At 62.2% G+C, this 461,373-nt stretch carries 330 protein-coding genes, 1 tRNA gene and 5 pseudogenes (2 of these 336 running past the window's edge); 135 read left to right on the forward strand and 201 right to left on the reverse strand.

The window, feature by feature from the left end; all coding sequences use genetic code 11:
• The 4 genes from AC515T_RS15135 to AC515T_RS15150 all read right to left on the reverse strand — a co-directional run.
• On the reverse strand, positions 1-920 hold the 5' portion of the coding sequence (locus tag AC515T_RS15135; RefSeq protein ID WP_496528954.1) for a TonB-dependent siderophore receptor. It extends 1,504 nt beyond the left edge of the window; the window shows 920 of its 2,424 coding nt (coding positions 1-920); its start codon is at positions 918-920; the stop codon falls past the left edge of the window.
• 237 nt (positions 921-1,157) lie between these two features.
• Positions 1,158-2,102 carry a FecR domain-containing protein gene (locus tag AC515T_RS15140; protein WP_496528955.1) on the reverse strand — a complete coding sequence of 315 codons (945 nt, stop codon included), beginning with the start codon at positions 2,100-2,102 and terminating at the stop codon, positions 1,158-1,160.
• Entirely contained in the window at positions 2,102-2,611 is a 510-nt protein-coding gene (locus tag AC515T_RS15145) for a sigma-70 family RNA polymerase sigma factor (RefSeq protein WP_496528956.1), read from the reverse strand. The genes AC515T_RS15140 and AC515T_RS15145 overlap by 1 nt, the downstream gene beginning before the upstream one ends.
• Before the next feature lie 231 nt (positions 2,612-2,842).
• Complete coding sequence (locus tag AC515T_RS15150; RefSeq protein ID WP_496528957.1) at positions 2,843-3,364, reverse strand: SgcJ/EcaC family oxidoreductase; 522 nt, start codon at positions 3,362-3,364, stop codon at positions 2,843-2,845.
• A 172-nt stretch (positions 3,365-3,536) separates the two neighbouring features.
• On the opposite strand from AC515T_RS15150, the gene AC515T_RS15155 reads away from it, so the two are divergent.
• The 5 genes from AC515T_RS15155 to AC515T_RS15175 are packed head-to-tail and all read left to right on the forward strand — an operon-like array spanning position 3,537 to position 9,088.
• Positions 3,537-4,721 (forward strand): sensor histidine kinase, encoded by a 1,185-nt coding sequence (locus AC515T_RS15155; protein ID WP_496528958.1) that lies wholly within the window; start codon positions 3,537-3,539, stop codon positions 4,719-4,721.
• Positions 4,718-5,386: a response regulator gene (locus tag AC515T_RS15160; RefSeq protein WP_496528959.1), complete on the forward strand. Its 669-nt coding sequence runs from the start codon at positions 4,718-4,720 to the stop codon at positions 5,384-5,386. The genes AC515T_RS15155 and AC515T_RS15160 overlap by 4 nt, the downstream gene beginning before the upstream one ends.
• Positions 5,383-7,695, forward strand: a complete 2,313-nt coding sequence (locus AC515T_RS15165; protein WP_496528960.1) for an ATP-binding protein — start codon at positions 5,383-5,385, stop codon at positions 7,693-7,695. The genes AC515T_RS15160 and AC515T_RS15165 overlap by 4 nt, the downstream gene beginning before the upstream one ends.
• Positions 7,692-8,159, forward strand: a complete 468-nt coding sequence (locus AC515T_RS15170; protein ID WP_496528961.1) for a response regulator — start codon at positions 7,692-7,694, stop codon at positions 8,157-8,159. The genes AC515T_RS15165 and AC515T_RS15170 overlap by 4 nt, the downstream gene beginning before the upstream one ends.
• 32 nt (positions 8,160-8,191) lie before the next feature.
• Positions 8,192-9,088, forward strand: coding sequence for a helix-turn-helix domain-containing protein (locus AC515T_RS15175; RefSeq protein WP_496528962.1), 897 nt, complete (start codon positions 8,192-8,194; stop codon positions 9,086-9,088).
• A gap of 184 nt (positions 9,089-9,272) precedes the next feature.
• Here AC515T_RS15175 and AC515T_RS15180 read toward each other — a convergent pair whose 3' ends face one another.
• From AC515T_RS15180 to AC515T_RS15200, 5 genes are all read right to left on the reverse strand, one after another.
• The gene (locus AC515T_RS15180) at positions 9,273-10,094 is read right to left on the reverse strand and encodes an energy transducer TonB (protein WP_496528963.1); all 822 of its coding nucleotides are present in this window, start codon (positions 10,092-10,094) and stop codon (positions 9,273-9,275) included.
• Positions 10,091-10,537: a protein TolR gene (tolR, locus tag AC515T_RS15185; protein ID WP_092164437.1), complete on the reverse strand. Its 447-nt coding sequence runs from the start codon at positions 10,535-10,537 to the stop codon at positions 10,091-10,093. The genes AC515T_RS15180 and tolR overlap by 4 nt, the downstream gene beginning before the upstream one ends.
• 13 nt (positions 10,538-10,550) lie before the next feature.
• Entirely contained in the window at positions 10,551-11,258 is a 708-nt protein-coding gene (gene tolQ / locus AC515T_RS15190) for a protein TolQ (protein WP_496528964.1), read from the reverse strand.
• Positions 11,259-11,322: 64 nt separating this feature from the next.
• The gene (locus AC515T_RS15195) at positions 11,323-13,248 is read right to left on the reverse strand and encodes a phytase (RefSeq protein ID WP_496528965.1); all 1,926 of its coding nucleotides are present in this window, start codon (positions 13,246-13,248) and stop codon (positions 11,323-11,325) included.
• 196 nt (positions 13,249-13,444) lie between these two features.
• Positions 13,445-15,973, reverse strand: coding sequence for a TonB-dependent receptor (locus AC515T_RS15200; RefSeq protein ID WP_496528966.1), 2,529 nt, complete (start codon positions 15,971-15,973; stop codon positions 13,445-13,447).
• Positions 15,974-16,444: 471 nt separating this feature from the next.
• On the opposite strand from AC515T_RS15200, the gene AC515T_RS15205 reads away from it, so the two are divergent.
• Both AC515T_RS15205 and AC515T_RS15210 read left to right on the forward strand, forming a co-directional pair.
• On the forward strand, positions 16,445-17,359 hold the full coding sequence (locus AC515T_RS15205; RefSeq protein ID WP_496528967.1) for a GGDEF domain-containing protein: 915 nt from the start codon (positions 16,445-16,447) through the stop codon (positions 17,357-17,359).
• The gene (locus tag AC515T_RS15210; RefSeq protein WP_496528968.1) at positions 17,356-18,393 is read left to right on the forward strand and encodes an AraC family transcriptional regulator ligand-binding domain-containing protein; all 1,038 of its coding nucleotides are present in this window, start codon (positions 17,356-17,358) and stop codon (positions 18,391-18,393) included. The genes AC515T_RS15205 and AC515T_RS15210 overlap by 4 nt, the downstream gene beginning before the upstream one ends.
• A 149-nt stretch (positions 18,394-18,542) precedes the next feature.
• Here AC515T_RS15210 and AC515T_RS15215 read toward each other — a convergent pair whose 3' ends face one another.
• From AC515T_RS15215 to AC515T_RS15230, 4 genes are all read right to left on the reverse strand, one after another.
• Positions 18,543-18,983, reverse strand: a complete 441-nt coding sequence (locus tag AC515T_RS15215) for a CBS domain-containing protein (RefSeq protein WP_496528969.1) — start codon at positions 18,981-18,983, stop codon at positions 18,543-18,545.
• Positions 18,984-19,155: 172 nt separating this feature from the next.
• Positions 19,156-19,542 (reverse strand): nitrite reductase small subunit NirD, encoded by a 387-nt coding sequence (gene nirD, locus AC515T_RS15220; protein ID WP_496528970.1) that lies wholly within the window; start codon positions 19,540-19,542, stop codon positions 19,156-19,158.
• Positions 19,542-22,103, reverse strand: a complete 2,562-nt coding sequence (gene nirB, locus AC515T_RS15225) for a nitrite reductase large subunit NirB (RefSeq protein ID WP_496528971.1) — start codon at positions 22,101-22,103, stop codon at positions 19,542-19,544. The genes nirD and nirB overlap by 1 nt, the downstream gene beginning before the upstream one ends.
• A gap of 582 nt (positions 22,104-22,685) precedes the next feature.
• On the reverse strand, positions 22,686-23,309 hold the full coding sequence (locus tag AC515T_RS15230) for a TetR/AcrR family transcriptional regulator (protein WP_496528972.1): 624 nt from the start codon (positions 23,307-23,309) through the stop codon (positions 22,686-22,688).
• Between the two features lie 82 nt (positions 23,310-23,391).
• Between AC515T_RS15230 and AC515T_RS15235 the strand changes: the two genes are divergently transcribed.
• Positions 23,392-24,021: an NAD(P)H-dependent oxidoreductase gene (locus AC515T_RS15235; protein WP_496528973.1), complete on the forward strand. Its 630-nt coding sequence runs from the start codon at positions 23,392-23,394 to the stop codon at positions 24,019-24,021.
• Between the two features lie 2 nt (positions 24,022-24,023).
• On the opposite strand, the gene AC515T_RS15240 is transcribed toward AC515T_RS15235, so the two are convergent.
• Entirely contained in the window at positions 24,024-25,586 is a 1,563-nt protein-coding gene (locus AC515T_RS15240; protein WP_496528974.1) for a L,D-transpeptidase family protein, read from the reverse strand.
• 163 nt (positions 25,587-25,749) lie between these two features.
• Here AC515T_RS15240 and AC515T_RS15245 point away from each other — a divergent pair, with 163 nt between their 5' ends.
• Positions 25,750-26,433, forward strand: coding sequence for a murein L,D-transpeptidase catalytic domain family protein (locus tag AC515T_RS15245; protein ID WP_496533141.1), 684 nt, complete (start codon positions 25,750-25,752; stop codon positions 26,431-26,433).
• A gap of 88 nt (positions 26,434-26,521) precedes the next feature.
• The gene (locus AC515T_RS15250) at positions 26,522-27,487 is read left to right on the forward strand and encodes a class I SAM-dependent methyltransferase (RefSeq protein WP_496528975.1); all 966 of its coding nucleotides are present in this window, start codon (positions 26,522-26,524) and stop codon (positions 27,485-27,487) included.
• Here the strand turns inward: AC515T_RS15250 and AC515T_RS15255 are convergent.
• From AC515T_RS15255 to AC515T_RS15285, 7 genes are all read right to left on the reverse strand, one after another.
• Positions 27,462-32,561, reverse strand: coding sequence for a dermonecrotic toxin domain-containing protein (locus AC515T_RS15255; RefSeq protein WP_496528976.1), 5,100 nt, complete (start codon positions 32,559-32,561; stop codon positions 27,462-27,464). The two genes, AC515T_RS15250 and AC515T_RS15255, sit on opposite strands and share 26 nt — an antisense overlap.
• A gap of 146 nt (positions 32,562-32,707) precedes the next feature.
• Entirely contained in the window at positions 32,708-33,310 is a 603-nt protein-coding gene (locus AC515T_RS15260) for a LysE family translocator (RefSeq protein ID WP_122568569.1), read from the reverse strand.
• Between the two features lie 53 nt (positions 33,311-33,363).
• Positions 33,364-34,200: an AraC family transcriptional regulator gene (locus tag AC515T_RS15265; RefSeq protein ID WP_496528977.1), complete on the reverse strand. Its 837-nt coding sequence runs from the start codon at positions 34,198-34,200 to the stop codon at positions 33,364-33,366.
• Positions 34,201-34,871: 671 nt separating this feature from the next.
• Positions 34,872-37,499 (reverse strand): DNA ligase D, encoded by a 2,628-nt coding sequence (gene ligD / locus AC515T_RS15270; RefSeq protein WP_496528978.1) that lies wholly within the window; start codon positions 37,497-37,499, stop codon positions 34,872-34,874.
• Complete coding sequence (locus tag AC515T_RS15275) at positions 37,496-38,659, reverse strand: carboxylate-amine ligase (protein WP_496528979.1); 1,164 nt, start codon at positions 38,657-38,659, stop codon at positions 37,496-37,498. Before AC515T_RS15275 ends, ligD (AC515T_RS15270) begins: the two co-directional genes overlap by 4 nt.
• Positions 38,631-39,644, reverse strand: coding sequence for a methyltransferase (locus tag AC515T_RS15280; protein WP_496528980.1), 1,014 nt, complete (start codon positions 39,642-39,644; stop codon positions 38,631-38,633). The genes AC515T_RS15275 and AC515T_RS15280 overlap by 29 nt, the downstream gene beginning before the upstream one ends.
• Positions 39,645-39,654: 10 nt before the next feature.
• Positions 39,655-41,040 carry an iron-containing redox enzyme family protein gene (locus AC515T_RS15285; RefSeq protein ID WP_496528981.1) on the reverse strand — a complete coding sequence of 462 codons (1,386 nt, stop codon included), beginning with the start codon at positions 41,038-41,040 and terminating at the stop codon, positions 39,655-39,657.
• A gap of 334 nt (positions 41,041-41,374) precedes the next feature.
• Between AC515T_RS15285 and AC515T_RS15290 the strand changes: the two genes are divergently transcribed.
• Positions 41,375-42,712, forward strand: a complete 1,338-nt coding sequence (locus AC515T_RS15290) for a cation:proton antiporter (protein ID WP_496528982.1) — start codon at positions 41,375-41,377, stop codon at positions 42,710-42,712.
• A gap of 134 nt (positions 42,713-42,846) precedes the next feature.
• On the opposite strand, the gene AC515T_RS15295 is transcribed toward AC515T_RS15290, so the two are convergent.
• Positions 42,847-43,383 (reverse strand): hypothetical protein, encoded by a 537-nt coding sequence (locus tag AC515T_RS15295; RefSeq protein WP_496528983.1) that lies wholly within the window; start codon positions 43,381-43,383, stop codon positions 42,847-42,849.
• 150 nt (positions 43,384-43,533) lie between these two features.
• Here AC515T_RS15295 and AC515T_RS15300 point away from each other — a divergent pair, with 150 nt between their 5' ends.
• Entirely contained in the window at positions 43,534-43,764 is a 231-nt protein-coding gene (locus AC515T_RS15300) for a hypothetical protein (RefSeq protein WP_496528984.1), read from the forward strand.
• 184 nt (positions 43,765-43,948) lie between these two features.
• Here the strand turns inward: AC515T_RS15300 and AC515T_RS15305 are convergent, their stop codons facing one another.
• The 3 genes from AC515T_RS15305 to AC515T_RS15315 form a co-directional block, all read right to left on the reverse strand.
• Entirely contained in the window at positions 43,949-45,877 is a 1,929-nt protein-coding gene (locus AC515T_RS15305) for a hybrid sensor histidine kinase/response regulator (protein WP_496528985.1), read from the reverse strand.
• Between the two features lie 166 nt (positions 45,878-46,043).
• Positions 46,044-48,374, reverse strand: coding sequence for an ATP-dependent DNA helicase (locus AC515T_RS15310; RefSeq protein WP_496528986.1), 2,331 nt, complete (start codon positions 48,372-48,374; stop codon positions 46,044-46,046).
• Positions 48,371-50,131, reverse strand: coding sequence for a VRR-NUC domain-containing protein (locus tag AC515T_RS15315; RefSeq protein WP_496528987.1), 1,761 nt, complete (start codon positions 50,129-50,131; stop codon positions 48,371-48,373). The genes AC515T_RS15310 and AC515T_RS15315 overlap by 4 nt, the downstream gene beginning before the upstream one ends.
• Before the next feature lie 222 nt (positions 50,132-50,353).
• On the opposite strand from AC515T_RS15315, the gene AC515T_RS15320 reads away from it, so the two are divergent.
• Complete coding sequence (locus tag AC515T_RS15320; RefSeq protein WP_496528988.1) at positions 50,354-50,578, forward strand: YgdI/YgdR family lipoprotein; 225 nt, start codon at positions 50,354-50,356, stop codon at positions 50,576-50,578.
• 256 nt (positions 50,579-50,834) lie between these two features.
• Here AC515T_RS15320 and AC515T_RS15325 read toward each other — a convergent pair whose 3' ends face one another.
• The 8 genes and pseudogenes from AC515T_RS15325 to AC515T_RS15360 all read right to left on the reverse strand — a co-directional run bounded on the left by AC515T_RS15325 (position 50,835) and on the right by AC515T_RS15360 (position 64,055).
• On the reverse strand, positions 50,835-52,688 hold the full coding sequence (locus AC515T_RS15325; protein ID WP_496528989.1) for a polyurethane esterase: 1,854 nt from the start codon (positions 52,686-52,688) through the stop codon (positions 50,835-50,837).
• Positions 52,689-52,798: 110 nt separating this feature from the next.
• Entirely contained in the window at positions 52,799-55,891 is a 3,093-nt protein-coding gene (locus tag AC515T_RS15330) for an autotransporter domain-containing protein (protein ID WP_496528990.1), read from the reverse strand.
• A 306-nt stretch (positions 55,892-56,197) separates the two neighbouring features.
• Entirely contained in the window at positions 56,198-57,547 is a 1,350-nt protein-coding gene (locus AC515T_RS15335) for a TolC family outer membrane protein (protein ID WP_496528991.1), read from the reverse strand.
• 14 nt (positions 57,548-57,561) lie between these two features.
• Positions 57,562-58,895 (reverse strand): annotated as a pseudogene (locus AC515T_RS15340) (HlyD family type I secretion periplasmic adaptor subunit).
• Complete coding sequence (locus AC515T_RS15345) at positions 58,892-60,670, reverse strand: type I secretion system permease/ATPase (protein ID WP_496528992.1); 1,779 nt, start codon at positions 60,668-60,670, stop codon at positions 58,892-58,894. Before AC515T_RS15345 ends, AC515T_RS15340 begins: the two are co-directional and overlap by 4 nt.
• Positions 60,671-60,806: 136 nt before the next feature.
• Positions 60,807-61,220 (reverse strand): AprI/Inh family metalloprotease inhibitor, encoded by a 414-nt coding sequence (locus tag AC515T_RS15350; RefSeq protein WP_496533142.1) that lies wholly within the window; start codon positions 61,218-61,220, stop codon positions 60,807-60,809.
• Positions 61,221-61,361: 141 nt separating this feature from the next.
• A complete protein-coding gene (locus AC515T_RS15355; protein WP_496528993.1) occupies positions 61,362-62,816 on the reverse strand; it encodes a serralysin family metalloprotease in 1,455 nt (484 codons plus the stop codon).
• A 342-nt stretch (positions 62,817-63,158) separates the two neighbouring features.
• On the reverse strand, positions 63,159-64,055 hold the full coding sequence (locus tag AC515T_RS15360) for a LysR family transcriptional regulator (protein WP_496528994.1): 897 nt from the start codon (positions 64,053-64,055) through the stop codon (positions 63,159-63,161).
• Positions 64,056-64,187: 132 nt separating this feature from the next.
• Here AC515T_RS15360 and AC515T_RS15365 point away from each other — a divergent pair, with 132 nt between their 5' ends.
• Together AC515T_RS15365 and AC515T_RS15370 are read left to right on the forward strand one after the other, a co-directional pair.
• Positions 64,188-65,651: an MFS transporter gene (locus AC515T_RS15365; RefSeq protein ID WP_496528995.1), complete on the forward strand. Its 1,464-nt coding sequence runs from the start codon at positions 64,188-64,190 to the stop codon at positions 65,649-65,651.
• Between the two features lie 193 nt (positions 65,652-65,844).
• Positions 65,845-66,123 (forward strand): DUF1652 domain-containing protein, encoded by a 279-nt coding sequence (locus tag AC515T_RS15370; RefSeq protein ID WP_003201764.1) that lies wholly within the window; start codon positions 65,845-65,847, stop codon positions 66,121-66,123.
• A gap of 939 nt (positions 66,124-67,062) precedes the next feature.
• Here AC515T_RS15370 and AC515T_RS15375 read toward each other — a convergent pair.
• Positions 67,063-67,488, reverse strand: a complete 426-nt coding sequence (locus tag AC515T_RS15375; protein WP_496528996.1) for a GlcG/HbpS family heme-binding protein — start codon at positions 67,486-67,488, stop codon at positions 67,063-67,065.
• 283 nt (positions 67,489-67,771) lie between these two features.
• On the opposite strand from AC515T_RS15375, the gene AC515T_RS15380 reads away from it, so the two are divergent.
• On the forward strand, positions 67,772-68,857 hold the full coding sequence (locus AC515T_RS15380) for a Rieske 2Fe-2S domain-containing protein (protein WP_496528997.1): 1,086 nt from the start codon (positions 67,772-67,774) through the stop codon (positions 68,855-68,857).
• On the forward strand, positions 68,854-69,804 hold the full coding sequence (locus AC515T_RS15385) for a PDR/VanB family oxidoreductase (protein ID WP_496528998.1): 951 nt from the start codon (positions 68,854-68,856) through the stop codon (positions 69,802-69,804). The genes AC515T_RS15380 and AC515T_RS15385 overlap by 4 nt, the downstream gene beginning before the upstream one ends.
• A 404-nt stretch (positions 69,805-70,208) precedes the next feature.
• On the opposite strand, the gene AC515T_RS15390 is transcribed toward AC515T_RS15385, so the two are convergent.
• Both AC515T_RS15390 and AC515T_RS15395 read right to left on the reverse strand, forming a co-directional pair.
• The gene (locus AC515T_RS15390; protein ID WP_496528999.1) at positions 70,209-70,922 is read right to left on the reverse strand and encodes a GntR family transcriptional regulator; all 714 of its coding nucleotides are present in this window, start codon (positions 70,920-70,922) and stop codon (positions 70,209-70,211) included.
• 126 nt (positions 70,923-71,048) lie between these two features.
• Complete coding sequence (locus AC515T_RS15395; RefSeq protein WP_496529000.1) at positions 71,049-72,080, reverse strand: Ldh family oxidoreductase; 1,032 nt, start codon at positions 72,078-72,080, stop codon at positions 71,049-71,051.
• Between the two features lie 210 nt (positions 72,081-72,290).
• Between AC515T_RS15395 and AC515T_RS15400 the strand changes: the two genes are divergently transcribed.
• Both AC515T_RS15400 and AC515T_RS15405 read left to right on the forward strand, forming a co-directional pair.
• Complete coding sequence (locus tag AC515T_RS15400) at positions 72,291-77,105, forward strand: dermonecrotic toxin domain-containing protein (protein ID WP_496529001.1); 4,815 nt, start codon at positions 72,291-72,293, stop codon at positions 77,103-77,105.
• 180 nt (positions 77,106-77,285) lie between these two features.
• Entirely contained in the window at positions 77,286-78,284 is a 999-nt protein-coding gene (locus AC515T_RS15405; protein WP_496529002.1) for a FecR family protein, read from the forward strand.
• A gap of 235 nt (positions 78,285-78,519) precedes the next feature.
• Here the strand turns inward: AC515T_RS15405 and pvdQ are convergent, their stop codons facing one another.
• Positions 78,520-80,868: a bifunctional acylase PvdQ gene (pvdQ, locus tag AC515T_RS15410; protein WP_496529003.1), complete on the reverse strand. Its 2,349-nt coding sequence runs from the start codon at positions 80,866-80,868 to the stop codon at positions 78,520-78,522.
• A gap of 296 nt (positions 80,869-81,164) precedes the next feature.
• Between pvdQ and AC515T_RS15415 the strand changes: the two genes are divergently transcribed.
• A complete protein-coding gene (locus tag AC515T_RS15415; RefSeq protein WP_496529004.1) occupies positions 81,165-81,566 on the forward strand; it encodes a fe2+ zn2+ uptake regulation protein in 402 nt (133 codons plus the stop codon).
• Here the strand turns inward: AC515T_RS15415 and AC515T_RS15420 are convergent.
• Positions 81,556-81,744, reverse strand: a complete 189-nt coding sequence (locus tag AC515T_RS15420) for a hypothetical protein (protein WP_042731964.1) — start codon at positions 81,742-81,744, stop codon at positions 81,556-81,558. The two genes, AC515T_RS15415 and AC515T_RS15420, sit on opposite strands and share 11 nt — an antisense overlap.
• 334 nt (positions 81,745-82,078) lie before the next feature.
• Here AC515T_RS15420 and AC515T_RS15425 point away from each other — a divergent pair, with 334 nt between their 5' ends.
• The 21 genes from AC515T_RS15425 (at position 82,079) to AC515T_RS15525 (ending at position 113,860) form a co-directional block, all read left to right on the forward strand.
• Positions 82,079-83,338, forward strand: coding sequence for an MFS transporter (locus tag AC515T_RS15425; RefSeq protein WP_496529005.1), 1,260 nt, complete (start codon positions 82,079-82,081; stop codon positions 83,336-83,338).
• A 3-nt stretch (positions 83,339-83,341) separates the two neighbouring features.
• Positions 83,342-84,466, forward strand: coding sequence for a LuxE/PaaK family acyltransferase (locus AC515T_RS15430; protein ID WP_496529006.1), 1,125 nt, complete (start codon positions 83,342-83,344; stop codon positions 84,464-84,466).
• 1 nt (position 84,467) lies between these two features.
• On the forward strand, positions 84,468-86,879 hold the full coding sequence (locus AC515T_RS15435; protein ID WP_496529007.1) for an acyl-CoA reductase: 2,412 nt from the start codon (positions 84,468-84,470) through the stop codon (positions 86,877-86,879).
• 53 nt (positions 86,880-86,932) lie between these two features.
• The gene (locus AC515T_RS15440) at positions 86,933-88,204 is read left to right on the forward strand and encodes a phenylacetate--CoA ligase family protein (protein ID WP_496529008.1); all 1,272 of its coding nucleotides are present in this window, start codon (positions 86,933-86,935) and stop codon (positions 88,202-88,204) included.
• The gene (locus AC515T_RS15445) at positions 88,204-89,148 is read left to right on the forward strand and encodes a GNAT family N-acetyltransferase (RefSeq protein WP_496529009.1); all 945 of its coding nucleotides are present in this window, start codon (positions 88,204-88,206) and stop codon (positions 89,146-89,148) included. Before AC515T_RS15440 ends, AC515T_RS15445 begins: the two co-directional genes overlap by 1 nt.
• Before the next feature lie 104 nt (positions 89,149-89,252).
• Positions 89,253-91,247 (forward strand): methyl-accepting chemotaxis protein, encoded by a 1,995-nt coding sequence (locus AC515T_RS15450; RefSeq protein ID WP_496529010.1) that lies wholly within the window; start codon positions 89,253-89,255, stop codon positions 91,245-91,247.
• A gap of 166 nt (positions 91,248-91,413) precedes the next feature.
• On the forward strand, positions 91,414-91,860 hold the full coding sequence (locus AC515T_RS15455; protein WP_060742242.1) for a DUF411 domain-containing protein: 447 nt from the start codon (positions 91,414-91,416) through the stop codon (positions 91,858-91,860).
• On the forward strand, positions 91,860-92,294 hold the full coding sequence (locus tag AC515T_RS15460; protein WP_496529011.1) for a YqaA family protein: 435 nt from the start codon (positions 91,860-91,862) through the stop codon (positions 92,292-92,294). The genes AC515T_RS15455 and AC515T_RS15460 overlap by 1 nt, the downstream gene beginning before the upstream one ends.
• Before the next feature lie 85 nt (positions 92,295-92,379).
• The gene (locus AC515T_RS15465) at positions 92,380-93,411 is read left to right on the forward strand and encodes an alpha/beta fold hydrolase (RefSeq protein WP_496529012.1); all 1,032 of its coding nucleotides are present in this window, start codon (positions 92,380-92,382) and stop codon (positions 93,409-93,411) included.
• 11 nt (positions 93,412-93,422) lie between these two features.
• Entirely contained in the window at positions 93,423-94,385 is a 963-nt protein-coding gene (locus AC515T_RS15470) for a D-2-hydroxyacid dehydrogenase family protein (protein ID WP_496529013.1), read from the forward strand.
• 647 nt (positions 94,386-95,032) lie between these two features.
• Positions 95,033-96,604 (forward strand): glycogen synthase GlgA, encoded by a 1,572-nt coding sequence (gene glgA / locus AC515T_RS15475; RefSeq protein WP_496529014.1) that lies wholly within the window; start codon positions 95,033-95,035, stop codon positions 96,602-96,604.
• A gap of 7 nt (positions 96,605-96,611) precedes the next feature.
• Entirely contained in the window at positions 96,612-98,414 is a 1,803-nt protein-coding gene (gene treZ / locus AC515T_RS15480; RefSeq protein ID WP_496529015.1) for a malto-oligosyltrehalose trehalohydrolase, read from the forward strand.
• Positions 98,411-100,489 carry a 4-alpha-glucanotransferase gene (gene malQ, locus AC515T_RS15485; protein ID WP_496529016.1) on the forward strand — a complete coding sequence of 693 codons (2,079 nt, stop codon included), beginning with the start codon at positions 98,411-98,413 and terminating at the stop codon, positions 100,487-100,489. Before treZ ends, malQ begins: the two co-directional genes overlap by 4 nt.
• Positions 100,486-103,272: a malto-oligosyltrehalose synthase gene (locus AC515T_RS15490; protein ID WP_496529017.1), complete on the forward strand. Its 2,787-nt coding sequence runs from the start codon at positions 100,486-100,488 to the stop codon at positions 103,270-103,272. Before malQ ends, AC515T_RS15490 begins: the two co-directional genes overlap by 4 nt.
• Before the next feature lie 20 nt (positions 103,273-103,292).
• Entirely contained in the window at positions 103,293-103,646 is a 354-nt protein-coding gene (locus AC515T_RS15495) for a DUF2934 domain-containing protein (RefSeq protein ID WP_496529018.1), read from the forward strand.
• Between the two features lie 157 nt (positions 103,647-103,803).
• Positions 103,804-105,963 carry a glycogen debranching protein GlgX gene (gene glgX, locus AC515T_RS15500; RefSeq protein ID WP_496529019.1) on the forward strand — a complete coding sequence of 720 codons (2,160 nt, stop codon included), beginning with the start codon at positions 103,804-103,806 and terminating at the stop codon, positions 105,961-105,963.
• Positions 105,964-106,214: 251 nt separating this feature from the next.
• Complete coding sequence (locus AC515T_RS15505; RefSeq protein WP_496529020.1) at positions 106,215-106,979, forward strand: PIG-L deacetylase family protein; 765 nt, start codon at positions 106,215-106,217, stop codon at positions 106,977-106,979.
• 389 nt (positions 106,980-107,368) lie between these two features.
• Positions 107,369-108,133, forward strand: coding sequence for an endonuclease/exonuclease/phosphatase family protein (locus AC515T_RS15510; RefSeq protein ID WP_496533143.1), 765 nt, complete (start codon positions 107,369-107,371; stop codon positions 108,131-108,133).
• A 180-nt stretch (positions 108,134-108,313) separates the two neighbouring features.
• Positions 108,314-110,773 carry an autotransporter family protein gene (locus AC515T_RS15515; RefSeq protein WP_496529021.1) on the forward strand — a complete coding sequence of 820 codons (2,460 nt, stop codon included), beginning with the start codon at positions 108,314-108,316 and terminating at the stop codon, positions 110,771-110,773.
• A 294-nt stretch (positions 110,774-111,067) separates the two neighbouring features.
• Complete coding sequence (locus AC515T_RS15520; protein WP_496529022.1) at positions 111,068-111,982, forward strand: autotransporter domain-containing protein; 915 nt, start codon at positions 111,068-111,070, stop codon at positions 111,980-111,982.
• Positions 111,983-112,234: 252 nt separating this feature from the next.
• A complete protein-coding gene (locus AC515T_RS15525; protein ID WP_496529023.1) occupies positions 112,235-113,860 on the forward strand; it encodes an NADP-dependent glyceraldehyde-3-phosphate dehydrogenase in 1,626 nt (541 codons plus the stop codon).
• A gap of 20 nt (positions 113,861-113,880) precedes the next feature.
• Here AC515T_RS15525 and AC515T_RS15530 read toward each other — a convergent pair whose 3' ends face one another.
• Positions 113,881-114,774: a DMT family transporter gene (locus AC515T_RS15530; protein WP_496529024.1), complete on the reverse strand. Its 894-nt coding sequence runs from the start codon at positions 114,772-114,774 to the stop codon at positions 113,881-113,883.
• Between the two features lie 133 nt (positions 114,775-114,907).
• Here AC515T_RS15530 and AC515T_RS15535 point away from each other — a divergent pair, with 133 nt between their 5' ends.
• Positions 114,908-115,345 (forward strand): Lrp/AsnC family transcriptional regulator, encoded by a 438-nt coding sequence (locus tag AC515T_RS15535; protein WP_053125503.1) that lies wholly within the window; start codon positions 114,908-114,910, stop codon positions 115,343-115,345.
• A gap of 161 nt (positions 115,346-115,506) precedes the next feature.
• On the opposite strand, the gene AC515T_RS15540 is transcribed toward AC515T_RS15535, so the two are convergent.
• Together AC515T_RS15540 and AC515T_RS15545 are read right to left on the reverse strand one after the other, a co-directional pair.
• The gene (locus tag AC515T_RS15540; RefSeq protein ID WP_496529025.1) at positions 115,507-116,856 is read right to left on the reverse strand and encodes a hypothetical protein; all 1,350 of its coding nucleotides are present in this window, start codon (positions 116,854-116,856) and stop codon (positions 115,507-115,509) included.
• A 1,252-nt stretch (positions 116,857-118,108) separates the two neighbouring features.
• The gene (locus AC515T_RS15545) at positions 118,109-120,571 is read right to left on the reverse strand and encodes a UvrD-helicase domain-containing protein (RefSeq protein WP_496529026.1); all 2,463 of its coding nucleotides are present in this window, start codon (positions 120,569-120,571) and stop codon (positions 118,109-118,111) included.
• 235 nt (positions 120,572-120,806) lie between these two features.
• On the opposite strand from AC515T_RS15545, the gene AC515T_RS15550 reads away from it, so the two are divergent.
• Positions 120,807-121,502 carry a pirin family protein gene (locus tag AC515T_RS15550; RefSeq protein WP_496529027.1) on the forward strand — a complete coding sequence of 232 codons (696 nt, stop codon included), beginning with the start codon at positions 120,807-120,809 and terminating at the stop codon, positions 121,500-121,502.
• Between the two features lie 197 nt (positions 121,503-121,699).
• Here AC515T_RS15550 and pgm read toward each other — a convergent pair whose 3' ends face one another.
• From pgm to AC515T_RS15570, 4 genes are all read right to left on the reverse strand, one after another.
• Positions 121,700-123,346, reverse strand: a complete 1,647-nt coding sequence (gene pgm / locus AC515T_RS15555) for a phosphoglucomutase (alpha-D-glucose-1,6-bisphosphate-dependent) (RefSeq protein WP_496529028.1) — start codon at positions 123,344-123,346, stop codon at positions 121,700-121,702.
• A 91-nt stretch (positions 123,347-123,437) separates the two neighbouring features.
• Positions 123,438-124,835, reverse strand: a complete 1,398-nt coding sequence (locus AC515T_RS15560) for an aminotransferase-like domain-containing protein (protein WP_496529029.1) — start codon at positions 124,833-124,835, stop codon at positions 123,438-123,440.
• Positions 124,836-124,931: 96 nt separating this feature from the next.
• Positions 124,932-126,422: a hypothetical protein gene (locus AC515T_RS15565; RefSeq protein ID WP_496529030.1), complete on the reverse strand. Its 1,491-nt coding sequence runs from the start codon at positions 126,420-126,422 to the stop codon at positions 124,932-124,934.
• Positions 126,423-127,099: 677 nt separating this feature from the next.
• On the reverse strand, positions 127,100-128,125 hold the full coding sequence (locus AC515T_RS15570; RefSeq protein WP_496529031.1) for a zinc-dependent alcohol dehydrogenase family protein: 1,026 nt from the start codon (positions 128,123-128,125) through the stop codon (positions 127,100-127,102).
• A 257-nt stretch (positions 128,126-128,382) separates the two neighbouring features.
• Between AC515T_RS15570 and AC515T_RS15575 the strand changes: the two genes are divergently transcribed.
• Positions 128,383-129,297, forward strand: coding sequence for a LysR family transcriptional regulator (locus AC515T_RS15575; RefSeq protein WP_014338228.1), 915 nt, complete (start codon positions 128,383-128,385; stop codon positions 129,295-129,297).
• Positions 129,298-129,331: 34 nt separating this feature from the next.
• On the opposite strand, the pseudogene AC515T_RS15580 reads toward AC515T_RS15575, so the two are convergent.
• From AC515T_RS15580 to AC515T_RS15650, 15 genes and pseudogenes are all read right to left on the reverse strand, one after another.
• Positions 129,332-129,851: pseudogene (locus AC515T_RS15580) on the reverse strand (hypothetical protein); the annotation flags it as partial.
• A gap of 94 nt (positions 129,852-129,945) precedes the next feature.
• Positions 129,946-130,821: a methyl-accepting chemotaxis protein gene (locus AC515T_RS15585; RefSeq protein ID WP_496533144.1), complete on the reverse strand. Its 876-nt coding sequence runs from the start codon at positions 130,819-130,821 to the stop codon at positions 129,946-129,948.
• A pseudogene (locus tag AC515T_RS15590) lies at positions 130,807-131,880 on the reverse strand (HAMP domain-containing protein); the annotation flags it as partial. The pseudogene AC515T_RS15590 and the gene AC515T_RS15585, both read right to left, overlap by 15 nt.
• A 39-nt stretch (positions 131,881-131,919) precedes the next feature.
• Positions 131,920-132,240 (reverse strand): DUF6285 domain-containing protein, encoded by a 321-nt coding sequence (locus tag AC515T_RS15595; RefSeq protein WP_496529032.1) that lies wholly within the window; start codon positions 132,238-132,240, stop codon positions 131,920-131,922.
• Positions 132,237-133,274, reverse strand: a complete 1,038-nt coding sequence (locus tag AC515T_RS15600; RefSeq protein WP_496529033.1) for a phosphotransferase family protein — start codon at positions 133,272-133,274, stop codon at positions 132,237-132,239. Before AC515T_RS15600 ends, AC515T_RS15595 begins: the two co-directional genes overlap by 4 nt.
• Positions 133,275-133,288: 14 nt before the next feature.
• Entirely contained in the window at positions 133,289-133,942 is a 654-nt protein-coding gene (locus AC515T_RS15605; RefSeq protein WP_496529034.1) for a histidine phosphatase family protein, read from the reverse strand.
• Positions 133,943-133,951: 9 nt separating this feature from the next.
• Positions 133,952-134,716, reverse strand: coding sequence for an SDR family NAD(P)-dependent oxidoreductase (locus AC515T_RS15610; protein WP_496529035.1), 765 nt, complete (start codon positions 134,714-134,716; stop codon positions 133,952-133,954).
• Positions 134,716-135,894 (reverse strand): acyl-CoA dehydrogenase family protein, encoded by a 1,179-nt coding sequence (locus AC515T_RS15615; protein WP_496529036.1) that lies wholly within the window; start codon positions 135,892-135,894, stop codon positions 134,716-134,718. The genes AC515T_RS15610 and AC515T_RS15615 overlap by 1 nt, the downstream gene beginning before the upstream one ends.
• 12 nt (positions 135,895-135,906) lie before the next feature.
• Entirely contained in the window at positions 135,907-136,689 is a 783-nt protein-coding gene (locus AC515T_RS15620; protein ID WP_496529037.1) for an SDR family NAD(P)-dependent oxidoreductase, read from the reverse strand.
• A gap of 19 nt (positions 136,690-136,708) precedes the next feature.
• Positions 136,709-137,881, reverse strand: coding sequence for an acetyl-CoA C-acetyltransferase (locus AC515T_RS15625; RefSeq protein WP_496529038.1), 1,173 nt, complete (start codon positions 137,879-137,881; stop codon positions 136,709-136,711).
• A gap of 55 nt (positions 137,882-137,936) precedes the next feature.
• On the reverse strand, positions 137,937-140,090 hold the full coding sequence (gene fadB / locus AC515T_RS15630) for a fatty acid oxidation complex subunit alpha FadB (RefSeq protein WP_496529039.1): 2,154 nt from the start codon (positions 140,088-140,090) through the stop codon (positions 137,937-137,939).
• Positions 140,091-140,118: 28 nt separating this feature from the next.
• Positions 140,119-141,093, reverse strand: coding sequence for an NAD(P)H-dependent flavin oxidoreductase (locus AC515T_RS15635; RefSeq protein ID WP_496529040.1), 975 nt, complete (start codon positions 141,091-141,093; stop codon positions 140,119-140,121).
• A 92-nt stretch (positions 141,094-141,185) separates the two neighbouring features.
• The gene (locus tag AC515T_RS15640) at positions 141,186-141,779 is read right to left on the reverse strand and encodes a TetR/AcrR family transcriptional regulator (RefSeq protein ID WP_175650608.1); all 594 of its coding nucleotides are present in this window, start codon (positions 141,777-141,779) and stop codon (positions 141,186-141,188) included.
• Between the two features lie 103 nt (positions 141,780-141,882).
• The gene (locus tag AC515T_RS15645; protein WP_496529041.1) at positions 141,883-143,010 is read right to left on the reverse strand and encodes an acyl-CoA dehydrogenase family protein; all 1,128 of its coding nucleotides are present in this window, start codon (positions 143,008-143,010) and stop codon (positions 141,883-141,885) included.
• A gap of 14 nt (positions 143,011-143,024) precedes the next feature.
• Entirely contained in the window at positions 143,025-144,632 is a 1,608-nt protein-coding gene (locus AC515T_RS15650; RefSeq protein WP_496529042.1) for a GMC family oxidoreductase, read from the reverse strand.
• Positions 144,633-144,762: 130 nt separating this feature from the next.
• Between AC515T_RS15650 and AC515T_RS15655 the strand changes: the two genes are divergently transcribed.
• Complete coding sequence (locus tag AC515T_RS15655; protein WP_496529043.1) at positions 144,763-145,083, forward strand: 2Fe-2S iron-sulfur cluster-binding protein; 321 nt, start codon at positions 144,763-144,765, stop codon at positions 145,081-145,083.
• A gap of 115 nt (positions 145,084-145,198) precedes the next feature.
• Complete coding sequence (locus AC515T_RS15660) at positions 145,199-146,401, forward strand: cytochrome P450 (protein ID WP_496529044.1); 1,203 nt, start codon at positions 145,199-145,201, stop codon at positions 146,399-146,401.
• Positions 146,402-146,437: 36 nt separating this feature from the next.
• Here the strand turns inward: AC515T_RS15660 and AC515T_RS15665 are convergent, their stop codons facing one another.
• The 13 genes from AC515T_RS15665 to AC515T_RS15725 all read right to left on the reverse strand — a co-directional run bounded on the left by AC515T_RS15665 (position 146,438) and on the right by AC515T_RS15725 (position 167,418).
• Complete coding sequence (locus AC515T_RS15665) at positions 146,438-147,067, reverse strand: glutathione S-transferase family protein (protein ID WP_496529045.1); 630 nt, start codon at positions 147,065-147,067, stop codon at positions 146,438-146,440.
• A 41-nt stretch (positions 147,068-147,108) separates the two neighbouring features.
• Positions 147,109-148,632: a class I adenylate-forming enzyme family protein gene (locus AC515T_RS15670; protein WP_496529046.1), complete on the reverse strand. Its 1,524-nt coding sequence runs from the start codon at positions 148,630-148,632 to the stop codon at positions 147,109-147,111.
• Positions 148,633-148,723: 91 nt separating this feature from the next.
• Positions 148,724-150,082: a DUF1329 domain-containing protein gene (locus tag AC515T_RS15675; protein ID WP_496529047.1), complete on the reverse strand. Its 1,359-nt coding sequence runs from the start codon at positions 150,080-150,082 to the stop codon at positions 148,724-148,726.
• Between the two features lie 63 nt (positions 150,083-150,145).
• A complete protein-coding gene (locus tag AC515T_RS15680; RefSeq protein WP_496529048.1) occupies positions 150,146-152,638 on the reverse strand; it encodes an efflux RND transporter permease subunit in 2,493 nt (830 codons plus the stop codon).
• On the reverse strand, positions 152,638-153,768 hold the full coding sequence (locus AC515T_RS15685; RefSeq protein ID WP_496529049.1) for a WD40/YVTN/BNR-like repeat-containing protein: 1,131 nt from the start codon (positions 153,766-153,768) through the stop codon (positions 152,638-152,640). The genes AC515T_RS15680 and AC515T_RS15685 overlap by 1 nt, the downstream gene beginning before the upstream one ends.
• A 132-nt stretch (positions 153,769-153,900) precedes the next feature.
• Complete coding sequence (locus AC515T_RS15690) at positions 153,901-155,571, reverse strand: DUF1302 domain-containing protein (protein ID WP_496529050.1); 1,671 nt, start codon at positions 155,569-155,571, stop codon at positions 153,901-153,903.
• A 234-nt stretch (positions 155,572-155,805) separates the two neighbouring features.
• Positions 155,806-156,672, reverse strand: a complete 867-nt coding sequence (locus AC515T_RS15695) for a crotonase/enoyl-CoA hydratase family protein (RefSeq protein ID WP_496529051.1) — start codon at positions 156,670-156,672, stop codon at positions 155,806-155,808.
• The gene (locus AC515T_RS15700; RefSeq protein ID WP_496529052.1) at positions 156,669-159,113 is read right to left on the reverse strand and encodes a CaiB/BaiF CoA transferase family protein; all 2,445 of its coding nucleotides are present in this window, start codon (positions 159,111-159,113) and stop codon (positions 156,669-156,671) included. The genes AC515T_RS15695 and AC515T_RS15700 overlap by 4 nt, the downstream gene beginning before the upstream one ends.
• A 132-nt stretch (positions 159,114-159,245) precedes the next feature.
• Positions 159,246-161,768 (reverse strand): LuxR C-terminal-related transcriptional regulator, encoded by a 2,523-nt coding sequence (locus tag AC515T_RS15705; protein WP_496529053.1) that lies wholly within the window; start codon positions 161,766-161,768, stop codon positions 159,246-159,248.
• 143 nt (positions 161,769-161,911) lie between these two features.
• On the reverse strand, positions 161,912-162,712 hold the full coding sequence (locus AC515T_RS15710; RefSeq protein WP_496529054.1) for an enoyl-CoA hydratase-related protein: 801 nt from the start codon (positions 162,710-162,712) through the stop codon (positions 161,912-161,914).
• 17 nt (positions 162,713-162,729) lie between these two features.
• On the reverse strand, positions 162,730-164,031 hold the full coding sequence (locus AC515T_RS15715; RefSeq protein WP_496529055.1) for a 3-hydroxyacyl-CoA dehydrogenase NAD-binding domain-containing protein: 1,302 nt from the start codon (positions 164,029-164,031) through the stop codon (positions 162,730-162,732).
• A gap of 12 nt (positions 164,032-164,043) precedes the next feature.
• Positions 164,044-166,200 carry a 3-hydroxyacyl-CoA dehydrogenase NAD-binding domain-containing protein gene (locus AC515T_RS15720; RefSeq protein WP_496529056.1) on the reverse strand — a complete coding sequence of 719 codons (2,157 nt, stop codon included), beginning with the start codon at positions 166,198-166,200 and terminating at the stop codon, positions 164,044-164,046.
• A gap of 12 nt (positions 166,201-166,212) precedes the next feature.
• Positions 166,213-167,418 carry an acetyl-CoA C-acetyltransferase gene (locus AC515T_RS15725; protein WP_496529057.1) on the reverse strand — a complete coding sequence of 402 codons (1,206 nt, stop codon included), beginning with the start codon at positions 167,416-167,418 and terminating at the stop codon, positions 166,213-166,215.
• Between the two features lie 271 nt (positions 167,419-167,689).
• Here AC515T_RS15725 and AC515T_RS15730 point away from each other — a divergent pair, with 271 nt between their 5' ends.
• Together AC515T_RS15730 and AC515T_RS15735 are read left to right on the forward strand one after the other, a co-directional pair.
• A complete protein-coding gene (locus AC515T_RS15730) occupies positions 167,690-168,859 on the forward strand; it encodes an aromatic ring-hydroxylating oxygenase subunit alpha (RefSeq protein ID WP_496529058.1) in 1,170 nt (389 codons plus the stop codon).
• 54 nt (positions 168,860-168,913) lie between these two features.
• Positions 168,914-171,529: a winged helix-turn-helix domain-containing protein gene (locus AC515T_RS15735; RefSeq protein ID WP_496529059.1), complete on the forward strand. Its 2,616-nt coding sequence runs from the start codon at positions 168,914-168,916 to the stop codon at positions 171,527-171,529.
• 39 nt (positions 171,530-171,568) lie between these two features.
• On the opposite strand, the gene AC515T_RS15740 is transcribed toward AC515T_RS15735, so the two are convergent.
• From AC515T_RS15740 to AC515T_RS15770, 7 genes are read right to left on the reverse strand one after another with little or no spacing between them, the layout of a single operon-like run.
• Positions 171,569-172,723, reverse strand: coding sequence for an acyl-CoA dehydrogenase family protein (locus tag AC515T_RS15740; protein ID WP_496533145.1), 1,155 nt, complete (start codon positions 172,721-172,723; stop codon positions 171,569-171,571).
• A gap of 47 nt (positions 172,724-172,770) precedes the next feature.
• Positions 172,771-173,091: a 2Fe-2S iron-sulfur cluster-binding protein gene (locus AC515T_RS15745; RefSeq protein WP_175650629.1), complete on the reverse strand. Its 321-nt coding sequence runs from the start codon at positions 173,089-173,091 to the stop codon at positions 172,771-172,773.
• 12 nt (positions 173,092-173,103) lie between these two features.
• Positions 173,104-174,330 (reverse strand): NAD(P)/FAD-dependent oxidoreductase, encoded by a 1,227-nt coding sequence (locus AC515T_RS15750; protein ID WP_496529060.1) that lies wholly within the window; start codon positions 174,328-174,330, stop codon positions 173,104-173,106.
• Between the two features lie 17 nt (positions 174,331-174,347).
• Entirely contained in the window at positions 174,348-175,514 is a 1,167-nt protein-coding gene (locus tag AC515T_RS15755; RefSeq protein WP_496529061.1) for a thiolase C-terminal domain-containing protein, read from the reverse strand.
• 1 nt (position 175,515) lies between these two features.
• Positions 175,516-175,938, reverse strand: a complete 423-nt coding sequence (locus tag AC515T_RS15760) for a Zn-ribbon domain-containing OB-fold protein (RefSeq protein WP_496529062.1) — start codon at positions 175,936-175,938, stop codon at positions 175,516-175,518.
• A gap of 57 nt (positions 175,939-175,995) precedes the next feature.
• Positions 175,996-177,222, reverse strand: coding sequence for an acyl-CoA dehydrogenase family protein (locus tag AC515T_RS15765; protein WP_496529063.1), 1,227 nt, complete (start codon positions 177,220-177,222; stop codon positions 175,996-175,998).
• Positions 177,219-179,540 (reverse strand): enoyl-CoA hydratase-related protein, encoded by a 2,322-nt coding sequence (locus tag AC515T_RS15770; RefSeq protein WP_496529064.1) that lies wholly within the window; start codon positions 179,538-179,540, stop codon positions 177,219-177,221. Before AC515T_RS15770 ends, AC515T_RS15765 begins: the two co-directional genes overlap by 4 nt.
• 267 nt (positions 179,541-179,807) lie before the next feature.
• On the opposite strand from AC515T_RS15770, the gene AC515T_RS15775 reads away from it, so the two are divergent.
• From AC515T_RS15775 to AC515T_RS15785, 3 genes are all read left to right on the forward strand, one after another.
• Positions 179,808-181,226 (forward strand): aldehyde dehydrogenase family protein, encoded by a 1,419-nt coding sequence (locus tag AC515T_RS15775; protein ID WP_496529065.1) that lies wholly within the window; start codon positions 179,808-179,810, stop codon positions 181,224-181,226.
• A 70-nt stretch (positions 181,227-181,296) separates the two neighbouring features.
• Positions 181,297-182,079 (forward strand): SDR family NAD(P)-dependent oxidoreductase, encoded by a 783-nt coding sequence (locus tag AC515T_RS15780; RefSeq protein WP_496529066.1) that lies wholly within the window; start codon positions 181,297-181,299, stop codon positions 182,077-182,079.
• A gap of 10 nt (positions 182,080-182,089) precedes the next feature.
• Positions 182,090-182,983, forward strand: a complete 894-nt coding sequence (locus AC515T_RS15785) for an alpha/beta fold hydrolase (RefSeq protein ID WP_496529067.1) — start codon at positions 182,090-182,092, stop codon at positions 182,981-182,983.
• A gap of 86 nt (positions 182,984-183,069) precedes the next feature.
• Here AC515T_RS15785 and AC515T_RS15790 read toward each other — a convergent pair whose 3' ends face one another.
• The 3 genes and pseudogenes from AC515T_RS15790 to AC515T_RS15800 form a co-directional block, all read right to left on the reverse strand.
• Entirely contained in the window at positions 183,070-183,447 is a 378-nt protein-coding gene (locus AC515T_RS15790) for a CZB domain-containing protein (protein ID WP_496529068.1), read from the reverse strand.
• A gap of 9 nt (positions 183,448-183,456) precedes the next feature.
• Positions 183,457-183,777: pseudogene (locus tag AC515T_RS15795) on the reverse strand (methyl-accepting chemotaxis protein); the annotation flags it as partial.
• Positions 183,778-184,971: 1,194 nt separating this feature from the next.
• Positions 184,972-186,090 carry an NADH:flavin oxidoreductase gene (locus AC515T_RS15800; protein ID WP_496529069.1) on the reverse strand — a complete coding sequence of 373 codons (1,119 nt, stop codon included), beginning with the start codon at positions 186,088-186,090 and terminating at the stop codon, positions 184,972-184,974.
• Between the two features lie 103 nt (positions 186,091-186,193).
• Here AC515T_RS15800 and AC515T_RS15805 point away from each other — a divergent pair, with 103 nt between their 5' ends.
• Positions 186,194-186,568 carry a winged helix-turn-helix transcriptional regulator gene (locus tag AC515T_RS15805; RefSeq protein ID WP_305467085.1) on the forward strand — a complete coding sequence of 125 codons (375 nt, stop codon included), beginning with the start codon at positions 186,194-186,196 and terminating at the stop codon, positions 186,566-186,568.
• A 9-nt stretch (positions 186,569-186,577) separates the two neighbouring features.
• On the opposite strand, the gene AC515T_RS15810 is transcribed toward AC515T_RS15805, so the two are convergent.
• From AC515T_RS15810 to AC515T_RS15835, 6 genes are all read right to left on the reverse strand, one after another.
• Positions 186,578-187,288, reverse strand: coding sequence for a haloacid dehalogenase type II (locus AC515T_RS15810; protein WP_496529070.1), 711 nt, complete (start codon positions 187,286-187,288; stop codon positions 186,578-186,580).
• 169 nt (positions 187,289-187,457) lie between these two features.
• On the reverse strand, positions 187,458-189,032 hold the full coding sequence (locus AC515T_RS15815) for a hypothetical protein (protein WP_496529071.1): 1,575 nt from the start codon (positions 189,030-189,032) through the stop codon (positions 187,458-187,460).
• 66 nt (positions 189,033-189,098) lie between these two features.
• The gene (locus AC515T_RS15820) at positions 189,099-190,355 is read right to left on the reverse strand and encodes a DUF1173 family protein (RefSeq protein WP_496529072.1); all 1,257 of its coding nucleotides are present in this window, start codon (positions 190,353-190,355) and stop codon (positions 189,099-189,101) included.
• Between the two features lie 148 nt (positions 190,356-190,503).
• Positions 190,504-191,952, reverse strand: coding sequence for an APC family permease (locus tag AC515T_RS15825; RefSeq protein WP_496529073.1), 1,449 nt, complete (start codon positions 191,950-191,952; stop codon positions 190,504-190,506).
• 364 nt (positions 191,953-192,316) lie between these two features.
• The gene (locus AC515T_RS15830) at positions 192,317-193,057 is read right to left on the reverse strand and encodes an IclR family transcriptional regulator (RefSeq protein WP_496529074.1); all 741 of its coding nucleotides are present in this window, start codon (positions 193,055-193,057) and stop codon (positions 192,317-192,319) included.
• 29 nt (positions 193,058-193,086) lie between these two features.
• Positions 193,087-194,055 carry a helix-turn-helix domain-containing protein gene (locus AC515T_RS15835; RefSeq protein ID WP_496529075.1) on the reverse strand — a complete coding sequence of 323 codons (969 nt, stop codon included), beginning with the start codon at positions 194,053-194,055 and terminating at the stop codon, positions 193,087-193,089.
• Between the two features lie 215 nt (positions 194,056-194,270).
• Here AC515T_RS15835 and AC515T_RS15840 point away from each other — a divergent pair, with 215 nt between their 5' ends.
• From AC515T_RS15840 to AC515T_RS15850, 3 genes are all read left to right on the forward strand, one after another.
• Positions 194,271-195,644: an aspartate aminotransferase family protein gene (locus AC515T_RS15840; RefSeq protein ID WP_496529076.1), complete on the forward strand. Its 1,374-nt coding sequence runs from the start codon at positions 194,271-194,273 to the stop codon at positions 195,642-195,644.
• Positions 195,645-195,683: 39 nt separating this feature from the next.
• Positions 195,684-197,138, forward strand: a complete 1,455-nt coding sequence (locus tag AC515T_RS15845) for an aldehyde dehydrogenase family protein (RefSeq protein WP_496529077.1) — start codon at positions 195,684-195,686, stop codon at positions 197,136-197,138.
• A gap of 106 nt (positions 197,139-197,244) precedes the next feature.
• A complete protein-coding gene (locus tag AC515T_RS15850; RefSeq protein WP_496529078.1) occupies positions 197,245-197,808 on the forward strand; it encodes a cytochrome b in 564 nt (187 codons plus the stop codon).
• 237 nt (positions 197,809-198,045) lie between these two features.
• Here the strand turns inward: AC515T_RS15850 and AC515T_RS15855 are convergent, their stop codons facing one another.
• The 6 genes from AC515T_RS15855 to AC515T_RS15880 form a co-directional block, all read right to left on the reverse strand.
• Positions 198,046-199,353 carry a TolC family protein gene (locus AC515T_RS15855; protein ID WP_496529079.1) on the reverse strand — a complete coding sequence of 436 codons (1,308 nt, stop codon included), beginning with the start codon at positions 199,351-199,353 and terminating at the stop codon, positions 198,046-198,048.
• Between the two features lies 1 nt (position 199,354).
• Positions 199,355-200,677 carry an HlyD family type I secretion periplasmic adaptor subunit gene (locus tag AC515T_RS15860; protein WP_496529080.1) on the reverse strand — a complete coding sequence of 441 codons (1,323 nt, stop codon included), beginning with the start codon at positions 200,675-200,677 and terminating at the stop codon, positions 199,355-199,357.
• A 7-nt stretch (positions 200,678-200,684) separates the two neighbouring features.
• Entirely contained in the window at positions 200,685-202,400 is a 1,716-nt protein-coding gene (locus AC515T_RS15865; RefSeq protein WP_496529081.1) for a type I secretion system permease/ATPase, read from the reverse strand.
• A 1,082-nt stretch (positions 202,401-203,482) separates the two neighbouring features.
• Entirely contained in the window at positions 203,483-204,769 is a 1,287-nt protein-coding gene (gene fabF, locus AC515T_RS15870; protein ID WP_496529082.1) for a beta-ketoacyl-ACP synthase II, read from the reverse strand.
• Between the two features lie 55 nt (positions 204,770-204,824).
• Positions 204,825-207,905, reverse strand: coding sequence for an efflux RND transporter permease subunit (locus AC515T_RS15875; protein ID WP_496529083.1), 3,081 nt, complete (start codon positions 207,903-207,905; stop codon positions 204,825-204,827).
• Positions 207,902-209,011, reverse strand: a complete 1,110-nt coding sequence (locus AC515T_RS15880) for an efflux RND transporter periplasmic adaptor subunit (RefSeq protein ID WP_496529084.1) — start codon at positions 209,009-209,011, stop codon at positions 207,902-207,904. Before AC515T_RS15880 ends, AC515T_RS15875 begins: the two co-directional genes overlap by 4 nt.
• Positions 209,012-209,223: 212 nt before the next feature.
• On the opposite strand from AC515T_RS15880, the gene AC515T_RS15885 reads away from it, so the two are divergent.
• Together AC515T_RS15885 and AC515T_RS15890 are read left to right on the forward strand one after the other, a co-directional pair.
• Entirely contained in the window at positions 209,224-210,684 is a 1,461-nt protein-coding gene (locus AC515T_RS15885; protein ID WP_496529085.1) for an efflux transporter outer membrane subunit, read from the forward strand.
• A gap of 59 nt (positions 210,685-210,743) precedes the next feature.
• Positions 210,744-211,529 (forward strand): SDR family NAD(P)-dependent oxidoreductase, encoded by a 786-nt coding sequence (locus AC515T_RS15890; RefSeq protein ID WP_496529086.1) that lies wholly within the window; start codon positions 210,744-210,746, stop codon positions 211,527-211,529.
• 268 nt (positions 211,530-211,797) lie between these two features.
• Here the strand turns inward: AC515T_RS15890 and AC515T_RS15895 are convergent, their stop codons facing one another.
• The 4 genes from AC515T_RS15895 to AC515T_RS15910 all read right to left on the reverse strand — a co-directional run bounded on the left by AC515T_RS15895 (position 211,798) and on the right by AC515T_RS15910 (position 215,171).
• A complete protein-coding gene (locus tag AC515T_RS15895) occupies positions 211,798-213,069 on the reverse strand; it encodes an OmpP1/FadL family transporter (protein ID WP_496529087.1) in 1,272 nt (423 codons plus the stop codon).
• A gap of 44 nt (positions 213,070-213,113) precedes the next feature.
• Complete coding sequence (locus AC515T_RS15900) at positions 213,114-213,926, reverse strand: thioesterase family protein (protein WP_496529088.1); 813 nt, start codon at positions 213,924-213,926, stop codon at positions 213,114-213,116.
• Between the two features lie 97 nt (positions 213,927-214,023).
• A complete protein-coding gene (locus AC515T_RS15905; protein ID WP_496529089.1) occupies positions 214,024-214,644 on the reverse strand; it encodes a TetR/AcrR family transcriptional regulator in 621 nt (206 codons plus the stop codon).
• Positions 214,645-214,745: 101 nt separating this feature from the next.
• Positions 214,746-215,171 (reverse strand): VOC family protein, encoded by a 426-nt coding sequence (locus tag AC515T_RS15910; protein WP_496529090.1) that lies wholly within the window; start codon positions 215,169-215,171, stop codon positions 214,746-214,748.
• Between the two features lie 101 nt (positions 215,172-215,272).
• Between AC515T_RS15910 and AC515T_RS15915 the strand changes: the two genes are divergently transcribed.
• The 5 genes from AC515T_RS15915 to AC515T_RS15935 all read left to right on the forward strand — a co-directional run bounded on the left by AC515T_RS15915 (position 215,273) and on the right by AC515T_RS15935 (position 223,421).
• Positions 215,273-216,160 (forward strand): LysR family transcriptional regulator, encoded by an 888-nt coding sequence (locus tag AC515T_RS15915; RefSeq protein ID WP_496529091.1) that lies wholly within the window; start codon positions 215,273-215,275, stop codon positions 216,158-216,160.
• Positions 216,161-216,452: 292 nt separating this feature from the next.
• Positions 216,453-217,217, forward strand: a complete 765-nt coding sequence (locus tag AC515T_RS15920) for a substrate-binding periplasmic protein (protein WP_496529092.1) — start codon at positions 216,453-216,455, stop codon at positions 217,215-217,217.
• Positions 217,218-217,551: 334 nt separating this feature from the next.
• Complete coding sequence (mexE, locus tag AC515T_RS15925; RefSeq protein ID WP_496529093.1) at positions 217,552-218,805, forward strand: multidrug efflux RND transporter periplasmic adaptor subunit MexE; 1,254 nt, start codon at positions 217,552-217,554, stop codon at positions 218,803-218,805.
• A 15-nt stretch (positions 218,806-218,820) separates the two neighbouring features.
• Positions 218,821-222,000 (forward strand): efflux RND transporter permease subunit, encoded by a 3,180-nt coding sequence (locus AC515T_RS15930; RefSeq protein WP_496529094.1) that lies wholly within the window; start codon positions 218,821-218,823, stop codon positions 221,998-222,000.
• Positions 221,997-223,421, forward strand: a complete 1,425-nt coding sequence (locus AC515T_RS15935; RefSeq protein ID WP_496529095.1) for an efflux transporter outer membrane subunit — start codon at positions 221,997-221,999, stop codon at positions 223,419-223,421. The genes AC515T_RS15930 and AC515T_RS15935 overlap by 4 nt, the downstream gene beginning before the upstream one ends.
• 146 nt (positions 223,422-223,567) lie before the next feature.
• Here the strand turns inward: AC515T_RS15935 and AC515T_RS15940 are convergent, their stop codons facing one another.
• Positions 223,568-223,957, reverse strand: coding sequence for a hypothetical protein (locus AC515T_RS15940; RefSeq protein WP_496529096.1), 390 nt, complete (start codon positions 223,955-223,957; stop codon positions 223,568-223,570).
• A 432-nt stretch (positions 223,958-224,389) separates the two neighbouring features.
• Between AC515T_RS15940 and AC515T_RS15945 the strand changes: the two genes are divergently transcribed.
• From AC515T_RS15945 to AC515T_RS15955, 3 genes are all read left to right on the forward strand, one after another.
• Positions 224,390-225,448, forward strand: a complete 1,059-nt coding sequence (locus AC515T_RS15945) for a tetratricopeptide repeat protein (RefSeq protein WP_496529097.1) — start codon at positions 224,390-224,392, stop codon at positions 225,446-225,448.
• A 152-nt stretch (positions 225,449-225,600) separates the two neighbouring features.
• Positions 225,601-227,103, forward strand: coding sequence for an ATPase domain-containing protein (locus AC515T_RS15950; protein ID WP_496529098.1), 1,503 nt, complete (start codon positions 225,601-225,603; stop codon positions 227,101-227,103).
• Complete coding sequence (locus AC515T_RS15955) at positions 227,100-228,770, forward strand: ATP-binding protein (RefSeq protein ID WP_496529099.1); 1,671 nt, start codon at positions 227,100-227,102, stop codon at positions 228,768-228,770. Before AC515T_RS15950 ends, AC515T_RS15955 begins: the two co-directional genes overlap by 4 nt.
• Before the next feature lie 207 nt (positions 228,771-228,977).
• On the opposite strand, the gene AC515T_RS15960 is transcribed toward AC515T_RS15955, so the two are convergent.
• Genes AC515T_RS15960 through AC515T_RS15980 form a run of 5 tightly spaced genes read right to left on the reverse strand, consistent with a single transcriptional unit; the run spans position 228,978 to position 235,515 of the window.
• Positions 228,978-229,355 carry a response regulator gene (locus AC515T_RS15960; RefSeq protein WP_496529100.1) on the reverse strand — a complete coding sequence of 126 codons (378 nt, stop codon included), beginning with the start codon at positions 229,353-229,355 and terminating at the stop codon, positions 228,978-228,980.
• Positions 229,348-230,628, reverse strand: a complete 1,281-nt coding sequence (locus AC515T_RS15965) for a hybrid sensor histidine kinase/response regulator (protein WP_496529101.1) — start codon at positions 230,626-230,628, stop codon at positions 229,348-229,350. Before AC515T_RS15965 ends, AC515T_RS15960 begins: the two co-directional genes overlap by 8 nt.
• 5 nt (positions 230,629-230,633) lie before the next feature.
• On the reverse strand, positions 230,634-231,221 hold the full coding sequence (locus tag AC515T_RS15970) for a chemotaxis protein CheB (protein ID WP_496529102.1): 588 nt from the start codon (positions 231,219-231,221) through the stop codon (positions 230,634-230,636).
• A complete protein-coding gene (locus AC515T_RS15975) occupies positions 231,218-232,033 on the reverse strand; it encodes a CheR family methyltransferase (RefSeq protein ID WP_496529103.1) in 816 nt (271 codons plus the stop codon). The genes AC515T_RS15970 and AC515T_RS15975 overlap by 4 nt, the downstream gene beginning before the upstream one ends.
• A complete protein-coding gene (locus AC515T_RS15980) occupies positions 232,033-235,515 on the reverse strand; it encodes a response regulator (protein ID WP_496529104.1) in 3,483 nt (1,160 codons plus the stop codon). Before AC515T_RS15980 ends, AC515T_RS15975 begins: the two co-directional genes overlap by 1 nt.
• A 260-nt stretch (positions 235,516-235,775) precedes the next feature.
• Here AC515T_RS15980 and AC515T_RS15985 point away from each other — a divergent pair, with 260 nt between their 5' ends.
• From AC515T_RS15985 to AC515T_RS16030, 10 genes are all read left to right on the forward strand, one after another.
• Positions 235,776-236,147 (forward strand): response regulator, encoded by a 372-nt coding sequence (locus AC515T_RS15985; RefSeq protein WP_496529105.1) that lies wholly within the window; start codon positions 235,776-235,778, stop codon positions 236,145-236,147.
• A gap of 77 nt (positions 236,148-236,224) precedes the next feature.
• Entirely contained in the window at positions 236,225-237,517 is a 1,293-nt protein-coding gene (locus AC515T_RS15990; protein WP_496529106.1) for a glycosyltransferase, read from the forward strand.
• A gap of 70 nt (positions 237,518-237,587) precedes the next feature.
• Positions 237,588-238,493, forward strand: a complete 906-nt coding sequence (locus tag AC515T_RS15995) for an AraC family transcriptional regulator (protein ID WP_053119509.1) — start codon at positions 237,588-237,590, stop codon at positions 238,491-238,493.
• A 300-nt stretch (positions 238,494-238,793) separates the two neighbouring features.
• A complete protein-coding gene (locus AC515T_RS16000) occupies positions 238,794-240,104 on the forward strand; it encodes an ABC transporter substrate-binding protein (RefSeq protein WP_496529107.1) in 1,311 nt (436 codons plus the stop codon).
• A 163-nt stretch (positions 240,105-240,267) separates the two neighbouring features.
• Positions 240,268-241,203 (forward strand): carbohydrate ABC transporter permease, encoded by a 936-nt coding sequence (locus AC515T_RS16005; protein WP_496529108.1) that lies wholly within the window; start codon positions 240,268-240,270, stop codon positions 241,201-241,203.
• A 10-nt stretch (positions 241,204-241,213) separates the two neighbouring features.
• A complete protein-coding gene (locus AC515T_RS16010; protein ID WP_039590930.1) occupies positions 241,214-242,044 on the forward strand; it encodes a carbohydrate ABC transporter permease in 831 nt (276 codons plus the stop codon).
• A gap of 139 nt (positions 242,045-242,183) precedes the next feature.
• Entirely contained in the window at positions 242,184-243,287 is a 1,104-nt protein-coding gene (locus tag AC515T_RS16015) for an ABC transporter ATP-binding protein (RefSeq protein ID WP_496529109.1), read from the forward strand.
• A 15-nt stretch (positions 243,288-243,302) separates the two neighbouring features.
• Positions 243,303-244,784, forward strand: a complete 1,482-nt coding sequence (locus AC515T_RS16020; RefSeq protein WP_496529110.1) for a mannitol dehydrogenase family protein — start codon at positions 243,303-243,305, stop codon at positions 244,782-244,784.
• A gap of 267 nt (positions 244,785-245,051) precedes the next feature.
• Positions 245,052-246,539 (forward strand): xylulokinase, encoded by a 1,488-nt coding sequence (xylB, locus tag AC515T_RS16025; protein WP_496529111.1) that lies wholly within the window; start codon positions 245,052-245,054, stop codon positions 246,537-246,539.
• A gap of 12 nt (positions 246,540-246,551) precedes the next feature.
• Positions 246,552-247,487, forward strand: a complete 936-nt coding sequence (locus tag AC515T_RS16030; protein ID WP_496529112.1) for a carbohydrate kinase family protein — start codon at positions 246,552-246,554, stop codon at positions 247,485-247,487.
• Between the two features lie 147 nt (positions 247,488-247,634).
• Here the strand turns inward: AC515T_RS16030 and AC515T_RS16035 are convergent, their stop codons facing one another.
• The 5 genes and pseudogenes from AC515T_RS16035 to AC515T_RS16055 all read right to left on the reverse strand — a co-directional run bounded on the left by AC515T_RS16035 (position 247,635) and on the right by AC515T_RS16055 (position 253,496).
• On the reverse strand, positions 247,635-249,500 hold the full coding sequence (locus AC515T_RS16035; protein ID WP_496529113.1) for a DUF2599 domain-containing protein: 1,866 nt from the start codon (positions 249,498-249,500) through the stop codon (positions 247,635-247,637).
• A gap of 415 nt (positions 249,501-249,915) precedes the next feature.
• Positions 249,916-250,209 (reverse strand): DUF1652 domain-containing protein, encoded by a 294-nt coding sequence (locus tag AC515T_RS16040; RefSeq protein WP_496529114.1) that lies wholly within the window; start codon positions 250,207-250,209, stop codon positions 249,916-249,918.
• Between the two features lie 405 nt (positions 250,210-250,614).
• A pseudogene (gene ilvA / locus AC515T_RS16045) lies at positions 250,615-251,604 on the reverse strand (threonine ammonia-lyase, biosynthetic); the annotation flags it as partial.
• Between the two features lie 354 nt (positions 251,605-251,958).
• Positions 251,959-253,107 (reverse strand): PQQ-dependent sugar dehydrogenase, encoded by a 1,149-nt coding sequence (locus AC515T_RS16050; RefSeq protein WP_496529115.1) that lies wholly within the window; start codon positions 253,105-253,107, stop codon positions 251,959-251,961.
• 47 nt (positions 253,108-253,154) lie between these two features.
• Complete coding sequence (locus AC515T_RS16055; RefSeq protein WP_487776958.1) at positions 253,155-253,496, reverse strand: hypothetical protein; 342 nt, start codon at positions 253,494-253,496, stop codon at positions 253,155-253,157.
• Positions 253,497-253,771: 275 nt separating this feature from the next.
• Here AC515T_RS16055 and ku point away from each other — a divergent pair, with 275 nt between their 5' ends.
• A complete protein-coding gene (ku, locus tag AC515T_RS16060) occupies positions 253,772-254,662 on the forward strand; it encodes a non-homologous end joining protein Ku (protein WP_496529116.1) in 891 nt (296 codons plus the stop codon).
• Positions 254,663-254,695: 33 nt separating this feature from the next.
• A complete protein-coding gene (ligD, locus tag AC515T_RS16065) occupies positions 254,696-256,684 on the forward strand; it encodes a DNA ligase D (protein WP_496529117.1) in 1,989 nt (662 codons plus the stop codon).
• A 15-nt stretch (positions 256,685-256,699) separates the two neighbouring features.
• Here the strand turns inward: ligD (AC515T_RS16065) and lpxO are convergent, their stop codons facing one another.
• Positions 256,700-257,599, reverse strand: a complete 900-nt coding sequence (gene lpxO / locus AC515T_RS16070; protein ID WP_496529118.1) for a lipid A hydroxylase LpxO — start codon at positions 257,597-257,599, stop codon at positions 256,700-256,702.
• Between the two features lie 405 nt (positions 257,600-258,004).
• On the opposite strand from lpxO, the gene AC515T_RS16075 reads away from it, so the two are divergent.
• The 3 genes from AC515T_RS16075 to AC515T_RS16085 all read left to right on the forward strand — a co-directional run bounded on the left by AC515T_RS16075 (position 258,005) and on the right by AC515T_RS16085 (position 263,688).
• Positions 258,005-259,594, forward strand: a complete 1,590-nt coding sequence (locus AC515T_RS16075; RefSeq protein ID WP_003181279.1) for an ABC-F family ATPase — start codon at positions 258,005-258,007, stop codon at positions 259,592-259,594.
• Positions 259,595-259,933: 339 nt separating this feature from the next.
• On the forward strand, positions 259,934-261,127 hold the full coding sequence (locus AC515T_RS16080) for an MFS transporter (protein ID WP_496529119.1): 1,194 nt from the start codon (positions 259,934-259,936) through the stop codon (positions 261,125-261,127).
• A 1,259-nt stretch (positions 261,128-262,386) separates the two neighbouring features.
• Positions 262,387-263,688: an IS4 family transposase gene (locus tag AC515T_RS16085; RefSeq protein ID WP_496529120.1), complete on the forward strand. Its 1,302-nt coding sequence runs from the start codon at positions 262,387-262,389 to the stop codon at positions 263,686-263,688.
• A gap of 83 nt (positions 263,689-263,771) precedes the next feature.
• Here the strand turns inward: AC515T_RS16085 and AC515T_RS16090 are convergent, their stop codons facing one another.
• Together AC515T_RS16090 and AC515T_RS16095 are read right to left on the reverse strand one after the other, a co-directional pair.
• Positions 263,772-264,809, reverse strand: a complete 1,038-nt coding sequence (locus tag AC515T_RS16090) for an alpha/beta hydrolase family protein (protein WP_496529121.1) — start codon at positions 264,807-264,809, stop codon at positions 263,772-263,774.
• Between the two features lie 185 nt (positions 264,810-264,994).
• The gene (locus AC515T_RS16095) at positions 264,995-265,603 is read right to left on the reverse strand and encodes an FMN-dependent NADH-azoreductase (RefSeq protein WP_496529122.1); all 609 of its coding nucleotides are present in this window, start codon (positions 265,601-265,603) and stop codon (positions 264,995-264,997) included.
• Between the two features lie 129 nt (positions 265,604-265,732).
• Here AC515T_RS16095 and AC515T_RS16100 point away from each other — a divergent pair, with 129 nt between their 5' ends.
• Entirely contained in the window at positions 265,733-266,641 is a 909-nt protein-coding gene (locus tag AC515T_RS16100) for a LysR substrate-binding domain-containing protein (RefSeq protein WP_496529123.1), read from the forward strand.
• Entirely contained in the window at positions 266,638-266,988 is a 351-nt protein-coding gene (locus tag AC515T_RS16105; protein ID WP_496529124.1) for an MmcQ/YjbR family DNA-binding protein, read from the forward strand. Before AC515T_RS16100 ends, AC515T_RS16105 begins: the two co-directional genes overlap by 4 nt.
• Positions 266,989-267,037: 49 nt before the next feature.
• Here AC515T_RS16105 and AC515T_RS16110 read toward each other — a convergent pair whose 3' ends face one another.
• Both AC515T_RS16110 and AC515T_RS16115 read right to left on the reverse strand, forming a co-directional pair.
• Positions 267,038-267,466 carry a DUF1294 domain-containing protein gene (locus tag AC515T_RS16110; protein ID WP_496529125.1) on the reverse strand — a complete coding sequence of 143 codons (429 nt, stop codon included), beginning with the start codon at positions 267,464-267,466 and terminating at the stop codon, positions 267,038-267,040.
• On the reverse strand, positions 267,463-268,293 hold the full coding sequence (locus AC515T_RS16115; protein ID WP_496529126.1) for an undecaprenyl-diphosphate phosphatase: 831 nt from the start codon (positions 268,291-268,293) through the stop codon (positions 267,463-267,465). The genes AC515T_RS16110 and AC515T_RS16115 overlap by 4 nt, the downstream gene beginning before the upstream one ends.
• Before the next feature lie 273 nt (positions 268,294-268,566).
• Between AC515T_RS16115 and AC515T_RS16120 the strand changes: the two genes are divergently transcribed.
• The 9 genes from AC515T_RS16120 (at position 268,567) to fapF (ending at position 277,039) form a co-directional block, all read left to right on the forward strand.
• Positions 268,567-270,201: a methyl-accepting chemotaxis protein gene (locus tag AC515T_RS16120; RefSeq protein WP_496529127.1), complete on the forward strand. Its 1,635-nt coding sequence runs from the start codon at positions 268,567-268,569 to the stop codon at positions 270,199-270,201.
• A 299-nt stretch (positions 270,202-270,500) separates the two neighbouring features.
• The gene (gene pnuC, locus AC515T_RS16125; protein WP_122565495.1) at positions 270,501-271,064 is read left to right on the forward strand and encodes a nicotinamide riboside transporter PnuC; all 564 of its coding nucleotides are present in this window, start codon (positions 270,501-270,503) and stop codon (positions 271,062-271,064) included.
• Positions 271,061-271,585 carry an AAA family ATPase gene (locus AC515T_RS16130; RefSeq protein ID WP_496533146.1) on the forward strand — a complete coding sequence of 175 codons (525 nt, stop codon included), beginning with the start codon at positions 271,061-271,063 and terminating at the stop codon, positions 271,583-271,585. The genes pnuC and AC515T_RS16130 overlap by 4 nt, the downstream gene beginning before the upstream one ends.
• A 322-nt stretch (positions 271,586-271,907) precedes the next feature.
• Entirely contained in the window at positions 271,908-272,354 is a 447-nt protein-coding gene (gene fapA / locus AC515T_RS16135) for a functional amyloid chaperone FapA (RefSeq protein WP_496529128.1), read from the forward strand.
• Position 272,355: 1 nt separating this feature from the next.
• A complete protein-coding gene (fapB, locus tag AC515T_RS16140; RefSeq protein WP_496529129.1) occupies positions 272,356-272,949 on the forward strand; it encodes a fibril amyloid subunit FapB in 594 nt (197 codons plus the stop codon).
• 58 nt (positions 272,950-273,007) lie between these two features.
• Positions 273,008-273,988, forward strand: coding sequence for an amyloid-like fimbrin subunit FapC (fapC, locus tag AC515T_RS16145; protein ID WP_496529130.1), 981 nt, complete (start codon positions 273,008-273,010; stop codon positions 273,986-273,988).
• Between the two features lie 235 nt (positions 273,989-274,223).
• Positions 274,224-274,904 carry a fibril amyloid maturation endopeptidase FapD gene (gene fapD, locus AC515T_RS16150; protein WP_496529131.1) on the forward strand — a complete coding sequence of 227 codons (681 nt, stop codon included), beginning with the start codon at positions 274,224-274,226 and terminating at the stop codon, positions 274,902-274,904.
• Between the two features lie 58 nt (positions 274,905-274,962).
• Positions 274,963-275,709: a fibril amyloid subunit FapE gene (gene fapE, locus AC515T_RS16155; protein ID WP_496529132.1), complete on the forward strand. Its 747-nt coding sequence runs from the start codon at positions 274,963-274,965 to the stop codon at positions 275,707-275,709.
• Positions 275,710-275,755: 46 nt separating this feature from the next.
• On the forward strand, positions 275,756-277,039 hold the full coding sequence (gene fapF, locus AC515T_RS16160; RefSeq protein ID WP_496529133.1) for a fibril amyloid transporter FapF: 1,284 nt from the start codon (positions 275,756-275,758) through the stop codon (positions 277,037-277,039).
• A gap of 161 nt (positions 277,040-277,200) precedes the next feature.
• On the opposite strand, the gene AC515T_RS16165 is transcribed toward fapF, so the two are convergent.
• A complete protein-coding gene (locus AC515T_RS16165) occupies positions 277,201-278,526 on the reverse strand; it encodes a sigma-54 dependent transcriptional regulator (RefSeq protein WP_496529134.1) in 1,326 nt (441 codons plus the stop codon).
• A 341-nt stretch (positions 278,527-278,867) separates the two neighbouring features.
• Between AC515T_RS16165 and AC515T_RS16170 the strand changes: the two genes are divergently transcribed.
• Together AC515T_RS16170 and AC515T_RS16175 are read left to right on the forward strand one after the other, a co-directional pair.
• Complete coding sequence (locus tag AC515T_RS16170) at positions 278,868-279,134, forward strand: hypothetical protein (RefSeq protein ID WP_013693488.1); 267 nt, start codon at positions 278,868-278,870, stop codon at positions 279,132-279,134.
• Between the two features lie 184 nt (positions 279,135-279,318).
• Positions 279,319-280,608, forward strand: a complete 1,290-nt coding sequence (locus AC515T_RS16175; protein ID WP_496529135.1) for a hypothetical protein — start codon at positions 279,319-279,321, stop codon at positions 280,606-280,608.
• 89 nt (positions 280,609-280,697) lie between these two features.
• Here the strand turns inward: AC515T_RS16175 and nhaA are convergent, their stop codons facing one another.
• The 4 genes from nhaA to gnd all read right to left on the reverse strand — a co-directional run bounded on the left by nhaA (position 280,698) and on the right by gnd (position 285,351).
• Positions 280,698-281,879, reverse strand: a complete 1,182-nt coding sequence (nhaA, locus tag AC515T_RS16180) for a Na+/H+ antiporter NhaA (RefSeq protein WP_496533147.1) — start codon at positions 281,877-281,879, stop codon at positions 280,698-280,700.
• A 132-nt stretch (positions 281,880-282,011) separates the two neighbouring features.
• Positions 282,012-282,833: an HAD family hydrolase gene (locus AC515T_RS16185; RefSeq protein ID WP_496529136.1), complete on the reverse strand. Its 822-nt coding sequence runs from the start codon at positions 282,831-282,833 to the stop codon at positions 282,012-282,014.
• Positions 282,830-284,350, reverse strand: coding sequence for a glucose-6-phosphate dehydrogenase (zwf, locus tag AC515T_RS16190; RefSeq protein ID WP_496529137.1), 1,521 nt, complete (start codon positions 284,348-284,350; stop codon positions 282,830-282,832). The genes AC515T_RS16185 and zwf overlap by 4 nt, the downstream gene beginning before the upstream one ends.
• Positions 284,347-285,351, reverse strand: coding sequence for a phosphogluconate dehydrogenase (NAD(+)-dependent, decarboxylating) (gene gnd / locus AC515T_RS16195; RefSeq protein WP_496533148.1), 1,005 nt, complete (start codon positions 285,349-285,351; stop codon positions 284,347-284,349). Before gnd ends, zwf begins: the two co-directional genes overlap by 4 nt.
• A gap of 250 nt (positions 285,352-285,601) precedes the next feature.
• Here gnd and AC515T_RS16200 point away from each other — a divergent pair, with 250 nt between their 5' ends.
• Complete coding sequence (locus tag AC515T_RS16200; protein ID WP_192260451.1) at positions 285,602-285,775, forward strand: DUF6026 family protein; 174 nt, start codon at positions 285,602-285,604, stop codon at positions 285,773-285,775.
• 341 nt (positions 285,776-286,116) lie between these two features.
• Positions 286,117-287,856: a phosphoethanolamine transferase CptA gene (locus AC515T_RS16205; protein ID WP_496529138.1), complete on the forward strand. Its 1,740-nt coding sequence runs from the start codon at positions 286,117-286,119 to the stop codon at positions 287,854-287,856.
• A gap of 24 nt (positions 287,857-287,880) precedes the next feature.
• Here AC515T_RS16205 and AC515T_RS16210 read toward each other — a convergent pair whose 3' ends face one another.
• From AC515T_RS16210 to AC515T_RS16225, 4 genes are all read right to left on the reverse strand, one after another.
• Positions 287,881-288,375, reverse strand: a complete 495-nt coding sequence (locus AC515T_RS16210; RefSeq protein WP_496529139.1) for a GNAT family N-acetyltransferase — start codon at positions 288,373-288,375, stop codon at positions 287,881-287,883.
• Between the two features lie 57 nt (positions 288,376-288,432).
• Complete coding sequence (zapE, locus tag AC515T_RS16215; RefSeq protein WP_496529140.1) at positions 288,433-289,554, reverse strand: cell division protein ZapE; 1,122 nt, start codon at positions 289,552-289,554, stop codon at positions 288,433-288,435.
• A 262-nt stretch (positions 289,555-289,816) separates the two neighbouring features.
• The gene (locus tag AC515T_RS16220) at positions 289,817-290,158 is read right to left on the reverse strand and encodes a nuclear transport factor 2 family protein (RefSeq protein ID WP_122565511.1); all 342 of its coding nucleotides are present in this window, start codon (positions 290,156-290,158) and stop codon (positions 289,817-289,819) included.
• A gap of 51 nt (positions 290,159-290,209) precedes the next feature.
• Positions 290,210-290,926: a helix-turn-helix transcriptional regulator gene (locus AC515T_RS16225; protein ID WP_060742566.1), complete on the reverse strand. Its 717-nt coding sequence runs from the start codon at positions 290,924-290,926 to the stop codon at positions 290,210-290,212.
• Positions 290,927-291,276: 350 nt separating this feature from the next.
• On the opposite strand from AC515T_RS16225, the gene AC515T_RS16230 reads away from it, so the two are divergent.
• Positions 291,277-291,747, forward strand: a complete 471-nt coding sequence (locus AC515T_RS16230) for an LEA/WHy family protein (protein WP_496529141.1) — start codon at positions 291,277-291,279, stop codon at positions 291,745-291,747.
• A gap of 1 nt (position 291,748) precedes the next feature.
• Here the strand turns inward: AC515T_RS16230 and AC515T_RS16235 are convergent, their stop codons facing one another.
• Positions 291,749-292,672, reverse strand: a complete 924-nt coding sequence (locus AC515T_RS16235; RefSeq protein WP_496529142.1) for a carbon-nitrogen hydrolase family protein — start codon at positions 292,670-292,672, stop codon at positions 291,749-291,751.
• 85 nt (positions 292,673-292,757) lie between these two features.
• Here AC515T_RS16235 and AC515T_RS16240 point away from each other — a divergent pair, with 85 nt between their 5' ends.
• Positions 292,758-293,666 carry a LysR family transcriptional regulator gene (locus AC515T_RS16240; RefSeq protein ID WP_496533149.1) on the forward strand — a complete coding sequence of 303 codons (909 nt, stop codon included), beginning with the start codon at positions 292,758-292,760 and terminating at the stop codon, positions 293,664-293,666.
• 3 nt (positions 293,667-293,669) lie between these two features.
• Here the strand turns inward: AC515T_RS16240 and AC515T_RS16245 are convergent, their stop codons facing one another.
• Positions 293,670-293,924, reverse strand: a complete 255-nt coding sequence (locus AC515T_RS16245; protein WP_003181187.1) for a hypothetical protein — start codon at positions 293,922-293,924, stop codon at positions 293,670-293,672.
• A gap of 162 nt (positions 293,925-294,086) precedes the next feature.
• On the opposite strand from AC515T_RS16245, the gene AC515T_RS16250 reads away from it, so the two are divergent.
• Positions 294,087-294,404 (forward strand): ElaB/YgaM/YqjD family protein, encoded by a 318-nt coding sequence (locus tag AC515T_RS16250; RefSeq protein ID WP_072405449.1) that lies wholly within the window; start codon positions 294,087-294,089, stop codon positions 294,402-294,404.
• 155 nt (positions 294,405-294,559) lie between these two features.
• Here the strand turns inward: AC515T_RS16250 and AC515T_RS16255 are convergent, their stop codons facing one another.
• From AC515T_RS16255 to AC515T_RS16265, 3 genes are all read right to left on the reverse strand, one after another.
• Positions 294,560-296,437: a feruloyl-CoA synthase gene (locus AC515T_RS16255; RefSeq protein WP_496529143.1), complete on the reverse strand. Its 1,878-nt coding sequence runs from the start codon at positions 296,435-296,437 to the stop codon at positions 294,560-294,562.
• Positions 296,438-296,578: 141 nt separating this feature from the next.
• The gene (locus AC515T_RS16260) at positions 296,579-298,027 is read right to left on the reverse strand and encodes an aldehyde dehydrogenase (RefSeq protein WP_496529144.1); all 1,449 of its coding nucleotides are present in this window, start codon (positions 298,025-298,027) and stop codon (positions 296,579-296,581) included.
• Between the two features lie 105 nt (positions 298,028-298,132).
• Positions 298,133-298,963 (reverse strand): p-hydroxycinnamoyl CoA hydratase/lyase, encoded by an 831-nt coding sequence (locus tag AC515T_RS16265; protein WP_003202420.1) that lies wholly within the window; start codon positions 298,961-298,963, stop codon positions 298,133-298,135.
• Positions 298,964-299,176: 213 nt separating this feature from the next.
• Here AC515T_RS16265 and AC515T_RS16270 point away from each other — a divergent pair, with 213 nt between their 5' ends.
• On the forward strand, positions 299,177-299,662 hold the full coding sequence (locus tag AC515T_RS16270; RefSeq protein ID WP_496529145.1) for a MarR family winged helix-turn-helix transcriptional regulator: 486 nt from the start codon (positions 299,177-299,179) through the stop codon (positions 299,660-299,662).
• Between the two features lie 73 nt (positions 299,663-299,735).
• Here the strand turns inward: AC515T_RS16270 and AC515T_RS16275 are convergent, their stop codons facing one another.
• Positions 299,736-301,043: an OprD family porin gene (locus AC515T_RS16275; protein WP_496529146.1), complete on the reverse strand. Its 1,308-nt coding sequence runs from the start codon at positions 301,041-301,043 to the stop codon at positions 299,736-299,738.
• A 314-nt stretch (positions 301,044-301,357) separates the two neighbouring features.
• On the opposite strand from AC515T_RS16275, the gene mhpT reads away from it, so the two are divergent.
• Positions 301,358-302,581: a 3-(3-hydroxy-phenyl)propionate transporter MhpT gene (gene mhpT / locus AC515T_RS16280; protein WP_496529147.1), complete on the forward strand. Its 1,224-nt coding sequence runs from the start codon at positions 301,358-301,360 to the stop codon at positions 302,579-302,581.
• 1,175 nt (positions 302,582-303,756) lie between these two features.
• Here mhpT and AC515T_RS16285 read toward each other — a convergent pair.
• From AC515T_RS16285 to AC515T_RS16310, 6 genes are all read right to left on the reverse strand, one after another.
• On the reverse strand, positions 303,757-306,177 hold the full coding sequence (locus AC515T_RS16285) for an efflux RND transporter permease subunit (RefSeq protein ID WP_496529148.1): 2,421 nt from the start codon (positions 306,175-306,177) through the stop codon (positions 303,757-303,759).
• A gap of 52 nt (positions 306,178-306,229) precedes the next feature.
• Positions 306,230-307,333 carry a WD40/YVTN/BNR-like repeat-containing protein gene (locus AC515T_RS16290; RefSeq protein WP_496529149.1) on the reverse strand — a complete coding sequence of 368 codons (1,104 nt, stop codon included), beginning with the start codon at positions 307,331-307,333 and terminating at the stop codon, positions 306,230-306,232.
• A 69-nt stretch (positions 307,334-307,402) separates the two neighbouring features.
• Positions 307,403-308,764 carry a DUF1329 domain-containing protein gene (locus AC515T_RS16295; protein WP_496529150.1) on the reverse strand — a complete coding sequence of 454 codons (1,362 nt, stop codon included), beginning with the start codon at positions 308,762-308,764 and terminating at the stop codon, positions 307,403-307,405.
• Between the two features lie 15 nt (positions 308,765-308,779).
• Entirely contained in the window at positions 308,780-310,429 is a 1,650-nt protein-coding gene (locus AC515T_RS16300) for a DUF1302 domain-containing protein (protein WP_496529151.1), read from the reverse strand.
• Positions 310,430-310,520: 91 nt separating this feature from the next.
• A complete protein-coding gene (locus AC515T_RS16305; protein ID WP_496529152.1) occupies positions 310,521-311,288 on the reverse strand; it encodes a coniferyl-alcohol dehydrogenase in 768 nt (255 codons plus the stop codon).
• Positions 311,289-311,355: 67 nt separating this feature from the next.
• A complete protein-coding gene (locus AC515T_RS16310) occupies positions 311,356-312,828 on the reverse strand; it encodes a benzaldehyde dehydrogenase (RefSeq protein WP_496529153.1) in 1,473 nt (490 codons plus the stop codon).
• A 285-nt stretch (positions 312,829-313,113) separates the two neighbouring features.
• On the opposite strand from AC515T_RS16310, the gene AC515T_RS16315 reads away from it, so the two are divergent.
• Positions 313,114-314,889 (forward strand): sigma 54-interacting transcriptional regulator, encoded by a 1,776-nt coding sequence (locus tag AC515T_RS16315; RefSeq protein ID WP_496529154.1) that lies wholly within the window; start codon positions 313,114-313,116, stop codon positions 314,887-314,889.
• A gap of 183 nt (positions 314,890-315,072) precedes the next feature.
• Here AC515T_RS16315 and AC515T_RS16320 read toward each other — a convergent pair whose 3' ends face one another.
• The gene (locus AC515T_RS16320) at positions 315,073-316,002 is read right to left on the reverse strand and encodes an AraC family transcriptional regulator (protein WP_496529155.1); all 930 of its coding nucleotides are present in this window, start codon (positions 316,000-316,002) and stop codon (positions 315,073-315,075) included.
• A 285-nt stretch (positions 316,003-316,287) separates the two neighbouring features.
• Here AC515T_RS16320 and AC515T_RS16325 point away from each other — a divergent pair, with 285 nt between their 5' ends.
• Positions 316,288-317,061, forward strand: a complete 774-nt coding sequence (locus AC515T_RS16325) for an L-iditol 2-dehydrogenase (protein ID WP_496529156.1) — start codon at positions 316,288-316,290, stop codon at positions 317,059-317,061.
• A 194-nt stretch (positions 317,062-317,255) separates the two neighbouring features.
• Positions 317,256-318,110, forward strand: a complete 855-nt coding sequence (locus AC515T_RS16330) for a CAP domain-containing protein (protein WP_496529157.1) — start codon at positions 317,256-317,258, stop codon at positions 318,108-318,110.
• A gap of 61 nt (positions 318,111-318,171) precedes the next feature.
• Here AC515T_RS16330 and AC515T_RS16335 read toward each other — a convergent pair whose 3' ends face one another.
• Entirely contained in the window at positions 318,172-319,068 is an 897-nt protein-coding gene (locus AC515T_RS16335) for an NAD(P)/FAD-dependent oxidoreductase (RefSeq protein WP_496529158.1), read from the reverse strand.
• A 143-nt stretch (positions 319,069-319,211) separates the two neighbouring features.
• On the opposite strand from AC515T_RS16335, the gene AC515T_RS16340 reads away from it, so the two are divergent.
• A complete protein-coding gene (locus AC515T_RS16340; protein ID WP_496529159.1) occupies positions 319,212-319,688 on the forward strand; it encodes an Rrf2 family transcriptional regulator in 477 nt (158 codons plus the stop codon).
• 247 nt (positions 319,689-319,935) lie between these two features.
• Here the strand turns inward: AC515T_RS16340 and mqo are convergent, their stop codons facing one another.
• The 11 genes from mqo to pedF all read right to left on the reverse strand — a co-directional run bounded on the left by mqo (position 319,936) and on the right by pedF (position 333,327).
• Positions 319,936-321,579: a malate dehydrogenase (quinone) gene (gene mqo, locus AC515T_RS16345; protein WP_496529160.1), complete on the reverse strand. Its 1,644-nt coding sequence runs from the start codon at positions 321,577-321,579 to the stop codon at positions 319,936-319,938.
• A 381-nt stretch (positions 321,580-321,960) separates the two neighbouring features.
• Positions 321,961-323,166, reverse strand: a complete 1,206-nt coding sequence (locus AC515T_RS16350; RefSeq protein WP_496529161.1) for an acetyltransferase domain-containing protein — start codon at positions 323,164-323,166, stop codon at positions 321,961-321,963.
• 286 nt (positions 323,167-323,452) lie between these two features.
• Positions 323,453-324,823, reverse strand: a complete 1,371-nt coding sequence (locus AC515T_RS16355) for a NahK/ErcS family hybrid sensor histidine kinase/response regulator (protein ID WP_496529162.1) — start codon at positions 324,821-324,823, stop codon at positions 323,453-323,455.
• Positions 324,807-325,964 carry an alcohol dehydrogenase-like regulatory protein ErcA gene (gene ercA / locus AC515T_RS16360; protein WP_496533150.1) on the reverse strand — a complete coding sequence of 386 codons (1,158 nt, stop codon included), beginning with the start codon at positions 325,962-325,964 and terminating at the stop codon, positions 324,807-324,809. Before ercA ends, AC515T_RS16355 begins: the two co-directional genes overlap by 17 nt.
• A 132-nt stretch (positions 325,965-326,096) precedes the next feature.
• Positions 326,097-326,168: a pyrroloquinoline quinone precursor peptide PqqA gene (gene pqqA, locus AC515T_RS16365; protein WP_003243383.1), complete on the reverse strand. Its 72-nt coding sequence runs from the start codon at positions 326,166-326,168 to the stop codon at positions 326,097-326,099.
• 250 nt (positions 326,169-326,418) lie between these two features.
• Positions 326,419-327,939, reverse strand: a complete 1,521-nt coding sequence (gene exaC / locus AC515T_RS16370) for an acetaldehyde dehydrogenase ExaC (protein WP_496529163.1) — start codon at positions 327,937-327,939, stop codon at positions 326,419-326,421.
• A 269-nt stretch (positions 327,940-328,208) separates the two neighbouring features.
• Positions 328,209-329,984, reverse strand: coding sequence for a PQQ-dependent methanol/ethanol family dehydrogenase (locus AC515T_RS16375; RefSeq protein WP_496529164.1), 1,776 nt, complete (start codon positions 329,982-329,984; stop codon positions 328,209-328,211).
• 282 nt (positions 329,985-330,266) lie between these two features.
• Positions 330,267-331,202 (reverse strand): quinoprotein relay system zinc metallohydrolase 1, encoded by a 936-nt coding sequence (locus AC515T_RS16380; protein ID WP_496529165.1) that lies wholly within the window; start codon positions 331,200-331,202, stop codon positions 330,267-330,269.
• A 16-nt stretch (positions 331,203-331,218) separates the two neighbouring features.
• The gene (locus AC515T_RS16385) at positions 331,219-331,974 is read right to left on the reverse strand and encodes a quinoprotein dehydrogenase-associated SoxYZ-like carrier (protein WP_496529166.1); all 756 of its coding nucleotides are present in this window, start codon (positions 331,972-331,974) and stop codon (positions 331,219-331,221) included.
• Between the two features lie 10 nt (positions 331,975-331,984).
• Positions 331,985-332,860, reverse strand: coding sequence for a substrate-binding periplasmic protein (locus AC515T_RS16390; RefSeq protein ID WP_496529167.1), 876 nt, complete (start codon positions 332,858-332,860; stop codon positions 331,985-331,987).
• A gap of 5 nt (positions 332,861-332,865) precedes the next feature.
• Complete coding sequence (gene pedF / locus AC515T_RS16395) at positions 332,866-333,327, reverse strand: cytochrome c-550 PedF (protein WP_496529168.1); 462 nt, start codon at positions 333,325-333,327, stop codon at positions 332,866-332,868.
• 253 nt (positions 333,328-333,580) lie between these two features.
• On the opposite strand from pedF, the gene exaA reads away from it, so the two are divergent.
• Positions 333,581-335,446, forward strand: coding sequence for a quinoprotein ethanol dehydrogenase (gene exaA / locus AC515T_RS16400; RefSeq protein WP_496529169.1), 1,866 nt, complete (start codon positions 333,581-333,583; stop codon positions 335,444-335,446).
• A 162-nt stretch (positions 335,447-335,608) separates the two neighbouring features.
• A complete protein-coding gene (locus tag AC515T_RS16405) occupies positions 335,609-336,253 on the forward strand; it encodes a pentapeptide repeat-containing protein (protein ID WP_496529170.1) in 645 nt (214 codons plus the stop codon).
• Positions 336,254-336,439: 186 nt separating this feature from the next.
• Here the strand turns inward: AC515T_RS16405 and AC515T_RS16410 are convergent, their stop codons facing one another.
• The 3 genes from AC515T_RS16410 to AC515T_RS16420 form a co-directional block, all read right to left on the reverse strand.
• On the reverse strand, positions 336,440-337,078 hold the full coding sequence (locus AC515T_RS16410; protein ID WP_305467184.1) for a response regulator: 639 nt from the start codon (positions 337,076-337,078) through the stop codon (positions 336,440-336,442).
• The gene (locus AC515T_RS16415) at positions 337,078-338,331 is read right to left on the reverse strand and encodes a HAMP domain-containing sensor histidine kinase (RefSeq protein WP_496529171.1); all 1,254 of its coding nucleotides are present in this window, start codon (positions 338,329-338,331) and stop codon (positions 337,078-337,080) included. The genes AC515T_RS16410 and AC515T_RS16415 overlap by 1 nt, the downstream gene beginning before the upstream one ends.
• A 90-nt stretch (positions 338,332-338,421) precedes the next feature.
• Positions 338,422-338,622, reverse strand: a complete 201-nt coding sequence (locus tag AC515T_RS16420) for a hypothetical protein (protein WP_496533208.1) — start codon at positions 338,620-338,622, stop codon at positions 338,422-338,424.
• 119 nt (positions 338,623-338,741) lie between these two features.
• Between AC515T_RS16420 and AC515T_RS16425 the strand changes: the two genes are divergently transcribed.
• The 6 genes from AC515T_RS16425 (at position 338,742) to AC515T_RS16450 (ending at position 343,901) form a co-directional block, all read left to right on the forward strand.
• Positions 338,742-339,908: an ABC transporter substrate-binding protein gene (locus AC515T_RS16425; protein WP_496529172.1), complete on the forward strand. Its 1,167-nt coding sequence runs from the start codon at positions 338,742-338,744 to the stop codon at positions 339,906-339,908.
• 27 nt (positions 339,909-339,935) lie between these two features.
• Positions 339,936-340,925: a YVTN family beta-propeller repeat protein gene (locus tag AC515T_RS16430; protein ID WP_496529173.1), complete on the forward strand. Its 990-nt coding sequence runs from the start codon at positions 339,936-339,938 to the stop codon at positions 340,923-340,925.
• Entirely contained in the window at positions 340,922-341,653 is a 732-nt protein-coding gene (locus AC515T_RS16435; RefSeq protein ID WP_496529174.1) for an ABC transporter ATP-binding protein, read from the forward strand. The genes AC515T_RS16430 and AC515T_RS16435 overlap by 4 nt, the downstream gene beginning before the upstream one ends.
• Entirely contained in the window at positions 341,650-342,441 is a 792-nt protein-coding gene (locus AC515T_RS16440; RefSeq protein WP_496529175.1) for an ABC transporter permease, read from the forward strand. The genes AC515T_RS16435 and AC515T_RS16440 overlap by 4 nt, the downstream gene beginning before the upstream one ends.
• A 200-nt stretch (positions 342,442-342,641) precedes the next feature.
• A complete protein-coding gene (locus tag AC515T_RS16445) occupies positions 342,642-343,175 on the forward strand; it encodes a PQQ-dependent catabolism-associated CXXCW motif protein (RefSeq protein ID WP_496529176.1) in 534 nt (177 codons plus the stop codon).
• A 60-nt stretch (positions 343,176-343,235) separates the two neighbouring features.
• Positions 343,236-343,901 carry a response regulator transcription factor gene (locus AC515T_RS16450; protein WP_053122521.1) on the forward strand — a complete coding sequence of 222 codons (666 nt, stop codon included), beginning with the start codon at positions 343,236-343,238 and terminating at the stop codon, positions 343,899-343,901.
• A gap of 147 nt (positions 343,902-344,048) precedes the next feature.
• Here the strand turns inward: AC515T_RS16450 and nahK are convergent, their stop codons facing one another.
• From nahK to AC515T_RS16465, 3 genes are all read right to left on the reverse strand, one after another.
• The gene (gene nahK / locus AC515T_RS16455) at positions 344,049-346,691 is read right to left on the reverse strand and encodes a hybrid sensor histidine kinase/response regulator NahK/ErcS' (protein WP_496529177.1); all 2,643 of its coding nucleotides are present in this window, start codon (positions 346,689-346,691) and stop codon (positions 344,049-344,051) included.
• Complete coding sequence (gene nosP, locus AC515T_RS16460; RefSeq protein WP_496529178.1) at positions 346,621-347,784, reverse strand: nitric oxide-sensing protein NosP; 1,164 nt, start codon at positions 347,782-347,784, stop codon at positions 346,621-346,623. The genes nahK and nosP overlap by 71 nt, the downstream gene beginning before the upstream one ends.
• 325 nt (positions 347,785-348,109) lie before the next feature.
• Positions 348,110-349,588 (reverse strand): hypothetical protein, encoded by a 1,479-nt coding sequence (locus tag AC515T_RS16465; RefSeq protein WP_496529179.1) that lies wholly within the window; start codon positions 349,586-349,588, stop codon positions 348,110-348,112.
• A 194-nt stretch (positions 349,589-349,782) separates the two neighbouring features.
• On the opposite strand from AC515T_RS16465, the gene AC515T_RS16470 reads away from it, so the two are divergent.
• Entirely contained in the window at positions 349,783-352,434 is a 2,652-nt protein-coding gene (locus AC515T_RS16470; RefSeq protein WP_496529180.1) for an excinuclease ABC subunit UvrA, read from the forward strand.
• A gap of 50 nt (positions 352,435-352,484) precedes the next feature.
• On the opposite strand, the gene AC515T_RS16475 is transcribed toward AC515T_RS16470, so the two are convergent.
• The 4 genes from AC515T_RS16475 to AC515T_RS16490 form a co-directional block, all read right to left on the reverse strand.
• Complete coding sequence (locus AC515T_RS16475; protein ID WP_496529181.1) at positions 352,485-353,084, reverse strand: LysE family translocator; 600 nt, start codon at positions 353,082-353,084, stop codon at positions 352,485-352,487.
• Positions 353,085-353,329: 245 nt separating this feature from the next.
• Positions 353,330-354,718, reverse strand: coding sequence for an oxygen-independent coproporphyrinogen III oxidase (hemN, locus tag AC515T_RS16480; protein WP_496529182.1), 1,389 nt, complete (start codon positions 354,716-354,718; stop codon positions 353,330-353,332).
• Complete coding sequence (locus AC515T_RS16485; protein WP_496529183.1) at positions 354,715-356,088, reverse strand: oxygen-independent coproporphyrinogen III oxidase; 1,374 nt, start codon at positions 356,086-356,088, stop codon at positions 354,715-354,717. Before AC515T_RS16485 ends, hemN begins: the two co-directional genes overlap by 4 nt.
• A gap of 94 nt (positions 356,089-356,182) precedes the next feature.
• On the reverse strand, positions 356,183-356,626 hold the full coding sequence (locus AC515T_RS16490; protein WP_496529184.1) for a CopD family copper resistance protein: 444 nt from the start codon (positions 356,624-356,626) through the stop codon (positions 356,183-356,185).
• A 410-nt stretch (positions 356,627-357,036) separates the two neighbouring features.
• On the opposite strand from AC515T_RS16490, the gene AC515T_RS16495 reads away from it, so the two are divergent.
• Positions 357,037-362,649, forward strand: a complete 5,613-nt coding sequence (locus tag AC515T_RS16495; RefSeq protein ID WP_496529185.1) for a putative Ig domain-containing protein — start codon at positions 357,037-357,039, stop codon at positions 362,647-362,649.
• Positions 362,650-363,158: 509 nt separating this feature from the next.
• Here AC515T_RS16495 and AC515T_RS16500 read toward each other — a convergent pair.
• From AC515T_RS16500 to gabP, 4 genes are all read right to left on the reverse strand, one after another.
• A complete protein-coding gene (locus tag AC515T_RS16500) occupies positions 363,159-364,508 on the reverse strand; it encodes a TolC family outer membrane protein (RefSeq protein WP_496529186.1) in 1,350 nt (449 codons plus the stop codon).
• A gap of 2 nt (positions 364,509-364,510) precedes the next feature.
• Complete coding sequence (locus tag AC515T_RS16505) at positions 364,511-365,881, reverse strand: HlyD family type I secretion periplasmic adaptor subunit (protein WP_496529187.1); 1,371 nt, start codon at positions 365,879-365,881, stop codon at positions 364,511-364,513.
• Positions 365,874-367,595, reverse strand: a complete 1,722-nt coding sequence (locus AC515T_RS16510) for a type I secretion system permease/ATPase (protein ID WP_496529188.1) — start codon at positions 367,593-367,595, stop codon at positions 365,874-365,876. Before AC515T_RS16510 ends, AC515T_RS16505 begins: the two co-directional genes overlap by 8 nt.
• Positions 367,596-367,900: 305 nt before the next feature.
• Positions 367,901-369,301, reverse strand: coding sequence for a GABA permease (gabP, locus tag AC515T_RS16515; protein WP_496529189.1), 1,401 nt, complete (start codon positions 369,299-369,301; stop codon positions 367,901-367,903).
• 501 nt (positions 369,302-369,802) lie between these two features.
• Here gabP and AC515T_RS16520 point away from each other — a divergent pair.
• Positions 369,803-370,414, forward strand: a complete 612-nt coding sequence (locus tag AC515T_RS16520; protein WP_496529190.1) for a TetR/AcrR family transcriptional regulator — start codon at positions 369,803-369,805, stop codon at positions 370,412-370,414.
• A 51-nt stretch (positions 370,415-370,465) separates the two neighbouring features.
• Here AC515T_RS16520 and AC515T_RS16525 read toward each other — a convergent pair whose 3' ends face one another.
• The 6 genes from AC515T_RS16525 to AC515T_RS16550 all read right to left on the reverse strand — a co-directional run bounded on the left by AC515T_RS16525 (position 370,466) and on the right by AC515T_RS16550 (position 381,399).
• Positions 370,466-371,569, reverse strand: coding sequence for a polyamine ABC transporter substrate-binding protein (locus AC515T_RS16525; RefSeq protein ID WP_496529191.1), 1,104 nt, complete (start codon positions 371,567-371,569; stop codon positions 370,466-370,468).
• 39 nt (positions 371,570-371,608) lie between these two features.
• Positions 371,609-372,946, reverse strand: a complete 1,338-nt coding sequence (locus tag AC515T_RS16530) for an alginate export family protein (RefSeq protein ID WP_496529192.1) — start codon at positions 372,944-372,946, stop codon at positions 371,609-371,611.
• Between the two features lie 115 nt (positions 372,947-373,061).
• The gene (locus AC515T_RS16535; protein ID WP_496529193.1) at positions 373,062-374,324 is read right to left on the reverse strand and encodes a serine hydrolase domain-containing protein; all 1,263 of its coding nucleotides are present in this window, start codon (positions 374,322-374,324) and stop codon (positions 373,062-373,064) included.
• A 94-nt stretch (positions 374,325-374,418) separates the two neighbouring features.
• A complete protein-coding gene (locus tag AC515T_RS16540; protein WP_496529194.1) occupies positions 374,419-375,105 on the reverse strand; it encodes a response regulator transcription factor in 687 nt (228 codons plus the stop codon).
• An 82-nt stretch (positions 375,106-375,187) separates the two neighbouring features.
• A complete protein-coding gene (locus AC515T_RS16545) occupies positions 375,188-375,781 on the reverse strand; it encodes a lecithin retinol acyltransferase family protein (protein ID WP_122565576.1) in 594 nt (197 codons plus the stop codon).
• A gap of 134 nt (positions 375,782-375,915) precedes the next feature.
• Positions 375,916-381,399 carry a trifunctional serine/threonine-protein kinase/ATP-binding protein/sensor histidine kinase gene (locus AC515T_RS16550; protein WP_496529195.1) on the reverse strand — a complete coding sequence of 1,828 codons (5,484 nt, stop codon included), beginning with the start codon at positions 381,397-381,399 and terminating at the stop codon, positions 375,916-375,918.
• A 349-nt stretch (positions 381,400-381,748) separates the two neighbouring features.
• Here AC515T_RS16550 and AC515T_RS16555 point away from each other — a divergent pair, with 349 nt between their 5' ends.
• From AC515T_RS16555 to AC515T_RS16575, 5 genes are all read left to right on the forward strand, one after another.
• On the forward strand, positions 381,749-382,129 hold the full coding sequence (locus AC515T_RS16555) for a response regulator transcription factor (RefSeq protein ID WP_496529196.1): 381 nt from the start codon (positions 381,749-381,751) through the stop codon (positions 382,127-382,129).
• Between the two features lie 986 nt (positions 382,130-383,115).
• A complete protein-coding gene (locus tag AC515T_RS16560; RefSeq protein WP_496529197.1) occupies positions 383,116-384,573 on the forward strand; it encodes an efflux transporter outer membrane subunit in 1,458 nt (485 codons plus the stop codon).
• Complete coding sequence (locus AC515T_RS16565; protein WP_496529198.1) at positions 384,570-386,132, forward strand: MFS transporter; 1,563 nt, start codon at positions 384,570-384,572, stop codon at positions 386,130-386,132. The genes AC515T_RS16560 and AC515T_RS16565 overlap by 4 nt, the downstream gene beginning before the upstream one ends.
• 6 nt (positions 386,133-386,138) lie before the next feature.
• The gene (locus tag AC515T_RS16570) at positions 386,139-387,170 is read left to right on the forward strand and encodes an HlyD family secretion protein (RefSeq protein ID WP_496529199.1); all 1,032 of its coding nucleotides are present in this window, start codon (positions 386,139-386,141) and stop codon (positions 387,168-387,170) included.
• 207 nt (positions 387,171-387,377) lie between these two features.
• Entirely contained in the window at positions 387,378-388,481 is a 1,104-nt protein-coding gene (locus tag AC515T_RS16575; RefSeq protein ID WP_496529200.1) for a sigma-54 interaction domain-containing protein, read from the forward strand.
• Positions 388,482-388,642: 161 nt separating this feature from the next.
• Here AC515T_RS16575 and AC515T_RS16580 read toward each other — a convergent pair whose 3' ends face one another.
• The 8 genes from AC515T_RS16580 to msuE all read right to left on the reverse strand — a co-directional run bounded on the left by AC515T_RS16580 (position 388,643) and on the right by msuE (position 396,592).
• Positions 388,643-389,437, reverse strand: coding sequence for an ABC transporter ATP-binding protein (locus AC515T_RS16580; RefSeq protein ID WP_496529201.1), 795 nt, complete (start codon positions 389,435-389,437; stop codon positions 388,643-388,645).
• Between the two features lie 56 nt (positions 389,438-389,493).
• On the reverse strand, positions 389,494-390,819 hold the full coding sequence (locus AC515T_RS16585; RefSeq protein WP_496529202.1) for an ABC transporter substrate-binding protein: 1,326 nt from the start codon (positions 390,817-390,819) through the stop codon (positions 389,494-389,496).
• Positions 390,820-390,891: 72 nt separating this feature from the next.
• Positions 390,892-391,959, reverse strand: coding sequence for a branched-chain amino acid ABC transporter permease (locus AC515T_RS16590; RefSeq protein ID WP_496529203.1), 1,068 nt, complete (start codon positions 391,957-391,959; stop codon positions 390,892-390,894).
• A gap of 11 nt (positions 391,960-391,970) precedes the next feature.
• The gene (locus tag AC515T_RS16595; RefSeq protein ID WP_122565586.1) at positions 391,971-392,852 is read right to left on the reverse strand and encodes a branched-chain amino acid ABC transporter permease; all 882 of its coding nucleotides are present in this window, start codon (positions 392,850-392,852) and stop codon (positions 391,971-391,973) included.
• Between the two features lie 67 nt (positions 392,853-392,919).
• On the reverse strand, positions 392,920-393,702 hold the full coding sequence (locus AC515T_RS16600) for an ABC transporter ATP-binding protein (protein WP_496529204.1): 783 nt from the start codon (positions 393,700-393,702) through the stop codon (positions 392,920-392,922).
• A 13-nt stretch (positions 393,703-393,715) separates the two neighbouring features.
• On the reverse strand, positions 393,716-394,876 hold the full coding sequence (locus AC515T_RS16605) for an AMP-binding protein (RefSeq protein WP_496529205.1): 1,161 nt from the start codon (positions 394,874-394,876) through the stop codon (positions 393,716-393,718).
• Positions 394,877-394,890: 14 nt separating this feature from the next.
• Positions 394,891-395,988, reverse strand: coding sequence for a dimethylsulfone monooxygenase SfnG (gene sfnG / locus AC515T_RS16610; RefSeq protein WP_496529206.1), 1,098 nt, complete (start codon positions 395,986-395,988; stop codon positions 394,891-394,893).
• A 40-nt stretch (positions 395,989-396,028) separates the two neighbouring features.
• Positions 396,029-396,592, reverse strand: coding sequence for an FMN reductase (gene msuE / locus AC515T_RS16615; protein ID WP_496529207.1), 564 nt, complete (start codon positions 396,590-396,592; stop codon positions 396,029-396,031).
• A 376-nt stretch (positions 396,593-396,968) separates the two neighbouring features.
• Between msuE and AC515T_RS16620 the strand changes: the two genes are divergently transcribed.
• Positions 396,969-398,213 carry an acyl-CoA dehydrogenase family protein gene (locus tag AC515T_RS16620; protein WP_496529208.1) on the forward strand — a complete coding sequence of 415 codons (1,245 nt, stop codon included), beginning with the start codon at positions 396,969-396,971 and terminating at the stop codon, positions 398,211-398,213.
• Between the two features lie 810 nt (positions 398,214-399,023).
• Positions 399,024-399,749: a CPBP family intramembrane glutamic endopeptidase gene (locus AC515T_RS16625; RefSeq protein WP_496529209.1), complete on the forward strand. Its 726-nt coding sequence runs from the start codon at positions 399,024-399,026 to the stop codon at positions 399,747-399,749.
• A gap of 34 nt (positions 399,750-399,783) precedes the next feature.
• Here the strand turns inward: AC515T_RS16625 and AC515T_RS16630 are convergent, their stop codons facing one another.
• Positions 399,784-400,410 carry a hypothetical protein gene (locus AC515T_RS16630; protein ID WP_496529210.1) on the reverse strand — a complete coding sequence of 209 codons (627 nt, stop codon included), beginning with the start codon at positions 400,408-400,410 and terminating at the stop codon, positions 399,784-399,786.
• Positions 400,411-400,523: 113 nt separating this feature from the next.
• On the opposite strand from AC515T_RS16630, the gene AC515T_RS16635 reads away from it, so the two are divergent.
• Positions 400,524-400,901 (forward strand): hypothetical protein, encoded by a 378-nt coding sequence (locus AC515T_RS16635; RefSeq protein WP_496529211.1) that lies wholly within the window; start codon positions 400,524-400,526, stop codon positions 400,899-400,901.
• A 169-nt stretch (positions 400,902-401,070) separates the two neighbouring features.
• Here AC515T_RS16635 and AC515T_RS16640 read toward each other — a convergent pair whose 3' ends face one another.
• The 4 genes from AC515T_RS16640 to AC515T_RS16655 form a co-directional block, all read right to left on the reverse strand.
• Positions 401,071-401,766, reverse strand: coding sequence for a tRNA (adenine(22)-N(1))-methyltransferase (locus AC515T_RS16640; protein ID WP_496529212.1), 696 nt, complete (start codon positions 401,764-401,766; stop codon positions 401,071-401,073).
• Between the two features lie 15 nt (positions 401,767-401,781).
• The gene (locus AC515T_RS16645) at positions 401,782-402,708 is read right to left on the reverse strand and encodes a Gfo/Idh/MocA family protein (RefSeq protein ID WP_496529213.1); all 927 of its coding nucleotides are present in this window, start codon (positions 402,706-402,708) and stop codon (positions 401,782-401,784) included.
• Between the two features lie 117 nt (positions 402,709-402,825).
• Positions 402,826-403,620, reverse strand: coding sequence for a DeoR/GlpR family DNA-binding transcription regulator (locus AC515T_RS16650; protein ID WP_496529214.1), 795 nt, complete (start codon positions 403,618-403,620; stop codon positions 402,826-402,828).
• A 113-nt stretch (positions 403,621-403,733) separates the two neighbouring features.
• Positions 403,734-404,741: an aldo/keto reductase gene (locus tag AC515T_RS16655; RefSeq protein ID WP_496529215.1), complete on the reverse strand. Its 1,008-nt coding sequence runs from the start codon at positions 404,739-404,741 to the stop codon at positions 403,734-403,736.
• A gap of 92 nt (positions 404,742-404,833) precedes the next feature.
• Between AC515T_RS16655 and AC515T_RS16660 the strand changes: the two genes are divergently transcribed.
• Positions 404,834-405,736 carry a LysR family transcriptional regulator gene (locus tag AC515T_RS16660; RefSeq protein ID WP_496529216.1) on the forward strand — a complete coding sequence of 301 codons (903 nt, stop codon included), beginning with the start codon at positions 404,834-404,836 and terminating at the stop codon, positions 405,734-405,736.
• Between the two features lie 103 nt (positions 405,737-405,839).
• Here AC515T_RS16660 and AC515T_RS16665 read toward each other — a convergent pair whose 3' ends face one another.
• Entirely contained in the window at positions 405,840-406,181 is a 342-nt protein-coding gene (locus AC515T_RS16665) for a hypothetical protein (RefSeq protein ID WP_496529217.1), read from the reverse strand.
• Between the two features lie 152 nt (positions 406,182-406,333).
• Between AC515T_RS16665 and AC515T_RS16670 the strand changes: the two genes are divergently transcribed.
• On the forward strand, positions 406,334-406,570 hold the full coding sequence (locus tag AC515T_RS16670) for a hypothetical protein (RefSeq protein ID WP_496529218.1): 237 nt from the start codon (positions 406,334-406,336) through the stop codon (positions 406,568-406,570).
• Between the two features lie 61 nt (positions 406,571-406,631).
• On the opposite strand, the gene AC515T_RS16675 is transcribed toward AC515T_RS16670, so the two are convergent.
• Together AC515T_RS16675 and AC515T_RS16680 are read right to left on the reverse strand one after the other, a co-directional pair.
• On the reverse strand, positions 406,632-407,444 hold the full coding sequence (locus AC515T_RS16675; RefSeq protein WP_496529219.1) for a hypothetical protein: 813 nt from the start codon (positions 407,442-407,444) through the stop codon (positions 406,632-406,634).
• A 234-nt stretch (positions 407,445-407,678) separates the two neighbouring features.
• On the reverse strand, positions 407,679-408,908 hold the full coding sequence (locus AC515T_RS16680) for a XylR family transcriptional regulator (RefSeq protein WP_496529220.1): 1,230 nt from the start codon (positions 408,906-408,908) through the stop codon (positions 407,679-407,681).
• Between the two features lie 154 nt (positions 408,909-409,062).
• Between AC515T_RS16680 and xylA the strand changes: the two genes are divergently transcribed.
• The 6 genes from xylA (at position 409,063) to AC515T_RS16710 (ending at position 416,319) form a co-directional block, all read left to right on the forward strand.
• Positions 409,063-410,379, forward strand: a complete 1,317-nt coding sequence (gene xylA / locus AC515T_RS16685) for a xylose isomerase (RefSeq protein WP_496529221.1) — start codon at positions 409,063-409,065, stop codon at positions 410,377-410,379.
• A gap of 203 nt (positions 410,380-410,582) precedes the next feature.
• Entirely contained in the window at positions 410,583-411,584 is a 1,002-nt protein-coding gene (xylF, locus tag AC515T_RS16690) for a D-xylose ABC transporter substrate-binding protein (protein WP_496529222.1), read from the forward strand.
• Positions 411,585-411,768: 184 nt separating this feature from the next.
• The gene (gene xylG, locus AC515T_RS16695) at positions 411,769-413,325 is read left to right on the forward strand and encodes a D-xylose ABC transporter ATP-binding protein (protein WP_496529223.1); all 1,557 of its coding nucleotides are present in this window, start codon (positions 411,769-411,771) and stop codon (positions 413,323-413,325) included.
• Complete coding sequence (locus tag AC515T_RS16700) at positions 413,326-414,462, forward strand: sugar ABC transporter permease (RefSeq protein ID WP_496529224.1); 1,137 nt, start codon at positions 413,326-413,328, stop codon at positions 414,460-414,462. It begins immediately after the preceding gene.
• Positions 414,463-414,545: 83 nt separating this feature from the next.
• Positions 414,546-415,157: a LysE family translocator gene (locus AC515T_RS16705; protein WP_496529225.1), complete on the forward strand. Its 612-nt coding sequence runs from the start codon at positions 414,546-414,548 to the stop codon at positions 415,155-415,157.
• Positions 415,158-415,179: 22 nt separating this feature from the next.
• Complete coding sequence (locus AC515T_RS16710) at positions 415,180-416,319, forward strand: epoxide hydrolase family protein (protein WP_496529226.1); 1,140 nt, start codon at positions 415,180-415,182, stop codon at positions 416,317-416,319.
• A 51-nt stretch (positions 416,320-416,370) separates the two neighbouring features.
• Here the strand turns inward: AC515T_RS16710 and AC515T_RS16715 are convergent, their stop codons facing one another.
• The 4 genes from AC515T_RS16715 to AC515T_RS16730 form a co-directional block, all read right to left on the reverse strand.
• Positions 416,371-418,197, reverse strand: coding sequence for a hypothetical protein (locus tag AC515T_RS16715; protein WP_496529227.1), 1,827 nt, complete (start codon positions 418,195-418,197; stop codon positions 416,371-416,373).
• A 113-nt stretch (positions 418,198-418,310) separates the two neighbouring features.
• The gene (locus tag AC515T_RS16720; protein WP_496529228.1) at positions 418,311-418,667 is read right to left on the reverse strand and encodes a hypothetical protein; all 357 of its coding nucleotides are present in this window, start codon (positions 418,665-418,667) and stop codon (positions 418,311-418,313) included.
• A 25-nt stretch (positions 418,668-418,692) separates the two neighbouring features.
• Positions 418,693-418,765 (reverse strand) — tRNA-Lys (locus tag AC515T_RS16725).
• A gap of 257 nt (positions 418,766-419,022) precedes the next feature.
• The gene (locus AC515T_RS16730; protein ID WP_496529229.1) at positions 419,023-420,303 is read right to left on the reverse strand and encodes a serine/threonine transporter; all 1,281 of its coding nucleotides are present in this window, start codon (positions 420,301-420,303) and stop codon (positions 419,023-419,025) included.
• A gap of 375 nt (positions 420,304-420,678) precedes the next feature.
• Here AC515T_RS16730 and AC515T_RS16735 point away from each other — a divergent pair, with 375 nt between their 5' ends.
• Positions 420,679-421,632 carry a 2-hydroxyacid dehydrogenase gene (locus AC515T_RS16735; protein ID WP_496529230.1) on the forward strand — a complete coding sequence of 318 codons (954 nt, stop codon included), beginning with the start codon at positions 420,679-420,681 and terminating at the stop codon, positions 421,630-421,632.
• Positions 421,633-422,016: 384 nt separating this feature from the next.
• Complete coding sequence (locus AC515T_RS16740) at positions 422,017-422,970, forward strand: MBL fold metallo-hydrolase (RefSeq protein ID WP_496529231.1); 954 nt, start codon at positions 422,017-422,019, stop codon at positions 422,968-422,970.
• A 124-nt stretch (positions 422,971-423,094) separates the two neighbouring features.
• Here the strand turns inward: AC515T_RS16740 and AC515T_RS16745 are convergent, their stop codons facing one another.
• Both AC515T_RS16745 and AC515T_RS16750 read right to left on the reverse strand, forming a co-directional pair.
• Entirely contained in the window at positions 423,095-424,525 is a 1,431-nt protein-coding gene (locus AC515T_RS16745; protein ID WP_496529232.1) for a diaminobutyrate--2-oxoglutarate transaminase, read from the reverse strand.
• A gap of 36 nt (positions 424,526-424,561) precedes the next feature.
• Positions 424,562-424,777, reverse strand: coding sequence for an MbtH family protein (locus AC515T_RS16750; protein ID WP_431081913.1), 216 nt, complete (start codon positions 424,775-424,777; stop codon positions 424,562-424,564).
• A 203-nt stretch (positions 424,778-424,980) separates the two neighbouring features.
• Between AC515T_RS16750 and fhuF the strand changes: the two genes are divergently transcribed.
• On the forward strand, positions 424,981-425,718 hold the full coding sequence (gene fhuF / locus AC515T_RS16755) for a siderophore-iron reductase FhuF (RefSeq protein WP_496529233.1): 738 nt from the start codon (positions 424,981-424,983) through the stop codon (positions 425,716-425,718).
• Positions 425,719-425,726: 8 nt separating this feature from the next.
• Here fhuF and AC515T_RS16760 read toward each other — a convergent pair whose 3' ends face one another.
• From AC515T_RS16760 to AC515T_RS16805, 10 genes are all read right to left on the reverse strand, one after another.
• Complete coding sequence (locus AC515T_RS16760) at positions 425,727-427,370, reverse strand: cyclic peptide export ABC transporter (protein ID WP_496529234.1); 1,644 nt, start codon at positions 427,368-427,370, stop codon at positions 425,727-425,729.
• A complete protein-coding gene (locus tag AC515T_RS16765) occupies positions 427,367-431,152 on the reverse strand; it encodes a non-ribosomal peptide synthetase (protein WP_496529235.1) in 3,786 nt (1,261 codons plus the stop codon). Before AC515T_RS16765 ends, AC515T_RS16760 begins: the two co-directional genes overlap by 4 nt.
• Positions 431,152-440,172: an amino acid adenylation domain-containing protein gene (locus AC515T_RS16770; RefSeq protein WP_496529236.1), complete on the reverse strand. Its 9,021-nt coding sequence runs from the start codon at positions 440,170-440,172 to the stop codon at positions 431,152-431,154. Before AC515T_RS16770 ends, AC515T_RS16765 begins: the two co-directional genes overlap by 1 nt.
• 11 nt (positions 440,173-440,183) lie before the next feature.
• A complete protein-coding gene (locus AC515T_RS16775) occupies positions 440,184-449,648 on the reverse strand; it encodes an amino acid adenylation domain-containing protein (RefSeq protein ID WP_496529237.1) in 9,465 nt (3,154 codons plus the stop codon).
• 44 nt (positions 449,649-449,692) lie between these two features.
• Positions 449,693-454,510, reverse strand: a complete 4,818-nt coding sequence (locus AC515T_RS16780) for an amino acid adenylation domain-containing protein (protein ID WP_496529238.1) — start codon at positions 454,508-454,510, stop codon at positions 449,693-449,695.
• A 70-nt stretch (positions 454,511-454,580) separates the two neighbouring features.
• Positions 454,581-455,555: a TauD/TfdA family dioxygenase gene (locus AC515T_RS16785; RefSeq protein WP_496529239.1), complete on the reverse strand. Its 975-nt coding sequence runs from the start codon at positions 455,553-455,555 to the stop codon at positions 454,581-454,583.
• A gap of 131 nt (positions 455,556-455,686) precedes the next feature.
• On the reverse strand, positions 455,687-456,595 hold the full coding sequence (locus AC515T_RS16790) for an ABC transporter substrate-binding protein (protein ID WP_496529240.1): 909 nt from the start codon (positions 456,593-456,595) through the stop codon (positions 455,687-455,689).
• Between the two features lie 83 nt (positions 456,596-456,678).
• Complete coding sequence (locus AC515T_RS16795) at positions 456,679-457,728, reverse strand: FecCD family ABC transporter permease (RefSeq protein ID WP_496529241.1); 1,050 nt, start codon at positions 457,726-457,728, stop codon at positions 456,679-456,681.
• Entirely contained in the window at positions 457,725-458,708 is a 984-nt protein-coding gene (locus tag AC515T_RS16800) for a FecCD family ABC transporter permease (protein WP_496529242.1), read from the reverse strand. Before AC515T_RS16800 ends, AC515T_RS16795 begins: the two co-directional genes overlap by 4 nt.
• Positions 458,705-459,508, reverse strand: coding sequence for an ABC transporter ATP-binding protein (locus tag AC515T_RS16805; protein WP_496529243.1), 804 nt, complete (start codon positions 459,506-459,508; stop codon positions 458,705-458,707). The genes AC515T_RS16800 and AC515T_RS16805 overlap by 4 nt, the downstream gene beginning before the upstream one ends.
• Positions 459,509-459,841: 333 nt before the next feature.
• Here AC515T_RS16805 and AC515T_RS16810 point away from each other — a divergent pair, with 333 nt between their 5' ends.
• On the forward strand, positions 459,842-461,373 hold the 5' portion of the coding sequence (locus AC515T_RS16810) for a TonB-dependent siderophore receptor (RefSeq protein ID WP_496529244.1). 640 nt of this gene lie beyond the right edge of the window; the window shows 1,532 of its 2,172 coding nt (coding positions 1-1,532); its start codon is at positions 459,842-459,844; its stop codon lies off the right edge, out of view.

Here is a 461,373-nt window from a genome sequence, read left to right on the forward strand (position 1 = left end):
AACATGTCTTCTTCACCAAAGCGCCGACCGACATCCACCGCCCCGCCAAGCTGGTTATTGGAGGCATAGCTGCCGGTGAACGAGGTGATGGGCTTGTCGGTGGCGCGCTTGGGCACCACGTTGATCCCGCCCCCCACGCTGCCACGCGGCGAGATACCGTTGATGAGCTGGCTCGGGCCCTTGAGGATGTCGACGCGTTCGGCCATCTCCATGTCGATCGTGTACGTCGGCAGGATGCCGTAGAGACCGTTGTAGGCAACATCGCTGTTGAACAGGCTGAAACCGCGAATGGTGAACTGCTCATAGCGTCCACCCGCCGGGTTGGTGGTGCGGACTGAGGGGTCGCTGGCGATCAGGTCGCCCAGGGTTCGCGCCTGCTGGTTCTTGACCGTTGTGCTGGTGTAGGTGGTCATGCTGAACGGCGTTTCCATGAAATCCCGCGAACCCAGCAAGCCTTGCGAACCACGCCGTGCCACCTGACCGCCGGCATACACTGGGCTGTCCGTCGAAGCCGTGGCACCGAGAATCGACGTGGGTTCCAGTTGCAAGCTGCCGCTTTCTGGCGCCGGCATCAGGATGTAGGCCTGCTCCCCCACCGGCTGCAATTGCAGGCCCGAACCCCGCAACAACCGGGCAAACCCCTCTTCCACCCCATACTCCCCCGAAAGCCCGGCGCTGTTGCGCCCGTTCACCAAGGCCGGATCCACCGACAGGTTGACCCCCGCCAACCCGGCAAACCGGGTCAGCGCCGCACTGAGACTGCCGGCCGGCACCTGATAACTGCGCCGGGCGGTTTCTTCGGCCAGGCTCGATGACATGAAGAATGGGCTGGCACCCAGGCTCAGCAGGAGGCTCAGGTTCAACAGCGGACGCCGGCCGGCAAAGGCCGGGCGCATACGCAAAGGGACAACTGCGGACATTGGAAAGCGCTCTCGTTTTTGTTCAGTTGCCTTGAATGACAAGCGAAACAAAAAAAGGGGACAAAAAAATGGGATCAGACCTCAAACCCCGTGGCGAGGGAGCTTGCTCCCGCTGGGGTGCGCAGCGCCCCCAACGAGGCAGACTGGATCAACCTGACACACCGCGGTGGCGGGTTTGGGGTTGCTACGCAACCCAGCGGGAGCAAGCTCCTTCGCCACAGGGGGTTACCGCAAGCCTCAGGCCAGAGTTTGACGAAGCGTCAACGTGACCCAATAACGGGTACGCATGTGCACCTCCAGCGGCAGGCTGGCGGCAAGCAGCGTGAGGATTCGATCGGTGTTGTCCAGGCGGAAGCTGCCGGTGATTCGCAGCGGTTCCAAGGTGTCGTCCCAGCGCAGCACGCCGGGGCGATAGCGGCTCAGTTCCCGCAGGAATTGCCCCAGCGGCTGGTCCTGCGCCACCAGTACCCCGTCACGCCAGCCCAGTTGTGCCACGTCGAACGCCCGCACCGGCCCCGAGCCTGAGGCCTGGACGTTGACCTGTTGGCCCTCTTGCAAACTCAGCGATGGCCCATGCAGAGGCTGCAGTTGGGCCGAACCGCTGACCACCGACACCCGGCAGTCGCCCTCACCCAAGCGCAGGCAGACTTCGCCACGATGGAGCGTGATGAGCCCATAGGGTGACTCAACGGACAGCGGCGTGCTCCCGGCGAGTTTGAGCGCGATCTCGCCGCGCACCAGCACCAGGCGCCGTGCCTGGAGGTCCAGGTCGACGGCGCTGTCGGTGTTCAGTTGCAGCGCACTGCCATCGATCAGCGACCAGCGCCGTTGCTCGCCCGTGGCGGTGTGCAAATCAGCGCGCCAGACCTCCAGCGGCAGCTCCCGTCCCAGCAGCCAGGCGGTCGGGACCAATGCGGCGACGCCCAATGCACGTTTGAGCACCGCACGCCGAGCCAGTGTCGGGCGGTCCAGGGCTGCCATGCCCAGGGAGGCTGGCACCCCGGCAAAGCGCTGGCGTAATCGTTGGGCCTTCTGCCAGGCCGCCTCGTGGTGCGCGCTGCTGTCGCGCCAGCGTTGCAGGGCCGCCGAGTCGAACGCGTCCCCCTCGAATTCCATCAGGGTCAACCAGCGGGCCGCCGCCCGTGCCGCTTCACGAACTTCAGGCGATGGTGCCGAGGGCATCAGAAGTCCACCAACAGGCAATGCTCATAAGCCTGGGCCATGTAGCGCTTCACGGTGCGCTCGGACACGTGCAGGCGCTCGGCGATCTCGCGATAACCCAGGCCTTCGAGCTGGCTCCATAAAAAAGCCCGCCGCACCAAGGGCGGCAGGCCATCGAGCAATTCGTCCAGGGCTTGCAGGGTTTCCAGCAGCAGCCAACGCTGTTCCGGAGACGGTGCGCAGGCTTCAGGCAGGTTCGCCAAGGCGTCGAGATACGCCTGCTCCAGATTGCGTCGGGTGTAGAAGTTGCTCAGCAGGCGTTTACCGACGGTCAGCAGATAAGCCCTGGGTTCTTGCAGGTCCGCCAGGGTCTGGGAGCTGGCAAGCACCCTCAGGAAGGTATCCTGGCGCAGATCCGCCGCATCCCAGGCATTGCCCATGCGCCGTCGCAACCAGCCTTCCAGCCAACTCCCGTGGTCACGGTACAACGCATGGAGGGATTGCTCCGTCGGCGTAACTGCATCACACATGTCCAGAAGCCTGCGCAAAATCTCAAATGAGACTGATTCTAATTAATGTTCGTGCAGGAATCCAAGTTGTTTATGCAAAGGATGTCTAAAAACGGGGATGGAATTGATCGAGAGCCCTGTGAGAGCGAGCTTGCTCGCGATAGCGGAGTATCAGTCAGCCTCTATGGTTCTGACATACCGCCATCGCGAGCAAGCTCGTTCCCACAGGCAGGTCTTTTGCGACCCGTACTCTCAGTGACTGGCGTGCAAGGTCTTCGGCACTTCCGGCATGGCCGAAGAGTGGTGGTTGATGATCTTCCACTGACCATCGAGGCGCTCATAGAGGAAGGTGTAGCGCGCCTGGACTTCGCGCTTGGAACCGTCGGCCTGGGTCAGCGTGAAGGTATAGACACCACTGTCCATCGCCGCGTCGGGACCCAGGTGACGGATTTCCCGGTAGTTGATTTGCCCGACCGGCTTGGCGGCCAGGAAATGCTCGAAGTAATCCTGGATCTGCGCCGGCGTGTTGCGCACCTTGTTGGAAACCGTTGGTTGCAAAATCGCATCCGGGGCATAGAGGCCGGTCACGGCGGTGGCGCTACCGGTTTGCAGCGCGGCGTTCCAGCGGTCGAACAGTGCGGCGATCTCCCGGTCGTTCACATTCTTGGGCTGCTCGGCCACTGTGCGATACACGTAGGGTGTGGCCTCGACAGCCTGGACAAGCGGCGCGCTCAGCAGGAAAAAAGCAGCAATGACACAGGTTTTCATTTTCATCAGAAGACTCCTTTGGGTTTCAATGAGCCCACTTTGCCGACCTTCTCGGCGCTCGCCATCGGCCAACCGGAGCCAATCGCCTATGCCATTCGGCAGATAGGCCCGGTGCCGGTGACACGGTCTAATGGCATCACCGCGAACCGTCCGACCTTTTTCCATGCTGGAGCTCCCCATGCAAAGCCCGCCCCATGATCCCGGCAGCGCCCTGGCCATCCGCAGCCAGTATCGCCAATCCCAAAGCCGTGCCGCGCGCCTGGGCCTGCTGCTGGGCACCGGCCACGAACTGACGCAGTTGCCACTGTCAGCCATGCGTCAGCGCGCGCTGCAACGAGCGTGCGCCTTCATGGCGATGGACCATGGCCTGTTGCTGGAGTGGGCGCCGGACAACACGCTGCGCACCCTCGCCAGTCATGGCAGCGCGGAACGCGTCGACTTGCTCGCCAACCTGGCCCAGCCGCAGACGCCCGGCCCGAATTGGCTGGAGTCTCCCGACAGCGCCCTGCCCCAGGTCCTGCGGATTCCGTTGCGTACCTCCGATGGCGTGGCGTTCGGGGCGTTGCTGCTGGGCAACAGCGTCGCCCTCGGCGCGCCAGATCACGAAGACATCGAGTCGCTGCAATTGCTGGCGACGCTGTTGGCCGCGCACCTGGAGAACAGCCGTCTGGTCGAAGCGCTACAGGCCCGCGAACGGACCATGTCCGAGCTGGTCCACCGCTTGTTCAGCGCCCAGGAAGACGAACGCAAGCGCGTGGCCTACGACCTGCATGACGGCCTGGCGCAGAACCTGGCCGGTTTGCACCAGCGCTTGCAGGGGTTCGCCGGTCGTTGCCCGTCGCTACCACCGGCGCTGGCGAGCGAGTTGCAAGCCATCCTCGACCTGGCCCAAGGCTGCGTCGGCGAGGGCCGGCAACTGATCGGCGGCCTGCGCCCCCACGTGTTGGATGATTTCGGCCTGTACAAAGCCGTCGACAAGGAGGCCGACCGCCTGCGTGACGCGGGCCTGACCGTGAGCTGGGCCGAACACAGCAGCGCACGCCTGCCGGGCAACACCGAGATCGCCCTGTTTCGCATTGCCCAGGAAGGCATCAACAACATACTCAAGCACGCCCAGGCCCACCACGTGGGCCTGGGGTTGGCGGTGGAAGATGGCCAAGCCAGCCTGCGGGTAGAAGACGATGGCCGTGGCTTTGCCCTGGAGCAACCCATCGAGACCAACGGCAGTTGCCACCTGGGGCTGGCCGCCATGCAGGAACGCGCCAACCTGCTGGGCGGCTACCTGGCCTGTTGCAGCCAACCCGGCGCGGGAACCCGCTTGCTGGCCAGCGTGCCGCTACCGGCCGCCGGAGTACAGCCATGAACCGTCCTTTGCGTCTACTGCTGGCCGATGACCATGAAGTCACCCGCACCGGGTTTATCAGCATGCTCGCCGACAGCCCGGGGTTCGAGGTCGTCGGCCAGGCCAGCGACGGCCAGGAGGCTCTCGACCTGTGCGAGCGGCTACAACCGGACATCGCGATTCTCGACATCCGTATGCCGGTCCTCAACGGCCTCGGCGCGGCGCGGATCCTGCAGCAGCGCCAGCCCGGGATCAAAGTGGTGATCTTCACCATGGATGACAGCCCCGACCACCTCGAAGCCGCCATCGGCGCGGGCGCGGTCGGCTACTTGCTCAAGGATGCCAGCCGCGATGAAGTGCTCGACGCCCTCAAACGGGTCGCCCAGGGCGACGAGGCGCTGAACAGCTCCGTCAGCGCGCGCCTGCTGCGACGCATGGCTGAACGCGGTGCTAGTGGCGCCCCCCAGGTCCAGGCCCTGACCGCCCGTGAGCGTCAGGTATTGGGGCTGGTGGCCGGTGGCTTCAGCAATCGTGAGATCGGTGAAAAGCTGCGCATCGCACCCGGCACGGCCAAGGCCCACGTCGAGCGCGTCATCGGCAAACTGGGCGCTGCCGACCGGACCCAGGCCGCCGTGCGTGGCGTGGCCTTGGGGCTGGTGGCGCAACCCGCCGGGCAATGGCCATGAGGTTTCTCGCCGCCCGCCGCTGGGCCGACCTGCCGTTGCGGGGCAAGGCTCTGGTGGTGATTTCCCTGCCCCTGGTGGTCCTGCTGCTGTCGCTGGTGCTGATCTATATCACCGAACGCCAGACCGCACGGGCCGAAGAGGATGTGCGCAGGGTCCTGCTCGTCCAGGGTGATATCCAGACGGTCCATACCCTGCTGGCCGAGGCGGCGGCCAGCGTGCGCGGTTATCTGCTGACCCGGCGCGAAGATTTCCTGCCCAGCTACGAACAGGCCACGCCGCTGATCCATGCGGCGTTGCAGCGCCTGGACCACAACATCCGCGATGCCAGGATGCGCGAGCACCTCAAGACCATCACCCCGCTGATCGCCGACAAGCTCGACGGCTTGGTCGCGTTGCGCAACGGCAAGCGTGACGACCCCGAGGCCATCACCGCGATCCTGATCGAAAACAAGCAGGTGCTGGACGTGCTGCGCGAGCAGATCAGCGCCATGCGCATACGCGAGGACGGCCTGCTCGCCGAGCGCAGCGCCGCCGCCTCGGCCACACGCATGCGCCTGCTTTTCGCCACATTGCTGGCGGCGGTATGCGGGTTGCTGGGAGCCATTGTCGCAGTGCTGTTCCTGTCCAAGGGCATTGTCGCCCGGGTCCAGCAGGTGCAAGGCAACGCCCAGCGCCTGGCCTTGGGCCAACCCTTGCTACCGCAACCGTCGGAGCAGGACGAAATCGGCCAGCTCGGCACGCGCCTGGTGGAGGCCGGGCAGTTGCTCGCCGAACGCGAGCGGGCCCTGCGCGATAACGAAGAGCGCTTGCGGCTGATCATCGACGGGGTGAAGGACTACGGGATCTTCGCCCTGGATGCCCAGGGCTACGTCACCACCTGGAACGCCGGCGCGCAGCGGATCAAGGGCTACACCGAGCAGGAAATCCTTGGCCGGCACTTCTCCCTGTTCTACCTGCCCGAGGAATGCCCGGCGCACCCGGACATGGCCCTGCGCGAGGCCACCCGCGACGGGCATTACATGGAGGAAGGCTGGCGTTGCCGCAAGGACGGCAGCCGCTTCTGGGCCAGCGTGGTCATCACCGCGCAATACGATGGCACGGGCGCTCTGCGCGGCTTCTCGAAGATCACCCGCGACATCACCGACCGGCGCGCCGCCGAAATCGCCCTGCGCACCGCCCGCGAAGAAGCGGAAAGCGCCAGCCGGGCCAAGAGCGAATTCCTGTCGCGCATGAGCCACGAGCTGCGTACGCCCTTGAACGCCATCCTGGGTTTCGCTCAACTGTTGGACATGGACTCCACCGCCGGTCAACGCCCCCAGGTCAGCCACATCCTGCGGGCCGGCCAGCACTTGCTGGCGTTGATCAACGAGGTGCTGGATATCGCCCGGATCGAGGCCGGACGCCTGCCCCTGAACATCGAACCAATCGCCCTGGCGACGGTGCTGCACGAAGCCTTGACGCTGGTTTCCCCCATGGCCGCCGATGCCGGGATCCACTTGGTCGACCTGCCTGCACTGCCCGACGACAGCGGCGTGCTGGCCGACCGCCAGCGTCTGGTGCAGGTGTTGCTCAACCTGTTGTCCAACGCCATCAAATACAACCGGCCCGGCGGTGAGGTGCGCATTGAAGTCAGCGTCCAGGCCCACCAGGTGAGCATCGCCGTCCACGATACCGGCCATGGCATCGCCCCTGAGCAATTGGATCAACTGTTCAAGCCCTTCGAACGCCTGGGCGCCGATCCGCAGGTCGAAGGCACCGGCCTTGGCTTGTCCTTGAGCAAGAACCTGCTGGAGATGATGCAGGGCAGCCTGCAGGTCCACAGCGAGCCCGGACACGGCTGCTGTTTCACCTTGCAGTTGCCTGGCACCCAGGTGATCGGCCCGCATTTGCCCCCCATCGCCGCCCTGGCCGTGACGCGCCCGCCCGTGGACTATCACGGCAAAATCCTTTGCATCGAGGACAACCTGTCGAGCCTCGCGCTGATCGAGACCTTGATGCAGCGCCGTCCCGGCATCCAGCTGTTATCGAGCATGCAAGGCCAGATGGGCCTGGACCTCGCCCGCCAGCACTCGCCACAACTGATCCTGCTGGACGTCACCCTGCCCGACCTGGAAGGCCTGGAAGTCTTGCGGCGCCTGCGCCAGTCCCCGGCCACCGCGGCCACGCCGGTGCTGATGATCACCGCCGACGCCAGCGACCTGACCCATCGCGCCCTGCGCGACGCCGGGGCCACGGCGATCCTGACCAAACCTATCCATATCCAGGCCTTTCTGGGCCATCTCGAGCACTATCTACCGGAGCCCGCATGAATCGCGACTTGCGCATTCTGATCGTCGACGATCAGCGCCCCAACCTGGACCTGATGGAACAACTGCTGGCCCGCGAAGGGCTGCACAATGTGCTGAGCAGCACCGAGCCTTTGCGTACGCTGGACCTGTTCAACAGCTTCGAGCCGGACCTGGTCATCCTCGACCTGCACATGCCGGCGTTCGACGGCTTTGCCGTGCTGGAGCAACTGAACCGGCGCATCCCGGCCAACGACTACTTGCCGATCCTGGTCCTGACCGCCGATGCGACCCGAGATACGCGCCTGCGGGCCCTGGCCCTCGGCGCCCGGGATTTCATCAGCAAACCCCTGGATGCGCTGGAAACCATGCTGCGCATCTGGAACCTGCTGGAAACCCGCGCGCTCTATAAAGCGTTGCGCGAGTTGATCCCGCCCCAGCAGATCGAACTGTTGCGTCAGCACCGTCCCGCCGCCGACCCAGCCTAGCCTGGCGGCCGATTCATCGAGGCCATCGAAGCATGGAAGTCACCGAACGAACATCGGCAAGCGGCCTGCAGGCACACATTCGCGGCGAACGCCTGGCCACCTCAGACGGCGTATCGAGCAAGGACATCCTGGTGGAGATCTTTGTTCGTGAGCGCAGCGAAGCCCACATCGTCGTGCCGGCGGTGGCCGAGCCGTTGCTTGTCTGGGTGTTGTCCGGAGAAGCTATTGTCGAGGAGCGCACCGCCCAGGAGCCGTGGGAAGCGAATACGGTGCGCCGCGCGGATTTTTTCCTGACCACCTCCCCTGTTCCTTATGAAATGCGCTGGCAAGTGACCAGCCCTGAGCCGTTCGTGGTCATGCATGTGTACCTGGGCCTGGCGTTGCTGGAGCGCGCCATTGCCGAAGCGGGCGGTAGCGGCGCGATCCAGTTGCGGGAAGTCTCTGGCGGGCGGGATGAAGTGCTCTCGGCCTTGCTCGAACAGATTCGGGCGGAAGTGACCCGGCGCGGTGAAACCAGTGCCTTGCTGATCCAGGGCGTGGCGCAATGCGTGGCGGTGCACCTGGCGCGGCATTATGTGGATACCGAGGCCGAGGACATGTCCGGCCGCAACGCCCTGCCCGCCTTCAAGCTCAAGCGCGTCATCGGCCTGATGGAACAACGACTGGCCGAACCCTTCTGCCTCGGTGACCTGGCCCAGGCCACCGGCATGAGCGAATACCACTTCAGCCGCCTGTTCAAACGCGCCACCGGGCGCTCACCCTCGCAGTACTTCATCCAACTGAGAATGGCCCGGGCCCGGCAACTGCTGATCGAAACCGAGCGCAGCATCATCGATGTCGGCCTGGAAGTCGGTTATGGCAGCGCCAGTCACTTCTCCCAGGTATTCCGCCGCGAAGTGGGCGTGGCGCCGAGTCATTACCGCAAGTAAAGGCCTGATGGCGCCAGAATGAGCTTCTTGGTGGTGCTGGGAGCGATCCAGTGGTCGCACACAAACCGCTGTGGGAGCGAGCTTGCTCGCGATAGGGCCAGGCCAGCCAACATCGATGACGGCTGGTCCACCGCTATCGCGAGCAAGCTCGCTCCCACAGGTACTTTTTGCCAGGCCTTTGTTTTCATTTGATCCGGTAGTGAAAGGTATTGCGCACCGCCGGCACCGTCACCGCCTTGCCATCGATGATTCGCGGCTGATAACGGAACGTCTGTGCAGCGGCCAGGGATGGGCGGATGAACAAGGGGTGGCAACCCTCGATGACCTTGGGACTGTCGATCCGCCCGTCCGGCATCACGCTGTACTCCACCGTGCAATCGCCTTCCAGGCCTTTGTCCAGGGCACGCTGCGGATAGTCCGGGGCTTGCTTGCTCAGGGGCTGGTAGCTGCGGCTGTCGGCAGCGGCCTGGCGCGCCTGCTCGGCGTGGCGTTGCTCGGCGAGTGCTTGCGCCTGTCGGGCCTGGCGTTGTTGTTCGGCAGCTTGCTGCTCGGCGACTTGCAGGCGGCGCTCACTTTCCAGGCGTTCGCGCTGCTGCTGTTGGGCCTGTTGCTCGCGTTTCTGCTCCTCGACCCGTTTGCGAGCCAGCGCCGCCTGTTCCAGCTTCTGCGCCTGAGCCCGCGGGTCCACCACCGGCTTGGTAGGAGCAGGACGTGGCGCTTCCATGGGGGACGGGCCAGATTCGGCCGCTGCTGGTGCAACCGGAGTGACAGCCGCCGGCGCAGGCGCTTCGGGCACCGGTGCCACCGGCAATATCACCAGTTGCGTACGCAACACCCGGGGCGGCTCGATGGCGGGTTTCTCCACATTCCACCCCAACACCAACAACGCGGCTATCGCGGCGTGCAGGGCCACGGCGAGTCCCGCCGCCAGGCTGTTTTTCCAAAAACCGTGGCGGCTCGGCGCGGGTACGCTCAAGGAGGAACTGTGCATGATCATCGCCGTCATTGCGGCGCCTCGGTCACCAGCCCCAGGTTGCTCACGCCGCCCTGCTGCAAGGCGGCCATGGCCGCGACGACCCGGCCGTAATCGGCATGATCGTCGGCACGGATGTACACCTGGGTATCGCTGCGCTCGGCCACGACCTGCGCCACCTTGGCACGCATCTGCTCCAGGTCCACGGCGCTGTCGGTCTGATGACGGGTGTCCAGCTCACCGCCCAGATTCCAGTAGTAACCGCCCTCGGCCTTGACCGACAGGGTGAGGATTTGCTGGCGACTGTCGGTGGCCAGCGCTTGGCTCGCGACCTTGGGCAGTTCGATCTTCACACCCTGGGTCAGCATCGGCGCGGTGACCATGAAAATCACCAGCAGTACCAACATCACGTCGATGTACGGCACCACGTTCATTTCGGCCTTGGGACCGTGCTTGCGTTGTGGCTTGACGAGCATCTGTCCTCTCCTTTCAAGCGGCCGAGGCCAGGTTCACCGGGGCACCGTGCAGCTTGCGGTGCAGACGCACCTGCAGCTCGTTGCCAAACGCGTAATAACGGGTCAGCAGGGTCTGGCCACGGGCGGCAAAACGGTTATAGGCAATCACCGCCGGAATCGCCGCGAACAAACCGATGGCCGTGGCGATCAACGCTTCGGCAATGCCCGGCGCCACGGTGGAAAGGCTGGCCTGCTGCACCTGGGACAGGCCGAGGAAAGCATTCATGATGCCCCAGACCGTGCCGAACAGGCCGATGTAAGGGCTGACCGAACCGACGGTGGCGAGAAACTGCAAACCTTTCTCCAGCTGCACTTCCTGTTCGCTGATCGCCACTTGCAGCGAACGCTCGACGCCTTCAAGCACCACCTCGGGCGTGCTGGAGGGCTGGTTGAGCTGAGTGAAGGCCAGCAAGCCTGCCTGGAAAATCGGCGTGATCCCACCGTCTTCTTCGCGCACCTGTGCGTGTTCCCGGTACAGGGGCAACAGGTCCTGGGTGCTGCGAAAACGTTGCATGAAACCGTTGAGCTGACGCTCGTTGCGTTGCAGCACGGCACTGCGCTGGATGATCAGGTACCAGCTCAATAGCGAGGCCAGCAGCAAGGTGAGCATGACCGCCTTGACCAGCAGACTCGCGTCACTGATCAGGCCCCAGATCGTCATGTGTTCCAAAGTGGCTTGCATGGTTGAAACTCCTGTCTGGCGGTTATTCGATGAAATGTTCGTGACCGGCTGATGACAACGCCGCTCAAGGCAGACGCAGGGCTTTCGCCACATCGGTCCAGGGCACGAACTTGAAGTTCTGGGTCTGCTCGGGCATGCGCTTGCGGCCGTCCTGGACCACCAGCATGCCCTGGCTCCAAGGCCCGCCCAGGTTCACCGAGGTCACCTCCAGGCCATCGGTTTCCGAGGCGCCATCAATGTCGGCGGCAGCATTCAGGCCGACTCGGAACGCACCCCGCACGGCGAACGGAGGCTCGGCATCGAGCACCAGGTAGCTGTCGTTGCCCTGGCTGGAAATCACCAGGTAGTCGCGGTCCTTGGCCTGATACAAGGCCATGCCCTCGACGTCAGCGTGCAACGACGGGCCAACCTTGATCACGCGGCTCAAGGTCGCCGGTTGATTGGCCCGGGCATCCACCGCCCAGACACCTACGTCTTCCTCACCGAGAAACAGGCGCTGGCGCTGCTCATCGGCCACGCAACCTTCGGGCTGGCTGTCGACGCTGAACTGGCGCACCAACTGGCCTTGCACCACGCCGTCCGGCGCGCTGAGGCGGTATTGCACGAAGTGCCCATTCTTGCCGTTGGCGAAGGCGTACAGCCCACCGTCGGCAGGCTGGAACAGGCAGATGCCATAGATGTCCTTCAATGGCGTCGCAATCTCCCCCGCTTCGCGCAACTCGCCACTGGCGCGGTCGATGCTGAACAGGCTCAAGCTGTTGCGATCACGGTTGCTGGCCACCGCCAGATCGACGGTTTGCGTGCCCAGCTTGAAGTTCGCCCGCACATCGACGTTGTTCAGCCGCCCGACCGGCAGCTCCTGCAGCAGCTTGCCTTGCAGGTCGTAAGCCAGCAGGCCTTGCTTTTTATTGGTGCCCAACACCCGGCTCAACTCCGGTGTGGTCGGATGCACCCAGATCGCCGGGTCATCCGCGGCATCGCCCTGGCGGGCCACCGGCTCGCTCTGGGCGATGGCGGCCACCGTGGGCAGGACCGGCGGCAAGGGCACTGGCGTGGGTTGCCAGTTGATTTCGCCTTGGTACAGGTGCCCGTCGTCATCGTCACGCAGCAGCACTTCGATGCCGCTTTTCGTCAGGCGCGCCGCGAGGTTTTCCGGCTCATTCAGGCCCGGCAGTGACAGCTTGGCACGTGACGTCCAGCCCTCGCCGTCCTGCTGATACAGGTGCAACTGCGCAGCCTCGGGATCGAGGCCCAACACGCCGCCGGGCAACACCGCCAACGCGCCTGCCGCCTGCTGGACGTCGCCGAACGGCGCACGCATCGCCACGGGCACCCGCACGGTCTCGGCCTCAGAGGATGCCGGATAGGCCCACCAACCCACCCGTTCCTCGTTGACGAACAATTGATTGGCGCTGTCCTGCACCTGGCAGGTCTTGGCATCCGGCGGCAATGGCAGGCCACGCACCCGTTGCGCGCTGTCGCTCAGGCGCTCGCCATTGCCCACCAACCATTGCTCGCCCTTGCCCTCTTCCCCCACCAGGAACACAAACAGGTTGCTCGCCTCGTCGCGGTACAGGCACAGACCGTTGACCGGGAAGTCCCGCGTGGGCAGGTACAACGGCGTGCCCCACTGGCGGCTTTGTGGATCGAGGCTGACGATCAGGGCTTGCTGGCGCGTGCTGTCGAGGCTGGCGACCAACACGTTCGCGCCCTGGGCACGGCTATCGACACCTTCGAAGGTGCCCTTCAGGCGCGTCAGTTCGCGACCCTGGGCATCGAGCAAGAACAAGCCCTCGCGGGCACTGGCCAGTCGCTCGGTCGTCGAAGGGCCGGGCAGGAATGCCAGAGCGTTGATCGACAGTTGCTCGGCTTGAGACCAGGGTTGCAGCTTTAGCTTGGGCGCCGGGGCGGCCGCCAGGGCGGCGGCTGATGCCAGGCTGATCGCCATCGCCAGCAGGTAGCGCTTGGGTAAGGAAAACATCGTGTTCAACGGGAAAATCCTTGTCATTCAGTCAGACTCAAACGGGCTTGTTGCTCACTTCTATTGCCAGGAAATTCATCTGCGGGAGCAACGCTTGCTCGCGATGCAGGCGCCTCGGTTTCCGGGAGCCCCGTGTCGTCTTCGTCGCGAGCAAGCGTTGCTCCCACAGCCAAATCCTATTGCCACAAGTGATCAGGCTCGCGATTCAGAAATGGGTAAAGGTCAGCCCCAGCTTGTACGTCGGGCCGTACTCTTCGTACTGGCCGTTGTAGGAGCGATGGCCGGTGTAGACGAAGTACGACTCGTCGGTGAGGTTCTGGGCCTCGAGGCTGACTTGCAGGTTCTTGGTCAGCGAATAACGCGCGCTGAAATCGACGAAGGTCTGGGCATCGACGTGCAGGTCATGGTCGCGGTCGCCGATGGACGCCAGCTCGAACAGGTACGCTGACTTGTAGTTGGCCGACAACCGCAGGCTCAGCTTGTCGTTTTCCCAACCCAACATCAGGTTGCCAACCGTGTCCGACTGGTTCGGCAGGTCAATGCTGCGCTTGCGCTGGGTACCGCTGGCCTGGTCAAACCCCTCGATCTCGGCGTCCGAACGGCTGAAGGTGGTATTGGCACCCAACAGCAGCCCGTTCCAGGGCGCCGGCAGCCAGTCGAATTTTTGCGAGTAGGCCAATTCCAAGCCGTACAGCTTGGCGCTGTCGCCGTTGGCGTAGCTGTGGGCTTCTGCGAAATCGGTCCAGGCGCCCGTGCCGGCCAGGTCGGTGTTGTAGACGAAATGCTTGATGTCCTTGTAGAACACGAAGGCCGAGACCGTGCCGGCGTGGCCCATGAAATGCTCGATGCCCAGGTCCAGGTTGCTCGACTCCAGCGGCTTGAGCTGCGGGTTGCCAAAGGTGGCCTCGTCATCGTCGATGACAAAGCCTGGTGCCAATTGCCCGAAGGTTGGACGCACCACGGACTTGGTCCAGGCCGCACGCACCTGGGTGTTCTTGTCCAGTTGGTAGCGCGCATGCAACCCCGGCAACCAGTGGTGATACTTGCGACGGGTCTCGGTATCGGTGAAGACGCCGTCGGTGGCGCCGGTGCCCTTGGCTTCGAATTCGGTGCCTTCGTAGCGCATGCCGGCGATGAAACGCCAGTCATCGATGTCGACGGTGTTCATCAGGTATGCAGCATTGATGTCCTCGCTCATCTTGAAGTCGTTGACGCGCGACTCCTGCTCGTCGAAAAACTCGTCGCGGTTCAGGCCGCCGAGCAACTGTTTGATGGCATTGGCGCTGATACCCGGGCCGAAGCGACCGAGACGGTAGTCCACGGTGCCTTTCTGGAACTGCCCGAGGTTCAGTTGCTCGTCGGTGAAACCCAGGTCGTCGAAATCCTCGTAGACCCAGGCGTCCAGGTCGTTGTCCTTGTCCCGCCGGCTGACTTTGCCACCGAATTTGACCTGGGACGCATAACCACTGAAGTCGTAGTCCCGGGCCAGGTCCAGGCGCAGGTTTTTCTCGGTGTCGGTGGTCTTCTGTTTCTCCCAATCCACCTTGTCGAGGCTGAAGCTGGCCGGATCGTAGAACCCCGAGCCGATGATCGGCCGTGGTTTGTCGTTGTCGTAGAAACCGCCGTCGAACCCATCGATGCCTGCGAAGGTGGCGCCAGCGATATGGCCGGGGCTGTCTTCGCTGGACTGGCTGTAGCCGCCCTGGCCACTCAGGGTCCAGAGCCCGAACAGGCGTTCGCCACCGAGTACGTAGGATTGGATTTCCTGGGTTTCTTCACGTTGCTTGAGTTTGCGCTCGCCCTCGGCGTCCCCCAGTTGCCCGGCGGCCTGCGGGTCATCGAAGGCGATGCTGGCGGCGTTGCGGGTTTCGCTGTCCTTGTAGCGGCTGTACAGCGTGCGCAGGTAATAGCTGCTGAAGTCGTCGGGCTTGTAGTCGAAGTTCAAGCCGCCACCGGCCCGCTCGCGGCGGATGTCGTAGTCGCGCTGTTCGAACTCTTCAAGGCGTGAACCCTGCTCGAAATCCCAGGCACCGCCGGTTTCGACGTTGTCCGAACCGAAGTCGCGCTTCTGCCAGCTCAGCGCCGCGGCCACGCCGAAGTTGTCGATGCCATCGCCCAGGCTGAAACGGTCGCTGATGGCGCCGGAGAATTTCGGGCTGGTCTGGCCGGTGTTCTTGTCATAGCTGGCTTCGCTGCTGCCGGTGTAGAACAGGCCCTTGTGGTCGAAGGCCGAGAGGCTTTTCACATCCACCGTACCGCCCAAGGAGTTGGCGTCCATGTCCGGCGTCAGGGTCTTGATCACCGATAACGATTGCACCAGTTCCGAGGGCAACACATCCAAGGCAACGGCGCGACGCTCGCTTTCCGGGGCTGGCACCAGCGTGCCGTTGATGGTCACGCTGTTGAGGTCCGGCCCCAGGCCGCGCACGCTGACAAAGCGGCCTTCGCCCTGGTCGCGCTCGACGCTGACACCGGGCAGGCGCTGCACCGCTTCGGCGACGTTTTCATCGGGCAACTGCGCCACGCCGTCGGCATGCACCACGCTCTTGATGCTGTCGGCGCTGCGCTGCTCCTTGAGGGCCTGGTCGATACTCGCCGCCTGGCCGACCACTTCAACGTGTTCGGTGGCGCCGGCCGATTGCTCGGCGGCACTCAGTCGTTCGCTGGCAATGGCCATCGTCAACGCGGTGAAGGTGAAACCGACGAGCCCGGCAGTGCTTGTGCGGTGATACATGGTGATCCTCCCCAGGAATCCGGAAATCCGCCAGGCAATGGCCCGGCAACTGGGAGGGCACGCTAGGGGTGGGGAATGACGGTTCTGTGACAGGGGTTGGCCGTGGAGGCTGTAATAGGCTGATTTAGGCGGGCTGGTGAGTCGGAATGAGCTGAAATGACCTGTTTTACAGACTCAGCGAATCTGAAGGGCGAAGGAATTTGGCGAAACGTCGCACCGCTGCGGGAGCAAAGCTTGCTCGCGATGCAGGCGCCTCGATTCCCTGAAAAACCGCGTCGTCTTTGTCGCGAGCAAGCTTTGCTCCCACAGAACCCCCTCGCCACAATGAGATAAGTGGTGATGTCATGAATAAAAAAACGGACAACCGATGAGCTGATTCGACCTCCCCCACCCCATCACCCGCCGTCACCGCACTGTCACATCCATCTGCTGTGCTGGGCCGCATTCCGCTTCTGGCAAAGGACTCCGGCCATGTTCTCCGTGCTCCGCCCGCACCGCTTCAAACTCGCCCTGCTCCTGCTGGCGGCCAACCTCGGGTTGATCCTGCACTTGGCCAGCGGCGAACTCAAACCCATCGCCGAATGGGTCTGGCTGGATATCCTCGGTGAAGGTGGCTCGGCGCTGCTGGCACTGGTCTGGCTGGGGCTGGTCTTGAAAAGCCGCCCGGCCGGCCGGGTCACCAACTACTTGGTCCTGGGACTGGGCTGCATCTTCTTTTCCTGGTGGATCGACAGCCTCGACGAGTTCATCCGCCTGCCCGACAGCATTACCTGGGACCACTGGCTCGAATCCGGGCCCATGCCGGTGGGCATGATCCTGCTGACCCTCGGCATCTATCACTGGCACCGCGAACAGCTGGCGATCAACGGACAAATGGAGAAACGCGAACGTCTGTTCCGTGAGCACCGCCTGTTCGACAAGCTCACGCCGTTGGGGGGCGCCGACTTTCTCAAGCACGAACTGTCCGCCAGCCTGGAAGACAGCCGGCGCCGCCAGCAGCCCCTGTCGTTGCTGGCCCTGGACCTGGACAACTTCACCGCCATCAACCAACGCTTCGGCCACGGCGAAGGCGATGCGGTGTTGCAGGCGGTCAGCCAATTGCTGGTCTTGAACCTGCGTCGCCAAGATCTGCTGTGCCGTCTGGCCGGCGATCGCTTTGTGGTGCTGTTGCCCGACACCGGCGAGAGCCAGGCCCGGCGCCTGGCCCTGGAGCTGGAAATTGCGGTGCGCAGCCTGGCCCACAAGACCCGGCAACACGGCGAACGGTTGCAACTGGCCGCCAGCACGGCGGTGGTGATGGCGTTCGACGAATCCCCCGAGGCCTTGCTCAAGCGCCTGAACCTGGCACTGGCCCAGTCCCGGACCACGCTGGCGAAAAGCGCATGACACTCAAGACCTGCTGGTACGAAACCGATAGCCGCTTCATTCCGGGCCACTATCAACCTGCCGCGCTGATCGACCTGGCGCTGTCGCGGGACATCGACAGCCATCGCCTCCTGCGCGGCACCGGGCTGTTCCATGACGATATCCTCGCGGGACAGAGCCGTATCAGCCCGCAGCAATTCCTCGGCCTGATCGACAACAGCCGGCGCCTGCTGGATGCCAGCGACAGCAGTTTCCTGTTTGGTCAGCGGCTGTTGCCCGGGCATTATGGCCCCGCGAGCCACGCCTTGCGCCACGCGCAGAATCTGCATCAGGCCCTGCAGAGCCTGATCGACCAGCAAGCGCTGCTCAGCCCATTGGCCGCCCCGCGCCTGCTGTTGGACGAGCACTACGCCTATGTCCATTGGCTGGACAGCTGCGGTGCCGGGGAGCAATGGCGCTTCGTGCTGGAGGCGAGCATGACCTCGATGGTGGCGATGAGTGCCTGGCTCAGCGGCGAGCGCTTGCCCTGGCAGTGCAGCTTTCGCCACAGCGAGCCGCGTTACGTCGAGCAATATTGGGTGCACCTGGGCGAGCACACGCAATTCGACCGCCCCCTGGACCTCATGCGCCTGCCCCGCCACTGCCTCGCCCAGCCCTGGCCCAATGTTTCGGCCACCGCAGGACAGGTGGCGCGGATCGAAGCCCAGGACCAGCTCGACCAACTGGGCTTCGCCTCCAGCTTCCTGGATTGCCTCTACGACTACCTGCACGTCCAGGTGCAGCAGACGCCGAGCCTGGAACAGACCGCCCAGGCCTTCGCCATGAGCCCGGCGACCCTCAAGCGCAAGTTGCACAAGCACCACACCGGGTTCCAGCAACAGGTCGACCGGGTGCACACCCATGTGGCTTTGTATCTGTATCAGGTCAAGGGGTTCAGCAACGAAGAAGTGGCGCATTACTTGCGCTTCAACGATACGGCGAACTTCCGTCGCTCGTTCAAGCGCTGGACCGGCAGTACGCCGAATTTGATTCGGCAGTTGCTGATGCTGGGCTGAAACTGCTGTTGTGGCGAGGGAGCTTGCTCCCGCTCGGTTGCACAGCGACCGCAAGATCTTGGGACCGCTACGCGGTCCAGCGGGAGCAAGCTCCCTCGCCACAACAGCGGTGCTCACAAAAAACGGTGCTGGTCCGCAATAAGCGGGGGTTAGTGCCCGCGAATGTAGTGTTCCAACTGTCGGATCAGGTTCGCCTGCTCGACAATCGCCTCTTTCACCAGGTCGCCAATGGACAACAGGCCGATCAACTGCCCGTTATCCAGCACCGGCAAGTGCCGCAAGTGGCTGTCGGTCATGACCTCCATGCAGCGGTCGATGCTTTGCTGGCTGTCGGCGGTGACCACCGGGGCGCTCATGATGGTGCGCACCGTCGTACCCACCGATGACCGCCCCTTGAGCACCATCTTGCGCGCGTAGTCCCGCTCGCTGAACACGCCCACCACCTGACCGTCCTCGATCACCGGCAGCGCGCCGACATTTTTCTCGGCCATGATCTGCAGCGCTTCGAGCACCGTCTGCTCCGGCGCGATGCTGTGGACCTGCTGGTTCTGCACACTCTTGAGTTTCACCAGTTGGGCGGCGGTTTTCATTGTTCATCCCCAAATTTCAATAACATGTGACCCGCTTTTGTGGCGAGGGAGCTTGCTCCCGCTCGGTTGCGCAGCGACCGCTAGATTTTAGGACCGCTGCGCGGCCCAGCGGGAGCAAGCTCCCTCGCCACAAAACTCCATAAAAGCACCCCAAAAACCGCCATAGCGCGGATCAGTCTTCGCCAATCTCCACCACCTCACCATTAAGCCGCACCGGCCACACCCGCAGGCTTTGCTCGGGGTATTCCAGGCAATGACCGTCTTCCAGGCGGAAATGCTGCTTGTACATCGGCGAGGCAATTACCAGCTCGCCCTTGATGCTGCCCAGCAAGCCACGGCCGATGACATTGGCACCGGACTTGGGGTCGCGGTTGTCGATGGCGTACAGCGGCTTGTCCTGATGCTCGGGCAGATAGAGCAACGCCACTTGGCTGCCGTCATGCCAGGCGACCACGCCGGAATTGGGCACCAGGTCGTCGCGGCTGCACAGGGCCCGCCACTGCAACGGTTCCTGGGCGACATCACGGGCGGGAATACGAACGACGTTTGACTGGCTCATCAGAGCACCTCCTCGGTGACGGGAATCAGATGGAGTTCATGGGCGTGAACCGGCCGACGCTGGCCGCGCTCGCGGACGAAGTGAACGTCCGGATCGCCGCGCTTGTCGTTGACGAAGGTGCGGAAGCGCTTGAGCTTCTCCGGGTCCTTCAAGGCATTGGCCCATTCGCATTCGTAGCGGTCGACCACCAGTTGCATCTGCGCTTCAAGCTCGGCGCCCAGGCCCAGGCTGTCGTGGATGATCACGTCCTTGAGGTAGTCCAGGCCACCTTCCAGGCTTTCGCGCCAGACCGAGGTCCGTTGCAGTTTGTCGGCGGTGCGGATGTAGAACATCAGGAAGCGGTCGATGTAGCGGATCAGGGTCTCGTCATCCAGGTCGGTGGCGAACAGCTCGGCGTGACGCGGACGCATGCCACCGTTGCCGGCCACGTAGAGGTTCCAGCCCTTTTCGGTGGCGATCACGCCGACGTCCTTGCTCTGGGCCTCGGCGCACTCGCGGGTGCAACCGGACACCGCGAACTTGAGCTTGTGCGGCGAGCGCAGACCTTTGTAGCGGTCCTCGATGGTCAGGGCCATCTGCACGCTGTCCTGCACGCCGTAGCGGCACCAGGTGCTGCCCACGCAAGACTTCACCGTGCGCGTGGACTTACCGTAGGCGTGGCCGGTTTCGAAACCGGCTTCGATCAGCTCGGCCCAGATGTCCGGCAACTGGTGCAACTGGGCGCCGAACAGGTCGATGCGCTGGCCGCCGGTGATCTTGGTGTAAAGGTCGTATTTCTTGGCGACCACGCCGATGGCGATCAGTTTGTCGGCGGTGATTTCCCCGCCGGCGATCCGCGGTACTACCGAGTAGGTGCCGTTTTTCTGCATGTTCGCCATGAAGGTGTCGTTGGTGTCCTGCAACGCCACCAGGGACGGGTCCATGATCGGCTGGTTCCAGCACGACGCCAGGATCGAGCCCACCGCCGGTTTGCACAGGTCGCAGCCGGTATGGCCACGACCGTGCTTGGCCAGCAGTTCTTCGAAACTGATGATGCCTTCCACCCGCACCAGCGCATACAACTCCTGGCGGGTGTAGGCGAAGTGTTCGCACAGGCTCTTGTCGACGCTGACGCCGCGGGCAATCAATTCATGCTCGAACACTTGCTTGACCAAGGCCGCGCAACCACCGCAACCGGTACCGGCCTTGGTGTCGCATTTGAGCTGGCCCAGATCAGTGCAACCGCCGTCGATGGCCGAGCAGATCGAGCCCTTGGTGACGTTGTGGCACGAGCAGATGGTGGCGCTTTCGGGTAACGCCGCCGGGCCCAGGGTCGGGGCGCCTTCGGACGATGGCAGGATCAGGCTGGCCGCGTCCTTGGGCAAGGCGATGCCGTTCTGCATGTATTGCAGCAAGGTGTCGTAGTAGCTGTTGTCACCCACCAGCACCGCGCCGATCACGCGCTTCCCGGCGGCGTCCACCACCAGTCGCCGATAGCTGGCGCTGGTTTCGTCGATGAATTGGAAGCTGCGCGAACCCGGGGTGTTGCCATGGGCATCGCCGATGGAACCGACGTCCACGCCCAGCAATTTGAGCTTGGTGGACATGTCGGCGCCGGTGAAGGCTTCAGCGCTTTCGCCGCACAGCCGGGCCGCGACGTTGCGGGCCATCTGGTAGCCCGGGGCGACCAGGCCGAAAATGCTGCCGTTCCAGGCCGCGCACTCGCCGATGGCGTAGATGTCCGGATCGCTGCTCTGGCAATGATCGTCGATCACCACGCCGCCGCGCGGGCCAATCTGCAGGTCGCTCTGGCGAGCCAGGGCATCCTGGGCGCGGATACCGGCGGAAAACACGATGAGGTCGGTTTCCAGGAAATCGTCGTCGCCGAAATTCATCCGATAACGGTACTGCTCACCGGCGCTGATGGACTGGGTGCCCTTGGACAGGTGCACGCCGACGCCCAGGCTTTCAATGCGCGCCTTGAGGGCCAAGCCGCCTTGCGTGTCCAACTGCACCGGCATCAGCCGTGGGGCGAATTCCACCACATGGGCTTCCAGGCCCAGGGTCTTGAGGGCGTTGGCCGCTTCCAGGCCCAACAGGCCACCACCGACCACCACGCCACGGCGGGCATTGCTGGCGGCGGCGCGGATCGCATCCAAGTCCTCAAGGGTGCGATAGACCAGGCACGAATCGCCTTCGGCGCCTTCAATCGGCGGCACGAACGGGTAGGAACCGGTGGCGAGCACCAGTTTGTCGTAGCTGATGCGATCCTGCGCGGTCACGACCTGATTCGCATCACGGTCGATTTCCAGCACCGGCACCCCCAGGTGCAACGTGACACCGGGGGTCTGGTACAACGAAGCTTCACCGAGGGCCAGGGACTCGGCGTCACGGCCCGAGAAGTACTCGGACAGGTGCACGCGGTCATAGGCACGCATCGGCTCTTCACTGAACACATGCACGCGGTAATGATTGAGGGCACCGCGCTCGATCAGTTGCTCGACGCAGTGATGGCCGACCATGCCATTGCCGATCACGATCAGCGTTTGCAGCTTGTTCAGAGAAGCAACGTTGGAATTCATAGAAAGCACCCGACAAAAGCCCATCACGATTTTGAAAGCAAAAAAAAAGACGCCTGAAACCTTGCGGTTCCAGGCGTCTTTGCCTGTTCTGTGCGGTATCGGTCCGGCGACTGCGCCCTGACCTACCGTTATCCCCCAGCCTGCTGGCGCTCGATCTTCGTTGACCGACGGGGCTGCCCACTCGACTGTGTTCACGGTGGGCCTGGATAGCCTCTTGCAGCGAGCGTGCCAAACCTCGCCCTGCCCCTACTCACGGCAGCGCTTTTACCGCTATCCCCTGTGGGAGCGGGCTTGCCCGCGAAGACGCCAGCGCTATCACCACAAGCCGACCGGCGCCCGGCTCCCTTTCCCAAGCGCCACCCACTGCCTTGCGATGGTGCGACCCCCTCGCCTGCGGCTTCATAAAAGTGCAGTTCGCCATCAGGAGGGTTGCTCTCGATATCAGTCGGTCAGTTGGCCGATAGGCTGAATGTGCCACCATCATCGCGAGCAAGCTCGCTCCCACATGGTTTTGTGGTGGTTACGGGGCTGGGGTTCAGCTCAAGCCCCTGTGGGAGCGAGCTTGCTCGCGATAGCGATGGATCAGCTTGAAGGGAGGCCGGCGGTCCTGGTCACCATCGCAACGATACTGACCAGCAGTTCTTCTTTTGCCTCGGCAGCGCTGATTTCCCCGGTGGCGGCGGCATTGGACAGTGCTTCCGCCGCCCCGAGCATCGCCCGCAAACCGGCCTGGGTGATGCCCTTCGTACTCGCGAACGGCTCCAGCACGGCGCGGCACTTGTCGAGGAAAATGCTCTCGTATTCACGCTTGATGCGCTCCAGCTCCGGCGAACTGGTCAATGCCGCGATCACCCCGGGAATCTCCCGGCCTTGCAGCAGTACACACTCGACGTAGGAAGACGCGATCACCGCCGCCCGGCTTTGCAGGGTGGCGTCGCTGGCGTCGAGGGCCGCATCCATCAGTGCCGTCTGGCGAGCGTCGAAATCCTGGTAAAGCGCTGCCAGCAGCCCGGACCGGGTAATGAAGTGGTCGTAGACGATGGGCTTGGTCACCCCCGCCTGATCCGCCAATCGGGCCAGCGTCAGGGCGTCGCTGCCCTCCTCGCGCACCAGTCGCCAGGCGACATCCAGCAATTGGCGCTGCCGGTCATGCCGGGATAAACGACGACGAGGTGCAGGCTGCGAATGTTCGTCAGTGCTTGACATGCTAACTTTACCAACCGTAACTTACTAAGCGTAACTTAAGCATACCTGTCATCAAGACCTCGTGACCAGAAGGAGTTTCGCCATGCATGCACTCATCGTTGTGGCTCACCACGATCCGCGCTCCCTCACCCACAGCCTGGCCGGGAAAATCGCCGAGGGCATCACCCGCGCCAACCCTGCCGATACGTTCGAGATCGCCGACCTGGCTGCCGAAGGCTTCGAGCCACGCTTCAGCTTTGCCGACCACGCTGTGCACCACCGCGAGGCCTTGCCACCCGCGGATGTGCTGGCCGAGCAAGCCAGAATCGACCGTGCCGACGCGTTGGTGCTGGTCTATCCGATTTATTGGTGGTCCATGCCGGCGCTGCTCAAGGGCTGGATCGACCGGGTGTTTTCCAACGGCTGGGCGTTCGATTTCAGCCTCGACAAGCCGTTTATCCAGAAGCTGCAGCACTTGCGGGTCCATCTGGTGGGCGTCGGTGGCGCCGATGCCGACAGCTTCCAACGCCACGGCTACGGTGAGGCGATGACCACGCAGATCGACCATGGCATTTTCGGTTATTGCGGTGCCCGGGTGGTGAGTTCCCAACTGCTGTTCGACTCGGAAACCGCCGATCCGCAGCAGCATCTGCAGGCCGCCGACGCTATCGGCCAGCGCTTGTTCGCCACGCTCGACGAAACCACCCACGCGCCCGCAACTGCATGCGCCTGAGCTCAGAGCGCGCGACCACGGGCGGCAGACAGTGTCGCGTCACGCCCGTAGATATCCGGGACGTACACCGCCTGGCCCTGGCTGTCCGCCTGTGCCGTCCAGTACCCCAACAGGATTGGCACGGGCCGGGCCAGCCTGAACTCATGGGTCGACTCGCTGGCCAACAACGTGTCGGTGCGCGCGCGTTCGGCCGGGCTTACCAACAGATCGCGCAGGTGCATCACCTGCTCGATCCGCACGCAGCCTGAACTGAAGGCTCGCGGGCCTTTGCTGAACAACGACTGGCTCGGTGTGTCATGCAGGTACACCGAGAACGGATTGGGAAAACGGATGGCCATTTTGCCCAACGGGTTCTTCGGACCTGGATCCTGACGCAGCATGAGGTTGCCCGGGTGCTCCCAGTCGATATCCTCCGCCAGCAACGGCAAGCCATCGCTGTCGAGGATCCGCAGGTTGTGGCGGGTAAGAAACTCCGGATCACGGCGGATCTCGGGCAGTTTGTCTTCGCGCATGATGGTCGGCGGGATAGTCCAGGTCGGGTTGAGCGTCAGCCGGGTGACGTGGGATTTGAGCAAGGGCGTCTGCCGTTGCGCACGACCCACCTGGGTGCGGGTCTGCCAGACCGGCGCGCCGCCTTGGTAAACCGTCAACTGCGCCGCCGCCACGTTGACCAGGACGCTGTCGGACTCCACGTCCTGGGCCAGCCAGCGCATGCGCTCCAGGTTGATGCGCAACTGCTCGCGGCGCATGGCCGGACTGATGTTCAGCTCAGTGACGGTCCACGGTCCCACCACGCCATCGGCCTGAAGCGAATGCTGGGCCTGGAAACTCTTCATCGCTTCCACCAGCGTGGGGTTGTAATGCTCGTCAGTCACTTGCGGCGGCGTACTCAGGTAACCCTCGTTGAACAGCCGTTGGGCCAGGGCGGGTACGCGGGCGTCCTGTTTGTCCGGTTGCAGCAGCGGCCCGCCTGGCACCGCTTGCCATTCGGCTAAAGGCTGTTGCCGCAGCCGGGCATAGAGGCCGCGCAGGTTGCGGTAGAGGTCCAGGTTCGGTCGCGCCTGTTCAAAGGCATCGGCCAGGTTCTGCCGGCCCAGTCCGGCGATGGCCAGCACCACGGCCGGGTGATCCTGTGGCGGTGGGTTGGCCTTCCACACCGGCTCCAGCCGGTCTTGAGGCAGGTAGCCGAAACGCAGGTCATGCAAGGCTTGCAGGTAGCGCTGGCTGATGGCGATGTCGGCACAGTGAGCGCCCTGGGCTGTCCCCTCGACCGGCAGGTGATAGCGGGTCGGATCCAGGCCGTCATCGGCCAGTTGTTGCAACTGGACCTGCAACGCCGCCCGTCGTTCGTCGTCCGCCCAGACTGCCTGGCCTGCGTTTTGCTGATAGAACGCCTGCAAGTCGAGCAACGTCGGAAAGTCGACACCCACCGCGACGTCCGGGCACGCAACCGCCAATTGCGCCAGGGTGGTCTGCACCAGTGCCGGATCGCTGTCTTCGGCTGTGGCGACCAATGGCGCAGTGAGCAATAAAAGGCTCAGGTAACATGCGGACTTTTTGAACAACTGCTTTACTCCAATCCATGGCCGTCTCGTTGACGGTGAATTTTTGCGACAGGTAAGACCCGCCATCATGCAGACAAACGAAATCGGACGGGATGCCGCGAACGAACACCACGTTGGAACCCCTTCGCCTGTATCGGGCTTTTTGCGCCGATTCTGCCTGGTCATGCTGGGCCTGGGCATCATTTGCAGCCCGGCACTGGCCGAAAAAAGGGCGAAGTCGCAAACGCTTTACCACAGCCTCTCCCAGGCAGCGCCGGAACTCAATCCCCTGGCGCTCAAAAGTGCCTTGAGCGCCATGCAATGCGCGGTTGCCAACGGCGCCGGCCAAGCCCGTCACCTGGCGGTCATCGACTACTCGCAACCCTCCACGGCCCGGCGCCTGTGGATCTTCGACCTGCGCCAGAAGAAGCTGGTATTGCGCGACTTGGTGGCCCACGGTCAGAACTCGGGAGAAAACTTCGCCACGCAATTTTCCAATCGCCTGGGCAGCTATCAATCCAGCCTGGGACTGTTTCGCACCCAGGAAAGCTACCAGGGCACCCACGGCTATTCGCTGCGCATGGATGGCCTGGAGCCCGGCTTCAATGACCTGGCCCGTGATCGGGCGATCGTGATCCATGCCGCCGACTACGTGAACCCGTTGTGGAGCGTGCGCCAGGGCCGTATCGGGCGCAGCCAGGGCTGCCCTGCCGTACGCCCGCAGGTGGCGCGCCAGGTGATCGACAAGCTCAAGGGCGGGCAATTCATGTTTTCCTGGTACCCGGACCCGGGCTGGCTCAAGCGTTCGGCCTATCTCAACTGTCAGCCGCAACAGGTCGCGAGTATTCTGGCCACCAGTGGAGGTTGAAACAGGCAGTTGCTGCGCAACTGAGCGGGAGCAAGCTCCCTCGCCACAGGTTAAAATGCCGGCCTTTCGAATCCTTGGCGTTGCCTGAATGAATTGCGTAGCCCTTCAAACCCTTCACGACCATTTGCTGACCACCCTGGCATCGGTGCCGGAAGAAACCCGGCGCCTGTTCCATGGCCGCGGGCGCTGCTGGCCGGGCCTGGAGCAGGTCACGGTCGACTGGTTGCAAGGGGTGGTGCTGGTCTCGCTGTTCAAGGAACCGGAACCCACGCACCTGGACGGGTTGATCGCGACGCTGCTGGCGCTGACGACATCGCCGGCCTGGCAACACAGCAAGGCCCATACACTCGCCGTGCAACACCGCTACCTGCCGCAAAGCCTCACCCAATGGCTGGTGGGCGAGCCCATTGACGAATGGACCCTGACCGAAGGCGGCCTGCGCTACCGGATCGACCTGGGCAAGAAGCAGAACAACGGCCTGTTCCTCGACATGCGCTACGGTCGTGACTGGGTGCGGGCCAACGCCAAGGGCAAGCGGGTGCTGAATCTGTTCGCCTACACCTGTGGCTTCTCCGTGGCGGCCATTGCCGGCGGCGCGCAGCATGTGGTCAACCTGGACATGTCCCGTGCGGCCCTGAGCCGCGGCCGCGACAACCATCGCCTGAACGACCACGACCTGAGCCAAGTGAGTTTCCTTGGCCACGATCTGTTCAAGTCCTGGGGCAAGGTGATCAACAGCGGCCCGTACGACCTGGTGATCATCGACCCGCCCACCTTCCAGAAAGGCAGCTTCCTGTTGACCAAGGATTACCAGCGAGTCCTGCGCCGCCTGCCGGAACTGCTGACCGCCCACGGCACAGTCCTGGCCTGCAGCAACGACCCGGCCACCGGCCCGGACTTCCTCATCGACGGCGTCACCCGCGAAGCGCCCGGGCTGGTGTTCGAAACGCGCCTGGACAATCCACCGGAATTTCCGGACATCGACCCGGAGTGTGGCCTGAAGGCCTTGGTCTTCAAGGCGACAGCGCCTACGGCACCGGCCACCATGCATTGACCAGCCCCATGGTGATCCGCCGCACCAGCGATTCGACCTCGCGGCTCTTGACCGAACGGTAGATCGCCATGGTCCGCCGCAGTTGGTCCTCGTTGAGCATCACCGGCTGGCGTGCGCTCCAATCCACATCCGTCACGGCCTCGAGCCCCACGCCGCGCCAGACGATCCGGTCGCCTTGGGTGACGGGCTCCAATGGGCTGGGCAGGCTGGCGTCCGGCTGCACCAGGTTATCCAGCATCACTTGCGGCCAACGGGACGGATTCACCGGCTCGCTGAAGGCCTCCACCAGATCGTCATCCAGCGTATCCCAGAAGGCCAGCCCTTCGGACCAATCGCGGGACATCAGCCCCAGATAGGGCCGCCAGGCCATTTCTCCCACGCGCGGAGTCTGGTCATTGCTGTTGAAGGTGTCCTGGGCATCGCTGAGCCAGTCGATGAATGCTTCACGGGTCATGTGTACCTGGCGCTGCGCAAGGTCGGGGTAACGCTCCGTCAGGGCATGGTTCCAATAGGCGGAATGCTCGACCAGAAACGCTGAAAAGGGCACGCCTCCTCGAACGAGGCGCGCGCGCATCACCGATTCGAAAAAGTGGAAATGCATTTCCAGCTCGGCAAGGTCTGGCGTTTGTCGATCCAGGATACGGGCTTGCAGGCGCGTGCGCAGTTGTTGCAGTTGCTGATCGAAATCGCCAATCAGCAGCGGCAGCGGGTCGTGAGTGTTCTCGTAGCCGATGTAGTGCTGCAAGACAGCGGCCGCCCTCTGGCGATCGGCGAAAGACAACCCGGCAGGCGTCCGCTTATCGGTGTTGCGGATGCCAACAGAGAACCAGTCGATGAAACTTCGCATCCCGGGATCGTCGCGGGCAACCTCCAGCGCTCTCTTGAGCGCCGAGGAAAAGTAGAGCCAATCATCGGCGGTGTACTGGAACGAGTCGGGATATATGGCGCGCAGGGCCTGGATCTGAAGACTGGGCAATGGATTGTCATCGAGCCATACGGCCAGCGAGCCCCGATCGGGCAAGCGGTCGAGCGCGGGCAGCAAGTCATCCTGGATAGTGGTGATGCGGTTGCCTCGAAGATCGAGGACGTACAGAGCGGACGGATGCTTGTTCAGCACCGCCAACGCCAGCGGAGGCACCCGATCAAGCCCGCTCCTGGCCACTCCCAGCTCGTACAGGCTCGTCAGCTCTGGCAAATCGGGTAGGTCCCTGCAATTATTTCCGTTCAGGCGCAGCTCCTGCAAACCCGTCGCGGTATGCAGGAATGCACTGCCCTCCTCATCCAGGCGCAGGCCACAGCGCGACAGATCCAGCACCCGCAAGTCCGGCAACCGAGTCAGCGCCTGCAGCTGCTCGGGCGTGAAATCCAAGTTTTCGGCCCACACCACCTCACGCAACGTCGGCAGTGCGGCCAGGCTGTCAATGGCTGCAATCACGTCCGCACTGGTTCCGGTCTCCGGACCGCTACTGATCCCCGTCAGGTCCAGGGCCGCTATTCTAGTGGGTTCAGCACCGGTCAATGGCGCGAAGACATTTGCGTGCAGATGGAGCGGATTGCCTTCCATTGACAGTTCCACCAGCGAACGTAACTCACCTGCCGCCACCGGAATCGTGGTGAGATGATTGCCCTGCAGGTTCAACGTATCGATGTTGGGGAACAATCTCAGGAAGTCTGAAGGGTCCTCGCTAAGGCCCATATGGCTCAGCGCCACCAAACGGACATGCTCGAAACGTGCACTGATGGGAGGCAACCGACCGACGTCCAAAGCCCCTAAGCGTAATGCCACCTCACTACCCTCCAGCCCCGGTTCGGCTTCGCTCCGCCAGGCACGACGCAGTTCACTGGCGATGGCATTGCGTTGCCCAAGCAGGGTCTCACGGTCGTACTGCTGTTCGTTAGGGTGGTGGAAACCCTCATGGTCCACCCACTGGCGCAGCCCATCGTCCAGCGTGGTCCATTCGTTTTCCAGCCGGTCCACCAGCTCGCCCAGGCTGATGCCTTGGTGCCCGGCCTGTTCCGTCAGGTTTGCCTGTAGCTGTATGAGACGCTCCCCTCCATGGCTGGGATAGAGCCGCTCAAGACGCTGCTCCAGGCTGCCGCGCCAATCGTGCAGCGGCAGCCTGCCACGGCCGCTGAGGGGGTACACCAAGTGCCCGTTCAACCATTGCGGCCGCGATCCGACACTGCCCAGGCGCCTCATCGACAGGTAGGGACGCAGGCCTTGCCGGTCCTCCAGGGCCTGTGCAAGCAACTGGGACCGAAGCTTATCCGCCTCCCAGATATTCAAGCCCAGCGCCTGGCGGGCGTCGTCCGATAGCGCCCGCAGCAGCGCATCCTCCAGACTCATGGGGTTTGCCAATTCTTCGCCGGTTTCGTCAAAGGGGCGGTACTTGTCGCCTTCCTGGCGAATGGTTTTCAAGGGGCCGTCCTCCCCCACCGTTATCGGGTCTTGCAGCTCGCGCAGCCAAACGCGCAGGTGCACGCGACCCTGTAACCGGGGGGCATCGCCCAGCAGGCCCATGACGATGCGGTCACGGTCCACGGTGCCTTCGCCCCGCTCCAGGGCGCGCAAGGCACGGGTCAGGCGCAGCTCGCGCAAGGCTTCGGCGCACTGCTTGCCCAGGTTCTCGGCCACCTTGCCTCCCAGCAAGCGCAACCGATCATGACCTGCCACCTCGTGGACCAGTTCGTTGGCGATGGATTCGGGCAGGTTCGGGAACGCCCGAATCACCGGGGCAGCCAAGGGATCGCGCCCGACATGACGGGCCATGGCCGCGTTCACCCGCGTGGCATTGCGTTCCAGGTACCCGGCCCAGCGTCCGGCCAACAATCGGCTGCGCTCCAGCGGGCGCAGGCCGAAACTGCGTTGTCCGAGCAGCACGTTCTGCTCGTCCATGCTCAACTTCCCCAGAATGCGGGCGGCCCAGGCGTCGTGCTCCAGGTCCGCTTTGCTCAACCATAGGAAGCGCGTGTCGGCGATGTCACCCACCGGGTAGAGCCTCACGCCATCGTGGTAGCGCAACGTCAAGCCCTCGGGCCACCCCGGTAGATCGACGAGGGTCTGTACGATGCGAAAATGCCTGCCTCCCGGCGCTTCGCCACGGCGCAGGCGTTCAATGGTGTGCCGCGCCCATTGCCAGTTCCGTGCTTCATCCAGGGCATCGGCCAATATCGCCGGCATCGGCCGCCCCTGGACTTGCAAGTAGCGCAAATGCGCCTCGCTGATACCGACCTGCCGTTGCACGGCCAGGAGCGCCGTATCATCCAGCTCGACGGGCGTCTCGGCAAAGGCACGCAACAACGCCAGGTTATCGCGCTGCAACGGGTTGCGATGAGCCCACTGCCAGCCGCGGGCACGGCTCCATTCCAGCGGCGGCGTCACACCTCGGTGCCCGGCTGGCAGGCGCAGGTTCAAGGCGTCCTCCGCGCCCTCTACTTCGAAGTAACGATCCTCGATGCGTACCCACGCCGCGTCTGTCGTGCGCCAGACACCCCAGGCATCCTGCTCGGCCTCCACGGGGGGCAGGCGTTGCGCTTCGAAGACGCTGACGTCGCCATTCCACAGGCGCGTGGTGCCGTCACTCACCGGCATGGGCTCAACGGTCCCACCGACGAAGCCCAGGTAGGCGCCTTGAGCGAGCCCGAACAACACGTTGAAGATATGCTCGATCCCTTCTTGCGCGTGGCCTTCGTTGAACGCCTGGATGCCTTCGAAGATCTCGTACACCAGGCGTACGCCACCGACTGCCGCGGCCGTCATGCCGATCGGCGCGCAAAACGGAAAGAAGGTCGCGGCGATCATCAGTGAACGCTCGACAAGCCCCTCCCAATAGTCGAGGCGCGCCAGCAGCGCGCGCCAGTCCTGGTCCTTGGTCGGGACCATCAGTGCCGAGGCGTTGGCCAGGGCGTGGCCGCGCCACTCGTGATAGCTGGCGTGCCAAGGCTCCTCACGCAAGTCTTTCAGACCCCAGGCCACCTTGGGCGTGGGTATCCGGATGTGCCGGTGATCGCCATCCTCGCCCCGCTCGCCCTCGCGCCAACCGGTGATGCGTGCATGAATTTCCTGGAAGAGATTGAGGTTGTCCGTCACCTTCCACTCCACTTGATCGTGCAACGCCGTGCCCAGGCTGGCCTGCAGACGCAATGGGAGGTAATGCATCAGGCCCTGGCGATAGCGGCGTTTGCGCAGCCGTTCGGTGAGCTCCGCTGACAGTGCCTGCAAGCTGGGGAACTGCTTGAGCGGCGCCACGGTGTCATGGGGCATGTGCAAGACGATCGGGCGAACCCCCTGGGCATCGCCCTTGAGTCCCCAGTACACCCGGACGCCAAACAAGGGCGCCGAGAGCAATTCCAGCGCCTTGACCTCACAGGCCAGGGGGGCGACGGGCCGACCTTCGAGATGAATGCCCACGTGGGCCAGCAACCGCTCACCGGTTTCGTCCAGGCGCCCATCCAGCTTGGCTTCGTAGGCGTCATAGGCGAGCTGGCTGCGGGCGTACGCCATGTAGGCCTTGGCAATGGCGGGCACCTCATCGGCAATACGAGGCATCTTCTGTTCGAGCAACTGCCGATAGGCCCCGCCCACATCCATACGGCGACAGAGGCTGGCGAAGCTGGCCGGGGTCGTGGCCAGTATCGCCCTGTCCGACGGAGCGTTCCCTCGGAAGAACTCCCCTCGTCGGCCCTGGATGAACAGTTCGCCCTGGTTATCGAAATCGCTGCCGACGACCGCGTCGGCGGGAGGGTAATTGCACATGGCCGCCTCGATCACCGACAGCGAGGGGTCGTTAACGAAAGAACTTCGCCTGACCCTGGCCCGGCGTACCGCGTCCGCCACCGTGCCGGAGCCAATCACCCGGCTCCAATCCTGTACTTCTGGCTGGGTCTTGAGCCGTTCGAGGGTGAACGCATAGGGCCCCGGCAGGTCGCTGAGCAATGCATTGAGTGCATCACTGTCGCGCTGCAATTGTCGGGTGAGCACTTTGAAACGTGCCTGCCGGGCCCGTGTGGCTCGCTTCAACCAGACAGGGAGCCTGGCGCGGATAAAATCGATAGGGGTATCTTGAGTGGGCATGATGGACCTCCTTCCTTGGGGTCGAGTGTTCGTTCGAGCGCTAAAGCACGTTAAGTTCTGGCGTGGCCGATGCTCTCCAAATCAACTGTGTTTTGATACCGTCCAACCGTTGCAAGGGATTGCGGGGTGATGGAGGTGGATCGCCGCTACATCACCAAGGTCAACCATGCCGACACCAGCAGCATCACCGCCATGACCCGATTGAACCGCCCCATCGCCACGGCGGAACGGCAGAACCGTGCGGCACCGCGGCCCAGGTAGGCCCAGACGGTCATGCAGGGGATGGAAATGGCGAAGAACGCCAGGGACAGCCAGAGAACCCGCACGGTCCGGTCGGCCTCGGCCCCCGCGAAAACGCTGACCACCGCCAACGCCATCATCCAGGTTTTCGGGTTCACCAATTGCAACCCGGCCGCCCCCGCCAGGCCCAGGCGCGGGCCTTCCACCGGGCGGTCCGGGTCGATGGCCTGGGCCGGTGCGCGGAAAATCTGCCAGGCCATCCAACTCAGCCAGGCAATGCCCGCCCATGAGAGCAGCGTTTGAAGCGTGGCATGGCGCGCCAGCACATCCCCCAACCCGGTGCCGACCAGGAGCACCAGCAAGGCTGCCGCAGCGCAGGCACCGAGAATGATCGGCACGGTGGTTGCCAGGCCGAAGCGCGAGCTATGGCTCAGCACCAGGATATTGGTCGGGCCCGGGGTGATGGAGGCGACAAACGCGAACAAGGCAAACGGCAGTAACTGGTCCATGGAGCGACTTCTCGGTAAGGATCGATCGCTGGATCATCCCCGCGAAGCCAGGGTCAGTCTGGAACAATTGAGCAGCGCTTGCGGTAGTCCGCCGGGCTCAGGCGATAGGCACGCTGAAACCAGCGGCCCAAGTGACTCTGGTCGGCAAAACCGAGCATGGCCGCCACCGCTACGGCACTCTCGCCAGAGGCCAGCAAACGCCGGGCGCGGGCCAGGCGCAACTGGATCAGATAGGCATGGGGCGCCAGGCCGAAAGCGGCCTTGAACGCACGGGTCAGGCGAAAACGATCCACCCCGGTGACCCGCGCCAGGTCATCCAGGCCGATGTCATCGCTCAGGTGACTGTGCAGATAATCCCGGGCCTGCTGCGCCACCAACGGCAGCCGCGGATCCGGGTTGATCCGCGCCCGCCAGTGCAGGTGTTGGGTCAGGTTGGCCAACAGGGTATCGAGGGCCGTCTGGCGCACGATGCGGATTTCCTGCTCATGCAGGCTCTGGAAGGCCAAGGCCGTGGCACTCGCCAGCCGTGCATCGTCGGTCAGGGTGGCGGCGAAACCCAACTGGGCGTTGTCCGGCGCGACGTCGAACAAGGAACGCAACTCGCGCTCCAGCCATTGGGGTTCCAGGTACAACGTGCGGTAGGTAAACCCGTGGTCGTGAGGCGCATTACCGTCGTGCAGCTCACCGGGCTCAAGCAGGAACACCTTGCCCGGCGTACTGTTGTGCTGCTGGCGGCGGCAATGAAACTGCTGCACACCCTGCTCGGTCACGCCCACCAGGTAGCTGTCATGCCAATGGGGATCATAGGCATGCCCCTCGAAATGCGCGCGCACGGTCTCGATACCGGACGTGGCGTCCTGCTTGAGATCGATCCAATTGCGCGCCGTCATGCCCTGTCCCGTTTAACGAATGTGCTCTTGGCAGATTAACTGCTGATGGGAGAAGTGTCTGGAAGATTTGTGCAAACCTTGTGGCGAGCGGACTTGCTTAGGCGGTCAGTCTGTAGATACACAGGTCGACTGACACACCGCCATCGCGAGCAAGCTCGCTCCCACAGTGGGTCTGTGGTGAACACAAGACTTAGGAACACCCAAGATCACCTGTGGGAGCGAGCTTGCTCGCGATGACGCCGGCACATCCAACATCACCGAAAACTGAACCACCGCCATCGCGAGCAAGCTCGCTCCCACACTCATCCCACAGGAGAAACGCGGTCCCACCAAGAATCAGGTCGGCTCTCAGGCCGCCTCGCGGTGGACGTTGATCTCGGGCGCCCCGTTAACCACGCTGGCTGAACGAAGGTATTGCGCAGTGGGCAACCCGGCATGGATGCCGGGTTAGCCGCGCTGGGCCATGGATGGCCCTTCGCGGCGGCCCACGGAGCACTGCCTTCGTTCAGGCATGCCGAGCCTAAGCGAGGCACCAAGTGGTGGGGCAAAAGCGCTTTGGTTACTTTCGACTGGGCCGGCTTCCGGGCTTTTCGAAAGTGACCCGCCGTCAGGGCGGAACCCTAAGTGGCCGTTACCGCAGCAACGGATATACACACCAAACCCCAATACCTTTAAACCTTCCTCATACCAATACGCCGACGCATCTCAGCCGTAATACTCTGCCGAGTCTTCTTAAGCCCAGCCCAAGGCTCATGCCCCACCTCCGCCAGACGCTCATGAACATTGTGCACATTCCACAGGTTCGCCCCCTTGAGCTCAGCCACCTCCTCACGAAAAATCGGCACCGACACCGGCAACCCCTCCCGGGTCCGGGCGGCGTAGGCACAGATGGTAGTGGCGCCCAACCCGTTGCGCAGGTAATCGATAAAGATCCGCCCTACCCGGTTCTTCGGCCCGGACACCGCCGAAAAGCGATCCGGCAACAGCTTGGCCATGTGACTGACAATCGCATGGCTGAAGCCCTTGACCTCGTCCCAGCCCAGTTTGCGCGTCAACGGCACCACCACATGGATGCCCTTGCCGCCGCTGGTCTTGAGGAACGCCTTGAGCCCCAGCTCATCGAGCACCGATAACGTGAGTTGCGTCGCCTCGACCATGCTTTTCCAGGGCAGCGCCGGGTCCGGGTCGAGGTCGAGGACGAAGCGGTCGGGCTTGTCCAGGTCCACGGATGTGGCGTTCCAGGTGTGCAGCTCCACCGTGCTCATCTGCACCGCGCCAATCAGCGCCTCGGCGTTGTTGATGATCATCACCGGCTGCCCCGTCAGTGCCTTGTCCAGGCTGACGATGCCGGGAATCGCCAGGCGCTCGGAGTTCTTCTGGAAAAACAGCTCACCGGCGATGCCATCCGGCGCCCGGACCAGGGCGACCGGGCGATCTTCCAGTTCCGGCAGGATGAATTCGGCAACGCTGGCGTAGTACTCGGCCAACTGCAGCTTGGTGGTGCCGCTGCTGGCGTCGATGACTCGCTCCGGGTGGGTGATGCGGACCTTGCCGTCCATGGCCGGCGCCTTGGCTTGTGTCCGGGTCTTTACCTTGTCCTTGCTCTTGTCCGATTTCGCGTCAGGTTCGTCCTTGGGGCTGGTTTTCTTCGCCGCCGTGGTTTTTTTCACGGGCTTGGCAAGCTCCTGGGTGATGGCCTTGGCCGGCTTGTCGTTGCGCAAACCGTGGAAAACCGCATGGCGCACCGAGCCTTCCTTGGTCATTTCGGCAAAGGCCACTTCGGCCAGCAGCGTCGGTTCAAGCCAGTGCACGCCCTTGGCTTCGTAGCCGGTGGGCGGGTTCACCACGGCGGCCTTTTTCGTCTCCAGGGGCAGCAGTTGCTGGTAGATGCTCTTGAGGGTGGTTTCGTTGAAGCCGGTGCCGACCTTGCCGGCGTAACGCAATTGGCCGCTGTCAGCGTCATGCAGCCCCAGCAGCAAGGCACCGAAGGCACTGCGGGCGCCCTTGGGATCGCTGAAACCCACCACCACGAATTCCTGGCGATTCTTGCATTTGAGCTTGATCCAGTCGTTACTGCGTTTGGACACATAGGCGCTGCCGATGCGTTTGCCGATCAGCCCTTCCATCTGCATCTGGCAGGCGCTGTTGAGCAGCGCTTCAGGGGGTTGCTCAAAGGCATCGGAAAACCGTAGCAAGGGGCTTTGATTGGGCTCCAGCACGGCGGCCAATGCGGCCCGGCGTTCTTGCACCGGTACTTTGCGCAAATCCATGCCGTTGAGATAAGGCATATCGAACAGGTAATAGGCGATCTTGCCACTGCTGCCGACCTCGAAGGCATTTTGCAAGGCCTGGAAGTCCGGCACGCCCTGATCGTTGGCGACCACCATTTCACCGTCGAGCCAGGCCGATTCCAACCCCAGGGCAGCCAAGGCCTCGGCCTGCTTTGGCAACTTGTGGGTCCAGTCATGGCCGTTGCGGGTCAGCAGCCTGACGTCGCCGTTTTCGATCCGCGCCATGACCCGGTAACCATCGAACTTGATCTCATAGAGCCATTCGCCGTCGGGCGCGCTTTCCACCAGTGTCGCCAGTTCCGGCTTGAGGGTTTCGGGCAGCGGCCCGGCGACCGCGCCGCTGAGGGTGGTTTTCGAGGTGCGTTTCGGCGATTTCGGCTGGCTGGCTTTTTCCGGCCGTTTCACCGTTTTGGCCGCGGCAGCCTTGCCTCGTTGCTTGGGCACAAGGGTGCGATCACTGAGCACGCTGTCCGGCTCGGCCTGGACCACGTCGTATTCGCTTTCGGGACGGGCGGCCTGGTCCTGATGCTTGATCAGGAACCACTGCTCCTGTTTGCCAGGCATGTGGGTGCGCACCAGGTTCCACAAGCCGCTGAGCTTTTCGCCTTGCAGCTCGAACTTGAGCCGGCCTTTTTCATAGGCATCGTGGGGATCCCCCTGGGGAATCCAGACGCCACGGTCCCAGACGATCACGTCACCGGCGCCGTAGTGGCCTTCGGGAATGCTGCCCTCGAACGTCGCGTAGTCCAGCGGATGATCTTCAACATGCACCGCCAGGCGTTTGGCTTTCGGGTCCAGGGAAGGTCCCTTGGGCACCGCCCAGCTCTTGAGCGCGCCGTCCAGCTCCAGTCGGAAGTCGTAATGCAATCGCGAGGCATCGTGCTTTTGAATGCAGAACTGCAAGGCATGGGCAGTCTTTGCCGATCGACGCGAACGTTTCGCCGCCGGCTCCGGGGTGGCGGCGAAATCTCGCATGCGGTTGTAGTCATCCAGGGTCTTGCTGCTCATGGACCACCTGCCACCTGTTGCAACGCTGGATCGGCGACCGGCATCCCGGCCGTTTCCGCGAGCAACTGATCGACCACGCGGCTCAAGGCCTGTTCGACCGAATCGCCCAGCAGCAGGCCTTGTTCGTAGAGCACGATTTGCCGATCGGCGCTGGTGCCTTCCTGCACGATCCGGCGGGCCTGCTTGAACACGTCCTGGACGCCGAGCTCGGCCGCGGTTTCACCGAAGGTCTGCTCCGCCAGGGTCAGCCACTCCCCGATCAGCATCGGCTGTTCCTGCCCCTCGACGATAAACTCCGCGAGGATCCCGTGGCGCTTGGCCCGCCAGCGGTTTTCCTTGAGGATCCACTGGGACATCTGGCTGTAGCGGGCCCCGGGCCGGCGTTGCGTGACGGCATGAGCCACCATCAGGCGAAACAGCGAGACCAGACAAAGGACGTCGTCTGCCCGAGGGCAGGCATCGCAAATGCGCAGCTCCAGCGTGGGATAACGTGACGAAGGCCGTATTACCCACCAGCAATCGCTGGCCTGGCGAATGGACCCGGTGCGCATGAGCATGTCGACGTAGCCGGCGAACGCCGACTCATCTTCGAAATACTCCGGCACGCCCATGCGCGGCCATTCATCGCAGGCCACTTGTCGATAGCTGCTGAAGCCACTGTAGCCACCGTTCCAGAACGGCGATGACGCGCTCAGGGCCAGGAACATCGGCAACCAGGGCAGGACCTCATTCATGACCCGCACCCGGTCCTGCGTGGCCGGGACTTCCACATGGACATGCAGCCCCGACAGCACACTGCGCCGCGCCACCCGCTGGTAATCATCGAACAGTTGCTGGAAATGCAGCTCATCGGTGGGTTGCAGCACCGGGGTGGCCATCGGGTGTGAACCGGCGCTGAGCAGGCCCAGGCCATAAGGTGCCAGCCGCTGGTTCAGGCCCGTACGCACCTGGTTCAGGTAGTCGGCGGCCTCGGGCAGGCTGCGAAAGATGGGCGAAGCCATCTCGACCTGGCATTGGAACATCTCATGGGCGAAATGCTTGCCCAGCTCGGCCCGGCAGGCGGCGACAGCCTCTGCGGGTGGTTCACCCGGCATGCAGCGGGTGTGCAGATCGGTGATGAAATACTCCTCTTCAACGCCGAATTTCATGCGCCTGTTCATCGATAGTCCCTCCGATAGCCCCGCCGATACCTGCGCCCATGCGGGTTACAACCAACGCCACCACGGCGATCCTTTCCACGTCCTGGTAACCCGGCGTGAGCAGTTCCTCACCGAACACATCCGGGTCCAATTCCTTGTAGGTCCAACCGAAATCCGCTGAGTCACGCCATTGCCCCAGCGCTTCGAGGAACGGGTCGCGCCCATCCACCATCGCCACGCCGGTGTAGAGCACCAGCGAGCCGCCAGGGGTGAGCCGGGGCAAGGCCTGCGCGACGATGCGCAGCGACAGCCCGGCGCCCAGTGCGCCGCCACCATGGCGATAGGCGCGCTCGGAGGGGTCGGCCATGTACGGCGGGTTGGCGACGATCAGGTCGAACTGGCCCGGCACGTCCTGCAGCACGTCGCTGCGGGCGACCTCGACGTTGGCGACCTCGGCCAATGCGGCGTTCACCGCGCTCAGGCGCAGGGCCTGGGGGTTGATGTCCACGGCCAGCACTTGCGCTTCACGGCGGGCGCGGGCAATCACGATGGCGCCGACACCGGCGCCGCAACCGATGTCCACGGCGCGCTGCACGGCAGTGAAATTCTGTTGCAGATGCGTATGGATCAGTTGGGCGAAACGGTAACTGTCGGGGCCGAAGAACACCGCATCGGTGGCTTGCGTGGGGAACTGCGAATGGGCAAACAGCAAGCCATCCAGGCTCGACCAGCGCACCCGGCTACGCAACAGGCCGTCATGTGCTTCCAGCACCTGGGCGTCTTGCAATTGCCGCTGTTCGTCGGTACTGATCAGACCCGGCGCAAATGGCCGTGACCAGCCGAACACATCCCGCAGGGTCTTGGCGCGCTCATTGCCGGGACGCTGGTTGACCCGTTCATGGGTCAACGGCGTCGGGGTAATGAAACGGTAACCGTCGGCTTGCAGGCGTCGGCCCAGTTGCAGCAGTGCAAGGTCCGGCTCGGACAGGCGTACTTCTTCATTCATGCAGGGCTCCCTAGCGAAGTGCGGATTTGAGTTCGATGAATCGGCGAGTCGCCAGCAGCCCGGCCGGATGGCTGTGGCAGCGGGCGCAGAGCCAGGGCATCAGGACTTGCATCTGCTCGTCGGGCGCGCGGCCTTGCAGCGCCTGTTGCAGGCTTTGCACATCGGGATCGTCCATCGGCGTGGCGGCCTCGCAAGCGGCAACCGGACTACGCCGCACGCCAGACTTCGTGCCCTCGTCCAGCCAGTCACCGGCAATCCAATCGTGCAGCAGCTGTTTTTCGTAAGGGCTGAACACCCCGAACATGGCCGCCCCTGCCCCGTCGATCAGGGTCCAGAAGCGGCTGTTTTGCGGGTCTTCATGGCGCTTGATCCAGCCTTTGTTCTGCATGGCCGTCAGGAACCCTTCCAACTGACCCGGCGCCGCGAGCCACTGGTTGACGGTCTTGCCTTCGAACTTGCAGTAATCGGAATGCATGTGCTGGCCGAACGGGCGTTTGCGTTCGAGCATGTCCAGCACTTCACGATCCAGGTCGAACGAGCCGATGATGGCCCGGCTGCCCTGCCCCAGGTCATTGAGGCGATAGCCCAACGTGACCCGTTGCCAGAAGGCCTCACGGTCCGCTTCCATCGGCATCAGTTGCAGCAGCGCTTGCACGGCCTTGTGGGCGTGACCGGTGCTGGCGTTGTCGATGGTGACGTGGAGGGTGAAATAGTACGGATCGATGTCCAGTTCGCTCAGTTCATAGGCGCTGATCAACAGATGCAGGGGCAATTGTTCGTAGCCCAGGTTGTAGCCGATGACCTCTGGCAGGTATTCGTCGCCGGCATAGCCCAGGGCCAATTGCACGGCGCCCTGCAGATAAAGGTCGTCGTCGATGTCCGGGGCGTCCGACAGATCGTATTCGGCGAGCAACTTGCGATAAAGCACCACATGGTTTTGCGCGGGGTGACCGTCTCCCAGTTCTTCCAGGTAGGTGCACAGCAACCCTTCGAAACGGTGGTCATGCCAGTGCTTGACCACGCCATACAGCCAAGCGCCGTCGACCCTTTTGGTCGGCGCCACGGCCTGGAGGAAGTACAGGGCGTGGGCTTTGCTGCGGAAGAACTCCCGCGGGCCGCCGGTTTTGCGCCGTTCCAGATAGTCAGCGTATTGCCGGGCCACGCCGGCGCTGTGTTGTTCGACCCAGGCCTGCAACGCCGTCGGGTCAGCAGGCATCTCCTGGGGGAGCGCCGCAGCCTTCGTGATGCATTGCTGGAGGAACGTTTGGGCGACGGCTTGCTTGTCAGCGTCGTCGGGGCCCTGGAACAGCCGTTCATAGCATTGGCGCACCTGTCCGTTATGGATAACAGGGTGCACGGTGGCCGGCTGGGATTGGAGGGGTGTCAGCGCAGTCATAAGGGCCTCTCGGGTTCTTGGCGGACGCTGAATCAGAACGTCTCTTCTGTTGCAGAGCGCCAGGAACGGCGAAAAATTCCGTTGGATTGAATGGCAGGCGGATAAACGGGGGCCTGCTGCATTGGTGGGAACCCTCGCTTCGCTCGGCGCCTCAAATGCAGATAACCACCCGGCTGTTGAATGCGGCAGAACGCTGTTGTGGCGAGGGAGCTTGCTCCCGTTGGACGCGAAGCGGCCCATGCCTTTTGCGGCTGCTCCGCAGCCGAGCGGGAGCAAGCTCCCTCGCCACGGGTTTCACTCGCCAATCGGTACCGGCGCTATCCAAGGAGCAACGATGACGTTCACAGTATGGGTAGCGGTGCTCGGCGCGGTGTTGCTGACCCTGGCCCTGACCTCCTCTTATCTGCGCTGGATGCCAGTCACCACCTCGGCGATGTGCCTGGTGTTGGGCGTCGCCATCGGGCCGCTGGGGTTGGACGTGCTGAAGCTGGACGTTCGCGACTCGTCGGTCTGGATGGAACACCTCACGGAAGTCGCGGTGGTGTTTTCGCTGTTCGTCAGCGGCCTCAAGTTGCGCCTGCCCCTCAAGGACCGCACCTGGCGCGTCGCCTATGGGCTGGCCGGGCCGGTGATGATCCTGTGTATCGCCGGCCTGTGCCTGACATTGCACTATCTGTTGGGCCTGAGTTGGGGCGCGTCGATGCTGATTGGCGCGATGCTCGCGCCCACCGACCCGGTACTGGCGGCGCTGGTGCAGGTCAACGATGCGCGGGATGACGACCGGGTACGGTTCGGCCTGTCGGGTGAGGCGGGATTGAACGACGGCACGGCGTTTCCGTTCGTGATCCTCGGGCTGTTGATGCTGCGTGAGGACGGCAGCGGTTTTCTCGGTGAGTGGCTGCTTCATGACGTCCTGTGGGCCGTGCCAGCCGGGTTGCTGGTCGGCTACTGGATGGGCCGTGGCATCGGCAAGCTGACTTTGTCGATGCGCATCAGGAATGCCGACAGCACCTTGTCCCCCAATGATTACCTGGCCCTGGCGCTGATTGCCCTGGCGTACGTGGTGGCCGAGTGGATCCAGGGCTACGGCTTTCTCTCAGTGTTCGCCGCCGGCCTGGGCCTGCGTCAGGCCGAGGTCAAGTCGACCGATGAAGCGGCACCGCCGGCGGAACACCTGGTGCAACCGGTGGTGGGCCACGAAACCGTCGATCCCCAAGAGGCAGTCCTGGGCGACACCGAGTCGCTGGACGATAGTCAATTGGCCGCCGGAGTCATGATGAGCGACATGCTGGCGTTCGGCAGCCTGGTGGAGCGGTCGATGGAGGTGTTCCTGGTAACCCTGCTGGGAGTCGTGCTGGCTAACCATTGGGACTGGCGGGCCTTGGTGATCGGTGCCCTGCTGTTTCTCGTGATTCGTCCGTTGAGTGTGCTGATGGTGCCCTGGGGTCGATTGCTCGACGGACCGCAACGGCTGCTGATCGGCTGGTTCGGCATTCGCGGGATCGGCAGCCTGTTTTATCTGTTCTTCGCCTTGAACCATGACCTGCCGCCAGAGGTGGCGCAACTGTGCATCGACCTCACCCTGTCGGTGGTGGCCTTGAGCATTCTGGTTCATGGCGTCACGACCCAGCCCACGTTGGCATGGTATGAGCGCCGTAAGCAGCCGAGGTGAAGCACTGTGGCAGGAGATGAACGCAGTTGTGGCGAGGGAGCTTGCTCCCGCTGGGCTGCGAAGCGGCCCCAAGCTTTGCGGTTGCTGCGCAACTGAGCGGGGGCAAGCTTCCTCGCCACAATGACGGGTATGTCTCAGCCGCCAGGGTCGCTCAACTGGATATAGACCGAATACACCCCCAACAGCACCCAGAACGTGGCAAAGATCCAGGGTGTACGCAGCGAGAACAGCAACGACTTGCGATAGCCCTTGTGGGTCGATTCCCGTTTGCTGAACAGCGGCGATTCATCGTAGGCCAAGCCCATCAAGGGTTCGGCGCGCAATAACTCGCTCTGTTTGAAATGCCAATGATCAATGATCTCGTAGGCCGCCTTGATCCCCGGCCAGGCATTGAGCGAACTCAGGAAGCCCAGCAAGGCCAGGAATGGCGGCACGATCAGCGTGAACAACTTGCCCCATTCCGGGTTCAGGTTGGCCATGCACGAGGCAAAGGCGATCACCAGGAAGGATTGGGCGGCCAGGTAAGCATCGGTTCGATTGGCCAGGATGCTGGTTTCGTATTGGATCTCCCGGCGATAGAAGTCCAGTCGCTCCTTGGGCGAGCCGAACAGTTTGGCGTTGTGTTCCGTCAGTTCTTCGTCCGGGGTCGGCCCGGTGAGTATTCTGGGCATTGCGCAGGCGGTGCCTCGGTGATGATTCGAACTCATTAGAAGAACCCGGCACGCGGCAAGTTCAAGCCAATGGATCGCAGGTAGCAAAGTCCGAGGAAACGCTGCCCAGCCGCCAAGGTCTCTACTGTGTAAGGGCAAGAGGAGCGTTGCGTGGATTATCTTGGATGGGTGCAATGGCCGGCGATGCTCGTCACGGTGCTGGCCGCCTGGTTGATCGGCTCACGCCAACCCCGCCGCAGGGTGGCGGGGTTCAGTTGTTTTATTGCGAGCAACATCCTGTGGGTGGTCTGGGGGCTGCATACGGGCGCGTATGCATTGATCGTGTTGCAGTTTTGCTTGTGCGCGATGAATTTGCGTGGGTTCAAAAAGAACACTGAATAGGCAGGGTCCCCTTTATGGGTAGACATATACCCTTGTGGCGAGGGGATTTATCCCCGTTGGGGCGCGAAGCGGCCCCATCGTACCGACGCCTCGGTGTATCAGGCGATCCAGGGGGCTGCTGCGCAGCCCAGGGAGGATAAATCCCCTCGCCACAGGGGAGCTGTATTCAACCTGGGATCCGTATCTATTTCATCGTCTGCCCAATGATCTGCATCAGGTCAATCTGCTTGAACGGTTTGATCAGCCGAGGCAGTTGTGTGGCGAAACCTTCCAGGCGTTCGGCATAACCGGTGGCCAGGATGATCGGCAGGGTCGGGTCGCGGTAGCGCAACAATTTAGCCAACTGCGCGCCGTCCATCTGCGGCATGGCCATGTCGGTGATCACCAGGTCGATGTCCGGGTTGCGCTCATATAACTCCAGTGCCTGAGCCCCCGATGGCGCGCAAAGGACTCGGTGCCCCAGGTCTTCGATCAGCAAGCGCGTGCTGGTCAGCACCAGGCTGTCATCGTCGACCACCAATACTTTCAACTCGTGGACCGGCGGCGCGGCTTCCTCGATCGCCGCTTTGCCAGGTGCCGGATCGTCAGCCACCGGTAGCCACAATTCGGCGGTGGTGCCGAAGCCTTTTTGGCTTTTGAGCGTCAGGCGGCCACCCAGTTGTTCCGCCAGGCCATGCACCATGGACAGCCCCAGGCCCGTGCCCTTGCCGACGCCCTTGGTGGTGAAGAACGGGTCCACGGCCGAGGCCAACGTGACGTCGTCCATGCCCTCGCCTTCATCGGTAATCGTCAGGCAAATGTAGCGTCCTGGGGCCATCGACTTGTCCGCCCCGGCATCAGTCCCTTGCCGCTCATCGGCGGCAATGATGATCTGGCCGCCATGGGGCATGGCGTCCCGGGCATTGGTCGCCAGGTTGAGAATCGCCAGTTCCAGTTGGTTGACATCGGCCAGCACCGGCGACAGCGCCTCGGCGAAACGGGTCTGGATGTGTATCGACGGGCCCAGGGAGCTTTGCAGCAGACCACTGATGCCCTGTATCAAGGCCGACAGCTCGACCGACTCATAGGTCAGTTTCTGCCGGCGGGCGAACGCCAGCATGCGCTGAGTCAGCGAAACCCCGCGTAGCGCGCCCTGGGTCGCGTTATCCAGCAACTGAGTGAGTTTCGGCTCGTTGGGCATGCGCTTACGCACGATTTCCAGGTTGCCAAGGATGACCGTCAGCAGGTTATTGAAATCATGGGCGATGCCGCCGGTGAGCTGGCCGATGGCTTGCAGTTTCTGCGATTGGAACAGCGCCTCACGGGCCTGCTCAAGGGCCTGCTGGGCCTGGGTGGCATCGGTGATGTCGCGAGTGATCTTGGCAAAGCCCAACAGCGTGCCGGTATCGCTGCGAATCGCATCGATGACCACATGGGCCATGAAGCGCGTGCCATCCTTGCGCATGCGCCAGCCCTTTTTCTCGAAACGCCCTTCGCTGGCAGCGATGCTCAACGCGCGCTGCGGCTCGCCGGCATCGCGATCCTCGGGGGTGTAGAACATCGAGAAATGCCGGCCAATGGCTTCCAAGGGAAGGTAACCCTTGATCCGTTGCGCCCCCAGGTTCCAGTTCGTGACCTGACCTTGCGGGTCGAGCATGTAGATGGCGTAATCGGTGACGCTTTGCACCAGCAGGCGAAACTGCTGCTCGCTTTGCTTGAGAGTTTCCTCGGCCATCTTGCGGTCGGTCAGGTCGCGGGTGATCTTGGCGAAGCCGAGCAAGGTGCCGCTCTGGCTGTCGATGATCGGATCGATCACCACATGGGACCAGAACAACGTGCCGTCCTTGCGCACCCGCCAGCCCTCGCCTTCGAAACGCCCCTCATGCAGGGCTGTGTCCAGCGCCCGTTGCGGCAGACCGGCGGCGCGGTCCTGATCGGTGTAGAAACGGGAAAAATGCTGGCCGAGGATCTCGGACTCCTCATAACCCTTGAAACGCCTGGCACCGGAGTTCCAACTGGTGATGATGCCTGACGGGTCGGTCATGTAGATGGCGTAGTCGACCACCGCGTCGATGAGCAGGCGAAAGCGCTGCTCCTCGTTGATGAGTGGGGTCTTGGGGTCATTCTCAAGCATCTGGCCGGGGCATCCGTGTGGATTTTTTGCGGAGTATGGAACAAGTCTGGTGTCAGGAAAAATGATTGAGCGAATCAGCAAGTCTCCAGACTGCTCACGACTCAAGTCCTACTCAATTCCCCTGTGGGAGCGAGCTTGCTCACGATAGCAGTGTTTCAGCCAGCCTTCATGTCACTGACAGACCGCTATCGCGAACAAGCTCGCTCCCACAGGTGGCGGAGTGTGTTTCCTGAGTGACAGACCACCAGCGCGGCAATAAGTGCTGCACCCTGGCCTCGCCAAACCGATCATCGATCAGCATCACCACCCCGCGATCCTGCTGGGTGCGAATGACGCGGCCAGCCGCCTGCACAACTTTTTGCAGCCCGGGGTACAGGTAGGTGTAGTCATAGCCATCGCCAAAGATCGCCGCCATGCGTTGTTTCATCTGCTCATTGACCGGGTTGAACTGCGCCAGCCCCAAGGTGGCGATGAAGGCGCCGATCAGGCGAGAGCCCGGCAAATCGATACCCTCACCAAAGGCTCCGCCCAGCACCGCAAAGCCAATACCTTGGCTGTGCTCCATGAACCGTTCGAGAAACGCCTGCCGAGGGCCTTCGCCCATGCCCCGTGATTGCGTCCAGAGGGCAATCTGCGGGTACCGCTCGGCAAACAGCCCGGCCACTTGTTGCAAGTAATCGAAACTGCTGAAAAAGGCCAGGTAGTTGCCCGGGCGCTCGCTGAACTGGCGGGCCATCAACGTGACGATCGGCTCCAGGGACGCCTGGCGATGGGCAAAGCGGGTAGAAATGCGGCTGACAACCTGTACGTCCAACTGCTCGGCCTTGAACGGCGATTCGACATCGATCCACACCGTATTGCCCGGCGTTCCCAGCAAATCCGCGTAGTAATGCCGAGGGCTCAGGGTTGCCGAAAACAGCACGGTGCTGCGGGCCGCCGTCAGCCTGGGCCGCAGGAATGCGGCCGGCACCACGTTGCGCAGGCACAGCGTCGACAGGCTGCGCTGGCGGCCGAGCTCGCGCTTGTGGATGTCGAACAGAAAGTGCTCGTCGAAGGTTTCCGCCACCCGGCCAAACTGCAAGGCGTCGAAGTAGAACGCCTGCAAGCCGCTGTCCAGGCCCTGGGGGTGATCGTTGAGGTAATCGCCAATGGCGGTGGTACAGGTGGCCAAGGCCTGGAGCAGCTTTTCCGGCAGTTTTTCATAGGCCTGATAGGCCGCCAATTGGGGCGTGTGCAAGGCGTTCCACTGGCGACTGACCCGCTCCAGGGATTTCTTAAGCGGTTCGGGGGCAGTTTTGCGCACGCTGCTCAACGTGGCCTGGTCCAGGGTCGCGCTGTACATCTGCCGTCCGCGCTCCACCAGGTTATGGGCCTCGTCCACCAGGGTCGCGACGGTCCAACCATTGGCCTGGGCCAGGCCAAAGAGCAAGGCGCTGAAGTCGAAGTAATAGTTGTAGTCGGCCACCACTACGTCGACCCAACGGGCCATTTCCTGGCTGAGGTAATACGGGCACACCTCATGGGCCAGGGCAATTTCGCGCAACGCCGCCTGATCGAGCAAGGTGACCCGGCTCGCCGCCGCCCGGGCACCCGGCAGGCGGTCATAGAAACCTCGGGCCAGCGGGCAGGATTCGCCATGGCAGGCGTTGTCCGGGTGTTCGCAGGCCTTGTCCCGAGCGATCATTTCCAGCACCCGCAACGGCATCGACGGCGCGCTGGCGGTGATCACGCGCGCCGCGTCGAGGGCCAGCTTGCGCCCTGGGGTTTTCGCCGTGAGGAAGTACACCTTGTCCAGTTGCTGCGGCGCCAGGGCCTTGAGCATCGGGAACAAGGTGCCGACGGTCTTGCCGATGCCGGTGGGCGCCTGGGCCATCAGGCAGCGGCCGGTAGTGACCGCCTTGAACACCGACTCGGCCAAGTGCCGTTGCCCGGGCCTGAAACCCGCATGGGGAAATACCAGCGCCTGGGCGCCAAGGTTACGCGCCTGGCGATGGGCCATTTCCTGCTCGGCCCAGGCCAGGAACAGTACGCATTGTGCTTCGAAGAAGGCTTGCAGCTGCGCCGCCTCGAAGCGTTGGGTGAGGCAGGTTTCCTTTTCGCTGACGATGTCGAAATACACCAGGGCCACGTCGATGTGCGGCAGTTGCAGCTTGTGGCACATCAGCCAGCCATAGATCTTCGCCTGGGCCCAATGCAACTGGCGATGGTTGGCCGGCTGTTTGCTCAGGTCGCCCCGGTAGGTCTTCACTTCTTCAAGGCACTGGCGGACCGGGTCGTAGCCGTCGGCCCGGCCTTTGACGGTCAATGTTTGGTAGTAACCTTCGAGGGCCACTTCAGCCTGATAACCCTCGTTGCGCCGCGAGGCCACGGTGCGATGGCCGGCGATACCTTCCAGGGCTGTCGGCGAGGGTGTGAAGCGCAGGTCCAGGTCGCCCACTTTGGCGGTGAACTCACACAGCGCTCGTACGGCGATGCTGTAACTCGGTGCCGGGTTCATGGACCTCCATCGCGAGCAAGCTCGCTCCCACAGGGGACCTGGGATGGTTGCTCACATCCATGGGTGTTCTGCGGTAATTCGGCCTCTGTGGGAGCGAGTTTGCTCGCGATGGGGGACGCTGCCCATTGCACATAACAAACGGCGACGGGCATCTGGTGCTCGTGACAGAACTCCAGCCAGCGCAGTTGATTGTCTTGCAGGCGATCACCGGGGCCTTTGACTTCGATCATGCGGTAGGTCTTGTGCTGCGGCCAGAACTGGATCAGGTCCGGCATGCCGGCGCGGTTGGCCTTGATGTCCAGCAGCAGGCGCTGGAACCAGTGCTTGAGGTGCTCGGCCGGCAGGCAGTCGAGGGCCTGTTCCAGCAAGGGCTCGGACAACGCCCCCCAGAACACGAAAGGTGATTGCACGCCCCACTTTTCGGCGTAACGACGACCGATGGTCTGCCGATAGCGACCATCGTCCAACTCCGCCAGGCAGGCTGCGAACAATTCGACGCGACGGGCATGGAAGTCCTCATTGAGCAGGTCGACCGGCCCGCGCTGGAACGGGTGGAAAAACGCGCCCGGCAACGGCGCGAAGATCGCCGGCCAGCACAGCAGGCCGAACAGTGAATTGATCAGGCTGTTCTCGACGTAATGCACCGGTGCGGTTTCGTCGTGCAGGTGGGCCTGGACGTGGTATTCCACCGACAAGGCCGGATCGACACGAGGCAGGTGCAGTTCCAGGCGCTCCACTTCCCGAGGCATGCCCCGTGGCACCCGCGGGCCGCCCAACTTGCGCCGCAGGCGAGGCACGATCCGAAGCAAGGCCTGGGTTTCGGCGGCACTTTGCGGTGCCTGCGCCGCCGCCTCGCCCAGTTCAAGGGCCAGGGCGTACTCGCCGATTCGCTCCAGTACCCGGACCCTCCGCAGCCGCGCGCCCGGATAGGTGCAATCGCGATAGATGCACAAGGCCAAGGCGAAATCACCGATGCGCTCGCCGTGCTGACCGATCTGGAACAACAACTTGCCCCGGCGTCGTTCCAGCCACGGATTGTCCAGGGACAGTTGGTTGACCTGGGCGACAATTTCTTCCACGGGCTCGCCGGCTTCGAAGCGCTGCTGGCAGTCGTGCAGGAACACGCAGGCATCGACGTCTTCGCGACTGCGCAAGCCCCGTGACTCGGCGCTGAACTCAACGGTTTCGTAGGTGAAGATACCCAGGTCCGCCAGGACGAATTCCGACCAATCCTGGTAGAGGTTGCCGAAGAACATCAAGCGCAGCCTGTCACACAGATGCATGATCGTCAGGCTGTACAGGCGGTCGTCAAGCTGCGGGCACCAGGCACGAAAAGGCTGAGGCGGGCTGGGGTGATCACCCAGGGTTTGGAGCCATTCGGTCTTCTTCGCCTTGGGGTGTTCGATCAGGTGACCCAGGCACAGAAGGATTTCCGCCTTGAGCAGCACTTCGAACAGTTCAACGAGCCCGATCGGGGCTTGTTCCTCGATCCATCCCAGCGCCAATAGCGGCGCGACGGCGGCGCCAATGTCGCCGATTTCCGGGTAACTCAGCTTGCTATGACGAAACCGCAACCCCTTGCGCATCACCATCCGCACCAGCAAGGCCTGGGAGGCACGGGGCAGCATTGCGAAATCGTCAATGAAGCGCTGTTCTTCGCCGCTGAGCACATCGGCATAACGCCGGGTCAACCAGGCGAGCACTTGCTGGAAGTTGTTCAGGTAGTAAAACGGATCGTCGAGAGAACGGGCTGCCACGGGAAGAAACGCCAAGGGTATCGGGGTACTGGTTATGCATACAGATAACAGCTGTAAACCGCTCAGGCAACCGCAAAAGATGAACGGTCCCTTATATTTAAGGTGAAATCCTTCAGCTAGCGATGAACTTTCCTACGGCAAGCGAGACCAATGGCGGTTAGCTAATGTGATGGCGCGGTCGAATCAGTTGCTCCGTGTCCTTTTGATTGAGAGGTTATGGTTATGAACATCAGGTTTCTGGGCCTGCCCCTGGTTGCCATGGCATTTATGGCACTGGCTGGCTGTGCATCGCCCACGGTAGTGACCTTGCAAAACGGTACCCAATATTTGACCAAGGACACCCCTAACACCCGCACGGCCGACGGTTTCTACGAGTTCGAGGATATTTCCGGCAGGAAAGTCCGGGTCCGCGCCGATGATGTGGCGACCATTCGCAAGGAAGACTGATTTCCTGTGATTCGCCTGGAGGCCGCCATCGCGAGCAAGCTCGCTCCCACAAAGGGCCGGTGGTGAACACAAATCCTGCACACCCCCGAAATCCCCTGTGGGAACGAACTTGCTCACGATAGCGGTGGCTCAGTCAAAGTGCTGCAGGATGTGCCAATCGCGAGCAGGCTCGCTCCCACAAAGGTTCGGTGGTGAACACAAATACTGCGTACACCCGAAATCCCCTGTGGGAGCGAGCTTGCTCGCGATAGCGATCTCAGGCGAACACAATCCCGTCGCCGCCAACCTGCCCGATACCAACCCCCACCAGGGTCACGGAACTGTCGCCGACCTTGAGCAGTGTGTCATTGCCCACTTGTGACAGGTACTCGCTGTAGTCATGACCCGCCCCGGCACCGGGTACGCCGAGGAACACCAGTTTGTCCCCTGCCCCATAACCGCTGATCCGGTCCTGTCCGAACGCGCCGTTGAAAAGGAAGGTGTCGCTGCCACCGCCCGCTTGCATCTGGTCGTTGCCCGCGCCGCCGATGAAGGTGTCGTTACCCACGCCGCCCACCAGCACATCGTTGCCGTCGTGGCCGAACAGCCAGTCCCCCTTCGCCCCCGCCACCAGGGTGTCGTCGGCCGCGCTGCCCTTGACCGAAGACGCATACGCGGTCAGGTTACCGCCAGCCACCAGGCCATTGGTGGTGACGCTGTGGCTCACCTCATTCTTGAGCAGCCCCCAGAATAATCCGGGCTCTTTACTGACCAAGGTACCGATGTCGCGGGTGATGCTGATCGCGCCATGGGCATCGCGCATGTACAGCGTCCCGGCCCCGTCATGGGCAAAGCTGAAATCCTTCACCGACTGCTGCAGTTGCAGGCTGTTGCTCCCCTGCCCGCCCAGTATCACGTTGTAGCCACCGCCATCGCGAAAGGTGTCGTTGCCGGCGCGGCCTTCCAGGTAGTCGTTGCCCTGGCCGCCCTGGATCAGGTCATTGCTGTCGCTGCCGATGATGAACGTGCTACCGGTGTGGGTTTCGGCGTTGCGGTTGAGGTCCTGCACCCAGGTATTGGCGCGCGCGGGGTCTGACAGGTTGGCGACGATAACGGTGGAGTCTTTTTCGGTGAGGTCGTAAAACGCCGAGCTCATGATCCGGCCCATGCCATCGCTGTAGCCGCTGGGCAGGTGGGAAATCCAGGTGGGGATGTTGAGGATGGAGAACGGCAACACGTTCCATGCCGCCGAAGCGTAGTGGTCGTTGAAGCTGACGATGTTGTTGGTGGCCGACTCCTGTTGCCCATCATGCACCCCCAACGACGCGAGGTTGAACGTCGAACCGTCCAGGACGCGGAACACCGGATCGTTCTCGTAACCGATATTCAAGACTTTATCGGTACTGCTCTGGGTTGGCGAAGCGTAGGCGATGTAGTTGGCATCGGCGTAGAACCCCGACCATTGGCTGGTGCTCAAGTCCGCCAGGCTGTTGACCGCCAGCCCACCCAGGCTGTGACCGCTGACCAGCACATCCGCGCCGGTCAGGCCATGGGCCTGGGCAAACTTGGCGACGTCTGCGAGCAGATTGCCGAAGGCTTCGCCCGCGTAGTTTCTGGCGTAATCCTTCGGTCCGAAGGCCGCCAGTAAATCGCTGATCGCATCGCCTATGGAGTCAACGATCAAGTTCTCTCTTGGGCCGCTGGTGCCACGAAACGACACACCGATTTCCGTCAGATGCCCATCGGCGTCGTACTTGCCAAGGATTTCCGCCTGCGCCGTGGTGTAGCCGGCCTTCTCGCCGAAGAACGTCCCCCGTCCATCGACCTTGCCGGTGTAGCCCAGTTGCGAGGCGCTGATGGGCGTCCAACCAGCCTTCTGCACCGCTTCCAAGGCGAGCTTTTCCGAATCGGGGTTCCACGGCACGCCGGGGATCACCCCTTGGGAATCCGTGCCGCCGAACAGCGCGGTGACCAGGGTCGCCGGCAATCCGGCGCCGAAACCGTTGTGCTGGTACCCGGCGGCAAAGCCGTTGTCGAGATTGTGATAGGAATACAGCATGATTGCCATCGCATCGCTGACCAATGCTTTGGATTCAGTGCTGCCGAAGTTCTTGTAGTCGTAGATACCCATGGTTGTTGCTCTCTTTTTGTTGTTGGAATGCTAGAACCGGGTGGTACAGCTTTTGTGGCGAGGGCGCTTGCTCCCTCGCCACAGGGGCGTGTCCAGCCCCTTCTTCATGCTCAGAATTGCCAATCCAGGGTCAGGCCCACGCCATGGGTTTTATCCCGGGAGCCGAGCAGGCCGTTGTAGTCCAGGTTGACCCGCACATCCTTGGCGACCGCGAGCCCGGCCCGGGCGCCGACCACGGCGGCATTGCGGTCCATCGACACGCTCTGCACCGCGAAGGTGTTGCTGCTGCCGGCGAAGGCCAGGTCCTGTTCGGACGTGGTATGGCTCAGGTTGTGCTGCCAGCCGAGGGAACCGGACAGCTGCAATTGCTGTTGTTCCGACAGCGCCAGGGTGTGGTTGGCCCGCACGCCCAGGGTCGAGAGCACGGCATCGCGACGGTCGTCACTCCCGTGCAGGGCGGCGTTGTCGCCTTTCTCATGGAAGCTGTCGCTGTCCAGGTGCACATAGGCCAGGTTGGCGAACGGTTCCAGGGCCACCGGTTGCACGTCGAGGCGATACGCCGCTTCGGTGAAAAACTGAGTGGTCCGGGCATCGCGCTTGGTTTTCTCCCGGCCACTGACGTCGCCCCATTGCAGGTCACGCTTGACGTCGATGCGATGCCAGCTATGGGCGCCGCCAACGGTCAGGCGCAGCGCGTCGATCTCATGCCCCAGATAGACACCCAGGTGATAGCTGTCGGCCTTGGCCGAAGAATGGGTGCCGTCACCCATGCTCAAGGAACTGTCGCTGTAACCGGTGACGAAGCCCAGGCGCGTCTGCTCGCTGATCAGGCCGTCGACACCGGCCAGCAGCCCGCCGATGGAGCTGGTCGTACTGGCGTGATCATCTCCACCCTCGTTCTTGCCCCAAGCGCCCAGCACCTTGAACCAGGCATTGCTGTTGGCATCGGTCGGCGTACCGGCGTCGTAGAGTGCATCCTGGCGCAGGCGATCACCCACGGCGTCGCGCAATTGACGGCTGTCATTGATCAGCAACGTGCCGATGGCCGGATGGATTTCACCGGACAACTGCTGGAACGCCTGTTGTGCCACAGCGGCGCTGGGTGCCAGCAACAAGGCCTCGTACAACCCGTTGCCTGCGCCCAATTGCTCGGCGGCAGTGGCCACGGAACGCTGGTTGGGTGTCAAGCCGAGGCTGGCGAATGACGCATCGTTACGCTCGACCGCCAGTTGAATGCCACTGGCGCTGTACGCCAGGTCGCCCCCCAGAAACGCGTAGTTGGGCAACACTTGCGCGAAGCGCCCATCAATGCCCCCGGCGGCCTGCAGGATGTTGAACTGCCTGCCCAGCAAGCTTTTCACTTCGCCGGCCGTGAGCAGCGTCGGGCTGTTCTCCAGGGACAGCGACACCGTCGCCCCATCAATGGACGCCTTGCCGCCCGCCACAATCAGGTCGCTGGCGGTGGGCGAGACTTCCACCGCGTAGTTCGAGCCGGATTGGAACGTCACGTCACCGGCCACTTGCAAGGTGCCGATGGAGTTGCCCGGCGCCACGCTGCCGCCACGGCTGGCGGTCAGGCTGGCGATGCGCCCGTTGCCGCCGAGGATGCCACCATCGTTGACGGTAACGGCCGACGCCAGGGAGCCATTGATCGCCAGTCGCCCTTGATTGATCAGGGTCGGTCCGCTGTAGGTGTTTTCGCCAGTGAGCACCAGGGTGCCGATGCCTTCCTTGGTCAGCCCGCCGTGACCGGCGATGTCGTTGCGCCAGACGTCCAGCCCACATTGGATACCGCTGCACACCCGTTCCGTGGGTTTGCCGGCATCGATGATCGCGCCGATACCCGGCAGGTCCGCCACGAACTGACCGGAGCCGTAGGCGCCCTCGATGCGAAATTCCGTGGGAATGTCCTGCTCGGTCACCAGCATCGACGGGCCGTCGATGGCCTTGCCGAGGTTGATCATGCCCCAGCCGTACAACGAATCGACGCCCGGCGTGCCCATGTCGGTGGCGGTGGTGCGCAGCACGCTGGCGACCTGGGCGCCGGTCATGTAAGGGAAGCGCTCCATTAACACCGCCACGCTGCCGGCGACATGGGGCGCGGCCATGGACGTGCCACTCTTGTTGGCGTAGCCCACGGTCAGGTCGTCGGCACTGGTTCCGCCGATCACGGCACTGTAGACCCGGGTGCCCGGTGCCGACACGCAGAAACTGGCGGTGTAGCCGCAGCGCGATGAAAAGGTACTGATCGTGTAGGGGTCGGGGCTAGCCGTATCGGGATTGACCTGCAGCGCCGCCACGGTGAGCCAGTTTGGCGCGATGTCCGGGACGAAATACGCCAGGCCCGCGATGGCGTCGGGGTTATTGAGGTTGTAGTCGTTGCCAGCGGCGAAGATCGTCACGATCCCGCTGCGGGCCGCGGCGATGGCCCCCTCGTAGGCGCCGCCGGGCTTGGTGCCCAACAGGGGTTTGATCTGATCGAATTGCAGTTGCGCATCCTGCACCGTGAAGTGCGGGAACGCCGGGTCGCGACCGCCCTGGTCGAAGCGATCGGTGATGCCGATGCCCCAGCTGTTGTTGATGATTCGTGCACCGCTGGCGATCAACGCGTCCCAGCCCGCCTTGTACACCGCGCCATCGTTGCCCCGGATGATCCCGTCCTCGGGCCCCGGGTCGCCGTTGTCGGCACTGATGATCTGCGCCCCGAACGCCACGCCGTGCATCGGGCTGCCATCGCGACTGCCGGCGGCGACCCCACCGACATGGGTGCCATGGGAACCCAGCTTGCCGTCCGAGCCGACGGTGGGTGAGCCGTCGTAGCGGAACGGATCACCGGCTTTCACCGGGATGTAAGGGTCGGTGTATTCACGAATGCCGCTGGTGACCAAGGTCACGACTTTGCCGGTGCCGGAGAACTCAGGGTGGGGCGCGTAGACCGGCTGGTCGAAGATCCCCAGCTTGACGCCCTTGCCGGTGTAACCGGCGGCGTAGGCCTGCTGCGCGTTGATCGCTCCCAGCCCCCATTCGGCGTTGAATTCGCTGCTGCGCCAGCTGTCCGGGTCACCCGCCCTGCCGCTCTCGACATAAGGCGCCGCCTGGGCCGTGCCCAAGGTCGCCAGTGCGCAAAGCACGGCGTGGTTGAGGGTCTTGAGCAGAAACAGGCGACCTGTCTGCCTGGGTTGTTTTTTGCTATCGATTTTCATCACGAACCATCCTTAGTTGTTGCAAAAATCCTGTGGTTTGCGCGGCCTGATGGGGCTTGCCCACCTCCGTGGTTGGCCTTGGCTTTTGTGGTTTGTCCTGGTTTTGTGGTCTGCCCTGGTGTTGTGGTTTGTCCTGGTGTTGTGGTTTGTCCTGGTGTTGTGGTTTGTCCTGGTGTTGTGGTTTGTCCTGGCTTTTGTGGCGAGGGAGCTTGCTCCCGCTGGGCTGCGCAGCGGCCCCAAAAAACCAGCGAGCGCTTCGCACTCGAGCGGGAGCAAGCTCCCTCGCCACAAAAGGCAACGCGCCGGTCATTGAATTGACGCCCGGGACACAAACGCCTCATCCACCTTCGCCAGGTCCTGCGGGCCGAGGGTGCCGGCGTAGTAATGCAGCTTGGTCCAGGCCATGAGGTAGTCGTAGCGGGCCTGGGCCAAGTCACGGCGAGTGGTGTAGAGCTGTTGTTCGGCATTGAGTGCGTCAAGGTTGACCCGCTCGCCACCCAGGATGCTTTGCCGAGTCGATACCACCAGCGCTTCGGCAGAGCTCAGGGCCTTTTGATAGGCGCGCAATTTGTTCGCTCCCGACACGCAGGCGCTGAACTGACGGCGCAGTTCGATCAGCGTCTCGCGGGTCTTGGCCTCCAGCTCGTACTCGGCCTGCTCCATGTTGCGGCTGGCCTGGCGAGTCGACGCCGAGACTCCACCGCCGGCATACAGCGGCACGCTGACTTCCAGGCCGATGGTGTTGGTGTCGTAGCGCTGGTTGTAGGTGTTGCCACTTTCCGATTCGTTCTGGCGCATCGTTGCGTAGGCACTGACCTTGGGCAGATGCCCGGCGCGGTTGCGTTCGACCTCGAAGCGCGCCACATCCACCGCTTGACGCTGGGACGCCAGGCTGGGGTTATTGCTCACTGCCAACTCGTGCCAGGTGTCGAAACTGGCCGGTTGCAAGACAAAGGTCTGGAAGGTGTCGTGCAATGGGGCCAGGTCGCCGATATCCAGGGCCGGGACGCCAATCAACGAGCCCAGCTCTCGCAGGGCGGCGTCCTGCTCGTCCCGCGCCTCGATTTCTTCGGCGATTGCCAGTTCATAGCGCGCCTGCGCCTCAAGGATATCGGTGCGGGTGCCTTCGCCCTGGCGAAACAGATGTTCGTTCTGCTGGAATTGCTGCTCGAACGCCTTTTTCTTGGCCTGGGCAATGTCGATCTGGTCCTGGGCGAACAACGCCTGGGTGTACTGACCCAGCACCCGCACCAACAACGCCTGGCTCTTGTCCCGAAAACTTTCGTCGGCGAACAACGCCTGGGCCACGCCCTTTCGGTAGGCCGCATATGCCTCGTAGTCCAGCAAGGGTTGTTGCAGCGTCAGACTGGAGCCGTAGCTGCTGTAGTTGCGATCGTCATGCTGGCTGGCGCCACGGTCATTGAGGTACGTGACCTTGGATTGGTTGCGGCCCTTGTTGTAGCTGTAGCCCAAATGCGGCAACAGCCCGGCGCGGCCAATGGCGCGGTTCTCCAGCCCCGCATCGCGCTCCTTGATCGCGCCCAGGTAGACCGGGTCATTGCGCAGGGCCTGCTCATAGAACTCGAAGGGCCCCATGGCCCAGGCGTTGTGGCACACGGAAACGGCCAGCGCGGCCATCCAATAGAAACGCTTCATCCCGCCAGGCATCCTTATTCTTCGGTCAACGCAGAGCCGGCTCGGTCGAGCAGCGGTTTGAACAGGTAGTTGAGCAATGAGCGCTCGCCGGTACGTACGAACATTTCGGCCGGCATGCCGGGCTTGATCACCAGGCCGTTGAGCTTGTCCATCGCCACGTCGCTGACGCTGCTGCGCAGCACGTAGTACGGCGCGCCGGTCTTCTCATCGAGCATCTGGTCGGCGGAAATCAGGCTGACTTCCCCCTGCACCCGCGGCGTACGGTTCTGGTTGAAGGCGGTAAACAGGATGTCCACCGGCAAATGCGGGCCGACCTTGTCGATCAGGTGCACCGGCAGGTGCCCCTCCACCTCCAGTCGCGTGCCCTGGGGTACGATCTCCAGCAAGGTGTCGCCCTGGCGCACCACCGCGCCTTCGGTGTGTACCCCAAGGTTCACGGCGATGCCGTCGGCGGTGGCGAGGATCTCGCTGTGTTGCAACTCGAACCCGGCGGACTTCAGTTGCTGTTGCAGGGTTTCGCTCTTGAGCTGGGCCTCGGCCAATTGGCTGCGCACCTCTTTCTGGTATTCCTCGTTGTGCTGCTGCAGCCTCAAGCGAGACTCGACGATCCCCTGCTCCACCCGGCCGCTTTCGCCGCTGTTCTGCGCCAGCTCCTGCTGCACTTGCGACAACTGGCGCTGATAGTCCAGCAGGCGGTTGCGCGGGATGTAGCCGTTGTCCGCAAGGGTTGCAGGTTGCCCAGTTGCAGGCGCAGGGAGTCGGCCTGGGCGGTCAAGTCGCCGCGGGCCCGACGCATGCCCGCCAGTTGCGCCGTGGCGCCCTCGATGCTGGCGCGCAACGCCGCCTGCTCCCGAGCGAAGGCTTCACGGCGACTGCTGAACAGTTGCCGCTGGCCTTCGAGCACCAGGGCCAGGCGCGGATCGGGATCGCGACTCAGCTCAGCCGGGAAACTCACTTGCAAAAGGTTGTCCCGCTCGCTTTGCCAGCGCGCCAGGCTGGCCCAAGTCATCCGGTACTGGGCTTGCAGTGATTGCACATCGGCGGCGGCCTGGGTCTGGTCCAGGCGGAACAGTGGCTGGCCCTGCTTCACCGCCTCGCCTTCGCGCACCAGGATCCGGCTGACCACGCCGCTGCTCATCGACTGCACGGCTTTGCGCTTGCCGGACACCACTACGGTGCCCTGCACGGGTATGCCTTGATCCAACGGAGCCAAGCTGGCCCACGTGAAAAAACTCCCCGCGCCAAGGATCGCCAGTGCCCAGCCCATGCGGGTGAAGAACCGTGCGCTGTGTTCGGGGCGCTCGATGATTTGAGGTTGTTCGAAGCTCATGTCGCGTTCCTTGCTCATACGCCGCTGGGCTTGTTGGCAGCCTGGTACTGACGGCTCATGCTCAGTCCGTTGGGGGTTGCCTGGGGACGCTCCCGTTGTGGTGTCTCCGATTGGCCGGACAGTGCCCGCAGTACGTCCTGGCTAGGTCCGAAGGCCTGTAGCCGGCCTTCGTTGAGTACCAGCAGTTTGTCGGCCTGGGCCAGCGCCGAGGAACGATGGGTCACCAGCACGACGCTGGTACCCTGGGCCTTCATTTGCGCGATGGCGCCGGCCAGCGCCGCTTCACCAACCATGTCGAGGTTGGAGTTGGGCTCGTCGAGCACCACCAGACTCGGTCGGTCGTACATCGCCCGGGCCAGGGCCACCCGTTGCTTCTGCCCGCCCGACAAACCGCTGCCGTCCTCCCCCAGCACGGTGTCGTAGCCCTGGGGCATGCGCAGGATCAACTCATGGACGCCGGCCTGTTGCGCGGCGGCGACGACCTTTTGCGGATCGGCCTCGCGAAAGCGGGCGATGTTCTCGGCGATGCTGCCGCTGAACAGCTCGATGTCCTGGGGCAGATAGCCGATATACGGGCCGAGCTGGTCGCGATTCCAGCGATGAATATCAGCCCCATCGAGCCGCACCGTTCCCCCCAGTGTCGGCCATACACCGACCAGCACACGAGCCAGGGTGGATTTACCGGAGCCCGAAGCCCCCAGAATTCCGAGTACTTCCCCAGCCGCCAGGCTGAAGCTGACCTGCTGCAGGGTGGCATTGCGTTGCCCCGGCGGGCCGGCGCTCACCTGCTCGAAACTCAGTTGGCCCTTGGGCGGCGGCAACGCCATCGCATCATCCTGTGACGGGTAAGCCTGCAACAGCGCATCGAGGCGGCGATAGGCGAGCTTGGCTCCGCTCCACTGCTTCCACACGGCAATCAACTGGTCGATGGGGCTCAATACCCGACCCATCAGGATCGAGCCGGCAATCATCATTCCGGCGGTCATCTCGCCCTTGATCACCAACAGCGCGCCCAACCCCAGTACCAGCGATTGCAGGCACAGGCGCAGGGTCTTGCTCAAGGCGCTGATCACCGCGCCGGTGTCGCTGGCCTGGTTTTGCAGGCCGAGAAAACGCGAGTGCACGGCAAACCAGCGGCTGCGTAACGCGTCGAGCATGCCCATGGCCTGGATGGTCTCGGCATTGTGCAAATGGCTGGTGGCCAGTTGGCTGGACCGTTGCGAGTAGATGCTGGCCTGCCCCAACGGTTTTTTGGTCATGGCTTCGTTCAGGCAGGCCAGGCCGATCAGCAGCAGTGTGCCGACGGTGGCGAATACGCCGAGCCAGACGTTGAACAGATAAATCACCAGCAGATAAATGGGGAACCATGGCGCGTCGAAGAACGCGAACAATGCAGGTCCCGTGACAAATTGGCGAACATGGGTAAGGTCGCCCAGGGACTGCCCGGCATTGCCCTCGCCCTGACACAGGTTGCGCTCGAACGCAGCCTTGTACACTTGGAGGTTGAAGCGTCTTTCCAACTGGCTGCCGATGCGGATGACAATGAAGCTGCGCACCATTTCCAGTAGCCCGATGAACACAAAGAACCCGACCACCATCAACGACAACATCGCCAGGGTGGTTTCGTTTTGGGATGACAACCCGCGGTCATACACTTGGAGCATGTATATCGAAGGCGCAAGCATCAAGACGTTAATCAATGCAGTAAAACAACCGACACTGATCAGAATGTTCTTATAAGCGCCCAGCGCTTTAAACAACGGCGCGGCGACAGCGCCCCGGCTCTTAGTCATGGTTCTTCCTGCTGTTGGCTTCGCCGGATATCCGGCTGTTATGCACTACCAATCTTTAATTATTAAATCGGCCCCGGCCGATGCGCACGCCTGATTGAACATACGCGTCTTGCTTTGGGGCAATCGTAACAATTTGTTAACGCTCGATCGGACGCTCAAGCCTGAGTATCAGGCCGGACTTCAAGGTGACCTGATAATGATGTTCCTGGCGCAAGCCCAGGTGCACTCTAGCGTTCTGTCTGCCAATCAAGGAAAGACCATCGGGTTCGGTAAACCAATGAACCGGTTCATCCCCTAGCCAGTGGCCCAGGCATTCGGTTTGTCCGCCCAGGGTCTGGTCCGCCTTGAGCTCGACAAGGCACGTGTTGGACGGTTTGTCCTGCATCGCCTGGCTTTGCGCGGTGTCCTGCGGGCTCGACAAAACGGCCAGCCACTGGCCGGCCAACTGCGAGGGTTCTGCTAACAACAGGCTGCGCGCCATGGCGACTTCTCCACAAAACATCATCAGTGTAGCGAGCAACCCAGCGGTTGCCTGGACGCTACAGGGCATCGATTCTCTATGCATTTGCTTGATCCTGGCCGGGGTCCTGTAGGCGCTGTCGAGCGAAACGAGGCTGCGATCTTTCCCCTACCGCTTGAGTCTCAAGCGAAAAGATCGCAGCCTGCGGCAGCGCCTACAGGGGTTTTCGCATTACGCCACGATGTCCGAGACGGCTGCCTGGCCGACGGTGCTGACCAGGAAGTCAGCCACGCCGTGCCCGGAGAAGTCCACCGACAGCAGGCTGTTGCCACTCGATGTCGACAGCACCGCATCGCCCGCCGCACCAGTGAAGGCGCTGACGAAATGCAGGCTCGCGCCCTTGGTGATGCCGGTCAGGTCGATCTTGTCCAGGCCGCTGACGAAATCGAGGATCTGATCCGTCGCTCCCGGCCGTGAGTCGGAACTGGCGGCAAACACGAAGGTGTCCGAACCCGCCCCACCCCAGAGCTTGTCCGCGCCACCGGCACCCCAGAGGATATCGTTGCCGGCACCGCCCTTGAGCTCATTGGCCACCGAGTTGCCGATCAACAGGTCGCTGCCCGAGCCGCCGATGGCATTTTCGATGACGGCGCCCTTGGCGATGGACACGTTGCCCACCATGCCGCCCACGTCGGAGAACGAGGCGTCATTGAGGTTGATCTTCTGGCTCTGGGTAAACCCGGAGAAATCCAGGGTGTCGCGGCCGCCCGCGTCCCATACCGAAAACACCACTTTGTCCGACGACGAAGAGGCACTGAGGAAATCGCGACCGGTGTTCGAGTTGAAACCGTAGGTCGAGTCGCCGGTACGGGTCGTGGTGTTGGCACCGTAGAGCTTCTGGATCGCCGCGATGTCATCCATCAGCGGCCCCGAGGCGTAGGCTTCGACGCCGCCCTTGCTGAAGTTCTGGCTGGTATTGCTTTCGCTCCAGTAGCTCATGACGCTGTAGCCGCGAGTGTCCTGGCCATAGGTGGCGTCATCGTAGGTCGGGCTGCCTTCACCGGCGTTGTAGTCACCGGGGTGGGCCAGGCCGAGGGTGTGACCGATTTCGTGGGTCAGGGTCTGGCGACCGTAGTTGTTCAGGTCCGGGTTCTTGTTCTGGGTGTAGCTACTGTTGATCAAGTACCAGGACGTCCCGTCATAGCCCGCGCCAGTCCCCGGCAGGTAAGCGAACGCCGCAGCGCCATCCTGGCCGCCGCTGTAGTTGCCGAAGGTCATGTGACCGTCGCCACCGCTGGCTTTTTCGGTGAAGGTGACATTAGCCACGTCCGCCCAGGATTGCATGGCCAGGGCTGCCTGGCCTTTCTGCTGGGCGCTGAACTGGCTGAAGCCGCTGATTCCATGTTTGTTCATGGTGCTGGAAGAGGCAGACGTCAGGAAGGTATAGGTCAGCTCGATCTTGCCGCTGCCGTCCCGGTCCTGGTAAGCCGCACCGTCGCGCAACAACTGCGTGGCCGCCTCGTCGACGGAATATGACGGTTTGCCGTTGACGGTCAGGTTGCCGCCGCGGTCATATTGGTGACTGAAACTATTGATCTGGTTGAACGCACTACTGGGAGCCGCCAGTTGCGGAGCCCAGAGCAGTTGTTCGGCAGAATCAATAGCGCTGTTTTTGACTTTCGACATAAACACACTTCCTTGTTTGCAAATGGAACAGTTTTTAGTCAGACAGACGATCTCTGGCGAGATCGTCCAATCACTCGCCCAATGAGGACGTAAGAAACCTGACACAATTTGAAATCAAACGTCTAGCCATTTTTTTCGTTCAATTTCACGCCCTGCCCCTAAACACCCATAAACAATAGGCTTCTACCTCGTTAGTGCGCGCACTCAACCGCCAGAGTTGCAGATTGTCGGACAAAACTCTATTTAAATATTAAATATAGATAACTAGTCATGTGCGGACGACGTCGCACTTTCGCCAACTAAGTGCCAGCGAAGTGCTATTAATCAATATCTACTAAATGTCTATGATTGACTTGCGCATACGTCTCGTAAACAGCCTCGAAACCATCGATGCACGGGGTCGGCGTCCATCCGCGGATGCCAGAGCATGGCGATCGTGAACCCAGGCACCGGGAACGGCAGCGCAAAACTGTGCAAACCGTTGCGCAAGCTGGTGGTGTAGCGCTCAGGCACGCTGGCGATCAGGTCGCTGGAGCGGGCCAGTCCCAGCGCCGAGGAGAAACCTGGCACGGTGGTGACGATTTCCCGGGACAAGTCCAGCGCCGCCAGGGCCTGATCGATAAGGCCATGGTCCAGGCCGCGCATCGAGACACCGACATGCCCGCCCGCCGCATAACCGGCGGCATTCACCGCCGCATGGCTCAGTGGGTGCCCCGAGCGCACCACGCCAATCAAGCGGTCGCTGAACAACGCCTGGGTTCGCAGTTCCGGGCTGGTGTCCTTGTCCACCACGGCGGTCTCCAGGTCCACGGTGCCCTCGCGAAGCGCGGTGCTGTCCCGGTCGGTCTTTTCCACGAAACGCAACCGCACGCCCGGCGCTTGCTCGTGGATGCGGGCGATCAGGGCGATGGCGAAGTTTTCCACGAACCCCTCACGGGTGCGCAGCGTGAAGGTACGGCTCAGGCGCCCAAGATCCGGGGTCGTCACCGGGCGCAGCACCGCCTGGGCCTGTTGCACCAGTTGGCTGACCTGTTCGCGCAGTTCCAGCGCACGGGGTGTCGGCACCAGCCCGCGCCCGGCCCTTACCAACAGCGGATCACCGGTGGTTTCCCGCAGCCGCGCCAGTGCCCGGCTCATGGCCGATGGGCTGAGCCGCAGCCGCCGAGCAGCGCGAGCCACGCTGCCTTCCGAGAGCAGCACATCGAGGGTGACGAGTAGATTGAGGTCAGGCGAAGACATGGCGAAGCCTCGAATTGAATAGATGGCGTCTGGTGCAGCTATAACCTGCAAACGCTGCGTCTTCCGCCATGTTATGCCCAGCTGTAACGTTCTGACAGCGCCGTTTCGAGCGCCACGGATACAGGTGAGACGATGAAACCCATCAACACGCAACCCAGCCAACCGGCAACCGCCCCCAAGAACCGGCTCTTTTCACCTCGCTGGGCCCTGGCCAGCCTTGCGCTCTCGACGCTGCTGGCCTCCCTGGGCGCCAGTGTGGCCGCAGTGGCGCTGCCGACGCTGGCCCAGGCCCTCGATGTCTCTTTCCAGCAGGTCCAATGGGTGGTGCTGGCCTACCTGCTTGCCATGACCACGCTGATTGTCAGCGTTGGCCGCTTGGGCGACCTGATGGGCCGCCGCAAGCTACTGCTGGCCGGCATTGCCTTGTTCACCTTGGCCTCCGTGTTGTGCGGCCTGGCCCCTTCGCTTTGGCTGCTGATCACAGGTCGCGCGCTGCAAGGCCTGGGGGCCGCCATCATGATGACGCTGACCCTGGCCCTGGTCGGCGAAACGGTCGCCCAGGAAAAAACCGGCAGCGCCATGGGGCTGCTGGCGACGCTGTCGGCGGTGGGCACGGCCCTCGGGCCGTCCTTCGGCGGCCTGCTGATCAGCGGGTTCGGCTGGCAGGCCTTGTTCCTGGTCAACCTCCCCCTTGGCCTGCTGACGTTATGGCTGGCGTGGTACTCGCTGCCGGTGCGGCAATTGCCGCCGAGGGCCGAAACGATTCGCTTCGACATCACCGGCACCGTGCTGTTGGCCTTGACGCTCGCCGCCTATGCCTTGGCCATGACCGCCGGGCGCGGGAGCTTTGGCGGGTTGAATATTGCGCTGCTACTGGCCGCCTTGGCGGGCGGCGGGCTGTTCATTCGGACCCAATCCCGAGCCGTGTCGCCGCTGATTTCCTTGACAGTGTTTCGCGACAAGTCATTGGTCTCGGGCCTGGCAACGAGCGCCCTGGTCGCAACGATCATGATGGCGACGTTGCTGGTCGGGCCTTTTTACCTGTCCATTACCCTCGGACTGCCCGCAGCCCTCGTCGGGCTGGTACTGGCGGCAGGGCCGTGCGTCGCGGCGCTGGCCGGGGTGCCTGCCGGACGCCTGGTGGATCGGTGCGGTGTGCAACCCATGCGGCTCGCCGGCCTGGCGACCATGGCCCTCGGCTGCCTGATACTGTCACTGGTTCCCCCTGCCCTTGGCATCGCCGGCTACCTCACTGCTATCGTAGTGACTACCCTGGGCTACGCGTTTTTCCAGACGGCGAACAACACGGCCGTCATGGCCGATGTGGCCGCCCAACGGCGGGGCGTCATCGCCGGGCTGCTCAATCTGTCGCGCAACTTGGGTTTCTTCACCGGAGCCTCCGTGCTCGGCGCGGTGTTCGCGACCGCAGCGGCGACGAATGACATCACCCGCGCCAGCCCCGACGCCGTGACGAACGGTCTGCACACCGTCTTCGCCACGGCCCTGGCGCTGGCGGTCCTGGCCCTGGTCATCGCCTTGCAATGCCGCGTGCCAGAGCGGTTGAGCGAGCCCGAGGACGCGCCCAAGCAAGCGTGATGGCACTCTGAACATTGCCGCTTAAGTCGTGATCCAGATCAAAAAAAGTGAACCAATCGCAAAATGGACTGAAAAAATCCACATGAGCTTCATTTTCAGGTGCTATTTTTAGTTCTCACTGGTAGAGCCATGATGGCTCTTCCTTCCTGACATGGGCAAAAGGAAGCGCTCGATTGAAGAAGGCGGGCAACACATGAATAAAGGATCTTTCAGCAAGGTTACGTTCCCCAACGCTTGCCAGTTGATGCGCTGGCACTTCCATCCCATGGGATTCGAAGCGAGCATGGATGCGCCTGGCAGTATGGTTGCCCGGTTGTTTGATCGTGCCAGCGGCGAGACCATGATCGCCATTGCGGGGATTCCCTGCGCGACGGTGATGAATGCGCCGGATGTGGAGCGAATAATCGAGGCGGTGGAGGCCGAGCTGGAAGCCTTTGTGCCACCGGTGGGGTTGCGGCGGTTTGCTTCCTGACAGGGAGATAATGCTGATCATTTAAAAAAGCGGCGCTTTCCTCTTTTGTGGAAGGCGCTGTTTTTTTTGGCTTGGGCTTGGGCTTGGGCTTGGGCTTGGGCTTGGGTTTTGGGTGTATATCCGTTGCTGCGGTAACGGCTACTTAGGGTTCCGCCCTTACGGCGGGTCACTTTTGGAAGAGCGCCAAAAGTAACCAAAAGCGCTTTGCCCCACCACTCGGCACCTCGCCTAGGCTCGGTGTGCCCTCACTCCGGCATTGCTCCGTGGGCCCGCCGCGAAGGGCCATCCATGGCCCAGCGCGGCTATCCCGGCATCCATGCCGGGATGCCCACTGCGCAATGCCTGCGTTCGGCCAGCGTGGTTTAACGGGGCGTCCAGATCAAGATCAAGAGCCAAAGCAAGAGCAAGAGCGGGACGCAGGCCGGCATCTAGGTGGCTGAACCACCGCTATCGCGAGCAAGCTCGCTCCCACACTGGGCCTGTGGTGAACACACAAGACTTATGAACACCCAAGATCACCTGTGGGAGCGAGCTTGCTCGCGATGAGGCCAGCAAACCCAACATCCATGTGATTGCACCACCGCCTTCGCGAGCAAGCCCGCTCCCACAGGAGAAACGCGGTCCCACCAAGAGCCAGGTCGGCTATCAGGCCGCCTCGCGGTGGACGTTGATCTCGGGCGCCCCGTTAACCACGCTGGCTGAACGAAGATATTGCGCAGTGGGCAACCCGGCATGGATGCCGGGTTAGCCGTGCTGGGCCATGGATGGCCCTTCGCGGCGGCCCACGGAGCAATGCCTTCCGAGCCTAGGCGAGGCACCGAGTGGTGGGGCAGAAGCGTTTTGGTTACTTTTGCGCTTCTCAAAAGTGACCCGCCGTCAGGGCGGAACCATAAGCCGCCTTTACCGCAGCAACGGATATGTACTCGATCAACAAAAACCTCAGGCATCCGGAGTGATCACCGGCAATACCTTCTCCACCGCCAAACGAGCCAATTCAGCATCCTGCTCAGCCTTGACCCCAGACACCCCGATAGCACCAATACACTGCCCGTCATGACGAATGGTCACTCCACCTTCAAGCATGCCTTGCAGGTGCGGAGCGCTGAGAAACGCGAATCGACCGCCATTGATCATGTCCTCGAAAACTTTGCTGTCACGCCGGCCCATGGCAGCCGTACGGGCTTTTTCGGTGGCGATATAGGCCGATAATGGCGAGGCATCATCCAGGCGCAACAGCCCGAGGGGATGACCACCGTCGTCCACCACACAGACCGACACCGCCCATTGACGCTGGTGAGCCAGCGCCTTGGCCTCCACCAGCAATTGCGCAACGTCCTGCTCAGTGAGTACCGCTTTGGTCTTCATGCATCACTCCGTGTTGTGCAGCAGCAAGCCCGCGAGACAATCAGACACCCGCCCGGCAGGTCCAGGAATACTTCGTTCTGTGAACCATAGCGCACCTGCGGCCGTTCATTGAAGCCTCGGGTGCCGGCGGCCTGTCGGTACTGGAATAATCGCCCGATATCCAATCAATGGATCCACTGACATCGCAAATTATCCATTTATCCGGCAAAACCGTTGACAAGCAAATTAGTTAAGAGAGTTAATGGATCCACAGACAAGAACAACATCCGCCTGGAGATCCGACATGTACCCCAAAAACGCCTGGTACGTTGCCTGCACACCCGATGAAATCGCCGACAAGCCCCTGGGTCGCCAGATTTGTGGTGAAAAGATGGCTTTTTACCGGGGGCATGAAGGCAAGGTCGCAGCCGTGGAAGACTTCTGCCCCCATCGCGGCGCCCCGCTTTCCTTGGGGTACGTCGAAAACGGCAATCTGGTGTGCGGCTATCACGGCTTGGTGATGGGCGGTGATGGCAAGACCGTCGAGATGCCGGGGCAACGGGTCCGGGGATTCCCCTGCAACAAGACCTTTGCGGTGCAGGAACGCTATGGCTTCATTTGGGTCTGGCCCGGTGAGCAGGCGCTGGCCGACCCGGCGCTTATCCATCATCTGGAATGGGCCGAAAGCGATGAATGGGCCTACGGTGGTGGCCTGTTCCATATCCAGTGCGACTATCGCCTGATGATCGACAACCTGATGGACCTGACCCACGAAACCTATGTCCACGCCTCGAGCATTGGCCAGAAGGAAATCGACGAGGCGCCGCCGGTGACCACCGTCGAAGGTGATGAAGTGGTCACCGCCCGGCATATGGAAAACATCATGGCCCCGCCGTTCTGGCGCATGGCCTTGCGCGGCAACAACCTGGCGGATGACGTGCCGGTGGACCGCTGGCAGATCTGCCGTTTCACCCCGCCCAGCCATGTGCTGATCGAAGTGGGTGTGGCCCATGCCGGCAACGGCGGTTATCACGCCGCGCCGCAATTCAAGGCGTCGAGCATCGTGGTGGACTTCATCACGCCGGAAACCGAAACCTCGATCTGGTACTTCTGGGGCATGGCCCGGCACTTCCAGCCCCAGGATGAAGCCCTCACCGCGTCCATTCGCGAAGGCCAAGGCAAGATTTTCAGCGAAGACCTGGAAATGCTCGAACGCCAGCAGCGCAACCTGTTGGACCATCCGCAGCGCAACTTGCTCAAGCTCAACATCGATGCCGGCGGCGTGCAGTCCCGGCGGGTGCTGGAGCGCTGGATCGCACGGGAGCGCGAGCCTCAAGCCGGATTGATCGCCAGCAGCCATCAGCCGCAACCGGCGGAGCAACGGCCATGATCGAAGTCCAGGTCACGGCGCGACACAACGAAGCCCTCGATATCTGTAGCTACGAACTGACCCGTGTCGACGGCGAGCCATTGCCGGCCTTCACCGCCGGCGCCCATATCGATGTGCACTTGCCCGGCGGGCTGATTCGCCAGTACTCGCTGTGCAATCATCCCGAGGAACGGCATCGCTACCTGATTGGCGTGCTCAAGGACCCGGCGTCCCGCGGTGGTTCGCGCAGCCTGCATGAGCTGATCCACGTTGGCATGCGCTTGCACATCAGCGAACCACGCAACCTGTTCTCGCTTGCTCCCCAGGCCCGGCGCAGCCTGCTGTTTGCCGGAGGCATCGGCATCACGCCGATCCTGTGCATGGCCGAGCACTTGGCCCAGAGCGGTGCGGCGTTCGAACTGCACTACTGCGCCCGCTCCCGGGACCGTGCGGCCTTTGTCGAACGCCTGCACCAGGCCCCTTACGCTGACCGGGTGTTTCTGCATTTTGATGAGGAGCCCGCAACCCTGCTGGACGCCGCCAGGGTGCTGGCCGCCCCCGATAACGACCTGCACCTCTACGTGTGCGGGCCCGGGGGTTTCATGCAGCACGTGCTCGACACCGCCAAGGGCCAGGGCTGGCAGGAAGACCGCCTGCACCGCGAATACTTCGCCGCCGCCCCTGCCGACACCCGTGCCGACGGCAGCTTTTCAGTCAAGCTCGCCCGCAGCGGCCAGGTGTTCGACGTGCCGGCGGACCGCAGCGTGGTGCAGGTGCTGGAGAGTCATGGCATCGAGATTCCGATCTCCTGCGAACAAGGCGTGTGCGGCACCTGCCTGACACGGGTGCTGGAGGGTGTACCGGAACATCGGGATATGTTTCTGACCGAAGCTGAGCAGGCCTGCAACGACCAGTTCACCCCGTGTTGCTCCAGGTCGAAGACGCCGGTGTTGGTACTCGACCTCTAACATCTGAACAACACTGAACACGGTGGGAGCGAGCCTGCTCGCGATGGCGTCGGCTCAGCAGCATTGATGGTGACTGACACACTGCAATCGCGAGCAAGCTCGCTCCCACAGGGATTTAGGGTGAATACAAACTCTGCAATCACCCGAAACCATTGTGTGAGTCGGCACATCCAGCATTGATGCAAGCTGACCCGCCGCTATCGCGAGCAGGCTCGCTCCCACAGAGGATTTGTGGTGAATACAAATCCTCCAATCCCCCGAAAATCATTGTGGGAGCGAGCTTGCTCGCGATGGCGTCGGTTCTGCAGCATTGATGGCGACTGAACCACCGCTAGCGCGAGCAAGCTCGCTCCCACAAGGGATTTAAGTGGGAGAAACTCCGTTGTTACCTGCAACCGGGCGGGTTACTCCGAACGCAGAATCACCGTCATCTGCTCGTCAGCCAGCCTCGAGCCGAACACTTCAGCGTAGCGCAGGGTCGCATTGGCATGCTCGCGCATGATCGCCTCGGCACGGCCGCTCTGGCGATTGATCAGTGCGTCGAACACGGAATGGTGTTGCATGTGGGCATAGTTGAAGCGGCGAAACTCGCCGGCCATGTTCTGGCGATCCACCGCCAGGGCGGTGACTGAAGCGAATGGCAGATGATCGTTGCGGGCCAGGGCGTCGGCGATCGCCGGGTTGTGGCTGCCTTCGACGATCACCTGATGAAAGCGCATGTTGAGGTCGTGATAGACCTCCAGGTCATCCTCGGTCACGTAACCTTTGGCGAACAGTTCATCGCCCTGCACCAGGCATTGCTCGAGTATCGCGCGGGCTTCGTCAGACAAACCATGCTCGGCCGTCTGCCGTGCCGCCAGCCCCTCCAGCACGCCACGTACCTCCACGGCCCCGGCGATTTGCTCGGCGCTGACCGAACGCACCTGGAAACCTCGCCCGCCAAAGCGCACCAGCAGCCCTTCCTGTTCCAGGGTGCGGAACGCCATGCGCACCGGCATGCGCGAAACACCGAACAACTCGGCCGTGGGGATTTCCATCAAGCGCTCGCCGGCGGCCAGCTCACCCGAGGCGATCATCTTGCGCAGCGCAATCAGCACTGTTTGGCCGGGCTTACTCATCCAGGCGATTCCAGAGAAAAGAAGCCGTCATAGTAGAAGGCTTGGCGCAGCGTGTCACGGCAAGGCTCTGGCGCGGGGCCGTGATAAACGCCGGTGGCAACCGCGCTGGCTGCCACCGTCGGTGGTTCAAATGCCCGCCAATTCCCGCAACTGCGCCAACGTCTGCTCATCCAGGGGAATCCCCCGCTCATTGGCCTTACTGCGCTCGCGATGACGACGGTCTCCCGGCAACCGCCGCAGCCCGACGCCATGCATCTGCCTGACCAGTTCCCGGCTGCGCTCGGCGAAGTCTTGCCCGGCGGTCTTGCTGGGGTCGATCACGATCAACAGCTGGCCGGTCCACGGCGTCTTGGCGCCCGGATGATTGCTCCAGTCGAACTCGAAGGAAAAATTGCCCCCCGTCAGGGCTGCCGCCAGCAACTCGACCATCATCGACAGCGCCGAGCCCTTGTGCCCGCCAAACGGCAGGAGCGCGCCGCCTTCGAGAATCGCCTTGGGGTCGCGGGTCGGTTGACCGAGGCTGTCCACGCCCATGCCCAGCGGCAGCAACTCACCCTTGCGCGCTGCAATCTGCACGTCGCCGTGGGCGATGGCGCTGGTGGCCAGGTCGAAGACAATCGGCTCACCGTCGGCCCGTGGCGCAGCGAAGGCAATGGGGTTGGTGCCGAACAATGGACGATCCGCGCCATGGGGCACCACGCACGTCATGCTGTTGACCACGCTCAATGCCACCAGGCCTTCGTAGGCAAAGGGCTCGACATCCGGCCAGAGCGCCGCGAAGTGATGGGAGTTGCGAATGGCCAGGACGGCGATACCGGCGCCGCGGGCCTTTTCCACCAGCAATGACCGCGCGGCGGCCAGGGCTGGCTGGGCAAAGCCGTTACCGGCATCCACCGCGACGAACCCTGACGCCACGTCTTCGACCACCGGCACGGCCTTGCCGTTGACCCAACCGCTGTTCAGTGTCGAGACATAACCGGGAAGGCGAAACACACCATGGCTATGGGCACCGTCGCGCTCGGCCCCGGCGCAGTTTTCAGCCAGGCACCGGGCGACTTCGGTCGATGTGCCATGACGCAGGAAAATCTTCTCCAGCAAACTCACCAGAGCATCGAAGGACAGGGTGCAAGAAGCGGCATGATCGGATGGCGCAGACATCTGAAGCTCCGGAATGATTGTTGGAGGTAGCGACAGCGTAAAGGACCCGCCCGGTGATTAAACACTGTTTCAGGCGCGCACTGTCAATCCTTCCCAGCGCAGATCAAAGAAGCCCGACGCGCAATAACTATGTACCACCGTTGCCCATCCATCGTTGCCTAGTCTGGCCGCTTCCGCGCCGTCTTGCGGCGCCTTGATCGAGAAGCAACGATGACCACTGAAACCACGCCACTGCTATTTCCCGAGGTATTGAACGCCACTCGCCTGGCTGAGTTGAACGCTCCCCCTGGACTGACCCAGGCCGACCTCGACTGGTTGCACCATGTCGCCCTGCCCAGCCATGCACAACGTGCGGCGCAGCGACCACCGATGGCCGCCGAGACGATTCTGCTCCAGGCCGGGAACAAGGCACCGATCCCATTGGCCGGCTGCTTTACCCTCAAGGCCCTGGCAGATAACGACGGAACCGACCTCAAGCCCGCGTTCCTTTACACGCCAGACAGAGGGATCCGCAAATTCAACGACTCGCACGCCCTCGAAAACAAGATCGATGAAATGCTGCAGGACACCGCGGGGCGCGACGACCTGTTTCGCTACCTGGCGATTTCCCAGCGCAGCGAACTGAACAGCACCACCGACATCACCCAGACCAGCCAGATCATCAACGAAGACGTTTTCAAGGCGCAGGTCGAAGCCATCGAATACGCCCAGAGCCTCAATGCCCTGGCCATGGTGGATGAGCTGATCAAACTGCCCACACTGACCTCGATGCTGAACGAAGCCTTGAGCGAACGGCTTCCCAACTTCGATCAACGACAGGCACGTGTGGCCCTGCGCAAGGGTGTCCCGCTGGGCGATACCCAAGCTATCCCGGTCACTGAAAGCATTCCGTTGAGCGACGCCGTGCTGGTCTACTTCCACCATCAGGGCTGGCCCGCCGGGCATGACGTCGACCTGACTCACCCCGGCACGACCGCACACACGGCGCAACAATGGGAAGGCATCATCAAGGCCACGGCCAGGAACCTGATCCCCAAGCTCAGCCAATGCATCAATGCCTACTGGCAGGCAAATAGCCCCTTCTACCGGTCGCGCCGCGACTTTCTTGCCCGGATCATTCGTGACGCACTGCGGGCCGCGATCCTGATCGAGCGCGAAAAAGGGCAACTGACCGAAGCGCAAAACCAGGAGCTGCTGCGCCTGTTCAGACCTTCGCGCCGGGACGAACCACTGCTGTTCATCGAAACGATTCGTCTCTGGGAATATGAACCGCACTTCGTCGAATTGGCCGGTTCGTTGATGATCAGTGGCAAGGATCATTATCTCTACACCCCCAACCACGGCCTGCAAAAGGTTGCCAACTACCTGGGTTTCAAGGATGCGCTGCTCAATACCCCAGCCACCGCCGAGCCCAGGCAAGCGCTCTACAACCTCTTGAGCCTGGACGAACGCAACCGTTTCCTGCGCTTGGACCAGCCACAAGTGTCAGGCGAATCGGTGGACTTGCCGGTGGCCGAGGCCTTGGCTGACGCGATCATCGCCAAGCAGCTGGACAATCTTCACTACGCGTTGGAGATGTCCCGCCAGGGCGACGTCAACCTCCATTCACTCATCGACAAGGCGCTGGATGTCCGTACCTTGATCAACAAAAGCCTGTTGGATCAGAAAACCGATGGGCATTGGGGCACACGACCAGCATTTTACGGAGACCTGCGACCGTCCAACTTCATGGCCGACCAACTGGAGAGGAAGATCAAGCGCTACACCGATGTCGAAGACACCTTTCACACCCACTTCATCCACTTGCCACCCGCCAACACGACTTTGCTGCACAGCGGGTTGGACAAGCTGCTGCCTGAACTGACCAACGTTTTCTCACTGGGCCTGCGCGCCGAGGCCGAACTCAGAGAACGTGACGGAACGCTACCGGCAGCCGCCCATGACTTGATCAGGAACGTTTTCGCCTACGACGCTGACCACCCGGACCGCACGCAGCGCCTGGGCGTCAGAGGCTTTCGACCGGATGTCTATTCGTTGAAGCTGACGTGCCAAGCTGAAGGGCGCGCGGTTTCCCTGCGCCTGCCCAACTGTTTTTTGCTGACCGAGCGCGGCGGCCTGGATACCCCCTACTCGGGCATGGCCATCCTTTGGTCCCCCACCAGCGGCCTACAGGCTTTTACGAGCGTAGACCTGGCCACGGAGCAGTTGAACAAAGGCCTGCTGGACACTCGAAAACGCTTTGCCTGGCTATCGAACCTGGCGCCCGCGCAGCGCCTTCCCCATGGACGCTACCAACTCCAGGCCTATGAACTGCTGGAAGACAATGTGCTGGTCAATCGGATGAAGTCGTTCATCGAACAGTTCAAGGCCGAGCGCAGTTATTTGAGCACATTGAAAGTCGGGGATTGGAAACTCAGCGGATCGGCGTTGCGCAAAAGTTTCGACGCCTTGCTGGCCAAAGGCGCACCCACCAACCTGAAACGCGCCGCGGACATCGCCCAAGCCAACAGGCGACAACAGAAACTGCCCGCCTGGCTCGGCACAGCGCCCCTGGAAGACCGGCGCCTGCATATCGAACTGCTTGAGCAATACAAGAACAGCGTGGTCGATGCCGATGCCAAGGACTATCTGGACGGTATCGAGCCATTGCGCACCTACGTGCATAAAAAACTCAGGGCGCTGCTGGACGCACGTTTCCCTGGAAAAAACCTCGACCCCGACACCCTCCAGATCACACCGAACCTTGCCGTCGTGGGGCCGGCCAGCGCGCTGACCGACTTTGCCTTGAATCATGTCGACGTGACCCGAAACGACTTCAAGGTTTCGTCGACCGCCCCGCGCAAACTGCCTGACGGCTTGAACGAGACGGCGGTCAGGCAAATATTGTCGTCATTGGATATTTCCACCGCCTACAGAACACAGGTCGTGGACACGCTTTCCGGCTCTGGCGCGCCAGTCCAGCAAAGGAAGCGCCGGTTCCGTCAACAATTGCCCTGGCAACTGCTGCAACACGCTCACGCACGGCACCTACAGCAACATCTCTCCAGCAAGGCCTTCGACCTGATTCGCCAGGTACTGGATATGCCGGACGCCATCGCCCGCAGCGCGGTTGAAGGCGCCAGCGCGCTGTTTCGCCCTGTGGAGCTGATCAAGACCGGCGGCGCGGCGGCGGTCAAGGCATTGGGGCTCTACCTGGTGGGTTCGAGCGCCCAGGCAGCCCACCCCCTTGTCCTGTATTCCCCTTATCACTCAGGTCATTGCTTCACCGAGTTCAAGGACGAAGCGAGCGTGGTCGCGGCCTTCAACACCCCCGGCGCGCTCCAGGATCTGCTGATCCGCCGGCTTCCCGAGAACCAGCAAGCCATTTTCAGGAACCTGTTCGCTTCGACACTTGGGCACCTTTCGGAAATCACCCTGGGTTCCAACCCCATCCGCACCAACCTGCTCGACGCACTGTTCGATGACAACACGAGGTTGCTGGCAGAGCTGTTGAGTTCCCAGGCGCAGGACAAGCGCCAATTCGACTGGACCACGGCCTTGCACCTGTTCAGCTCGGGCATCCGGTTAGTGGGAAGACAGTTGCCGGGCAAACTGACGTTCATAGAAACGCTGTGGGAAAGCTACCAGGACTTCAAAGCGTCCTCCGAGGCCCTGCAAGCGCGTGACTGGAAAACCGGCTTGCACAACTTCATCGCCGGCGCCGCCGAGATGGTATCGCTGGGCTTGCTCAATCGTGACGATACATTCGGCCTGCTCGATCCCGTTGGACCGGCCTTGCCGAGTGTCCCGTCGACGCTCAACTGGAAGGACATCGCTTCCACCGGTCAACTGCGTACCGACCTGGGCGTCTTCGAAGCCACGGGTATCAGCCTATCTAACCTGCAAAGAAACCTGTCTGATGGAACGTACAAGGCCATAGAAAACGGCAAGCTTTATATCCCCTTGGCCGGCAAAGTCTTTCAAGTAGCAAAAGCCGACCAAACCTGGCGAATCATTCATGAGCACGGTGAAGGGCCGTTGTTGAAAAAGTCCTCGGACGACCGGACATGGGGGATCGACCCACGGCGCCAAACCATCCGTTTTGGTAAGGCCGGGTCGAAGATGGCTATAACCTATAGCGACTTCAAAGCCAAAGGTTCATTGAATATTGAAGCGCGAGGCATGGCTGAGATACGTCGGAAATATCCGCACCGGGCAAATGCAATCGTGCAGGCGCTGGAGACGGCGCGGTTCTACTCGTTCAATGCCCTGCACAATCTCCATCAACTCAAGCAACAGGTTCTTCCGGGCTCTCGACTGGACAGATACCTTAAACTGTTTTTTGGTGTCGGCAGCGTCGACGCCCGTCTTATCAGCAAAATAGAGACAGCAATCTCGCCGATATGCCAGCCATTGGCCGATCCCTCCTGGGAACTGCAAAATGCGGACCGCATCGTTATCGGCAACCTCAAACACCTGGAGGACAGGGCGACTGCGTTCGTTCTCGAACCGGCGGCGGTGGGAAGAATCTACCTCACCCAGTTTTTCTTCGACATGGGACTGGATTGGTACAAGTCCGTCGTGCCCGACTCCTTTAATGTCGATGCCCATGCCCAGGGAGCGACCTTCATCCATGAAATTTCCCATCAGTTGTTCAATACCTTTGACATCGCCTATCTGGACTCGGTACTGCCATTCCTCGACTTGATTTCAACAGCGACTTATCTAGGGCAAATACAATACGACAAGCAAAAGGACCTGCAGCTCAACGGACTTTCGCTGACCACCCCAAAACCCAAACTGTTCACGCAATGGGATAGCGCAGACAACACCTACAAGAAGTTGGAGCTGCTGCCTTTATACAAAGAGACAACTCAGGAGATCCTGAAGATCACCGGCGCCAAAACCATGGATCACGCTCGCGATGCTTTTCTGGATCCGATTTTGCCGGACAAGCGCATCGACGTCATACTTCGCAACGCCGACTCGATCACGCTCTTGATTTGCGAATTAGGGCGGCAACTCGATGTGCGCCCTTCCCGGTAACTTGCGGTGCCGTGATCTGGGCAAAGGGTTATTTGATCTTTTTTTCACGCCAAGTATGCGACGGTAGGCCATGATCCGTGTTTGAGCGAAAAAAACAGGCTCATTGATGCGTAAACGCCATGACGGCAGTTCTCGGCAGCTCATACCGAAGGTTAGAATGCGGCAAACCAGGACGAATCAATGACCGAACATACCCTCTCGGAAGCCGAATACGACGCCATTACCGATGCCGCAGCTCATTGGTGTATGCGACTGCATGCCGTCGACTGCACCGATGCCGAACGGCAGGCATTCAAGCAGTGGCATGATGCCGATCCCCTGCATGCGTTCGAATACGAAGCCATGCTGGAAATCTGGGACGTTGCCGATCATCTGCCACGTGTCGAGGCAGCCGCCGTCACTCCAGCGTCCAGACCCCGGTCGCGCTGGAGCCGGTTGGCTGTCGCCGCCGCGGTGTTCGTCGTCGGCCTGCCCGTGGCCGCCTACACCGGCTGGAACCTGGACTGGATCGCCAATTCCTACCAGCGGTTCGAAGCCGGCACGAGCGTGCGCCATATCACCCTGGGCGACGGCAGCCACGTGGAACTCAACCTGGGCAGTGAGCTGACCTTTGCCAACTACAAAAACGAACGCCGGGTCACCCTGGAAAAGGGCGAGGCGTTTTTTGACGTCAGCCATGACAAACAGCATCCGTTTGTCGTGCGCGCCGGCCAAGGCCAGGTGCGTGTAACCGGCACTCGCTTCAACGTCTGGATGTACCAGGACCAGGTGCGGGTCACGTTGGTGGAAGGCTCGGTCAGGGTCACCAGCAACCAGGCGCTCTCTCGTAATGGCCTGCAACTTTCGCCGGGCATGCAAGCGAGCTACAAGGCGGGCGACCATCAACCGCAAGTGCGCGAGACAGACCCCAACGACAGTTCGCTGGCGTGGCGTAACGGCAAGCTGGTACTGGACAACCTTGCCCTGAGCGACGCCTTGCCGCTGATCAACCGCTACCTCGACCGTCCCGTCATGCTGGCTGACAACAGCACCGGCGGCCTGCGTGTCGGCGGGGTCTACAACATCAGCGAAGTGCAGAACCTGGTGGCTTCGTTGCCCAAAGTCCTGCCGGTCTACCTGACCCAGAACAAGGACGGCAACCCGGTGCTCAACTCCATCGGGCAGCGGCCGGCCCAGTAATTGCGTCCCCTGTGGGAGCAAAGCTTGCTCGCGATAGCGATGGATCAGTCTGACTCGATCTTGAATGTGCCGCCCTCATCGCGAGCAAGCTCGCGCCCACAGTTTGGATCTCTGCCGGCCTGTAATTTCCCAAACGCCAACAATCTCCTGTGGGTGCGAGCTTGCTCGCGATGACGGAGGGTCAGCCTGCATTCAATTGAATGTGACTGCCCCTTCGCCTGCACTACAACAGCGATTATTGCGTCGCCACCCTGCCCGCCTCATCACGCTCACGGATAATCACGGTCTGATAGTCTGGATCAGCCTTGATCTGCTGCTCGGTGAAGGGCAGCACACTCCACTGCTTCTGCGAAAAAGCCTGGGTCTGGTCGGCCGAATAAGGGGAAGCAGGGTCGCTGGAAATGGAGAATGCCAACAGTCCCTGGGCTTGTGGACCTTTACCGTCAAACGTCACCACTTGCAGGTAGCTGGTACCGCTGACCACCTCCCGCTTGCCGTTCGCCCCCGGCACACTCTGGATCGCGTTATAGATGCCCAACTCCCCGGGGCCACCATGGATTGGCGTCTGTCGGCTACCGCTGCTGGCCACCTGGACGTCTTGCCATCGGCTGTCCTTCGACAGACCCGCCACCTTCACCGCCGCCACCGAAGCCAGCATGGCTTCGCGCACAGCCTTGAGCACCGGCGGTCGCTCGATCGCCAGGCCGCGCGGGGTGTGTTGCGGGTCTTTGGGATCGAACGCAACGCGCCATGAATCAGGCACTGCCTGCAGTCGTTCCATGATCTGCTGGAAATGCACGAACCCCAGGCCGCTGTTCAGGCCGGCCTTGCGATCCCAGGCCTCGAGGCTGGCGCAGGCCTCGGCCAATGCCGAAGCATCGCCCCCCAGGTCACCGGCGCAAACGCCGAGCAGGTCCGGCATCATCTGGTCAGCCAGGTACACCTGATCGTCCATGACCATGCGTTGCAAATCCTCCACCTTCACCGGTCCGCCCTTGGCCAACTGGCCCATCCGCTCCAACGCAAAACGCGCCCGCAGGCCCAGCGGCTGGCCTTGCTGGCTGATCACCGGGGAATAACCGGCCAACGGCTGCGCAGGGTTGACCATCCAGGCCGAATCGTTGGAGTTCTGCACGTAATCGCGGCGCAGCAACTGCGGGAGCTTGTCGGCGGCATAAGTACCCTTTTGCACCGCTTTGGAATCGCTGCCCCAGGCGCATTCGCTGCGACTGCCATCCAGCACGATCAGTTGCAATCCGGCCCTGGGGTCACTGCACCGGGCCAGTTTGTCGGCGTCGACGTTCGGCACCACCGACACGTTCATGTAGAGGCTTTGCCCTTGGTCGTCCACCGCCAGGGTATTGACCCAGGGAATGCCCTGGATTTTATGGACGGCATCCTGCAAATCCTTGAGCGTGACGGCCTTGTTCATGGCATACCACTGGGCCAGCACGCGATCGTTTTCCAGGTTCGCGTCCCGCAGGCTGTAGGCGAACCGGTTGTCCCAGTCCAACCGGCCGGGCCATTGCACGATCGGGCCGAACTGCGAGCCATAGACCACGCGGGAAACCGTCTGTACCTGGCCGTCGGGTTGCTTGATGTCCACGGTGACCGTCTGCTGGCTCATCGGTACGGATTTGCCATCGAGCAGGTAGCGGGTCGGGTCTTTCGGGTCGAGTTGCAGGCGGTACAGGGTGAAATGTTTGGAACTGTCGACGGTGTGCGTCCAGGCCAGGTGCTGGCTGAAACCGATGTTGATCATCGGCAGGCCTGGCAGCGCTGCGCCCATGACGTCCAGTTTGCCGGGAATGGTCAGGTGCATCTGGTAGAAACGCATGCCCCCCACCCACGGGAAATGCGGGTTCGCCAGCAACATCCCGCGACCGTTGAACGAGCGATCACTGCCGATGGCCAGGGCATTGCTGCCGCGTTCCAGGGCAAAACGCTGCTGCCGGGTCGCGGCGGCAGCGTAACTTGCGGCCGGAGCAGCGATGAGTGCCGTCGCCTGGGGCGGTTGTGCGCCGGCCAGGGCTTCGGCGAACTGGCCGACGCCGCCCTCCACCAACAACCGACGGGTCAATTTGACCAGGTCCAGCGCGGTGATCGGCCGCACCCACCCGCTGGCGCATTGCTCGGGTAGGCCCTTGGCCTTGCGCTCGGCCAACGCGCGGTTGTAGCCCGCCGCATAACCTTCGACCAGTTGTTGCACTTGAGGCGTCTGGGCCTGCCAGAAACCGGAGACCGCTTGCGGCGTATTGAGCCAGCTGAAAAACAGATCGCTGACGCGGTTCTGCCGCTGTTCGACCGTGACCTGCTCGGGCCCGAAATACCGCGAGCGCTGGGCATTGACCGTGACGATCTCATTGGCCAGCAGGCACAGATTGTCCTGGGCGTAGGCATAACCGATGCCATAACCCAGTCCACGCTCGTCCTGGGCGCGGATATGTGGCACGCCAAAACGGGTGCGACGGATCTCGGCACTGGCCTGTTGCCCATCGTCCTGCGCATTGACCACGGGACTGAGCCCGAGAGCGATCCCTAGAAAAGCGCCTGCGAGGCCAACCCTCGATAACTGCCCGGACATTCTCACGTTCACTCCTGATGAAAACTTCAGAGACCAGGACGGCTACCGGTGCGCCAATAGACAACCACTCGGCTCGCCTGGGAAATCACACGCCGCGTGCTGAACCGGAATGTGCCTACCTTGAAAACGAACCGGATGAAAAAAAATTAATGCCCTGACGCCGCTTGAACACGGGGGTTTGACGAAGCAGGGGCAATTTTTTCACATCATGGCCCTCATGATTGTGTGCCCTCGTTCGTCCTATTACAGGAGAGTATTCGTGACCTTTTCTGAACAGGCTGGTAAGGAGTTTTTGCATGCGTAACGCGCAACTGCCTATGGAGGGCAAGCCAAGGCCGACCGGCGTCTCGCTGAACGCCACACACCGTGAATTCGAGAGGCCGCCAGAACGCGGCGGCAATGACCACATCAGGCGCCTGCTCAAGAGCTTCGGGCTCAGGACCAGTCTGATTCGCCTCAAAGTCATCGACGCGCTGCTCAAGGCCGCCCACGAAAACCGCTGCCTGGGAGTGCGTGGTGTGCACAGCCAGTTATTGGGGCTGGACATTCCATTGTCCTTTCTCAGCGTGCGCGAGGTGTTGAAGCGCCTGTGCAGCGAGGGCGTCGTGACCCTCAACCCCGATAAAAGCTACCGCCTGCACCCCAGCGCGATGGCCGTGCTCGAGGCCGAGGAATTGAAGCCGGCGATCAAGGCTTGACCTTGCGCCGCATCACGCCGTTGATCACCACCACGATGACCGCCACGGCAATAGCGATGTATTGAAACAGCTGCTCGCTGATCATGCCCTTGCCCTGCATCCAGGACAGTCCGAGCATGATCGCCAGGACGACGAGGACGATCAGAATCGAGTATTTCAAACGTTGTGAATGTGTCATTGACAGCTTCCTGAAGTGATCCGTTCTGCATCCAGCGTGCTTCCCAGGCCCGCTGCTGCCTTTTGTTCCTGCGCGATACAGGCAAGGCATAGGGTACAACCATCGCGCATTTTCGCGCGACTGCGGTTGTAAACGATTGATGACCTGTTTGTATTGACCGTAAGAATATTTCCCAGCAGCCGTTGTAATTTTCTTCTGAGCGACACTTCCTACAAGCTCAGGTCCGTTTTCCACTACTCATTGAAGGAAAAGGCGCCTTACGACCGTAGGAGTCGCCAACGTATTCTCGAAAAAGAAGTGAATTTCTTCTTTCGGAAACCAACGTTGGGACCCTATGCATAATCAGCCGCCCCGTTCTTCACCCATCCGCCTGACAGGCTTCTGCCTGGCGATCGCCCTCTTCGAATGCCTTACCTACCTGGCCAGTGACCTGGTCATGCCCGCCATGCTCAAGGTGACCCAGGACCTGGATGCGCCTGCGGGTCAGATCCCCTACGCATTCAACTTGTACCTGTTGGGCGGGGTCATGTTGCCGTGGTTGATCGGTCCGTTGTCGGATCGCCATGGCCGGCGCCCGTTCATGCTTGTCGGATGTGCCGGATTCGCGCTGGCCTGCGCGGCAATCACCCAGGTCACCAGCATGCAAGGCTTCAATGGGTTGCGCTTGATCCAAGGGATGGGGCTGGGCTTTGTGATTGCGGTCAGCTATCCCGCGATACAAGAGGTCTTTTGCGAATCCACTGCCGTGAAAGTCATGGCGTTATTGGGCAATGTTGCCCTTCTCTCGCCCCTGCTGGGGCCTTTGGCGGGCGGGCTGTTGCTGCAATGGCTGTCCTGGCGCGAACTGTTCATGTTGCTGGCCGGCCTCGGGACAGTGAGCTGGCTAGCCTTATGGTGGTTCATGCCGCGAAACATCGGTGCAGCGGTTCGCGTCCTAGGTAAAGCGCAGACCGTCGAGCCACTCGACATGCGTTTCCTTGTCCGGCGATACGGCGCTCTGCTGGGCCATTCGGGGTTCATGGCGGCCAGCGTCGCGCTGGGCTTGATGAGTCTGCCGCTCATTGCCTGGATCGGCCTGTCTCCATTGCTGTTGATCCAAGGCCAGGGCCTGACGCCACTGTTATACGGCGCCTGGCAGATTCCGGTGTTCTCTGCGGTGATCCTGGGCAATCTCCTGCTCAACGCCTTGGTCGAACGGGTCGGCGTGCGCCGGGTGGTCGGCTACAGCCTATGGCCCTTCTGCACCGGCTTGATCACGTTGGTCATTGCCAGCCAGTTCAGCCTTTCGTTGCCCGTGTTGATCGGTGCCCTGTCGGTCTATGCGATCGGGCTCGGCATGGGCAATGCCGCATTGTATCGGCTGGCCCTGTTCGCCAGCGAGGACAGCAAAGGGCTGGTCTCGGCCATGGTCGGGATGATTTCCATCGCCGTGATGAGCGTGGCGGGCTCGCTGCTGGCACTGCTGGGGGCCGGGGCGAGCCTTGAATCCTTCGCATTGATGGTCGGCATCGCCGGGTTCTGCTGTCTTTTGCCATTGCACCTGTTCAGGTTGCAGCCGTTACCCACGCCTGAATTCACCGTTGCGGAGGAATAGCTGATGATCCATTTTCCCTATGCTGATGCACTGTGCGCATTGCACCGTCCGTATGACTGCGATTCGGTACCTGCGGGCCTGTTCGACAAAGCCATGGCTGAGATCAGCCTGTTCCACAGTCAACACACCCCCGGTTATGGAGACTGGCTCAACGCCAATGGACTCTCGGTCGATGACCTGGAACACCTGACGGACTGGTCGCGCCTGCCACCGATCTACGCCAGTTACTTCAAGCAGAGAATGCTCCTCAGCCCCACCGCCGAAGGCGCGCTGGAGCTCACCTCCTCGGGTACCAGCGGGCAGAAAAGCCGCATGTGCTATGACGAGCGCAGCATGGCGGCGGCCCAGGGAATGGTCGCGAACATTTTCGAACACTACGGCTGGTCTTCACCTGAGCCATGCAACTACCTTCTCTTCAGCCATGAACCCGAAGCCGCCAATCGGCTCGGCACAGCGTATACCGATCAGTTTCTGTGCCGCTTCGCACCCGCCAAACGCGTCGCCTACGCGCTGCGACGTACCGGGAAAGGCCACGACTTCGACGTCTTTGGCGTCATCAATGCCCTGCAGTCGTTCGCCGAAGAGGGGCTCCCAGTGAGAATATTCGGCTTTCCAGCGCTGCTGTGGCATGTCCTCGAACGCATGCGCGAAACCGATGTAGATGACCTGAAACTGGCCCCCGGGTCGCTGGTTTTCCTGGGGGGTGGCTGGAAGAAACAGGCGGCCCAGGAAATCCCTCGCCATCAGGTCTACGAACGCATCACCCGGCAGTTGGGCATTCACGCCCAGAGGTGCCGCGACGGCTACGGGGCGGTCGAACACGCGGTGCCTTACATCGAATGCGCCCACCATCGATTCCACGTGCCGGTCTATTCGAAAGTCTTCGTGCGTCACCCCTCGGACTTCGGCGTCCAGCCTTTTGGCGAGCCGGGGTTACTGTCATTCGTCTCGCCCTACATCTCCTCGAGCCCCGCGCACGCCGTGGTGATGAGCGATCTGGCGACCCTGCATCCGGCCAATTGCGCGTGCGGCCTGCCCACCCAGTGGTTCGAACTGCACGGCCGCGCCGGCACCAGTGCCAGTCGAAGCTGCGCCATGGCTGCTGCCGAATTGATCAAGGAAAACTGACATGTATCTCATCAATGGCCAACTGAACGTCGAGCTGACGCTCGATGCCGCACTTAAACGCCTTCAAGCGCAACTGCCCGCCCTGCTGCAAGCCCCGCCTCGCAGCGAAGAGGTGCTCGACTGCGCGGAGGCGTTCGTGCACTGGCTGCGTACGGCGGCCCCGGATTCTTTGCTCGATGAGGATCAGCGCCAAGCCTTGGTTGCCTTCTGCGAACGTCAGCAGTTGGAACTCAAACTGGAGCGGGAGCTGGGCACCGACGCGCGCTCACTCCGGCGCATCGATTACGGCGATGGCGCGTTCGAAAGCTGGCAGCCACTGGGCCTGGTAGTACACGTGACGCCGGGCAACTCACCGTTGCTGGGATTCTGCGCAGTGCTGGAAGGCCTGCTGGCGGGTAATGTGAACTGGTTGCGCCCCAGCACCCGTGATGGCGACCTCACGGCCCGGCTGCTGGCTGCATTCGTGGGGTGCGATCCGGGCGGCCGCTTGCACGATTATCTGGCGGTACTGCCCGTCCCCTCGCGGGAGGCCGGCCGTCTCTTTGCGCTGGCGCACGGCGTCAGCGCCTGGGGCGGCGAGACAGCCTTGAAGGCGTTGCGTGAGCAGATTCCGAGTGGCTGTCGCTGGATCGATTGGGGCCATAGGATCAGCTTCGCCTATATCACGCCGCTCGCTGCCAGCGCGCAGGCGCTGGATGATCTGGTTGATGAAGTTTGCCGCCTCGATCAACAGGCCTGTTCCAGCCCGCAATGGTTGCTGGTGGACAGCGATGAGCCTGCGCAAGTACAAGCATTGGGCAGCGCTTTGGCCACCGCGTTCGAACGCCGGACCGGGCGTTGGCCCACCCTGGAACCCACTGCCGCCGAAGCCTGCGAGATCACGACCCGGACGGCGCTGGCCCGCCTGGATTACAGTTTCGCCAAGGAAATCGGCCAGGTCTGGGCGGGCCGCGATTGGCGCATCCTCTGGGAACACCACCGCAGACTGCAACCCTCCCCGCTGTTTCGCACGCTGTTGCTACGGCCAGTACCCGAAGCGATGCTCACTGAAACCCTGCTGCCATGGCGGAACGTGCTGCAGAGCTGCGCACTTATCTGTGAGCCGGAACGGGCACCTGCACTGGCGCGCCGTCTGATAAGCGCCGGCGTTTCCCGCGTGGCGTCCACTGCGCAGATCCAGCAGGGCTATGACGGCGAACCCCACGATGGCGTATACGCGCTCCAGCGATTGAGTCGCCGTGTATCGGTCGGACTTGAACCTGATGCAGCGAGCCAACGCGTGACGCTGGATGCACCTGCGCCAGCCTTGTCCCATGACGCCTCGACACCGATCATGGACAAGGCCGCATTCCTCGCCCTGCCCCCGGCGCCGCAGGCACAACTGTTCTTCCGCTCGGGTGGCAGCAGTGGCGCCCCCGTGCTGTCTCCCTACACTTACCGCGATTTCGATCACCATATGCGCGCCGCCGCCGACGGGCTGCGCGCGGCGGGCCTTGAACCTGCACAGGATCGAGTCATGAATTTGTTCTATGGCGGCAGCCTGTATGGCGGATTCCTGAGTTTCACGAAAATCCTGGAACAGATGAACGTTGTGCATTACCCGATGAGTGCGCCACCAGACGATAACTTCGAGGAGATCGCGCAGTTGATCGTTGCTCACCGGATCAACACGCTTATCGGCATGCCAAGCACCCTGCAGCGACTGTTCTCTTCCCAATACGTAGCGCTCCAAGGCTACGGTGGCGTTCGCAAGGTCATGCTGGGTGGCGAGCACTTGGGGCAAGACAGCCGCACGTTATTCCAGCGATGCGGGGTCACCTGCATTCGCTCGGCCATCTACGGCACCGTGGATGCAGGCCCGCTCGGCCATGCCTGCATCGGCAGCGACGACGGCGTGTTCCACCTGATGGATAGCCTCCAATCGCTGGAGATCGTCCATGTGGAACAAGACGCTCCCGTCAGTCAGGGGCAGACCGGACGCCTGCTGTTCAGCTCCCGCATCCGCCAGGCGCGCCCTCTCCAGCGATATGAGGTTGGCGATCTTGGACGCTGGGTTTACGACCCATGCACGTGCGGCCTGGAGTCGCCGAGATTCGAGCTGCGTGGGCGCCACGGCCGCTTGGTGCGCATCGCGACGGAATTCATCAATACCGGCGAACTGGCCGAGCGGGCGCAAGCGGCCGTCCAGATCGTGCTCGACCATCAACGCAGCGGTTCCGAGCATTTACTGATCCGCACCGATGGCGACGCCGAAACGGTACGAAGCAAAGTGCTGGAGATCGCGCCGCTACGTGCGTCCGTCAATGCCGCGTTGCTGGTCGTGGAAGTGCAGAGCTGTCCGGTCGAGGGTTTCGAACGTAACAAACACAGCGGCAAAGTCCCGCTGGTGATCGACCGCAGGATGCCCGGCTAGTTGATCTCGCCCGCCATTCGATAAGCAGACTTTTAAGCCTTGAGAAAATCCTGATGAATGCTTCTTTCTCCTACGAGCAATGGTTCAACCATATCCGCACGTATTCGACGTTTTATAAAGGGCAACTAGGCCATTTACCTGGCCAGGGGTGGGATTTCAATCAGCTACCCATTGTGGATGTAAATGAATACTGGAGAGGGAGTCATGACCTGAACAACTGGCAGGTACTGACCGCTGAAATCAAGGATGCACTGGTTTTCAAAACCGGCGGTACGACCAGCCAAGGCAAACTGTCGGTATACACCCACGCGGAATGGCAGCTGATGCTCGATTGCTTTGGGCGCAGCCTGTCCGCCCAACTGGGCACTGGGGATCGGATCGCCAATCTGTTCTTTTCGGGAGACTTATATGCCAGCTTCCTGTTTATCCACGGAGCGCTTTGCTGCGTAGACACCCCCATTACCGAATTCCCTTTCTCCGGGTCGGTGGACTTCGACGTATTGGCCGATGCTATCGCCGTACACCGCATCAACGTGCTGGTGGGTGTACCTGCGCATTTGTTGGCGTTCGCCAGCCATGTCAATGGCCAAGGGCGAATGCTGCCACAGGTCACCACCGTGCTGTTTGGCGGCGAAAACCTGTTCGAAAGCCAACTGCCGACACTCAAGCGCGCCCTCCCGAATGCTCGCTTCGCGTCAATCGGATATGCCAGCGTCGATGCCGGGCTGGTGGGTGCCAGCACACCGGACTGCGGCTTGGGCGAGCACCGTGTGTTTGATGAACAGACGCGGGTGGAAATCCTCGACGAGCTGAGCGGCGAGGTGATCGAGGCGTGTGGTCAGGCTGGAAACCTGGTGGTGACGAACTTCACCCGGACCCTGATGCCGATTGTCCGATACCCGGTGGGAGACCGGGCCATCTGGTGCGAGCCTGCCGGCACCCCCCAGCGCAAGTTCGCCCTTCAAGGGCGCAGTGCTGAAAGCCGTCGCGTACGGGTTGGCGTGTTGTCGCTGTTTCCCGAAGACATCGGCGAGATCACCCGGCGCGTGGGCGGCGGTTTGCAGTGGCAATTGCTCATCGAGCACGTCCAGGGCAATGACCGGGTGTCGCTCAAGTGGGTATCCGACGCACAGGCGCACGCTGGCCAAACCCGATCCCGTGCGCTGAAGGCCGCCTTGATTGAGCAATACCCAGGGCTCAAGCAACTCCACCTTGACGTCCAGGCGTGCAACCCATGGGAGTTGGAACGCCACCCCCGCTCCGGCAAGCACCTGTCGATAGTGGATCGTCGGGTCTACGCGCCCCTGGCATCGAGGAGCGCCTGATGAGCCATTTCGTTATCCGACCGTTCAGGTCTACGGACAGTGTCAGCACCTGCGAGCTGTTCCGCCGGGTGTATGGCGATTACTACGTCTCGCCTGACGTCTACATGCCGCAGGTGATTGGCCAGCACAATCTGCTGGGCCGCTGGCATTCGCTGGTCGCCGTGACAGGCGACCGCGTGGTCGGCCATGCCGCGCTGTGCCGCCACGGGCCGGTAACGCAAGACGCTGAGCTGGCGCTGGTTGCGGTGGACCCCGAGCTACAAGGCCGACAAATCGCCACGCAACTGGGACAACAACTGGTGGACGGCAGCCGGGAGCTTGGGCTCGCCAGGCTGTCGATCAAACAGGTCACCAGCCATTCCTACAGCCAACGACTGGCCCAACGGCTTGGTTTTCACAACGTCGGTTTGCTACCCGACTATGTGCCCTCGCCGTTCGCAACGGACCAGTCCGAAACCATTGTGATCGGCTGTCAAGTCGTCAGCGGCCACCTTCGACCGCTGTCGGAGCGCCAATGGCCTGCGCAATACCAATGGCTGATGGCTCCGCTGGCATCACAATTCGGGACTTGCCCTGACGAGGGTCCTGCCGGGGTACAGCCATTGCGCATCAACCATCTGCCCGGACGAATCGACATCGTGGCAGCGCGCGTAGACGCCGGCCTCGTCGAGCAGTTGCGCCGCCTGCCGGTCCACTGGCCACTTTCGGTGCGGCTCGGACTCGGTCGGCACTTCAACACGGACTGTCGCCTGCTGATGACCGCCGGGTTCTTCTTCACAGGGATAATGCCCATCGACACCGCACAAGGCTGGCAGGCACTTTTCCACCGGGTTGCACAGCCGAGCAGACTCAGCCTGTATTCCGCTCCCATGCAACGGCTCCATGATGACTGGCAGGCTCGCGCCCAAGCCTGGAAAGACACCCAGGCCAGCTCGGCCGCCTGACGAAAGCGGTACGCGGCATTCAAGCTCCCGGCCAGGAAGCCGACACAAATTGGAACGCTCATCCCATTTGCTTCCGACAGACGCCCCTGTGCAAGGAATACCCCATGCCGTCATTGCGCACCATTCAGGCCCGCTACACGTTGTTTCTGGTTCTGTTCATGCTGGTGTTATCGATCCTGACCGTCGTCGGCATCAGTTACCTGGTCGCTCCCAAGCTGCGCTATACCGAGGAGCAAGTGGCATTGAACCGCATCGCCGAAGTCGCCGAGCAGATCCAGGGCGAACTGAACAAGGTGCAGGCGCAGCAACGCAGCATCACCCAGACCATCCCGCTGCTCGACAGCGATGCCATCGACAAAGTGTTGCCGGGGCTGGTGGACCAGTACGGCGAGTTGAAAGTCTTCGGCGGCGGGATCTGGCCATTGCCTAACCAGCGGGCCGAGGGACGCAGCAAATTCAGCACGTTCTGGCACCGCGACGCGTCCGGCAAACTGGTGGTCAATACCTTCTGGAACAGTGACGCCGCGCCCAACTATTACGAGCAACCCTGGCACAAGGGCGGCATGGCCACCCCACCGGGCAAATGCGCCTGGGCCGCGGCCTATAAAGACGACGCCAGCGCCGAACCGCGCACCAACTGCGCCATGGCCATCCAGAAAAACGGCGTGCCTTACGGCGTGTCCACCATCGACGTGACCCTGGGCTTCTTCAATGAACTGGTGGCACGCAAGGAAGCCGACCTGAGCGCCGAGATGCTGATCGTCGAAGGCGACGGCAAAATCATCAGCAACAGTTCACGCATCAGCGGGCCGATCGTGCTGAAGAACATCAGCGAACTGGCGGCCACCTCGCCATTCGCCGCCCAGATCAAGGCGGGCCTGGCCAAGCGCGACCAGCCGTTGCAGCGGGTCGAGTTCGACAACAAGGGCGAGGCCAGCACCTTCTTCATGCGCCCAATCGAAGGTTCGCCGTGGTTCCTTGCCACCGCATTGCCGACCCGCCTGATCACCGCCCAACGCGACGATGTGCTGAGCACGCTGAGCCTGCTGCAGATTCCGATGGTGATCCTGCTGGTCTTGATACAGCTTTACGCAATCCGCCAGTTGACCCATCGCATGAAGGTGCTCAAAGGCAACATCGACGCCTTGTCCACGGGCGATGCCGATCTGACCCGACGCATCACCATCCGGGCCGAGGATGAATTGGGCGCGATCGGGCACTCGGTCAACCGCTTCATCGCTTACCTGCAAGGCATGATCGGTGAAGTCACCCAGGCCACCGGCGCCATGGCGTCGAGCCTGGGCGATCTGCAACGGACCTCGGCCCATACCAGCGAAATCCTGATGCGCCACGCTTCGGAAACCGACCAGACCGTGACTGCCATCACTCAGATGAGCTCCACGGCTGAAAGCGTCGCCCAAAACGCCGCCGAGACCGCGGCGTTCACCCAACGCGCCAACGAGCATGCCGATCGCTCCCGCGTGGTGGTCGGTGAGGCGTCTAACAGTGTGGTGGCGTTGATCGATGAAGTCGCCAGCGCCACCCGCAAGGTCGAGAGCATGCAACAGGACGCCCAGCGCATCACCGAGATCCTGGGTGTGATCGGCGCCATCGCCGGGCAGACCAACCTGCTGGCGCTCAACGCCGCCATCGAGGCCGCTCGGGCCGGCGAGCAAGGCCGTGGTTTTGCCGTGGTGGCCGACGAAGTTCGCGCCCTCGCCGCCCGTACCCAGGCCAGCACCTCGGAAATCAACGAAATGCTGACCCGCCTGACCCAAGGCGTGAGTTCATCGGTCTCGGCCATGGAAAACACCCAGGCCAGCTGCCAGTCGGCCGCCGACGCGACCTCTCGGGTCAACTCGGGCCTGGACGAAATGGCCGGCTCGGTCAGCCAGATCAACAGCCTGAGCACCCAGATCGCCACGGCCGCCGAGCAACAGAGCGCGGTGACCGAGGAGATCAATCGCAGCATGGTGCAAATCCGCCATATGGTGGAGGAACTGGTGGAAAGCGGCCTGGCCAGCGAGAACAACACCCGGCAACTGTTGGAGGCCAACACGCGGGTGAATGCGATCATGGGGCGGTTCAAGGTGCGCTAGTCCCCTCCAGACATAGACCTGTGGCGAGGGAGCTTGCTCCCTCGCCACAGAGGGGGCGTTGCCCTTGCAACCTGACAATTGTGTAATCCCCGCCCCAGCCCCCTGTCAGCTCGTGCTCGCTACTCTGTTATCCTCCCTCCAAACCGTTCGACACGAGACCACCTCCATGGCCAACCCCCTGCACCTGCTCGCCTTGAGCGCCCTGTTCATGACCACCCTGGCCCAGGCCGCCGAACCCGTCACCATCGATGTGCACCGCGACGCCAATTGCGGCTGCTGCAAGAAGTGGATCTCGCATCTGCAAGAAAACGGCTTCAAGGTCAACGACCATGTCGAGGCCGACATGAGTTCGGTCAAGCAACGCCTGGGCGTGGCGCCAAACCTGCGTTCCTGCCACACCGCCGAAATCAACGGCAAATTCGTCGAAGGCCATGTCCCGGCCGACCAGGTGCTGGCGCTGAGCAAGCGCGATGACTTGCTCGGCGTGGCCGCGCCGGGTATGCCCATGGGCTCGCCCGGCATGGAAATGGACGGCATGAGCGATGCTTATCAAGTGATTGGCCTGAAGAAAGACGGGACCCAAACCGTAGTGGCGGATTACCCGGCCCACTGATGGGCGAAGCCTATATCGGCTTGTTCCTGGCGGCTTTCGGCGCGGCGACCTTGCTGCCGCTGCAATCGGAGGCCTTGTTGGTCGGCCTGTTGCTCAGCGAGCGCTACGCTGTCTGGCTGTTGCTGGGGGTCGCCACGCTCGGCAACGTCCTGGGGTCGCTGGTGAACTGGTGGTTGGGCATGCGCCTGGAACACTTCAAGGACCGGCGCTGGTTTCCGGTCAGCCCGGCGCATCTGGACAAGGCTCGCGCGCATTACCAGCGCTTCGGCCGCTGGTCGCTGCTGCTCAGTTGGTTGCCGATCATCGGCGATCCGTTGACCCTGGTGGCTGGGGTGATGGGCGAGCCGTGGCGGCGCTTCCTGCTGATCGTGACCGTTGCCAAAGGCCTTCGCTATGGCGCTCTCGCCCTCGCCACGCTGGGCTGGATGGGTTGAACATTCGGGCCGTTCGGTTGCCTGTGGTTAATGTCGCCATAATCGGGTCGCGCCAGGATCGGCGGCGGCCACAAGGAGATTGACCATGTCCCGAACCTCCACGCGCTGGTTGCCCAGCCTGTTCCTCAGCACCGCCCTGCCCCTGCTCGCCCAGGCCGCCACCCCGCCGGAGGGCCCGGCCTACGGCGCCCAGTTGGAGGGCTTCGAATACCCCTATACCCTCAAGCATTTCGCCTTCCAGTCCCAGGGCAAACCCTTGCAGATGGGCTATATGGACGTGCCGGCCCAAGGCAAGGTCAATGGCCGCACGGTGGTACTGATGCACGGCAAGAATTTCTGCGCCGCCACCTGGGGCGATTCGATCAAAGCGCTGAGCGAGGCCGGCTACCGGGTCATTGCCGCGGACCAGGTCGGCTTCTGCACATCGAGCAAACCCGAGCACTACCAGTACAGCTTCCAGCAACTGGCGAACAACACCCAGGCCTTGCTCAAAGCCCTCGGTGTACAGAAAGCCATTGTCCTTGGCCATTCCACCGGCGGCATGCTCGCCACTCGGTACGCCTTGCAGTTCCCCGATCAGGTCGAGCGCCTGGCAATGGTCAACCCCATTGGCCTGGAGGATTGGAAAGCCCTGGGCGTGCCCTATCGCACCGTGGACCAATGGTACGCCCGTGAGCTGAAAGTCACCGCCGAGGGCATTCGCAATTACGAGCGCACGACGTATTACGCCGGCCGCTGGAAACCTGAGTTCGACCGTTGGGTGGACATGCTCGCCGGCTTGAACAAGGGCCCGGGTCATACGCAAGTGGCGTGGAACTCGGCGCTGATCTACGACATGATCTTCACCCAGCCGGTCTATTACGAGTTCAAGGACCTGACCGTACCCACCCTGCTGTTGATCGGAACCTCCGACACCACCGCCATCGGCAGCGACATCGCGCCGCCGGCGGTAAAGGCCAAATTGGGCCACTACGAGGTGCTGGGCAAGCAGGTGGCCGGGCTGATTCCCCGCTCGACCCTGGTGGAGTTCCCCAATCTGGGGCATGCCCCGCAGATGGAAGAGCCGGATCGGTTCCACAAGGCCCTGCTGGGCTGGCTGGACAAACCCATTCCCTGACGAGGTGATCCATGGCGGTGCAAATAGCAGTCATAGACGATTGGCAAGATGTGGCACGCGATGTGGTGGACTGGTCGGTGCTGGACAGCGTCGGCCAAGTGACGTTTCTCCACGACTACCCCGCCGACCGCGACACCCTCGCCGAACGCTTGCAGCGCTTCGAGGTGATCTGCGTGATGCGCGAACGCACGGTGTTCGACGAAGGCCTGCTGCGCCGCCTGCCCAATCTCAAGCTGCTGCTCACCGGCGGCATGCGCAATGCCGCCCTGGACCTGAAGGCCGCCGCCGAACTGGGTATCCAGGTGTGCGGCACCGACAGCTACAAGCACGCCGCGCCCGAACTGACCTGGGCGCTGATCATGGCCTTGACACGCAACCTGGTGCAGGAAGCCACTGCCTTGCGCACCGGCCTGTGGCAGCAAGGCCTGGGCGGCGACCTGCACGGCAAGACGCTGGCAATCCTCGGCCTGGGCAGCATCGGGACACGGGTGGCGCAATTCGGCCAGGTGTTCGGCATGCGGGTCATCGCGTGGAGCCAGAACCTCAGCGCCGAGCGGGCCGCCGAAGTCGGCGTGACCTATGTCAGCAAGCAGGCGTTGTTCGAACAGGCCGACATCCTCTCGATCCATCTGGTGCTCGGCGAACGCACCCGCGGCCTGGTGGACGCCCAGGCGCTGGGCTGGATGAAACCGCAAGCGCTGCTGGTCAACACCTCCCGCGGGCCGATCGTCGACGAAACCGCCCTGATCGACGCCCTCCAGCACCAGCGCCTGGCTGGCGCCGCCCTGGACGTCTTCGCCCAGGAGCCCTTGCCTGCCGCCCATCCATTCCGAACCCTGGACAACGTCCTGGCCACGCCTCACGTGGGTTACGTCAGCCGACAGAATTACCAGTGCTTCTATTCCCTGATGATCGAAGACCTGCTGGCCTGGGCGACGGGCAGGCCGATTCGATTGCTGACGCCGACGGGTTGAATCGAGCCCAATACCCAGAACACTTCTTCCTGTGGGAGCGGGCTTGCTCGCGAATGCTGTCTGTCAGTCACATATTTGCTGACTGATACACCGCATTCGCGAGCAAGCCCGCTCCCACAGAAATAGCGTGTTTCCCTTGCGGAAAATGGCCATCAAAACGCCTCTATTCCACCCGCCCTCTGATGGTGCAGCACGCTATTCCATCGCACACGCCAATGAACCAACGCCCTCCCCCTACACTTTTTCCTTTGCAGGAAACTGCACTTCGTCGGTGCGTATTCCCCTTCGTCGTGTAAGACATTGCCGCTAAAAAACGTGATTGTCGGACAATACGACGAACCGAGGCGCACCGCTCTAGGATCTGACCTAGACTGCCTAACCGGGGGGAAAACCGACCGGTCATCCAGACGAAAAAAAGTCGAAACTTTTCGCAACGGCGACAGGTCAGGTTAGAGGTAGGGCAACAGCGACTGGTGCAGTCCTTGCACTGGTCCTTGCAACAGCTCCTTCAGCTGATTCGCTTCGCCGCGTTTGGGTAGCCGTTCGCTTTCCTTGCGTTGCGCTTGTGCGCCTGGCCGCAGGATTTGGCCAATGAAACAACAGCTCTGGCGCGTGCCGGAAACAGATCGAGAAAATGGGAGATATTTATGATCAGTGCTGCCTTGGAACCACAACACGTCCGTTCTCAATTACCGCCGGCGGCCGAATCGCCGACGGCCCCGGTGCTGGCCACCGGCGGCAAGGCACTGCTCCCCGTCGTTCGACAGAATCCCAATCGCAAGAAGGTCTTGTTCGTCACCTCGGAAATCGCCGACCTGGTCAAGACCGGTGGCTTGGGCGATGTGTCCTCGGCACTGCCCCGGGCCATGGCCGGGCTGCATGATGTCAGGGTGCTGATCCCTGGTTATCCGCAGGTGATGAACAGCGGCAATCCGATCCACATCGTCGGCGAACTGGGCGGCCACGCAGCGCTGCCACCCTGCAAGATCGGGCGCATGGACATGGCCGACGGCCTGGTGATCTACGTCCTGATCTGCCCTGAACTGTTTGCTCGCGAAGGCTCTCCCTACGGTGCCAACAACGGCCGCGACTGGCCCGACAACCACATTCGCTTCGCCCGCCTGGGCCTGGCCGCCGCCGACATCGCCGCCAACCTGGCGCAGATCCACTGGTGCCCGGACCTGGTCCACGCCCACGACTGGCCAGCCGGGTTGGCGCCGGCCTACATGCACTGGCGCGGGCAACGCACCCCGACCCTGTTCACCATCCACAACCTGGCTTACCAAGGTGTGGTCAGCCTGGCGTCCTGCCCGGAACTGGGCATTCCCGAACACGCCCTGCAACAGGAAGGCATGGAGTTCTACGGCAAATTGTCGTTCCTCAAGGCCGGGATGGCCTACTCCAGCCATATCACCACCGTCAGCGCCACCTACGCCCAGGAGATCACCACTCCAGCATTTGGCTGCGGGCTCGACGGTTTCCTCGCGGCCAAGACCCAACAAGGCTTGCTCAGCGGCATCCCCAACGGCATCGATGAAAGCTGGGACTCGGCCACCGACACCCACCTGTTCCGCCAGTTCGCGATGGGCGACTGGGAAGGCAAGGCCGTCAACGCGCGCCATGTGCGGGAACTGTTTGGTCTCGACGATTCCACCGGCCCGCTGTTCGCCGTGGTGTCGCGCCTGGTCTACCAGAAAGGCCTGGACCTGACCGAAGCGGTCGCCGAGTTCATCGTCGAGTCCGGCGGCCAGATCGCCATCATCGGTCGCGGCGAACCGGAGGAAGAACAGGCCATGCGTGAATTGGCGCTCCGCTTCCCCGGCCGCATTGGCGTGCGCATCGGCTTCAACGAAACCGATGCGCGGCGGATGTTCGCCGGCAGCGACTTCCTGCTGATGCCGTCGCGCTACGAGCCCTGCGGCTTGAGCCAGATGTATGCCCAACGTTTCGGTTCGCTGCCGGTGGCGCGCAATACCGGAGGCCTGGCGGACACCATCGAGGATGGCATCACCGGCTTCCTGTTCGATGAATCCACCGTGCAGAGCTACCAACAGGCCTTGAGCCGGGCCTTCAAGGTTTTCGAATTCCCCGACCTGCTCAACGCCATGCGCTGCCGGGCCATGTCTGCACCGTTCAACTGGTGCAAGGCCGTGGAACCCTACGCCGAACTCTACGAACAGCTGGTGGCGAAGTCACTGGGAAAATCGGCCAGACAATGAGGTAACAATGACGTCAAGGACGCCTGAGACATGGACCCACGGGGCAGTCATGCTGGATGACGAGCACACCCGCTTCGCCCTCTGGGCCCCGGATGCTTTTTTTGTCAGTGTCGAACTCGACACTGGAGATTCAATACCGCTACTGCCCCAAGCCGACGGCTGGTTCATGATCCAGACCCGTTGCCCCGCCGGCACCCGCTATCGCTATAACATCGATGGCGAGCTGGAGGTGCCGGACCCGGCCTCTCGCGCCCAGGCCGGCGACATCGACCGCCACAGTGTGGTGGTCGACCCACATGCCTACCCCTGGCGTCACACCCAATGGTCCGGCCGCCCCTGGAACGAAGCCGTGATCTACGAATTGCACGTGGGCGCCCTGGGCGGTTTCAACGGCGTCGAACAGCATTTGGCCCGCCTGGCCGGGCTGGGCGTCACCGCCATCGAGCTGATGCCACTGGCGCAGTACCCCGGCGATCGCAACTGGGGCTACGACGGGGTCTTGCCCTACGCGCCCCAGGCTTCCTACGGCACCCCTGAACAGCTCAAGCATCTGATCGACAGCGCCCACGGCCATGGGCTGTCCGTCATCCTGGATGTGGTTTACAACCACTTCGGCCCCGACGGCAATTACCTGCACCGTTATGCCAAGGGCTTCTTCCGCGAAGACAAGCACACGCCGTGGGGCGCGGCGATTGATTTTCGCCGCCGCGAAGTGCGGGACTTCTTCATCGACAATGCGCTCATGTGGTTGCTGGAGTACCGTTTCGACGGCCTGCGCCTCGACGCGGTACACGCCATCGAAGACCCGGACTTTCTCCAGGAACTGGCGGCCAGGGTGCGCGAGCAGGTGGACCCGGTGCGGCACGTCTGGCTGACCGTGGAAAACGAACACAACCAGGCCAGCCTGCTGGAACAGGGCTACGACGCCCAGTGGAACGACGATGGCCACAATGCCCTCCACGTGCTGCTGACCGGTGAGACCGACGCCTACTACGCCGACTATGCCGAGCAACCGACGGAACAACTGGCACGCTGTCTCAGTCAGGGTTTCGTCTTCCAGGGCCACACCAATCGCCACGGCGAATCCCGGGGCGAACCCAGCGGTCACTTGCCGCCGAGCGCGTTCGTGCTATTCCTGCAGAACCACGACCAGATCGGCAACCGTGCCCTGGGCGAGCGCCTGCATCAGCTCGCCGCGCCCCAGGCCTTGCAAGCGGCCACGGCCTTGTTGCTGTTGTCACCGATGATCCCGCTGCTGTTCATGGGCGATGAGGTGGCGGCCGAACAACCGTTCCTGTTCTTTACCAGCCACCATGGCGAGCTGGCAGAACTGGTGCGCGAAGGCCGACGCAACGAGTTCAAGGCGTTCAGTGCCTTTGCCGATCCGCAGACACGCAAGCGAATTCCCGATCCCAACGCGGCCAGCACCTTCGAGGCCTCACGGCCAAGCCTGGAACCGCAACGACCGGAACAACAGGCCAGCGAGGCGCTGTATCGCCAACTGCTGAAAATCCGCCGTGAAGAGATCGTCCCGCGCCTGCCCGGCGCCCAGGCCCTGGGGGCCGATGTGCTGGGCCGTGGTGCCGTCAGCGCACGCTGGCGACTGGGCGATGGCAGTGTGTTGCGCATCGACCTGAACCTGGGCGACCAGCCCGTCGAACACCACGCCCCGGAAGAGGCACGCATTCTTTTCGAACATCCGCAGCAGGTCGCAGGTCTGTTGCAACAGGGCGTCCTTGCGCCCTACAGCGCGCTGGTCAGTCTGACGCAGGCGACAACCTTGCCCAACATCACTGGAGAGCGCCTATGAGCGATGCGCAACTGGAAATCCTCGCCAGCCGAGCGGGCCTGGCGGTGGATTGGATCGATGCCAATGGCCGGCCCCAGAAAGTCTCGCCGGCGGTCTTGCGTTCGGTCCTCACCGGCCTGGGCCATCCGGCCGGCAGCGCCCAGGAAATCGATGCCAGCCTGCTGCAGTTGCAGGAAGATCAGCAGAACCATCAATTGCCACCGCTGATCACCGCCGACGTCGGGGCCAGCCTGGACTTGAGCCGTTACTTCGAGGCCGGAACGCCCTGCGAAATCAAACTCGAAGACGGCGCGACACTGAACCTGAACCTCGATACCGACGCCAAGCTGCCGGGCATGGTCCCGGTGGGTTATCAGCACGTCAGCATCCGGGACCAGCATTTCACCCTGGCCGTGGCGCCCGCCCGTTGCTATAGCGTGGCCGATGCGGTGGACGACCCTACGCCACGGGCCTGGGGCCTGAGCGCGCAGTTGTATGCCTTGCGACGCCCCGGTGACGGTGGCTTCGGTGATACCCAGGCCCTGGAAGAACTGGCGCGGGTGGCTGGCGAGCGCGGTGCCGAGGCCATTGCCATCAGCCCGATGCACGCGATGTTCAGCAGCGACACCGGGCGCTACAGCCCTTACTCGCCGTCCAGCCGACTGTTCCTCAACAGCCTGTACGCCGCCCCCGGCACCATCCTCGGTGAACGCGCCCTGCGCACCGCCATCGACGCCAGCGGCTTGACCAATCAACTGCGCAACCTGGAAGAACAGCCACTGATCGATTGGCCAGTCGCCGCCCAGGCCAAGCAGAAAATCCTCCGCGCCCTGTACGACGGGTTCAGCCAGGGCGCGCACCCGCTGCACGAGGACTTCAGCAGTTTCCGCCACACCAGCGGCGAAGCCCTGGAAAACCATTGTCGCTTCGAGGCCTTGCAGGCCGAACGCGCCGCCCGCGGCGAAAGCCTCGACTGGCGGCAGTGGCCGGAAGAATGGCGCGATCCACGCAGCGCGGTCCTGGCCCATTTCGCCGAAGAAAATGCCGACGAAATCGGTTTCTACGCCTTTTGCCAATGGTTGATCGCCCGTTGCCTGGAACGCGCCCAGAGCGCAGCCAAATCCAGCGGCATGGGCATCGGCCTGATCGCCGACCTGGCGGTGGGGGCCGATGGTGGCGGCAGCCAGGCCTGGAGCCGACAGGACGAGCTGCTCGCGTCGTTGACCGTGGGCGCACCGCCGGACATTCTCAACCGCTCCGGCCAAGGCTGGGGCATTTCGGCGTTCTCCCCGGAAGGCCTGGTGCGCAACGGCTTTCGCGCATTCATTGAAATGCTGCGAGCCAACTTCGCCCACGCCGGTGGCCTGCGCATCGACCATGTCATGGGCTTGCAACGGCTCTGGGTGATCCCTAACGACGCCCCGCCCAGCGATGGCGCCTACCTCTATTATCCAGTGGATGACCTGCTGCGCCTGCTGGCATTGGAATCCCATCGTCACCAGGCCATCGTATTGGGCGAAGACCTCGGCACCGTGCCGGATGGCCTGCGGGACAAACTCAGCGCCCGCTCGATCCTCGGCATGCGCGTGCTGTTGTTCGAACAGGACAACACCCACTTCAAGCCCATCCTCGACTGGCCGGACAACGCCCTGGCGACCACCAGCACCCATGACTTGCCGACGCTCAACGGCTGGTGGCACGGTCACGATATCGACTGGAACGCCCGGCTGGACCTGATCGATTCCCCCACCGAAATGGACTGGCGCAAACACCGCGAGCGCGAACGCGAAGGCCTGTGCCAGGCGCTCAACCAGGATCCGCAGAACTTTCGCGAAGAACACCGCGAGACCGACCAGGTGCTGGATGCCAGCGTGCGCTTCCTCGGTCACACCCGCGCACCGCTGGTGTTGTTGCCGCTCGAAGATGCCCTGGGCATCGAGGAACAGGCCAACCTGCCCGGCACCATTGACACCCACCCTAATTGGCGCCGCCGCCTGGCCCAGCCGGCCCAGGCGCTGCTGGATCACCCGGACGCCGCCCGGCGTCTGGAAATACTCGCCTGCGCGAGACTTCAGGCGAACGAGCGTGACCGATGAAACAGACGTTGATCCAACCCCTGCGGGCAACATTGCGCCTGCAGTTTCATAAAGGCTTCACCCTGGACGATGCCATCCCCCAGGTGCCGTACTTCGCCTCACTGGGCATCAGCCACATTTATGCCTCTCCACTGCTCAAGGCCCGGGCCGGCTCCATGCACGGCTACGACGTCGTCGACCCGACCCTGGTCAACCCCGAACTGGGTGGCGAAGCCGCGCTCAAGCGCCTGGTTGCAGCCTTGCGCGAGCACCGGATGGGCTTGATCCTCGACATCGTCTCCAATCACATGGCCGTCGGCGGCAATGACAACCCCTGGTGGCTGGACTTGCTGGAATGGGGACGCCTGAGTCCCTACGGGGAGTTCTTCGACATCCAGTGGCATTCCCCGGACCCGCTGATGGAAGGCCAGTTGTTGTTGCCGTTCCTGGGCAGCGACTATGGCGTGGCGTTGCAGGAAGGCACCTTGCAACTGCGCTTCGACGCCACCCACGGCAGCTTCTACGTCGAGCACTACGAACACCGCTTCCCGATTTGTCCGATGCACTATGGCGAGCTGCTCAAACCCGCCGAAACCCTGCCCGTCGAGCAGGCCGAAGCACTCAAGACCCTGGCTGAACGCTTCACTACGCTGAATTACCAGACCGATGCCCACACCCTCGCCCGCCCGCTGCAAACGGAGTTGCAGGCGCTGGCGGCACACGCCGACCTCCTGGCCGCCATCGAGGACAACCTGGCTGGCTACGACTCCACTCAGCCCCAGGGTTTCGAACGCCTGCATCAGTTGCTGGAACGCCAGAGCTACCGCCTCGCCAGCTGGCGCACCGCGGCGGACGACATCAATTGGCGGCGCTTTTTCGATGTCAACGAACTGGGCGGGCTGCGGGTCGAACGTCCGGCGGTATTCGAAGCCACCCACGCCAAGATCTTCGAGTTGATCGGCGAAGGCTTGGTGGATGGGCTGCGCATCGATCACATCGACGGCCTTGCCGACCCTCGTGGTTACTGCCGCAAATTGCGCCGGCGCGTGGATTCGCTGTCGCCAACCCGACACCTGCCGATTTTCGTCGAGAAGATCCTCGGCGATGGCGAAACATTGCGGCGGGACTGGAACATCGACGGCAGCACCGGTTACGAATTCATGAACCAGGTCTCGCTGTTGCAGCATGATCCGGCCGGCGCCGCTCCCCTCGCCGAATTCTGGAGCCGGCACAGTGAGCGGCCGGCGCACTTCATCGAAGAAGCCCGCCTGGCCCGCCAACAGATACTCAATGGCTCCCTGGCCGGGGATTTCGAAAGCGTGGCCCAGGCCCTGCTGCAAGTGGCTCGGGACGATGTGATGACCCGCGACCTGACCCTGGGCGCGATTCGACGGGCTTTGCAGGAGTTGATCGTGCATTTCCCGGTGTATCGCACCTACATCACGCCCATGGGTCGCTCTGCTGAAGACGAGGTGTTTTTCAACCAGGCCCTGGAAGGCGCCCGGCAAACCCTCAGCGAAGCCGACTGGCCGGTGCTCGATTCCCTGGCCGGCTGGCTCGGTGGAATGCCTTGGCGGCAACGCCCGCGCGGCAGCCAGCGCAAACGCCTGCGCCACGCCTGCGTACGCTTCCAGCAATTGACTTCGCCAGCCGCCGCCAAGGCCGTGGAGGACACCGCCCTCTATCGCTCGGCGGTGCTGTTGTCGCGCAATGACGTGGGCTATGACACCGAGCGTTTCAGCGCCCCAGTGCAAGCGTTCCACCAAGTGTGCGTCGAGCGTCTCGAACATTTTCCCGACAACCTGATGACCACCGCCACCCACGACCACAAGCGCGGCGAAGACACCCGCGCCAGGCTTGCCGTGCTCAGCGAACGCGCCGACTGGTACGCCGCCAGCGTGGAACAATGGCGCATCCTCTCGCCTTCGCTGCACAGCGATCCGGCGGCGCCTTCGGCCGGCGATGAGCTGATTTTGTACCAGGCGCTGCTTGGCAGCTGGCCGCTGGACCTCGACCTCCAGGACCACAAGGCGCTGGCCGCCTACAACGAGCGCCTGTGGCAATGGCAACGCAAGGCCCTGCGCGAAGCCAAGCTGCAAAGCAGTTGGGCGGCGGTCAACGACGCTTATGAACAAGCCACCCAGATGTTCCTTGAACGCCTGCTGCTGGGCGATGAGGGGCTGCCCTTGCGCAGCGCCATCGCCGAAGCGGTCCAGGCCGTGGCCCCGGCGGGTGCCCTCAACAGTCTGGCGCAAACTTTGCTGCGCATGACCGTACCCGGCGTACCGGACCTGTACCAAGGCAACGAGTTCTGGGACTTCAGCCTGGTGGACCCGGACAACCGCCGCCCGGTGGATTTCCAGGCACGCCGCGAGGCGATGTGCGCCGACAACACCCCAGCCGCGTTGGTGCGCGATTGGCGTGACGGCCGGATCAAGCAGGCATTGATCGCCCGGACATTGGCCGTACGGGCCGAGTATCCGCAGTTATGGCGCCAGGGTCGCTACCAACCGCTGGAAGTGCTCGGTGAGCAGGCCCATCGGGTATTGGCCTTCATGCGTGAGGACTCGCAACAACGGGCGATCGTTGTCGTACCGATCCATGCGGCGCACTTGCTGGAAAACAGTGCCGTGCCGCTGGTGGCTGCGTCGGATTGGGGCGATACCCGCGTATCGTTACCGTTCGCCGCCCAGGATGAAAAACTGAAGGGACTTTTTTCAAGCGTCACAGTCACACCCCAAAGGGAGCTGCTGATCAGCGCCGCGCTGGGGGATTTCCCGGTCAATGTCTTTATCCAATCTTGAGTTGAATCAGGAGCACTGCGATGAGTACCGACGATAAACGCATTCGCGAATTCGCCTATCAGATCTGGGAGTCCGAGGGTAAACCCACCGGGCAGGAAAAACGCCACTGGGAGATGGCGCGCAAGCTGGCTGAAGCTGAAGCACTGGCACCCAGCAAGCCACCCAAGGCCGCGAGTAAATCGGCGGCCAGCAAAACCGATGGCGCCAAGCCTGCTGCTGCCAAGAGCACCACGGCCAAGCCCGCCGCGAAGAACACCACGGCCAAGGCCAAGCCAGCGGCCAAGTCTTCCACGGCGACTACAGCGGTAGTCGCACCGGCGGACAAGACCGCCGACAAGAAGCCTCGAGCACCGCGCAAGCCGCCGGCGGTTTGATTTCACCTGCGTCATCGGTCTCGAGCAAGCGCTTCTTCGGGGCGAAAAGTCCTGCGTGTGGCGGGGGAATGATTTCCCTCGCCACCCATGCAGGGCACCGCCCTCCCTTTCAAGTGAACCGCATCGCTGTATCTGTCTGTTTTTTGCAGGAGCAACTATGACCCGTCCAAACAAAACCACGCCGCCGCCCGTTATCGAGGCTTCGCGGATTCGTGAAGGGCTGCCTTTTCCACTGGGTGCAACCTGGGATGGCCTGGGGGTCAATTTCGCGCTGTTTTCAGCCAATGCCACCAAGGTCGAACTGTGCATTTTCGATGATGCCGGCGAAGTCGAACTCGAACGCATCGAGCTGCCGGAGTACACCGACGAGATTTACCACGGCTATCTGCCGGATGCCCATCCGGGATTGATCTACGGCTATCGGGTCTACGGCGCATACGACCCGGCGAACGGCCATCGCTTCAACCCGAACAAGCTGCTGATCGACCCCTACGCCAAGCAACTGGTCGGCCAATTGAAGTGGTCCGAAGCCCTGTTCGGGTACACCATCGGCCACCCCGACGGCGACCTCAGTTTCGATGAGCGTGACAGCGCCCCGTTCGTTCCCAAGTGCAAAGTCATCGACCCCGCGCACACCTGGGGTCACGATCATCGCGTCAGCGTGCCGTGGGACAAGACCATCCTGTATGAAACCCACGTGCGCGGCCTCACCATGCGCCACCCTGCGGTACCCGAGAACCTGCGCGGTACGTTCGCCGGGCTGATGGTGGACGATGTGCTGGAGCATATCCGCAAACTGGGTGTTTCTTCGGTTGAGTTGCTGCCCATCCATGCCTTCGTCAATGACCAGCACTTGCTGCACAAAGGCATGACCAACTACTGGGGCTACAACAGCATCGCCTTCTTCGCGCCCGACCCGCGCTACCTGGCCAGCGGCAAGATCGCCGAGTTCAAGGAGATGGTCGCCCACCTGCACGAGGCCAACCTGGAAGTCATCCTCGACGTGGTCTACAACCACACCGCCGAGGGCAACGAACAGGGCCCCACCCTGTCCATGCGCGGCATCGATAACGCCTCGTACTACCGGCTGATGCCCGACGACAAACGCTATTACATCAACGACTCCGGTACCGGCAACACCCTGGACCTGAGCCATCCCTGCGTTCTGCAAATGGTCACCGATTCCCTGCGCTACTGGGCCACGGAAATGCACGTCGATGGCTTCCGCTTCGACCTGGCGACCATTCTCGGCCGTTACCATGACGGTTTCGACGAGCGCCACAGCTTCCTCGTCGCCTGTCGCCAGGACCCGGTACTGCGCCAGGTGAAAATGATCGCCGAGCCGTGGGACTGTGGCCCCGGAGGTTACCAGGTGGGGCGCTTCCCGCCGGGCTGGGTCGAGTGGAACGACAAGTTCCGCGACACCGTGCGGGCCTTCTGGAAGGGGGACGACGGCCAACTCGCCGACTTCGCCAGCCGAATGACCGCCTCGGGCGAGATGTTCAACCAACGTGGCCGGCGTCCCTACGCCTCGGTGAACTTCGTCACCGCCCACGACGGTTTCACGTTGCATGACCTGGTGTCGTATAACGACAAGCACAACGAAGCCAACGACGAAAACAATCAGGATGGCAGCAACAACAACCTGTCCTGGAACCATGGCGTCGAAGGCCCGACGGATGATCCGGAGATCAACGCGCTGCGCCATCGACAGATGCGCAACTTCTTCGCCACCCTGCTGCTGGCCCAGGGCACGCCGATGATCGTCGCCGGCGACGAGTTTGCCCGTACCCAGCACGGCAACAACAATGCCTACTGCCAGGACAGTGAGATTGGCTGGGTCAACTGGGACCTCAGCGAAGATGGCGCGGCGCTGCTCAAGTTCGTCAAGCGCCTGATCAAGTTGCGCCTGACCTACCCGATCCTGCGACGTGGACGCTTCCTGGTGGGTAATTACAACGAGGACATCGGCGTCAAGGACGTGACTTGGCTGGCCCCGGACGGCAGCGAAATGACCATTGAACAGTGGCAGGACAGCAATGGCCGCTGCCTCGGCATGCTGATGGACGGCCGCGCCCAGGAAACCGGCATCCGGCGTAAAGGTGGCGATGCGACGCTGCTGCTGGTGGTCAACGCGCACCATGACATCGTCAACTTCCGCTTGCCGGAAGTCCCCGAGGGCAGTTTCTGGACCTGCATGGTCGACACCAACCAGCCGACCGTTCGTGGACAGGAACGCTTCGATTTCGATTCCGAATACTCTGTCACCGGGCGCTCGCTGCTGCTGTTCGAGCTGCAACGCGAAGAAGAGGATTGAAATACCTGCTGTAAACAGCCACGAGAACCGCAAGGACGCGGTTTTTTTCAATCCACACCGTCCAGTTTGATGAAAAAAATGCAGTTCAGACGCACATGTCACGAGACGAATCGGCCGACATGGTCAATACTTCCCCTGCGGTAGTCTCCAGGATTCGGAGCGCTGTGAATCGCAGTCATACCCCATCGGTGCCATCGGACAGTAGGCCCGGTGCATGGCTGAAAGATTGAACACATACAAGGATGTCACCTATGAAGCCCGCCTCTCGCTTGCCTGGCCGGCAGCACCCGCAAATCTGGAACAGTGCTGCGCAACTGGCCGATATTCCGATCATCAGTACCCAGACGCTCATTCCCGCTGGCGCTCGCGCCGTCATCCTTGCCCCGCACCCGGGCGATGAAGTCGGGGCCTGTGGCGGATTGCTGCAGTTGCTGAACCACCTGGACCAGCCCATGTTGCTGATCTCGGTCACCGATGGCGCCCTGGCCCACCCCGGCTCACCGTTGTGGAACGACGAACGCCTGCGCACGCACCGCCCTCACCCCCAGGAAAGCGTCGACGCCCTGCATCGCCTGGGCATTGCCACCCCTGGCCTGCAATGGGTGCGCGGCGGTTTTCCGGAAAAAAATCTGGCCGAACACGAAACCGAGCTGGTCACGTTCATTGCCCGTCACCTGCGCCCCGGTGACGTGGTGTTCAGCACTTGGCGCCAGGATGGCGACAGCGATCACGACACCGTCGGACGCGCCGGGGCCGTGGCCGCCGACCGGATCGGGGTGGCGTTCAACGAGCTGCCGGTGTGGGCCTGGCACTGGCCGGTCCGCGAGCAAAATAAAATCCCTTGGCACCGGGCCCGCAAGCTGCGCCTCGACGTCTGGACCACCGCCCGCAAGCGCCACGCCATGCACGCCTACGTCAGCCAACTCGCCGGCGAACCGGCGAGCGGCATCGCCCCACTGTTACCCAGGGTCATCCTTGATCGGATGGGTTTGCCCTATGAGATTGTCTTCATCTGAATACCCCCTGTGAAAGCTGGGTTTGTTCGCGGAGGGCGGCGGTTCAGACACACTGCCATCGCGAGCAAGCTCCCACATGGGTTTTGGGCACGGCACGGTTCTGTGGCGAGGGAGCTTGCTCCCGCCGGGGCGCGAAGCGGCCCCAAAAAAAAGCGATGAGCGCTTCGCACTCAAGCGGGAGCAAGCTCCCTCGCCACAAAAGCTTCCCAGCCATCACGTCACACATCGATCAACGGTAAACATTGTGGGAGCGAGCTTGCCCGCGATGGCGATCGGCAAGGACACGAAAAATCCGGAACTGCCGGTGCCTTGGGTCAGTCGCATGAACAAGTACGTCTGATTCAGGAGTGAACGTGTCTCAAGATCCCGACTGGCGAGCCGCCGACCCCATGCCCTCGGACGCGCCTGAAGCGGTTCATCGGTTGCGGGTCCTGACGGTCAACACCCATAAGGGTTTCACCGCCCTCAACCGACGCTTCATCCTGCCCGAATTGCGCGAAGCGGTGCGCAGTACCGGCGCCGACCTGGTGTTCCTGCAAGAAGTACTGGGCGAACATGACCGCCACGCGTCACGCTACGACAACTGGCCCCAGACGTCCCAGTACGAATTCCTCGCCGACAGCATGTGGAGCGACTTCGCCTACGGCCGTAATGCGGTCTACCCCGATGGCCACCATGGCAACGCCCTGCTCTCCAAATACCCGATCCGCCAGTACCGCAATCTCGACGTGTCCATCACCGGCCCCGAGCGGCGCGGGTTGTTGCATTGCGTGCTGGATGTGCCGGGCCACGCCGCGGTCCATGGAATCTGCGTGCATTTGAGCCTGTTGGAAAGCCATCGCCAGTTACAACTCAAACTGCTCTGCCAATTGCTCGATTCGCTGCCCGAGGACGCCCCGGTGATCATTGCCGGTGACTTCAACGACTGGCAACTGCGCGGCAACCTCGCCCTCGCCCGCCATGGTTACCTGCACGAAGCCTTCGAACACCACCTTGGCCGCCCCGCCAGAACCTATCCGGCCCGCTTCCCGCTGTTGCGCCTGGACCGCATTTACCTGCGCAACGCCAGCAGTCATTCCCCGCAAATACTGGGCAACAAACCCTGGACCCACCTGAGCGATCACCTGCCGCTTTCGGTGGAAGTGCATTTGTAGAGCCCGCCTTCCCTCACGTTTTCTACGCGTTGACCTGTAAGTTCTGACAGTAGCGACGCCCTTTATTCGTTGTTAGGGTGCCATTCCATACAGCGAGCGTTGCCAGGCCCTGTGTGCCATCTGTTGCGCAACCGATGCTGAAACCGGTGTCCATGGGATGCCGATGCAGAGGGATAGCACATGATTCGGCACGATAAAGGCTTCAATCGGCTGTTCAACGCCTTCTGGGTATCGATCCCCTTCCTGTTACCCACACCCGCCGCCATGGCGGCCTGCACCCTGGTGCCAACCGCAGGCAATGACACCTATGTCTGCGACAGCGGCACCAGCCCTGGGCTGACAGACCTTTCAGGTGACAACAGCCTGACCATGCCCGCCAATGGCAGTGGCGTCATCACTGGCGATGTCACGTTTGGCACTGGCGTCGACAGCATCGTGATCAATGCCAATGGCGTGATTGACGGTGATGTCGAGCAAGGCTCGGAAGCCGACTCTTTCGTCATGAATGGCGGCAGGATCCTGTCCCTGGCCCAAGGCGACGGCCTCGATACGTTCGAGATGAACGGTGGAACCATCGTCGACGCATTCGAAGACGGCGACATCGCCAAGATGACGGGCGGAACCATCGGCCGGGTCGACATGAAACTCGATGACAACGTCTTCGATATGTCCGGCGGCAATATCATCGGCAACCTGGTGACCGGTTTCGGCCAGGACACCATCATCCTCTCCGCGGGACGCATCGGCGGCAATGTCAGTGTCAGCGGCGGCAACGACAGCATCACCATCAGCGGTGGCGAAATCCTCGGCGAGGTCAGGGCCAGTGCCGGCGATGACCAGTTCCAGTGGAGCGGCGGTCTCATTCACTCGGCCATCCTGCTGGGCGACGGCAGCGACACGGCACGGCTGAGCACGCTCGATGAAACCGGGCTGAGCATCACCCCCAGCGTGAATGGCGGATTGGGCCAGGACGTCTTGACTTTCGAAGGCAGCACCTCCAGCACCGGCGCCCGTTACCTCAATTGGGAAACGGTCAACCTCACCCAAGGTTCGCAACTGGACCTTAACGACACGCTGACCTTGGGTGACAGCGCCACCGGCACCGGAACGCTCAACATCGAAAGCGGCAGCACGCTGACGGCGACCCAAGGCGTCATCGCCCCTTTTACTGCCGGTCAACTGGCAACGCTCAACAACGCCGGCACGATAGACCTTACCCAGGGCAACACCCGCACCAACGACACGCTTACCGTCCAGGGCAACTACGTCGGCAACAATGGCCAGTTGCATGTGCAGACGGCGGTCGGCGCCGATGGCTCTGCCAGTGACAAATTGGTGGTCAATGGCGGGACGCTCACCGGCACTACCACCATTATGGTCACGAACCTGGGCGGCACGGGCGCGCGGACGACCCAGGACGGTATCGAAGTGGTCCAGGCCCAGGGGGGAGCGGTCAGTGACATCAATGCCTTTTCGCAGGGGCAGTCCATCTCGGCCGGTGCGTTCGATTACCGCCTGTTCAAGGGCGGCGCGACCGGTAATCAAAACAACTGGTACCTGCGCTCCACCTTGATTGAAGGGCCGGTAGCCGCCCCCATCCCAACGGCGCCTCCCGCGCCTGGCGCGCCGCCTGTCCCGACGCTACCACCCTTGCCAACCGCGGTGCCTGGCGCGGCGCCCATCCCGTTGTATCGTCCGGAAGTGCCAACCTGGTCGGTACTGCCTCCGGCGGCGGCGCAACTGACGCTGATGGCCCTCGGCACGTTCCATGACCGTCAGGGTGACCAGCGCCTGCTCACGGAAACCGGCGCGTTCGGCGCGGGCTGGGGCCGGGTCTATGGCGTAGACCTGGATAAAACCTGGGCCGGCACGGTGACGCCGCAGTTCGATGGATCGATCAAGGGGTTCCAGGTGGGCAACGATCTGTACAGCTCGCAACTGTCCGGCGGCCAGACCCAGCGCATTGGCTTCTTCGTCGGCCACACGGAATTGAACGGCGACATCAAGGGCTTCAACCTGGGTTTCGAAGGCCGACACGCCGGCAAGATAGAACTCGATGGCGACAGCTACGGGCTCTACTGGACGCTCACCGATCCCAGCGGCGGCTACGTCGACACCGTGGTGATGGGCACGCGACTGAACGGCGATAACCGTTCCGAACGCGGCCTGAAAATCGACAATCGCGGACACGCCCTGACCGTTTCGGCGGAGGCCGGCTACCCCTTCGCGGTGACCACCGACTGGGTCTTCGAACCCCAGGCCCAGATCATTCACCAGAAGGTTTCCCTGGATACGCAAAACGATGGGATCTCCAAGGTCGAATTCGATTCCGACGGTGCCTGGACCGGCCGCCTCGGTGCGCGCCTTAAAGGCCGCTACCAGGTCAGCGGCATGCCCGTGGAACCGTACTTGCGCGCCAACCTCTGGCACACATTTTCCGGCACCGATTCAGTGATATTCGACGACAGCGAACGGGTCGAGACCCAACAGCGCGCCTCCACCGGTGACCTCGGGGTTGGCGTCACCGTGAGCCTGGCGCCCGCAGTCGCCCTGTACGCCGGCGCGGACTACAGCCAAAACTTCGACAGCAACCAGCAACGCAGTGTGGCGGGCAGAATCGGCTTTAGGATCATCTGGTAGGCAGAATCTCCGACGGTGGTTTGACGCCCAAATAGTCACCTTAATAACCAATTGAAATCAGCGCCTTATTGGCGCTGATTTCATCATGCCATTCATCGTTCATTTTCTTGACGCGCCGCCATCAGTCTTCTTGACTACACCTTACTACCCCCGGAAACACAGTCAGGGGCAGGCCTCTGGAACCCGTCAAGACGGGCCGCCAAAGGCTTGCCTCAATCCATTCGGTCGCCCCTCATTCGGGGTAGGAGAGACGCCAAAAAGCGAGAAATGCATGCGATTGCAAGGCAGGCCCCCATGAAAACTTCCCTCCGTCCACAAGCGTTCACCGCCCCTTTCCATACCGTCTCGACGTCGTTGCTGCTGCTTTCATCCATGGAGGCCCAGGCCTGGCCCGCCGAGGAAACTGTGCAACCCTGGTACGACCGAACACCGCCCACCCACCTCGATGCGGCACTCATTGGAAGTGAGCCTGCTTCCGGCAAAAGCCCCGCCCTGTTCACATTGCGAAACGACAGCGGCCATACCCAGCGCATGGGGCTGATCAGTGGGCAACACCAGATCATTTCAACCGGCGGCGGCCTGCTGGTGATGCCCGCGCTGGCCGACCCGGGCAAAGACGCCCTCAACCTGACAGGTACGAACCTCGGCGCCTATTGGAGCCTGACCGGCCCCGCGGGCTGGCACGTCGACCTGAGCGCCAGCGGTGGCCGGGTCAGCGGCTACAGCCGCACCGAACAAGGCCAGCGCCAGGCCGCCGAAGGCCATGCGGTGACGCTGTCGGTCGAAGGTGGCTTCCCTATTGGTATCAGTACCCACTGGGTGGTCGAACCCCAGGCGCAACTGATCAACCAGCGCGTCACCCTCGACACACCGAATGCCGACAGCGGCACTGATGATGAACTGAGCAGTTGGAGCGGCCGTGTTGGCGCACGTCTCAAAGGTACCTACCAGGTCAACGGCCTCGGTGTGGAGCCTTACCTGCGAACCAACCTGTGGCACACCGTGCAGAGCGCCGGCACGGTGTCCCTGGATAAGGTCGACAAGATCAGCAGCAGCCGCAAATCCTCCACCGTCGAAGTCGGCCTGGGCCTGGTGGCCCGGGTCACGCCGGCGGTAAGCCTGTATGTCAGCGCCGATTACAGCAGCGACGTCGACGACAACGACCTCAACGGCGTCATTACCAGCATGGGGGTGCGGATGCGCTGGTAATGCCGATTCGGCTTCCTTGAGGCGGTCAATGAACCGCGGTAGTGATTGCTCCCCGTGCTCAAAACCAGGGCTGCTGCGCAGCCCAACGGGAGCAAGCTCCCTCGCCACGGATCATTGACTGTCTTGAGTGAACAGCAGCGTCCCCTGCCCCAAGCCACTTAAAAAACACCTCCATTAAGGCGTATAACGCTAAAAGCGTTTCATGCCTGCAAGCCGTCCGCCCATGGCTCATTTCATTGATGGAGTAACGACATGACCACAGCCCCCTTCCTCGCCAACCTGTTCCCCGGTGCCGCCGACATCCCCGACGCCTACCGCCTCGAAGGTCGGATCGAGCAGCGCGAATACCTGGTCGACGGCGTCCTGAAAACCTGGCAAGGGCCGCTGGCCGTTGTCCGCAGCCCCGTCTACCTGACCGGTGAGCTGGGTGATGAACAAGTGATTCTCGGCAGCACGCCACTGTTGGATGCCGAGACCGCCCTCACCGCTCTGGACGCCGCCGTCCGGGCTTACGATCGCGGCCAGGGCCAATGGCCGACGATGCGCGTCGCCGAGCGCATCCGCCACGTGGAAACCTTCCTGGCGCGCATGCGCGAGCAACGCGAGGCCGTGGTCAAGCTGCTGATGTGGGAGATCGGCAAGAACCTCAAGGATTCCCAAAAAGAATTCGACCGCACCTGCGATTACATCGTCGACACTATCAACGCCCTCAAGGAACTGGACCGCCGTTCCAGCCGTTTCGAACTGGAACAGGACACCCTCGGGCAGATCCGCCGCGTTCCCCTGGGCGTGGCCTTGTGCATGGGGCCCTACAACTATCCGCTGAACGAAACCTTCACCACGCTGATCCCGGCCTTGATCATGGGCAACACCGTCGTGTTCAAGCCGGCCAAGCTCGGCGTGCTGCTGGTGCGGCCACTGCTCGAAGCCTTCCGCGACAGCTTCCCGGCGGGCGTGATCAACGTGATCTACGGCAGCGGCCGGGAAACCGTCAGCGCGCTGATGGCCAGCGGCAAGATCGACATCTTCGCCTTCATTGGCACCAACAAGGCTGCCAGCGACCTGAAGAAACTCCACCCGCGCCCGCACCGCTTGCGGGCCGCCCTGGGGCTGGATGCGAAGAACCCCGGGCTGGTGCTGCCGGACGTGGACCTGGATAACGCCGTCAGCGAAGCATTGACCGGCTCGCTGTCCTTCAACGGCCAACGCTGCACGGCGCTGAAAATCCTGTTTGTCCATGAAGACGTGGCGCCGGCATTCATCGAGAAATTCAACGCCAGGCTGGCCAACCTGAAACCCGGCATGCCCTGGGAAGACGGTGTGGCGCTGACGCCGTTGCCCGAAGCGGGCAAAGTCGACTACCTGCATTCGCTGGTGGCCGATGCGGTCGCCAAGGGTGCGCAAGTGAAGAACGCCCACGGTGGCGAATCGCGCAACTCATTCTTCTATCCGGCGGTGCTGTACCCGGTGAACACGGCGATGCGGGTCTACCACGAAGAACAGTTCGGCCCGGTCGTGCCCATCGTGCCGTACCGCGACCTCAATACCGTGGTCGATTACGTACTGGAGTCCGACTTCGGCCAGCAGCTCAGCATTTTCGGCACCAACCCGGCACAAGTCGGCAAGCTGGTGGACACCTTCGCCAACCAGGTCGGCCGCATCAACATCAACGCCCAGTGTCAGCGTGGCCCGGACACATTCCCGTTCAATGGCCGGAAGAACTCGGCCGAGGGGACCTTGTCCGTCCACGATGCGCTGCGCACCTTTTCCATCCGCACGCTGGTGGCGACCAAGTTCCAGGAGAACAACAAGGCGTTGATCAGCGACATTATCCGTGAGCGGGATTCCAACTTCCTGACCACGGACTACATCTTCTGATCCACGCCCGAACGCGGGGGCTACGACAGGGCTGGGCGACGCCACTTGATGCCCCAGCCCTGTTGCATGCCGGCAGCCGCCAGCAGGATCGCCGCCACACCCAGCCATTGCAGCGGCTCGAGGCGATGGCCGAAGGCGAACCAGTCGACGAAGATCGCCGCGATCGGATAGATGAATGACAGTGCCCCGGTCAACGCGGTCGGCAACCGTTGAATGGCGCTGTACAGCAGCACATACATCACGCCGGTGTGCACCATGCCCAGGGTCAACAGGCTGGCCCAGGCCTGGGCGTGTTGCGGCAACGCCGATAAATCCGCCCAGGGTGCCAACAGCAACACGCCGGTGCTGACCTGGATCAGGGCGATCAGATGGGGTGGCGTGCCGGTCAGGCGTTTGATGATCAACGCCGCGACGGCGTACAGCAACGCGGCCCCCAGTGCCAACGCAATGCCCAGCAGATAGTCACCGCCGCCCTGCCCTTGCTCACCATGGGCACTGACGATGGCCAGCATTCCAAGAAACGATACCGCCAGCCAGAACAGTTTTTGCGCGGTGATTTTCTCCCCCAGGAACAACGCCGCCAGCCCTACCAACATGAACGGCTGGACGTTGTACACCGCCGTGCCGATGGCAATCGAAGCACGGGAGTAAGAGGCAAACAACAACACCCAGTTACCGACGATCGCCACACCACTGAGTACCGCCAGCAGGAAGGTGGTACGGGTGAGGATGCCGGGGCGCAAAAAGCCGAACCCGGCGCAGATCAGCAGCAAGGTCGCGGCGCCGAACACGCAGCGCCAGAACACCACGTCCAGCACCGGCAAACCGGACACCAGCACGAACCAACCAATGGTTCCGGAAATCAGCATGGCGGCGGTCATTTCCAGCGAACCGCGGCGTAAGGTCTTGTCCATCTTCAGGCTCCTTCAGCAAGTGGGCACAGTATGCCGAGCCGACCGGGGCCTTCTCCATGGTTTGAAAAAGGCTAAACTGCGTTTCGACCTTTTTTATCAAGGCAACTTCAGGCTTTCGCCTAATGGAGCTGAAATGACTGACGACATTGACCAGATCCTCATCAGCGCCCTGATGGAAGATTCCCGACGCTCCCTCAAGGCCCTGGCAAACCTCAGCGGCCTGTCCTCCCCCAGTGTCGCCGAACGTCTTCGCCGCCTCGAAGAACGCGGCGTGCTCAGGGGCTACACCGTCGAGGTGGACCCCAAGTGCTTCGGCTATCAACTTCAGGCCATCGTACGCATCCGCCCGCTACCGGGGCAGTTGCAGGAAGTGGAGCGGCAGATCCAGGCCATCGCTGAATTCACCGAATGCGACAAGGTCACCGGCGACGACTGCTTCATCGCGCGCCTGCATGTGCGCTCGATGGAACAGCTGGATACCGTGTTGGACAAGCTCAATGTTCATGCCGAGACCAATACGGCCATCGTCAAGAAGACCCCGGTCAAGCGGCGGTTGCCGCCGATGGCGTAGGCGTCTGTCTGGTTTGAGACCTGTGGGAGCGAGCTTGCTCGCGAAGAGGTTAGCCTGTTCAACCCTTCATTGACTGCGAAAGCGCTATCGCGAGCAAGCTCGCTCCCACAAGGAATGCGAATTTGACCCGGCCTCGGCGCTTGTCCGAGGCCGGGGGCACGCTACTGGAGCTCTTCCAGTTCAGGGCTGCGCTGTACTTTGAACACCTCTTGTTCAGGCGCATCGCTGGCCTTCATCAGGTTAAGCGATTTTACGTTTGCGCAAGCATTTCTGCCGTCCACATAGATACCGCTGTGGTTGCATTTCCAGTCATAGAAGTTGGCCAAGGCGCCGGACAATTGCAGGCTGTAGTCCGTGCTTCGGGTACCCGGCGAAAAGGGTTGCCCGGCCGGGATGTTCTGGAACCATTTCATCCATTCTTCGCCGCCCACCGGTGGCGGATTGGGTTGGAAAGTCGGATTCATCGGCGCCAGTTGCTGGTATTCAGCGGTCATATGGCAACTCAGGCAGGACGCCTGGGGGTTGTCCACGGGACCGTTGAGGCGACCGTTCCAGCCCAGGTGGGTCGGTGGCAGCTCCTTGGTGTTGGCGTTGATTGCCGTCTGCTTCAACGCCGGGTTGATCTTGGTTTCGGTCGGCGTCGGGTTGGTGAACGCGTTACCGGTCTCCTTGGGATCGTTCCCCCACATGATTCCCACCGGCACCAGGTTGTCCCAGCCCGATTTACCGGTGACGGCACCGTTGTACTGGAAAGTACCGAACAACCAACCGGTGTCTTTCACCCGAGTATCACGGACGGCGATGTCCATCTGAATCAGCGCGACCTTGGTGATGGAGCGTTTGGTCGAGTAGAAGTCCTTGGTGGTATAGGCACTCCACAGCACCGGATTGACCAGCGACGGCACCGTACTGATATCGATATCTGCGAACAACGCCTTGCACACCACGGTGCCATTGGGGAAGCTCTTCGGCTGCGAGGTATAGCTCGGGTCAGGGTTCTGCGGATCCTTCCAGACTTGGCCAATGGTGTACGCGCCTATGTCGTTATAGATGCCTACCGCATACGTCTGGCCACTCCCGGTTTGCGTGCTTGCCAACTGCTTGGGCTGGATCGGCGCCTCTTTGGTCAGTCCGTGAATCGCTTCACGGCCGTTGGGACCATAGTGTTGCCAAGGCATGTGATACCACTGGCGAACCTTGTTTTTCTGCACGTCCCAGCCGACTTCCGTGTTGCCCTCCAGGCAGTACTTCTTCACCTCGTTCATGTAGGTGCGCCAGGTTTCAAAGTCATTGTTGAAATTGGCGGGCAGTTGCTTGAAGAACGACGGCATCGAAGAGGCCGCCGGCGCCACGGTGGGATAGTTTTGACTGAGACGGAAGAATGGCGAGGGATACGAACTCTTCGGTGGAGCGAAGCCGTAATCAGGAAACGTTCCGGCCTGGGCGCCGGCCATGGACAACGCACCTGTCAGGGCCAGCAGTGCAACGATCTTTCCTTGGGGATGGTTCATCGATATCTCCTTATAGGGAAGCGCCTGCCGTCCCATCGAATTGCTGATCGATGCGCAGGGCCTCCTTCTGTTATCAGGCTTCGGCACGATGCCCAAGCTTGCTCACGGTCCACGTTCAATGAAGTGACGCACCTCCTTCGCACCCGAAAAGTGGGCGCACTTAGACCTGGCTCTGGTTAGCCGAATGCGAACGATATCGAGGGAGCGTGGCGAAGATTTCGCGCGGTGATCGACCGGTCAACCGCATGCCGACCTTGGCAATGCAATCCCTTGTCATAGGTGTAGATCATTTATTCAAAGGTGCCATCATGTTTCAGGCTTTTTGTGGGCCATTGGCCATAGTGCTGAAGCGTGGGGGTCAGGCCTTTTGTTCCTTGACGTAGTGTGTATATCCGTTTCTTCGGTAACGGCGGCTTAGGGTTCCGCCCTTACGGCAGGTCACTTTTGAAGAGCGCAAAAGTAACCAAAACGCTTTTGCCCCACCACTCGGTGCCTCGCCTAGGCTCGGCATGCCCGAACGAAGGCATTGCTCCGTGGGCCGCCGCGAAGGGCCATCCATGGCCCAGCGCGGCTAACCCGGCATCCATGCCGGGTTGCCCACTGCGCAATACCTTCGTTCAGCCAGCGTGGTTAACGGGGCGCCCGAGATCAACGTCCACCGCGAGGCGGCCTGATAGCCGACCTGGTTCATGGTGGGATCGCGTTTCTCCTGTGGGATGAGTGTGGGAGCGAGCTTGCTCGCGATGGCGGTGGTTCAGTCACAGGGATGTTGGGTTTGCTGGCTTCATCGCGAGCAAGCTCGCTCCCACAGGTGATCTTGGGTGTTCATAAGCCTTGTGTTCACCACAGGCCCATTGTGGGAGCGAGCTTGCTCGCGATAGCGGTGGTTCAGCCACACAGATGTTGGATGTGTCCCGCTCTTGCTCTTGCTCTTGCTCTTGCTCTTGCCCTGGACGCCCCGTTAAACCACGCTGGCCGAACGCAGGCATTGCGCAGTGGGCATCCCGGCATGGATGCCGGGATAGCCGCGCTGGGCCATGGATGGCCCTTCGCGGCGGGCCCACGGAGCAATGCCGGAGTGAGGGCACACCGAGCCTTAGCGAGGTGCCGAGTGGTGGGGCAAAAGCGTTTTGGTTACTTTTGCGCTCTTCAAAAGTGACCCGCCGTAAGGGCGGAACCGCCAGCAGCCGTTACCGCAGCAACGGATATACACACCATACCCATCCCCATACCCATACCCACGCACAGATCCTTAACCTTTACGACGGTGGTCAGCAAAAAAGGCCTTGTCCGCCGCAACACGATCCGAAGCCTTAGGCCCACTGGCCGCCTGGCCATCCTGCCCATCGACATACCAATAACAATGCTGCACCGCACGAGTGATCCCCACATACGCCAAACGCAAAATTTCATCTTTCTGCGCCGTGTCGTAAGGTTCGGCATCTCCGTCCTGCCCCAGCCCAGCCATTCGATATACCTGGTTCTTGTAGGGCGAACTGCTCAGGTGCTGGCAGTCGCCCAACAAGAACACTGCATCAGCCTGGAGCCCCTTGGCGCTGTGATAAGTCATCTGCCTGATCCGCCGGGCGTCATACGGCAAGCTAGAATCCACATTAACTGTTGGCTGAATATACTTCTCTATCAATAGCTTATCGCTACTTTTTCGATACAGCATCAAGATGGAATCGCCCTTGCGGTAGTGTTCCTCCAATCGCAGGGCCAGCCCTTCGTCGTCTCGATCCAACACATTGACCGGGCTGAGCGAGGGAGGCATGCCGCTGGCCTTGGCTTTTTTGCCCGGAATAGCCGCAGCCGCGCGAACGATGTGCTCGGCCGCATCGATGATGTGCTGGTGGCTGCGGTAATTGTCAGTGAGCATGACCCGGGTTGTCGCGGGTGACGGGAATTGCTTGTTGAACGCCATGAAGTAGCTCGGTGAACTGCCGCGCCAGCCATAGATCGATTGCCAATCGTCCCCCACACATAACAAGGAAGAGCGCTGGGCACCGCGCCCCACATGCAGCGCAGGACCACGGCTGCGGACCTCTCGAAGACTGGCACGAAGCCAGGAGACAATCTGCGGCGACACGTCCTGGAACTCGTCGATCATCAGGTGCGAAAGCGGCCTGAGCAAGGCATCCCCCAGCAACTTGAAATTTTCCGGCGAGTGCTCGCTGAACAACGCGAACATGCGGTTATAGGTCATGATCGGCGGCGATTGATCGAGCAAATGGTCTTCGAACGCCCGCCAGTAGCGGCTCAGCGCCTCGAAGAAATACCGGTCGGGGTCATCCTGGGCAAAAGACATCCGGCCTACGGCATCCGGGACATCCAGGCCCAGGTTCTCGATAAAGCCTGCCGCCGCGACAAAACAGTCCAGCAATGGCGCCGAGCCCAGCTCGCCCTTGACCTTATAGTCGAACCCGGGGCCGGCGCTGGCATCGCCGGCCATGGATGCCACTACGCGCTTTGAGGCTTCGTAACTTTCAAGCCAGATCAGGGGCTTACGACAGAAAGCTTGAAACAAGGTGCGCTTTACCGCCCACTCCGCGCGGATACTCAACTTGGCCCCCGGACGACTGAGCCGGGCGTCTTCCCGCGGATCGAAACCCAGCATCACCCAGGCATCCAGGGAAGGCGCGTAGCCATGGCAGTGGAATTTCGAACCATTGATCTCGAAAGTCTGTCGCTTTGGCTCGATCCCCTTGATTGGCCAGGCACCGGCACGAAACCACAGGTCTTCGACCGCGTCGCACAATTCCTCGTCGCGCTGGGCCGCCAGTTCGGTCACTGCCACCCGTTTTTGCACATCCGGGTGATCGCGCTCCAGTTCCTTGAGTTGCAGGGCATGGCGGGACAGCGGCTGGATCAGCTCACGAAAACGCGCGTCCCGCTGGTAAAGATGGTGATAACAGGCGTTGAGCTGCTGGCGCTGGGCATCGTTGATACGCAAGTCGAAGGGGTTGCCTTGGGCGTCGTCGTCCGCTTCGGCGCGATGACTCAGGGTCTCGAAGGCCTGGAGTCGCTCGAACCTGGGCAGGCTGCGGACCATGGGCAAGATACGCGAATGGAACGTGCGCACCAGATCACGAGCTTCTTTGAGGCTGACGGTTCGCCCCCACAGGGCAAACACTTCGATCAATTTCTGAATGAAGTCCTTGCGCGATTCCCGGGTAAACGTCACCACAGTCATCGAGTCCAGTTCGAAGCCCAGGTAATGGGACAGCAACACAATACGCAGCACCAGGGTCGTGGACTTGCCCGCACCCGCCCCGGCGACCACCGAGGTAGACGGTGTGTCGCTGAAAATCATCTTCCATTGCGCAGCACTCGGTTGCGCATGCGCCGGCAGCAATCGCGCGACATCCGCCTTGATGCGTTTCTTCAGCTCGGTGGTCAGCGGCAGGCGCCAGTCATCGAACAGCAAATCATCCACCTGCGGTGCCGGATGCTCCGTACTGCGGGAATCACGGATCAACAGAACCTGGCGGCCCTCCTCGAGCCCTTCGGCCCGGCCTTCCTTATAGCCATAGTCAAAACCGGCGGTATGGCCGCTGCGGAAGCCGTCCGCCTGGCCGTGCAACCAGGACGCTCGGTGCTGGGCGCGCAGGCGCGTCAGGCCATGGCCGAAGAACCGCGCGGCCAGTCGCTTGAGCAACGGCATCTGGGCCAGGGGTAAAAGCTCGGGGGGAAGATCGGGAGTGTGTTGCGACACGCTGGGGACTCCGGTGTTCATGAACCATGAGGCTATGGTGTCTGGATTTTCCCTCAGGTTCCACCCAAAAGCTTTTAAGTCATGGGTTTAGGCGATGAAGTGAAAGTTGGCTCGCGATTTCATATCTAAACAGACGATGGTTTTGACGCATTTTTTACGCTTTTTATCGATGATTCCCTTCGCGAAAATAGCCTCATCAACCCTCGCTTTCGCTCCCAGCGAAAAGGACACGAACATGCTCGAACTCAGGCCCTTCGCCACCTTGGGCGCCGCCAACCATGGCTGGCTGGATGCCCACCACCATTTTTCGTTCGCCGAGTATTACGACCCGCAACGCATGCACTGGGGCAACCTGCGCGTCTGGAACGATGATGTCATCGCCCCCGGCAGCGGCTTTCCTCAACATCCCCATCGGGATATGGAAATTGTCACCTATGTGCGCGAAGGTGCGATCAGCCATCAGGACAACCTGGGCAACAAGGGCCGTACGGAGGCTGGCGACGTACAAGTCATGAGCGCGGGCACCGGGATCGCCCACAGCGAGTACAACCTGGAATCGACGGCTACGCGCATTTTCCAGATATGGATCATCCCCAATGAAGAAGGCCTGGCACCGTCATGGGGCGCCAAACCGTTTCCCAAGGACTCGCGCGAAGGCTTCGTCACCTTGGCCAGTGGCAAGGCCGGGGACGACCAAAGCCTACGCATTCGCGCCGACGCGCGACTGGTAGCGGCCAATCTCAGGGCGGGTGAAAGTGCGGAATACCGGCTGGACACCGGGCGAAGAGCCTATCTTGTACCTGCAACAGGATCGATAGAAATCAATGGCTTGCGTGCACAAGCTCGAGACGGAGTTGCGATTGAAGCTGAACAGGTATTACGGGTGACGGCAATCGAAGACAGTGAAATCGTCCTCGTAGACCTGGCCTGACCCCTGCGCCACTGGCCGCACTGCTTCTCTTGTGGCTTTGGCTTTTGTGGCTGTGGCTGTGGCTGTGACTTTTGTGGCGAGGGAGCTTGCTCCCGCTGGGGTGCGCAGCGCCCCCCGCTTTTTTTGCGGTTGCTGCGCAACCGAGCGGGAGCAAGCTCCCTCGCCACAAGTTCACATCACTTGCACTTGCACGTGCATCACTTGCTGGTGATCGCCCCATCCACCAGCGTTTGCGCCTCAGCCACCAGTTGCTCGAGGTGCGCATCGCCAATGAAGCTTTCGGCGTAGATCTTGTAGATATCCTCGGTACCGGACGGACGCGCCGCGAACCAGCCGTTTTCGGTCATGACCTTCAGGCCGCCGATGGCCTGGTCGTTGCCCGGCGCGTGGCTGAGGATGCTCTGGATCTTCTCCCCCGCCAGTTCGGTAGACGTCACCTGATCCGGCGACAGCTTGCTCAACAGAGCCTTCTGCTGCGGGTTGGCCTTGGCATCGACGCGTACCGAGAACGGCTCGCCCAGCTCGTCGGTCAAGGCGCGATAGGCCTGGCTCGGGTCGCGACCGGTGCGCGCCGTCATTTCAGCCGCCAGCAACGCCGGAATCAGGCCGTCCTTGTCGGTACTCCAGACGCCGCCATCCTTGCGCAGGAACGAAGCACCGGCGCTTTCTTCACCGCCAAAGCCCAGGGAGCCATCGAACAGGCCGTCGGCAAACCACTTGAAGCCCACCGGCACTTCATAGAGACGGCGCCCCAGGCGCTTGGCGACGCGATCAATCAGGCCGCTGCTGACCACCGTCTTGCCCACGCCGGCATCGGCACGCCATTGCGGGCGATTCTGAAACAAGTAGTCGATGGACACCGCCAGGTAATTGTTCGGCGCCAACAGGCCACCGGACGGCGTCACGATGCCATGGCGGTCATGGTCCGGGTCGCAGGCAAAGGCCACGTCGAAACGCTCCTTCAGGCCAATCAACCCTTGCATGGCATGGCTGGAGGATGGGTCCATGCGGATCTGCCCATCCCAATCGACGGTCATGAAACGGAAGGTGGAGTCCACATGGGTATTCACCACGTCCAGGTCCAGGCGGTAATGCTCGGCAATGGCCGGCCAGTAGCGCACGCCCGCGCCGCCCAACGGATCCACGCCCAGGTGCAACCCGGCAGCGCGGATGGCATCGAAATCGATGACATTGATCAGGTCCGCCACGTAAGTATTGACGTAGTCGTGACGATGGCTGGTATCGGCCTTCAGGGCCTGCTCATAACTGACGCGCTTGACGCCGGCGAGTTGGTTGGCCAGCAGTTCGTTGGCCTTGGCTTCGATCCACTTGGTGATGTGGGTATCGGCCGGGCCGCCGTTGGTGGGGTTGTACTTGTAGCCGCCGCTTTGCGGTGGGTTGTGGGACGGCGTGATAACGATACCGTCCGCCAGGCCCGAGGTACGGCCACGGTTGTAGCAGAGAATGGCGTGGGAAACCGCCGGCGTCGGGGTGTATTCATCCCCCTCGGCGATCATGACGGTCACACCGTTGGCCGCGAAGACTTCCAGTGCGCTGGCGCCCGCCGGGGTCGACAGCGCGTGAGTGTCGATACCGACGAACAACGGTCCGTTGATGCCCTGGGCCTCGCGGTACAGGCAGATCGCCTGGCTGATTGCCAACACGTGCCACTCGTTGAAACCCAGGTCGAAGGAGCTGCCACGGTGACCGGAGGTGCCAAAAGCCACGCGCTGGGTCGCAACCGAGGCATCGGGTCGGCCGGTGTAGTAGGCCGTCACCAGTCGCGGGATATCGATCAACAACTCTGCCGGTGCCGGCTTGCCCGCAAATGGACTGACTGTCATGCAAAACCTCTGAGTGGAATGGCTCGGGAAATGGGGTGCAGTTTACTGACAGTTCGACCATGGCGCGACGGGTTCGATCCATCGCCGCCGATTACGATTGTTCGAGCCTCAGGGCGTCGGCCAGCGCACAGAGTGCGGCGTCCAGGTCCTGAGACCCGTTGAGCGCGTGGCTCAGGCGCATATGTTGCCCATACAGGCCATGAAGGCTGAACAACTCCCCCGGCGCGATGACGATTCGCTGGGCCAGCAGCCGATGGAAAACCCGCCGCAAGTCAACCCGTCGCGTCGAGCGCATCCAGATCGTCGCGCCACCTTGGGGTTCCGCCCATTGCAGACTGTCGCCCAGCCGCTCGCGCAGCAATTGTGCGGTCGAAACCGCGCTTTCGCGCAGCAGGCGCCGCAACACTAGCAAATGCTGGTCGACCCGACCGTTACTGTACAACCGGGCAATGGCTTTCTGGCGAATCGGCGACAGACGAAACGCGCGCAGCAGGAAATGTCGTTGCAAGTGCAAGGTCAACTGGCGCGACAACACGTAGCCATATGGCGCCTCTGGGCCGATGGTCTTCTCGAACGTGGAGTAGACGATCAACCGGTCCGGGTCGAGCAAGTCGCGAAAAGGTGTCGCCCCGGCCTCGAACGCCAGGTCTGTATGGCTGTCGTTCTCCAGCACCCAGGTGCCATGCCGTCCCAGCAATTGGGCGATGCCGCGACGGTTCTCTTCAGGGACGAGCGACCCCGTTGGCATGTTCAGTACTGACGACAGCACCACCAGGCGTACCGTTTCGCTCTCCAGCAGTTCTTCCAACTGCTCGATATCGATTCCCCCGCCGGCCAGCAGTGGCAGCTCGATGATGTTGATGTCGGCAGCCTGCAGCAGGCGCAACACAGCCCAGTCGCAGGGCGATTCGATCAGTACTGTGGCGCCCCTGAGTGCCAGCACCGCGATCAGGATCTCCAGGACACCCCGCAGGTCGGCACCGATGTAGACGTCATCGGCATTCCAGCAACGGGCCGGCGAAGAGGTATAGCGGGCCGCCAGCGCGGTGCGCAGCTCCAGCTCGCCCCAGGGTTGCGAGGGCGTCTGCGAGGAACGTGGATACTGGCGCAGCAGCTCGCGCTCGAGCAACAGCATCGGGCTGTCCAACGGCTGCATCGACGCCGGCTCGTCCGCGCTGAGCACCAGCATCCCGGGCCGCCGGGCATTGACGTACAAGGTCTCGAGCAGATCGTCACCGCCATCCAGGGGAGTCATGCTGGGCCCCGGCAACGCGTAATAACCGGACTTGGCGATCGAGTAGACCCGCCCTTCCTTCTCCAGCAACGAATAAGCGTACTGGATGGTCGATATCGACACATTCAGACGCTCGGCCAATTGCCGCAGCGAAGGCAGGCGCACCCGCGCATCTACCTCCAGTTCGTTGATCAGCGTGGTCAGGTAGCGATAAACCGCCTGGTAGGCGAAATCTGTCTCCCGGCAACCTTTCATGGAATCACGCCAGGCGGAAAGGTTGCAGTCGGCCAGGCCGCAACGCCGGGCATCACGACCAGGGACGAGGTAGACGAGTCCATCAAACCTCGTTCCTCAGTGCCTTGCCGAGCGTTCGTGCGGCTCATCGGCGGCCTGTCCGGCTTCTACGGTATCAACGTCGTCAAGGGCCTGCTGCAGATCAGCTCCCGGAACCGCTTCCGGTTGTTCCGGCGCGGTGACGCTCGCCCGGTACAGCTTGCCAAGGATATCGATGGGCAGGCCACTGACGTCGACCATCCATTGCTCGATCTGATCGGCGACTGTCGCGCCCTGCATGGCCTTGTGCAGGTCCGGCATCGCCACCAGCATGCCGGGGTGGCAACAGCGCAGGAAATGTTCCAGGCCCGCGCCCTGCCCCACGAATGGCGCGAACAGCATGCACACCAGTTGCGTTTCGCTGAGCCCCAGGACCTTTTGCGCTTCGAGGGCGGCGTAGGCGCGGCGCTCGGGTATCGACGACGGTGAGCCGAACAACGCCCGAGCCTGCTCGCAGGCGTGTTCCGGCAGTTGCTTGCGATGCATGATCATGATCGCCCGCTGCACGTAGTCACCGTATCCCGTTTCGTAGCTGCGCCCTTGCACGTAACAGGCCTGCAGGCCGTGCAAATGGGCCGCCAGCAGCGGGCTGAGGTATTCGTTTTCGATCGCCGAGGGCATGAGGCCATCGGTCTGCACCCGCAGGAATTCATTGAAAAGCGGCCAGTTGGTGCCTTCCAGTCGGTCGACGATCAGGTCGTCGATGCCAATGTGGCTCATCCGCCGGCAGGCCTCGAAATGTCCCTCGGGCTTCCACGCACCAAGGCGCTCGGGACCGTAGAAATGCTCGTAGAGGTCGTTGCTCAAGGCATCGAGGTGCGCAAAGAGGCTGTCGAAGCAGCCGATATTGTCGGTCGCCAGGCCGATCTTGCGGGCTGCGCGGCGCAGGCCTGAAATGAACTGTTTTTGCTGGCGCGGCGTATCGCTGCTGACCATCGAGTCCACCCCGGACTCCCAGCGGGCCATGTGCCGATAGAATTCGGCCATCGCCAGGTAACCGTCGCTCCCGATTTCCAGGGGACTGTCGACCGAGCGAAGGTGCCCCAAGGCCAGCAGATCCATGCGGTTGGCCTCGTGCCCCGCCACCGACAAGGGCTGCCGGTGATTGAACGGCAACACCTCGCGGTTATCCGCCATCAGCAACTCAACCCGGGGATCGTCATAGACAAACAGCGCGCTGTAGCAGCGGTGGATGTTCTCCAGCGTCGCCTGGGTGGTCTCGCTAAGGCGGGGCGTGGCGACGCGCAAGGCGAAGGTCACCGGATGCCGACCCGCGATGCTCAGTTGCGCGGCCCGCAAAGCGGTCAGTACATAAAAGCTCTCCCGGCTCCCGTTCTGGACCGTCAATACGCGATAATCGCCAATCCGGTCGATGCCTCCGGCGGCGACAATCAAGCGCTGGATCAAAAGCTGCAACGCGGTCCGTTCGGCCCGGGAATAAAAACCCAACAATCGTTGCAGTATCTGTTGATACACGTGAGTCATTGCCTGCTCATGAATTGCACTCATAGCCATTTACCTGAAATTCAACTATCGGCGCCGCACCCGCACCAACGTGACCGCGCGACGTGTTGGTCTGAATGAATCGTCCTAGTACTCAAAGAGTATTAGCAATACGCTCAAGCGTTGCTTGTCGTAATTATTTGATACATACACAGGAAGTCATCCCACGCTCCCGGGCGCCCCCGCCGCTGGCCCTTAAAACACAGGGCCTCGCTGGGCTAGCGGTACGTCCTAGGAGAATTCCGACAACGTCCCACAGACAATGAGTACGAGAAATAAGGAACTTGCCGAACTTTAATTGACCTTCTACCCCACCCTGTTTTCTCCAGGATCGATAGATAGCCCCATGCCAATTAACGCTCGTTGCACCTTGAATGCGCCTTGAAGGATGAAAGCCTTCGAAAAAGTTATACCGCACCACGACTTCTTCCTTGATATGGAAATCAGCGTTCAATTATCAGGACTTAAATAATGATTAGAAGATACAGATTGAGGGCAAAAACCAGTTCAGATGTTCACTGACAAAACCGTTTCCGCCGCGAACGAACCGGGACAGGTGCTTGAAGAAGGGCCTTGCGCGCACGAAGGCACCGCCGTCAGGCAGCCAGTGCGTGGGAAAGGAGGGATGGAGCGAACCGAAGGCAGCGCAAGAGCCCGGCGATGACTCTTGCGCAAGACAGATATCAGGCGGGGTCGACGACCTGAAGGGCAACGCGTTCACGACAAGGGCATTCACCCATGTACCGGTGCGCCTCGACAAACTCGGCGAACGGAAAGACCCGAGTCTTGAGTGGCAACAGCACGCGATCGGCGGTCAGTTGGTTGATATCACGCAATGCTCGTTGCAACGCGACCTGGTCCTGGACGATGCCCAGTTCCGGCTTGCCAGTAAAATTGCCGATGCAGTGCACGAAGAACTGAATGTTCTTCTGGAACGCCGCGCAGGCCGGGAACGGCGTCTGGTTACCGCCCTGCAAGCCATACAGCACCAGGCTGCCACGGGGCGCCAGCACATCGCCCAATAGCGACATCTGCGGCCCGCCAAGGCCGTCGAATACCACGTCGACGCCACGGTTGTCGGTGAGCTTGTTGATTTGCATCAGCAAGTCCTGCTCTTCGGTGACGATGACTTTCTCGGCGCCCAGCGACAGCAGGTATTCACGCTCGTCAGCCGTCTTGGTAGCCGCGATCACCCGCACCCCCAGGGCCTTGCCCAACTGGACGAAAGACGGGCCGGCGCAATGACTGGCATCGGTGACCAGGGCGAATTGCCCCGGTTTGACCCGCGCCAGGTCCATATAGGCGAAATAGGCGATCAGCAGCGGCGTGTAATGCACGGCGGCTTCGATCGGGTTGAGCACGTCGGGATAACGGGTCAGAGCAGTGCGTGGCAGCACAATGACTTCACCGTACACCGGATAATCGTTCGGGCTTTCGGCCGGAAAGCTGGCGACCTTGTCGCCCACGGCCAAGTCATCGATGCCGTCGCCGACAGCCGTGACCACGCCGGCCATTTCATGGCCCAGGCCCGAAGGCAGGCGGGCCTGGGAGGACGCCAGGTTCTGGCGCCACAAGGTGTCGTACCAACTGATGCCGATCGCTTCGACGCGGACCTGCACTTCTCCTGGCGCAGGAAGAGCCGCCGCATGCTCTTCGCATTTGAGCACCTCGGCACCACCAAACTTGTGAAAACGGATCGTGCGGGACATCGCAAACCTCGTCAAAGTAACCTCTAATGCCATGAACTCTATCCGGGCTTTGTAGCCAAGACCATCAGTGGCTATTAATAGTCGACATGCCTGTCATTGATTCCGCAGCAAGAAAAACCAACCACTCCTGTAGGACCTAACCTAAGAAAACGCAATTAGCCGGTGCAGAGTACCAGCCTTTCCCCGTAAGATTCATGCCGGCCATTGTTCCCATATGGCCGTTCACGTCAAGCTTACCGAATCTGCCAGGACCCCAGATGAATCGTAATGACCTGCGGCGTGTCGATCTGAACCTGTTGATCGTGTTCGAAACATTGATGCATGAGCGCAGCGTGACTCGCGCGGCCGAGAAGCTGTTTCTTGGCCAACCGGCCATCAGCGCCGCGCTGTCGCGCCTGCGCAGCCTGTTCGATGACCCGCTGTTCGTGCGCACCGGCCGCAGCATGGAACCATCGGCCCGGGCGGTGGAAATCTTCGCCCTGCTCTCTCCGGCCCTGGATTCGATTTCCACGGCAGTCAGCCGCGCCGCGGAATTCGACCCGGCCACCAGCACCTCGGTGTTTCGCATCGGCCTGTCGGACGACGCCGAATTCGCCCTGCTGCCCATGCTGCTCAAACGCCTGCGGGCCGAAGCGCCGGGCATCGTGCTGGTGGTGCGCCGGGTCAACTACATCCTGATGCCGGGCCTGCTGGCCTCCGGTGAAATCTCCATCGGCGTCAGCTACACCGACGACCTGCCGGCCAACGCCAAGCGCAAGGTCTTGCGGCGCAGCATGCCCAAAGTGCTACGGGCCGACACCGCGCCGGGGCGACTGACCCTGGACGAATTCTGCGCTCGCCCCCACGCTCTGGTCTCCTTCGCCGGGGACTTGAGCGGCTTCATCGACGAGGAACTGGCGAAACTCGACCGCAAGCGCCATGTGGTCTTGGCCGTGCCGCAATTCAATGGCTTGAGCACGCTGCTGTCGGGCACCGACATCATCGCCACCGTGCCCGACTACACCGCCGACGCACTGACCGCCGCCGGTGGCGTACGCGCCGAAGACCCGCCCATACCGGTGCGCAGCTTCGAACTGCACATGGCCTGGCGCGGTTCTCAGGACAATGACCCTGGGGAGCGCTGGTTGCGTTCGCGGATTCAGATGTTTTTTGGCGACCCTGAGAGCCTCTAAGCATCGTCAGACAGCCTGTTCTGCCTGAACGTGCCTACCTTTTGATTGACCATGAAGGCCCAGCCACGTCCAGAGGATCGCCCGATCCTCTGCGGCGACCGCTGCCAGCGTGACCGTGCTGTAACCGAGCTACGTTCTGATCAATGCGGTCCTGGATTGTGCGCAAGGTATCTCGAGTAATAATTTGTAGATACTGGGCCTCGGCGATAACTGCAAACCGGCTCGCCACATCACAAATGCCATCAATCGCCCTGCCTGCAACGTCCGTGGGCACCTCGGCTTCTTCGGCAAGCCTGAGCATTTGCGCGCGGGAAATCGACAGGGCTTCTCCCATGACATCCCCTCGGATTTCTGTCCTTCGGGTGCCACGGGCTCAAACGCAATGGCACCAATCGCATTGCTGCCGATGTTGGCCAGCCGCTCCAACGAGCCGATGCGCGCCGGAACATACGGTCCATCAGCAACATGCCCCACCCATCCGGCAACGCATCTTAAACAGGCCCCGGCAAGTGCAGTTGGTGGTCCGGAAAATCCCGGCGCAACTGAGAACCCTCCTAAAACACTATCAAGCCGCGTAACAACCTAATTTTGTGGCTTATCAGTTTTCAGGGGACCTTGATCAATCCTCGTTTCTTTGTTCCGACACCCTCAAAAATTCCGAAAGAACTCAATCCGCTCCCTCAACTGCCGCCCCAGGTTCGAAACCTCCTGAGTGGATAGATCGATCTGATGATTCGTCGCCACATTCAACTGAGTCACATCGCAGATGCGCACCACCCTGTCGCTGATCTGCTCCGCCACGCTGCTCTGCTCCTCGGCTGCGGCGGCGATCTGCTGGTTGCGCTGTTCGATGACCGACGCCATGCGGGTGATGTATTCCAGTGACGAGCCCGCCTCTTCGGCCAATAACAGGCAGTCATCGATCAAAGCCAGGCCCGATTGCATTTCCTGAACCACTTGGGTGGTGACGTGGAGCAACTGGTCGATGGTGCCCTCGATTTCCCCGGCCGACTGGCGCGTGCGCCCGGCAAGGCCACGCACGCCGTCGGCGACCACGGCGAAACCACGGCCGTACTCGCCAGCCCGCGCCGCTTCGATGGCCGCATTCAGGGCCAGCAGGTTGGTCTGTTCGGCCAGGGCCTTGATCACGTCCAGTACCCGCACGATGCTGCGGCTCTGCTCATCCAGACGGGCAACGGAACCTGCGGTCTGTTGCATGCCATCGGACAGCAACCTGATCTGCCCGAGCATCTGCAGCACCACCTGCTCGCCGCGCTTGGCTCTGTCATCAGCTTCCAGCGCGGCCTGGGACGCGCGGGCGCCATCTTCGGCGACGCTCTGGGCACTGGCCGCCAGTTGCTGCACGGCGCTGGCGGTCTGCTCGGTTTCGCTGCGCTGCCGGTCCATACCGTCGAGGCTTTCACGACTGAGCATTCCAAGGCCCTCAGTAGCCCGGGATAACTGACTCACGCCGCGCTGGATATGTCCCACCAGCCCACGCAGGTTGCCGGTCATGCCATGCATCGCCTGTTGCAGCTCGCCGAATTCATCGCGCCGTGGGCAGTGCGGCTCCTCGCGCAGATCACCATCGGCCACCCGTCGAGCCATTACCAGGGTTTCGCGCAGCGGTTGCAGGGTCAGCCGGCGAATCAGCCAGGCGGCCAGCACGCTGAGGAGCATGGAAAACAGCAGGATCAGGCCCATGCCCAGCAGGAAACTGCGACTCTGCTGATGCAGCAGCGCGGCCTCATGGTCGTAGGCGCTGGCGCTCAGGCCAAGCATCTGTTGCGCCAGACCGATCATGCGGGTCTGGCTGGTGGCGCTGCTGTGCATGCCGTCGCGATAGCCGACAAAGGCTTCAGTGTAGTACTGCAAGGCTTTCAGGGCGTCCTGCAAGGCGCTGCGGTGTGGACCTTCGACCTGGCGCGAGAGACTTTCCAGGTTTTCGGTGATGCCGGCATTGAAGGTGTGCCAGGCATCGTAGTGCTCGGCGCTGGGTTGCAGGTCCCAGGTGAACTCCAGGGTGCGCAAGGTCAGCAGCATACGAACCAGTTCCGCCACATCGTTGGCCCGGTCGAGGGCCTCGACGGCGCTGATCGCGGCCTGCTCGTCGAGGCCTTTGGCGGCGTCGAAGAAGTCCTGCTCCAGGGTTTCGAAACTGCGCCGCACCTCGTCCGCCTGTTGCTGCATCTTGACCCTGGCCTGCAGGGCATCCTGTTGCAGCTGGTCGAAGCGCTCGAACTCTTCAAGGTATTGACCCTTGGCGACATCCAGGGTCTCGCGGCCCGGCAAGCCGGGATGCCGGTGCAGATAATCGGACAATTGCGTCACCAGTGCCCGCACCTGCCCCGCCGCCTCGCCGCTGCGCTGGTGGGCGAAGGTGCGTTCGGCCACCTGCACCCGCAGCACCAGCAGTTGCACCTGGGACAGGTCGCTGGCCCGTTCGTTGCCAGCGGTCAGCAGGTCAATCACCTTGAAACCGCTGAGGCCCACCACCAGGGTCAGCAGGCAAGTCAGGCCGAAGCCCAGGTACAGGCGGTTGCCCACCGACAGGTTGGAAAGTCCGAGCAGGATGGCGCGCATGTTGTTGTCCTTGTTGTATGCGGCGAGGCGCGGGCGGCCTCAGTCGAAAATACCGGCGTAAACCTCCAGCAGCCGGGGATTGCTGATCCGCAGCTTGGCGCGGGTGTGCTCCAGCAGCGCCGGGAACAGCGCGCCGTCATCGTGCTCGCCGCGGCGAATGGCCAGCGCCACTTCCCGGGTCAGAGCCCGCGTGGGATCGGACGGGAGCGCGGGCACCTGTTCGCGAATGGCGATGGCCAGGGCGCTGGCCAACATCCGCGCTTCGTAGTGCAGCTTCGCCGGCAAAGCGGGCAACAAGCGCTGCAACAGCGACTCACGGGCGGTCAGCAACAGGTCGTGGGCATCAGGCAAGCGGCTCATGGGGCCTCCCGGGTCAGCTTGAGGATTTCGATTTCCAGGTCCGGCAACAGGCGCCCAGTCAGCGCCAGTTCCAGCGAGCGTTCTTGGCCGCTGAGGTGACGCTGGGCCTGTTGCAGGGCGATCACACCCCAGCGCAGGTGCGCCATGACTTGCCAGTAGGTCAGCTCGGCGGGCGCCAGGGCGATGCCGCCGGCCCGTTGGTAAGCGTCGAGGAACGTGCGCAGATCGCCGATGCCACCGGCCTCGCGTTGCGGCGCGGCGAAGCGCCAGCAGCGGGCGCTGAACCAGCCGAGGTCTTCCCGCGGGTCGCCGAAGGCGGTGAACTCCCAGTCCAGCACGCCACTCAGACGGCCGTGGTCGACGAGGTAGTTGCCGGTGCGGAAGTCGCGGTGGATCAAGCGCAGCGGCAGCGACGGCGGAACGTGCCGCTCGCACCAGCGCAGCCCCCACTCCAGTACCGGCTGCGGTTCTGCCAGGGTGTCGAGGTAGCGGCGGTATTCGGCGATCGCAGCCAGGGCCGGTGAGCCTTCGGGGCGCGAGAGGAAATCCAGCTCACCGGAGATCGGCTCGATACCGTGCAGGCGGGCCAGCGTCCCGGCCAGGTCTTCCAGCAGCGCATCGGAATCGGGCAGCGCATCCCGTTCACGGGTCAGTCGATGGCCGGCAGCGATGCCGTCCAGGCACTCCATCAGAAAATACGACCGGCCCAACGCCACGCTGTGCTCGACCATCAGCACAGGACGAGGCACCCGCACTCTGGCCTGGTAAACCCGCTGCAACACGGCGAACTCCTGCAGGCGGCCGAGGCTCGCACCCACCGCCGACGGCGCATCGGTGCGCAATACCCAGGCGTACCGGGCACCGTCGACAAGCAGGCGCAGCGCCCAGTTTTCCTGCACCGCACCGCCGGAGAGGCGCTGCACAGAAAGGATTTCCAGCGCCCGCGCCGACAGGCTATCCCCAAGCTCGGCAGCCAGGGCCGCGAGCACCTCGGGTGCATCCAGGGCCCGGACGTCGGTTGAATCAATGCTCATGCTCTATTCCCGTTTCATATACGGCTGGCCAGCGCCGCCGGCAGGTGCGCCGTGCTGTTGAAGACCCGCAGCGACAAGCGCTGCACGTCGAAAACGATTTCGCTGAGCGAGGCGTTGTCCAGCGCCAGCAGCAGTTCGTGGACGCGATTGTCAGGCAGCCCCAGCACACGGCAAGCAAGCATGGCGATGGTGCCCGCCGAGGTCACCGCCAGCAGCCGCTGGCCCCGGACACCTTGGCGCAGACTATCGAGCCAGTCGCCGACGGTGGCGCCGAATTCGGCCAGTGGCGTGGCGCCGGCGACCGTTGCCGTGCCGGTGGACCAGTGGCGCAACTGCGCACCGTAGTGCCGCAACTGAGCCGCACGATCCTCGGGCCAGGGCTCATCCCGTACCAGCAACTCGCGCCTGGCGGCCGCCAGCAGGGCGTCGCCCTCGGCGAACTCGTCCAGCGCCGGTACGGCCAGCAACCCGGCGTCGCTGACCGCCGCGCGTGCCGTGTCCCGGTGCCGGCGGCGTGGCCCGACATAAACCGCGTCGAACGCCATCCCCCGCTCGGCGAAAAACACCCCGGTGGCCTCGGCCTGACGCATACCCAGCGGCGACAGACTGTCGTAATCATCCGCACCGAAGGCGGCCTGGCCGTGACGCAGCAGCAACAGACTGGACATCGGCCGCTCCTACAACGAACTGATCAAGTGGCCGCCATCGACCGCCAGGGTTGCCCCGGTGATCGACCGCCCGGCGTCGCTGGCCAGCAGCAGCAAGGCGCCGCGCAGGTCTTCCGGGGTGGCGAAGCGGCGCTGCGGGATCCGCGACAACAACCGTTGCCCGGCATCACTGGCGAGGAAGTCCTGGTTCAGCTCGGTGCTGATATAACCCGGTGCCAAGGCGTTGACCCGGATGCCATGGCGGGCCAGTTCCAGGGCCAGGGCGCGTGTCAGTTGCAGCACCCCGGCCTTGGACACCGCGTAGGGCGCCACGCCACCGGCCACCCGCTCGCCGAGGATCGAGGCGATATTGATGATGCTGCCCGGTCGCCCCAGCGCCACCATCTGCCGCGCCACGGCGGTGGCCATGCTCCAGCAACCCTTGAGGTTGGTGTCGAGCACGGCGTCCCAGTCCTGTTCCTCCTGTTCCAGCGCCGGCTTGGCAATGCTCACTCCAGCGTTGTTGACCAGCACATCGATACCGCCGACACCGCGCAGCTCGGCCAACGCTGCGTCGATCGAGGCGGCGTTGGTGACGTCCAGTTCCAGCGCCCTGGCCGTCGCACCCTGCCAGCGCAGGTCTGCCACCAACGTGTCGAGGCGCTCGCGGCGGCGCGCGGCAACCAGCACCTCGGCCCCCGCTGCAGCCAGGAAGCGGGCGAAGTGTTCGCCCAGGCCGCTGGAGGCGCCGGTGACCAGCGCACGTCTGCCGGCAAGGTCAAAGACGCCACTCATCAACGGAACCTCGCCGAGTTGTGCTGGCGGTCGATGTGCCGGGCGATACTCCAGCGGTGGGTCTCCGACGGGCCGTCGTAGATGCGGAAAGCACGCATGTCACGGAAGATGCGCGAGACCACGCGCTCGCCGGTCACGCCGCTGCCGCCGAGCACCTGCACGCTCCGGTCTACCACCCGCCACAGGGCTTCGGAACACAGCACCTTGGCCACACTGGACTCATGGCGACCCTTCTGGCCCTGGTCCAGCAGCCAGGCGCAATGCCAGATGGTCAGGCGCGCGCTGTGCAGGTCCATTTCGTTGTCGGCCAACTGGAAACCCACGCCTTCGTGCTCGATCAGGCGCTTGCCAAAGGCCTCGCGCTCGCTGACATAGGCCACCGCCTCGTCATGGGCGCGGCGCGCCTGGCCGAGCCAGCGCATGCAATGAGTCAGGCGAGCCGGCGCCAGGCGCACCTGGGCATAACGCAAGCCCTGCCCCACTTCTCCCAGCACCGCGTCGGCGGGTACCCGAAGGCCGTCGAAATGCACCACGCAATGGCCACCGGTGAAGCAACTGTCGAGGGAGTCCATCAGCCGCTCGATCTTCACACCGGGCTGGTTCATGTCGGCGAGGAACATGGTGGCCTCACCGTCCTCAACCCGCGCCATGATGATGGCGAAGCCAGCACCTTCGGCCCCGGTGATAAACCATTTGGTGCCGCTGATCACGTAGTCATCGCCATCGCGCCGGGCCGTGGTGCGCAACATCGAGGGGTCGGAGCCGGCACCCGGCGCAGGTTCTGTCATGCAGAAGCAGGAGCGTACCGTGCCCTCCACCAGTGGCCGCAGCCAGCGTTTGCGCTGGGCCGGGCTGGCGACCACTTCCAGCAGGTGAATATTGCCTTCGTCGGGGGCGTGGATATTCATCGCCACAGGGCCCAGGGCCGAATAGCCGGCTTCTTCGAAGACGATGGCCTTGGCAATGTGGGACAAGCCCATGCCACCCAGTTCGGTGCCGGCGTGGGGACTGAGCAGCCCCCATTCCCGCGCCTGCGCCACCAGTTCGTCGCGCAATGCCTCATGGGGGCCATGGCCATCCTGGCGCGGATCGGTTTCATAACGGCGCACCACTTCATCGATGAAACGCCGGGTTTTCGCCTGCAAGGCCTGCAGGGTTGGGTCGATTGCGAAATTCATGGGCAGAAATCCTCAGCGCGGCGCCATGCGGATGGCGCCGTCCAGGCGCAGGCAGGCGCCGTTGATGTAGCCGTTCTCGATGATGGACAGGACCAGTGCGGCAAATTCCTCGACCCGGCCCAGGCGCGTGGGAAACGGCACCGAGGCGCCGAGGGCATCCAGCACCGATTGCGGCGCGCCCTTGAGCAGTGGCGTGTCGAAGATCCCCGGCAGGATGGTGTTGACCCGGATGCCCTCGCCGGACAAGTCCCGTGCGACTGGCAGCGTCATCGCCGCAACGCCGCCCTTGGACGCCGAGTAGGCGGCCTGGCCGATCTGGCCGTCCTCGGCGGCCACCGAAGCGGTATTGACGATGACCCCGCGCTCGCCATCAGCCAGCGGCGCTAGCGCCAGTTGCCCGGCGGCGCTCTTGGCTAGGGCCCGGAAGGTGCCGAGCAGATTGATCTGGACGATGCGGTCAAAGTCGCTCAGCGGGAAATGGCGGATTTCGCCGGTGACCCGATCACGTGATGCGGTCTTGATGGCGTTGCCGGTGCCTGCGCAGTTGACCAGCACCCGCTCCTGGCCAAGCGCCTCGCGGGCTCCCCGGAAACCCTCATCGACACTGGCGTCGGAGGTGACGTCGACCTTGAAAAAGGCGCCGCCGACTTCTTCGGCCAGGGCCAGGCCGAGGTTTTCGTTGAGGTCGAAGATCGCCACCCTGGCGCCGCGGGCGGCCAGGGCGCGCACCGTGGCGGCGCCGAGGCCGGAAGCGCCGCCGGTGACCACGGCGACGATGGAATTGTCGAGTTTCATGCTGCTGGCTCTCCAGAAATCAAAGGCGTTCGATAATCGTGACGTTGGCCAGGCCGCCGCCTTCGCAGACGGTTTGCAGGCCATAGCGCTTGCCGTGACGGCCGAGGGCATGGAGCAGCGTGCCGAGCAGCTTGGTGCCGGTACCGCCCAGGGGATGGCCGAGGGCGATGGCGCCGCCGTGGACATTGAGTCGCTGCGGATCGGCCTCCAGCGCCTGCAACCAGGCCAGCGGCACCGGGGCGAAGGCTTCGTTGACTTCGTAGAGGTCGATGTCGTCGATGCGCAAGCCGGCGCGTTGCAGCGCGCGGCGGGTCGCCGGAATCGGTGCTTCGAGCATGATCACCGGGTCGTGGCCGAGGACACTGATGTGCTCGATACGCGCCAGCGGCTCGACGCCGAGGGTCTTCAGGCCGCGCTCGTTGACCACCAGCAACGCCGAGGCGCCATCGCAGATCTGGCTGGCGCTGGCGGCACTGACGCGCCCGCCCTCGGTGAGCAGCTTGACCCCGGCGATACCTTCGAGGGTGGCGTCGAAACGAATACCCTCGTCCACCCGGTGCCAGTCGCTGCCGCCGCCTTCGAGGCTGATGCGCACCGGCACAATCTCCGCGTCGAAGGCACCGCTACGGCTCGCCTCGGCGGCCTTGCGGTGGCTGTCGAGGGCGAAGCGGTCGAGGGTGTCCTTGTCCAGCCCGTATTTGCGGGCAATCGCCTCGGCACCATCGAACTGGCTGAACACCACGCCCGGATAACGCGCTTGCATGCCCGGACTGACGTACTGGCCGTAGCCGTGTTGCTCAGGCAGCCAGTGCGCCAGTGCCATGGGCACGCGGCTCATGCTCTCCACGCCGCCCGCGACGACGATGTCCTGGGTTCCGGACAACACCGCCTGCACGGCGAAATGCAGGGCCTGTTGGGACGAACCGCACTGGCGGTCGACGGTGGTCGCCGGGATGCTTTCCGGCAGCCCCGCTGCCAGCACCGCATTGCGGGCGATATTGCTGGACTGCTCGCCGGCCTGGCCGACACAGCCGAGGATCACGTCGTCGATCAGCGCCGGATCAATGCCGGCGCGCTGCACTAGGGCGTTCAGTACTTCACCGGCGAGGTCCGCCGGGTGCCAGCCGGACAAGCGTCCGTTGCGGCGACCGCCCGCAGTACGCGCGGTGGCCACGATATAGGCTTGAGCCATGCTCGATTCCTTGTTCTTGTTGTCGAGGGTGCCGGGCCAAGCAGGCCCGGTCAGTTCAGGGATAGAAACGGCCGTCGTTCACCGCCAGTTCCAGCAGCAGCGCCGGCGCCCGGTAGGCCTCGCCCAGCGCCGCGTAATGGGTGCAGCGCGATAACAGATGGGCGGCGCCGAGCCAGTCGGCATAGACCAGCGCGCCGCCGAGATACGCCGGGAAACCCAGCCCCAGCAGCAGGGCGGTATCCAGTTCGGCGGCGCTGGCAACCACACCTTCCTCGAGGGCATGAATGGCTTCGACGATCATCGCCAGCATCAGCCGCTCGGTGATTTCCTCGTCGCTGAATGCCCGCTCCGCACCACTACGAGCGGCGGCCACCAGGGCCTGGGCTTCGGGATCGGGGAAACGCGCCGGGCGCCCGCCGGGACCGGCCTCGTAGCGGTAGAAGCCCTTGCCGTTCTTCTGACCCAGACGCCCCGCTGCCAGCAACGCCTTGATCGCATTGCCCGGCACCGCCGGCATGCGCCGCGGATAACCGGCAAAAATCACATCGCAAACATGGGCGCCGGTATCCAGGCCGACCACGTCTTCCAGATAGGCCGGACCCATGGGCCAGCCGAACGCTTCGGCGGCACGGTCCACCGCCTCATAGTCGGCGCCCTCGCCCACTAACTGCAGGAAGGCGCGGATATAGGCGGCCAGGATGCGGTTGACCAGAAAGCCCGGACAGTCCTTGACCACGATTGGCGTCTTGCCCATTCTCAGCGCCAGGGCCACGGCACTGGCGACCGTGGTCGCGCTGCTGCGGCTGCCACGGATGATCTCCACCAGCGGCATCACCGGCACCGGGTTGAAGAAGTGCATGCCGGCAAAATTTTCCGGCCGGACCAGGCCCACGGCGATCTCGTCGATCCCCAGTGACGAGGTGTTGGACAACAGCACGGTACGTGTCGAGACCCGGCGTTCAGTCTCCTGCAAAACGCTGCGCTTGACCGTCAGGTTCTCCACCACCGCCTCGATGACGATGTCGGTCTCGACAAAGCCACTGTGGTCCAGTTGCGGGGTGATCGCAGCCAGTGCGGCAGCGGCACGCGCCTCACTGAGACGGCCGTTGCCAACCTGCCGCGCCAGCAGCTTGGCGGCCTCGGCCATGCCCTGGTCGAGGGCCTGCTGATGGATGTCTTTCATCCGCGTGGCCGTGCCGTGCAAGGCACTGGTGTAGGCGATACCGCCGCCCATGATGCCGGCGCCCAGCACCACCGCCTGGCGGATCGGCTCGGCCTGGCGATCATGCTGACGGCTGATCTTCTTGATCGCCTGGTCGTTGAGGAAGGTGCGCACCAGCGACGACGCCGCCTGGGTCTTGGCCACCTTGGCGAAGGTTTCGCCTTCGAGGCGCAGGGCCTCCCGGTGGCCGGCGTGACTGGTCGCCTCTAGCAGATCGACCACCCAGCTGCGGGCCGGCTGGTGCTTGCCGGCCAGGCGCCGCGCCTGGGCACGGACCTGTTCGAAACGGTCGGCGTCGACGATGCCTGCTGGAGGACCCAGGCGCCGCTCGCGGCGGGCACGCCAGTCGAGTTGACCGGCGGCTGCCTGCTCCAGCAACTCCAGGGCGGCGGCGCGCAGTTCGCTGGCGGCCACCTGCTGTTCCACCACACCCGCCTCCAGTGCTGCGGCGGCGGATTGCGGCTTGCCGCTGACGATCCAGTCCAGCGCCACCTCCAGCGTGCTGACCCGCGGCAGGCGAACGGTTCCGCCGTAGCCGGGAATCAACCCGAGACTGACTTCAGGCAGACCGATGCGGGCGCCCTCCGCCATGACCCGGTAATCGAAGGCCAGGGCCAGTTCCAGGCCGCCGCCAAGGGCGAAGCCGTTGATGGCAACCACGCTGGGGACCGCCATGGCGGCCAGCCGCTCGAACAGTTGGTTGGCCTGCCAGGTGTGGCTGACGATGTCCTGCCGGGTGCGGGTGAACAGGTCGGTGAATTCAGTGATATCGGCGCCCACCACGAACACGTCGAGGCCACTGCTGACCAGCAGACCACGCAGGTCGCCCTGCTGCTCCAGCAGGCCGAGAGCGGTGCTCAGTTCGTCCACGGTGCGGGCGTCGAGCTTGTTGATGGCAGCATCGTCGCGGCGCAGGCGCAGCTCGGCGAAGCCTTGTTCGATTCGCGCCAGGGTCAGGGACTGGCCACGGAAGAGAAAATCGGTCACTGCAAAGCCCCTCTTGTTGTTTTTCGGGTCAGGCGTCGAACTGGCCGACCACGCGTCGCACTTGCTCGCGGGCCTCGGCGACCATGCGCTCGATCAGCTCGGCGCAGGTGGGAATGTCATTGATCAGGCCGACGCACTGGCCGGCGGTGATCACCCCGTCGTCCACCTGCCCCGACTCCAGCGCCGCACGTCCGCGGGCACCGGCCACCAGCGGGCGGATGTCCTCGAAGGTCACCCCGCCCTCGCGGCGCTCAAGGCTCACCACTTCTTCTGAAATGGCATTGCGCAGCACCCGCGCGGTGTTGCGCAGGCTGCGGAAGATCAGGCGCGTGTCGCGCTCGTCGGCGGCCAGCAGCGCCTGCTTGATGGACGGGTGGATCGGCGCTTCCTGGGTGGCGCAGAAGCGCGTGCCCATGTTCACGCCCTCCGCGCCCAGGGCCAGGGCGGCGGCGAGGCCATGGCCGTCGGCGATGCCGCCAGAGGCGATCACCGGAATCGACAGCCGCCGCGCGGCGGCGGGGATCAGCACCAGGCCGGAGATATCGTCTTCACCGGGGTGGCCGGCGCATTCGAAGCCATCGATGGAGACCGCGTCGACGCCATTGCGCTCGGCGGACAACGCATGGCGCACCGCCACGCATTTGTGGATCACCACCAGCCCGGCCTGTTTGGCCTTGGCGATGAACTCGCGGGGGTTGTTGCCGGCGGTTTCCAGCACCTTCACGCCGGACTCGATGATGACGTCCAGGTAGGCCTCGTAGGGCGGCGGATTGATCGACGGCAGGAGCGTCAGGTTGACCCCGAACGGGCGTGACGTGAGGGTGCGGCAGCGGGCGATCTCTTCGGCCAGTGCCTGTGGGTCTGGCTGGGTCAGCGCGGTGATGATCCCCAGGCCGCCAGCATTGGAAACTGCCGCCGCCAGCTCGGCGCGGCCGACCCACATCATGCCGCCCTGGATGATCGGGTAGCTGATGCCCAAGAGTTTCGTGATTCGTGTATTCATGCCTGTGGCCATCCACCTGAACAATCGGTCGATGGCCATGGTCCGGCATCAGCGGGGGGGCGGGTATCGTCGGTTACGACGAATCTGCGGAGCTAGAACGCGTAGAGAAACACCCGCAGCGTCTCGACGAACATCGCATCGTCATCAAGCTGATTGGCATTGACCGCCTCGGCCAGCGCCGGGTATTCGGTCTGGTCGAACTCGGGCATCGGCGGCACACCACCGGCACGGCTCATGGCGCCAATCAGGGCCGAGCCATAGGTGAGTTTTTCCACGCCTTCGATAACCAGCATCTTGCGCTCGGCGGGGATGTCGTAGCGGGTGGCCCAGAAATCGTAGTACTTGAGCATCAGGTGGCGGGGGAAGAACTGCAGCAGCAGCGGCGCCGCCTTGGGGTGCCGGAGGATCGAAGCACGCACCGCCACGGCCAGCTCGATCAACGCATCGCGCCAATTGCCGGTGGTGCGCAGGTTGGGAATGATTGCGTCGACCTGGATCATCCGCGCCACTTCTTCGAGCATCTCCGACTTGCCCTTGAAGTGGTAATACAGCGATGGGGCCTGCACACCGAGCTTGCGCGCCACCAGTTGCAGGGTCAGCCCGTCGATGCCTTTGTCGTCCACGACTTCCAGTGCGGCACGTACCGCCAGTTCCTTCGAGATGATCGGTTTTGAAGGTCTACCCAAGAGAATCATTCCTGTGAGAGCCGTCAGCGCCTGCATCGTGCGGGCGCCGTCGTTTGAGTGGGGAGCCGGCGCGGTTGCCGGTCATCGACGATGCGCGATTCTATCAGGGCGCCAGAGGCTGGAGAGCATTGTATCGGACCAAATGAAAGTCACGACTGCCGAACTCCCGCTCCAGAGCGGTGGCGCGGCGAAAGTAGTGGCTGATCGCGATTTCGTTGCTCATGCCCATGCCGCCGTGCAACTGCACGGCTGACTGGCCGACAAAGCGGCAAGCCGAGGCCATTACCACCTGGGCTGCCGAGGCCGCCGGGCCACTGTCGGGCGTGTCGAGGCTGAGGGTCGCCAACAACGAGGCCGAGCCGGCTTTGAGCACGTGCAAATACATGTCCACCAGACGGTGCTGGACCACCTGGAAACCCGCCAGCGACTGACCGAACTGGCGACGCTGGCCGACATGGGTGCGGGTCTGTTCGAGCATTTCGCCGAGCAGGCCGCGGGCCTGGGCGCAGGCACCGGCGACGGCGATATCGCGCAGGCGTTCCAGGTGAGAAAACACTGCGCCCTCCTCGCCCAGCAGCGCCGACGCATCGAGCCTGACCCGATCCAGTTGCAGGTCGGCGGCGTGGCCGCCATCGACGCAGGGGTATTCATTCAGGCTGAACCCTGGCGTGTCCTTCGGCAACAGGAAGAGCGACAACCCCTGCATGTCACCAAGGCGGCCAGAGGTCCGAGCCACCACCAGGAAATGACTCGCGCAGGCGGCGCTGCGCACCAGGCACTTGCGTCCGTCGAGGGTCCAGCCGTTGTTGTCACGGCTCGCGCGCAGGGCGATATCGGCGAAGTCATGGCTTGATTGCGGCTCGGCCCACGCCAGTACAGCGATGGCTTCGGCGGCGCTCATTTCATCCAGCAAGGTTTCAGCCCGCTCGCCGCCCAGGGCCGCCAGCAGGTGCCCCGCCACGACCACGGATTCGAGAAACGGCTCGCGCAGCAAATGCCGGCCGAACACTTCCAGTACCAGCGCATGCTCGACATGCAGCGCCTCGCCGCCCACCCTCGGCACCAGCAGGCCGAGGCCCAGTTCGCCGATCAGTCGGCGCCACAGCTCCTGGCCCTGGGGTACAGCCCAGGCCAGGCCGGCGGTTGAGGTGGGCCTGTGACGGTAATCACGCATGCAGCGTTCAAGGGTGTCCTGCAACAGGCGCTGCTCGGTGGTCAGGGACAGATCCATCGGTGTGTTCTCCCTTAGTTGGCCACGTCGCGCAGGATCAGGTCGGCCGCGCGCCAGGCCATGGCCATGGTCGGGCCGTTGGTGTTTCCCGACGGGATCTGCGGGAAGATCGAGGCGTCGACCACCCGCAGCCCGCTGACACCGCGCACACGCAGCGCCGAATCGACCACCGAAGCGTCATCCTTGCCCATCCGGCACGTGCCCACGGCGTGGTAACCGCAACTGCCGTGCTGGTCGTAGGCGGCAAGGATCTGCTCGTCGCTGACGCACTGCGGGCCGGGGAAGGTTTCTTCGGCAATGTAGGGCGCCAACGGTGATTGCGCAGCGAACTCGCGGGCCAGTTGCAGGGTGCGGATCATCAGCGCGCGGTCGTGCTCGGTGGTGCGGTAGTTGGGTTTCAGCTCCGGCAGCTGGTGCGGGTCGCGGCTGCGGATGTTCACCTGGCCCTTCGACGTCGGGCGCAGCGGATAGGCGACCATGCCCAGGCCCGGATGCTTCTCCAGGGTCTGGCGGTGGGTGCTGTAGTCAAAGGTGAACGGCGCGACGAGGAACTGGATGTCCGGGCGCGGCTGGCTCGCATCGGACTTCAGCCACAGGCCCATTTCATAGGCTGCCGACGACATCGGACCGCTGTGCCGGAGCACATATTGCAGGGTGTTTTTCAGCAGACGCAGGCCGGTGTATTCACGGTTGTCGGAGAACGGCTGGCGCAAGCGCCACTGAGGCAACAGGGCACGGTGTTCCAGCAGGTTCTGGCCGACCTCGGGGTTGTCGCAGACCATCTCGATACCAAGATCGCGCAACAGATGACCCGGCCCGACGCCGGAGCGCTGGAGAATTCCCGGTGAAGCCATGGCGCCGCAGGCAAGGATGATTTCCCGACGGGCACGCAGGGTGCCGCTGATGCTGCCGCCGGACGCCAGTTCGACGGCCACCGCCTGTTGGCCGTCGAACAGCACGCGGTCGACGGTGGTGTCGCTGATGATGGTCAGGTTGGGGCGCCCGCGCACCGGCTCGATAAACGCCCGTGATGCGCTCTGGCGCTGGCCCTTCCAGATGGTCCGCGAGGAATAGCCGACCGCTGGCTGATCGTCGGGCTGGTTGACGTCGTCCTTGCGCGGCAGGCCCATGCTGACACCGGCTTGCAGCACGGCTTCGGTCAGGGCATTGCGCCGATCGGCCAGGCTCAGGCGCAGCGGACCCTGGTCGCCGCGGGTCGGGCCGGCACCCAGTTGGTGAGATTCCAAAGACCGGTAGGCTTCGCCGATATGAGCCCAGGCCCAGTCGTCGCTGGACTGCGCGGCGATCTCGTCGAAATCCGCCGGCTGGCCGCGCACGTACATCATGCCGTTGATGCTGCTGGAACCGCCCATCAGCCGGCCGCGCGCCCAGATATCACCGTTGAAGGCATTGCCCTCCTCCGGTTCGGCGGGATACAGCCAGGTGCAACTGGCGTCCTGCATGACCTTGGCCAGGCCCTTGGGCATCTTGACGAAATAGCTGTTGTCGCGCCCGCCCGCCTCCAGCAAGGCCACGCTGACCCGCGAATCGGCGGACAGCCGATGGGCCAATACACAACCGGCCGCGCCGGCGCCGACGATGATGTAATCGAATTCAGCCATGGTACTCACTCGTTTTTATTGTTGTTGGCACACGCCGGAACGGTTGACACAGGCCCCGGGACATTTATCTAATCTATTTAGATATTTTTCCAGGGTCAACCCACAATGAAAACAATGAGGACCTGCAACGATGATCAACCTGACATTCATCACGCCCGACGGCAGCCGGCATGAAATCCAGACCGCCCCGGGGCCGACGCTGATGGAAGTGGCCGTAGCCCACGGCGTCGACGGCATCCTCGCCGACTGCGGCGGCAATCTGGTCTGCGGCACTTGCCACGTGATCGTTCCCGAGCCTTTCCAGGCAAGGCTTCCAGAACAAACCGATATGGAACGCGACATGCTCGAATGCGTGCCGGAGCCCCGCCCCAACACGCGCCTGAGCTGCCAGATCCGCCTGACCGAAGCCCTCGACGGCCTCGAACTGGAGGTGCCACGGCTGCAGCGCTGAGACAACGCAGCGGACACTTGCTGGAGAACGTCATGAAATGGCGTCGGATTACGATCTATAAACTAATATAGTTAGTTAAAAACAACCTCACATAACAAAAACCGAGGAACACGCAATGACCGTCTCACCCCGTCCGGACCACGTCGCTCCCGAGCACCTGTATGACTTCGACATGTTCAACGTCACAGGCTCCGCCCCCCCCGCCGAAAACCTCCACGAAACCTATGCCCGTCGCCTGCACGGCGAGGCGCCGGCGGTGTTCTACACCCTGCGTAATGGCGGCCACTGGGTCGTCACGCGGTATGACGAGATCAGCGAGGTGGTGCGCGATCCCGAGCACTTCTCCGCGTCCGAGCAGCAGATCCCGCGTATCGAGAACCCGCCGGTGTTCATTCCGCTGAGCCTTGATCCACCGGCCAACCTGCCCTACCGCCAGGCACTGATGCCGCATTTCTCGCCAAAGAACGTCAAGGTGCTGGAAGAGAAGATCCGCTACTGGGCCAACCGCCTGATCGACGAGGTGCAGGACCAGGGGCACTGTGATTTTGCCGACAGCATTTCCTCGGCCTTCCCGGTGTCGATCTTCATGGAACTGATGGGCATGCCGCTGGAGCGGCTGCGGGAGTTCCGCACCCTCTCCGACCGTTTCTTCGCCACCAACGTGCAGGCGGAACTGCATGATCTGGGCGGGCAGATCGTTGGCATCATGACCGAGTTGATCGAGGCCAAACGCGCTGCTCCCGGCGACGATCTGATCAGCCACTTGTTGACCGTGCAGATCGACGGCCGACCGATCCGCCTCGACGAGATCCAGAACATGTGCTTCCTGCTGTTCCTCGGCGGCATGGACACCGTGGCCAACGCCACCGCCTTCACCTTCCGCCAACTGGCCGGCGACAGCGCGCTGCAGGCACGGCTGGCGGCCGATCCGGCGCTGATCCCGTCCTTCGTCGACGAGGGCCTGCGTTGCTTCGGCATCATCAGTACACCGCGTATGGTGCTGAAGGATTGCGAGCGCTTCGGCATGCAGTTCAGAAAAGGCGACATGGTGCTCTGCCTGCTGCCGATTTCCGGCCGCGATGAGCGCAAGAACGCAGACCCACACCGCTTCGACATCGACCGGCCGAAGAAGGAAGCACTGACCTTCTCCACCGGTGCCCACCTGTGCCTGGGGCACTTCCTGGCCCGCGCGGAGATGCGCATCCTGGCCGAGGAATGGCTCAAGCGTGTACCGAGCTTCAGTGTGGTGCCGGGCAGCGTGCCGAAATACCGCATGGGCTACGCGCTGGCCTTGCTGGAACTGCCGTTGCAGTGGTGAGGCGGGAGCCTGGCGGCGCGAGCCGCCAGGCTTCACTCAGTTGGCGAGGCCGCGGGCCTTGAGAAACGCCGGGCGCTCTTTCAGGCGTGCGAGGTAGTCGGCGATACGCTGCGGATAACGCGGCGCCAGCCCCAGCAACTCGCCCAGCAACAGGCCGTAGCCCACCGAGATATCGGCGATGGTGAAGGTGTCGCCGCACAGGTACGGGCCCTGCGCGAGCGCCCGGTCCAACGCATCGAGGCGTTGCACCATCATTTCCCGGTAGTCCTGCGCGACCACCTCATTACGCTGCGGGCGCGGCAGGAACATGGCGTAGCGCAGCGCCGCGGAGAGCGACCCGGCCAGGACGGTCTCGCCGTAGAACAGCCAGTCGAGCATGGCGGCGTAAAACGGTGAGTCCACGGGGACCACACAGTTGCCATGGCCATAGCGGTTGGCCAGATAGAGCAGGATCGCCGCGGACTCGCGCAGCGCGTTCTCGCCATCGATCAGGTACGGCACCGTGCCGTTGGGGTTGATTTGAAGGTACTCGGGCTGTTTCAACTGCGGCGGAAAGGCAACCCACTCCACCTGATGCGGCAGACCGAGCTCTTCCAGCAACCAGAGGCAACGCAGCGAGCGGGAGTCCTTGCTGTGGTACAGGGTGATCATTGGCAGTGTCCTCATGACAGGGATCATCGGCGCTGCTTTGCGGCCCAAAAACAACCTCAGCGCACCCGATTCAACCTCAGGTGCGCCTCCGCATACTCTTCGCGCAAGCTCGGCTTGGCGATCTTGCCCGAAGCCAGCCGCGGCAGCGGTTCGCTGGTGCAGACCATGTAGCGCGGCACCTTGTAGCTGCTCAGGTGGGTGCTGCAATGCAGCAGCAGTTCAGGGATATCACCCGGCGCCGGGCCATGGATGATCGCCAGCGGAGTCTCGCCGAAGGTGTCGTCGCGGGCAGCGATCACCGCCACTTCGTGCACCCCCGGATACTCGGAGATGACCCGTTCCACTTCCGCCGCAGAAATATTCAGGCCACCGGAAATGATGATGTCCTTGATCCGGTCGAGCATGGTCAGCAGCCCGTCCTCGTCAAGCATGCCCAGGTCGCCGGTGCGCACCCAGCCATCCACCAGGGTGCTGGCAGTGGCTTCCGGGTCTTCCCAGTAGCGCACCATCACCCCCGGCCCCTTGACCACGATTTGCCCCGGGGTATTCGGCGGCACGAAGCTGCCCTGCTGATCGATCACCGCGATGCGGGTGTACATCGAGCCGCGCCCGCATTTCTCCGGGTGGCTGATGGAAGCCTGGTCGGTGTTGAAGGTGGCCTGCCCGCCCACTTCGGTCTGGCCGTAGAGCTGGCGCAGCAGGACGCCCTTGCCCAGCCAGGCATCGAGCAAGGCGCGGGATACCCGCGAACCACCTACCAGGCAGTAATAGAGGCTGCTCAGGTCGGCATCGCGAAAGCTGTCGCAAGCCGCCATGCGTTCGAAGAAGATCGGCGTGCCCATCATGGTGGTGATGCGCTGGCTGACGATTTTGTCGATCGCCCGCTCGGCGTCGAACGCCTGTTCCAGATAGACCGTGCCGCCATAAGCCAGGTACTGGGTCAGCACGACGTAGCCGGCGGAGGTGCACAACGGCGCGAACAGCAACACCCGCGGCTCGCTGAAGGCGCCGGGCCGGGCCAGGCAGGAGTCGGCGATGTAGCCGGCCATGGAACGATGCGACAGCACCACGCCCTTGGGCCGCCCGGTGGAGCCGCTGGTGGGAATGATCACCAGATCAACGTCCAGAGCTCCCTCTGGCAGAGCGATTTCAGGGTCGAACGGCACATCCCGCAGCCGGTCCATTTCCGCCAGGTCGAACACCCCGCAACCCGGCACCTGGTCGGCCATCTTGCGTGCCACGTCGGCGCGCTCGGCGTCATGGAAAATCGCCTTGACCCGGTAACGCTCCAGCAGCAGATAAGACGCCTCGCTGAAGGTGAAACGCGGGTTGACCGGCGCGAGAATGGCCCCGGCCAGCATCGCCGCCTGGCTGAGGATGATCCATTGCAGCGAGTTGGCCGCCATGATCCCGACCCGGTCACCGGGCTCCACACCCTGGGCCACCAGCCACTGCGCGGCCGAGCCGGCCCAGACCTTGAGCTGGGCATAACTGACGTGCTCGTCGCCGACCACCAGCGCAGGCACGTCGGCGCGCTCCACCGCCCACCAGTTGAACGTCTCGATAAGCGTCCCGGACATCTTTGTAATCCTCACGGTGCCTCATGAAATGCAGAGGCGGTCTTGTTCTTGTTAGTCCCGGCGGCCAGTGGCACGCCGGGTTTTGCAGCACTCAGCGGGTGGACGTACCAGCAATGCCGCGCGGGGTGAACATCTCCGGACGCTTGACCTCACTGAAGAACTTCACGTCGGCCGGCTTGCCGGAGGTCTTGCCCATCCAGATCACCGCGTAGCTGCCACGGTTGAAATCGTAGAAACCATGGCTGCCGTTGGACACGCCACCCAACCCGGTGTACTCGAACACCGGATAGGTATAGCCGACGCGGTGAATCTGCCCGGCATGATCGTAGCCTTCGGTGGCCAGCACCACCCAGGAGTCTTCGTCGAGGAAGTAGCGGCGTTTCTGGTAAGCGTGACGGGCGCCGTCCTTGAGCTCGGCCTCGATCACCCAGACGCGGTGCTTCTCCCAGCGAATGGCATCGGGGTTGAGGAATTTTGGCCCGAGCACATCCTTGTAGTTGGATTGCAGCAGCTTGTAGCTGTTGTACGGCAGGACCATTTCCTCGCGGCCCACCAGCTTGTAGTTGAAGCGGTCCATGCGCCCGGAGAAGAGGAACACTTCGTCATAGAACAGCACCCCGCCCTGGCTCGACGCCGGAATGTCGTAGGTGTAGTTCGGCGCCACACGCACGCGACGCTGGCCCGGATCGTAGAACCATGCCAGGGTGCCGCTGGAGCCGTAGTCCAGGCGTTCCTTGCGCAGTTGCGCGTAGCCGGCGACGTTGGCGGGCGCCGAGGAGACGATATTGGCCATGTCGGTGATGCCGGTGTTGTCGCTGTTCTGCAGCTTCGGCTCGTAGATCACGTTGGCCTTGTGCATGGTGCCCTCAGGCAGCAGCGAAACATTGCCGCGGGAATCGACCATGTACGAGGCAGCGGTCAGCTCCAGGTACGGGATAAACGTGAAGTAGCGGTTCCACAGCGCCTCGGTACCGGTCTTGGGCTGGGGGAACGGAATCCCGGCAAACGAGTTGTCGATGCGATCGCCCTCGACCTCGCCCGCCAGCTTCGCCTGGCCGGCGTGCTCGACGGTGCTCTTCATCACCGCATCCGGCCAGTGCATGCTGCGCCGTGTCGGGTAGACGTCGATGCGGTAGTCCGGAAAACGCTCGAACAGAAAGCGCGTGCCCGGGGTCAGGCTGTCGGCGTACTGCGCCAGGTTCTGCTTGGTGATGCTGTACAGCGGCTTGTCGGCGGCATAGGGATCGATGTAATTGCCGTTGCCGGTGTAACCGGCTGGCGGCTGGGTCAGGCCGCCGGTGTAGGCCGGGATGCTACCGTCGGCATTGGCGCCCTTGATGGCGCCGAACGGGGTCAACTCCTCGGCCAGGGCCGGGGCCGCGGCGAACACCAGGGACACGGCCAGGCTGAGGGCAGCCAGAGTGTGTTTGCGGATATCGGGGGTCTTCATTGTTGTTCTCCTGTCTCGATTTTTATTATTCAAAACGCAGGCGTCACTGAACGTGGGCGTGTACTAACGAACCTCGGGAAGCGGAGTAACCAGCGCCTGTGCCTTGTCGCGCACGGACGCCTGTTGTCGGGGGGCGTGGATGGCGTGCTCATCCACCGGTTCCTGCCCCGCCAGGCGGGACGCGGAATCCTGGAACTGCCGGTTCAGCAGGAAATACGAGAGCGCCGGGATCAGGGCCAGGGCGCCGACCATGTTCCAGACGAACATGAAGGTCAGCAGCCAGCCCATGTCGGCCTGGAACTTGATCGGCGACCACACCCAGGTCACCACCGATACCGCCAGGGTGATGCCGATCAGCGCCACCACCTTGCCGGTGAAGTTCAATGCGTTGCGGTAGGCCTCGGCCAGCGGCAGGCCGCGACGCATGTTGCCCAGTTGCACGCTCAGCAGGTACAGCGCGTAGTCCACGCCGATGCCCACGCCCAGCGCCATCACCGGCAGCGTGGCGACCTTCAGGCCGATGCCCAGCCAGACCATCAACGCCTCGCAGAGGATGGTGGTGATGGCCAGCGGGATCACCGCCACCAGCACCGCCCGCCACGAGCGGAAGGTGATGAAGCAGAGCACGATCACCGCCAGGTAGACCCAGCCGATCAGCCGGTAGTGGGAATGACGCACCATGTCGTTGGTCGCCGCCTCGATCCCGGCGCTGCCGGCAGCCAGCAGGAACTGCCGGTCGGCGCTGTCGTGCTCGCGGGCGAAGTCCTGCACCAGGGCGACCACCGCTTCCAGGGTCTGCGCCTTGTGGTCGGCGAGGTAGACGATCACCGGGGCCACGGTGTAGTCGCCGTTGACCAGGTCCGGGTAGGTCACGGCGATCTGCGACGTGGCGTTGGTGGTCATCAGCGCATCCCGCGGGATGCTCAGCCATTTCGGGTTGTTCTCCGAGTTGCCGGCGGTGAACAGCCGGGTCAGGCTGCCCATGGATACCGTGGTCTGCACCCCGGGCAGGCGGCGCAGGCGCTCTTCGAGGCGGTCCATTTCCAGCAGGGTCTGGAAGCTATTGATCTGCCCCGGCGCGGTCTTGACGATTACCGCAAACTGGTCGCTGGACAGGCCAAAGTTGCCGGTGATGAAGGCGTTGTCCTGGTTGTAGCGCGAATCGGCACGCAGCTCCGGGGCGCCCGGGTCGAGGTCGCCGACCTGCATGTTCAGGCTCGCCAGGTAGCCCACCAGCGCCAGCACCACGGAGGCGCCAACCATCAGCGCCGCCGGACGCGGGCGGGTCAGCGCGACCAGGAACTCCAGGCGGTTACCGCCCTGCTCCTCCCGCAGGCTGCGCTGCGCCGCCCGGGGCGACACGCCGGTATAAGACAGCAACACCGGCAGCAGGATCAGGTTGGTGAAGATCAACACGCCAACGCCGATGCTGGCGGCAATGGCCAGGCCCTGGATCATCGGGATGTCGATCATCACCAGCACCGCGAAGCCCACCACGTCGGCCAGCAACGCGGTCAGCCCGGCGAGGAACAGGCGACGGAAGGTGTAGCGCGCGGCGACATAGCGATGGGTGCCGCGGCCGATGTCCTGCATCACCCCGTTCATCTTCTGCGCGCCGTGGGAAATGCCGATGGCGAAGACCAGGAACGGCACCAGGATCGAATACGGATCGATGACGTAGCCCATCAGGTGGAAAATGCCCAGTTGCCAGGACACCGCCATCACCGAGCACACCGTGACCAGCAAGGTACTGCGGGCGCAGCGGGTGTAGACGAAGATGATCGCCATGGCGATCAGCGCGGCAAAGACGAAGAACACCATGACCTTGCCGAGACCTGCCACCAGGTCGCCGACCAGTTGCGGGAAGCCCACCACATGGATGCCGATCTTGTCGCTCTCGAACTGGCGAATGTCCTCCAGGCGCTTGGCGAAGCCGGCCGAATCCACCGGCTCGCCACTGTCGGCGAAACGCTCCAGCAACGGCACGAAGAGCATGCTCGAACGGCCGTTGGTGGCAACCAGACTGCCGCTCAGGTTGCCGCGGACGACATTGCGCTTGAGCAGGGCCAGAGACGCCGCGGAAGCGCTGTAATCCTCGGGCATCACCGGCCCGCCGACGAAGCCTTGGTCGGTGACCTCAGTCCAGCGTACTGCCGGCATCCACAGCGACTTGACGAACGCGCGGTCAACCCCCGGCAGCAGGTACACCTGGTCATTGATGCGCTTGAGCACTTCGAGGTACTCGGCGTCGTAGATGTCGCCCTGCTTGTTCTCCACCACGATGCGCACGGCGTTGCCGAGGCCACCGAGGGAGTCGGCGTTGGCAAAGTAGTTTTCGATGAAGGGGTGCGACTGCGGCACCATCTGGTTGAAGTTGGCGCCCACGGTCAGCTTGCTCGCCTGCCAGCCCAGCAGTACAGTCGCCAGCAGGGACAGCAGGATCACCACGATCCGCGAATTGAAGATGATGCGTTCGGCGAGGTCGCCACTGCGGGCATCGAACTGCTCGATGCGCGCGACTACCGGCATGCTGGTGTGGCGTGACATATCCACCATTACTGCTCCCCTCGGGACGGTTGGACGGGCTCGGCGCTGTCCGGGCGCAGGCCCTGGATTCCGGCGTAGATCACCTGCCCCGGCAGGCTCAGCACGTCGGTGTAGAGCATCGGCGCGGCGCTCTGGCGCAGGTTGGAACGAATCAGGTCGGCGCTCAGTTCGAGCACTTCGCCGCCGGCGGTGATCGCGGTGAAGCGCTGCGCCCGCGGATCGAATTCGATACGTGAAACCAGTTGGGTCAGCGGCGACTTCAGTGCGCGCCAGCTTTCGCCCTGGTCGTGGCTGGCGTAGAGCACGCCGCCCAGGCCGCCGGCCAGCAGCACATCACCGTGGCCGGCAAGGCTGAAGAACGAGCCGACATGGCCGGTGCTCACCGGGCGGAAATGCGCGCCGCTGCGGTCGGCCTTGAACACGATGCCCTGCTCGGAAGTGATGAACAGGTGCTCACCGACCTGGGCGATGGCGTTCAAGTGGAGGGAATCCGGGTTGTCAATCTGGTGCAGCGCCGGCCGCCAATGCTGGCCGCCGTCATCGCTGGCGACGAACATGCCGAACGGACCGACAGCGAAGCCATGACGGTCGTCGACGAAGCGCACGCTGAAGAACGGCAGCACTGGCCCGGCCTGCAGGTTGGTGCGCAACTGGTCCAGGTAACCATCACTGGCCTGTGGTTCCAGCGCGGTGTCGTCCTGGTAATAGCGGCTCAACTGCTCCAGGGCCTGGCGCCCGTCGAACTGTCGGGTCCAACTGCGCCCGCCATCCTCGCTGGCGAGAATCACCCCGTCCTGGCCGACGACCCAGCCGTGTTGCGGCGAGACGAACGACACATCCAGCAGGTCGGAGCTCAGCGGCACCGGCACCTGCTGCCAATGCCGGCCGGCGTCCTCGCTACGCAGGATCACCCCGCGCAGTCCCACCGCCAGCAACGCCTCGCCGGTATTGGCCAGGGCCTGGATCGGCAGCCCGGCAAGTCCGTCGGCGTAGCGCGGGGCCGGCGTTTCCAGCGGATCGGCGAAGCCCTGGGCCGACGCCTGGCCGGTCAGTGACAGCAGCAAGCCAAGCATCAGGACGGCGCTGCCGGGTCCGGCGAACCGCCGGCGGTGTTCTTGGGTGCAGGTCCAACGCCACATAATCGGGTCCTTCTTGTTATTGCTTTTGCGGACTTCGATCCCGACGACGCGGGACCGACGCTCCTCATCATTCATGCGGAAAAAAGGGCCCTCGGAGCCGGAGGGCCAAAAACCACATGCGCGTTGCTGAAGCTAAAACACCGTCTGCGCGGTGATGGACACCCAGTCACGGTCGTTGAGCATGTACGCGCCGTTGCCGCCCTCGTAGATAGGCAGTCCCGATGGGGTGTAGGTCGTGCCGGTGGTCCGGGCGCGGCTGCCGATGTACTCGACTTTCAGGGTGTGCTTGGACAGGTAGGTCGCGGCTACGCCCACCGAGAACTTGTAGGAACCCTGGGCCGTGCCGCCGAGGACGCCGGCGTTGCCCTTGAGGCCGACGGTGACGCTGCTCGGCATGCTCAGGTTCAGGCCGGGCGCCACCTGGATCCACTCGGGGGTGAAGGACAAGGCCAGCGCGGTGGCGTTGCGGGTCGAGCAGCCGTCCCACTTGCCGCCGCCGCAGCCGTCATAGCCCTCGCCGTTGTAGAGACCCTTATTGCGCGAATCCACCGACATCACCCGGGTGTGGGCCAGCTCGGCGATGAACGTCCCGGTCTCGTACAACGGCGTGCTGCCCAGCGGCACCATGACGTTGGCGATCAGGTTGGCGACGTTGCCGGTGGCGCCACGCTCCGGGTCGTCGGAAACGAAGCCCGGCGCGCTGTTCAGCGCCGTGCCGTCGCGGTACGACAGTTCCATGCCCAGGCTGCTGTTGCCCAAGGGGGCGTCGAGGCTGATGCCGTAGAGCTTCACGCCCGAGTTGTAGGAGAGGAAGTAGTTCGGGTCGCCGTTGTCGTTGATCTTCAGCAGCGGTGCCCAGGGCTGTACCTCGTCGAGCCGACGGAAGTAGAAGCCGAGGGTAGTTTCCGGGGTGACCTGCCAGGATGCGTTGATGCCGAAGTTGTCGTTGATCTTGTCATTGCGCCGGCTGGAGCCGCGGGCGATGCCGAGCATGCTGTCCTGGCCGGTGAACAGGAAGTCGCTCGGCGCCAGGTAGGTGCCGCCCTGGGGCAGGATGTTCTCGGCGCGGTCGAGGAAGTACTGGAAGCCCAGGGAGAATTCGGAGGTCAACTGGGTGCTGAGGTTGACCTGGTTACGCGGGATGAACAATGCCTTGGCCGGGGTGCCCGGCGAGGCGGCACCGGCGATGCCGTCCAGCGCGCCCTGGGAGTAGGAAATACTCTGGAACGGGAAGAACAGGCCGTTGCCCCAGTACTGGGTGTTGCGGCCCAAACGAGCGGTGGTGGAGTGTCCGGCGAACGTGTCGGAGTACTGCACGAAGGCATCCAGCAGGCGACCGCCGGTGACGTAGGCGTGCTTGACGCCGCTGCGGTACTTGCTCGACGGATAGGCCGCCAGCGCCGAGTACGGCATGCCCGGGGCATATTCGCCGGGGTTGCCCTCGACATCGTCGTCATAGGCGAAGTCGTGCCAGCCCTGGGCCGATACCCGCAGCGAAAGATGATCGCGGTAGGTGCCGCCCAGTTCGGTGAGCAAGTTGAAGCGGTTGGTCACCACATCGCCGCGGTCCTTGAACTTGTATTCCGATTCGTCGAAGGCCGGGTTGTTGCCGATCTTGTTGTCGACGTCACGGGCACGAAAGCCCAGGTTGTAGGTCACCGTGTTATCCCAGTAGCCGTTCCAGTCTTCGGTAGTGAAGGTGAACGCCTGCACCGCCGTCGAGCCGCCCGCCGCCATCACCGCGAGGGGCAACAGGGCCAGGGTCATCGACTTGTTGCGAGACACTCTGCGACTGACATTCATCAGCGCTTCTCCTTTTGTAATTATTGTTGGAATCTGCGTCGGCACTCCCAACCCATGGGAGTGGTTGTCATTGCAACGGGCCCCTGCGACGGGGCCACTACCGCTTCATTCACACGGCCTGACAGCCACTTCCCACGCTACGGTATCAATGCTGGCGGCCCCATCGTCGGATGCGACGATTTTGCACGGACGGCTCTGTTTCAAGCCCTGGCGACGACACTCCCGGTCTTTCAATCAGCGAAACGGCGGCTCGCGGTGCCAGTCGAAACAGTCCGGCAGGTCGGTCGAGACCCGCTCGCTGAACTGCGCCGGGCGCTTCTGCAGAAACGCCGCGACACCCTCGCGCGCGTCCGCCGAACGACCGCGCTGCTGCACCACCCGACTGTCCAGGCAGTGGGCGTCCATCGGGTGCTCTACCGTGCTCATGCGCCAGATCATCTGACGGGTCACGGCCAGCGACACTGGGGCACTGTGTTCGATGAAACTGCGCGCCATCTCCTTGGCTGCCGCGAGCACCTGGTCCGGCTCATGAATGGACTGCAACAGGCCGCGGGCCAGCGCCTCGTCGGCCTTGACCAGGCGCCCGGAGTAGCACCACTGCAGGGCCGTGGAAATGCCCACCGCCTTGCTCAAGAACCACGAGGACGCCGCCTCCGGGGCGATGCCGCGACGGGCGAAGACAAAACCGAAGCGTGCTTCGCAGGAAGCCACTCGCACATCCATCGCTAGCAACAGGGTGGCGCCGACGCCGACAGCGACCCCATTGACCGCGCCGATGATCGGCTTGAGGCTGCGGAAAATGCGCAACGTCATCAGCCCGCCTTCATCGCGGAACACGCCCTCGGGCCCTTCGCCCGAGCCTGCATAGTCAAAGGCGCCAGCCCCCGCCGAGAGATCGGCGCCGGCACAGAACGCCCGGCCACGCCCGGTAACCACCACCGCCTTCACCCCATCGTCGGCGTCGGTGTAGTCCAGGGCCTGGAGAAACTCCCGGACCATCGCGGGGGTGAAGGCGTTGAGCTGTTCCGGGCGGTTCAGGCAGATCATCGCGATGCCGTCTTCCAGCAGCAGGTCCAGGGTCTCGAAGGTTGGGCGGTTCATGGAAGGGGCTCCTCAGGGATCGGGGCTTCGCGCTCGGCGAGCCAGGCGGCGGTTTCGGCAGACAGGGGTTCGAGCACACCAGCGGCGACCAGCGCCTCGCGGGCGGCGCTATCCAGGCCCAGCAGGCGCTCGGCCAGGACGAGGGTGTGTTCGCCATGGAAAGGCGCGGGGCGAATCTCCGGCTCGGGCAGCGGACCGAGAGCCGGAGTGTTTTCGGTCAGCAGTGGCGCGGACAGGCCGGGCTGGCGCAAGGTGCGGAAAAAGCCGCGGGCCAATAGCTGCGGATCGCTGGCCATCTGGTCCAGGCGCAGCATATTGCCGGCAGCGATGCCTGCGGCCTGGAGTTGGTCGCGGACTTGCAGCGGCGTGCGCTGTGCGGCCCAGGTGGCAATCCCGGCCTCCAGTTCCTCGGCGCGGGCCAGGCGGCCGTCGACGCTGGCGAGGTGTGCATCGTCGAGCCAGTCGGGCCGTTCCAGTACTTCGCAGAGGCGCCGCCACTGGGCATCGGACGTCACGCTGATGGCGCACCACTCGTCATCGCCTGCGCAGGGAAAGACGCCGCTCGGCGCCACGAAGCGGCTGCGATTGCCTTGGGGCACGAAGCTGCCCGGGCGCAGCGATTCTTCGAGGAACGCCGTGGACAGCGCACCGAGAATAGCCTCGGCCTGGCAGACGCTGACCCGCCCGCCGATACCCCGCTGCTGGCGACGCACCAGCAGCGCGGCAATGGCCGCCGCGGAAATCCGCGCGGCGAAGTGGTCGGGGAAGATGGTCGTGCTGTCGCTAAAACCGTCGTCGCTGCCGGGGTAGCGCCACAACCAGGTCAGGCCGGTGGCGGCGCGCACCAGCGGGCCGTAGCCCATGCTGTTGCTAGCCGGGCCGTGGTTACCCAGGGCGCTGCTGTCGGCCATGATGATGTCCGGCTTGATCGCCGCCAGCACGTCGTAGCCAATGCCCAGCGACTCCAGGGTGCCGGGCTTGAAATTGGACAGCACCACGTCGGCGCCGGCCACCAGTTGCTTGAACAGCGTCACTCCGCGAGGATCGCGCAGGTTCAGGCCGAACGACTGCTTGCCCCGCGAGCCCTGGGCGAAGGAAATGCTCATGGGCGCGTTGTCCAGCGACTGGCGCAGGCCGTCGGGGTAGTCGCGGCTCTCCACCTTGATCACCTCGGCGCCCTGGTCCGCCAGCAGACGGCCCAGCTCGGCGCCGGCGACGATGACCCCGAGGTCGAGCACGCGAATGCCAGCGAACGGGCGTCGGGGGTGCCGTTCAACAACAGGTGGCGCAGCGACGCTGTCGCGCGATAACCCATTGGCCTCGCCAAGCAGGGGCGCCGGCTGGCGGATACCGGCCGGCAAGGCGTCGATCTCGACATAACCACCGGGCACCCGGCCGCTGAGCCCTTCACCCAGCGGCAAATCGACGAAGCTGTTGCGGGCGAGAAAGTGCGGGTCTTCCAGCACTTGACCCGGCGTCGCCACCGCAGCGATCGGCACGCCGCGGCGCTGACCTTCGCTGACCAGCTCTGCAGCCGGACGCTGACGAAACAGCTCGGCGATCAGCGCATTGATTTCTCGGATCACCTTGAAGCGCTTGGCCAGGTTGGCGAAGGACGGATCGGTGAAAGGATGATCGTCACCCAGCCAGGTCGACATGCCCTGCCACTGCCGTGGGTTGAGCAGGCAGATACGCACGGCGCCGTCCAGGCACGGGAAGATCGGGTAGCCATTACCTCGCGGCGGCCTGCCACGCGGCGCCAGTTCCAGGGCGCTGCGACCACCGGCGGCACTCCCGGTCACGCCCATTCCCGGGTCGAGGACCTGCAAGGTTGAGGCATGGATGGAGAAATCCAGCACACCACCGAGACCGCCATTCAGGCAGTTCCAGTAAGCGCTGAGGACCACCCAGGCGGCCTGCAGTGCGGCGCTTTCCTCGGCCAGTTCGCCCGGCGGCAGCAACGGCGCTTCGCCCTTGATACCGGAGCGGGCCAGCACCGCGCCCATCGCCAGCAGCTCGGTGTTGCTGGCCTGGAAGTCGGCGTAAGGTCCGCTGCGGCCGAAGGCACTGATCGCCAGGGTGACCAGATCAGGGCGCAGGTGCGCAGCCAGACCGCTGCGTTCCAGCCAGCCACGGGGCGCGCCTTCGAGGAAGATCTGTGCGCTGTCCAGCAGCCGACCCAGGACCTCGCGCCCGGCGGCGTTGTCCAGGTCCAGTTCGACGCTGCGCTTGTTGGCGTTGTGGCTGGCAAACCGCAAGCTGCGGCCCGCGTACAACGGCGCCGCATGCCGCGACGGCACACCGCCGAGGGGCTCCACCAGGATCACCTCGGCACCCAGGTCGGCGAGAAACCGACCGCACATTTCCAGTTGGCCGAAGGACAACTCCACCACCCGTACCCCCGACAGTGGCAGGTCCGCTTGCCGCGTCCGTGTCTGCATCATGTCGCCCCTTTCTCTGTGTTGTGATAACGAACGGCAGGCCCTGGGCCGCGGCCGCTCGCGAGGTTCGGGGTGAGTATCGAGTAGGGAGGCCGGCGCCTTCCTCATCGTTTCCGACGATTTTCCCGTGGTTCAGCCAGCGATCAGCCCTTCGCGCCGGGCGATCGCCAAGGCTTCCAGACGACTGCGGGCGTTGAGCTTGGCGTTGATACTGCGCAGGTGGGTGCGCACCGTGCTTTCCGACACGAACAACAGCCGCGCCAGCGCATCGTTGCTCTGCCCGCTGGCCATCAGCGCCAGGACCTGGACTTCCTTGGCAGTGAGCAGGCTGGCGTTCACTGGCACGGTTGCCGGCTGGTGTTCGAGGCTCAGGCCGCTACCCAGCAGCAGGCTGGCGGCGAAGGTCGCCAGCGACGACACGCCCTGCCCCACTCGCTGCACCAGCGCCAACACCGCCGGTCCTTCGTCGAGAAAGGTCTGCTTCAGGCCGCGTGGCGCGGCAAATGACAGCGCCGCTTCCATCATGCGCAGGGCGGCGTGCTCATGGCCGCGACGCTCCAGCGCCAGCGCCAGCAGGATGCGAATGCTCAGCGCGCGGCGCAGGCGATCGCTGCCGAGCGCCCGCTCCAGCTCGGCGGCAAGGCACTCCACCAGCCCGTCGTCACGGCCTTCGGCCAGCGCCAGGCGTGCGCCGAGCAGTTCGAAACTGTCGCTGTCGCTGGGCAGGAAGGCGTAGCGGCGAACCTGCTCGGTGCCGCGCTGTTCGGCGGCTTCGTCGAACAGCGCACGGGCCTGGGCCAGGTCGCCACGGCTGAAGGCGCAACGGGCCTGCTCCAGTCTCGCGCAAATGACCATGCGCGGCAGTTGCCCGTCACGGCCCAGGCACTCCAGCGCCGCCAACACCTCCAGCGCCGCGCTGCCCTGTTCGTGGTTCAGCAGGATCCGCGCATAGAGCTTGTGGGCAAGGATGATCTGGTCCAGCAAGCCGGTCTGGCGCAGCAGCGGCAGGTGCAGTTCGAGCAGTTGCCGAACCTCGTCGATGCGGCCGCTTTCGTACAGCGCCAGGGCTTGCAACGTGGCAAGCAAGGAATTGCCGTGGGAAGGCGTCTGCTCGCCCGCCAATTGTTCGCGGGCCTGACGCAACCAGTTTCGGCTTTGGTCCGGCTCGCCACGCAGCAGCGCGCCCATGGCCAGGATCGCCCGGGCATAGGCGCCGACGAACGCGCCGGACTGGCTGTCGAGGGTGTCCAGGCGCCGGGTCAGCCAGTCCTCCACCGCTTGCAGCTCGCCATCCAGCAGGTGCAGCAGCGCCCGGGTGCACTGCTGCACGCCGCTGGCGAAACCACCTGCGTCCGCCTCGGCGCGACGCAGGTCGGCTTGAGCCAGACCGAGTTGCACCTGGTCGCGCATGCTCAGTGAGGTCAGCTCCAGAGCGCAGAGGTCTGCGTCCAGCTCGCCATCCCGGGGGCCGGCGCGCAAGCGCGCAACCATCGCCAAGGCGCCGGCCTGGTCGTTGCTGAACAGCAAGGCCCAGGCCAGGGTCAGTTGCAGGCGGGGGATACTCTCCAGCAGGCCGGCGGCGTCCAGTTCGCCGAGCCAGCGACTTAACGAACGCATCCGCCCCTGACACAGCAAGCTGTGCCCATGACGCTGTAGCAAACCCAGCAGCAACGGTCGATCACCCAGTTGGTAAGCCTGTTCCAGTGCTGGCTCCAGGCGCTGCAGGTCGAGCAGGGTTTCTAGCGCGGCGCGGCGCAGTTCCCTGACCCGCAGCGGAGCGTCCCGCCGGTGCTGGCGACGCAGGGTTGCCAGCAATGGCCGCGGCAAGCGCGTGCCGCCGTCCAGCAACAGACCGTGCTCATGAGCAAGGCCACGGATATGGCCCTGGCTGTCGCAACGCCCGCGCACCCAGTCGAGCAATTGCGCCTGGACCCGGCCCACGGCGCTGGCCTCGAAGGCAAAGCGCAACAACGCGGGGCCGAGGTCACTGAACAGTTCTTCCTCGAACCATGCCTGCAGCATGTGCTCGGCATCCAGTGAACCGTCCTCGACATCACTGGCGCAGAGCAACGCCAGCACCGCCGGCCAGCCTTCGCTGAAACGCCACGCCGCCATCAGCGCCGCAGCGTCCAGCGGCTGGCCATGCCGGCTCAGGGCCTGGCGGAGCTCTTGCGGGGTGAACAGCAGTTGTCCCAGTTGTAGCGGCTCGCCGGGTTCGCTGGCCAGGCCGAAGTGATGCAGCGCCAGCTTACGCCGGCTGGCGATCACCAGCTTGCCTTGGGCCGGCAGGCTGCTCAGACACTGGCGCAGCACCGAAGGATCGGTGCGCCCGAGCAACTGGTCGGCATCGTCAATAAAGATCACGAACGGCGCCCGCCCACGGTCATGCCCGCACAGCCGGGAAAACAGCGATAACAGGGAGGCTCGCAGGGAGGTGTTGCTCAGGGGGCTGGACGCCAGCGAGAGCCGGGCAGTCTGCAACTGCCCGGCCATGGCCTGGAACGCCTGGTCCAGCAGCACCGATTTGCCGCTGCCGGCGGGACCCTGGATAAAGCTCACCCGCTGCCGGCGGATCTGCGCCAGCAAGGGTTCCAGCAGCCGCGGCCGCTCGATCAGGCGCAGCGTGAGAGGCTCAGCGAAAGACGATGAAGGCATTTGCACGGGCCCTCAGTTAAGTGCACCGACCCCCGTGGTAGAGCGTCGATGCCTGGACTGTTCTTATTGTTTTGGAAACGGTGCCTAAGCTAAACCTAACGCATATAGATTGGCAACCCCTGACGCTCTGCCAAGGTTGCAGATCAGGGAAATACGGGAGCGCGCTTGCCAAGAAACGCAGCCACACCTTCCTGGAAATCCGCGTGAGCGATCAGTTCGCGCTGGCGGTCGGCTTCGTACTGCAATTGCTCGGCCAGGGAATTGCGTTCGGCACAGTCCAGCGCGCTTTTCAGTTCCGCCGCCGAGTGACGAGGCGAAGCCGCCAGGCGCCCGGCCAGTTCCAGGGCGGTGTCGAGCAGTTCGGCGTCCTCGACGCAGGCCCAGATCCCACCCCATTGCGCCAGTTGCTCGGCGCTGATGCGCTCACCCAGCAACAGCGCCGCCCGCGCCCGCGCCTCGCCCAGCAAGCGCGGCAACAGCCAGGTGGCGCCAAGATCGGGGACGATGCCCAGGCGCGGCGCGAAGGGCATGAGAAAACTCGCCGAGCGCCCCGCCACCACCACATCGGCGGCCAGCGCCAGGCTCGCCCCGGCTCCGGCGGCAATGCCGTTGACCGCCGCCACCACCGGAATCCGCGACTGGCGGATATCAAGAATCATCGGGTTGGACTGCTCGACCATCGCCCGGTAGGTGCTTTCAGCTTGGGCGCGGCCATCGCCTTTCTGGCTGATATCGCCGAGATCGGCGCCGGAGCAGAAGGCCCGGCCGCTGCCGGTGATCACCAGCGCCCGCACGTCGCCTTGGGTCTGCAGGTGTTCCAGCACGGCACGGATCTCGGCCTGCATCGGCGCGCTCATGCCATTGAGTTTGTGCGGCAGATTGAGCGAGAGCAGCGCCACAGCGCCGCGGGTCTCGTAGGTGATGTAGCTGAAGGGTTGGTGCATGGTCAGAGGTCCTTTCATCAAGTTCGCGGGTCGCCCGGATCGGCGCCCCCGTCATGGAAACGGCCACCCTCGCGCGCCAGGGCCCGCAACAGTGGCGGCGGCGCATAGGCGTCGCCGAGGTGGCGGTAGTGTTCACAGCGGGCCAGAACCCTGGCCGCGCCCAGTTCGTCGGCATAGCGCAGAGCACCGCCGCGCCAGGCGGGAAAACCGATGCCCAGCAGCAGCGCCCGGTCCAGTTCGGCGGCGCTGGCGACGACGCCTTCCTCCAGGGCGTGCACTGACTCGACGATCATAGCCAGCATCAACCGCTCGATGATCGCGGCGTCGGACAGTTCATTGGTCACCGGACCAATGTGCTCGGCCAGCAACTGCCGCGCGGTCGGGTTCACTTGCCTGGCCGGGCGGCCATCGCTGTCCGTTTCGTGCAGATAAAACCCGGCGCCGCTTTTCTGTCCGAGCAGGCCGGCGGCCAGCAGAATACGAATGGCATCGTTGGCGATGCCCGGCATGCGCTGCGGATAGCCGGCGAAAATCAGGTCGCAGGAATGCGAGCCGATATCCAGCCCCACCACGTCCTCCAGATACGCCGGCCCCATGGGCCAACCAAAGGCTTCGGCGACCCGGTCGACCCGGGCGAAATCCGCCCCGTCGGCCAGCAGCCGCAGGAAGGCGTGCATGTAGGCCATGAGAATGCGGTTGACCAGAAAGCCCGGCCCGTCGCGTACCACGATCGGCACCTTGCCCATGGCCAAGGCCTGCTTGATCGCGGTCTGCACGGTGTAGTCGCTGGTCAGGCGACCGCGGATCACCTCCACCAGCGGCATCACCGGGGCCGGGTTGAAGAAGTGCAGCCCGGCGAAGTTATCCGGGCGCTGCAAGGCCGCGGCGAGGTCGTCGATGCGCAGCGACGAGGTGTTGCTCAGCAGCACCGCATCGGCACCCACCAGTCCTTCCACTTCCCCCAGCACCTTGTTCTTGATGCCGAGGTTATCGACCACCGCCTCGATCACCACGCTGGCGCGCTCGAAGCCCTGGTAATCCAGTTGTGGATGGATCGCTGCGGCGATATTAGCCGCAGCCTCCGGATCAAGACGCGCCTGCCCGACCTGCCGGGCCAGCAACCGGCGAACCTGGGCCATGGCCTGATCCAGCGGCGCCTGGCGCACCTCCTTCAGGCGCACCGGCAGGCCATTGAAGGCACAGGTGTAGGCGATGCCGGCGCCCATCACGCCAGCACCGATCACACAGGTTCGCACCAGCAGGCCATTGTCGGCGGCGAAGGCATCGCCGCGACGGGGATCGAGAGGAAATCCGCTCATCCTGGACCCGCCTTACGCCGACAGCAGGCTGGGGTGGAAGCTCTGTCCCGCCGTGGCCCGATGGCGCAGCCACGCCGAAGGCCGATAACGCTCGCCCCAACGCTCGGCAAGGGCATCGCACTGGGCGACGAAGGCGCCGGCGCCCAGCGTGTCGATGTACGACAGCACACCGCCCGTCCAGGTCGGGAAGCCGATCCCCAGGGTCGAGCCGAGGTCGGCGTCCGCCGCTTCGCTGACCACGCCCTCTTCCACGCAGCGGGCAGCTTCCAGCGCCTGAATGGTCAATACGCGAAGGCGAACTTCCGCCAACTCCGGCTGGTGCTCCGCCACCGGCCAGTGGCTGGCAAGGCCGGGCCACAGATGCTTGGCGGAGCCTTCCGGGTACTCGTAGAAACCACCGCCGGCGCGGCGCCCCGGCCGTTGCAACTCGTGGACCATCGCCTTCACCAGGTCGATGGCCGCGCCGCGCTGGAAGCGCTCGTCAAGGTTCAGTTCGAGGGCCTGGCGATGCACCTTGAGCTGCAGTTCCAGCGACACCTCGTCGGCCACCGCCAACGGCCCCACCGGCATGCCGGCCTGGCGCGCGCCCTGTTCGATCAATTGCGAGCTAATACCCTCCTTGAGCATCAGGAAACCTTCGTCGACGTAGCTGCCGAACACCCGGCTGGTGAAGAAGCCCGGGCTGTCGTTGACCACGATCGGGGTTTTCTTCAACTGACCGATGAAGTCCAGCGCCCTGGCCAGGGTCGGGTCGCTGGTAGCGCGACCGCGGATGACCTCCACCAGTGGCATGCGCTCCACCGGCGAGAAGAAATGCAGGCCAATGAAGTCCCCGGGGCGGGTGACAGCCTCGGCCAGCAGCGAGATCGGCAAGGTCGAGGTGTTGCTGGCGAACAACACGCCCGCAGGCAGCACCTCGACGGCACGACGGGTCACTTCGGCCTTGATTGCCAGATCCTCGAAGACCGCTTCGACCACCAGCTCGGCGTCGGACAGATCTTCGTAAGTGGCGGTCGGACGGATCAACGCCAAAGCCGCGTCGGCCTGCTCCTGGCGCAGCGTGCCGCGCTTGACAGCCTTGCCCAGGTCGCCGGCGATACGCTGGTGAGCCGCGCGGGCCTGGTCCAGGGACGCGTCCAGCAACACCACGCTCATCCCGGCCTGCGCCGCGACCTGGGCGATACCGGCGCCCATCTGCCCGGCGCCGAGCACCGCGATACGGCTGAACCGCACCCGCTCCAGGCCTTGTGGACGACGCGAGAGTTTCTCGGCGGCGGCCTTGTTGATGAACTGGGTGCGGATCAGATTGCGTGCCACCGGGCTGGTCAGCAGTTGTGCGAAATAGTTGGCCTCGATGCGCAGGCTAGTGTCGATGTCCACCTGCAAGCCTTCGCCGACACAGGAAAGGATCGCCAACGGCGCCGGGAAATTGCCCCGTGAGGCCACATGGGCCTGGAGGATTTTCGCCGTCAACGGCCCGTTGGGATACGCCAGTTGGCGCAGGTCAGCGGGTTTCCAACCTTTGCGGTCCCAGGGCTGGCTGGCCTGCGGATTGGCCAGCACCCAGGCCCGGGCCTTGGCGATCAGTTGCGCAGGTTCGGCCAACGCGTCGACGATGCCCAATTCCAGCGCTCGCTGCGGCCCCACCGGTTTGCCTTCGAGCAGCAACGGCAGGGCCTGGGCCACGCCGATCAAGCGGCTCAGGCGCTGGGTGCCGCCGCCGCCGGGCAACAGGCCGACGCTGACTTCCGGCAAGCCCACCTGGGCGGCAGGATCATCCGCCAGCACGCGGTAATGGGTGGCCAGGGCCAGCTCCAGACCGCCGCCGAGGGCCAGCCCGCCGATGGCGGTGGCCACCGGCTTGCCACAGGTTTCCATGCGCCGGGTCAGGCGTTGCAGGCTGGCGCTCTGGTCGCGGGCCTGGACCTTGGTGGTACCGCGTTCGAAGTTCTTCACCAGTTCCAGCAAGTCGGCGCCGGCGATAAAGCCACGGGCCTTGGCCGAGTGGATCACCACGCCCTTGACCGCCTCATTGCCGGCCAGTTGGTCAAAGACCGTGGCCAGCTCTTGCTGCAGGTCTGCGGTGAGGATGTTCAGGCTGCGTCCCGGAACATCGATGCCGATCAGGGCGACGCCGTCGGCATCGATCGTGAGAGTGAGGTTATGCATGATCATCATCCTTCAGAGCCGTTCAATCACGGTGGCGGTGGCCATGCCCGCTGCCGCGCACAGGGTGATCAGCGCGCGGCGGCCGCCGCGGCGTTCCAGTTCATCGAGGGCGGTGCCCACCAGCATCGCGCCGGTGGCGCCCAGGGGATGGCCGAGGGCGATGGAGCCGCCGTTGACGTTGATCCGGTCGTGGCCGACGCCGGTCTCGTGCATGAAGCGCATCACCACCGAGGCGAACGCTTCGTTGACCTCGAACAGGTCGATATCGTCGAAGCCCAGGCCCAGGCGTTGCAGCAGCTTCGCGCTGCAGGGCGCGGGGCCGGTGAGCATGATGGTCGGCTCGCTGCCGATCGACTGGAAACCGAGGATCCGGCCGCGTGGCCTGAGCCCGTTGCGCTCGCCGTAGGCACGGCTGCCGACCAGCACGGCACTGGCGCCGTCGACAATGCCCGACGAGTTACCGCCGGTGTGCACGTGTTCGATGCGCTCGACCTGCGGGTAGCGTTGCAGGGCCAGGGCGTCGTAGCCGCTTTCGCCCATGGCGGTGAACGCCGCCTTCAGCCGGGCCAGATCAGCGACGGTAGTGCCGGCGCGCAGGTGTTCGTCGCGGGCCAGCACGACCTCACCGATGACATCGCGTACCGGGATCACCGAGCCGTCGAAATAGCCCGAAGCCCAGGCATGGGCAGCGCGACGCTGGCTTTCCACGGCGAAGGCGTCGATGTCTTCGCGGCGGTAGCCATCGAGGGTGGCGATCAGGTCGGCACCGATGCCCTGCGGCGTGTAGTACGACTTCCAGTTGGTCTGCGGATCGGCGTACCAAGGGCCGCCATCGCCGCCCATCGGCGTGCGTGACATGGACTCGACACCACCGGCGACCACCGCCTGGGCCTGGCCGCTGGAAACCACTGCGGCGGCCAGGTTCACCGCCTCCAGCGCCGAAGCGCAGAAGCGGTTGATCTGCTGGCCCGGCACCTGCTCGGCGTAGTCGGCGACGATGGCCGCAAGACGCGCGATGTTGGCGCCCTGCTCGCCGATGGGCGCCACGCAGCCGAGGATCACGTCGTCGATCTGCGCGGTGTCCAGGCCATTGCGTTGGCGCAGCGCGACCAGGGTCTGCGCCGCCAGCTGGACAGGGGTGATTTGCGCCAGGGCGCCGTCGGAGCGACCGCGTCCCCGAGGCGTGCGGACATGGTCGTAGAGATAAGCGTCAGCCACGAGCGACTCCCGTTCAGTAAGAAAAAAGCTCGCGAAAAACCGAGCCGTCGGCAGCGATGGTAGTGAGGCGAAAATCCTTTGCCGTCGTCGCTTCCGACGATTTGGCGCAGCGAGCGACAGGGAAAGCAGCTTGTGTTGATTCGCGTCAGACGCCGCGACGACCGGCCAGATCGGGGCTTGTATTTAGCGGGAACGCGAAATAACCTAACAACATTAGGTAAATCGTGATTCCCCTGCAAAACCCTTCGAAAACAACAAAAAGGACCCCGCCATGAGCGTTGAAACCCAGATCCGTTACCAGCGTTTGAATGACCTGACAGCCAGTCAGATCGAAGCCATCCGCGCCATCCCGGCCCACGACGAAGCCACCACCCCGGTGATCGAGGCGACCCGTCCCACCGCAATGTTTCTCGACGACGCGGTGTACGCCAGAGAGCAGGAAAAAGTCTTCCGCCGCCTGCCGGTAGCCATCACCGTCTCGGCCATGCTGCCGGAGGCGGGCAGCCTGCTGCCGCACGATGCCTACGGTGTACCGCTGATCGTCTCCCGCGACCGCGAGGGTGTGGTGCACGTGTTCATCAACGCCTGTATGCACAAGGGCTCGACCCTGGTACCCGGTTGCGAGCCACAGAAAAGCGCGCGCATCACCTGTCCGTACCACGCCTGGTCGTGGAAGCTCGACGGCAACCTCGCCGGGGTTGCCCGCGCCGAGACCTTCGCCTGCCTGAACAAGGAAAAACGCAATTTGGTGGAATTGCCCAGCAAGGAAGCCGGCGGCATCATCTGGGCGATTCTCGACCGTGACGCCGAGGGCGATTTCAGCCTGCTGGGCGACGACATCCTCGCCGACCTCGACGCCCTGGCCCTGAACGAGCAGCACCTCTACGGGCGCAAGACCTTCCACCTCGAGTCCAACTGGAAACAGGTGATCGAACCCTTCCTCGAGGGCTATCACGTGCAGCGCCTGCACGCCAAATCGGTGGGCCCGTTGTTCGCCGACGTGCCCACGGTGGTCACCCGCATGGGCGACCATTTGCGGCAGATCTCCGGCAAGGTCGAATTCGCTCCCGACGGTCTGGAGAACGAAAAGAACATCCACAAGACCATCACCCACGCCTACCTGCTGTTCCCCAACACCGTGCTGATCACCAGCCCGTACTACATGAGCGTGATGATCGTGATCCCCACCGAAGCCGGCAAAACCCAGGTGGACTACCACATGCTGACCCTCAACAAGGCCGACAACGCCAAGTCCGAAGCGCTGTACAAGACCTCCTACGACACCGTGCTGGGAGTGTTCGGCAACGAGGATTTCGTCGCTGCCGAGTACTGCTGGAAAGGCCTCAAGACCGGCGCGCTGGACAACATCGACGTGGTCTATTCGGGGCTCGAACACTGCATCCTGATGCAGTACGAAACCCTCGAAAAACACATGAATTGAGCGCCGCCCTGCCCGCCTCCCGCGGGCAGCCCGCACCCTCGTGAGGGAGAGCCCATGCAAGCCGTCGCCATTCATCACCCCGAAGCCACGCGCCGGGCCATCCAGAAGCACGGCCCTGGCCAAGCCGTCACCTTTCGCCGCGTGCACCTGCTCGAACGCTTCAACCAACAACCACTTCGGGCGCTGACCCTGGTTCATGCGCCGATGGGTTTCGGCAAGACCACCCTGCTCCGGCAGTTCTTCGAGGAACGCTCGGCACGCCGGGCCTGCGCCTGGTTGACCTTGTCGGAGCGGGACAATGACATCGGTCACTTCCTCCAGCGCCTCGAACGCGCCTTCGCCCTGGAACCCGCGTCCGGCAGCAACCTGTTCGAGCGCATGGAACAACTGCTGTTGAGCGCACCGATCTGCCTGTTCCTCGATGAGTTCGAAGCCATCAGCAACGAAGGCATCCTCAGCTTGATGCGCGAGTTGCTCAAACGCATCGGGCCCGAGAGCGAGGTCATCATCGGCTCGCGCACCCTCCCAAGCATCGGCGTACCGCGTCTGCGAGCCCAGGGCGCGATCCTGGAGATCACCGCGCACCAACTCAATTTCACCCACGAGGAAACCCAGCGGCTGTTCCAGCAGCGCCCCGGCCACCACTTGAGCGACGCGCAAATCACTCTGCTGCACCGCAAGAGCGAAGGCTGGCCGGCCTTTCTTGGCCTGTTCTGCGCCACGGTGCAAGGGCCGCTGAGCGACGCTGAATTGTTGCAACGCTTCGGCGACGGGCGCGCCTCGATGACTGAAATGGTGTCGTTGCGGGTACTCGCCACCCTCGCCGAGCCCGTGCGGGAATTCCTGCTTGCGTCCTGCGCCCTCGACGAATTCGACGCCGACACCTGCGACCACGTCCTGCAACGCCAGGACAGCGAAGCCATGATCGCCTGGCTGGAGAAACACCAGTTGTTCATCGTCCGGGTCGATCCGCAGCACAAGACCTGGCGCTACCACAGTGTGTTCGCCACCGTGCTCAAGACCGCTGCCTGCGCCGGGCAGCACCGCGATATCCAGCGCCGCGCCGCCGACTGGTATCAGCGACGCGGGCGCCCGATCCTGGCGATCAACCACTACCTGCAGGCCGGTTGCATCGACGCGGCGGTCCGGTTGCTGGAGGCCCTGTCCCCCGAGCTGCTGGTGCAAGGTCGCGCGCGCCTGCTGCTGCGCTGGCTCGATCAGCTACCCGATGAGCAATTCGGCAACCACCCGCGCCTGACCCTGACCATGGCCTGGGCCCTGGGCCTGAACCGCCGTCACGACGAAGCGCTGCGCTACCTCGCCAACCTTCGCGACTTTCCCGACCTGCCCGCGGAACTCAGTCGCCAGATGCCCACCGTGCGCGCGGTCAGTCTGAGCATGGCCGACCGCACCCATGAAAGCCTCGACCTGGCGCAAATCGACAGCGACCCGGCGGAAGGCGAACTGGACTTCCATCAGTTGGTGCTGATGCACATCGTGATCTACGCGCTGATTGCCCGGAATGATTTTGCCATCGCACGCAGGCATCTGGCGCGGATGTCCTCGCCACAGGTGCGCCAGTCCTCGTTCAACCAGGCGCTGACCATCACCGGCAGCGGCTCACTCGACCTGATCCAGGCCCGCCTGAGTACCGCCCTCAGCCAGCTCGGCGGCGAACGGCCGAACCACTCGCCCTACCTGCAACGGGCCAGCCTCAGTGATGTGACCTTGGCCATCGCCCTGTACGAACGGGACGAAACCGCGCGCTGCCTGCAGGTGCTGACCCGGGTAATGCCACTGATCGCCGAGAACGGCACCCCGGACCAGTTGATCCAGGCTCACCTGCTGGTCTCGCGGATCCACGCCATCAACGGCGCGCCGCAACTGGCCAACGAATACCTCGACGAACTGGATTCACTGGGCAGCATCCACGCCATCCCGCGGCTGAGCAGCGCCGCCTGGCTCGGTCGGGCCTGGGTGGCCTGGCGCCAGGGCGACCTCACGGGCGCCAGCTATGCCTGCCGGCGTTCTACGGTGCAGTTGGGCCAGCAACAATCCGGTGTGCTGGTGGCCTGCGTCTACGATGCCGACTGGGCGCCGATGATGAGCCTACGCCTGGCGGCCCATGGCGCCCCGGCGGCGCAGACGATCGAACTCCTGCGGCAGGCCGTGGACGCCGCCGACGCGGTGGGCCGGGTGCGCCGGGCCCTGGAGTTGAAGATGCTGCTGGCCCGAGCCATGCTCGGCAGCGGCGACGAAGCAGGGGCACTGCGGGTGCTGGAGGCGCCGCTGCGCCACGCCATCAGCGAAGGTTATTACCGGGTCTTCCTGGACGAAGGCGAGCAGCTCTGCCAACTGGCCAGCCAGTGGTGCGAGCGCAACCGCGCGACCTTGCGCGGCCAAGACTCACTGCTGGAGCGCTTCATCGCCCGGCTCGCGCCGCTGGTGAATTCGGCGGCGGAGATGGCCAAGGCGCAGATCAGCCTGTCGCAGCGGGAGTTCGAAGTGCTGGCTCTGCTGGAAACCGGGATGCGCAACAACGACATGGCTGACCGCCTGTTCGTCTCGGAAACCACGGTGCGCACCCACTTGCGCAGCATCAGCGCCAAGCTGGGGGCGCGCAGCCGTACCGAAGCGGTGTCGCTGGCGCGGCAGATGCAGTTGATCTGAAGGACCCCATCGCTGGTATGTCAGCGATGGGGTCCGACTTTATCCCTTCCGATCATCCAACCCCAACCCACGCCCGATGATCTCCTTCATGATCTCGCTGGTCCCGGCGAAGATCCGGGTAATCCGCGCATCCCGGTACATGCGGCAAATACGGTATTCCTCCATATAGCCCGCCCCGCCAAACAGCTGCAGGCACTCGTCAATCACCTTGCCCTCAAGCTCCGAGGTCAGCAGCTTGACCTGGGCCGCCACCTCGGCGCTCAGCTCACGCTTGTTGTGCAGCAGCACGCACTGATCGAGGAAGGTCTGCAGCGAGTCCAGTTGGCTGCGCAGCTCGGCCATCCTGAACCGCGAGTTCTGGAAGCTGCCGACGCTGCGGCCGAAGGCCTTGCGCTCCTGGATGAATTCCAGGGTCAGGTCGAAGGCGGTCTGGGCGCTGGCCAGCGACATCACCGAGCCGGTCAGGCGTTCCTCGGCCAGGCCCTGCATCATGTAGCTGAAACCCTTGGCGGGATCGCCCAGCACGTTGGCCTTGGGCACTTTCACATCCTGGAAGAACAGCTCGGCGGTGTCCTGGGCATCCAGGCCCATCTTGTCCAGCTTGCGCCCGCGGCTGAAGCCGGGCATGCCCTCTTCCACCAGGAACAGGCCGATGCCGTACTTGGCATCGGGTACGGTACGCGCCGCCACCAGCACCACATCAGCAATCAGGCCATTGGAGATGTAGGTCTTGGAGCCATTGAGCAGCCAGTGGTCGCCACGGTCCTCGGCACGCATTCTCATGCCGCCCAGGTCGGAGCCGGCGCCGGGTTCAGTCATGGCCACCGCAAGAATGCTCTCGCCGCTGATACAGCGCGGCAGGAAACGCGCCTTTTGTTCCTCGCTGCCGTGGTGACCGATATAGGGCGCCACCAACCGCGAATGCAGTTGCATGTAGAACCCGACCTCGCCGTAGCGCACGTTCTCTTCATAGAGAATCTGGTCGTAACGGAAATCATCGATCCCCAGGCCACCATATTCCTCGGGCGCCCACATCAACAGGTAACCCTGGGCGCCCGCATCCAGCCAGGCCTGCCGATCAACCCGCCCGGCCTCGCGCCAGCCCTCGGCCTTAGGGCCAATTTCACCCTGCACATAGCGGCGCACGCTGTCGCGGAACTGCTGGTGTTCTGTATCGAAAATCACACGCGGCATCATGACCACGCTTCTCCTTTCTTGTCGTTGTCGGAAGCTTGTCAGGCTCAGTACTGCGAGGCGGGCATGCGCACCACCAGACCGTCCATGTCGTCGCTGATCACCACCTGGCAACCCAGGCGGCTGGTGGGCTCGGGCTCGGCGACGCAGTCGAGCATGTCCCGCTCCATCGATCCGGGTGCGGGCACCCGGGCAAAATCGGCTTCGCTGAGGTAGCAATGGCAGGTGGCGCAACTGCAGGCGCCACCGCACTCGCCGAGAATGCCGTCGATGCCGTTGTTCAGCGCTACCTGCATAAGGTTGCTGCCCGCCGCAGCTTCGACTTCGAAAGACGCCCCGTCATGGGCGACAAAAGTAATGACTGGCATGGGCCGACTCCTTCAACTGAAACAGGCCTGGACATCGATGGACTCGTCCGCCAGCCGCGCCGGATCAGCGGACTTGCCCTGGGCGAGAAAACGCTTGGCGACGATGAAGTCCTTGGGACGGTTGATCGCGTCCACCGCCAGCAGCCTGTCGCCACGGAAGTAGAACGCGGAGAAGCTGCGACCGGCCTGGCTGTCGCCACGCAGCACCACCCGGTCGTATCCGCTGGACAAGCCAGCGATCTGCAACTTGAGGTCGTACTGATCGGACCAGAACCACGGCAACGCCGCGTACGCCGTGGCTTTGCCACAGATCGCCAGGGCGGCGATGCGCGCCTGGTCGCTGGCGTTCTGTACCGATTCCAGGCGCAGCCAGCTGTCGTACAGCGGATTGAAGTGACGGGTGCAATCGCCCACCGCGTAGACGTTGTCCAGCGCCGTGCGCGCATGTTCGTCGACGGTAATGCCCTGCTCCACATCGGCGAGGCCGAGCTGGCGGGCGAGTTCGACCGTGGGCAGTACGCCGATTCCCACCACCACCAGGTCCGCCGGCAGGCGGCGGCCGTCGGCGAGCAGCACTTCGCGCACCTTGCCCTCGCCGACGAAGCATTCGAGGCGGGCGTCCAGCACCACCTCGACGCCTTCTTCACGGTGCACCCGGGTGTAGAACGCCGAGACCTCTGGCGCAGTCACCCGCTGCAGGATTCGCGGCAGCGCTTCCAGCACCGTGACGTGCATGCCCTGCTGGCGCAGTGAAGCGGCGGTTTCCAGGCCGATGTAGCCACCGCCGACAATGACCGCGTGGCCACCGGGGCGCAGGTGTTCGCGGATGCGCAACACATCCTGGCGGTCGCGCAGGTAGCAGATGCCCGGCAGGTCGCCGCCCGGCAACTGCAGGCGGCGAACCTCGGCGCCGGTGGCGAGGATCAGGTGGCAGTAATCCAGTATCAGGCCGCTGTCGCAATACAGTCGGTTGGCCTGTGGATCGACGCGGGTGACACGGGTGTCCAGACGCACGTCGATGTTCTGTTTGGCATAGAAATCCGCCGGGCGGATCAACAACGCTTCGTCACTTTTGTCGGCACAGAGAAATCCCTTTGACAGCGGCGGCCGGTGGTACGGCAGCAGCGGCTCTGCGCTGACCAGGGTGATCGCCCCGCTCCAGCCTTCCTGGCGCAGGTTGGCCGCAGCCTGGGCGCCGGCATGGCTGCCGCCGACGATGACGCAATGAGGTTCGGACATGTTTATTTCCTCGCGGCTTACAGGTCGTCGCTGGCGAACAGCGCCGAACTGACGGTGGGTGCGCCGGGGCCGCCAGCCATCAGGCAGATGCGAGCATCCGCCACCGGGTTGGTGGATTCGCCGCGCAGGCAGCGCACCGCCTCGATGGCAACGCCGATGCCGTGGACGAAGCCATCGGCAAAGTTGCCGCCGGCGGTGTTCACCGGCAGCTTGCCGCCGTCGGCGATCAGGTTTTCGTAGCGGATGACCTCGGCGACGTTGTCGTAGGTGCAAAAACCGTGGTCGATCAGCGAGGCCACACCCTGGGCGCTGAAGTTCTCGTAGAGCTGCACCACGTCGACATCCGCCGGGGTCACGCCGGTCTGCTCCCACAGACGCCTGGCAATCGGCTTGAAACCGGCCGAGGCGTAATCGAGGTCGTTCTCGCAGAGATCGCCCCAGCCCTTGTGCGCACCGTTGGCCACGCCCAGCAGGCGCACCGGCTTCTTGCGCAAGTCGCGGGCACGCTCGGTGGACACCAGCAGCAGCGCGCCGGCGCCGTCGTTCTCCCGCGAGCAGTCGAACAGGCGGAATGGATCGGCGATCAGCCGACCTTCGCGGTAGACCCCGATATCCAGCGGCTTGCCATAGGCAGTGGCGTGCGGGTTGCGCGAGCCGTGGTAGTAGGAAGCGCGGACCAGTTCCTCGGCCACCGAGGTCGGCACCTTGTGGTGCTCGTACAGGCGCTGGGCACGCAAGGCGCAGATCTGTGCCGGCGAAACCAGGCCGGCGCCGACGATATGGTCGTTGAGATGGTGACGCATCACCGCCGCCGACATGCGCCCGCTGTTGTCCTGCACCAAGGCGCGGAACACCACCACCGCAGTGGCCTGGCCGCTGATGATCGCCGCGGCGGCGATGCCGAAGGCCCCGGCAATGCCACCGCCACCGCCGCCCCACATCTGCGCGTTGAAACGCAGTTCGCGGGTGCCCAGGTCGGGCATCAGCCGCACCGGTTCGTTCTTGTCGTCGCCGTAGGAGACAAAGCCGTCGATCTGCGCCGGATCAAAACCGGCGTCGTCGCAGGCATCGATGATCGCCTGCACCAGCACGCCCTGTTCAGGCAGCGGCGCGGTGCCGCGCTTGTATTGACGCAGGCCGACACCCGCGACCGAAACCGCATCGAGCATTGGATTGGCGGGCATTTCAGACTTCCTCGGCAGATGAGTTGACAGGGCCGGCGCTCCAGCGCCAGGCCAGCAGGGCTTCGCCCTCGAACGTGTCGTGATACGGACGCCCCGTGACCGGCTGGCCGATCACGGGCTGCGCAGCACTGGCGTCCAGAGTGCCGAGCAGGCGTGTGCCGCCGGCATCGTCCAGCTCCACCACCACGCTGATGTAGGGAATGGCCAGCCCCTTCGGCGCGCCGAAGTCGTGCCAGGTTCGGGTCCAACTGTAAATTCGCCCACGCGGCACCAGCGCGTGCCAGCTCTGGCTCCAGCCGCCGCATTCACCGCAGCGCCAGACCGCCGGCCAGTTCCATCGGGAACAGCCGTCGCAGCGCTGCATTTTCAATTGCCCCTGGGCCAGCGCGGCCCAGTACTCGCCATCGGCACCAATACCTTTCACTGTTTGACTCCCTTGTTATTGTGGTGGCCCGCACGCAGGCCCCGGCGCAGGCGCCGTTCAGAGTCCCAGCGCGGTTTTCGCGAGGATGTTGCGCTGGATTTCATTGGTCCCGGCATAGATGCTGCCGGCCCGTTCGTTGAGGTAACGCAGCGGCGCCAGGGCCGCGAACCGCTCGCCATGGAAGCCCGGACCGCCATGGGCAATGCCGACGGCACCACCGGGGAATCCGGCCTGGGGCTGGAACGCCAGGCCGTAATGGCCGGCAGCGTCCAGGCCCAACTCGGTGACTGCCTGTTGCAGCTCGGTGCCGAGGATCTTCAGCACTGAGGCCGACGCCCCCGGAGAACCACCCTTGGCCAGGGCCGAGAGGGTCTGCAGTTCATACATTTCCAGCGCCCGGACCTGACACTCGACCTCCGCCAAACGCGCCATGAACAGCGGGTCCTCGGGCAGGCTGCGCCCAGCCTGCCCCGGTGCCTGCCGGGCAAAGCCCCGCAATTCACGCAGGCGCGCCAGCATCTGTGGCGCGTAGGCCGCGCCACCGCGTTCGAATTCGAGCAGGTACTTGGCGACGGTCCAACCTTCACCGATACGGCCCACGACCTGGGTCTTGGGTACCCGCACCCGGTCGAAGACGATCTCGTTCTGGATGTGCTCGCCGGTCAGCGAGACCATCGGGCGCACCTCAACGCCGGGGCTGCGCATGTCGATCAGGACGAAACTGATGCCCTTCTGCGGGCGATCTTCCCGCGAGGTACGCACCAGGCAGAACACCCAGTTGGCGACATGGGCGTGGGTGCTCCAGATCTTGCTGCCGTGGCAGAGCAGCGCGCCGCCGACATACTCGGCGGGCATCGACAGGGCCGCCAGGTCGGAGCCGGCTTCGGGCTCGGAATAGCCTTGGCACCAGAAATGCTCGCCGCTGAGCATGCGCGGCAGGAAGAACGCTTTCTGTTCGGCGGTGCCGAAGGCGATCAACGCCGGCGCACACATCTGCAACCCCATGGGCGAGGTGGGCGGCGCAAAGGCCTTGGCTTTTTCCTGGGCGAAAATATAGTGCCGGGCAACGCTCCAGTCGCAACCGCCGTGCTCCAGCGGCCAGGACGGCGCCAGCCAGCCTTGGGCGAGCAGCTTGAGCTGCCAGCGCAGGGCCAGTTGGTGGTCACCGTAGACGCTAGTCATCCAGCGTCCGGCAGCCCGCAGGTCATCGCTCAGCTCGCGCTCGAAAAACGCCTCCACTTCTTCGCGGAAGGCCCGCTCTTCGGCGGTCCACTGCAGGTTCATGAGGCGCTCCCCTTGCCGCCGTCCCAGCGCGGTGCGCGTTTCTCCGCGAAGGCTCGCGGCCCTTCAAGGACATCGGGTGAACGGAACAGGGCACGGGTAGCCGGGTAGCCGGTCTGGGCCTGATAAGCGACGCGCAGCTCGGGCGTTTCCAGGCCACGACGGACGATTTCCTTGGAAGCGCGGATCGACATCGGGCTGCAGGCGACAATCTGTTCGGCCCAACGCAGGGCCGTGGGCAGCAGTTCGGCGGGGCTGGCGAGTTCGTTGACCAGGCCCAGTTCCAGCGCTTCGTCGGCGCTGACGTGGCGACCGGTGAGAATCATGCCCATGGCTTGCTGGTAGCCGATCTGCTGCGGCAAGCGCAGCAAACCACCCGCCAGGGCAGCGAGCCCGACCTTAGGCTCGGGCAAGGCGAAACTGGCGTTATGGCTGGCGATAATCAAGTCACACGCCAAGGCAATCTCGAAACCGCCGCCCATGGCCAGGCCGTTGACGGCGGCGATCACCGGTTTGTTCAGATCGAAGCGCGAGGTCAGCCCGGCAAAGCCGCTGACGGGTACTTCCACCTGCTCGCCGCGGGCCATGACGATGGCGGTGTACTTGAGGTCGTTACCGGAAGAAAACGCCCGCTCACCGGCGCCGGTGATGATCGCTACCCATTGCTGCGGATCGGCGGCGAAGTCATCGAAGATCTGCGCCAGCTCGGCGTTGGCGTCACGGTGCAAGGCATTCATCTGCCCCGGGCGATCGATGGTCACCAGGGTGATCGGCCCGCGCCGCTCGACGCGAGTGAAGCGCAGCGCCCGCGGGCGGGCTTCGGTGTCCAGGCGCCAGCACGATTTGCCGAATACATCTTGATAAAGGTGGCCGCTACGGCCAATGGCGTTGTGAGTCTCCGACAGCAATACCGCCATCGCCTCCTCGTCATCGACGCCAACCCGCGCCATGGCTCGCGCGCCCTGCGGCGTACGCAGGATCACCACGCCCTGGCGCGGCTGGCCGTCGCGGTCGTGGAGCACGGTGTAGCTTTCGATGCTGGCGGGGCCGTGATAGTCGAGGTCGAGTGCCGGGACGGCGTCTTGTTGCGGCGCCGGTTTGCTGTCCAGCGACAGGGGCTGCGCCGGTGCGCGACGGCTCAGTACCAGCGACTGGTGTTTGGTGACGAAACCGCCCTGCCCGTACAGCAAACCAAGGTCCGACGGTGCGTCTCGCAAGGTCCGCACCATGGCGCAAGTGGCGTGGCCCATATAGTTGTTGAGCGGCCCGCCGAAAAAACTCAGGCCGCCACAGACCGTCGGCGCCGGCCCATCGGCGGGATCGAGGCCAAGGTTTTCCAGGGCCATCTTCACCACCACCGGGAAGCAGCTATACAGCTCCAGATGCTGGAAAGCTTCGCCCTCGGCCAACGCCGAAGCCTCCTCGAGCACCGCTTCCTGGGCAGGGCTGCGGCTGTAGTCGTCACGGTCGAGAAAGTCGTCGGCCTCGCTGGCCAGGGCGCCGCCCCAGACATACACCAGACGATCCTCTGCTACGCCCATCGCCCGCGCCTTGGCAAGGCTGGTGACCAATACCGCGCTGGCCTGGTTGACGTTGGGATTGGCGACCATCCATTTGCTGTAGGGCCAGCAGATCAGGCGGTTGTCTTCGCTGCGTTCGGCGATCTGTTCGGCGCTGGGTGCTTCACGGCGCCAGGCACTCGGGTTGCTCGCGGCGACCTGGGCAAAACGTGCCCACAGCCGCGACGAGTCGATATGCCCCTGGGCCGGACTGTTTTTTTGTCGGGCCTGCCAGGCCATTTCATAGAAGGGGTACATCTGCACCGGCTCGCGAATGCCCAGGCTGCGGGCTACGGGACGGGTGGCAATGGAGTCGTTGGCAAACCGGCAGGCACGCTCGCGGGAGGCGATGGGTGTCCAATCCAGCTTCAGCCCTTGGCGACGGGCCTTGCTGATGGAGCCCATGGCTTCGCCACCGACGATCAACGAGGTCAACTCCTGTCCGGCAGCGATTCGCAGTGCCGCTTCGTGGATCAACCGCACCGGGGTTTCACCGCCCATGGAGGCGTTGACCACGCGATCAGGCTGGATGCCCAGCCTCGCGCAGAGCGCCTTCGCCGGATCTTCATAGCGCCAACTGACCAGGCCGACCACTTCCAGCGACTGCACGTGCGACAGCAGTTCGGCGCCGCTGTCGGCATTGGCGGCACGGGCAGCGAGCTCCATCAGGGCGAGGGGTTCGAGGGCGTCGCGCACGTCATCGGGGCGATCGACGCATTCGCCGACCCCGATGATCACGGCGGTCGTTGCAGGATGGGACATCGGCAAATCCTCAAGGCGGTGGGGCTTGGCCCTTATTGTTCTTGGCGCCTCGGGACGATGGGGGATCGCACTCGGGACGTGCCATTTAATCTAACAGCAATAGATTGAATTTGAAAATACCCATCTTTCTGTCTTTGTTTTTAGCCACTATCGATAGACAAAGGCTGATTGACGGAGGATGTTTATCTAACTATTTTAGGTAAATGCCTGCTCATCCGGCGCGCTTGCGCCCCCCATGAAAAACAAGAACCTACAGGAACCCGAACCATGCCCTCACGCCTCACGCCCCTCATGACCATCGACGCGCAGTCCGCTGAATGCGCCAGCCAACTGAACGTGATCAACCCCGCCACAGGCGAAGTCATCGGTCACGCCCCGGATGCCGGCCAGTACGAACTGGACCTGGCGGTCGCCGCCGCACAGCGCGCCTTCCCTGGCTGGAAAGCCACGCCGCGCGCCGAGCGCCAGCAAGCCCTCCACCATTTCGCCAAACGCCTGGTTGAACATGCCGACGAACTGGCCCGGCTGTTTACCCTCGAGCACGGTCGCCCACTGAACCAGGCCAAGGAGGAAATACTCGGCGCCGCCCACTGGATTCGCGGTATCGCGCAGCTCGACACCCCCGTAGAAATCGTCGAGGAAACCGCCCAGCGCCGGGTCGAAGTGCACTACGACCCGCTGGGCGTGGTCTGCGCCATCGTGCCGTGGAATTTCCCGGTCCTGCTGGCCTCGTGGAAGATTTCCCATGCGCTGATCACCGGCAACACCCTGGTGCTCAAGCCCTCGCCCTTCACCCCGCTGACCACCCTGCGCCTCGGCGAGCTGACCCGCGACCTGCTCCCCGCCGGCGTGCTCAACATCATCAGCGGCGGCGATCACCTCGGGCCGCTGATGACCAGTCACCCAGGCTTCGCCAAGATTTCCTTCACCGGTTCCACCGCCACCGGCCGGCGCATCATGGAGTCGGCAGCCCGCGACCTGAAGCGCATTACCCTGGAACTTGGCGGCAACGACGCGGCCATCGTGCTGCCGGATGTGGATGTCGAGCAGATCGCGCAGCAACTGTTCATGGGCGCCTTCTTCAACAGCGGCCAGGTCTGCGTGGCGTGCAAGCGCCTGTACATCCATGACGCCATCTACGAGCAGTTGCGTGACCGCCTGCACCAGTTGGCGCAAAACCTGCCGGTGGGCGACGGCATGGTCGAGGGCAACGTCTTCGGTCCGATCCAGAACCTGGCGCAATACCGTCGAGTGCTGCAGATGCGCGACGAAGCCCGGGAAGCCGGCCTGACCCTGCTGGAGGGTGGCCCGGTGCCGGAAACCGGCTACTTCATGCCGCTGACGCTGGTGGACAATCCGCCTGAAGACGCCCGGGTCGTCACCGAAGAAGCCTTCGGCCCGATCCTGCCGTTGCTGCGTTTCAGCGATATCGACGAGGTCATCGCCCGCGCCAATGCCACCGAGTACGGCCTGGCGGGCGCAGTGTGGAGCAAGGACGTCGATCAGGCAGTGGCGATCGCCAAGCGCCTGGACACGGGCACCGTGTGGATCAACCAGAACCTGGAGTCCTCGCCGGGCGTTCCGCTTGGCGGCCACAAGCAATCCGGTTTCGGCGTGGAAAACGGCGTGGCCGGGCTGATGGAATTCGTCCAGCCGAAGTCGATTTTCATCCCCAAATCCGCCTGACCTACCCCAGTACGCCGCCACGACCCGCCGTAACCGGCCGGCCGCGGCGGCGCTTGCCCGGAGTACTCCCATGGATTCCACACCCCCCGTCACGCTACACACCGACCTCGCTGGCAAGGTGGCGCTGGTCACCGGCGCGTCCAGCGGCCTTGGTCGGCGTTTTGCCGTGGTACTGGCGGCCGCGGGCGCCAGCGTCATCGTCGCGGGACGCCGCGAACAGCGCCTGCGAGAACTGGTGACCGAGATCGAGCACGCTGGTGGCCAGGCCTTCGTCCAGGTCATGGACGTCCGTGATAGCCAGCAACTGCCAGCGGTGATCGAGGACCTGGTGCATCGTCACGGCAGCCTCGACATTCTGATCAACAATGCCGGCATCGGACGCCCGGCCAGCGCGTTGCAGACGACAGCCGGAGATATCGACGAACTGCTGTTCACCAACGTCCGCGCGCCGTTCGTGCTGTCCAGCGAAGTCGCACGGCACCTGATCGGCAGCGGCAGGCCGGGCAGGATCGTCAACATCGCCTCGGTGGGTGCCTTCCACTACAGCCCCGGCATGAACGCTGCGCTCTACTGCGCCTGCAAATCAGCGGTGGTACGCCTGACCGAAGCCCTGGCAATGGAATGGGCGCGCCACAGCATCAACGTCAATGCCATCGCGCCTGGCCTGTTCGAAACCGAGATGACTCAGGGCCAATTGCAGGAACATGCCGAGCGCATGCTCAGCCGCCTGCCCCGCCGCCGCGCCGGACAACCGGAGCAACTGGACAGCAGCCTGCTGTACCTGGTGTCGCCGCAATCGGAATTCGTCACCGGCATCTGCCTGCGGGTCGATGACGCACAGTACGCCCGCTAGGGAGCCCCCAATGAACAGTCCCCCCAAACCTGTTTCGCGCTTCTTCACCTCGCAGCGCCTGCAATTGCACTACGTCGAATGGGGCCACGCCGATGCCCCGCCCCTGCTGCTGATCCACGGCGGCCGCGACCATTGCCGCAACTGGGACCGGGTGGCCGAACACCTCAGTCGCGACTGGCGAATCATCGCCCCGGACCTGCGCGGCCATGGCGACAGCCAGTGGAGCAACAGCGGCCTGTACACCTACGACGCCTGGTTATGGGACTTGCTGGCCCTGACCGAACACCTGCGACTGGACCGCGCCACCCTGGTCGGGCACTCCCTCGGCGGCTACATCGCCTTGCGCTATGCCGCGGCGTTCCCCGAGCGCGTCCACAAACTGGTGTGCATCGAAGGACTGGGCCCGGCGCCCGAGGATGTCGAACGCAACCATCGCCGCAACAGCGCCGAGCGCCTGCGCGAGCAAGCGCTGTATCGGTTGAAACTGCCGGAGCGGCAGAGCCATCGTTACGACAGCCTGGAACAGGCGCTCGTCCACTTTCACAGCCGCAATCCCAACCTGAGCGCGGCCCAGGCCGAGCACCTCGCCAGCCACGGCAGCCGGCGTCTGGAGGATGGCCGCTACGCCTGGAAATTCGACGACTTCGCCCGCAAGCCTGCGCAGCTCTGGAGCAGCGAGGCGGAACTGGTAGAACTGATCGAGGCGATACGCTGCCCCGTCCTGCTACCGTGGGGCGAGGACAGCTTTTTCTCCCTGACCGACAACCAACGGCGCATCGACCACTTCAGCGACGCGCGGGTCGTTCTGTACGCCAATGCGGGGCACTGGCCGCATCACGACCGGTTCGAGGATTTCGCGCGGGAGGTGGCAGGGTTCGTAGCAGATAACGGGCACAATGAATGACGCTGTACCCACCAAACCAATGATGAAAAAAAGTAGCGATCTACGACTGCGGTTCCGCTGCCTCCGACAACACGAAGCTCATGTCATCAGTGACACTGCAGCAAACGCGTGTCTCTCTCGCCGCTCTCAGCCATGTGCTCCAGGCAATCCTGGACGATCAGGCTTGCCTCTTCCATGACAGCAACCTCCTTCAACAAGGTAACCGAATCGCCCTGTGCATGAGCACGCAGCGCCGCGAAGGCCGCGTCGTGGACTTTCTTGTGAGGACTGTCTGTATCGCGGTAGCCGGGTAGTTGGGCGTAGCTGGTCTTGCCCTCACCTTCGTAATACCACTTGCCAAGCCTGCAATGGGTATGGAGTGCAAAACTGGATTCGCTTCTATTGGAAATACCGAACAGAACCTTGTACACGCGAAACTTGTAAATCAGATGATCAACTTTCGCCAGCTCGCAGAAACTGCGCAACGCCGAGGCCTAGACCGTTTGTTCGCTGGTGGAAGACATACTCAGAAGACGTCTCATGGTATCCGCTGCGGCCTGCCCATCCTTGCTGAATGACGCTGAATGCTCTGCAAGGGAGGCGATCTGATCGCGACTGTCCCAGCTATCCACACGAATCTTCCCCACCAAGGTGGTGATTTCCGCAGTAGCCTCCGCAGTGCGCTTGGCCAGCTTGCGCACTTCATCGGCCACCACCGCGAAGCCACGCCCGGCGTCGCCTGCGCGAGCCGCCTCAATGGCGGCGTTGAGCGCCAGAAGATTGGTCTGGTCAGCAATCTCCTTGATCATTTGCAGTATTCCACCGACTTTCTGCGCCTGCCCATCAAGCTGTCCGATCTTGTGCGAGGCCTCTTCCGAAGTGCCTGCCAGTGTCTGGAGGTTGACCGCAATCAGGTCGATCGCATTGCGGCTATCCATAGAAATGAGCTGGGCCTGTACTGCGTGTTGCCGCTCATCGCCCATGGTCCCAGTCAACTTGGCGAAGGAGGACTGGGTCATCTCCAGCGAATGCGAAAAGGTAGCGAGATTGGCGGCCAGATCTTCGAACTTCTTGATACGACCGTGGCATTCGACAACCTGCTGTTCTGCTTGTGCGAGGCGACCATTGGCGGCCTCCAGATCATGGTTTGCAATCTCGAATGCTCGTTTCAAACGCTCAACCTCAGCGCCGCGTGAATCTGCCTTCTTCCACCATACTTTCATGCTGTACCTATATCGATCAAATTCCAGAATCGTGTCGTTCATCTGCATGCAGCCGCCAGCGTTCTACCTCATCGAACAATCGCGGTTGAAACCTGCCGCGCGCTCAAAACCGTCACCCGGATAGTTTCTCTGAACCTCCTTTTGTTGCCATGCCGTGGAGCAATGCATGGCGCATTAGTCCGGTATCAAAGGCAAAAAACCGGCTCAATGGCCGGTTTCTTTGTCATTCGTCAGGGTTCGGGCGGACTCGTTACGTACTGATCAATCCGCCAGAAATGCCTCCAGAATAGATGTCAGCCACTCTGGTCGATGTTCTTGGGCCGAGTGATTCGCAAATGGAAAATCCCTGGAGCACTGTCAGGGTGCTGTTGAACAGGGTTATCGGCGCCCATAGCTGGCGGCTCAAGTTTCCGGCCATACCGGCGTGTACACTGAATACCATCCGAGTCCATCTTGGTCTTTGTGAGAAATCGCCATTCGCGATCGCTCGCAAACCTGATGCAACTGGGGGCATAACTGGGGGCATATTTGAACTTTTCCTACCTGAAAGTATTGTCCTAGAGCCCAGTCAAAATGTTTTTTGGCGACCCGGATAGCCTGTAACAGATTCCACCGAGCTCCGAAAAAAGTGTTAACCCCATGTTGAGTGGCCTTAACACATCAGTCATTGAAACTGTCATGGCGCACTCAACAACAGATTGCAATCTCGGCCTCGCACCATCCGAGGCCAGACCGCTTACGCCTTCAGGCTAAGACCTTTTGTGACGTCACACTCTCCACTCAGGCTCAAACCAATTCGGCTAAAGATGCCGGATTGAAGCCCTTCAGATCCGCATAATCGCCCTTTTCCACTTTGGCGGCCCAATCCTTGTCACTCAGCAGAACACGTCCTACTGCGATCAGATCAAACTCTTCGCGTTCCATACGCTCGACGAGCCGATCCAGACTCGCCGGGGTTGAGCCTTGGCCGGCGAATGCGTGAGTCACATCATTATCCAGCCCGACCGAGCCGACGCTAATGGTTGTGGCTCCAGTGACTTTCTTCGCCCAGCCTGCGCAGTTCAGCCCGTTTTCACCATCAATTTCGGGAAACTCAGGGTCCCAGAAGCGTCGCTGCGAGCAATGCAGAACATCAACACCCGCCTCGACCAACGGTAGCAGCCAGTCTTCCATCAAGGCAGGCGTCTCGGCGAGGCGCACCCCAAAGTCCTGCTGCTTCCATTGGCTAACGCGCATGATGATAGGGAATTCGGGCCCGACCGCGTGACGAACTGCAGTCACGATCTCTGCGGCAAAGCGGGAGCGTTCTTTGATCGTCGGTCCGCCATAACGATCGGTGCGCTGATTGGTGCCGGCCCAGAAGAACTGGTCGATCAAATAACCATGAGCCCCATGGATCTCAACGGTGTCGAAACCCAGTCGTTTGGCATCCGCCGCGGCCTTGGCGAAAGCAGCAACTGTGTCTGCAATATCTTCTTCGCTCATTGCCACACCGCGCCGGTCGTTTGGCGAATCGAGGCCAGATGGGCTTTCAACCGGCGCATAAGGCTCCCAGCCGCTGACGTCACGCACTGCGCCGGTGTGCCAGAGTTGCGGCCCCATACGGCCCCCAGCCTTGTGAACAGAATCGATCACGTTCTTCCATCCAGCGAGTGCTGCTTCACCGTGGAAAAAAGGAATGCCGGAACCGTTACGTGAAGCGGGACGATCAACGACGGTCCCTTCTGACAAGATCAACCCGACCCGCCCCTCAGCCCGCCGCCGGTAGTATGCAGCGCTCCCTTCACCGGGGATGCCCTCCGGCGAGAACTGCCTCGTCATCGGCGACATGACAATCCGATTTTTCAGTTCAAGCGACCGAATGGAAAAAGGACGGAATAAAACGCTGGTATCAAGGTTTGACATTGGATGGACTCCCATTTGCTTTTGGAAGCCATATAAGTATATTTTGTAAACCAAATGTCAATTAGGCACTTAGAGTCGCCTAGGTATATATAAGGAAACTTCGATGCTGGAATTAAAGCCGCAATGTTTTTCATCGGAGTGCCCAAGCCGGGCGCTGTTCGACCAGATCGCAGACAAGTGGTCAATGATGGTTCTGGCGGTGCTGGATGACGGGCCGCATCGCTTTAACGCCATCAGGCGTCGCCTGGAGGGCGTCACTCAGAAGGCACTGACTCAGTGCCTGCGGCGCCTGGAACGAAATGGCCTCGTCTCGCGCAAGGTCATTTCGTTCTCGCCTGTGGCGGTCCAATATGAGATCACTCAACTGGGTCGAACACTGCAGCAGCCATTTCGCGAATTGCATAAATGGACGCTCGACAAATTGCCTGAGGTTGAAGCGGCCCGGTTGAAGTTTGATGAGGCTGCGGAGGTAAGCTGACGGGCGCCGTCACGCAAACTTTTGATCAAGGTCGATGAAACCATCGGCCCGCCAATCCCAATCCTGGGCGTCGGCGGCATCGGGGGCGGGTGCTCCACCGTATTCCATGGGCCGGTCGATATAGGCCGTCATCAGGCCACAATCCCTGGCTGCCGCAAGATCGCTGTGGTGGCAGGCCACCAGGCAAAGTTCATTGGGTTTCAGATCCAGCGCCCTTGCCGTGGAAAGGTACGCGGCAGGATCCGGCTTATAGGTTTGTGCGAATTCCGCCCCCAACAGCGCGTCCCATTGCAAACCGTTGTACCGGTTCATTGCGACCATCAAGGCCACATTGGCATTGGACAAGGTCACCACCGCAAAGCGTCGGCGCAGCAGGGCCAGCCCCTCGGCCACATCCGGCCAAGGGTCCAGGCGGCGCCAGGCATGGGCAAGCGTGTGCAATACCTCGGGGGCAACCTGGTCGACTTCCAGACCGTAAGTCGTCAACAGCTGGACCAGCGTCTCGTAGTGCAATGTGTCCAGGACAACGAAGCCTCCATGCCCCTTGATGCACTCGCGCAGCGCTGGCGAATACAACCGGCGCCATTGCATTGCAAATTCTGCGGGGCTGACAGCGGGCAGGTAGGTCGACACGAATGCACTCGCCTCACGTGCAATGCCTGAATGCCAGTCAACCACCGTACCGAACACATCAAATGCCAACGCTCGTGGAAGCGCCATTGGATGACTCCCTCTGGTATTTACGACCTCCTAGCAAGCCGGCCACTGAGGCGTTGGACGCCACCGGTGGGCTCAGTCCGAAACCACGCTGAGGCGTGAGTACTTGATGAGCTTAGCCTTATCCATTTTCAATCGCCATCGACTGATCTCCGCAATTCCGCCCCGACTTTCATCCACCGATACCGGTTTTAATGTTTCTTACCGCCACCATCAACTGTTGGTCTAACTCAATCAAGGGCTGACCGAAAAACCTCCTGAAAAGTGCGGTTGGCCGTACATCGTCCAGCAAATCGAAATGTCTTCCCAGCGCCCTTCCCGTGCGAATAATCAGGTTCGCAGTCCTCTTGTTGCCGGCGAATCCTCCATGGATCAGCATTTTCGTGGGCAGAACCGAGTGCTCTCGGGCCATTTCGATTACCCGCGCGCACAAATACACGCAGGTCAGGAATACCTGTTCATGCTCATCCCCCGCAATGAACTGCTCGCGTCCACCATTGAGGGTCGCTAATCCTTCTGCCCCACCGTGGGTGATTCGCTGGAGTTCCTCAAGATCGAAATTGACCAGGTCAAACTCGCTGGCTCGAAGTAGCGTGCAATACGACCGAGCCGTACCTGCAGCATGTCCCCTGACCTTTACTTGCCACTGCCTGAATTCAGTCAATTCGACGGCATGGCCCGCGGACTGGCTGCACTGCAGATAGTCATCGAGCACCTGCGCGATATTGACGCTGGTTGGCACCCAGGAACGACGGAGCCGGCCTCTTTCACGCCCGTAGCTGAGCCTGGGCGCCGTACGCTTGATCACCGATGTCGAGAAAAAACAGCGCAGGTCATAGCCAATCATGAAGAGCGCAGCCTCGAAACAATGACTGCGTTCTTGCAACGAACCGCTAAACATAGGCGCCCCGGCCAGGGTCGCCTGGATGATCCAACCAAGTTCCAGTTGGCTGCGCGCCCATGAATAGCTCTCTACAGCCTTGGAGAAGAATTGCGGCGACCTGGTAAAACCGAATGCACCAGGATCACGGATCTGCGCCCCGCGCGCGGCACCTGAAGGAAAACTGAGTTGCGCTGGCGTCTGTTTGTCTTGACGGTAAAGTGCATACAGCATGGCGATCGCCGCACCAACCCGGCTGTCGTAGATCGGCGCCCCCGTTCTGTCGAGCAGCGAGTGAATCTTGGTCAGCCCCGCATCGAAGCGCAGGATGCTGCTCTCATCCAATTGGGAAAGCTTTTGATTGGAATTCAGGTCAAAAAGCGGAATACGGCTATCGAGATATTGTACGAGCTTCCCATGACGACGAAGCTGGTGGAGAAAAGGTATAGCTCCGCGAACACCACCCCATTGCAATACCGCGAGGCAAGCATTGTAGGCAGCGCTATCGCACTTCAAAGTCAGTGCTGTCGTCAGTCGGGTACGAAGCAGATCGAGCGATGCCTTCGTGCTGATCCAGTCCGCGGACTTCACCCACTCCCCGGTCTGGTCGTCGTGCCAAGCACTTCCCCAACAGTACAGTGCGTGCACGTTTTCGATGCCCACGACCTGCTGGTTCAACCCGTCATCAACAAACCTGCTTTTCGGAAACCGTAGGTGCACAACAAGCCCGGGAAGCTCCACTTGAAGCCACTCGACAAAACTTCGCACATCCGGCTGTGCGAGAAAGGCTTTACGATCCATAGGCCTGCCAATGTCCCAAAGTAAAAATAACTGACGTGCCTGCTGCTCGCCAATGACCGGATCCATCCCGCGTCGTTAGCAAAACGAGACGAGTGCGCCAGGCTGCGGCGCAAGACTTACCCGCCGTAGCGACTACCTCGTCGCAGGCGGCAGAGCAGGACTGCTTGCCACGTCGCTGTTCTGATAAGCATCCCAAAACCACCACCCCAAGCGTTGTGAATACTCAGTCTGATAGTGCAGAACTTTGTCGGCCTTGCGTTGCAAATACTCCGGCGTGTTCATCCCAAACACTTCCATCGGATACTCGTCATCCAGATCATTCAGCCAGAAGTCAGGAATCGTTTTGTCGTCGCCATCGAAACGCAGCGGTTTTGAGAATTTACGCTTTTGCTCACGGAGCATCGCTTCAACCTTGCCCTCCAGACCGGAGTCCAAGGGAATCAGCATATCGCTCACGTGCATCAGAGCGACCTCGAGAACGTCGCTATAACGATTGTTATCTTGTCGCAATTCCAAAAACGCGATGGCAATGGTCTTGGCGCCCTTTTTCCAGGCATTAATCTCCCGACCAAAGCTTTTTTGAGCATCCGACCAAGTACGCCCGTTGAGGTACATCGTGGGCATGCCCTTACTGTTCATCAGCGAAAGGGTCTGAATCTGATCTACGGGCTCACCCTCAATGTGAGGCTTAAGCACACCGACGGTGACCAGCCTGTACTTGAGTCGACCGGCCTGTTTCACAATTGCAAAGTTTCGAGCTCCACACTTGGGCCCCTCTTGTGCTGGACACAAAAGAACGTTGTCTAGCGTCATTCGATGGGTCTTGATGTGTTCCGCCGTTTGCTTGAGCTTCCATTGAAGAATCGAGTCATCTCGCTTGCCTTCCATTTTGGGGAACCAGGTATTTAGATCACTGCGCGTCCACAGCAGATCCAGCAACCCCCGGAGCTTCATTGCCCGCTGTGTTCGCCCCGGCTTTTGAGGATTGAGTGGGAGGTCGACTTTGGCTTCGGCGTCATCGTTCTTCTTCCTGAGCTGAATCGCTTGAGAGAGACGAACAGTGACGTCATCCTCATTCCCCTCCACCACGACGCCCTCAACGTAGGATTGCAGCCCGGTCCGATACTCGGCATCGCTGAAAAAGCGACAATCCAAGGCATGCCCAGGGCCTGTGTTCGCATACCTTGCGAGAACGTACCGCTTCTGAACCTTGAGGTGTCGGATATTGAGGTGCTTTGAGCCGTTGCCTTTACATAAACACTTGGCCTGCTTGCCATGGGCATTTTTCAGCAGCAGTTGCCATTGATCGGCACTCTCGGCAAGCGTCTGGTATGTTTTCGTGCACGGGTATTTCGCACCCGGCACTTCCACGCTGTAAATCTCTGACATGTCGTCCCTTTCTTGTCGGCGTCGGATCCGCTGTGACGGTGAATAGTGAGGCAAAGCTTACGAAGTTGGCGAGAAGAAGCCTAGCCACCTCCATAAATCCTCGGTTTCATCCCCCTTGTACTGTCGACCCGCTCCCCAGCGCAGGCTCCTAAAGCTTATGACTCCCCAACACCAAATACCGCTGCGGCTCCACCTTGCGCAGTCGCGCCGCAAGAAACACACCCGCCAGCAAGGCCGCAGGAATGATCGCGCAGAGGCCGTATGACAAGGCCTTGCTCGCACCGGTCAGTACATCGAAATGCACCACCGCAATGACCAGGACCGCCAATAACGCCAAGCAAGAGAAACCGGGGAAAATCCACCCACGCCAGACCCCCAGCTTGAGTTCGGGATGGCGCTGGGCAAAGACCCAGACCGCTGCGGAAGTCAGCGCCATCAGCAAAATCACGCAAAGCGTCGCCAAGTTGGACAGCCAGGCGAACAGTTGCAGGATCGGATCGGCATCCATGGCGGCGAAAATCAGCACCACCACGGCGGAGATCAAGCTCTGCAACGCCGAGCCCATGTGTGGGCTCTGGTGCACGCGATGGGTGGTGCCTAACCGGCTGGGCAGCAAACCGTCACGGCCGATCGCATAGAAGTAACGGGCCGCGGCATTGTGGAACGCCAGCAGCCCGGCATAGATGCTGACCATGAACAGCACGCGGATGACCTGGGTCAGGTGCGGGCCGACGAAGTGGTCGGACATGCCATAGATAAACGTCGTCGGGTCCTGCAAGGCCTGAAGCGTGGAGACGATTTTGTCCGCCCCCACGCCGATCACCATCGACCAGACCGACAGCGCGTAGAACCCACCGATCAGCAAGACCGAACAGTAGGTGGCAATCGGGATGGTACGTTGCGGGTTCTTGGCTTCTTCGCCATAGATGGTAGTGGCCTCGAAACCGATGAACGCCGCGAAGCAGAACAGCAAGCCAATCGACGGCGTGCCGCTGAACACGTGACTGCGATCAAACGCATCGAGATTGATGCCGCTGTCGCCACCGGTCCTAAGAATGGCGAAATCCAGGAGCAGGATCGCCAGGTATTCGGCGATCACAATCACTGACAGCACCCGGGCCGACAGGTCGATCTTGCGATAGCCGAGAATCGCAACGCTGGCCATCGCCATCAGCGAGTACGACCACCAGGGCATTACCAGGCCGAATACGCTTTCCATCGTGCTGCTGACCACGCCCCCGAACATGCCATACAGCCCGACTTGCAGGATGTTGTAGGCAAGCATCGCCAATACCCCCGCCGCGCCACCGGCCAGGCCCCCCAGGCCACGGGAGGTGAACGCATAGAAACCACCGGCGTTGGTCACGTGCCGGGACATGGTGGTGTAGCCCACCGAGAACGCCAGTAACACCAGCAAGGCCAGGATCAGCAACGCCGGTGTGCCGGCGCCGTTGCCCAGCATGATGCCAATGGGAAAGCCGCCGGCGATGACGCTCAAAGGGCTCGCCGCCGAAACCACGAAGAAGATGATAAAGCCGACACCCAAGGCCCCACGCTTGAGCTCCGTGGAGCTATTGACCGGGAGAGGTACACTCATGTTTTCTTGACCTTATTGTATGAGGCAGGCGCTGTAGGATCGGTGCAGTCAAACGCTCACCGTCACCGAATAGCGTTATTGTTTTTGTTGCACGCTGGATTCGATCCTATGCCTCTCCCTGAAGGCCCCATTAGCCCAAATCGGTAATCGGCACGGTCCCCTCAAAAAAGCCTGGCGTGGGACTAATGCCAGTCAGTTATGCTGCAAACTTGTGGCAGCAAAGCTTGCTCGCGATAGCGGCAGAGTCGTCAATATCGTTGTCGGTTGGTTTACCGCAATCGCGAGCAAGCTTTGCTCCCACAGGATTTATGCCGTTTGCTCCTAACTGACTAGGCATTATGGCGTGAGGCCCTCTCATTTCATTTCATTGCAAGGCAATGCGCGCCGTCAGTTCCGACGCCGCGCCGGTGACCAGGGCGCACAGGTAGCCCTGCTGAAACGCATGGAACCGCTCGCTACGCCCCACCAGGGTCATGCTCCCGAGCACTCGTCGTTTTTCGTCGAAGATCGGTGCCGCGACACCGCTGCGTCCCGGGTGCAGCTCGCTTTCGCTGATGCAGTAGCCCTGCTTGCGGATGGCGAGCAGCCCCTTGGTGAACGGCTTCCATTCCAACCCCTGATGCAGTACTTCGGCGGGGTTCGCGTGGACGTCATAGATGCGGCGAATCTGGCGCGGCAGCAGATAGGCCAATACGACACGAGCGGTCGCGCTGTGAAAAAGATCGATCGGCCGCCCCCGGTCGCCACCCACGGGGCCGGCGTCGGAACCCCGCTGGATCAGCACGTTGACCACGGAATCGCCATGCCACTCGCTAACCAGCGCGTCCAGGCCCGTGTCGGCCACCAGTTTGTCGACCAGACCCCGGCTGCAGGCCAGCAATGGATCGTAGTGGGCCATCTGATGCTCCAGCGTGACGATCCGTGGGCCGAGCGCGTAGCCGCGGGGCAATCGCTTCAAGAAGCCCGCGTCGCCGAGCTCGCGCAGATAACGATAGGCGGTGGCGGGCGTGTAGCCGAGTTCCCGGCAAATGATGTCCACATCGATGACCGGCTGTTCAGGACGAAACAAGTCGAAGACCCTGAGCAGGCGGCGAAGGCTATTCATCTTTTCTACATCCTTGTGCAGGCAAATGCTCAAGCAAGGGCGCAACCGCCGATGGCAGCGCGGGCGGTTTGGGACGGCAATTCTGCGAACAGCGCCTGGTACTCCGCCGCAAAATGGCTGAGGTGATAGAAGCCCCATTGGGCTGCCGCATCGCCAATCGATAGACGCGACGCGGGGGTGGACATCAGGGTCCGGCGCACACCGTTCAGCCGCACGGAGCGCAGGTAATTGACCGGCGTCGTCTCGGTCACCGAGCGGAAGCTGTTCTGCACGGTACGGCGACTGACCTGGAGTCGCTGGCACAACTCGTCCACGCTGGGCACGTTGTTCAATTGTGCGGTCGCCAGGCGGTGGCACTTTTCGACAATGTAGCTGCGCGTGGAGCTTGGCGTGCGCTGCTGCTTGTCGCAGGCGGGGTCGGTCATCAATTGCAGCAACTCGCCGAGCATGGTCTGTTCCAGCGCCAATTCCCGGTCTTGCGCATTGTCGAGTTCTTCACTCAAAAGCGCCTGGGAGAACGCCGCCAGCATTCGACGGCGAGCCTCGGCATAGCGTTGAGTGGAAACCTTGATCACCGGCTGACGCAGCAACTGACTGATTTCCTTGGCCGACGCGGTTTGCGCCAGGCCTTGTTCGAACAACTCACGCTCGAAGGTGATCGCCAGCAGCTCCATGCCCAGCGGCATATGGAACATGAACTCCTCGCCACCATGAAGAAAGAACAGGCTGCTGTCGTCCACTTCCCGCCCTTGCATCCGGATAGAACCCGGGACAGTGATCGGCACGGCGAAACACATCTTGCCCCGTGGGGCCACACCGTGCTGCACGACACGCTGGTTGATCTGCTCGCGAAATACGTGGCAGCGCGCCGTCGTCAACTGGATAAGTGAGCTCTCAGCCGTGCCAGCGGTTAACTGGTTGTAGTCCTGGCTCCATTCCTGGACGGTGGCGGCGTGGACATGAATGTCGTGGAAATGGCTGATGTTCTGATTTTTCATGATGACGAAAGCCTCGGCCAATATTCTTGTTTTTATATCGTCCTCCCTGGCGATATTCTCACATAAAGAGAATTCTGCAAATTTTCTTTGGGCAATGTCAGTGCGTCGGTGCTGACGCTCGAGGCGGCCCGCGCAATGTGCCGATTCGGGCTACCGGCCAGGAACAGGCCACGGGGATGATCGGCACACTGAAACCGACATCTTGAGAGACCGTCATGAGTGAAGCCAAGCTTGAATCCCTCCATTTCGCGGATGCCCCGCGGATAACCTCCGCCATTCCTGGCCCCAGGACCACCGAGGCCCTGGCGTTGTCGGCACGTACCGAGTCGATGGCCCGCGGCGGCGGACGCATGCCCGTGGCCATGGACCGGGCGTTCGGCGCGACCTTCAAGGACGCCGATGGCAATACCTATATCGACCTGTCCGCTGGCGTGGGCGTCAGCAGCGTAGGCCGCTGCCACCCGAAGGTGGTACAGGCCATTCGCGAACAGTCCGAAGTGCTGATGCACGCCCTGGAGGTCAATAGCACCCGGCGCACCGAACTGGCCGCCAAGCTCTCCGAGATCGCGCCCGACGGCTTGCGCGGCGACTGCATTACATTCTTCACGCAAAGCGGCAGCGACGCGCTGGAAGCTGCGATCAAGTTCGCCAAGCGCGTCACCGGACGGCATCAGATCATCGCCTTCCATGGTGGCTACCACGGCGTGTGGAACGCTTCCGGCGCGCTGACCACAGGCACGGCCTACCGCAAGGGCTACGGTGCCCAGATGGGTGGCGTCATTCACGCCCCCTACCCTTATGCCTACCGTTTCCCCTTCGACACCACGCACAAAAGCGCCGAGCAGATCGCCGGTGAGTACGTGGATTACTTGCTGAACACCCCCTACACCGCCGCCGATGACGTGGCTGCCGTGATCGTGGAGCCGGTGCAGGGCGAAGGCGGCTACGTGCCGCCCTCGCCAGAGTTCCTGCAACTGTTGCGCAAGGCTTGCGACCGCAGCGGCGCGCTGCTGATAGTCGATGAAGTGCAGTCCGGCGCGGGGCGTACCGGCAAGATGTGGGCGGTCGAGCATTCCGGCGTGAAGCCCGACATGCTCACCTTTGGCAAGGGCATCGGCAGCGACCTGCCGATGGCCGGCCTGATCATGCGCTCGGACCTGGCGGCGGCGATTCCTGACGGATCGATGCCCAACACCTTCGCCGCCAACTCGTTGTCCGCGGCAGTGGCGCTGACCAACATCAGCATCCTCCAGGACCCGGAGCTCGATCTGCTCAACCGTGCCCACACCCTGGGGCTTGAAGCACAGGAGCGTATCCGTGGCTTCGGCAGCCCGATGGTCGGCGAGGTCCGTGGTCGCGGCCTGATGATCGGGATCGAGCTGGTCTCGGACCCAACCACCAAGGCGCCATTGGCACCGGAAAAGATCGGCCAACTCATGGGTTACCTGCTGAGCCACGGCGTGCTGATGATTCCTTGCGGTCGCTACAGCAACGTGATGCGCGTCATGCCCTCGCTGACGATCTCACGGGCGCTGTTCTTCAAGGCCCTGGACATCTTCGGCGACGCCCTGGACGCCCTGGAGGCGTGACATGTCCCGACTCCTGCCCATCACTCATGGACTTCAAAAATGACTGAGCACTTGAAACACTTCATTGCCGGCACGTCCTTCGAAGCCTCCGACGGCCGCCGCATCAATCTCGTCAACCCCGTGACGGAACAGGTTTACGGCAGTTGCGCGCGCGGCACCCTTGAAGACGTGGAGCGTGCCGTAGGCGCCGCACGCCACCAGCTCGAACGTGGCGCCTGGTGCCAGCTTGACGGCGCCCAGCGCGCTCGACTGCTGTCGAAACTGGCCGAACTGGTGGAACGCGACACCGACCTGCTGGCCGATATGGACGCCGACGCCATCGGTCGTTCGCCAATCGAACCGCGCCGGCTGGACGTGCCCAATGCGGTCGCCAACCTGCGCGCCTCTGCCGGCTGGGCCAACCAGCTCGAGGGACGAACCATTCCCTCCGGCGGCTACTTCGGCACCAAGTCCCTCTCCTACACAGTACGCGAGCCAGTAGGCGTGGTCGGTGCCATCGTTCCTTGGAACTCACCGCTGATGATCACGGTGTGGAAGCTCGCCGCGTTGCTGGCGGCAGGCTGCACCGTGGTCATCAAGCCATCGGAAGAGACGCCACAGTCAGCCCTGCACCTGGCAACGCTGGCCCAGGAAGCGGGCTTCCCCGATGGCGTGATCAACGTGGTCACCGGCTACGGCAGCGAGGTGGGTCGCGCCCTGTGCGAACACCCCCATGTCGACAAGATCAGCTTCACCGGCAGCCCCGAAGCCGGACGCGAGATCCAGCGCACCGCCGGCGTGCTGTTCAAGCGCGTGGCCCTGGAGCTGGGCGGCAAGAGTCCGCAGATTGTCTTCGACGATGCCTCCTTCGACGACGCGCTGTTCGGCTGCTCCCTCGGCCTGTTCGCCAACCAGGGCCAGGTCTGCGCGGCCGGCTCGCGCATCCTGGTCCAACGCGGCCTCGCCGATCGCTTCGCCGCAGCGCTGGCCGATGCCGCGCGCGCCGTCAAGGTGGGCGATCCTCGCCAACCCGGCGTGCAGATGGGGCCGGTGGCCAAGAAAGCCCAATTGGATCGCGTCAACCGCTACATCCAACTGGGCATCGACCAAGGTGCGTCCCTGCTGGCCGGCGGGGTATCGAACCCTGAGCAGGGCTGGTTCGTCCGGCCGACCATTTTCGCCAACGCCCGCAATGACATGGCGATCGCCCAAGACGAAATCTTCGGTCCGGTCGGCACGGTGATCACGTTCGACAGCGAGGATGAGGCGGTCGCACTGGCCAACGATTCCAACTACGGCCTCGCAGCCACGGTCTGGACCAGCGACCTGGCGCGGGCGCATCGCGTGGCCGCGGCGGTGAAGGCCGGCGCCGTAGGCATCAACTGCTGGAGCCCGCTGGACGCCAACCTGCCCTGGGGTGGCGTCAAGGCCAGCGGCATTGGCCGAGAAGGCGGATTCAGCGGCGCCTTGGCCTACACCGAGGAGAAGGTCATTACCGTGCTGTTGCCTAGCTGAGGATAAACCCGCACTGACCCGTCCACCCTCCAAGTCCCTGTGTCATGGAGGGTGGCCGTTCAAACGTGCATTTTTCGATGCCTTGATGATGGATGGAGAGACCGCGATGAATCCGGCAAATCAAACAATAATTGATCGGTATCCGACGTCCCTGCGGATCTTGCACTGGGTACGTGCCGTGCTCGTCGCCGGCCTCCTCTGGGCAGGCTGGTACATGACCGGTCTGGATGACGAAGTGGCGAGCAAATATGAGCTCTATTACCCGTGGCACAAATCCTTTGGGGTACTGGCATTCCTGGTGGTCCTGGTCCAGATCGCCTTACGCTGGCGCACCTCCAAGCTTCCACAGCCCCTGGAAACACTGGCCGGGCATGAGCGGTTTTTGTCACAACTTGTGCAGCGTGCCATGTACGTACTGATCGTGATCGTGCCGTTGATGGGTTATTCGATGTCGAGCACCTACACGATGAGCGACGGGGTATTCTTTTTTGGCGTGAACCTGCCGGAGCTGCTACCGAAAAATGACGACTGGTTCGTCGTCTTCCAGTGGCTGCACAAAGTACTCGCCTATACCCTGCTCGGCCTGATCCTGCTGCATGTCGTCGGCGCCCTCAAACACCGCTTCTTCGACCCGGACCCTCGCAACGACGTCCTGCGCCGCATGCTGTGACCGTCCCGTCTCAATCACCTTTCCCGCAGGAAAGCGCCACCGCTGGTGGCGCCTGCGGCTCAGAAGGTCACCCTCCCCGGCAACTGGGCAAAACCGCAGGGGTTGCAGCGCTCGACATCGATGCGACGAAAACCCACAAGGGCAAACCCGTGAGCCTTGGCCCTGCCTTCGGCACATACGACGCACAGAAACGCCAGCGCCAGGGCAGCTCCCACGAGCACATCTTGAATCCACCCACTATGGCGTAACCAGCCACTCATTGGCCCGGCGAATATCCCCATCTCCCAATCGACCGCTCCAGCGATGCAGCACCAGCAAACTGGTCACGAACTTGTATTGGGACTGATAGTAATCACGCCGTGCACGAAACTCTTCCTTGATGCTATCCAGCACATCGACGGCATTCTTGACACCGTAGCCAAAGGCTTTTTCCGTGGCCAAGCGTGACTTCTCGGCGGACTCCAGCGCACGCCGTGTTGCCTTGGTCCGGCTGAGTTCGGCGCTCATGCCGAGATAAGCCGTGCGGGTTTCCTTGATGACCTGACGACGCAAGGCCTCCAGTTCTTGCTGGGCGACCTCCTTGTCACTTTCGGAACTCGATACCCGTGCGCGGGTGGAACCGCCGCTGTAGAGCGGCATCTGCAAGTCCAGGGAGGCAACGAGGTTGTCCGAGCGAGGCGTCACGGCGCCTTCATAGCCGATATCACTGCGTTGCGCCGTCAAGTTCAGGCCCAGCCGGGGAAGATGCCCTGCCTTGTTTTCAGCGATGGCCGCCTCGGCGGCGCGGACGCTGTGCTCCCGGGCGTGCAGCGCCGGGTTGCTGTCGAGTGCCGTCTGCACCCAATAGTCCTGCGCTTGCGCCGGCAGGCTGAAGGCTGGATTGTCACCGATGCGCTTGAACCGCTCGCTGACATCGCGCCCCACCAGTTCGGAAATCGCTTCACGGCTGACCAGGACCTTGTTGCTGGCTTCGATCTCGTCAGCCTTGAGCGCATCCACTCGCGCCTCCAGATCCAGTGCGTCGGTCACCATCGCCATTTGTCGCGCATACAAGGCCTTGACCCGCTTGAGGTTACGCTCCGTCGCCTGCAGTTCGCTGCGCACCAGCGACAGCTCGTCTTCCGCCGCAAGCACGGCGAAATAGCGCTCGGACAGATCGATGCTGGCCTGCACCTGGGTATCGGTCGACTCGTAGCCACTCTGCCGGGCCAACTCGATGTACTTCTGGTAACTGCGCCAGACCTGCGGATCGTAGATCACCTGATTGAGCACCACGGCCATGCGCTTGCCGTTGTACTGGATACGGTTCAGGTCGTCGTCACGCCGACTGCGGTTGACGCTGCCGCTGGCGTTGAGTTGCGGCAGCAATTGACCGAAGGCCGCCCGCTCCTTGCCCTCGTCGCTTCGGCTCAGGGCTTGTGCCCGCAGGACGCGCGGATCAGCCCCCTGCGCTTCCTGGTGCAATTGCCAAAGGTCGACATAAGTGTCGTCAGCGAGGACTCCCAGTGGCATGAGAACCAGGCATAGGGAAATCAGGCACTTCATCTCAGTCCTCGATCAACGAACGAGCGAACACATTGCTCGCGGGTTGCATCAAGTATTGCAACAGCGTCCGCTCGCCCGTATTGACCAGTACTTCGACCGGCATTCCCGGCACCAGGGTAAGGTTGCCCAACGTCTGGCGCCCTTTGTCCGTGAGGGCCACGCGTGCCAGGTAATAAGCCGTGCCGGTGTCCTTGTTGACCAGGCGGTCGGCGGAAATCTGCACCAGCCGCCCCTCGATGACGGGCGTGGTGCTGCTCTTGAATGCGCTGAAACGAATGTCCGCCAACTTGCCCAATGCGATGCGGTCGATGTCCATCGGCGACACTTGCGCCTCGACGATCAGTTCCTCGTTGGCCGGGACGATGTCCAGCAGCGCAGTGCCCGGGCTGACCACGGCACCGAGGGTGTGGACGGTCATGCCCATGACCATTCCGGACTCGGGCGCCAGGATATCGGTACGCTGATCGCGGTCCTGCAAGGTGGCCAGTCGCTCGCGCAACTCATACACCTTGGTCCGCGCATCGCCCAGCAGGCCGGCGACTTCGCTGGCGAAGGCCTTTTTCAATTGCAGGATCTTCAACTTCGCCTCGTCGACATGGACTCGCGCTTGCGCGATCTCGGACTGGCTCTCGGCTATTTCGGTTTGCAGGCGGGCGAGGCTGCGCTCCTGCTCCCGCAGACGCTGTTTGTCCACGTAGCCTTCGGCAAGCAGTGCCCGCAGATCGACTATTTCGTCTTGATAAGAGGCCGCCAGCATTTGCTTGCTGGCGATGATGGTCTTGAACCCGCGAATCTGCTCCTCGATTTGTCCGATGGTCTTCTCTTGCAAACCGATTTCACCCAGCAACGAGGTCCGTCGAGTCTGGAAAATTCGTGCTTCACTGTCGCGGGCCTCTTGCACTCGCGGGTCAGCGGGATCCAGGGTCGACACCGCCACAGGCTCAGGCAGCGCGTCACGTTCTGCCTCCAACCGGGCCTGCAACTGGAGCGCGGCGATCAACCGGCTGCGCGTGGTTTCCATTTCCGAACGCGCCTGGGTGTTGTCGAGCACCAATAACACATCGCCGGTTTTCACCAGGTCCCCGTCGTGCACGCGCAGTTCGCGCACGATGCCACCTTCCAGGTGCTGCACCGTCTTGCGGTAACTTTTGACCGTGACCACGCCCGGCGCAAGTGCCGAACTGTCGAGGGGGGCCAATGCCGCCCAACCACCGAACAGGCCGAAAGTGACTAGCAGCATGAGATAGCCGACGCGGCGTATCGGCCTGTCATCGACGGGCAACGCTGTGGATGAGTGCTGACTGTCTTGCATGTAATGGCTCATCCGTTTCCTACGGTTGAATCCCGGCAGCCTGGCGGGCCGCGGGCGTTACGTCTCGCAGGCGTGCCAGGACCAGGTCGCGCGGTCCGAACAGACTCAGCTCGCCATGATTGAGCACCAGCAGCTTGTCCACCTGCGCCAGGACTCCGGATCGATGGGTAATGACAAACACCGTGGCCTTGCTCTGCCTGAGCTTTTGCAGCGCCTCGGCGAGCATTTTTTCTCCGGCATCGTCCAGGTTGGAGTTCGGTTCATCGAGCACCACCAGGCGCGGCTCACCGTACAAGGCGCGGGCCAGACCGATACGTTGTCGCTGGCCGCCGGACAACCCACCGCCATTGGCACCGATCAGGGTGTCGTAACCATCGGGCAGTTGCAGAATCAACTCATGCACGCCCGCCATGCGCGCAGCGGCGACCACGGCAGGTGCGTTCACCGGGCCGAAGCGGGAGATGTTCTGGCTGATCGTGCCTTCGAAGAGTTCGATGTCCTGGGGCAGATAACCGATGTACTGGCCCAACTCCTCCCGACGCCATTGGCTGATGTCCGCACCGTCCAGGCGCACGGTGCCGGCCAGGCTTGGCCAGACGCCCAACAACACCCTGGCCAGGGTCGACTTCCCGGCACCGCTGGGACCAATGATGCCCACTACCTCGCCTGCGGCCACCTGGAAATCCAAGCCGCGGATAATCGGTTTGCGAGCGTCCGGCGATCCCGCCGAAAGCCCCTCGACGCGAATCGCCCCTTCGGGTGTCGGCAACGGCATGCGTTCAGGCTCGGCGGCAATCTTGAGCAGCAATTCATGCAGCCGGGCATATTGCGAACGGGCCCCCAGAAAGCCTTTCCATACGCCGATCAACTGATCGATGGGCGCCAACGCGCGCCCTAGTAAAATCGAGCCGGCGATCATCAGCCCGGATGAAATCTCGTGATTGATCGTCAAATAGGCACCCAGGCCCAGCACCAGCGACTGAACGATCTGCCGGAACGTCCTGGACACCGACGTCACGGTCGCGGCGCGGTCGCTGGCCAGGCTTTGCAGAGCGAGGACCTTATGGGTTCGCCCGCTCCAGTGCTGGCGCAGGCTGGCAAGCATGCCCATGGACTCCACTACTTCGGCATTGCGCAAGCTCTTGTTGGTGAACGCAGTGGCCGCCATCTGTTCAAGGTTGGCAGCCTGCAGCGGCGAGTAGGTGAGCTTTTCGTTGGCAAAGGCCAACGCGCCCAGCAACACGGCACTCACGATCCCCATCCAGCCGTACCAGGAATGGAACATGAACATGACAGCCAGGTAGATCGGGATCCACGGCGCGTCGAAAAACGCAAACAGGCCGTTGCCCGTCAGGAACTGGCGCAAACCGTTCAGGTCGTTCAAAGGCTGGGCCGTGGCATTCATGCCACTGGTATTGAGCGCCTGCTTGAAACTGGCGTCGAACAGACGCTGGCTCAGCAGTGTGTCCAGGCGAGTGCTGATCCGCACCATGATCCGCGAACGGACCCACTCCAAACCACCCATGGTGATCATCAACAGCAACATGATCAGCGTCAGCATCAACAGCGTCGACAGACTGGCGCTGCCTACCGCGCGGTCATACACCTGCAGCATGTAGAACGAAGGAACCAGCATCAACAAGTTGACAAAAAAACTGAAAAAACCAACGGAAAGAAAACTACCTTTGCAGACGGCAAGGGCGCCTTCCAGTTCGGTCCTGGCGTGGGCTGACATGGTTCATCACCTGAGGTCCGATTCTGGTCAAACCTGAAAAATCACAAGGGCACAGGCGCGCGAACGCTTGGAATATCTTTCGGCGGGACACCGCTGAAGCGCCCGCGCAATCGGATCTACCGCGCTGTATCGGCACGTTTGTGCAGTTCTTAAGGAAAAATTGACCTGGAAAACGGTGCCTCTTTTAAAAAGATGGAAAGCGCCCCTTTTGGGGCTCGGTTTTACCGGTGGGATTTCAGCGTTGGTGTGTGAGCGAGCTCGCTCACGAATGCGGTGGTTCAGTCACATGATTGTTGGGCTTGCTGGCCTCTTCGCGAGCAAGCTCGCTCCCACAAGGGGACTGTGGCGCATATGAATTTTGTGTCTGCTGAAAATCCAGTGTGGGAGCGAGCCTGCTCGCGATGGCGATGGCTCAGCAATGAAGATATTAATGTACTGGCCTCTTCGCGAGCAAGCCCGCCCCACAAGGGGACTGTGGCGCACATGAATTTTGTGTCTGCTGAAAATCCAGTGTGGGAGCGAGCCTGCTCGCGATGGCGGTGGCTCAGCTGCGGTGATGTTGGGGGTGCCGGCCTCATCGCGAGCAAGCTCGCTCCCACAGGGAAACTGGGTGCACATGAATTTTGTGTCTGTTGAAAATCCAGTGTGGGAGCGAGCCTGCTCGCGATGGCGATGGTTCAGTCACATGGATGTTGGGTTCGCTGGCCTCTTCGCGGGCAAGCCCGTTCGCACAGGGGGAAACGCGACCCCCTATCAAGAACCAGGTGGGCTATAAGGCCGCCTCGTGGAGGACATTGATCTGTGGCGCCCCGTTAACCAGGCTGGCCGAACGCAGGCATTGTGGAGTGGGCATCCCGGCATAGATGCCGGGATAGCCGCGCTGGGCCATGGATGGTCCTTCGCGGCGGACCCACGGAGCAATGCCGGAACGAGGTGCCGAGTGGTGGGGCGTGAAGTATTTTGCTTACTTTTGACTGGGCCCGGCTTCCGGGCTTCTCAAAAGTGAGCCGCCGTCAGGGCGGCCCCCTAAGAAGCCGTTACCTAAATAACGGATATCCCCCCGCCCAAAAAACTCCCCACAGTCAGTCCTCCCAACGCCGAAACAACACGCTGGCATTGACCCCACCGAACCCGAACCCATTGGAAAGCGCATGGGTAATCGGCTTCTTCCTGGCCTTCAGGCCAACCAGATCAAGCCCCGCAGCCGCCTCGTCAGGATGAACCAGATTCAGGGTAGGCGGAACGATCTGGTCCCGAAGCGCCAACACCGTAAAAATAGCCTCGATACCGCCCGCCGCCCCCAACAGATGCCCGGTGGCCGACTTGGTGGAAGTGATCGCTACATCGGAATCGCGCCCGAACACCGAGCGAATCGCCGCCAGCTCACCGTTGTCGCCGACCTGAGTCGACGTCGCATGGGCATTGATATGCTGCACATCGCCCGGGCTGACAGCGGCCTGACGCAGCGCCTGCTCCATCGCGCGCCGGGCGCCGTTGCCGTCTTCCGGGCCCGCCGTCAGGTGGTAGGCATCGGCGCTGGTGCCATAACCTACCAGCTCCGCCAGGGGCGTGGCGCCACGTGCGAGGGCGTGTTCCAGGGACTCGATCACCAGCAACCCTGCCCCCTCGGCCATGACAAAACCGTCGCGATCACGATCGAAGGGACGCGAGGCCTCTTGCGGGCGCTCGGCAAACCCCGTGGACAAGGCCCGAGCGGCGGCAAAACACCCCAGGGTCACGCGGTCTATCGCCGCTTCCGTTCCTCCGCATACGGCGATGTCGGCCTCGCCGCTCCTGATGAGCCTGGCCGCATCGCCAATGGCCTGCACCCCGGCCGCACAGGCGGTGACTGGCGCGCCGAGCGGCCCTTTGAAACCGTGCCGAATGGACACCTGCCCGGCCGCCATATTCGCCAGGAAGGCCGGGGCCGTGAACGGTGATAATCGGCGCGGACCACGGGCATCGGTGGTGCGTACGGCATCGGCAATCGTGCCAAAGCCCCCCACGCCCGAGGAAATAATGGTCGCTGTCCGCTCCTGGTCATGGGCATCGGTCGGTTGCCAGCCGGCCTGCTGCAACGCTTCTTCGGCCGCCACCAGCGCGAACTCGATGAAGCGGTCCATCTTCTTGCGATCCTTGGCCGCAATGATGCGCTCCGGGTCATAACCGGCGGTGGCGTCCTCTTCCAGCGACGGCACCTGGCCACCCACGGCCACACCCGTCCCCTCGGTGATATCGCCAGACAGCAGACGAATGCCGGAGCGCCCGGCCAGCAACCGCTGCCAGACTTCTTCCACGCCACAACCCAGCGGGCCGACAATGCCCACGCCGGTGACGACGATGCGTTTTTGACCTTGGGGAGTCATCATTTCAAACCTCTTCGTTGCTCAGTCGACATTCACTAAAAACAGCACGCGTGCTGGCTTACGCCAACGGCGCTGCCGGGATGTGCGTTGGACGGTCGGGACGGATCTTGAACCAGATGGCATACATCGCTGGCAGGAACACCAGCGTCATGATGGTGCCGACGAACGTGCCGCCGATCAGTGTGTAGGCCAGCGTGCCCCAGAACACCGAGTGGGTCAGCGGGATGAAGGCCAGGATGGCCGCCAGCGCCGTCAGCAGGACCGGACGCGCCCGTTGCACTGTGGCCTCGATGACGGCATGGAAGGGTTCCAGCCCTTCTTGTTTGTTGTGATGGATCTGCCCGATCAGGATCAGCGTGTTGCGCATCAGGATGCCCGAGAGCGCGATCAGACCGACCAGAGCATTGATCCCGAACGGCTGATGGAAGATCAGCAACGTCGGCACCACGCCAATCAGGCCCAGGGGCGCGGTGAGGAACACCATGATCATGGCCGAGATCGAACGCACCTGCACGATGATGATCAGCAGGGTCAGGGCCACCATGATCGGCACCAGCGGCACGATCGCCTTGCCGGCCTTGCCCGACTCCTCGATAGCGCCCGCCTGCTCGATCCGATAGCCGCTCGGCAGGGTCTCGATGACCGGCTGCAGGGCCTTGATGATCGCGTTCGAGACGTCCGGTGGCTGCAAGCCTTCGGCAATGTCGCCGCGCACGGTCATGGTCGGGGTGCGGTCACGACGACGAAGAATCGGATCTTCCATGCGCACATCGACCTCGCCCACCTGGGACAACGGGATACGCTGCCCCGCCGCACCTACCAGGGTAAAGCCCTCGATCCTGGCCGGATCGAGACGAATGTCACCGGCCGCACGGCCGACCACCTGTACCGAGCGGATGTCTTCGCGAACCGCCGTGATTGGCACCCCCGCCAGCAGGAACTGCAATTGCTGCGCAACGGCATTTGAGGTCAGGCCTACCGCCTGCAACCGATCCTGGTCCAGGGTGAAATGCAATGTCGGCGTCAGTGGTCCCCAGTCGGTATTGACGGTCCGCATCAACGGGCTCGCCTGCATGACATCCTCGACCTGCGCCGCGATCTCGCGCAGTTTCGACGGATCCGGCCCCATCACCCGGTAGGCAACCGGATACGGCGAATACGGGCCGAACACCAGTTGCGTCACCCGGATACGCGCCTGAGGGGCAAGCCCCTCAGCAACCGCCTCGCGCAGACGGAACTTGAGAGCCTCGCGTGCTTCCTGGCTGTCGGTCAGCACCACAATCTTGGCGAACGATGGATCGGGCAGTTCCGGCGCCATCGCCAGGTAGAAGCGAGGCGCGCCCTGGCCGATGTAGGCCGTGACGATTTTTGCCTCGTCCTGTTTCTGCAACCAGGCCTCGACCTTGGCGGTGGTGGCGCTGGTCTGCTCGATGGAGGTTCCATAGGGCATTTGCACTTCGATCAGCACCTCCGGGCGGTCGGAGGTCGGGAAGAACTGTTTCTTGACCAGGCCCATGCCCAGAATCGCCACGACAAATGTCACCACCACCGTGCCGGCTACCCACCATTTGCGTGCGATGACGCGGGTCAGGACCTGGCGAAAACGATTGTAGTGGCGCGTGTTGTAGATGGCTGCGTGCCCGCCCTCGACCTGCTTGATGTCCGGCAACAGCTTCACCCCCAGGTAAGGGGTAAACGCCACCGCCACCACCCAGGAAGCGATCAGCGCAATGCCGACGATCCAGAACATGTTGCTGGTGTACTCACCGGCGGTCGATTGCGCGAAGCCGTTGGGCATGAATCCGATTGCCGTCACCAGCGTACCGGACAGCATCGGTGCGGCCGTATGGCTCCAGGCATAGGCGGAAGCCTTGATCCGGTCGTAGCCCTCCTCCATCTTCACCACCATCATTTCGATGGCGATGATGGCGTCGTCCACCAACAACCCGAGCGCCAGGATCAGCGACCCGAGGGTGATGCGGTCAAAGTTCTTTCCGGTGGCGGCCATCACCACAAACACTATCGCCAGTGTCAACGGCACGGCGGCGGCGACCACAACACCTACACGCCAGCCCATGCTGAGAAAGCAAACGAGCATTACAACCAGCAGCGCGACAAAAAACTTGACCATGAACTCACCGACGGCCGAGTCAATGTTCACGGCTTGATCGGTGACCTTGGTCAACGTCATGCCCAGTGGCATGCCTTCATTTATCTTGGTCGTCTCCGCATCCAGGGCCTTGCCCAGGTCCAGGCCGTTCCAGCCTTCACGCATCACGACACCCAGCAACAGCGCTTCTTCGCCGTTATTGCGCACCAGGAACGTGGCCGGATCTTCATAACCGCGCTCGACGGTCGCCACATCCGAGAGCTTGAGGGTGCGGCCTTGAATCGCCAGGGGCGTGTCACGAATTTTCGCCAATTCATCGAAGGCACCGTCGACCCGGAGGAAGACCTGCGGCCCATTGGTTTCGATCGAACCGGCGGGCGTGAGCGCGTTCTGGCTGTTCAACGCCGCGAAGATGTCCTGGGGCGAAACGCCCAGAGTGGCCAGCCGATCATGGGAGAAGGATATAAAAATGCGCTCGGCCCGCTCGCCGATGATGTTGACTTTTTTCACCCCTGCCACGTGCAACAGGCGCTGGCGCAACGCTTCGGCATCACGCACCAGCAACCGCTGCGGCTCGCCCTTGGCTTTCAGGGCGAACAGCGCGAACGTCACATCGGAGAACTCGTCATTGACCATCGGCCCGATGACGCCCGCTGGCAACTTGAGTGCTTCGTCCTGGAGCTTTTTACGCGCCTGATAGAATTCCTCCTGCACCTGCGAAGGTGGCGTGCGATCGACCAGCGACACCATGGTGAAGGCCAGACCAGGCCGGGTGTAGGTTTCCGTGCGGTCGTACCACTTCAGTTCCTGCAGGCGTTTTTCAAGGGGTTCGGCAACCTGATCCTGCATCTCCTGAGCGGTCGCGCCCGGCCATGCGGTGATGACGGTCAACTGCTTGACCGTGAACGGCGGGTCCTCGGCACGCCCCAGCTGGAAGAACGCCAAGGTCCCTGCGACAGCAATCAGGAAAATCAGAAACACGGTAATGGAGCGCTCGCGCACGGCGAGTGCCGACAGGTTGAGGCTCATGGACGGCCTCCGGCAACCTTCACGTCACCCGGTTGCGCCAGCCGCACTTCTTCCCCCTCATGCAGCAAATGGGCGCCGAGCCCGACAATACGTTCGCCCACGTTGAGATTGCCGGCGACTCGCGCGGCGTCGTCACTCAAACCCAGTACCTGCACAGGGCGCCAAGTGACTTTCGCCGGCTCACCGTTGATGCCCCATACGCCGGTACCTTTTCCCGAGTCATAAATGGCGGCGATCGGCACTTGCAGCGTCTGCCCCTGCGCGGTGCCTCCGGCGAGACGCAACGTGACGGTCGCTCCCAACGGCGCATTGGCCAACGCGCCCTCGAGCACATACCGCGCCTCGAAGGTGCGCGTCACGCGGTCGGCCGAATCCGAAAGCAACCTCAGTTTCGCGGTCACAGCGCCCACGGTAGCGCCATAAAGCGTCGCCTGGGCGGTGGCGCCTGCGGCGGGCCGAAGGGTCTCGGGCAATTGCACAACGGCTTCGCGCTGCCCCGCCCGCGCCAGTCGAACCACGGTTTGCCCGGGGCTGACGACTTGCCCGGGCTCAGCGAGCGTGTCCATCACCACGCCGTCGGCATCGGCGAGCAGCACGGCATAGCCGGACGCGTTGCGGGCCACGTCAGCCTGCGCCTGCGCAGCGCTGAGTTGTGCCTTGGCGGTATCGGCGGCGGCTTTGATCTGGTCGTAGCCCGAAGCGGAAATGGCACCGGCGGCAACCAGGTCGCGATAGCGAGCCTCGTCATCGGCGGTCTGTTTGGCTCGGGCTTTGGCGGCAGCGACAGCTTCTTGCTGCGCTCGTGCTTGCAACCCTAAATCGATGGGGTCGAGACGCATGAGCGGCTGGCCACGCTTAACGGTCTGCCCGGTATCGACCAGACGTTCGAGGACCTTGCCCGACACCCGAAAGCCCAGGTCACTCTGGACACGCGCCGCCACGACGCCGGTAAAAGAACGCGAGGCGTCGGACGAACCCTGGACTTCAGCGACCCGCACCAAGGGGGCAAGCGTGCGCGGATCTTTAGCGGTGGAAGAATCACCACACGCCGTCAGGACGAGCGGCAACAAGCAAGCGGCAAAGGTGACAGGTCGGAGCCGGCGCATAGGTTCCCTTTTTGAGTAAATGAGGACAGAGGCCGCATTCTCAGTCTCGTGACCATTACTGTCAATGGTCACAAATCAACTCGCACCTTATATCAAGACCACCCACCCCTATCACTTAACCTTCTCTATAGTTTCACCTTATGAACGATCATTGACAGCAAGTGACCATAATATAATATGGTCACAAACCTCACATGACTCCAGGAGTCCCAATGTCGCCCCTACGCCCCGCTGTCTGGTTGGTGAGTTTCGGCTTGATGGCAGGCTGCACGGTCGGTCCGGATTACCATCGTCCGGACACTGTGCTCGCCCATCGTTACCTGGGCCAGACGTCTGTCGAGCAGAGGTCCGCCGCGACATCAGCCAGCCTCGCCATGTGGTGGGAAGGATTTGCCGATCCGGTGCTCAGCGACCTGATTGCCAAGGCACTCGAGCAAAATCTGGACTTGGCGCAGGCATCGGCCCGCGTCACCCAGGCACGGGCTGGCCTGGGTGCCGCCAGTGCCGCGTTATTGCCTTCCGCAAATATCAACGGCCAGGCTGCGCGTGCGTACCAATCCGTGGAAACACCCCTTGGCCAGGTGCTGGACTCGACGCCTGGATACGATCGCTACGGCAGCGCCTACGAACTCAACCTGGGCGCCAGTTGGGAGCTGGACCTCTTTGGCGGCCTGCGCCGCGGACGCGAAGCGGCACTGGCCGAGTACCAGGCCAGCGAAGCAGGTGTCGCGGCCACACGCCTGGCCGTCGCCGCGCAGACCGCCGACCTCTACATCACTGCCCGTGGATTTCAGGCGCGGTTGGACATTGCCAACCGACAAGTCAGGACACAGCAGGATCTGTTGGAAAAAGTCCAGTTGCTCTACAGCAAGGGCCTCGCCGCCAACTATCAGGTTCATCAGGTCGAGGGCACCCTCTCGCAGGTCCAGGCGACGGTGCCCGTGCTGCAGACCGGCCTGGATGCGGCCATGAATGCCCTGGATGTCATGCTTGGCACATCGCCCGGCACTCATCGCAGTCAACTGGCGAATGGGCACGGTGTTCCTCTGGCACCCCAGATAACCGCCATGGGAACCCCCGCCGATCTGCTGCGCCGCCGGCCAGACCTGATCGTCGCCGAGCGCCGTCTCGTGGCTTCCAATGCGCGTATCGGCGAGGCCGTCGCCGAGTACTATCCGAAATTCTCCCTCAGCGCTTTACTGGGCAGCGCCACGGCGGTTTCCGCCGGCAATCTTTTCACCGGTGATGCCAGCCAGGCGTCGGGCGCACTGGGCTTGCGCTGGAGACTCTTCGACTTTGGCCGCATCAACGCGCAAATCGACCAGGCCAAGGGGCAGGACGCCGAAGCGCTGGCGGCTTACCGCCAGTCCGTGCTGCGCGCCACCGAGGACGTCGAGAACGCGTTTTCCGCGCTGGTGAATCGAGAATCCCAGGCGAGCACCCTTACCCAGGGCGAAACATCGTTGGCCCAAGCTCGCCAATCGTCATTCATTGGCTATCAGAAAGGCGCAGCCAGCCTGATCGATGTTTTGAATGCCGACGCGACCCTGTTGCAAGTCTCTGATGCCCGGGCGCAAGCACGCACGGAATCGGCACGGGCGGCAGTGGCGGCATTCAGGGCGCTGGGCGGTGGCTGGCAGCCTCCTGAGGTCCAGCCGGTGGCGACTCGCTGAGTCGACCAAACACAACGTTGCTCCCCTCTCTTTCAGTTGACTAACCCGAGACCAATGATATGAAACCTAACGAACGCTCTTGGGTGCTCATCACCGGCGCCTCAAGCGGATTTGGCGAAGAGTTTGCGCGGCAATACGCAGCACAGGGAAAATCGCTCGTCCTGGTGGCGCGCCGGCTGGATAGGCTCGAAGCATTGTCAGCGCAGTTGCGCGAACGCTTCCACGTTGATGTGCTCGTCGAACAAGTAGACCTGTCCTCGATCCCCGCGATCATCGAACTGCACGCGCGACTGAGCGAGCGCAATATCGTGATCGATGTGCTCATCAACAATGCAGGCCATGGCTTACAGGGGCCTTTCCTGACTCAGTCCCTGGACCACTCGCTGGCGATGATCGCCCTGGATATTGCCAGCGTGACAGCCCTGACCCACCTCTTCGCAGCTGACATGCGAATCCGGCAACGTGGACACATCCTTATGGTCGCGAGCCTGCTGTCCTTTCAGGGCGTAAAGAACTTCGCCGTTTACTCTGCCGCAAAAGCCTACGTGCTGCGCTTCTCTGAAGCGCTTCATCGCGAACTCAAAAGCGATGGCATCGTCGTGACAGCCCTTTGCCCGGGCATGTCGGACACCGGGTTTGCAGAAAGCGCCAGACAAAAAATCACACCGGTTTTGAAAAGGGTGATGATGCAACCCCAGCCCGTTGTGCGCGCAGGCATCCGCGCGCTGCAAGCCGGACGCATAAGTGTCGTTCCGGGGCTTGGCAACAAGGCAGTCACCGTCTTGACCTGGGCCACGCCGCGCTGGTTTCATCAGGGCCTGATGGCACGCATCATGGGCGTCTGAGCGGGCGGAAAGGTTTTTTACCCAGGAAGCGTCAGGGCCGTGCTCTAAAGGTCGGGAGACAATGCCCCCTTCTCCCGCAATGCTGTTCACTTAAGGAAAAGGTGCTTTCCGAGGGGGCGCTGCTTTCTTTGGGGTTGGATTGGGTACATATCCATTGCTGCGGTAACGGCAGCAACGGATATGTACCCAATCCAATCGGTCGAAACTAACGTTCCACAGCCTTAAGTGACAGCATTACCCTTCTCCCGACCTTTAGAGCGACAATCGATCAGAAGCGATAGCTGACAGAAGTACCAAAACCGCTCGCGCTGTTCCTGTACTTGGAGCTGTAGGCGCCTCTGGCCGGCGAGCTTTCGTTGACCCGTACGCTCTCTTCCCACAGATAGGAATAAGCAACATCGATCGTGACATCGTCCACTGGCGTCCAGCCGGCACCGAAGCTGACGATTTTCCGGTCGCCGGTAGGAATACGTGGCCCACGGTTGCTGTTGTTGGCGGGCGACTGGTCGACCGAGAAGCCTGCGCGCAGCACCCACTGATTATTCAACTGATACGACGTACCAATCGCGTGAGCCCACGTATCGTGCCAGTTCTGCTCTTCGGTAATGGTGCCCAGCGAGCCGCTCAATAAAGGCGGCAAGCCGCTGTTCTCGATGGTCAATTCCTTGAAGCGACTCCAGCGTGTCCAGGTACTGCCCGCGTACAAGGTCCAGTCATTGTCGAGCTGGTGAGTCACCGAGAAGTCCACGGACTCCGGGGTGTCCACATCCAGCGAAGCGTCATAGCTGCGACCGCTGAGCCCTATCACGCTGAAGATGCCGTTGCTGACCTTGGTCTTGGCATCCAAGTGGTAACTGACCTTGGAATGGTAGGTCAATCCCACACGGGTTCGATCCGTCGCCTGCACCAGGACACCGGCATTGAAACCGAGCGCGGTGTCGTCGCCGTTGCTTTTGAGTTTTCCGTCATTGCGGCCCGGGCTCAGTGGGTTGGGCACGGTGCCTGTTATCTCGCCACTGATACGGTTGATCGTCGGGCCGAACCCGATCGAAACCCGGTCATTGAAGGCGTAGCTGATAGTGGGCTGGAACGTGAGTGTCGTGACCTCGCTTTTGTTGCCGTAATAGCGCCCGGCAAAGTCGCTGCCGTAATCGGTAATCAGGCCGAACGGCACATAGAAACCCACGCCGAACGCCCAATGTTCATCGATGGGCTTGACGTAGTAACCCATGGGCACCGTGGTCGTGGGCACGACGTCGCCGTCTTCCTGGCCACCAAAGGTACTGCGGGTCTGGCTGATGTCATTCTTCGCGAAAAGCGTCGCAGCCCCCAGGCTGACCTGTTCTGATTTCAAGCGAGACATGCCCGCGGGGTTACCGAAGACGGTACTCGCGTCCTCGGCCGACGATGAGCGACCGGCAAACCCGGATCCCATCCCGCTGATGCTCTGTTCATTGAGGGCAAAACCGCTCGCGAACACATGAGAAGTGGCGAACGCAACGGCGAGGCCCACGGGGGCCTGGAGCATTATTTTTTTCATTGTTGGGACTCTGGGAACGGCTGTCTGGATAGGGGGTGTTTGTACTAGATAAAAATGGCCACCGTCTGGCGCGCCCAAAGCACGCGGCGGCCGTTTTCGTCCCATATCTCCATGTCCTGTAGCGAATACCCTTCCAGCGCCTGCTGGCTGAAAGAGCTGACAAGAAACCATTCGCCGGCAACGGCTGGCTGCGGCAGGTCAATCATCCAGGACGCGGAGCTGATAGCGGCGGGTTCGGTGAAGCAGGTCATGGCGGCTGGGGGCAAACTGTCAGCCAGTGCGATCAAGGCTACTGCCGGGTCTACGCCCTGGGCGTCCAGATGGCGTACCCACATCAATAGTTCAGGACTTTCAGCACCGGACATCGGCAGCGAACCGCCTGCAGGACGCATTTCGAAGTTATAGGCGCAAGCCGGAGCAATCTTGCTGTCCAGCGCCAGGGTGGCGTAGCGGGACGGTCCCTCCACAAACGGCCGGCCCCAGGCGTCATGAGTGATCCTGCTCGCCCGTGGCTGAGCGAACAGCAGAATCGAGCGCAAGGCAAGGTCATCGCCGGACAGGCAATCGACGGATACCGAAGTGACTGAGCGACCTTGGCGCAACACGCTTACAGCGAAAGTCTGGGCCTGCGTCACCGGCGCGATGAACGCCACCTGCGCGGATTTGAACGGAGGGAAATCCGCTGGACGTTCCCGCAAGACCGCCTGCAGCGACAGAGCCGCTGACAAGCCACCAAACAGGGTACGACCCTGCTGCCAGTTGGGCGGAGCCATAAAGGCTGCGTCCGGATCGAATTGCTGCAGCAATTTGGCAAAGCTCGTCATACCGACGCCCCAGGCTAAGAGCAGATGCGCCATGCTTATTCATGTGACCAAATATGTCAACAGTCACAATCCAGATAAATAAAAGCGGCCATCAGGCCGCAAGGATCGAAATGTGCATCGGTGAGCGCGCTTAAGGCATGAGGCTACGCAAGATGAGGTTGCAAGTGAGCGTGGGGGCTTGCTCGACGTAATCGAGGTTGTACTGCAACAACAGGGGATTGACGAACGGCCGCAGCGCCAGATGGATCGCGTCGACGGTTTCGTCCAGTGGCGTCTTGCGTTCGAACTCCCCAAGTTCCCGCCCTTCACGCACGATCTGCAGCACGAAGCTCTTGATCCTTGCGTCATAGACTTGCGAACTGGGCCAGTGCTCAGACGCGGAAAACGCCGCAATGTCATAGAGCTTGCGGTCATTGAAGAACAGGTTCACACCCTTGGTGATCAGGGTCTTGACCAGGCGGCGAAAGCGCTCCGTCGCTGAAAGGCCGTCTTCGCTGATGGCCTGCTCCACCGCCGCGACCATTTCGGCCAGGCACTGACTGCAGATGGCCTCGCCGATCGCCTGCTTGGAATCGAAGAACTTGTAGATATAGGCCTTGGAAAACCCGATGGCCTTGGCCAGGTCGGACACCGTGGTCTTGCCATAACCGTATTGGCTGAAATGCTCATTGGCCGCCGCGACAATCTGATTTCGAATGTCATGGTCGGCTGGGCCACGGGTACTGGGCGAAGGTAGGGATGGCTGGTTCATGGAGGCAGCTTACGCACCCTGAAGATAGTTGACAACTTGTGACCCTTTGATAATTGAGTCACAAGCCAGCCACTCTCAAGCTATCGGCACTCTTCTTCCCTCTATTTAGCGAAGAGCTGGCTCATATCCTTGAACGCCTTGAATTCCAGCGCATTGCCACAGGGATCGAATAGAAACATCGTGGCCTGCTCCCCCACCTGCCCTTTGAAACGTATGTACGGCTCGATGACGAATTCGGTCCCAAAGGATTTCAACCGCTCGGCCAGCGCTTCCCACTCCTGCCAGCCCAAAACGATGCCGAAGTGCGGAACAGGCACATCGTGCCCATCTACCGGGTTGCTGTGCACGCTCTCTTGGGCAGCGGTCTTTGGCTGTTCATGGATGACCAACTGGTGACCATAGAAGTTGAAGTCGACCCACTGGGCACTGGAGCGGCCCTCTTGCAACCCAAACACTTCGCCATAAAAGGCCCGGGCGCCTGGAAGGTCGTAAACAGGGATTGCGAGGTGGAAGGGAGAAAGGCTCATCACGACTCCTGATGCTTTTGTTAGGACCGGGCCATCGTAAGGTGCGGCTCATAACAACAAAATCAATATATATTTCTCAGGAACACAATTAATATTTGTGAATGATCAAAGAACTCAAGACCCTTATCGCCGTGGCCCGGGAAGGTACTTTCGCTGCCGCCGGGCATAAAATCGGCCTCACCCAGGCAGCGGTCAGCGCGCAGATCCAGCGCCTGGAGGCCGAACTCGGCTTCGAGATCTTCGACCGCAAGGGACGCTCGGCCCACCTCAACCGAATGGGCCACCAAATACTCTTGCAGGCGCAAGAACTGCTGCGCCTCTACGACAATCTTGGCGCAAGCCCAGCAGGACTTGCCCCCAATGTCCTGGTGAACATTGGCGCTATCGCTTCAGTGCAACGCTCTTACCTGCCAGACGCCCTCGCCCGGTTTCACCAACAGTGTCCGCAGTGTCGCACGCGGGTGCTGCCTGGCGTGTCGATGGAGTTGATCAACTTGGTGGATGCCGGCGAAATCGACATGGCCGCCATCATCCGCCCGCCTTTCTCGCTGCAAAGCGATCTGCGCTGGATGACCCTGGCGCTCGAGCCGTATCGACTGATCGTGCCAAGCGCGCTACCGGGCGAAGACTGGGCCGAACTGCTTGGCAGCCAACCCTTCATTCGTTATGACCGCGCCTCGTTCGGTGGCCGGCAGGTGGATCGCTTCCTGCGCAAGATGCACTTTGCCTTGCATGAAGTCAGCGAGCTGGATGAACTGGAGGCCATCATCAAACTGGTTGAAAACGGCGTAGGCGTGGCCCTGGTGCCGCAAACCGCAACCCATCACAAATGGCCAGAGGGTGTGCGCGCGCTCGACCTAGCGGAGCACACCTTCCACCGTGATGTCGGGCTCGTCCATCGGCCTCGACAGAGCCTAGGCGAACCGGCGGGGATACTGGTGCAACTGATTGCGGAGCAAGCTCGGGCCAACGGTGGGCCAGCCTCATAGTTCGCAGCGTTGCCCCTGTCTTCTTTGCCACAACCAAGCGTCGATCATCGCTGAGATTGACCGCCGTAATCTGGTATCAATGCGCAAGACTCAAGGCTTTTGTCGACGGGATGATCTATACCTTCAGATACACGCAGTCAGGCCGATGCAACAGGCTGGCGTGTCCAGATAAAACGACTGCGGCGAGCCCGCTTTAGGTGCGCTGCATCACATAAAATCGGCCAGCAGCACGCTGTTCCCGGCGCCGCCCCATAGAATGACGCCCCACTTTCCAATGCCTGAAGTATCGATCATGAGCCCGAGCAAACGCGTTTTGAATGGTCCCTCCAAGGCGCTATCCAGGCTTTGTCTATTGATACCGCTGCTGGTTGTGCACAACACCGGCGCTGAACCCTTGGAAATTGAACTGCACATCCTCGACGCACCACCGCTGACGTTCGTCAACGACCCCAGGGGCCACGGAATCGTGGGCGATGTCGCCGTGGCGGCCATGACCAGGGCCGGGTACACCGTAAAGGTCCATGTGCTTCCCTGGGCTCGGGCACAGAAGCACGTCAGTGAATCACAGGACTACTTGATCACACCGCTGTCGCGCATACCCTCCCGTGAGGATCGTTTCACCTGGATTGCCTCGATCATGCCCATGGAGCGAGCTTTTTTCAGCCTCCAGCGACGGGTGAGCAGCTTCGCCCAAGCGAAAGAAACCTACCGCAAGATCGGGGTCGGTCTGGGCAGTGCGCAGCAGGATATCCTGCGTGCCGAGGGGTTCAGTGACGAGCAGATCTACCCCCTGGCCATTGGCGACAATCCCGCCCAGATGCTGTTGATGGGCCGTATCGATGCCTGGTTCAACGGCGTACCGGAGAGCCGCTACATCTGGCCGAAGGTGTCCAAGCGTAAACTGCTCATGAGCTCGGTCGGCAGTAGCGCTGACCTTTACCTGGCCTGTTCGAAGCAATGCTCGCCGGAAATGGTCGAGCATTTGCGCGAAGCGGTTGAAGCGCTTCGTGCGGATGGGACCGTCAAGCGTGTCCATGACCTTTACTTGCCGCAATAGAACGCGACCATCAATACATTTGATAAGAAAAGAATCAGAACCCCTCTCAATCCATGCACTCACCCAGGACTGGCCTGAGTCATTGTCGCGAGGGTGATTGTTCCCGCGGGGCTGCGTAGCGGCCCTTCTATGTGAGCGCTTCGCGCTCAAGCGGGAGCAAGCTCCCTCGCCACGGATCCATCGTTCCCCAAAGTGCAGCGCATTGCCGGACTAGAGCCCTCATCGATGGCTTATATCATTCTGAATGATAGTTACCTTTGCTTCATTCGATTCGTTCCTGTGCCTTGTGCCACGCATCATCCGCCCATTCTCAATACATTGGCGGATGCTATCCATGGAACATTCACTTTCAAAACTGCGTTTTCCCCTCGCGCTGCTGGCGGTGCTGGTGATGAGCGCCTGCGGCAAGACTCCCGACACGGCAGCGTCCATGCCGCCGGCCAAAGTCAGTGTGGCCAAGGTGCTGGAGCAGCCTGTCAACGAATGGGATGAATTCACCGGCCGCCTCGAGGCGCCAGAAACCGTCGAGATCCGCCCACGGGTTTCCGGGCAGATCGACGAAGTGGCTTTCACCGAAGGTGCGCTGGTCAAGAAAGGCGACCTGTTGTTCCAGATCGACCCACGCCCCTTCCAGGCTGAAGTCCGTCGTCTCGAAGCCCAACTGGCCCAAGCCCGTGCCACCGCCACCCGCAGCGAAAACGAAGCCCAGCGTGGCGAACGCCTGCGCTTGAGCAACGCCATTTCCGCCGAGCTGGCGGACTCGCGCACCAGCGCCGCCCAGGAAGCCCGTGCCGCCGCCGCGGCCATCCAGGCGCAGTTGGACCTGGCGAAACTGAACCTGAGCTTTACTCGGGTCACCGCGCCCATCAGCGGTCGCGTCAGCCGGGCGGCCATCACCGCCGGCAACCTGGTGACCGCCGACGTCACGCCGCTGACCAGCGTCGTGTCCACCGACAAGGTCTACGCCTACTTCGACGCCGACGAGCGTGTCTTCCTCAAATACACCCAACTCGCCCGCCAGGGCCAGCGCGGCCAGGCCACGCCGGTCTACATGGGCCTGTCCAACGAGGACGGCAACCCGCACCTGGGCCAGATGAACTTCGTCGATAACCAGGTCAACCCGCAGACAGGCACCATCCGTGGCCGCGCCGTGTTCGACAACAAGGACGGCGCCTACACCCCTGGCCTGTACGCCCGCCTGAAGCTGGTGGGCAGCGGCACTTACGCCGCCGTGCTGATCAACGACGAAGCCGTGGGCACCGACCTGGGCAAGAAATTCGTGCTGGTGATGGACGCCGACAACAAGCCGGCCTACCGCGCCGTCGAGCTGGGGCCCAAGATCGAAGGGCTGCGCATCGTGCGCAACGGCCTGAGCAAGGACGACACCATCATCGTCAAGGGGCTGCAACGGGCTCGTCCGGGCGCACCGGTCACGCCTGAAACCGTGCCGATGGCCAGCGACGAAACCATTGCCGCCCTGGCACAACAACGTAAAGCGCTCGAAGCCAGCAACCTGCCCCAAGTCGCGCCATCCAAGGCAGCGTCAGGCTCGGCAGGCAAACTGGCCGCTGCGACCCCACGCGGTTAAGGGACTGAATCCAAGATGAAATTTTCCCAGTTCTTCATTTCGCGGCCGATCTTCGCAGCGGTGCTTTCGCTGCTGATCCTGATCGCCGGCGCCATCTCGCTGTTCCAGCTACCGATCAGCGAATACCCGGAAGTCGTGCCGCCGACCGTGGTCGTACGCGCCAACTTCCCGGGCGCCAACCCCAAGGTCATCGGCGAAACCGTGGCCGCGCCCCTGGAACAAGCCATCACTGGCGTCGAGAACATGCTGTACATGTCCTCGCAGTCCACCGCTGACGGCAAGATCACCCTGACCATCACCTTCGCCCTGGGCACCGACCTGGACAACGCCCAGGTGCAGGTGCAGAACCGCGTCACCCGGACCGAGCCCAAGCTGCCGGAAGAAGTGACCCGGATCGGCATCACGGTGGACAAGGCATCGCCCGACCTGACAATGGTTGTGCACTTGACCTCGCCGGACAAACGCTACGACATGCTCTACCTGTCCAACTACGCCCTGCTCAACATCAAGGATGAGCTGGCGCGCCTGGGCGGCGTGGGTGATGTGCAACTGTTCGGCATGGGCGATTACTCCCTGCGGGTCTGGCTGGATCCGAACAAGACTGCCTCGCGCAACCTGACCGCCACCGATGTGGTCACCGCGATCCGTGAACAGAACCGCCAGGTGGCGGCCGGTGCCCTGGGTGCGCCGCCAGCACCGAATGCCCAAGCCTTCCAGCTGTCGATCAATACCCAGGGGCGCCTGGTGAATGAGGAAGAGTTCGAGAACATCATCATTCGTTCCGGCGCCAACGGTGAGATCACGCGCCTGAAAGACATCGCCCGGGTCGAACTGGGTTCCAGCCAATACGCCCTGCGTTCGCTGCTGGACAACCAGCCAGCGGTGGCGATCCCGATCTTCCAGCGTCCAGGCTCCAACGCCATCCAGATCTCCAACGACGTTCGCGAGAAGATGGACGAGTTGAAGAAGGGCTTCCCGGCCGGGATGGACTACAGCATCGTCTATGACCCGACGATCTTCGTCCGGGGCTCCATCGAAGCGGTGGTCCACACCCTGTTCGAAGCCCTGATTCTCGTGGTGCTGGTGGTGATCCTGTTCCTGCAGACCTGGCGCGCCTCGATCATTCCCCTGGTGGCGGTGCCGGTTTCGCTGATCGGTACGTTCGCGGTGATGCACCTGTTCGGCTTCTCATTGAACGCCCTGTCGCTGTTCGGCCTGGTCCTGGCGATCGGTATCGTGGTGGACGACGCCATCGTGGTGGTGGAGAACGTCGAGCGAAACATCGAGCTGGGCCTCACCCCCGTGGAGGCGACCAAGCGCGCCATGGGTGAAGTGACCGGCCCGATCATCGCCACCGCCCTGGTGCTGTGCGCGGTCTTCGTTCCGGCGGCGTTCATCAGTGGCCTGACCGGTCAGTTCTATAAACAGTTCGCCCTGACCATTGCCATCTCCACGGTGATCTCGGCGATCAACTCCCTGACCCTGTCGCCGGCCCTGGCCGCAGTACTGCTCAAGGGTCATGACGCGCCCAAGGACCGTTTCTCCAAGTTCCTGGACAAGGTATTCGGCGGCTGGCTGTTCCGTCCGTTCAACCGTTTCTTCGAGCGTGCCAGCCACGGCTACGTGGGCACCGTCGCTCGGGTGATCCGCAGCAGCGGCATCGCCCTGGTGCTCTACGCGGGCCTGATGGTGCTGACGTTCTTCGGCTTCTCCACCACCCCGACGGGCTTCGTGCCCGGCCAGGACAAGCAATACCTGGTGGCCTTCGCCCAACTGCCGGACGCCTCGAGCCTGGATCGCACCGAAGATGTGATCAAGCGCATGTCCGACGTGGCCCTCAAGCAACCGGGCGTTGAAAGCGCCGTGGCCTTCCCCGGCCTGTCGATCAACGGTTTCACCAACAGCCCGAACGCCGGCATCGTGTTCGTGACCCTCAAGCCCTTCGACGAGCGCAAAGACCCGAGCATGTCGGCCGGTGCCATCGCCGGTGCCTTGAACGGCAAATACTCGGAGATCCAGGAAGCCTACATGGCGATCTTCCCACCGCCGCCGGTACAGGGCCTGGGCACGATCGGTGGTTTCCGCCTGCAAATCGAGGACCGGGGCAACCTGGGCTACGACGAGCTGTACAAAGAAACCATGAACATCATCACCAAGAGCCGCAGCGTGCCGGAACTGGCCGGGTTGTTCACCAGCTACACCGTGAACGTGCCCCAGGTCGATGCCGCCATCGACCGTGAAAAAGCCAAGACCCATGGCGTGGCCGTCAGCGACATCTTCGACACCCTGCAGATCTACCTGGGTTCGCTGTATGCCAACGACTTCAACCGCTTCGGTCGCACCTACCAGGTCAACGTCCAGGCCGAGCAGCAGTTCCGTCTCGAGTCCGACCAGATCGGCCAGCTCAAGGTGCGCAACAACCGTGGCGAGATGATCCCGCTGGCGACCTTCATCAAGGTCAGCGACACCTCTGGGCCAGACCGCGTGATGCACTACAACGGCTTCATCACCGCTGAAATCAACGGTGCCGCCGCCCCGGGCTACAGCTCCGGCCAGGCTGAAAAGGCCATCGAGAAACTGCTCAAGGACGAACTGCCCAACGGCATGACGTACGAGTGGACCGACCTGACGTACCAGCAGATCCTCTCGGGCAACACCGCGTTGTTCGTGTTCCCGCTCTGCGTGCTGCTGGCGTTCCTGGTGCTCGCGGCACAGTACGAAAGCTGGAGCCTGCCATTGGCGGTGATCCTGATCGTACCGATGACCCTGCTGTCGGCGATTACCGGGGTGATTCTCTCCGGTGGCGACAACAACATCTTTACCCAGATCGGTTTGATCGTACTGGTGGGGCTTGCCTGCAAGAACGCGATTCTGATCGTCGAGTTCGCCAAGGATAAACAGCTCGAAGGCATGAACCCGCTGGCGGCGGTCCTTGAAGCGTGCCGCCTGCGTCTGCGGCCGATCCTGATGACCTCCTTCGCCTTCATCATGGGCGTGGTGCCTCTGGTGTTCTCCAGCGGCGCAGGTGCGGAAATGCGTCATGCCATGGGTGTGGCGGTGTTCTCCGGGATGCTCGGCGTGACCTTCTTCGGCCTGCTGCTCACCCCCGTGTTCTATGTACTGATCCGCAACTTCGTCGAGCGCAGCGAGGCCCGCAAGGCGGCCCGGGCTTTGAAACTGGAGGCGCAACAATGAGTTTGAAAGCGTTCGTGCCGAGCTTGCTGGTGTTGGCCTTGAGTGCCTGCGCCGTAGGCCCGGACTACAAGGCTCCGCAAACGGAGGCGGCGAATATCACCACCGCCACCGACGGTGCCGCCGGCCAGAAGAATTTCGACCGCGCCCGTTTCGAAGGTGTCTGGTGGCAGCAGTTCGACGACCCGACCCTCAATGCGTTGGTGAGCCGCTCCCTGGAAGGCAACCGCGAGTTGCGCGTGGCCTTCGCCCGCTTGCGGGCCGCCCGGGCGATTCGCGATGACGCCAGCAATGACGCCATGCCGACCATCACCAGCCGTGCCAGCAGCGACTTGGGCAAAGGCCAGAATCCGGCGGCGCAAACTGACGACCGGGTCAACACCGAGCGTTACGACCTGGGCCTGGACATGGCCTGGGAGCTGGACCTGTTCGGGCGCATCCAGCGCAACCTGGAAGCCACCGATGCCGATCAACAGGCGATCGAAGCAGACCTCTATCAGTTGCAGGTGACGATGATCGCCGAACTGGTGGACGCCTACGGTCAACTGCGCGGCGCGCAACTGCGGGAAAAGATCGCCCTGGCGAACCTCAAGAACCAGCAGGATTCGCGCAAGATCACCGAAAGCCTGCGCGATGCCGGCGTCGGCGATCAGCTTGATGTGGTCCGCGCCGATGCGCGCCTGGCCTCAGTGGAAGCCAGCGTGCCGCAACTGCAGGCCGAGCAGGTGCGCCAACGCAATCGCATCGCCACGCTGCTGGGTGAACGCCCGGACAAACTCAGCGTGGACCTGAGCCCGAAACAGTTGCCGGCCATCGCCAAGGCCCTGCCCATCGGCGACCCGGGTGAACTGCTGCAACGGCGCCCGGACATTCTCAGTGCCGAACGCCAACTGGCTGCCGCCACGGCGCGCATTGGCGTGGCCAAGGCCGACCTGTTCCCACGGGTCAGCCTGAGCGGCTTCCTCGGTTTCACGGCTGGACGTGGCTCGCAGATCGGCTCCTCGGCGGCCAACGCCTGGGCGCTGGGCCCGAGCATTACCTGGGCCGCCTTCGACCTGGGCAGCGTGCGGGCGCGCTTGCGCGGTGCCGACGCCGAGGCGGACGGCGCCCTGGCGACCTACGAACAGCAAGTGCTGCTGGCCTTGGAAGAATCGGAAAACGCCTTCAGCGACTACGGCAAGCGCCAGCAACGGCTGATTTCGCTGATCCGCCAGAGTGAATCGAGCCGCGCCGCCGCCGACCTGGCCGAGATTCGCTACCGCGAAGGCACCGTGGACTTCCTCGTGCTGCTCGACGCCCAACGCGAACGCCTGGCCGCCGAAGACACCCAGGCCCAGGCCGAAGTGGACCTGTACCGCGGCATCGTCGCGATCTACAAGGCCCTGGGTGGTGGCTGGAAACCGGAAACCGTCGCCAGCAACTGATCCGCCCTGCTCAACCGAGCTCCTTTGGTTGGCCGCAACCAACCAATTCTTTGCCCCGCGTTCACTTGGACGCGGGGCTTTTTTTGTCTGGTTGAGGGTGTGCACCGCTTTTGCACGCGGCGTGCGATATTGCCATAGGGATCGATCTATGCACGCTTGGCAAGGTAAACGTCGAAAGAACCAACCATGCGCGGAATCCCCACCCTGTGACACGTGACGTCAAACTCTCCGGTCGCGCGCAATGCTTCGTTATCCCACTCGCATCTGATAGTCCCCTCTTCCGGCTCCCAAGTCTCACCATAGCGCACCAGACAAATAACGCCCGGTGACGGCAAAGTTATCTTTTTATTGAATGCATCATCAAACACCTGCAATATGATGAATGGAGTAGCGGGCACGTCGTCATATAACATGAAATACATGAATATGCTTCCCTCACTAACCATTCCCGTAATATCAGCGAACGCCAAAGCAGCATGCCCCGTGGCCTTGGTCGCTCCCATTTCGTTGATTAACTTTTCCGCTGAATGTTTCATGAGTAATCTCTCGACCAACAAACATTGAATATCACGAATGTACATGGTTAGAAGTGACTGCCAGATCAGTACATAAACTATTGCTCGGCAGCAGATCGTCAGTCTCAGAGATTCATTCAAACAGGCAATAGCGTGACCAAACTACTGTCAGGTCTGACAGTAATATATATTTATTCGAAATATTGAGTCGTCAATCCATAAGCGCCGAAGCGCCGCTGTCAAAACAACTCCCGTTGAGCCGCATGGCTCCCAGAAAAGTCTGTCAGGGCACTCGTGACAGTGGTGGGTCAATCAATATCAACCTTACTGATCCGACGCCATCGCGAGCAAGCTCGCTCCCACAGGGCGATTACCGCTGTTACAAGGTTTGACTCAGGCCGCCGCCTGACTGAAGCTTGCGACATTTCACGCTTCTGGTAATGGACTCCCTGCATGCCCTCGCCTCGCCGTCGCTATCTGCTCCTCAGCCTCTGTGTCCTGTTGTTGATCGCGCTTGTCGCGGTGTGGCTACGCAGCACCACGCCGCAAATCCCCGAAGCGATCAAGCGTGGCTACAGTGAAGCCTTGGAACACGCCCGCAACGGACAGCCGGGGGCGGCGCGGATGCTTTACCAGCAACTGGGGCGTCCGGATCTCTCGCCCAAGCGGCGGGTGTGGCTGCACGCCGAACTGCCCAACTACCCCAGCCCCCAAGCCCTGAAACTGGCGGACGCGGACCTGCACAGCGAATCACCGGACGTGCGTCGGGCCGCCATCGGCAGCGTCGTCGGGCTGGTGCCGACGGGCCAGCGCAGCCTGTTGCTCGGCCCGCTCCTGGATGATGATGACCCGAACGTCCGATTCGCCGCCGTGAATGCGCTGCTGGGTCTCTCGCCGGATGACCTCGGCTTGTATTTCGGTGCGATGCAGATCGCCATCGACACCTGGGAGCAGGTGCTCGAAGACGGTCCGAAAACCGCGGACGCCTACTACCAGCTCGCCCGGCTGCACCTGCACAACGCCGAATTGAAGAAGGCCCAATTGGCCCTTGAGCAGGCCTTGCGCCTGCAACCGGACAATCTTCCGGCGTTGGTCATGCAGATCGAAGTGCTGGACAAACAAGGCCAGGGCGAAGCCGCACGACAATTGCTCGCCCGACAGTTGCAAACCCAGCCAGCGTCGGCTTATCTACAACATGCGCTGGGCATGTGGCTGCTACAACACGGCCAGAGCGAGTATGCGGTGCTCGGCCTGGCGAAAGCCGTGGAACTGGAACCCGAGAACCGGCATTACCGTTATGACCTGGCAACCACCCTGCATGCCGAAAAGGAAGTGGAAGCCGCACAGAAACAGCTACAGGAAATCGTCCAGCGCTACCCCGCCGACCGCAAGGCCCGGGTGTTGCTGATCAACTATTGGAAGGAAACCGGTCAGTTGCAGAACGTTCAAATCCTGTTGGCGCAACTTGAACAGCTGAACCCCGATGACCCGGCACTGCAACAGGGTTTGTAGGCCCCTCGGTGCACGCTGAAAGTTGTGCAGTACACCGCGTTTTGTAGATGTAAGCGGAACCGCCATCACCGCCAAAGGTCAAGTATTCAGGCAGTCGATTTCAGGCGTTACCCCGCCTGCTGCCTACTTCCCTAGTCATGAGAGGGCTATTTTTGTCTACATCTAACGAGTTGATCAGTGCAAAAGCCGCCACCGGCATCGAAGGACTGGACGATGTCCTTAACGGTGGTTTGTCCCGCGGCCATGTGTTCCTGCTCGAGGGGGAACCGGGGACTGGTAAGACCACGGTCGCGCTGCATTTTCTGTTAGCTGGCGCCAAGGCTGGCGAGCGCTCGTTGTACATCACGCTCTCGGAAACCGAGCGTGAACTGCGCCAGGGCGCGACCTCCCACGGGTGGACCCTGGACGACAACATTCATATTTTCGAGCTGACCCCGCCTGAAAGCCTGCTCAATGCCGAGCACCAGCAGAGTTTGCTGTATTCCTCGGACCTGGAGCTGGGGGAAGCGACACGGCAGATTTTCGAAGTGGTCGAACGGGTCAAGCCAACCCGGGTCGTGCTCGACAGCCTGTCGGAGATCCGCCTGCTGGCGCAAAGCTCCCTGCGCTATCGCCGCCAGATCCTGGCAATCAAGCATTACTTCGTGCGCTACGACGCCACGGTCCTGTTGCTCGACGACCTGACCACCGAATCCTTGGACAAGACCGTGCACAGTGTGGCCCACGGGGTGATTCGCCTGGAAGAACTGACCCCCAACTATGGCGCCGAGCGGCGGCGAATCCGGGTGGTCAAGTATCGCGGGCAGAAATACCGCGGCGGTTACCATGACTTCACCATCATGGGCGACGGTGTACACGTCTTCCCGCGCCTGGTGGCCGCCGAACACCGCGGGAGGTACCTGCGCCAGCAACTCTCCAGCGGCATCGGCGAGATGGACGCCCTGCTGGGCGGCGGTATCGAGACCGGCTCCAGCACCTTGATCCTCGGCCCAGCGGGTACCGGCAAGTCGCTGATCGCGCTGATTTTTGCCGCAGCCGCCGTGCATCGCGGCGAGAAGGCCGCGCTGTTCATCTTCGACGAAGAGCTGGGTTTATTGTTCGAGCGCATGAGAAACATCGGCATTGATCTGCACGCCCTGCAAAAAACCGGCAACCTGATGATCGAACAAGTGGACGCCGCCGAGTTGTCCCCCGGTGAGTTCTCCCACCGCGTGCGCCGTTGCGTCGACGATGGCGAGATAAAGACCGTGATCATCGATAGCATCAACGGCTATCAGGCGGCCATGCCGGAAGAGAACGCCCTGGTGCTGCACATGCATGAGTTGTTGCTCTACCTCAACCGCAAGGGCGCGGCCACCTTCATGACCGTCGCCCAGCACGGCCTGGTCGGCGACATGCAGGCCCCCGTGGACATCACTTACCTGGCCGACACGGTGATTCTGTTGCGTTATTTCGAAGCACTGGGCAAGGTGCGCCGGGCGATTTCCATCATCAAGAAACGCACCGGCAGCCACGAGTCGACCATCCGCGAATACCGCATCGGCGGCCAGGGCATGACCATTGGCGAACCTTTGGAGGCATTCCAGGGTGTCTTGCGTGGCGTGCCGACCTACATGGGAGCGGACCACCCGCTGCTCAAGGATGATCTCCAGTGACGTTGACGGAGCCCCTGTCGGAACGAGCACTGATCCTCGCTCCGCTGGGACGAGACAGCCAGATCGCCTTGATGATCCTCAATGAGGCCGGTTTTGCCGGCCTCATCTGCCGTCATCTGGGCCATTTGTGCCAAGAACTGGAAGACGGCGCCGGCCTGCTGGTGATTTCTTCGGAAGCCTTGGCGGGCCCCGACCTGGAGACGCTGTTCCTGCAAATCGAACAACAGCCGACCTGGTCCGACCTGCCCATTGTCTTGCTGACCCATCACGGCGGCCCGGAGCAAAACCCGGCGGCCCGTATCGGTGCGCAATTGGGCAACGTCACCTTTCTCGAGCGCCCCTTCCACCCGGTGACCCTGATCAGCCTGGTGACCACTGCCCTGCGCGGGCGGCGAAGGCAATACGATGCCCGCGACCGCCTGATCGACCTGAGCAACAGCGAACTGCGCCTGCAGACCACCCTTGAAACCCTCGAGCAGCAGGTAGAAGAACGTACCGCCCAGTTGCGCCATAACGAAGAAGCCCTGCGCCAGTCGCAGAAAATGGAAGCGGTCGGCCAACTGACCGGGGGTATCGCCCATGACTTCAACAACATGCTCACCGGGATCATCGGCAGCCTCGAACTGCTGCGTCGGCGCCTGGCCCGGGGCCGTACCGAGGACCTGGACAGCCTGATCGACCTGGGCGTGACCTCGGCCAACCGCGCCGCCGGCCTGACCCATCGCCTGCTGGCGTTTTCCCGGCGACAATCGCTGGACTCCAAGGCCGTCCAGATGAATACGCTGGTGCTGTCCATGGGCGAGCTGCTGCAACGCAGCCTCAACGAGAGCATTCGCCTGGACATGCAGCTGGACGAACAACTCTGGGTTGCCGAGGCCGACCCCAACCAACTGGAGAGCGCCCTGCTCAACCTGGTACTCAACGCCCGGGATGCCATGCCCAACGGCGGAAGCCTGGTGGTGCGGACAAGCAATAGGCATCTGGACGCCGACTTCACCGATGCCTACACCAACCTGGCGCCCGGCGACTATGTGGTGCTGAGCGTGCAGGACAGCGGTTGCGGCATGCCCGAAGCGGTCATCAATCGGGCCTTCGACCCATTTTTCACCACCAAGCCGATCGGCCAGGGCACCGGGCTGGGCCTGTCGATGATCTATGGCTTCAGCAAGCAATCGCGTGGGCACGTGACCATCGACAGCGAAGTCGGCAAAGGCACCACGGTGAACCTTTACCTGCCGCGCTTTCGCGGTGAAGAAATACACGAGCCCCAGGTCACCACCCAGCACGCGCCCCATGCGCAGGACGGCGAAACCGTGCTGATCGTCGAAGACGATCCAGCGGTGCGGGTACTGGTGAGCGCGGTGCTGAGCGAGCTGGGTTATGCTTTTGTGGAAGCGGCCGACGCCAATGGCGCCGTACCGATCCTCCAGTCAAGCCAACGCATCGACCTGCTGATCAGCGACGTAGGCTTGCCCGGCATGAATGGTCGGCAACTGGCGGAAATCGGCCGGCAGATCCGTCCGGACCTGCGGGTGCTGTTCATTACCGGCTATGCGGAACATGCAGCGGTACGCGGCGGTTTCCTTGACCCGGGAATGCAGATGATCACCAAGCCGTTCACCTTTGATTTGCTGACGGCCAAGGTGCGGGACATGATCAAGGTTTGAGGTGATGGGAGGACATCGCCTGGGGGGCATTTTGAGCACTGTGGCGAGGAAGCTTGCTCCCGCTGGGGTGCGAAGCGCCCCCCAATCAAGCTGATCAAGACAATCTGGCACACCACATTCGGCTGGTATTGGGGCCGCTGCGCAGCCCAGCGGGAGCAAGCTCCCTCGCCACAGGGGGTTGCTGCGGGATGCCTCCGCTCTTCCTACCTAGGACAACATCGACTGCATGATGCTCTGCAGCTCATCCAGGTCGAACGGCTTGTCCAGGATCGGGGCCTTGCGGGTAATGGGGCTATCGGTCTCGCGCACTTCCTGCGCGTAGCCACTGATGAAGATGACCTTCAGTTCGGGCCGCAACTTGACCGCAGGCTCGGCGATCTGCACCCCGGAAATACCGCCCGGCAGGCGGAAGTCGGTAATCATCATGTCCAGATGCGGCTTGCTCGCCAGGATCTCGAATGCCTGCTCACCGTTTCCGGCCTGAAGCACCCGGTATCCCTCGCCCGACAAGTAGGCCGACAGCACCATCAGGATCGACGGGTCATCCTCGACGATCAATACAACATCTTGCGCATCTTCACTCATGAGAAGCCTTTGTTCGATCAATAGCTGCTGATACGACCTTAGGGTCTCTCAGAGGTTGCGTCTGTTCGGCGGTTTTGTCCAAGACAGTTTTCTGCAAGGGCAGGCAGACACGAAACAACGCCCCTTCATTGAGACGACTGCACACCGTGATCGTCCCGCCATGGGCCGTGACAATCTGCTCGGAAATGAACAGCCCCAACCCCAGGCCCGAAGCGGCCGCCTTGGACGATACGCGCTCGAACTGCTGGAAGATACGCTTCTGGTTCTCCTCGCTGATGCCGATGCCGTGGTCCTGGACTTCGATGCAGGCATGCTCGGACGTCTTGTAGACACGTACCTCGATCGGGCTCTTGCCACCGTAGCGCAGCGCATTGGTCAACAGGTTCGACACCACTTGCTCGATGCGAAACTCATCCCACAACCCCTCCACAGCCGGCTCGGCCATGCAAGTCAACGAGCACTCGGCGACGGCAATCTGCGGCTGGAAGTTGCGCAGCAGGTTTTCCACCAGTGCCGTCAAGTTGAAGCGCGTCGGACGGATCGACAGCTTGCCGGTGCGAATCCGCGACACATCCAGCATGTCCTCGATCAGCCGGATCAGGCTCTTGATCTGGCGCTCGTCGCGCTCGACCATCGCGCGCACCTTGTCCAGGCTGAAGGCCGCGGCGTTGTCCCGGGCAAGGTGCATCTTGCGCAGCTGGGTCTCGAGAATGAGGCCATTGAGGGGCGTGCGCACCTCGTGGGCGACGATGGACATGAAGTCGTCCCGCATGCGCACCGCCTGCTCCAGCTCGGCGCGGGTGGCCTCCAATTGCTGCAACAGGACTTCCTGCTCACGGCGGCTCTGCTCGAGGGCCACCACTTGCTCCTTCACGGCCTTGCGCTGGCGATACAGCTCAACGAACACATTGACTTTGCTCTTGACCGCCTGGGTGTCCAGCGGCTTGTGCAGGAAGTCCACCGCGCCGTTTTCATAACCGGTGAAGGCATAATTACGTTCACGACCGGCGGCGCTGACAAAGATGATCGGGATGCTGCGGGTCTTCTCCGTGCCGCGCATCAGCTCCGCCAGCCCGAAACCGTTCATCTCCGGCATCTGCACATCGATGATGGCCAGGGCGAAGTCGTGTTGCAGCAACAGGGACAGCGCTTCGTCCGCCGACAGGGCCTTGAAGACCTCGCGATCGTCCCCCCTGATCAACGCTTCCAGGGCCAACAGATTCTCAGGCAGATCATCGACGATCAGCAGTTTGGCTTGAATATCTCTTGGCATGTGGTTCATTCCAGCCCGGCCAGCAATTGGCCGATGCCTTGCAAAGTAAGGATATGGTCGGGCTGGTGCAGGGCCAACGCCGCTTCGGGCATGGTCGAAACCTGGGCTTCGCCGGGGTCCTGGACCACCGTGATCCCGCCCAGTGCACTGACCTTCGCCAAGCCCCGGGCGCCATCGTTGTTGGCGCCGGTCAGCACCACGGCCAGCAATTTCTGGCCATAGGCATCGGCGGCCGATTCAAACAGCACATCGATGGACGGCCGCGAATGGTGGACCGGCTCCTCCAGACTCAACGACAGGCTACGATCGGCCTCGACCGACAAGTGATAGCCGGGCGCAGCGACGTATAAGGTGCCCGGTGCGATGTCTTGCTTGTCCCGGGCTTCCTCCACCGGCACCGCCAGACGATGACCGAACACAGAAGCCAGTTGGCTGTCACGCTCATCCGGCAAATGCAATACCACCAGGATGGGCAGGCCAAAGCCTTTGCGCAGGTGTCCGAACACCCTGAGCAACGCTTCGACGCCGCCGGCCGATGCACCGACGGCGATAGCCTCGATGGGCGGCCTGGATCTGTCCTTCGTCTGGTTCATAACTTGCGATAGATCCGTTCCTGTTTGACCAACGGCTCGAATCGATGACCGTAAGCCGAAAAATCCAATGTCTCCTTACTGCCCAATACCAGGAAACCACGGTGACAAAGGGACTCATGGAACAGTCCAAAGGCGCGATCTTGCAGCTTTTTATTGAAATATATCAATACATTGCGGCATGAAATTAACTGAGTTTCTGAAAAGACACTGTCGGTTGCCAGGCTGTGATCGGCGAAGGTCACGTTCTTGCACAGGGTTTTATCGAACATCGCATAATCGTAGGCGGCTGTGTAGTAATCGGCAAACGAGCGCCGTCCTCCGGCGTTCTGGTAGTTCTGCGTATAAGTGCGCACGTTTTCCAGAGAGAAAATCCCCTGCTTGGCTTTTTCCAACGAGCGCGGGTTGATATCGGTGGCGTAGATGAACGTGCGATCCAGCAGGCCTTCTTCCCGCAGCAGAATCGCCATCGAGTAGACCTCTTCCCCCGTGCTGCAACCGGCGATCCAGATCTTGATCGACGGATACGTCCTGAGCAGCGGCACAATTTCCTCGCGGATCGCCAGGAAATGCGAGGGGTCGCGAAACATCTCGCTGACGGGGATCGTCAGCAGTTGCAGCAACTGCATGAATGCGCCCGGGTCATGCAGCACGCGCTCCTGCAAGGCCGAAATGGTCTTGCACTCGAACTGGCTCAGCGCATGGTGGACCCGACGCTTGATGGAAGCGCCGGAGTAATCGCGAAAATCGTAGCTGTACTTGAGGTAGATCGCTTCGATCAACAAACGAAGTTCAATGTCAGTGTCACGTTCCACTAAATTCTTTCCATATTCGGCAACCACACGCGAATCAGCGAAAACAGACGATCCAGATCGATCGGCTTGGCCAGGTAGTCGTTGGAACCCGCCGCCAGGCAGCGTTCCTGATCGTCCTTCATGGCCTTGGCCGTCACGGCGATGATCGGCAGCTTGCGCCAGCGTGGATCCTTGCGGATCAGCGCGGTGGCTTCGAAACCGTCCATTTCCGGCATCATCACATCCATCAGCACCAGGTCGATGTCGTCGAATTCATTCAGGCGATCGATCGCCTCCAAGCCATTGCGGCCGATGACCACGATCGCCCCCTTCGCCTCCAGAGCACTGGTCAGGGCAAAGATATTGCGCACATCGTCATCCACCAGCAGCACCTTGCGGCCTTCGAACACCTTGTCGCGGCTGCGGGCGGTCTTGAGCATCCGCTGCCGTTCATGGGACAACCGGGATTCGACTTTGTGCAGAAAGAGTGTCACCTCGTCCAGCAGGCGCTCTGGCGAGCGGGCGCCCTTGATGATGATCGAGCGTGAATACTTGCGCAGTTCGGCTTCTTCGTCCCTTGTCAGATTGCGCCCGGTGTAGACGATCACCGGCGGGAAGGAACAGATGTCTTCGCTGGACATGCGCTTGAGCAAGTCATTGCCAAGCATGTCCGGCAACTTGAGGTCGATGATCATGCAGTCGTAGACGTTGGTGCGCAGCAGGTCCAGGGCTTGCTGGGCGAAGCCAACGGCGGTGATTTCGATGTCATCGTCGCCGATCAGACGGGTAATACTGTCGCGTTGCAGGTCATCGTCCTCCACCAGCAGCACTCGCTTGACCTTCTGGGTCAGCTTGGCCTCCAGGCGGGCGAACACGTCCTTGAGTTCTTCGCGGGTGGTCGGCTTGACGGCATAGCCGATGGCGCCCATGTGCATGGCGGCTTCGACACGGTCTTCGACGGAAATCACGTGCACCGGGATGTGCCGGGTTTCGGCCTGCTCCTTGAGCCGCTGCAACACCGTCAGCCCGGAATGGTCCGGCAGGCGCATGTCCAGCAGGATCGCGTCGGGGGCCAGTTGCAACGCCAGGTCGAAGCCTTCATCGGCACCGTGGGCCACCAGGCACTGGTAACCGAGCTCGTGGGCCAGGTCGAACAGAATCCGGGCAAACCCGGGCTCGTCTTCGATCACCAGAATGCAGCGGGTGTCGAACGGCGCCTTGTCGCGGTCGTCGGCGAACCGGGCAATCGGCACGTCCACGTCGGCGATCAGCGGCGCCGGTGCGGCTTTGGGCGCGACAGGCGCTGGCGCGGTGGCCGTCGGAGTGAAGGTCATCGGCGCTGTCGGCGTGTCACCGGGCTCGACATAACGTTCCGGCAATACCAGCGTAAATACACTGCCCTGCCCCGGCGTGCTGGAAACCGAGATCGAGCCGCCCAACAACGCGGCCAGGTCCCGGGAAATCGACAGCCCCAGGCCCGTGCCGCCGTAACGACGGTTGGTGGTGCCATCGGCCTGACGGAACGCTTCGAAGATGCTTTGCTGCTGATCGGCGGCGATGCCGATCCCGGAGTCGCGCACCATGAACGCGATACCCGAGCCCGGCTGACCGGCCACGGACAGGCTGACGGAACCTTGCTCGGTGAATTTCACGGCGTTGGACAGCAGGTTCTTGATCACCTGCTCCAGGCGCTGGCGGTCGGTGTAGAGCATCGTCGGCGCATCGGGCTGCACCTGGACCTCGAAACTCAGGCCCTTGTCGGCCGCCAACGGCTCGAACATGTCCCGCAGCCCTTCCACCAGACGCTGCACGCCGGTGTTTTCCGGGCGCACTTCCAGCTTTCCGGCCTCGACCTTGGAAATGTCGAGAATGTCGTTGATCAGGTTCAACAGGTCATTGCCGGCGGAGTAGATCGACTCGGCAAACTTGACCTGCTCCTCGCTGAGGTTCTGTTGCGGGTTCTCCGCCAGCAGCTTGGACAGGATCAGCGAGCTGTTGAGCGGCGTGCGCAGCTCGTGGGACATGTTGGCCAGGAACTCGGACTTGTACTTGCTCGAACGCTGCAGCTCTTCGGCGCGCTCCTGCAACTGGATCTGGGCCAGGTTCAGCTCGCTGTTCTTCTGGTCCATGGCGTCGCGTTGTTCGGCCAATTGTTCGTTGGTCTGCTCCAGCTCCTGTTGCTGGGTTTCCAGGTGGGCCTGGGATTCCTTGAGAATGCGCGACTGCTCTTCCAGCTCTTCGTTGGCGGTCTTGAGTTCTTCCTGCTGGACTTGCAGCTCTTCGTTCAACTGCTGGGTTTCGGCCAGGACTTCCTGCAGGCGCTGGCGATAACGGGCGGCTTCGATGGAGGTGCCGATATTACCGGCGATCAGCTCCAGCAGCTCGATGTCACGCTCGGTCAATGGCCGCAGGAAACCCAGCTCGATCACACCGTTGATCCGGTCATCGTCACTGGTGGGCACCACCAGCACGCTGTTGGGCAGGCCCTGTCCCAATCCGGAACTGACTTTCAGGTAATCGTCCGGTACGTCGTCCAGGCGGATAAGACGCCCCTGCTGCACGGCCTGGCCAGCGATACCTTCGCCGGCGACGATCACCTGTTGTTGTTCTTCATCCTCCCGGGACAGGCCATAGGTGGCAACGCGCTTGAGGACACCATTTTCTTCCCGCGCATAAAGCGCAGCGACAGCGACGTCCAGGTATTTTGCACAGAACTGCAGGATGTTGCGCCCCAACAGGTTCAGCGACAACTGCCCCAGGACCTGCTCGGCCAACAGCGTCTGGCCGTTACGCAACCAGGCCTGCTTCTCCAGGTGCAAAGCGCTGCGTTGCTGGACTTTCAGGCTGGCGCTATAGCTTTCGGACAGGCTCAACAAATCCCGGCGACCGACGTAGGCCAGCAGCCCACTGACCGCCGCGACGAACAACAGGTAAAAGACAATGCTCCAGACGGTTGTGCTGCGCACATCGTCGTTGCGCGCAGCACGCAATTGCTGCTCGGTCTCGACGACCTCTTCGAAGGACTGGCGAATTTCGTCGGTCAGGCGCTTGCCGCGCCCGGCCTTCACCGCGGCGCGGTAATCGCCGCTGCTGCGTTGCAGGTCGATCATGCTCTGGGCGTAATTGGCCCACTCCGTCTGGAGCGCTTGGATCTTGTGCAGGCGATCGGTCTGGACCGGGTTATCGGCTGTCAATTCCAGCAATGTATCCAGCGCCACGGCGATCCGTGGCTTGGCCACTTCGTAGGGGTCGAGGAAGTGCTCGTCACCACTCAACAGGTAACCGCGCATGCCGGTTTCCAGGTCCACGCTCAGCTTGAGCGCTTCGTTGGCGTTATTGATCACCCTGTCGGTATGGCCGACCCACTGGATCACCGACAGCAGATAGGTGATAAGGATGATGAAAAACACCGCGCTGAGGGCGCCGATGCCCAGCGGCAGGCTGATATTGCGGCTCAAGAGCTTGCGAAAACTTTGCTCGTCGACCGAAGACGAAGGAATCATGGAAAGGGCCTTGGTGGACAGTTGAAATCGGTGGAGTTTGCCCGAAAAACCGCGCTTGGATCCACATTTTCTGACAAGTCAAAGACACGCATCCCACGACGATCCGCCTTGGTAGCAAGGAAGCGACTATCCTTGTCAGCTCTTGTACTATAGATCCTTTCTTGTACAACCCAGGGAACTTGTGCCGCCTTGGCACTTACTCATGAATGAGGCCTTTTTTTTTCGTGCCCTTCCCGCTCCCATCTTCGAGACTGTCTACTATGTTCACCGCCCCTACCGCCATCCAGCCCACCATCCTGGTAGTCGAAGACGACGACATTGTGCGGATGTTGATCGTCGATGTGCTGGAAGAACTGGAGTACCAGGTGCTGGAGGCGGACGGTTGTGAACAGGCGCTGGCGTTTTTGTACGACCACGATCAGCCCATCGCCCTGATGATGACCGACGTTGGCCTGCCGGTAATGGACGGGCGGGAACTGGCCAGGAAGGCTAGACTCGAGCGGCCGCAGCTGCCGGTGCTGTTTGCCAGCGGTTACGCAGAAAGCATCGATGTGCCTGAGGGCATGTCGGTGATCGGCAAGCCCTTCTCCATCGATCAGTTGCGGGACAAGGTCAAACGCATTCTTGCTTGAGCCGGATCGCATTCTTGGTCACTATCGGCGCCCCGCGCGCCGATGGCGCCTGATTCGCGCCAAGGAACCCCCTGCCCATGCGTCACCCCACCGCCACCAAAGTCCTGGTTATCGGCTATGTCTGGCCCGAGCCGCGTTCATCGGCGGCCAGTGGGCACATCATGCAGATCCTCGACACCTTCCTCGGCCAAGGCTGGGACATCACCTTCAGCAGCCCGGCTGGCCCGGGCGAACAGCGCGCCGACCTGGTCGCGCTGGGCATCCGCGAAGTGCCCATCGAACTCAATAACAGCAGCTTCGACGCGTTCATCCATACACTTGCGCCCGACATCGTGCTGTTCGACCAGTTCATGATGGAGGAACAGTTCGGCTGGCGCGTCGAAAAGCACTGCCCCGGTGCCCTGCGGGTGTTGGAGACTTCCGATTTGCAAAGCCTGCGCCACACCCGGCATCAGCGCCTGAAGGAGCGCCTGAAGCGCGATGAGGCGAGCGAGGACTTCAGCGACCTCTTCGCCCCGGCCCTGGGCGAGGAATTCCAGCGAATGGCCAACACCGACCTGGCCAAGCGGGAAATCGCCGCCCTGTACCGCTGCGACCTCAACCTGATGGTATCCGAGGTTGAAATCGAACTGTTGGTGGAACACTTCAAGCTGCCCCGCAACCTGCTGCACTGGTGCCCGTTGATGCTGGACCTGCCCAGTGAACAGTCGGTGCCGTTCGAGGACCGGGCGCATTTCCTGAGCATCGGCAACTTTCGCCACGCGCCGAACTGGGACGCCGTGCTCTGGATGAAAAACGCGATCTGGCCGCTGATCCGCCAGCAGTTGCCCGGCGCACAACTGCATCTATACGGCGCCTACACCCCACCCAAGGCTGCCGCATTGCACAACCCGGCCCAAGGTTTTCACATCATGAACTGGGCCGAGGACGCCCTGCAGGTCATGTCGGCCGCACGCATCTGTCTGGCGCCGTTGCGTTTCGGCGCCGGGATCAAGGGCAAGCTGATCGACGCCATGCTCTGCGGCACCCCCAACGTCACCACGCCCGTGGGGGCCGAAGCCATGCACGGCGGCATGCCCTGGCCCGGGTCGATTGCCCAGAGCGCCGAAGGCATCGCCCGCGCGGCGGTGCAGTTGTATAGCGACCAGGCGCGCTGGACCCAGGCCCGGGACGCAGGCCTGGCGCTGCTGGCGAGCCGCTACCGGCAACAGGTGCATGGGCCGGCGCTGATCGACAGCATCAACGCCTGCCGGGCGGACCTGGCGCAACGACGCCGGGACAATTTCACCGGCAGCATGCTGCGTCATCACCAGCACAAGAGCACCCAATACATGTCCCAGTGGATCGAAGAAAAAAACCGCAACGGTTAGACGTCAGGGTGGCACCTGCCTGGCGAAGGGGGCATTATCCAACGGCGATAACAATAAAAGCGTCAGGCCCATGACCCGAACAGCCAGAGTCACCGACCCCTCCTACGAGTTGATGGACGACCATAACGGGCTGTCCATCATCTACCGCCAGCATGGCTTTCCCTGCCCGCTGGTGCGCTGGCATTTCCACAAGGAATACGAACTGCACTTGATCGTCGCCAGTTCCGGCAAGGTGTTCATTGGCGACTACATCGGTAACTTCTACCCCCAGTCGCTGTTTCTCACCGGGCCCAACCTGCCCCATAACTGGATCAGCCAGGTGGCCGAAGACGAAGTGGTGCCCAAGCGCGACATGCTGGTGAACTTCACCGATGAGCTGTTCGAAAGCGGTCACCAGGTATTCGCTGAACTCAAGACAGTCGCACCGCTGCTCGAACGCGCCCAATACGGCATCGAGTTCCGTTGCAAGCGCACCATCCGCCAGGCCATGACCCTGATGCAGCGCATCGCCGACTCCCAGGGCATGAGCCGACTGGGGCACTTTTTCATCCTGATGGAGCTGCTGGCCGCCACGGATGACTACCAACTGCTGTCCGGCGCGACCGCCCCGCAAACGGCGGACGAACACAGCATCGACCGTACCAACCGCGCGGTGGACTACATCTTCGCCCATTACGCCCGGGAACTGCCCCTGGAAGAAGTCGCCGAACACCTGGGCATGAAACCCACCTATTTCAGCCGGGTGTTCAAACAGGCCACTGGCCGCTGTTTCATCGAATTCGTCAATCGCCTACGCATCAGCAAATCCTGCGAATTGCTGGCCGACGGCGACAAACCGGTGACGGACGTGTGCTTTGAGTCCGGCTTCAACAACATCTCCAATTTCAACCGGCGCTTCCAGCAGCTCAAGGGCATGACGCCGTCCCACTACCGGCGGCTGGCGGTGCAGCGGTTGACCGAGCAGAACCAGGGCTGAGCCTTTTTTGCCCCAACAGGGTCCCCCGAGGCGAGGGAGCTTGCTCCCGCTGGCGCGCGCAGCGGCCCTTGTTTTTGGGGTCTGCTTCGCAGCCCAGCGGGAGCAGGCTCCCTCGCCACAGGGTTCTTTGTCCAGCCGCGACCCTCTCCAGTGCAAAAAAGTATCAGCACAAGTGCGACGGATGATTTGTCACGCCGTCCATAGAGGGCTGTAATCAGCGCACATTCTTCCCTTCATCCGGAAGACACAAAAACAATAACTGTCCTTCTGCAGCTTTCGGGCGCGGAAAAGGAGTGCGCGATGAAACCTTCGGTAAAAGTTCTGCTTGTCTCCACCTGCATGACCCTCAGCAGCGTCAGCTTCGGCGCAGAGACCCTCACCATTGCCACGGTCAACAACAGCGACATGATCCGCATGCAAAAGCTCTCGAAAACCTTCGAGGCCGAGCACCCGGACATCAAGCTGAACTGGGTGGTGCTCGAAGAAAACGTCCTGCGCCAACGCCTGACCACCGACATCGCCACCCAAGGCGGACAGTTCGACGTGCTGACCATTGGCATGTACGAAGCTGCACTCTGGGGCGCCAAGGGCTGGCTTGAGCCGATGAAGGACCTGCCGGCCTCCTACGACCTGGACGACGTCTTCCCTTCCGTGCGCGATGGCTTGTCGGTCAAAGGCTCGCTGTACGCCCTGCCGTTCTATGCCGAAAGCTCGATCACCTATTACCGCACGGACCTGTTCAAGAACGCCGGGCTGACCATGCCCGAACACCCGACCTGGACCCAGATCGGTGAGTTCGCGGAAAAACTCACCGACAAATCCAAGGAACAATATGGCCTGTGCCTGCGAGGCAAGGCCGGTTGGGGCGAGAACATGGCGCTCATCACCACCCTGGCCAACGGGTTTGGCGCACGCTGGTTCGATGAGAAGTGGCAACCGCAGTTCAATGGGCCCGAGTGGAAAGACGCACTCAATTTCTATGTCGACAACATGAAGAAATCCGGCCCGCCGGGTGCCTCCAGCAACGGTTTCAACGAAAACCTGGCGCTGTTCAACAGCGGCAAATGCGCGATCTGGGTGGATGCCAGCGTCGCCGGCTCGTTCGTCACCGACAAGACCCAGAGCAAGGTGGCCGATCACGTTGGCTTCACCTTCGCCCCCCACGAAAAAACCGACAAAGGCACCTCGTGGATGTACTCCTGGTCGCTGGCCATCCCGACCAGCTCCAAAGCCAAGGAGGCCGCCACGGTCTTCACCACGTGGGCGACGTCCAAGGAGTACAGCCAATTGGTCGCCAAGACCGACGGCATTGCCAATGTACCGCCAGGCACCCGCACCTCGACCTACAGCGACGAGTACATGAAGGCCGCACCGTTTGCCAAGGTGACCCTGGAATCGTTGAAAGTCGCCGACCCGAAAGCCCCCACCCTCAAGCCCGTGCCCTACATCGGCATCCAGTTGGTGACCATTCCCGAATTCCAGGCCATCGGCACCCAGGTGGGCAAGTTCTTTTCGGGCGCGCTGACTGGCCAGCAGACCGTGGACCAGGCGTTGACCGCCGCGCAGTCCACCACTGAACGCGAGATGAAACGCGCTGGGTATCCCAAGTAAAGGCCTGTAAACATCCATTTGTGGCGAGGGAGCTTGCTCCCGCTGGCGGGCGAAGCCCGCCCTGGCGATCGAGAGGATTGCCTATCGGCATGGGCCCGCTGCGCGGTCCAGCGGGAGCAAGCTCCCTCGCCACAGGGAATGCGTCGCATAAGAGTAAGCACTCATGAATAGTTCAACGACAACCGCCAAAGCCCCCATCGAGATTGCCCCGCCGCCGGCGCGCAAGGTCCGCCTGGCCAACCCCGGCTGGTTCCTGGTCAGCCCTTCGGTGGCCTTGCTGCTGCTGTGGATGATCGTGCCGCTGGGCATGACCGTCTACTTCTCGATGATTCGCTACAACCTGCTCTACCCCGGCGAAAACGAATTCGTGGGGCTGGAGAATTTCACCTATTTCCTGACCGACTCGGGCTTCATGCCTGGCGCCACCAATACCCTGTTGCTGGTGGGCAGCGTGCTGTTGATCAGTATCGTCCTCGGGGTGTTGATCAGCGCGCTGCTGGAGGCCAGTGAGTTTTTTGGGCGCGGCATCGTTCGTGTGCTGATGATCTCGCCGTTTTTCATCATGCCCACCGTCGGTGCGCTGATCTGGAAGAACCTGATCTTCCACCCGGTCTCGGGCATCCTCGCCTCGGTGTGGAAGCTGTTCGGCGCCCAGCCGGTGGACTGGCTGGCTCATTACCCGTTGCTGTCGATCATCATCATCGTGAGCTGGCAATGGCTGCCCTTCGCGATCCTGATCCTGATGACCGCCATGCAGTCGCTGGACCAGGAACAGAAAGAAGCCGCCCGCCTGGACGGTGCCGGCCCGATCGCGATCTTCTGGCACCTGACCCTGCCGCACCTGGCCCGTCCGATTGCCGTGGTGCTGATGATCGAAACCATCTTCCTGCTGTCGGTGTTCGCCGAGATCTTCACCACCACCAACGGTGGCCCCGGCTATGCCTCCACCAACCTCGCATACCTGATCTACAACCAGGCGCTGGTGCAGTTCGACGTCGGCATGGCTTCGGCCGGTGGCCTGATTGCCGTGGTCATTGCCAACATCGCCGCCATCATCCTCGTCCGGATGATCGGCAAAAACCTCACCGACAAGCATTGAGGCCGTCGCCATGACTCTTCAACAATCCCGTCGCCTGCAAAGCCTGCTGCTGGGCACGCTGGCCTGGGCCATCGCGATCCTGATCTTCTTTCCGATCTTCTGGATGGTGCTGACCAGCTTCAAGACCGAAATCGATGCGTTCGCCACGCCGCCGCAGTTCATTTTCGCGCCGACCCTGGAGAACTACCTGCACATCAACGAGCGCAGCAATTACTTCAGCTTCGCCTGGAACTCGGTGGTGATTTCCTTCAGCGCCACCGCCCTGTGCCTGCTGATTGCGGTGCCGGCGGCCTACTCCATGGCGTTCTATGAAACCCAGCGCACCAAAGGCACATTGCTGTGGATGCTCTCCACCAAAATGCTGCCACCGGTGGGCGTGCTGATGCCGATCTACCTGCTGGCCAAACAGTTTGGCCTGCTGGACACGCGTATCGCGTTGATCATCATCTACACCTTGATCAACCTGCCCATCGTGGTCTGGATGATTTACACCTACTTCAAGGACATCCCTCGCGACATCCTCGAGGCCGCGCGCCTGGATGGCGCCACCCTCTGGCAGGAAATGGTCCGCGTGCTGCTGCCGATCGCCAAGGGCGGCCTGGCATCCACCGTGCTGCTGTCGCTGATCCTGTGCTGGAACGAGGCGTTCTGGTCGCTGAACCTCACCTCCTCCAAGGCCGCGCCCCTGACGGCGTTGATCGCTTCCTACTCCAGCCCGGAAGGTTTGTTCTGGGCCAAATTGTCGGCCGTATCGACCCTGGCCTGCGCGCCGATCCTGATCTTTGGCTGGATCAGCCAGAAACAGCTGGTGCGCGGTTTGTCCTTCGGCGCGGTGAAATGAACCTTCAAAAGATCGCAGGCTTCGCCAGCTCCTACACACAGCCCACAGCCCTCACGAGCCCTGTAGGAGCTGTCGAGTGCAACGAGGCTGCGATCTTTCCCAGTCAACTGAATAAAATGACAAGTGGAGGCCCATCATCATGGCCAACCTGAAAATCAAGAATTTGCAAAAGGGTTTCGAAGGTTTCTCCATCATCAAGGGCATCGACCTTGAGGTGAACGACCGCGAGTTCGTGGTCTTCGTCGGCCCGTCGGGCTGCGGTAAATCCACGCTGCTGCGGCTGATCGCCGGCCTGGAAGAGGTCAGCGACGGCACCATCGAACTGGATGGCCGGGACATCACCGAAGTCAGCCCGGCCAAGCGCGACCTGGCGATGGTGTTCCAGACCTACGCCTTGTATCCGCACATGAGCGTGCGCAAGAACATGTCCTTCGCCCTGGACCTGGCCGGCGTGCCCAAGGCCGAGGTCGAGAAGAAGGTCAACGAAGCGGCGCGCATTCTCGAATTGGGGCCGATGCTTGAGCGCAAGCCCAAGCAACTGTCCGGCGGCCAGCGCCAGCGCGTGGCGATCGGCCGGGCCATCGTGCGCAACCCGAAAATCTTCCTGTTCGACGAGCCGCTGTCCAACCTCGACGCCGCTCTGCGGGTGCAGATGCGCCTGGAACTGGCGCGCCTGCATAAAGAGCTGCAGGCGACCATGATCTACGTGACTCACGACCAGGTCGAAGCCATGACCCTGGCCGACAAGGTGGTGGTGCTCAACGGCGGGCGCATCGAACAGGTCGGCTCGCCGCTGGAGCTGTATCACCAGCCGGCCAACCTGTTTGTCGCCGGGTTCCTCGGCACACCGAAAATGGGCTTCCTCAAAGGCAAGGTCACCGCCCTGGACAGCCAGGGTTGTGAGGTACTGCTGGACGCCGGCACGCGTATCCACCTGCCGCGCAGCGGTGCCAACCTGAGCGTCGGCGGCGCGGTGACCCTGGGGATTCGTCCGGAACACCTGAACCTGGCGCAACCGGGCGATTGCACGTTGCAAGTCACCGCCGACGTCAGCGAACGGCTGGGCAGCGACACCTTCTGTCACGTCGTCACGACGTCCGGCGAAGCCTTGACCATGCGGGTTCGCGGCGACCTGGCGAGCCGCTTCGGCGAGCAACTGAGCCTGCACCTGGACGCCGAACACTGCCACCTATTCGATGCCGAGGGCGTAGCGGTGAACCGCGCGCTGCGCGCCGCCGCCTGATTGTAGAGACTTGTGATGAAACTCAACCGACAGAACCTGCACAACCTCAACGCCGAGGTCGCCCTGCCCGCTTATAACCTGGACGACCGCCGCCAAGGCATCGCCCACATCGGCGTCGGTGGTTTCCACCGCGCGCACCAGGCGTATTACACCGATGCGTTGATGAATACCGGCGAAGGCCTCGATTGGGCCATTTGTGGCGTAGGACTTCGATCCGAAGACCGTCGCGCCCGGGATGACCTGGCCGGCCAGGATTATTTGTTCACTCTTTATGAGTTGGGCGACACCGACGACACCGAAGTCCGCGTCATCAGCGCCATCGCCGACATGCTATTGGCCGAAGACGGCGCCCAGGCGCTGATCGACAAACTGGCCGATCCGCAGATCCGCATCGTCTCGCTGACCATCACCGAAGGTGGCTATTGCATCGACGACAGCAATGGCGAGTTCATGGCCCACCTGCCGCAGATCCAGCAGGACCTGGCCCATCCCGAGGCGCCGAAAACGGTTTTCGGCTTCCTCTGTGCCGCCCTGGCCAAGCGCCGCGCGGCTGGCACCCCGGCGTTCACGCTGATGTCCTGCGATAACCTGCCCCACAATGGCGCGGTCACTCGCAAGGCGCTGCTGGCTTTTGCCGCGCTGCGCGACCCGGAACTGGGCCAATGGATCGACGCAAACGTGAGTTTTCCCAACGCCATGGTCGATCGCATCACCCCGATGACCAGCGGCGCCCATCGCTTGCAATTGCATGACGAACACGGCATCGACGACGCCTGGCCGGTGGTCTGCGAACCTTTCGTGCAATGGGTGCTGGAAGACAAGTTCGTCAACGGTCGCCCGGCCTGGGAAAAGGTCGGCGTGCAATTCACCGATGACGTTTCTCCCTATGAAGAGATGAAAATCAAGCTGCTCAACGGCAGCCACCTGGCGTTGACCTACCTGGGCTTTCTCAAGGGTTATCGCTTCGTCCACGAAACCATGAACGACCCGCTGTTCGTGCGTTACATGCGCGCCTACATGGACCTGGACGTGACGCCGCAACTGGCACCGGTGCCGGGCATCGACCTGACTGATTACAAGAACACCCTGGTGCAACGCTTTTCCAACCAGGCGATTGCCGACCAGTTGGAGCGGGTCTGTTCGGACGGCTCGTCGAAGTTTCCAAAATTCACCGTCCCGACCATCAACCGCTTGATTGCCGACGGCGGCGAAACCCGCCGTGCGGCGCTGGTCGTGGCGGCCTGGGCCGTGTACCTGAAGGGCGTGGACGAGAACGGCGTGACGTATTCGATCCCGGACCCACGCGCGGCGTTCTGCCAGGCCTTGGTGGCTGACGATGCGCTGGTGACCCAGCGGGTGCTGGAGGTGGAAGAAATCTTTGGCAGCGCGATCCCCCGCTCGCCGGAGTTCGTGGCAGCATTCGAATGGTGCTGCAACAGCTTGCGCGAGCACGGGGTTACGCGAACACTTGAGCGGGTGTTGGCTGACGCGAACTAAGCCCGGCGCGATCCGCTTTTGTGGCGAGGGAGCTTGCTCCCGCTGGGTTGCGTCGTAGGAGCTGTCGAGCGAAGCGAGGCTGCGATCTTTTCCAAGGCCGGTTGAGTATCAAGCGAAAGATCAAGATCAAAAGATCGCAGCCTTCGGCAGCTCCTACCACAGCCCAGCGGGAGCAAGCTCCCTCGCCACAGGTTTTGTGTTTGCCTGAACATTGTGTGACCGAGCGGCTATCTCCTGCGGGTATTGATCTGACGACAAAGGATTTTTATGGCAAACCAACAACTGTTCCTGGGTATCGACTGCGGCACCCAAGGCACCAAGGCACTGATCCTGGATACGCTCAGCGGCCAGGTGCTCGGCCAGGGTGCCGCTGCCCACAGCATGATCAGCGGGGCCAGCGGTCGCCGTGAACAAGACACCCAGCAATGGCTCGATGCATTCACCCAGGCGACTCACCAAGCCCTGGCCGCCGCCGGGGTCGATGGCCAGGCGATCCTCGGCATCGGCGTGTCCGGCCAGCAACACGGCTTGGTGCTGCTTGACGACCAGGGCCAGGTCTTGCGCCCGGCCAAGCTGTGGTGCGACACCGAGACGACGCCGGAAAACGATCGGCTTCTGGCATACCTGGGGGGTGAAGACGGCAGCCTCGCACGCCTCGGCGTGGTGATCGCGCCGGGCTACACGGTTTCCAAACTGCTCTGGACGCGGGAGCAGCATCCCCAGGTTTTCGAACGCATCGCCAGCGTCCTGCTGCCCCATGACTTCCTCAACTACTGGCTCACCGGGCGCCATTGCAGCGAATACGGCGACGCCTCGGGGACCGGCTACTTCAACGTACGCACCCGCCAATGGGACGTACAGTTGTTGCAACACATCGACCCCGGCGAACGCCTGCTAATGGCGCTTCCGGAGCTGATCGAGGCCCATCAGCCGGTCGGACGCATCCTGCCGGCCATTGCCGCGCATCTGGGCATCAACCCCGACGCGGTGGTGGCCAGTGGTGGCGGAGACAACATGATGGGCGCCATCGGCACCGGCAATATCCAGCCCGGCGTGATCACCATGAGCCTCGGTTCCTCCGGTACGGTCTATGCCTATGCCGCCGAACCTGTGGTCAGCCCGCAACCGTCAGTGGCGACGTTCTGCTCCTCCAGCGGTGGCTGGCTGCCGCTGATCTGCACCATGAACCTGACCAACGCCACCGGAGCGATTCGCGAGCTGCTGGATCTGGACATCGACACCTTCAACGCCCTGGTGGCCCAGGCCCCGATTGGCGCCGAGGGTGTCTGCATGCTGCCGTTCCTCAACGGCGAGCGGGTCCCTGCCCTGCCCCATGCCACCGCTAGCCTGCTGGGCTTGACCACCACCAACCTGACCCGGGCCAACCTGTGCCGCGCCGTGGTCGAAGGCACGACCTTCGGTTTGCGCTATGGCTTGGACCTGCTGCGGGCCAACGGCCTCAAGGCCCAAAGCATTCGCCTGATCGGCGGCGGCTCGAAGAGCCCGGTGTGGCGGCAGATCGTCGCCGACATCATGGACACCACAGTCATTTGCACCGAACAAAGCGAAGCGGCGGCGTTGGGTGCGGCGATCCAGGCGGCCTGGTGTCATTCAGCCGCGCAAGACAGCCTCGCCGAACTGTGCGAGCGCTGCGTCAAGCTCGACCCGGCCAGCGAAACCCGGCCAGTCGCCGCACACGTCGCGGCGTCCCAGCAGGCGTATGAACGTTATCGACAACACGTCGCAACCCTTTGAGAGCGGGCAACTATGTATCTGGTGTGTGGTGAAGCGCTGTTTGATTTTTTCAGTGAAACCGAGGCGGATGGCCCTGCCTCGCAGGTGAATTACAAGGCGATTGCCGGAGGCTCACCGTTCAACGTGGCCGTGGGTCTGCGCCGCTTGGGCGTTGAATCGGCGCTGTTTGCCGGGCTCTCCACCGACTACCTGGGCCGACGCCTGCAGCGGGTATTGCTCAATGAAGGTGTCAGCCCCCGGTACCTGCTGGACTTCGACGCGCCGACCACCCTGGCGATGGTCGCCGTAGGCGCCAACGGTTCGCCCCACTACAGCTTTCGCGGCGAAGGGTGTGCCGACCGGCAGTTGAGCCTGGCCCATCTACCGGAACTGGGCCCTGAAGTGCGTGGTTTGCATATCGGCTCGTTCTCGCTGGTAGTCCAGCCCATTGCCGACACGCTCCTGGCCCTGGTTCAACGGGAAAGTGGTCGGCGCCTGATCAGCCTCGACCCGAACGTGCGGCTCAACCCGCAGCCGGATATCGAATTGTGGCGCTCGCGGATTGCAACGCTGGTGCAGTATGCCGACCTGATCAAGGTCAGTGACGAAGACCTGAGCCTGCTCTACCCCGACCGTGACCCAAACGAGGTGATTGGCGGCTGGTTGGAGCATCGCTGCCAGTTGGCATTCCTGACCCGTGGCGGCCAGGGCGCAACGGTGTTCAGCCGTCATCATGGCGTCTGGTCGCTACCGGCTTGCCCCGTCGAAATAGCTGACACCGTGGGTGCGGGCGACACCTTCCAAGCGGCGTTGATCGCTTGGCTTACCGAGCAGCAACTGGATGATGTGGAGGGTTTGCACTCGCTGACCGTGGACCACATCAACGGAATGCTCGACTTCGCCATGCGCGCCGCCGCGCTAACCTGCACAAAAACCGGACCAGATCTGCCGTACAGGAAGCATTTATAGTCCAAAGGCCGTAAATCCGCCTGAGCGCTGCGGCGTCGCCGAACCGGCAATTCAGTAATGTTAAAAGGTGATTCCCTGAGCCGCCTGCAAACCCAGGGAATCACCGCACAGGCATTGACGCTATTATTGATACGTTGAGGGTCGCCCTTAAACAGGATTACATCCATTATTTATAGCGACTTCATGAGAAACATCGGGCCTGAACGGCTCCAGATTCCAAGTCGTTTTCGTGCGCGCAATGGCGAGATGACAAATGAGTTGGCGACGCATCCCTCCCCCATCATTATTTTTCCATTGACCGTCATTACGAAATCTACTAACAAGCTCATCGTAAGCCCGATTAGTTTGATCTGACTGTATATTCCTACCGCACTCCGTGGGCACCACTGACAAGCTCCATTCATTTTTATTGGTCCCCGGGTCATAACGCTCAATCCAAGCGACCGAATCTATGTAGTGAGCACATTGACTGGAATCGTAGGCCTCGGATTGATCTGTTTGGGAAAAACTGAAGCATTCTACGGGCGGAACGGAAAAATCAAGTTGCACAATGGGGACGGAATGACCCGCCTGCCTAAGTTTTCGCTGAAAAATCCTGGCGGCTTCGAGCGGGCTTGGCTGTACCTTGACATCGAAATAAATAGCCTCAATGGCAGAAGCATTCAGCTGCGAACTGGTCGCTGCATTATTCAGCTTGAGTTCATTATGAGCTGGCTTATACCAACTCGAATCAATACCACTCTGCGGATCAACTTGGGAATAAGGAACTATATCCGCCTGGTGAATATCAATCATCGCATTCCAGCTCGTCTGGCTTTCCACATTCCAAGAACACTGATTCCACGGGGCATTGTTACCCGCTTTGAAAAAACTTAGCCATTGCTCTTTTCGGGTAATCCCCATTTTGTCACAAGCCCCAAACGCATATTGGCTATTGGCAGTGGGAGGCCGTGGTGCTGGCTCGGCGGTATAGGTAAAGCCAGCCTTGCTGGCCATCTCGGGGGTAATCCCGTCGCATTCCTTGGCGCTCGCGGTCCATCCATCAAAAGGATAAAGGCACGTCCAACCGACGGAAACCGCGGGGAGGCCATGAATCGCCCCGTATAAAGGTGTACGAAGTATGAATCCAACCGGCCTGTATAGACGGATGGTACCCATATCTTTTCTCAGCCAGGAATAGGAGGTCAAGCCTGTGGCTGGGCGCTCCCAAGGATTGTAGTCGCCATCTGCCGTGCCCCGAATTGTATTGCCACTGCAATAGTAATGCCCTCGCCGCGCACGGGTACCGTATTCAAGACAATCGTTTTTTATCTGGTTATAGTTATCATTGATACGCTGTACTACTGGATTAGGCAAATAGCGAGCCTTTACAGAATTCCAACGATTCAAATCGGCTTGAAACACGAAGGTATAGGTGTCTCCTGAATAGAGGTCTACAGCCTCCCCAGACACACCGGACGGCGGACTTACTTTCGATGAGTAGGTGGCAGTCGACCGAACAATGACGACATCACCATTGTTGGCTTTTGGCAAAATCACGTTCGCAGACCAATCACCATCTTTCATCAGGTATCGCACAATTCTTTTAGACGTGATGTCCGGTATGGTACTCCCCACATTATTCGGAGAATATTCACTCACTCGGATCTTCCACCTCCGAGCGGAGGCGTCGTACTGAAAAACAAAAGTATCGCCCTTGTTCATGGATATTGATTGAGCCCCCACATCGGTATTTGTCAAATCCAACACACTCGAATATGAAGCTCTTGCGTTAATTGTGATCTCGGCCGCATCCGGCGCGATACCAGGCAAAGTTATGTCGTTCACCCAGTCCCCATCATCGGTTTGAAAGACCATAGGGAAATTTAAACTTGGATCACCTGCTGGAGGTGGCGTATTCCCATACCCACCAGGGATGTTTCCGCGACCCGCATTTTGATTGGGCGTCAAATAAACTGCAGAGACAGAGGTACTCAGCAATGACAGCAACACCATATAGATGATTGTTTTCATTTCAGCCACCCAAACAGTCACATCATTAACAGACGCACAATGCATTAGCTATTTAGTAGGGGCTCTCAAACTAAATTTATTACCATGCAATGACGCACCGATAACACACGAGCCAATTTTGGGGGAGCTAAAGCGTATTGACTACTGTTAGAACTAACAGTGCAACAGACGCTCTGGATCTAACCTTTATCGCGAAATATAAGGCTGGCCGGCAGCATACGAAACCCTCAGTGTCGCACCTGAACACTTGGGTTTGGCACTGGGGGTTGGGACAATGGCGCGAGGGAATGCCGTCACAGCCTTAATTCTTGAGCAGAATCAGCCAGGAAACGACTTGCCACGACAGAGAGCACCTCAACGTCTGGCTGGGAGGAAGCCCGGCCAGACAAAGGTTGATCACGCTACGGTTATGCGTTTAACGTCCAGTCATCCGGTGCTTCTGATGAAAATGATTGCCTGGATGGGCATGGCCCCGACTTTTATCATGATCGAGTTCGGTACGTAGCTCGGCAATCAGATCGTTGATCGCCCGGCAGCCCGTGAGCTTAGTGGCGTCGATGTCGCTCTTGATCAGCGCCACGCGATCAGTTTCATGATCGTCATAAATCTTGACGGTCATGGACAAATCCGGTGACAACGTGCATTGCGAGCGCTTGGGCAGCAAGCTGCTTTCAATAATGTTTCGCATTTCGAGGGCAGATAAAAACATGGCGACTCTCTCCTGTTGAGGCGGCCAATTTATGTTCACGACGGAGGTATTTTCGTCCGTTTTCTTCCCTGCGGACTGGGACTACGAATACCGGGCCGTTCGTTCGTTCTTTTTAGCGTTTTCAGTCAACGAGCTCGTCAAACGAACTCTTGAATTATCCCGCAAAAAATATGCCTGTATTGACAACCTTCCACATTTGATATGAATCAAGCGCTTAGCTTCTTCCTGCGCCAGAAGGCTCGTGCAAAACGCAAGGAAGCGTTGTTTTTTCCATGCAAACTGCAATCGCCTTTTATCCTGTTCGCAACCTAGAGTAGCCCCAATTGCGAAAGGGCAAGTGGGCACCCGTCGCCTCGTCCAAAAAAAGTGTGACGTAGCGTAAAAAACTCAAATGCCCGCTGCTGAAGCCCGCTCCGCCACATGGCGCAAACTGTCGAAATTGATGTTGGCACCGGAATCGATCGCTACCAGCGTCTCGCCTCGCGCCCCCGTGCGCGCCACGTATTGCTTGATGCCTGCCACCGCCAACGCGCCTGACGGTTCGGTGATGGAACGGGTGTCGTCATAAATATCCTTGATCGCAGCGCACAGTTGGTCGTTGGTCACGGTCATCACTTCATCGACACAGAAACGGCAGATATCCAGGCCATGGGCGCCGATCTGCGCCACGGCCACGCCGTCGGCGAAGGTTCCCACCTCCGGCAAGGTGACCCGCTCCCCGGCGGCCAGCGCGGCCTGGAGACAGGCAGAGTGCTGTGACTCGACCCCGATGATGCGTACCTCCGGGCGCAGGTACTTGACGTAGGCCGCGATCCCGGCGATCAACCCACCGCCGCCGACCGGGACAAAAATCGCATCCAGCCGGCCAGGATGCTGACGCAGGATTTCCATGGCGACGGTGCCTTGCCCGGCAATCACGTCAGGGTCATCGAAAGGCGAGACGAACTCCCGCCCGGTCTGCTCGGCCAGTTCCAGCGCATGGGCCAAGGCAAACGGAAAACTGTCTCCGTGCAGCAGTGTCTCGGCACCGCGGTTGCGCACACCCAGTACTTTCAGTTGCGGGGTGGTCACGGGCATGACGATGCTGGCCGAAATGCCCAGTTCCCGTGCCGCCAGCGCGACGCCCTGGGCATGATTGCCGGCGGAGGCAGTGATGACGCCACGAGCTCGCTGCTCCGGCGTCAGGTGAACGAGCTTGTTGTAGGCACCGCGGATCTTGAAGGAAAAGGTCGGTTGCAGGTCTTCACGCTTGAGCAGGATCCGGTTGCCCAGGGCTTCGGACAGCGCGGGCGCCGCTTGCAGTGGCGTGTGCACGGCCAATTCGTAGACCGGCGCGGCGAGGATTTTCTTTACATAGTGCTCAAGCAGGGCTTGCTCGGTGTGGGCAGCGGGCATGGCGATCTCCTGGTTCGCTCGGAGCCCGGGAGACAGAAAGAAAAAACCCGCCTCCAGGGCGGGTTCGGTGCAGCCGTCAGCTAGCCCGCCAAATAAGGAATGGCGGTAATAATGCTTGGCTGGCTGCGCAATACGGTTGAGTTCATGCCTGGAAATTAGCGGTGCGTTGGCGGCAAGTCAATGGGGAACATCAAGTGATAGACGCTTTCGTGGCGAGGGAGCTTGCTCCCGCTGGCTGCGAAGCAGCCCCAAAAGCAACTGCAATCGACCTGATACACCGCAGCGACAGATCTAGGGGCCGCTGCGCAGCCCAGCGGGAGCAAGCTCCCTCGCCACAAAAGCTCTGGCATTGCGTTACTTCAGTCCGATTTTGTACAAGGCCCCGTCGTCTTCATCCGTCAGCACATACAGGTAACCGTCCGGGCTCTGGCGGACATCACGGATTCGCGCCTTGAGCTCACCCAACAGGCGCTCTTCATGGACGACCTTGTCGCCCTGCAATTGCAGGCGGATCAGTTCCCCGGACACCAAGGCCCCGATGAACACGCTGTGTTGCCAGGCCTTGAAACGCTCATGGTCGTAGAACGCCATGCCGCTGAGCCCCGGTGAGACCTGCCAGACGTGATGAGGATCAAGGGCGCCTTCGACGGTCTTGCCCTGGGCCTCGGGAATCGGGGCGCCGGAGTAATTGATGCCGTGGGTCGCCAGTGGCCAGCCGTAGTTCTTGCCGCGCTCGATGATGTTCAATTCATCGCCGCCCCGGGGCCCGTGCTCGTTTTCCCAGAGGGTGCCATTCCAAGGATTGAGGGCGGCGCCCTGGGGATTACGCATGCCGTAGGACCAGATTTCGGGGCGGACGTCTTTCTGGCCAACAAAGGGGTTGTCGTCGGGCACCTTGCCGTCGGGGTAGATGCGCACGACCTTGCCTTGCAGCTTGTCCAGGTCCTGGGCGGTGGGCCGGTCGTTGTTTTCCCCCAGGGTAATGAACAGATAGCCGTCGCGGTCGAAGACCAATCGCGAGCCAAAGTGGTTGCCCGTGGACAGTTTGGGCTGCTGGCGGAAGACCACGTCGAAGTTCTTCAGGCTCTTGAGGTCCTCGGACAGTTGGCCGCGGCCCACGGCGGTGCCGGCCTTGCCATCTGCGCCAACCTCGGCATAAGACAGGTAGACGGTGCGATCCTGCTTGAAGTCTGGCGACAGCACCACGTCCAACAAGCCGCCCTGGCCCTTGGCCCACACCTCAGGCACGCCACTCAGGGGCGCGGACAATTGGCCGTCGGGGCTGACCACGCGCAGGTTGCCCTCTCGCTCCGTCACCAGCAGGCCCTGTTGGCCAGGCAGGAATGCAACGGACCAAGGGTGCTCCAGCCCCTTGACCACGGTGGTCACTTCCAGCGTGCCCTCTTCGCTTTTGAATGACTGGGTGGGCGCGGCAGTGGCCGGCGTGGCAAGGGTCAGGACAGCGCTGGCGCAGAATGCGGCCAGGAGTGTTTTACGCAACATGCACATTTCCTTCTGCGGTGTTGAAAGAGAACGACGGGCTCCTGTGCCTAGCGGTTGCCATTCTGGCTATTGCGCGGTGGCGTGGGAGACTCGATGGTCGGTCGCGGCGACCCCGACGGCTGGCCGGAACGAGGGTAGCCATTGCCGATACCGCCGTTTTCCAGGGTCGGTGGCCGTGGCACCGGCACTGTCGGGTTGTTATGAATCGTCGGCACGTTGGGCCGGGTGCCCTGCATGCTGTTGGGATTGGCCCGGCGTATGGGGCTGTTATAGGGATTGTTGTTGCCCGGCAGGTTCTGGGCCAGGACCATAGGGCCTGCGCTGGACGTGTCGGCCTGGGCAGCGGCGGTCAGTAGTAGCGTCATGATGGCGAGCATCAGCCTGTTCATTGGGGCACCTCTTGGGTTCAGGCATATCGAAAGCACGCTACGCCGCAGGTTCGCCGTTGTTAAGCGAAATGTCCCGGTGAAGATGTAACGAAGCGTCTCCGAACCATTGTGGAAGCGAGCTTGCTCGCGACGCCGGTGGGTCAGCTTGCACCCATGGCGTCTGTACCGCCGCTATCGCGAGCAAGCTCGCTCCCACAGTGAAGCAGGATGGTGGAAACTTTTGCCAAGGCGCGACGGTCACCAGAGAGACATCCATCGGCAAGGAAAACACCAACATGGCACGGGCAATCTGGAAAGGCGCAATCAGTTTCGGGCTGGTCCATATTCCTGTCGCGCTGGTGTCGGCCACCTCTTCCCAGGGCGTGGATTTTGACTGGCTGGACAAACGCAGCATGGACCCGGTGGGCTACAAGCGAGTCAACAAAGTCACGGGCAAGGAAGTGACCAAGGAAGACATCGTCAAGGGCGTCCAGTACCAGAAAGGCCAATACGTACTGCTCAGCGAAGAGGAAATCCGCTCCGCTCACCCCAAGTCCACCCAGACCATCGATATCTTTTCCTTCGTCGACAGCGAGAAGATCCCCCTGCAAAACATCGACACGCCCTACTTTCTCGCCCCCGACAAGCGTGGCGGCAAAGTCTACGCCTTGCTGCGTGAAACCCTGGTCAAGACCAACAAAGTGGCCCTGGCCCACGTTGTGCTGCATACCCGCCAGCACTTGGCCGCCCTCATGCCCCTGGAATCGGCCCTGGTGCTGGTGATGCTGCGCTGGCCCGCGGAGGTGCGCGAGTTGGATGTGCTGGAACTGGGCGACGAGGTTACGAACCCGACCCTGGCCAAGGGCGAGCTGGAAATGGCCAAGCGCCTGGTGCAGGACATGAGCGCCGACTGGGAGCCGCAAGAGTACCGGGACAGTTTTGAAGACAAGATCATGGAGTTGGTGGAGAAAAAAGCCAACGAAGGCCGTCTCGAAGCCGTGGAGACCGATCCGGGCGAAGAACAACGCAAGACCGCCGATGTCATCGATCTGACCGAATTGCTCAAGCGCAGCCTGGGCAGCAAGGGCAAGACCACCGACAAATCCGCGGGGAAGGCTCCTGCAAAACCTGCGAAAACCCGCAAATCCGCTCCTGCCAAAAAAGCCACCAAGGCCTCCCAGGGCTAAAACCCTGGCGAGTGCAATACAAGGGAATCTGTCATGGCCAACGCCGAGAGTGAATCTGCTCGTTTATCCAATGCCGAGTCGGACGCAACGACGCCCCGCAACCCTGGCCGAGGGGGGACGCCCCCCCTTGGCAACCGTCTGCCCGAACGCCTGTCACCGCAATTGGCGACGCCCGTGGAGGAGCCGCCCACCGGCGAATGGCGTTATGAGGTCCAATTTCACGGTTATCGACTGCTAAGCCGCATCGAACAAGGCGAAGTCCGGTTATACAACCGTAACCACCAGGACTGGACCGATCGACTGAAGCTGCATGCCGAAGCCGTGGCCGGGTTAGACCTGGGGGACAGTTGGCTCGACGGCGAGTTGGTCCTGCTCGATGAAACCGGTCACTCCGATTTCGCGGCCCTGCGCCAAGCGTTCGAAATCAGCCGCACCGTCGACATGGTGTATTTCCTGTTCGATGCACCCTTTCTCAATGGTGTCGACCTGCGTCAGGCGCCGGTGGAAGAACGCCGCGCGGCGCTGAAAAAAGCCCTCAGCAACAATGCCAGCAAGCGCCTGCGCTTTTCCGAGTCGTTTTCCGCCGGCCAACACGACATGTTCGAAAGCGCCATCGCGCTCTCCCTGGACAGCGTGGTTGGCAAGCGCCTGGGCAGCCCTTATATGTCCCGGCGAAGCGCCGATTGGGTGAAGCTCAAGTGCCGACTGCGCCAAGCCTTCGTCATCGTCGGGTTCACCCGCCCCCAAGGCAAGCGCAGCGGTTTCGGCGCGCTGCTGCTGGCCGTCAACGGGCCAACGGGGCTGACGTATGCCGGCAGGGTCGGCACAGGCTTCAGCCAAGTACAAATCAAGCAACTGCACGAACAACTGTGTGCGCAGCAGCGCGAGACCTCGCCACTGGCTGCGCCGCTCAACGGTACGCAGGGACGCGGCGTGCAATGGGTCGAGCCCAGCCTGACCTGCGAGATCGAGTTCACTGAATGGACCCGCGATAGCCAGGTGCGGCAGGCGATTTTCCTGGGCTTGCCGACCCATACGCCCGCCAACAAGGTTGTTCGTGAGCAGCCCCTGCCGATAAAACCCACCACGCCAAAACCCCAGCGTCGCAAAAAAGCCGGCACGGCCAAAGTCGACGGGGTGACGATCACCCACCCCGACCGGGTCATCGACAGTGTCAGCGGCGTGCAAAAGGCCGAGCTGGCGCAGTATTACCTGGACATCGCCCCTTGGATCCTGCCGCACCTCAAGTTGCGCCCGGTCGCGCTATTGCGGGCACCGGATGGTATCGGCGAAGAACAGTTTTTTCAAAAACACGCCGATCGCCTGGAGATTCCTCACATCAAGCAGTTGGATCCGCGACTGGACCCGGGCCATGCCGCCCTGATGGAAATCGATGATATCCACGCGCTGGTCAGCGCGGCGCAGATGGGTACGGTGGAACTGCACACTTGGGCCGCCACCCACGACCGGATCGAGACGCCCGACCTGTTTGTCCTGGACTTGGACCCGGACCCGTCACTGCCCTGGAGCGCTATGATCGAGGCGACCCGCATGACCTTGGCGGTGCTCGACGAGTTGGGCTTGCAGGCCTTCCTCAAGACCAGCGGTGGCAAAGGCATGCACGTGATCGTGCCCTTGGCGAGAAATGAAGGCTGGGACACCACCAAGGCGTTCGCCAAAGCCATCTCCCAGTTCCTGACCCGACAAATGCCCGAGCGCATCACCGCCACCATGGGACCGAAGAACCGCGTCGGGAAAATATTCGTCGATTACCTGCGCAACGCCCGTGGAGCCAGCACAGTGGCCGCCTATTCGGTACGCGCCAGGCCAGGCCTGCCGGTCTCGGTGCCGATTGCCCGGGCCGAGCTGTCGACCCTGCGCAACGCCCAGCAATGGGACATCCATACCGCGCTGGAACGGGCCAAGGGCTTGGGTGCCGACCCTTGGGAAGGCTACAACCACCGCCAGCGGATTACCGCCAGGATGTGGGAGCAGTTGAATGCACAAAAGCCCGAGGCATGAGGACCAATCCGGCGTTCAAATCCAGACGAAGACCGCCAGCAAACCACCGAAAAGAGCCCACTTCTGCAGGTAATACAGTGTTCGGTTGCGCTTCTTCAGGGCCTTGCCTTGCAACCGGATCTTGTAAAGCCTGGAGAACGCCCGGTTCAGGCCGCCCGTCCTGTCGCCCGCGTCGTTGGGTGCACCGGCCGCCGCCATCACGGTACGGCTGAACCAGCGGTTGAATGCGGTGGCCCAGCGAAACTTCATCGGCCGCTCCACGTCGCAAAACAGAATGATGCGGTTCTGGGCGGTGGTGTTCTCGGCGTAATGGATGAACGTTTCGTCGAAAACTACCGCTTCGCCATCACGCCAATGATACGGCTCGCCATCGACATTGATGTAGCAGCCAGCATTGTTGGGCGTCTCCAGGCCCAGGTGATATCGATAGGAGCCAGCATACGGGTCGCGGTGACGGACCAGCTTCGACCCCGGCGGCAACTCGGCGAACATCGCCGCCTTGATCGAGCCGATGCTCTGCACCAGTTCGGTGGTGCGAGGGCACAGCTTCATGGCCGAGGGATGGCTATCGCCATACCACTTCAAGTAGAAACGCTTCCAGCCGGTCTTGAAGAACGAGTTGAAGCCCACGTCGTCGTATTGATCGGAGCGCTTGATCTCCCCCGCGCGCAGCAGGCTCTGGCCTTCGGCGCGGATCTCTTCCCAATGAGCCTGCAACGGGCTCAGGTCGGGGAACTGCGCCGGGCTCAGGAAGGGCCTGTTGGGCAGTTTCGAGCACAGGTAAAGCAGGCAATTGATCGGTGCGAGAAAAGACGAGTGATCGCTCAACTGGCGTCCGATCTTATGCCGCACGCGCCCGCGCAGGTGTACGTAGCCAATGGAGAAGAGGTAGATCGCGACAATAATGAGCTTCACGAAAGTCCGTCACAATGCAAGAGTGAACAGGCTGCGTCTCCGGGCCAGCCAAGCGGCAAGGGAGATGGCATCGAGTGAGATGGCATTTTAGCCATAGTTTGTAACCAAAAGTTATCCTGAAGTTGTGAAAAACTGTCTTGCCCGGGCAATCCCCTATCGTTTATGCGGCCAGATCAGTACAATCGCCGCCAATTATCACGCGCCCCCTTTGGCCGATACCGCAAACCACGGTTTCGGCGCACGTCTACCCGGGCCAGGCGCTCCGTATGCTGCTGTCCTCTTATGCCGGATGGACCCTTGCGCTTGCGACCACGACGCCTTTGCGCGGTCGGAACGTGCGCAAACAGGTACTGAACAGGTACTGCCGCACCCTTAGCTACTCTGAATGTTCCGCAGGATAAACCTTTGATCTCTACAGCTAACATCACGATGCAGTTCGGCGCCAAGCCACTGTTCGAAAACGTCTCTGTCAAGTTCGGCGCGGGTAACCGCTACGGTCTGATCGGCGCCAACGGTTGCGGCAAGTCGACCTTCATGAAAATCCTCGGCGGCGACCTCGAGCCGTCCGGTGGCCAGGTCATGCTCGAGCCGAACGTGCGCCTGGGTAAACTTCGCCAGGACCAGTTCGCCTACGAAGAATTCACCGTGATCGATACCGTGATCATGGGTCACGAAGAGCTGTGGAAGGTCAAGGCCGAGCGAGACCGCATCTATTCGCTGCCGGAAATGACCGAAGAAGACGGCATGGCCGTGGCCGAGCTGGAAACCGAATTTGCCGAGATGGACGGCTACACCGCCGAATCCCGCGCCGGTGAACTGCTGTTGGGCCTGGGGATTGGCATCGAACAGCATTTCGGCCCGATGAGCGAAGTGTCGCCAGGCTGGAAACTGCGTGTGCTGCTGGCCCAGGCGCTGTTCTCCGACCCGGAAGTGCTGCTGCTCGACGAGCCGACCAACCACCTGGATATCAACACCATCCGCTGGCTGGAAAACGTGCTGACCCAGCGGTCGAGCCTGATGATCATCATCTCCCACGACCGTCACTTCCTGAACAGTGTCTGCACCCACATGGCGGACCTGGACTACGGCGAGCTGCGCCTGTTCCCGGGCAACTACGACGAGTACATGACCGTGGCGACCCAGTCCCGCGAGCAACTGCTGTCGGACAACGCCAAGAAGAAAGCACAGATTTCCGAGCTGCAGTCGTTCGTCAGCCGGTTCTCGGCCAACGCCTCGAAAGCCAAGCAAGCCACCTCCCGCGCCAAGCAGATCGACAAGATCCAACTGGCCGAGGTCAAGCCATCGAGCCGCGTCAGCCCGTTCATCCGCTTCGAACAGACCAAGAAACTGCACCGCCAGGCGGTCATCGTCGAACGCATGGCCAAGGGTTTCGACGGCAAACCGCTGTTCAAGGACTTCAGCTTCACCGTCGAAGCCGGTGAGCGCGTGGCGATCATTGGCCCGAACGGCATCGGCAAGACTACTTTGCTGCGCACCCTGGTCAATGAACTGGAACCCGATGCCGGCACCGTGAAATGGACCGACGCCGCGGAACTGGGCTACTACGCCCAGGACCATGCCCATGACTTCGAAGACGACGTCAACCTGTTCGACTGGATGGGCCAGTGGACCCAGGGCGGCGAACAGCTGGTTCGTGGCACCTTGGGCCGCATGCTGTTTTCCAACGACGAGATCCTCAAGTCGGTCAAGGTCATTTCCGGTGGTGAACAAGGCCGCATGCTGTTCGGCAAGCTGATCCTGCAGAAGCCGAACGTGCTGGTCATGGACGAACCGACCAACCACTTGGACATGGAATCCATCGAAGCACTGAACCTGGCGCTGGAAAACTATCCGGGCACGCTGATCTTCGTCAGCCATGACCGGGAGTTCGTATCATCCCTGGCCACCCGCATCATCGAACTGAGCGCCGACGGCGTGGTCGATTTCAGCGGCACCTATGACGACTACCTGCGTAGCCAGGGTGTGGTGTTCTAAATAGAGCCCTTAGTGCACGCTGCAAGTGAAAAGCCCTGTCCGTTGTGACAGGGCTTTTTGTATTCCAAGGGTAAAACCTGTGGGAGCGAGCTTGCTCGCGATGAGGTCCTTCCAGGCAACATCACCATCGCCTGAACCACCGCCATCGCGAGCAGGCTCGCTCCCACAGGAATTGTGGCGAACCTGAGTCTTCGCAACCACCCTGGCAAAATGTGGGAGCGAGCCTGCTCGCGATGACGGTGGCACATTCTCCACCGATGCAAACCGTTAGCCTGCTTTCTTTTATCCCCACCTCGCGCCATGATGATGCTCTCTTACCGCTGCCCGCGAACGAGCCACATGCCCACGCCCTCCTCTGCCCCCAGTTCCCTGTCGATCACCCTGCAGATCGTCTCCATCGTTTTCTATACCTTCATCGCCTTCCTCTGCATCGGCCTGCCGATTGCCGTGCTGCCCGGGTATGTTCACGAACAGCTGGGCTTCAGCGCGGTGGTGGCCGGGTTGACCATCGGCTCACAGTATCTGGCGACCCTGCTCAGCCGCCCCATGGCCGGGCGGTTGTCGGACAGCGTCGGTACCAAGCGGGCGATCGTCTACGGGCTGTCGGGGATTGTGCTCAGCGGCGTGCTGACGCTGATCTCGACCTTGCTGCAAAGTTTTCCGCTACCCAGCCTGTTGATTCTGATCGCTGGCCGCTTGCTGCTCGGCGTGGCCCAGGGACTGATTGGCGTGGGCACCATCAGTTGGTGCATGGGCCAAGTGGGGGTTGAGCACACCGCCCGCTCGATTTCCTGGAACGGCATCGCCTCATACGGGGCCATCGCTATTGGCGCGCCACTGGGGGTGGTGATGGTCAGTGAACTGGGTTTTGCCAGCCTGGGTATTGCGTTGTCGTTGCTGGCGGGGGCTGCGCTGCTGATGATTCGCAACAAGCCGTCGGTGCCGGTCATTCGCGGCGAGCGGTTACCTTTCTGGGCGGTGTTTGCGCGCATTGCGCCGTACGGAGCGGGCCTGAGCCTGGCGTCGATCGGCTATGGCACGCTCACCACGTTCATCACCCTGTTTTACATCAGCCGCGGCTGGACCGGCGCGGCGTGGTGCCTGACGGTTTTCGGCGTCTGCTTCATCCTCGCGCGATTAGTGTTCATTTCCAGCATCGCCCGCTTCGGTGGCTTCAACTCGGCCATTGCCTGCATGAGCATCGAAACCCTCGGACTGGTATTGCTGTGGCTGGCGCCGTCCACCCCGTTCGCCCTGGTCGGTGCCGGACTGGCCGGCTTCGGGCTGTCGCTGGTGTACCCGGCGCTGGGGGTGGAGGCCATCAAGCAAGTGCCGAACACCAGCCGTGGCGCGGGTTTGAGTGCCTATGCGGTGTTCTTTGACCTGGCGCTGGCGATTGCCGGCCCGCTGATGGGGGCGGTGGCATTGAACTTGGGTTATTCGTCGATCTTCTTCTGTGCCGCGTTGCTGTCGGTCACGGGGCTGGGCCTGACTCTGCTGCTGCGTCGCCGGGCCATAAACTCAGCTTATTGATCGTAATACTGTTCATTGCCGTTTTTTGGCTTTTTTGAGAAGACCCGGTATTTCCTTGCTCTGGTGTGTATATCCGTTTCTGCGGTAACGGCTACTTAGGGTTCCGCCCTTACGGCGGGTCACTTTTGAACAGCCCGGAAGCCGGCCCAGTCAAAAGTAACCAAAACGCTCCTGCCCCACCACTCGGTGCCTCGCCTAGGCTCGGCATGCCTGAACGAAGGCATTGCTCCGTGGGCCGCCGCGAAGGGCCATCCATGGCCCAGCGCGGCTAACCCGGCATCCATCCCGGGTTACCCACTGCGCAATACCTTCGTTCAGCCAGCGTGGTTAACGGGGCGCCCGAGATCAACGTCCACCGCGAGGCGGCCTGATAGCCGACCTGGTTCATGGTGGGACCGCGTTTCTCCTGTCGGAGGAGTGTGGGAGCGAGCTTGCTCGCGATGGCGGTGGTTCAGTCACAGGGATGTTGGGTTTGCTGGCCTCATCGCGAGCAAGCTCGCTCCCACAGGTGATCTTGGGCGTTCATAAGTCTTGTGTTCACCACAGGCCCATTGTGGGAGCGAGCCTGCTCGCGATGGCGGTGGTTCAATCACATGGATGTTGGGTTTGCTGGCCTCATCGCGAGCAAGCTCGCTCCCACAGGTGATCTTGGGCGTTCATAAGTCTTGTGTTCACCACAGGCCCATTGTGGGAGCGAGCTTGCTCGCGATGGCGGTGGTTCAATCACATGGATGTTGGGTTTGCTGGCCTCATCGCGAGCAAGCTCGCTCCCACAGATGATCTTGGGTGCTCATAAGTCTTGTGTTCACCACAGGCCCATTGTGGGAGCGAGCCTGCTCGCGATAGCGGTGTCTCAGCCACCTAGATGCCGGCCTGCGTCCTGCTCTTGCTCTTGCTTTGGCTCTTGATCTGGACGCCCCGTTAAACCACGCTGGCCGAACGCAGGCATTGTGGAGTGGGCATCCCGGCATGGATGCCGGGATAGCCGCGCTGGGCCATGGATGGCCCTTCGCGGCGGGCCCACGGAGCAATGCCGGAGTGAGGGCATGCCGAGCCTAGGCGAGGCACCAAGTGGTGGGGCAAAAGCGTTTTGGTTACTTTTGACTGGGCCGGCTTCCGGGCTTTTCAAAAGTGACCCGCTGTAAGAGCCATCCCTTTCAAGGTCTTAGGTAAAATCCCCTGAAGTTTCTATCAGGGATACCAGAACGATGTGGGCCGATGTTCTAGCGCGTTTCGAGAAAAAAGCACCTGCCAGCGTTATGGCCAAATTGGCGCTGGAGCACGCTATTGCCCCTGAGTGGGTCGATCAGGTCTTCGAAGAACATCGGCAACGGCAGTATTCTCGTGAGCTACTGTTCTCGACCATCATCAAGCTGATGTCCCTTGTTTCATTGGGTTTGAAGCCATCCCTGCACGCCGCGGCGCGGCAACTGGAAGATCTTCCTGTCAGCCTGGCGGCCCTCTACGACAAGATCAGTCGTACCGAGCCCGCTCTGTTGCGCGCCCTGGTCACGGGCTGTGCGCAGCGCCTGGCTCCAACCATCAAGGAGTTGGGTTGCACGGCGATGCTGCCGGATTGGCAGGTTCGGGTGGTGGACGGTAATCACTTGGCATCCACTGAGAAACGACTGGGGGCTTTACGCCACGAGCGCGGCGCCGCTCGGCCCGGGTTTTCGGTGGTTGTCTACGACCCCGACCTGGATCAAGTCATCGACCTGCAGGCATGTGAAGATGCCTACGCAAGCGAGCGTGTTTGCGTGCTGCCTCTCTTGGCCGATGCCGAGCCGGGCCAGGTGTGGCTGGCTGATCGACTCTATTGCACGCTCCCGGTCATGGAGGCTTGCGAACAGGTCAAAACCTCCTTTGTCATTCGTCAACAAGCCAAGCATCCACGCTTGATTCAAGAGGGGCATTGGCAGGAACCCGTGCCTGTGGACGCGGGCACTGTGCGTGAGCAGATCATTCAGGTCAGAGGCGGTTATCAGTGTCGGCGTGTCGAACTGACGCTTCATTCGCCAACAGACTCGGGTGACAGCAGCTTGATGTTCTGGAGCAACCTGCCTGAAAGCGTCAGCGCGCAGCAGATCGCGGAACTCTATCGCCGCCGCTGGAGCATTGAAGGCATGTTCCAGCGACTGGAAACAATCCTGGAAAGTGAAATCGAAACCCTTGGTAGCCCAAAGGCTGCATTGCTCGGGTTCGCTACTGCGGTGTTGGCCTACAACGTCCTGGCCGTACTCAAACGAAGCGTCGAGCAAGCCCATCAGGCTTCCCAGCCTGACGGCTGGGAAGCCTCAACCTATCACTTGGCGGTTCAGGTCCGGAGTGGTTATGAAGGCCTGCAAATTGCGCTGCCCTCGGAATGTTTTCCCGTCATACCTCTGGAAAAACTGGCCCAGCGCTTGTTGGAACTGGCCAGAAACATCCAACCAAAACAAGTTGCGAAAAATCCCCGGGGCCCCAAGGTGCCTAAACCCAAAACATGGGTGCAAGGCACTGCGGTGCATGCACATGTTTCAACGGACCGGGTAATCAAGGCCGCCAAAACGAAAAGACCTTGAAAGGGATGGCCGTAAGGGCGGAACCGCCAGCAGCCGTTACCGCAGCAACGGATATACACACCACCCTAATTGATCGGCCATCCTTATTGATCAGCCGTCCTCATCCCCGCCCGGGTCGGCTTGCCCAAGGCCTCGCCAAAGAAGCGCCCGGCCTCGGAAATCATAGTGCGGTGGATGTCCTTGCGATCGACCCCGTCGGCATCGGTACAGAGCGCGGGCATCGCGGCGATCTGCTCGTCGGTGCACGGCGCCAGGAAGACAAAATGACCAGCACCGGCCAAGGTCTTGAAATCCGGCGCTGTGGGCAGCTTGCGAGCCAACGCGGCGGCGTTCTTGTCGAAGGCCACGAGTTTGTCGCCATCGCCGCTGTACAACAGCACCGGCACATGGACATCGGCCAGGGTATGACGGCCGAATTTCAGGCTCAACGGCGCCATCAGCAGCAGTGCCCGAACCCTGGGGTCAGCCACAGGTTGCAGGTCATCGCGGTCGGCGATCAGCTCGCCCTGGGTGTTGCAGGCGTCATGGTCGTCCGGCCGCTCCACGCAGTAGCGGCGCAGGCGATTGAGGTCCGGCGTCGCACCGGACAGGATCAGTGCGGTCTCGCCACCGGCCGAATAGCCGATCACCCCGACCTGCCCGGCGTTGACGAACGGCGACAGCATCGGGTCATTGAGGGTTGCGGTGATGGCTTCGGAAATCTGGATCGGCCGTCCGTACAGGTTGCTCAGGGTGCCAAGCCGGCTGTGATCCTGGGCATTGTCGCCGGGATGAATCACCGCCACCACGACAAACCCCTTGCGCGCCAACGAGGTGGCCAGGTCATGCAGGGCCAGCGGCGTACCGGTATTGCCATGGGACAGCATCAACAGCGGAAAGCGGCCGATGGCGATCTTGGCGTCTGGCGCGGCATCGATCTGGTAGCCACCCAGCAGGCTGGATTGCTCGCGGTCGGTGGACGGATAAAAGGCGATGGCGTGCATCGGCTGCTGATCCAGCGGATCGAGAAAGCTGAGCTCATGGAAACCGGCGCTCCAATGCGGATGCGGCCCCGGCGCGGCCTGCACTGAAGCGAAACTGGCAAACAAGCAAAACAGCAGCGCTGCACCAAAACGTGTCATCGAATCTTCCACCTTCACCAGCGCCCGGGAAGGCCCCGTCGCTCGCCGTCTTGGCCGTGCATAACCTGCGCCAGAATCCCCCGACGCCGAATGCAGCAAAACCCTGCATCCCGGCCATCCAATGACGACGAGAATACAGGGTTTTACGAAGGTTGCCCGAAGCGCTTGGTGCCTTTACGCAGATTTTAGGCAACGGCGAATTGCTGGCTGATTTTCGACTTGGCTTCGCGCATGCCCTTGGTGTGCAAGTCATCCCCTTTGTTCAGCCCTTCGGCACGAACGATTTCGATGTCGCTAATGCCCAGGAAGCCGAACATGAATGTCAGGTAGTCTTCATGACCCACGCCACTCGGCTTGCCGGCATGCAACCCGCCAGCCGTGGAAACGATCACCAGCTTCTTGCCACCACACAATCCTTCATAGCCTGAATCACCATAGCGGAATGTCTGGCCAGCAACGGCAATGCGGTCAATCCAGGCCTTGAGCTGGGTCGGAATGCTGAAGTTGTACATCGGCGCGGCGATGACCAGCGCATCCGCCGCCTGGAACTCTGCCATTGTCTCGGCGCTAAGGTCCGCTTCGTATTTGAGCGCGGCGTCGCGCAATTCAGCGCTGGTACCGGCGGCAACCAACGTCTGGGCGGAAAAATGGCTGATGGCGTCGGCGGCCAGGTCACGGTAAGTGACGGTGATGCCTGGCTCGGCAGCTTTCCAGGCTTCAACCACTTCACGGCTCAATTGGCGAGAAGCGGAGTTGTCGCCGAGGATGCTCGAATCGATGTGCAGCAGTTTCATATCAGTGCTCTCCAAATGAGGACCGCAACCAGGCGATCAATTGGCGACAATCCTATATATGAAGCCAATGATCGATAAGTCCGCATAAATGCGATAGTTTGTCCCACTGACAGGACAATCGAGCTCACCATGCAAGACCTCAATGACTTGTACTACTTCGCCAAAGTCGTCGAAGCCGGCGGTTTCGCGGCGGCCGGGCGTTTGCTGGGCGTTCCCAAGTCGCGGTTGTCGCGGCGTATCGCCGAGCTGGAAGAACGCCTCGGCGCCCGGTTGCTCCAGCGCACCACCCGCCAGTTGAAATTGACCGCGGTCGGCGAACCTTATCTGCGCCATTGCCAGGCCATGTTGCTGGAGGCCGAGATGGCCGACGAAGCGGTGGCGAGCATGTCCAGCGAGCCCCGCGGCCGATTGCGGGTATCGAGCCCGGTGGGCCTGGCCCACCAGTTCCTGCCGGTGGTGATCGAAACCTTCCTGGCGAAATACCCCTTGGTGCAATTGGAAATGACCCTGCTCAACCGCCGGGTGGACCTGATCGGCGAAGGCATCGACGTGGCGTTGCGCGTGCGCGACCTGGGGGACGAAGACCCGCTGTTGATGACCCGGCGTTTGCGCCGGGCACGCCTGATGCTGGTCGCCAGCCCGGCCTTCGTCGAAGGACGACGGGTCGAAACCCCGGATGATCTCAAGCCCTTGCCGGTGCTAGGGGCGCTGGAAGCCGATCGCCTGGTGCATCTGCGTCTGGTCAAGGCCGATGGGCAGCAGGTCGAGCTGAGCCTGGAAGCCCGCCTGGGCATCGACGACTTCATTGTGCGCCGGGCCTGCACCCTCGCCGGCCTGGGTTTCACTTTATTGCCGAGCATGTATTGCGAGCAGGAATTGCGCGACGGCACACTGGTGGAACTGCTGCCTGGATGGTCGTTGCCCGACGGCTGGCTCCAGGCGGTCTACCCGCATCGGCGCGGCATGCTGCCGGCGGTGCGCGCCTGGATCGATCATTTGGTGGAAGCCTTCGAGGGCTGTGGAGAAAGAACGCTATGAGTTTGAGCGAAGAGGATGTCGCGCAGTTTTGCCTGGGCTTGCCCGGTGCCAGGGAAGACTACAAATGGGGCGGCGTGCGGGTGTTTTCCATAGCCGGGAACAAGATGTTCGCCCTGCAGGGCCTGCGGGGCGACTCGTTGGCGTTCAAGGTCGACAAGGACCTGTTCCTGGGTCATTGCGACCGCCCGGGCATTCATCCCGCGCCTTACCTGGCACGGGCCCAGTGGGTCATCATGCAGGTGCCCTACCCGCTGGGGGCCGAAGAACTGCGCAATTTGCTGCGCCGCTCTCATCAATTGGTGGTCAGCAAGTTGCCCAAGCGTACCCAGGTTGGGTTATTGCTGTAGTGGCGGCAGCGACTGAACCACCGCTATCGCGAGCAAGCTCGCTCCCACGCTAGGACAACGCCAACAGATAACCGCCCAGGAACAACTGGTCGATCCAGAACACCTGGTGCAACAGCACGATGAACCAGAACACCACTTGAAACGAGACTTTGCGGGTCTTGTGGCGAAACACCTGCTGGGCCAGCAAGGCGCCAGGCCAACCGCCGGCCAGCTCCAGTGCATGTAGCACGTTCTCGGGGGTGCGCCAGGCGTCGGCGCGCGCCTTGCGCTTGTCGCTCCAGTACAGCAGGAACGCCACCACGCTGACGACGCCATAGGCCGCCATCGGCACCCACGACACCGCCCTCAGCCCGAACAGCAGCGCGCCGAACAGCGGCAAGGCACAGAGCAGCGCAAACACCATCAGTTTGAGCCGCAGGTGCTGCACGGTGCCTTCAGCATTGTGCCCTGCACGTTTGCGGTTGCCTGAATCGTTCATGGCTTGGCGGCGGCCCAGTCCACCCAGCCGAACTGCCAGGTGGCCAGGATCAACAGGCCAAAGGCGATGCGATACCAGGCGAACACGGCGTAGCTGTGACTGGCGATGAACCGCAGCAGGCCCTTGACCGCGATCATGGCGAAAATGAACGCCGTGACGAAACCAATGGCGAACACCGGGAAATCCGCCGGGACGAACAGTTCGCGGTACTTGTAGCCCGAGTAGACGGCCGCGCCGACCATGGTGGGCATCGCCAGGAAGAACGAAAACTCGGTAGCGGTTTTACGCGACAGGCCGAACAGCAAGCCACCAATGATGGTCGCGCCGGAACGGGACGTGCCCGGGATCATCGCAATGCACTGGGCCAGGCCGACCTTCAACGCGTCCTTCCAGGAGATCTCGTCCACCGTTTCGGCGTGCACCTGGTGCTGGCGCTTTTCGGCCCAGAGCATCACCAGGCCACCCACCACCAGCGCGGCGGCGACGGTGATCGGGTTGAATAGATAGTGGTGGATCCAGTCGGCAAGCAGCACGCCCAGGACTACGGCGGGCATGAAAGCGATCAGCAGATTGGCGGTAAACCGGCGGGCGCCGGGTTGCGTCGGCAGGCCCAGTACCACGTCGAAGATCTTGCGCCGAAACTCCCAGACCACCGCGAGGATCGCGCCAAGCTGAATGATGATGTTGAATGCCATCGCTCGTTCGCCACCGAACTCGAGCAAGTCGGCGACAATGATCTGGTGCCCAGTGCTGGAAATCGGCAGAAATTCCGTCAAGCCTTCCACTACGCCAAGAATCAGTGCCGAAAAGGCGGTCCACAAATCCATTAATCCCCCAAAGAAGACGCTGTTCATGCAGGTCTTATCAATATTCAAGTGTCAAGCAGGTACACGCAGCGGCAGCACGATAACCGCGACCTTTCAAAAAAAACCAATGAAACATCAGAACAGGCTCAGGTTTTGCGCTGCGGGGCCGAAATCCTATCAGACAAGCCCTGATAACGCTGCCGCGTTATGACCCAGGTCAATCATGGATAGCCGCCAGGCGCTAAAGTGCCGGCCGTCGTTAATGACAAGAATAAGAAACCGGAGTGACAGCGTATGAATAGCTTGCGCAGTGTGTCGATCAGCCGACGCTTGTGGCTCATCCTGGTCGTGGCCATCGTGATGTTGTTCACGCTCGGCGCCTTTATGCTCAAGCAGATCCACACGGACCTGTATCAGGCCAAGGTGCAGAAGACCCAGCATGTGGTGCAGACCGCCAGTGGTGTACTGAGCTACTACCATGGGTTGGAAACCGCCGGCACCCTGACCCGCGAGGCAGCGCAGAAGCAAGCCCTCAGCGCCGTGCGAGGCCTGCGCTATGACCAGAGCGACTACTTCTGGATCAACGACCTGACGCCGGTCATGGTCATGCACCCGACCAACCCGAAGCTTGAAGGCCAGAACCTCTCGGCGATCCGCGACCCGAACGGTTTTGCGCTGTTCAACGAGATGGTCGCCATCGCCAAGGCCAAGGGTGCCGGGATCATCGATTACCTCTGGCCCAAGCCGGGCGCCGAAGCGCCGGTCGCCAAGACCTCCTACGTCAAACTGTTCGAACCGTGGGGCTGGATCATCGGTTCCGGCGTGTACGTGGACGACGTCCAGGCAGAATTCCAATCCCAGTTGATCAAGGCTTCGCTGATTGGCCTGGCGATCACCCTGGTCATGGGCCTTCTGCTGACTCTGATCGTGCGCAGCATCGTCCGTCCGCTTCAAGAAACCGTCAACGCCATGGCCAACATCGCCAGCGGCGAGAGCGATCTGACGCGCACCCTCGACACCCACGGCCAGGACGAAGTCACGCAACTGGCCCGGCATTTCAACGCGTTTACCGCCAAATTGCGCCAGGTGGTGAGCCAGTTGCAGGCCTCGGCCAGCGAGCTGGGGCAATCTTCCAGCGAATTGGGCAACGACGCGGCTCAAGCTCAGGAACGCAGCCAGCAACAGTCGCAACAAATGGAATTGGTGGCCACCGCGATCAACGAAGTGACCTATGGCGTGCAAGACGTGGCCAAGAACGCCGAGCACGCGGCCAGTGAGATGCGCGACGCCGAATCCCAGGCCCAGCAAGGCCAGGTCAACATCGATGGCAGCTTGCAGCAGATCGACCGCCTGTCCCAGACCATCGACCAGGCGGTGGAAGTGATTCGCACCCTGGCGAGTGAAAGCACCCAGATCGGCAGTGTGCTGGAGGTCATTCGCTCCATCGCCGAACAAACCAACCTGTTGGCCCTCAACGCCGCGATCGAAGCCGCCCGCGCCGGCGAGCAAGGTCGGGGCTTTGCGGTGGTCGCCGATGAAGTGCGGCTGCTGGCCCAGCGCACGCAAAAGTCCACCGCGGAGATCCAGGCGATGATCGAGCGCCTGCAAACCCATTCCGAAGCCGCTGTGAAAGTCATCGGCGACAGCAGCCGTGCCTCGCAACTGACCATCGAACAGGCGGGCCTGGCCGGTGCCAGCCTCAACGCCATCGGCCAGGCCCTGCGCAACCTCAACAGCCTGAACGCCTCCATCGCCAGCGCGACCCTGCAACAGGCCCATGTGGTGGAAGACATCAACCAGAACGTCACCCAGGCCGCCGGACTGTCCCACAGCACCGCCATGGCCGCCGAGCAATCCAGCCAGGCCAGCAGCCGCCTCAAGGCACTGAGTGAACAGTTGAACGGGTTGCTCAAGCAATTCCGAGTGTGAGGGTTGTGCAGGGCCTCTCTGCTGGGGGCGATGCTCAGTTAAAGCTGTTGTGATTTATTGTGGCGAGGGAGCTTGCTCCCGCTGGGCTGCGTAGCGGCCCCCTTTTTTGTGAGCGCTTCGCGCTCAAGCGGGAGCAAGCTCCCTCGCCACGGACTCGACTTGCTCTCCAGCTACGCAACATCTCTCTGCGGCAGCGAGCCTGCTCGCGATAGCGGCGCCCCATTCAACATTGGTATTGGAGCTCTCCACGCCATAGCGTTTACAATCGCCGCCCTCTTCTCTTTCCCCAAGGAACCGCCATGTCCGGGCTTGAACTGTTTGCCGCAGCCCTCGGCGTGATCGCTGTCTGGTTGACCGTCAAGCAGAACCCCTGGTGCTGGCCGATCGGCCTGGTCATGGTGTTGCTGTACAGCTGGATTTTTTTCGAGGTGAAGTTGTACTCGGACATGCTGCTGCAGGTTGTCTACGCGGTGCTGCAACTCTACGGTTGGTGGCAATGGACCCGTGCCGGGCGCAATCACGACGGGCGCCAGGTCAGCCGCCTCGGTGGGCCATCGGTGTTGCTCGGCCTGGCCATCGGCGCGGTGGGTAGCTTGCTGTTGGGTGCCGCCATGGCCCACTGGACCGACGCCGCCCAGCCCTGGCTCGACGCCGCGCTCACGGGGTTCAGCCTCGTGGCCCAGTGGTGGATGGCGCAAAAACGCGTGCAATGCTGGCCGCTGTGGATCGCCCTGGACGTGATCTTCGTTGGCCTGTTCATTTACAAAGGCTTGCACCTGACCGCCGCGCTCTACGCCCTGTTCACCCTGCTGGCCGTGCAAGGCTGGCGGGAATGGCGCGCCGACCCGGCCCTGCGCGCATGAAGGTGGTGGTCCTGACCGGCCCGGAATCCAGCGGCAAGAGCTGGCTGGCGGCGCAATTGCAGGAACACTTCGGTGGCGTGCGGGTGGATGAGTACGTGCGCCACTTCATGGAACAGACCCAACGCGATACCTGCCTGGCCGACATCACCGACATCGCCTCCGGCCAACTGGCCTGGGAAGACACGGCACGTGCCCAGCGGCCGGCGCTGTTGATCCTCGACACCCACCTGTTGAGCAACATCCTCTGGAGCCAGACCCTGTTCGGCGATTGCCCGCAGTGGCTCGAGCCGGCGCTGCTGGCCCGTCATTACGACCTGCACCTGTTGTTGAGCCCGGAGCAGGTCGAATGGACCGGCGACGGTTTGCGTTGCCAGCCCGAGCTGGCAGAGCGGCTGACGTTTTTCCAGGCGATCGAGACTTGGCTGAGCCGACATCGGCAACCTTTCCAGGTCATTCAGGGCAACTGGGTGCAACGCCGGCAGCAAGTGTTTGCAGCCGTTACCCAACTGCTTGAAGCCTGACCGCCGCTTGATTTGTTTCACTTCTGAAACAGCGCACTCGCGGCAAACCCACACTGACCCCCGCTTCATGTTCTTGTCATCAAGACTGTCAAGCTGCTGAAACACCCGCCCAAAAGCCTGGATCCAGAGCTCTGCAATGGCTGGTGGCCATTTGACCGTCATGTGCCTTGTCTCAACGCTGAAACAGGTTCGCTCCCCGACGTCCCATGTCTGAATCCAACCCATTGAATTACCGGGTATTTCAAAACACGGCACAACACCTGCTCGTCCCTACTTCGCAACGCTGGACCAGGGCCAGCCCACCGAAGAAGGAATCGATGCCGTGGGGACTTTCGAAAGAAGTTTGACCTGTCTGCTCATGATCGGCTGCGCCGCCAGCGCAACGCTCAGCCTGCCAGCACAGGCCGAGGGCAACGGCGTCATTGTGCTCAGCCGTGATGTACAACCCATCGCAATCGGTCGCAACGGCGGCAAAGATCCCTACCCCACCACCGTCAATGCCAACCCCTCCGAACGAATCAACCAGGCGACCGCCAGCACCGAACTGAGCGACGGCGAGTTCGCCAGCGTGGCCAGCGGCTCGTCGATCCGCAACATCGTCACCCCGAATACGGGCGTGCAGGGCCTGAATGTGGTCACCAACCCCAACGGCATGCCGGGCATGAATGCCGGTCACGGTGGCGGTAGTGGGGGTGCGATCTCCGGCACCATCAACCGCTCGTTGAGTTCCGGCCTGGCCCCGCTGGGTCGGCTGGCGGGAGGCCAGTGACATGAAGCCCGTCCTGTTTCTACTCACCCTGCTCATGCTTTCCCTGCTCAGCTCTTTCACCGTATTTGCCGATTCGGGTGTCGCGGTGGTCAGCAGCGCCAACCTGCAGGATTCCGGCAGCCATTACACCGGCAACTTCAACGTCAACCAGGCAGCGGGCGACCGGACCCAGCAAACCAACACCCGGGCCATCGCCATTGGCAACAACGCCCAGGCCAGCACCCACGTGCAGCAACGTGTCGACACGCCGGCCAACCCTTCCATGAACGCCACCGCCCGCATCGGTGGCCACTCCTTCAGCAACGGCAACGGTGTGCTGGGCGTCAACCAGTCCGCCGGGGCCAACAACCAGATGGCCAATGTCATGCGGGTGGGCATCAGTGCCCATCCGCAGAGCATGGATGACAGCGCCCTGTCTCAACAGAACGTGGCGTTGCTACCGAACTCAGGAGCAACTGGCGCCCCAACCGGCAGTCGCCAGGTCGTTACCAGCGACCAGGCCTTCACCGGCAGCCGAGGGGTAATCCAGGTGAACCAGAGCGCCGGGGTGGGGAACCGCATGGCTAACACCCTGAGCATCCGGGTCGCTGATTGACCCGGGGCTACATAAGAAAGTACTGACACTTAACCAACGACACGCAAGGAGAAACACCATGAAACCTACAATGGCACTCAAACCATTGGTTTTCGCTCTCGCCGCTGTCATGGCAATGGCTGCGCAGGCCGACGGCAACGGGCGTGGCAACGGCCACGGTAACGGCCACGGCAATCAAGGCCCAAGAGGTCCGTCGTTCGAGCAACTGCTCTCGATCACCGCTGGGGCGGGCGCGGCCGTGCTGGATGTGCAGAACAGCGACGGCAACGTCGTGACCAACCAGGCCACCCGCAACACCGCTGAAGCCACTGACTCGCTCAATGGCAGCAACGGCAACATGGGCGCCAACATCGCGGCCGGCGACGGTAACCAGCAAGACAACGCCGCCGCCCTGGCCACCGCTGACGAGAGCTTCATCTTCGGTTCGGCTGTCGCGGTCTCCAGCGCCACGCAAGTCAATAACAACAACTACGTCAAAAACAACTCCACGCAAAACAATGCCTCGCTCACCAATGCCGGCAACAGTGGCTCCGGTAACATCGGCATCAACGTGACCGCCGGCAACTTCAACCAGCAGAAAAACAACCTGGCCATTGCCGTATCGGGTGGCCGTGTCGCAGAAGCCGCCGCTTCGGCCGATCAGTCTTCTACCGGCCTTGTGGTCGACAACAAGGGCGTACGGACTTACAAAACCGACACGCTCACCAGCACCTACGCCGCTGCTGGCACGTTCAAGGCCAAGGGCACCGGCACCGTCGAAGAGGACAATCATGGCGGCTGGGGCAACAGAGGCGGTAACGGTGGTCACGATGACGACAAGTTCAAGTTCTCCGCCGTGGGGTCCTTCGAACTGGCCGGCAGCAACACCCAGCAGGTGTTGACCCGCGACGGTTGGAAAAACCCTGTGATCAACAACGCCACCATGACCAACTCCATGAACGGCTTCTCCGGTAACGGCGGCGCCAACGTGTCGGCGGGCGTGGGCAACCAGCAAAGCAACTCGCTGTCCATCGCGGCCGGCTGCAGGGCTTGCATGTAAGCGCGCATGAAACGAAGCCCCGGCAACAGCAATGCTGTTCACCTAGGGTTGGGATGAGTCTTGTGGCGAGGGAGCGTGCTCCCGCTTGAGTGCATCGCACTCACAAAAAGGGGGCCGCTTCGCAGCCCCTGCGGGAGCAAGCTTCCTCGCCACGGACTCATTTCAACGTTTTACATGAAGAGTGTGGCTCGGAAACGGGGCTTTTTTTCCCGGATGTCCACTAGGCGTATCGATCATGCGTGTCACTGCCGTTTCCCTGCTGCTCTGCCTGGCCTGCATGGCCGAAGCGGCGCAGATGCCCGTCGCCGCCCTGCCTGGCGGCATGCTGGTCTACAAACCGGTGCAAAGCGTACGCGAACGCAAGTTCAGCGACATCGTCGAGCAGAAAACCGATTTCAGTTGCGGCGCCGCCGCGCTGGCCACGGTACTGCGCCAAGCCTATTGGCTTGACGTCGATGAAGAGCACGTCATCAAAGGCATGCTGGTCAATGCCGACCAGGACCTGGTTCGCACCCAGGGGTTTTCCATGCTGGACATGAAGCGCTACGTGGAGACCATCGGCATGCGCGCCCGAGGCTACCGGATACCGCCAGAGAAACTCGAAGCGGTGACGATTCCGGTGGTGGTCCTGATGGAAATACGCGGCTACAAGCACTTCGTGGTGTTGCAGCGGGCCGACAAGCAATGGGTCTACATCGGCGACCCGGTGCTGGGCCACAAGCGTTACTCCCACGATGAGTTCGTCAAAGGCTGGAACGGCATCGTCTTCGCGATCGTCGGCCCGGGCTATGACAAGACCAATGCGCTACGCAGCCCTCCTCAACCCCTGACAGCCCGTAACAAGCTGGACGGTTTCAACCCGGTCAGGGATGCGGAACTGATGGATTTCGGCTTCATACAGAGCGACTTTTTCTAATCGCCGACCACTGCCAACAATAAGTACAAAAAGGAGCAGGACGCTCCGGGAGCAGCACATGAAAACCTCACACTGGCTGTCGCTGGCCTGCCTGCTCGCGACCGCCTCGGGCTATGCCCATGCCGGCTTCAAACCCATCGAAGTCAAGGACCAGGAGCTCGCCGAGCTGCGCGGTCGTTATGTCATGCCCGGCCGAGTCATCAGCTTCGGCATCGTCATGAGCAGTACCTGGCGCAACGCCAGCGGTGACTTGATCGGCGCCACCAGCACCATGCAGATCCAGGCCGCCACCGTCAAACCCGAGTTCTATGTCTCCACCATCAAGCAAACCGGCACTGGCAGCGTCCCGGAACAGGGCAGCGGCAACATCACCGGTGGTGCCGGCCTTGGTACGAGCCAGGGCGTGACCCAGAGCGTGCGCGCCGCCGGCGACGGCAACACGGCCTACAACAACGTCAACATCAATGTGAAGGAAAGTAACCAGGCGCCGGCGCTCGTCCCTTCCCAGGGCCAACTATTGACCAAGGGCCAGACCATCAGCGGCAGCAACGCCGCCGGCAGCGTCGCGGTCACCGCCACCGGCAACGGCGTGCAAATGGCGATCCAGGCCAGCCATAACCAGGGCGGTACCCTGCAACAAGTGGCCCAGGGCGGCTTGCTGCAAAACACTCGCCTGCTGGGCAATAGCAACCTGGTCAACAACATGACGCAGCTCAACGTGGTGCTGAACAATAACGGCCCCAGTGCCGGGGCATTGGACTGCAACCTGACCCAACTGCGCGGCCTCCGTAACCTCGGTTATTGAACTACGCTGATTTCCGACCATTGGGCAAATAGGGACGGCATATTTCATGTATCGATCCGTATCGTTGCGCGCTGTGATGTGTTTAAGCACGTTGTTCCCGACGGCCGTGTTACAGGCAGCCCCGGATGCCGATATCGAGGCCCTGAAACAGGAGCTTCTCGAGCTCAAGCAACGATACGAGGTCCAGCAAAAGGCCCTGGCGGTGCTCGAACAACGGGTTCGCCAGGTGGAGGACCAACCCGCCGCGCCGCAACCCAAGCGCCTGGCCAAATCCCCGGCCGACATGAAAGGCAACCAGAGCGTGGCCGGCGCTGGCGCGGCAACAGCCGGCGGCAGCGGCTACGGGCAATCCCTGGCCGATGATTCCCAGCCGGCCCAGAGTGTGTCCAATCTCTATGACGAGGCCAGCGGTTTCTTCGGTGGTGGCAAGTTCAGTTTCGAGACCGGCGTGACCTATTCGCGCTACGACACCCGCCAACTGATCCTCAACGGCTTCCTGGCCCTGGATTCGATTTTCCTGGGTAACATCAACCTCGACCGGATCAAGGCCGACACCTGGACGCTGGACCTCACCGGCCGCTACAACTTCGATAATCGCTGGCAGTTCGACCTCAACGTGCCGGTGGTCTACCGCGAATCCACGTACCAGTCGGGCGGCGCCAATCAAGGCGCGGCCGGGGTCACCAGCGAAGAAACCGTGACCCGCGACCCGACCATCGGCGACGTCAACTTCGGTATCGCCTACAAGTTCATGGATGAGTCGATCAACTCCCCGGACGCGGTGGTCACCCTGCGGGTCAAGGCCCCCACCGGCAAGGACCCGTTTGGTATCAAGCTGCGCCAATCCCAGGCCAACACCAACCTGTTCGTACCTGACGACCTGCCCACCGGCAACGGCGTGTGGTCGATCACGCCCGGGCTCTCGCTGGTCAAGACTTTCGACCCGGCCGTGCTGTTCGGCACCCTGTCCTACACCCATAACCTCGAAGAGTCGTTCGACGACATCAGCTCCACGGTCAACCAGAAGGTGCCGGGCAAGGTACGGATCGGCGACAGCTTCCAGATCGGCGCGGGCATTGCCTTTGCCTTGAACGAGAAGATGAGCATGTCGTTCTCGGTCTCTGACCTGATCCAGAAGAAAAGCAAGCTCAAACAGGACGGTGGCGACTGGGAGTCGGTGACCTCCAGCGACGCCAACGCCGGTTACTTCAACATCGGCATGACCGTCGCCGCGTCCGACAACCTGACCATCGTGCCCAACCTGTCCATCGGGCTGACCGACGATGCGCCGGATTTCACCTTTAGCCTGAAATTCCCGTATTACTTCTGATGCCTTCAGGGATAGGTGATAAGCACCTATCCCTGAAGGCACTGCAAAACAACCCCCCTGTGGGAGCGAGCTTGCTCGCGATAGCGGTCTTCCATTCCGTGCTGACTGAAAGGGCCTCATCGCGAGCAAGCTCGCTCCCACAATGGGTTGTGTAGGCAGTTCTAGCGAATCTGATGCTTGTGCAGCAGACGATAGAACGTCGGCCGGGACACGCCCAGCACCCGGGCGGCCACGCTGAGGTTGTCGCTGTGCCGGTTGAGCACATCGCTCAGGGCCTGGCGCTCGGCGCGGGTTTTGTAATCCTCCAGCGTGCCCATCGGCGCCACGACGCCTTGGTGGCTGGCCAGGCCGAGGTCCCGGGCTTCGATTTGCCGCCCTTCGGCCAGTACCAGCCCGCGACGGACGCGGTTGGCCAGCTCCCGCACGTTGCCGGGCCAGTCATGCATGCCCATCGCCACCAAGGCATCTTCGCTGAAGCTGCGGGGGCGGCGGCCGGTTTCCTGGCTGTAGAAATGGGAAAAGTGGCTGGCCAGCATCGCCAGGTCGCCATGGCGCTCACGCAAGGGCGCCATCGCCACTTGCAGCACGTTCAGGCGGTAGTAGAGATCCTCGCGAAAACGCTTTTGCTCAATGGCCGCCTCAAGGTCCACATGGGTGGCTGCCAAGACTCGCACATCGACCGCAATCGGCTGGCTGCCACCGACCCGTTCAATGTGTTTTTCCTGAAGAAAACGCAGCAGGTTGGCTTGCAGTTCCAACGGCAGGTCGCCAATTTCATCGAGAAACAGCGTGCCCCCGTGGGCCGCCTCGATCCGTCCGATCTTGCGCTGGTGAGCGCCGGTAAACGCACCCTTTTCATGCCCGAACAGCTCGGATTGGATCAGGTGTTCCGGAATGGCGCCGCAGTTGATGGCAATGAACGGCTTGTTGCGCCGGTGAGACTGGCAATGCAGGGTGCGCGCCACCAGTTCCTTGCCGGTGCCGCTCTCGCCGCGAATCAACACCGGCGACTCGGCCGGCGCCAACTTGCTCAACAACTTGCGCAGTTCGCGGATCGGCTTGCTGTCGCCCAGCAGTTCATGTTCGGGCTGATCAATGTGAATCGAACCCTGCCCCCGCAAGCGCGCCATGCCAAACGCCCGGCCCAGCGTCACCTGGACTCTGGACACGTCGAAGGGCAAGGTATGGAAGTCGAAAAACCATTCGCAAACAAAATCACCGACGTTTTGCAGGCGCAGCACTTCCTGGCTGAGCACGGCGATCCATTCGGTGCCGCTACGGCTGATCAACTCCTTGACCGCTTCCGGACGCTCCAGGTGAAAAGGCTGCAAGCGCAACAGGCCGACGTCACAGCTCCTGTCGCCGGCGTGTTCGAGGGCGCAACTGTCCACATCCCAACCAATGCTGCGCAGACCTGGCAACAGGCGATGACAATCGTCGCAGGGATCAACCACGAGCAGACGACGCGACGTACTGGCTTCGATCATGACTGATCCTTGGCGCCAAAATAAAGAAATATGAGTAGAAACAGTCGTTTGGCAAACCTGCCTGTAACAGTAGCAAGAAGTTGACGCGCCCTTGTATCAATTGATTATCGAGATCGCCTCAAACTGGTTATAAGCGAGCGTTTCGTTAGTTGTCCCGGGCGCTTTTCTTTCATGACGCTTTCAAACAAAAGTCCAAAAGCCTGGTCTGAAAGAAAATCGAAATTTATTTGAATAATGTGTGACCCGCCTGCGGGTTCGGGACATCAGTACAAGTAACCAGCCGCACGGTACGCCCAACCGACGGCACATCATTTGTTTGGGCACACTAAAGAGAAAATGCCATGAACGCCCCGCTCCGTATCAACGAAGCTCTTTTGATTGCCGACCGCGCATTCCGTCCTTTCCAATGCGTGGCCTGGGCTCCACAAGACGGTAACGGCGAACTTAGCCTGACCGTCATCGACCGCACCAATACCCATATTGGCCGCACTCAGATTCCAAGCAGCGCCTATACCGACCCGGTCCAACTGGCCGATCTGTTGAAACAGGCCCGTGCCGAATTGAGCCAGGAAGGCTACACCTTGCAATCCTGGTCTATGCCTGAATAAAACGCCGGTAGAGCCTGTTATCGATTGCAGGCTTGGCATTGGGTTGTAAAGCCATTGTTATGGCACGCATCGCCCCTGTAACTGCGGGACCTGACAGTTGTGCATTGTCACATTCAGGGATTGAATGTTGCCCTCATGCAGTCATCGCCCGTTCGGGCCGGTCGACACGCAAGGAGAGCTCGGCATGCCCGATCAGTTCGCGTTTGTACTCCCCAAGGTCATGGCCCAAGCCGGACAACTTGATCCAGGCTTCGCCGCCAACGGCAAAGCCTGGGTTCATTTCGAAGACAGCACTTCGAGCCTGATCACCGGATTGACCATCGACTGTGCCGGCCGAATCCTGGTCGCTGCCAGGATCGAGACCCCCCATGGCAGCCGGTTCGGCCTGACGCGACTCAACCATGACGGTTCGACCGACCCGGGTTTCGGCAGCCGCGGCTGCGTGATCGGCGCGTTCGAACAGGGCTTCGAAGCGACGGCGGGTAAAGTGATCGAGCTGCCCGACGGGCATATCCTGCTGTCCGGCCTGCACTACGAAAACAACGAACACACCCTTCCCGCCGTGGCACTGTTCGATCAGCAGGGCCGTGCCGTCCAGAGCTTCGGCAACGCGGGCAGGCACATCATCCGGCTCTGCGGCAATCTCTCGCAAGGCCTGCGCGATCCCTGGCTGCCGCCCGGCGTGCCGGGGCTTGAGGCCTGCGACATGCAAGTACAGGCCGATGGCCGGATCCTCTTGCTCGCCAACCATCACTATCAATTGTCCGACCATGTCGGCGTACTGATCCGGCTCCTGCCGGACGGGGCCTTGGACACTTCATTCAACGGCCGTGGTTTCGTGATGGTCCGACGCTTGTTGAAAAATACCTGGCTCGGCTGCCTGATGCTCCAGGCGGACGGCCATATTGTCGTCGGCGGCGCCATTGACTTGCCCCAGCATGGCTTGATCGCCCGCTATGACAGCAGCGGCAAGCTCGATGACAGCTTCGGCGAAGAGGGCTTCCTGTCCGTCCTGGCACAGGGTCATAGCGCGATGGTCAGCCAGATCGTCCAGGATGCGAACGGTGATCTGCAGGCGTTCGGCAGCAGCCGCGACCCGATGCATAGCCTGTCCCTGAAAGTGCGCGCGGACGGCAAGCCGGACCGTCACTGCAATCAGGGCCAATGCCAGCTCATGGCGATCGGGCGCAACGCCAGCCAGTGGACCGCCGCACAGCTTCAACCGGACGGCAAGCTGGTTACCGCCGGTGCCACCATCGGCGGTATCGAAGCCGACTTCGTGCTCGCCCGGCATTTGCCGGATACCAGCCTCGATCCGGACTTCGGTGAAGGCAAAGGCTGGGTTCGCACGCGACTGGGCTACAGCCTGGACACCGCCACTGCCCTGGCGGTGCAGGCTGACGGCAGAATCCTGGTGGGCGGCTACTCGCTCCAGGGGCATTATCGGGCGGTGGTTGCGCGGTATTGGGCCTGAGCAATGTCCCCCGGTTCAACACTATTGGGCGGCGTATGCCTCCATTGAAGCTTGCATAACTGAAAAGCCCACCATCAGGCGGGCTTCAATCATGTCCTCGAAGCGGCGCAGAACCGCAACACCAGGATGCCCGCGAGTGCGGCCAGGGTAGAACCGGCCAATACGCCAACCTTCACTTCATCGATCAACAACTGGGCGCCGGGGAATGCCAGGTTGCCTATGAACAAACTCATCGTGAAGCCGATGCCGCACAATAACGCCACCCCATACACCTGTCGCCACGAACTGTGGGTCGGCATTTGCGCCAGCCCTGTCTTGATCGCTACCAGCGCGAAGGTGAAGACGCCTATCTGTTTACCCAGCAACAACCCGGCAGCAACACCCAGCGGCACAGGATCAAGCAGGTTGCTCAGGGACACCCCTGCCAGAGAAACACCGGCATTGGCGAAGCCGAAAATGGGCATGACAATGAACGCAACCCACGGCGACAAGCGCTGTTCGAGTCTGAGCAGTGGGGACTGCGCTTCGTCGAGGTGTTTGTTCAACGGGATGCAAAAAGCAAGGGCGACACCCGCCAAGGTCGCATGTATGCCTGATTTGAGCACCAGTACCCAGAGCACCACACCCAGCACCAGATAAGGTAACAACCGAGTGACTCCGGCCCTGTTCATGATGAACAACACAGCGATCACAGCGGCGGACGCGGCAAGCATGGCCACATCCAGGCCGGAGGTGTAGAACACGGCGATGATAGCGACCGCGCCCAAGTCATCGAGTATGGCAAGCGCGGAAAGGAAAACCTTCAGGGATATCGGCACTCTGCTGCCCAGCAGCGAGAGCACCCCGAGCGCAAACGCGATGTCGGTGGCCGCCGGAATGGCCCAACCCGCCAACGTTTCGGCAGAGTTTCTGTTGACCCAGGCATAGATGAGGGCAGGCACGATCATCCCTCCCAGCGCAGCGAACCCCGGCAGCGCCCTCTGGCTCCATTTGGCCAGTTCCCCCACTTGCATTTCTCGCTTGATTTCAAGGCCTACCAGCAGAAAGAACACCGCCATCAACGCATCGTTGACCCAATGTTCGAGTGACATTCCCCAAAAGGACGAATGCAGCACACCGGTATAAGTGGGTAATAGCGGGCTGTTAGCCACGATCAACGCAGCGAGCGCCGAAAACATAAGCACGATGCCACCAGAGGACTCCGCTTGCATGAAGCGCTCCAGTGGCGTGGCCTTGCGCGAATTACCGCCCTGAGTTGAAGTGTTCCCCATCATTTCCTCCCATAATCCGATCAGGCCTGGATTCTACCCAATACTTGGACGAGCTGTAGTAGTTGTCTTACAACTCGTTCAGATCGAAGAGGATTACGGGAAAAGCGGCCTTGCGCAGGGTTCGCAATCGCATTACCTCAACAGGATGTACCGATCTATCGCCAAGGCCGCGCCGTCTTCGGTCACGGCGGCGGTCACCACATCCGCCTGGCGCCTGATGGCCTCCTCCGCCTGGCCCATGGCAATCGACAATCCCGCCCGGTGAAACATCGCTGGGTCGTTGCCACCGTCGCCCATCGCCGCCGTCTGCTCCAGCGGCACGTCGAGGAAAGCGGCCAGGGTCGACAGCGCTTCGCCTTTGTTCGCCTTCATCGCCGTCACATCCAGGTAGATCGGTTGTGAACGCGACACCTGGGCCTGGCCCTTGAGCAGCGGATGCAGCCGAGCCTCCAACTCCACCAGCAAGTCGGTGTTAGCGCTGGTGGCGACGATCTTGTCGATCCGCTCCAGGTAAGGCTCGAAACTCTCGACCTCTACCGGCGGGTAGCCCAGGCCACGCGTCTCCACCGGCACCATCGGACCGTTGGCGTCGCGCACCAGCCAGTCGCCATCGGCAAATACCCAGACTTCGATGCCCGGCTGATCGGCGTACAGCGCCAGTGTGGCCAATGCAGCCTCGGGTGGCAGGTAATGGACGGCGAGGAAACTGCCGTCGGGATGAACCAGCGTGCCGCCATTGAACGCCGCCGTGGGCAGGTCGACGCCCAGGGCCTCGATCTGCTGCAACATGGCCCGTGGCGGTCGCCCGGTGGCGAGGCTGAACAGCACCCCGGCCTCCCGCAATGCGCGAACCGCTTCGATGGTGCGCTGGTTGAGACTGTGATCAGGCAGCAACAAGGTGCCGTCCATGTCGCTGAGTAAAAACCGGATGGGACGCTTCACCAGATCACTCATCCGAGGCCATGCCAGACGCGATTGTCGCGGGTCAGCAAATCATCGGCGGACGCCGGGCCATCTTCACCGGCCTTGTAGGGCTGGACCGTTGCGTCCTGCTGCCAGGCGTCGAGGAACGGCTGCACGGCGCGCCAGCCGTTTTCGATGTTGTCGGCGCGCTGGAACAGGGTCTGATCGCCGGTCAGGCAATCGTAGATCAGGGTTTCGTAACCCGTGGACGGCTGCATTTCGAAAAAGTCCTTATAGGCAAAGCCCAATTCGATATTGGCCATGTCGAGCGCCGGCCCCGGCCGTTTGGCCAGCAGGTCGAACCACATGCCTTCATTGGGCTGAATCTGGATTCTCAAGTACGTCGGTTGCAGTTCGTCGACTTCGGTGTCGCGAAACTGTGCGTAAGGCGCCGGCTTGAAACAGATGACGATCTCCGTGTCCCGCACGCTCATGCGCTTGCCGGTGCGCAGGTAAAACGGCACGCCCACCCAACGCCAGTTATCAATCATGACCTTGAGCGCGACATAGGTCTCGGTGTTGCTGTCGGCGGCGACGTTAGCTTCCTGGCGATAACCGTTCACCGCCTTGCCAGCGACTTCGCCGGCGGTGTACTGGCCGCGGATCGAGTTGGCGCGGGCCTGTTCCACCGACCAGGGCCGGATCGCCCCGACGACCTTGGCCTTTTCCCCACGCACCGCGTCGGCCCCAAATGCCGCTGGCGGCTCCATGGCCACCATCGCCAGCAATTGGAAAAGATGGTTGGGCACCATGTCCCGCAGGGCGCCGGTGTGTTCATAAAAACTGCCACGGGTTTCCACGCCGACGGTTTCGGCGGCGGTGATTTGTACGTGGTCGATGTAGTGGTTGTTCCAGAACGCCTCGAACAGGCTGTTGGAGAAACGGCTGACCAGAATGTTCTGTACCGTTTCCTTGCCCAGGTAATGGTCGATGCGATAGATCTGCTTCTCGCTCATGACCTTGAGCAGGCAGGCATTCAGCGCTTCGGCGGTTTGCAGATCGGAACCGAATGGTTTTTCGATCACCACCCGCCGGAAGGCCCCCTCCTGTTCCTGAAGCAGCCCGGCCGCACCGAGGCGGCTGACCACTTCACTGAAAAAGCGCGGCGCGGTCGCCAGGTAGAAGACCGCGTTGCCGGTGCCGCTGGCGGCGATTTTCGCCGCCAGCGCCCGGTAGGTGCCGTCATCGAGGAAATCACCCTGGACGTAGCTGATGCCCTGGGCCAGCTTGGCCCACAGCGCCGGGTCGAGCGCGCGGTCGGCATCACCGCCCATGCTCGCCGCTTCGTTACGGATGAAATCCTCGAGTTTCCTGGCAAAATCCACATCGCTGATGGCGTTGTGGTCAACCCCGATGATGCGCAGCCCATCGTCCAGCAGACCGTCGCGACTGAGGTGGTAAAGCGCCGGCATGAGCAGGCGCTTGACCAGATCGCCATGGGCGCCGAACAGAAACAACGTAGTCGGCGGCGCGGGTTCTGCCTTGGATTTGCTGGCGATCGAGGTCATTTTTTCGGCGTCTCCACGTGGCCGCCAAAGCCGAAGCGCATGGCCGAGAGCATTTTATCGCCGTAGGTGCTTTGCTGGCGCGAGCGGAAACGGGCGAACAGCGAACTGGACAGGACCGGAACCGGCACGGCTTGCTCGATGGCGGCCTCGATGGTCCAGCGCCCTTCCCCGCTGTCGGCGACCTCACCGGAAAAGCCGTCCAGTTTCGGATCGCTGGCCAACGCGTCGGCGGTCAAGTCCAGCAACCAGGACGACACCACGCTGCCGCGACGCCAGACTTCGGCGATATCGGCCACGTTCAGGTCGAAACGCTGCTCCGGTGGCAGGCTTTCGCTGGATTTGGTCTTGAGGATGTCGAAGCCCTCGGCGAAGGCCTGCATCATGCCGTATTCGATGCCGTTGTGGATCATCTTCACGAAATGCCCCGAACCCGCCGGGCCCGCATGGATGTAGCCACGTTCGGCACGGTCATCGTCGGATGTGCGGTCACGGGTGCGTGGGATGTCGCCCATGCCCGGCGCCAGGCTGTCGAACAGCGGGTCCAAGCGCTTCACCACCTCGGCCTCACCGCCAATCATCATGCAGTAGCCGCGCTCCAGGCCCCAAACGCCGCCGGAGGTGCCGACATCGATGTAGCTCAGGCCTTTTTCCGACAGGGCCTGTGAGCGACGGATGTCGTCTTTGTAATACGTGTTACCGCCGTCAATGATCACGTCACCCGGCTCGAGCAGCTCGCTGAGGACGTTGATGGTGTCTTCGGTGGGTGCGCCGGCCGGCAGCATGACCCAGACCGCCCGTGGCTTTTCCAGGCCGGCGACGAGCGCCGGCAGGTCCGCGACGCCCGTGGCGCCTTCCTGGCGCAGGTTTTCGACAAAAGCGGCATTGCGGTCATAGACGACGGTGGCGTGCCCATTGAGCATCAGGCGCCGCGCAATATTGCCGCCCATGCGGCCCAGTCCAATGATCCCGAGTTGCATGTGCTGATGCTCCCTACTACAAATAAAGGTGTGTCAAAGATTTAACACTATCGACTAAAGGAGGTTAGTCCAGAGCATTGCTGCATAGTTTCCGGGTAATTCGAGCGATCACAAGGGATAACGCTCAAGATTCGGCCAAAGACACAGCGACCATGAAAAATAAAAAAGTTCCAATCACAGGCAAAAGAAATCAGAATCGGCGCCGATAGTAGAGGTGTCGACCAAATCATGGCGACATCTCTATAGTTGATGTACGCCATTTGCGAGGTGAGCAATGGGCCCTGTCGTTACCACACGTCCTCCCCAAACCCTTTATGTGACCATTCGTCGCGATGAATTGCGCCTACTCAAGGAAGAACGCGATCTGCTGCTCGATGAAGTGACGCAACTGCGCATGCAGCTGCAACACGCACAGCTGTCCCACCAGAGCCAGTCCTTGGCTCGGTAACCGCCCCAGAGACACAGCACCAGGAAGTGGCACTGGCTCAAGCCGGTGTCACTGATATGCCCTGTGGCGAGGGAGCTTGCTCCCGTTCGGTTGCGCAGCAACCGCCAAGCCTTGGGGCCGCTACGCGACCCAGCGGGAGCAAGCTCCCTCGCCACGGGATGGTGCGCCTGTTCGCCCGTCTCGCTATCGGTTCGTTCCCTTCCCTGCATTTTGTATCCGAAAAACTCACAAAGTTTTCACAACCGGCTCGTAATACTCCCGGCCTTTAAGGTTGCTCGGCGCAGGCCTGCGGTCACCAATCCGGTGCCGACAGCCGCGTCGATAAAGGGCTGGAGCGCTTGATGAGCTTGTTCAAACGCAGCAAAACGACTGCGAAAGGTTTCGATTGGGCCGGATTCGGCTGGCTGTTTCTGTTCTTCTGGTACTTCTCGGGTATCACCCAACTGCTCATCCTGCTGAGCGATACCTCCGGTTTCACCGGCTTTCGCCAAGCGTTCGTGATGAGTGCGGTGTGGCTGGCGCCCCTGCTGCTCTTCCCCGCCCGTACACGCTTGCTCGCGGCATTGATCGGCGTTGTGCTGTGGGCTTGTTCCATGGCCAGCCTGGGCTACTTCTTCATTTACCAGCAGGAATTTTCCCAGAGCGTCATCTTCATCATGTTCGAGTCGAACGTGTCCGAAGCCGGCGAGTACCTGACTCAGTATTTTGCCTGGTGGATGGTGGCGGCGTTCCTGGCCCACACCGCGGTTGGTTACTGGCTCTGGAGCCGCCTGCGCCCGGTGTACCTGCCTCGGGGCCAGGCCATGGTCGCCGCAGCCGTCATCGTGCTTGCCGTGGTCGGTTATCCGCTGGTCAAGCAGACCCTGCGCACCGGCAGCTTCGCCAGTGGCCTGGAGAAATTCGAAGATCGCATCGAGCCGGCGGTGCCGTGGCAGATGCTGGTGGCCTATCGTCGCTACGGTGAGCAACTGGAGAACATGCAAGGCATGCTCCACAGCGCCAGCAAGATCGCGCCTTTGCGCAACCTCAAGGATGCCATGGCCGAGCAGCCGGCCACCCTGGTGCTGGTGATTGGCGAATCCACCAACCGCCAACGCATGAGCCTCTACGGTTACCCGCGGGAAACCACGCCGGAACTGGACAAGCTCAAGGATCAGCTTTCGGTGTTCGACAATGTCATCACCCCGCGCCCCTACACCATCGAAGCGCTGCAACAGGTGCTGACGTTCGCCGACGAGGAAAATCCAGACCTGTACCTGAGTACGCCATCGCTGGTGAGCATGATGAAGCAGGCCGGCTACAAGACCTTCTGGATCACCAACCAGCAGACCATGACCAAGCGCAACACCATGCTCACGACCTTTTCCCAACAGGCCGACGAACAGGTGTACCTGAACAACAACCGCAACCAGAATGCCGCGCAGTACGATGGCGACGTGATCGAGCCGTTCAACAAGGCCTTGGGCGACAGCGCCCCGCGCAAGCTGATCGTGGTGCACTTGCTCGGCACTCACATGAGCTACCAGTACCGGTATCCGCCGACGTTCAACAAGTTCACTGATCGTCAGGGCGTACCGGCGGGCCTGCGGGATGATCAGGTCCCGACCTACAACAGCTACGATAACGCGGTGCTGTACAACGACTTCGTCGTGTCCAGCCTGATCAAGGATTACGCCAAGACCGATCCCAACGGCTTCCTGCTGTACCTGTCGGACCATGGTGAAGACGTGTTCGATTCGCAGGGTCACGGCACCCTGGGCCGTAACGAAGGCAAGCCGACCGCGCCGATGTACACCATTCCCTTCATGGCCTGGGCCTCGCCCAAGTGGCGCGAAAACCATGACTGGAACTTTGCCGGCGACCTGTCACGGCCGTACAGCAGCTCGCACCTGATTCACACCTGGGCGGACATGGCGGGCTTGAGTTTTGACGAGCTGGACCGTAGCAAGAGCCTGGTCAGCGATGACTTCAAGGCCCGTCCGCTGCTGATCGGCAATCCGTATCAAACCCCGCGCAAGGCCCTGATCGACTTCAGCCTGATGCAGCCCAAGGCGCCAGTGGCCGAAGTCGTACAGAAATAACCGAAGCCGACCGGATGCCCGCTTTTACAGGGGCTTGATCCAGAACTGCATGGGCCCGTGAGCTGGATCGAACATGCCGGGGGCAAAGCCGAACTTGGCGTAGCTGCCTTGGGCCACGGCATTGCCCTCAAGCACTTCCAGGGTAATCTTGCAGCAACCGCGCTGGCGGGAGATGTCCTCGACCTTCTGCAGCATCTTCTGGCTCAACCCGAGGCCGCGAAATTCCGGCATGACCGCCACGTCATGGATGTTCACCAAGGGCCGGCAGGCAAAGGTTGAAAAACCTTCGAAACAATTGACCAGCCCCGCCGGTTCGCCATTGACGAAAGCCAGTACGCTGAAAGCATGAGGACGCTTGGCCAGTTCCTCGGGCAGGTGCAGCAGGACCTCGGCCGGCAACGGATGCCCCCCGCCCATCGGGTCCTGCGCATAGCCGTTGAGCACATGACAGATCGCTTCAGCGTGGACCGGGTTGGTGTAGCTGGCTTGCAGAACAAGGATGTCCTTGGCTTCTTCCATGACCTTCCATCTCACTTCGGTAGTACCGGCGGCTCGACGCCATCGGCGGGATACAGGTCAGGCAGGCTGACCAAAACGTTGCATTTGCATTTCCTGGAGGCGACTGAGCGTACGGCGAAACGGGAATTGCAGATAGCCCTCGGTGTACAACTCATCCATCGGCACCGCCGCCGAAAGGCACAACGGCACCTTGCGGTCATAGCATTCATCGACTAGGGCAATGAACCGCCGTACGCCGTCGTCGTGGACCGACAACTGTGGCAACTCACGGTCACCAGCCACGACTCGTTCCACCCCGTCCTCGGTGCCACGGGCAATGCGTCCTTCGCGCTGTTCGGCGCTCAGGCAGGGCACGTCGCTGAGCAGGATGACGTTGAAGCGGTCGCACAGCGCCATGAAATCCAACGCCGAGAACGGTTGCTCGCACAGGTCGGCGTAACGGCTCCAGAGCACGGTATCGCTGGCCTGGACCGGTTCAAGCAGACGATGGCCCACGTTAATCGGCGTGCGGCTCGACACCTGCCCAGTGGTCAGCAGGTTGAAGACATCGCCCAGCGGATCGGGTTGCCCGGGATCGCGCAGCCAATAACGTTGCTGCAATTGGCCTGGGTGCTGGCGATGGTCTTGCCAGCCGTTCACCGGCACGACCTGCATGTGCTGCTTGATCGCAGTGATGGTCGGCAGGAAGCGCTCACGGTTGTGGCCGTTGGCATAGAGTTCTTCCGGTGGCAGGTTGGAGGTGCTCACCATCACCATGCCCAGTTCGAACATCACCTGAAACAAGCGCCCGAGGATGATCGCGTCACCAATGTCGTTGACGAACAACTCGTCGAAACACAGCACCCGTACTTCCGCGCTCAACTCCCGGGCCAGGGCTTGCAAAGGATCCGGCGTGCCGGTGAGCTGGAACGAACGCTGGTGCACCCACGCCATGAAATGGTGGAAATGCTGACGGCGGGCCGGCACCTTGAGGCTTTCATAAAAGCGGTCCATCAGCCAGGTCTTGCCACGCCCCACCGGGCCCCAGAGATAAACGCCCTTGATCGACTTGCGCCCTTCGTGCAACGCCTGGTGGCATTGCTCCAGCGCCATGATGGCCAATTCCTGGGCCTCGTCCTGGACGAAGCCGTGGTGTTCGATGGCGTGCTGCCAGGCAGTCAAGGGGGAGTCGAAAGTCATACGGCCCGGGTCCGGAAAACGAAGGTGGGGAGTATGCCATGACAGTAAGGAGTGATGAGTCATTCAACTGTTTGCGGCGCTAACCCAGGGCTGAACAAAAAAACCTGTGGCCTATACAAAACCTGTGGCGAGGGAGCTTGCTCCCGCTGGGCCGGTCCGACGCCTCGGGCGCAGCGGCCCCAAGCTTTTGCGGTTGCTGCGCAACCGAGCGGGAGCAAGCTCCCTCGCCACAACAGCGTTCGCCTCTTTAAGGTGAAACACCTTAAACCGAGATATCCAACCGGCTGATCTTGCCCTGCTCATCGAGCCGGAAGGTATAACGCAACTCCAGCGGGCTGCCGGGGAACGTTCCGGAGATCAGGTTCTGCACCAGCACCTTACCGGTGCGCTGCTGCACATTGAGGACTTCCACCCGCGGCTGGAAGCGCTGGGCGGTGTCTTCCATCCATTGGGCGATGGCCTGGGTGCCAACGCGATGCTGGCCTTCATCGAACACGTTGGCATCCTCGGCGAAGAAACGCGTCACCGCCGAACTGTCACGGGCATTGGCAGCCGCGATGTAGCCGGCGATGGCCGGGGCCAGGGAAGAGACGGGATTGGACATGGTACGGCTCCTTGTTTTATCGATCTGGCACCATGCTAGAACAGCGTTGTGTCAGTTTTTGTCAGGAGTGAAACGCCCGGTTTCGTCCAACTTCATCAGCGCAAACCAGTCCCGCAACAAATCGCTGCGCCGGCCCGGATACCGCTCGCCCTGCTCGGTGGCCGAGGCAATCCGGTCGGTGCGAAAGGTCCGATAGGCGCCGCGCAATTCGCACCAGGCCACCACCACTCGCGCCTCATTGAAAAAGCCCAGGGCCAGCGGCCAGATCAGGCGCTGGCTCGGGGTCTTGTTCACGTCGGCATAGTCGATGTGCAGCTTGGCCTGGGCGCGAATGGCCTGGCGGTAGACATTCAGTTCCACGGTGTTCTGCGGATAGCCATAACCCGGCGGGCCAGGCAGTACCGTAGGGTTGCGCAACGCGTCTCGCACATCCGGGGCCAGCACCGCGGCGACCTTCGCCAGGGCGTCGGCGGCCGCCTTGCCCAGCACCTCGTCGGCGCGCTGATCCACGTAGCGCAAGCCCAGCACAATGGCCTCGATTTCATCGGCGGTGAACATCAGTGGCGGCAGGAACAGGCCGCTGCGCAACACATAACCAATGCCCGCCTCGCCCTGGATCGGCGCGCCGAGGGCCGTGAGTTCGGCAATGTCGCGGTACAAGGTGCGCTCGGATACATTCAGCTCACCCGCCAACGTCGCAGCAGTGACCGGACAACGCTTGCCCCGCAGGACTTGCAGCAAAGTGAGCAGCCGAGTGGTACGCGACACGGTGGACTGTCCGCAAAGAAAAAGATGACGCAGATTAGCAGAGGCTGGTGTCAGAAACTGTCAGGAGCCCTTTGACCACGTCATGAGTCTGTGTGTCATGAGCCTTGTGGTAGGAGCCTTTGTGGCAAGGGAGCTTGCTCCCGCTGGGCTGCGCAGCAGCCCCGAGGCTATTGGAATGCGGTACGTCAGGCTGATCAAGTCGACGTTTTTGGGGGCGCTGCGCACCCCAGCGGGAGCAAGCTCCCTCGCCACAAAAGCGCTCCTGCCAAGGGTTCAGTGGTTGCCGTGGAAGCGCTGTGGGGTATCGTGCTCAATCGCTTCCGAGTTTTTCATTCCTTGAGAGTCAATCCATGCGCAGAATCCTCGGCCTTTCCATATTCCTGATCCTGCTCAGCCTGAGCGCCTGCGCCCTCTTCCCGCACCGTGACCCGCTTAACATCAACGTGGTCGGCATCGAACCGCTGCCCAACCAGGGCCTGGAAGTGCGCTTCGCCGTGAAGCTGCGCGTACAGAACCCCAACGAAACCGCCATCGACTACAACGGCGTGGCGCTGGACCTGGAGGTCAATGGCCGTACGCTGGCGACAGGGGTCAGTGACCAGACCGGTTCGATCCCGCGCTTTTCCGAAGCGATCCTGAGCGTCCCGGTGAGCATTTCGGCGTTTTCCGTGCTGCGCCAGACCCTGGGCCTGAGCCAGACCCAAAGCCTGGACAACCTGCCCTATGTGCTTAAGGGCAAGCTCGCTGGCGGCGTGTTCGGCACGATGCGCTTCGTCGACCGCGGGACCCTCGAACTGCCGGGTTCCGCGGCGACGTGGTGAATCACGCCGTGAAGCGCACGCCAGGCTTGGCGCGCTCGTCCACCACCAGTTCGAACACGTCCGGCCTGGCGTAATGTCCGACCACGTCATAGTCGTAGCGCGCCCGCACCAGGTCATCGGTGTCGATTTCGGCGGTCAGTAGCCCGGCGGTGTCTTTCAGCGGCCCAGCGAGCACATCGCCCATGGGCCCGACAATCACACTGCCACCGGCAATCAGCGGCCGTTCGGCCGGCCAGTGCGCAACCTCAATACCCAACGCTTGCGGCGAGGCCTGAACCTGACAGGCACTGACCACAAAACAACGCCCTTCGTGGGCGATATGGCGCATGGTCACCTGCCACATCTCCCGCTCATCCACCGTCGGCGCACACCAGACGTCCACCCCCTTGGCGTACATCGCGGTGCGCAGCAGCGGCATCATGTTTTCCCAGCACACTGCCGCGCCGACCCGGCCGACCTGGCTGTCGATCACTGGCAAAGTCGAACCATCGCCCTTGCCCCAGATCAGCCGCTCGGTACCGGTGGGCATCAACTTGCGGTGCCGGGCCACCAGGCCCGCATCGGGTTCGAAATACAGCGCGGTGCAGTACAGGGTGCTGCCGACACGCTCGATGACGCCCAGCACCAGGCTCGCCCCCGTACGTGCCGACAGGCCGGCCAGCGCTTCGGTTTCCACACCGGGTACATCAATGGCGTTGGCAAAATAGCGGGCGAACGCCTCACGCCCCTCCGGCAACCGGTAACCCAGTTGCGTCCCGAACCCCTCGCCCTTGGGATACCCACCGAGCAACGCTTCGGGCATGACCACCAGGCGGGCGCCGGCCTGGCGAATGGCGTCTTCATAGGCAAGGATCTGCGCCAGGGTCTCGCCCTTGCCACCCGGCAACGAACCGATCTGCAGGGCAGCCACAATGGATTTGGGCATGGTTTTCAACTCCTTGATCATCAGGTGTTGCTGATTCTCAAGGAGCGGCCGATCATCAATAAAGCCCAGAATGCTGCTAAATGATATGAGCCTCATGAATATCGCCGACATCGACCTCAACCTGCTCAAGACCTTCGAAGCCCTGCATGACGAATCCAGCGCCAGCCGCGCCGCCGTGCGCCTGGGCGTGACCCAATCGGCCATCAGCGCTGCGCTGCGCAGACTTCGCGGTTTGTATGACGATCAATTGTTCGTGCGCACGGGTCGGGGCCTGGCGCCGACACTGCGGGCCAACCAGCTGAAGCCGGTGATCAGCGAAGCCCTGGACAAATGCCGCCAGAGCCTGGCGATGGTCGACCCGGACGCCAGTCGTTACGACGGCCGCTCGGTCACCATTGGCCTTTCGGACGATTTCGAGATTGCCCATGGGCGGCGCCTGATCGAGGAAGTGGCCCGTCGCGCGCCGGGCCTGCGCTTGATTTTCCGCCAGACCCACAGCCAGATCGTCGGCCGGGCCCTGATGGAGCGCGACCTCGACCTGGCGATCACGGCGGGCGGTTTCGCGCAGCGGTTGCTCAGCCGCCAGGTGTTGGGTGAAGGCGATTACGCCTGCCTGCTGGATGCGGCGAGCCTGGCGCAAGGCCAACAATCCCTCAGTCTGGAGGCATTCGTAGCCCGTGAGCATCTGTTGGTGTCTTCGGGGGGCTTCATCGGCATCACTGACGAAGGGTTGGCCGGGCTTGGCCTGAGTCGGCGAGTCTGTGCCTCGACCACCCACTTTGCCGCGTTGCCGTTCCTGCTCAAGGGCAGCCAGGCCGTGGCGACGATTCCGGCCCACGCCGCCCGGGCCATCGCCGACCTCAGCGGCCTGGCGTTGCTGCCCTGCCCTCTGGCCTTGCCCCGCTACCCCATCGAACTGGGCTGGCGGACTCACACGCAAATGGACCCGGCAGTGCTCAAGGTGCGCGAGGCCATTACCGCAACGTTTACCTGAGGTTTACTTGTTGGCGGCCATCAGTCGATTGACTTCACTGCGCACCATGTTGGCGTATTCCGGCGGCGACATGCCGTCCAGTTCGGCACGCACCCACTCGGCCCACTTGCCCTTGCGCTTGGAACGCTCGCCGAACAGGCGGGCGGCATCGCCCTTGGCCTTGCCCAGGTTGTTTTGCCACAGTTCAAAGAGTCGGGATTTTTCGTCTTCCAGCGCGGCGCGCTCGGCCAGGGGCTTGTCAGCCAGATTGAAGCTCATGGGAATTACCTGTTGCGTAAATAGGCGCCATCTTACACCTTGCAGGGAAACGGCTTAACCACGATTTGCGATGGACTGCCCTGCCAAGGCCGAGCACTGCAACTTTTTAACAGGCGCAGCACTCCATTGTTCAATGCCATCATCCACACAAGGAGTACTTCCATGGCCCGTAAAGGCACCGTGCAAGCGAACGGAGAGCAAATCAAGGATCAAGCCTTCAGCGAATTGACGGCGCTGATTGAAGAATCGGAAAAGCTGCTCAAAAGCAGTGCCTCGCTGGTGGGCGAAGAGGCCGAAAACCTGCGAGACCAGATCTCCCAGAAACTGCAACAGGCGCGCGACTCGGTCACCAGCGCCCGGGAGCGCACTCGTCCCATGGTCGATGCCACTGAGGTCTATATTGGCGGCCACCCCTGGCAGACCGTGGCGATTTCCGCTGGGTTCGGGCTGGTGGTGGGGTTGCTGCTAGGGCGGCGCTAAACAACAGAACCCAGACTCCCACAGGGATTTGTGATTGGACCATTCAACACTGTGGGAGCGAGCTTGCTCGCGATGGCGGTGTGTCAGGCAACATCTCTGCTGCTGAACCACCGCTATCGCGAGCAAGCTCGCTCCCACAGGGACTTGTTATTGCCTTAAGCAGTGGGCCCCGCCCGCAGGATCGACGCATCCTCCCCGCGATACAACGCCTCCACCTTCCCCGCCCGCCACTGCAACACCGCCCGTTGGTTGATCGAACCCTTGTCGGTGATTTCACCACGGTCGATGGACGCTGGTTCATCGAGCAAGGCTATCCACTCCACGCGACTGGCGTTGCCGCTGGCTTCGCGGTTCAAGCGTTGCAGCCAGTCGGCGAACCATTGGCGTACCGGCGGGCTGGCGAGGACCTGGGCGTCGCTGGCGTCCATGCCCAGGCCCGACAGGCGCCGGCATTCAGCAAGCCGTGGAAACACCAGCGCGCCCAGGCACTCGCGATCCGGTGCAGTGATCACCAGGTCCTGGACATAGGGCGTGCCTTCCAACACCGCCCGGTTGCGCAGCGGCCCGACGCTGACGAACACACCGGAAGACAATTTGAAGTCCTCGGCGATCCGCCCGTCGAACATCAGCCCCAGTTGCGGATCGCTGGCATCGGCCAGTTTGATCGCATCCCCCGAGCAATAGAAACCGTCCTCGTCGAACACTTCGGCTGTCTGCTGCGGCGAACGCCAGTAGCCAGGCATGATGTGCGGCCCGCGAAAACGTCCTTCGAACTTGCCGTCCACCGGTACCAGCCGGACCTCGCAGCCGGGGGCCGGAAGGCCGATGTAGCCGGCCATGGACAAAGGGCCGGTGGTGAAGGTGCAGGACGGCGACGCTTCGGTCATGCCCAGGCCCGCCATCATGCGGATACGTTCGCCGCAATGCTGCTCGGCGACCTTGTCGAGTCGGTCCCAGGTAGTTTGCGACAGGCCCGCCGCCGCAAAGAAAAACAGGCTGATGCGCTTGAAGAAACGCTCGCGCAATTCACCGTCCTGCTCCAGGGCGCTGACCAGTTCCTCCCACCCCTTGGGTACGGTCAGGTAGGCAGTCGGCGAAATCTCCTTGAGGTTGCGCAGGGTCTCGGCGAAGCCCTGGGCGGTGGGTTTGCCGTCGTCCAGGTAGAACGTGCCGCCGTTGTACAACACGATGCCGAGGTTGTGGCTGCCACCGAACGTGTGGTTCCACGGCAGCCAGTCCACCAGCACCGGCGGCACCTCGCCAAACACCGGAAAAGTCTGCAGCAGCATCTGTTGATTGGCGCACAGCATGCGCTGGGTGGTGATCACCGCCTTGGGCAGCTTGGTGGAGCCCGAGGTGAACAGGAACTTGGCGATGCTGTCCGGGCCGGTGGCGGCGAACGCCCGCTCGGCCTCCGCGCCGCCGGGTTGGGCCAGCAGGCTGGCGAAGCTTGTCCGCGACCGCCCCGCCATGTCGCCACGCACGGTGATCAGGGGAACGTCCGCCGGCAATACGGCATTGATCGCCCGCTCGAACGGGGCGGCTTCGCTGACAAACACCAGCCCCGGCTGCAGCAGATCGCAGACGTGGCGCAGCTTGGCGAAATCCTGGGACAGCAATGAATAGGCCGGCGACACCGGGCAATAGGGAATGCCGGCGTACATCGCGCCGAGGGCCATTTGCAAGTGTTCGATGTCGTTGCCGGAGAGCAACGCCAAGGGTTTTTCCGCCGACAGGCCGTAACCCAGCAAGCTTTGGGCGATGGCCCGGACACTGTCGAGCATCTGCGCATAGCTGACCCGGCGCCAGTCACCGCCTGCTTCACGGGCCGCGATAAACGTCTGCTGCGGGCGCACCTGGGCCCAGTGCACCAGGCGCTCGAGCAAACGCGCCGGCAGCGGGGCCAGGGGTTCCAGGGAGCGCATGTGCAAAATGCCGCGCTCTTCCCGGACTTCGACGGCTGGATGACCAATCGACACCTGGCGATACCGCCCGGCTTCGGGTCGGGAGGACGATCTGGACTCGGAACTCACGTACATTTCCTCCACCAAGGCACGCTCGGGTCGCGATACGAGCGGAGCGTGGCAGCGCTGGGCTGCGGCCTTGTCATTGTTATTCTGGCCTGCATCCGGGCGGCGGCTTTCAAGGTTCGACCGCCCGTGATGCGATGGTTTTCAGATCGGGTAATGCCGGGGACCGTTCTGCAAGGTCACCCAACGCAACTGGGTGAAATGCTCGATGGACGCCTTGCCGCCAAAGCTGCCGTAACCGCTGGACTTGACCCCGCCGAAGGGCATCTGCGCCTCGTCGTGCACGGTCGGCCCGTTGATGTGGCAAATGCCCGACTCGACCCGCTGGGCCAGAGCCAACGCGCGGGTGGTGTCGCGACTGAAAATCGCAGCCGACAGGCCGAACTCGGAATCGTTGGCCAGGCGCAGCAGTTCTTCATCGCCGTTACCGCGCAATAGCACCGCCACCGGCCCGAAGGATTCTTCGCGATACAGGCGCATCTGTGCAGTGACGCCGTCGAGCAAGGTCGGCTGCAGGATGCTGCCTTCCAACTGGCCACCGGTGACCAGCGTTGCGCCTTTGGCCAAGGCATCGTCGATCAGCCCCTTGATGCGCTGGCCGGCACTGGCATCGACCAACGAGCCCAGCACCGAATCACCTGCCGCCGGATCACCGGCACGCAAGGTGGCGATCTTGGCGGTCAGCTTGGCGATGAACTCATCCGCCACCCGGGCGTCGACGATCAGGCGCTCGGTGGACATGCAGATCTGGCCCTGGTTGAAGTAGGCCCCGAAGGCGGCCGCTTGCACGGCTGCGTCCAGGTCGGCGTCGTCCAGCACCAATAGCGGCGCCTTCCCGCCCAGCTCGAGCAACGCTGGCTTGAGATGGCGCGCCGACAGTTCGCCGACGATGCGCCCAACGTAGGTCGAACCGGTGAAGTTGACCCGGCGCACCGCCGGGTTGGCGATCAACCGTTCGACAATGGCCGGCGCATCCGCCGGTGCGTTACAGATCACGTTGACCACACCGTCACCCAGCCCGGCGTCCTGCAACACCTGGCCGATCAGCCGGTGCACGGCCGGGCTTATCTCGGAAGCCTTGAGCACCACGGTATTACCGCAGGCCAGGGGCATGGCGATGGCACGGGTGGCGAGAATCACCGGGGCGTTCCATGGCGCGATGCCCAGCACCACGCCACAGGGCTGACGCAGGGCCATGGCAAAACTGCCAGGCACGTCCGAAGGAATGATTTCACCGTTGATCTGGGTCGTCATCGACGCCGCTTCGCGGAGCATGTTCGCCGCCAGGTGCACGTTGAAGCCGTACCAGTTGGCCATGGCACCGGTCTCGCCGGCAGCAGCGACGAATTCACTGCTACGGGCCTGCAACTGTTCGGCCGCACGCAACAGACGCGTGCGGCGCTCGTTGGGCGCCAGCGCGGCCCAGGTGGGAAACGCCGCTTGGGCGGCGGCCACGGCGGCATCGGCGTCTTCCAGGGTGGCGGCGGCCACGCGAGACACCACCTCACCCGTCACCGGGTTGCAGCGTTCGAAGGTCCGGCCGTCGCGGGCCGGGCACGACTGGCCGCCAATCAACAGGGGCACGTCCAGCATGGTGATTCCTCTTTATTGTCTTTATCGGGAATACGTTCACAGTAGCGCCGAGGGCCTTGGACGAACAGCCTGCGGACGCACGATGGCGCCCGCCGCGCGGTGGTCTCAGCGCTTGTAGGTCTGCAGGCCTGGCTTGATGCTCTTGTCGTCCAGGAACTGCTTCATCCCCTGCTCGCGGCCACCCTCGGTGTCGAGCAGGCGCGACTGGTCGAGCTTGGCGTACAGGTAATCCTCATTCTGCTCCCAGGTCAGTTCGCGGCAGCGTTTGAAGCCATGCTTGGCCGCCCGCAGTACCACCGGGTTCTTTTCCAACAGGTTGCGCGCCAGCTCCACGGTGACTTCACGCAGTTGCGCCAAAGGCACGCTCTCATTGACCAGGCCCATCTCAGCGGCTTTCTGCCCGCCGAAGGTCTTGCCGGTCATGATGTAGTACAGCGATTGACGATGGCCCACGGTATCGGCCATGGCCTTGCTGACGAGGTTGCCCGGCGGGATGCCCCAGTTGATTTCCGAGAGACCGAAGGTCGCTTCGTCGGCACAGATTGCCAGGTCGCATGCCACCAGCGGGCTGAAACCGCCACCGAAGCACCAACCATTGACCATGGCGATGGTCGGCTTGGCGTACATGCGCAGCAGTTTCCACTGCCATTGCGACGCTTCGCGACGGATTTTTTCCTGGAGGATTTCCGGGCCGGCATCCACTTCGCGGAAGTATTCCTTGAGGTCCATGCCGGCGGTCCAGGCATCACCGGCCCCGGTCAGCACCAACACGCCTGCGGCCGGATCCTGCTCCAGGGTCTCGAGCACGTCGATCATCTCGCGGTTGAGGGTCGGGCTCATGGCGTTGCGTTTTTCCGGGCGATTGAGGGTGACCCAGGCGATGCCCTCTTCGATATCGACCTTGACCGTTTTCCAGCGACCTTCGTAATTGCTCATGATGCGGGCTCTCTTGTTCTTGGCTGAAGATGATCAAAAACTAAACTGGAAATTTAGTTATGTCAATTAACTATTAATCAGTTTATCCGTATTTTTCAGAGGCAGGGTCGAAGGCTAAAAAATTCCAAAATGCACAAGCCCGTAGCCAGGGCGCCGCAACCCCGGCAAACTGGATAGCCTTGTTAATCACTTACTTTGAGGAAGCTCACTTCGATGGCCAAGTCTTCCAAGCTTGCCGAACCCGCCGAGACCCTGGTCGCCGGGACCGACGCGCAGGCACCGCTGGACTCCGCGCTGGACGACCTGATCGGCTATGCCCTGCGCCGCGCCCAGTTGAAACTGTTCCAGAACCTGATCGGCCGGCTCGCCGTCCACGATTTGCGCCCCGCCCAGTTCTCGGCCCTGGCGATCATCGACCAGAATCCCGGCCTGATGCAGGCCGACCTGGCCAAAGCCCTGGCGATCGAACCGCCGCAAGTGGTGCCGCTGTTGAATAAGCTGGAAAGCCGAGCCCTGGCGGTGCGCGTGCGCTGCAAGCCGGACAAGCGCTCCTATGGAATATTCCTGAGCAAGACCGGCGAAACCCTGCTCAAGGAACTCAAGCAAATCGCCGCCCAGAGCGACCTTGATTCCACCGCAACCCTCTCAGGGACTGAGCGCGAGGAGTTGCTGCGGTTGTTGAAGAAGGTTTACCAGTAACAGAACACCGCTCCCCCTGTGGCGAGGGAGCAAGCTCCCTCGCCACAAAAGCGTTGCGTCGCACCTCAGCGCATCACCAGATCGGCACGCTGTACGTCACCAGGAATCGGGTCTGGTTCTCGTCGCGAAACGCCGCCGTCCCCGGAAAGTCGTTGCGATAGATCGACTTGCGCGCCAGCAGCCCAACGTTTTTCAGTGGGCCGCTCTGGATCACGTACCCCAGCTCCATCTGGAACTCACGCTCCTTGCGATCCTCGGCGTTCAGGGCCGCCAGTTCGATATGATCGCCACGCACATACCGCAGTCGACTCCTCAAGCCCGGCACGCCCACGGCGGCGAAGTCGTAGTCATGGATTGCTTGCCAGGTGCGTTCCTTGGCATTGAGAAAGTCCGAGCTCATAGTCATTTCACTCAAGCCCATCAACTCGGTGCCGGACACATAAGGCGTGGCCGTATCGCCGCTCGAATGCATGTAGCCCAGGCTCACGCGATGCCCGCCCAGGCGATAGCCGACCAGCGCCGAGACATTGCGGTTATCCACCTTTCCGGCCTTGGCGGCGCCGTCTTCGTCACTGAAAAAACTGCGCAGGTCGGTGGTCAGGACACCGTCGCCCAGGGGCAGGTTATGCAACAACGCCAGGGTGTTCTGCTGGTACAGGTCTGCCACTTCGGCGTGGTAGGCCCGCAGGCTGAGGTCTTTGTTGACCTGGTAGTCGCCGCCTACATACGCCATATGGGAAGAGGTCGCCGCGCCGTTGAATCGGCGGTTGGGCGAGGCGATGCTCATCGGCTGGTAATCGGTGGAATCGCGGCGAGCGATGCGATCGATGTAACCCGTGTTCAACGTCAAACCGTCGAAATCCTTGGAACTGAGCGTCGTCCCGCGAAAGGTCTGCGGCAGCAATCGCGACGGACTGGCAAAGGCAAACGGCAGAAAGATCGATACATCGCCGGTCTTCACCGTGGTTTGGGCGAAACGCAGCTTGCCGGTCACGCCCAGGCGCGAATACTCATCCGCCGCGCGCTTGTCGCTGCTGGACACCGGCAACAGCTCGGTGCCGCTGCGATCCGGCGACGAATCGAGCTTGATGCCCAGCAACCCCCTCACATCCAGGCCGAACCCGACCGTGCCCGGGGTGAACCCCGACTCCATGTTCATGAACACACCCTGCGCCCATTCCCGGGCTGCGGTCTTGGCGCCGTCGTCCTTGTAGTCGCGGTCCATGTAGTAGTTGCGCAGGGTCAGCGTACCGTGGCTGTCGTCGATGAAGCCTTCCGCCCACAATGCGGGAGCGCCGAGGCTCAGCCCGAGACAGGCCAGCAGAGGGACGAGAGATGAAACAGGGCGCGCCGTCAGCGTGTCCCGAGCAAGGTTTGGCATGTTCGGTGTCCATTTATTGTTGTTGTTTTGATCGGCCCAACCTTGGCGATGAAAGGCCGTGCGGACAAAGAATGGAAACGGCATGGGCCCTTCGTCAATCACGAATGTTCGATAATCGAACATTAATATAATTAACTAATTTACTAATTCATCCATAGATTGTTGCCAAGCACCTGATTTTCATAATGAACTGGCCGCTTATTGGCATCCTCCTGGCGCCCTTCATTTTTTAGTTAGCTTTGTTAATCTTAAAAGCACCCCGCCCGGTTTCCTCCGAGCCGGTGTCCCTCACAAAAACAATAAGAGGATTTGCCATGGACCGTCCGGCGCGTCGTGCGACGCTGACCATTGCCTTGTGTTTCATCGTTGCGTTGATCGAGGGTTTCGACCTGCAGTCAGCCGGTACCGCCGCCGCAGGATTACGGCAGACGTTTGCCCTTGACCCGAAAATGATGGGTTGGGTGTTCAGCGCCGGGATCATCGGATTGCTGCCGGGAGCCTTCTTCGGGGGCTGGATCGCTGATCGCATCGGTCGCAAGAAAATCCTCATCGCCGCTGTCTTGCTGTTCGGCGTGTTTTCTCTCAGCACCGCTTATGTCGAACACTTCTCCAGCCTGTTGCTGGTGCGCTTCATGACCGGCCTGGGCCTAGGTGCCGCCCTGCCCAACCTCATTGCCCTGTGTGCCGAAGCCGTGGGTGAGCAGCGCCGAGGCACGGCCATCAGCGTGATGTATGCCGGGGTGCCGTTGGGCGGCGCGTTGGCCGCCGTGGTCGCGATGCTGTTTGGCGAGCACTGGCAGATGACGTTTTTCATCGGCGGGTTGGCACCGTTGCTGGTGGTCCCGCTGATGCTCCTGTGGCTTCCTGAATCCAGCGCCTTTCGCCAGGCCCAGGATGGTAGCCAACGACGCGGTTCCACTGCCCAGGCGCTGTTCGGTGAAGGTCGCAGCCGTACCACCTTGGCCCTGTGGCTGAGCTATTTCTTCACCCTGACGGTGATGTACATGTTGCTCAACTGGCTGCCGTCGTTGCTGCTGGAACAGGGCTTCAGCAAACCCCAGGCTGGCCTGGTGCAGATGCTGTTCAACATCGGCGGCGCCCTTGGCTCGTTGCTGGGCGGCCTGTTGCTGGACCGTTGCAATGGCATCAAGGTGGTGCTGTTTGTCTATGCCGGCCTGTTGAGCGCCCTGGCCGGGGTCGGGCTGTCCATTGGTATCGTGCCCATGGCCATGGCCGGGTTCGCCGCCGGGTTGTTTGTCATGGCTGCGCAGTTGGTGCTCTATGCCTTGGCACCGCCCTCCTACCCTACGGCCGTGCGTGCGACGGGGGTGGGTGCGGCGGTGGCCATCGGGCGCCTGGGGTCGGTGGCCGGGCCTCTGGCCGCCGGGCAGATCCTGGCGGCCGGGGGTGGGACCACTGCTGTATTGCTGGCGACTTCCCCAGGGTTGGTGGTTGCGACGTTGGCTGTTCTCAGTGTGATTCGTTATTCGGCCGGGCCACGGTTTGATGTTACGAATCCGGTTGTTGAGAACTCCTGACTTGGGGTGAATATCCGTTATTTAGGTCACGGCGGCTTAGGGCTCCGCCCTGACGGCGGCTCACTTTTGAGAAGCCCGGAAGCCGGCCCAGTCAAGCAAAACGCTTTTGCCCCACCACTCGGCACCTCGCTTAGGCTTGGTGTGCCCGAACGAAGGCATTGCTCCGTGGGCCCGCGTCTCCCCTGTGGGAGCGAGCCTGCTCGCGAAGAGGCCAGCAAACCCAACATCCATGTGACTGAACCACCGCTATCGCGAGCAAGCTCGCTCCCACATTCAATGTCCAGTGAACACAAAATTTATGTCCAACACAGAACCACCGTGGGAGCGAGCCTGCTCGCGATGAGACCAGTCAGACCAATATCCATGTGACTGAACCACCGCTATCGCGAGCAGGCTCGCTCCCACACTAGATTTCAGCCAGACACATAATTCACATGCCCCCAGCCTCTTCTGTGGGAGCGGGCTTGCTCGCGATGAAGCCAGCAAGCCCAACATCCATGTGACTGAACCACCACTATCGCGAGCAAGCTCGCTCCCACAATGGGCCTGTGGTGAACACAAGACTTATGAACGCCCAAGATCACCTGTGGGAGCGAGCTTGCTCGCGATGAAGCCAGCAAACCCAACATCCATGTGACTGAACCACCACTATCGCGAGCAAGCTCGCTCCCACAATGGGCCTGTGGTGAACACAAGACTTATGAACGCCCAAGATCACCTGTGGGAGCGAGCTTGCTCGCGATGAGGCCAGCAAACCCAACATCCATGTGACTGAACCACCGCTATCGCGAGCAAGCTTTGCTCCCACAAATCTGATGGGTGTACGACCGGGAGAGCCAGGTCGGCTATCAGGCCGCCTCGTGTTGGACGTTGATCTCGGGCGCCCCGTTAACCACGCTGGCTGAACGAAGGCATTGCGCAGTGGGCATCCCGGCATGGAGGCCGGGTTAGCCGCGCTGGGCCATGGATGGCCCTTCGCGGCGGCCCACGGAGCAATGCCTTCGTTCAGGCATGCCGAGCCTAAGCGAGGCACCAAGTGGTGGGGCAAAGCGTTTTTGGTTACTTTTGGCTGGTCCGGCTCCCGGCTCTTCCAAAAGTGACCCGCTGTAAAAGCGGAACCATAAGCCGCCGTGACCTAAATAACGGATATTCACCCCGCCCCCAAAAAGCCCCCCTCACCCCCGAACCCACCGCCCCTGCCGACTCAACTCAGGCTTTTTTAAAAACACCCTCTGCGGCAGCAACAACCAGGCCAAGGCCGGCAGCAGAATCAAAGCCCCAAGCATGTTCACCAGAAACATGAAGGCCAACAAGATCCCCATGTCAGCCTGAAACTTGATCGGCGAAAAGGCCCAGGTCGACACCGCCACAGCCAGTGTCATGCCCGTCAGCAACACCACTTTGCCGGTGAACAGCAGCGCCTGGTAATACGCCTGGGCCAAGGTGTCGCCGGCACGCATCCGCGCCAGGATCACGCTCAACACATAGAGCGCATAATCGACGCCAATGCCCACGCCCAATGCAATGACCGGCAGTGTCGCGACTTTCACCCCCATGCCCAGCCCTACCATCAGCGCCTCGCACAGGATAGAAGTAAGCATCAACGGCAGCATCGCGCACAAGGTCGCGCGCCAGCTGCGGAAGGTCAGCAAGCACAGCAGACTGACCGCACCGTAGACCCAGAACAGCATCTCGCGCATGGACTTCTTCACGACGATATTGGTCGCCGCTTCGATCCCCGCGCTGCCGGCCGCCAGCATGAACTTGACCTCTGGCATCTGATGCCCGGCAATGAATCGTTCGCTGGCCTCCACCACCCGGTTCAAGGTGTCAGCCTTGTGATCGGCCAGGTAGACGTACAACGACAGCATCGAGCAGCCCTGATTGAACAACTCTCGCGGAGCACGGGTCTGCACGGCACCCAGTGCGCCGTCGTTGGGGATCAGTTCATACCATTTGAAGTTGCCTTCGTTATAACCGGCCGTGGCGATCTTGCTCAGCGCCGCCATCGAGGTGGTCGATTCCACGCCAGGCAATTGCTCCAGTTGCCAAGCCAGCGCATCCACCGCGGACAGGCTGGCGTAACGGGTGCATTGATCTTCCGGGGTCTTGATCATGACCACGAAAATATCCGAGCTGGCCGCGTAGTTTTGGGTCATGAACAACGCATCGCGGTTGTAGCGCGAGTCGGCACGCAACTCTGGAGCGCCGGGGTCCAGGTCGCCGATTTTCAGGTGCAGGCTCACCGCAAAACCAAACGCGGCCAACAGCAAGCCCGCCAACATGGCGCCCATGGCCCAACGGCGCTGGGTGAAAAGATCGAGCACGCGCCACAGTGGATGCTTGATCTGCGCCTGTTGCGCGGTGGTTTCCGCACTCAGGCTGCGTTGCGCCGCCGCCGGGCTGACGCCGATATAGCTGAGCAGGATCGGCAGCAGGATCAGGTTGGTGAAGATCAGCACCGCCACGCCGAGGCTGGCGGTGATCGCCAGGTCCTGGATCACCCGGATGTTGATCAGCAGCAGCACCGCGAAGCCCACCGCGTCACAAAGCAACGCGGTGATGCCGGCAGCGAATAGTCGGCGGAAGGTGTAGCGCGCGGCGACCACCCGGTGGGTGCCACGGCCGATGTCCTGCATGATGCCATTCATCTTCTGCGCGCCATGGCTCATGCCAATGGCGAACACCAGGAACGGCACCAAGGCCGAATAGGGGTCCAGCTCATAACCGAGCAGGGCCAGCAGCCCCAGTTGCCACAACACCGCCGCCAGTGAACAGGTCACCACCACCAGGGTGCTGCGCGCGCAACGGGTGTAGCCGAACAGCACCAGTACTGTCACCAGTACCGCCACCACGAAGAAAAGCAGGACCTGGGTCATGCCCTCGATCAGGTCGCCGACGATCTTGGTAAAACCGGTGATGTGAATCCGCAGGTCATCGGTCTGGTACTTGTCGCGCAACGCCTCCAGTTGCCGGGAAAACTCGCCATAGTCCAGCGCCTTGCCCGTCTGCGGATTGATTTCCAGCAACGGCACGAAGATCACGCTGGACTTGAAGTTGCCAGCGACCAACTGACCGACTTCCCCGGAGCGGGCCACATTGGTCCGCACCTGCTCGATGCTGGCGGCCGAGCCGTCGTAGTCGTCAGGGATCACCGTGCCGCCGTCGAGCCCTTCCTCGGTCACGGCGGTCCAGCGCGTGGTCGGGGTCCATAACGATTTCATGTAGGGCCGGTCGACACCCGGCAGCAGATAGAGCTCGTCGTTGAGTTTGGCCAAGGTGTCGAGGTAGTCCTTGGTGAAAATGCTCCCCTGCTTGACCTCCACGGCGATGCGCAGTGAGTTGCCCAGGCCGCTCAACTCACTGCGGTTCTCGAGGAAATTGGCGACGTAGGGATGCCCGGTGGGAATGGTTTTCTCATAGCTGGCATTGATGCCGATGCGCGTGGCTTGCCAACCCAGCACCAGGGTCACCAGCAGGCACAGCAGGATCACCAGCGGTCGATGGTTGAAGATTGCCCGCTCGGCGAAGTTGCCCGACGCCCGGTCGAAGTCTTCCTGGCGGCCGATCACGGTTTGGATTCTGTCGTCTTTCAAGTTTGACTCCTGTTGCACGAGCCGCAGCCCGATAGCGCTACACCGTGAAGTTTCAAGGTTGACCGGAGGCCCGCGGATCCTGGTCAGCGGCGACGCCGGTCAAGCCGACGCTGGCCAGGCTGCCGTCGACCGCCTGTTGCATGGCAGCGACGGTCCCGCCGCTGCGGCTCTGACGCTTGTCAAAGCTGCGCCCCTGGTCATGACTGAAGAGAAGCTCGCCACTCTGGCTGGCCAACAACAGGCTGCCGTCGCGCAGTTCGAGGGCGCTCGCCAGGGTCGATTCGATACCGGTGTCAAGGCGTCGCCAACTGCCGCCACGGTCATCGGACCACCAGGCGTTTCCGCGCAAGCCATAAATAATCAAGGCCCCATCGCGGGTACCGAGCAGGCCGAAAAAGCTGCCCTCATAAGGTGACTTCAAGGCCTGGAATGACTGCCCGGCATCGGTCGAACGCAGCAGCAGGCCGCGCTCCCCCACCAGCAGCAGGTCCTTGCCCACGGCGCGAATGCCATACAGGTTCAAGCCCTGGGGATTGTCCACATGCCGCATCCACGGTTGCCAGCTTCGTCCGCCGTCATCGGTACGGTAGATCTGGTTGTAGGCGCCCACGACGTAGCCGTGCAGGCGGTCACTGAAGTACAGGTCGAGAAACGGTTTGTCCGGTCCGTCATCGAGCATATGCCGTGCCTGGGCCAAGTGGCTGGCACCGCCGGGTTGATTGGCATCGCGCTCGGCGACCTGCACCGCCAGGGCGATGGCACGCTCACCGTCGAGTTGTTTTTGCCAGGTTTCCCCGCCGTCCTGGGTGTGCAGCACCACGCCCAGATGACCGACCGCCCAGCCCTGCTCGGCATCGACGAATTGCACCGCCGTCAGGCTGACGCTGACCGGTACCTTGGCCTGGCGCCAACTCACGCCAGCGTCATCGGAGAGCAACACGATCCCACGCTCACCCACCGCCACCAGGCGTTCACCGGCCCGGGCCAGCCCAAGCAATACCGCACGCGGGGCCTTGGCCGTCGGCAGTGCCGGTTGCTGCAGCACCGCCAATGTCGTGGCCTGTACGACCCAGGGCACGCTCGCCAGCAGGCACCCCACCAGGGCGCAAACACCCCATAGCGGGCCGCGACGCGCAAAGATTTTTTCAACGTTCATATCGTTATTCCGCCTGGAAAATCGTAAGCGACCGCGACGAACCTCCTCCTCGCCACGGCCGCCACCGGTTCAGCGCATGTTTTCGTTGGCCATGGCATCCGGGGTGAAGTAGGACGCCGAAGGCTTCGCGACCTTCTGGTACTGAACCGCCAAGTCGTTGCTCGATGAGTTGAGGAAGTAGGCCCCGGTGTCGAGGTTGTAGCTGCCCCACATGACCTGTGCGGTGAGGGCCGGCAGGTCTGGCGCCAGCAGCGTCAGCGAGTACATCTGCCGGCCGAGTTTGCCCTGGGCGTCATAACCGTCGGCCATCAGGATCTGCCAGGAGTCTTCGTCGACGTAGTAGGTCCGACGCGGCACGACATGGCGCTTGCCGGACTTGAGCGTGGCCTCGACCACCCAGACCCGATGCTTCTCCCAACGCACCAGATCAGGGTTGAGGAAGTTCGCCTTGACCAGGTCGTCGCTCTTGGCCAGCGCCGCGCGGTTATTGTTGTAGGCAACGATCAGCTCTTTCTTGCCCACCAGTTTGAGGTCATAGCGATCGGTCGGCCCGAACAGCATGAACGCCTCATCGAACAGGCCGACGCCGGAGGTCACGAAGTCCGGCGTGTCATAGGCGATGTTCGGCGCCCGGCGAACCCGGCGCTGGCCGACCAGATACTGCCAGGCCGCCCGATTGGCCGGGTCCAGGTCCCAGTGGGTCATCAGGCCTTCGCCAGCCTTGGACGACGGCAACTCAGTGAACAGCTTGCCCAACAGGTACTTGCCCGAATAGTTTTCCAGGCTGCCGCCTTCGACGTAGTAGGGAAACTGGTAGGTGTATTGGGCCCGGGTCGCCTGGACTTTCTTGCCGCCGGCGGTCATCAGCCAGGTATCGAAAGGCGAGCTGATGGTGTCGCCGCCCTGCCACGACAACCGATAATTCCACAGCACTTGCGCACCGTTTTCCGGGATCGGGAACGGGATGCCGCCGTAGGCGTTGGAAACCTTCTCGCTGTCCACGTCCAGCGTGGCGCGGGTGGCATTCTTGCTGGTGTTGTCATACACCCATTGCGGTGCGGCGGCCGAGCGATGGGTCGGGTATACGTCCAGGCGATAGTCCGGGTACTTCTTGAGCAGCAGCTTGGTGCCTTCGGCCAATTCGCCGGCGTACTGTTCCATGTTCGCGGCCTTGATCGAATACAGCGGTTTCTCGCTGGCGAATGGATCGGGGCGCTTGTCTCCCGGTTTGTAGCCGGGCGTGGCCTGGGTATAACCGCCCTGCCAGGCCGGGATGCTGCCATCGGCGTTGCCGGCACGCTCGCCGCCCAGGGGGGTCAGATCGGTTCTCAAGCGCGCGGCCTGTTCAGGCGACACCGCCGCTTGCGCCAGCCCCATGCCGGCCAGGGCCAGGGTCAGGACGCAGGTGTTCAGGAAAGCTGTGTTCTGCATGGCGAATCCACCTTATTAGAATGAGGTTTTCACGTAGAGCGAGACGAAGTCGCGGTCGGCCAACGACTGTCCGTAACTGAAATTGCCGTCCTCGCGCAGCCCGGCTTTCGGTGCGCCAAAGAAGTTCACGTAGTTGAGGCCGACATCCCAGCGTTGCAGATAGGTGGCTTTGAGCCCGACACTCCAGTCGCCGGAATGGGTGTTGCCGAAGCCGGATTTGTTGACCGCCGATGAGCGCCCATCGAGCACCACCCCCATGCCGATCGGCACGGTCAGGTCGATCCCATCGACAATCTGGAAGTACGCCGGCTCGATCAATACCCGCAGCGCCGTGGCATCGCGGGTGGTGTTGGAATCCAGCGCGGCAGCGTTCTTGGTCACGCTCAAGGTGCGGTTCCAAGCCAGTTCGGCCAGGGCCGAGCCACCGTCCCAGAACGCGGTGGGCGACAACAGATAAATCGCCGACAGGTTGGCGTGGGCGGTCTTGCCCCTGGCGAACAACTCATTGTCGCCACCATCGGCCTCCATGCCGGGGGTCACCACTTGCAGGTTGCTCACCAGCGGTGCGTTCCAGCGCACCGAGGTTTCACCGGCAAAGTTGAACGGGCCGTAGGCGGTGGAGAAACTGACGCCGGCGGTCTTGATGTCTTCGGCGTAGACCTGCCGATAGGAACCCAGGATCGGCAAGCCGGTGGCCGCTGCCGCCGGACCGTCCAGGTACGCGTACAACCCGATCGGCGCCTTATCGTGATATTGGGCCGCGTAGAAACCCAGCTCCAGCTCGGTGCCGCTCGGCTTGTAGCGAATCTGCATGCCGCCCTGCCCCGAATTGCGGGGTTTCAGATCGCCGCCATTGACCGTGTCGTTGCCGAACACTTCGCGCAACGGACCACTGCCGTAACCGATGGCATCGACATCGCTCAGGTAGCTGCCGGCGCCGGGCAGATTGGAACGCTCCCACTCAAACTGATAGTAAGCGCCCACCGACAGCTGCGGGTTGATCTGCAACTGCCCGGAGATTTGATTGACCGGACGCAGGATCTCCTTGAACTGAGTCCCCGGCACGCTGAGCAACTTGACGACGTCGGTCGGCCCCTGGGCATTGGCGATGCCGTTGCCACCGTAGAACAGGCTTTCCCCATAGATCAGGCTGTGTCGGCCCAGGCGTGCCACGCCCTGGGAGTCTTCACCGAGGTCTCCGCGCAAGAACACGAAGGCATCGAGAATTTCCGCGTCGCGACCATGGAGCTTGCGGGTTTCGCTGAGAAAATGCGGTTGATCGCTGCTGTCGGTGTCCTGGTTGTAGATATCGTCGTACCAAGCCGCGCCACTCACGCGCAGCCCATAGTTTTGCCGGCTGAGGTCCATTTCGGAGAACAGATCCAGGCGGTTGGAGACCAGGCCACTGCTGAAGTTCTTATCGCCCTGGCTCTGGATCGACGGGTACAGGCCGTTGGCGGTTGGCGCGTTGACCAAGCGGCTGTCCTGTCCCTGCAGGCGCCAGGCCTGGCTGTACTTGATGGTGTTGTCCCAGCGCAGTTTCCAGTCGGAGTCACCCAGGTCCATTTGCATGGCCTCGACCCGGTCGACCATCACACCGGTGCTGCATAACGCCAGGAACAGGGCGCACTGCTTGAAACGAAAGCTATCTTTGATGTTATCCATGGACGCTTCTCATTATTGTTATTTTCGGGCATGGCTTTGGCAGCCAACACGCTCAGGTCGCGGCTTGCGCCGCTGTCCGCGGGTGCGTATTTCAGATGTAGGTGGAGGCCAATCCACCATCGACCGGCAGGTTGACGCCGTTGATCCAGCGCGATTCGTCGGCACACAGGAAAGCGATCACCGCGGCCACCTCATCGGCATAAGCGGGACGTTTCATGCGATGGGCGTCGGCCTGGGTCCGGGCCTCGCCGAGCATGCTCACGAAGTCGTCGAGGATGGGGGTGAACACCGGGCCTGGCGCGACACTGTTCATGCGCACCGAATGCTCGAGGAACCAGGGTTGGGCCTGCAGGTAGTTCCAGACGATCAAGGCTTCCTTGAAGTACTGGTAGCAGGTCCGGTCCGGCACCGGGTGGTCGGCCAACCAGGCTTGCGCGGCGGCAAAATCGTCGATGCGCGCCAGCGCCTTGTGCTGTTCCAGGCGTAACGGCCACTCGGCACCGAGGATCGAGGCAATATTGACGATGCTGCCGCCAGCGCTGATACGCGGCAGCAGCGCACGGCTCAAGTGGCGCAGCCCAAGGTAGTTGACCCGCGCCAGCAGTTGCGGGTTGGCGGTGCCCGGCACGCCGGCAATGTTGCACAGGCTGTCGAACCGTGCGGGCAGCTGTGGCAGCAACCGTTCGATGTTCTCGGCGCTGCTCAAGTCGCCTTGCACAAAACCGTCCAGGGTCATGTGCGGCGCCTTGAGGTCCACGCCAATCACCTGGGCGCCGTGAGCGCGCAGCAGGCTCGCCGTGGCAGCACCGATACCCGACGAGACACCGGTCACCAGCACAAGCTTGTTGTCGAGTTTCATGTTGAGTCCTCTTATTATTTTTGTGTACCCACGGGCCCTCAGCTCATCGGGCCCGGTAAAACCCCTGTCAGAACGGGTAGACCGGCGCCGTGTCCTTGACTGTCACCCACTGCCATTGGGTGTACTCGTCCCAGTCCGCCGGGCCGCCGACGCTGCCGCCATTGCCCGAGGCGCCGCGCCCGCCGAACGGGTTGACGCACTCATCGGCGACGGTCTGGTCATTGATGTGCAACATGCCGCACTGCAACCGCTCACCGATGGCCATGGCCCGGCCCACCGACGGTGAAATGATCGCCGCCGCCAAACCGTACTCGGTGCGATTGGCCAACTCGATGGCTTCGTCATCGGTAGCGAAGCTGACCACCGTTGCCACCGGCCCGAAGACCTCCTCGTCGAAGGCGCGCATGCCCGGCTTCACGCCGCTGAGCACCGTGGCCTGGTAGAACAGCCGATCGTGATCGCCGCCGGCCTCCAGTCGGGCCCCAGCGAGCACGGTGTCGCTGACGATGTCGTGGACCCTTTGCAACTGTCGCTTATTGATCAGCGGCCCCATCGCGGCCTCTTCCCGGGCGGCGTTGCCGAGGGTCATGGCCTGGGCCTTTTCCACCAGTTTGCGGGTCAGCTCGGCGGCGATGGATTCATGGGCGAGAATCAACCCGGTGGCCATGCAAATCTGCCCTTGATGCAGCCAGGCGCCCCAGGCCGCGTTCCGGGCCGCGAGGTCGAGGTCGGCGTCTTCGAGAATGATCAGTGGGTTCTTGCCGCCCAACTCCAGGGCAACCTTCTTCAGGTTGCGCCCGGCCACTTCAGCGACCTTGCGCCCGGCGCCGGTGGAACCGGTGAAGGCGATCATGCGCACATTAGGGTCGCGGCACAGCGCCTCACCGGCATCCGCCGCGCCGGGCAACACTTGCAGCAGGCCCTTGGGCAGGCCTGCCACTTCGAACAACCGGGCGATGAGGAAACCGCCGCTCACCGGGGTCTGCGGATCCGGCTTGAGCACCACCGCGTTGCCCGCCGCCAGGGCTGGCGCGACGGAGCGCATGGACAGCACCAGAGGAAAGTTGAAAGGCGAAATCACCCCGACCACGCCATGGGGCTGGCGCCGCGCATAGGACAGGCGCCCTGCCTCGCTGGGCAGGACCACCCCATGGGCCTGGGACAGCAGGCCGGCGGCCTGATGCAACAGCACGATGGCTTCGCGCACTTCGTGCTGGCCCTTGAACAGCGCGGCGCCGGTCTCCCGGGCCACGTACAACGCCAGCTCGTCGAAAGACTGCTCAGCCACGTCGGCGGCCTTGCGGAAGATCGCCGCCCGTTGCCGCGGGCCCAGGGCCGCCCATGCCGGTTGGGCCAGGGCGGCGTCGCGACTGGCCTTGGCGATGTCGGCGGTGTCGGCCGTGGCACAGCGCATCAGCCGCTCACCGGTGGCCGGCTCGATGATCGATTGCAGCGGGCCCGAGGCAGGCACCCAATCCCCGTTGAAGACACATTCCGATTCGATCACCTGGGACAGCAGGTGGCTTTTGGGTGCAGACATTTAACACTCCCGGCTCTTTGTTGTTGTCATCGTTTGCCGCACCTGGAAGGTATCGACGCAAACGCCGTGCAAGTGCTTGAGCAAGCGCTGTGCCGGTTTTGCCCGCAGGCCTTGATAAACCTGGCGAAAGGCTCTGGTTCAAGGTTCTTCGCCAGGCACCAGGTTCATGAAGCCGCCGCCGACCTGGCCGTTGGCCAGCTGCCGCTTGTTCATTTGATAAAGTTATGCTTAATAACTATCTCGCCAGGTGATCATTTCGATCATCCCGTCATCAGGGGCATAACAATGAATAATCCCCACTGCCAGTTGCCGGATCACCGGATCGCCACCGAGCATTTCCATCCACGGGGTGACAGCAACGAGCTGAGCGACAGCAGTTCGCCCACAACGGCGGAACTCACCGCGTGCCTGTTTTTCTCCCCGGACGATGGCCGTATCTGGCTCAACGATCAGCGCATGTTGCTGTTGCACAGCTCCTCCTTCGGTGCGCTGCGCCGGGAAATCATCGAACGCCAGGGGCTGGAGCAGGCCCGAGGCATGCTTACCCGCACCGGTTATTCCTCCGGCGCCCGCGACGCCCGGCTGATTCGTGAACGCTGGCCCCACGCCGATGCCGCGGCGGTGTTTCGCGCCGGCACGCATCTGCACACCCTCGAAGGCATGACCAAGGTCGAGCCGCTGCATTTCAAGTTCGACGCCGACTCGGGGTTCTATGAGGGGGAATTTCTCTGGCATCACTCCTGCGAAGCCGACGAGCATGTCGCCGCCTATGGCACCGGGCAGGATCCGGTGTGCTGGACCGAACTGGGCTACGCCATCGGTTTCGTCAGCGGGTTGTTCGGGCAACTGGTGGTCTTTCGCGAGGTGGAATGCCGGGGCATGGGCCACGAACGCTGCCGAGTCGTCGGCAAGACCGCCGAACAATGGGGTGACATCGAGCAGGATCTGAATTACCTCAACGCCTCCCCGCCGACGGTCGTCGCGCGCGCCGACACTCAGTCCGACAGTGTGGCCGGAGCCGCCCTGCTGCCGGACAGCGAACAGCCGCTGATCGGTGCCAGCGCCGCCTTCAACGCCGCGACCCAGGCTTTGCAAAGGGTGGCCTTGACCCCCGCCACCGTGCTGGTCAGCGGCGAATCCGGCGTGGGCAAGGAGATGTTCGCCCGCCAGTTGCACCAACTGAGCCGCCGCCGCGATGGCCCGTTCATCGCCCTCAACTGCGCGGCCATTCCCGACAACCTGATCGAGGCCGAACTGTTCGGCGTCGAGCGCGGTGCCTACACCGGCGCCACCCATTCACGCCCCGGTCGTTTCGAGCGCGCCCACGGGGGCACGTTGTTCCTGGATGAGATCACCTGCCTGAGCCTGGCCGGGCAAAGCAAATTGCTGCGCGCCTTGCAGGAGCGGGAAATCGAACGGATCGGCGGCGGCCACGGCATCAAGGTCGATGTGCGGGTCGTGGCGGCCACCAACATCGACCTGCGCAAGGCCGTAGCGGAAGGCGCATTCCGTGAAGACCTGTTCTACCGGCTCAACGTCTACCCCATCGCCCTGCCGCCCCTGCGCGAGCGCCGCGATGACATACCGTTGCTGATCAATGCCTTTCTCACGCGTTTTTGCCAGGAATACGGCCGCACGCCGATGGGCCTGACCATGCGCGCCTTGAAGGTGCTGTTGCGCTATGACTTTCCCGGTAACGTACGGGAATTGCAGAACCTCATCGAACGGGGCTTGATCGCCAGCGAAGAAGGCCAGGCGATTGACCTGGTCCATCTGTTTCGCAATGAGCAATTGCCGGTGGATGCGTACTCCGTGGACCACCTCGGCGGCCTCTCGCCGATGGGCCTGGCCGCCAACGATGCCGCGGAAAAACCGGCGCTGCTCCAGTCCCTCAGCCAACTGGACGCGGACTTCTCCATTGACGGCCTGGAATCACGCCTGATCAACGAAGCCCTGCAACTGAGCAGCGGCAACCTCGCGGCGGCCGCACGCTCGTTGGGGCTGAGCCGGGCGCAGTTCGCGTATCGATTGAAGAAGCATCAAAAAGGTATCCCAGGCTAAACACCGAACCTGGGGGATGCTGCGAAGGCAGGTTTTTGGGGCCGCTTCGCGACCCAGCGGGAGCAAGCTCCCTCGCCACGGGTTTGTCGACGGTCTGAAGTGAACAACATGACCTGTGGGAGCGAGCTTGCTCGCGATGGCGGTGGATCAGTTGGCGGTGGCGCTCCAGCCATTGCCTGCTGTTCAACGACGTTCAACATGACAGGCTCCGTCAGGCAGGGCAAAAGCCCCCCGCCGATATTCGCTGGGGGTCTGGTTCATTTCGATGCGGAAATGCCGGTTGAAGTTGGACAGGTTGTTGTAGCCCACTTCAAAACAGACGTCGGTCACCGGCATTTCGCTCTGCAACAACAAACGGCAGGCGCGCTGGACCCGCAGCTTGCGCATCAAGTCGATGAAACCGTGCCCGGTGATGCGCTTGAAGAACCGCGAAAAGCCTGGCTCGCTCATGTCCAATTGGCGGGCGATCACCGACAGGCGCAGGTCGCCGGTGAGTTCGGCTTGCAGGTATTCGAAGGCTTTATGGATGCGCTCGGAACTGCGCGCATCCAGGGTCGGCGCGTAGCAAGGGCTCGCCAGGCTCAGGGCCTCATCGCCGGGAGCTTGATTGAGGGTGTGAAGCAGCTTCAGGAACAGCGCCAATCGCGCCAGCCCCCGGGCCGGGCCGATGGTTTCCAGCAGGTGCGCGGCCTGCTGCGCCGTATTGCCACCGAAGGCCAGGCCACGGCGGGCGCGTTCGAACAGTCCCTGCAGATCCCCCAGTTCGGGCAAGGTACGGCGCAAGGTCAGCAGCATGGCGCCGTCGAATTGCAACACCACGTCGCGCCCGGCCAAGTGCTCTCCCGGCGCCAGGTCGCCCATCCAGTCGTGGGGCAAATCCGGGCCGATCATCGCCACATGGCCGGGGCCAAACGGGCCGATGTAATCGCCCGCCAACAGTTTCCCGCTGCCCTGGCGGATCAGGTGGATTTCAAATTCAGGGTGATGGTTCCAGCGCGCCAGCGGGTACGGGTAGTCATGCTCGTACCAGCGAAAACTGTGTTCGGGCTCGGGCAGGATGACTTCCAGTTCGGCTGGTCGCTGCTCGAACAGGGGCGTTCGGTGATCAGGCATGGCGCGCCTCTTTTATCGTTATAACGGGCACCTTACGCCGAGAGCGCAGCGCTTCGCCAGCCTCGACCTGACCGCCCACCGATACTTTTTTAACCCACATCTGGCGCACTCAAGGGCGTTAAAAAAGTATCAGCCCGCGATCCTCCCTGCGTTTGTCGGCCTCCACGGGCGCTGCTGTAATCGGCTTGCCCATGACCGGCCTTTATGTGGCGGGGGAGCTTGCGCCCTCGCCACATAAAGGCTGTGTGCACCGCCTACTACCTAGACTGAAGACAGGACAACCCCATGAAACGACTGGAAGGAAAAAGTGCCCTGGTGACCGGCGCCGCCCGTGGTATCGGCAGGACGTTTGCCCAGGCCTATATCAACGAAGGGGCCACGGTGGCGATCGCCGATATCGACCTTGAGCGGGCCCAGGCCACTGCCACCGAACTGGGCGACAACGCCTACGCGGTCAATATGGACGTAACGGACCAGGCCTCCATCGACCAGGCCATAGCGGCCGTGGTGGCCCGGGCGGGCAAGCTGGATATCCTGATCAACAACGCCGCGTTGTTCGACCTGGCACCCATCGTGGACATCACCCGTCAAAGCTACGAGCGGCTGTTTTCCATCAACGTCGCCGGCACGCTGTTCACGCTGCAGGCGGCGGCGCGGCAGATGATCCGCCAGGGCCATGGCGGGCGAATCATCAACATGGCCAGCCAGGCCGGCCGGCGTGGCGAGGCCCTGGTGGCGGTCTATTGCGCCACCAAGGCGGCGGTGATCAGCCTGACCCAGTCCGCCGGGCTGGACCTGATCAAACATCGGATCAACGTCAACGCCATCGCCCCCGGTGTGGTGGATGGCGAGCATTGGGACGGCGTGGACGCGCTGTTCGCCCGCCACGAAAACCTGCCACTGGGGGAAAAGAAGCGCCAGGTCGGCCAGCAGGTGCCCTATGGCCGAATGGGCACTGCGGAAGACCTCACCGGCATGGCGATTTTCCTGGCCTCGGCGGAGAGCGAATACGTGGTGGCACAGACGTATAACGTCGATGGCGGTAACTGGATGAACTGATAATCCGGGTTTTTATGGCCTTGAAACCACGGAAATGGACTTATTCGCTTGAAAATTGATCCCACTACTTGAGGATTGTCCCAAGCGGTACCCAACGGTGCCGTTCCAAGGGATTTCAAGAGAGCGTGAATACCGTTGCCCCAGCGGGGCAAAAATTGCGCATCATAGGCGCCGTCCGCTCAAGGGAGATTTACATGCGTGCCATTCCATCCGTCATGGGTCTTGTCGTGCTGTCGCTGGGCCTGGTGTTCGCCACCAGCGCCACGGCCACCGAAGAGACGCAACTGGTCGAGTCCATCAACCTTTACCGCAGCCAATCCCAAAGCTGTGCCGGCCAGGCCTCGCTGGAGTTGCCGCCGCTGGCCATGGACTCCCGGCTGATCCTGTCGGCCAATGGTATCGGCGACCTGCAACAGGCGCTGGCACGGGCGGCCTATCCCATGGTCAACGTGCAAGCCATCAGCCTGTCCGGGCCGCGCGATGCGCAATCGGCCATGAAAGCCGTGCAGGAGAGCTTCTGCCAGGTGGTACTCGACCCGCAGTTCATTGACATCGGCGTCAGCCGCCTGGATCGCGAATGGCGCATCGTGCTGGCGCGCCCGTTGTTGTCGGCGCGCCTGGGTGATTGGCAGACCGAAGGCCAGAAACTGCTGAAGCTGATCAACAGCGCCCGCGCCCAGCCGCGTCGCTGCGGCACCGAAGCCTTCGCCGCCACCACGCCGCTGGCCTGGAACGCCACCTTGGCCCTGGCCGCCGTCACACACACCCGGGCCATGGCCAACAACAACTTCTTCGACCACAAGGACCGCGACAACCGCACGCCGGGCGACCGTGCCGAGCTGGCTGGCTATCTGGGCCAATTGATCGGCGAGAACATTGCCGCCGGACAAGACACCGCGCTCAAGGTGGTGGACGGCTGGCTGGCCAGCCCGGGGCACTGCGCCAACCTGATGAACCCGCAGTTCCGCGAATTGGGCGCCGGGTATGCGACCGATCCGAAAAGCGATGCGGGAATCTATTGGACGGCGATGTTTGGCACCCAACAGTAGCGGTGCCATCACGGGTAGGCTCGCTCCCACAGGCCACTATCCTGTGGGAGCGTGGATGCCCTCAGTGCGCACTGAAGATCAACGACTGATGTACGCCTGACCCCGCCCTCACCCCATCGCCGACCGCCAACGCCACCGAGCCGAACGGCATCGCCGCATCGCCACAGGCAAATACCCCCGGGACGCTGGTTGCACGCGTCATCGGGTCGGCCTGGATGAACGCCCCGAGCGGGCCGTCTTCAAGCGCGCAACCCAAGGACGCCGCAAGTGAACCGGCCACCTGGATACGCGGCAAGACAAACAGGCCGTCAATGGCAACCACACGTCCGTTGGCGAGCACCACGTCGGCCCGTTCGCCTTCAAGACGTTCGACACGTTCCGGCACCAGGACCACGCCGCGTCGCGCCAGGCTGTCCAGTTGCTCCGCGTCGGGCTCGAACATGCCGTTGCTGAACAACGTCGTCGGCCCCCAGTCGGGCAGCATCAGGGCATGGTGGAGCGACATCGGCGAGGTGGCCAACACCCCGATGGGGCCTTGTTCCAGCTCGTAGCCGTGGCAGTACGGGCAATGGAAGACACTTTTGCCCCAGCGCTGCGCCAGCCCTTCCACGTCTGGCAACTCATCGATGACACCGCCGGCCAACAACAGACGCCGGGCACGGTAGCGCTGCCCGTCGACGGTTTCCACGGCGAACCCTCCCGCCTCCTGGCTGGCCGCGATCGCGGTACTCGATACCCATTCCACCGTCGAATAGGCCAATAGCTGGCGGCGCGCCTCTTCGACAATGTCCCCGGGGGCACGACCGTCCTGCCCGAGAAAACCATGGGAGCTGGCCGCGAACCGGTTGCGCCGCTGGCCAGCATCGATCACCAACACGTTGCGGCGGGCACGGGCCAGTTGCAGGCCCGCGGACATACCGGCGTAGCTGCCGCCGGCGATGATGACGTCGTAGCGCATGATCAATCTCCAAGGTGGTTTGGCCGAACTGAAAAGTCTCGACACATCGTAAGTTCCTTGAAAAGCCACTGTCAACGATCTCGTAACTTTTGCAATTACAGGCGATACTCGCGCCCGTCTCCACACAGAACGCTGCAACGCTCATGAGAACCGACACCCGTCTATCCCGCATGCTCCACGTGCTGATCCACATGGATCGCCATCAACAATCCGCCACATCCGACACCCTCGCGCAGATGCTGGGCACCAACCCGGTGGTGGTGCGCCGGACCATGGCGCTGCTCAAGGAACAGGGTTATGTCACGTCGGAAAAAGGCCATCGCGGTGGTTGGACCCTGAGCAAGCCGCTGTCGGAGATGACGTTGCTGGATATCCACCAGGCCTTGGGCAGCACGTCGATCTTTGCCATCGGCCTGTCCACCGATCATCCGCAATGCCTGGTGGAACAAGCGGTGAATGCGGCGCTGACGGATGCGTTCGATGAGGCCCAGGCATTGCTGCTCAAGCGTTTGGGGGCGATTACCCTGGCGCAGTTGGCGGAGGATTTTGATGTGCGGTTCAGAGAGATAGGTGGAACAAGCACAGATGATCTGACACATCGGGGGCAGATCGAGCATTGATGCTGGCTGACCGTGCGTCATCGCGAGCAAGCTCGCTCCCACAAGGGGCCGGTGGCCGATACAAAACTCGCAGCCAGCCGGGAACATTGTGGGAGCGAGCTTGCTCGCGAAAGCGCTGGCACATTCAACATTGTCTGTTCAGGTAAACCGTCATCGCGAGCAGGCTCGCTCCCACAGGGTTTACCTAACCCAAAAAAACGCCGCTCAATGAGCGGCGTTTTTTGTACCTTACCAAACAGCGTCCAGCTTACAGCGCCATGTCAGCCGCTGGGTTAGCCTCAGGGGCTGCGCCCGGCTTGGCCGGTGCCGCAGGGGCGCCTGGCTTGCCGATCGCCGGTGGCGGGTCCAGTTGCAGGACCTCGCTGGTGTACGCCCATTCCTGGGCTACGCGCTCAGGGCTATCGTTGAGCTTGGTGCCGTAGCTCGGCACGATCTGGCGCAGTTTTTCCTGCCAGGCCGGGCTTGCGACCTTGTCCTTGAAGACTTTCTCAAGCACGGTCAGCATGATCGGCGCAGCGGTCGAGGCGCCTGGCGAGGCACCCAGCAGGCCGGCGATGCTGCCGTCCTGGGAAGCGACCACTTCGGTGCCGAGTTTCAGGACGCCGCCCTTCTCTTCGTCACGCTTGATGATCTGCACGCGCTGGCCGGCCTGCCACAGGCGCCAATCTTCTTGCTTGGCCTCCGGGAAGTACTCTTTCAGGGCGTTGAAGCGATCTTCATCCGACAGCATCAGCTGGCCGGCCAGGTATTCGACCAGTGGGTACTGTTCGATACCGACCTTGGTCATCGGCCACACGTTGTGGGTGGTGGTGCTGGTCAGCAGGTCGAAGTACGAACCGTTCTTCAGGAACTTGGTGGAGAACGTTGCGAACGGGCCAAACAGGATCACGCGCTTGCCATCGAGCACACGGGTGTCCAGGTGTGGAACCGACATCGGCGGTGCGCCCACCGAAGCCTTGCCATACGCTTTCGCCAGGTGCAGTTGGGCGACGGTCGGGTTTTCGGTGACCAGGAACGAACCACCCACCGGGAAACCTGCGTATTCACGCGCTTCCGGGATATCGGACTTCTGCAGCAGGTGCAACGCACCGCCGCCGGCGCCGATGAACACGAACTTGGCGTCGGTCTCGGTTTCGGTACCGTCTTTCAGGTTCTTGTACGAAACGCGCCAGGTGCCGTCTTCGTTGCGGGTGATCTCTTCCACTTCGCTGGACAGCTTGAGGGAGAAGTTCGGCTTGGTTTGCAGGTAAGCGGCGAATTGACGAGTGATTTCGCCGAAGTTCACGTCAGTACCCAGGGGACTCCAGGTGGCCGCGACTTTCTGGCTCGGGTCACGCCCTTGCATCATCAGTGGAACCCACTTGCTGATCTGCTCGCGGTCTTCGGAATACTGCATGCCGGCGAACAACGGGCTGGCCTGGAGGGCTTCGTAGCGCTTCTTCAGGAACGCGATGTTCTCGTCGCCCCACAAAAAGCTCATGTGCGGCGTGGAGTTGATGAACGAGCGCGGATTCTTCAGCACACCGTTCTTGACCTGCCAGGACCAGAACTGACGGGAGATCTGGAAGGCTTCGTTGATTTCGATGGCCTTGGAGATATCGACCTTGCCGTTCTTGTCTTCCGGTGTGTAGTTCAGCTCGGCCAGCGCGGAGTGGCCGGTACCGGCGTTGTTCCAGCCGTTGGAGCTCTCTTCGGCAACACCGTCCAGGCGCTCGACCATTTCCATGGTCCAGCCCGGCTCCAGCTCATTGAGCCAGACGCCGAGTGTCGAGCTCATGATGCCCCCACCAATGAGCAAGACATCCACTTTTTTTGGCTCGGCGGCGTGCGTGGTCGCAAGACCCATCGCCATCGCCAGGCCCAGTAGCGCCGTGTGTGTTTTCTTCAACATGTGTGTATCCCTAGGATGAACGCCATTCCGTCCACCGGTCCTGATCAAGGATAGACCACATCCATGGCCAGCAACGCCAGGGGGATGGGATCGAGACGGACTGGAGGATGGACCTACAGGGCCGAGCAGATTCGTCGGCCTCTCGTTTATGTCTCTCCGGCGCTGACTTCTTGTAGGTCTTGGCTTCAGCTGGGTGAGGGACGCTGCAAACGGTGTTCATCGGGCCTGGCGTGGCCGTGCCCGATTGTCGCAGCGGGGGGAGTTTACAGAAGGAAATAAACAGACCGAAGCGCATTTTTACATTCTTGGCAAAAACGCCGACCAAATGACGGCATTTTAATGGCCCTGATCGACGTCTTCCGTGGGGTCAGGGCCTTCCGGTCAGAGATACTTGAGGATCGCGATATCACGACGACGTTGTTTGAGCCCGGCGAACCACCGTGTCGGGAAAAACAGCGCCACACCCAGCAGCACACTCCATAACCACACCATAGGCAAATCATCGAACCCGAAATAAGCACCCTGGTTGGTTCCCCAGATGGCAACTGCAATCAGGTACAGCGCCTTGAGCACGTAAAGGTGCAGCAGATAAAAGAACATCGGTGCGCCGCCGTAGATCGCCAACAGCGCAATGGCGCCCCGCTCCTGGGCTTTTTCAAAGAGTGCCAGCAACATCAGCCCTATTCCCAGGGTCGGCATCAGGAACATCAGCGACGGCGGGTACTTCGTCGCACTCATGAAGCTCATGAAGGTGCGCAGCGCATCGCCGGTCTGGACCCAGGGCTTGTCGCCGTACACATTCAGGTACCGGATGAACACGAAGGCCAGCAGCAAGCCCAAGCCCATCGTGAACAACCGGCGCAGGCGCACGGCGGGCTCGACGTCCTTGCCGAACCACGGCCCGATGGCCCACCCCAGCAGGATCACGCCAATCCACGGCAGCACCGGATACGTGGTGCGGGCGCGAGTGAACTCGGTGATATCGATGAACGCCCGCTGGTGAAGAATCGACCACGGCACGAAAAAGGGAGAATCGGGCCCCAGCACCACACCGTCCAGCAGGTTGTGCCCGGCGACAATGGCCACCCCAAGGACGATCAGCCAACGGCGCTTGAAGTGCAGCAACGCGGCCAGGACGATCATGCAGATGCCGATGCACCAGATCACTTGTAGCCACAAGGTCTTGGGCGGGAATTCGGCGTTCCAGGCGAAACAGACGAAGGTGAGCTCCAGGAAGACCAGGAACAGGCCGCGCTTGAGCAGGAACACCGAGGTCTGGCCGGCGGTGTGTTTCTGGCTGTAGAGCCAGGCCGACAAACCGGTGAGGAAGATGAAGACCGGGGCACAGAGCGTACTGAGCAGACGGGTGAAATACAGGTCCGGGGTCACGCTCAACGCATCGATGGGGTCGGTGACCTGGCGGTGCAACAGAAACGTCTCGCGAACGTGATCCACCAGCATCAGCAGCATGACGAAGCCGCGCAAGGCATCGATGGCGAGCATGCGCACATGGGTTTTGACGGTACTGGCTGCAAGTGCGGGCGCGATGACGCCGGACGGGCTCGTCATGCTTGGGGATTGGCTCATGGCATTACTCGGAAGGTCGTGGGTCCATACAAGGCGAGGAATGAGAATCCCTGCCAAACGAAAGCGGATAACATAACATAAAATCGCTTTCGCGAGCAGGCTCGCTCCACAGGATCTTGTAGCGGATGGGATTTTCACGACCTCCAGAAAACCTGTGGGAGTGAGCTTGCTCGCGGTCAGTCAACATCGATGCAAGATGTCCTGCCTCATCGCGAGCAAGCTCGCTCCCACAGGGGATTCGGAGTTGATGCGATTTCGGGGAACACCTCAGTTTTGCGCTATAGCGCTACCCGAGCATCTGACTCAACACCGCCCGCAACTTGCCAGGCTTGACCGGTTTGTTGAGCAGCGGTGCATCCAGCTTGCGCAGGGCGCGGCGGCACTGGTCGCTGCGGTCGGCGGTGATGATCACCGCCGGGATCGCCTGGTGGAAATGCTCGCGCAGGTGCTTGACCACTTCACAGCCCACGACCCCATGATCCAAATGGAAATCCGCCAGGATCAGCTCCGGCGCGCGGCCTTGCAGCACGTCGAGAGCGCCCGCTTCGTCGGTGGCGGTCAACACGTCGCAGCCCCATTGCCCCAACAGCGCGGCCATGCTTTGCAGGATGCTCAGCTCATTGTCGATCACCAACAAGCGCCGCCCCGGCAGCGGGTTGCCGGCGACCGCCTGGACCGGGGCCAGCGACACGGGCAGTGGTTTTTCATCCGACAGCGGCACCTCGATACTGAACACCGAGCCCCGTCCCGGCCGCGAACGCACCCGCACCCGGTAGCCGAGGATATGGGCGATGCGCTCGACAATCGCCAACCCCAGGCCCACGCCTTTGCGATCCGCCGCCCGGCCGACGCCCAATTGGTTGAATTCGAGGAAAATCGACTCCAGGCAATCGGCGGCGATCCCCCTTCCTGTGTCCCAGACTTCCAGGCTCAAACGCCCTCCCCGGCGCCGGGCCGCCAGGAGAATGCCGCCCTGGTCGGTGTAGCGGCAGGCATTACTCAGCAGGTTGCGCAGGATACGGCTGATCAATCGCAGGTCGGTCAGCACCGCTTCATCACCAAACCGCACCCGCAACTCCAACCCGGCAGCACCGGCCACCGATTGAAACTCCGACACCAGCGGCCCCAGCAACTCATCCAGGCGATACGGCGCCAGGTCGGGCTTGACGGCGGCCTGGTCCAGCCGGGAAATGTCCAGCAGGTCGGTGAGCAGGTCTTCGGCCCCTTCCAGTGCCTGGTGGGTGCGTTCCACCAGCACATGCTCGGCGGCAGGCAGTTGGCGTTCACGCAACGTGGCGATCAGCAGGCGGGCCGCGTTGAGGGGCTGCAACAGATCATGGCTGGCGGCGGCCAGGTATTTGTCCTTGCTGCGGTTGGCGGCCTGGGCGACGTCCCGGGCGTCGCGCAATTGCTGTTCGACCCGCTCGCGCTGGGCAATCTGCTGCTGCAGGTTGTGGTTGGCTTCCAACAGCGCATCGGTGCGCTCGGCCACTCGCTGCTCCAGTTGGTCATTGAGCTGTTGCAGGTGTCGCCGGGCCTGCTCCAACTCATCGAGGCGCGCCGTCAGTTCCGGATAATGACTCTTGCGCGTCGAGTGATTGCCCAGCCCCAGCAGCCCTTCCAGGGCTTTTTGCTGCTCGTCAGAGGGCTTCGCCATAGACGACCTCGACATCCCGCTGGCTCGACTCCCGAGGATTGGTGAGGATGCACGGGTCGTGCATCGCATGTTGCGACAGGAACGGAATGTCCGAGGTGCTTACACCGTGCAGACCCAGGGTCTCGTGGAAACCGATGGTGTGCTTGAGGGCAATCAGGTGCTCCACCAGCCGGCCGCGGATCCGCTGGTGGTTGAGCCCCCGGCAATCGATACCCAGGGTCTCGGCTATCACCTTGAAACGCTCCGGTGCCGAGTTGTAGTTGAACGCCACCACGTGCTCCACCAGTACCGCGTTGCACAGGCCATGGGGCAAATCGAGGAAACCGCCCAGGCTATGGGACATCGCGTGCACGGCCCCGAGGATCGCGTTGGAGAACGCCAGACCCGCCTGCATGCTGCCCAGCATGATTTTTTCCCGCAGGGCGATGTCCGTCGGGTTGGCGATCATCTGCACCAGGTTGCCATTGATCAGGCGCATGGCTTCCAGTGCATGGGGGTCGGTCAACGGGCCGTGACCGGTGGACACGAAGGCCTCGATGGCATGCACCAGCGCATCGATGCCGGTACAGGCGGACAGGAACGGGTCCATGCTCAGGGTGGTTTCCGGATCGATCAGCGACACGTCCGGCACCGCCGCCTTGCTGACGATGGAAAACTTCATCCGCTCTTGCTGGTTGGAGATGATCACGAACTGCGACACATCAGCCGACGTTCCCGCCGTGGTGGGTATCAGGATCAGCGGCGGGCTGGGCACGTTCAGGGTATCGACGCCTTCGAATTCGAGGATGTTGCGACCGTGGGCAACGACAATGCCGATGCCTTTGCCGCAATCCATCGGGCTACCACCGCCCACCGCAACGATGACATCGCAATGGTTTTCCCGGTACAGGTCGGCCCCGAGCATCACTTCCTCGACCCGCGGATTGGGCGAGACGGCGCTGTAGATGCAGTAATCGATGCCTTGAGCCTGGAGACTGGCTTCGACGTCGGCCACCCAACCAGCGGCAATGACCCCGGGGTCGGTGACGATCAGCACTTTGCGTGCGCCGAAGGTCTTGGCGTAGTTGCCGACATTGTGCCGGCAACCGGCACCGAACATGATTTCAGGAGAAACGAACTTGCGCAGCGGACTGAGGCTCATCTTTTCAGTTACGTGGCTCATCGGTAAGCCTGTTGTTATTGTCAGGGGATACCTTGAGCCTAAAGCATCCCGCTGTGAATGCAATCAGACCAATGGGTAGCCCGGCCTGAACGTCCCAGGCCGGGCCAGCACTCATCGGTTGGCGAAATACATCGTCACTTCAAAGCCGATACGCAGGTCGGTGTACGCGGGTTTAGTCCACATGGGTCTTTCCTCTTCTTGTACCGGGCGATTCCGGCAAAGTCATTAATGCACGCCACGCCTGGGGCTCGAATGCTACTTTCGAAGCGGTGGGTGGGGTGCGTTGGTATTGGGTGGATGGCATGCAATCGCATAATCCCTGTGGGAGCGAGCTTGCTCGCGATGAGGCCGAGACATTCAACATTGATGTTGACTGATCGACCGCTATCGCGAGCAAGCTCGCTCCCACAGGGGGTGGTGCTGTGGTCTCGGCTTAGAAGAACCCCAACGGATTGATGTCGTAGCTCACCAGCAGGTTCTTGGTCTGCTGGTAGTGGTCGAGCATCATCTTGTGGGTTTCACGCCCCACGCCGGACTTCTTGTAGCCACCGAACGCGGCATGGGCCGGGTACAGGTGGTAGCAGTTGGTCCACACACGACCGGCCTTGATCGCCCGGCCCATGCGGTAGGCGCGGTTGATGTCGCGGGTCCACAGGCCGGCGCCGAGGCCGAACTCGGTGTCGTTGGCGATCGCCAGGGCTTCGGCTTCGTCCTTGAAGGTGGTCACACCCACCACCGGGCCGAAGATCTCTTCCTGGAACACGCGCATTTTGTTGTGACCCTTGAGCAGGGTCGGCTGGATGTAATAGCCGCTCGACAAATCCCCCTCGAGTCGCTCGGCAGCACCGCCGGTGAGCAGCTCGGCGCCCTCTTGCTGGGCGATTTCGAGGTACGACAGGATCTTGTCGAATTGCTGCTCGGACGCCTGGGCGCCGACCATGGTCTCGGTGTCCAGCGGGTTTCCGCGCTTGATCTTGGCGATCTTTTTCATCACCTCGGCCATGAACGGCACGTAGATCGACTCCTGCACCAGGGCACGGGATGGGCAGGTGCAGACTTCACCCTGGTTGAAGAACGCCAGCACCAGCCCTTCGGCAGCCTTTTCGATAAAGGCCGGCTCGGCCTGCATGATGTCCTCGAAGAAGATGTTCGGCGATTTGCCGCCCAACTCCACGGTGGACGGGATGATGTTCTCGGCCGCACATTTCATGATGTGCGAGCCCACCGGGGTGGAGCCGGTGAAGGCGATCTTGGCGATGCGCTTGCTGGTGGCCAGGGCCTCACCGGCTTCGCGACCGAAACCATGGACGATGTTCAACACCCCGGGTGGCAGCAGGTCAGCGATCAGTTCCATGAAGACCATGATCGACAGCGGCGTCTGTTCGGCCGGCTTGAGCACGATGCAGTTACCGGCGGCCAGGGCCGGGGCAAGTTTCCAGGCGGCCATCAGCAGCGGGAAGTTCCACGGGATGATCTGCCCGACCACGCCCAGTGGCTCGTGGAAATGATAGGCCGTGGTCAGTTCGTTGATCTCGGCCGCCCCACCCTCTTGGGCGCGAATGCAGCCAGCGAAGTAACGGAAATGGTCGGCCGCCAGCGGCACGTCGGCATTGAGGGTTTCGCGCACGGCCTTGCCGTTGTCCCAGGTCTCGCTGACGGCGAGGATCTCCAGGTTCTGCTCGATGCGGTCGGCGATTTTCAGCAGCACCAGGGAGCGGTCCTGCACCGAGGTCTTGCCCCAGGCGTCGGCGGCGGCATGGGCGGCGTCCAGTGCCTTGTCGATGTCGGCGGCGCTGGAACGCGGAAATTCGGCAATGACTTCGCCATTGACCGGGGACGTGTTGGTGAAGTATTCGCCGTTGACCGGCGCGACGAATTCGCCGCCGATGAAATTGCCATAGCGCGGCTTGAAGGAAACGACGGCGCCTGGGGTTCCGGGTTGTGCGTAGATCATGATGGGGCCTCTGCCTGGTCGATGCCTGTCACGGGACAGGCGATAGGCCGATGGTAGAGAGCCCCGCCTGCCGGACGAATGCGTCGTTGGCAGGGGGGACTCTCGTTATTTGGTCGTAGGTTTTGCCGCGATCCGAGGATGAATCGGAGCTTTTATGTGGGAGCGAGCTTGCTCGCGATGGCGGCGGATCAGTCACCATCGATGCAAGATGTTCTGGCCCCATCGCGAGCAGGCTCGCTCCCACAGGTTCTACATTTGCCAAGGTTGGCTCAGCGCTTGGCTACGAGCTCTTTCGGCAACTTGAAGGTCCAGAGCATGCCGCCCTGGTTGAAGTCTTTCACACGCTTGGCCACCTCGCCGCCCCACAGCGGCACCGCGCCGCCCCAGCCGGACACCACGGAGACGTATTGCTCGCCGTCCATTTCCCAGGTGATGGGCGAGCCGAGCACGCCGGAGCCGGTCTGGAATTCCCAGACCTTTTCCCCGGTCTTGGCATTGAACGCCTGCAGGAACCCTTCAGGCGTGCCGGTGAACACCAGGTTGCCCTTGGTGGTCAGGACCCCGCCCCACAACGGCGCGAAGTTCTTGTGGCGCCAGACTTCCTTGCCGGTCTTGGGGTCGATGGCCCGCAGCACGCCGATGTAATCCTCGTTCAGCGGCTTGATGGTGAAACCGGCCCCGAGGAACGCCGCGCCTTTCTTGTAGGCAATGCCTTCGTTCCAGATGTCCATGCCCCATTCGTTGGACGGCACGTAGAACAGGCCAGTGTCCTGGTTGTAGGCCATGGGCATCCAGTTTTTCGCGCCGAGGAACGCCGGCGCGACGAACACCGAACTGCCCTTGGCTTCGCTGCCCGGCGCACCCGGACGGCTGGCCTCGTTGTAGATCGGCCGCCCCTCCTTGTCCAGGCCAGTGGCCCAGGTGATCTTGTCGACAAACGGGAAGCCGCGGATGAATTTGCCGTTGGTGCGATCGAGCACGTAGAAGAAGCCGTTACGGTCGGCGGTCGCCGCCGCCTTGATGTCCTTGCCGCCTTCCTTGTAATTGAACGAGATCAGTTCGTTGACGCCGTCATAATCCCAGCCGTCGTGAGGCGTGCTCTGGAAGTGCCATTTGATGCTGCCGTCATCAGGATTCAGGGCCAGGCGCGACGACGAATAGAGGTTGTCGCCAGGGCGCAGGTGGGAGTTCCACGGCGCCGGGTTACCGGTGCCGAACAGCAGCAGGTTGGTTTCCGGGTCGTAGTAGCCGCCCAGCCAAGGCGCGGCACCGCCGGTTTTCCACAGATCGCCCGGCCAGGTCTTGCCGGCCTCGCCGCCGGAGATACCGTTCTCGACCGCCTTGCCATCTTTGTAGACGTAGCCCATGTGGCCTTCCACGGTCGGGCGGGTCCACAGCAGCTCACCGTTCTTCGGATCGTAGGCGCTGATCTGGCCGACCACGCCGAACTCGCCCCCCGCCACCCCGGTAATGAGCTTGCCGTTCACCACCATGGGCGCGGCGCTGATGGAGTAACCTTCCTTGTGGTCGGCCACCTTCTTGCTCCACACCACCTTGCCGGTGTCCTTGTTCAGGGCCACCAGCTTGGCGTCGAGGGTGCCGAAGAACACCAGGTCGCCATACAAGGCCACGCCGCGGTTGATCACATCGCAGCAAGGGCGAATGTCATCGGGCAGGCGCGCATCGTATTGCCACAGTTTCTTGCCGGTGCGTGCATCCACCGCGAACACCCGCGAATAGGAACCGGTGAGGTACATCACCCCGTCCTTGATCATCGGCTGGGCTTGCTGGCCGCGCTGCTTTTCGCCGCCGAAGGAGAACGCCCAGACCGGCCGCAGGTCCTTGACGTTATTGACATTGAGGGTATCGAGCGGGCTGTAGCGCTGGCCCTGGACGCCCAGGCCGTTGGTCACGACCTGCTGCGGGTTTTTCGGGTCCTGGAGAATTTCCTGATCGGTCACGGCTGCAAGGGCCGAACCGGACAGCAGCATGGCACTGAGCAGCAGGCTCACGGCGAAGGGTTGGCGACGTGCGGGATGACTCATGACGGCTACCTCTGCGGTTATTGTTATACCCGGGAAATTTTCCCGGTCTGCCACAGATTCTTGGCCTCGGGGCCGCTGCCAACAATTGCCCGCTGTGTTGAGTTTTCTAGTTCCTTGGTACATGTGGAGGAACAGCGAACACCCTCCTGTGGCGAGGGAGCTTGCTCCCGCTGGGGCGCGCAGCGGCCCTGAAAAAATAGCCCAGTCAATATTGATAGCCGGGGTGACTGATACAGGGGCTGCTGCGCAGCCCAGCGGGAGCAAGCTCCCTCGCCACGGGAATCATTCGGGTTGAGTGTCCACCCGCCGCATCCCCGCCCGCTCATAACGCGGATAAAGATGACTGACGCTGCGAATCAACTCATACCGGCTCAGGCTGATCCCGGCGAACCGCTCGGGGATGGGGCTGCGGATCATCTCGGCCATGTCGTCGCCCCGGGCCGCGCCGTCGCGCATCAGCTGGTCGAGCCAGCCCAGGTAGTCGCGCATCTGCAAGAAAGGCCGGGCATCGAGCGCGACCGGGCCATGGCCGGGCACGATCTGCTTCCAGGGCAAGGCCTGCAAGGTGTCCAGGTCGTTGAGCCAGACCTCCAGCCCCGGGCTGTTGGGGGTGGTCAGGGCCCGTTCGTAGAACACCAGGTCGCCGGCGAACAACACGCCAGTGGTTTCGTCGAGGATCGCCAGGTCGGCCCCGGTGTGCCCGGCCAGTTGCAGCAGACGCAATGAGTGATTGCCCACCTTCAATGTCCCGGCCGCCAGCGCCTGGGTCGGCAACACCACCTCAGTGCCGCGCATCCAATCACCCACCAGCCGATACATGTTTTCCGCCAGCGCATCACCCTGTTGTCGCAGCAGATCGGTGGTGCCCGCCAAGGCACCGATGGGCACGTCGCTGAACGCCTGGTTGCCCAATACATGGTCGGGGTGATGATGGGTCAGCAAGACCCGGATGACCGGCTTATCGGTGGTCGCCGCAATGGCCTGGCGCAGCGCCTCGCCGTAGCGCTTCGACGGCCCGGTGTCGATCACCACCACGCCGGCATCGGTGACAATGAAGGCCGTGTTGACGATGTTGCCGCCGTTGGCCTTGGCAAAGTTCTCGGTGCTGCCTTCCAGCAACCAAGTGCCTTCGGCGATCTGCCGGGGCTTGAGTGCATAATCGGTGGCGGACCATGCCGGCAGGCACAGGCCAAGACAGATCAATACCAACCAACGCATGGCGCGCTCCTTCTGGTCAGGGAATGGCCGCTTCGAACGCGTTGCCGCTGTTGTCGCGCAGCACCAGGCGGGTCTGCCCCGGGCCTAAGATGTCGAAACCCAGGTTGGGGTTTTCACTGACCGCCGGGAACAGCGCCAGGTGCGCCAGCGGCTTGCCGTCGGCGTCCAACAGTTGCGCCTGGTTGATGAAGAACTCCGGGATGCCGCTGACCAGGCCGTTGTCCATGGGGTGGGCAATTTGCAGGCGCAAGCGACTCGAGTCCCCTCGCGGATAACGACCGCCCAGCACTTCGCCCAGATGCTCCTCCCAACCCGGCTGGGTGCGCACCACGCTGGGCGCGGTACAGCCACCACCCGCCGCATCGATCAGGGTCGAACCGACGTGCCACAGGCCATCGCGGGTCTGCACGGCGGCGCGCAACGGCGTGGCTTGCTCGATGCGAATGCGGATCGACAGCCAGGGCAACACCCGTTCCCCCGGTTGGAAGTCGACGATTTTCGGCAACGGGTTCAGCTCGGCCCAGGCCAGCACCCGTACGACATCGCCAGCAAAGGCCCGGGCATCGATTTCCAATGGCACCTGGCGCGCATCTTCGGCAAAGGGTGGCGCCAGCAGCCGCACCCGATCGTCGAACACGAACGGCGCGTCCCCCAGCAATTGCTTGTGATAAAAGGCCCACATCACCGACGGCACCGGATCCTTTCCTGGCTCGACCGCCATCGCCAGCCACGGCAGGCACCCCAACAGCAGGCCAAACGCTCGCCAGTTCATCCCTGCGCTCCTATTGGTACATTTGCGGTACTTCGTAGCGCAGGCCATAGTGGGCATACATCGCCTTGAGGCTGCCATCGCGGATCAAGCCTTCCAGCGCCTCTTCCACCGCATAGGCCAACTGACGGTTGTTTTCATGCACCGCCATGCCGATCTCCCAGCGTTGCTTGCCCATGTTCGGGTAGGCATTCTCCGCCAGCGACAGTTGCGGATCGGCCGCCTCATGCACTTGCCAGTCGACTTCCCCACGCATGGCCATGACAGCGTCCACCTCCCCGGCCTGCATGGCCCCGAAGGCTTTGGCGACGCTGGGGTAATGGCGGGTCCTGGCACTGAGCATGCCGTTTAACACCGAGGTCAGGTAGAACGACGGCACGCTGTCGACCTCCACGCCAATGGGGTGTTGCTGGAACACCGCGACGCTGCCCACCGAATCCAGTCGACGACGGTCATACGCCACCTGCCAGCACTCCTGCTGATAAGGCCCGAACATCACCACCTGGGCGTTTTCCAGTTCACCGATATCGTTGCGCTTTTGCACGTAGTCGTGATCGTACGGCACACGCATCATCAAGTCGGCCAGTTGTCGGTCGTGCAGCGGGCTGCTGCGCCAGATGTAGTCGCGCAGATCGTCATCGAGCTTCTCGCCGGGCGGTGCCCACATCAGTTTCAGACGCACGCCCATGGCCTTGGCCAAGGCCTGGGCCAATTCAACATCGACACCCCGGGGCTGGCCCTGGTCTTCAAAACTGTAGGGGGCGAAATCCTTGTAGACCGCCACCTTCAATTCTCCGGCGGCGATCATCTGATCGTAGCTGCGCACCTGTGCCTGCACCGCCTGGCCACACAGCAGCACGCTGCACATCACCCACGCGAACAGGCGCATGGCGATCACTCCTCGACGTGCACGCTGTCGAGATAGGTGCGCACCGCCCACAAGGCTTCCTGACTCAGGTAGTCGGCCATTTTCGGCATGTAGACCCGGCCGTCGCGCACCGCACCGTGGCGCACGCGCTCGACAAACCACTCATCGCCGGCTTCGGCGGCGTCGAGCATGCGCAGGTCCGGGGCGATCCCGCCGGACTTGGCCTCCAGGCCATGGCACGCCGCGCAGTTCTGGTTGTAGGCCGAGGCACCGATTTCCACGGCTTTGTCACGCTCGGGGGCGTTGCGATACGGGTTCTGGGCCGCCCACCCATCGGCGTCCAGCGGCAAGTTGGTGTCCTTGATCGGGGTCAAGCCCTTGGTTTCCACTGCTTGGGGCACTACGTTGCCATGGGCCCACGCGGAGCCTGCGCCGGTCAGCCCCATCAGTAATGCGGTCGCGATGATGGCGTTGCGTTTTGTTGTCATTGTTATGCCCTCTGGATTGCACGCAAGACCTCTTGGCAGAGGCCGTGCCGTCATCTTAGGAACCCTGTGGCGCCAGCCGAATGCTGCTTTGGTGGCCGGGGTCTAGTTCCTTGGTAGCAGGCCATCCGACGCAAGTCGCAAAGACAGGCGGTTCGGGAAGTCTTCCCGGCAAAGGCGGGACTTTTTCCGTATCGGCGGGCCCCGGCGCGACCCAACCTAGTCAGGCCAAAACCTTTCACTGGGAACTGCCACCATGAGAATAAAAACGCTACCCGCCCTCTCCGCCCTGACCGTTGCCTTGCTGCTGGCCGGCAGTCTGTCGCGCAGCCCCTTGGCCAATGCCGCAGCGCCAGGGGTCAGTTGGGAAGACATTGCCAACGACCACCTGACCCCCCAGGACGTGCTGCAATACGGCATGGGCACCAATGCCCAGCGCTGGAGCCCACTGGCCCAGGTCAACGACAAGAACGTGTTCAAGCTGACCCCGGCCTGGTCCTACTCATTCGGCGACGAGAAGCAGCGCGGCCAGGAATCCCAGGCCATCGTCAGCGACGGCGTGGTGTATGTCACCGGCTCGTACTCGCGGGTGTTCGCCCTCGACGCCAGGACCGGCAAGCGCCTGTGGACCTACAACCATCGGCTGCCGGACAACATTCGTCCATGCTGCGACGTGGTCAACCGCGGTGCCGCCATCTATGGCGACAAGATCTACTTCGGCACCCTGGACGCGCGGGTGGTCGCCCTGGATAAAAACACCGGCAAGGTGGTGTGGAACAAGAAGTTCGGCGACCACGCCGGCGGCTACACCATGACCGGCGCCCCAGTGCTGATCAAGGACAAGACCAGTGGCAAGGTGCTGCTGATCCACGGCAGTTCCGGCGACGAGTTCGGCGTGGTCGGGCAACTGTTCGCCCGCGACCCGGACACCGGCGAAGAAGTCTGGATGCGTCCGTTCGTCGAAGGCCACATGGGCCGCCTCAACGGCAAGGACAGCACGCCGACCGGCGACGTCAAGGCGCCCTCCTGGCCCGACGACAAGACCACCGAGACCGGCAAGGTCGAGGCCTGGAGCCACGGCGGCGGCGCACCTTGGCAGAGCGCCAGTTTCGATCCCGAGACCAATACCATCATCGTCGGCGCGGGCAACCCCGGCCCATGGAACACCTGGGCGCGCACGGCCAAGGACGGCAACCCTCATGATTACGACAGCCTCTACACCTCGGGCCAGGTCGGTGTCGACCCGAGCACTGGCGAGGTGAAGTGGTTCTACCAACACACGCCCAACGACGCCTGGGACTTCTCCGGCAACAACGAGCTGGTGCTGTTCGACTACAAGGACAAGAACGGCAAGGTGGTCAAGGCCACCGCCCACGCCGACCGCAACGGTTTCTTCTATGTGGTGGACCGCAACAACGGCAAGCTGCAGAACGCCTTCCCTTTCGTCGACAACATCACCTGGGCCAGCCACATCGACCTGAAGACCGGCCGCCCCGTGGAAAACCCCGGTCAGCGTCCGGCCAAGCCATTGCCCGGTGAGACCAAGGGCAAGCCGGTGGAAGTCTCGCCGCCCTTCCTTGGTGGCAAGAACTGGAACCCCATGGCCTACAGCCAGGACACCGGCCTGTTCTACGTCCCCGGCAACCAGTGGAAAGAGGAGTACTGGACCGAAGAAGTGAACTACAAGAAAGGCTCGGCCTACCTGGGCATGGGTTTCCGCATCAAGCGCATGTACGACGATCACGTTGGCAGCCTGCGGGCGATGAACCCCACCACCGGCAAAGTGGTGTGGGAGCACAAGGAACCGCTGCCGCTGTGGGCCGGCGTGCTGGCGACCAAGGGCAACCTGGTGTTCACCGGCACCGGCGACGGTTTCTTCAAGGCCTTCGATGCGAAAACCGGCCAGGAGCTGTGGAAGTTCCAGACCGGCAGCGGCATCGTCTCCCCGCCCATCACCTGGGAACAGGACGGCGAGCAGTACATCGGTGTGACCGTCGGCTACGGCGGCGCCGTGCCGTTGTGGGGCGGCGACATGGCCGAACTGACCAAGCCCGTGGCCCAGGGTGGCTCGTTCTGGGTGTTCAAGATTCCGAGTTGGGATAAGGCCACGGCGCAGAAGTAACTGCTCCAACCTGGGCTCCAACTCACCACCGGGCGGAGCCACACCACAATCCCCTGTGGGAGCGAGCCTGCTCGCGATAGCGCAGTGTCAGTCAATATCAATGCAGGCTGAACCACCGCGTTCGCGAGCAGGCTCGCTCCCACAGTTACCGAGTTCCCAGCCATGAAATATTTGCCTGTTGTACTCCTGCTGACCATTACCCATGCCAACGCTGACGACACCGAAACACCTCTGACCATCAACGGCTGCCTCATCGCCGAATCCAGCCAATGCCCCGGCGCCAATCTGCGTGGCGCAAAACTGGCGAACCAGGACCTGCGCAAAATGAACCTCAGCGGTGCCGACCTGCGCGATGCCGACCTGCGGCACGCGCGGCTGGACCTGGCCAACCTTGAGAAAGCCCAGCTACAGGGGGCCAACCTGACCCGCGCCAGCCTGCAACAAAGCAATCTGCGCCTGGCGGACTTCAGCGGCGCCACGCTCAAGGCGATCCAGGGTTGGGGCCTGTTCGCCCAGGGCGCGCAACTCCAGCGTGCCGACCTGACAGCGGCCTACCTGCAATTCGCTCGCCTGTCCGGCGCCCGCCTGCACGAGGCCAATCTGCAGGCGGCGGACCTGGAAATGGCCTGGCTGAGCAAGGCCGACCTCAAGGGCGCCGACCTGCGCGACGCCAACCTGCAGGAAGCCAAGCTCGGCGAAAGCAACCTGGAACAGGCCAACTTGAGCGGCTCTCGCCAGCATTATGGGAATTTCCAGGATGCGAATATGCAGGGGTGTACGGGGTGCCCTACTTCCTGGGATCAGTGAAGGCTCTGGAGCACATAAACCCTGTGGCGAGGGAGCTTGCTCCCGCTGGACTGCGAAGCAGTCCTCAATAGGGTCAACTCAATGAACCTGATACACCGAGGTGCCGGTTTTTGGGGGCGCTTCGCACCCCAGCGGGAGCAAGCTCCCTCGCCACAGTGGATCGTCATCGCCTGGGCATGAGGGGTTTCAACCGGCCACCCGCACCACCCCCATATCGATCCCCAAATGCACCAGCTCGGCATGGGAGCTGACCCGCAACTTGCTCTTGAGCAGCGTCAGGTGGTTGGACACGGTCTTGGCGCTGATGCACAACTGTTCGGCGATGGTACGGGCCGGGGTGCCCTTGGCGAGCATGACGAAGATCTCCAGCTCCCGTTGGGTCATGCATTGCAGGCGCGGGTCGACAGCCTGCCGGGAGCTGGCGCAGGCCAGTTGCGTGGCCAGGGACTGTTCGATATAGGCATGGCCGGCCAGCACCCGGCGTACCGCTTCCACCAACACCTGGGGCGCCGAATTCTTGGTCAGGTAGCCCGCGGCGCCGGCGTCCAATGCCTGGCGCACCAGCGGCAGTTCGTCGTGCATGCTGAAGAACAACACCCGCAATTGCGGCAGGCGCTGGCGCAACCGGCGGGTGGTTTCCAGGCCGCTGATACCGGGCAGGCCGAAGTCCATGATCACCAGGTGAGGCACCTGTTCCTGCACCTGGCTCAATGCCTCTTCACCGCTGGCCGCTTCGCGGACCTGCAAGTCCGGCATCAGCACCCGCAACAGGCTGGCGTAGCCCTGCCGAACCACCGCATGGTCATCCACCAACAAAATGTTCATCACGCCTCCAAGGCAATATTCAAGGCCAGCGCCCAACCGGCGCCAGGCTGGCTGATGATGCGCAACTCACCGCCCAGGCTGCGCGCCCGTTCGGACATCGAGTGCAAGCCCACACCGGCGCGCGGTGGTTGTGTCGCACCGCGACCGTTGTCGCGCACCAGCAACCGTAGGCGCCCGGCGCGATGTTGCAGGCGAATCCGCACCTGCGTGGCGCCGGCATGCCGGGCAACGTTGGTCAGTGCTTCCTGCAATAAGCGATACAGGTGGGTCTTGTCCGGCCCGGACATAGGCGGCAGGGCTTCGTCGATCCGCAGCTGACAGGTGATGCCCTGGCTGGCCTGCCATTGCCCCGCCAACAGCCCGATGGCCTCGCATAACGGCAGGTGCTGCAACACCACCGGATACAAGTCATGCACCAGCGCCCGGAAACCCTGTTGCAAATGCTCGCAATGGTCTTCGAGCTGGCTGACGGTCTGCTCCAGCGCCAGCGGCTGATCCATCACCAGCCGCAACAGGCAGGCGCGAGCACGAATACCAGCCACGTATTGGCCCAGGTCGTCGTGCAGGGTCTGGGCCAGTTGGGTGCGCTCCTGTTCCTGCACGGCCAGCAAAGCCTGGGTGAGCCGGGCGTTATCGGCCTGGGCCTCGGCCAGGGCGGCGGTCATGCGATTGAAATGCCCCGCCAGTTGCTGCGCTTCCGGCACACCTTCAGTGCCCAGGCGCACCTGCAGGTCCCCGGCAGACACCTGACGCAGCGCCTGCAGCAACTCATCGAGCAAACGCATGCCCCGGCGGACCGCCCAGCGGATCGCCAGCAAGCTGAGCGACAACGCCAAGGCGCAGACGTACAACAGTTGCACCAATGAATCGATAATCTCGTCGATTTCGTCCCGCGGATCGACCGCAATCCACGCCCGTCGACCGTCAGGCAAATCCACCACCTGGGCTGCGGGGCCGTCGTCCAGTAGACGGCGGCCGAACCAGGCCTTAATCCCGTCTTCATCCGCCGGGAACCGTTCCCCAGGGGCCAGCCAACGGACCCGCACATGACGCAGGCTGCCGGTCAGCCGCGGCTGGAGACTGGCCGGGTCGCGCTCGGCGGTTTCACGCAGGTAATGCACCACCGACTCGGCCGATTGCAGCTCTCGTTTCACATCGGCCGTGGCCTGATGCAACAACAGGACGGCACAGGCCAGGGTGACCAGGGCGAAAAAGGCTGACACCCAGAGGTTGATGCGCCAGAGGGCTGACATGTTTAGTGGCCCATTGCCGGAATGAACTCGCACTCTATATGCACGCCACAGATCCCTTGTGGGAGCGGGCTTGCTCGCGAAAGCGGTGGGTCAGTTTGCATAGGTATCGACAGTACTGCCGCCTTCGCGGGCAAGCCCGCTCCCACAGGGGGTTGTGGGTGTTTGCAGGATTTGTACTTGCCAGGCAACCGATCCACCCCGATCAAACTCAGGATCAGCAAAAACGGCAGCAGCAGGGTCTTGAGAATCCGCATGGTCTGTCCGCTCCTGATCAATGACGTTGCCTTGCATCCTAAAACCCTGGCCTCCAAGGCGAGTTACTACCTTGGTACTGCCCCGGCGGTACTTTCTGCATATTTCCCCAGGGCCATCGCCTTCCTATGCTGGCGCTACCCGCAATGGAGGATGTCATGCGCCGGCTCGTCAGTTACGCCCTGGTTTTTCTGCTGGCAGCGGCAACCGCTCATGCGGGCGATGCCACGCCGCTGCAGGTGCGCATCGGCTACCTGGGTTATCGTCCCGACCCGGGGCCGCTGCTCTCCAATGTCATTGCCGAACCGGCCGATGCCGGGTTGCGTGGCGCTGAGTTGGCGATCGTCGACAGCAACAGCACCGGGCGTTTTCTCAAGCACGACTACCGCCTGGAAAGCGCCAGCGTCGACAGTCCCGAAGCTTTGCTCCAGGCCGCCCGTGTCCAGCACGACCAGGGCCTGCGGCTGTTCGTGGTCAACGCACCGGCCGCCAGCCTGCGCCAGCTCAGCGCCGCCCTGCCCGACAGCCTGCTGTTCAACGCCGGCAGCCCCGACGACAGCCTGCGCACCACCGACTGCCTGGGCAACGTGCTGCACAGCCTGCCCGACCGCGCCATGCTTGCCGATGCCCTGGTGCAGTTCAGCGTGGTGCGCAAATGGCAACGGGCCCTGCTGATCGTCGGCCAGACACCCGAGGACCAGGCCTATGCCGCCGCATTGCGCCGAGCCGTGAAACGCTTCGGCATGAAGATCGTCGCCGAGAAAGCCTGGCAGTTCGACAACGACCAGCGCCGCAGCGCCCAGGCCGACATGCCACTGTTCACCCAGACAGCCGAGTACGACGTGGTGCTGGTGGCCGACGAGCGCGGCGACTTCGGCGAATACCTGCCCTACCAGACCTGGTACCCACGTCCGGTGGCCGGCACCCAAGGGCTGACGCCCACCGGCTGGCACAAGACCGTGGAGACCTACGGCGCGGCGCAATTGCAAAAACGCTTCGAAGCCCTGGCCGGACGTTGGATGAACGACCGCGACTTCGCCGCCTGGATCGCCGTGCGCAGCATCGCCGCCGCCGTGAGCAAATTGCGCCAGGACGACCCGTTCGCCGTCCGCCAACTGGCCCTCGGCGACCAATTGCCCCTGGACGGTTTCAAGGGCCGCAAGCTCAGCTACCGGTCGTGGAACGGCCAACTGCGCCAACCGATTCCCCTGGTCCAACCCCGGGCGCTGGTAAGCACCTCGCCCCAGGACGGCTTCCTGCACCCTTCCAATGAAATGGACAGCTTGGGCTATGACCAGCCCGAAGTGAGCTGCCGTTACCCCTGATCGATAACAACAATAAGGAAAACCGCCATGCGCCGCTCCCTGCTCCAACCGGCCCAGTTGTGCAAAGCCCTCGCCCTGGGCGCTGCGTTGCTCGCCGCCGGCCCCGCGGCCGCCAGCATCGCCTGGGTCTCCAACGAAAAAGACAACAGCCTCAGCCTGATCGACATGCAAAGCCTGGACGTCATCGAGACCCTGCCGGTGGGCCAGCGCCCTCGCGGCCTGTTGCTGTCCCATGACAATCGCCTGCTGTACATCTGCGCCAGCGACTCGGACCGAGTCCAGGTGATGGACGTCGCCACCCGCAAGATCATCAAGGAACTGCCCTCCGGCAAGGACCCGGAACAGTTCGCCCTGCACCCCAACGACCGCTGGCTCTATGTGTCCAACGAAGACGACGCCCTGGTCACGGTGATCGACACCCAAACCTCCGAAGTGCTGGGCCAGATCGGCGTCGGTGTCGAGCCCGAAGGCATGGCCGTCAGCCCCGACGGCAAGTGGGCGGTCAACACCAGTGAAACCACGAACATGCTGCACTGGATCGACACCAGCACCCTGACCTTGGCCGACAACACCCTGGTGGACCAGCGGCCGCGCTTCGTCGAGTTCAATCGCGACGGTACACAGCTCTGGGCCTCGGCGGAGATCGGCGGGACGCTGACCATCCTCGACGTCGCCACCCGCCAGGTGCTCAAGACCCTGACGTTCCAGATCAAGGGGGTGCACCCGGACAAGGTGCAGCCGGTGGGCATCAAGCTCAGCGCTGACGGCAAGCTGGCGTTCGTCGCCCTGGGTCCGGCCAACCATGTGGCGGTGATCGACGCCAAGACCTTCGAAGTGCTGGATTACCTGCTGGTGGGCCGGCGGGTCTGGCAACTGGCGTTTACCCCGGACCAGAAGCAACTGCTGGCGACCAATGGCGTCAGCGGCGATGTCTCGGTGATCGATGTCGAGAGCCGCAAAGTGCTGAAGTCGGTGAAAGTCGGGCGCTATCCGTGGGGCGTGGTGGTCACGCCATGAACGCCCTGGAAGTCAGTGACCTGAGCTTTGCCTATGGTGCGCGCGAAGCCCTCAAGCAGATGAGTTTCAACCTCCCCGCCGGGCGTTTCGCCGCGCTGCTGGGACCCAACGGCGCCGGCAAGTCGACGCTGATTGCCCTGCTCACGCGCCTGTATGACCTGCAGCGCGGCGACATCCGCGTCGGCGGCCATTGCCTGCGAAAGTCACCGCGACCGGCCTTGCGCCAGTTGGGCGTAGTGTTCCAACAAAGCACCCTGGACCTGGACCTGAGCATCGAACAGAACCTGCGCTACCACCTGGCGTTGCACGGTTTTTCCCGGCGCCAGGGCAGCGCCCGCCTCGACGCCGAACTGACCCGCCAGCACCTGACCGAGCGCCGCCACGAGCGGGTGCGCGACCTCAATGGCGGCCATCGGCGTCGGGTGGAAATCGCCCGCGCCCTGCTCCATGAACCGCGCCTGTTGCTGCTGGACGAACCCAGCGTCGGCCTCGATCCGACCAGCCGCCTCGCCCTCGGCCTGCACATCCGGCAACTGTGCAGCGAACAGGGCATCAGTGTGCTCTGGACCACCCACCTGCTGGACGAAGTGCAACCCAGCGACGACCTGTTGATCGTGCACCAGGGCCGCCTGGTCGCCAGCGGCCAGGCCGATGCGGTGAGCCTGGAACACGGTGGCACCCTCGGTTCGGCTTTCACTCATTTGACCGCCTCGGGAGTCCGGCCATGAACGCGTATTGGCACTGTTTCAGCGGCATCGTGGTGCGCGAATGGCTGCGCTTCGTGCTGCAACGCACCCGGCTGCTCAGCGCCCTGGTCCGACCACTGTTGTGGCTGCTGGTGTTCGCCGCCGGTTTTCGCGCGGCATTGGGCATCGCCATCATCGCGCCGTACGACACCTACATCCCCTACGAGGTGTACATCGTGCCGGGTCTGGCCTGCATGATCCTGTTGTTCAACGGCATGCAGGGCTCGCTGTCGATGGTCTACGACCGGGAAATGGGCAGCATGCGCGTCCTGCTCACCAGCCCCCTGCCCCGGGCGTTCCTGCTGGCGAGCAAGTTGCTGGCGACGTCGCTGATCTCGCTGTTGCAGGTCTATGCCTTTCTCGCCATCGCCTGGCTGTACGGCATCCAGCCACCGGCCATGGGCCTGCTGCTGGCCTTCCCGGTCCTGCTGCTGGTGGCCTTGATGCTCAGCGCCCTGGGCCTGTTGCTGTCCAATGCCATCCGGCAACTGGAGAACTTCGCCGGGGTGATGAATTTCGTGATCTTCCCGCTGTTCTTCCTGTCCTCGGCGCTGTACCCGCTGTGGAAAATGCAGGAAGCCAGCCCGTGGCTGTACTGGCTCTGCGCGGTCAGCCCGTTCACCCATGGCGTGGAATTGGTGCGTTTTGCGCTGTATGAGCAGTTCAACCTACTGGCGATGGCGGTGTGCGTGGGATTGACCCTGGTGTTCGCGTTGTTGGCGGTGTGGACGTTCAACCCGCAGCATGCGGCGTTGCGCAAGGCCAGTTGAGGCTGCCCCCATCCCAATATCCCTGTGAGTAGAGACCTGTGGGAGCGAGCAAGCTCGCTCCCACATGGGTATCCACAAGGGTTCAGCGCAGGGCCCATGGCTCAAATTACTACTTTAGTACCGGTTTTCCTGTCTATGGTCGCATTCACAAGACCTCGACCCTGGCATGTAATGGGCGCATAACAAAAAGGATAAATCCTATGCCCCGTTTGCTGGCGATCCTCTTGCTGGGCCTGGCGCTGAATGTCGCCCAGGCCGAGACCGCGCTGTTTTCGGCGCAAGGCTATCGCATCGCCCAATACCGCAGCCCGACGCCCGCCACGATCGACGGCGCCCAGACCCTCGACACCCAGGCCCTGCAACGCCTGCTCGGCCAAGCCCAACCCCCGCTGCTGATCGACGTTTATCGGCGTCCGTGGGTCCAGGGGCGTTTCATCGACAACGAACCCCATGCCAACCTCCCCGGCAGCCTGTGGCTGGCCAATACCGGTGACGGCGATCTCGACCCGACCTGGCAGGACTACTTCAGCCATCACCTGCGCACGGCCACCGGCGGACGGCTGGATCGACCGCTGGTCTTTTATTGCCGCGCCGATTGCTGGTTGAGTTGGAACGCGGTAAAACGCGCCGCTGCCATGGGCTATAAGCAAGTGTACTGGTATCGCGATGGCCTCGATGCCTGGGAGGCGGCCAACCTGCCCCTGCAAGCGGCCCGGCCCGAACCCTTCCCCTGATTTTGCTAAGAAATGCGCGCAACTGCCCTGCCCCACACGACAATAACGAGGTGAATGGCCATGTATAAAATCCTGATAGCCGACGATCACCCACTGTTTCGCGAAGCCATCCACAACGTCATCAGCGACGGTTTTCCGGGCAGTGAGGTCATGGAGACCGCCGACCTGGACAGTGCCCTGGCATTGACTGCCGAGCACGACGACCTGGACCTGATCCTGCTGGACCTGAACATGCCCGGCATGCACGGGCTCAATGGCCTGATCAACCTGCGCAACGAGGCACCGACCATCCCCGTGGTGATCGTCTCCGCCGAGCAGGACAAGCAAGTGGTATTGCAGGCCATCACCTATGGCGCGGTGGGGTTCATCACCAAATCCTCGCCGCGCTCGCAGATGACCGACGCCATCGAGCAGATCCTCAACGGCAACGTGTACCTGCCACCCGACATCATCCGCACGCAAAAAAGCCCGATGGGCCGCCGCCTGAACGAAACCCCGGCGTTCCCGCCGGAACTGCTCCAGGCCTTGACTCGCAAGCAACTGCTGGTGCTCGAACGCATGACCAAGGGCGAGTCGAACAAGCAGATCGCCTACACCCTGGACATCGCCGAAACCACGGTCAAGGCTCACGTCTCGGCGATCCTGCGCAAGCTCAATGTGCACAACCGGGTGCAGGCGATCCTCAGTGCCGGAGACATTGATTTCGGGGCTTATTTGCGGCGTTGAGGCGCACAACCCTGTGGCGAGGGAGCTTGCTCCCGCTGGGGCGCGAAGCGGCCCTAAACCCTGACAACTCGATATGCCAGACAGACCCTGGGGGCTGCTTCGCAGCCCAGCGGGAGCAAGCTCCCTCGCCACAAAAAGCGGTTCGGCTCAATGGTTCTGGGGTTGGCCCAACAGATGACTCATCGCAATCTTGAGCTTCATCGGCCGCACCGGCTTGTGCATCAGGGTGTGGCCGCGCTCGCGGATCTGCTGCTTGAGTTCGTTGCTGTAGTTGGCGGTGATCATCATGGCCGGGATCGGTGAGGCCCGGCGGGCATTGATCCGGGCCACGGCGTCCACGCCGTTCTGATCGTGGTCCAGGTGATAATCGGCGATCAGCAGGTCGGCCTCGGTGTGGTAGTTGTCCACCTGGCGGGCCAGGTCCTGTTCCGACAGCGCGGTCACCACCCGGCAACCCCAGCCTTCCAGCAAGGTGCGCATGCCGGCGCAGATCGCCGCATCGTTATCCAGCACCCAGACCCGTGCTCCGCGCAGGCGCTCGACCATCGGCTCGCTCATGTCCAGGCACGGCAACGGCTTGGGCGCGGTGGCGCTCAGCGGCACGTCGATGGCGAACATCGAGCCCTTGCCCGGCCATGAGCGCACCTGGATCCGGTGCCCGAGGATCCCGGCGATTTTCTCGACAATCGCCAGGCCCAGGCCCAGCCCACGGTCCTGGTTCGGACGCTGGACGTCGCCGCGCTTGAATTCCTGGAATATCTCCTCAAGACGGTTCTCGGCAATGCCGATGCCGCTGTCCCAGACCTGGATCGACACCCGCTGGCGATGTCGGCGGCAGCCCAGTACCACTCGCCCGCTGGGGGTGTAGCGAATGGCATTGCTCAGCAGGTTGCGCAGGATCCGCGCGAGCAATTGCATGTCGCTGCGCACCAGCACCGAACAGCCGACAAAGTGCAACTCCAGCCCTTCGCTGCGGGCGATCTGGGCGTATTCAGCGGCCAGGTTGTCCAGCAACTCGCTGAGGCCGAACGGCGCGACATCGGCCTTGATCACCCCGGCGTCCAGCTTGGAGATGTCCACCAGGGTGCCCAACAGGTTCTCCACGTCCTGCAGCGAATTGCTGACGTTGCGCACCAGTTGCGCGTTGGCAACCGGCTCGCGGCGCTCAAGCAAGGCACTGGTGAACAGTCGGGCGGCGTTGAGCGGTTGCAGCAGGTCGTGGCTGACCGCTGCGAGGAATTTGGTCTTCGACAGGTTGGCCTGCTCGGCCTCGCGCTTGGCCTCCCGCAGGCGCAACTCCACCCGGCTGCGCTCGTCGATCTCGCGCAGCAACTGGTCGTTGAGGGTGGTCAGTTCGGCGGTGCGTTCCTGGACCCGCTGTTCCAGGTTCTGGTAAGCCTGGTGCAAGGCCTCGGCGGTGCGACGGCGTTCGGTGATGTCACGGATCAGCACGAAAATTCCGACCACTTCGCCATTGGCCAAACGGTTCGGCACGTAGGAGCGCAGCATGTAGCGCTCCTGGTTGTTGATATTGGTCTCGGCGAATTCGAACGTCACGCTCTCACCCGCCAACGCCCGGGCCACGTAGGCCTCCAGGCGCTGGTAATGCTGCTCGCTATGGGCTTCGCGCAGGCTCTGGCCGAGCATCACGCCACGGGGCCAGCAGTACCACTGCTCGTAGACCTTATTGGTGAATTCGTAGACCAGGTCGGCGTTGAGGTAGGCGATCAGCGCCGGCACATGATCGGTGATCAGGCGGATCCAGCGCTCGCTTTCGCTCAGGGCCTCGGCGTGCTGGTAGCGCTCGGTGATGTCGGTGAAGGTGTTGACGTAGCCGCCGGTGGGCAACGGATGCGTGCGAATCTCCAGGACCCGGCCATCGGACAGGCGCTGCTCACATTCGTGGATCAGCCGGCCGTTGCTGTCACGGCTGGCCGGGGTCAGTAGCTGCAGCTCGCTGTCGGCGATCACTTCGTTGAAGGGCCGGTGGGCCGCCACTGGCGCCAGGCCGCTGAGTTCAAGGAAGCGCCGGTTCCACAGCTCCAGCACGCCTTGGGCGTTGACCATCGCCACGCCTTGGGACAGGTTGTCCACCGCCCGCTGCAACAGGTGGGATTTCTGCGCGATGGCCTGCTCGCGGCGCACGGTTTCGCTGAGCTTGACGTCGGTGATGTCGGTAAACAGGATCACCCGTCCACCTTCCTGAGTCGGCCGTTCGCTGACTTGCAACCAACGCCCGTTCTGCAAGCGATACAACACGTGCTCGTCGGCCTGGCCGCGGGGTTCTTCGCTGAACAACCCGTTGGCGGTCATCAAGCGCTTGACTTCGGAAAGGCGCATCCCGGCGATGATCCGCACCCGGCTGTTGGCCCAGAAGGCCTTGAAGCGACTGTTGAACAGGACGATGCGTTGTTGCTCGTCGAACAGCACAAACGCGTCGGAGATGCTTTCGATGGCGTCGATCAGGTGCCGGTGGGCGGTTTCCGCCCGCAACCGCGCCTCGCCCAGCAAGTGATTGCCTGCCTTGAGTTCGGCCATGGCCTGGTTCAGGGCATCGGTGCGCTCGCGCACCTGCTCGGCCAGCACCACCGAATGCTGGAACGCCGCATAGGGGTCGTTGCCCCGCGTCACGCCGGACTCCACCCGCTCGATCAGCGCTTCGTTGATGCGCCGCAACTTGCGGTTTTCGTGCTGCAGGCTGGCGAGCTGGGCTTGCAGCTCAGCGATGGCCGGGGACGCGATGTCGGGCAATGGCAACTCCGGTGAACGTCTGGTTGATGTGCATGCCATTGAACTGTTCTCCATAGGTGTTGAACCCCATCACCCGTTGTTCGCGCAGAAACTGGCCGATCTGCTCCAGGCCGCCGCGATCTTCCAACTCCAGGCGCCTGAGGAAGCAATCGCAGCCGATGGTCAGCAGCAAGTCGCCGAGGCGCGCCTGCAAGCCGTCGAACAGCGTTTGCAGGTTGTGCAGCAAGGGACCGGGGGTCATCGCGGTCAGGACGATACCGTTCTCCACCGCACAGTAGAAACTCAGGCTCAGGTCCGGGTGCACCTGCTGGATCGCCCGTACGTAGTACTGGTCATTGATACGCACCGCCAGGGGATGGGCGGCGAAGACTCGATAGTCGAGGGCGCTCACCGGCACGCCGATGTGCCGGGCGTATTCTTCGGCAGCGGGCTCGGCGTTGAGCTCATAGACCCGTCGCAAAGCACTGTCGGCGCCAGTCACCACCAGTTTCTCTTCCCTGGGCAGGATGTGATGGGTGGTGAAGACTTCGAATTCCAGCCAGGTGTTGATCAGCACCACCACCGCCGCGCCACTGTGGAATTGGCCTTCGAAGTAGACGTGGGTGTGGGTCAGGTAGTTGTCATCACCGGCCGAACCGCCGAAATGCGGGATGTCCCCCAGGGCGGCGCTCAAGGCTGCCAACACCATTTCCTCGCGGCTGGACAGGCCATCGAGCAGGGTCAAGGCGAAACTGTGGCCCTTGATCGGCGCCAGGGCGTTGCTGCGGCAGCCGCTCGCCAGGCGCTCGACCATTTGCTGGGCGTCGATCAGGCTGAAGTGTTCCATTTCGCCGATCAGTTCGGCGGCAATGGAAAAGTGCCGATGATCGAACCCCACCGCCGTCACGCAATTGCGGCCGTAACCCTGGGTGGTGATTTCACCGGCACTGGTACAGCCCACCAGGCGAATCCCGCCAAAACTCTGGGACAACGCCTGGCCCAGGGCTGGCAAGTCGTATTCGGCGGAACAGAAAAACAGCACGAACCCCAGGTGCGGGTGCAACAACTGCCGCGCCAGCGCCTGGGCCACCTGCTGGACATCGCTCGCCTGGGACATGGCGCTCACCACACCTTCGCTCTGGGCCTGCTGCATCGTCGCCTCCGGCGGGTGCGTGATAGGAGCCCTGAGTGTACGAAGCCGCGCCGGGCCGACGAATGCTACTTGGGTAGTGGGTGGACGCTTCCATGGGATGAGAAGGTTGATGCGCACAGCGGCGCCACCCGCCTCCACATCGTTGATATGGAATACCTGTGTGGCGAGGGAGCTTGCTCCCGCTGGGGTGCGAAGCGCCCCCCATGAAGCTGACTAGAGCAACCTGACACACCGCGGAGCCTGGCTTTAGGGCTGCTGCGCAGCCCAGCGGGAGCAAGCTCCCTCGCCACAAAAGCAGTTCAGCAGTGTGTCAGGGGCTATCTGTTCAGCGCAAACCATAGGAATAGAGGCGGCCGTCATTACTGTCGTACCAATTGCCGTTGGCCCAGAACACCCGATCCTGCGCCGGTTGAAAACCGAGGATGCCCAGGTAGCCGCCGATGGCGAGGCGCTGCCAGGAGCGGCCCCAATCCTTGGAATAGAACACGGCATTGGCGGAGATGTTCGCGTCCGACCACCCGTAGAGCCAGCGCGGTGGATGGTGGTGGCTGGTGGTGTTGATCAGCAGGGTGTCTTGCCCCATCCAGAAATTGCTACCGCGCACCTGGCTGTCCGATGCCAGGGGGGCAAACACACTGGGCAGGTTACCCAGGGTCGTCCAGATCAGCGCGGCGGTGTCCAGTTCGGCGACAACATCTTGCCCGCGTTCCCCCTGGTCAATCAGCCCCATCACCCGCCCGGCATCGTTCTGTAGCAGCTTGCTCACGAACAGGTTGTCGTCACGCTGCCTATCCACCACCTGCCACTGCCCTGCCTTGGCCTGCAACCGGGCCCGTGTCGTGACGTTGACCGCGATATTGTGGCTGACGCCATCGGGATGGCTGCCCCAGAAGCGTTGGGACACCCAGATGAAGGCCGTCTGTGCGTCCAGTTGCAGGACATTGCTCTTGATTTCCCCGTGCTCGCCTGCGCTCGTGCCCCAGTCAGTGATGTCAGGACGTTTGCCGTGGGCGTATTCGGCGGACACCAGCAGCGACTCGGACGCCATGATCGGCGAGCTGGTCGTCCCCCAATCAGCCGAGTAAAAGACACCGGTGGAAACGGCACTCGGCTGCTCTTCTTGGTTGCCTTCTTCCGCCACGCCAGGCTGGCCCACGGCCCAGACTTCATTCGCGCCGTGGAAATACGGAACCAGGCTCCAGGCCAAGGCATCGGCCTCGGGAAACCAACCCTTGGTCAACCAGGTCCAGTGTTGACCTTGATCGTCGCTGCGAAGGACCACGGTCTGATCGGGCTCCTGGGTATTGGCCGTTTCAGGCCGACGCAGGCCCGTGAGCAGGAACACACGGGTCCCGTCGGGGCTGGCCACCAGACAAGCGGTGCCGCTGACATGGGCCACGAGCTGAAATCGCCCCTGGGCATCCAGGCGGGAAATGAACGAGGTTTCCGTTTCGGCACGGGAGAACAACTGGGCAAAGGTCCCGGGCGTCTCCGATTCTTCAGGCTTGGCGGGCTTGCCATAGACCAGCGCATCCAGGTCCACGACGTCAGCGGACGGCTCAAGCGCCAGGGCCTCTTCCTCCAGGCGCCCCACCAGCCAAGTCCCCTGCGGTGTCACCGTCACGCCCGTGCAATACTGGGTCATCGCCCGCAAGCGGGTATCCTTCACGGTGCCCACTTGCTGCTGATCGGGGCTGGCGCCGCCCCATTCCAGCTTGGCACTGGTGAGCATCCACATGTACCACAGCGCGGCGCCGGCCAGCAGAGCGACAAACAATCCAGGGAGCAGTTTTGAACGAGGCATGGGGAGCTCCGTATCCAGGGAAAAACTGCGAAGCTTTTCTCATCTCTTTTGTCCAGAGTAAATTTTTATCGCACGAGAATGGACGAACCCGGTCGCATAATTATCAACGCTGTGACTCAGGTTCCATTCTCCCCTTGACGCTGCCTCACCTGAAAGCCCCAACGCGTTAAGCAGACGCCCACAAGGAACGCTCCATGCCCGCAAGCTCCGGCCCCGCCTCTTCATTGCCTCAAGCCACCGGTTTCGTCCGGGTGCGCGGCGCCCGCGAACACAACCTCAAGAATGTCGACGTGGACATCCCTCGCGATGCCCTGGTGGTGTTCACCGGCGTGTCAGGCTCCGGCAAGTCATCGCTGGCCTTCTCCACGCTCTATGCCGAAGCCCAGCGGCGCTACTTCGAATCCGTCGCGCCTTATGCGCGACGCCTGATCGACCAGGTGGGCGTACCGGACGTGGACAGCATCGAGGGTCTTCCGCCGGCAGTCGCCTTGCAGCAACAACGCGGCACCCCCAGCGCACGCTCATCGGTGGGCAGCGTCACCACCCTGTCGAGCCTGATTCGCATGCTCTACTCCCGCGCCGGCAGCTACCCGGCCGACCAACCCATGCTCTACGCCGAGGACTTCTCGCCCAACACGCCCCAGGGCGCCTGTCAGGAATGCCACGGTCTGGGGCGGGTCTATGAAGTGACCGAGGCGTCCATGGTGCCGGACCCATCGCTGACCATCCGTGAACGCGCCGTGGCTGCCTGGCCCATGGCCTGGCAAGGTCAGAACCTGCGGGATATCCTGGTGACCCTGGGGTATGACGTCGACATCCCCTGGCGCGACCTGCCGAAAAAGCAGAGGGACTGGATTCTCTTCACTGAAGAAACCCCTACCGTTCCCGTCTACGCCGGACTGACGCCGGCCCAGACCCGCGCCGCCCTCAAGCGCAAGCTCGAACCCAGTTACCAGGGCACGTTCAGCGGCGCCCGGCGCTACCTGCTGCACACCTTCATGCATTCCCAAAGCGCCCAGATGCGCAAACGCGTGGCGCAATACATGCGCGCCAGCCCCTGCCCGCTGTGCGAGGGCAAGCGCCTCAAGCGCCAGGCGCTGACCGTGACCTTTGCCGGCCTGGACATCGCCGAGCTGTCGCACCTGCCACTGCTCGAACTGGCCGAAGTGCTCAAGCAGGTCCTGGCCCCCGACTACCTTGCACAGGCCGAAGAAACGGGAGAAGTCCTCAGCCACCGGCAAACCCGGGCGGCCCGCGAACAACGTGCCGCCAGAGGCGAGAAGCCCCACGCCGGCGGACCCGACGCACGCCACACACCCAACCTCTCTCTGGAGAAACGCCTGGCCGCCCAGCGCATCGCCGCCGAGTTGCTGGAACGGATCGTCACGCTGATCGACCTGGGCCTCGGCTACCTCGCCCTGGAGCGCAGCACGCCGACGCTGTCCTCCGGCGAGCTGCAACGCCTGCGCCTGGCGACCCAACTCAACTCCCAGTTGTTCGGCGTGATCTACGTGCTGGATGAACCCTCCGCCGGCCTGCACCCGGCTGACAGCGAAGCGCTGTTTGGCGCCCTGCAACGCCTCAAGGCAGCGGGCAACTCGGTGTTTGTGGTCGAGCATGACCTCGATACCATGCGCCGCGCCGACTGGCTCATCGACGTAGGCCCGGACGCCGGCGAACAAGGCGGGAAAGTCCTCTACAGCGGTCCGCCGGCAGGCCTGGGCCAAGTGCCTGAATCACGCACCCGCGCCTACCTTTTTGGTGAAAAACACGCCGCGACACACCGCCCGCGAGCGCCCAGGGACTGGCTGCGCCTGGAAGGCATCACCCGCAATAACCTTGACAACCTGAGCGCAGCCTTCCCGTTGGGCTGCTTCACCGCCGTGACCGGCATTTCTGGCTCAGGCAAATCCAGCCTCGTCAGCCAGGCCCTGCTGGATCTGGTCGGCGCCCACCTGGGTCAGGCCAGCCCCAACGCCGAACCCGACGAACAAAGCCTGGAAGACGAACCCGTGCAAACCAGCGCTGGGCGCATTACCGCAGGGCTCGACGCGGTCAAGCGGCTGGTCCAGGTGGACCAGAAGCCCATCGGCCGCACGCCGCGCTCCAACCTCGCCACCTACACCGGATTGTTCGATCATGTGCGCAAACTGTTCGCCGGGACCGAGCAGGCACAGGCGCTGGGGTTCGATGCCGGACGGTTTTCCTTCAACGTCGCCAAGGGACGCTGCGAGACCTGCGAAGGTGAAGGTTTCGTCAGCGTGGAGTTGTTATTCATGCCCAGCGTGTACGCCCCCTGCCCCACCTGCCACGGCGCGCGCTACAACCCGCAGACCCTGGAAGTTCGCTGGCAGGGCCTGGACATTTCCCAGGTGTTGCAACTGACCGTGAACCAGGCACTCGAGGTGTTTGCCGAGCAAGCGGCGGCCCGGCGCTCATTGCAAGTGCTACAGGATATCGGACTGGGCTACCTGCGCCTGGGCCAACCGGCCACGGAGCTGTCCGGCGGCGAAGCCCAGCGGATCAAGCTGGCGACAGAACTGCAGCGCAAGGCTCGTGGCGCAACCTTGTATGTGTTGGACGAGCCGACCAACGGGTTGCATCCCCAGGACGTGGATCGCTTGCTGGTGCAGTTGAATCGCCTGGTGGAAGAAGGTCATACGGTGGTTGTGGTGGAACATGACATGCGGGTGGTGGCGCAGAGTGACTGGGTCATCGATATCGGCCCGGGGGCTGGCACCCAGGGCGGAAACGTGGTGGTTTGCGGGGCTCCGGAGACTGTGGCGAAATGCCGGGAGAGTCGAACGGCAGGGTTCCTGAAAAGGGCTTTGCAGCTTGAAAGTTGAAGGTCCAGCTCCGAATTGTCAGGCGCCCTGGCGTCAATATCGGCCCATATTCAGGCGAAATGCACCTGGGATGCGATATTGAAAAGCATGCTGCAAGCGAACAATCCAATCACCAAAGAGATGGCTCGATTCAAAAATCGTCCAGATACAATCGCGTGAAATTTTCGGCCACAAAAAGCGCCAGCCGCAATCCACACTAGCCCTACCGGAAAAACAATGGCTGAGAATAGCAACATGAATGACAGCCAGTTATCCAGCGACAAGAACGTACCCGCCGGCGCAACGAAGGAAACAAAAAACAACCCTTTTGGATTGGTCAACGTTGCCACAAACAGATCCGGAACGGTAATACCCGTAGCGGCACCAGACGCCTCATTTGTGACCGAGAGCCAAAGCTTGAAGGAAATATGAAACAAAAAGCACACGGCAAAAATCTTGGTGGCAATCACCACCCACGAGTGTTCAGCAATGAGCAGATCAATGAACACCCCCCACATCGTCGTCTGAATAACGTACGCCAACCACTCGGCTGTGACGAAACGCATCGAACGCGCATTGAGCCCTCGACTCACACCGACCTGTAACAACAATGAGTTCGTCGGCCCAGGAACCAACAATACGGCCAACAACGAAAGCGCAACATAATCCATAGAATTTTCCATACCAGAAGCCCGCACGGCGAACGTTCAGGGGCAGGTCAATCCATTACCGTTGCAGCCCCAACGCCGATTACAACGCGCACTTTACACTGCGGCGGCAAGACGATGGTGGTCAAACATTCATCGTCCATCTCCCAGATGCCGGATACAGGATGGTCCTGGCGGGACGAAATCGACCTCTGTGGCGAGGGAGCTTGCTCCCTCGCCACAAGAGCAATGCGCCGTGTCCGTTGGCATCAGACCGTGCGCGAATACTGAACCGTCTGGTCCGCACCCAGGTACGCGTCGAACGCCATGGCCACGTTGCGCATCATCAATTGGCCCTGGGGCAACAGCACCAGCGCGTCGTCGCGAATGTCCAGCAACCCGTCGCGCACCAGCTCCTGGAGCCGGTCCAGGGCATCGGCGAAGTAGTCGCCAAATCGAATGCCGTGGGCGCTGTCGATCCGGTCGAAGTCGATGCGCCCATGGCACATCAGTTCGCTGATGACCTCACGCCGCAGTCGATCGTCGTCGCTCAACCGATAGCCGCGCTGCACCGGCAACAAGCCTTGATCCAGCCGGGCGTAATACTGGGAAAGCTCCTTGACGTTCTGGTTGTAGCTGTCACCCACCTTGCCGATCGACGACACCCCCAGGCCAATCAGGTCGCAATCGGCGTGGGTGGAATAACCCTGGAAATTGCGCTGCAGGGTGCCCTGGGCGCGAGCACGCACCAGTTCGTCATCCGGCAGGGCGAAGTGGTCCATGCCGATGTAGACGTAACCGGCTTCGGTCAGGCGATGGATGGTCAGTTCCAGCAGCTCCAGCTTGCGCTCGGGCGGTGGCATGTCTTCGGGACGGATCATCCGCTGCGCCCGTACCCGTTGCGGCAGGTGGGCGTAGCTGTAGGCCGCGATCCGGTCCGGACGCAGGGCGACGATCTTGCTCAAGGTGACATCGAAACTGGCGATGGTCTGCAACGGCAGGCCATAGATCAGATCGACGCTGACGGACTTGAAGCGCGCCTGGCGCGCGGCCTCCACCAGCTCGACGACCTGGGCCTCGCTTTGCACCCGGTTGACGGCAACCTGCACCTGGGCATCGAAATCCTGGACGCCGAAACTCAGGCGATTGAACCCCAGCTGACGCAGGCCTTGGATCTGTTGCGCATCGATGGTCCGCGGATCGACCTCGATGGAAAACTCATGGGCGTCGCAGTCGTCCATGTCGAACGACTGGTGCAGGCAGTCCATCAGGTCCGCCAGTTGCCCATGGGTCAGGTAAGTCGGCGTGCCTCCGCCCAAATGCAGCTGGGTCAGTTTGCGCGAGCGGTCGAACAAGGCCGCCTGCAGGGCTATTTCCCGCTTGAGGTAGGTCAGGTATTCGGCGGCACGATGGGGCTTGCGGGTGATGATCTTGTTGCACGCACAGTAATAACAGAGGCTCTGGCAGAACGGGATGTGGATGTACACCGACAACGGCTTGGGCAGCGCAGCCGCGTGACTGCGCTGGGCGGCCTGGCGGTATTCGTCCATGGCGAAAGCCTGGTGGAACTGCGGGGCGGTCGGATAGGAGGTGTAGCGCGGTCCCGGGCGGTCGTATTTCTCCACCAGGGCACGATTGAAACCGGAGGCAGTCTTCATGAGGGGTTCAACTTTTCGAAAGCGTGTGGGCTGGCGTCATCCGATACCGGGTCGAACAGGTTGCAGATCGCGTCCACGTTCAAGCGCCCGGCGGGCAGGATGCCGATGAATCGGCTCGACAGTTCGATCAATCCCTGGTCATGCAACGCTTCCAGCAACGGCCAGACGGACGCGAAGTGTTCGCGAAACACCAGGCCGAAACGCGCCTCGATGGTCGGAATATCCAGCTCCAGGTCACAGGACAGCTGTTCCGTCACGCTCGCTCTGATCTGGTCCTGCGCCTCACAGCGCCAGCCACGGCACACCGGCAACTGCCCGGCGTCCAGCTGCCGGCAATAGTGAAGCAGGTCGTCGGTGTTCTGTACGTACAGGTGCTCGATCTGCGTGATGGCCGACAAACCGAAGCCCACGTGATCACAGCAACCGTGACGGGTAAAACCCTGGCAATTGCGATGCAGGCGTCCGTGTTCCTGGGCCACCGCCAGGTCATCGTCCGCCCTGACGAACTGGCCCAGGCCGATGTAGTGATAACCGGCACCGATCAATTGTTCGCAGCAGATGCGCCGCATGGCGTCATTGTCGGCCGGGCTGCAAAAGGTGCCAGCCAGCCCGGCGCTCTTCGAGCGATACCGATAAGGCGCGCGGGCATAGTCGAAAATGTGCAAGCGGTCCGGTTCCAGTTCGATCAGCGTCGCCAGTTTCAGGGCAAAACTGCTGGGCGTCTGCCAGGCGTGGCCGTAGCCCAAATCGATGTTGATGGAGCGAAAACCAAACGTGCGCGCCGCATCGATCAGCGAATGGATCGGGGCCGGATTCTGGTAGCAATCGACCGACAGCTCGCTGTCGACGCCAATGTCGGGCACGCCGATGCTGACATGAGTGAAGCCTTGGTCGCGGATCAGGCCCATGGTCGACCAGTCGGTGTGATGCAGGTCCACCTCGATGCTGTGATCGGCGCCGTCGTACTCGCTGAAGTCGAAGCGCTTGCGCAGATCGCTCATCAGTTTCTGCAAGTGAGCGATCACCGGTGTACCGCCGGTCAGGCAAAACTGCTCGACCCGCCGCCCTGCTCCCAGGTGGCAACCGACCAAGCCCATTTCATACGCCAGACGTTGCAGATAGCCCTCGATCTCGCTGCATCGGCAGTCGCTGGCAAGAGGCGAACACGACGCCAGCCGCAAACGCGAAGGCAGGTGCACCGCCACGGATAGGGGCCGCCGTTTCTGGCGGCTGATGCGCAAGCCTCGCAGCAGGTCGAGGGACCCAATGCCAGCGTGGAATCTACGCGTACCGACCGGACAATCGAAATCAGCCACCACAGGGGCACGTCCCGAGGGGCGTTCACCGAGGGTATGGAACGGGTCGAACATGACAATCTCCGAGTGGCGGTACGGGGGCAGTTTGCGCGCTAACCCGTTAGGCCACCTTGACCTGTATCAAGCGCCCCGCCCCCGCCGCCAGCGCTTACCAGGTGACGTAGAACATGGCCTTGGCCAGCAGCACGATCGCCACCATGTGCAAGAACACGCTGACATGGATGATGTGCACGTAGCGGGCGTTCATGCGCCCGCTGCGAAACAGCCACATGGCCCAGAAGAAATGCCCCAGCACACTGCCCGCCAACAGGATCTTCAGCCCCAGCAGCACACCGAAGGACGACTGCGACGGCGACGACAACGCCGGCCAATAGCGCAGCCAGACCATGCCGCCACCCGCGCCGAACAACACCAGCAGCACCCACGGCATCAACTGCCGGGCGCGCCGGCTGATGCCTTGTTCCAGCAACACCATGACCTTGGCGGGCAGTTGCTTGCGGATGCTTTCCAGGAACAGGACCTCGAAGAACACCGTGCCGATGAACACCAACGCGGCAAACAGATGCAAGGTCAGAAACAGCGGATAACTCATGAGCGTCCTCGGCCGCCCCTTTCAGCGGGGCGATGATCTGGTCGAGGGTATCGCGCGGTCCCTGAAGCGGGGTTGATGCCAATCAAGGAAACCGTATGTCCGCCCCACCACCAAACCCTGTGGGAGTGAGCTTGCTCGCGATAGCGTCGGGTCAGTGGCATCAATGGCGACTGATACACCGCTATCGCGAGCAAGCTCGCTCCCACAAAGGGCGTCGTCAGCGCTAAGAAAGCGTCAACAGAACGTTATTCCAGCCCATCCCCACACAACCGCTGATCAGTTAGTCCGGCTTTTTGACACTTTCCCCGATATGCGGTCACAACTTTTGCGCTCCGCTGGGTCATAACACGAAGGTCGTCGATGGAATGTTGACGTCTACCGAGGTTAAAGCCTGATACGGAGATAAGCTCATGATTTTCAACGTACAAAATTTTGGCGCCAAAGGAGATGGCATCACCGACGACACGGCAGCCATCCAGAGTGCGATTGATGCGGCGGCTGCGGCCGGCGGTGGGCAGGTGTACATGCCCAGCGGCACCTATATCGTTTCCGGTGGTGAGGAACCTTCCGACGGCTGCCTGATGCTCAAGAGCAACGTCTACCTGTACGGCGACGGCATGGGCGACACCACGGTCAAGCTGGCCGATGGCTCCGACACCAAGATCACCGGCATCATCCGCTCGGCCTATGGCGAGGAAACCCACGATTTCGGCGTCAGCAACCTCACCATCGACGGTAACCGCGACAGCACTACCGGCAAGGTCGACGGCTGGTTCAACGGCTATATTCCCGGCGAAGAAGGCTACGACTCCAACGTCACCCTCGACAGCGTCGAGATCAAGGATTGCTCCGGGTACGGTTTCGACCCCCACGAGCAGACCGTCAACATGGTCATCAAGAACAGCGTGTCCCACGGCAACGGCCTGGACGGATTCGTCGCCGACTTCCTCAGCGACAGCACCTTCGAAAACAACATCGCCTACAACAACGACCGTCACGGTTTCAACATCGTCACCAGCACCCACGATTTCACCATGACCAATAACGTCGCCTACGACAACGGTGGCAACGGCATCGTGGTCCAGCGCGGCAGCGAGGACATCCCCTCACCCAGCAACATCACCATCACCGGCGGCGAGGTGTATGGCAACGGCGCCGAAGGCGTGCTGATCAAGCTCTCCAGTGAAGTGACCGTCACGGGCATCGACATCCATGACAACGCCAGCGCCGGGATCCGCATCTACGGCAGCAACCACGTCGAGGTCATCGACAACACCCTCAACAACAACGCCCTGGGCAGTGCCGTACCGGAAATCATCATCCAGTCCTATGACGACACCCTGGGCGTGTCCGGCAAGTACTTCAACGGCAGCGACAACCTCATCCAGGGCAACATCATCAGCGGCAGCGACCTGTCGACCTACGGTGTTGCAGAGCGCAATGAAGACGGCACCGACCGCAACGCCATCATCGCCAACACCATCAGTCACACCAGCAAGGGCGCCACGCTGGTCTATGGCGATGGCAGCTACGTCAGCGCCACGGTGCCGATGACCACCGTGCAAGGCACGGCCGGCAACGACACCCTGCTGGGCAGCGCCGCCAGCGAGATTTTCTATGGCGGCGCGGGCAACGACACCATCAATGGCGCGGCGGGAGGCGACATCCTCGTCGGTGGCGCGGGCCTCGACAAACTCACCGGTGGCACGGGTGCCGATACGTTCCGGTTCGTCGCTCAGTCGGACAGTTACCGCAACGCGACCACCAGCTTCGATGACACCATCACCGACTTCGACGTCACCCAAGACAAGATCGACCTCGCCGGACTCGGCTTCACCGGCCTGGGCAATGGCCGTGGCGGCACCCTGCAAGTCAGCTACAACGCCAGCAGCGACCGCACCTACATCAAGGACTTCGACGCCGACGCCAGCGGCAATCGCTTCGAGCTGATCCTCTCGGGCAACCTCGCCAGTACCCTGACCGCCAGTAACTTCATATTCAATCGCGTGATCACCGGCACCAGCGGCAGTGACTCGCTGCTAGGGAGCGATGCGGCCGACACCTTGCTCGGCCTGGCGGGCAACGACAGCCTCAGTGGCGGCGCCGGCGACGACAAGCTCGACGGCGGTGCCGGGATGGACACCCTCACCGGTGGCACCGGTGCGGACACTTTTGTGTTCGCCAACCGCCTGGACAGCTACCGCAACTACAACACCGGCGGCGCCAACCTGGGCGACCTGATCACCGACTTCAACGTCAGCGCCGACAAGATCGATCTCTCGGCCATGGGTTTCACCGGCCTGGGGGATGGCAAGAACAACACCGTGTACCTGGTGCTCAACAGTGCTGGCACCAAGACCTACATCAAATCCCTGGAAGCCGACGCCAATGGCAACCGCTTCGAAGTAGCGCTGGACGGTAATTACCTCAACACCCTGACCAGCGCCAACTTCGTCTTCGCCACCACGTCGCCGACCAACCAGGCGCCCGTGCTGGCCACACCGCTGGTGGATCAGAACGCCACCGAAAACACCCCGTTCAGCTACGTGGTGCCAGCCACCAGCTTCACCGATCCGGACAACGACAGCCTGAGCTACACCGCCAAGCTCGCCAATGGCAGCGCCCTGCCCAGTTGGCTGATCTTCGATGCCGCCACTCGCACCTTCAGCGGCACGCCTCCCGATACGGCGTCGGGCACCTACTCGATCCAGGTCACGGCGACCGATGGCAGCAACGCCACTGTCAGCGACAGCTTTACCCTCGCCGTGCAGGACGTCCCCGCCGCCATTGTGATCAATGGCACGCCGAACAACGACACGCTGACCGGCACCGCGGCCAATGAGCAACTGTTCGGTGGCGCCGGCAACGACACTCTCAATGGCGGCGCCGGCAACGACATCCTGGTCGGCGGCACCGGGGTCGACAAACTCACCGGTGGCACCGGGGCCGACGTGTTCCGCTACACCTCGAAACTCGACAGCTACCGCACCAGTTCCACCAGCGCCAGTGACCAGATCCTCGACTTCGATGTGGCCGCCGACAAGATCGATGTGTCGGCCCTTGGCTATACCGGCCTGGGCAACGGGCTCAACGGCACCCTGCAGGTCACTTACAGTTCGTCGACCAACCGCACCTACCTCAAGGACCTCACGGTCGACGCCAACGGCAACCGGTTCGAGATCTCGATGGCGGGCAACTTTGTCAGCAGCCTGACGGCCAATCACTTCGTCTTCGCCGACCAGACCAACCCCACCAACGTGGCGCCGGTCGTGGCCACTCCACTCCTGGACCAGAACGCCAGTGAAAGCACGCCATTCAAATACACCGTGGCGAGCAACAGCTTCACCGACGCCAACCAGGACGTGCTGACCTACACCGCAACCCTCGCCAACGGCAATGCCCTGCCCGCCTGGCTGAGTTTCAATGCCACCAGCCTGACCTTCAGCGGCACGCCAACCAGCACCGCGGCGGGCAACTACGACGTCCTGGTCAAGGCCACCGATCCCTCCGGCGCCTCGGTCAGCGACAACTTCACCCTGGTGGTGGCCGATGCGCCCGCCAACACCATTACCGGCACCAACAACGCCGAAACCCTCAACGGCACGACAGGCGCGGACCTGATCCTCGGCCTCGGCGGCAACGACACAATCAAGGCCGGCACCGGCGCGGACATCGTCGATGGCGGCGCCGGACGCGACTCATTGTACGGTGGCGACGGCGCCGACACGTTTCGCTACAACAACCTGTCCGACAGCTACCGCGACTACGACACCGGGGGTGTCACGGCTACCGACACGATTTATGACTTCACCGTCGGCGTCGACAAAATCGACGTCTCGGGGCTGGGCTTTCTCGGCCTCGGCGATGGCAGCAACAGCACGCTGTACATGACCCTGAACGCGGCAGGCGACAAGACCTACGTCAAGTCCGCCGAAGCCGACGCCGATGGCAATCGCTTCGAAATCGCCCTCAACGGCAACTACCTCAACACCCTCACCGCCAACGACTTCGTCTTCGGCGAGCGTGCCCAGCAGGACATTCTCTACCTGCCAACCCTCGGCCAATCCAATGCACGCCTGCTGCGCATGAGCGAGGACGACGACCAATCCGGCACCTCGATGCTGGTCAATGACCTGAACCGCTACACCACCTACGATGTGCGCAGCCAGTTCAACGATGCCGATGGCAACGGCATCGACATCGCGGTCGGCGGCAGCACAGTCAACGGCCTGTCCACGCTCGGCGCCGAGGAACTCAGGCTGTGCTGGTGGCTGACCGACACCAACCAGCCCGGGCCGGCGCTGTTGCGGGCGGTGACGTTGCTACGCGACCAGCGCACCGAACTGCAGTCGATCGATAACGTCACCATGGGCATCATCTGGGGCCAGGGCGAGGAAGCCGCCCAGGAAATCGCCCGCGCCACGGACAAGGCCGCAGCCGCGGCGGCGTACAAGGCCGCGACCCTGAAAGTCTTCGATTATCTGCATGCCCAATTCGGCAATTTCAGTGTGTACCTGATGGAAACCGGTCATTACTCAGAGGACGCGGCTCGGGCCCGGGGTTATTCGGAAGAGAAGGTCGCCGCCATTGTCGAAGGCGTCGGTTATGTCCGCGCCGCCCAGGAAGCCATGGCCGCCGAACGCGCCGACGTCAAGCTGGCGGTGGACTACACCGACCTGCCCTTGCGCTACGAAGTCGATCCACTGGTGTATCCCGATGACGTCTGGCACCTGCATGAAGAATCGGCGGAAATCGTCGGCCAACGCCTGGCGGACTACATCGCCGATGACCTGGGCTTCCAGGGCAACCCCAACGACAATAACAGCGTGCAGGACATCTTCGACGACGCGCAGAACGAAGGTGGAATGATCTCCGGCACCGACCAGGACGACACCCTGGTGGGCAGCTCGGGCAACGACACCCTGGATGGCGACCTCGGCGCCGACACCCTGACCGGTGGCGATGGCAACGACATCTACGTGGTCGACAATGCCTTCGACAGCGTGGTGGAAACCAACACCTCTACCGCGCAGATCGATACGGTGCAGGCCTCGGTCAGTTGGACGCTGGGGGCCAATCTCGAGAACCTGGTGCTCACCGGGGTTTCGGACATCGACGGCACCGGCAATGAACGACGCAACTTCATCACCGGCAATGCCGCCAACAACGTGCTCGACGGCGCCGCGGGGGCCGACAGCATGAGCGGTGGTGACGGCAACGACAGTTACTTTGTCGACAATGCCGACGACAGCGTGATCGAGACCAACAGCAATACGGTGACCGGTGGGGTCGACGGCGTGCACAGCAGCCTGGCGACCTATACCTTGGGCAACAACGTCGAGAACCTGTATGTCGACAGCACCGGCGCCGCCAATGGCATCGGCAACGCCCTGAACAACACATTGTTCGCCGGTGCCGGCAACAATGTCCTGGATGGGCGCGATGGCATTGACACCGCCAGTTTCGAACGCGCCTTGTCCGGTGTAACCGTCAACCTCTCGACGTCTGCGCAGCAAAACACCGTGGGGTCCGGGCTCGATACGTTGAAATTCATCGAGAACCTGAAAGGAAGCGCCTACGCCGACACGTTGTCGGGGAACAGTGCGGCAAACGTCCTCGACGGTGGGGCCGGCAACGATACGTTGGTGGGCGGCTCGGGCGATGACCGCTTGATCGGCGGCGCGGGCACCGACAACCTCAGCGGCGGCACGGGCGCGGACACCTACGTGTTTGGTGCGCTGTCGGACATGGGCGTCGGGGCTTTGCGCGATGTGATCAGCGGTTTCAAGAGCGCGGAGTTCGACAAGTTGGACCTCACCGGCCTGGACGCCAACCCGTTGACCGCCACGGTCGATGCCTTCACGTTCATCGGCAGCAACGCCTTCGACGCCACCAACGCCACCGGCCAGCTGCGCTTCGTCGATGGCATCCTCTCCGGCAGTACCAACGCCGACGCCACCCCCGAGTTCGAATTCGAGCTGGTGGGCGTCAAGGAGCTGCACACCAGCGACTTCACCGCCTGAACCCAAGCCCCCCACAGGGGGCTTGATTCACAGAAAAACCCAATACAACCACAGATCAAAACGGTGGGAGCGAGCTTGCTCGCGATGGCGGCAGCCCATCCACCATGGATGCTGACTGACCCACCGCTTTCGCGAGCAGGCTCGCTCCCACAGGGGGTCGTGCTGTGCCAGGAAAATCGCAGGCAACCACAGATCAAAACGGTGGGAGCGAGCTTGCTCGCGATGGCGGCAGCCCATCCAACATGGATGCTGACTGACCCACCGCTTTCGCGAGCAAGCCCGCTCCCACTGGGGGGGTCGTGCTGTGCCTGAAAAGTTGAAGGCAAGCTCAGGCCTGGACTGCTTTTGTGGCGAGGGAGCTTGCTCCCGCTCGGCTGCGCAGCAGTCGTGAACCGCTGGATTCGGTCTGCCTGACACCACTCATTGCCTGGGTTTGGGGCTGCTTCGCAGCCCAGCGGGAGCCAGCTCCCTCGCCACAGGGTCAGGTGCAAACTTGAACCCTGGGTTGTCTAGAACAGGCTTTGCACCTGCTCCAGCACCGCGCGGTTCATCTGGCCGGTGTGGGTGTGCAAGCTCACATAACTTTGCAGCATGTCGAGCTTGGTATTGAGCAGGTCTCGACGGGCCTGGAACAACCGCTGCTGGGCGTCAAGAATATCCACCGTGGAACGCACACCGCCCTGGAAGCCTTTCTCCGTCGAGGCCAGTGCTCGCTGGTTGGACTCCACCGCCCGCTGCATGGCCTTGCTCTTGGTGAACCCGGCGACGACGCCCAGATAGTCGGCCTCGATATCCTCGGCCAGTTGCTGGCGCTGCACATCGTAGTCGGACTGGGCGCCGGCCAGTTGTGCTTCGGCCTTGGCCACCGAGGCCCGCACCGCACCGCCGCGATACAACGGAATGTCCAATTGCACGCCCACGTAGTAGGTGTCCTGGCGCGGGTCGAGCTCCTGGTATTGACGGGTTTCCCTGCGGGTTAATTGAGTGGTCAGCGACAGGGTCGGATAATGCCCGGCGCGCTGACTGTCGGCCTGGGCCTCGGCGACCTTCACCGCCGCCAGCCGGGCGGCCAGCTCGGGGCTGGCCTGGCGGGCAATCGCCGTCCAGTACGGCAAGTCCTGCTCCGGCGGGATCGGGCTACCGGCGGCCAGTTCTTCGCGCATTGGCAGGATGTCGTCGATGGGCACGCTGGCCCGCCCGGACAACGCCCGCAATGCCGCCACACGGCGCGCCTGGGCTTCAGCCTCCTGGGCTTGCACCAGGTCGAGTCGCGCCTGGGCCTCATCGATATCGGTGATCGCGCCCTGGCCGCCCTCGTACAGTTTTTTGCTCTGGATGACCAAGCCTTGGATGGCCGCCTTTTGCTGCTGGATCAGCTTGATCTCGTTCTCGGCTCGGGCAACGTCGAAATACCCTTTTGCCACCCGGTCATACAAGGTCTGACCAGCCACGTCGAACACCTGGGTGCCCAGTTGCCCGCGCGCCTTACCTTCCTGGTACGCCGCCCAGCGGGCCTTGTCGTAGAGCGGCTGTTGCGCCGCCAGGGTGATGTTGTTCGCCTGGTAATCGTTGCTGTTGACGTAAGTGCTGTCGTCGCCGCCGTCGGTACGTCCGCCATAGCCGTAGCGCGAGCTCAGCGACACTTGCGGGTAGAGGCCACCACGACCAATGTCTTCTTCATGCCGCGAAGCTTCAAAAGCGTGGGCCGCCGATTGCACCGTCGGATCATTGAGGCGCGAGGCATCGTAGGCGGCGGTGAGGCTCAGGCCAGCCTCGGCGGCCCACAGCGGATTGAGCACCGCCCAACCGGTATACAGGCCCAGCAACACACGCCAACGGTAGCGGCAACGGTCGACCATGCTCATTCCTCCTTGAAGGCTGCCAGCAAGCGTTCACGCAAAGGCTTCATCAGGTAATTCATCAAGGTGCGCTCGCCCGTCACCACCGTGACATCGGCGAGCATGCCGGGGCGCACCAGCAGGCCGGCGCTCTGCAACGCGACCACGGTGTCGGCGGGAATCTCGACCTTGGCGGAGAAGTACGGTTGGTGCGTCTGTTCATTGATCAACTGGTCCGCCGACACCGTCGTCACGGTGCCGGTGACCGTCGGTGTATCCACCCGCTGCAACGCGGTGAAATGCACGTGCACCGGCAGGCCCGGGCGCAGTTTGTTGGCCATCAGCGGCTCGAAGCGGGCGGTGATCGCCATCGGCGCATCCAGCGGCACCACCTGCATCAGGGTCTGGCCGGCCTGCGCGACGCCGCCGACCGTATGAATGCTCACGTCCATGACCTGCCCGGCCACTGGCGCGCGGATCGCACCGTTGTCGACTTCAAACTGCAAGGCCCGAATCTGATCGGCATAACCGGCCGCCTCGGCCGAAACTTCACTGAGCTGGGTTTCGGCATCGCGGCGAAACTCCTGCTGCGCCTGCAAGGCCTTGAGCCGGCTTTCGTTGATCGCCTGGCGGGTCCTGCCGACATCGCCCACCCCAGAAGCGATCTGCCCCGCCAACTGAGCCGCGTTGCGCTCGGCCTCGAACAGTTTGTTGCGCGGAACGTAGCCTTCTCGAGCCAGGTCACGCAGGCCTTCGAGCTCCTGCTGCTGGAAGCGCATCTGCGCGTCGTAGTTGCGCTTGACGCCTTCGTAGCCAAGTAGCTGTTGCTGTAACGCCGCGGCTTCGTGCTCGATGATCTGCAAGCGGCTGCTCAATTCCGCCCGGCGAGTGATGAACAATTGGCTCTGCAAGGCCATGGCCGCCTTGACTCGCGGCTCGTCGGCGCGGGCCAGCAATTCGGTGGGCCATTGGATCTCGGCGCTGCCCAAGCGCTCGGCAATCAAGCGCGCCTCGATGCTGCGATCATTGAGCAGCTTGCCCAGGGTCACGTCCAATTGCGACTGCGCCTGCACCGTGTTGAGTTGCACGAGCAATTGCCCCTGGGTGACGCGGTCGCCATCGCTGACCAGCAGCTTCTCCACCACCCCGCCGACCAACGACTGCACCGCCTTGCGCTCCCCCGCCACCACCACGGTGCCGCTGCCCACCACCCCCTGGTCGAGTGGCGCCAGGCAGGCCCAGAGCAGGAAACCACCCAGCGTCAGGACCAGGAAACCCACGCCATAACGCGCCGCGTTCCCGGCGTCGGTCCTGGCGCTGGGCAGCGTCGTGGTGCTGCGCACGCTCAGCCCCTGCTCGCTGTAGGTGTGTGCCTCGGGGGTCAGATCACGCATCTTTGCCAGCCTCCCTGACCGCGGCCGGTCGCGGCCCCGGCATCAATGCCTTGAGCACCCGGTCCCGAGGGCCGAACGCTTGTTGAGTACCGTCCTTGAGCACCAGGATGTGATCGACCACCGCCAGCACACTGGGCCGGTGAGTGATCAACACGACGGTGCTGCCGGCCGCCTTGAGCGCGCTGATCGCCTGGACCAGCGCCAGCTCGCCGGCGTCATCGAGATTGGAGTTGGGCTCATCGAGCACGATCAGCGACGGTCGGCCGTAGAGCGCGCGCGCCAAGCCCAGGCGTTGTTTCTGCCCACCGGACAAGCCAAGCCCGCCAGGGCCCAGCGGCGTGTCGTAGCCCTTGGGAAACCTCAGGATCATTTCGTGGATACCGGCTTGCCGTCCGGCGGCGATGATTTTGTCGGCGTCCTGCTCACCGAAACGGGCGATGTTGTCGGCGACCGTGCCGTCGAACAACTCGATGTCCTGGGGCAAGTAGCCGAGGTACGGTCCCAGGGCATCGTGGGACCACTGGCTGATTTCGGCATCGTCCAGGCGCACCGACCCGCCCATGGCCGGCCAGACCCCGACCAGGGCTCGGGCCAACGTCGATTTGCCACTGGCACTGGGCCCGACCACGGCCAGCACGTCGCCCTTGGCGAGGCTGAAATTGATCCCGCGCAGGATCGGCTGCGAAGCCCCCGGAGGGCCGACATACAACTGTTCCAGGCGCACCGCGCCGGTGGGCGGTGGCAACGGCATGCGCAGGCGCTCGCGCGGGTGCTGGGCCAGCAATTGGCTCAGGCGTTGGTAGCTCTGGCGCCCGGCATTGAATTGCTTCCACGAGCCGATGGCGATTTCCACGGGTGCCAGGGCTCGCCCCAGCAACAGCGACATCGCAATCATCATGCCCGCCGACAGTTGGCCTTCGAGCACCAGCAGGGCCCCCAGCCCCAAGGCCAGGGACTGCCCGGAGATCCTCACAAAACGCGTCGCCGCGGTGATGCGCGCGCCGCGGTCGCTGGCATGGGCCTGGGCGGCAATGATGCGTTGCTGCAACAGGCTCCAGCGCTGGCGCAACGGCCCGAGCATGCCCAGGGCCTGGATGACTTCAGCGTTGTGCAGCGTGCTGTTGACATAGATCGACGACTGCACCCCCAAGCGATTGGCTTCGCCCAGGCGCGTGCGCGTCGCCAGTTCGCCCCACAGCGCCAAGCCGATCAGCACCAGGGCGAGCACCAGCGTCAGCACGCCGAACCAGGGATGAAAGATGAACGCCACCAGCAGGAAGATCGGCAGCCAGGGTGCGTCGAGCAACGCGATCAAACCCTGTCCGGTGATCAACTGGCGCAGCGTCGCCAGGTCGCTGAGCACCTGCGCCGGGTTGGCGTTGTGCTCGCGCAGGCTGCGGGCGAAGGCGGCGTCGAAAACCCGCTCGCCCAGGGCATCGTCCAGCCCCGCGCTCATGCGAATCATCACCTCGCCCCGCACCCATTCGATCAGGGCACTGAACATGAACAGTCCCAGGGCCATCAAGGTGAGCATGAACAAGGTGGTTTCGTTGCGGCTGGTCAGGACCCGGTCGTAGACCTGCATCATGTACAGCGACGGCACCAGCACCAGCAGATTGATCACGCCACTGAACAGCGCCAGGGCCCAGAACACCCGGCGGTAGCTCAATAAGGCAGCATCGATGTCATGACGCGGATCGAGTAGAAACCCCATGGAAAATAGCCTGCAAGAGAAATTGTCGGTCTAGGACGCAATCCGTCGCGAGGCTCTTTTTCCCGAGGAGGCTCGAGAAAAACTATTCAGCCGATGTGCCGATACCAGGGACGATCCTCATCCCTACAGGCGCCAATTACTGACAACGCGGCCGCGGGTTAGTGCCGCTTCGCAAGGCTGGGTTTGCAAGTGGGTGACAGGCGGAAGAGCCGCGCTTCAAGACGGAGGTTTTTGCGCCTTGAATGGGCTTGAAAAGCGGTTTTGTTGACGCCAGTAACGTGGCGTCAACAGGGGAAAACGAGGGGTTAGCCGAGCGAGGCGACGCTCTCAGGCTGGGGCGAATGCCGCGATGTCGCCAGGCCGATAAAGGAAATGATCAGCGCCAGGCCCAGGGTGGTACTGACCTCGCTGCGGTGCTCGGGCGTGATCATCATGACCGCCAGCGCCGCCGAGATGAACACGATGACCAACCAGGTCAGCCAGGGGAACAGCCACATGCGAAAAGGCAGCTCGATATTCTGCCGTTGCAACATCCGGCGCATGCGCAGTTGCGAGATGGCGATCACCAGGTACACCAGCAAGGCGATGGCGCCGGAGCTGGCGAGCAGGAACTGGAACAGGCCGGCGGGCATGAAGTAGCTGAACAAGGTGACACCCGCGCCCAGCACGGTACTGGCAATCACTGCGGACCTTGGAACGCCGGCCGAGGACGTCACCTTCACCGCCTTTGGCGCATCGCCGCGGCGGCCCAGGGAGTACAGCATCCGCGAGGCGATGTAGATCGAGGAGTTCATGCAACTGGCCACGGCAATCAGCACCACCACATCCACCAGGAATTTGGCGTGGGGAATGTTCATCAGTTCCAGGGCCCGCTGGTAGGAACCGACTGAAGCCAGGAGCGGATCGTTCCAGGGCACCACGGAAATGACCACGAAGATCGACAGCAGGTAGAACACACCGATACGCCAGATCACCGAACGGGTGGCCTTGGCAATGTTCTGCGCGGGGTTATCGGATTCGGCGGCCGCGATCGTCACCGCCTCCGTACCGATGAAGCTGAACATGATGGTGATGAACGCGCCCATCACCGCCGACAGGCCGTTGGGGGCGAACCCGCCATGCTCCTCCATCAAACGACTCAGGCCGCTGGCCTCGCGCTCGGGAATCCAGCCCATCAGCACCGCGAACCCCAGGGAGATGAAGCCAATGATCGCCACGACCTTGGCCATGGCGAACCAGAATTCGAACTCGCCGTACTTCGACACGCTGAACAGGTTCGTGACGGCCAGCAGAACGATCGACACCGAGGCGAACAGCCAGGCATCGACGGCGGGAAACCATTGGTTGAGGACATGACCGGCGGCCAACGCTTCGATGGGAATCACCAGCACCCAGAACCACCAGTAGAGCCAACCGATGGTGAAGCCTGCCCAGCGCCCGATGGACTGATCGGCATAGGTAGAAAAGGAGCCAGTGTCCGGATTGGCGACGGCCATCTCGCCCAGCATGCGCATGACCAGGACCACCAACAGCCCGGAAAACAGATAGGCCAGCATGACGGCCGGGCCAGCGGCGGCAATGGCATGGCCCGATCCCACGAACAGACCCGCACCGATGATTCCGGCAATGGACAGCATGGTGACGTGACGAGGCTTGAAGCCCTGTGCCAGATGGCCGTTCGAATCCTTGAAGCTGGGGCTGGTCATTTTTTTATTCTCTTGTGATCGAACATTGAGACGCGCGCAGGGACCGTCGGTGTCGCTGGTTTTCCCGCCCCTCCTGGAAGCGGCACCGCTTGGTTGTGTAGATCCACCTTGAGCGAACGTGCGCACTTGCGGTGAAAAGTCGCGCCACGTTACCTGCCTTCCCTCTCGAGTTAGTTACCTGAACGCGCCATCTCTATGCCTGATTTCGCCATGTGGGGCATGGCGTTTTGCCTCTTGCCAGGTGTCTGGACCGTGGCATTCAGCCAAGTCCGTGTGGGGCAACATCGAAATAAACCCTTTAAAAACTTTACTGGGTTAAGTATTTTGCAGACCTATACCCGGCCTGTTGCCAACCAACAATCCTGTGGGAGCGAGCTTGCTCGCGATGGCGGTGTTTCAGTCGACTTCAATGCAACTGATCCACCGCTATCGCGAGCAAGCTCGCTCCCACAGGGTTGCTGCGCCAAGGCACTTAACCTCTTCTTCCGACAAGGACCTCCCGTGAGCGGACTGCGTGAACGTCAAAAAGCCGAACGTCGGCAAGCCATCAGCAAAGCGGCAGTCGAACTGTTCGAGCGCCAGGGTTTCCAGAACACCACCATCGAACAAATCGCCAGCCAGGCCGGCGTATCGGCGCCCACGGTGTTCAAGTACTTCGGCAACAAACAGGAGATCATCCTGGAAATCCTCCACGACGCCGACCAGCGCGCGCTCACGGACACCCGCAGCCAGATGCCTGAAATCGAAGACCCGGTCGAAGCGCTGTGTTATCTGGAGCGGCTGTTGACCGGTTACGCACTGGAGGTCATGCACCCGAGCCTGTGGCGCGAGTTGCTGCCGCTGATCCTGTTTGGTGGCGACAACGGGCTGCCGGAAGGGTATCGCGCCATGAACGATGCACTCAGGGCGGAAATCAGTGGGCTGATCAGGGAATTGCAACAGGCCGGCAAACTGCGCGCCGACCTGGACGTCGACCTCGCCGCGTTCCTGTTGAACGACTATTCGCACTTGCAGTTGTTCAGGCTGGTCAACCAGGAACAACCGGACATCGAGGCACACTCCACCCAGGTCCGGCGGATAACCGAATTGCTCTTCCAAGGCATGCGCGCCTGAGGACATCACCCACCGATACGGACCCGGCGCCGCAACGCCGGGTCATACCGATCAGCGATGGGTCTTGATGCCGGTCCAGGTGCGGGTGCGGATCCGCTCCACGGCGGCTGGCACCGGCTCCAAGGCGAACAGGGTCTTGCGCACCTCGTCCGGCACATACATGGCGGGGTTGTTGCGAATGTCGGCATTGACCAACGCCGTGGCGTCCTTGTTCGGGTTGGGGTAACCGATCTTGTTGCTGATCCGCGCAATGACATCCGGACGCAAGATGTAGTTGATGAACGCGTAGGCCTCCTTGGTATGAGGGGCGTTGGTGGGCACCATCATGACGTCCGACCACATCGGCGCACCTTCCTTGGGCAGCGCCATCTCCACCTTGACTCCCTTCCCTGCGTCTTCGGCCAGTCGCTTGGCCAGGGCCACCCCACCGGACCAACCCACCCCGACGCAGATCTCGCCGTTGGCCAGGTCCATGCCATAGCGCGACGAATTGAAGTAGGTGATATAGGGGCGAACCTTGAGCATGGCCGCCTGCGCCTTTGCGTAGTCCTCACGTTTCTGGCTGTTGGGGTCCAGCCCTTCGTAGTGCAAGGCAATGGGCACGATCTCGTTGGCGGCGTCCAGCAGACCGACGCCACAACTGGCCAGCTTGGCCATGTTTTCTTCCTTGAAGAGGATGTCCCAAGTGTTCATTTGCACATCGGCCCCCAACACCTGGCGCACCTTGTCGACGTTGTAGCCGATCAGGGTCGTGCCCCACAGGTACGGCGCTGCATAGCGGTTGCCCGGATCACCCACCGCCTCCAGGGACTTCATGAACTCGGGGTCCAGATGCTGCCAGTTCGGTAACTGGCTGCGGTCCAGGGGCTGGACGGTGCCGGCGGCAATCAGGTGACTGACGTTGGAACTGCTCGGGTAGACCACGTCATACCCGGAATTGCCGGTCAGCAGCTTGGACTCCAATGTCTCGACACTGTCGAAGACATCGTAGATGGGACGGATGCCGGTTTCCTCCTCGAAACGCTTGAGGATTTCAGGCGGCAGGTACTCGATCCAGTTGTAGATTCGCACCGTCCGCTCTTCGGCCAGGCTCGCGCCACTGACCAGCATCGAAACGACAGCGCCCAGCAAGGTGTTGCGCAAAAACATGTTCATGATCAAACACTCCAGCGCGGCCGCGAAGGCTCGCGGCACTTAATAGCGGTAGGTGAAGTAGAGTTCCAGCGCGCTGAATTTCCGGTCGTCGCCGAAGACCTGCTTGGCCGCTGCCATGGGCTTGACCCAGTTATACGAGAGCGAGGTGGACAACGACTTCGAGGGTGCCCAATCCAGGAAGACGACACTCTCGTCGGCAAACCGTTTGTCGCTGACGGCGGTGCCCATGTAGTTTTTTTCGTCGAGCCAGAACTGGTAGTGGATCGCACCGAGGGTGAGGGTTTCGTTGAGGTGGGTCTTGAGTGAGAACTGCTGGACGTTTTCGTTGCTGTTGAACATCAGGTAGTTGCCGACGACATCGCCGACCAGCCAGGTGCTCCAGTCGACGAAGCCCTTGCTCAACGGATCCCAGGCTTTCTGTCGGTTGTCCGTGAGATTGTCATCGCCGGAGAAACTCGCATAGCGATAGCCGAGCACCGGAGTCAGCGGCAGCGTGCTGAAGGTGTAATCCACCTGGCCGTACCAGGCCTTGGCATCGTACTCCACGCCCTCACCGCTGCCTCGCTCCAGGGCATATTCGGCATTGAGGTTCAGGCCCGGGATAGCCGGGAGCTTGGCGTTCAAGGCCCTGACGTTGTACACCAGCATGCCATCGCGACGACGCGGCAACGTGCTGCCCTTGGGGCCCATGGCCTTGACCTTCAACGCGGTGGCGCCCAGCGTCACCTGGTCGTCGAGGTTGTAGTCCAGGTTCACGCCGCTCATGCGAAAGTCACCCAGGTCGCTGTCGGTCCCCAGGCTGAAGCCCTGGACCTTCAACGCGCCATGGTCCCAGGCGACCACCGCCGAATCCTTGAAGGCGGTGCGTGGGGCGAGCCAATAGGCGCCATCGTTCAATTGGTCGAGGTTGCCATCCATCACGATGAAGCCGTTACCGATCATGTAATTCTGGCGACCACCCGTGACCGTCCACTCCCCGGCCCGGAAACCGCCATAGAATTCTTCGGTCGACACCTTGCCGTCGGAACTGCGGGTGAAGCCACCGGCATCGCCATCACCGAAGGTGGTCGCCCCCACCAGGGAGCCGCCGGCCAGCAGGCTGAAATTCGGCTGTACGGCGTATTCCAACTTGACGCCCGGCTTGACGTAGAACTCCTGCCAGTCGATTTTCGTGCCGCCATTCTTGCCGCTGCGCATGTCCACCATGCCGCCGCCAAAATTGACGTTGCGGGTGGACACGGCTGCGCCACCGGCCGTTAAGTTGACCTCGCCCTTGAGGTTGCCCTCGTCGAAGGTGTAGCCCGCCCAGGCAACCTGGGCGGTCAAGGGTAACCCGAGCACGAGGAACGTTCGGGACAAACGCATCATGGAAACCATATGGAGCTCCTGTTGATTATTGTTGTTACAGGGCAGTGAATGGCGGCGCAAATCCGCGCCAACACCTGGCCGGGCCAGGTGAGCGGAACGAAATTCTTGTGTTTATCGGATGAAGTCAGGGCGTCAGTTGCGCCGCGATGGCACGCAGCATGCGCACGCTGTCGCCGTCGAAAGGACTGACGGCTTCGCCCAGGGACGACTGCTTGACGATCACCACGCCGGAAGGCTTGTCGATGAACAGGTATTGGCCATGGATGCCACCGGCCATGAGCGCCTGGCTGTGGTCGTTGAAGACATACCATTGGCTGCGGTAGGACGCGCCTGGGGTCCAGCTCGAGAAGTCGGCGCATGCGGCATAGATCGCCGGGTCGGCCCCGGCGGCGATACCGGCGAGTGCCTCGGCCGAGAGCAGTTGTCGCCCCTCCTGGCGACCATCGTTGGCCAGCAGGCGGCCAAAGCGCGCCATGTCACGCAGGGTCGCGCTGAACCCGGCACCGGCCACGCTGCGGCCCCAGGGATCCGCCAGGAAGTAGCCGTCACGCTCACAGCCCAACGAGCTCCAGACCGCCTGCAGCAACTGATGGCAAGCCTTGCCTGACGCCCGTTCCATGACCCAGGCCAACGCCTCGGTGGTGGCCGTCACGTAATGGAAAAAGCCGCCATGACTGCCGCGCTTCTTCAGTGACGGCAAATACTGGTACAGGGATTCGAACGTCGTGTACTGCGCCGGTGCCGGCTGGAAACCGCAGGCGTAGCCGTATTGGGAACTCTCTGAATCCGGATCCTCATAGACCTCGCTGTAATCGACGGCCACGGCCATGTCGAACAGCTGGCGCACGGTCGCGTCGCCAAACGCGCTGCCCGTCAGTTCCGGTACGTAATGGGCGGCGGTCAACGTAGGGTCCAGCAGGCCTTCGCAGACCAGTTGCTCGCCCAGGGCACCGATCAGCGATTTGGTCACCGAAAACATGATGTGCCGGTCCTGGGGACGCTGGCCGTTGAAGTAGCGCTCAAACAGTACGGTGTCGCCCTTGAGGACCAGGAACGCATCGGTCTGGCTGGCGATCAGGTGATCGATCACGCTGATGCTCAAGCCACACTCGCTGTCGAAGTGCAGCGCATCCAGCGGCTGGAGCGCCTGTTTGAATGCACTGACCGGCCCGGTGCCGGCCTGCACGTCGATGGAGGGGCGCAAGCGCGCCAGGTTGCGGAAGCCCCATTGGTTGAAGGGTGGGCTCATCCAGTTATGCCAGGTGACACGGTGGTGGGGTTCGGCGGGAAAGCCTTGCATGAGCGAAGGCGCCAGGCGCGCGTCAGAGGGCGATTCGTGAGTCTCGACGTAAAGACTGGCCAGTGAAGGCACGGTGTTCTGATTCATTGGGTTGCCCCTGCGAAATGACTCTGCGTGAAAGCAGATGCAGGGGAATAATTACCCGATGTAATTTTTTAGTCAATAAAACTTTTTATCGACATCACTTATCAGCCTTCAATTCGTGAACCCTCATCGACTCTGCCCCGTGCCCAGTGCCCAGTGCTTCGGCCATCCGGACCAGGTCCGCAAACGACTTGGCACACATTTTTTTCATGGCGTGGGCGCGATGGATCTTCACGGTGATTTCGCTCAGGTTCATCTGCCCGGCAATTTGCTTGTTCATCAGCCCCGTGACCGCAAAACCCATGACCTCTTTTTCACGCACGGTGAGTGTCTGGTAGCGGGCATGCAAATCGGAAAACTGTTGCTCGACTTGCCGCCGCCGGACATCCGCCTGAAGCGCGGCGGACACTGCATCCAACAGGTTCTGTTCACGGAAAGGTTTCGCCAGGAAATCCACGGCACCGGCCTTCATCGCCTTGACTGACATCTCGATGTCGCCGTGACCGGTGATGAAAATGATCGGGATATTCGAATTCGACTCCGCCAACTGCGCCTGGAAGTCGAGGCCACTGGCGCCTTGCAGCCGTACATCGAGGACCAGGCAGCTGGGGCACTCGGTCTTTGGTTGCCGAAGAAATTCCGCCGTGGAAGCAAATGTCTCGACGCGAATCCCGACAGAGCGCAGCAGGTTACTCAACGCATCGCGCATGGAGGCATCGTCATCCACCACGAACACAATGGAACCTTTGAAACCCGGCTCATTGGATGAAGAATTACCGTTCATTCACGCCCCTTCCGACGAGTGAAACGAAAAAAAGTGTAGCACAGCGACCTTGCGCGACTTGCCCTCGTGCCCTGAGGAGAAACTAGGCAATCAGATGCGGTTCCAACATCGAAATAAAAGCGAAAAGATAACGGGGACGCTGGAAGTAGGCATCGACTTGGGCGCTGTAGTGTTTTCCGCTGATGCACCAGTTGCAAAAGTGCTCGCAGTTGTTGGACAGGATCCGGTATTGGTTTTCCCCGAGCCGTGAACGCGCCCGCTTGACGACTTCATCGTTGGAATATTCATACGGCTCTTGCGCTATCCAGACCGGTTTGCCATGGGCGAAATGTTCAAGCTCGATCACTTCGATGGGGCCGGATCTCAGCGAACCGCTGAACCCGGAGTAGTGAGCGACTTTCGCGCCGCCCAGGTAGATCCCGTGATGCAGGTAGAATCCGCGTGGACTGATCAGGTGCGCGCCGATCGGCAACGTGTCCCCCGCCTGTTCGACATGCACCCACTTCAAGGCCATGTCAGACAGGCCGCGGTTGCAGGCCGCTGCGCACATCTGCCCGTCAAGCATCGGCGTCCCCAGGCGATAGAAAGCGCTCGACGTCACGAGCGTCATGAAAATCAGCGCGATCGAACGAAGCGCAGAAAGTCCATCCATTGCCCGGTGAGTTAAATCGATCATGGCGCATACTCCGCAACCCTTGAGGCCAATCTATCGCCGGGGTTGCGCAGTTGCATTTGTACGTGGGAGTGGTGCCGGTGATCTATTGATATGCGGCTTTTAAACCTAAGTATGAATCGGACGCTGTCCAGACCTCAGGCATGCATTTGCCCCTGGACGATGGGCAACGTGAATTGAACGGTAGCGCCACGGGGTTGGTTGGCACTGGCCTTCAAGCGGCCGCCGTGGGACTCGATGATCGAACGACAGATCGATAACCCCAAGCCCAGGCCGGTGGGCTTGGTGGTGTAGAACGAAGTGAACACTTGATCGACGTTTTCCGAGGCGAACCCCGGCCCCGAATCGCTCACGCTTACCAGTACCCAACCGGCCTCCGCCAACGTTGCACAGACCCACAACTGCCGTTCGCCCTCGTTGACGCTGCTCATCGCCTCGAGCGCATTCATGATCAGGTTGAGCAACACCTGTTGCAACTCGACCCGATCACCCTCGATGAGCGGCAAGCCGGCGGCCAATTGCGTCTGGATCGAGACGCCACGCTTGATGATCTGGCCACGGGTGAACTCGATCATTTCGCCAATGGCCACGTTGATGTCCACCGGCCCTTTTTGCGGTGGCGCCTTGCGGATATGCCCGCGGATCCGACCCAGCACATCCGCCGCCCGATTGGCGTCGTGGATGAGACGGCCCAGTACCTGGCGAACTTCCTCGATTTCGGGTGGCTGGGTGTTCAGCCAACGCAGCGCGGCATCGGCATTGAGGATCGTTGCGGCAATCGGCTGGTTGACTTCATGGGCGATCGAAGCCACCAACTGCCCCATGGTCGCGACGCGGTTGGCGTGGGCCAGCTCGGTTTGCACCTCGCGATAACGTCGCTCGCTTTCGCGGATTTTTTCTTCGGCCTGCCGGCGTTCGGTCAGGTCCAGCACAAAGGCGACCCCTTCCCTGCTGCCGGCCTCGAACAGCGCCAATCCGACAATGACCGGCAGGCGACTGCCGTCCTTCCTGAAATATTCCTTTTCGTAAGGCCGGGCGTGCCCGGTGAGCAGCGCCTGGGCCAAGGAACGTTCGCTCAGCTCCCGGAACTCCGGCACCGTCAGGTCCCTCCAGCCCAGGCGACCCAAGGCCAGATCTTCGCGCTCGTAGCCCACCATGCGCAGAAAGGCATCGTTGGCTTCGATGATGTCGCCATCGGCATTCCAAAACACAATCCCAATGATGTTGGCGTCTACCAGGCGCCGGATCCTCGCTTCACGCCCGGCGACCTCACGGTACAAACGGGCATTTTCCAACGAGATGGCCGCACGGGATGCCAACAGGTTCAACACGGCGATCCGGGTTGGGTTGAATACATGGGCGACCAAATTGTTTTCCAGGTAGAGCGCGCCGACAAGCTTGGCCTGGTTCAGCAACGGCACGCAGAGAATCGAGCGGGCGCGCTGCTGGCGGATATAAGGGTCTGCGGCAAACGGCGCCGCGATCTGGGCATCGTCAAGAAAAACGCTCTCTCCAGTGCGCAGGACGTGGTAGAGAATGGACTCTGGCAACAGTGCCGCGCTCACCGGGGCATTGTGGATTTGCGTTGCGTGGTTGCCAGTGGTCACCTGCGCCGCGACACGGTGCTCGCCTTCGCTCGACAGAATCAATAACCCGCGTTCGGCGCCGGCCTGTTCAATGGCCGTACACATGACCATGTCGATCAGCTTATCCAGCACGATTTCACCGGACACCGCCTCGGAGACCTTGAGCACGGTGGCAAGATCCAGGTGCTCGACCGGTGTCGTCATCGTCGTCGTTGGACCGGGCACAGCCGCTTCGGTCCTCAGCAACGGATACGTATTCTCCAGCTGTCGCACCTTGCCGTCGGCGCCCCAACGCTGGTAGGCGTAGCGGGCGTCCTGGAGGTAGAGACGGGCGATTTTGCCGAAGCCACGGGCGGCATAGAAGCGCGCCGCGAGTTCATTGGCCAACGCCTCGACATGGACGAAACCGCTGTCCTGTGCGGCCTGGATGGCTTGCTCGTACAGCAGCTCGGCATCGATGACTCGACCTTCGACCCGGGCAATTTCAGCACCGACCAATGCGGTGCGGCTCGCGAAGTTCTCCGGACATTGCTGCGCCCACGTCTGGAGTTGACGGTGATCGACCGCCATCGCTACCCAGTAAGGTTCGCGCTCATCCACCGGCACACGGTCGCAACAGGCAGCTCGCGCCAGGGCGCCGTAGAAATGGTATTCGGCCTCCTCGAAGAACGACTGGCAAACCCAGAGCAGACCCTGGGCCTTTGCCGCCGCTGCCAGGGCCGCTTCAGGATCGTCAGCCAGGTAGCGGGCCTGCAGTTTGCGGACCCAGTACAAACATTCAGCCAGTACCAGGTCCGGGTTGCTGGACAAATGGGTTTCGATGGCCGGCTCGCTCAACTGGCCATCGTCCAGGATGCCGAAAGTCAGCGTCACGCCGCGAAGCATCCGGATCAGCGCCAACTGCGCGACGATAAAGTCCGTCACCAGCCCGAAGTGCACCGTCCTGGCGTAGGCCAGGCCCCGCTCCGCTTCGCCCTGTACATCGGCCAACGGCTCGCCAGCGAACAGCAGATCGGCGGTGAGGTTATTGCCCGCATACGCTCCGTACGGCAGGTCGCCGATCCGGTTCGCCGCCGCAAACGACCGACGCAACAGGTCCCGGCACTGCCCCACGGGCTTCATCCAACGCACGGCAAAACAGGAAAAGCACAGATAAGTGCTGGCCTCGAATCGCCTCAGGCCGCCTTTTTCAACGAGGTCGCAACCGAGCTGGCCGAAGCGGAACCCTAGCTGATAGTCCCCGAACCGCCGGCCCGCGACCCGGAAAAGATTGGCGTACAGCACGCAGGACGCATCGCAGTTTCCCTGCTCCAGGCTCAGGGTGACCGCCTTGCAGATCAACAGGTCCGCCAGGTTCGCTTCACTCTGCAACGCCGGCGCAAAGAGCTTGCCCAGTGCGTTGAGCGTCGCCAGGGACGTCGCGTCCTCCATCAGCGGCAGATCGATGAGGTCCTCGATGGCCCGGTCGCCCAGCAGTTCGCCGATGCGGTCGTACTCGTCTCGCACATCGTCGTCGCTCGGATGGGCCGACCACTCGATCCCCACATGACGCAGATAGTCGAGACAGACAGCCACCGCACCATCGCTGCGATCCAGGAGCAGGTAGACGTCCATCAGCAGGCACGCCACGTTGGCCCGTTCGATCACCGTCAAGGCGCGATCGGCAAGGGCCTTCAGGCGTTCGTCTGCGGCACCGAGTTGCCCGGTAAGGAACTCGCATTCGGCCCGGTTCAATTCCAACGCGAAAATCAATTCATGACGACATGTCCAGCAATCCTCATCCAGCAACTGCGCACCAGTGGCCAGGTAGTTGAGCGCCGAAGCATAGGCCGTCGAGGCCTTGGCCCGTTGGCCGGCCATCAGGTTGAATTCAGCCAACTGCTCCCGCTCAACCCGGTCGGTGAGCAATGCCGCGCCGCGATTGAGCTGGCCGACGATTTCAAAAATCGTCTCTTCAAGCGCTTGCGCGCCCGTTTGCGCCGCGAGCAGCCGTCCGATGCGCAGGTGCGTCTCGGCACGCGCGGCCTGGGGAATCAGCGAGTAGGCGGCCTCATGAATACGGTCGTGAACGAATCCATAGGCATCGTCGAGCCGCTCGACCAGTTCCTGGCGAACCGCCTCCCACAGGACCGCCCGGACCTGCGCCGCGGGGATGTCCAGAACGGTGGCAAGCGCCTTGAGCCCGGCCACGTTGCCCAGGCAGGCCAGTTGCTGCAGCGCCTGCTGCGTGTCGGCCGGCAAGCGGACCAGTTTGCCGACCATCAGGTCGACGACATTGTCGGTGTAGCCCTTGGCGTGAATGCGCTGCGGATCCCACCACCACTGCCGGACCTCGTGGTCGAAGGTCAGTAATCGCTCGTCAGCGAGGGCCTGCAGGAACTGGATCACGAAGAACGGATTGCCTGCGGTCTTGTCCAGCACCAGTTGGGCCAGCGGCTCGATGCGCTGAAGCGCGTCATGCAGGGCTTCAGCGATCAACTGCTCGATATGCTCCTTGGCGAGGGGCGCCAGAGTGATCTCACTGACCTTGCCCCCCGCGTTCCGAATGGCCTTGAGCTTGCCCGTCAGCGGGTGCGAGGCATCCACCTCGTTGCTGCGGTAGGCGCCCACCAGCATCAGGTGCCGCACATCGGCGCTGATCAGCAGATCCTCCAGCAGGTCGAGCGTGGCCGCGTCGAGCCACTGCAGGTCGTCGAGAAACAGGGCGAGGGGATGATCCGCGCGGGCGAACACACCGATGAAGCGCCTGAACACCAGCAGGAAGCGGCGTTGTTCCTGTTGGGGATCGAGCGCCAAGACCGCTGGCGGCTCACCGATGATGAGCTTGAGTTCGGGAATCAGATCGGTCATGAGCCGCGCATTGGCGTCCAGCGCCTCCAGCAACGCATCGCGCCAACTCGCCAGTTCCGTGTCGCTCTTGCCCAGCAACGTGCGCACCAGGCTCTGGAAGGCCTGCACCAGGGTCGAATAAGGAATGTCGCGCCGGTATTGATCGAACTTGCCACTGGCGAAGAGTCCCCTCGGCGGAACCAGGACCTTGTGCAACTCATTGACCACCGAGGACTTGCCGATACCGGAGTAGCCGGTCACCAGCACCAGTTCCGGGGCGTTGGTTTCGACCACCCGACCGAACGCCGTGACCAACGTCTCGACCTCACGTTCACGGCCGTAGAGCTTCTCGGGGATCAACAGCCGATCGGATGCGCCCTGTTCACCCAGCGCAAAGGCCTCGATGTGCCGCGATTGCGTCCACTCCGCCAGGCAACGGCGCAGATCATGTTCGACGCTCGCGGCCGTCTGGTAGCGCTCCTCGGCAGTCTTGGCGAGCAGCTTCATGACAATCAGGGAGAGCATCTGGGGAATGGTTTCGACCCGCTCACTGGGCGGCGAGGTTTTTTTGGCGATATGGCAGTGAGCCCACTCCATCGGGTCGGACGCGGTGAACGGCAGCGAGCCGGTCAACATCTGGTACAGCGTGACGCCAAAGGAATAGAGGTCACTGCGCGAATCGATCGAGCGATTCATCCTGCCGGTCTGCTCGGGGGCCATATAGGCGAGGGTGCCGGCCAGGGTCTCGGGGGCCTGTCGCTCCCGCGGCAGTCGCGAGGCCAGGCCGAACCCGGTAAGCCGGGCCTGGCCATCGGCGCAGTTCACCAGGATGTGACTGGGTTTGATGTCCTTGTGGACGATACCGCGCTGGTGGAGCTTGCCCAGCGCCACGGCAATGCTCACCGCAAGGCGCAAGAACGTCGCCGTTTCCATCGGTGCGATCAGCAACTGCACGAGCGGCACGCCGCCGGGATCCTCGAGCAACAGTCGCACCTGGGGCCCTTCGCGCACCATGTCGAGCGGTTGCACCGACCAGGCGCGATCGAGTTCATCCTTCAGGCCGAACTCATGGGCGAGCCGGTCAAGGCAACCGGGGCGAGGCTGTTCGGTCGCGGGTCGGGCCACCAGGACCGTGTTGTCGCCGTCTGTACCCGAGCGCAATTCTCGACAGAAGATACGCTCACCATCGTCCCATAATATTTGCATGCTGTTATCCATCGGCACAGGAACACTATTTGGATTGTTCTGCCGCACTTTGCCGTCGGCTGTCGTCCAGTGTCATGTCGCACTTGCCGATGTCGTCGCCCGAAGGCGACTTCCGTGGCTGCACTGGATACCTGAGGGTCAAACGTGTGCCGGGATCCAGGACGGGGCGTGTTGCGTTCTTTAGATTAGCGCCTCACGAAAGCCCTTCACAATTTTTTCGTGGCCTGGCGCAGTATCCGCCCCCCAGCGCCAACCCTTTGGTCTTAGGGCGTCATACGTAGGTATACTTCTGCGCCTTATGGGACCGCGTATCGTGTAGTCACGACAGGCGCTGTTACGAGCGACCCCTATGACGCAAGCCACGCAGATGCGCAACACGACAACTATCGCCGTTGTTGACGATGACGAATCCGTTCGGACAGCCCTGGATAGCCTGTTGCGTTCCAGTGGTTATAACGTTCGAACCTATTGCAGTGCCATCGAATTCCTGGACGCCAATGCCCCGGCAGGCACGCACTGCCTGATTTCCGATATCCAGATGCCGGGCATGAGTGGTGTTGAGCTGCATGAACGGCTCGGTGCCATGGGGTTGCGGATCCCTACCATCTTCATCACCGCTTACCCGGACCTTGGTGCACACATACCGAGGTTGGTCGCCTGCCTGCCTAAACCCTGTGATGCCGACAAGCTGCTGGACTGCATCGAGGTGGCGCTGCGTCCGACACACTGATGTCGTTGTGTCGATCGCGCTTCCCCCCTATGCAGGCTGGGTCCGCTCCCACAGGTTTTGTGATGCACATGAGTTTTGTATCCACTGAAGATCCAATGTGTGTGTGTGTGAGCTTGCTCGCGAAGGCGGTGGTTCAGCCGATGAAGATGCTGGATGTGCCGGCCTCTTCGCGAGCAAGCTCGCTCCCACAAGGGGACTGCGGCGTACATAAGTTTTGTGTCTACTGATAATCCAGTGTGGGAGCGAGCCTGCTCGCGATAGCGGTGGTTCAGTCACATGGATGTTGGGCTTGCCGGCCTCTTCGCGAGCAAGCTCGCTCCCACAAGGGGACTGCGGCGTACATAAGTTTTGTGTCTACTGAAAATCCAGTGTGGGAGCGAGCCTGCTCGCGATAGCGGTGGTTCAGTCACATGGATGTTGGGCTTGCCGGCCTCTTCGCGAGCAGGCTCGCTCCCACAGGGAAACGCGGCCCCACCCAAGAGCCAGGTCGGCTGTCAGGCCGCCTCGCGATGGACGTTGATCTGGAGCGCCCCGTTAACCACGCTGGCTGAACGAAGGCATGCCGAGCCTAGGCGAGGCACCAAGTGGTGGGGCATAAAGCGCTTTGGTTACTTTCGACTGGGCCGGCTTCCGGGCTTTTCGAAAGTGACCCGCTGTAAGAGCAGAACCGCCAGCAGCCGTGACCGCAGCAACGGATATACACACCATCCTTACCTAAAAACCATGCCTCTCAGAAAAAAAGATCAGAATTTCCGGAAACGGCTTAAGTGAGCAGTATCACCTCGCCCCCTTGTCCCCCCGACTCAAACACATACCTTCGTATACATCCCCACCACTGAGGTATGGCTTGGCTGAACCGATGTAGAAGTGCCCTCGCCGCAATCGCTCAATACCATGACCCCACAGCGGACGACTCTTTATCCAGGATCGATTGAGCCCAGGCGCACGCTCGCGGAGCTACGCTGCAACCTTGCGGGGACCTGCCCATGTCGGCTTTTTTCGAGTTACTTCAACGCCGCCTGAACCCCATGGTCGTGCTCACCACACTCGCCCTCACCGGCTGTGCGGTGGGACCCGACTTCGTGCAACCCGAGGGCGAACTTGACGCCGCGCAACTGACGCCCCGACCCGAGCACGGGAGGGACGCTACCCTGCTCCCTGCCGCCGTCCCCAGCCAATGGTGGCAACTGTTCAACGACCCGCTGCTCACCCAACTGCAATCACGGGCACAAGCCGGCAACCTTGATTTGCAGATGGCCGCCGAGCGCATTGATCAGAGCCGGGCACAACTGGGGATTACCGCTTCGCAACTGCTGCCCAGCGTCGGTGCCAATGCTAGCTACGCCCGAGAGGCGCTCAGCGAACATGGCAAGTTCGCCGCACTGGGCGCCCCTACCGAGCCCAGCAATTTCTGGCAGCTGGGTTTCGATGCCAGTTGGGAAATCGATCTGTGGGGCCGGGCCCGCCGTGCGCGCGAAGGTGCGGCGGCGACCCTGGAGGCGACGGTCTATGATCGCGAAGCCGCTCGGATTGCCCTGGCCACCGAAGTGGCACGGACCTACCTGCAACTGCGTGGCACCCAGGCGCAACTGGACATCGCCCGACAGAACCTGGCGATCGCCGAGCGCACCCTGGGCCTGGCCGAAAGCCGCGAGCGCAATGGCGTGGCGACACGCTTCGAAACCTCATCCGCTCGCGCGCAGTTGGCGACGCTCAAGGCTCTGCTTCCCGAACTGGCTCAACGTCGCAACGCCCAGATGAATGCCCTTGCGCTGTTGATGGGTGAACCACCCCGCGCACTCGATGCACAACTGCGCCAAGCCATGCCCTTGCCTTCGCTGCCCACCCGGGTTCCGGTCGGGGTGCCGTCTGAACTGGCCCACAGGCGCCCCGACATCCTGCGCGCCGAAGCGCAGCTCCACGCTGCCACTGCGGCCATCGGCGTGGCCAAGGCGGACTTCTATCCACGCATCGGCCTGAAAGGGCGAATCGGCATGGAAGCGTTCGACAGCGGCGACCTGGCCAGCTGGGACGCTCGCTTCTTTTCCGTCGGGCCGACGGTTTACCTGCCGATCTTCCAGGGGGGGCGCTTGATGCAACGCCTGGCCCTGAACGAATCGCGGCAAAAGACCGCTGCCCTGGCCTATCGGCAAACCGTATTGCGCGCCTGGCACGAGGTGGACGACGCTCTGGATGCCTGGGCCGCGCAGCAGCGCCAACATGAGGAACTGCTGCTGTCGTATGAGCAGAACCGGCAAGCACTGCACGCGGCCGAGCGCGGCTATCAACAGGGTGCCGCCGACTACTTGAGTGTCCTCACGGCACAATTGAATGTGCTTGCCAGCCAGACCAGCCTCAATGCCAACGCCACCAACGCCACACTGACCGTGGTCAACCTCTACAAATCCCTGGGCGGCGGCTGGAACCCGGAGCAGCGTCCATGAACAGCATCGCTTTATCGCCCGCGCCCGTCATGACCCGCGCAACCCCCTTGGTCAAGTCTTCGAAACGCCCGCTGGTTGGCCTGGTCGGTATTTTCCTCGCGGCCATGATGGCCGGGCTGAACACCCGGGTCGGCGCGTTGGCGCTGGCGGACGTGAGAGGCGCGTTGGGCTTTGGCTTGGACGATGCGTCCTGGCTCACCACGGCGTATAGCGCCGGAGAACTGATCGCCATGCCCTTTTCGGCGTGGTTTGCCCTGACGCTCTCGGTCCGGCGCCTTGAGCTGTGGATGCTCGCCACCTGTACATCGTTGGCGCTGCTCCTGCCGTTCATCCATGACCTCGAACTGCTGTTGGGCCTGCGCTTTGTACAAGGCGTCGCCAGCGGCACGACAATCCCATTGCTGATGATGGCGGCCCTGAAGTTCCTGCCGTCACCCGTGCGGTTGTACGGCCTGGCGATGTACGCGATGACCGCGACCTTCGCGCCCAACCTGGCCATCTGGCTGGCAGGACAGTGGACAGATGAACTCCAGGATTGGCGCTGGGTGTACTGGCAGATCGTCCCTTTGGCCCTGATCGCCGCCGGCTTGATCGCTTGGGGATTGCCACGGGAATCGGTTCAGCGCCCACGCTTTCGCCAGGCCAATTGGGCCGGCATGGCCTGCGGCGTACCGGCTTTTGGCCTGTTGACCGTCGTCCTGGATCAAGGCGTGCGGCTGGACTGGTTCCATTCACCGTTGATCGCTTCGTCACTGGTCGCTGGTCTGGCCTTGCTGGCGATCTACCTGTTGACCGAGTGGTTTCATCCCTCGCCGTTCATCAAGTTGCAGATCCTGGGGCGCCGCAACCTGGGGCTGGGCTGCATTCTGTTCGTCTCGTTGTTGGTGGTGCTGATGTCCAGTTCACTGCTGCCGGCCAGTTACCTCGGGCCGCTGCAGGACTATCGCCCGTTGCAGATGGCCTCGATCGGGCTGATCGTCGCGCTGCCGCAATTAATCCTCGGAGCTTTGGTGGCGCTGCTGCTCTACCAGAAATGGGTCGATGCGCGCCTCGTGTTCGCCTTGGGGCTGTGCCTGATCGCCCTGGCCTGCCTTTGCGGCGCGCAGTTGACCAGCGAGTGGAACCGCGACCAATTCGTCGTGGCGCAAACGCTGCAAGCCCTGGGGCAACCAATGGCGGTGGTGTCGATGCTGTTTCTGATCACCAGCGTGGTGCAGTCTGCCGAAGGCCCTTATGTGTCCGGCACCATCAACACCCTGCGCGCCTTCGGGTCGTTGTGCGGTGCGGCGCTGGTCGGACAGTTCGTGGTCGTGCGCAGCCGCTTCCATGGGGAAATGTTGCTGGACCAGGCGGCCCTGGCAAGCAACGCCGAGGCTTTTACACCGGAGCCCTCACAACTGCTGGGCATCGTCGGCCAGCAGTCGGTGGTGCTGTCGATCGCCGATGCCTATCGCGCGCTGGGCCTGCTGGCACTGCTGTTGATTCCCCTCGTGCTTCGGCTGACCTACATCCCGGCACCTGTCAAGCAGGCCGCCTCATCCTCCTCCTCACAGGGGTAATTCATCATGGCCTTACCGAAGAAAGCCCAGATCATCAGTGTCGTGCTGCTCGCCGCGGCAGTCGCTGGAGTTGTCTATTTCAATCGCCCCGAATCCAGCGCATCGACCCAATCAACGGAGGACGCTTATGTCCACGCCGATTTCACCACGGTAGCGCCGCAGGTGTCCGGTACGGTCGAGACAGTGTTGATCGAAGACAACCAGCGGGTCGAGAAAGGAGACTTGTTGGCGACGCTGGATGACCGTGATTTCGTGGCCGCCGTGAACGCAGCCAAAGCCCAGGTTGTCAGTGCCAGGGCCAGCATCGCCAGCCTGCAAGCGCACCTGAGCCGACAGCAGACCGCCATTCGCCAGGCACAAGCGGCGGTGGCCGCGGATGAAGCGGCACTCAAGCTGGCCCATGCCAACCAGGCGCGGTATCGCAACCTGGCCAACGATGGCTCAGGCACCGTGCAAGCGCGGCAACAGGCTGAAGCGCAATTGAGCATTCAGTTGGCGCGCCGGGACAAAAGCGAGGCGGGTCTGCAGGCGGCCCGGCAGCAAGTGGACGTCCTCAAGGCCGATCTGGAAAAAGCCGATGCCTCCCTTGCCCATGCCCAGGCCTCGCAGGCCATTGCGGAACTGAAGCTGTCCTATACCCGTATCACGGCGCCGATTGCCGGCACGATCGGGCAGAAATCCGTGCGCATCGGCGCTTTCGTGAATACCGGGAAGCCCTTGCTGGCGATTGTGCCGCTCGAGGCCGTCTACATCACCGCCAACTTCCGCGAGACGCAACTGGCGCACGTCGCGACAGGCCAGGTCGTGAACATCGAGATCGATGCGTTGCCAGGCGAGTCGCTAGCGGGCACCGTGCAAAGCCTGGGGCCGGCCAGCGGCGTCAGTTACTCGACCATTGCGCCGCACAACGCCACCGGCAACTTCACCAAGATCGTCCAGCGCTTGCCCGTGCGTATTCGCATCGACCCCGACCAGCCCGCGGCAGCGAAACTGCGGGTGGGGATGTCCGTTACCCCGCATATTCGTACTGACGGATAAATACCAGGCCCCCAAGAGACGGTGGCAGCAAGCCCTTGCTCTCACCGTCGGCCCAGTCCTAAGCAAATAACTTAAAGTTATTTATTATCATTTTTTTAGATCATTTAGATTAAGCCTTAAGCCCAATGGCTTCTCGCGGTGTTGCCATCAAGGAGCGTTGGCACTCCTCACCTTCCGTCACGGCAATCTCATTAACGGGCCACCGTCATGCAGCTTCTAACGCTACCTCCCTCCCCCGGCCTGGCCACCTCGATTCGTGCCACGGCCCAGGTCTTCGAAGACCCCACCTCCCGCGCCTTGCTGGCTCACCTGCAACAAGTCGCGCCCAGTGACGCCAGCGTGTTGATCATCGGCCAGACCGGCACCGGCAAGGAATTGGTGGCGCGCCATATCCACAACCTCAGCGCCCGTCGTCACAAGCCGTTCGTTGCGGTCAACTGCGGGGCGTTTTCCGAGACCCTGGTGGAGGCCGAGCTGTTCGGCCATGAAAAAGGCGCCTTTACCGGCGCATTGACGGCCAAGGCCGGTTGGTTCGAGGAAGCGGACGGCGGCACCCTGTTCCTCGATGAAATCGGTGATTTGCCGTTGCCGATCCAGGTCAAGTTGCTCCGGGTACTGCAGGAACGCGAAGTGGTTCGGCTGGGTTCGCGCAAGAGCATCAAGATCGATGTGCGTGTGTTGGCGGCCACCAACGTACAGCTGGAAAAAGCCATCAATGCCGGGCACTTTCGCGAAGACCTCTATTACCGCCTGAACGTGGTCAGCCTGGCGCTCAAGCCGCTGCGCGAGCGGCCCGGCGACATCCTGCCGTTGATACGCCACTTCATTGCGCAGTACAGCCACAGGCTCGGTCACGGCGAGGTGACGCTGGACGCCCAGGCGCAGCGCAAATTGCTCGACTATTCCTGGCCGGGAAATATCCGCGAGTTAGAAAACGTCATCCACCACACGTTGCTGATTTGCCGCAACAAAGTGATCGGTGTGCAGGACCTGCACCTGTCGAACTTTCGCATCGAGCGCCAGGACAACCCACCGGAGGCTGCCCCTCAAAGCGCAGAGGCGCTCTTGCAGAAAGCCTTTGAGAAACTGCTCGAGCAGGAGCATGGCGATGTGTATGAAAAGGTCGAAGCCGAGTTGTTGCGCACCGCCTACCGATACGCTAACTGCAATCAGGTCCATACCGCCAGTCTGCTGGGCCTGAGTCGAAACGTCACCCGTACGTTGCTGATCAGGATTGGCGAGCTGGTGGTCAATCGACGCCGCCCGGCGCTGGACACCCGGGATGGCCAGGTGATCAACCTGTCGACCTGAGCCCCCCGTGGCGAGGGAGCTTGCTCCCGCTGGGGTGCGAAGCGCCCCCAATCAAGCGGATGACATCCACCTGATACAACGCGGTGACTGGCTTTGGGGCTGCTGCGCAGCCCAGCGGGAGCAAGCTCCCTCGCCACAAAAGCAATTCGGCGAGGGCTCTTTTATGGGGAGCGCTGTGCTTCCATCCCAGCCGCTTGCTGGTCCCGCGTCCGCGCACCCAGGTAGAAATCCTGTAGATCGCCGCGCGCCGCCAGTTGTTCGGCGCGGCCTTCACTGACCACGCGACCGCTTTCCAGCACGTAACCATAGTGGGCGTAACGCAGGGCGATGTTGATGTTCTGTTCGGCGATCAGGAAACTGACGCCGTCGCGCTGATTGAGCTGGCGGATGATCTCGAAGATTTCCTCGACAATCTGCGGCGCCAGCCCCATCGACGGTTCATCCAGCAAGACCAACTGCGGCCTGGCCATTAATGCTCGGCCTATGGCGATCATCTGTTGCTCGCCGCCCGAGGTGTAGCCGGCCAGGCTTTTGCGTCGCAGTTTCAGGCGGGGAAAATGGCCATAGACTAATTCCAGATCGGCCAACAACTGACGCCGTGGTACTTGGCGCGCCAGGGCACCGGCCAGAAGATTTTCCTCCACGGTCAACTGGGCAAAGCAATGCCGGCCTTCCAGCACTTGCACCAGGCCGTTTGCCGCCAAGGTGTGAGGCGCGCTGTGGGTCACCTCGCGCCCCTGGTAGACAATCCGCCCCCGCACCACGTCGCCCCGCTCGGCGCGCACCAGGTTGGAGGCCGCTTTCAGTGTGGTGCTTTTGCCCGCGCCGTTGGCGCCCAGCAGCACCACGACCTGCCCTTTTGCCACCTCCAGCGACACGCTGCGCACGGCCAGGATGGTCTGTTCGTAGAGGACTTCAATATCGTCGATCTGCAAGATCGGCACGTTCGTCGCCATGCTGTTTCGCCTTTTCAGATAGCGACCGGACGCCCGCGCCCGGTCGCCGCGATGCCTCAGGATTCCTGACTGCAATCACGCGGGGTAATGCCTTTTTCCCGGGCATACTGGTGCGAAGACGCTTCGATGATCGGCCGCAACAAGGCGCGGTCGGCCTGTACCCAGTCACTGATCAGCTTCCACTGCGTACCGTCCCATTGCTGGAAGCGCACCGCACCACCGCCTTCATGGTCCGAGCACGACAGCTGCAACGGCTGCACCAACCCCAGCGCCCCCAGTTCCTTGAGCCGTGCATCGTCGAGTTTGAGATTCTCGAAGCCCCAGCGCACCTGCTCGCCGGTCAGGGGTTGCTTGCCAAATTTCTGCTGGGCAATGCGCAGCGCTTCGACGTTGAGGATGCCGTTGACCACGCCGAGGTTGTAATACACGGTGCCGAACCGCTTGGGATCGGCCAGGTCGCCCTGTCCGGCGTCGACCACTTGCTGCTTGATGCCCTGCAACACCGGAAAGTCGGTGCCCGAAGGGTGCGTGGTGATGGCGATGAAGCCCTTGGCCGCGGCACCGGCCGGCGCGGCGTCGTCTTCGGAGTTGCTCCAGATGTTGCCGATGATGTGGTCGGCCGGGAACCCGACTTTCTGCGCGGTTTTCAGCGCCACCGGGTTCATCACCCCCCAACCGCGCAGGATCACCCAATCGGGTTTTTCCCGGCGGATATTCAACCACTGCGACTGTTGCTCGTTGCCCGGGTGCGGCACCTCCAGCAAGGTCAGCGCAAAACGGTACTTGTCGGCCAGGGTCTGCAGGACCTCATTGGTTTCCTTGCCGTAGGGCGAACCGTGGTACAGGGTGACGATCTTCAGGCCCTTGAGCTTGTCCAGCCCGCCGGCGCGCTGGCCGATGTAATTGATGATCGCCGAGACCTCGGAATACGGGTTCAACTGCAACGGAAAAACGTAGGGGAACACGCTGCCATCGGTGGAATCCGTACGCCCATGGTTGATGGTGATCAGCGGTAGCTTGTCGGCCGTCGAACGTTCCAGGGTCGCGTAGGCAATGCCCACCGACAGCGGGTTGGTGGCCGCCGCTGGCGCGCCGTTCAAGCCTTTCTTCAGACGTTCGTAGCACTCCACGCCTTTCTCGACCACGTACTCGGTTTCGCACTCGCTCCAGGTCAGCTTGACGCCGTTCACCCCGCCGTTGGCGTTGACGTACTTGAGGTAGTCGATGAAGCCGCCGAAAAAACCGGTGCCGCCGGCTGCATAAGGGCCGACGCGATAGCTTTGCAGGGGGAAGTATTGTTCGTTGTCCGCCTGGACGGTGAAGGCCGCGGCGGTGAGGCTCAGGGCCAGTGCCAGGCTACTGGCGAATGATCGTTTGAACATCGGATTTTCCTTGTTATGAAGCCATGGATAAGCCAACAAAATGGAACTGCAGACCCGTGCTGTGCGCATCGCTCAGTAGCGCAACGGCCACAGCCGTGCGCGCTGGCGAAATCTCTGCCAGAGGCGCGCGAGGCCCTCTGGCTCCTTGATCAGGAACAGGATGATCAGGGCGCCGAAGATCATCTTCTGCAGGTTCTCCACCTGGCCGGCGTCCACCAGCCCACCGGGCAGCAGCGACACCAGGTTCGAGAGCAACACCGGAAACAGCACGATGAAGGCCGCGCCGAGGAAGTTGCCCAGCAGGCTGCCGAGGCCGCCGATAATGATGATGAACAGGATCTGGAACGACCGATTGAGGTCGAACCCGTGGGGCTCCACCGTCCCCAGGTAAGCGAAGGCCCAGAGCGCGCCGGCCACCCCGAGGAAAAAGCCGCTGATGGCGAACGCCAGCAGCTTGGTTTTCGCCAACGCAATGCCGATGACCGCGGCGGCGGTGTCCATGTCGCGCACCGCCATCCAGTTACGTCCCAACTCGCTGCGCACCAGGTTCTTGCCCAGCCAGAACAGCGCCACCACCACGCTCAGGGTCAGCAGATAGCGGCCAGCCGGCGCGTCGAGATTCACCCCGAACACATCCAGGCGCGGCGCACTGATCACGCCCGAGGCGCTGTTGTTGGAAAACCAACTGAACCGGGTCAGCGCCCAGGTCACGAAGAACTGCGCCGCCAGGGTCGAGACCAGCAGATAGAAGCCCTTGATGCGCAAACTCGGCAGGCCGAACAGCACCGCCACCAACGCCGCCGTGAGCCCGCCCAGGGCAATACTGACCAGCAACGGCAGACCGGCGACCCGTATTTCAAGGTTGTAGGTGGCGAAAGCCCCCACCGCCATGAACGCCGCTGAACCGAGGGACAGTTGCCCGGCATAACCGGTGAGCAAATTGAGCCCCAACCCGGCCAGGGACAGCACCAAAAACGGAATCAGGATCGCGCTGAACCAGTAGTCGTTACCCAGCCAGGGCACCCCGACGAAGGCAAACAGCAGCAACGCGGCGAGTCCGTGACGGTCCTGGCGCAGGGCGAAGACCCGGCGGTCCTGGGCATAACGTGTGTTGAACTGGCCTGCTTCTCGATAAAACATGATGCGCTCCCCTAAACCCGTTCGATGGCCCGTTCGCCAAACAACCCCGCCGGACGCACCAGCAGAAACAGCAGCGCCAGCACGTAGGGAAACCAGTTCTCGATGCCACTGCCGATGAAGGGCCCGAGGTAAACCTCTGCCAGCTTCTCCGAAGCGCCGATGATCAAGCCGCCGACAATCGCGCCGCTGATGGAGGTGAAGCCGCCAATGATCAACACCGGCAAGGCCTTGAGCACCACCAGCGAGAGCGAGAACTGCACGCCCAGACGAGCGCCCCAGAGCAGGCCGGCGACCAACCCGACAAACCCCGCCACCGCCCACACCACCACCCAGACCCGCTGCAAACGAATGCCCACGGCCAGCGCCGCCAGCGGGTCATCGGCCACCGCCCGCAACGACAATCCGAGCCGGGTCTTGTTGAACAGCCAGGACAACAGCAGCACCAGGAACGCCGCGGTCAATGCGGCAAAAATGTCGAACTGCGACAACAGCATCCCGCCCAGTTCCAGCGGTTCATCACTGATACCCAGTTCCAGGCCATGCACCTGGGCGCCCCACAGCGCCTGGGCGAAGCCTTCGATGACGTAGGACAGCCCAAGGGTGGCCATGAACAGCGTGATCGGCGAACGGTTGACCAAGGGCCGCAGCACCACGCGCTCCACCGCCACGGCGATCAGCACCATGGCCGCCAGGCTGATGACGAACGCCAGCCAGAACGGCACGCCCCGCTCCAGCAGGCTGACGAAGGTCAGCGCCGAGAACAGCACCATCGCGCCCTGGGCGAAATTGAACACCCCGGAGGCCTTGTAGATCAGCACGAAACCGATGGCCACCAAGGCGTACATCACCCCCGCCAACAATCCGCCAATCAATACTTCAAAGAAAAATTCCATCGCCGCTCCTGTTCTGCGGGCGCAACTTGCCAGCCCTCCCTGACGGGAAGGCGTCGAATATCCGGTGTCAGTGGTGAGTGCCCAGGTAGGCCGAAATGACCTCGGGGTTCTGCCGTACGTCTTCAGGCGAGCCGTCGCCGATCTTGCGACCGTAATCGAGCACCACCACGTGGTCGCTGATGTCCATGACCACGCCGATATCGTGCTCTATCAACACCACCGTCGTGCCCAGCTCACGGTTGATGTCGACGATGAAGCGGCTCATCTGCTGCTTCTCGTCGGCGTTCATTCCGGCCATGGGCTCGTCCAGCAGCAACAGCCGAGGCTCCGCCGCCAGCGCGCGGGCCAGCTCCACCCGTTTCTGCAAGCCATAGGGCAGCGTGCCCACCAGGACGTCGCGCCAGGGCTGCAAATGCAGGAACGCGATGACCCGTTCGGCCGCTTCGCGCTGGCTGTCATCCTCGGCCCGGGCGCGACCGATGCGCAGCGCCTGCTCGATCCAGGTGCTGCGGCGCTTGAGGTTGCGTCCGGTAAGCACGTTGTCGAGCACGCTCATGCCCTTGAACAGCGCGATGTTCTGGAATGTCCGGGCAATGCCGCGGACCGCCACGTCGTGAGGGCGCATCCGGCGCCGCTCCTGTCGATCAAAACGGATGTGCCCGTCCTGGGCCTGGTACACGCCGCTGATGACATTCAGCAGCGAACTCTTGCCGGCGCCGTTGGGGCCGATCAAGGCGCAGATCTCACCGGTGGCGACGCGAAAGCTAATGTCCGTGACCGCTTTGACGCCTTTGAATGACAGCGAAATATGCTCCAGCTCCAGCAAATGCGTGACGGCCGTCTGGGTCATGGGACGTCTCCTCTCAGGCCAGTTGCGACTGGAGACCCGTCCAGTCATCGGTGGTGCGCTGCACCAGGTTCGACGGCGCTTCCCAGTGGGCCGCATCCTCCCATCGGCGAACCCTGATACCCAATACCTGGAAAAAGGCCTGGGTTTCGGGCGGCAAAGCATCGCCCACCAACAGCGGCGCGCGGGTCCGGGAAAAACCCAACACATCGCGCAAAGGCCGACGAACCAGCCAGTCCCCCAGATGCCGTTGCAACAGCCCCGGCTGCGCCGCCAACGCCCAGTCCACCAGCCCACGGGACCAACCGCCCGACTCCGGCAAACGCTCCAGCGCATAGCGGTGCAAACGCTCATAGGTTTCCTGCGTCCCGGCCACCAGCGTCGGGCCCAGCTCACGACGGTCGCGATCTCGGGTCGCCAGGTTCTCAGGGAAGTTCAGGCGAAAACCGGCCATCAACCAAGGCGCCAGCAGATAGCGGGCTTGCCCGCCCGAGGCGAACGCCCGTGCAGCCAATGCCTCTTCCTGTCGGCCCAACCCTTCGCGCACCAGCAACCGCTGGCCCTCCTGCAACAGCTCGGCGTGGCTGACGCGTTGCTCCTCAATCGCCTGGCCGGCCCCGCGATAAAAGACAAAGGCCGTTTGCAGCACTCGCCCTTGCGGCGCCAGGTCATCGATTGGCCGCTCGGCAACCAGCGCGGCGTAATCCAGCGCTTGCGCAAATGGCGCCGCATCCGACAGGCCACGCTTGTCGAGGTAGACCCACACTCCCACGGCCACCTGCGCCGCACGCAGACGCCGCATTTCTTCCACGCCTTCGACCAGGACGAAATCCGGTTGCAGCGTGGCGAGCCGTTGCACCTGTTCGGCCGCTGCGTCCAGCGGGTCGAACAGGCTCGCCACGCCACCCAGCCACTGCGCAGCCAATGCGGCAAGCAGCGCCTGCGGCCTGGGTCGGCTGATGATCGTCAGGGTCGCGCCCGCCGCAAAACCACGGGTTTGCAGGGCACTCGCCAAACGACGCACCTCGTCGGCCACATGCGCCCAGGTTCGCTCCTGCCAGACACCCAGGTGCTTATGGCGCAACGCGACGTCCATGCCGTGCCGATGTGCCTGGCGCTGCAACCACTGGGGCAAGCTGGCCGGGACCGCGTCGGGGGTGTCGGTGAACGTGCCCATGCTGCCTCCCGCGCCTAAGCGACCGCCGCCGTTTTGGCTGCCACGTTGCGTTGTTCCAGCTCACGCACCAGCGGCAGCACCTTACGGCCGAAATACTCGACTTCTTCCTGGAAATGCAGGAAACCGGCGAGCACCAGATCCACACCCACGGCCTTGAGTGCGACGATGCGTTCGGCGATCTGCTGCGGCGTGCCGATCAGGTTGGTCTTGAAGCCATCGTTGTATTGCACCAGATCCTCAAAGCTGGATTTGGCCCAGTTGCCCTCGCCTTCCGGGCTGGACTTGCCGGCCTGCTTCGCCGCATCGCCAAAGGCATTGACGGCCTCGGGATCGGCCTGGTCGATGATCTGGGCGAGGACCGCACGCGCCTCTTCTTCGGTGTCGCGGGCAATGACAAAGGCGTTCACGCCGACCTTGACCTTGTGGTGGTTGGCCGCCGCCTTCGCCTGGAGGTCATCGATCTGCGCCTTGACACCTTCCACGGTATTGCCGTTGGTGAAGTACCAGTCCGATACCCGGGCGGCCATGTCCCGAGCCGCACGTGAACTGCCGCCCTGGAAGATCTCCGGGTGTTGCTGCAGTGGTTTTGGCTTGAGGGTGTAGTCGTGGAAGCGGTAGAAATCACCGCGCAAGGTGAAGTTGTCGGTGGTCCAGATGCCCTTGAGCGCGGTGATGAATTCTTCGGAGCGGCGATAGCGCTCATCGTGCTCCAGCCACGGTTCGCCAATGGCCGTGAACTCGCCCTTGAACCAGCCCGACACGATGTTGACCGCCACCCGGCCGCCGGTCAGGTGATCGATGGTTGCGATCTGCTTGGCCAGCACCGACGGCGTCCACGGCCCCGGCAACACCGCGGCGATGACTTTCAGGCGCGTGGTGGCGGCCAGCAAGGCATGACTGAACGCCACGGACTCATGCTGGTATTCAGCACCGTAACCGGCGGTAAAACGCACTTGGGACAGCGCATAGTCGAAGCCGGCCGCCTCCGCGATCTGGGCCAGCTTGCGGTTGTAGTCGATGCCCCAGTCGGTGCGTTGTTCGATTTTGCTGACCACCAGCCCGCCACTGACGTTGGGCACCCAGTAGGCAAATTTGATCGTGTCCTGGCTCATTGCATGTACTCCACGGCTCGTTTTGAAAGGAAAAAATCGATCAGGCGGCACTGGCGTTGCGCTGGGTACTCGGGCCCAGGCTCAGCAACGCTGACTCGACGGCGCGCTCGATGCGCTCCAGCACCTGTGCGCTGGAGATCCGGTATTGGCTGAAATCGGTTTCGCTGGCATAGACCCCCACCGGCAGGCTCAGGGCCTGGAAGAAGCCGAACAGGGGCCGCAACTGGTGATCGATGATCAAGGCATGACGATCCGAGCCCCCTGTCGCGGCCAACAACACCGGTACGTTCTTGAGGGCTTCGTGATGAACGAAATCGAACAGGTGCTTGAACAGGCCGGTGTACGAGGCTCGGTACACCGGACTGGCGGCGATCAGCAGATCGGCCGATTCAATGGCATGCAGATCCTCCTGCACGGCAGCCGGCAAGGCCTCGCGGCGCAACACCCCGGCGAACTGCGGACCGACCTTGGCCAGTTCGATCAAGCGCACCTCGATCGGCAGTTGCTGCCCGAGCCGGTCCACCAACGCCTGGAGCAGTGCCAGGGTGCGTGACGGGTGCTGCACGCTGCCTGACACCGCCACCACTTTGAATTGCTTGCTCATCGCTTACCCCATGCCTGGAGACGCCACCTCGGCGTCTGCACAAGGTGTAGAGCAGCAACCGTGCCAGTTGAATATCACCTTAATAATCAATGGATTACATGAATCATCGAACCACTGCACTGTCGCCCGACGGACAAGCTGTTGGTCCGCTGTTGCCTGGCGAACACCTGGCGTGTCGATGCCCGTCACGGCAACTGTTGCCCGGCACACAGTTGCGCAACAGATTGTCCGCAGCCAGGACAGCCTTTCATCGATGAATGCCCTAAAGACCCCGCATTTACGGGCGTCGGGCCCCGGGCATGGACTGTGCAATGGCCTTGGGCACCGGCAGGTTTTCACCCTGCCCGCCTACTCGCCATCCAGAAGGAACACCAACATGACCGCACAGCAACAACACCTGCCGCCGATCCTTTCCACGGGCACCGACTATGAGCCCTTGGCCGAACGCTTCCGACCGATCTTTGCGCGCATCCAGGCCGGCGCCCTGGCGCGTGAGCAGACGCGCAGCCTGCCCTTTGAACAGGTGAAATGGCTAAAGGAAGCAGGCTTTGGCGCCATCCGTGTACCGGTCGAATATGGCGGCGCCGGGGCCTCGTTGCCGCAGCTGTTGCAATTGCTGATCGAACTGGCCGAAGCCGATTCCAACCTGCCCCAGGCCTTGCGCGGGCACTTTGCATTCGTCGAGGACCGCCTCAATGCCCACGCGAGCAGCCCACAGGACCTATGGTTCAAGCGCTTCGTCGAAGGTGAACTGGTTGGCAACGCCTGGACTGAAGTCGGCGCCGTGAAAATCGGTGAAGTGGTTACCCGGGTTTCCCAGCAAGGCGATCAATGGGTCGTCAACGGCACCAAGTACTACAGCACCGGCAGTATTTTCGCCGACTGGATCGACGTGTATGCCCAGCGCGACGACAACGGCGCCGACGTGATTGCCGCCGTGCGCGTGCACCAGCCGGGCGTCAAGCAAAGCGATGACTGGGACGGCTTTGGCCAACGCACCACCGGCAGCGGGACGTCGTTGTTCGAGAATGCACTGGTCGAGGCGGAAAACCTCATCGACTTCTCTACCCGTTTCAAATACCAGACTGCGTTCTATCAACTGGTCTTGCTCGCCGTGCTGACCGGCGCCGGCCGCGCTGCGGTCCACGACATCACCGAGCAAGTACGCAGACGCACACGGATTTTCAGCACCGGCAATGCCAGCGCAGTGAGCCAGGACGTGCAGGTGCAGCAAGTGATCGGCAAGGCTTCGGCCCAGGTCTATGCCGCCGAAGCCACCGCCCTGCGCGCCGCGAACGCCGCCCAACGCGCCTATGAAAGCCGCTTCAGTCAGAACGCCGAGACCGAACACACCGCCAACATCGCCGCCGAGCTGGAGTCGGCTCAGGCCCAGGTGGTGATTTCCGACCTGGTGTTACGCGCCACCAGTGACTTGTTCAATGCCCTCGGTGCTTCGGCCACCAGCACCAGCAAGGCCCTCGACCGTCACTGGCGCAATGCTCGCACTGCTGCCTCGCATAATCCGTTGATCTACAAGGAGCGCATTATTGGTGATTGGGAGATCAATGGGACGGAGCCGCCGTATGTCTGGCAGATTGGTGGGGGGTCGAAGCAGCTTTGAGTGCTGAGTGCTTGAGTGCTTGGGTCGGTGTGTATATCCGTTATTTAGGTAATGGCGGCTTATGGTTCCGCCTTTACGGCGGGTCACTTTTGAAGAGCGCAAAAGTCACCAAAACGCACTTGCCCCACCACTCGGCACCTCGCTAGGGCTCGGTGTGCCCTCACTCCGGCATCTATGTGGCTGAGCCTCCGCCATCGCGAGCAGGCTCGCTCCCACAGGGGTGCTGTGTTGGACATGAGTTTTGTGTTCACTGGAAATTGAATGTGGGAGCGAGCCTGCTCGCGATGGCGGTGGTCCAGTCACAGGGATGCTGGGCTGCTGGCCTCATCGCGAGCAAGCTCGCTCCCACAGGGGTGCTGTGTTGGACATGAGTTTTGTGTTCACTGGAGATTGAATGTGGGAGCGAGCCTGCTCGCGATGGCGGTGGTCCAGTCACAGGGATGCTGGGCTGCTGGCCTCATCGCGAGCAAGCTCGCTCCCCACAGGGGTGCTGTGTTGGACATGAGTTTTGTGTTCACTGGAGATTGAATGTGGGAGCGAGCCTGCTCGCGATGGCGGTGGTCCAGTCACAGGGATGCTGGGCTGCTGGCCTCATCGCGAGCAAGCTCGCTCCCCACAGGGGTGCTGTGTTGGACATGAGTTTTGTGTTCACTGGAAATTGAATGTGGGAGCGAGCTTGCTCGCGATGGCGGTGGTTCGGTTGCAAACACCAGGTCCGATTGCCGACCTTTTCACAAAGCCAATAGGAACCCAGCCCAACCAATCAAAACACTGGCATCATGCCTTTTTCCTTGCACTCATGGAGTGACTGTGACGAATCTAAGTGCCGCCCCTGAGTTTGCACCCGCCTCCACTTTATCGCCCTACCGCTTCTTTCCCCGGCTAGGGATGTTCGTGCTGGCCACCTTGGTCGTTTTCCTGGCCGCACTGCCCGAGGTCCTTTTTGTACCCGCGGACATGCAGGCCTATCTGACGTTCACGACCACCTCGGGTATCACCGCGCTCCTTCTCCTCGCCCTCTTCGCCTTGCAATACCGCACCGATCTGCGTCCCCAGTGGTGCGGTCATTCCATCGGCACCCCCCTGCGCTGGGGGGCGATCGGCGTTATCGGGGCCTACCTGTTTTTCGGGGTCGCCGTCTTCGTGCTCGGATTACCCCGTGAGGTGTTCATGGCCGAACTCCTGGACGGGCTCAACGGTTGGCAAGCCACGATCAAGATTGCCTCGCTGATCGTGCTGCCGCCCATCGCCGAAGAGTTGTTTTTCCGCCATTACATGCTCCGGCTGTTCCCCTACGAGAACAGCCGTGCCTGGACATGGATCGCGATCATCGTGACGTCGGCCATCTTCGCCGGCATGCACATCCAATATGGGAATTGGATAACTGTCGTGCTGATCTTCGCCTGTGGAAGCGTGCTCGGCGTCGCCAGAGTGGTCAGCGGTGGCCTGCTGGTGCCGGTGCTCCTGCATTCCCTGGCCGAAGTTGTCGCACTGACCACGGACAAATCTTTCTCGTTGATGGGGCTTTACGGTTGAGCCAGCAGTGCCAGGCCAACGGCCCTCTATGGCCTCATGGCGCCTGAACCTCGGCTTGCGGCAGAGGGATCTCACCCATCTGCGGGTAGTGCATGGTCAGGATCGCCCACCTCAAGCCCTCCACGCCTGGCACCGTGCCGGATGCCTTGGATGAATGCTCGACGTAGCCGGCATATTCCTCGACGTACTGGAGATGTTTTTCCCAGCGCGCCTGGTCAAAGTTCACGCCAAAGATAATGACGCTGCCCGTTGCTACCTTTTCCGCCTGGGATTTCAGCCGGGTCATGTACCAATAGTCTTTGGCCGCGCTTTCAAACATCTTGCCCTGGTTGGCATTGGCGAAAGGTGTCTTGAGTTCAATGAAGTGAAAGCGCTTTTCATCCTGGTCGCGAATCCACAAGTCGCATTGCTTGGTGAGGATGTCCATCTGCGACCAACGCTGATCGAGCGCCACCTTATACTCGACGCCAACGTCCGCCAGCTCACGGTCGGGACCACGAAGTCGACGGGCGTGGATCAGCCAGAAATAAAACTCGAACTTCAGCCAGCCCTCAAAACCGTTGGCCAGGGCACTGATGGAGGACGGCAGGTATTTGCGGTCCTCTTCCCACGATTGCATGAATTCGCAGAATGCTGAGGCGACGTTTGGGATGCCGGGCATGGATCACTTCCTTGTAATGGCCTAAAGACTGTAGGCATAGTGCCACCACCCTGCTGAGGGCCACAATACCAAGCTATGATTCGCCTACGTCAGCACCTCAAACAGGGTCAGCCATGAACACTCACACAGCCTGCCTCGGACTGCTTGCCTTGACGCTCCCCTTCCTGGGCGAGCCCGTCCAGGCCTCGACGTGGCAGATCTGCCAGATGGAGCTGCGTATCGTCGAAGTGCTGAAACAACCCTATCCGCAGCTTCAGGCGCAGGTGATTAAAGTCAGGCCGAAGACCTCTTCGGTGGAGTGTCCGGCGCAAGGCTCGTTGCTCACCTTCACCCCGGAAACCCCGGACTACCAAGCCACGCTCCCTCGCCGCCAATGGCCTGGGAAAGGGCAGTCGGTACAGGTCGACTACCGCTACCTGGATGGCGTCTGTAAGGGCGACGGCAACTCGTATGCGTGTCGTATCAAGCATTACCCGGTGGTGAGTCGGTAAGCAGCCGGCTGAAGACCGTGGAATTTTTCAAGTCAGTGGTGGCCTCATCGCGAGCAAGCTCGCTCCCACAAGGGGTTTTGTGATGGGTCGCAATACTGTGAACACCCGCAATCCCCTGTGGGAGCGAGCTTGCTCGCGATGAGGCCAGTACATCCACCCTCACTGCAACTCAAGCCAACAGCTCAGTGATCCAGCGGACCTGCCGCGTGATGTCGCGCAGTTTCTCTTCGGGCACCGCCTGCCGTGCCTTGGCGAAGCTGGTGAGGGTCTTTTGCTTCTGGCGCAGCAGACGTTGCCACTTCGCCAGGAAGATCGGGGTTCTGGCTTGCATCTGCAGCGGGCCGAAGTACAGCTCCTCGGCGGTGTACGTTACCGCCCCGACGCGCTCGGCGACGATGATCTCGTAGTAGAAGCGGTTTTCCCGCAGCACTTCCTCACAAAGGATGCGGTAGTCGTTCTCCATCAGCCATTGGCGCAACGGTTGTTCGCCGCCGTTGGGTTGCAGGATCAGCCGCTCCCGCCCGCTCAGCCGTGCTTTGCCGCTGTCCAGGATGTCGCGGATCGTCTCGCCGCCCATGCCACAAAGGCTGATCGCGGTGATCCCGTCTTCCGGCTCGATCGCTGCCAGGCCATTGGCAAGGCGTACGCTGACCTGCTGCTCCAGGTCATTCTCACGCACGGTGCGCTCGGCGGCGCGTAACGGTGTCAACGCCACCTCGCCGGCCACCGCCGCCGCGATGACGCCACGGCGCAGCAAGGCCACCGGCAGGTAAGCGTGATCCGAGCCAATGTCAGCCAGGCGCGCACCCGCAGGCATATGCGCCGCCACGCGCTCCAGTCGCATGGACAAGGTCTGTTCGTTCAACTGCGGTTCCTTGGGTTAATCGTAGAACGGCTCGACCGCCGTCCGACTGCCGACAAAGAAGCTGTCCGCGACCAACCGCAGTGGCTGCAGGTCCATGTCGCTGGCTTTGTCGTTGATCAGTTGCTGGAAATGCCGATACACCGCCGCATACTCACCTTCCTCGGATACCACCTGGCGCACGCCGTCGATGCTCAACAGCGCACCGCCGTTGTCCAGCCGCAGGACGCCTTCGGCGCAGCGAATCTCGATGCTCCAGAGCTCATCATGACCATGGTCGAAATCGAACTCCGCACGGATATCGAGGTGACGGGCGTCGGCCATCTTGATGCTGGCGGCAATCGGCGACTGGCAGTTGTCCGGCACGCGCAACTCGGCGGATTCCACGAACAACGGCAGTGCCAACAGATGGGTCGCAATCGACAACGCGTTGATGCCCGGATCGAAGACACCCAGGCCGCCAGGTTGCCAGATCCACGCCTGGCCCGGGTGCCACTTGCGCACGTCTTCTTTCCAATCGATCTGCACGCTGTGCAAGGTGCGACTGGCCAGCCAGTCACGGGCGGCTGCGATGCCCGGGGCGTAACGGGAATGCCAGGCGAACAGGCCGCTGACGCCTTGCTCGCGCACCTGCTCCACCAAGGCCATGGCTTCACCCAACGTGGCGCACGGCGGCTTTTCCACCAGGACGTGTTTGCCGGCCGCCAGCGCCTGCTGCACCAGGGCGAATCGACCTTGCGGTGGTGTGCAGAATGCAATCGCATCGACGTGAGGGCCGTTTTCGAGCAGCTCGCCCAGGGACCGGAAGTTCTCCACCCCGGCGCAGGGCTGCCCTTGCGTGGCGACCGCCACCAGTTGGAACGCGGGGTTGGCGTGGATGGCTGGAACGTGTTGGTCCTGGGCTATCTTGCCGTAGCCCACCAGGCCGAGACGAATCGGTTGCATCGATGACTCCTGATTTTTTGTACTTGTGATCGGGCTGCAAACTAGACGCAAATCGCCTGGCGGACAATGGGGGCCATGCAGTATCTATTCGATTGTCCTGCCAGTGCGGCAAAGACATCAGGTACGGCGCTGTTCCCGGGCAGCCGTCACGACGTTGGTCACCCGGCCGAAGAAGGGTTCGAGTCGCTCACGGGGCGCATCGTGCTCCACCACCAGGGCGGCGACTTCTTCGCAGGAGGCCACCTGATAGTGGGCAACGCTGGACAGCTTTTCATTGGTCACCGCCGCGATCACCTGCCCACTTGCCGCCACCACCGCGCGCTTGAACTCCGCGTCGTCCAGGCCGAACGCCGTGACGCCATTGTCCGGATCGATGGCGCAGGCGCCGAGGACACACACGTCGAAACTGAATTGGCGCAATTGCTGGACAGCCGTCAGCCCTATCACACCTCCCGCGTTTGGACTCAAGCGGCCGCCCAGCAGGATCACCTCGGCGCGGGGCAGCTTCATCAACTGAACCGCAATCAGCGGCGAATTGGTGGTGAGGGTCAACTGAAGCTGCGGATCAATGGCGCAGGCAATCGCCAGGTTGGTCGACCCGGCGTCGATGAACACGTGCTGGCCCGCGCGCAACAATGCAGCGGCCGCTTGGCCGAGGCTGCCCTTGCGCGCCGGGTCTTTGCGCACGCGCGCCTCCATCGACCCTTCGGCAGCGGGCAGGAGGATCGCGCCGCCATAAACGCGCTTGCACACTCCCGCCGCTGCCAATGCGCCCAAGTCACGCCGGATCGAGTGCTCGGACACATTGAATTCGCTGGCCAAGTCGGCCGCGATCACCCGGCCATACCGGGCAAGACGCTGGATGATCAATTGCTGGCGTTCGCCGGGGAACGCTTCGTGAGGAGAAGTCATGATGCTACAACCTGCATAAACGAGCACTAATGATCATAAACGAGCAGATAGTGCCGGTTATGCAGCGAAGCGTCAAACCCCGCTCGTTCAAGCGGGCTGCCAAACGTTAAAGCTCAAACGTCCCCAGGGACATTCGTGCCCATCCCCAAGGGCAGGAAAGGTTGAATCTCGTCGATCTCCTCGGCACTGAGGCGCAGCTGCGAGCCGGCAATCAGCCCATCGACCTGCCCGGGACGGCGGGCTCCGACGATGGCGCCGGTCACCACCGGTTTGCGCAGCACCCAGGCGATGGCGACTGCCGCCGCGCTCACCCCGTGCCGTTCGCCAATACCGGCCAAGACCTCGACCAGCGCCAGGTTCGCGCTCAAGCGGGGCTCCTGGAAGTCCGCGCTTCGGGCCTTGCGCCAATCGTCGTCGGGCAATTGGGCGATGCGCTCGCGCGTCATGCTGCCGGAAAGCAGCCCCGATTGAAGGGTGGAATAGGCCAGGACCCCCATTCCGGCCTGCTCGCAAAAGGGCAGGACGCCGTCCTCGATGTCCCGCATCAAGGCGGAATAAGGCGGTTGGAGTGACACGATCTCGGTCACCGCCTGGGCCCGCTTGAGTTGCGCGACATCAAAATTGGAGACGCCGATCGCACGGATTTTTCCCTGTTCACGGGCGGTAGCCAAGGCCGATAGCGCGCTCTCGATCCCTTCGCTACTGCCATCGGCAGGAAAGGCCGGCCAGTGGATCTGATACAGATCGATGGTTTCGACTTGAAGCCGGCGCAAGCTTGCCTCGACCTCGGCGAGCAATGACCCAGGCGCCAGCGAGTGTGAAATTGCCTTGGTGACCGGGTCCCAGACCAGACTGCCCTTGGTGAACACCAACGGACGCCGCGAAGCCGGCACCCGGCGCAACAACTGCCCGACCAGTTGCTCGGCATGGCCCAACCCATAAACCGCCGCCGTATCGATCCAGTTCACCCCGCGCTCGACAGCGTATTCAAGGGCGCCCAGGCTGTCCTCGTCATCCTGCGCCCCCCAACTGTATTCCCAGCCGGTGCCAGCAATGGCCCAGGTTCCCAGGCCAATGGGCGAAATCAGGAAGTCCGATGATCCAAGACGATTGGTTTGCATAGCGAGTTCTCCACAGATGAGGCGGGCAGTATCCGCGAGCGTTCTCATGACGATAAGATGGGTAATCGTATTTGAACTACTGAGCAGCATTCATGAGTCAGCACCCCGACCTTTCCGAGCTGGATGCCTTTGCCGCCGTCGCTCGCCATCGCAGCTTTCGCAAGGCCGCCGACGAGCGTGGCGTTTCAGCTTCGGCATTGAGCCACGCGATGCGGGCGCTGGAAGCACGCCTGGGCGTCAGGCTGCTCAACCGCACCACACGCAGCGTTACGCCGACCGAGGCCGGCCACCAGCTATTGGCAACGCTGGCCCCTACCCTGCAGCAGGTTGCCGATGCCTTGGCCCAATTGACCTCGCTGCAGGATGTGCCCGCCGGCAAGCTTCGCCTCAACGTGGCGCGTCCGGCGGCGCGTGCGGTCTTTGCCAAAGTGCTCGCGCCATTCGTGGCCAGGTATCCGCGCATTCAACTGGACCTGGTCACCGATGATGGCTTGTCCGATATCGTGAACGGCGGTTTTGACGCCGGCGTGCGCTTTGGCGAAAGCCTGGCCGGCGACATGATCGCCGTCCCTGTCGGCCCCCCTCAATCGTTCGTGACCGTAGCCGCGCCAACCTACCTGGCCACTCAGGGGATCGCCCAGGCGCCACGGGACTTGCTCGACCATGCCTGCATCGCCCGGCGTTTTCCCAGCGGCAAACTCTACGCCTGGGAGTATCAGGCAGCGGGGCAACCGATCCGTTTGTCCGTCACCGGCCCGCTCATTCTTGAAGACGATGCGCTGATGATCCAGGCGGCGAAAGATGGCGCCGGGATTGCCTACGTCTACGAGGAGCTGGCGCGTGACGACCTGCGCAATGGGCATCTCACGGAACTGCTTGCGCAATGGAAAGCGCCGCCGATCCGGTTTTTCCTCTACTACCCCAGCCGACGCCATGTGCCATCGGCCCTGAAAGCACTTATCGAGTTCATCCGGGCGGAGGATGGACCAACCTGACCGGCAGGCAAAAAAAGCCCCGCGACCGAGGACGGTGCGGGGCAAGGTAATTGGTTGGTTGCGGCCAACCAAAGGAGCACGGTGAAAAGCGTTTACGGGCCGGTCAGATGCATTCCTGTGCGGCGCGTTCAAAACTCGAAGGCAGGAGGTTGGAGGCCAGCAAGTGCCGCTCGTAGAGAAACACCTTGCCGCCGCTGCCGGCCTTGTAGGCCTCCAGCACGTTGTCCGCCGACACTTTGCTCGGCACCACGATGCGGTAGCTACGCTGGGTCTGCGAGACCATCGGGTTCAAGGCATTGCCCTGCAATTTCGGTATGACGCATTCGGCGTATTGGGCCGGCGTCTTGCTGGTCTGCAAGGTCAGGGTCGGGTCGTTCGGTGCCGAGGCACAACCGGCCAGCAACAACGGGGAAAACGCCAGGGCAAGCAAAAATAAAGGGCGCATGGGTTGGGGTCCTGAAAATAAAAATACTGGGCTGCGTGTTCGATGGCGCTGATTTTCCAATGATTGCCGACAAAGCAGAACTTGCATTTGGTAATGGTCACTATTACTCCTAGCAATAGTTGCAAGCCGAGAAAGATTGATGAGGCCTATCCATGAGAACGTTTGATCTGATTCGCGACGCGGTATTGCCCGACTTCCGTGAGCGGGTGGCGGAGTACCTGATCCAGTATGAAAGCGTGCTGTTGAGCAACACCGAAACCGACCCGGAGCTCAAGCGGGCCACGGCCAATCAGCTGCGCGGTTATCTGCGCGGGCTGAACACGACGCGGGTATTGGGCATGGCGGATTGGGAAGAGTTGGATCGGCGGGTGGTGGATACGTGGCTTTAGTGCCCGGCTGGATGCGCCCGGTCCACCAGCCGTTGCAGCCACGCGGCATCCTGGTCGTTGATCACCCCATAGCGGTTCGGCGGTAGAAAATTCCAGTGGTGGGCGGCCTCGTCCAGGCGCTTGAGCTCATCGGCAGACAGCCAGTACGGCGTATCCACCCATGGCATCGGCGCACCGTCGAAACGCCGCCCCAACGGCAGATTGGTGCCGGGGGCGAAAGCAATCGCCAGTTGCTGCTGGGTCGCAGCAACTTATCCGGCGCAGGCATTTGCCCTACCCGTCCGTAGCTGAAGTTGCCCGGATATTGCTCCTTGAGCACCAGCCAATGCCCCGCCGCGGTCTTGGCCAGGATCCATTGCGACACACCGCTGTCTTGCACGCATTTCAGTTTGCCGTCGCTCCATTGCATGAGGGTGTTGCAGTCCGGGTCATAGTTGTTGGACCAAAGGCTGATGCCGGAGACCAGGGTATGGTGTTCGAGCTCGACCAGCCCTTGGTCGGGCATCGACTGCCAATAGCGCTTGGTCGGGTCGCGTGTGTCGCGCAAGTAGTTATGCAGGACCCAGGCAGCCACGAACAGCAAGGTGGCGAGCCCAAGCCAGCCAAGGGAGGCCCCGGCGATGCGGTCAAGGTCGGCGCCTGGAGCGGATAACCCCTGATAGACCAGCAGCCCCAGCAGGAACACGATGCCCGGCAACACCAGGCCCAGGCACAATGGCGGTACCAGCACCGCGATCCAACTGAAACGATGCATCGACGCACGCTCACGCGCCCAGGCCTGCTCCTGGGCAAGCATCCGCGCTCGCTGCCGTGGGCCGATGGCCGGATCGGGCGTCTGGAAGCGCATGTACAGGGTATAGGTGTCGTCGCTCATGGATCGGATCATGCCCTTGAAGGTGATGTTTAAACGGGACAACCACTCACATTACCCGTACGCCGAGCGAAAACCGTGGCGAGGGGATTTATCCCCGTTGGGCTGCGCAGCAGCCCCAATGTCCTCCACTCAATCGAACCTGACACACCAGGGTGCCAGGTTTCAGGGCCGCTTCGCGCCCCAGCGGGAGCAAGCTCCCTCGCCACAAGAGCTATTGGGTGGTGTGTCAATTCATCAGGCACAGGCTGTCCTTCCACAGGAGCGGTTCGGCAGTGGCCAGTGAGTGGCCGCATTGGTCCCCTGTTGATACTCCCGAGGCGTGCAGCCGAATTCGCGGCGAAACACCGTGTGCAGGTATTGCGCCGACTTGAAGCCGCAATTCTGGGCGATGTCGGCAATCGGCGCGTCGGTGTTTTCCAGTCCGTTGGCGGCGGCGGTCAGTTTGAAGCGCAGGATTTCGTCGTGGACGCTGCAGCCCCGCTCCTTACGAAAATGCGCTTCCAGCGATGAACGCGAGATCCCTACATAAGCCGCCACCTGGGCCGTCTTGATGCCTTGGCAGGCGTATTGGCGGATGAAGAGCAGTGCCTGCATGACATAAGGGTTGCCCAATGGTTGATGCAGGCTCGACACCTGCACATTGATCGCATCCGGCGGGACCAGAATCTGCGTGCCCGTGGACGGCATGCCGTGCAGCATCTGGTGGAGCAGGCGTGCGGCGGTGCGGCCCATGGTCTCGGTGCCCTGGATCACCGAGCTCAATGGCACCCGCGTCAGGCTGCGGGTCAGCGGGTCGTTGTCGATGCCGATCAACGCCACTTGCTCCGGCACGGCGATCCCGGCGGTCAGGCAGGCTTGCAGCAGTTGCCGGGCGCGGGCGTCGCTGACGGCGATAATACCGATGGGTTTGGGCAGGCTTTGCAACCAGGCGATCTGCTGTTCGACGGCGCTGTCCCAAAGCGGTGCGCTGGTGCCCATGCCGCGATAGACCTCGGCGTGCAGGCCGTCGCGCTGCACCAGCCGGCGAAAGGCTTTCTCCCGTTCCTGGGCCCAGCGATTGGCTTGTGCTTCAGGCAGGCTGAAACAGGCGAAGCGGGTCAACCCGGCCTCGATCAGGTGCTCGTAGGCCAATTTCATCAACGCGTCATTGTCGGTGGCGACATAGGGAATGCCCTTCGGGTAGGCGCGTTCATCCTGATAGGACCCGCCCACCGCCACCACCGGCAGCTTGATCCCGGCCAACGCCTCGCCGATCAGCGGGTCGTCGAAATCGGCAATGATTCCGTCGCCCTGCCAGCGCTCGATACCCTTCAAGCGGCAGAGAAAGTCTTCCTCGAGAAACAAGTCCCAGGACGCACGCGTGCTGCTCAGGTAGTTGCCGATACCACTGATGATGCCGCGGTCGTAGATCTTGCTGCCGTTGAACAACAACGCAATGCGGTGAACGGGCGGGACGGTTTTCATTGGTTTAACCCTGTGCCGGTCGACACAGACTAGGCGCGCGGACACCGAATCTCAATACTCAAAATCGAACTGCCCATTGGTGATTTTCATAATCAGCAGCCACGGGGCCGGCGTTAGTATCGGGACACCGCCAAGAATAAAAGGAAACCCGCACATGCCGTACTTCCCCGGTGTCGACAAGATTCGCTACGAAGGCCCCGCCAGCGATTCGCCGCTTGCCTTCCGTCACTACGACGCCAACAAACTGGTGCTCGGTAAACCCATGCGCGAGCACCTGCGCATGGCGGTCTGCTACTGGCATACCTTCGTCTGGCCGGGGTCGGATGTGTTCGGTGCCGGTACGTTCAAGCGCCCATGGCAACACGCCGGGGATCCGATGGAGGTGGCCATCGGCAAGGCCGAAGCGGCCTTCGAGTTCTTCTCCAAGCTGGGCATCGACTACTACTGCTTCCACGACACCGATGTCGCCCCGGAAGGCCATTCGCTGAAGGAGTACCGCAACCACTTCACCCAGATGATCGATCACCTGGAGCGCCATCAGGAACAGACCGGGATCAAGCTGCTGTGGGGCACCGCCAACTGCTTCAGCAACCCGCGCTTTGCCGCGGGTGCCGCCAGTAACCCGGACCCGGAAGTGTTCGCCTGCGCCGCCGCCCAGGTGTTCAGCGCCATGAACGCCACCCAACGCCTCAAGGGCTCCAACTACGTGTTGTGGGGCGGTCGTGAGGGCTACGAAACCCTGCTCAATACCGACTTGAAACGCGAACGCGAGCAACTCGGCCGGTTCATGCGCATGGTGGTCGAGCACAAGCACAAGATCGGCTTCACGGGCGACCTGTTGATCGAACCCAAGCCCCAGGAGCCGACCAAGCACCAGTACGATTACGACAGCGCCACGGTGTTCGGCTTCCTGCAGCAGTTCGGCCTGGAAAACGAGATCAAGGTCAACATCGAAGCCAACCACGCCACCCTGGCCGGCCACAGCTTCCACCACGAGATCGCCACCGCGGTCTCCCTGGGGATCTTCGGCAGCATCGACGCCAACCGCGGCGATCCGCAAAACGGCTGGGACACCGACCAGTTCCCCAACAGCGTCGAGGAAATGACCCTGGCCACCTATGAAATCCTCAAGGCCGGGGGCTTCGGCAACGGCGGGTTCAACTTCGATTCCAAGGTCCGGCGCCAGAGCCTGGACGATATTGATCTGTTCCACGGCCATGTCGCTGCTATGGACGTCCTCGCCCTCGCCCTGGAACGCGCGGCAGCCATGGTGCAGAACGATCAGTTGCAACAGTTCAAGGACCAGCGCTACGCCGGCTGGCAGAAACCGTTTGGCAAGGCAGTGCTGGCCGGCGACTTCAGCCTTGAATCGCTGGCCGAGCATGCCTTTAGCAACGAGCTCAATCCCCAGGCCGTCAGCGGTCGCCAGGAAATGCTCGAAAACGTGGTCAATCGGTTCATCTACCCCTGACAAGTTGTGGCGAGGGGATTTATCCCCGCTGGGCTGCGAAGCAGCCCCCCGAAGAACAACTGATTTGTCTGCCTGCCAAAGAGGCCGTTACATTCTCGCGACAAATCTGTGCCCACGGCGCCCTGCAACGCTCTACAGTTCTACCCGGTATCACGCTCATCGTCAGGCAGTGTCTTTCAAACAACAATAAAAGGACGCACTACATGAAAACATTCAAACGTACCCTGCTCGCCGGCGCCCTCGCCCTGCTCTCGCTTCCGGTCATGGCCGATGCGACCCATCCGAAAATCGGTTTCTCCATCGATGACCTGCGCCTGGAGCGCTGGTCGCGGGACCGTGACTATTTCGTCGCGGCGGCGGAAAAACTCGACGCCAAGGTCTTCGTCCAGTCCGCCGATGCCAACGAGCAGAAGCAGATCTCGCAGATCGAAAACCTGATCTCCCGTGGCGTCGATGTGATCGTCATCGTGCCATTCAACGCCACCGTGCTGACCAACGCCGTCGCCGAAGCCAAGAAGGCCGGGATCAAGGTGGTGTCCTACGACCGACTGATCCTCAATGCCGATATCGACGCCTACATTTCCTTCGATAACGAAAAGGTCGGCGAGATGCAGGCCAGCGGCGTGCTGAAAGCCGCGCCCAAGGGCAATTACTTCCTGCTCGGTGGCGCGCCCACGGACAACAACGCCAAGGTCCTGCGCGAAGGCCAGATGAAAGTGCTGCAACCGGCCATCGACAAGGGTGACATCAAGATTGTCGGCCAGCAGTGGGTGAAGGAATGGAACCCCACCGAAGCCTTGAGCATCGTGGAAAACGCCCTGACCCGGAACAACAACAAGATCGATGGCATCGTCGCCTCCAACGACGCCACCGCCGGCGGCGCCATCCAGGCCCTGGCCGCGCAGAAAATGGCCGGCAAGGTGCCGATCTCGGGCCAGGACGCCGACCTCGCGGCGGTCAAGCGCGTGATCGATGGCACCCAGACCATGACCGTCTACAAGCCGCTGAAACTGATCGCCTCCGAAGCCGCCAAGCTCTCGGTGCAACTGGCGCGCAACGAGAAACCCACCTTCAGCTCGCAATACGATAATGGCAGCAAGAAAGTCGACACCATCCTGCTCACCCCCACGCCGTTGACCAAGGACAACATCGACCTGCTGGAAAAGGACGGGTTCTACACCAAGGCGCAGATCGCCGGGCAGTGATTTCTGTGGGAGCGGGCTTGCTCGCGAATGCGGTGCATCAGTCTGCATTGATGTGACTGACCCACCGCATTCGCGAGCAAGCCCGCTCCCACAGGGACTTTGCCTGACTCTGGCATTAGGGTGCGGCTGGTCCCACGGCCCCCCCACCTGCGTATGTGTGAGCCCTTTTTCATGAGCCCTTGCCATGTCCGACTACCTGCTGCAAATGAACGGCATCGTCAAAACCTTTGACGGTGTCAAAGCCCTGAACGGCATCGACATCAAGGTCAGGCCGGGTGAGTGTGTCGGCCTGTGCGGTGAAAACGGCGCGGGCAAATCCACGCTGATGAAAGTGCTGTCGGCGGTCTACCCTTACGGCACCTGGGAAGGCGAAATCATTTGGGACGGCCAGCCGCTCAAGGCGCAGTCCATCAGCGAAACCGAAGCCGCCGGGATCGTCATCATTCACCAGGAACTGACCCTGGTCCCCGACCTGTCGGTGGCCGAAAACATCTTCATGGGCCACGAGCTGACACTGCCCGGCGGACGCATGAACTACCCGGCGATGATCCACCGCGCCGAGGCCCTGATGCGTGAGCTCAAAGTGCCGGACATGAACGTCTCGCTGCCGGTTTCCCAGTACGGCGGTGGCTACCAGCAACTGGTGGAAATCGCCAAGGCACTGAACAAGCAGGCGCGGCTGCTGATCCTCGACGAACCCTCCTCGGCCCTGACCCGCTCGGAAATCGAAGTACTGCTGGACATCATCCGCGACCTCAAGGCCAAAGGCGTTGCCTGCGTGTACATCTCCCACAAGCTCGATGAAGTGGCCGCCGTGTGCGACACCATTTCGGTGATCCGCGATGGCAAACACATCGCCACCACCGCCATGGCGGACATGAGCATTCCGAAAATCATTACCCAGATGGTCGGCCGGGAAATGAGCAACCTCTACCCCACCGAACCCCATGACGTCGGCGAGGTGATTTTCGAGGCGCGCCACTTCACCTGCTACGACGTCGACAACCCCAAGCGCAAACGGGTCGACGATATTTCGTTCGTCCTCAGGCGCGGGGAAATCCTCGGCATCGCCGGGCTGGTCGGTGCCGGTCGCACCGAACTGGTGTCGGCACTGTTCGGCGCCTACCCCGGCCGCTACGAAGGCGAAGTCTGGCTGGGCGGCCAACGAATCGACACGCGCACGCCGCTCAAGTCGATCCGCGCGGGCCTGTGCATGGTCCCCGAAGACCGCAAGCGCCAAGGCATCATCCCAGACCTGGGGGTGGGCCAGAACATCACCCTGGCGGTGCTGGACAACTACGCGAAACTGACCCGCATCGACGCCGAAGCCGAACTGGGCAGCATCGACAAGGAAATCGCGCGCATGCACCTCAAGACCGCGAGCCCGTTCCTGCCGATCACCAGCCTCTCCGGCGGCAATCAGCAAAAAGCCGTGCTGGCCAAGATGCTGCTGACCAAACCCCGCGTGCTGATTCTCGATGAGCCCACCCGCGGCGTGGACGTCGGCGCCAAATACGAGATCTACAAGCTGATGGGCGCGCTGGCGGCCGAAGGCGTGTCGATCATCATGGTGTCCTCGGAGCTGGCCGAAGTCTTGGGGGTTTCCGACCGCGTCCTGGTGATCGGCGAAGGCCAGTTGCGCGGCGACTTCATCAACCACGAACTCACCCAGGAACAGGTGCTCGCCGCCGCGCTCAGCCATCCCGATGGCCATAACAATAATGATCGGAAGTCCGCGTAGATGAATCAGGTCAAACAGCTGTTTTCCCGTTACAAAATGCTCGCGCTGGTGATCGCCGTGGCGCTGATCTGGCTGTTCTTCAGCTGGCAGACCGACGGTGGGTTCCTGACCCCGCGCAACCTTTCCAACCTGCTGCGGCAGATGTCCATCACCGGGATTCTCGCCTGCGGCATGGTGCTGGTGATCATCAGCGGCGAGATCGACCTGTCGGTGGGCTCGTTGCTGGGGCTGCTGGGAGGCCTGGCGGCGATTCTCGATGTGGTCTATCACATCCCGTTGCTGGCGAACCTCAGCCTGGTGGCCTTGTGCGGCTTGGTGATTGGCTTGGGCAACGGCTACATGACCGCTTACCTGCGCATTCCGTCGTTCATTGTCGGGCTGGGCGGCATGCTCGCGTTTCGCGGCGTCCTGCTGGGCGTGACCGGCGGCACCACCATTGCCCCGGTGTCACCGGAACTGGTCTACGTCGGCCAAGGTTACTTACCGCATACGGTCGGGACCGGGCTGGGCATCCTGCTGTTCGCCCTGACCCTGTTCCTGACCTGGAAACAGCGACGCAACCGCGCGCTCCATGGCCTGGCGCCTCACTCCATGGTGCGTGACGTGTTGCGCGTGGTGGTGATCGGCGCGGTGTTGGCCGGGTTCGTCTATACCCTCAACAGTTACGATGGCATCCCGGTACCGGTGCTGCTCCTGCTGATCCTGCTGGGGGTGTTCAGCTACGTCACCAGCCAGACCGTGTTCGGCCGCCGCGTCTACTCGGTGGGCAGCAACATGGAAGCCACGCGCCTGTCCGGCATCAACGTACAAGCGGTGAAGCTGTGGATCTTCGGCATCATGGGCGTGATGTGCGCCCTCGCCGGTGTGGTCAACACCGCTCGCCTGGCCGCCGGCTCCCCCTCGGCGGGCAACATGGGCGAACTCGACGCCATCGCCGCCTGCTTCATCGGCGGCACCTCCATGCGCGGTGGCTCCGGCACGGTCTACGGTGCGCTGCTCGGCGCGCTGGTGATCACCAGCCTGGACAATGGCATGTCCATGCTCGACGTCGACAGTTATTGGCAGATGATCGTCAAAGGCAGCATTTTGGTGCTGGCGGTGTGGGTGGATGTGAGTACGCGGACAGGGCGGCGTTGAAAAGTCGCTTTGGCAAAGTCAACTCGACCACGGGTTGACTTGATGCCATATTGACCCGATTCGAAATCGGGAGCGCCTGCGCCATGCCTGCCACTTCTTCAATCTGGTTATTTGTCATTCCCTTCGCCATCGCCGCCGCGATTCCTGGGCCGGCGCAGGGTGCGCTGATCGGTCAGGTCGTATCACGCGGTGGCAAGAGCTGCCTGCCGTTCGTGACCGGTATGGTTGGCGGCAACGCCTTGTGGCTATTGTTGGCAACCACCGGCCTGTCGGCGCTGGCACTGAGATACGAGCATGTTTTTATCGCCGTGAAATGGGCCGGCGTGGCTTATCTGTTATTCATCGCCTGGAAGTTGTGGTCGGCGAGTGGTCATGCAATTGAGGCCCCAACTGAGCGTTCAGCCAGTCGCGGATTACTTGCCGGTGCGCTGCTGACCCTCAGCAATCCCAAGGCGGTTATCTTCTTTGGCGCGGTCCTACCCCATGCGTTCGATCTCGCATCGCTGACGCTTGGACAGGCATTGATGATTACCGCGCTGGGCATCGCGATAGACCTGATCATTCAGTTGGGCTACGTGTTCACCGGTATCCGGATCAAGGGCGCCATACAGTCACCTAGCGCCATGCGGCGTTTGAATCGCACATCAGCGGGCCTGATCACCGGTTGTGCGAGCTGGATGGCGGTTTCCAGGTAACGGCCCGGTATTAGGCGTAGTCATGCTTATCGACCCCTTCTGGATCGACATCCCTGAAAGCGCGCTTGAAGACCTGCGATATCGCCTGCGCAATGCCAGACTGCCGGAACCTCTGGTCGGGCAAGGTTGGCGCGAAGGCATGGACATGGAGGTGCTTCGAGCGCTTCTGGCACATTGGTCGACCACCTTCGATTGGCGCGCCCAGGAAGCGGCGCTCAATCGCTTGCCGCAATTTGTCGCCAACATCGACGGGCAAAGGGTCCACTTCATTCATCAACGTGGCGTCGGGCCGAAGCCGATGCCGTTGATCCTCACCCACGGCTGGCCCGGCTCTTTCATCGAGATGCAACGCATCATCCCGCTGCTGACGGACCCCGCCAGCCATGGGGGTGATCCTGCCGACGCCTTCGATGTGGTGGTGCCGTCGCTGCCCGGCTACACCTTTTCCGCACCGTTCCAGCAATCCGGCATGGGGCCCTGTGAAGTGGCGGGTTTGTGGAGTGAACTGATGAGCGGGCTGGGTTATGAGCGGTTCGGCGCCCAGGGCGGGGACATTGGCGCGGGCGTGTCGATGTGGCTGGGGGCGCGTTTTCCCGAACGGGTGACGGGCATTCATCTCAACTACGTCCCAGGGTCCTATCGCCCTCCCCTTGGCGAAACCGAGCCAGTGCTGACCGAGGCCGAAACGGCTTTCCTGCAACGCGCTGCTGCCTTTGCCGATGCCGAAGGCGCCTATGGGCACCTTCAGCGAACCAAACCACAGAGCCTGGCCGTGGGCCTGAATGACTCGCCTGCAGGGCTATTGGCGTGGATGGGGGAAAAGATCCTGTGCTGGTGCGATGACAGTCCCCCTATTGACCGAGAATGGTTGCTGACCAATGTCACCCTGTACTGGCTGACGCACTGCATCGGCTCGTCGTTTCGCCAGTATGTGGAAGGCAGCAAACGGCCGTTGCAGTTCAACAGCGGCGAGCGTGTGAAGCCTCCCGTTGGGGTCGCGCTGTTTCCCAAGGAGCTGCCCATGCCACCCAGGAGTTGGGTGGAGCGCTGCTGCGAGGTGAAGCGCTGGACCGAGATGCCTCGGGGTGGTCATTTTGCCGCGTTGGAGCAGCCGGCGTTGTTGGCGGAGGATATCAGGGCGTTTTTTCGGACTTGGCGTTGATCGAGTCGAAGATGTTCCTGGGCCTTAATCGCCCGCCCTTTACTGGACTCTTTATCGCAGCCAATGCGCCTCAGTTGTCCACCCCAGAAAAACACGCGCACCTTCGGCGGTTGGTTCATGTTGCGGCAGGCGATGGCCCGCTGCCGCCATGCGCAGTCCCATCATCACAGGTAGGAATTTCTCCCGGAAAGCACCTGGCTGCCGAGCGTAATGCGCTTCGATCCCCTCGATCGCAAGCCCCCTTTCGGACTCGTCGAGCACAGACAAGTAAAAAATCATCTGGCGCCAGGCGTATGCGGTGTTCTTGAGCATGATCAAGCGCCCATGATAGTGCTCTATTCGCATCTGCTGACGCCTGCAGATCCATTCAAAACAGACCTGGACGAGTGAACTCAAGCGCGGATAAAGCAGTGTTTTCAAATCAAGCTCGCAGAACAGCATTGAGAGATTCTGCGTAGTCAATATCTGCTGCTGCTCAATGAGGGTGCCATTGGTTGCGGGACGCCAAGTATTAAGCTCTGCGTTTGCGCGCCGCGCGCACACGGTTGTCAAAGCGTCGCGGCTTGTTGACGAGCGACTCCAGAAGGGTTGGGGCGCTCTCGATCTGGGTCTATCGGGAAGCGTCGCCAGCCCGTCGGTATCAATATCGTAGTAACGGGCGTACAGGGTGCCTGCCAGCGCCTTGGCCGCACGCCTGGCGGCGTCGATGAACTTGTTTGAAAACTCTCCCATGAATATGTCCGAAGCGACTTCGTCCACGAATGGAAGATCCAGCCCGGCTGTTTCGGCGAGGGCACGCAGTTCTTTTAGCAGCTTGTTGGGAAGAATCGCCTGGGGGAAGGCAGATAGAGTCAATGCCGACGACTCGATAAGTGCCTGTCGGGCAATATCCGCATCGACGAGGTCACTTGGGCGATAGCCTTCGATGGCCGCGACCCAGGGCAACTCGCCCAGCCTGACCTGGCTTTGCAGATTGAGCAATAACAATGAGCGGCGCTGGCGAAAGGCACGATAAGTAGCGGCGTATAGATTACCCAATGCGGGATCGGAAAATCCGGAGCTACGTATTTCAGCGGTCATCGCTGGCAACACTCGCGCGACGGTGTCGCCCGAAGTAATCAAGCCATGATCGATCAACTCGGCAATCGTACCGCTACGGCAGCGCTCTACGCGCCGGCGAATCGCCTGCGGAAGATCAGCCCCGCCCGTCAGGGCAAATACGTTGGCTTCTTCAGTGGTGATCGGTTCAAGCAAAGGAGTCAGATCCGAGACGCCATCGTTGGCCGGATACTGCTCCATTCGCGCAGCAACGGCCTTGGCGATAACGTGATGACCCGGCGCCGATACATGCTCGCGCTGCTTTGACCGGTACTCACGATGAGCGCTGGAGTCGGGCAGACCATGCTTGCGCACGAAATCATCAACAATCTGACGAATGCGACCGACTTGACGGCCTGTAAGCGAGCTCGAATCGCCAGAGCATTGTTCGAGCAATGCAAACAGTTCCCAGAGGCGTCGCTTGGAAGCCCCTACTGTGTGACCTTGCGCTTCGCGAACGGCATTGAACCGAGTACAAAGCGAAGCGGCCTGCTCGTGCCATCCCTCTGGGTAAACCTTGCACGGCCACTCGTCCTGATAAGTCAAAAGGAAGTGGGACACGGCAGTGTCGTACAGGGGCAAGCAGACTTCGATAACCTGTTTCTGGACCGCCACACGTGGTTGACCGCGCAACTTCAAGAGTCGCTGCCGAATCTCACCGATGTCAAAGACATGTATCTGCGCCGCGGAAAACTGCAGCTTTTCACAAGGTGCTGGAAAGAAGCGCAGGCGGTCGAAGAAGGGTGTGATCGTTTCGATGAGCGCCCAGGCCTCGTCCACTCGCTGTTGTCCTAACAGCCAAGCCACACTCAGCAGGGCGGACTCTTCTGGAACATCGACTCGGTAATTGCCCTTCGCCAGATACCCCCGCAATACTTCGAGCCCTTCATCCGTCAGATACCATGCATTGATACCCAGACGCTCGAAGCCGGAACGGATACCCGGGATCGATGCAGCCAGTGCTCGCTCAGGTCACCACCCGCCAGCAAGCGCCCCGTGGCAAAGCCGCCAGTAGCGACCTCCAGCGTCACCCAGACGGGAATATCCGCCAGCGGCATACGCGATCCGTACTGCGCAGTACCCTGCACTGCATGCGCCAGCACCTGCTGCCAGCGTGCAATCCGCTGAACCGCTTTGGCGTGGTTTTCTGACTCAGGATCAGTGCCTTGGGCGATGAGGGCCTTGGACAATTGAAAGACCGCATAGCCCACGCCAAGTGTTCCGTCAGAACCCGTATCGTCCCTGAGCATGCGTTCTCTTGACCTTGCGATGTAATGGGTCGGGGGCTGGATTCGAACCAGCGCCCACCCGGTTAAGAGCCAGGTGTTCTACCGCTGAACTACCCCGGAGCGGAGCGGGCATTGTCGGTCAGCATCGCTCAGATGTGAAGACCTTTGGATGACAGAGTTGGCAGGTGATCCATGCCGGCTGGTTTACGACAACTGCGCAGCCGAACGGGGCGGTACGACGTGTCGCCCAATCCCCTCGCCACAGGGGATGCGTGTGTCCTACAGGTGAGCTTGCTCGCGATGAGGCCAGCACATCCAACATCTCCGCGAACTGACACACCGCCTTCGCGAACAAGCTCGCTCCCACAGGAACAGCCTACGCCAAGAGGGAGTAAACCAACGCGGTAATCGCCACCAACCCCACCAGCACTACAAAGACATTCGACGCCTGGCCACGATAACGGGCCATGGCCGGGACTTTGCGAATGGCATACATCGGCATCAGGAACAGGATGGCCGCGATAACCGGCCCGCCCAGGGTTTCAATCATGCCCAGGATGCTCGGGTTGAGAGTGGCGACGATCCAGCACACCACCAACATGAACGCTGCGGTGAGGCGGTCCAGGGTCTTGGGTGCCGGACGGCGGCCGCTCTTGACGATCAGGCCCTTGAGGCCTTCGCTGGCGCCAATGTAGTGCCCCAGGAACGACTTGGAGATGGCGACAAACGCAATCAACGGTGCGGCAAAGGCGATGGTCGGGTTGCTGAAATGGTTGGCCAGGTACGACAGGATCGACAGGTTCTGCGCCTTGGCCTCGGCCAATTGCGCCGGGGTCAGGGTCAGCACGCAACTGAACACGAAGAACAGCACCATCACCACCATCAGCACATGGGCGCGGGACAGGATCTGTGAACTGCGCTCCTCGGCGTTATCGCCGTAGCGACGTTTCTGGTCCACCGCAAACGCCGAGATAATCGGCGAATGGTTGAACGAGAACACCATCACCGGGATCGCCAACCACAAGGTATGCAACAACGCCGAAGGTGCAGGCGGCGTCGACGCCGTGCTCAGAATACCACCGCTCCAGTGGGGAATCAGAAACACCGCCAGAAACAGCAGCGCCACGATGAACGGATAGACCATCAGGCTCATGGCCTTGACGATCGCCTGCTCGCCGCAGCGGACCACCGCCAGCAGGCCCAGGATCAGCACCAGGGACAACACCGCCCGAGGGGGCGGCTGAATATGCAACTGATGCTCCAGGAAACTGCCCACCGTGTTGGTCAGCGCCACGCTGTAGATCAGCAGGATCGGGAAAATGGCAAAGAAGTACAAAAGCGTGATCAGCGCACCGGCCTTGAGGCCGAAATGCTCTTCCACCACCTCGGTGATGTCCGCGCCGTCGCGACCGGACAACACGAAACGGGTCAGGCCACGGTGCGCATAGAACGTCATGGGGAATGCCAGCAATGCCAGGATCAGCAGCGGCCAAAAGCCCCCCAGACCCGCATTGATGGGTAAGAACAGAGTGCCTGCACCGATGGCGGTGCCAAACAGACCCAGCATCCAGGTGGTGTCCTGGCGACTCCATTGGCTGAGGGTGGCTGGGACTGTCGTTTCAAAGCGCTCTTCGACGCTATTGGCCTGATCATTCATCCGGTCGGATCTCCGCTTTCCGGTCACATGCACCCGGCCGGGACGAGTCGGAAAACCCCGACAGGCAGCGCCCTGGCCGAAACAGGGGCGCGATTGTCCGGGATTCACGAGCAGAAGCAAAGACTTAGCTGAGGAGCGGTTATGCGGATCAGATCACTGCCATAAAATTATCCCTGTATTTCCCTGAACTCCCTGTGGGAGCGAAGTACAACCGCCAGAGACAGGTCGGCTGTCAGGCCGCCATCGCGGGCAAGCTCACTCCCAGAAGGAGGACGCCGCAACCAAAATGCACATAAAAAGCCAAGCCCCCCTGCCCCCGGCTCCTACAATCAGGTTGAATACCCACGATCGACCCAGCGCCCACAGGAGCCCAGCATGACCGCAACCGTTCTGGTACTGGTTGAAACCGTCAATGAATACCTGCCGATTCTCGAGCGGCAGGGTTACCACCTGGAATTGGCGCCCACGCCGGCCGAACGCAAGACAGCGATTTTCGAACACGGTGAACGCTTCAGCGCGGTACTGACCCGCGGCCCCCTGGGTTTGACGGCGGAAGAAATCGCCGCCCTGCCCAACCTGCAAATCATCTGCGTGATCGGTGCCGGTTACGAGCAGGTGGACCTGCAGGCCGCACGCCAGCGGGGCATCGTGGTGACCAACGGCGCCGGGGTCAACGCGTCGTCGGTGGCCGACCATGCCATGGCGCTGCTGCTGGCGCTGGTGCGCGACATCCCCCGGGCCGATGCGAGTGTGCGCCGTGGCGAATGGGCCAAGGTCATGCGCCCTTCCCTGGCCGGCAAGCGCTTGGGCGTATTGGGCCTGGGCGCGGTGGGCATGGCCATTGCCAAGCGGGCCGCCCTCGGCTTCGACATGAGCGTCAGCTACCACAATCGCCGGATGCGCAACGACGTGCCCTACACCTTCTGCGCCACGCCCACGGAGCTGGCACGGGTCTCGGACTTCCTGATCGTCGCCACGCCCGGCGGCCTGGATACCCGGCAGTTGATCAACAAACAGGCCCTCGACGCCCTGGGGCCCCATGGTTTCCTGGTGAATATCGCCCGGGCCAGTGTGGTCGCCACCGCCGACCTGATCAGCGCCCTGGAGCAGCGGCGGATCGCCGGCGCGGCCCTGGACGTGTTCGATCACGAGCCCGAAGTGCCGGAGGCGCTGAAAAACCTGCCCAACGTCGTACTGACGCCCCATGTGGCCGGCCTGTCGCCGGAAGCGACGCGGGGCACGGTGGAGTTGGTGGGCCAGAACCTGAACGCGTTCTTTGCCGGTAAACCCGTGTTGACGCCGGTGCCGCTACCCGACGCGCAGCGTTAAAGCAGGCGTGCTCGCGAAAGTGGTGGGTCCGCTTGAATCGATGTCGATTGTGCCGCCGCCATCGCGAGCAAGCTCGCTCCCACAAGGGGCCTGCGTGAATACAAAACGCCTGAACACCTCCAGAGCCCTGTGGGAGCGAGCGTGCTCGCGAAAGCGGTGGGTCTGTTTGCATCAATGGCGCAAGTGCCACCGTCTCCCCGGCTCACTGAATACCCATACCTTTTGCTGGGGTCAATCACGCTAAAGCACCTGCGCGACATACCCACGTATGGTATCGAACGTGGTCCGGCCCCATGCAGACTCATTCTCCAGCGACACCCACTTTCTCATGCCGAGAAAGGCGGCTTTCGCCAAATCCCTGAGCCAAGCCTTCGGAGAACGACCATGACCACGCATTTGAACGCCCCTGCTGCAAAGGATGGAATGCATCCGGATTCAAACATGAGCTTGCACGCGACCTCGTACGAGGAGTTGGTCCCTTCGCGTTACGCGCTGAAGATTGGTGAGATCGACGTACTGGTGGTCAGTGATGGGGTATTGCCGCTGCCGACCGCGACGATGTCCACCAATGCCGACCCAGCCGCCCGCGCGGCCTGGTTCAAGGACATGTTCCTGGGCCCGGACGCCTTCGATTGGGCACTGAACGTGTTGGTGGTGCGTAGCGGCGAACAGACCATACTGGTCGATGCCGGGCTCGGCGGCCAGTTCCCCGGGTTCCCACGGGCCGGGCAGTTTCCCAAGCGCCTGGCCGCCGCCGGGATCGATCTGGCGTCGGTGACCGACGTGGTGATTACCCACATGCACATGGACCACATTGGCGGGCTGCTGGTCGATGAGGTGAAGAGCCGGCTGCGTCCAGACCTGCGGATCCACGTGGCAGCGACCGAGGTAGCCTTCTGGGCGGCGCCCGATTTCTCCCTCACCTCCATGCCCTCGCCGGTACCGGACGTGCTGCGCGCCACCGCCGGACAATTCATGAACGACTACCACGACAAACTGCGCACATTCGAAGAAACCTACGAGGTCGCCCCGGGTGTGGTCGTCAAGCGCACCGGCGGCCATACACCAGGGCACAGCGTGGTCCACGTGACCTGCGGCGAGGAGCGCTTGACGTTCGCTGGCGATGCCTTGTTCCCGGTCGCCTTCGACCACCCCGACTGGCACAACGGCTTTGAACATGACCCTGAAGAATCGGTCCGCGTTCGGGTCCGCCTGATGCAAGAAGCGGCGGCGTCCGGTGAGCTGCTGGTCGCCACTCACCTGCCATTCCCCTCCGTTGGCCGGGTGGCGGTCGACGGTGACGCCTTTCGTTGGGTAGCGGCCTACTGGGACTACTGATCCCGCGTTCACCACAAATCCTTGTGGGAGCTGAGCTTGCTCGCGATAGCGGTGGGTCAGGTTGCACTGATACTGAATGTGCCGCCGTCATCGCGAGCAGGCTTGGCTCTCACACTGCGGCATTTCACGCGATGTGCAACGCCCTGCCCTTGACCTCCACGAGGGCATTGGCCAGGGCAACCTGGAACAGTTCAACCAGCACGTCGACTTCCTCGGCCTGGATGATCAATGGCGGCAGGAACCGCACAACGGCACCATGGCGCCCCCCGAGCTCCAGAATGACGCCCAGGCGCAGGCATTGACGCTGGATGGCCTGGGCCAATGCCGTATCGGCTGCCGGGACACGACTGTCGTTCGCCGCGTCGCTGACGATTTCCACACCCACCATCAGCCCGCGGCCGCGTACTTGGCCCAGGCACGCATAGCGATTTTGCAACTGGCGCAGAGCGCCCATGAGTCGTTGCCCCATGACCTCGGCATGTCCCGGCAAGTCTTCGCTGATGATATGGCGCAGCGTCGCAGCCCCCGCTGCCATCGCCATTTGATTGCCGCGGAATGTGCCGGCATGGGCACCTGGTTTCCAGGTATCCAACTCTTCGCGGTACACCATCACGGCCAACGGCAGGCCACCACCGATGGCTTTGGAGAGTACGAGGATATCGGGCTCGATATCCGCGTGCTCGAAAGCAAACAGTTTGCCGGTACGACCCAGGCCGGTCTGGACTTCATCAATGATCAGCGCCACGCCAAACTTACGGGTCAATTGGCGCAAGCCCTGGAGCCAGCGTATCGGCGCCGGGATCACGCCGCCCTCGCCCTGCACGACTTCGACCACCACCGCCGCGGGGGGCAGCACACCCGATTCCGGGTCGCTGAGCAGTTGCTCGATAAAGTGCAACCCGGCATCGACACCGGCTTCGCCGCCGATGCCGAACGGACAACGGTAGTCATAGGGATACGGCAGGAATTGCACATCGGCCATCAGCGAGCCCAGTGCCTGTTTCGGCCCCAGGTTGCCCATCAGACTCAATGTTCCCAGTGTCATCCCGTGGTAGCCGCCCGAGAACGACAGAATCGGTTTACGTCCGGTGGCCGTCCTCGCCAGTTTCAATGCCGCCTCGATACCATCGGCCCCGGTCGGACCGCAGAACTGGATGCGCGCATGACGGGCAAAGTTTTCCGGCAGCGCATTGAACAGGTCTTCGACGAAGCGATCCTTGACCGGTGTCGTCAGATCCAGGGTGTGCAAGGGCAAGCCGGAGTCGAGCGTCTGGCGCATGGCAGCGATGGCTACCGGGTGGTTATGCCCCAGCGCCAGAGTCCCCGCCCCCGCCAGACAATCCATGAACAGTTGACCCTGGGTATCACGAACATAGAGGCCATGGGCCTCTTGCAGCGCCAACGGAATACGCCGCGGATAAGACCGGGCATTCGATTCACGGGCCGCCTGGCGCTGAAGATACGGGTTGGTGTTCAGTTCACGCGGTGCTTGCTGACGAAACTGTTCCAGCGTGAAGGTTGCGCTGGATGATAGACGGGGCTGGACGCTTTCCATATTGAATCCCTGAGGTGAAAACTCTGTCGCGGGCGATCAGCCCTGTCCTTGTACCTGCATGGCCTGGCGCAGGCTCAGCGGGCGCATATCGGTCCAGACCTTTTCGATATAGTCCAGACACTCTTGCTTGCTGCCTTTCATGTCGAGCGTGCGCCAGCCGTCGGGCACGCTTCGATAATCCGGCCAGATCGAGTACTGCTCCTCATCATTGACTACAACCAGAAAGCGCGTATCCGGACTGTCCAAACTCATTGCTTGCTCCTTGACTGACATGGCGGAAAGACGCCTACGATACAATACTAATGGTAGCGATTCTCATTAATTTTTAAAAATTCATACACTGTTCTCAAATTTCCCTATCGACGATGAACAGTCGCAAGACGGCAACGCCCTGTTTATACTTCGACCCCCTCTGAACGATAACCGCTCTCAATTCGCGGTCCACGGATGAGTCGATGATCCCCAGCCTTGCCCCGCTGTTCACCGGTCCGCTTGCCGAGCATGGTGAAAAGCTGCAACTGCGCAGCCATCCCCGTACAGACGTGCCGGGCGACAGATTCTTCCAGCTCGAATATTTCGGTGCATTCGTCGACGACCTGCAGGCACGCTACAAAACCGATGAGCGCCTGGCCCTGGTATCGCTGTGGTCCAAATGGTACTTCAGCACGTTCCTGGCCCCCGTGATGGCCGCCAATCTGCTCCAGCAGTGCGATCTGCCGCTTGCCCTTGCCGATACCGGGGTACAACTGGGCAATGACGCCAGGCCGCAAGCGTTGCACGTGGCCCATGCCGGCCACCCTTTGCCTCCCTGCACGGCCTTCGAGCGATTTCATACCCTGATCGAGGATCATCTGGAGCCCGTCATCGAAACCCTGGCCAAAGTCTCCGGGGCGTCGCCGCGGTTGTTCTGGAGCAATGCCGGCAATACGTTCGAGTTCGTCACCAGCCGTATCGACCTGCACCCGTTGGCCAGTGCACACAGCACCGCGCCGGCCAGAGAAATCCTGAACGCCCGCCTGCGGCCCGACGGCCGGCGCAATCCTTTGTTCGCCCCTGTGCATTACCACGATATCGGCGAGGACGAGCCGCAGCGCCTGAGGCGCATCTGCTGCATTCGCTACCGCCTTCCCGGCGTCGGCTATTGCAGCAGTTGCCCCCTCGATGAGTGCAAACGGCAGGAGCAGCCCGTTTAACGGCAACCCTATTTCGCCAGTTGGAAAGGGTTCTCGGTCGTTCGGTCGTAGTCCACGAGATGGCCATAGTCGAGACGATAGACTCGGTCGGCGACATCGAAATAGCGGTCGTCGTGGGTGATTGCAATCACCGTCTTGCCGGCCGCCTTCAGCTCGGGCAGCAGTTCGTTGTAGAACACATGGCGGAACACCGGGTCCTGATCCGCCGCCCATTCGTCCAGCAGGAACACCTCCCTCCCCTCCATCATCAGCAGCAACAGTGCCAGGCGCTTGCGCTGGCCCTGGGACAGCGCCGTGGTCGACAGGCGTCCAGCCGCGAATTCGACTTTATGAGCCAACCCGAGGCGCTCCAGATAATGATCCACCCGGGCCTCAAGCCCTTCATGATTACCCGCTTCGCCCAGCACATCGGCGAAAAGATAGAAGTCGGCAAAAATGGCGGCGAAGTGCTCACGATGCCACTCGCTGGTGCTGGCATCGAGTACCGCACCGTTCAGCGAGACCTGTCCCGAAGTCGGCACGTAGAGCCCCGTCAGCAGCTTGGCCAGGGTCGACTTGCCACTGCCATTACCCCCGACAATGAAAATCAGCTCGCCGCGACGAATCGTCAGGTCGATCGGCCCCAGCTCGAATGCGAACTCGTCACTCTGCCCGGGATAGCGATAATGCACGTTTGACAGGCGCAACTCGCCGAAGGGTTGCGCCGCTTGCGCAGGGGTCTTGAACTGCACCGTCTCACCCAGCGCCAGGGCGTCGATGGCCTGCAAGGCGACATGGCCGCGAATGACCGCTGGAATGGCATCCAGGATCATCGAGATCGGCGTGCGCAGAAACATGATTGCCAGCACGTAACCCACCACGACCTGTTGGCTGAGCAACCCCAGCCCCTGGCCGAGGAAGAACAACGTACCGATCAGCACGAACACCAACAGTGTCGTCCAGTTCAGGTTCACCGCCCACAGCGTGTCGGCACGTACCGACGCATCCAGCGAGGCCCGCGCGATCGGTTCGAGCTTGTGTTCATAGAGCAGGTGTCGGCGCTCCCGGCTCAGGCCCAACTCGCAACGCCCCTGGATAGCCGCCTCGAACTGCTCGGTCAACTGGTCGTCCTGCTGCCGCACGGCCTGCATCAGGGTCTTGACCTTGCGCCCCAGCAGTACATCAAGACCGACCCCAAGGGCGATCACCCCCAGGGTCAGGAAGAAGAACGGCAGGCTCAGCCAGGCCATGTAAGCGAGCCCCGCCAACAGCAGCAAGCCGTTGTACAAGGAAATCGGCAATTGCTTGAACGCCGTGGCGACGGTGGTCACGTCCTTGGTCAGCGCATTGTAGATACGCGGGCTGCCCAGCCGCTCGATGCGTTCGAGGGCTGTGCCCAACACCTTGCCTACCAGGCGCAGGCGCAATTGGTAAACCAGGCGATGCCCGATCTGCACCAGCAACCATTGCGACGTGACACCACTGATGAACAACAGGATCAGCAGGCCCCCGAACAGCAACAAGCCCCGGCCGATATCATCGAGCCCGTGCTCCAGGCTGCGGTTGATGTATCCGATCAGGCCGATGCTGGTTGCCGCACTCAAGGCGCTACTCAGAATCGCCAGCAGAATGCGCCATCGAGCGTCGTGCAGCAGTTCTTTCAATAACATCATGAGGCAGACACCACCTTGGCAGAGGTTTGCAACAGTAAAGGCAACAGGCTTTCGACCAATCGCGGCGCTCCGAGCATCTCGTGATGCCCCACGTCCAGTGTCCACTGGCGAACAGCCTGGCGGGTATGCGCCTGCCACTGAGCACGCAAATCGGCATGGGCATTGCCGCGCCAGAGCCACAGCGGCACATCAACGGTGGGCAAGGATTGCTCATACAAGCGCTTCTTGATCGAGCGATATTGCGCCAATAGCGTGAGCAAATCAGCATCGGCGGCTTCCCATTGCAGATGCGCACGCACCTGGGCATCGTCGAGCAACCGGGCAACCCCCTCGGCGTAGTCCAGACCTGCCAACAGGCCCGTCAGACGCTCGCGCAGCGACTCACCGATGGGCTGGGCGTGAGTGCGGCAGTAGAAAGCAAAATCCGCAATCAACTGGCCCGCCTCATCGCCTTCCCCGGCCAGGCTGCGCTGCGCATCGTGATCGAGTACCACAAGCCCTTCGACAGCAAAGCCGCTGGCTTGCAGATGGGGCACCAGCATCAATGCCAGCCGCGACGCCAGGCTCCAGCCCAGCAGCACCAGCGGGCGGCGTTTCAGGTGGACGGGGATGCTCGCCACGTATTGTCGCAATAGCGCGTCCATGTCGCCCTCATCCCAGCCCTTTTCCAGGGCGGCCAGGCCAAAGACCGCGACTTTACCACTTAGATTGTCTACCAGCGGCTGATACGCCTGCAGGTGCCCTTGCGCCCCGTGCACCAGCAGCAGGGCCGGCGAATGCTCATCCGCGTCATTCAAGACTTTCCATGGGCCGCCGCTGTCGCCATCGCCCAGGCCATGCACCAGATCGCGCACGGTATGGCGCTCGAACAGCAGATTGGTCGGCAACTCGAGAGACAGACGCTCGCGAATCAGTGACACCACTTTGATCGCCGCCAGCGAGTGCCCGCCAACATTGAAGAAATTGTCGGTCACCCCCAGCTCGTCGACACCCAGCACCTCGCACCAGATGGCCAGAATAGCCGTTTCAAGCTCGCCGACAGGTGCCACGCGGGTGTTCTGCAAACGCTGCCTGGCCCGTTCGAGCAGGTTCTTGCGATCCAGCTTGCCATTGCTGTTCAGGGGCAGCGTCTTGAGCGCAAGGATACCGCTGGGCAGCATGTAGTCCGGTAACTGGCGAGCCAGGGCGGCGCCCAGGTGCTCGGTGGTCTGCAACCGGGCATCGTCTTTGACCACGAAAGCCAGCAAGCGCCCATGGTCGCCTTCGCCGTCCAGCAAGACAGCGGCCTGCAACACGCCCGGCTGGGCCAACAAAGCCTGTTCGACTTCCGCCAACTCCAGGCGAAAGCCGCGGATTTTCACCTGCTGATCATTGCGCCCAAGAATGCGCACGGCACCATCGGCCTGGCGCAACGCGAGATCGCCGGTGCGATACAAGCGGCTACCACTGAGCGGATCGACACCAAAGGCACTGCCACCGACACCGCCCACATAACCGCGCCCGACACTGGCGCCACTGATGCACAACTCCCCGGCCTGGCCTGACGGCACCGCGCGTTGCTGGTCGTCGAGCAAATGGATGCGGTTATCACCCAAGACTTGATTCAAGGCGCAACCACTCACGCCCTGGCTGACATCGATCGCCCGCCATAGCACGCCCACCGTGGTCTCTGTCGGACCGTAATGGTTGTAGAGGCGACAGGCCGGTTTCGCTTGGGCCAGACGGCTCAGAAAATGCTCACTGATCGGCTCTCCGCCCAGTACCAGGACCTGGCGTGGAAGCATGTCGCTGTGAGCGTGTTCGCCCATCAGTGCTTCGAGGTGCGAAGGAACGATTTTGAGCACGTCCAACGGGTAGCGCTGAAGTTCTTCGGCGAACGCCCGGGCATCGGTCACGGTGGACTGCTCCAGCACATGCACGCAACCGCCCTGCAACCAGGCCGGAAACAACACAGTGTTTCCCAGGTCCGCGAGCAGTGAAGACGCCAGGCCATAATGGCCGGCCTCGGGCAACCGGAGGGCGCGGGTCACTTGCGTGACGTAATGGCGCAATTGACCTTGCTCGATTTGCACACCTTTGGGCTTGCCGCTGGTGCCCGAGGTATAGAGCACATAGGCCAGGTCTTGCGCCGTGCCCTGCACCGGCGAATCGAACACCGGCCCCGTGCAGGCCTGCGACCAGCACAGGGTGTCGACCGAGGTATCGGGCAGCAGACCCTCTACGTGCAGCAACAGCGCCGGTCGGGCATCCTCGATAATATCGGCCAGCCGCAGCGGGGGTTGTTGAGGATCAAGGGGCAGATAGGCAGCACCGGCCTTGAAGCAGGCCAGCATCGCGATCAGCATCTGCGCCCCCCGGGGCAAATACAGACCCACCACTTGTTCACGACCGACACCGGCCTGACGCAGGCTGCCGGCCACACGATCGCTCAAGGCATCGAGCTCGGCGTAAGAGAACAGCTGCTCCGCATAGCGCAGCGCCGGCCGATCCGGTTGTGCCCGGGCGTGCTCGCGCAGGGTGGCGACAATATCGAGATCCGGCGCCAGGGCGGGACGCGTCGGCAACGCCAGCAACTCCTCGGGCAAGTGCGGATCGACGCCATTGATGAGGCCGTTGGGTGACTGCAGCAATTGCTCGAGCCAATGGGCGAAGCGCTTGAGCAATATCTGCATCTGCCCTTCACGATACAGACCACAGTCGTAGGCCAGTGTCAGCTCCCCCCTGCCCTGGGCATCGAGCGTCAACTGCACTTGCAATTCGACCGGGGTGTCGAAGGACAGGACTTGCAGACCCTGCAGCAGCGGTGCATGCACGACACGCAGCCCGGTCTGAAAACTGGCACGCCACTCCGGTAGCAACTGAGCCTGACCGACATATTCCTGCCAAGCCACCGCGTTTTCCAGTTGCCGCGCCAATGGTCGGGCCAGGTTGATCCAGGTGCTGTGTTCGGACATCCGCACCACCATCGGCAGCGTCTGCTCGAACACCCCACAGGCTCCCGAGAGCTCTTCATAGTCATCGCGAGGATCGTGCTGCAAACCCAACTGGGCGTGCTGCTGCCCATTCAGCCTGCCCAGCAAGGAGCCCCAGGCGGCCAGGACCAGGGGTTCGACCGCCACGCCTTCGCGCTCGGCCAGCGCCGTCAACGCCGCTGGCAGTGTCTGCGCAAGCGTTAGCCGAACAACGGCATGGTTGCCACTGGCGATGCCATAGCGCTCGATCAGGCGCATGCCCGGCACGTCCTGCAAGGCCAGGTTGCGCCAGAACTGCGTGCCCTGCTCGGCATCCTCGTCCAGTTGCAGGCCATTGATCCATTCGACGTATTCGCCGTACTGCATGGGTTCGCTTTCAAACGACGCGGCACGCCCCAGCAATTGCGCCTGCAACTGGATCAGGCTGCGCTGATCCAGCGAATACACCGGGAGCGCCAACAGCAGACAATCGTCGAGTAACCAGGCCAACACATCGGGTTGTTCGGCAAGGCAATGCGCCTGGGCCTCACACAACCACTGTTGCTCATCCTGCCCGTCACCTGAGCGTCCCTCACGCCAGCTCAGGCGCAATTCGAGGGGCTCGACCACACGCTGGCGTAGTCCCGTGGCGCCGACCGGGCGCTCGTAGCGCAAGCGTAGCGCCTGGTGCTGCTGCAAGCCGTCACGCAATCGCTGTTGGACAGTGGCCTCGGGCACCCCCGACAGTTGCATCCGAACCCAGCGCCAGGCCTGGGGATTGGCCTGGGCCAGTTGTTTTTGTTGAGGTGAAAGCGTTAGTCCAAGGTCCATCATGGTTTCAACTCTGCGTGTGTCTCTTCGGTCTGCGCCGGCGCAGCCATCACCTGATCACGACCATAGATTTCGCCCATGGCCACCACGATTTTACGCTCGCCCTCGAACGGATCCCGGGCGTGGGCCGCCAGCATGTTGTCGAGCATGACCACATCGCCCTGCTGCCAGTCGAAACGCACGGCACAACGGTCGTAGGCCACGTTGATGGCCTCGATGGCACTCGGCTCGAGCTCGGAACCGTCACCGTAGAACACTTGTCTCGGCATCGCCGTTTCACCATCGCGTAGGAACTGCTCGCGCACATCGGCATCGAGAAAGGCCGGGTGATAAAGCTGGATCTGATTGAAGAAACTCTCCTCTCCCGTCAGCGGGTGCAGGATCACCGCAGGGCAAACCTGACGGGTGTGCAGATCGTTGACGCCGCGCCACTCGAAATCGATATTGCTCTCACGGCAGATCCGCTCGACTTGCTCGCGCTCCTCGGTCTGGAAGAAGTGCTGCCAGCTGACGTCCAGGCTGGTGCTGAAGTTGCGCACATACATCAGTTGTTTGCGACGCAGGTTCGCTTGCAGCCAGGCGGGCAGCTCACGGTAGACCTGGCGGCTGTCGACGATCGGGGTCGCGCCACCGGAAGTGGCGGGTATCTGGCAGTAAAACCATTGGCGACGCGGCCAGCGATGCTGATGAGCGCTCTCGTTGTGGAACAGAATCATCCGATCCTTGGGATAGGGCGTGGACTTGTAGATATTCTTGCCGCCCTCTTCCTTCGGCAGGTCACCGTACTGACCATACAGCTGCGGACACAGCGCCTGGCAAAAGGCTTCGAAAGCCGCCGGCGTTGGTAAATCAAAGCCACGCAAGAGAATGCCGCCGTGCTCGCGCAACCAGCTTTCGACCTTCTCACGGTTGGCCTCCGCCCAAACGGCCGGCGCCAGCTCGCGGTCGCGCAGTTGAATCAACAAGGGGAACGTCGAACCTTCGCGCAGCGGCCGGGCTTCAAAGGGCTCGCGGGTAACGGGCGATCCGCTCTGGCGCATCTTGCCCAATTTGCTCATTTTGCGTTGCAACGGATTGTCCGTGGACATTGCAGCAGCTCCCTTTGGAGTCGGAATCAGGGTGTCGATTGGGTTGTCCGGCGCGCCGAGGGCCATGTCCAGCAGCGACTCGAAGGCATCACGCAAGCGTTCGACCGTGGCCGGGCGGAACAGGCTGGTGCGATACACCCAGCGCAGGTTGAACACATCGTCGTCTTCACTGGCGAACAGGGCCATGTCGAACTTGGAATGGTGCTGCTCGCCCGTCAGTGGCTCAACCTGCAAACTGCCGAGTTGGCGTTGCTGGCGCGGCGTGTTGTCGAGGACAAACAACGTCTGCAACAGCGGGTGGACATTCGCCACCCGTGGCAGCTCCAGGCATTCGACGACGCGCTCGAACGGCGTGTCCTGCCAGGCGAATGCTTGCAGGCAAATCTCCCGGACCTGCTGTACTTGCTCACGCAAACTCAGCTCCGGTTGCAGGCGGATACGCAAGGCCAGCAGATTGACGAAAAAACCGATCAGCGATTCAGTGGCCGGATGGTCGCGGTTGGCGACGTCCGTACCGATGACCAGATCGCGGCCTTGCGTTTCGCGCTGCAGCACGGCGGCATAGCACGTCAGCAGCACCATGAACGGCGACGTGGAGCTGTCCTGGGCGAAAGCCTTCAGCCGGCCAACCGTGGCCGCTGACAACTGGAAGTCCAGGGCCGCCCCGGTGCCGCTGTCGCGCTCCGGACGGGGGAAATCGAACGGCAGTGGCACCTGCGCGGGAATGCCGGCCAGGGTCTGCCGCCAGAAGTCCAGGCCTTCGCGCTGACGCCGCTGTACCGCCGCCGAACCTTGCCATACGGCATAGTCGACGTACTGGATCGCCAGCTCGCTCTGTGGCGGCAGCACACCCGCGCTGTAGGCTTCGTAGCCCTGGATCAGTTCATCCACCAGCACCGCGCCGGACCAGCCATCGGAGGCGATATGGTGCATGACCCATTGCAGCACATGTTCCTGTTCGCCGAGGCGGTACAGGACCGCCCGCAGGGGTGCCTCACTGGCGAGGTCGAACGGTCGCAGCGCAATGTCGCGGGCATCGACCGGCCACTGCACGTCGCTCGAAACGGTCACTTGCAACGCCACCGACATTTGTCCGTGAATCCGCTGGTACAACTCGCCGTTACGTTGGTGATACGTCGTACGCAAGATGGCATGGCGATCCACCAGCCGGTGCAATGAACGCTCCAGGGCATGGCGGTCCAGTGGTCCGCGCAAACGTACATTGCTGCTCATGTTGAAGCTGCTGTCGGCCAGGTCCAGCTGCTGCATCAACCAGACGCGTTGCTGCGCCGAGGACAAGGGCTGGTCAAGCTGCCGGTCGACCTGAGGGATCTGCAACGAAGCCAGATCCAGGTGATGGGCAAGCCCCTCGATGCGCTGCGCAAGGTCCGCCAGTACCGGCGTTTCGAACAACCAGCGCAAAGGCACTTCAAAGCCCTGTTCACGCAGGCGCGCACGCACCTGGGCCGCCATCAGCGAATGCCCGCCCAGTTGGAAAAAATGACCGTCGGCGGGGATCTGTTGCAGGTTCAACACCGCTGCCCAAACCTCGGCCAGCGACGCCTCGCTGGCCGTCAGCGCGCGCTGGACGCCTCCCACGGCGCGGTTTTCCACCTGCAAGCGCGGCAGCTGTTTACGATCCACCTTGCCGTTGGTGTTGAGGGGCAGTTGCTCCAGCGCCTGCAAATGCGTTGGCAACATATAGGCCGGCAAACGCCCTTCCAAGTATGTGCGGATGGAGGCTGCGTCGGGTGGATTGCCGGGATTGGCGACCCAGAAGGCGGCCAGATGCTCGTCCTGCACGGCCACGACCGCCTGCAGCAGTTCGGGGTGGCTGAGCAGCACGGCCTCGATCTCTCCCAGTTCGATGCGATAACCGCGCAATTTGATCTGGTCATCGGTGCGGCCCAGGTAATACAACTGCCCATCGGGCTGCCAACGCGCCAGGTCGCCCGTGCGGTACAAACGCCCACCGTCGCGGCTGAACGGATCGGCAATGAAGCGTTCGGCGGTCAAGCCCGGCTGCCCGGCATAACCGCGGGCCAGGCCGTCGCCGGCAATATAAAGCTCGCCCACACAGCCAGGAGGCACTTCGCACAAGTGCTCATCGAGGACGTGGCAGCGAGTGTTGAGCAATGGCCGGCCAATGGGCGCGACGGGCACTTGCAGGGCATCGATCGGCGTCTGGGTGGACCACACCGTGGTTTCTGTCGGGCCGTAGACGTTGACGAGGTGGGCCACGCATTGCCTGAGCTCGGTCGCCATTTCCGCCGCCAGCGCCTCACCACCGGCCAAGGCCACACGCCCGGTCAGCACCTTGCGATCGCCTTGCAGCAACATCGCCCAGGTGGCCGGCGTGGCCTGGATCAGATCCACGGCCTGGTCCTGAATCAATCGCGCCAGCAACAGGGGATCCTGTCGCTCTTCATCATCGGCCAACACCACGGTGCCGCCGCGTACCAGCGGCAGGCACAGCTCCAGGCCGCAAATGTCGAAGGTCACGGTGGTCAGGGCCAGATAACGCTGCACGTTTGCCAGTGGCAGCGCCGCTTCCATGGCCAACAGGAAGTTGGCGAAATTCCCTCGACTGATCTGCACGCCCTTGGGTTGCCCGGTCGACCCGGAGGTGTAGAGCGTGTAAGCCAACTGCTCAAGCGTCGTCGCCAAGGCCGGGGCTTGGGCAGGGAACTGCGCCAATGGCAGGTCCGCCCACAGGCAGCAGCGCAGGTCCCCGGGCACGTCTGCGGACAGCGTATCGCAGAGCAGCAATTGCGGCCGAGCACGGGTGAGAATCTGCGCCTGACGTGCCGGTGGATGAGCCGGGTCGAGCGGCAGGTAGCAAGCGCCGGCCTTCTGGATCCCCAACAGGCACACCAGCAGTCTTTCGTCCCGAGGCAGGCAGAAGGCAATCGTCGACTCCCGCCCTACACCCTGCGCCAGTAGCCATTGGGCCAGGCGATTGGCCTGGGCATCCAGCGCCGCGTAGCTCAAGCGGCGATCAGCGCAGCACACCGCGATACGCTCGGGATGAGCGGCGGCCTGGACTTCAAAGCGCGTGACAAAATCGACCTCGCTTTGCAGGTGCACGGATTTGCCCGCCGTGGCCAGGGTGGCGACTGAGCCCAGGGGGATTTCCAGCAAGCGCTGCTGAAGATCAAGGCTGACCAGGCTGGCGAGCAATCCCTGGTAATCCTCCATCAGTCGTTGGGTGGTACCAGGGCTCAACAGCGCGGTCGCGTATTCGACAATCAAGCCGGTACGCGCATCAGTCCCGCGGCCTTGGGTGAACAGGTTGAACGTCAGGTCGAACTTGGCACTCACCACGCCGTCCGGCAACGCCAGTGTTTCCACGCTGACGCCCGGCAGGTTGAGGCGGCGCGAATCCCGGTGGTCGGCCTGATAGTTGAACATGGCCTGGAACACCGGCGTGCGATCGAGGCTGCGCTCGACATCCAGCAGGTCCAGCAGTTGCTCGAACGGCAGCGCCTGATGGGACAAATCATCGGCCAACCGCCCGTTCAGGGCCTGGATAAAGGATTGCAGGCTTTGCCGGGCATCGATCTGCACCCGGTGCGCCAGTGTGTTGACGAACAAGCCGACCAATGCCTGGCTCTCGGCCGATTCGCGCCCTGCCACTGGCAAGCCAATGGCGAAATCATTGCGCCCGCCATGACGCCAGAGCAGGAGTTGGTAGGCGGCGAAATACAGCACGAAGGGCGTGACACCCAGAGCCCTGGCACGGGCCTCGACTGCGGCGCTCAACGAAACGGGCAAGGCAAGCTCGGTGCGGGCGCCGGCGTATGCCTGCAGCGCCGGCCGCGTGCAGTGGTCGGGCAGTTCCAGCGGTTCGTTGCTCAGACCTTGCAAGCGTTGTTGCCAATAGCCCAGCAACTGGCTGCCCTGCTCCCCTTCCAGATCTCGCCGCTGCGCGTCGATCAACGACAGCAACCCGGTGGTCGCAGGCGTGGCCCGGTCCTGGTAGATCAGCGCAAAGTCCTCGACCAGCAAGCCCATGGACCAGCCGTCCACGGCAATGTGGTGCACATTGAACAACAGCCGATAATCACCCGGTGCCACACAAAATACATCGACGGCCAGCAACGGCCCCTGCACAAGGTCAAATACGCGCTGGGCGGCCCCGGCAATGGCTGCGGTCTGTTGTGATGCATCCAGGTCCTGGAGGTCATGCACGTTGAAGATTGCAGCGCTCGTCTCATCCAGGCGCTGCCAGACTTGCCCTTGCTCTTCGAAAAACCGGCAGCGCAACGCGTCATGGCGCGAGACAAGGGTCTGGCAAGCGCGTTGCAATCGCGGCACGTCCAGATCGCCGCGCAAGGCCAGCAACTGCGTAACGTTGTAAGCCGTTGCAGCCGGATCGAGCTGTTGCATGAACCACACCCGTTGCTGGGCGTGGGACAGTGCACGTGGCGACTCCACGGCTTTGGCTGCAAGCGTTGGTGCGACAGCCTGGGACACTGAGGCCGTCAGCACCCCGGCCAGTTGCCGGGCGCTGGGGTTCTCCAGCAATTGCCGGGGCATCAGGCGCAGTTCGGCCTGGCGCAGACGCGCGATCAATTGCAGGCTGAGAATCGAATCCCCGCCCTCGGCAAAGAAGTCGGCGTCCGGCCCAAGGTCCGGCTGTTCAAGCAACTCACGGAAAGCCGTGAGGACGCTGAGCAACACCGGGTCCAACCGGCCGTCGATGCACAGGGCCATGGCCGCCAGGGTGGGATGTTGCAGAACATCGCGCGGTTGCAACTTGAGTCCTTCACGCGAGGCCAGGCCGATCAATTGCAGGCTGAGAATCGAATCGCCACCGAGGGCGAAAAAATCATCCTCGCGCCCCACGTACGCGCAATCGAGAATCTGACACCACAGTTGCGCCAGGCGCTGTTCCGTGGCGCCGATGGGTGGCCGAGCGGCTGCATCGGCCGACTCGGTCTCGGCCGGTTCAGGCAATGCACGCCGATCCAGCTTGCCATTGGCCGTCAGCGGCAGCGTATCCAGCACCCACCAATGACCGGGCACCATGTGCTCCGGCAACTGGCGCTTGGCCTCGGCTTGCAAGGCCGCCAACGCTTCGGTTGCCAGGGCGGGACTGAGATACGCCACCAGTTGCGTACGCCCTTTCACCTCGCAGGCCAGCACCGCCCCTTCGCGAACCTGAGGCTGAGCAGCGAGCCAGGCACTGACCTCGCCCGGTTCAACGCGGAAACCGCGGATCTTGACCTGATCATCCTGACGCCCCAGAAACACCAGGTGCCCATTGCGATCCAGGCGAACCCGGTCGCCACTGCGATAAAAGCGTTGTCCCTGGGCCGTGGAACCAAATACTTGTGCGGTCAACTCAGGTTGACCGAGGTAGCCCTGGGCAACCTGAGGGCCTGCGATCAGCAGTTCGCCGGCGACACCCAGCGGTACCGACACGTCATTGCCGTCTACGATGCGCAAATGGCAGTCCGCTAACGGCTGGCCCAAGGGCAGATACAGACCCGAATCATGGGAGTCGAGGGCCTGGATTTCTCCACAGATCACGCCGACCGTGGTTTCCGAAGGGCCGTAATGGTTGAAGATGCGCAGTTGCGGTGCCAGTTCACGCACCCGTGCGAACAAGGTGTGATCGAAACCCTCACCGCCCAGGATCAACACCTCCCTGGGCAAGATCCGCCGGGCATCGTCCAGCGCCAACAGCCCGCGCAAATGCGACGGCGCGATCTTCAGGCAATCCACGGGCTGATCGTCGAGAAAGTCAGCCCAGCCGGGCGGATCGAAGGTCAACGAGGCGGGCGGCAGAATCAGCGGATCGCCGGCATTCAGCGCGGCGAACACGCATGTCAGCCCCAGGTCCGCGGCCACGGTCGCCAACGTCGCCCAGCGGCTGCCCGGCTTCGCCTGCAAGCGTTGACTGACCGCGCTCGCGTAATGCGCCAGGTTGCCATGCGTGACCTGGACGCCTTTGGGCTGGCCGGACGAACCCGAGGTATAAATAAGGTAAGCAGGCAAGTGCGGCTGGCTGAGGCTCTCGCCCAGACCGTCCGAGGCCACCGCGAACAAGTCGGCGGCGCTGAGTACCAGGCGTGCCATGTCGGCGTCCGTTTCAGGGGCCTCGGCCAGTGTCACCCATAGGGTCGCGCCACTGTCTTGCAGCAACTGCGCAAGTCGCTGTGGTGGCTGTGCCGGGTCAAGGAACAGACACACCGCACCGCGTTGCCAACAGGCCAGCATCGCCAGCAGTTGTTCCGCGCAACGCGGCATGCACAGCGCAACCACCTGGCCCGGGCCTATACCCTGCCCGGCCAGTCGCGTGGCCAGTGCGCGGGACGCGGCACCGAGCGTGGCATAGTCGATGGTTTGCCCAGCGCTGCATAACGCTGCCGCGTTCGGCGTGTGCGTTGCCCAATGAAGCACCTGCTGATCCAGCGGCAAGGGTATCGCGCCCAACGCGGGGCCATTCAGCTCACTCGGCGGCGAAACCAGTTGCAGTTCAGCCAGACGACGCTGGGGATGGCTCGACGCCTCTTGGAAAATCGCCAGCAAGTCATCCAGCATCTGCTCGACCGTGGCCGCGTCGAACAATTCATCGCTGTATTCCAACTCGCAGCGCAGGCGCGCGTCAGCGCTACGCACCAGGCGCAGCGTGAGGTCGAAGCGTGCATGACGCTGCGGCGGGTCGAGTACTTCAACCGCGACACCGGGCAATGTCAGGGTGCGGCTTTCGGGTAAATCGACTTGGACGAACATCACCTGGAACAGCGGGCTCGAACGCGGACGGTCAAGGCTTTCGAGGACATTTTCGAAAGGCAGCAACTGATGATCGAAGGCTGCCGCGACGGTGTCACGCGTGCGCAGCAGCGCGGTGGCGAAGTCCGGGTTGTCGTGCAAACGCTGACGGATCACCAGGGTATTGAGCAACGGGCCGATCAAGGGCACCAGTTCTGGACGATCACGTTGGGCAGCCGAGGTGCCCAGGCACAGGTCATGCTCGCCACTGTAGCGCGACAGCAGGCAACTGAAGGCCGTCAGGCCGTAGATGTACAGCGTCACCCCATGACTGCGAATCGCGGCCTCCACCGCCGTTGTCAATTGCGGCGAAAGCGCCCGGGCAAGCACCGCGCCGCTATGGCGGCGTTGAGCGGGCGCAGGGCGTGGTCGATCCAGGGGCAACGCCAATGGCGCGGGCGCGTCCGCCAGTTGGCTGCGCCAGAAATCGATGTGCTGCCGGCAGCTTTCGCTGTCCAGCCACTCGCGCTCCCACGCGGCGTAATCGGCGTACTGGATACTCAATTCGGGTTGTCGGGCCGGCTCATTCAATGCCAGCGCCCGGTAAGCCTCGGCCAGTTCAAGGGTCAGTTGCTGGGCCGACCAGGCATCGTAGGCCACATGGTGAATGGTAAAAAACAACCAGGTCGATTGCTCTTGCGCGTCGCTGAAGGCTTGCCAGCGCCAAGGCGCCGCTTGAGCGAGATCGAACGGTTCGGCGAGCTGGCGGGCGTATTCATCGGCGCACCACTGCTCGTATTCAGAAGCCGCCAGGGTCAACGGTTCGACGACGGGCAGCGGCACTTGCTGCGGTTCACAATGGGGCCGCACCTGGCCTTGGGAATCGCTCGTGTAGCGGGTGCGCAGGATCTGATGACGATCAGTCAACTGCTGCATGGCTTGTTGCAAACGTTCGCCATCGAGGCGGCCGTCGAAACGCAGTACCGAGCACAGATTGTAAAGGGCACGACCACTCAGGGCTTCCGCCGACAGAAATCGCCGCTGCGCCTGCGCCAACGGCATGTGCTCACCTTCGCCAAGCACGGCGGGAACGATCGGCAGGCGCCAGCTATCGATGCCCTTCTCGGCCAGGCGCTGGCGAAAGACTTTTTTCTTGTCCGCAGGCAAGGAAGCCAGCCGCTGCGCAATCTCCAGGAAAGCTTGTTGCGTCATCGCACTCATCCTTACTCTTCCATCTCTGATAACAGGCGCTGCATTTCGTCCAGGGCTTCGTCGGTCGAAGGCCCTTGGGGTTTCTCGATCTGCTCGGCAAGACCGGCGATCGTCGGGTTATGGAACAGGCTGCGCAGCTCGATCCTGACGCCGAAACGGCTCTCGACCTGGGTCATCAGGCGCATCGCCAACAACGAATGCCCGCCCAGCTCGAAGAAACTGTTGAACACCCCGACTTGCGGCACCTCAAGCAGGTTCTGCCAGATGTCGGCCAGTTGCTGCTCCAGTTCGTTGCGCGGTGTCACACCCTGTACAGCGATGGGCTGCGGCGCCGGCAAGGCCTTGCGGTCGATCTTGCCGTTGGCATTGAGGGCAAAACGCGGCTGCTCGATAAAACCGGCCGGGACCATGTAGCCCGGCAACAGACCTTCGAGATGCCGCCGCAGGGCCACTTGATCAACGGGACTCGGCGCCTGCAGCCAAGCGAACAGGCTTTGACTGCGCGGATCGATCATCACCACGGCCTCCTCCACGCCTGGGTAACGACGTATCAGCGATTCGATCTCACCGGGCTCGATGCGGAACCCGCGCACCTTGACCTGGAAGTCGCTGCGACCGACATACGCCAACCGACCGTCACCGCGTCGGCGCACGAGGTCGCCGGTGCGGTACATGCGGCTGCCAGATTCGCCGGCATAGGGGTCAGGCAGATAGACCGCAGCCGTCGCGGCGGCGGCATGCTGATAACCACGGGTAACCCCGGCGCCCGCGATGTACAGCTCCCCGGTCGTGCCCAGCGGCACCGGACGCAGCATCTCATCGAGCACATAGCAGCGGGTATTGAGCAGCGGCGAGCCAATATCAGCCACGCCGGACGGTACGCCCTGCAACGCCTGCGTGGTGGACCAGACGGTGGTTTCGGTCGGGCCATAGGCGTTGATCAGTACCACGCCGCGGCTACGCAGCTCGGACACCAGTTCGCCCGGAACCGCTTCACCACCGATCAGCCCGCGCACGGGCGGCCAGTCGGCCTGCCCGGTTTCCAACAGGATCTGCCAGCCGGCGGGTGTCGCCTGGAACACCGTGGCGCGGCGCAGCAAGGCAAACAGTTGATGACCATCGACGACCTGCTCGCGACGGGCCAGCAATAGGGACGCACCATTGACCAGCGGCAAAAACAGTTCCGGCTTGCACATATCGAACGCGTAAGTGGTACTGGCCAGCCAGACATCCGCAGCGCTGAGTGGCAACTGCCGATCGAGCCCGGCCAGCAGGTTGCTCAGGTTCTCGCGGGTGACCTGCACGCCTTTTGGCGTACCGGTCGAGCCCGAGGTGTAGATCACATAAGCGCGTTGCTGTGGGTTGACCGCCAGTTCCAGGTTGTCGGCGCTGCACGCCTCCAGCGACAACTGATCGAGCCAGACGTTGTCGACACCGCTCAAGGCATCGCCACACTGGCTTTCGCTGAGCACCAGGGCCGGACGCGCGTGCTCGATGATAAAGCGCAGGCGATCTGCCGGGTGTTGCGGATCCAGCGGCAAGTACGCCGCGCCAGCTTTGTGAATGGCCAGCAGGGTTGGCAGCAACCACGGGCCTCGGCTCAAGCAAACGGCAATCAGTTCATCGGTGCCGACACCCTGCGCACGCAGCCAATGGGCCAGACGATTGCTGAGGGCGTTGAGCTGGGCATAACTCACTTGCTGATCCTGGCAATCGACCGCCAACGCCTGGGGTGTCAACGCCGCTTGACGCTCGAAGCGGGCAATCAGGTCCGCCTCGCCGTGCAAGGTCTCGGCCGCCTGGTGCCATGGTCGCTGTGCCAAGGCATGATCGGCATTGGCCAGGTCGATGTCCCACAGGCGCGCCTGTGAGTTTTTCAGCATGCCGTCGAGCAGATGCAGATATTCGTCGGCATAACGTTGCGCCGTCCGGGCCAGGAACAGGTCGGTGTTGTACTCCAGCACACATTGCCAATCGTCACCGTGCTGCTCGATGTGCAAGCCGATATCCACCAGGGCGCTGTCACTTTCCACATCCAGCCGCTGCGTCGGCAAGCCGGCGAAACTGTGCTCACCCTTGGCCGCGACATCGCGCTGGATCAGGTTGAACAACGCCTGGAACAGCGGTGTGTGGCTGAGGTCGCGGCGCACATGCAACGCCTCCACCAGCCGTTCGAAAGGGACGTCCCCATGCTGCTGTGCCGCCAGGTGAGTGGCTTGCAGTTGCTGCCAGAACTGTTCGACCGGTTGCTGGGCATCAATGTGGCTGCGCAGCACTTGGGTGGTCGCGAAGTAGCCGATCAGGTTATCCGTATGGGCCTGGTGACGATGGGCGACCGGCAGGCCCATCCAGATTTCACGCTGGCCCGAGTGTCTGGCCAGGAGCGTTTTCCAGGCTGCCAGCAACGGCGCGAACGCAGTCAGCCCATGGCGTTGCGCGGTCTCGCGCAGCGCCTTGACCAGCGTTGCCGGCAGGCTGAAGCGCAGGCGCTGGCCGTTGTAACCCTGCTGCGCGGGGCGCGGCATGTCGGTCGGCAGGTTCAGCACCGGCGGCTCCCCTGCCAGGGTTCGACGCCAGTACTCAAGCTGCGATTCGATACGCGCGTGCCCCGAGGGACTCTGCCAACTGGCCGCGATGTCGGAAAACTGCAGCGGTAGTGGCGGCAGGCAAGCGTCGCCCCCCTCCAGCAAGGCCCGGTAGATCAGTTGCAGTTCATTGAAGAAGATTTCCAGCGAACGGGCGTCGGCGATGATGTGGTGCAAGGTGACCTGCAGCACACTCAGGCTTTGGCCCTGGTACACACGCACCCGCCACAGCGGGGGCGCCGAAAGATCGAAGGGACGCTGTGCCTCTTGACTCAGTTTCTGCGCAAAAACCGGCGAGTGCGCATCTATCGCCAGTGGCTCGAAGCTCAACGGTACCGACGTGAGCGCCTCGACCTGCTGACGTGCGCCTTCGGGCGTGTCGCTGAACACCGTGCGCAGACTGTGCTGGCGGTCGATCAGTTGCGTCAGCGCCCGCTCCAGCAACGCCGGTTGCAGCGCGCCCTCCAGACGCAAGGCGAGGGACAAATGGTAGGCCTGGGTATCGCCCTGCAAACGGTCGAGGAACCACAGCCGCTGCTGGGTGAAATGCAGCGGTGCCAGCGGCTCTTCAAAATGACGCAGGACCTCCTCGGCCTCAATGTTCGTCGCCGCCAGCTGCGCCGCCAGATCGCGCAGGACCGGCCGCTCGAACACCGTGCGCAAGGGCAGGCGCCGGCCATGCTGCTCGGCCATTCGCGCCACCAGGCGCGCCGCCAGCAGCGAATGGCCGCCCAAGGCGAAGAAGTTATCGTCGGCACCGATATCGGTGCATCCCAACAGCTCCTCCCAGAGCTTGGCCAACGCCTGCTCCCATTCGCCCGAAAGCACGCCACTCCGACCGTCGCGCCGTACCGGTGCCGGCAATGCCTTGCGATCAACCTTGCCGCTTGGGCTCAAAGGCAGGGTGTCCAGGCGAACGAACTGGCTCGGCAACATGTAGTCCGGCAATTGCGCGCCGAGGGTCTCACGCAGCATCGCTTCATCCTGGGCGTCGCCGGCGTAGTAACCCACCAGACTCGCGGTTTCACCGCCACCCAGCAACACGACAGCCGCTTCGCGAACCCCTGGAATACGCGCCAGCAGCGCTTCGATTTCACCCAACTCGATACGGAAGCCACGCAGTTTGACCTGGAAATCCAGACGCCCCAGGTAATCCAGGCCGCCACTGCTGTTGCGTCGAACCCGGTCACCGGTGCGGTACATGCGAGCGCCAGGCACGAAAGGATCCGGCAGGAACGCCGCCGCGGTCAATCGCGCCGCCGCGAAGTAACCCCGACCGAGGTTGGCCCCGGCCAGGTACAGTTCACCGGGCACACCGGCGGCCACTGGCTGCAGATCGGCATCGAGGACATACGCGGCGGTATTGGCCACCGGTTGTCCGATGGGTACCTCGACACCACCCTCGTCGCCGTTGCGTACTTCAAACGTGCTGTAGACTGTCGCTTCTGTCGGCCCGTAACCGTTGATCACCCTGGCGCCCCTGCCCTCGATGGCCTCGGCCAGTGCACAGGGCAAGGCTTCTCCACCGGAAACGGCACGCACCCCTTGCCAACTGCGCGAGGTATGCGCCACCAGCATTCGCCAGGTCGCCGGAGTGGCCTGCATGACCGTCGGTTGCCCTGTCATCAATAGCTGATCGATTGCTTGGGGATCACGCGCCTGCTCGCGATCGGCCAGCAGGATGCTGGCGCCATGCGCCAGCGGCAGCAGCAATTCGACAATGGCGATGTCGAATGTCGCGGTGGTCAATGCCAGCACCCGATCCCGGGCCGTCATCGGCAAGACCTGGTCCACGGCCAGCATCAGGTTCATCAGGTTGCCACGGCTGATGGCCACGCCTTTGGGTTGGCCGGTGGAACCGGAGGTGTACAACACGTAAGCAAGCTGCTCCGCCGCCGATACCGGTGCCTGGTAGCGGTCGGCTGCGCTCATGGCATCGATGTCGAGCAACGGCACGCCGCTGTTCCACTGCGCCAACACCGCCAGGCTCGCGGCAGCGCCCAGGCATAGTTTGGGTTGCGCCGCCTCAAGAATGTAACGGCCACGCTCCGGTGGCGTGTCCTCGGCCAACGGCACATAGGCAGCGCCGGCCTTGAGGATCGCCAGCATGGCCATGGGCAGACGGGCATCACGGGGCAGGCTCAGGGCCACTCGATCTTCGATGCCAACGCCATGGGCCTGCAAGGCCGCCGCCAGTCGCTCGGCGGCCTGATCCAGTTCGGCATAGCTCAGGCGTTCATTGCCGGCCTGCACGGCCATCGCGTCGGGTTGACGGGCCACTTGAAGAGCGAAGGCCTGGAGAATGTCCTGATGACCGGCCACGCCCTGTCCCTCGATCCGGGCAAGGCAACGTTCGGCAGGTTGCCAGGCCAGTTCACCCAAGGCTTGCCCTGGCTGCTCGAGCAACGCTTCGAGCAACGCCAGGTACTGCTCGACCATCGCTTGCACCGTCTGTTCGCGGAACAGGTCGCTGCTGTATTGAAGGCTCAGGCTGATGCCATGTTCGCTGTCACGCACATCCAGGTGCAGGTCACACAGGGCACTGTCCGGACGGTTGTCCAACGGCTCGGCGATCACATCGGTCAGTTCAAAACGCTCCAGCGCGTTACCCGGAAAGTAGTTGAACATCGCCTGGAACAAGGGGTTGTAACTCACCTGCCGAGCCACGCCGAGCTGCTCGATCAAGTAATCGAACGGCAAGTCCTGATGGGACTGAACCGACACGGACAACGCTTGCAGCTCGCTCATCAGTTGTAGCAGGCTGCGTTCGCCCGAGAGCTTTTTACGGTACACCAGCGTGTTGACGAAGCAACCGACCAGGGGCTGCAAGACCCCATGGTGCCGGTTGGCGACGGGAACGCCGACCAGAATGTCGTCGGCGCCACTGCGGCTGCGCAACAACAGCTGAAACGCGGTCAGCATCGGGATGAAATTGCTCCAGCCGTGACGGGCACTGAACGCGCGCAAACGTGCCGCCAGGGCCTCGGGCAAGCGCCGTTCAACACGCCCGCCCGCCTGGCTGGCCTGGGCAGGACGGGGAAAATCAGCCGCCAGCTCCAGCACCGGCAGCTCGCCCGCCAACTGCTCGCGCCAGTAGGCCAGTTCCTGCTCGCACGCCTTGCTGTCCATCCATTGGCGTTGCCAGAGTGCGTAGTCGGCGTACTGCATCGACGGTACTGACTGTTCGGTCGTCAGACCCAGCCGCCGGTTGCGGTACTGCTTGCACACGCCGTCGATGATCAATTGCAGGGACCAGCCATCGGCAACGATGTGATGGCAGTTCAACGACAGGACATACGCATCCGACGCCAGGCGATAGAGTCTGGCCCGCAGCAACGGCGCGGCGTCCAGGAGGAACGGGGTCATTGCATCCTGACGCAGCAGGTCGTGCAGCGTCTCTTCGCTCTGCACCTCGATCAATGGCATCTCAAGCTCGGTGCGGGCCAGGATCACCTGGCTCGGCCCTTGAGCCTCGGTTGTAAACCCGGTGCGCAGCACTTCGTGCTGATCGACCACGGCCTGCAGGGCAGCCTGCAGGTCGGCGATGTGCAACTCGCCGGTCAAGCGCACGGCACCGGCCAGGTTGTAGGCGGGACTTTGCGGATCCAGTTGTTGCAGAAACCACAGGCGCTGCTGGGCAAACGAAAGTGGCAGTTTTTCCGGGCGCGGCAACAGCATTGGCGATGACTTCACCGTGCTGGTCTGGTTTTCCAGCCAATCGGCCATGGCGGCGATGGTCGGGCGCTCGAACACCACGCGCAAAGGCAAATCCTTGCCACTGAGCTTGCCAATCAGACCAATCAGTTGTGTGGCCAGCAGCGAGTGACCGCCAAGTTCGAAGAAATTGTCCTCGACACCGACCTGACCCAAGCCCAGCACGCTCTGCCAAGCCTCGACCATCTGACCTTGCAGCTCGCTGCTGGGGGCGACATAGCGGGCCTGGCTTTGCGCGGCGAAATCCGGCGCAGGCAAGGATTTCCGGTCGATCTTACCGTTGCCATTGAGGGGAAAGCGCTCCAGGAACACAAAGGCGCCCGGCGTCATGTACGGCGGCAGGTTACCCAGGACATGCTCGCGCAACGCCTCGATACTGGCCTGGGCATCAGCCACCACATAGGCCACCAGGACCTTGGCGCGTTGCTGGTCATCACGGGCAACGACCACCGCCTCCCGAACGCCGGGGTAACGGGTCAGGCAGGCTTCGATCTCGTCCAGTTCAATGCGATGCCCGCGGATCTTGACTTGATGGTCGGTACGGCCGACGTATTCAAGATCCCCATTGGGCAGGAAGCGCGCCAGGTCACCGGTGCGATAAAGACGGGAACCATCGTTGGCAATCGGATCCGGCAGGAACACCGCCGCCGTGCGCGCCGGGTCGGCCATGTAGCCGCGCCCGACGCCAACCCCGGCGACGAAGATCTCCCCCACCGCACCGGCCGGCACGGGTTGCAGATCAGCATTGAGCAGGTACAAGCGGTTGTTCAATGTGGCGCGACCGATCGGCACATTGATGCGTTGCTCCGGCAAACGTTCGAGCAATGGATGGAAAGCGACGTCATCGGAGCATTCGGCCGGCCCATAGGCGTTCATCAATGGAATGGCGGGATAGCGTTCGAACCAGCGACGCGCCAATGCCGGCGGCAGCGCCTCGCCGGTGGCCAGCACCCAGCGCAGGCACGTACGCTCGAGTCCCGCATCGAGCAGGCTTTGCATCAGCGATGGCACGGCTTCGAGGATGGTGATGCCGTGCCGTTCAATGGCCGAAGCCAGCGCGTCCGGATCTTGCACGACGCAATCGCCGAGGATCACGGTGCGCGCCCCCAGCACCAGGCCGGCGAGGGTTTGCCAGACGGAAATGTCGAAGCACTGCGGCGCGGTCTGGGCAATCACATCGCTCGCATCGAGCCCCAGCCCCGGCAGTTTGCCGAGGATGTTGTTGAGCATGCCGGCGTGCGCCACCATGGCTCCTTTGGGCGTGCCGGTGGAACCGGACGTGAAAATGCAGTAGGCCAACGAACGGTCGTGAACGGGGATGTTCAGGTCGTCATCGCTGTAGCTGCCCAGTGCCGAGGGATCATAGAGCACGGCATTGGGACGCTGTTCGAGAACCCCTAGAGCCTCCCTGGCCAGTTCGCTCTGCCCCGCACTGTGAACCAGCAACGGCGTGCGGCTCTGGCGCAGGACCTGGGCCAACCGTTGAGGCGGGTTACGTGGATCGAGCGGCAACCAACCGGCACCGGCCTTGAGCGTGGCGACAATCATCACCACCAGGTCCAGGCCTCGCTCGTCGAACACCGCGATCAGGTCGTCGGCTTTGACACCCTGTGCACGCAAGTGCCGGGCCAGACGGTTGGCGGCGCGGTTCAACTGGTCGAACGTCAGGCTTTGCTCGCCGTGAACCATGGCAATGCGCTCGGGCGTCTGGCGAACCTGTTGCTCAAACCGCTCGATGTACAGCGGTTGCAACAGGTGTTCGTCGGCCGCCAGACCACCCCCGGCCCACACTTGGTGCTGGAGGGCAATTTCACGCTCATCGAGCATCGCCAAGTGGTGCAAGGGTGTCTCGGCGTTCGAGCGCAGGGCATCACCGATGTTCAGCAGCAACGTGCGGAAGTGGCGCAGCATCTGCTCGACTTCTTCGCGCAGGAACCAGTCGGTCTGATAGGTCAGTTGCAAATGCAGGCGCTCACCCGGAACGATCACCACCGTGATGGGATAGTTGGTGTGGGTGCGGTTGGCCATGTCGCTGATCAGGTAGTCCAGTTGCCCCTGACGCAAGTCAGCGGCAATGGGCGCGTTCTCGAACACGAACAGGCTCTGGAACAGGTCCTGGCGCTGTACTTCGCTCCAGCGCTGGATCTCGGCCAGGGACACACTCTCGTGTTCGCGCAGGCTCAGGTTCTCGGTCTGCAAGGCTTTCAGCCATGGGCCCAGCGCATCATCCGGACGCCAGCTCCAGCGCAACGGCAGGCTGTTGATGAACAGCCCGACGATACTTTCCATGCCTTGCAGGTGAACCGGGCGACCGGCGACCGTGATACCGAATACCAGATCGCGATCACCGCTGTAGCGCGCCAACAGCAAAGCCCAAGCCCCCTGCACCAGGGTGTTCAGGGTGATACCGTGCTGGGCCGCCGCGTTTTGCAGGGCCTGGGTCTGCTCAAGCTCCAGCTGTACGACACAGTCTTCAACGGGCTCGACGGCGTCTTGAATGCGCCCGACATGACCGAAGCCAAATTCATTGGGTGTGTCGAAACCCGCCAGGCGTTGTTGCCAGAACGCCTGATGATCTTCCGGCTTCTGGGTTTCCAGCCAGCGAATGAAATCACGGTATGGACGCGGCGCCGGCAAATTCAGGCGGCGACCTTCCTGGGCGGCGCGGTAGCCGTTGAGGAAGTCCATCATGATGATCGAGAAGCACCAGGCGTCCATCAGGATGTGGTGATAGCTGCGCACGAACTGGTAGGTGTCGGGCGCCAGCTTGTACAGCCTGACGCGCATCAGGGGCGCCTTGGTGAAGTCCAGCCCCTGGGCTCGCTCTTCGCTGAGCAATTGCTCCAGGCGATCCTGCTGCTCGCCTTCGCTCAAATGCGACCAGTCCTCGTAGGTGATCGGTAATTCCACCTGCTTGTGCACCACCTGCATCGGACGTTTTTGCTGCTTCCAGACAAAGGAAGTGCGCAACAACTCATGGCGCTCCACCACCTGCGCCCAGGCCTGGCGGAACGCCGCCAGATCCAGGTTCGGCATGACCATGACATGACGGTATTGCAGCAGGTACATACCCTTGCCGGGGTGCAACAGACTGTGGAACAACAGTCCCTGCTGCATGGGAGCCAGCGGATAAATCGCTTCGATGTTGCGCGAAAGTGCTTTGACCTTGTCGTTCATGCTGACGGTATCCGAACCTGTAATGTATGGGGACGCAGGGGTAATTACTGCTCGAGTTGTTCGAGCAGCCCCAGGAATTCATCGTCGGACAAGCCGGAGTCAGCGAAGTCCGAAGCCGTGGCGCGCCCCACCGTGGGCGCCAGGCAGTGCTCCAGCAAGGCCCCGATGCGCTGCTGGAACTGCTGCGCCAACTCGCGGACCAACGCTGGCGCGTGGACCTGGGGGTCATAACGCCACTCGATATGCAACCGACCCTCGTTCACCAACGCGGTGACATCCAGCAAATGCGTGCGGCGGGTGCTGTCGGCGCGCATGCCGGGACAGATCGGCCGGGCCAATCGCCAAAGACTGGACGTTTCAATCCATTGATCGACCCGTCCCAGGTAGTTGAAGGTCAACAGCGAGGCCGCTCCCAGGCCGTGGGTCGGATCGAGCCGCAGCAGTCCGTAGCCCATGCCTTGTTCAGGTACGCGACGCAGGGCTTCCTTGGCCGCGATGATCGAGCGCTCAGGATCCCATGAGGTGTCGACGGCCAGCGGATAACGGCTGGTGTGCCAACCGATCGAACGAGACAGATCGGGGCCCTGCTCCCAACCGCTGCGACCGTGGCTTTCCAGTTCCAGCGTGACTCGCTCCCGTCCCTGCCACTGCCCAATGGCACCGGCCAGCGCCGCCACCAACAGATCCTGGACCTGGGTGCCGTAAGCCCCATGACAATCGCCCAACAACAACTGCGTCTGCTCGACCGACAGTTGCGCGTCCAGCGTCCGGCTCTCACCGTACACACTGACCTGTTCAGGCACGACGCCCTCAGCGGCCAGTTGCTCATGCCAGAAATCCACCTGAGCCAGCACATCAGGCTCGACGCGGTGACGCTGCAACGCTTCGCTCCACACGTGGAAACCTGCCGTGACGGCGGGTAGCGCCACGTCCGGTTGCAGGTACAGGCTTTCCAACTCGTGCAACAGAACCTGCCACGACACCGCATCGACCAACAGGTGATGGGCCGTGCAGAGCAACTCCCGGCTTTGGGCGAAGTACACCCAGCGGATCAAGGGCGCCTGCGCCAGGTTCCAGCCCTGCTGCGAACGTTGCAGCAAGGCATCGGTCAAGGGCTCTTCCTCCACCCGGAACAGCGTGTTGACCTGATCCTGGGAAAAGCCCTGGTAACGTTGTTGCCAGCCTTGTGGAGACGCTTCAAAGGTCAGGCGCAAGCTGGCATGGCGCTCAAGCAACGAACCCAGGGCCCGGGCAAACCGCTCCTGATCCAGGGGTTCGTCCAAGGCCAGCAACAGCGACTGGTTCCAGTGTTCGGCCAGGTTCTGCTGCTGGGCAAAGAACCAATCCTGGATCGGCGTCAAGGCGAATGCCGTAGTGGGTTCGGACACGTCGCTGGCGGGCTGCGCATTCATCGCGCCAAGGTCGACGACCTGCTCGGCCCAGCCACGCACGGTGGGATATTCGAAGATCTGCTTGGGCTTGAGTTGCAGGCCCTGTTGCTTGGCCCGGGCGATGATCTGCAAACTCAGGATCGAGTCGCCGCCGACCGAGAAAAAATTGTCGTCGATTCGCAGATCCGGGTTGCCGAGGATCTCCCGAGCGATTTCGAGCAGGCGTTGTTCAAGGGTGCGCTGTGGTGTCTGCGCCACCCGGGCCAAGGCACGCACGGTTTGCTCGGCAAACAATTGCTTGGGCGTCATCAGAATCTGTTGCTGACGCGCCAGGGCGATGATTTGCAGGCCGAGAATGGAGTCGCCACCCAGCGCGAAGAAGTTGTCATCAGGCCCCACCTCGGGGTTGCCGAGCATGGCCCGCCAGATGTCCAGCAACGCGGCTTCCACGACGTTCAACGGCTGCTCGCTCGACAGCCCTGCCCCAGGGGCTGGCGCCGTCGTTTGCTCGGCCAGGCGCAACAACGCCTGGCGATCGACCTTGCCGTTGGGCAGCAAGGCGAAACCGTCAAGGCAATGCCACTGGGCCGGGTGCATGTAGTCCGGCAATTGCCGTTGCAGAGTCGCCTGGATGTCGGCCAGCGCGGCCGACGGCGCGACCAGGAAGGCGACCAGTCGATTGCCCGACAACGGCGTGGGGCTGTTCAGCACCCTGACGTCGCTGACCTGGGGCATGGCGCGTAACTGTGCCGCGACTTCCGCCGGCTCCACCCGGTAGCCCCTGATCTTGACCTGCTCATCGAGGCGGCCGAGAAACTCCACCTGCCCCTGGTGATTGAGCCGCACGCGGTCGCCGGTGCGATAACCGTGCTCACCAAAGCGTGCGTGATCGGCATCCGGGGCACTGAGATAACCCTGGGCGACAGTCGCCCCTTGAACGTACAGTTCGCCGCTGACACCGATCGGCAACAGAGCGCCGTCAGGTGAACGCACGCTGACCTGGACATTGGCCAGTGGCCGGCCCAACGGTGCCGCGCCGCTGGCATCGACCTCATGGGTCAACACCCCGACGGTGGTTTCGCTGGGGCCATAGTGGTTGACGATGCGCAGATCGGCCTTCAATGCGCGCAAGCGCGTCACCAGATCGTGGCCCAGGGCTTCGCCACCGGTGACCAGGCATTGACGCGGCAACAGCCGCTGCGGGTCTTTGGCGACCAACAAAGCGTTGAGGTGCGACGGCACGATTTTCAACAGATCGACGGGCTGGCGTTCAAGCACCTCAGCGAGTTCCTCGGCGTCGAAGGCCAAGTCCTCGGCCAGCAGGCGCAGACAGCGGCCGCTCAGCAGTGCGCCGAACAGGGCGGTATGACCCAGGTCGGTCGCACAACTGGCCAGACTCGCCAGGCTCGCATCGGCCGGCAGATCCAGGCGCTCAAGGCATCCACTGACGTAATGAATCAGATTGCCCTGGCTGACCTTCACGCCCTTTGGCCGACCACTGGAACCCGAGGTGTACACCACGTAAGCCGCAAGATCGGCCGCCAGGGCCGCCCGCAAAGGTGATTCACTGGACAAGTGCGCAGGCGGCAACGCCAACCACCGAACCTGTTCAGGCAACCACTCGGGGCGCACGCCCTCACTGACCCAAACCTTGGGCATCGCATCCTGACAGATAGCCTGCAAACGCGACGCCGGCCACTGCGGATCGAGGGCCAGGTAGGTCGCGCCGCACTGCCACGTTGCAAGCATATGCATCACCAGTTCGCGACTGCGCGGCAGGCACAAGGCAATACGCTCACCGGCCAGGCTCGCGCCCTCCTGCAAGCGTTCGCCACGGGCGACCACAGCACGTCCCAGCTCGGCATAGCTGAGCGTACCCTGCTCATCCTGAAGAGCAATCGACTGGGGCTTGAGCTCACATTGCTCGGTGAAAGACTGCCAGGCGTTGCTGACAGCGACCGGCGCATCCTCCCCTTTCAGGCATGACTGCTGCTCGGGCAGCAACCAGTCGAGTTCGGCAAACGGCACGTGGGGTTGTTCGAGCACCGCCAGCGCCAAAGCGACGAACTGATCCCGATAACGCTCGATCGTTTCATGGCGGTACAACGCCTTGCTGTAACGCCAACGGCAGAGGAACCCCTCTTCTTCGTCGATGATCACCATGTTCAGTTCGTGGGCCGCGCCGCGCTGCTCCGACAGCAAACGGTCGACGTACTGTTCGAAAGGCGCGATGCGTTCCTTGTTCAGTGTGAACATATGCTGGAACAGCGGCGCCCTGCCCACCTGGCGCGGTAAATCCAACTGTTTGACCAGGCGCGAGAATGGATAGTGGCGGTGCTGCAAGGCCTGTTTGACGGTGGCATCCACCTGCCTTGCCCAGTCGCCGCTGGACAGATCCCGACGCAGACGACAGCGGATCGGCAGCGGATTGACCAGGTAACCCGGCAGGTTGACGTGCTCACGTCGCAGGCGCCAACCGCTGGGCGTTCCCAGGACGAAATCGTCCTGGCCTGACAGCACGCCGAGAAACTGCTGAAACAGTGAGAACCACAGCACATACGGCGTCACCCCCACCTCTCGGGCTACGGCGCGAAACCGTGCCGTGGTGGCCGGATCGAAGCGGACCGACAACTCCCCACCTTTGAATGCCTGGTTGCTGCCGTAGGGAAAATCCGTCGGCAACTCCAGCGTCGGGGCTTCGGCCAGTTGTGCCTGCCACCAGGCCAGCTCCACGGGCTCGGCCGCTTCGCTGCGCAGATGCAGGTCACTGCAGTAGTCGCGATAGGCCTCGGGGTTGACGGCGGGCAGCGGTTGATCGTTGATCAATGCGAACAGCTCATTGAGCACAATGTAGAAGGTGGCCAGATCCGCCGCGATGTGATGAATCACCAACAGCACGGTGTGCTCGACGTGGCCGTCGCGTGCGTTGTTCAAAAGGACGACCCGACTGACGTCCCCCTCTTCCAGTTTGAAGGGAAGATCGGCCGACTCAGTGATACGTTGCTGCAAGGTCTCTGGGTCCGCGTCTTGCAGGGCCACGTACTGCAACGGCTGGACCCGCTCGCGATGGCTCCACTGCAACAACTCGCCGTTGCGCTCGGCATAGGGCGTGCACAACATCGGATAGCGCTGCTGGACCGTTGCCCAGGCGTCTTGCAGACGTTGGGGCAAATCTTGGGTGACGAATTGCGGCTTGATCCGGCCAGCATAGGCAATGTTATAGGCGCAGCTGTCAGGCTCCAGACGCTGAAGAAACCACAGCGCCTGCTCGTTATCCGTCAGGGGCCGGGCCGCGAAATAATCGGGATGCTGTTGCAGCCACTGCAGCACTTCGGCGTCGCGTGCATGGAGCTCGGCCTTGAGCTCATCATCCAGCGCACCTGGCGATCCGTGCGAAACGATCAATTGACCTTGGGCTATCGATAGGCGAATTCCACGCAGCCAGCAGCGATGCATCAGGCGATCGAGCATTTGATGTCCTTGATTGTGCTTGTTCGAAATAGGCCGCCCATTACGACGGCTTTCTGAAAGTGGGAGGCGATCAGCCTGCCGAGGCTGGCTCTGCCATGGCGACCACGACTTTGCGCGATCCCTGGAAGGTCGAGCGACCGTGAGCCACCAGCATGTTGTCGAGCATCAACACATCGCCCGCCTGCCAGGGGAAGCTCACCTGGCAACGTTGCAGAACTTCGCGGATGTGCTCCAGCGCTTGCAATTCAATCGGCGAGCCGTCGCCATAAAACACATTGCGCGGCACGCCCTCCTCCCCGACGATGGAGATCAATGTTTCGCGCACCGGCGCTGCAAGGTTGGAGATATGGAACAGATGCGCCTGGTTGAACCACACCCACTCCCCGGTCACCGGATGTTGGGCAACAGCCTGGCAGACCTGGCGAGTGGAAAGCTCGCCGTCGTCCTTCCACTGGAACTCGATATTGCTGGCACGACAGAAATGCTCGACCTGCGAGCGGTCCTCGGTGCTGAAAGCCTGCTGCCAGGGCAAGTCCAGGCCGTTGCCGTAATTGCGCACGTACATCAGGCGCTTCTCGGCAAAGCGTTGACGGATAGCGGGGTCGAGTTGCTGGTAAACAAGGCGGCTGTCGGCAATGGGGGTTTCACCGCCGACCTGCGAGGCCTGCATACAGTGAAACCAGATCTTCATCGGCCAATTCAGCGAATAGGACTGTTCATTGTGCAGCGGGATAACCTGATGGGCCGGGTATTCGGTTGAGGTGTATACCCGGTTGTTGAGCTTGGTGCGCGGGGTGGAAGCGTAGTCGTAGGTCAGCAGTTCATGACCGAAGCTACGGGCAAACTCCTCGAAATCCGCCTCTCCCTTGAACGCAAAGCCGCGAAACAAAATGCCACCCACTCGCGGCAACTCGGTTTCTACGGCCTGCAGGATTTGCGCCCGACTGGCTTGCCAGGTATCACCGGCAAGCGGGGCCTGGAATATGAACGGCAGAGCCTGCTCGCTACTCGGCACAACATCCATGGATTGAACCTGTGCACGCATCAAACTGCTTTCCATTTAAGCCCCCGCCATTCCGATCAGCGCATTTTCGAGAGCATAAACTAATACAAACGACTAACACTCGCAATAGAGAATCATTGTCATTAATGTCGATTGTATCGCAGAGGATACATTTACTTGGCCTGTAGCACGCTCTCCCGCTCGGCGACATGCGACATCAGCAGATAGGCGGAACCCAACAGGCCCTGCATCGTATCGGCATAGCGGCTGCGATTGAGGTACAAGAACTGGCGATTCTTCACCGCAAACAGATTCTGCCACTGGGGGGACTGACGAAACGCCGCTGTGCTGGCTTCTGAGTCGAGCAGCTCTTCATACGTGTCGATAATGAAATCGCTGTCGAAGTCGCCGATTCGTTCCAGGCTGTAAGGCACGTTTTGCCGCGCCTCTCGGTACGCGGCGACACGCCCGAGGCCAAAATCGGTGATGACATCGTCCATGCCACCGCGGCCGATCAACTGGAAACCATCGCTGTAGACTTCCAACGTCGTGACGGTAATGCGTGAAGGATCTTTCACGCGTTTCTTGAACTCGCTGACGACCCATTGATACTCATTGAGCATTTCTTCATAGCGCTGCTGCTTGCCGACCAGGTCGGCGAGCTCCTTGGCGTAGGTCTTGATGTCGCTTTCCCGGGCGGGCAGCAGCACGACCGGTGCGATCTTGCTGAGTTTCTCCTTGATGTCGGCGTGATACGACAACCCAATGATCAAGTCAGGCTTCAAGGCCGCGATGGCTTCCAGATCGGGCGACTGATGCGAGCCTATATACTGGATGCCCGTCACATTGAAGTGCTCCTGCGTTCCGCGAAACAACACGTCCGAGAACAGCTTTTTGCGCCCCGTCGAACCACAGGGTTTGACCCCCAGTTCCAATAGCTGGGTCGTCAGGCTGAAGTCATGCAAAGACACAATGCAATGCGGGGCCACGGGCACTTCGACTCGGCCAAAGCTGTTCTCGAACACTCTGGTTTCAGCGGCGCCGGCCTGTGCCGCCAACAATGCCAACGGCACACACAGCATGCCAACCACACCTCGGAAAAAACCTTTCACCCATCCCCGCACGCGTTTACCTCCAGACAAATTCAATGAGCGTCACCGTGTTTTCAGCGACTGCGCTGACGCGCCAGCAAGACAATCAGATAAGGCGCGCCAATGATTGCGACAACCAGCCCCGCAGGCAACTGCAATGGCGGGAAAAGCCCCCTGCCCAGGGTGTCACCGGCCATGACCAACAATGCACCGACCAAGGCCGACAAGGGGATCAGTGCGCCATGACGGTCACCCGCGATTTGTCGTGCCAGGTGGGGCGCCACCAGCCCGACAAACGTCATGGTGCCCACGTTCGCCACGGCGGCCGCCGTTAGCATGACGCTGCACAGCAACAAGGAAATCATGACCCACGTGACATTCAGGCCTCGACTGAGTGCGACTTTTTCGCCCAACTGCAACAGATTCAACTGGCGATGACAGAACAGCAACGGTACCCCGGCCAGCATCAGCCAAATGCCCAGGCTATGGACCTGCGCCCAGCCGGCCCGGTGCAAACTGCCGCCCAGCCACATCAGGGCCGACTCCACTTGATCGATATTGCCGTAAGTGATGAGCAGGTCGGCCACCGCGCTGAGCATGGCGGTAAGACCCACGCCGACCAGGATCAAGCGCAACGGCGAGATCCCCTGGCGCCAGGACAGCAGCGCAACGAAGAAAGCCACTGCCAACCCGCCGGCCAGTGCCGCCAATGGATAAAACTCCAGGGGTAAAAGCCCCGGCCAGAGCACGATAATCAACAACATGGTGACACTGGCGCCTGACTCCACGCCCACCAGGCCCGGCGCCGCCAGGGGGTTACGCGTCAAAGACTGCATCAACAGACCGGCAAGGGACATGGCCGCACCGGCCAGGATTGCCAGCAAGACACGCGGCAATCGCAGTTCCCAGAGCAGGTTGCGCATTGTCGAATTGACTTGCTCAGGCGCCAGCAAGGCTTGCCAGACCTGGGCGACACTCAGCGAGTAGCTGCCGACGGTCAAGGCATACAGCGCCAGCGCAACAACGGCGACCATCAGTGACAGCACTGAAATCAAGTCGATCGGTCGAGCTACCCAGGGCAGCAACGGATAGGCTCGGGGCAAGGTCAATCCCGCTCGCATCATCGGACCTTCCTCAATACCAGCACGACAAAAATGGGGCCGCCGATCAGGGCTGTGACAATACCGGTGTTGAGTTCGAACGGGCGCACCACGGTTCTTGCCGCGATATCCGCCAGAATCAGCAGCAATGCCCCCAGCAACGGGGCGGCCAGCAACAGTCGGCGATAATCATCGCCGAACAACAGCCGTGCCGCATGAGGCACCACCAGGCCGACAAACCCAATGGGCCCCGCCAAGGCCACTGCCCCGCCGGACAACAGCACCACCGACGCCAAGCCGAGCACGCGCATTTTCAACAGATTGACGCCCATGCCGGCCGCGGCCTGCGGACCAAGACGATGAGCATTCAAGGCACGGACATTCACCAGGCACAGGCACATGCCGAGCAAGACATAGGGCCAGACCCAAGCCTGCATCGAGCCCCCCGTCACACCGATGGAGCCGGTAAGCCAGCGACGCAGACTGTCGAGCCCCTGCTGATCGAGCAGCAACAGGATCGAGGTGATCGCGCTGAACAGCGCCGCGATCATCGCCCCGGACAATGTCAGTCGAATCGGATTGTGCCCCCGGCCCGCCAACAATAGGACGCCGGCGGAGGCCACCAAGGCGCCCGCAAATGCAAACAATGGAATCATCGACATATCGTTGCCCGGCAGCACCAGCAAGCCGAACACCACGAATAACGCCGCGCCGCTGTTGATGCCGAGAATGCCCGGATCGGCCAATGGGTTGTCGCCCACCGCCTGCATGATTGCGCCGGCAAGCCCCAGGCTGGCCCCCACCAGCATCGCAACCAGCAGACGCGGCAAGCGGCTGCCACGGATGACACTCTGATCGGGGTTGCCCGGCGCATAGGCGACCAAGGCCTGCCAGGCTTCATGCCAAGGTATGTCCTTTGCGCCGACGGCCAGATGAAGCAGCGAGGTCAAGGCGATTGCCATCAACAAGCCGAGCCAGACCGGCAACCGTAAACCTTGACTCACATCGCCTCCCGCACAGCCAATGGCTGGCTTCGGTTCGTCTGCGGCACACATAACGGATCACCGGAATACGGGTCGGTGATGATGTGCGCATCCAGATCAAAAACCGCTTTGAGATTTTCCCGAGTGAATACCTCGGCAGGTGTTCCCTGGGCGAGCAAACGCCCTTCGCGCATCATCACCAGGTGATCGGCATAACGCGCGGCCTGGTTCAGGTCGTGAAGGACAGCCACGATGGTTTTGCCTTGCTCACGAAGATCCACCAGCAACTCAAGCAGCGTGATCTGGTGCGCAATGTCGAGAAAGGTCGTTGGCTCATCCAGCAGAATCACCGGCGTATCCTGGGCCAGGGTCATCGCAATCCAGCAGCGTTGCAGTTGTCCACCCGACAGGGTTGCCAGGGAACGATCAAGCAAAGGGCCGATGCCCGCCAGGTCAATGGCGCGGTCAATGGCCTGTTGATCCTGCTCGGACCATTGACGCCACCAGGTCTGCCAGGGGAAACGCCCCTGCATCACCAGTTCACGCACACTCATACCCGCTGGCGATGTGGTGCGCTGGGGCAATAACGCCAGGTGTTGTGCCAACGCTCGACGCGAATACTGCCCCAGCCGTTTCCCCGACAACTGCACGTCGCCGGTACTCGGGCGCAACATATGCGCAAGCACATTCAACAATGTGGTCTTGCCGCATCCATTGGCCCCGATCAACGCCGTGAAACACCCTTCAGGAATATCCAGGCTGACACCGTTGAGAATCTGCTGTTCGCCATAGCTCAGCCGCACGTCGGTGGCTTTCAGCATGACCGTCCCTCCACGCCCAAAAGGCCTGATCGAATTGTTCAACGAGCAATGCCCCCGCGGCGTTTTTTCGTCCGGTAACACCGTAGGGAATCAGCTGGGGGGCATAAGTGGGCGACAGGATATGTCGAAAATAAAATAATTGCCTACAAGCCTGACAATACTAATGCAAACCTTTATCATTTACAGCTAACATATGGCCAGTAGACACCAACCCTGATGGTCTACTGATCGAACAGAATCAGGGCATAAGGCCCCCAAAGCCAAAATGTAAACTCAAGGACTCTCTCGATGCTCGGAACAAAAACAACAGTTGGCACCGGAAAACGTTACGTCATGCGTCATCCAGCATTTCACCTGAGCACTCTTGCACTGGCTTTGGGGAGCATCTTTTCAGCCCAGGCGATCGCCGCGCAGGACGAAACGTCTGGCAAGGGCACTGCGGTTCAACTCGGCGAAATCAACATCAATGCCGCCGCCCCTGAGAACCCGACAGGCCCGGTCAACGGCAAAGTCGCCTTGCGCAACACCAGCGCCACCAAAACCAACGCGGCCATTACTGAAACGCCGCAATCGTTGTCCGTGGTGACCGCCGATGAAATGCGCGATCGCAAGTCCGACACCCTGGCCGACACACTGAGCTATACGCCGGGTTTCACCAGCCAGCCAAGCAGCTTCAACCGCACTTCCGATCGGTTCCGCATTCGTGGCTTCGACGTGGAGTCCGCCACCGGCGGCTCGCTACGCGACGGCCTGCGTCTGCAAAACAACTCCTACGATGGCGTTCAGGAACCCTTCGGCCTGGAGCGCGTGGAAGTGATCCGCGGTGCGGCGTCGGTACTGTACGGTCAACTGTCCCCAGGTGGATTCGTCAATGGTGTCAGCAAGCGTCCCACCGAAACGCCACTGCATGAGTTGGGTCTGCAATATGGCAATCATGATCGCAAGCAACTGACCGCCGACTTCAGCGGCCCGCTCGGCGACAGTGAAACCCTCAGCTATCGCCTGACCATGCTTCAGCGCGACAGTGATACCCAGCAGGACTACATCAACGACGACAAGACCTACATCGCCCCGGCCCTGACCTGGCGCCCGAACGATGACACCTCGCTGACACTGCTGTCCTTCTATCAAAAAAGTGACACACGCTTCTCCGCCCCCCTGCCCTACCAACTCGTCAAGGGTGTCGGCAACGGACCGTTCACCATCGGCCGCCACGATTTCATCGGCGAGCCTGACTACGACGATATGAACGGCGAAATGTCCGCCATTGGCTACGAGTTCGAACATCGTTTCGACGAGCACACCCGCATCAGCAACAAATTGCGTTACTACGAAGCCGATGTGAAATGGAATTACCTGCAGGCCCAGACAACCCCAGCAGCCATCAATGCCGCGGCCACCACGGGCATCCTGCGTCGTCAGTACAGCGATCGCCATGAGCGTTCCAGGGCCCTGGCCAGCGACACCAACATCGAGACGCGCTGGAACATCGGCGGCGTGGAGAACACTTTCCTGGTGGGTGCCGACACCTACGACGCCTCGTACGACTCGCATAACTTCCGGGCCAACGCGTCTTCCATCAATATCGGTGACTACAACTACGGGCAACCGGTAGTGGTGGACAAGAGACAAAGTCGTGATCGTGGCTCGCAGATTGATACCCTGCAGACAGGCATCTACCTGCAAGACCAGATCAAGTTCGACGATCATTGGTTGCTGCTGCTCGGCGGCCGACACGACTGGGCCGACCAGGATCAAAAAGCTTTTGCCACTGGCCAGAAGCTCGACCAGAGCAACGAAGCCACCACCTGGCGTGCCGGCCTTGTTTATCAGGCAGATAACGGCCTGGCCCCGTACATCAGCTA

The organism is Pseudomonas sp. FSO-7 (assembly GCF_059579345.1).

Bases quoted from the DNA above. Each gene is read 5' to 3' on its own strand.
- AC515T_RS15140 (WP_496528955.1), bottom strand. From the start codon at position 2,102: ATGCCCTCGGCACCATCGCCTGAAGTTCGTGAAGCGGCACGGGCGGCG.
- AC515T_RS15145 (WP_496528956.1), bottom strand. From the start codon at position 2,611: ATGTGTGATGCAGTTACGCCGACGGAGCAATCCCTCCATGCGTTGTAC.
- AC515T_RS15150 (WP_496528957.1), bottom strand. From the start codon at position 3,364: ATGAAAATGAAAACCTGTGTCATTGCTGCTTTTTTCCTGCTGAGCGCG.
- AC515T_RS15155 (WP_496528958.1), top strand. From the start codon at position 3,537: ATGCAAAGCCCGCCCCATGATCCCGGCAGCGCCCTGGCCATCCGCAGC.
- AC515T_RS15160 (WP_496528959.1), top strand. From the start codon at position 4,718: ATGAACCGTCCTTTGCGTCTACTGCTGGCCGATGACCATGAAGTCACC.
- AC515T_RS15165 (WP_496528960.1), top strand. From the start codon at position 5,383: ATGAGGTTTCTCGCCGCCCGCCGCTGGGCCGACCTGCCGTTGCGGGGC.
- AC515T_RS15170 (WP_496528961.1), top strand. From the start codon at position 7,692: ATGAATCGCGACTTGCGCATTCTGATCGTCGACGATCAGCGCCCCAAC.
- AC515T_RS15175 (WP_496528962.1), top strand. From the start codon at position 8,192: ATGGAAGTCACCGAACGAACATCGGCAAGCGGCCTGCAGGCACACATT.
- AC515T_RS15180 (WP_496528963.1), bottom strand. From the start codon at position 10,094: ATGACGGCGATGATCATGCACAGTTCCTCCTTGAGCGTACCCGCGCCG.
- tolR (WP_092164437.1), bottom strand. From the start codon at position 10,537: ATGCTCGTCAAGCCACAACGCAAGCACGGTCCCAAGGCCGAAATGAAC.
- tolQ (WP_496528964.1), bottom strand. From the start codon at position 11,258: ATGCAAGCCACTTTGGAACACATGACGATCTGGGGCCTGATCAGTGAC.
- AC515T_RS15200 (WP_496528966.1), bottom strand. From the start codon at position 15,973: ATGTATCACCGCACAAGCACTGCCGGGCTCGTCGGTTTCACCTTCACC.
- AC515T_RS15205 (WP_496528967.1), top strand. From the start codon at position 16,445: ATGTTCTCCGTGCTCCGCCCGCACCGCTTCAAACTCGCCCTGCTCCTG.
- AC515T_RS15210 (WP_496528968.1), top strand. From the start codon at position 17,356: ATGACACTCAAGACCTGCTGGTACGAAACCGATAGCCGCTTCATTCCG.
- AC515T_RS15215 (WP_496528969.1), bottom strand. From the start codon at position 18,983: ATGAAAACCGCCGCCCAACTGGTGAAACTCAAGAGTGTGCAGAACCAG.
- nirD (WP_496528970.1), bottom strand. From the start codon at position 19,542: ATGAGCCAGTCAAACGTCGTTCGTATTCCCGCCCGTGATGTCGCCCAG.
- nirB (WP_496528971.1), bottom strand. From the start codon at position 22,103: ATGAATTCCAACGTTGCTTCTCTGAACAAGCTGCAAACGCTGATCGTG.
- AC515T_RS15230 (WP_496528972.1), bottom strand. From the start codon at position 23,309: ATGTCAAGCACTGACGAACATTCGCAGCCTGCACCTCGTCGTCGTTTA.
- AC515T_RS15235 (WP_496528973.1), top strand. From the start codon at position 23,392: ATGCATGCACTCATCGTTGTGGCTCACCACGATCCGCGCTCCCTCACC.
- AC515T_RS15245 (WP_496533141.1), top strand. From the start codon at position 25,750: ATGCTGGGCCTGGGCATCATTTGCAGCCCGGCACTGGCCGAAAAAAGG.
- AC515T_RS15250 (WP_496528975.1), top strand. From the start codon at position 26,522: ATGAATTGCGTAGCCCTTCAAACCCTTCACGACCATTTGCTGACCACC.
- AC515T_RS15255 (WP_496528976.1), bottom strand. From the start codon at position 32,561: ATGCCCACTCAAGATACCCCTATCGATTTTATCCGCGCCAGGCTCCCT.
- AC515T_RS15260 (WP_122568569.1), bottom strand. From the start codon at position 33,310: ATGGACCAGTTACTGCCGTTTGCCTTGTTCGCGTTTGTCGCCTCCATC.
- AC515T_RS15265 (WP_496528977.1), bottom strand. From the start codon at position 34,200: ATGACGGCGCGCAATTGGATCGATCTCAAGCAGGACGCCACGTCCGGT.
- ligD (WP_496528978.1), bottom strand. From the start codon at position 37,499: ATGAGCAGCAAGACCCTGGATGACTACAACCGCATGCGAGATTTCGCC.
- AC515T_RS15275 (WP_496528979.1), bottom strand. From the start codon at position 38,659: ATGAACAGGCGCATGAAATTCGGCGTTGAAGAGGAGTATTTCATCACC.
- AC515T_RS15280 (WP_496528980.1), bottom strand. From the start codon at position 39,644: ATGAATGAAGAAGTACGCCTGTCCGAGCCGGACCTTGCACTGCTGCAA.
- AC515T_RS15285 (WP_496528981.1), bottom strand. From the start codon at position 41,040: ATGACTGCGCTGACACCCCTCCAATCCCAGCCGGCCACCGTGCACCCT.
- AC515T_RS15290 (WP_496528982.1), top strand. From the start codon at position 41,375: ATGACGTTCACAGTATGGGTAGCGGTGCTCGGCGCGGTGTTGCTGACC.
- AC515T_RS15295 (WP_496528983.1), bottom strand. From the start codon at position 43,383: ATGCCCAGAATACTCACCGGGCCGACCCCGGACGAAGAACTGACGGAA.
- AC515T_RS15305 (WP_496528985.1), bottom strand. From the start codon at position 45,877: ATGCTTGAGAATGACCCCAAGACCCCACTCATCAACGAGGAGCAGCGC.
- AC515T_RS15310 (WP_496528986.1), bottom strand. From the start codon at position 48,374: ATGAACCCGGCACCGAGTTACAGCATCGCCGTACGAGCGCTGTGTGAG.
- AC515T_RS15320 (WP_496528988.1), top strand. From the start codon at position 50,354: ATGAACATCAGGTTTCTGGGCCTGCCCCTGGTTGCCATGGCATTTATG.
- AC515T_RS15325 (WP_496528989.1), bottom strand. From the start codon at position 52,688: ATGGGTATCTACGACTACAAGAACTTCGGCAGCACTGAATCCAAAGCA.
- AC515T_RS15330 (WP_496528990.1), bottom strand. From the start codon at position 55,891: ATGAAAATCGATAGCAAAAAACAACCCAGGCAGACAGGTCGCCTGTTT.
- AC515T_RS15335 (WP_496528991.1), bottom strand. From the start codon at position 57,547: ATGAAGCGTTTCTATTGGATGGCCGCGCTGGCCGTTTCCGTGTGCCAC.
- AC515T_RS15345 (WP_496528992.1), bottom strand. From the start codon at position 60,670: ATGACTAAGAGCCGGGGCGCTGTCGCCGCGCCGTTGTTTAAAGCGCTG.
- AC515T_RS15350 (WP_496533142.1), bottom strand. From the start codon at position 61,220: ATGCCCTGTAGCGTCCAGGCAACCGCTGGGTTGCTCGCTACACTGATG.
- AC515T_RS15355 (WP_496528993.1), bottom strand. From the start codon at position 62,816: ATGTCGAAAGTCAAAAACAGCGCTATTGATTCTGCCGAACAACTGCTC.
- AC515T_RS15360 (WP_496528994.1), bottom strand. From the start codon at position 64,055: ATGTCTTCGCCTGACCTCAATCTACTCGTCACCCTCGATGTGCTGCTC.
- AC515T_RS15365 (WP_496528995.1), top strand. From the start codon at position 64,188: ATGAAACCCATCAACACGCAACCCAGCCAACCGGCAACCGCCCCCAAG.
- AC515T_RS15370 (WP_003201764.1), top strand. From the start codon at position 65,845: ATGAATAAAGGATCTTTCAGCAAGGTTACGTTCCCCAACGCTTGCCAG.
- AC515T_RS15375 (WP_496528996.1), bottom strand. From the start codon at position 67,488: ATGAAGACCAAAGCGGTACTCACTGAGCAGGACGTTGCGCAATTGCTG.
- AC515T_RS15380 (WP_496528997.1), top strand. From the start codon at position 67,772: ATGTACCCCAAAAACGCCTGGTACGTTGCCTGCACACCCGATGAAATC.
- AC515T_RS15385 (WP_496528998.1), top strand. From the start codon at position 68,854: ATGATCGAAGTCCAGGTCACGGCGCGACACAACGAAGCCCTCGATATC.
- AC515T_RS15390 (WP_496528999.1), bottom strand. From the start codon at position 70,922: ATGAGTAAGCCCGGCCAAACAGTGCTGATTGCGCTGCGCAAGATGATC.
- AC515T_RS15395 (WP_496529000.1), bottom strand. From the start codon at position 72,080: ATGTCTGCGCCATCCGATCATGCCGCTTCTTGCACCCTGTCCTTCGAT.
- AC515T_RS15400 (WP_496529001.1), top strand. From the start codon at position 72,291: ATGACCACTGAAACCACGCCACTGCTATTTCCCGAGGTATTGAACGCC.
- AC515T_RS15405 (WP_496529002.1), top strand. From the start codon at position 77,286: ATGACCGAACATACCCTCTCGGAAGCCGAATACGACGCCATTACCGAT.
- pvdQ (WP_496529003.1), bottom strand. From the start codon at position 80,868: ATGTCCGGGCAGTTATCGAGGGTTGGCCTCGCAGGCGCTTTTCTAGGG.
- AC515T_RS15415 (WP_496529004.1), top strand. From the start codon at position 81,165: ATGCGTAACGCGCAACTGCCTATGGAGGGCAAGCCAAGGCCGACCGGC.
- AC515T_RS15420 (WP_042731964.1), bottom strand. From the start codon at position 81,744: ATGACACATTCACAACGTTTGAAATACTCGATTCTGATCGTCCTCGTC.
- AC515T_RS15425 (WP_496529005.1), top strand. From the start codon at position 82,079: ATGCATAATCAGCCGCCCCGTTCTTCACCCATCCGCCTGACAGGCTTC.
- AC515T_RS15430 (WP_496529006.1), top strand. From the start codon at position 83,342: ATGATCCATTTTCCCTATGCTGATGCACTGTGCGCATTGCACCGTCCG.
- AC515T_RS15435 (WP_496529007.1), top strand. From the start codon at position 84,468: ATGTATCTCATCAATGGCCAACTGAACGTCGAGCTGACGCTCGATGCC.
- AC515T_RS15440 (WP_496529008.1), top strand. From the start codon at position 86,933: ATGAATGCTTCTTTCTCCTACGAGCAATGGTTCAACCATATCCGCACG.
- AC515T_RS15445 (WP_496529009.1), top strand. From the start codon at position 88,204: ATGAGCCATTTCGTTATCCGACCGTTCAGGTCTACGGACAGTGTCAGC.
- AC515T_RS15450 (WP_496529010.1), top strand. From the start codon at position 89,253: ATGCCGTCATTGCGCACCATTCAGGCCCGCTACACGTTGTTTCTGGTT.
- AC515T_RS15455 (WP_060742242.1), top strand. From the start codon at position 91,414: ATGGCCAACCCCCTGCACCTGCTCGCCTTGAGCGCCCTGTTCATGACC.
- AC515T_RS15460 (WP_496529011.1), top strand. From the start codon at position 91,860: ATGGGCGAAGCCTATATCGGCTTGTTCCTGGCGGCTTTCGGCGCGGCG.
- AC515T_RS15465 (WP_496529012.1), top strand. From the start codon at position 92,380: ATGTCCCGAACCTCCACGCGCTGGTTGCCCAGCCTGTTCCTCAGCACC.
- AC515T_RS15470 (WP_496529013.1), top strand. From the start codon at position 93,423: ATGGCGGTGCAAATAGCAGTCATAGACGATTGGCAAGATGTGGCACGC.
- glgA (WP_496529014.1), top strand. From the start codon at position 95,033: ATGATCAGTGCTGCCTTGGAACCACAACACGTCCGTTCTCAATTACCG.
- treZ (WP_496529015.1), top strand. From the start codon at position 96,612: ATGACGTCAAGGACGCCTGAGACATGGACCCACGGGGCAGTCATGCTG.
- malQ (WP_496529016.1), top strand. From the start codon at position 98,411: ATGAGCGATGCGCAACTGGAAATCCTCGCCAGCCGAGCGGGCCTGGCG.
- AC515T_RS15490 (WP_496529017.1), top strand. From the start codon at position 100,486: ATGAAACAGACGTTGATCCAACCCCTGCGGGCAACATTGCGCCTGCAG.
- AC515T_RS15495 (WP_496529018.1), top strand. From the start codon at position 103,293: ATGAGTACCGACGATAAACGCATTCGCGAATTCGCCTATCAGATCTGG.
- glgX (WP_496529019.1), top strand. From the start codon at position 103,804: ATGACCCGTCCAAACAAAACCACGCCGCCGCCCGTTATCGAGGCTTCG.
- AC515T_RS15505 (WP_496529020.1), top strand. From the start codon at position 106,215: ATGAAGCCCGCCTCTCGCTTGCCTGGCCGGCAGCACCCGCAAATCTGG.
- AC515T_RS15510 (WP_496533143.1), top strand. From the start codon at position 107,369: ATGCCCTCGGACGCGCCTGAAGCGGTTCATCGGTTGCGGGTCCTGACG.
- AC515T_RS15515 (WP_496529021.1), top strand. From the start codon at position 108,314: ATGATTCGGCACGATAAAGGCTTCAATCGGCTGTTCAACGCCTTCTGG.
- AC515T_RS15520 (WP_496529022.1), top strand. From the start codon at position 111,068: ATGAAAACTTCCCTCCGTCCACAAGCGTTCACCGCCCCTTTCCATACC.
- AC515T_RS15525 (WP_496529023.1), top strand. From the start codon at position 112,235: ATGACCACAGCCCCCTTCCTCGCCAACCTGTTCCCCGGTGCCGCCGAC.
- AC515T_RS15530 (WP_496529024.1), bottom strand. From the start codon at position 114,774: ATGGACAAGACCTTACGCCGCGGTTCGCTGGAAATGACCGCCGCCATG.
- AC515T_RS15535 (WP_053125503.1), top strand. From the start codon at position 114,908: ATGACTGACGACATTGACCAGATCCTCATCAGCGCCCTGATGGAAGAT.
- AC515T_RS15540 (WP_496529025.1), bottom strand. From the start codon at position 116,856: ATGAACCATCCCCAAGGAAAGATCGTTGCACTGCTGGCCCTGACAGGT.
- AC515T_RS15550 (WP_496529027.1), top strand. From the start codon at position 120,807: ATGCTCGAACTCAGGCCCTTCGCCACCTTGGGCGCCGCCAACCATGGC.
- pgm (WP_496529028.1), bottom strand. From the start codon at position 123,346: ATGACAGTCAGTCCATTTGCGGGCAAGCCGGCACCGGCAGAGTTGTTG.
- AC515T_RS15560 (WP_496529029.1), bottom strand. From the start codon at position 124,835: ATGAAAGGTTGCCGGGAGACAGATTTCGCCTACCAGGCGGTTTATCGC.
- AC515T_RS15565 (WP_496529030.1), bottom strand. From the start codon at position 126,422: ATGAGTGCAATTCATGAGCAGGCAATGACTCACGTGTATCAACAGATA.
- AC515T_RS15570 (WP_496529031.1), bottom strand. From the start codon at position 128,125: ATGTCCCGCACGATCCGTTTTCACAAGTTTGGTGGTGCCGAGGTGCTC.
- AC515T_RS15575 (WP_014338228.1), top strand. From the start codon at position 128,383: ATGAATCGTAATGACCTGCGGCGTGTCGATCTGAACCTGTTGATCGTG.
- AC515T_RS15585 (WP_496533144.1), bottom strand. From the start codon at position 130,821: ATGCATGGCATGACCGGCAACCTGCGTGGGCTGGTGGGACATATCCAG.
- AC515T_RS15595 (WP_496529032.1), bottom strand. From the start codon at position 132,240: ATGAGCCGCTTGCCTGATGCCCACGACCTGTTGCTGACCGCCCGTGAG.
- AC515T_RS15600 (WP_496529033.1), bottom strand. From the start codon at position 133,274: ATGAGCATTGATTCAACCGACGTCCGGGCCCTGGATGCACCCGAGGTG.
- AC515T_RS15605 (WP_496529034.1), bottom strand. From the start codon at position 133,942: ATGTCCAGTCTGTTGCTGCTGCGTCACGGCCAGGCCGCCTTCGGTGCG.
- AC515T_RS15610 (WP_496529035.1), bottom strand. From the start codon at position 134,716: ATGAGTGGCGTCTTTGACCTTGCCGGCAGACGTGCGCTGGTCACCGGC.
- AC515T_RS15615 (WP_496529036.1), bottom strand. From the start codon at position 135,894: ATGAATTTCGCAATCGACCCAACCCTGCAGGCCTTGCAGGCGAAAACC.
- AC515T_RS15620 (WP_496529037.1), bottom strand. From the start codon at position 136,689: ATGAAACTCGACAATTCCATCGTCGCCGTGGTCACCGGCGGCGCTTCC.
- AC515T_RS15625 (WP_496529038.1), bottom strand. From the start codon at position 137,881: ATGGCTCAAGCCTATATCGTGGCCACCGCGCGTACTGCGGGCGGTCGC.
- AC515T_RS15635 (WP_496529040.1), bottom strand. From the start codon at position 141,093: ATGAATACACGAATCACGAAACTCTTGGGCATCAGCTACCCGATCATC.
- AC515T_RS15645 (WP_496529041.1), bottom strand. From the start codon at position 143,010: ATGGATCTGTCCCTGACCACCGAGCAGCGCCTGTTGCAGGACACCCTT.
- AC515T_RS15650 (WP_496529042.1), bottom strand. From the start codon at position 144,632: ATGGCTGAATTCGATTACATCATCGTCGGCGCCGGCGCGGCCGGTTGT.
- AC515T_RS15655 (WP_496529043.1), top strand. From the start codon at position 144,763: ATGATCAACCTGACATTCATCACGCCCGACGGCAGCCGGCATGAAATC.
- AC515T_RS15660 (WP_496529044.1), top strand. From the start codon at position 145,199: ATGACCGTCTCACCCCGTCCGGACCACGTCGCTCCCGAGCACCTGTAT.
- AC515T_RS15665 (WP_496529045.1), bottom strand. From the start codon at position 147,067: ATGAGGACACTGCCAATGATCACCCTGTACCACAGCAAGGACTCCCGC.
- AC515T_RS15670 (WP_496529046.1), bottom strand. From the start codon at position 148,632: ATGTCCGGGACGCTTATCGAGACGTTCAACTGGTGGGCGGTGGAGCGC.
- AC515T_RS15675 (WP_496529047.1), bottom strand. From the start codon at position 150,082: ATGAAGACCCCCGATATCCGCAAACACACTCTGGCTGCCCTCAGCCTG.
- AC515T_RS15680 (WP_496529048.1), bottom strand. From the start codon at position 152,638: ATGGTGGATATGTCACGCCACACCAGCATGCCGGTAGTCGCGCGCATC.
- AC515T_RS15685 (WP_496529049.1), bottom strand. From the start codon at position 153,768: ATGTGGCGTTGGACCTGCACCCAAGAACACCGCCGGCGGTTCGCCGGA.
- AC515T_RS15690 (WP_496529050.1), bottom strand. From the start codon at position 155,571: ATGAATGTCAGTCGCAGAGTGTCTCGCAACAAGTCGATGACCCTGGCC.
- AC515T_RS15695 (WP_496529051.1), bottom strand. From the start codon at position 156,672: ATGAACCGCCCAACCTTCGAGACCCTGGACCTGCTGCTGGAAGACGGC.
- AC515T_RS15700 (WP_496529052.1), bottom strand. From the start codon at position 159,113: ATGCAGACACGGACGCGGCAAGCGGACCTGCCACTGTCGGGGGTACGG.
- AC515T_RS15705 (WP_496529053.1), bottom strand. From the start codon at position 161,768: ATGCCTTCATCGTCTTTCGCTGAGCCTCTCACGCTGCGCCTGATCGAG.
- AC515T_RS15710 (WP_496529054.1), bottom strand. From the start codon at position 162,712: ATGCACCAACCCTTCAGCTACATCACCTACGAGACCCGCGGCGCTGTG.
- AC515T_RS15715 (WP_496529055.1), bottom strand. From the start codon at position 164,031: ATGAGCGGATTTCCTCTCGATCCCCGTCGCGGCGATGCCTTCGCCGCC.
- AC515T_RS15720 (WP_496529056.1), bottom strand. From the start codon at position 166,200: ATGCATAACCTCACTCTCACGATCGATGCCGACGGCGTCGCCCTGATC.
- AC515T_RS15730 (WP_496529058.1), top strand. From the start codon at position 167,690: ATGAGCGTTGAAACCCAGATCCGTTACCAGCGTTTGAATGACCTGACA.
- AC515T_RS15735 (WP_496529059.1), top strand. From the start codon at position 168,914: ATGCAAGCCGTCGCCATTCATCACCCCGAAGCCACGCGCCGGGCCATC.
- AC515T_RS15740 (WP_496533145.1), bottom strand. From the start codon at position 172,723: ATGCCGCGTGTGATTTTCGATACAGAACACCAGCAGTTCCGCGACAGC.
- AC515T_RS15745 (WP_175650629.1), bottom strand. From the start codon at position 173,091: ATGCCAGTCATTACTTTTGTCGCCCATGACGGGGCGTCTTTCGAAGTC.
- AC515T_RS15750 (WP_496529060.1), bottom strand. From the start codon at position 174,330: ATGTCCGAACCTCATTGCGTCATCGTCGGCGGCAGCCATGCCGGCGCC.
- AC515T_RS15755 (WP_496529061.1), bottom strand. From the start codon at position 175,514: ATGCCCGCCAATCCAATGCTCGATGCGGTTTCGGTCGCGGGTGTCGGC.
- AC515T_RS15765 (WP_496529063.1), bottom strand. From the start codon at position 177,222: ATGAACCTGCAGTGGACCGCCGAAGAGCGGGCCTTCCGCGAAGAAGTG.
- AC515T_RS15770 (WP_496529064.1), bottom strand. From the start codon at position 179,540: ATGTCCCATCCTGCAACGACCGCCGTGATCATCGGGGTCGGCGAATGC.
- AC515T_RS15775 (WP_496529065.1), top strand. From the start codon at position 179,808: ATGCCCTCACGCCTCACGCCCCTCATGACCATCGACGCGCAGTCCGCT.
- AC515T_RS15780 (WP_496529066.1), top strand. From the start codon at position 181,297: ATGGATTCCACACCCCCCGTCACGCTACACACCGACCTCGCTGGCAAG.
- AC515T_RS15785 (WP_496529067.1), top strand. From the start codon at position 182,090: ATGAACAGTCCCCCCAAACCTGTTTCGCGCTTCTTCACCTCGCAGCGC.
- AC515T_RS15800 (WP_496529069.1), bottom strand. From the start codon at position 186,090: ATGTCAAACCTTGATACCAGCGTTTTATTCCGTCCTTTTTCCATTCGG.
- AC515T_RS15805 (WP_305467085.1), top strand. From the start codon at position 186,194: ATGCTGGAATTAAAGCCGCAATGTTTTTCATCGGAGTGCCCAAGCCGG.
- AC515T_RS15810 (WP_496529070.1), bottom strand. From the start codon at position 187,288: ATGGCGCTTCCACGAGCGTTGGCATTTGATGTGTTCGGTACGGTGGTT.
- AC515T_RS15815 (WP_496529071.1), bottom strand. From the start codon at position 189,032: ATGGATCCGGTCATTGGCGAGCAGCAGGCACGTCAGTTATTTTTACTT.
- AC515T_RS15820 (WP_496529072.1), bottom strand. From the start codon at position 190,355: ATGTCAGAGATTTACAGCGTGGAAGTGCCGGGTGCGAAATACCCGTGC.
- AC515T_RS15825 (WP_496529073.1), bottom strand. From the start codon at position 191,952: ATGAGTGTACCTCTCCCGGTCAATAGCTCCACGGAGCTCAAGCGTGGG.
- AC515T_RS15830 (WP_496529074.1), bottom strand. From the start codon at position 193,057: ATGAATAGCCTTCGCCGCCTGCTCAGGGTCTTCGACTTGTTTCGTCCT.
- AC515T_RS15835 (WP_496529075.1), bottom strand. From the start codon at position 194,055: ATGAAAAATCAGAACATCAGCCATTTCCACGACATTCATGTCCACGCC.
- AC515T_RS15840 (WP_496529076.1), top strand. From the start codon at position 194,271: ATGAGTGAAGCCAAGCTTGAATCCCTCCATTTCGCGGATGCCCCGCGG.
- AC515T_RS15845 (WP_496529077.1), top strand. From the start codon at position 195,684: ATGACTGAGCACTTGAAACACTTCATTGCCGGCACGTCCTTCGAAGCC.
- AC515T_RS15850 (WP_496529078.1), top strand. From the start codon at position 197,245: ATGAATCCGGCAAATCAAACAATAATTGATCGGTATCCGACGTCCCTG.
- AC515T_RS15855 (WP_496529079.1), bottom strand. From the start codon at position 199,353: ATGAAGTGCCTGATTTCCCTATGCCTGGTTCTCATGCCACTGGGAGTC.
- AC515T_RS15860 (WP_496529080.1), bottom strand. From the start codon at position 200,677: ATGAGCCATTACATGCAAGACAGTCAGCACTCATCCACAGCGTTGCCC.
- AC515T_RS15865 (WP_496529081.1), bottom strand. From the start codon at position 202,400: ATGTCAGCCCACGCCAGGACCGAACTGGAAGGCGCCCTTGCCGTCTGC.
- fabF (WP_496529082.1), bottom strand. From the start codon at position 204,769: ATGATGACTCCCCAAGGTCAAAAACGCATCGTCGTCACCGGCGTGGGC.
- AC515T_RS15875 (WP_496529083.1), bottom strand. From the start codon at position 207,905: ATGAGCCTCAACCTGTCGGCACTCGCCGTGCGCGAGCGCTCCATTACC.
- AC515T_RS15880 (WP_496529084.1), bottom strand. From the start codon at position 209,011: ATGCGCCGGCTCCGACCTGTCACCTTTGCCGCTTGCTTGTTGCCGCTC.
- AC515T_RS15885 (WP_496529085.1), top strand. From the start codon at position 209,224: ATGTCGCCCCTACGCCCCGCTGTCTGGTTGGTGAGTTTCGGCTTGATG.
- AC515T_RS15890 (WP_496529086.1), top strand. From the start codon at position 210,744: ATGAAACCTAACGAACGCTCTTGGGTGCTCATCACCGGCGCCTCAAGC.
- AC515T_RS15895 (WP_496529087.1), bottom strand. From the start codon at position 213,069: ATGAAAAAAATAATGCTCCAGGCCCCCGTGGGCCTCGCCGTTGCGTTC.
- AC515T_RS15900 (WP_496529088.1), bottom strand. From the start codon at position 213,926: ATGGCGCATCTGCTCTTAGCCTGGGGCGTCGGTATGACGAGCTTTGCC.
- AC515T_RS15905 (WP_496529089.1), bottom strand. From the start codon at position 214,644: ATGAACCAGCCATCCCTACCTTCGCCCAGTACCCGTGGCCCAGCCGAC.
- AC515T_RS15910 (WP_496529090.1), bottom strand. From the start codon at position 215,171: ATGAGCCTTTCTCCCTTCCACCTCGCAATCCCTGTTTACGACCTTCCA.
- AC515T_RS15915 (WP_496529091.1), top strand. From the start codon at position 215,273: ATGATCAAAGAACTCAAGACCCTTATCGCCGTGGCCCGGGAAGGTACT.
- AC515T_RS15920 (WP_496529092.1), top strand. From the start codon at position 216,453: ATGAGCCCGAGCAAACGCGTTTTGAATGGTCCCTCCAAGGCGCTATCC.
- mexE (WP_496529093.1), top strand. From the start codon at position 217,552: ATGGAACATTCACTTTCAAAACTGCGTTTTCCCCTCGCGCTGCTGGCG.
- AC515T_RS15930 (WP_496529094.1), top strand. From the start codon at position 218,821: ATGAAATTTTCCCAGTTCTTCATTTCGCGGCCGATCTTCGCAGCGGTG.
- AC515T_RS15935 (WP_496529095.1), top strand. From the start codon at position 221,997: ATGAGTTTGAAAGCGTTCGTGCCGAGCTTGCTGGTGTTGGCCTTGAGT.
- AC515T_RS15940 (WP_496529096.1), bottom strand. From the start codon at position 223,957: ATGAAACATTCAGCGGAAAAGTTAATCAACGAAATGGGAGCGACCAAG.
- AC515T_RS15945 (WP_496529097.1), top strand. From the start codon at position 224,390: ATGCCCTCGCCTCGCCGTCGCTATCTGCTCCTCAGCCTCTGTGTCCTG.
- AC515T_RS15960 (WP_496529100.1), bottom strand. From the start codon at position 229,355: ATGAGTGAAGATGCGCAAGATGTTGTATTGATCGTCGAGGATGACCCG.
- AC515T_RS15965 (WP_496529101.1), bottom strand. From the start codon at position 230,628: ATGCCAAGAGATATTCAAGCCAAACTGCTGATCGTCGATGATCTGCCT.
- AC515T_RS15970 (WP_496529102.1), bottom strand. From the start codon at position 231,221: ATGAACCAGACGAAGGACAGATCCAGGCCGCCCATCGAGGCTATCGCC.
- AC515T_RS15980 (WP_496529104.1), bottom strand. From the start codon at position 235,515: ATGATTCCTTCGTCTTCGGTCGACGAGCAAAGTTTTCGCAAGCTCTTG.
- AC515T_RS15985 (WP_496529105.1), top strand. From the start codon at position 235,776: ATGTTCACCGCCCCTACCGCCATCCAGCCCACCATCCTGGTAGTCGAA.
- AC515T_RS15990 (WP_496529106.1), top strand. From the start codon at position 236,225: ATGCGTCACCCCACCGCCACCAAAGTCCTGGTTATCGGCTATGTCTGG.
- AC515T_RS15995 (WP_053119509.1), top strand. From the start codon at position 237,588: ATGACCCGAACAGCCAGAGTCACCGACCCCTCCTACGAGTTGATGGAC.
- AC515T_RS16000 (WP_496529107.1), top strand. From the start codon at position 238,794: ATGAAACCTTCGGTAAAAGTTCTGCTTGTCTCCACCTGCATGACCCTC.
- AC515T_RS16005 (WP_496529108.1), top strand. From the start codon at position 240,268: ATGAATAGTTCAACGACAACCGCCAAAGCCCCCATCGAGATTGCCCCG.
- AC515T_RS16010 (WP_039590930.1), top strand. From the start codon at position 241,214: ATGACTCTTCAACAATCCCGTCGCCTGCAAAGCCTGCTGCTGGGCACG.
- AC515T_RS16015 (WP_496529109.1), top strand. From the start codon at position 242,184: ATGGCCAACCTGAAAATCAAGAATTTGCAAAAGGGTTTCGAAGGTTTC.
- AC515T_RS16020 (WP_496529110.1), top strand. From the start codon at position 243,303: ATGAAACTCAACCGACAGAACCTGCACAACCTCAACGCCGAGGTCGCC.
- xylB (WP_496529111.1), top strand. From the start codon at position 245,052: ATGGCAAACCAACAACTGTTCCTGGGTATCGACTGCGGCACCCAAGGC.
- AC515T_RS16030 (WP_496529112.1), top strand. From the start codon at position 246,552: ATGTATCTGGTGTGTGGTGAAGCGCTGTTTGATTTTTTCAGTGAAACC.
- AC515T_RS16035 (WP_496529113.1), bottom strand. From the start codon at position 249,500: ATGAAAACAATCATCTATATGGTGTTGCTGTCATTGCTGAGTACCTCT.
- AC515T_RS16040 (WP_496529114.1), bottom strand. From the start codon at position 250,209: ATGTTTTTATCTGCCCTCGAAATGCGAAACATTATTGAAAGCAGCTTG.
- AC515T_RS16050 (WP_496529115.1), bottom strand. From the start codon at position 253,107: ATGTTGCGTAAAACACTCCTGGCCGCATTCTGCGCCAGCGCTGTCCTG.
- AC515T_RS16055 (WP_487776958.1), bottom strand. From the start codon at position 253,496: ATGAACAGGCTGATGCTCGCCATCATGACGCTACTACTGACCGCCGCT.
- ku (WP_496529116.1), top strand. From the start codon at position 253,772: ATGGCACGGGCAATCTGGAAAGGCGCAATCAGTTTCGGGCTGGTCCAT.
- ligD (WP_496529117.1), top strand. From the start codon at position 254,696: ATGGCCAACGCCGAGAGTGAATCTGCTCGTTTATCCAATGCCGAGTCG.
- AC515T_RS16080 (WP_496529119.1), top strand. From the start codon at position 259,934: ATGCCCACGCCCTCCTCTGCCCCCAGTTCCCTGTCGATCACCCTGCAG.
- AC515T_RS16085 (WP_496529120.1), top strand. From the start codon at position 262,387: ATGGCCAAATTGGCGCTGGAGCACGCTATTGCCCCTGAGTGGGTCGAT.
- AC515T_RS16090 (WP_496529121.1), bottom strand. From the start codon at position 264,809: ATGACACGTTTTGGTGCAGCGCTGCTGTTTTGCTTGTTTGCCAGTTTC.
- AC515T_RS16095 (WP_496529122.1), bottom strand. From the start codon at position 265,603: ATGAAACTGCTGCACATCGATTCGAGCATCCTCGGCGACAACTCCGCT.
- AC515T_RS16100 (WP_496529123.1), top strand. From the start codon at position 265,733: ATGCAAGACCTCAATGACTTGTACTACTTCGCCAAAGTCGTCGAAGCC.
- AC515T_RS16105 (WP_496529124.1), top strand. From the start codon at position 266,638: ATGAGTTTGAGCGAAGAGGATGTCGCGCAGTTTTGCCTGGGCTTGCCC.
- AC515T_RS16110 (WP_496529125.1), bottom strand. From the start codon at position 267,466: ATGAACGATTCAGGCAACCGCAAACGTGCAGGGCACAATGCTGAAGGC.
- AC515T_RS16115 (WP_496529126.1), bottom strand. From the start codon at position 268,293: ATGGATTTGTGGACCGCCTTTTCGGCACTGATTCTTGGCGTAGTGGAA.
- AC515T_RS16120 (WP_496529127.1), top strand. From the start codon at position 268,567: ATGAATAGCTTGCGCAGTGTGTCGATCAGCCGACGCTTGTGGCTCATC.
- pnuC (WP_122565495.1), top strand. From the start codon at position 270,501: ATGTCCGGGCTTGAACTGTTTGCCGCAGCCCTCGGCGTGATCGCTGTC.
- AC515T_RS16130 (WP_496533146.1), top strand. From the start codon at position 271,061: ATGAAGGTGGTGGTCCTGACCGGCCCGGAATCCAGCGGCAAGAGCTGG.
- fapB (WP_496529129.1), top strand. From the start codon at position 272,356: ATGAAGCCCGTCCTGTTTCTACTCACCCTGCTCATGCTTTCCCTGCTC.
- fapC (WP_496529130.1), top strand. From the start codon at position 273,008: ATGAAACCTACAATGGCACTCAAACCATTGGTTTTCGCTCTCGCCGCT.
- fapD (WP_496529131.1), top strand. From the start codon at position 274,224: ATGCGTGTCACTGCCGTTTCCCTGCTGCTCTGCCTGGCCTGCATGGCC.
- fapE (WP_496529132.1), top strand. From the start codon at position 274,963: ATGAAAACCTCACACTGGCTGTCGCTGGCCTGCCTGCTCGCGACCGCC.
- fapF (WP_496529133.1), top strand. From the start codon at position 275,756: ATGTATCGATCCGTATCGTTGCGCGCTGTGATGTGTTTAAGCACGTTG.
- AC515T_RS16165 (WP_496529134.1), bottom strand. From the start codon at position 278,526: ATGATCGAAGCCAGTACGTCGCGTCGTCTGCTCGTGGTTGATCCCTGC.
- AC515T_RS16170 (WP_013693488.1), top strand. From the start codon at position 278,868: ATGAACGCCCCGCTCCGTATCAACGAAGCTCTTTTGATTGCCGACCGC.
- AC515T_RS16175 (WP_496529135.1), top strand. From the start codon at position 279,319: ATGCCCGATCAGTTCGCGTTTGTACTCCCCAAGGTCATGGCCCAAGCC.
- nhaA (WP_496533147.1), bottom strand. From the start codon at position 281,879: ATGGGGAACACTTCAACTCAGGGCGGTAATTCGCGCAAGGCCACGCCA.
- AC515T_RS16185 (WP_496529136.1), bottom strand. From the start codon at position 282,833: ATGAGTGATCTGGTGAAGCGTCCCATCCGGTTTTTACTCAGCGACATG.
- zwf (WP_496529137.1), bottom strand. From the start codon at position 284,350: ATGACCTCGATCGCCAGCAAATCCAAGGCAGAACCCGCGCCGCCGACT.
- AC515T_RS16200 (WP_192260451.1), top strand. From the start codon at position 285,602: ATGGGCCCTGTCGTTACCACACGTCCTCCCCAAACCCTTTATGTGACC.
- AC515T_RS16205 (WP_496529138.1), top strand. From the start codon at position 286,117: ATGAGCTTGTTCAAACGCAGCAAAACGACTGCGAAAGGTTTCGATTGG.
- AC515T_RS16210 (WP_496529139.1), bottom strand. From the start codon at position 288,375: ATGGAAGAAGCCAAGGACATCCTTGTTCTGCAAGCCAGCTACACCAAC.
- zapE (WP_496529140.1), bottom strand. From the start codon at position 289,554: ATGACTTTCGACTCCCCCTTGACTGCCTGGCAGCACGCCATCGAACAC.
- AC515T_RS16220 (WP_122565511.1), bottom strand. From the start codon at position 290,158: ATGTCCAATCCCGTCTCTTCCCTGGCCCCGGCCATCGCCGGCTACATC.
- AC515T_RS16230 (WP_496529141.1), top strand. From the start codon at position 291,277: ATGCGCAGAATCCTCGGCCTTTCCATATTCCTGATCCTGCTCAGCCTG.
- AC515T_RS16235 (WP_496529142.1), bottom strand. From the start codon at position 292,672: ATGCCCAAATCCATTGTGGCTGCCCTGCAGATCGGTTCGTTGCCGGGT.
- AC515T_RS16240 (WP_496533149.1), top strand. From the start codon at position 292,758: ATGAGCCTCATGAATATCGCCGACATCGACCTCAACCTGCTCAAGACC.
- AC515T_RS16245 (WP_003181187.1), bottom strand. From the start codon at position 293,924: ATGAGCTTCAATCTGGCTGACAAGCCCCTGGCCGAGCGCGCCGCGCTG.
- AC515T_RS16250 (WP_072405449.1), top strand. From the start codon at position 294,087: ATGGCCCGTAAAGGCACCGTGCAAGCGAACGGAGAGCAAATCAAGGAT.
- AC515T_RS16260 (WP_496529144.1), bottom strand. From the start codon at position 298,027: ATGCTGGACGTGCCCCTGTTGATTGGCGGCCAGTCGTGCCCGGCCCGC.
- AC515T_RS16265 (WP_003202420.1), bottom strand. From the start codon at position 298,963: ATGAGCAATTACGAAGGTCGCTGGAAAACGGTCAAGGTCGATATCGAA.
- AC515T_RS16270 (WP_496529145.1), top strand. From the start codon at position 299,177: ATGGCCAAGTCTTCCAAGCTTGCCGAACCCGCCGAGACCCTGGTCGCC.
- AC515T_RS16275 (WP_496529146.1), bottom strand. From the start codon at position 301,043: ATGCCAAACCTTGCTCGGGACACGCTGACGGCGCGCCCTGTTTCATCT.
- mhpT (WP_496529147.1), top strand. From the start codon at position 301,358: ATGGACCGTCCGGCGCGTCGTGCGACGCTGACCATTGCCTTGTGTTTC.
- AC515T_RS16290 (WP_496529149.1), bottom strand. From the start codon at position 307,333: ATGAACGTTGAAAAAATCTTTGCGCGTCGCGGCCCGCTATGGGGTGTT.
- AC515T_RS16295 (WP_496529150.1), bottom strand. From the start codon at position 308,764: ATGCAGAACACAGCTTTCCTGAACACCTGCGTCCTGACCCTGGCCCTG.
- AC515T_RS16300 (WP_496529151.1), bottom strand. From the start codon at position 310,429: ATGGATAACATCAAAGATAGCTTTCGTTTCAAGCAGTGCGCCCTGTTC.
- AC515T_RS16305 (WP_496529152.1), bottom strand. From the start codon at position 311,288: ATGAAACTCGACAACAAGCTTGTGCTGGTGACCGGTGTCTCGTCGGGT.
- AC515T_RS16310 (WP_496529153.1), bottom strand. From the start codon at position 312,828: ATGTCTGCACCCAAAAGCCACCTGCTGTCCCAGGTGATCGAATCGGAA.
- AC515T_RS16315 (WP_496529154.1), top strand. From the start codon at position 313,114: ATGAATAATCCCCACTGCCAGTTGCCGGATCACCGGATCGCCACCGAG.
- AC515T_RS16320 (WP_496529155.1), bottom strand. From the start codon at position 316,002: ATGCCTGATCACCGAACGCCCCTGTTCGAGCAGCGACCAGCCGAACTG.
- AC515T_RS16325 (WP_496529156.1), top strand. From the start codon at position 316,288: ATGAAACGACTGGAAGGAAAAAGTGCCCTGGTGACCGGCGCCGCCCGT.
- AC515T_RS16330 (WP_496529157.1), top strand. From the start codon at position 317,256: ATGCGTGCCATTCCATCCGTCATGGGTCTTGTCGTGCTGTCGCTGGGC.
- AC515T_RS16335 (WP_496529158.1), bottom strand. From the start codon at position 319,068: ATGCGCTACGACGTCATCATCGCCGGCGGCAGCTACGCCGGTATGTCC.
- AC515T_RS16340 (WP_496529159.1), top strand. From the start codon at position 319,212: ATGAGAACCGACACCCGTCTATCCCGCATGCTCCACGTGCTGATCCAC.
- mqo (WP_496529160.1), bottom strand. From the start codon at position 321,579: ATGTTGAAGAAAACACACACGGCGCTACTGGGCCTGGCGATGGCGATG.
- AC515T_RS16350 (WP_496529161.1), bottom strand. From the start codon at position 323,166: ATGAGCCAATCCCCAAGCATGACGAGCCCGTCCGGCGTCATCGCGCCC.
- AC515T_RS16355 (WP_496529162.1), bottom strand. From the start codon at position 324,823: ATGGCGAAGCCCTCTGACGAGCAGCAAAAAGCCCTGGAAGGGCTGCTG.
- ercA (WP_496533150.1), bottom strand. From the start codon at position 325,964: ATGAGCCTCAGTCCGCTGCGCAAGTTCGTTTCTCCTGAAATCATGTTC.
- exaC (WP_496529163.1), bottom strand. From the start codon at position 327,939: ATGATCTACGCACAACCCGGAACCCCAGGCGCCGTCGTTTCCTTCAAG.
- AC515T_RS16375 (WP_496529164.1), bottom strand. From the start codon at position 329,984: ATGAGTCATCCCGCACGTCGCCAACCCTTCGCCGTGAGCCTGCTGCTC.
- AC515T_RS16380 (WP_496529165.1), bottom strand. From the start codon at position 331,202: ATGCGTTGGTTGGTATTGATCTGTCTTGGCCTGTGCCTGCCGGCATGG.
- AC515T_RS16385 (WP_496529166.1), bottom strand. From the start codon at position 331,974: ATGAACTGGCGAGCGTTTGGCCTGCTGTTGGGGTGCCTGCCGTGGCTG.
- AC515T_RS16390 (WP_496529167.1), bottom strand. From the start codon at position 332,860: ATGCGCCTGTTCGCGTGGGTGATGTGCAGCGTGCTGCTGTGTGGCCAG.
- pedF (WP_496529168.1), bottom strand. From the start codon at position 333,327: ATGACAACAAAACGCAACGCCATCATCGCGACCGCATTACTGATGGGG.
- exaA (WP_496529169.1), top strand. From the start codon at position 333,581: ATGAGAATAAAAACGCTACCCGCCCTCTCCGCCCTGACCGTTGCCTTG.
- AC515T_RS16405 (WP_496529170.1), top strand. From the start codon at position 335,609: ATGAAATATTTGCCTGTTGTACTCCTGCTGACCATTACCCATGCCAAC.
- AC515T_RS16410 (WP_305467184.1), bottom strand. From the start codon at position 337,078: ATGAACATTTTGTTGGTGGATGACCATGCGGTGGTTCGGCAGGGCTAC.
- AC515T_RS16415 (WP_496529171.1), bottom strand. From the start codon at position 338,331: ATGTCAGCCCTCTGGCGCATCAACCTCTGGGTGTCAGCCTTTTTCGCC.
- AC515T_RS16420 (WP_496533208.1), bottom strand. From the start codon at position 338,622: ATGCAAGGCAACGTCATTGATCAGGAGCGGACAGACCATGCGGATTCT.
- AC515T_RS16425 (WP_496529172.1), top strand. From the start codon at position 338,742: ATGCGCCGGCTCGTCAGTTACGCCCTGGTTTTTCTGCTGGCAGCGGCA.
- AC515T_RS16430 (WP_496529173.1), top strand. From the start codon at position 339,936: ATGCGCCGCTCCCTGCTCCAACCGGCCCAGTTGTGCAAAGCCCTCGCC.
- AC515T_RS16435 (WP_496529174.1), top strand. From the start codon at position 340,922: ATGAACGCCCTGGAAGTCAGTGACCTGAGCTTTGCCTATGGTGCGCGC.
- AC515T_RS16440 (WP_496529175.1), top strand. From the start codon at position 341,650: ATGAACGCGTATTGGCACTGTTTCAGCGGCATCGTGGTGCGCGAATGG.
- AC515T_RS16445 (WP_496529176.1), top strand. From the start codon at position 342,642: ATGCCCCGTTTGCTGGCGATCCTCTTGCTGGGCCTGGCGCTGAATGTC.
- AC515T_RS16450 (WP_053122521.1), top strand. From the start codon at position 343,236: ATGTATAAAATCCTGATAGCCGACGATCACCCACTGTTTCGCGAAGCC.
- nahK (WP_496529177.1), bottom strand. From the start codon at position 346,691: ATGGCATGCACATCAACCAGACGTTCACCGGAGTTGCCATTGCCCGAC.
- nosP (WP_496529178.1), bottom strand. From the start codon at position 347,784: ATGCAGCAGGCCCAGAGCGAAGGTGTGGTGAGCGCCATGTCCCAGGCG.
- AC515T_RS16465 (WP_496529179.1), bottom strand. From the start codon at position 349,588: ATGCCTCGTTCAAAACTGCTCCCTGGATTGTTTGTCGCTCTGCTGGCC.
- AC515T_RS16470 (WP_496529180.1), top strand. From the start codon at position 349,783: ATGCCCGCAAGCTCCGGCCCCGCCTCTTCATTGCCTCAAGCCACCGGT.
- AC515T_RS16475 (WP_496529181.1), bottom strand. From the start codon at position 353,084: ATGGATTATGTTGCGCTTTCGTTGTTGGCCGTATTGTTGGTTCCTGGG.
- hemN (WP_496529182.1), bottom strand. From the start codon at position 354,718: ATGAAGACTGCCTCCGGTTTCAATCGTGCCCTGGTGGAGAAATACGAC.
- AC515T_RS16485 (WP_496529183.1), bottom strand. From the start codon at position 356,088: ATGTTCGACCCGTTCCATACCCTCGGTGAACGCCCCTCGGGACGTGCC.
- AC515T_RS16490 (WP_496529184.1), bottom strand. From the start codon at position 356,626: ATGAGTTATCCGCTGTTTCTGACCTTGCATCTGTTTGCCGCGTTGGTG.
- AC515T_RS16495 (WP_496529185.1), top strand. From the start codon at position 357,037: ATGATTTTCAACGTACAAAATTTTGGCGCCAAAGGAGATGGCATCACC.
- AC515T_RS16500 (WP_496529186.1), bottom strand. From the start codon at position 364,508: ATGGTCGACCGTTGCCGCTACCGTTGGCGTGTGTTGCTGGGCCTGTAT.
- AC515T_RS16505 (WP_496529187.1), bottom strand. From the start codon at position 365,881: ATGCGTGATCTGACCCCCGAGGCACACACCTACAGCGAGCAGGGGCTG.
- AC515T_RS16510 (WP_496529188.1), bottom strand. From the start codon at position 367,595: ATGGGGTTTCTACTCGATCCGCGTCATGACATCGATGCTGCCTTATTG.
- gabP (WP_496529189.1), bottom strand. From the start codon at position 369,301: ATGACCAGCCCCAGCTTCAAGGATTCGAACGGCCATCTGGCACAGGGC.
- AC515T_RS16525 (WP_496529191.1), bottom strand. From the start codon at position 371,569: ATGAACATGTTTTTGCGCAACACCTTGCTGGGCGCTGTCGTTTCGATG.
- AC515T_RS16530 (WP_496529192.1), bottom strand. From the start codon at position 372,946: ATGGTTTCCATGATGCGTTTGTCCCGAACGTTCCTCGTGCTCGGGTTA.
- AC515T_RS16535 (WP_496529193.1), bottom strand. From the start codon at position 374,324: ATGAATCAGAACACCGTGCCTTCACTGGCCAGTCTTTACGTCGAGACT.
- AC515T_RS16540 (WP_496529194.1), bottom strand. From the start codon at position 375,105: ATGAACGGTAATTCTTCATCCAATGAGCCGGGTTTCAAAGGTTCCATT.
- AC515T_RS16545 (WP_122565576.1), bottom strand. From the start codon at position 375,781: ATGATCGATTTAACTCACCGGGCAATGGATGGACTTTCTGCGCTTCGT.
- AC515T_RS16550 (WP_496529195.1), bottom strand. From the start codon at position 381,399: ATGCAAATATTATGGGACGATGGTGAGCGTATCTTCTGTCGAGAATTG.
- AC515T_RS16555 (WP_496529196.1), top strand. From the start codon at position 381,749: ATGACGCAAGCCACGCAGATGCGCAACACGACAACTATCGCCGTTGTT.
- AC515T_RS16560 (WP_496529197.1), top strand. From the start codon at position 383,116: ATGTCGGCTTTTTTCGAGTTACTTCAACGCCGCCTGAACCCCATGGTC.
- AC515T_RS16565 (WP_496529198.1), top strand. From the start codon at position 384,570: ATGAACAGCATCGCTTTATCGCCCGCGCCCGTCATGACCCGCGCAACC.
- AC515T_RS16570 (WP_496529199.1), top strand. From the start codon at position 386,139: ATGGCCTTACCGAAGAAAGCCCAGATCATCAGTGTCGTGCTGCTCGCC.
- AC515T_RS16575 (WP_496529200.1), top strand. From the start codon at position 387,378: ATGCAGCTTCTAACGCTACCTCCCTCCCCCGGCCTGGCCACCTCGATT.
- AC515T_RS16580 (WP_496529201.1), bottom strand. From the start codon at position 389,437: ATGGCGACGAACGTGCCGATCTTGCAGATCGACGATATTGAAGTCCTC.
- AC515T_RS16585 (WP_496529202.1), bottom strand. From the start codon at position 390,819: ATGTTCAAACGATCATTCGCCAGTAGCCTGGCACTGGCCCTGAGCCTC.
- AC515T_RS16590 (WP_496529203.1), bottom strand. From the start codon at position 391,959: ATGTTTTATCGAGAAGCAGGCCAGTTCAACACACGTTATGCCCAGGAC.
- AC515T_RS16595 (WP_122565586.1), bottom strand. From the start codon at position 392,852: ATGGAATTTTTCTTTGAAGTATTGATTGGCGGATTGTTGGCGGGGGTG.
- AC515T_RS16600 (WP_496529204.1), bottom strand. From the start codon at position 393,702: ATGACCCAGACGGCCGTCACGCATTTGCTGGAGCTGGAGCATATTTCG.
- AC515T_RS16605 (WP_496529205.1), bottom strand. From the start codon at position 394,876: ATGGGCACGTTCACCGACACCCCCGACGCGGTCCCGGCCAGCTTGCCC.
- sfnG (WP_496529206.1), bottom strand. From the start codon at position 395,988: ATGAGCCAGGACACGATCAAATTTGCCTACTGGGTGCCCAACGTCAGT.
- msuE (WP_496529207.1), bottom strand. From the start codon at position 396,592: ATGAGCAAGCAATTCAAAGTGGTGGCGGTGTCAGGCAGCGTGCAGCAC.
- AC515T_RS16620 (WP_496529208.1), top strand. From the start codon at position 396,969: ATGACCGCACAGCAACAACACCTGCCGCCGATCCTTTCCACGGGCACC.
- AC515T_RS16630 (WP_496529210.1), bottom strand. From the start codon at position 400,410: ATGCCCGGCATCCCAAACGTCGCCTCAGCATTCTGCGAATTCATGCAA.
- AC515T_RS16635 (WP_496529211.1), top strand. From the start codon at position 400,524: ATGAACACTCACACAGCCTGCCTCGGACTGCTTGCCTTGACGCTCCCC.
- AC515T_RS16645 (WP_496529213.1), bottom strand. From the start codon at position 402,708: ATGCAACCGATTCGTCTCGGCCTGGTGGGCTACGGCAAGATAGCCCAG.
- AC515T_RS16650 (WP_496529214.1), bottom strand. From the start codon at position 403,620: ATGACTTCTCCTCACGAAGCGTTCCCCGGCGAACGCCAGCAATTGATC.
- AC515T_RS16655 (WP_496529215.1), bottom strand. From the start codon at position 404,741: ATGCAAACCAATCGTCTTGGATCATCGGACTTCCTGATTTCGCCCATT.
- AC515T_RS16660 (WP_496529216.1), top strand. From the start codon at position 404,834: ATGAGTCAGCACCCCGACCTTTCCGAGCTGGATGCCTTTGCCGCCGTC.
- AC515T_RS16665 (WP_496529217.1), bottom strand. From the start codon at position 406,181: ATGCGCCCTTTATTTTTGCTTGCCCTGGCGTTTTCCCCGTTGTTGCTG.
- AC515T_RS16670 (WP_496529218.1), top strand. From the start codon at position 406,334: ATGAGAACGTTTGATCTGATTCGCGACGCGGTATTGCCCGACTTCCGT.
- AC515T_RS16675 (WP_496529219.1), bottom strand. From the start codon at position 407,444: ATGAGCGACGACACCTATACCCTGTACATGCGCTTCCAGACGCCCGAT.
- AC515T_RS16680 (WP_496529220.1), bottom strand. From the start codon at position 408,908: ATGAAAACCGTCCCGCCCGTTCACCGCATTGCGTTGTTGTTCAACGGC.
- xylA (WP_496529221.1), top strand. From the start codon at position 409,063: ATGCCGTACTTCCCCGGTGTCGACAAGATTCGCTACGAAGGCCCCGCC.
- xylF (WP_496529222.1), top strand. From the start codon at position 410,583: ATGAAAACATTCAAACGTACCCTGCTCGCCGGCGCCCTCGCCCTGCTC.
- xylG (WP_496529223.1), top strand. From the start codon at position 411,769: ATGTCCGACTACCTGCTGCAAATGAACGGCATCGTCAAAACCTTTGAC.
- AC515T_RS16700 (WP_496529224.1), top strand. From the start codon at position 413,326: ATGAATCAGGTCAAACAGCTGTTTTCCCGTTACAAAATGCTCGCGCTG.
- AC515T_RS16705 (WP_496529225.1), top strand. From the start codon at position 414,546: ATGCCTGCCACTTCTTCAATCTGGTTATTTGTCATTCCCTTCGCCATC.
- AC515T_RS16710 (WP_496529226.1), top strand. From the start codon at position 415,180: ATGCTTATCGACCCCTTCTGGATCGACATCCCTGAAAGCGCGCTTGAA.
- AC515T_RS16720 (WP_496529228.1), bottom strand. From the start codon at position 418,667: ATGCTCAGGGACGATACGGGTTCTGACGGAACACTTGGCGTGGGCTAT.
- AC515T_RS16730 (WP_496529229.1), bottom strand. From the start codon at position 420,303: ATGAATGATCAGGCCAATAGCGTCGAAGAGCGCTTTGAAACGACAGTC.
- AC515T_RS16735 (WP_496529230.1), top strand. From the start codon at position 420,679: ATGACCGCAACCGTTCTGGTACTGGTTGAAACCGTCAATGAATACCTG.
- AC515T_RS16740 (WP_496529231.1), top strand. From the start codon at position 422,017: ATGACCACGCATTTGAACGCCCCTGCTGCAAAGGATGGAATGCATCCG.
- AC515T_RS16745 (WP_496529232.1), bottom strand. From the start codon at position 424,525: ATGGAAAGCGTCCAGCCCCGTCTATCATCCAGCGCAACCTTCACGCTG.
- AC515T_RS16750 (WP_431081913.1), bottom strand. From the start codon at position 424,777: ATGAGTTTGGACAGTCCGGATACGCGCTTTCTGGTTGTAGTCAATGAT.
- fhuF (WP_496529233.1), top strand. From the start codon at position 424,981: ATGATCCCCAGCCTTGCCCCGCTGTTCACCGGTCCGCTTGCCGAGCAT.
- AC515T_RS16760 (WP_496529234.1), bottom strand. From the start codon at position 427,370: ATGATGTTATTGAAAGAACTGCTGCACGACGCTCGATGGCGCATTCTG.
- AC515T_RS16765 (WP_496529235.1), bottom strand. From the start codon at position 431,152: ATGGACCTTGGACTAACGCTTTCACCTCAACAAAAACAACTGGCCCAG.
- AC515T_RS16770 (WP_496529236.1), bottom strand. From the start codon at position 440,172: ATGACGCAACAAGCTTTCCTGGAGATTGCGCAGCGGCTGGCTTCCTTG.
- AC515T_RS16775 (WP_496529237.1), bottom strand. From the start codon at position 449,648: ATGAACGACAAGGTCAAAGCACTTTCGCGCAACATCGAAGCGATTTAT.
- AC515T_RS16780 (WP_496529238.1), bottom strand. From the start codon at position 454,510: ATGCTCGATCGCCTGATGCATCGCTGCTGGCTGCGTGGAATTCGCCTA.
- AC515T_RS16785 (WP_496529239.1), bottom strand. From the start codon at position 455,555: ATGCGTGCACAGGTTCAATCCATGGATGTTGTGCCGAGTAGCGAGCAG.
- AC515T_RS16790 (WP_496529240.1), bottom strand. From the start codon at position 456,595: ATGCTGTGTGTGCCGTTGGCATTGTTGGCGGCACAGGCCGGCGCCGCT.
- AC515T_RS16795 (WP_496529241.1), bottom strand. From the start codon at position 457,728: ATGATGCGAGCGGGATTGACCTTGCCCCGAGCCTATCCGTTGCTGCCC.
- AC515T_RS16805 (WP_496529243.1), bottom strand. From the start codon at position 459,508: ATGCTGAAAGCCACCGACGTGCGGCTGAGCTATGGCGAACAGCAGATT.